424 protein-coding genes, 9 tRNA genes, 1 other RNA gene, 2 pseudogenes and 3 riboswitches (2 of these 439 running past the window's edge) are annotated in these 448,908 nt (G+C 61.7%); of the genes and pseudogenes, 242 read left to right on the top strand and 194 right to left on the bottom strand.

Translation table 11 applies throughout. The features are described 5' to 3' along the window. The 3 genes from AC1DVV_RS12095 to plsY all read left to right on the top strand — a co-directional run. Positions 1-993: the 3' portion of an aldo/keto reductase gene (locus tag AC1DVV_RS12095; RefSeq protein WP_477702688.1), read on the top strand. The gene continues 69 nt to the left of window position 1, outside the view; the window shows 993 of its 1,062 coding nt (coding positions 70-1,062); the start codon falls outside the window, past its left edge; the stop codon is at positions 991-993. Between the two features lie 103 nt (positions 994-1,096). Beyond that, on the top strand, positions 1,097-1,591 hold the full coding sequence (locus AC1DVV_RS12090; RefSeq protein ID WP_477702687.1) for an aminoacyl-tRNA deacylase: 495 nt from the start codon (positions 1,097-1,099) through the stop codon (positions 1,589-1,591). 324 nt (positions 1,592-1,915) lie between these two features. Beyond that, a complete protein-coding gene (plsY, locus tag AC1DVV_RS12085) occupies positions 1,916-2,554 on the top strand; it encodes a glycerol-3-phosphate 1-O-acyltransferase PlsY (protein ID WP_457280957.1) in 639 nt (212 codons plus the stop codon). Between the two features lie 26 nt (positions 2,555-2,580). Here plsY and AC1DVV_RS12080 read toward each other — a convergent pair whose 3' ends face one another. Together AC1DVV_RS12080 and AC1DVV_RS12075 are read right to left on the bottom strand one after the other, a co-directional pair. Further along, a complete protein-coding gene (locus AC1DVV_RS12080; RefSeq protein WP_477702686.1) occupies positions 2,581-3,258 on the bottom strand; it encodes a retropepsin-like aspartic protease family protein in 678 nt (225 codons plus the stop codon). A 7-nt stretch (positions 3,259-3,265) separates the two neighbouring features. After that, a complete protein-coding gene (locus AC1DVV_RS12075; protein WP_348050062.1) occupies positions 3,266-3,751 on the bottom strand; it encodes a YajQ family cyclic di-GMP-binding protein in 486 nt (161 codons plus the stop codon). Positions 3,752-3,796: 45 nt separating this feature from the next. Between AC1DVV_RS12075 and murB the strand changes: the two genes are divergently transcribed. From murB to AC1DVV_RS12030, 9 genes are read left to right on the top strand one after another with little or no spacing between them, the layout of a single operon-like run. Continuing rightward, complete coding sequence (gene murB / locus AC1DVV_RS12070) at positions 3,797-4,861, top strand: UDP-N-acetylmuramate dehydrogenase (protein ID WP_477702685.1); 1,065 nt, start codon at positions 3,797-3,799, stop codon at positions 4,859-4,861. Next, on the top strand, positions 4,861-5,718 hold the full coding sequence (locus AC1DVV_RS12065) for a glycine-rich domain-containing protein (RefSeq protein ID WP_477702684.1): 858 nt from the start codon (positions 4,861-4,863) through the stop codon (positions 5,716-5,718). Before murB ends, AC1DVV_RS12065 begins: the two co-directional genes overlap by 1 nt. A gap of 51 nt (positions 5,719-5,769) precedes the next feature. Next, positions 5,770-6,057 carry a hypothetical protein gene (locus AC1DVV_RS12060; protein WP_477707197.1) on the top strand — a complete coding sequence of 96 codons (288 nt, stop codon included), beginning with the start codon at positions 5,770-5,772 and terminating at the stop codon, positions 6,055-6,057. 49 nt (positions 6,058-6,106) lie between these two features. Further along, complete coding sequence (gene hsdR / locus AC1DVV_RS12055) at positions 6,107-9,511, top strand: type I restriction-modification system endonuclease (protein ID WP_477707196.1); 3,405 nt, start codon at positions 6,107-6,109, stop codon at positions 9,509-9,511. Between the two features lie 14 nt (positions 9,512-9,525). Then, on the top strand, positions 9,526-11,112 hold the full coding sequence (locus AC1DVV_RS12050; protein ID WP_477707195.1) for a class I SAM-dependent DNA methyltransferase: 1,587 nt from the start codon (positions 9,526-9,528) through the stop codon (positions 11,110-11,112). Next, positions 11,109-12,752, top strand: a complete 1,644-nt coding sequence (locus AC1DVV_RS12045; protein ID WP_477702838.1) for a restriction endonuclease subunit S — start codon at positions 11,109-11,111, stop codon at positions 12,750-12,752. The genes AC1DVV_RS12050 and AC1DVV_RS12045 overlap by 4 nt, the downstream gene beginning before the upstream one ends. After that, a complete protein-coding gene (locus AC1DVV_RS12040; protein ID WP_477707194.1) occupies positions 12,749-14,374 on the top strand; it encodes an AAA family ATPase in 1,626 nt (541 codons plus the stop codon). The genes AC1DVV_RS12045 and AC1DVV_RS12040 overlap by 4 nt, the downstream gene beginning before the upstream one ends. Next, entirely contained in the window at positions 14,371-15,207 is an 837-nt protein-coding gene (locus AC1DVV_RS12035; protein WP_477707193.1) for an HNH endonuclease family protein, read from the top strand. Before AC1DVV_RS12040 ends, AC1DVV_RS12035 begins: the two co-directional genes overlap by 4 nt. 4 nt (positions 15,208-15,211) lie before the next feature. Next, positions 15,212-16,198, top strand: coding sequence for a DUF5655 domain-containing protein (locus AC1DVV_RS12030; protein ID WP_477707192.1), 987 nt, complete (start codon positions 15,212-15,214; stop codon positions 16,196-16,198). A 66-nt stretch (positions 16,199-16,264) separates the two neighbouring features. Here the strand turns inward: AC1DVV_RS12030 and argG are convergent, their stop codons facing one another. Further along, complete coding sequence (gene argG / locus AC1DVV_RS12025; RefSeq protein ID WP_477685054.1) at positions 16,265-17,596, bottom strand: argininosuccinate synthase; 1,332 nt, start codon at positions 17,594-17,596, stop codon at positions 16,265-16,267. A 98-nt stretch (positions 17,597-17,694) separates the two neighbouring features. Then, positions 17,695-18,021: a pyrimidine/purine nucleoside phosphorylase gene (gene ppnP, locus AC1DVV_RS12020; protein ID WP_477702742.1), complete on the bottom strand. Its 327-nt coding sequence runs from the start codon at positions 18,019-18,021 to the stop codon at positions 17,695-17,697. A gap of 230 nt (positions 18,022-18,251) precedes the next feature. On the opposite strand from ppnP, the gene AC1DVV_RS12015 reads away from it, so the two are divergent. Continuing rightward, entirely contained in the window at positions 18,252-18,827 is a 576-nt protein-coding gene (locus AC1DVV_RS12015; RefSeq protein ID WP_477650164.1) for an RNA polymerase sigma factor, read from the top strand. Then, positions 18,827-19,597 (top strand): anti-sigma factor, encoded by a 771-nt coding sequence (locus AC1DVV_RS12010; RefSeq protein WP_477702741.1) that lies wholly within the window; start codon positions 18,827-18,829, stop codon positions 19,595-19,597. Before AC1DVV_RS12015 ends, AC1DVV_RS12010 begins: the two co-directional genes overlap by 1 nt. A gap of 75 nt (positions 19,598-19,672) precedes the next feature. Here the strand turns inward: AC1DVV_RS12010 and AC1DVV_RS12005 are convergent, their stop codons facing one another. Together AC1DVV_RS12005 and AC1DVV_RS12000 are read right to left on the bottom strand one after the other, a co-directional pair. Beyond that, positions 19,673-20,380: a glycine zipper 2TM domain-containing protein gene (locus tag AC1DVV_RS12005; protein WP_457279907.1), complete on the bottom strand. Its 708-nt coding sequence runs from the start codon at positions 20,378-20,380 to the stop codon at positions 19,673-19,675. Positions 20,381-20,587: 207 nt separating this feature from the next. Further along, positions 20,588-20,932, bottom strand: coding sequence for an ArsC family reductase (locus AC1DVV_RS12000; protein WP_477689205.1), 345 nt, complete (start codon positions 20,930-20,932; stop codon positions 20,588-20,590). 198 nt (positions 20,933-21,130) lie between these two features. On the opposite strand from AC1DVV_RS12000, the gene pip reads away from it, so the two are divergent. From pip to AC1DVV_RS11950, 10 genes are all read left to right on the top strand, one after another. Further along, positions 21,131-22,102: a prolyl aminopeptidase gene (gene pip / locus AC1DVV_RS11995; protein WP_477702740.1), complete on the top strand. Its 972-nt coding sequence runs from the start codon at positions 21,131-21,133 to the stop codon at positions 22,100-22,102. Between the two features lie 49 nt (positions 22,103-22,151). Next, a complete protein-coding gene (gene folC / locus AC1DVV_RS11990; RefSeq protein ID WP_477702739.1) occupies positions 22,152-23,462 on the top strand; it encodes a bifunctional tetrahydrofolate synthase/dihydrofolate synthase in 1,311 nt (436 codons plus the stop codon). Positions 23,463-23,553: 91 nt separating this feature from the next. Beyond that, positions 23,554-24,345 carry an SPOR domain-containing protein gene (locus AC1DVV_RS11985; protein ID WP_477702738.1) on the top strand — a complete coding sequence of 264 codons (792 nt, stop codon included), beginning with the start codon at positions 23,554-23,556 and terminating at the stop codon, positions 24,343-24,345. 22 nt (positions 24,346-24,367) lie between these two features. Beyond that, complete coding sequence (locus tag AC1DVV_RS11980; protein ID WP_477665548.1) at positions 24,368-24,853, top strand: CvpA family protein; 486 nt, start codon at positions 24,368-24,370, stop codon at positions 24,851-24,853. 34 nt (positions 24,854-24,887) lie between these two features. Continuing rightward, positions 24,888-26,408, top strand: a complete 1,521-nt coding sequence (gene purF / locus AC1DVV_RS11975; protein ID WP_457279913.1) for an amidophosphoribosyltransferase — start codon at positions 24,888-24,890, stop codon at positions 26,406-26,408. Between the two features lie 2 nt (positions 26,409-26,410). Continuing rightward, positions 26,411-27,625: an O-succinylhomoserine sulfhydrylase gene (locus AC1DVV_RS11970; protein ID WP_477702737.1), complete on the top strand. Its 1,215-nt coding sequence runs from the start codon at positions 26,411-26,413 to the stop codon at positions 27,623-27,625. Between the two features lie 16 nt (positions 27,626-27,641). After that, positions 27,642-29,036 (top strand): glutamate--tRNA ligase, encoded by a 1,395-nt coding sequence (gene gltX / locus AC1DVV_RS11965; protein ID WP_477702736.1) that lies wholly within the window; start codon positions 27,642-27,644, stop codon positions 29,034-29,036. Between the two features lie 74 nt (positions 29,037-29,110). Then, a tRNA-Ala gene (locus AC1DVV_RS11960) sits at positions 29,111-29,186 on the top strand. A gap of 83 nt (positions 29,187-29,269) precedes the next feature. Beyond that, positions 29,270-29,345, top strand: a tRNA-Glu gene (locus tag AC1DVV_RS11955). 104 nt (positions 29,346-29,449) lie between these two features. After that, positions 29,450-29,526, top strand: a tRNA-Asp gene (locus AC1DVV_RS11950). Between the two features lie 123 nt (positions 29,527-29,649). Here AC1DVV_RS11950 and AC1DVV_RS11945 read toward each other — a convergent pair. Together AC1DVV_RS11945 and AC1DVV_RS11940 are read right to left on the bottom strand one after the other, a co-directional pair. Further along, a complete protein-coding gene (locus AC1DVV_RS11945) occupies positions 29,650-30,780 on the bottom strand; it encodes an ABC transporter substrate-binding protein (RefSeq protein WP_477702744.1) in 1,131 nt (376 codons plus the stop codon). Positions 30,781-30,917: 137 nt separating this feature from the next. Next, entirely contained in the window at positions 30,918-31,904 is a 987-nt protein-coding gene (locus AC1DVV_RS11940) for a Bug family tripartite tricarboxylate transporter substrate binding protein (protein ID WP_457280958.1), read from the bottom strand. A gap of 270 nt (positions 31,905-32,174) precedes the next feature. On the opposite strand from AC1DVV_RS11940, the gene AC1DVV_RS11935 reads away from it, so the two are divergent. From AC1DVV_RS11935 to AC1DVV_RS11885, 11 genes are all read left to right on the top strand, one after another. Then, positions 32,175-32,669 carry an Lrp/AsnC family transcriptional regulator gene (locus AC1DVV_RS11935; protein ID WP_457279917.1) on the top strand — a complete coding sequence of 165 codons (495 nt, stop codon included), beginning with the start codon at positions 32,175-32,177 and terminating at the stop codon, positions 32,667-32,669. A gap of 295 nt (positions 32,670-32,964) precedes the next feature. Further along, the gene (locus tag AC1DVV_RS11930; protein WP_457279918.1) at positions 32,965-33,543 is read left to right on the top strand and encodes a sigma-70 family RNA polymerase sigma factor; all 579 of its coding nucleotides are present in this window, start codon (positions 32,965-32,967) and stop codon (positions 33,541-33,543) included. A gap of 99 nt (positions 33,544-33,642) precedes the next feature. Next, positions 33,643-34,710 carry a FecR family protein gene (locus AC1DVV_RS11925; RefSeq protein ID WP_477701841.1) on the top strand — a complete coding sequence of 356 codons (1,068 nt, stop codon included), beginning with the start codon at positions 33,643-33,645 and terminating at the stop codon, positions 34,708-34,710. Between the two features lie 175 nt (positions 34,711-34,885). Continuing rightward, entirely contained in the window at positions 34,886-37,279 is a 2,394-nt protein-coding gene (locus AC1DVV_RS11920) for a TonB-dependent siderophore receptor (protein WP_477701840.1), read from the top strand. Positions 37,280-37,371: 92 nt separating this feature from the next. After that, positions 37,372-38,685, top strand: coding sequence for a lysine N(6)-hydroxylase/L-ornithine N(5)-oxygenase family protein (locus AC1DVV_RS11915; RefSeq protein WP_457279921.1), 1,314 nt, complete (start codon positions 37,372-37,374; stop codon positions 38,683-38,685). A 21-nt stretch (positions 38,686-38,706) separates the two neighbouring features. After that, positions 38,707-39,945, top strand: coding sequence for an MFS transporter (locus AC1DVV_RS11910; protein WP_477665555.1), 1,239 nt, complete (start codon positions 38,707-38,709; stop codon positions 39,943-39,945). After that, positions 39,935-40,540: a GNAT family N-acetyltransferase gene (locus AC1DVV_RS11905; RefSeq protein ID WP_457279923.1), complete on the top strand. Its 606-nt coding sequence runs from the start codon at positions 39,935-39,937 to the stop codon at positions 40,538-40,540. The genes AC1DVV_RS11910 and AC1DVV_RS11905 overlap by 11 nt, the downstream gene beginning before the upstream one ends. Then, positions 40,537-42,420: an IucA/IucC family protein gene (locus AC1DVV_RS11900; protein WP_477701839.1), complete on the top strand. Its 1,884-nt coding sequence runs from the start codon at positions 40,537-40,539 to the stop codon at positions 42,418-42,420. Before AC1DVV_RS11905 ends, AC1DVV_RS11900 begins: the two co-directional genes overlap by 4 nt. After that, complete coding sequence (locus AC1DVV_RS11895) at positions 42,417-43,241, top strand: siderophore ferric iron reductase (protein WP_477707191.1); 825 nt, start codon at positions 42,417-42,419, stop codon at positions 43,239-43,241. The genes AC1DVV_RS11900 and AC1DVV_RS11895 overlap by 4 nt, the downstream gene beginning before the upstream one ends. 75 nt (positions 43,242-43,316) lie before the next feature. After that, positions 43,317-44,471, top strand: coding sequence for an aromatic ring-hydroxylating oxygenase subunit alpha (locus AC1DVV_RS11890; RefSeq protein WP_477701838.1), 1,155 nt, complete (start codon positions 43,317-43,319; stop codon positions 44,469-44,471). Between the two features lie 32 nt (positions 44,472-44,503). Further along, positions 44,504-45,163 carry a DUF1345 domain-containing protein gene (locus tag AC1DVV_RS11885; protein ID WP_457279927.1) on the top strand — a complete coding sequence of 220 codons (660 nt, stop codon included), beginning with the start codon at positions 44,504-44,506 and terminating at the stop codon, positions 45,161-45,163. 50 nt (positions 45,164-45,213) lie between these two features. Here AC1DVV_RS11885 and AC1DVV_RS11880 read toward each other — a convergent pair whose 3' ends face one another. From AC1DVV_RS11880 to AC1DVV_RS11865, 4 genes are all read right to left on the bottom strand, one after another. Further along, positions 45,214-45,384, bottom strand: a complete 171-nt coding sequence (locus AC1DVV_RS11880; protein ID WP_457279928.1) for a hypothetical protein — start codon at positions 45,382-45,384, stop codon at positions 45,214-45,216. Beyond that, positions 45,381-46,334 (bottom strand): DMT family transporter, encoded by a 954-nt coding sequence (locus AC1DVV_RS11875; protein WP_477701837.1) that lies wholly within the window; start codon positions 46,332-46,334, stop codon positions 45,381-45,383. Before AC1DVV_RS11875 ends, AC1DVV_RS11880 begins: the two co-directional genes overlap by 4 nt. Further along, positions 46,331-46,852 carry a methylated-DNA--[protein]-cysteine S-methyltransferase gene (locus tag AC1DVV_RS11870; RefSeq protein WP_457279930.1) on the bottom strand — a complete coding sequence of 174 codons (522 nt, stop codon included), beginning with the start codon at positions 46,850-46,852 and terminating at the stop codon, positions 46,331-46,333. The genes AC1DVV_RS11875 and AC1DVV_RS11870 overlap by 4 nt, the downstream gene beginning before the upstream one ends. Positions 46,853-47,067: 215 nt before the next feature. After that, entirely contained in the window at positions 47,068-48,576 is a 1,509-nt protein-coding gene (locus tag AC1DVV_RS11865; protein WP_457279931.1) for a DNA-3-methyladenine glycosylase 2 family protein, read from the bottom strand. 243 nt (positions 48,577-48,819) lie between these two features. Here AC1DVV_RS11865 and AC1DVV_RS11860 point away from each other — a divergent pair, with 243 nt between their 5' ends. From AC1DVV_RS11860 to AC1DVV_RS11850, 3 genes are all read left to right on the top strand, one after another. After that, positions 48,820-50,205: a phosphomannomutase/phosphoglucomutase gene (locus AC1DVV_RS11860; protein ID WP_457279932.1), complete on the top strand. Its 1,386-nt coding sequence runs from the start codon at positions 48,820-48,822 to the stop codon at positions 50,203-50,205. A 325-nt stretch (positions 50,206-50,530) separates the two neighbouring features. Further along, positions 50,531-51,589, top strand: a complete 1,059-nt coding sequence (gene waaC / locus AC1DVV_RS11855) for a lipopolysaccharide heptosyltransferase I (RefSeq protein WP_477701836.1) — start codon at positions 50,531-50,533, stop codon at positions 51,587-51,589. After that, complete coding sequence (locus tag AC1DVV_RS11850) at positions 51,586-52,965, top strand: 3-deoxy-D-manno-octulosonic acid transferase (RefSeq protein ID WP_477701835.1); 1,380 nt, start codon at positions 51,586-51,588, stop codon at positions 52,963-52,965. Before waaC ends, AC1DVV_RS11850 begins: the two co-directional genes overlap by 4 nt. Here the strand turns inward: AC1DVV_RS11850 and AC1DVV_RS11845 are convergent. The 10 genes from AC1DVV_RS11845 to AC1DVV_RS11800 form a co-directional block, all read right to left on the bottom strand. Next, complete coding sequence (locus AC1DVV_RS11845; protein ID WP_457279935.1) at positions 52,962-53,405, bottom strand: hypothetical protein; 444 nt, start codon at positions 53,403-53,405, stop codon at positions 52,962-52,964. The genes AC1DVV_RS11850 and AC1DVV_RS11845 overlap by 4 nt on opposite strands. 77 nt (positions 53,406-53,482) lie before the next feature. Continuing rightward, a complete protein-coding gene (locus AC1DVV_RS11840; protein ID WP_477665563.1) occupies positions 53,483-54,505 on the bottom strand; it encodes a cupin-like domain-containing protein in 1,023 nt (340 codons plus the stop codon). A 56-nt stretch (positions 54,506-54,561) separates the two neighbouring features. Further along, positions 54,562-55,923, bottom strand: coding sequence for a TolC family outer membrane protein (locus AC1DVV_RS11835; RefSeq protein WP_477665564.1), 1,362 nt, complete (start codon positions 55,921-55,923; stop codon positions 54,562-54,564). A 66-nt stretch (positions 55,924-55,989) separates the two neighbouring features. After that, positions 55,990-56,352: a rhodanese-like domain-containing protein gene (locus tag AC1DVV_RS11830; RefSeq protein WP_477665565.1), complete on the bottom strand. Its 363-nt coding sequence runs from the start codon at positions 56,350-56,352 to the stop codon at positions 55,990-55,992. A 63-nt stretch (positions 56,353-56,415) separates the two neighbouring features. Beyond that, a complete protein-coding gene (locus AC1DVV_RS11825; protein WP_457279939.1) occupies positions 56,416-57,099 on the bottom strand; it encodes a protein-L-isoaspartate O-methyltransferase family protein in 684 nt (227 codons plus the stop codon). Positions 57,100-57,161: 62 nt separating this feature from the next. Then, positions 57,162-60,392: an efflux RND transporter permease subunit gene (locus AC1DVV_RS11820; RefSeq protein ID WP_477665566.1), complete on the bottom strand. Its 3,231-nt coding sequence runs from the start codon at positions 60,390-60,392 to the stop codon at positions 57,162-57,164. A 12-nt stretch (positions 60,393-60,404) separates the two neighbouring features. Continuing rightward, complete coding sequence (locus AC1DVV_RS11815) at positions 60,405-61,598, bottom strand: efflux RND transporter periplasmic adaptor subunit (protein WP_457279941.1); 1,194 nt, start codon at positions 61,596-61,598, stop codon at positions 60,405-60,407. Next, the gene (locus tag AC1DVV_RS11810; protein ID WP_457279942.1) at positions 61,595-62,296 is read right to left on the bottom strand and encodes a TetR/AcrR family transcriptional regulator; all 702 of its coding nucleotides are present in this window, start codon (positions 62,294-62,296) and stop codon (positions 61,595-61,597) included. Before AC1DVV_RS11810 ends, AC1DVV_RS11815 begins: the two co-directional genes overlap by 4 nt. A 172-nt stretch (positions 62,297-62,468) precedes the next feature. Next, positions 62,469-63,245 (bottom strand): YdcF family protein, encoded by a 777-nt coding sequence (locus AC1DVV_RS11805; RefSeq protein ID WP_477701834.1) that lies wholly within the window; start codon positions 63,243-63,245, stop codon positions 62,469-62,471. Between the two features lie 74 nt (positions 63,246-63,319). Beyond that, positions 63,320-64,516, bottom strand: a complete 1,197-nt coding sequence (locus tag AC1DVV_RS11800; protein WP_457279944.1) for an acyl-CoA dehydrogenase — start codon at positions 64,514-64,516, stop codon at positions 63,320-63,322. 138 nt (positions 64,517-64,654) lie between these two features. On the opposite strand from AC1DVV_RS11800, the gene AC1DVV_RS11795 reads away from it, so the two are divergent. From AC1DVV_RS11795 to msrA, 3 genes are all read left to right on the top strand, one after another. After that, positions 64,655-65,548, top strand: coding sequence for a LysR family transcriptional regulator (locus AC1DVV_RS11795; protein WP_457279945.1), 894 nt, complete (start codon positions 64,655-64,657; stop codon positions 65,546-65,548). A gap of 135 nt (positions 65,549-65,683) precedes the next feature. Next, positions 65,684-65,962 (top strand): hypothetical protein, encoded by a 279-nt coding sequence (locus tag AC1DVV_RS11790; RefSeq protein WP_457279946.1) that lies wholly within the window; start codon positions 65,684-65,686, stop codon positions 65,960-65,962. A gap of 118 nt (positions 65,963-66,080) precedes the next feature. Further along, the gene (gene msrA, locus AC1DVV_RS11785) at positions 66,081-66,623 is read left to right on the top strand and encodes a peptide-methionine (S)-S-oxide reductase MsrA (RefSeq protein WP_457279947.1); all 543 of its coding nucleotides are present in this window, start codon (positions 66,081-66,083) and stop codon (positions 66,621-66,623) included. Between the two features lie 300 nt (positions 66,624-66,923). Here msrA and AC1DVV_RS11780 read toward each other — a convergent pair whose 3' ends face one another. Next, entirely contained in the window at positions 66,924-67,907 is a 984-nt protein-coding gene (locus tag AC1DVV_RS11780; protein WP_477701833.1) for a M14 family metallopeptidase, read from the bottom strand. Between the two features lie 181 nt (positions 67,908-68,088). Here AC1DVV_RS11780 and AC1DVV_RS11775 point away from each other — a divergent pair, with 181 nt between their 5' ends. After that, entirely contained in the window at positions 68,089-68,358 is a 270-nt protein-coding gene (locus AC1DVV_RS11775) for a hypothetical protein (RefSeq protein WP_477701832.1), read from the top strand. Between the two features lie 69 nt (positions 68,359-68,427). Here AC1DVV_RS11775 and AC1DVV_RS11770 read toward each other — a convergent pair whose 3' ends face one another. The 3 genes from AC1DVV_RS11770 to AC1DVV_RS11760 are packed head-to-tail and all read right to left on the bottom strand — an operon-like array spanning position 68,428 to position 71,081. Next, on the bottom strand, positions 68,428-69,333 hold the full coding sequence (locus tag AC1DVV_RS11770) for a metal ABC transporter substrate-binding protein (protein ID WP_477701842.1): 906 nt from the start codon (positions 69,331-69,333) through the stop codon (positions 68,428-68,430). A 51-nt stretch (positions 69,334-69,384) separates the two neighbouring features. Further along, the gene (locus tag AC1DVV_RS11765) at positions 69,385-70,287 is read right to left on the bottom strand and encodes a metal ABC transporter permease (protein ID WP_477701831.1); all 903 of its coding nucleotides are present in this window, start codon (positions 70,285-70,287) and stop codon (positions 69,385-69,387) included. Then, positions 70,287-71,081, bottom strand: a complete 795-nt coding sequence (locus AC1DVV_RS11760) for a metal ABC transporter ATP-binding protein (RefSeq protein ID WP_457280959.1) — start codon at positions 71,079-71,081, stop codon at positions 70,287-70,289. The genes AC1DVV_RS11765 and AC1DVV_RS11760 overlap by 1 nt, the downstream gene beginning before the upstream one ends. Positions 71,082-71,407: 326 nt before the next feature. Here AC1DVV_RS11760 and AC1DVV_RS11755 point away from each other — a divergent pair, with 326 nt between their 5' ends. From AC1DVV_RS11755 to AC1DVV_RS11705, 11 genes are all read left to right on the top strand, one after another. Beyond that, positions 71,408-71,968 (top strand): Fur family transcriptional regulator, encoded by a 561-nt coding sequence (locus tag AC1DVV_RS11755; RefSeq protein WP_457279952.1) that lies wholly within the window; start codon positions 71,408-71,410, stop codon positions 71,966-71,968. Further along, entirely contained in the window at positions 71,965-72,621 is a 657-nt protein-coding gene (locus AC1DVV_RS11750; protein ID WP_477665570.1) for an ATP-binding cassette domain-containing protein, read from the top strand. The genes AC1DVV_RS11755 and AC1DVV_RS11750 overlap by 4 nt, the downstream gene beginning before the upstream one ends. Beyond that, a complete protein-coding gene (locus AC1DVV_RS11745; RefSeq protein WP_477701830.1) occupies positions 72,618-73,835 on the top strand; it encodes an ABC transporter permease in 1,218 nt (405 codons plus the stop codon). Before AC1DVV_RS11750 ends, AC1DVV_RS11745 begins: the two co-directional genes overlap by 4 nt. A gap of 7 nt (positions 73,836-73,842) precedes the next feature. After that, on the top strand, positions 73,843-74,127 hold the full coding sequence (locus tag AC1DVV_RS11740; protein ID WP_457279955.1) for a hypothetical protein: 285 nt from the start codon (positions 73,843-73,845) through the stop codon (positions 74,125-74,127). A gap of 69 nt (positions 74,128-74,196) precedes the next feature. Continuing rightward, positions 74,197-74,778 carry a DUF3299 domain-containing protein gene (locus AC1DVV_RS11735; RefSeq protein ID WP_477701829.1) on the top strand — a complete coding sequence of 194 codons (582 nt, stop codon included), beginning with the start codon at positions 74,197-74,199 and terminating at the stop codon, positions 74,776-74,778. Continuing rightward, positions 74,759-75,202: a hypothetical protein gene (locus AC1DVV_RS11730; RefSeq protein WP_477707190.1), complete on the top strand. Its 444-nt coding sequence runs from the start codon at positions 74,759-74,761 to the stop codon at positions 75,200-75,202. Before AC1DVV_RS11735 ends, AC1DVV_RS11730 begins: the two co-directional genes overlap by 20 nt. Before the next feature lie 79 nt (positions 75,203-75,281). Further along, entirely contained in the window at positions 75,282-77,372 is a 2,091-nt protein-coding gene (locus tag AC1DVV_RS11725) for a TonB-dependent receptor (protein ID WP_477701827.1), read from the top strand. A gap of 60 nt (positions 77,373-77,432) precedes the next feature. After that, positions 77,433-78,395, top strand: a complete 963-nt coding sequence (locus AC1DVV_RS11720; protein ID WP_477701826.1) for an AEC family transporter — start codon at positions 77,433-77,435, stop codon at positions 78,393-78,395. A 21-nt stretch (positions 78,396-78,416) separates the two neighbouring features. Further along, entirely contained in the window at positions 78,417-78,779 is a 363-nt protein-coding gene (locus tag AC1DVV_RS11715; protein WP_457279960.1) for a DMT family protein, read from the top strand. A 388-nt stretch (positions 78,780-79,167) separates the two neighbouring features. Continuing rightward, entirely contained in the window at positions 79,168-79,815 is a 648-nt protein-coding gene (locus tag AC1DVV_RS11710) for a DUF47 domain-containing protein (RefSeq protein ID WP_457279961.1), read from the top strand. A gap of 127 nt (positions 79,816-79,942) precedes the next feature. Continuing rightward, entirely contained in the window at positions 79,943-80,980 is a 1,038-nt protein-coding gene (locus AC1DVV_RS11705) for an inorganic phosphate transporter (RefSeq protein ID WP_457279962.1), read from the top strand. A gap of 140 nt (positions 80,981-81,120) precedes the next feature. Here the strand turns inward: AC1DVV_RS11705 and AC1DVV_RS11700 are convergent, their stop codons facing one another. Then, complete coding sequence (locus AC1DVV_RS11700; protein WP_477689230.1) at positions 81,121-81,597, bottom strand: hypothetical protein; 477 nt, start codon at positions 81,595-81,597, stop codon at positions 81,121-81,123. 7 nt (positions 81,598-81,604) lie between these two features. Beyond that, entirely contained in the window at positions 81,605-82,141 is a 537-nt protein-coding gene (locus tag AC1DVV_RS11695; protein WP_457279964.1) for a GNAT family N-acetyltransferase, read from the bottom strand. 210 nt (positions 82,142-82,351) lie between these two features. Here AC1DVV_RS11695 and rpsP point away from each other — a divergent pair, with 210 nt between their 5' ends. The 7 genes from rpsP to hisC all read left to right on the top strand — a co-directional run bounded on the left by rpsP (position 82,352) and on the right by hisC (position 87,848). Next, on the top strand, positions 82,352-82,612 hold the full coding sequence (rpsP, locus tag AC1DVV_RS11690; RefSeq protein ID WP_477665573.1) for a 30S ribosomal protein S16: 261 nt from the start codon (positions 82,352-82,354) through the stop codon (positions 82,610-82,612). Positions 82,613-82,735: 123 nt separating this feature from the next. Beyond that, complete coding sequence (gene rimM / locus AC1DVV_RS11685) at positions 82,736-83,314, top strand: ribosome maturation factor RimM (protein ID WP_477665574.1); 579 nt, start codon at positions 82,736-82,738, stop codon at positions 83,312-83,314. A 58-nt stretch (positions 83,315-83,372) separates the two neighbouring features. Then, entirely contained in the window at positions 83,373-84,152 is a 780-nt protein-coding gene (gene trmD / locus AC1DVV_RS11680) for a tRNA (guanosine(37)-N1)-methyltransferase TrmD (protein WP_477665575.1), read from the top strand. Positions 84,153-84,294: 142 nt separating this feature from the next. Then, entirely contained in the window at positions 84,295-84,660 is a 366-nt protein-coding gene (rplS, locus tag AC1DVV_RS11675; protein WP_077595343.1) for a 50S ribosomal protein L19, read from the top strand. 66 nt (positions 84,661-84,726) lie between these two features. Continuing rightward, positions 84,727-85,434, top strand: a complete 708-nt coding sequence (locus AC1DVV_RS11670; RefSeq protein ID WP_457279968.1) for a CoA pyrophosphatase — start codon at positions 84,727-84,729, stop codon at positions 85,432-85,434. Between the two features lie 294 nt (positions 85,435-85,728). After that, positions 85,729-86,757, top strand: a complete 1,029-nt coding sequence (locus AC1DVV_RS11665) for a CobD/CbiB family protein (RefSeq protein ID WP_457279969.1) — start codon at positions 85,729-85,731, stop codon at positions 86,755-86,757. After that, positions 86,754-87,848, top strand: coding sequence for a histidinol-phosphate transaminase (gene hisC / locus AC1DVV_RS11660; protein ID WP_477701823.1), 1,095 nt, complete (start codon positions 86,754-86,756; stop codon positions 87,846-87,848). Before AC1DVV_RS11665 ends, hisC begins: the two co-directional genes overlap by 4 nt. A gap of 37 nt (positions 87,849-87,885) precedes the next feature. Here the strand turns inward: hisC and rsgA are convergent, their stop codons facing one another. From rsgA to AC1DVV_RS11645, 3 genes are read right to left on the bottom strand one after another with little or no spacing between them, the layout of a single operon-like run. Next, the gene (gene rsgA / locus AC1DVV_RS11655; protein ID WP_457279971.1) at positions 87,886-88,869 is read right to left on the bottom strand and encodes a ribosome small subunit-dependent GTPase A; all 984 of its coding nucleotides are present in this window, start codon (positions 88,867-88,869) and stop codon (positions 87,886-87,888) included. Next, positions 88,866-89,186: a 4a-hydroxytetrahydrobiopterin dehydratase gene (locus AC1DVV_RS11650; protein ID WP_477701822.1), complete on the bottom strand. Its 321-nt coding sequence runs from the start codon at positions 89,184-89,186 to the stop codon at positions 88,866-88,868. The genes rsgA and AC1DVV_RS11650 overlap by 4 nt, the downstream gene beginning before the upstream one ends. Further along, positions 89,183-90,472, bottom strand: coding sequence for a M48 family metallopeptidase (locus AC1DVV_RS11645; protein ID WP_477701821.1), 1,290 nt, complete (start codon positions 90,470-90,472; stop codon positions 89,183-89,185). The genes AC1DVV_RS11650 and AC1DVV_RS11645 overlap by 4 nt, the downstream gene beginning before the upstream one ends. 35 nt (positions 90,473-90,507) lie before the next feature. On the opposite strand from AC1DVV_RS11645, the gene orn reads away from it, so the two are divergent. Both orn and AC1DVV_RS11635 read left to right on the top strand, forming a co-directional pair. Beyond that, complete coding sequence (orn, locus tag AC1DVV_RS11640) at positions 90,508-91,071, top strand: oligoribonuclease (RefSeq protein WP_457279974.1); 564 nt, start codon at positions 90,508-90,510, stop codon at positions 91,069-91,071. A gap of 381 nt (positions 91,072-91,452) precedes the next feature. Beyond that, positions 91,453-93,396 (top strand): DEAD/DEAH box helicase, encoded by a 1,944-nt coding sequence (locus tag AC1DVV_RS11635; RefSeq protein ID WP_477701820.1) that lies wholly within the window; start codon positions 91,453-91,455, stop codon positions 93,394-93,396. A 112-nt stretch (positions 93,397-93,508) separates the two neighbouring features. Here AC1DVV_RS11635 and AC1DVV_RS11630 read toward each other — a convergent pair. Then, a pseudogene (locus tag AC1DVV_RS11630) lies at positions 93,509-93,747 on the bottom strand (oxidoreductase); the annotation flags it as partial. Positions 93,748-93,761: 14 nt separating this feature from the next. On the opposite strand from AC1DVV_RS11630, the pseudogene AC1DVV_RS11625 reads away from it, so the two are divergent. Both AC1DVV_RS11625 and AC1DVV_RS11620 read left to right on the top strand, forming a co-directional pair. Further along, positions 93,762-93,914 (top strand): annotated as a pseudogene (locus AC1DVV_RS11625) (TolC family protein); the annotation flags it as partial. Positions 93,915-94,040: 126 nt separating this feature from the next. Continuing rightward, complete coding sequence (locus tag AC1DVV_RS11620) at positions 94,041-94,472, top strand: VOC family protein (RefSeq protein WP_431095608.1); 432 nt, start codon at positions 94,041-94,043, stop codon at positions 94,470-94,472. A 133-nt stretch (positions 94,473-94,605) separates the two neighbouring features. Here the strand turns inward: AC1DVV_RS11620 and AC1DVV_RS11615 are convergent, their stop codons facing one another. The 5 genes from AC1DVV_RS11615 to AC1DVV_RS11595 all read right to left on the bottom strand — a co-directional run bounded on the left by AC1DVV_RS11615 (position 94,606) and on the right by AC1DVV_RS11595 (position 99,160). Then, a complete protein-coding gene (locus tag AC1DVV_RS11615; protein ID WP_477701819.1) occupies positions 94,606-95,502 on the bottom strand; it encodes an NAD(P)-dependent oxidoreductase in 897 nt (298 codons plus the stop codon). A 69-nt stretch (positions 95,503-95,571) separates the two neighbouring features. After that, positions 95,572-96,930, bottom strand: a complete 1,359-nt coding sequence (locus tag AC1DVV_RS11610) for an NAD(P)H-dependent oxidoreductase (RefSeq protein ID WP_477665579.1) — start codon at positions 96,928-96,930, stop codon at positions 95,572-95,574. Between the two features lie 19 nt (positions 96,931-96,949). Further along, a complete protein-coding gene (locus tag AC1DVV_RS11605; RefSeq protein WP_477707189.1) occupies positions 96,950-97,537 on the bottom strand; it encodes a hypothetical protein in 588 nt (195 codons plus the stop codon). A 3-nt stretch (positions 97,538-97,540) separates the two neighbouring features. Then, complete coding sequence (locus AC1DVV_RS11600; RefSeq protein ID WP_477665580.1) at positions 97,541-98,443, bottom strand: phytanoyl-CoA dioxygenase family protein; 903 nt, start codon at positions 98,441-98,443, stop codon at positions 97,541-97,543. 30 nt (positions 98,444-98,473) lie between these two features. After that, positions 98,474-99,160, bottom strand: coding sequence for a GntR family transcriptional regulator (locus AC1DVV_RS11595; protein WP_457279980.1), 687 nt, complete (start codon positions 99,158-99,160; stop codon positions 98,474-98,476). A 136-nt stretch (positions 99,161-99,296) separates the two neighbouring features. Here AC1DVV_RS11595 and AC1DVV_RS11590 point away from each other — a divergent pair, with 136 nt between their 5' ends. Then, on the top strand, positions 99,297-100,187 hold the full coding sequence (locus tag AC1DVV_RS11590) for an alpha/beta hydrolase (protein WP_477701817.1): 891 nt from the start codon (positions 99,297-99,299) through the stop codon (positions 100,185-100,187). Here the strand turns inward: AC1DVV_RS11590 and AC1DVV_RS11585 are convergent. From AC1DVV_RS11585 to AC1DVV_RS11570, 4 genes are all read right to left on the bottom strand, one after another. Next, complete coding sequence (locus AC1DVV_RS11585; RefSeq protein ID WP_477701816.1) at positions 100,184-100,573, bottom strand: tautomerase family protein; 390 nt, start codon at positions 100,571-100,573, stop codon at positions 100,184-100,186. The two genes, AC1DVV_RS11590 and AC1DVV_RS11585, sit on opposite strands and share 4 nt — an antisense overlap. Positions 100,574-100,646: 73 nt before the next feature. Beyond that, the gene (locus AC1DVV_RS11580) at positions 100,647-101,624 is read right to left on the bottom strand and encodes a GMP reductase (RefSeq protein ID WP_457279983.1); all 978 of its coding nucleotides are present in this window, start codon (positions 101,622-101,624) and stop codon (positions 100,647-100,649) included. A gap of 216 nt (positions 101,625-101,840) precedes the next feature. Further along, the gene (locus AC1DVV_RS11575; RefSeq protein WP_477665584.1) at positions 101,841-104,855 is read right to left on the bottom strand and encodes a VIT domain-containing protein; all 3,015 of its coding nucleotides are present in this window, start codon (positions 104,853-104,855) and stop codon (positions 101,841-101,843) included. A 78-nt stretch (positions 104,856-104,933) separates the two neighbouring features. After that, positions 104,934-105,659, bottom strand: a complete 726-nt coding sequence (locus tag AC1DVV_RS11570; protein ID WP_477701814.1) for a hypothetical protein — start codon at positions 105,657-105,659, stop codon at positions 104,934-104,936. A gap of 233 nt (positions 105,660-105,892) precedes the next feature. Here AC1DVV_RS11570 and AC1DVV_RS11565 point away from each other — a divergent pair, with 233 nt between their 5' ends. The 3 genes from AC1DVV_RS11565 (at position 105,893) to AC1DVV_RS11555 (ending at position 110,292) form a co-directional block, all read left to right on the top strand. After that, positions 105,893-107,242 (top strand): NAD(P)/FAD-dependent oxidoreductase, encoded by a 1,350-nt coding sequence (locus AC1DVV_RS11565; protein WP_457279986.1) that lies wholly within the window; start codon positions 105,893-105,895, stop codon positions 107,240-107,242. Positions 107,243-107,396: 154 nt separating this feature from the next. After that, a complete protein-coding gene (locus AC1DVV_RS11560; RefSeq protein ID WP_477701813.1) occupies positions 107,397-109,841 on the top strand; it encodes a UvrD-helicase domain-containing protein in 2,445 nt (814 codons plus the stop codon). A gap of 49 nt (positions 109,842-109,890) precedes the next feature. Further along, positions 109,891-110,292 (top strand): hypothetical protein, encoded by a 402-nt coding sequence (locus tag AC1DVV_RS11555; RefSeq protein ID WP_457279988.1) that lies wholly within the window; start codon positions 109,891-109,893, stop codon positions 110,290-110,292. Here the strand turns inward: AC1DVV_RS11555 and AC1DVV_RS11550 are convergent. Beyond that, positions 110,285-111,442 (bottom strand): ABC transporter substrate-binding protein, encoded by a 1,158-nt coding sequence (locus AC1DVV_RS11550; RefSeq protein WP_477689241.1) that lies wholly within the window; start codon positions 111,440-111,442, stop codon positions 110,285-110,287. The genes AC1DVV_RS11555 and AC1DVV_RS11550 overlap by 8 nt on opposite strands. 185 nt (positions 111,443-111,627) lie before the next feature. On the opposite strand from AC1DVV_RS11550, the gene AC1DVV_RS11545 reads away from it, so the two are divergent. Further along, entirely contained in the window at positions 111,628-112,464 is an 837-nt protein-coding gene (locus tag AC1DVV_RS11545; RefSeq protein ID WP_457279990.1) for an IclR family transcriptional regulator, read from the top strand. 21 nt (positions 112,465-112,485) lie between these two features. On the opposite strand, the gene AC1DVV_RS11540 is transcribed toward AC1DVV_RS11545, so the two are convergent. From AC1DVV_RS11540 to AC1DVV_RS11525, 4 genes are all read right to left on the bottom strand, one after another. Then, positions 112,486-113,205, bottom strand: coding sequence for a FecR family protein (locus AC1DVV_RS11540; RefSeq protein WP_457279991.1), 720 nt, complete (start codon positions 113,203-113,205; stop codon positions 112,486-112,488). Beyond that, positions 113,202-114,038, bottom strand: a complete 837-nt coding sequence (locus tag AC1DVV_RS11535) for a BPSS1780 family membrane protein (protein WP_457279992.1) — start codon at positions 114,036-114,038, stop codon at positions 113,202-113,204. The genes AC1DVV_RS11540 and AC1DVV_RS11535 overlap by 4 nt, the downstream gene beginning before the upstream one ends. Before the next feature lie 137 nt (positions 114,039-114,175). Then, a complete protein-coding gene (locus AC1DVV_RS11530; protein ID WP_457279993.1) occupies positions 114,176-115,126 on the bottom strand; it encodes a homoserine kinase in 951 nt (316 codons plus the stop codon). Between the two features lie 48 nt (positions 115,127-115,174). Then, positions 115,175-115,522 carry a hypothetical protein gene (locus AC1DVV_RS11525; protein ID WP_457279994.1) on the bottom strand — a complete coding sequence of 116 codons (348 nt, stop codon included), beginning with the start codon at positions 115,520-115,522 and terminating at the stop codon, positions 115,175-115,177. A 153-nt stretch (positions 115,523-115,675) separates the two neighbouring features. Here AC1DVV_RS11525 and polA point away from each other — a divergent pair, with 153 nt between their 5' ends. Together polA and AC1DVV_RS11515 are read left to right on the top strand one after the other, a co-directional pair. Then, positions 115,676-118,507 (top strand): DNA polymerase I, encoded by a 2,832-nt coding sequence (gene polA / locus AC1DVV_RS11520; protein WP_457279995.1) that lies wholly within the window; start codon positions 115,676-115,678, stop codon positions 118,505-118,507. A 33-nt stretch (positions 118,508-118,540) separates the two neighbouring features. Beyond that, positions 118,541-119,554, top strand: coding sequence for a M28 family peptidase (locus tag AC1DVV_RS11515; RefSeq protein WP_457279996.1), 1,014 nt, complete (start codon positions 118,541-118,543; stop codon positions 119,552-119,554). A 55-nt stretch (positions 119,555-119,609) separates the two neighbouring features. Here the strand turns inward: AC1DVV_RS11515 and AC1DVV_RS11510 are convergent, their stop codons facing one another. The 4 genes from AC1DVV_RS11510 to AC1DVV_RS11495 form a co-directional block, all read right to left on the bottom strand. Continuing rightward, positions 119,610-120,548 (bottom strand): SAM-dependent methyltransferase, encoded by a 939-nt coding sequence (locus tag AC1DVV_RS11510; RefSeq protein ID WP_457279997.1) that lies wholly within the window; start codon positions 120,546-120,548, stop codon positions 119,610-119,612. Between the two features lie 25 nt (positions 120,549-120,573). Further along, positions 120,574-120,996, bottom strand: coding sequence for a hypothetical protein (locus AC1DVV_RS11505; protein WP_457279998.1), 423 nt, complete (start codon positions 120,994-120,996; stop codon positions 120,574-120,576). 52 nt (positions 120,997-121,048) lie between these two features. Next, positions 121,049-121,570: a thiol-disulfide oxidoreductase DCC family protein gene (locus AC1DVV_RS11500; protein WP_477665591.1), complete on the bottom strand. Its 522-nt coding sequence runs from the start codon at positions 121,568-121,570 to the stop codon at positions 121,049-121,051. Positions 121,571-121,649: 79 nt separating this feature from the next. Next, positions 121,650-122,222, bottom strand: coding sequence for a GbsR/MarR family transcriptional regulator (locus tag AC1DVV_RS11495; RefSeq protein ID WP_477665592.1), 573 nt, complete (start codon positions 122,220-122,222; stop codon positions 121,650-121,652). 97 nt (positions 122,223-122,319) lie between these two features. Here AC1DVV_RS11495 and AC1DVV_RS11490 point away from each other — a divergent pair, with 97 nt between their 5' ends. The 7 genes from AC1DVV_RS11490 to AC1DVV_RS11460 all read left to right on the top strand — a co-directional run bounded on the left by AC1DVV_RS11490 (position 122,320) and on the right by AC1DVV_RS11460 (position 129,079). After that, on the top strand, positions 122,320-123,228 hold the full coding sequence (locus AC1DVV_RS11490; RefSeq protein WP_477689245.1) for a helix-turn-helix transcriptional regulator: 909 nt from the start codon (positions 122,320-122,322) through the stop codon (positions 123,226-123,228). 161 nt (positions 123,229-123,389) lie between these two features. Continuing rightward, positions 123,390-124,190 carry a fumarylacetoacetate hydrolase family protein gene (locus AC1DVV_RS11485; protein ID WP_477689246.1) on the top strand — a complete coding sequence of 267 codons (801 nt, stop codon included), beginning with the start codon at positions 123,390-123,392 and terminating at the stop codon, positions 124,188-124,190. A gap of 137 nt (positions 124,191-124,327) precedes the next feature. Next, a complete protein-coding gene (locus tag AC1DVV_RS11480; RefSeq protein WP_477689247.1) occupies positions 124,328-125,239 on the top strand; it encodes a dienelactone hydrolase family protein in 912 nt (303 codons plus the stop codon). A 378-nt stretch (positions 125,240-125,617) separates the two neighbouring features. Beyond that, a complete protein-coding gene (locus AC1DVV_RS11475) occupies positions 125,618-126,463 on the top strand; it encodes a ZIP family metal transporter (RefSeq protein WP_477665596.1) in 846 nt (281 codons plus the stop codon). Positions 126,464-126,622: 159 nt separating this feature from the next. Next, entirely contained in the window at positions 126,623-126,847 is a 225-nt protein-coding gene (locus tag AC1DVV_RS11470; protein WP_477665597.1) for a hypothetical protein, read from the top strand. 416 nt (positions 126,848-127,263) lie between these two features. Next, a complete protein-coding gene (locus AC1DVV_RS11465) occupies positions 127,264-128,526 on the top strand; it encodes an FAD-dependent oxidoreductase (RefSeq protein WP_477665598.1) in 1,263 nt (420 codons plus the stop codon). Positions 128,527-128,896: 370 nt separating this feature from the next. Further along, positions 128,897-129,079 (top strand): hypothetical protein, encoded by a 183-nt coding sequence (locus tag AC1DVV_RS11460; RefSeq protein WP_477665599.1) that lies wholly within the window; start codon positions 128,897-128,899, stop codon positions 129,077-129,079. Between the two features lie 130 nt (positions 129,080-129,209). Here the strand turns inward: AC1DVV_RS11460 and AC1DVV_RS11455 are convergent, their stop codons facing one another. From AC1DVV_RS11455 to AC1DVV_RS11440, 4 genes are all read right to left on the bottom strand, one after another. After that, a complete protein-coding gene (locus tag AC1DVV_RS11455; protein WP_477665600.1) occupies positions 129,210-129,617 on the bottom strand; it encodes a hypothetical protein in 408 nt (135 codons plus the stop codon). Between the two features lie 55 nt (positions 129,618-129,672). Next, positions 129,673-130,572: a sulfurtransferase gene (locus tag AC1DVV_RS11450; protein WP_477665601.1), complete on the bottom strand. Its 900-nt coding sequence runs from the start codon at positions 130,570-130,572 to the stop codon at positions 129,673-129,675. A gap of 10 nt (positions 130,573-130,582) precedes the next feature. Further along, positions 130,583-131,578, bottom strand: coding sequence for a DMT family transporter (locus AC1DVV_RS11445; RefSeq protein WP_477665602.1), 996 nt, complete (start codon positions 131,576-131,578; stop codon positions 130,583-130,585). A 96-nt stretch (positions 131,579-131,674) separates the two neighbouring features. Next, positions 131,675-132,793, bottom strand: a complete 1,119-nt coding sequence (locus AC1DVV_RS11440) for an aromatic ring-hydroxylating oxygenase subunit alpha (protein WP_477665603.1) — start codon at positions 132,791-132,793, stop codon at positions 131,675-131,677. Positions 132,794-133,071: 278 nt separating this feature from the next. On the opposite strand from AC1DVV_RS11440, the gene AC1DVV_RS11435 reads away from it, so the two are divergent. The 6 genes from AC1DVV_RS11435 to AC1DVV_RS11410 all read left to right on the top strand — a co-directional run bounded on the left by AC1DVV_RS11435 (position 133,072) and on the right by AC1DVV_RS11410 (position 140,274). Further along, positions 133,072-133,332, top strand: a complete 261-nt coding sequence (locus AC1DVV_RS11435; RefSeq protein ID WP_477665604.1) for an exodeoxyribonuclease VII small subunit — start codon at positions 133,072-133,074, stop codon at positions 133,330-133,332. A gap of 70 nt (positions 133,333-133,402) precedes the next feature. Beyond that, the gene (locus AC1DVV_RS11430) at positions 133,403-134,323 is read left to right on the top strand and encodes a polyprenyl synthetase family protein (RefSeq protein ID WP_477665605.1); all 921 of its coding nucleotides are present in this window, start codon (positions 133,403-133,405) and stop codon (positions 134,321-134,323) included. A gap of 65 nt (positions 134,324-134,388) precedes the next feature. Then, positions 134,389-136,290: a 1-deoxy-D-xylulose-5-phosphate synthase gene (gene dxs, locus AC1DVV_RS11425; RefSeq protein WP_477665606.1), complete on the top strand. Its 1,902-nt coding sequence runs from the start codon at positions 134,389-134,391 to the stop codon at positions 136,288-136,290. Between the two features lie 259 nt (positions 136,291-136,549). Next, positions 136,550-137,629, top strand: coding sequence for a TRAP transporter substrate-binding protein (locus AC1DVV_RS11420; protein ID WP_457280015.1), 1,080 nt, complete (start codon positions 136,550-136,552; stop codon positions 137,627-137,629). Positions 137,630-137,890: 261 nt separating this feature from the next. After that, the gene (locus AC1DVV_RS11415) at positions 137,891-138,970 is read left to right on the top strand and encodes a TRAP transporter substrate-binding protein (RefSeq protein ID WP_457280016.1); all 1,080 of its coding nucleotides are present in this window, start codon (positions 137,891-137,893) and stop codon (positions 138,968-138,970) included. 224 nt (positions 138,971-139,194) lie between these two features. After that, on the top strand, positions 139,195-140,274 hold the full coding sequence (locus AC1DVV_RS11410; RefSeq protein WP_457280017.1) for a TRAP transporter substrate-binding protein: 1,080 nt from the start codon (positions 139,195-139,197) through the stop codon (positions 140,272-140,274). Positions 140,275-140,479: 205 nt separating this feature from the next. On the opposite strand, the gene AC1DVV_RS11405 is transcribed toward AC1DVV_RS11410, so the two are convergent. The 5 genes from AC1DVV_RS11405 to AC1DVV_RS11385 form a co-directional block, all read right to left on the bottom strand. Then, complete coding sequence (locus AC1DVV_RS11405; RefSeq protein ID WP_457280018.1) at positions 140,480-140,977, bottom strand: hypothetical protein; 498 nt, start codon at positions 140,975-140,977, stop codon at positions 140,480-140,482. A 104-nt stretch (positions 140,978-141,081) separates the two neighbouring features. Beyond that, positions 141,082-142,623, bottom strand: a complete 1,542-nt coding sequence (locus AC1DVV_RS11400) for a TRAP transporter large permease (protein ID WP_457280019.1) — start codon at positions 142,621-142,623, stop codon at positions 141,082-141,084. Positions 142,624-142,670: 47 nt separating this feature from the next. Continuing rightward, positions 142,671-143,210, bottom strand: coding sequence for a TRAP transporter small permease subunit (locus AC1DVV_RS11395; RefSeq protein ID WP_457280020.1), 540 nt, complete (start codon positions 143,208-143,210; stop codon positions 142,671-142,673). Between the two features lie 165 nt (positions 143,211-143,375). Beyond that, a complete protein-coding gene (gene selD / locus AC1DVV_RS11390) occupies positions 143,376-144,437 on the bottom strand; it encodes a selenide, water dikinase SelD (protein ID WP_457280021.1) in 1,062 nt (353 codons plus the stop codon). A 126-nt stretch (positions 144,438-144,563) separates the two neighbouring features. Then, positions 144,564-146,330 carry a FimL-related protein gene (locus AC1DVV_RS11385; RefSeq protein ID WP_457280022.1) on the bottom strand — a complete coding sequence of 589 codons (1,767 nt, stop codon included), beginning with the start codon at positions 146,328-146,330 and terminating at the stop codon, positions 144,564-144,566. A 393-nt stretch (positions 146,331-146,723) separates the two neighbouring features. Here AC1DVV_RS11385 and senA point away from each other — a divergent pair, with 393 nt between their 5' ends. Continuing rightward, positions 146,724-147,980 carry a selenoneine synthase SenA gene (senA, locus tag AC1DVV_RS11380; protein ID WP_457280023.1) on the top strand — a complete coding sequence of 419 codons (1,257 nt, stop codon included), beginning with the start codon at positions 146,724-146,726 and terminating at the stop codon, positions 147,978-147,980. A gap of 35 nt (positions 147,981-148,015) precedes the next feature. On the opposite strand, the gene AC1DVV_RS11375 is transcribed toward senA, so the two are convergent. Next, complete coding sequence (locus tag AC1DVV_RS11375; protein WP_477702423.1) at positions 148,016-149,128, bottom strand: substrate-binding domain-containing protein; 1,113 nt, start codon at positions 149,126-149,128, stop codon at positions 148,016-148,018. A gap of 333 nt (positions 149,129-149,461) precedes the next feature. On the opposite strand from AC1DVV_RS11375, the gene AC1DVV_RS11370 reads away from it, so the two are divergent. The 7 genes from AC1DVV_RS11370 to AC1DVV_RS11340 all read left to right on the top strand — a co-directional run bounded on the left by AC1DVV_RS11370 (position 149,462) and on the right by AC1DVV_RS11340 (position 154,577). Next, on the top strand, positions 149,462-150,208 hold the full coding sequence (locus AC1DVV_RS11370; protein WP_457280025.1) for an ABC transporter permease: 747 nt from the start codon (positions 149,462-149,464) through the stop codon (positions 150,206-150,208). Beyond that, entirely contained in the window at positions 150,205-150,894 is a 690-nt protein-coding gene (locus AC1DVV_RS11365; protein ID WP_457306875.1) for an ABC transporter ATP-binding protein, read from the top strand. The genes AC1DVV_RS11370 and AC1DVV_RS11365 overlap by 4 nt, the downstream gene beginning before the upstream one ends. Then, the gene (locus AC1DVV_RS11360; RefSeq protein ID WP_457280027.1) at positions 150,891-151,736 is read left to right on the top strand and encodes an ABC transporter substrate-binding protein; all 846 of its coding nucleotides are present in this window, start codon (positions 150,891-150,893) and stop codon (positions 151,734-151,736) included. Before AC1DVV_RS11365 ends, AC1DVV_RS11360 begins: the two co-directional genes overlap by 4 nt. A 137-nt stretch (positions 151,737-151,873) precedes the next feature. Next, the gene (locus AC1DVV_RS11355) at positions 151,874-152,647 is read left to right on the top strand and encodes a molybdate ABC transporter substrate-binding protein (RefSeq protein WP_457280028.1); all 774 of its coding nucleotides are present in this window, start codon (positions 151,874-151,876) and stop codon (positions 152,645-152,647) included. A 224-nt stretch (positions 152,648-152,871) separates the two neighbouring features. Further along, positions 152,872-153,252 (top strand): DUF2946 family protein, encoded by a 381-nt coding sequence (locus tag AC1DVV_RS11350; RefSeq protein WP_457280029.1) that lies wholly within the window; start codon positions 152,872-152,874, stop codon positions 153,250-153,252. A 209-nt stretch (positions 153,253-153,461) separates the two neighbouring features. Next, positions 153,462-154,034, top strand: a complete 573-nt coding sequence (locus AC1DVV_RS11345; protein WP_457280030.1) for a YcnI family copper-binding membrane protein — start codon at positions 153,462-153,464, stop codon at positions 154,032-154,034. Positions 154,035-154,091: 57 nt separating this feature from the next. After that, entirely contained in the window at positions 154,092-154,577 is a 486-nt protein-coding gene (locus AC1DVV_RS11340; protein ID WP_477689254.1) for a copper chaperone PCu(A)C, read from the top strand. A gap of 17 nt (positions 154,578-154,594) precedes the next feature. Here the strand turns inward: AC1DVV_RS11340 and AC1DVV_RS11335 are convergent, their stop codons facing one another. Both AC1DVV_RS11335 and crcB read right to left on the bottom strand, forming a co-directional pair. Beyond that, complete coding sequence (locus AC1DVV_RS11335) at positions 154,595-155,758, bottom strand: helix-turn-helix domain-containing protein (protein ID WP_477702422.1); 1,164 nt, start codon at positions 155,756-155,758, stop codon at positions 154,595-154,597. Between the two features lie 127 nt (positions 155,759-155,885). Continuing rightward, positions 155,886-156,272, bottom strand: coding sequence for a fluoride efflux transporter CrcB (gene crcB, locus AC1DVV_RS11330; RefSeq protein ID WP_477689256.1), 387 nt, complete (start codon positions 156,270-156,272; stop codon positions 155,886-155,888). A 48-nt stretch (positions 156,273-156,320) separates the two neighbouring features. On the opposite strand from crcB, the gene AC1DVV_RS11325 reads away from it, so the two are divergent. Then, positions 156,321-157,037, top strand: a complete 717-nt coding sequence (locus tag AC1DVV_RS11325) for an aspartate/glutamate racemase family protein (protein ID WP_457280034.1) — start codon at positions 156,321-156,323, stop codon at positions 157,035-157,037. A 12-nt stretch (positions 157,038-157,049) separates the two neighbouring features. On the opposite strand, the gene AC1DVV_RS11320 is transcribed toward AC1DVV_RS11325, so the two are convergent. Genes AC1DVV_RS11320 through AC1DVV_RS11310 form a run of 3 tightly spaced genes read right to left on the bottom strand, consistent with a single transcriptional unit; the run spans position 157,050 to position 159,861 of the window. Then, complete coding sequence (locus AC1DVV_RS11320; protein ID WP_457280035.1) at positions 157,050-158,345, bottom strand: TRAP transporter large permease; 1,296 nt, start codon at positions 158,343-158,345, stop codon at positions 157,050-157,052. 20 nt (positions 158,346-158,365) lie between these two features. Continuing rightward, positions 158,366-158,875 (bottom strand): TRAP transporter small permease, encoded by a 510-nt coding sequence (locus AC1DVV_RS11315; protein WP_477689258.1) that lies wholly within the window; start codon positions 158,873-158,875, stop codon positions 158,366-158,368. Between the two features lie 2 nt (positions 158,876-158,877). Then, positions 158,878-159,861, bottom strand: a complete 984-nt coding sequence (locus AC1DVV_RS11310) for a TRAP transporter substrate-binding protein (RefSeq protein ID WP_457280037.1) — start codon at positions 159,859-159,861, stop codon at positions 158,878-158,880. A 121-nt stretch (positions 159,862-159,982) separates the two neighbouring features. On the opposite strand from AC1DVV_RS11310, the gene AC1DVV_RS11305 reads away from it, so the two are divergent. From AC1DVV_RS11305 to AC1DVV_RS11255, 11 genes are all read left to right on the top strand, one after another. Next, positions 159,983-160,936 carry a LysR family transcriptional regulator gene (locus AC1DVV_RS11305; RefSeq protein ID WP_457280038.1) on the top strand — a complete coding sequence of 318 codons (954 nt, stop codon included), beginning with the start codon at positions 159,983-159,985 and terminating at the stop codon, positions 160,934-160,936. Positions 160,937-161,057: 121 nt separating this feature from the next. Next, positions 161,058-162,323 (top strand): ABC transporter substrate-binding protein, encoded by a 1,266-nt coding sequence (locus AC1DVV_RS11300; RefSeq protein WP_457280039.1) that lies wholly within the window; start codon positions 161,058-161,060, stop codon positions 162,321-162,323. Positions 162,324-162,358: 35 nt separating this feature from the next. Further along, positions 162,359-163,225 carry a branched-chain amino acid ABC transporter permease gene (locus tag AC1DVV_RS11295; protein ID WP_457280040.1) on the top strand — a complete coding sequence of 289 codons (867 nt, stop codon included), beginning with the start codon at positions 162,359-162,361 and terminating at the stop codon, positions 163,223-163,225. Between the two features lie 2 nt (positions 163,226-163,227). Further along, entirely contained in the window at positions 163,228-164,244 is a 1,017-nt protein-coding gene (locus AC1DVV_RS11290) for a branched-chain amino acid ABC transporter permease (protein WP_477665613.1), read from the top strand. Beyond that, the gene (locus AC1DVV_RS11285; RefSeq protein ID WP_457280042.1) at positions 164,241-164,951 is read left to right on the top strand and encodes an ABC transporter ATP-binding protein; all 711 of its coding nucleotides are present in this window, start codon (positions 164,241-164,243) and stop codon (positions 164,949-164,951) included. Before AC1DVV_RS11290 ends, AC1DVV_RS11285 begins: the two co-directional genes overlap by 4 nt. 2 nt (positions 164,952-164,953) lie before the next feature. Further along, entirely contained in the window at positions 164,954-165,658 is a 705-nt protein-coding gene (locus AC1DVV_RS11280; RefSeq protein ID WP_477665614.1) for an ABC transporter ATP-binding protein, read from the top strand. A gap of 51 nt (positions 165,659-165,709) precedes the next feature. Next, the gene (locus tag AC1DVV_RS11275; protein ID WP_457280044.1) at positions 165,710-166,477 is read left to right on the top strand and encodes a putative hydro-lyase; all 768 of its coding nucleotides are present in this window, start codon (positions 165,710-165,712) and stop codon (positions 166,475-166,477) included. 49 nt (positions 166,478-166,526) lie between these two features. Beyond that, positions 166,527-167,489, top strand: coding sequence for a TRAP transporter substrate-binding protein (locus AC1DVV_RS11270; protein WP_457280045.1), 963 nt, complete (start codon positions 166,527-166,529; stop codon positions 167,487-167,489). Between the two features lie 18 nt (positions 167,490-167,507). Continuing rightward, complete coding sequence (locus AC1DVV_RS11265; RefSeq protein WP_457280046.1) at positions 167,508-168,110, top strand: nuclear transport factor 2 family protein; 603 nt, start codon at positions 167,508-167,510, stop codon at positions 168,108-168,110. A gap of 68 nt (positions 168,111-168,178) precedes the next feature. Continuing rightward, complete coding sequence (locus tag AC1DVV_RS11260; RefSeq protein ID WP_477702421.1) at positions 168,179-171,811, top strand: hydantoinase B/oxoprolinase family protein; 3,633 nt, start codon at positions 168,179-168,181, stop codon at positions 171,809-171,811. Positions 171,812-172,221: 410 nt separating this feature from the next. Beyond that, entirely contained in the window at positions 172,222-172,767 is a 546-nt protein-coding gene (locus AC1DVV_RS11255) for a DinB family protein (protein WP_477665616.1), read from the top strand. A gap of 117 nt (positions 172,768-172,884) precedes the next feature. Here AC1DVV_RS11255 and AC1DVV_RS11250 read toward each other — a convergent pair whose 3' ends face one another. The 13 genes from AC1DVV_RS11250 to gyrA all read right to left on the bottom strand — a co-directional run bounded on the left by AC1DVV_RS11250 (position 172,885) and on the right by gyrA (position 187,757). Further along, a complete protein-coding gene (locus AC1DVV_RS11250) occupies positions 172,885-173,445 on the bottom strand; it encodes a ComEA family DNA-binding protein (RefSeq protein ID WP_457280049.1) in 561 nt (186 codons plus the stop codon). Positions 173,446-173,574: 129 nt separating this feature from the next. Beyond that, a complete protein-coding gene (rfaD, locus tag AC1DVV_RS11245; protein ID WP_477702419.1) occupies positions 173,575-174,579 on the bottom strand; it encodes an ADP-glyceromanno-heptose 6-epimerase in 1,005 nt (334 codons plus the stop codon). Positions 174,580-174,606: 27 nt separating this feature from the next. Beyond that, positions 174,607-175,554 carry a D-glycero-beta-D-manno-heptose-7-phosphate kinase gene (gene rfaE1, locus AC1DVV_RS11240; RefSeq protein ID WP_477665618.1) on the bottom strand — a complete coding sequence of 316 codons (948 nt, stop codon included), beginning with the start codon at positions 175,552-175,554 and terminating at the stop codon, positions 174,607-174,609. 101 nt (positions 175,555-175,655) lie between these two features. Continuing rightward, the gene (gene lapB, locus AC1DVV_RS11235; protein WP_477665619.1) at positions 175,656-176,801 is read right to left on the bottom strand and encodes a lipopolysaccharide assembly protein LapB; all 1,146 of its coding nucleotides are present in this window, start codon (positions 176,799-176,801) and stop codon (positions 175,656-175,658) included. Then, positions 176,791-177,075, bottom strand: a complete 285-nt coding sequence (locus tag AC1DVV_RS11230) for a LapA family protein (RefSeq protein WP_457280053.1) — start codon at positions 177,073-177,075, stop codon at positions 176,791-176,793. Before AC1DVV_RS11230 ends, lapB begins: the two co-directional genes overlap by 11 nt. Positions 177,076-177,138: 63 nt before the next feature. Then, complete coding sequence (locus tag AC1DVV_RS11225) at positions 177,139-177,453, bottom strand: integration host factor subunit beta (protein ID WP_348043247.1); 315 nt, start codon at positions 177,451-177,453, stop codon at positions 177,139-177,141. Positions 177,454-177,516: 63 nt separating this feature from the next. Beyond that, positions 177,517-179,202, bottom strand: coding sequence for a 30S ribosomal protein S1 (gene rpsA, locus AC1DVV_RS11220; RefSeq protein ID WP_457280054.1), 1,686 nt, complete (start codon positions 179,200-179,202; stop codon positions 177,517-177,519). A gap of 150 nt (positions 179,203-179,352) precedes the next feature. After that, entirely contained in the window at positions 179,353-181,341 is a 1,989-nt protein-coding gene (locus AC1DVV_RS11215) for a bifunctional 3-phosphoshikimate 1-carboxyvinyltransferase/cytidylate kinase (protein WP_457280055.1), read from the bottom strand. A gap of 11 nt (positions 181,342-181,352) precedes the next feature. Continuing rightward, positions 181,353-182,231, bottom strand: coding sequence for a prephenate dehydrogenase (locus AC1DVV_RS11210; RefSeq protein ID WP_457280056.1), 879 nt, complete (start codon positions 182,229-182,231; stop codon positions 181,353-181,355). A 33-nt stretch (positions 182,232-182,264) separates the two neighbouring features. Next, on the bottom strand, positions 182,265-183,347 hold the full coding sequence (gene pheA / locus AC1DVV_RS11205) for a prephenate dehydratase (protein ID WP_457280057.1): 1,083 nt from the start codon (positions 183,345-183,347) through the stop codon (positions 182,265-182,267). Positions 183,348-183,430: 83 nt separating this feature from the next. Then, positions 183,431-184,537 (bottom strand): 3-phosphoserine/phosphohydroxythreonine transaminase, encoded by a 1,107-nt coding sequence (gene serC, locus AC1DVV_RS11200; RefSeq protein WP_457280058.1) that lies wholly within the window; start codon positions 184,535-184,537, stop codon positions 183,431-183,433. Beyond that, a complete protein-coding gene (locus AC1DVV_RS11195) occupies positions 184,534-185,109 on the bottom strand; it encodes a DUF2059 domain-containing protein (protein WP_457280059.1) in 576 nt (191 codons plus the stop codon). The genes serC and AC1DVV_RS11195 overlap by 4 nt, the downstream gene beginning before the upstream one ends. Beyond that, positions 185,109-187,757 (bottom strand): DNA gyrase subunit A, encoded by a 2,649-nt coding sequence (gene gyrA / locus AC1DVV_RS11190; RefSeq protein WP_477665621.1) that lies wholly within the window; start codon positions 187,755-187,757, stop codon positions 185,109-185,111. Before gyrA ends, AC1DVV_RS11195 begins: the two co-directional genes overlap by 1 nt. Positions 187,758-188,008: 251 nt before the next feature. Between gyrA and ompA the strand changes: the two genes are divergently transcribed. The 6 genes from ompA to AC1DVV_RS11160 all read left to right on the top strand — a co-directional run bounded on the left by ompA (position 188,009) and on the right by AC1DVV_RS11160 (position 192,058). Beyond that, complete coding sequence (ompA, locus tag AC1DVV_RS11185) at positions 188,009-188,647, top strand: outer membrane protein OmpA (protein WP_477665622.1); 639 nt, start codon at positions 188,009-188,011, stop codon at positions 188,645-188,647. A 66-nt stretch (positions 188,648-188,713) separates the two neighbouring features. Continuing rightward, entirely contained in the window at positions 188,714-189,421 is a 708-nt protein-coding gene (gene ubiG / locus AC1DVV_RS11180; RefSeq protein ID WP_477665623.1) for a bifunctional 2-polyprenyl-6-hydroxyphenol methylase/3-demethylubiquinol 3-O-methyltransferase UbiG, read from the top strand. 28 nt (positions 189,422-189,449) lie between these two features. Then, positions 189,450-190,115, top strand: a complete 666-nt coding sequence (locus tag AC1DVV_RS11175) for an HAD family hydrolase (RefSeq protein WP_477665624.1) — start codon at positions 189,450-189,452, stop codon at positions 190,113-190,115. 12 nt (positions 190,116-190,127) lie between these two features. Continuing rightward, positions 190,128-190,514: a transfer-messenger RNA gene (ssrA, locus tag AC1DVV_RS11170) on the top strand. Positions 190,515-190,638: 124 nt separating this feature from the next. Beyond that, on the top strand, positions 190,639-191,385 hold the full coding sequence (locus AC1DVV_RS11165; protein ID WP_477665625.1) for a pseudouridine synthase: 747 nt from the start codon (positions 190,639-190,641) through the stop codon (positions 191,383-191,385). Positions 191,386-191,464: 79 nt separating this feature from the next. After that, positions 191,465-192,058, top strand: a complete 594-nt coding sequence (locus tag AC1DVV_RS11160; RefSeq protein ID WP_477665626.1) for a putative pterin-binding protein — start codon at positions 191,465-191,467, stop codon at positions 192,056-192,058. Between the two features lie 119 nt (positions 192,059-192,177). On the opposite strand, the gene AC1DVV_RS11155 is transcribed toward AC1DVV_RS11160, so the two are convergent. Beyond that, entirely contained in the window at positions 192,178-192,984 is an 807-nt protein-coding gene (locus AC1DVV_RS11155) for an alpha/beta fold hydrolase (RefSeq protein WP_477665627.1), read from the bottom strand. Positions 192,985-193,125: 141 nt separating this feature from the next. Between AC1DVV_RS11155 and AC1DVV_RS11150 the strand changes: the two genes are divergently transcribed. The 9 genes from AC1DVV_RS11150 to ntrC all read left to right on the top strand — a co-directional run bounded on the left by AC1DVV_RS11150 (position 193,126) and on the right by ntrC (position 203,123). Next, positions 193,126-194,142: a YVTN family beta-propeller repeat protein gene (locus AC1DVV_RS11150; RefSeq protein WP_477665628.1), complete on the top strand. Its 1,017-nt coding sequence runs from the start codon at positions 193,126-193,128 to the stop codon at positions 194,140-194,142. Positions 194,143-194,293: 151 nt separating this feature from the next. Beyond that, a complete protein-coding gene (locus AC1DVV_RS11145; RefSeq protein ID WP_477702196.1) occupies positions 194,294-195,142 on the top strand; it encodes a polysaccharide deacetylase family protein in 849 nt (282 codons plus the stop codon). 5 nt (positions 195,143-195,147) lie between these two features. Further along, positions 195,148-196,104 carry a sterol desaturase family protein gene (locus AC1DVV_RS11140; protein WP_477665629.1) on the top strand — a complete coding sequence of 319 codons (957 nt, stop codon included), beginning with the start codon at positions 195,148-195,150 and terminating at the stop codon, positions 196,102-196,104. Positions 196,105-196,226: 122 nt separating this feature from the next. Then, complete coding sequence (locus AC1DVV_RS11135) at positions 196,227-197,153, top strand: EI24 domain-containing protein (RefSeq protein WP_477665630.1); 927 nt, start codon at positions 196,227-196,229, stop codon at positions 197,151-197,153. A gap of 24 nt (positions 197,154-197,177) precedes the next feature. After that, positions 197,178-198,002: a competence/damage-inducible protein A gene (locus AC1DVV_RS11130; protein WP_477665631.1), complete on the top strand. Its 825-nt coding sequence runs from the start codon at positions 197,178-197,180 to the stop codon at positions 198,000-198,002. 227 nt (positions 198,003-198,229) lie between these two features. Continuing rightward, a complete protein-coding gene (glnA, locus tag AC1DVV_RS11125) occupies positions 198,230-199,645 on the top strand; it encodes a type I glutamate--ammonia ligase (RefSeq protein WP_431097519.1) in 1,416 nt (471 codons plus the stop codon). 181 nt (positions 199,646-199,826) lie between these two features. Beyond that, positions 199,827-200,357 (top strand): hypothetical protein, encoded by a 531-nt coding sequence (locus tag AC1DVV_RS11120; RefSeq protein ID WP_477665632.1) that lies wholly within the window; start codon positions 199,827-199,829, stop codon positions 200,355-200,357. A gap of 41 nt (positions 200,358-200,398) precedes the next feature. Next, positions 200,399-201,508: a nitrogen regulation protein NR(II) gene (glnL, locus tag AC1DVV_RS11115; RefSeq protein WP_477689267.1), complete on the top strand. Its 1,110-nt coding sequence runs from the start codon at positions 200,399-200,401 to the stop codon at positions 201,506-201,508. Between the two features lie 94 nt (positions 201,509-201,602). Next, entirely contained in the window at positions 201,603-203,123 is a 1,521-nt protein-coding gene (gene ntrC / locus AC1DVV_RS11110; RefSeq protein WP_477665634.1) for a nitrogen regulation protein NR(I), read from the top strand. A gap of 229 nt (positions 203,124-203,352) precedes the next feature. Here the strand turns inward: ntrC and xth are convergent, their stop codons facing one another. From xth to AC1DVV_RS11075, 7 genes are all read right to left on the bottom strand, one after another. Then, positions 203,353-204,129 (bottom strand): exodeoxyribonuclease III, encoded by a 777-nt coding sequence (gene xth / locus AC1DVV_RS11105; protein WP_477702184.1) that lies wholly within the window; start codon positions 204,127-204,129, stop codon positions 203,353-203,355. Positions 204,130-204,171: 42 nt separating this feature from the next. Further along, positions 204,172-204,762, bottom strand: coding sequence for a DUF4337 domain-containing protein (locus AC1DVV_RS11100; RefSeq protein ID WP_477689269.1), 591 nt, complete (start codon positions 204,760-204,762; stop codon positions 204,172-204,174). 56 nt (positions 204,763-204,818) lie between these two features. Beyond that, positions 204,819-205,301: a dihydrofolate reductase gene (locus AC1DVV_RS11095; RefSeq protein WP_477702185.1), complete on the bottom strand. Its 483-nt coding sequence runs from the start codon at positions 205,299-205,301 to the stop codon at positions 204,819-204,821. 5 nt (positions 205,302-205,306) lie between these two features. After that, entirely contained in the window at positions 205,307-207,196 is a 1,890-nt protein-coding gene (locus AC1DVV_RS11090) for a M48 family metallopeptidase (protein WP_477702186.1), read from the bottom strand. After that, positions 207,193-208,023, bottom strand: coding sequence for a thymidylate synthase (locus AC1DVV_RS11085; RefSeq protein ID WP_477702187.1), 831 nt, complete (start codon positions 208,021-208,023; stop codon positions 207,193-207,195). Before AC1DVV_RS11085 ends, AC1DVV_RS11090 begins: the two co-directional genes overlap by 4 nt. 70 nt (positions 208,024-208,093) lie before the next feature. After that, a complete protein-coding gene (locus tag AC1DVV_RS11080; RefSeq protein WP_457280086.1) occupies positions 208,094-209,515 on the bottom strand; it encodes an FAD-binding oxidoreductase in 1,422 nt (473 codons plus the stop codon). 16 nt (positions 209,516-209,531) lie between these two features. Continuing rightward, positions 209,532-209,924: a DUF2069 domain-containing protein gene (locus AC1DVV_RS11075; RefSeq protein WP_457280087.1), complete on the bottom strand. Its 393-nt coding sequence runs from the start codon at positions 209,922-209,924 to the stop codon at positions 209,532-209,534. 58 nt (positions 209,925-209,982) lie between these two features. Here AC1DVV_RS11075 and AC1DVV_RS11070 point away from each other — a divergent pair, with 58 nt between their 5' ends. The 4 genes from AC1DVV_RS11070 to AC1DVV_RS11055 all read left to right on the top strand — a co-directional run bounded on the left by AC1DVV_RS11070 (position 209,983) and on the right by AC1DVV_RS11055 (position 212,333). After that, positions 209,983-211,197 carry a YihY family inner membrane protein gene (locus tag AC1DVV_RS11070; protein ID WP_457280088.1) on the top strand — a complete coding sequence of 405 codons (1,215 nt, stop codon included), beginning with the start codon at positions 209,983-209,985 and terminating at the stop codon, positions 211,195-211,197. A gap of 145 nt (positions 211,198-211,342) precedes the next feature. After that, on the top strand, positions 211,343-211,579 hold the full coding sequence (locus AC1DVV_RS11065; protein WP_457280089.1) for a hypothetical protein: 237 nt from the start codon (positions 211,343-211,345) through the stop codon (positions 211,577-211,579). A gap of 338 nt (positions 211,580-211,917) precedes the next feature. After that, positions 211,918-212,106, top strand: coding sequence for a DUF3606 domain-containing protein (locus AC1DVV_RS11060; RefSeq protein WP_457280090.1), 189 nt, complete (start codon positions 211,918-211,920; stop codon positions 212,104-212,106). Then, complete coding sequence (locus tag AC1DVV_RS11055; RefSeq protein ID WP_457280091.1) at positions 212,103-212,333, top strand: hypothetical protein; 231 nt, start codon at positions 212,103-212,105, stop codon at positions 212,331-212,333. Before AC1DVV_RS11060 ends, AC1DVV_RS11055 begins: the two co-directional genes overlap by 4 nt. Positions 212,334-212,396: 63 nt before the next feature. Here the strand turns inward: AC1DVV_RS11055 and AC1DVV_RS11050 are convergent, their stop codons facing one another. After that, positions 212,397-212,765: an Mpo1-like protein gene (locus AC1DVV_RS11050; RefSeq protein WP_457280092.1), complete on the bottom strand. Its 369-nt coding sequence runs from the start codon at positions 212,763-212,765 to the stop codon at positions 212,397-212,399. A gap of 159 nt (positions 212,766-212,924) precedes the next feature. On the opposite strand from AC1DVV_RS11050, the gene AC1DVV_RS11045 reads away from it, so the two are divergent. After that, a complete protein-coding gene (locus AC1DVV_RS11045) occupies positions 212,925-213,302 on the top strand; it encodes a thioredoxin family protein (RefSeq protein WP_457280093.1) in 378 nt (125 codons plus the stop codon). Here the strand turns inward: AC1DVV_RS11045 and AC1DVV_RS11040 are convergent. From AC1DVV_RS11040 to AC1DVV_RS11030, 3 genes are read right to left on the bottom strand one after another with little or no spacing between them, the layout of a single operon-like run. Next, positions 213,295-214,587 carry a cytochrome P450 gene (locus AC1DVV_RS11040; RefSeq protein ID WP_477665639.1) on the bottom strand — a complete coding sequence of 431 codons (1,293 nt, stop codon included), beginning with the start codon at positions 214,585-214,587 and terminating at the stop codon, positions 213,295-213,297. The genes AC1DVV_RS11045 and AC1DVV_RS11040 overlap by 8 nt on opposite strands. Next, positions 214,584-215,390: an alpha/beta fold hydrolase gene (locus AC1DVV_RS11035; RefSeq protein WP_477665640.1), complete on the bottom strand. Its 807-nt coding sequence runs from the start codon at positions 215,388-215,390 to the stop codon at positions 214,584-214,586. Before AC1DVV_RS11035 ends, AC1DVV_RS11040 begins: the two co-directional genes overlap by 4 nt. A 3-nt stretch (positions 215,391-215,393) precedes the next feature. Beyond that, the gene (locus AC1DVV_RS11030) at positions 215,394-216,707 is read right to left on the bottom strand and encodes an O-acetylhomoserine aminocarboxypropyltransferase (protein WP_477665641.1); all 1,314 of its coding nucleotides are present in this window, start codon (positions 216,705-216,707) and stop codon (positions 215,394-215,396) included. 171 nt (positions 216,708-216,878) lie between these two features. On the opposite strand from AC1DVV_RS11030, the gene AC1DVV_RS11025 reads away from it, so the two are divergent. From AC1DVV_RS11025 to AC1DVV_RS11005, 5 genes are all read left to right on the top strand, one after another. Next, a complete protein-coding gene (locus tag AC1DVV_RS11025; protein WP_457280097.1) occupies positions 216,879-217,334 on the top strand; it encodes a CBS domain-containing protein in 456 nt (151 codons plus the stop codon). A 152-nt stretch (positions 217,335-217,486) separates the two neighbouring features. Then, positions 217,487-218,677, top strand: a complete 1,191-nt coding sequence (locus AC1DVV_RS11020) for an MFS transporter (protein WP_477689272.1) — start codon at positions 217,487-217,489, stop codon at positions 218,675-218,677. A gap of 68 nt (positions 218,678-218,745) precedes the next feature. After that, positions 218,746-219,513, top strand: a complete 768-nt coding sequence (locus AC1DVV_RS11015) for a hypothetical protein (RefSeq protein ID WP_477665643.1) — start codon at positions 218,746-218,748, stop codon at positions 219,511-219,513. Positions 219,514-219,588: 75 nt separating this feature from the next. Further along, positions 219,589-219,984 (top strand): hypothetical protein, encoded by a 396-nt coding sequence (locus AC1DVV_RS11010; protein ID WP_477702189.1) that lies wholly within the window; start codon positions 219,589-219,591, stop codon positions 219,982-219,984. Further along, positions 219,981-220,400 carry a hypothetical protein gene (locus tag AC1DVV_RS11005; protein WP_457280101.1) on the top strand — a complete coding sequence of 140 codons (420 nt, stop codon included), beginning with the start codon at positions 219,981-219,983 and terminating at the stop codon, positions 220,398-220,400. The genes AC1DVV_RS11010 and AC1DVV_RS11005 overlap by 4 nt, the downstream gene beginning before the upstream one ends. A 114-nt stretch (positions 220,401-220,514) precedes the next feature. Here the strand turns inward: AC1DVV_RS11005 and AC1DVV_RS11000 are convergent, their stop codons facing one another. Then, entirely contained in the window at positions 220,515-221,735 is a 1,221-nt protein-coding gene (locus tag AC1DVV_RS11000) for a polyhydroxyalkanoate depolymerase (protein ID WP_477665644.1), read from the bottom strand. Positions 221,736-221,904: 169 nt separating this feature from the next. Between AC1DVV_RS11000 and AC1DVV_RS10995 the strand changes: the two genes are divergently transcribed. Next, positions 221,905-222,561 carry a glutathione S-transferase gene (locus AC1DVV_RS10995; RefSeq protein WP_477646252.1) on the top strand — a complete coding sequence of 219 codons (657 nt, stop codon included), beginning with the start codon at positions 221,905-221,907 and terminating at the stop codon, positions 222,559-222,561. Positions 222,562-222,787: 226 nt separating this feature from the next. On the opposite strand, the gene AC1DVV_RS10990 is transcribed toward AC1DVV_RS10995, so the two are convergent. Next, complete coding sequence (locus AC1DVV_RS10990; protein WP_092130677.1) at positions 222,788-223,210, bottom strand: cupin domain-containing protein; 423 nt, start codon at positions 223,208-223,210, stop codon at positions 222,788-222,790. Positions 223,211-223,519: 309 nt separating this feature from the next. Here AC1DVV_RS10990 and AC1DVV_RS10985 point away from each other — a divergent pair, with 309 nt between their 5' ends. The 3 genes from AC1DVV_RS10985 (at position 223,520) to aroC (ending at position 225,814) form a co-directional block, all read left to right on the top strand. Further along, positions 223,520-223,966, top strand: coding sequence for a hypothetical protein (locus AC1DVV_RS10985; RefSeq protein ID WP_477665645.1), 447 nt, complete (start codon positions 223,520-223,522; stop codon positions 223,964-223,966). A gap of 34 nt (positions 223,967-224,000) precedes the next feature. Then, positions 224,001-224,603, top strand: coding sequence for a hypothetical protein (locus tag AC1DVV_RS10980; RefSeq protein WP_477665646.1), 603 nt, complete (start codon positions 224,001-224,003; stop codon positions 224,601-224,603). A gap of 113 nt (positions 224,604-224,716) precedes the next feature. Continuing rightward, positions 224,717-225,814 (top strand): chorismate synthase, encoded by a 1,098-nt coding sequence (gene aroC, locus AC1DVV_RS10975; protein ID WP_477665647.1) that lies wholly within the window; start codon positions 224,717-224,719, stop codon positions 225,812-225,814. 130 nt (positions 225,815-225,944) lie between these two features. On the opposite strand, the gene AC1DVV_RS10970 is transcribed toward aroC, so the two are convergent. Next, positions 225,945-226,829: a DMT family transporter gene (locus AC1DVV_RS10970; RefSeq protein ID WP_457280107.1), complete on the bottom strand. Its 885-nt coding sequence runs from the start codon at positions 226,827-226,829 to the stop codon at positions 225,945-225,947. Positions 226,830-227,025: 196 nt separating this feature from the next. Between AC1DVV_RS10970 and AC1DVV_RS10965 the strand changes: the two genes are divergently transcribed. Then, complete coding sequence (locus AC1DVV_RS10965; RefSeq protein WP_477665648.1) at positions 227,026-228,060, top strand: SDR family oxidoreductase; 1,035 nt, start codon at positions 227,026-227,028, stop codon at positions 228,058-228,060. A 271-nt stretch (positions 228,061-228,331) separates the two neighbouring features. On the opposite strand, the gene AC1DVV_RS10960 is transcribed toward AC1DVV_RS10965, so the two are convergent. Beyond that, positions 228,332-229,144, bottom strand: a complete 813-nt coding sequence (locus AC1DVV_RS10960) for an IclR family transcriptional regulator domain-containing protein (RefSeq protein ID WP_457280108.1) — start codon at positions 229,142-229,144, stop codon at positions 228,332-228,334. A gap of 193 nt (positions 229,145-229,337) precedes the next feature. Here AC1DVV_RS10960 and AC1DVV_RS10955 point away from each other — a divergent pair, with 193 nt between their 5' ends. The 13 genes from AC1DVV_RS10955 (at position 229,338) to arfB (ending at position 240,635) form a co-directional block, all read left to right on the top strand. After that, a complete protein-coding gene (locus tag AC1DVV_RS10955) occupies positions 229,338-230,306 on the top strand; it encodes a shikimate dehydrogenase family protein (RefSeq protein WP_477702191.1) in 969 nt (322 codons plus the stop codon). A gap of 27 nt (positions 230,307-230,333) precedes the next feature. Further along, a complete protein-coding gene (locus AC1DVV_RS10950; RefSeq protein ID WP_457280110.1) occupies positions 230,334-231,545 on the top strand; it encodes an ABC transporter substrate-binding protein in 1,212 nt (403 codons plus the stop codon). A gap of 117 nt (positions 231,546-231,662) precedes the next feature. Further along, positions 231,663-232,538, top strand: coding sequence for a branched-chain amino acid ABC transporter permease (locus AC1DVV_RS10945; RefSeq protein WP_457280111.1), 876 nt, complete (start codon positions 231,663-231,665; stop codon positions 232,536-232,538). Further along, positions 232,535-233,542: a branched-chain amino acid ABC transporter permease gene (locus AC1DVV_RS10940; RefSeq protein ID WP_457280112.1), complete on the top strand. Its 1,008-nt coding sequence runs from the start codon at positions 232,535-232,537 to the stop codon at positions 233,540-233,542. The genes AC1DVV_RS10945 and AC1DVV_RS10940 overlap by 4 nt, the downstream gene beginning before the upstream one ends. Beyond that, positions 233,539-234,297 carry an ABC transporter ATP-binding protein gene (locus AC1DVV_RS10935; RefSeq protein ID WP_457280113.1) on the top strand — a complete coding sequence of 253 codons (759 nt, stop codon included), beginning with the start codon at positions 233,539-233,541 and terminating at the stop codon, positions 234,295-234,297. Before AC1DVV_RS10940 ends, AC1DVV_RS10935 begins: the two co-directional genes overlap by 4 nt. A 127-nt stretch (positions 234,298-234,424) precedes the next feature. Further along, positions 234,425-235,186, top strand: coding sequence for an ABC transporter ATP-binding protein (locus tag AC1DVV_RS10930; protein WP_457280114.1), 762 nt, complete (start codon positions 234,425-234,427; stop codon positions 235,184-235,186). A gap of 31 nt (positions 235,187-235,217) precedes the next feature. After that, the gene (locus AC1DVV_RS10925) at positions 235,218-236,120 is read left to right on the top strand and encodes a VOC family protein (protein ID WP_457280115.1); all 903 of its coding nucleotides are present in this window, start codon (positions 235,218-235,220) and stop codon (positions 236,118-236,120) included. Between the two features lie 13 nt (positions 236,121-236,133). Next, positions 236,134-237,027 carry a sugar phosphate isomerase/epimerase family protein gene (locus AC1DVV_RS10920; protein WP_457280960.1) on the top strand — a complete coding sequence of 298 codons (894 nt, stop codon included), beginning with the start codon at positions 236,134-236,136 and terminating at the stop codon, positions 237,025-237,027. A gap of 124 nt (positions 237,028-237,151) precedes the next feature. Further along, positions 237,152-238,390 (top strand): 3-carboxy-cis,cis-muconate cycloisomerase, encoded by a 1,239-nt coding sequence (gene pcaB / locus AC1DVV_RS10915; RefSeq protein WP_457280116.1) that lies wholly within the window; start codon positions 237,152-237,154, stop codon positions 238,388-238,390. A gap of 3 nt (positions 238,391-238,393) precedes the next feature. Then, complete coding sequence (locus tag AC1DVV_RS10910; protein ID WP_457280117.1) at positions 238,394-238,786, top strand: carboxymuconolactone decarboxylase family protein; 393 nt, start codon at positions 238,394-238,396, stop codon at positions 238,784-238,786. A 47-nt stretch (positions 238,787-238,833) separates the two neighbouring features. Next, on the top strand, positions 238,834-239,616 hold the full coding sequence (locus AC1DVV_RS10905; RefSeq protein ID WP_457280118.1) for an alpha/beta fold hydrolase: 783 nt from the start codon (positions 238,834-238,836) through the stop codon (positions 239,614-239,616). A 137-nt stretch (positions 239,617-239,753) separates the two neighbouring features. Further along, a complete protein-coding gene (gene aroQ / locus AC1DVV_RS10900; protein WP_457280119.1) occupies positions 239,754-240,203 on the top strand; it encodes a type II 3-dehydroquinate dehydratase in 450 nt (149 codons plus the stop codon). An 18-nt stretch (positions 240,204-240,221) separates the two neighbouring features. Continuing rightward, complete coding sequence (arfB, locus tag AC1DVV_RS10895) at positions 240,222-240,635, top strand: alternative ribosome rescue aminoacyl-tRNA hydrolase ArfB (protein ID WP_457280120.1); 414 nt, start codon at positions 240,222-240,224, stop codon at positions 240,633-240,635. Positions 240,636-240,663: 28 nt separating this feature from the next. On the opposite strand, the gene AC1DVV_RS10890 is transcribed toward arfB, so the two are convergent. Both AC1DVV_RS10890 and AC1DVV_RS10885 read right to left on the bottom strand, forming a co-directional pair. Continuing rightward, the gene (locus AC1DVV_RS10890) at positions 240,664-241,275 is read right to left on the bottom strand and encodes a DUF6198 family protein (RefSeq protein ID WP_457280121.1); all 612 of its coding nucleotides are present in this window, start codon (positions 241,273-241,275) and stop codon (positions 240,664-240,666) included. A gap of 204 nt (positions 241,276-241,479) precedes the next feature. Next, positions 241,480-242,493, bottom strand: coding sequence for an LLM class flavin-dependent oxidoreductase (locus tag AC1DVV_RS10885; RefSeq protein ID WP_457280122.1), 1,014 nt, complete (start codon positions 242,491-242,493; stop codon positions 241,480-241,482). Positions 242,494-242,965: 472 nt separating this feature from the next. On the opposite strand from AC1DVV_RS10885, the gene AC1DVV_RS10880 reads away from it, so the two are divergent. Then, positions 242,966-243,841: an alpha/beta fold hydrolase gene (locus AC1DVV_RS10880; protein WP_457280123.1), complete on the top strand. Its 876-nt coding sequence runs from the start codon at positions 242,966-242,968 to the stop codon at positions 243,839-243,841. 3 nt (positions 243,842-243,844) lie between these two features. On the opposite strand, the gene AC1DVV_RS10875 is transcribed toward AC1DVV_RS10880, so the two are convergent. Continuing rightward, complete coding sequence (locus AC1DVV_RS10875; RefSeq protein ID WP_457280124.1) at positions 243,845-244,255, bottom strand: FKBP-type peptidyl-prolyl cis-trans isomerase; 411 nt, start codon at positions 244,253-244,255, stop codon at positions 243,845-243,847. A gap of 283 nt (positions 244,256-244,538) precedes the next feature. Between AC1DVV_RS10875 and AC1DVV_RS10870 the strand changes: the two genes are divergently transcribed. The 9 genes from AC1DVV_RS10870 (at position 244,539) to AC1DVV_RS10830 (ending at position 253,739) form a co-directional block, all read left to right on the top strand. Continuing rightward, on the top strand, positions 244,539-245,246 hold the full coding sequence (locus AC1DVV_RS10870; protein WP_477702192.1) for a FadR/GntR family transcriptional regulator: 708 nt from the start codon (positions 244,539-244,541) through the stop codon (positions 245,244-245,246). Positions 245,247-245,481: 235 nt separating this feature from the next. After that, a complete protein-coding gene (locus AC1DVV_RS10865) occupies positions 245,482-247,056 on the top strand; it encodes a sugar ABC transporter ATP-binding protein (protein ID WP_477702198.1) in 1,575 nt (524 codons plus the stop codon). Positions 247,057-247,087: 31 nt separating this feature from the next. Then, a complete protein-coding gene (locus tag AC1DVV_RS10860; protein ID WP_457280126.1) occupies positions 247,088-248,071 on the top strand; it encodes an ABC transporter permease in 984 nt (327 codons plus the stop codon). A gap of 68 nt (positions 248,072-248,139) precedes the next feature. Next, a complete protein-coding gene (locus tag AC1DVV_RS10855) occupies positions 248,140-249,084 on the top strand; it encodes an ABC transporter substrate-binding protein (RefSeq protein WP_457280127.1) in 945 nt (314 codons plus the stop codon). A 50-nt stretch (positions 249,085-249,134) separates the two neighbouring features. Continuing rightward, positions 249,135-250,142, top strand: coding sequence for an aldo/keto reductase (locus tag AC1DVV_RS10850; RefSeq protein ID WP_457280128.1), 1,008 nt, complete (start codon positions 249,135-249,137; stop codon positions 250,140-250,142). Positions 250,143-250,274: 132 nt separating this feature from the next. Then, a complete protein-coding gene (locus tag AC1DVV_RS10845) occupies positions 250,275-250,604 on the top strand; it encodes an L-rhamnose mutarotase (RefSeq protein ID WP_457280129.1) in 330 nt (109 codons plus the stop codon). Positions 250,605-250,626: 22 nt separating this feature from the next. Continuing rightward, on the top strand, positions 250,627-251,637 hold the full coding sequence (locus tag AC1DVV_RS10840) for a zinc-binding alcohol dehydrogenase family protein (protein ID WP_457280130.1): 1,011 nt from the start codon (positions 250,627-250,629) through the stop codon (positions 251,635-251,637). Positions 251,638-251,650: 13 nt separating this feature from the next. Continuing rightward, entirely contained in the window at positions 251,651-252,799 is a 1,149-nt protein-coding gene (locus AC1DVV_RS10835; protein ID WP_457280131.1) for a mannitol dehydrogenase family protein, read from the top strand. 172 nt (positions 252,800-252,971) lie between these two features. Further along, positions 252,972-253,739, top strand: a complete 768-nt coding sequence (locus AC1DVV_RS10830) for a transglutaminase-like domain-containing protein (RefSeq protein WP_457280132.1) — start codon at positions 252,972-252,974, stop codon at positions 253,737-253,739. 11 nt (positions 253,740-253,750) lie between these two features. On the opposite strand, the gene AC1DVV_RS10825 is transcribed toward AC1DVV_RS10830, so the two are convergent. From AC1DVV_RS10825 to AC1DVV_RS10780, 10 genes are all read right to left on the bottom strand, one after another. Next, on the bottom strand, positions 253,751-254,506 hold the full coding sequence (locus tag AC1DVV_RS10825; protein WP_477702193.1) for a sulfite exporter TauE/SafE family protein: 756 nt from the start codon (positions 254,504-254,506) through the stop codon (positions 253,751-253,753). A gap of 1 nt (position 254,507) precedes the next feature. After that, on the bottom strand, positions 254,508-257,402 hold the full coding sequence (gene gcvP / locus AC1DVV_RS10820; RefSeq protein ID WP_477702194.1) for an aminomethyl-transferring glycine dehydrogenase: 2,895 nt from the start codon (positions 257,400-257,402) through the stop codon (positions 254,508-254,510). A gap of 58 nt (positions 257,403-257,460) precedes the next feature. Continuing rightward, complete coding sequence (gene gcvH / locus AC1DVV_RS10815) at positions 257,461-257,826, bottom strand: glycine cleavage system protein GcvH (RefSeq protein ID WP_457280135.1); 366 nt, start codon at positions 257,824-257,826, stop codon at positions 257,461-257,463. Between the two features lie 54 nt (positions 257,827-257,880). Further along, positions 257,881-259,041, bottom strand: coding sequence for a glycine cleavage system aminomethyltransferase GcvT (gcvT, locus tag AC1DVV_RS10810; RefSeq protein ID WP_457280136.1), 1,161 nt, complete (start codon positions 259,039-259,041; stop codon positions 257,881-257,883). A 55-nt stretch (positions 259,042-259,096) separates the two neighbouring features. Continuing rightward, positions 259,097-259,200, bottom strand: a riboswitch (glycine riboswitch). Between the two features lie 21 nt (positions 259,201-259,221). After that, positions 259,222-259,337: riboswitch (glycine riboswitch) on the bottom strand. Between the two features lie 27 nt (positions 259,338-259,364). After that, positions 259,365-259,934, bottom strand: a complete 570-nt coding sequence (locus AC1DVV_RS10805; protein ID WP_477665657.1) for a hypothetical protein — start codon at positions 259,932-259,934, stop codon at positions 259,365-259,367. 72 nt (positions 259,935-260,006) lie between these two features. Further along, on the bottom strand, positions 260,007-261,284 hold the full coding sequence (locus tag AC1DVV_RS10800; RefSeq protein ID WP_477665658.1) for a TRAP transporter large permease: 1,278 nt from the start codon (positions 261,282-261,284) through the stop codon (positions 260,007-260,009). A gap of 202 nt (positions 261,285-261,486) precedes the next feature. After that, positions 261,487-261,981 carry a TRAP transporter small permease gene (locus AC1DVV_RS10795; protein WP_477665659.1) on the bottom strand — a complete coding sequence of 165 codons (495 nt, stop codon included), beginning with the start codon at positions 261,979-261,981 and terminating at the stop codon, positions 261,487-261,489. Between the two features lie 111 nt (positions 261,982-262,092). Then, positions 262,093-263,064: a TRAP transporter substrate-binding protein gene (locus tag AC1DVV_RS10790; protein WP_457280140.1), complete on the bottom strand. Its 972-nt coding sequence runs from the start codon at positions 263,062-263,064 to the stop codon at positions 262,093-262,095. A 92-nt stretch (positions 263,065-263,156) separates the two neighbouring features. Beyond that, on the bottom strand, positions 263,157-264,182 hold the full coding sequence (gene denD / locus AC1DVV_RS10785; RefSeq protein ID WP_477665660.1) for a D-erythronate dehydrogenase: 1,026 nt from the start codon (positions 264,180-264,182) through the stop codon (positions 263,157-263,159). 311 nt (positions 264,183-264,493) lie between these two features. Next, positions 264,494-265,507 carry an acyltransferase family protein gene (locus AC1DVV_RS10780; RefSeq protein WP_457280142.1) on the bottom strand — a complete coding sequence of 338 codons (1,014 nt, stop codon included), beginning with the start codon at positions 265,505-265,507 and terminating at the stop codon, positions 264,494-264,496. Between the two features lie 375 nt (positions 265,508-265,882). Between AC1DVV_RS10780 and epsA the strand changes: the two genes are divergently transcribed. The 6 genes from epsA (at position 265,883) to epsG (ending at position 272,599) form a co-directional block, all read left to right on the top strand. After that, positions 265,883-266,671 carry an XrtB/PEP-CTERM-associated transcriptional regulator EpsA gene (gene epsA / locus AC1DVV_RS10775; RefSeq protein WP_477665661.1) on the top strand — a complete coding sequence of 263 codons (789 nt, stop codon included), beginning with the start codon at positions 265,883-265,885 and terminating at the stop codon, positions 266,669-266,671. Then, positions 266,664-268,091 carry an undecaprenyl-phosphate glucose phosphotransferase gene (locus AC1DVV_RS10770; protein WP_457280144.1) on the top strand — a complete coding sequence of 476 codons (1,428 nt, stop codon included), beginning with the start codon at positions 266,664-266,666 and terminating at the stop codon, positions 268,089-268,091. Before epsA ends, AC1DVV_RS10770 begins: the two co-directional genes overlap by 8 nt. Positions 268,092-268,111: 20 nt before the next feature. After that, positions 268,112-269,311, top strand: a complete 1,200-nt coding sequence (epsL, locus tag AC1DVV_RS10765; RefSeq protein ID WP_457280145.1) for an XrtB/PEP-CTERM-associated polysaccharide biosynthesis outer membrane protein EpsL — start codon at positions 268,112-268,114, stop codon at positions 269,309-269,311. Between the two features lie 106 nt (positions 269,312-269,417). Beyond that, positions 269,418-270,302, top strand: a complete 885-nt coding sequence (gene epsE, locus AC1DVV_RS10760) for a polysaccharide export protein EpsE (RefSeq protein ID WP_457280962.1) — start codon at positions 269,418-269,420, stop codon at positions 270,300-270,302. 3 nt (positions 270,303-270,305) lie between these two features. Then, the gene (epsF, locus tag AC1DVV_RS10755; RefSeq protein ID WP_457280146.1) at positions 270,306-271,703 is read left to right on the top strand and encodes a chain length determinant protein EpsF; all 1,398 of its coding nucleotides are present in this window, start codon (positions 270,306-270,308) and stop codon (positions 271,701-271,703) included. Further along, positions 271,700-272,599 carry a chain length determinant protein tyrosine kinase EpsG gene (gene epsG / locus AC1DVV_RS10750; RefSeq protein WP_457280147.1) on the top strand — a complete coding sequence of 300 codons (900 nt, stop codon included), beginning with the start codon at positions 271,700-271,702 and terminating at the stop codon, positions 272,597-272,599. The genes epsF and epsG overlap by 4 nt, the downstream gene beginning before the upstream one ends. Here the strand turns inward: epsG and AC1DVV_RS10745 are convergent. Beyond that, positions 272,586-272,990, bottom strand: a complete 405-nt coding sequence (locus AC1DVV_RS10745; protein WP_457280148.1) for a VanZ family protein — start codon at positions 272,988-272,990, stop codon at positions 272,586-272,588. The genes epsG and AC1DVV_RS10745 overlap by 14 nt on opposite strands. A gap of 41 nt (positions 272,991-273,031) precedes the next feature. Here AC1DVV_RS10745 and AC1DVV_RS10740 point away from each other — a divergent pair, with 41 nt between their 5' ends. Then, positions 273,032-273,799, top strand: a complete 768-nt coding sequence (locus tag AC1DVV_RS10740) for a WecB/TagA/CpsF family glycosyltransferase (RefSeq protein WP_457280149.1) — start codon at positions 273,032-273,034, stop codon at positions 273,797-273,799. On the opposite strand, the gene AC1DVV_RS10735 is transcribed toward AC1DVV_RS10740, so the two are convergent. From AC1DVV_RS10735 to AC1DVV_RS10680, 12 genes are all read right to left on the bottom strand, one after another. Continuing rightward, a complete protein-coding gene (locus AC1DVV_RS10735) occupies positions 273,758-274,438 on the bottom strand; it encodes a serine acetyltransferase (protein ID WP_457280150.1) in 681 nt (226 codons plus the stop codon). The genes AC1DVV_RS10740 and AC1DVV_RS10735 overlap by 42 nt on opposite strands. Then, on the bottom strand, positions 274,426-275,454 hold the full coding sequence (locus tag AC1DVV_RS10730) for an NAD-dependent epimerase/dehydratase family protein (RefSeq protein ID WP_457280151.1): 1,029 nt from the start codon (positions 275,452-275,454) through the stop codon (positions 274,426-274,428). Before AC1DVV_RS10730 ends, AC1DVV_RS10735 begins: the two co-directional genes overlap by 13 nt. Next, a complete protein-coding gene (locus tag AC1DVV_RS10725) occupies positions 275,451-277,142 on the bottom strand; it encodes an FAD-dependent oxidoreductase (RefSeq protein WP_457280152.1) in 1,692 nt (563 codons plus the stop codon). The genes AC1DVV_RS10730 and AC1DVV_RS10725 overlap by 4 nt, the downstream gene beginning before the upstream one ends. Next, positions 277,139-278,317, bottom strand: a complete 1,179-nt coding sequence (locus AC1DVV_RS10720; RefSeq protein ID WP_457280153.1) for a glycosyltransferase family 4 protein — start codon at positions 278,315-278,317, stop codon at positions 277,139-277,141. Before AC1DVV_RS10720 ends, AC1DVV_RS10725 begins: the two co-directional genes overlap by 4 nt. A 2-nt stretch (positions 278,318-278,319) precedes the next feature. Then, positions 278,320-279,339: an acyltransferase family protein gene (locus tag AC1DVV_RS10715; RefSeq protein ID WP_477689287.1), complete on the bottom strand. Its 1,020-nt coding sequence runs from the start codon at positions 279,337-279,339 to the stop codon at positions 278,320-278,322. An 80-nt stretch (positions 279,340-279,419) separates the two neighbouring features. Further along, positions 279,420-280,499, bottom strand: a complete 1,080-nt coding sequence (locus AC1DVV_RS10710; RefSeq protein ID WP_457280155.1) for a glycosyltransferase family 2 protein — start codon at positions 280,497-280,499, stop codon at positions 279,420-279,422. A gap of 3 nt (positions 280,500-280,502) precedes the next feature. Then, positions 280,503-281,471, bottom strand: a complete 969-nt coding sequence (locus AC1DVV_RS10705; protein WP_457280156.1) for a glycosyltransferase family 2 protein — start codon at positions 281,469-281,471, stop codon at positions 280,503-280,505. Next, entirely contained in the window at positions 281,468-282,835 is a 1,368-nt protein-coding gene (locus tag AC1DVV_RS10700; protein ID WP_457280157.1) for an O-antigen ligase family protein, read from the bottom strand. Before AC1DVV_RS10700 ends, AC1DVV_RS10705 begins: the two co-directional genes overlap by 4 nt. A gap of 126 nt (positions 282,836-282,961) precedes the next feature. Then, positions 282,962-284,485: a lipopolysaccharide biosynthesis protein gene (locus AC1DVV_RS10695; RefSeq protein ID WP_457280158.1), complete on the bottom strand. Its 1,524-nt coding sequence runs from the start codon at positions 284,483-284,485 to the stop codon at positions 282,962-282,964. Between the two features lie 2 nt (positions 284,486-284,487). After that, complete coding sequence (locus AC1DVV_RS10690; RefSeq protein WP_457280159.1) at positions 284,488-284,820, bottom strand: hypothetical protein; 333 nt, start codon at positions 284,818-284,820, stop codon at positions 284,488-284,490. Positions 284,821-284,964: 144 nt separating this feature from the next. Beyond that, positions 284,965-286,092, bottom strand: coding sequence for a UDP-glucose 4-epimerase GalE (gene galE, locus AC1DVV_RS10685; RefSeq protein WP_477707188.1), 1,128 nt, complete (start codon positions 286,090-286,092; stop codon positions 284,965-284,967). Positions 286,093-286,537: 445 nt separating this feature from the next. Beyond that, a complete protein-coding gene (locus tag AC1DVV_RS10680; protein ID WP_477701788.1) occupies positions 286,538-288,223 on the bottom strand; it encodes an electron transfer flavoprotein-ubiquinone oxidoreductase in 1,686 nt (561 codons plus the stop codon). A 125-nt stretch (positions 288,224-288,348) separates the two neighbouring features. On the opposite strand from AC1DVV_RS10680, the gene AC1DVV_RS10675 reads away from it, so the two are divergent. From AC1DVV_RS10675 to AC1DVV_RS10660, 4 genes are read left to right on the top strand one after another with little or no spacing between them, the layout of a single operon-like run. Beyond that, positions 288,349-289,131 carry an SDR family oxidoreductase gene (locus tag AC1DVV_RS10675; RefSeq protein ID WP_457280162.1) on the top strand — a complete coding sequence of 261 codons (783 nt, stop codon included), beginning with the start codon at positions 288,349-288,351 and terminating at the stop codon, positions 289,129-289,131. A 38-nt stretch (positions 289,132-289,169) separates the two neighbouring features. Further along, positions 289,170-289,820, top strand: a complete 651-nt coding sequence (locus AC1DVV_RS10670; RefSeq protein ID WP_477665665.1) for a LysE family translocator — start codon at positions 289,170-289,172, stop codon at positions 289,818-289,820. Positions 289,821-289,823: 3 nt separating this feature from the next. Further along, complete coding sequence (locus tag AC1DVV_RS10665) at positions 289,824-290,726, top strand: DMT family transporter (RefSeq protein ID WP_457280164.1); 903 nt, start codon at positions 289,824-289,826, stop codon at positions 290,724-290,726. 14 nt (positions 290,727-290,740) lie between these two features. Continuing rightward, entirely contained in the window at positions 290,741-291,163 is a 423-nt protein-coding gene (locus AC1DVV_RS10660; RefSeq protein WP_457280165.1) for an acyl-CoA thioesterase, read from the top strand. Between the two features lie 105 nt (positions 291,164-291,268). Here AC1DVV_RS10660 and AC1DVV_RS10655 read toward each other — a convergent pair whose 3' ends face one another. Continuing rightward, positions 291,269-292,171, bottom strand: a complete 903-nt coding sequence (locus AC1DVV_RS10655; protein WP_457280166.1) for a metal-dependent hydrolase — start codon at positions 292,169-292,171, stop codon at positions 291,269-291,271. 81 nt (positions 292,172-292,252) lie between these two features. Then, entirely contained in the window at positions 292,253-292,876 is a 624-nt protein-coding gene (locus tag AC1DVV_RS10650; RefSeq protein WP_477665666.1) for a peroxidase-related enzyme, read from the bottom strand. A 327-nt stretch (positions 292,877-293,203) separates the two neighbouring features. Here AC1DVV_RS10650 and katG point away from each other — a divergent pair, with 327 nt between their 5' ends. From katG to AC1DVV_RS10635, 3 genes are all read left to right on the top strand, one after another. Beyond that, a complete protein-coding gene (katG, locus tag AC1DVV_RS10645; RefSeq protein ID WP_477665667.1) occupies positions 293,204-295,414 on the top strand; it encodes a catalase/peroxidase HPI in 2,211 nt (736 codons plus the stop codon). A gap of 103 nt (positions 295,415-295,517) precedes the next feature. Continuing rightward, a complete protein-coding gene (locus AC1DVV_RS10640; protein ID WP_457280169.1) occupies positions 295,518-295,907 on the top strand; it encodes a carboxymuconolactone decarboxylase family protein in 390 nt (129 codons plus the stop codon). Between the two features lie 90 nt (positions 295,908-295,997). Beyond that, entirely contained in the window at positions 295,998-296,513 is a 516-nt protein-coding gene (locus AC1DVV_RS10635; RefSeq protein WP_477701787.1) for an N-acetyltransferase family protein, read from the top strand. 34 nt (positions 296,514-296,547) lie between these two features. Here the strand turns inward: AC1DVV_RS10635 and AC1DVV_RS10630 are convergent, their stop codons facing one another. Continuing rightward, on the bottom strand, positions 296,548-297,573 hold the full coding sequence (locus tag AC1DVV_RS10630; protein ID WP_477701786.1) for a zinc-binding alcohol dehydrogenase family protein: 1,026 nt from the start codon (positions 297,571-297,573) through the stop codon (positions 296,548-296,550). Positions 297,574-297,708: 135 nt separating this feature from the next. Between AC1DVV_RS10630 and AC1DVV_RS10625 the strand changes: the two genes are divergently transcribed. Together AC1DVV_RS10625 and AC1DVV_RS10620 are read left to right on the top strand one after the other, a co-directional pair. Beyond that, the gene (locus tag AC1DVV_RS10625) at positions 297,709-298,614 is read left to right on the top strand and encodes a LysR family transcriptional regulator (protein WP_477701785.1); all 906 of its coding nucleotides are present in this window, start codon (positions 297,709-297,711) and stop codon (positions 298,612-298,614) included. 198 nt (positions 298,615-298,812) lie between these two features. After that, entirely contained in the window at positions 298,813-299,169 is a 357-nt protein-coding gene (locus tag AC1DVV_RS10620; protein WP_457280173.1) for an HPF/RaiA family ribosome-associated protein, read from the top strand. Positions 299,170-299,177: 8 nt separating this feature from the next. Here the strand turns inward: AC1DVV_RS10620 and AC1DVV_RS10615 are convergent, their stop codons facing one another. After that, a complete protein-coding gene (locus tag AC1DVV_RS10615) occupies positions 299,178-299,663 on the bottom strand; it encodes a GNAT family N-acetyltransferase (RefSeq protein WP_477701784.1) in 486 nt (161 codons plus the stop codon). Positions 299,664-299,925: 262 nt separating this feature from the next. Here AC1DVV_RS10615 and AC1DVV_RS10610 point away from each other — a divergent pair, with 262 nt between their 5' ends. Both AC1DVV_RS10610 and AC1DVV_RS10605 read left to right on the top strand, forming a co-directional pair. Then, positions 299,926-300,678 carry a metallophosphoesterase family protein gene (locus tag AC1DVV_RS10610; protein ID WP_477689295.1) on the top strand — a complete coding sequence of 251 codons (753 nt, stop codon included), beginning with the start codon at positions 299,926-299,928 and terminating at the stop codon, positions 300,676-300,678. Further along, positions 300,675-302,147, top strand: a complete 1,473-nt coding sequence (locus tag AC1DVV_RS10605; RefSeq protein ID WP_477665668.1) for a protein kinase domain-containing protein — start codon at positions 300,675-300,677, stop codon at positions 302,145-302,147. The genes AC1DVV_RS10610 and AC1DVV_RS10605 overlap by 4 nt, the downstream gene beginning before the upstream one ends. A gap of 83 nt (positions 302,148-302,230) precedes the next feature. On the opposite strand, the gene AC1DVV_RS10600 is transcribed toward AC1DVV_RS10605, so the two are convergent. Next, entirely contained in the window at positions 302,231-302,788 is a 558-nt protein-coding gene (locus AC1DVV_RS10600; protein WP_457280177.1) for a helix-turn-helix transcriptional regulator, read from the bottom strand. A 97-nt stretch (positions 302,789-302,885) separates the two neighbouring features. Between AC1DVV_RS10600 and AC1DVV_RS10595 the strand changes: the two genes are divergently transcribed. Both AC1DVV_RS10595 and AC1DVV_RS10590 read left to right on the top strand, forming a co-directional pair. After that, positions 302,886-303,593 carry a CoA transferase subunit A gene (locus AC1DVV_RS10595; RefSeq protein ID WP_457280178.1) on the top strand — a complete coding sequence of 236 codons (708 nt, stop codon included), beginning with the start codon at positions 302,886-302,888 and terminating at the stop codon, positions 303,591-303,593. 1 nt (position 303,594) lies between these two features. Continuing rightward, the gene (locus tag AC1DVV_RS10590; protein ID WP_457280179.1) at positions 303,595-304,230 is read left to right on the top strand and encodes a 3-oxoacid CoA-transferase subunit B; all 636 of its coding nucleotides are present in this window, start codon (positions 303,595-303,597) and stop codon (positions 304,228-304,230) included. 42 nt (positions 304,231-304,272) lie between these two features. Here the strand turns inward: AC1DVV_RS10590 and AC1DVV_RS10585 are convergent, their stop codons facing one another. From AC1DVV_RS10585 to AC1DVV_RS10565, 5 genes are all read right to left on the bottom strand, one after another. Continuing rightward, positions 304,273-305,151 carry a DMT family transporter gene (locus AC1DVV_RS10585; RefSeq protein ID WP_477701783.1) on the bottom strand — a complete coding sequence of 293 codons (879 nt, stop codon included), beginning with the start codon at positions 305,149-305,151 and terminating at the stop codon, positions 304,273-304,275. Positions 305,152-305,253: 102 nt separating this feature from the next. Beyond that, positions 305,254-305,409 carry a hypothetical protein gene (locus tag AC1DVV_RS10580; RefSeq protein ID WP_477689298.1) on the bottom strand — a complete coding sequence of 52 codons (156 nt, stop codon included), beginning with the start codon at positions 305,407-305,409 and terminating at the stop codon, positions 305,254-305,256. A gap of 66 nt (positions 305,410-305,475) precedes the next feature. Further along, positions 305,476-306,057: a MarR family winged helix-turn-helix transcriptional regulator gene (locus AC1DVV_RS10575; protein ID WP_457280182.1), complete on the bottom strand. Its 582-nt coding sequence runs from the start codon at positions 306,055-306,057 to the stop codon at positions 305,476-305,478. Next, positions 306,054-307,253 (bottom strand): Gfo/Idh/MocA family protein, encoded by a 1,200-nt coding sequence (locus AC1DVV_RS10570; protein WP_477701782.1) that lies wholly within the window; start codon positions 307,251-307,253, stop codon positions 306,054-306,056. Before AC1DVV_RS10570 ends, AC1DVV_RS10575 begins: the two co-directional genes overlap by 4 nt. After that, complete coding sequence (locus AC1DVV_RS10565; RefSeq protein WP_477701781.1) at positions 307,250-308,245, bottom strand: PDR/VanB family oxidoreductase; 996 nt, start codon at positions 308,243-308,245, stop codon at positions 307,250-307,252. The genes AC1DVV_RS10570 and AC1DVV_RS10565 overlap by 4 nt, the downstream gene beginning before the upstream one ends. Before the next feature lie 145 nt (positions 308,246-308,390). On the opposite strand from AC1DVV_RS10565, the gene AC1DVV_RS10560 reads away from it, so the two are divergent. From AC1DVV_RS10560 to AC1DVV_RS10545, 4 genes are all read left to right on the top strand, one after another. After that, positions 308,391-309,698: a Rieske 2Fe-2S domain-containing protein gene (locus AC1DVV_RS10560; RefSeq protein ID WP_477701780.1), complete on the top strand. Its 1,308-nt coding sequence runs from the start codon at positions 308,391-308,393 to the stop codon at positions 309,696-309,698. Between the two features lie 79 nt (positions 309,699-309,777). Beyond that, complete coding sequence (locus AC1DVV_RS10555) at positions 309,778-310,767, top strand: Bug family tripartite tricarboxylate transporter substrate binding protein (protein WP_477665672.1); 990 nt, start codon at positions 309,778-309,780, stop codon at positions 310,765-310,767. Positions 310,768-310,922: 155 nt separating this feature from the next. Continuing rightward, positions 310,923-311,915, top strand: a complete 993-nt coding sequence (locus AC1DVV_RS10550) for a substrate-binding domain-containing protein (RefSeq protein WP_477665673.1) — start codon at positions 310,923-310,925, stop codon at positions 311,913-311,915. An 81-nt stretch (positions 311,916-311,996) separates the two neighbouring features. After that, a complete protein-coding gene (locus AC1DVV_RS10545; protein WP_477665674.1) occupies positions 311,997-312,962 on the top strand; it encodes an EamA family transporter in 966 nt (321 codons plus the stop codon). 171 nt (positions 312,963-313,133) lie between these two features. Here the strand turns inward: AC1DVV_RS10545 and AC1DVV_RS10540 are convergent, their stop codons facing one another. Continuing rightward, a complete protein-coding gene (locus AC1DVV_RS10540; protein WP_477665675.1) occupies positions 313,134-313,751 on the bottom strand; it encodes a TetR/AcrR family transcriptional regulator in 618 nt (205 codons plus the stop codon). Between the two features lie 122 nt (positions 313,752-313,873). Here AC1DVV_RS10540 and AC1DVV_RS10535 point away from each other — a divergent pair, with 122 nt between their 5' ends. The 9 genes from AC1DVV_RS10535 to AC1DVV_RS10495 all read left to right on the top strand — a co-directional run bounded on the left by AC1DVV_RS10535 (position 313,874) and on the right by AC1DVV_RS10495 (position 321,924). Beyond that, positions 313,874-315,172, top strand: a complete 1,299-nt coding sequence (locus AC1DVV_RS10535; RefSeq protein WP_477689440.1) for an NAD(P)/FAD-dependent oxidoreductase — start codon at positions 313,874-313,876, stop codon at positions 315,170-315,172. Further along, the gene (locus tag AC1DVV_RS10530) at positions 315,169-315,978 is read left to right on the top strand and encodes a DUF1365 domain-containing protein (RefSeq protein WP_477701779.1); all 810 of its coding nucleotides are present in this window, start codon (positions 315,169-315,171) and stop codon (positions 315,976-315,978) included. The genes AC1DVV_RS10535 and AC1DVV_RS10530 overlap by 4 nt, the downstream gene beginning before the upstream one ends. Before the next feature lie 42 nt (positions 315,979-316,020). Next, the gene (locus AC1DVV_RS10525; protein WP_457280191.1) at positions 316,021-317,298 is read left to right on the top strand and encodes a class I SAM-dependent methyltransferase; all 1,278 of its coding nucleotides are present in this window, start codon (positions 316,021-316,023) and stop codon (positions 317,296-317,298) included. A gap of 95 nt (positions 317,299-317,393) precedes the next feature. Continuing rightward, the gene (locus tag AC1DVV_RS10520; protein WP_477701778.1) at positions 317,394-317,876 is read left to right on the top strand and encodes a chalcone isomerase family protein; all 483 of its coding nucleotides are present in this window, start codon (positions 317,394-317,396) and stop codon (positions 317,874-317,876) included. After that, the gene (locus tag AC1DVV_RS10515) at positions 317,873-319,186 is read left to right on the top strand and encodes an MFS transporter (protein WP_477701777.1); all 1,314 of its coding nucleotides are present in this window, start codon (positions 317,873-317,875) and stop codon (positions 319,184-319,186) included. The genes AC1DVV_RS10520 and AC1DVV_RS10515 overlap by 4 nt, the downstream gene beginning before the upstream one ends. After that, positions 319,183-319,731, top strand: coding sequence for a DUF3833 domain-containing protein (locus AC1DVV_RS10510; protein ID WP_457280194.1), 549 nt, complete (start codon positions 319,183-319,185; stop codon positions 319,729-319,731). Before AC1DVV_RS10515 ends, AC1DVV_RS10510 begins: the two co-directional genes overlap by 4 nt. 6 nt (positions 319,732-319,737) lie before the next feature. Beyond that, complete coding sequence (locus AC1DVV_RS10505; RefSeq protein WP_457280195.1) at positions 319,738-320,529, top strand: SDR family NAD(P)-dependent oxidoreductase; 792 nt, start codon at positions 319,738-319,740, stop codon at positions 320,527-320,529. Between the two features lie 6 nt (positions 320,530-320,535). Continuing rightward, entirely contained in the window at positions 320,536-320,973 is a 438-nt protein-coding gene (locus AC1DVV_RS10500; RefSeq protein ID WP_457280196.1) for a nuclear transport factor 2 family protein, read from the top strand. A gap of 120 nt (positions 320,974-321,093) precedes the next feature. Beyond that, positions 321,094-321,924 carry an alpha/beta fold hydrolase gene (locus tag AC1DVV_RS10495; protein WP_477701776.1) on the top strand — a complete coding sequence of 277 codons (831 nt, stop codon included), beginning with the start codon at positions 321,094-321,096 and terminating at the stop codon, positions 321,922-321,924. Positions 321,925-322,026: 102 nt separating this feature from the next. Here the strand turns inward: AC1DVV_RS10495 and AC1DVV_RS10490 are convergent. Continuing rightward, positions 322,027-322,100 (bottom strand) — tRNA-Gly (locus AC1DVV_RS10490). Positions 322,101-322,314: 214 nt separating this feature from the next. Here AC1DVV_RS10490 and AC1DVV_RS10485 point away from each other — a divergent pair. The 3 genes from AC1DVV_RS10485 to AC1DVV_RS10475 are packed head-to-tail and all read left to right on the top strand — an operon-like array spanning position 322,315 to position 325,314. Beyond that, positions 322,315-322,995: a methyltransferase gene (locus tag AC1DVV_RS10485; RefSeq protein WP_457280198.1), complete on the top strand. Its 681-nt coding sequence runs from the start codon at positions 322,315-322,317 to the stop codon at positions 322,993-322,995. Then, positions 322,995-324,668, top strand: a complete 1,674-nt coding sequence (locus tag AC1DVV_RS10480; RefSeq protein WP_477701775.1) for a transporter substrate-binding domain-containing protein — start codon at positions 322,995-322,997, stop codon at positions 324,666-324,668. The genes AC1DVV_RS10485 and AC1DVV_RS10480 overlap by 1 nt, the downstream gene beginning before the upstream one ends. After that, entirely contained in the window at positions 324,661-325,314 is a 654-nt protein-coding gene (locus AC1DVV_RS10475; protein ID WP_457280200.1) for an ABC transporter permease subunit, read from the top strand. The genes AC1DVV_RS10480 and AC1DVV_RS10475 overlap by 8 nt, the downstream gene beginning before the upstream one ends. Before the next feature lie 18 nt (positions 325,315-325,332). Here AC1DVV_RS10475 and AC1DVV_RS10470 read toward each other — a convergent pair whose 3' ends face one another. The 12 genes from AC1DVV_RS10470 to gabT all read right to left on the bottom strand — a co-directional run bounded on the left by AC1DVV_RS10470 (position 325,333) and on the right by gabT (position 338,946). Next, entirely contained in the window at positions 325,333-325,782 is a 450-nt protein-coding gene (locus AC1DVV_RS10470) for a DsrE family protein (RefSeq protein ID WP_457280201.1), read from the bottom strand. A 138-nt stretch (positions 325,783-325,920) separates the two neighbouring features. Further along, complete coding sequence (locus tag AC1DVV_RS10465) at positions 325,921-327,468, bottom strand: tripartite tricarboxylate transporter permease (protein ID WP_457280202.1); 1,548 nt, start codon at positions 327,466-327,468, stop codon at positions 325,921-325,923. Further along, on the bottom strand, positions 327,468-327,890 hold the full coding sequence (locus AC1DVV_RS10460; RefSeq protein ID WP_457280964.1) for a tripartite tricarboxylate transporter TctB family protein: 423 nt from the start codon (positions 327,888-327,890) through the stop codon (positions 327,468-327,470). Before AC1DVV_RS10460 ends, AC1DVV_RS10465 begins: the two co-directional genes overlap by 1 nt. Positions 327,891-328,153: 263 nt before the next feature. Next, entirely contained in the window at positions 328,154-329,650 is a 1,497-nt protein-coding gene (locus AC1DVV_RS10455; RefSeq protein WP_457280203.1) for a sensor histidine kinase, read from the bottom strand. Positions 329,651-329,802: 152 nt separating this feature from the next. Further along, on the bottom strand, positions 329,803-330,474 hold the full coding sequence (locus tag AC1DVV_RS10450; RefSeq protein WP_457280204.1) for a response regulator: 672 nt from the start codon (positions 330,472-330,474) through the stop codon (positions 329,803-329,805). 37 nt (positions 330,475-330,511) lie between these two features. After that, on the bottom strand, positions 330,512-331,990 hold the full coding sequence (locus tag AC1DVV_RS10445; protein ID WP_457280205.1) for an NAD-dependent succinate-semialdehyde dehydrogenase: 1,479 nt from the start codon (positions 331,988-331,990) through the stop codon (positions 330,512-330,514). A 149-nt stretch (positions 331,991-332,139) separates the two neighbouring features. After that, entirely contained in the window at positions 332,140-333,243 is a 1,104-nt protein-coding gene (locus AC1DVV_RS10440; protein ID WP_477689312.1) for an ABC transporter substrate-binding protein, read from the bottom strand. A 62-nt stretch (positions 333,244-333,305) separates the two neighbouring features. Next, complete coding sequence (locus AC1DVV_RS10435; RefSeq protein ID WP_477701774.1) at positions 333,306-334,130, bottom strand: ABC transporter permease; 825 nt, start codon at positions 334,128-334,130, stop codon at positions 333,306-333,308. A 41-nt stretch (positions 334,131-334,171) separates the two neighbouring features. Beyond that, complete coding sequence (locus tag AC1DVV_RS10430) at positions 334,172-335,425, bottom strand: ABC transporter permease (protein WP_477701773.1); 1,254 nt, start codon at positions 335,423-335,425, stop codon at positions 334,172-334,174. 20 nt (positions 335,426-335,445) lie between these two features. Beyond that, positions 335,446-336,474, bottom strand: coding sequence for an ABC transporter substrate-binding protein (locus AC1DVV_RS10425; RefSeq protein ID WP_457280209.1), 1,029 nt, complete (start codon positions 336,472-336,474; stop codon positions 335,446-335,448). A 67-nt stretch (positions 336,475-336,541) separates the two neighbouring features. Continuing rightward, complete coding sequence (locus AC1DVV_RS10420; protein ID WP_477701772.1) at positions 336,542-337,627, bottom strand: ABC transporter ATP-binding protein; 1,086 nt, start codon at positions 337,625-337,627, stop codon at positions 336,542-336,544. 26 nt (positions 337,628-337,653) lie between these two features. Then, positions 337,654-338,946, bottom strand: coding sequence for a 4-aminobutyrate--2-oxoglutarate transaminase (gene gabT, locus AC1DVV_RS10415; RefSeq protein ID WP_477701771.1), 1,293 nt, complete (start codon positions 338,944-338,946; stop codon positions 337,654-337,656). 200 nt (positions 338,947-339,146) lie between these two features. Between gabT and AC1DVV_RS10410 the strand changes: the two genes are divergently transcribed. Both AC1DVV_RS10410 and alaS read left to right on the top strand, forming a co-directional pair. Continuing rightward, positions 339,147-340,562, top strand: coding sequence for an aminotransferase-like domain-containing protein (locus AC1DVV_RS10410; RefSeq protein WP_457280212.1), 1,416 nt, complete (start codon positions 339,147-339,149; stop codon positions 340,560-340,562). 93 nt (positions 340,563-340,655) lie between these two features. After that, complete coding sequence (gene alaS, locus AC1DVV_RS10405) at positions 340,656-343,316, top strand: alanine--tRNA ligase (protein ID WP_477701770.1); 2,661 nt, start codon at positions 340,656-340,658, stop codon at positions 343,314-343,316. Positions 343,317-343,419: 103 nt separating this feature from the next. Here alaS and egtD read toward each other — a convergent pair whose 3' ends face one another. After that, entirely contained in the window at positions 343,420-344,448 is a 1,029-nt protein-coding gene (egtD, locus tag AC1DVV_RS10400) for an L-histidine N(alpha)-methyltransferase (protein ID WP_477701769.1), read from the bottom strand. A gap of 245 nt (positions 344,449-344,693) precedes the next feature. Continuing rightward, entirely contained in the window at positions 344,694-345,200 is a 507-nt protein-coding gene (locus AC1DVV_RS10395) for an N-acetyltransferase family protein (protein WP_477701768.1), read from the bottom strand. Positions 345,201-345,364: 164 nt separating this feature from the next. Between AC1DVV_RS10395 and AC1DVV_RS10390 the strand changes: the two genes are divergently transcribed. From AC1DVV_RS10390 to AC1DVV_RS10365, 6 genes are all read left to right on the top strand, one after another. Continuing rightward, a complete protein-coding gene (locus AC1DVV_RS10390; protein WP_477701767.1) occupies positions 345,365-345,922 on the top strand; it encodes a TlpA disulfide reductase family protein in 558 nt (185 codons plus the stop codon). Positions 345,923-346,064: 142 nt separating this feature from the next. After that, positions 346,065-347,186: a transglutaminase-like domain-containing protein gene (locus AC1DVV_RS10385; RefSeq protein ID WP_477701766.1), complete on the top strand. Its 1,122-nt coding sequence runs from the start codon at positions 346,065-346,067 to the stop codon at positions 347,184-347,186. A 1,852-nt stretch (positions 347,187-349,038) separates the two neighbouring features. Beyond that, positions 349,039-349,362, top strand: a complete 324-nt coding sequence (locus AC1DVV_RS10380; protein ID WP_477701765.1) for a hypothetical protein — start codon at positions 349,039-349,041, stop codon at positions 349,360-349,362. Positions 349,363-349,783: 421 nt separating this feature from the next. Then, a complete protein-coding gene (locus AC1DVV_RS10375) occupies positions 349,784-350,497 on the top strand; it encodes a hypothetical protein (protein ID WP_477665696.1) in 714 nt (237 codons plus the stop codon). A 260-nt stretch (positions 350,498-350,757) separates the two neighbouring features. Further along, positions 350,758-351,183, top strand: coding sequence for a hypothetical protein (locus AC1DVV_RS10370; RefSeq protein ID WP_477665697.1), 426 nt, complete (start codon positions 350,758-350,760; stop codon positions 351,181-351,183). Positions 351,184-351,291: 108 nt separating this feature from the next. Next, on the top strand, positions 351,292-351,870 hold the full coding sequence (locus AC1DVV_RS10365) for a class I SAM-dependent methyltransferase (protein WP_477701763.1): 579 nt from the start codon (positions 351,292-351,294) through the stop codon (positions 351,868-351,870). Between the two features lie 61 nt (positions 351,871-351,931). On the opposite strand, the gene AC1DVV_RS10360 is transcribed toward AC1DVV_RS10365, so the two are convergent. The 5 genes from AC1DVV_RS10360 to AC1DVV_RS10340 all read right to left on the bottom strand — a co-directional run bounded on the left by AC1DVV_RS10360 (position 351,932) and on the right by AC1DVV_RS10340 (position 356,902). Next, positions 351,932-352,819, bottom strand: a complete 888-nt coding sequence (locus tag AC1DVV_RS10360) for an RluA family pseudouridine synthase (protein ID WP_477701762.1) — start codon at positions 352,817-352,819, stop codon at positions 351,932-351,934. Positions 352,820-352,870: 51 nt separating this feature from the next. Next, positions 352,871-353,611 carry a tRNA (guanosine(46)-N7)-methyltransferase TrmB gene (gene trmB / locus AC1DVV_RS10355; protein ID WP_477701761.1) on the bottom strand — a complete coding sequence of 247 codons (741 nt, stop codon included), beginning with the start codon at positions 353,609-353,611 and terminating at the stop codon, positions 352,871-352,873. Then, on the bottom strand, positions 353,608-354,588 hold the full coding sequence (gene gluQRS / locus AC1DVV_RS10350; RefSeq protein WP_457280225.1) for a tRNA glutamyl-Q(34) synthetase GluQRS: 981 nt from the start codon (positions 354,586-354,588) through the stop codon (positions 353,608-353,610). Before gluQRS ends, trmB begins: the two co-directional genes overlap by 4 nt. A 112-nt stretch (positions 354,589-354,700) precedes the next feature. After that, positions 354,701-355,774: an NAD(P)/FAD-dependent oxidoreductase gene (locus AC1DVV_RS10345; RefSeq protein ID WP_457280226.1), complete on the bottom strand. Its 1,074-nt coding sequence runs from the start codon at positions 355,772-355,774 to the stop codon at positions 354,701-354,703. A gap of 180 nt (positions 355,775-355,954) precedes the next feature. Then, the gene (locus AC1DVV_RS10340; protein WP_477665701.1) at positions 355,955-356,902 is read right to left on the bottom strand and encodes a LysR family transcriptional regulator; all 948 of its coding nucleotides are present in this window, start codon (positions 356,900-356,902) and stop codon (positions 355,955-355,957) included. Between the two features lie 124 nt (positions 356,903-357,026). On the opposite strand from AC1DVV_RS10340, the gene AC1DVV_RS10335 reads away from it, so the two are divergent. The 6 genes from AC1DVV_RS10335 (at position 357,027) to AC1DVV_RS10310 (ending at position 360,975) form a co-directional block, all read left to right on the top strand. Beyond that, on the top strand, positions 357,027-357,728 hold the full coding sequence (locus tag AC1DVV_RS10335) for a pirin family protein (RefSeq protein ID WP_477665702.1): 702 nt from the start codon (positions 357,027-357,029) through the stop codon (positions 357,726-357,728). Between the two features lie 126 nt (positions 357,729-357,854). Next, positions 357,855-358,250 (top strand): DoxX family protein, encoded by a 396-nt coding sequence (locus tag AC1DVV_RS10330; RefSeq protein ID WP_457280229.1) that lies wholly within the window; start codon positions 357,855-357,857, stop codon positions 358,248-358,250. Between the two features lie 96 nt (positions 358,251-358,346). Then, on the top strand, positions 358,347-358,901 hold the full coding sequence (locus tag AC1DVV_RS10325; protein WP_477665703.1) for a flavodoxin family protein: 555 nt from the start codon (positions 358,347-358,349) through the stop codon (positions 358,899-358,901). A gap of 40 nt (positions 358,902-358,941) precedes the next feature. Next, positions 358,942-359,349: an OsmC family protein gene (locus AC1DVV_RS10320; protein WP_477665704.1), complete on the top strand. Its 408-nt coding sequence runs from the start codon at positions 358,942-358,944 to the stop codon at positions 359,347-359,349. Next, the gene (locus AC1DVV_RS10315) at positions 359,346-360,230 is read left to right on the top strand and encodes a pirin family protein (RefSeq protein WP_457280232.1); all 885 of its coding nucleotides are present in this window, start codon (positions 359,346-359,348) and stop codon (positions 360,228-360,230) included. The genes AC1DVV_RS10320 and AC1DVV_RS10315 overlap by 4 nt, the downstream gene beginning before the upstream one ends. Before the next feature lie 49 nt (positions 360,231-360,279). Beyond that, entirely contained in the window at positions 360,280-360,975 is a 696-nt protein-coding gene (locus tag AC1DVV_RS10310; protein WP_457280233.1) for a DUF599 domain-containing protein, read from the top strand. Between the two features lie 14 nt (positions 360,976-360,989). Here AC1DVV_RS10310 and egtB read toward each other — a convergent pair whose 3' ends face one another. Together egtB and AC1DVV_RS10300 are read right to left on the bottom strand one after the other, a co-directional pair. Continuing rightward, entirely contained in the window at positions 360,990-362,333 is a 1,344-nt protein-coding gene (gene egtB / locus AC1DVV_RS10305) for an ergothioneine biosynthesis protein EgtB (protein WP_477701760.1), read from the bottom strand. Positions 362,334-362,446: 113 nt separating this feature from the next. After that, positions 362,447-363,253, bottom strand: coding sequence for a sulfurtransferase (locus AC1DVV_RS10300; protein ID WP_477701759.1), 807 nt, complete (start codon positions 363,251-363,253; stop codon positions 362,447-362,449). An 86-nt stretch (positions 363,254-363,339) separates the two neighbouring features. Between AC1DVV_RS10300 and dnaE the strand changes: the two genes are divergently transcribed. Beyond that, positions 363,340-366,822: a DNA polymerase III subunit alpha gene (gene dnaE / locus AC1DVV_RS10295; RefSeq protein ID WP_457280235.1), complete on the top strand. Its 3,483-nt coding sequence runs from the start codon at positions 363,340-363,342 to the stop codon at positions 366,820-366,822. Between the two features lie 70 nt (positions 366,823-366,892). Here dnaE and tolA read toward each other — a convergent pair whose 3' ends face one another. From tolA to AC1DVV_RS10195, 20 genes are all read right to left on the bottom strand, one after another. Next, entirely contained in the window at positions 366,893-367,771 is an 879-nt protein-coding gene (gene tolA / locus AC1DVV_RS10290) for a cell envelope integrity protein TolA (protein ID WP_477665707.1), read from the bottom strand. Positions 367,772-367,787: 16 nt separating this feature from the next. Beyond that, on the bottom strand, positions 367,788-368,228 hold the full coding sequence (locus AC1DVV_RS10285; protein WP_477701758.1) for a biopolymer transporter ExbD: 441 nt from the start codon (positions 368,226-368,228) through the stop codon (positions 367,788-367,790). Between the two features lie 17 nt (positions 368,229-368,245). Next, positions 368,246-368,938, bottom strand: a complete 693-nt coding sequence (gene tolQ, locus AC1DVV_RS10280) for a protein TolQ (RefSeq protein WP_457280238.1) — start codon at positions 368,936-368,938, stop codon at positions 368,246-368,248. Between the two features lie 13 nt (positions 368,939-368,951). Then, positions 368,952-369,401: a tol-pal system-associated acyl-CoA thioesterase gene (locus AC1DVV_RS10275; RefSeq protein ID WP_477701757.1), complete on the bottom strand. Its 450-nt coding sequence runs from the start codon at positions 369,399-369,401 to the stop codon at positions 368,952-368,954. Beyond that, positions 369,398-370,594: a pyridoxal phosphate-dependent aminotransferase gene (locus tag AC1DVV_RS10270; protein WP_477689328.1), complete on the bottom strand. Its 1,197-nt coding sequence runs from the start codon at positions 370,592-370,594 to the stop codon at positions 369,398-369,400. The genes AC1DVV_RS10275 and AC1DVV_RS10270 overlap by 4 nt, the downstream gene beginning before the upstream one ends. 25 nt (positions 370,595-370,619) lie before the next feature. Next, positions 370,620-371,135: a transcription antitermination factor NusB gene (nusB, locus tag AC1DVV_RS10265; RefSeq protein ID WP_457280241.1), complete on the bottom strand. Its 516-nt coding sequence runs from the start codon at positions 371,133-371,135 to the stop codon at positions 370,620-370,622. A gap of 38 nt (positions 371,136-371,173) precedes the next feature. Then, positions 371,174-371,638 (bottom strand): 6,7-dimethyl-8-ribityllumazine synthase, encoded by a 465-nt coding sequence (ribH, locus tag AC1DVV_RS10260; protein ID WP_457280242.1) that lies wholly within the window; start codon positions 371,636-371,638, stop codon positions 371,174-371,176. Between the two features lie 38 nt (positions 371,639-371,676). Further along, a complete protein-coding gene (ribBA, locus tag AC1DVV_RS10255) occupies positions 371,677-372,783 on the bottom strand; it encodes a bifunctional 3,4-dihydroxy-2-butanone-4-phosphate synthase/GTP cyclohydrolase II (protein WP_477665711.1) in 1,107 nt (368 codons plus the stop codon). A gap of 3 nt (positions 372,784-372,786) precedes the next feature. Then, positions 372,787-373,437 (bottom strand): riboflavin synthase, encoded by a 651-nt coding sequence (locus AC1DVV_RS10250; RefSeq protein WP_477701756.1) that lies wholly within the window; start codon positions 373,435-373,437, stop codon positions 372,787-372,789. A gap of 240 nt (positions 373,438-373,677) precedes the next feature. Beyond that, positions 373,678-374,778, bottom strand: coding sequence for a bifunctional diaminohydroxyphosphoribosylaminopyrimidine deaminase/5-amino-6-(5-phosphoribosylamino)uracil reductase RibD (gene ribD / locus AC1DVV_RS10245; protein ID WP_477665713.1), 1,101 nt, complete (start codon positions 374,776-374,778; stop codon positions 373,678-373,680). A 42-nt stretch (positions 374,779-374,820) separates the two neighbouring features. Further along, positions 374,821-375,381, bottom strand: a complete 561-nt coding sequence (locus AC1DVV_RS10240) for a hypothetical protein (RefSeq protein WP_477707187.1) — start codon at positions 375,379-375,381, stop codon at positions 374,821-374,823. 93 nt (positions 375,382-375,474) lie between these two features. After that, positions 375,475-375,981 carry a type IV pilin protein gene (locus tag AC1DVV_RS10235; RefSeq protein ID WP_457280247.1) on the bottom strand — a complete coding sequence of 169 codons (507 nt, stop codon included), beginning with the start codon at positions 375,979-375,981 and terminating at the stop codon, positions 375,475-375,477. A 5-nt stretch (positions 375,982-375,986) separates the two neighbouring features. Next, complete coding sequence (locus AC1DVV_RS10230) at positions 375,987-381,062, bottom strand: pilus assembly protein (protein WP_477665715.1); 5,076 nt, start codon at positions 381,060-381,062, stop codon at positions 375,987-375,989. Positions 381,063-381,070: 8 nt separating this feature from the next. Beyond that, on the bottom strand, positions 381,071-381,754 hold the full coding sequence (locus AC1DVV_RS10225) for a pilus assembly PilX family protein (RefSeq protein ID WP_477665716.1): 684 nt from the start codon (positions 381,752-381,754) through the stop codon (positions 381,071-381,073). Beyond that, entirely contained in the window at positions 381,754-382,755 is a 1,002-nt protein-coding gene (locus tag AC1DVV_RS10220) for a PilW family protein (protein WP_457280250.1), read from the bottom strand. The genes AC1DVV_RS10225 and AC1DVV_RS10220 overlap by 1 nt, the downstream gene beginning before the upstream one ends. After that, the gene (gene pilV, locus AC1DVV_RS10215) at positions 382,752-383,351 is read right to left on the bottom strand and encodes a type IV pilus modification protein PilV (RefSeq protein WP_457280251.1); all 600 of its coding nucleotides are present in this window, start codon (positions 383,349-383,351) and stop codon (positions 382,752-382,754) included. Before pilV ends, AC1DVV_RS10220 begins: the two co-directional genes overlap by 4 nt. Next, entirely contained in the window at positions 383,342-383,878 is a 537-nt protein-coding gene (locus AC1DVV_RS10210) for a GspH/FimT family pseudopilin (RefSeq protein ID WP_477701960.1), read from the bottom strand. The genes pilV and AC1DVV_RS10210 overlap by 10 nt, the downstream gene beginning before the upstream one ends. 197 nt (positions 383,879-384,075) lie before the next feature. Continuing rightward, positions 384,076-384,525: a transcriptional regulator NrdR gene (gene nrdR, locus AC1DVV_RS10205; RefSeq protein WP_457280253.1), complete on the bottom strand. Its 450-nt coding sequence runs from the start codon at positions 384,523-384,525 to the stop codon at positions 384,076-384,078. Positions 384,526-384,625: 100 nt separating this feature from the next. Then, a complete protein-coding gene (gene glyA, locus AC1DVV_RS10200) occupies positions 384,626-385,870 on the bottom strand; it encodes a serine hydroxymethyltransferase (RefSeq protein WP_477665717.1) in 1,245 nt (414 codons plus the stop codon). Positions 385,871-385,914: 44 nt separating this feature from the next. Next, positions 385,915-386,044: riboswitch (ZMP/ZTP riboswitch) on the bottom strand. A gap of 139 nt (positions 386,045-386,183) precedes the next feature. Further along, positions 386,184-387,068: a lytic transglycosylase domain-containing protein gene (locus AC1DVV_RS10195; protein WP_477701956.1), complete on the bottom strand. Its 885-nt coding sequence runs from the start codon at positions 387,066-387,068 to the stop codon at positions 386,184-386,186. A 786-nt stretch (positions 387,069-387,854) separates the two neighbouring features. Between AC1DVV_RS10195 and AC1DVV_RS10190 the strand changes: the two genes are divergently transcribed. From AC1DVV_RS10190 to trhA, 3 genes are all read left to right on the top strand, one after another. Further along, the gene (locus AC1DVV_RS10190; protein WP_477701955.1) at positions 387,855-392,051 is read left to right on the top strand and encodes a DUF748 domain-containing protein; all 4,197 of its coding nucleotides are present in this window, start codon (positions 387,855-387,857) and stop codon (positions 392,049-392,051) included. Between the two features lie 455 nt (positions 392,052-392,506). Next, entirely contained in the window at positions 392,507-395,353 is a 2,847-nt protein-coding gene (locus AC1DVV_RS10185) for a DUF349 domain-containing protein (protein ID WP_477701954.1), read from the top strand. Continuing rightward, on the top strand, positions 395,350-396,027 hold the full coding sequence (gene trhA, locus AC1DVV_RS10180; protein ID WP_477665720.1) for a PAQR family membrane homeostasis protein TrhA: 678 nt from the start codon (positions 395,350-395,352) through the stop codon (positions 396,025-396,027). Before AC1DVV_RS10185 ends, trhA begins: the two co-directional genes overlap by 4 nt. 107 nt (positions 396,028-396,134) lie before the next feature. On the opposite strand, the gene AC1DVV_RS10175 is transcribed toward trhA, so the two are convergent. The 9 genes from AC1DVV_RS10175 to AC1DVV_RS10135 form a co-directional block, all read right to left on the bottom strand. After that, a complete protein-coding gene (locus AC1DVV_RS10175; protein WP_477701953.1) occupies positions 396,135-397,301 on the bottom strand; it encodes an ankyrin repeat domain-containing protein in 1,167 nt (388 codons plus the stop codon). Next, a complete protein-coding gene (locus tag AC1DVV_RS10170; RefSeq protein WP_477701952.1) occupies positions 397,298-397,897 on the bottom strand; it encodes a sigma-70 family RNA polymerase sigma factor in 600 nt (199 codons plus the stop codon). The genes AC1DVV_RS10175 and AC1DVV_RS10170 overlap by 4 nt, the downstream gene beginning before the upstream one ends. Positions 397,898-398,051: 154 nt before the next feature. Continuing rightward, the gene (locus AC1DVV_RS10165) at positions 398,052-398,972 is read right to left on the bottom strand and encodes a hypothetical protein (RefSeq protein ID WP_477701951.1); all 921 of its coding nucleotides are present in this window, start codon (positions 398,970-398,972) and stop codon (positions 398,052-398,054) included. Between the two features lie 194 nt (positions 398,973-399,166). Next, positions 399,167-399,934 carry a M90 family metallopeptidase gene (locus AC1DVV_RS10160; protein ID WP_457280262.1) on the bottom strand — a complete coding sequence of 256 codons (768 nt, stop codon included), beginning with the start codon at positions 399,932-399,934 and terminating at the stop codon, positions 399,167-399,169. 37 nt (positions 399,935-399,971) lie between these two features. After that, positions 399,972-400,748, bottom strand: a complete 777-nt coding sequence (locus tag AC1DVV_RS10155; RefSeq protein ID WP_477701959.1) for a UDP-2,3-diacylglucosamine diphosphatase — start codon at positions 400,746-400,748, stop codon at positions 399,972-399,974. A gap of 63 nt (positions 400,749-400,811) precedes the next feature. After that, positions 400,812-401,321, bottom strand: coding sequence for a peptidylprolyl isomerase (locus tag AC1DVV_RS10150; protein ID WP_457280264.1), 510 nt, complete (start codon positions 401,319-401,321; stop codon positions 400,812-400,814). A gap of 26 nt (positions 401,322-401,347) precedes the next feature. Beyond that, the gene (locus AC1DVV_RS10145) at positions 401,348-402,064 is read right to left on the bottom strand and encodes a peptidylprolyl isomerase (protein WP_457280265.1); all 717 of its coding nucleotides are present in this window, start codon (positions 402,062-402,064) and stop codon (positions 401,348-401,350) included. Continuing rightward, complete coding sequence (locus AC1DVV_RS10140; RefSeq protein WP_457280266.1) at positions 402,064-403,308, bottom strand: L,D-transpeptidase family protein; 1,245 nt, start codon at positions 403,306-403,308, stop codon at positions 402,064-402,066. The genes AC1DVV_RS10145 and AC1DVV_RS10140 overlap by 1 nt, the downstream gene beginning before the upstream one ends. A gap of 86 nt (positions 403,309-403,394) precedes the next feature. After that, on the bottom strand, positions 403,395-404,438 hold the full coding sequence (locus AC1DVV_RS10135) for a L,D-transpeptidase Cds6 family protein (protein WP_457280267.1): 1,044 nt from the start codon (positions 404,436-404,438) through the stop codon (positions 403,395-403,397). A gap of 322 nt (positions 404,439-404,760) precedes the next feature. Between AC1DVV_RS10135 and cysS the strand changes: the two genes are divergently transcribed. The 7 genes from cysS to AC1DVV_RS10100 all read left to right on the top strand — a co-directional run bounded on the left by cysS (position 404,761) and on the right by AC1DVV_RS10100 (position 411,050). Next, positions 404,761-406,137, top strand: coding sequence for a cysteine--tRNA ligase (cysS, locus tag AC1DVV_RS10130; RefSeq protein WP_457280268.1), 1,377 nt, complete (start codon positions 404,761-404,763; stop codon positions 406,135-406,137). Between the two features lie 76 nt (positions 406,138-406,213). After that, entirely contained in the window at positions 406,214-406,921 is a 708-nt protein-coding gene (locus tag AC1DVV_RS10125) for a DNA-3-methyladenine glycosylase family protein (RefSeq protein WP_457280269.1), read from the top strand. Positions 406,922-406,948: 27 nt separating this feature from the next. Then, a complete protein-coding gene (locus AC1DVV_RS10120) occupies positions 406,949-407,929 on the top strand; it encodes an acetyl-CoA carboxylase carboxyltransferase subunit alpha (RefSeq protein WP_092131429.1) in 981 nt (326 codons plus the stop codon). Between the two features lie 32 nt (positions 407,930-407,961). Then, positions 407,962-408,558, top strand: coding sequence for a hypothetical protein (locus tag AC1DVV_RS10115; protein ID WP_457280270.1), 597 nt, complete (start codon positions 407,962-407,964; stop codon positions 408,556-408,558). Continuing rightward, positions 408,555-409,523 (top strand): tRNA lysidine(34) synthetase TilS, encoded by a 969-nt coding sequence (gene tilS / locus AC1DVV_RS10110; RefSeq protein ID WP_457280271.1) that lies wholly within the window; start codon positions 408,555-408,557, stop codon positions 409,521-409,523. Before AC1DVV_RS10115 ends, tilS begins: the two co-directional genes overlap by 4 nt. A gap of 130 nt (positions 409,524-409,653) precedes the next feature. Next, positions 409,654-410,922: an aspartate kinase gene (locus AC1DVV_RS10105; RefSeq protein WP_457280272.1), complete on the top strand. Its 1,269-nt coding sequence runs from the start codon at positions 409,654-409,656 to the stop codon at positions 410,920-410,922. A gap of 35 nt (positions 410,923-410,957) precedes the next feature. Beyond that, positions 410,958-411,050, top strand: a tRNA-Ser gene (locus AC1DVV_RS10100). A 216-nt stretch (positions 411,051-411,266) separates the two neighbouring features. Here the strand turns inward: AC1DVV_RS10100 and AC1DVV_RS10095 are convergent. Together AC1DVV_RS10095 and bla are read right to left on the bottom strand one after the other, a co-directional pair. Beyond that, positions 411,267-411,593, bottom strand: a complete 327-nt coding sequence (locus AC1DVV_RS10095) for a hypothetical protein (protein WP_457280273.1) — start codon at positions 411,591-411,593, stop codon at positions 411,267-411,269. Between the two features lie 295 nt (positions 411,594-411,888). After that, positions 411,889-412,797, bottom strand: a complete 909-nt coding sequence (bla, locus tag AC1DVV_RS10090) for a class A beta-lactamase (protein WP_477701950.1) — start codon at positions 412,795-412,797, stop codon at positions 411,889-411,891. Positions 412,798-412,906: 109 nt separating this feature from the next. On the opposite strand from bla, the gene AC1DVV_RS10085 reads away from it, so the two are divergent. Together AC1DVV_RS10085 and AC1DVV_RS10080 are read left to right on the top strand one after the other, a co-directional pair. Beyond that, positions 412,907-413,770 carry a LysR substrate-binding domain-containing protein gene (locus tag AC1DVV_RS10085; protein WP_457280275.1) on the top strand — a complete coding sequence of 288 codons (864 nt, stop codon included), beginning with the start codon at positions 412,907-412,909 and terminating at the stop codon, positions 413,768-413,770. Positions 413,771-413,823: 53 nt separating this feature from the next. Next, the gene (locus tag AC1DVV_RS10080; protein ID WP_457306945.1) at positions 413,824-414,747 is read left to right on the top strand and encodes a LysR family transcriptional regulator; all 924 of its coding nucleotides are present in this window, start codon (positions 413,824-413,826) and stop codon (positions 414,745-414,747) included. A 3-nt stretch (positions 414,748-414,750) separates the two neighbouring features. Here AC1DVV_RS10080 and AC1DVV_RS10075 read toward each other — a convergent pair whose 3' ends face one another. After that, complete coding sequence (locus AC1DVV_RS10075; RefSeq protein ID WP_477665726.1) at positions 414,751-415,962, bottom strand: D-amino acid dehydrogenase; 1,212 nt, start codon at positions 415,960-415,962, stop codon at positions 414,751-414,753. A 256-nt stretch (positions 415,963-416,218) separates the two neighbouring features. Here AC1DVV_RS10075 and AC1DVV_RS10070 point away from each other — a divergent pair, with 256 nt between their 5' ends. Both AC1DVV_RS10070 and AC1DVV_RS10065 read left to right on the top strand, forming a co-directional pair. Continuing rightward, positions 416,219-417,112, top strand: a complete 894-nt coding sequence (locus AC1DVV_RS10070; protein WP_457280278.1) for a transporter substrate-binding domain-containing protein — start codon at positions 416,219-416,221, stop codon at positions 417,110-417,112. Positions 417,113-417,273: 161 nt separating this feature from the next. Further along, a complete protein-coding gene (locus AC1DVV_RS10065) occupies positions 417,274-418,032 on the top strand; it encodes an aspartate/glutamate racemase family protein (RefSeq protein WP_457280279.1) in 759 nt (252 codons plus the stop codon). A 126-nt stretch (positions 418,033-418,158) separates the two neighbouring features. Here the strand turns inward: AC1DVV_RS10065 and AC1DVV_RS10060 are convergent, their stop codons facing one another. The 3 genes from AC1DVV_RS10060 to AC1DVV_RS10050 form a co-directional block, all read right to left on the bottom strand. After that, positions 418,159-418,560 (bottom strand): RNA-binding S4 domain-containing protein, encoded by a 402-nt coding sequence (locus tag AC1DVV_RS10060; RefSeq protein WP_457280280.1) that lies wholly within the window; start codon positions 418,558-418,560, stop codon positions 418,159-418,161. A gap of 71 nt (positions 418,561-418,631) precedes the next feature. Then, on the bottom strand, positions 418,632-420,095 hold the full coding sequence (locus AC1DVV_RS10055; RefSeq protein ID WP_477701949.1) for a sensor histidine kinase: 1,464 nt from the start codon (positions 420,093-420,095) through the stop codon (positions 418,632-418,634). Beyond that, positions 420,092-420,790 (bottom strand): response regulator, encoded by a 699-nt coding sequence (locus AC1DVV_RS10050; protein ID WP_477689345.1) that lies wholly within the window; start codon positions 420,788-420,790, stop codon positions 420,092-420,094. Before AC1DVV_RS10050 ends, AC1DVV_RS10055 begins: the two co-directional genes overlap by 4 nt. A gap of 408 nt (positions 420,791-421,198) precedes the next feature. Here AC1DVV_RS10050 and AC1DVV_RS10045 point away from each other — a divergent pair, with 408 nt between their 5' ends. The 5 genes from AC1DVV_RS10045 to AC1DVV_RS10025 all read left to right on the top strand — a co-directional run bounded on the left by AC1DVV_RS10045 (position 421,199) and on the right by AC1DVV_RS10025 (position 426,534). Next, on the top strand, positions 421,199-422,158 hold the full coding sequence (locus AC1DVV_RS10045; protein WP_457280283.1) for a Bug family tripartite tricarboxylate transporter substrate binding protein: 960 nt from the start codon (positions 421,199-421,201) through the stop codon (positions 422,156-422,158). Positions 422,159-422,303: 145 nt separating this feature from the next. Beyond that, complete coding sequence (locus tag AC1DVV_RS10040) at positions 422,304-422,822, top strand: tripartite tricarboxylate transporter TctB family protein (RefSeq protein WP_457280284.1); 519 nt, start codon at positions 422,304-422,306, stop codon at positions 422,820-422,822. Further along, entirely contained in the window at positions 422,822-424,327 is a 1,506-nt protein-coding gene (locus AC1DVV_RS10035; protein ID WP_457280285.1) for a tripartite tricarboxylate transporter permease, read from the top strand. Before AC1DVV_RS10040 ends, AC1DVV_RS10035 begins: the two co-directional genes overlap by 1 nt. A 24-nt stretch (positions 424,328-424,351) precedes the next feature. Next, positions 424,352-425,377, top strand: coding sequence for a Bug family tripartite tricarboxylate transporter substrate binding protein (locus AC1DVV_RS10030; protein WP_457280286.1), 1,026 nt, complete (start codon positions 424,352-424,354; stop codon positions 425,375-425,377). Positions 425,378-425,538: 161 nt separating this feature from the next. Next, positions 425,539-426,534, top strand: coding sequence for a Bug family tripartite tricarboxylate transporter substrate binding protein (locus AC1DVV_RS10025; protein WP_457280287.1), 996 nt, complete (start codon positions 425,539-425,541; stop codon positions 426,532-426,534). A 22-nt stretch (positions 426,535-426,556) separates the two neighbouring features. Here AC1DVV_RS10025 and hemH read toward each other — a convergent pair whose 3' ends face one another. Then, complete coding sequence (hemH, locus tag AC1DVV_RS10020; RefSeq protein WP_477701948.1) at positions 426,557-427,687, bottom strand: ferrochelatase; 1,131 nt, start codon at positions 427,685-427,687, stop codon at positions 426,557-426,559. Positions 427,688-427,720: 33 nt separating this feature from the next. On the opposite strand from hemH, the gene AC1DVV_RS10015 reads away from it, so the two are divergent. Together AC1DVV_RS10015 and AC1DVV_RS10010 are read left to right on the top strand one after the other, a co-directional pair. Continuing rightward, complete coding sequence (locus AC1DVV_RS10015; RefSeq protein WP_457280289.1) at positions 427,721-428,416, top strand: HAD family hydrolase; 696 nt, start codon at positions 427,721-427,723, stop codon at positions 428,414-428,416. 28 nt (positions 428,417-428,444) lie between these two features. Further along, a complete protein-coding gene (locus AC1DVV_RS10010; RefSeq protein ID WP_477701947.1) occupies positions 428,445-429,077 on the top strand; it encodes a glutathione S-transferase family protein in 633 nt (210 codons plus the stop codon). A gap of 95 nt (positions 429,078-429,172) precedes the next feature. On the opposite strand, the gene hpnE is transcribed toward AC1DVV_RS10010, so the two are convergent. The 4 genes from hpnE to hpnC all read right to left on the bottom strand — a co-directional run bounded on the left by hpnE (position 429,173) and on the right by hpnC (position 433,135). Continuing rightward, positions 429,173-430,444, bottom strand: a complete 1,272-nt coding sequence (hpnE, locus tag AC1DVV_RS10005) for a hydroxysqualene dehydroxylase HpnE (protein ID WP_477701946.1) — start codon at positions 430,442-430,444, stop codon at positions 429,173-429,175. Positions 430,445-430,595: 151 nt separating this feature from the next. After that, positions 430,596-431,438, bottom strand: coding sequence for a presqualene diphosphate synthase HpnD (hpnD, locus tag AC1DVV_RS10000; RefSeq protein ID WP_457280292.1), 843 nt, complete (start codon positions 431,436-431,438; stop codon positions 430,596-430,598). Between the two features lie 39 nt (positions 431,439-431,477). After that, entirely contained in the window at positions 431,478-432,212 is a 735-nt protein-coding gene (locus AC1DVV_RS09995) for a hypothetical protein (protein ID WP_477701945.1), read from the bottom strand. A gap of 59 nt (positions 432,213-432,271) precedes the next feature. Then, positions 432,272-433,135 (bottom strand): squalene synthase HpnC, encoded by an 864-nt coding sequence (gene hpnC, locus AC1DVV_RS09990; protein WP_477701944.1) that lies wholly within the window; start codon positions 433,133-433,135, stop codon positions 432,272-432,274. 134 nt (positions 433,136-433,269) lie between these two features. Here hpnC and AC1DVV_RS09985 point away from each other — a divergent pair, with 134 nt between their 5' ends. The 11 genes from AC1DVV_RS09985 (at position 433,270) to AC1DVV_RS09935 (ending at position 445,278) form a co-directional block, all read left to right on the top strand. Continuing rightward, positions 433,270-434,457, top strand: a complete 1,188-nt coding sequence (locus AC1DVV_RS09985) for an efflux RND transporter periplasmic adaptor subunit (RefSeq protein ID WP_477701943.1) — start codon at positions 433,270-433,272, stop codon at positions 434,455-434,457. Positions 434,458-434,464: 7 nt separating this feature from the next. Continuing rightward, positions 434,465-437,710, top strand: coding sequence for an efflux RND transporter permease subunit (locus AC1DVV_RS09980; protein ID WP_457280296.1), 3,246 nt, complete (start codon positions 434,465-434,467; stop codon positions 437,708-437,710). A 118-nt stretch (positions 437,711-437,828) separates the two neighbouring features. Beyond that, positions 437,829-437,915, top strand: a tRNA-Leu gene (locus AC1DVV_RS09975). Between the two features lie 108 nt (positions 437,916-438,023). Further along, positions 438,024-439,334: a trigger factor gene (gene tig / locus AC1DVV_RS09970; RefSeq protein WP_457280297.1), complete on the top strand. Its 1,311-nt coding sequence runs from the start codon at positions 438,024-438,026 to the stop codon at positions 439,332-439,334. Positions 439,335-439,491: 157 nt separating this feature from the next. Continuing rightward, positions 439,492-440,148: an ATP-dependent Clp endopeptidase proteolytic subunit ClpP gene (gene clpP / locus AC1DVV_RS09965; RefSeq protein ID WP_457280298.1), complete on the top strand. Its 657-nt coding sequence runs from the start codon at positions 439,492-439,494 to the stop codon at positions 440,146-440,148. 121 nt (positions 440,149-440,269) lie between these two features. After that, a complete protein-coding gene (clpX, locus tag AC1DVV_RS09960; protein ID WP_457280299.1) occupies positions 440,270-441,535 on the top strand; it encodes an ATP-dependent Clp protease ATP-binding subunit ClpX in 1,266 nt (421 codons plus the stop codon). A 116-nt stretch (positions 441,536-441,651) separates the two neighbouring features. Next, positions 441,652-444,081 (top strand): endopeptidase La, encoded by a 2,430-nt coding sequence (gene lon, locus AC1DVV_RS09955; RefSeq protein WP_457280300.1) that lies wholly within the window; start codon positions 441,652-441,654, stop codon positions 444,079-444,081. 74 nt (positions 444,082-444,155) lie between these two features. Continuing rightward, a tRNA-Gly gene (locus AC1DVV_RS09950) sits at positions 444,156-444,231 on the top strand. A gap of 99 nt (positions 444,232-444,330) precedes the next feature. Then, a tRNA-Cys gene (locus tag AC1DVV_RS09945) sits at positions 444,331-444,404 on the top strand. An 82-nt stretch (positions 444,405-444,486) separates the two neighbouring features. Further along, a tRNA-Leu gene (locus AC1DVV_RS09940) sits at positions 444,487-444,579 on the top strand. A gap of 63 nt (positions 444,580-444,642) precedes the next feature. Beyond that, the gene (locus AC1DVV_RS09935; RefSeq protein ID WP_457280301.1) at positions 444,643-445,278 is read left to right on the top strand and encodes a DUF6806 family protein; all 636 of its coding nucleotides are present in this window, start codon (positions 444,643-444,645) and stop codon (positions 445,276-445,278) included. Here the strand turns inward: AC1DVV_RS09935 and AC1DVV_RS09930 are convergent. After that, positions 445,275-445,946 (bottom strand): TetR family transcriptional regulator, encoded by a 672-nt coding sequence (locus AC1DVV_RS09930; protein ID WP_457280302.1) that lies wholly within the window; start codon positions 445,944-445,946, stop codon positions 445,275-445,277. The genes AC1DVV_RS09935 and AC1DVV_RS09930 overlap by 4 nt on opposite strands. Before the next feature lie 174 nt (positions 445,947-446,120). Here AC1DVV_RS09930 and AC1DVV_RS09925 point away from each other — a divergent pair, with 174 nt between their 5' ends. After that, on the top strand, positions 446,121-447,398 hold the full coding sequence (locus AC1DVV_RS09925) for an efflux RND transporter periplasmic adaptor subunit (protein WP_457280303.1): 1,278 nt from the start codon (positions 446,121-446,123) through the stop codon (positions 447,396-447,398). Positions 447,399-447,410: 12 nt separating this feature from the next. Further along, positions 447,411-448,908, top strand: the 5' portion of a protein-coding gene (locus tag AC1DVV_RS09920) for an efflux RND transporter permease subunit (protein ID WP_457280304.1). 1,682 nt of this gene lie beyond the right edge of the window; only the first 1,498 of its 3,180 coding nucleotides appear in the window; the start codon lies at positions 447,411-447,413; its stop codon lies off the right edge, out of view.

Raw genomic sequence — 448,908 nt, 5'->3', positions numbered from 1 at the left:
GGCGAGCAGGTGGATGAGCCCACGTCTCATGCCATCCTGGACCGCTCACTGGAGCGCGGCGTCAACTTTCTCGACACCGCCGAAATGTATTCGGTGCCGGCGCGCGCCGAGACCTGCGGTTCGACCGAAACCATCATCGGCAACTGGTTCGCCAAAAATCCTTCGGCACGCAACAAGCTGGTGCTTGCCACCAAGGTAGCCGGACCTTCGCGCGGCATGCCCTGGGTGCGTGAAGGCAGCGGCATGACGGCTCAAGACATTCTGGCTTCGTGCGATGCCAGCCTGAAGCGGCTGAAGACCGACGTCATCGACCTCTACCAGATTCACTGGCCTGAACGCCACGTGCCGGCGTTTGGCGCGCTGTATTACAACCCTGCGCAAGAGCGCTCTGCCACGTCGATCCATGAGCAGCTCGAGGCACTCGGTGCTTTGGTGAAAGCCGGGAAGGTGCGTTTTATCGGGCTTTCCAACGAAACCCCGTATGGCGTGCACGAGTTTGTGCGCCTGGCCGAGCAGCACGGTTTGCCGCGTGTGGCCACCGTGCAGAACCCATACTGCCTCGTCAACCGCACGGTGGAAAACGGCCTGGACGAAACCATGCACCGCCTGGGTGTCTCGCTGCTGGCTTATTCGCCCTTGGGCTTCGGTTTGCTCACAGGCAAATACGACCAGTCGGGCACTGAAGGCCCGGCCGCGCCCAAGGATGCGCGCATCGCCAAATTCGAGTCGGTGCGCAAACAGCGTTGGGGTCGCCCCGAGGCACTGGCCGCCGCACGGCGCTACAACACGCTGGCGCGTGACAACAAGCTGACCCCGACCCAACTGGCGCTGGCGTTCTGCTACACCAAGTGGCATGTGGCCAGTACCATCATCGGCGTGACCTCGGTCGCGCAGCTGGACGAAGACCTGGATGCCTGGGGCACCAAGCTCACGCCGGAAGTGCTGGCCGAGATCGACAAGATTCGCTGGGAGCTGCGGGACCCCGCGCTCTAGAAATGACTCTCCCCCGAAGCGCCTTCGGCGCCTCCCCCCAGGGGGCGCCACCTGCGGCCCGGCAAAGCCGGTTCCGCGATGGCACTTGAACGGAGGCACCGCAGTGAGTAAGAAAAACCACGTCAGCGAAACGCCGGCTACGCAGTTGTTGAAGGCCAACAAGGTCGACTTCACCGAGCACCCCTACGAATACCTCGAACACGGCGGCGCCCAGCACAGCGCCGAAGTACTTGGCTTCGATCCTTTTACCGTCGTCAAGACACTGGTCATGCAGGACCAGGATGCCAAACCCTTGCTGGTGCTGATGCACGGCAACCGCAAGGTTTCCACCAAAAACCTGGCGCGGCAGATCGGGGCCAAGTCGGTCGAACCGTGCAAGCCCGAAGTCGCCAACCGCCACAGCGGCTACCTGGTCGGCGGCACATCGCCTTTCGGCACGCGCAGGGCGATGCCGGTGTATATCGAGGAAAGCATCCTGGCCCTGCCCAAAATCGCCATCAACGGCGGGCGGCGGGGCTACCTGATTGGTATTGACCCGCAGGTTTGTGTCACCTTGCTGGGTGCAAAATCAGTCAACTGCGCCTTAGAACCTGTTTAATGTCTTTTTGGAGATCGCATTGGCGTGCAATCGGGATGAGTGGATGCTTCGGATGCGCCGCATGGGCTGGAGCCCATGCAAGCTGCCGGGGCGTCCAATCGCCCGATTTCACGCCAACCCTTCGGGCAAGTGCCTTTTCGGGCGATCTGCGGCGTTGCGGCGCTTGCCCATAGCTGGGCTATGGGCTGCACACCGCGCCTTGCATCCCATCCCGAAAAGGTACTTGTGCGACTCCAAAAAGACATTAAACAGGTTCTCAGTATGGACAACGCAACGGGCCACGGCTGAAATGCCGGTGGCCACCACATAACAAGGGAGATGAATTTGGACTACGTGTATTCAGCCGGCGCGACTTTGCTGGCTTACCTGATCGGCTCGCTGTCGTTTGCTGTCATCGTCAGCCGGGTGATGGGTTTGAGTGACCCCCGCAGCTACGGCAGCAAGAACCCCGGCGCCACCAACGTGCTGCGTTCCGGCAGCAAGGCCGCGGCGGCAATCACGTTACTGCTGGACGGCCTCAAGGGTTGGGTGCCGGTGGTGCTTGTCAAATGGTTTGGCGGTGACTATGGCCTCGGCGAAGGCACGATGGCCGCCGTCGGGCTGGCGGCTTTCCTGGGTCACCTCTATCCGGTGTTTTTCCAGTTCAAGGGTGGCAAGGGTGTCGCGACGGCGGCCGGGGTGTTGCTGGGCGTCAGCTGGGTGTTGGGTGTTGCCACGCTGGCAACCTGGGTGATCGTCGCCTTCTTTTCGCGCTATTCCTCACTGGCATCACTGGTGGCGGCCGTTTTTTCGCCGCTGTATTACCTGTTTGGCGACCGGGCCGCCTGGTATGTCGACAAGAACCTGCTGGCCATGATGGTCGTTGTCAGTGCGCTCCTGATCTATCGCCACCGCGAGAACATCAATAAGCTGATCAAGGGAACGGAGTCGAAGCTGGGTGGTTCAAAACAGGCCACCAAATAGCCCGGCCGGCAACGCACCGCGAAGGGCTAATAACGCTTGTCCAGCGTCATGAGGTTGTTGTCGCGTTTCATCTGAAAACGCGATAGAAAACTGTTGCCCAGCAGCAGAAAAGGCATCGGTTGCGGTATGACGACCGCATCCACGTCAAAGACCTCCACGTCACCCACACGTACCGAGTTGAGCTTGACCCGGTAGCCTTGCGTGGTGCCGTTGGCTGTGGACATGCGCACGGGCTGCCCGTCTTTGTAGTTAATGCCAGAGCGCTCCGCATCTGACGCGCTCATGGCAATGCTGGTCGCACCGGTGTCAACCATGAACTGCACGGCTTTTCCGTTGATTTGCCCGGCCGTCATGAAGTGGCCGCCACCGCTCTCGGTAATGGTGATACGGGTGCCTCGTCCTGCTGAGGCGGTGCTGCCGCCGGAGTTCACCGGCGCATCGCCCACCCGCAGCGTGTGCCGCTTGCCGGACTGCTCAATGACAGCCTGATCGCTGGTGGTGGAAATAATCTTTATGCCCTGGTGTGTTTCACCGGGCGCGACACTCTTGGGTGAACCGCCGTTGACCACCAGCAGGGCCTTGGTGCCCATCATGCCGGCCAGTGCCACCGACTGGACTTCGTTCTGCGCCTGTGCCGCGCCGTGCAGCAGCAAAGACGCGGACAGCAAAAATGCTGCTTGGGTGAGGGCGGGCAGAAGATTCATGGCAATCCTAATCGCGACGGTTGTCAAAACTCAGCGGAAAGTCCTTCATCTCCGACAGGATCAGCGCCATGGCGGCCTGCAGGTCGTCGCGCTTGGCGCCCGTGACGCGGACTTTTTCTTCCTGGATGGCGGCCTGCACCTTGAGTTTGCTGGCCTTGATGGCGGCCTGGATCTTCTTGGCGGTTTCGGTGTCGATGCCATTGCGGACCTTGTTGGTCTGCTTGACCTTGTCGCCGCCGATTTTCTCGATCTTGCCGGTGTCCAGAAAGCGCACGTCAACGCCTGCCTTGGCGAGCTTGGAGCGCAGGATGTCATTGATCTGGTCGATCTGGAAGTCGCCGTCGCCGACGAGAATGATGTCCTTGTCCTTCAGCTCGATGGAGGCCGAGGTGCCCTTGAAGTCAAAGCGATTGCCGACTTCCTTGGAGGTGTTTTCCACGGCGTTTTTGACCTTGACCAGATCGGCTTCAAGAACGGTGTCGAAAGAGGGCATGGTGCAAGTCTTTTTTACGGGGGTTGGAGTGAGACAATCACCCGGATGTTAGTCGAGAAAAACGTTCCACTCCAGCATTCCAACACCTTTGGCATCGTCGCCAAGGCGCTCAGCCTGGTGCGGGTGACAAAGGAGGCCGATATTGCCGCGGCTTTGCAAGACCCGGCCCTGAATGCTGCCCCCAAGTTTGTGCTGGGCGGCGGAAGCAACATCGTGCTGACCGGGGACGTCAAGCCGCTGGTGCTCAAGGTCGAAATCATGGGTAAACGGCTGCTCAGGGAAGACGCCAAGGCCTGGATCATTGAGGCAGGCGCCGGTGAAAACTGGCACGACCTTGTCACCTGGACGCTGCAAAACGGCTACCCGGGCCTGGAAAACCTGGCATTAATTCCCGGAACGGTCGGTGCATCACCAGTACAGAACATCGGCGCCTATGGCGTGGAACTGCAAGACCGCTTTGAGTCGCTCGACGCCATCGACTTGACGACCGGCCAGCCATTTACCCTCAATGCCGCGCAATGCGCGTTTGGCTACCGTGATTCGGTGTTCAAGCACAGCAGTTCGGCGCCGGAGTCGGCCGCCCATGGTTTTGGGCTGGAAGGCAAGGCGTTCATCACGCGGGTACGGTTTGCCCTTCCCAAGGCGTGGAAACCGGTGCTGGGCTACGCCGACATTGACAAAAAAATGGCGCAGTCCGGCATCCAGGCGCCCGACGCCCAGCAAATTTACGACTGGATCTGCGAAATCCGCAAAGCCAAGCTGCCTGATCCGCAGGTGATCGGCAACGCCGGCAGCTTTTTCAAGAACCCGACCGTCTCGCCCGAGCAGTGCGCCGACATCATCCAGCGGGAGCCCAAAATCGTTCACTACCACCTCGCCGACGGCACGGTCAAGCTGGCCGCCGGATGGCTCATTGACGCCTGCGGCTGGAAGGGCAAGACCATCGGCAATGCCGGTGTCTACGAAAAACAGGCACTGGTGCTGGTCAACCGCGGCGGCACGGCCGACCCCGTCACGGGCGGCGAGGTCATGACGCTGGCCAAGGCCATCCAGACCAGTGTGTACGAACGCTTTGGCATCCTGCTGGAGCCTGAACCGGTGGTGGTCTGATGGCGACCGCCGCAAAGGTCTACACCGGGCCCGACATCGCGCTCTGGCGCCGCCTGGTGCTGCGCCATGCGCGGCAGCTTGCGGTCGTGCTGGTCATCCTCTGGGTGGTGCTGATGATGGCCGGCGAGGCCGGCTGGCGCAAGCCGACGGGGCTGGCAACCGGAATATTCGGGCTGGTCGCCGCCATGGTGGTGTTGGCGGTGTGGGCAGGCCGCGAACGTGAACGCCTGGTGCGCGAGGCGCCGCTGCCGCAGTTCCTCAAGCGCAAGCTGCGCGACACCTATCCGCACCTGAGCGCCAAAGACACCGAACTGGTCGAGCGCGGGCTGCGGCAGTTCTTCCTGGCCTGCGTGCGCAGCAAGGGCAAGTTTGTGGCCATGCCGTCGCGCGTGGTCGACAGCATGTGGCACGAATTCATCCTGCACACGCGCGCCTACCGTGAATGGTGCGACCTCGTGCTGGGCCGTTTCATGGACCATGTACCGGCTGAAGTGCTGGGCCGCCGGGCTGCCAGCAACGACGGCCTGCGGCGCGCGTGGTACTGGGCCTGCCGCGACGAGGCCATCAAACCGCGCTCCCCCAGCCGCCTGCCGCTGCTCTTTGCCCTGGATGCGAAGCTGGCGATTCCCAACGGCTTTCATTACTTGCCCGACTGCAGCCAGCCTCAGCGCGACGACGGAACAGGCGGTTCAGCGGGCGCTTATTGCGGCGAAAGCTTTTCCGACGGCAGCTACAGCGGCGATGCGGATGGGTTCGGCGGCTCCGACAGCAGTAGCAGTAACTCCAGTGACGCAGGCAGTGATGGCGGTAGCGACGGTGGTGGATGCGGCGGAGGTTGTGGCGGGGGTGGCGATTAGCGCGTGGCGGAGGGACGAAAGAGCAACAAAAAATCCGCCTGAAGGCGGTTTTTGACGGTTGCTATGCTTTTAATAGCTGCTTGCGCCCGTCAGATGGGAGCCCCGAGCATTTTTTATACCGAAAAAAGAGGGTTCTCGCCGAAGAAATCCAGTGCCGGCTCCCGCAGAAGCACCCGCCACGCCGCAATTTCAGAACCCGACGCCTCATTGGCCAAAAAGCTGATTTGCGCCCAATGCCGTGAGAAGATCAGCTTCCCCGAAGGCAAATTCTGCTGGAATAACGCCAAGCGGTTCGGCGGGTTGCAGTATTGGCGAGAGCATCAGGGATTGCTTGCTTGATTAGCTCAGCATTCAAGGCCAATGTGGGGGGACCAGGGAGTGGGACGAAATGCAGCAGAGTATTCAATCTAACTTCGATGTGCTGCGCTCTTACGAGGAGCAGCTCTGGCGCCTGAGTGCCTTGGCCGAGCGGTACTTTGCTGAAGACCCAAACACCTGTTTGCTCAAACTGCGCCAGTTTTCGGAGTTGCTGGCTCAGTCATTGGCAGCGCGCACTGGCCTTTATACGAATCCGGAAGAGACGCAGTACGAGCTCATCCGTCGGTTGCAAGGCGAAGGAGTGTTGCCCAAGGAGGTTAAGCAGGTCTTCGATCAAATTCGCGTTACCGGCAACGCGGCAAACCACGCACTGCGGGGCGATCACGCCGCCGCGCTCTCCACTCTCAAGCTGTGCTGGCAACTCTGCCTATGGTTTCATCGCACATTCAGAGATGCGAATTTTCGCTCTGGCCCATTTGTTCCTCCCAAGCCGCCAGCAGACGAAAGTACTGAGTTGCGCGCCGAGTTAGCTCAACTGCGGCAGGCCGTCTCAACTTTTCACTCGCAGCAGGAGCAGGTAAGCAACGAGCTGCAATCAGCCAAAACGCAGTTGTCGTCAATTAGCGAAGAGCGCAGCATCTGGGAACAATTGGCTACAGAGGCCGATAGGGATAAAGCGCGGCTTGCAGAGCAATTGGCTGCACTGCAAAGTGCCGCCCAAGTCGCTCCAGCCGTTCAGTTCAAATCCTTCTTGCAGTCCGCTGCCACGGCGGCAACGTTGGTTCAGTTGGATGAGGCCGAGACCCGCCGCATCATCGACGAACAATTGCGCCAAGCAGGCTGGGAGGCAGACACTCAAGTCCTACGCTACAGCAAGGGTATCCGACCACAGCGTGGCCGCAATATGGCAATTGCCGAGTGGCCTTGCGATGGCTATTCCGCTGACTATGTGCTTTTTCAGGGCCTTACGCCTACGGCAGTGGTAGAGGCAAAACGAAAAAACGTCGATGTATCCGGCGCGTTGCAACAAGCCAAGCGCTACAGCCGTACCTTTTCTGTCAGCAAAGAAACACTGCTTCATGAACGCAATTGGGGCACGGAATCTGAATACCGCATCCCATTTGTCTTCTCCGCCAATGGCCGCCCGTATCTGCGGCAACTGGCCACCAAGAGCGGCATCTGGTTTTGTGACCTGCGCCACCCAGAGAACCGTAGCCAAGCGCTAGATGGTTGGTACAGCCCGGAAGGGCTGAAAAGCCTGCTGGGTGTTGACGAAGTGAAGGCCCATGCGCAGCTGGACAACACCGAGTTCAACTTTGGTTTCCCTTTACGTCCTTATCAACAGAAAGCTATCCGCGAGACGGAAGTCACTATCAGTAAAGGCCAGCGCGAAATTCTGTTGGCTATGGCCACCGGTACCGGAAAAACCAAAACCTGCATTGCGCTGATCTACCGTCTGCTCAAGGCTAAACGTTTTCGCCGCATTTTGTTTTTAGTAGACCGCTCAGCACTGGGTGAACAAGCCGCCAACTCTTTCAAAGACACCCGCATGGAGCGACTTCAAACCTTTGCGGACATATTCGGCATTAAAGAGCTGGAGGCGCAGTCGCCAGATGACGATACCGCCGTCCACATCGCTACGGTGCAAGGCATGATGCGCCGCGTGCTTTTCTCCGCCGACGGCGTGGCTCCGCCCACCGTTGACCAGTACGATTGCGTTGTTATCGATGAATGCCACCGCGGCTACACGTTGGACCGCGAAATGTCCGATACCGAGCTCAGCTTCCGCGGGTTTGACGACTACATCTCAAAATACCGCCGCGTGCTGGACTATTTTGACGCCGTGAAAATCGGCCTAACGGCCACACCCGCGCTGCACACTACCGAGATTTTTGGTCTACCCGTGTTTACCTATAGCTACCGTGAGGCCGTGGTCGATGGATATTTGGTGGACTACGAACCGCCTATTCAGATCTACACCGAACTTTCGAAGAACGGTATGCACTGGAAGGTAGGTGAAGAGGTGAAGGTGTACGACACGGGCCGTAACCAGGTTGACCTGTTCAAGGCGCCGGATAACATTGATCTCAACGTTGAAGACTTCAACCGAAAGGTCATAACCCGATCTTTCAATCAAGCGATTTGCCAATACCTGGCCCAAGAAATAGACCCTACCGGCAAACGCAAAACGCTCATCTTCTGCGTAAACACTGACCATGCAGATTTGGTAGTAGAAATTCTCAAGGATGCGTTTGAAGCCCAATACGGCAGCGTGGAGGACGACGCTGTCATCAAAATCACGGGCAACGCCGACAAGCCGCTGGAGCTCATCCGGCGCTTCAAAAATGAGCGCCTGCCCAACGTCGCGGTAACCGTGGACTTGCTGACCACTGGCGTGGACGTGCCAGAAATCTGCAACCTGGTATTCCTGCGCCAGGTCAATAGCCGCATATTGTTTGATCAAATGCTGGGTCGTGCCACCCGCCTATGCGACTTTGATGGCGATGCCAAAGACAGCTTCCGCGTGTTTGATGCTGTGCGTATCTTTGAGGCTATTGGCAGCATGACCGCCATGCGCCCCGTGGTAGTCAACCCCAGCATCACCTTTGCCCAGTTAGAACAAGAAATGGTAAGCGTGCAAGACGTAGCGGCGCGCGAGCTGGTACGCGAGCAATTCTTGGCCAAACTTCAAGTCAAAAAACGCCACTTGGACGACAAAGCCGCCCAAGATTTTGAAACTAAAGCGGGCATGAGCCCAGATGCTTTCATCAAGAAACTGCGCGCGCTGTCGGTGGATGAAGTCGCCAACTGGTTCATACAAAATCCCAACCTTGGTGAACTGTTGGACCGTAAGCGTCAGGGCAGCGGCCAACCCGTATTCATCTCAGACCACCCGGATGCACTTGCGGGCATAGAGCGAGGCTACGGCAACGCCAGCAAGCCTGAAGACTATTTGAAAGAATTCAAGGACTTTATTGCCAGCCATGGCAACGAGCTGCCCGCACTCATCACCGTGCTAACTCGTCCGCGCGACCTGACGCGTAAGCAACTCAAAGAACTGGTGCTAGCGCTGGATCAGGCTGGTTTTACTGAGATGCGCCTTGCAGCCGCTTGGCGCGAGCTCAGCAACCAAGACATTGCCGCTCGCATCATTGGCTACATACGCCAGGCCGCCATTGGCGACGCTTTGCTACCTTATACCGAGCGTGTAGACCACGCCTTGCAAGACCTGTTGTCCAAGCCCTTGGCTGGAAAGCCCTGGACGCAGCCGCAGCGAGACTGGCTCAAGCGCATTGCCGCGCAGACCAAAGCAAATATGTTGGTAGACCGGGACGCATTGGACGATCCAGACCTTATATTCAAGCGCGACGGTGGCGGCTTTGCCCGCCTGGACAAATTATTCAACGGCCAGCTCCAGCCGGTACTGGCGGCCTTTAACGATGCACTATGGGCAGACGATCAAAAGTTTGCCTGACGACTTAAGACAACATGACTCAAATCAACCCCGCGGCGTCAGACATTGCCGCCAAGCTCTGGAACCTGTGCAACCTGTTGCGCGACGACGGCGTGACTTACCACCAATACGTGAGCGAGCTCACCTATTTGCTGTTCTTGCGCATGATGAAAGAGACCGACCAAGAAGACAGCCTGGTCATCTTTAAAGCACCCAAGAAGGGCGAACCGGTTGAAAAGATGGACGGCACCCGCTGGGCAGATTTGATGGCTGCCTCTGCTCCTGAGCGCCTGGACCTGTACAAAGAGCTTTTATTGGACTACGGCCTACACGGCAAAGGGAGTGTGCAGCAGATATATGCCAACGCCAGCACGTTCATCACCAAACCGGCCACGCTGTCCAAGCTGGTGGTAGAGATTGATAAGCTGGATTGGTATAGCGTGCAGCGCGACGACCTGGGCGACCTGTATGAAGGTTTGCTGGAGCGTAACGCCAGTGAGAAGAAGAGCGGGGCCGGCCAATACTTCACTCCGCGCGATCTGATTGACAGCATCGTTTCCGTCATGCAGCCCACGCTGAAAGATGTGATCCAAGACCCGGCCTCTGGCACTGGTGGCTTTTTGATCGCAGCCAACAACTACCTGCGTGCCAAATACCCGCCTGACGAGCGCACCGAAGCGCAGCAGCGAAAGTACCGCACCAGCACGTTTTATGGCATGGAGCTGGTGCAAGACACCCACCGTCTGGCGCTTATGAACATGCTGCTGCACGGCATTGAGGGTGGCATTCAGTTCGGCGACACACTTGCCGAAGAAGGCGCTCACTTGCCCGCAGCTACCCTCAATCTCAGCAACCCACCCTTTGGCACCAAAAAAGGCGGGGGCCTGCCCACCCGCACAGACTTTACTTACCCCACCACCAATAAGCAGTTTTGCTTCTTGCAGCACATTTACCGCAACTTGGCGCCGGGTGGCCGCGCGGCGGTAGTGTTGCCAGACAACGTGCTGTTTGAGAGCAATATCGGCGCAGACATACGCCGTGATTTGATGGAGAAGTGCAACCTGCACACTATCCTGCGCCTGCCCACGGGTATCTTCTACGCCCAAGGGGTTAAAACAAACGTGCTGTTTTTCACGCGCGGGAAGAAAGACACTGGCAACACCAAAGAAGTATGGGTGTACGACATGCGCGCCAACATGCCTCAGTTTGGCAAACGGACGCCGTTCACCCGCGACTACTTTCGCACCGTTCCGGACGCCGCACCGGACGTGCCGCGCGACAAGTTTGAAGACGTGTTTGGCACCGACCCGTGCGGCGGTCCCGCTGCCCTGGCCCAGCGGGTGGACGCTGGCGAAGCTGGCCGCTGGCGCAAATACTCGCGCGAGCAAATCAAAGCCCGCGGCGACAACCTAGACATCAGCTGGCTCAAAGACGACAACGCGGAGACTGTCGAAGCCCAGCGGGATGAACCCGCACTGGTTGCCCGCCTGATTCTGCGCGAGTTGACTGATACCATGGCCGACCTGCGCAGCCTACTGGATGAGTTGGGTGAAGATCCTGACGCGGCGTTGGAAGACTTTTTGATTGGTGTTGAAGACAGTGACATTGGAGCAAACACGTGAGTGGGGTGTGGGAAAGCTACCCTCTGCAGTCTCTAGTCATCAAGGTGGGAAGTGGATCTACGCCCAAAGGTGGCTCTGAAGCTTATAAAAAAGCTGGCGTACCGTTAATTCGCTCGATGAACGTCGTATTTTTCGGATTCAAACGGGCGGGTCTGGCTTACATCGACGCAAATCAAGCAGCGCAGCTTGACAATGCCACTGTGAAGGCGGGGGATGTCTTGCTCAACATCACAGGTGCGTCGATAGGGCGAGTGACGTTGGCACCCGACGAGTTTGAGGGGGCAAGAGTGAATCAACACGTCTGCATCATTCGACCGAATGAAGCTCTTGATGCCCGGTTTTTGAATGCCTATTTATCCAGTCCTGCGCTGCAGCGTCAAATTTGGAATGACAACTTTGGAGTCACCAGGCAGGCACTAACAAAGCAGCAAATACTTGATTTCAAAGTGCCTGTTCCCCCCAGGTCCGAGCAAATCCGAATCGTCAACCAGCTCCACACCCTGCTTACCCGCATCCAGTGCTGCAACAACCGCTTCGACGCCATTCCCGCCTTGCTCAAGCGGTTTCGGCAAGCGGTTTTGGATGCGGCGACAAGTGGGCGATTGACAGAGGAATGGAGAGAGCTTGCTGGCTCCACTTTGGACTCTTGGAATACTGTCCCAGTTGGGGATCTGATCACCGGCATACAGGCTGGTCTAAACGTCACTTGCGAAGAGCGTCCGCCGTTAAGCACTGAAAAAGGGCTTGTGAAAATCAGTGCGGTCACGTGGGGTAGGTTTGATGAAGACGAAAGCAAAACGTTGCCCGCAGATTCTGCTGTATCTGAACGTGTACGAATACAAAGTGGTGATTTCCTAATTTCCAGAGCCAATACTTTGGAACTAGTCGGTGCTTGTGTGATCGTCGAGGAAATTAGCAGAAATCTGTATCTGTCTGACAAAGTTTTGAGGCTTTTAGTTGCCGAGGAGCTAAAGCCTTGGCTACTTTTTTGTTTGCGCTCGCGCGCTGGGCGGCAACAAATAGAGTCATTGGCGAGTGGCAATCAACTCTCTATGCGTAATCTTTCACAAGCGAATTTGAAGAGTATTTTGATTCCAGTTCCTACTGTCAAAGAACAAGCAGAAATCATCCGCCGCGTAAAAGCAATGTTTGCTCTAGCCGATCGAATTGAAGCTCGCGCTAGCGCTGCCCGCTTCCAAACTCGGCGCCTAGCCCCACTGACGCTAGCCAAAGCCTTTCGCGGGGAGCTGGTACCGCAAGACCCAGACGATGAGTCCGCAAGTGATTTACTCAATCGGATCGCAGTTGCTCAATCTCAGAAACCGAAAACGCGCATTGCAAAAAAGGGAGTGCAACAAACGCGAAAAGTGAAACTGCAAGATGTAAATCCTGTTGATACGGGTGATGAGCCCTTGGACGAACCCATGAAACTAGATTCCGTACCTTCCAAATACTTGGAAAACCTAGTCCCTGTTGTGGTAGGCGTGAATGCCAAAGAACTGTGGCGAAAATCGAAACTTAGCATTGATGATTTTTACGTTCAACTTAGCAAGGAAATTGACCGAGGTTTGTTAGAAATTGATCCGCACGACGAGTCAAGAATTCATCGAAGTTCCGCCAGCCAAAGAGGTCAGGCATGAGAATCGATTGGCTAAAAATCCCGGCGGACCGAAATTTAAAGAATCTGCATATTGACTTTGACGAGACTGTTCCGATTGCCGTTCTGTTAGGACGTAACGGCTCAGGTAAGTCGAACCTAATTGAAAACATTGTCGAGATTTTTCTTGCATTGGAAAATGCTGAACCGGCTGCGCGCTTTGCCTACGAAATGCAATATTTTTGCCACGGGCATCGAATCTTTGTTGATGCTGATCCAAATCGCCAGAGAGATCGAATCAAGTTTTCTGTGGACGATGCTTCCATCACGCAAGCGGCCTTCAAGCGTGGTATTCGGCAATACCTTCCAAAGTACGTATTTGCGTACTACTCCGGTTGGAATGACCGACTGGAAAAAAAATTCACAGCACCAACACGGAAGTACTATCAATCCAATTTGGACAGCAAAGATTCGGAGGGTGTGCGGCGGTTTTTCTTTTGTAGAAAGGACTACGCGAACTTGGCGCTTTTGGCGCTCTTCTTTGAAGAGCACCCGTTGGCAAATTACATTCGAAAAGAATTGCTTGGAATCGAATCTTTCGATTCGGCATTATTTGTTCTGAAAGCGCCCTACTGGTCAAAATCAAGTGCGCACTCTCGGCCGGAAGGGAATGATTTTTTTTGGGGAGCAAAGGGGAACTTCAGCGATTTTATGGAGAGACTGAGGGCGGCATCGCTGGCACCTATCCGAAATCTTGAACTGACAGAGCCCGATGTACGCGGCAGAAACCAAAGTAGCGAACGTTTGTATTTGTATTTGAAGGACAGAGAGAGTCTGGACAAAATTCGGCTGCCATACGAGACACCAAAGCTGCTGTTCAACCACCTGGAGAGCATGTATCTCAGCGATTTGATTGGAGAGATTAGAGTAGTTGGACGTCGCGAAGACGGCAGCCTTGTTAGGTTCGATCAACTAAGCGAGGGTGAGCAGCAACTGGTGGCTGTGTTTGGGTTGCTGCTGTTCACACAGTCTGATGAGTCGTTGTACTTGCTGGATGAGCCCGATTCCCATTTGAATCCGCGTTGGACTTATGAGTATCGCGCAATGCTAAAGAAGGCATTGTTCCCTGCGTGGGACGACGATCGCGCGGAGTCCGAACCAGATGAAAACCCTATCGACACCAGCGCCCCCCCCGCGACGGCGGGAAATAGCCAAGTATTGATCGCCACACATAACCCATTGATGATCAGTGCCCACCCTAGAACTCATGTTCGGATCCTCAATAGAACTCCTGATGGCACAACGGCACTGCCACCGGAAGATGAGCCTCCAGGGATGAGTATTGACAGGTTGCTGACCAGCGATGTCTTCGGGCTTGAGTCGGCAATGCCTGAGAGTGTGCTAAATCGTTTGTCGAGGCGCGAGGAGCTCGCTTCAAAGCCCGAACGTACACATGAAGAAGATGAAGAGTTGACAAAACTTTCCAGCCAATTGGAGGAAGTCGGATTGATGCGAACGTATCGCTTGCCTGAAGAGAAAGAATTCATCGAAGCAATGCGTCGAAGGGAGCTGCGATCAACTATTGGAATGACAGAGACCGAAATCGCAGAGCGAAACGCACGTGCAGATGCATTGCTCGAAGAGATATTTATTTCAAAACCATGAGGTACATACCACTGCTCGAAAGCAATGGGCCAATCAAAAATGGTCAGGCAGATGCCGCTTGGCTCACCGCAGCGAGCAACTTAACGAAGCTGCTCAGTGCGGCCCCGAATAAGGCGGCAAGGGATGCAATCCTTGACACGAAAGCCAACGAGATTTGGGGCGAGGTGAAAGATTGGTTGCTATCGTTATCGCACAACAAATGCTGGTTTTCTGAGGCCGAGGATCATTTTTCGAATAGAGATGTAGAGCATTTTCGGCCAAAAAAAGCCTGTAAGAGATTGATGGGCCAACGAAAGACTACCTATGAAGACGGCTATTGGTGGTTGGCATACGACTGGAAGAATTACCGTATTTGCGGAAATGTTGGCAATTCAAAGAAGGGAATCATGTTTCCCTTGCAACTCGGCAGCTTGGTTGCAACTTTTGGTGGGCACTCGTATTTGAACGAAAACCACATGCTTCTTGACCCGGCCTGTCCCGCTGACCCTCCATTGCTTGATTTCATCGAAACGGGAAAGGCTGTTCCCCACCAGGACGCGGATGCAAATGATCGCGAACGTGTGGAGAAAACTGTAGTGCACTTAAAGTTGGATTTTGAGAAACTTGAAGAGGCGAGAGCGAAAATTTGGATGAAATGTCGGCTTTTGATTCAGGAGTGTCGCGATATTGCTGCCGCAGGAAATATGGGGCCGGCGGAGAGAGTGTTAGTTGAAGGTAAAAGGAATGAATTGCGTGCGATGGTTCAGCCTGAGGCTCCGTTTTCTATGACTGCGGCGGCATGCCTTAGAAAGAGTGGCGTTAGTTGGGCTGCTGCAATTGCAACTGGAGCTTGACCATATGAGCGACATCAAAATTTTCCGGCTCTCCGGCGGCAACGCCAACGAATTGCAAGGCAGTGCATCCGATCTGGAGAAGCCTCTTCAAACGCTAATTGAAGCCAACTTACAGCCCCTACTAAATATTCGCTTCGTTGCCAGCGAGCATTCAACGGGGAAAACACATGGCGGGCGCATTGATTCGCTGGGGCTTGATGAGAACCATTGCCCGGTGATTCTGGAATACAAGCGCTCGGTGGGGGAGAACGTCATTAATCAGGGCTTGTTCTATCTGGATTGGTTGATGGACCACAAGGCCGAATTCAAGCTCCTGGTCTTGGACAAGCTGGGTACCGCGGCGGCGGACACCATCGACTGGAGCGCGCCGCGCGTGGTGTGCATCGCGGCGGACTTCACCAAATACGATAACCATGCAGTGCAGCAGATTGGGCGAAATATCGACCTGATTCGCTACCGTCGGTTTGGAGAGGATTTGCTCCTGTTGGAGTCTGTCAACGTGGGGAGCGACACCGCTAGCAAAACCGGCGCACCCAAGAGCGCCAAAGCCTCTGGCGGCAAGGCGGAGGCTCTAAGTAACGCGGTGTCTATGCCTTCTGAAGCCGTAGGCACCAAAAGTACAGGACCAGACAAGTCGTTTGCCGAGCTGCTGCCGACTCTATCCGAGCCAATGCAAGTGTTGCTAGCCTCTCTGGAGGATTACACCTTGTCGCTAGGGGACGATGTTCAGCGCAAGGAGCTACGTTTGTACGTGGCCTTCAAGCGCCTGAAGAATTTCGCCACAGTAGTGCTGCACCGTAAAAATTGCTTGTTCTTGTTCCTGCACCTAGACCCGGCAACCGCGGTGCCGGTGCTATCCAACGCACGTGACGTGACCAACATTGGCCACTGGGGCACAGGGAACTTGGAGGTGGTCTTATCTTCATTGGCGGACTTGGAGGCAGCTAAGCCTTTCATTGCTGCTGCCTACGAGGGGCGGAACCCCGGTTAACGACAACGCCCGCCAAGCTTTAACTTGGCGGGCGTTTCTTTTTATTGGTGATAAGTCAGTTCTGACTTACTTACCCAGCTTCAAAAAGTCATCCCCCTTGCCCAGCTCCAGCATCCCGGCATTGGAATAAATCCCCAACTTGGCGCGGGTGTCGGTAATGTCCAGATTCCGCATGGTCAACTGCCCAATCCGGTCCAGCGGCGAAAACGGCGCATCTTCCACCTTCTCCATACTCAGGCGCTCAGGCGCGTAGGTCAGGTTGGGTGATTCGGTGTTGAGCAGCGAGTAATCGTTGCCGCGGCGCAGTTCCAGTGTCACGGTGCCGGTGATCGCGCTGGCGATCCAGCGTTGGGCGGTTTCGCGCAGCATGATGGCCTGGCTGTCGAACCAGCGGCCCTGGTACAGCAGGCGGCCTAGCTTGCGGCCGTTGTCGCGGTATTGCTCGATGGTGTCTTCGTTGTGGATGCCGGTGACCAGGCGCTCGTAGGCGATGAACAGCAGTGCCAGGCCCGGGGCTTCGTAGATGCCGCGGCTCTTGGCTTCGATGATGCGGTTTTCGATCTGGTCGCTCATGCCCAGGCCGTGGCGGCCGCCGATTTCGTTGGCCTTGAGGATCAGGCTCACCAGGTCGGGGTATTGCACGCCGTTGAGCGCGACGGGGCGGCCTTCTTCAAAGGTCACGCTCACTTCTTCGGCCTTGACGACGCAGTCGTCTTTCCAGAACGGCACGCCCATGATGGGGTTGACGATCTTGATGCCGCTGTTGAGGTTTTCCAGGTCTTTGGCTTCGTGCGTGGCGCCCAGCATGTTGCTGTCGGTGCTGTAGGCCTTTTCGGCGCTCATCTTGTAGCCAAAGCCGTTGGCCGTCATGAAGGCGCTCATCTCGGCGCGGCCGCCCAGTTCGTCAATGAACTGCTGGTCCAGCCAGGGCTTGTAGATCTTCAGCGCGGGGTTGGTCAGCAGGCCGTAGCGGTAGAAGCGCTCGATGTCGTTGCCCTTGAACGTGGAGCCATCGCCCCAGATGTTCACGTCGTCCTGCTTCATCGCGCTTACCAGCATCGTGCCAGTCACGGCGCGGCCCAGCGGCGTGGTGTTGAAGTAGGTCACGCCGGCGGTGGTGATGTGGAAGGCGCCGGATTGCAGCGCGGCAATGCCTTCAGCGGCGAGCTGTGGGCGGCAGTCGACCAGGCGGGCCTTGATGGCGCCGTATTCCATGGCCTTGCGCGGGATCTCGTCGTAGTCCGCTTCGTCGGGCTGGCCCAGGTTGGCGGTATAGGCGTAGGGCAGGGCGCCCTTCTGTTTCATCCACAACAGCGCGGCGCTGGTGTCCAGGCCGCCAGAGAACGCGATGCCGACCTTTTGGTTGGCGGGGATGTTTTGCAGAATGGTGTTGGACATGTTTTAGGCCTGAATATCGCTGAAAGCCGCGTAGAGATTGCGCGAGCAGCTATGAAAAAAGGAGCGAAAGATCGGTTGGGGGTGGACTTGGACGCTTTTTAACCGAAGTGGCAGATGTAGTGGTAGGCGGCTTCACCGTCGGCCACGCGGATCTCGAATTTGGCATTGCCGGGCACGCTGAATTTTTCGCCGGCTGAAGACTTCACCCAGTTGTCGCTGCCGGCCAGCTTGTATTCGCAGGCGCCGGCCACGCATTCCATGATTTCGGGCGCGCCGGTGTTGAAGGTCAGGGTGGCCGGCAGGATCACGCCGACCGATTTTTTGGTGCCGTCGGCCAGCGTGATGCCGTGGCTCACACATTTGCCGTCAAAGTAGACGTTGGCCTTGGTGATCACGCTGATGTTGTCGATTTGTTCGGTAGGCATGGGAAGGTGCTGAAAAGAGACTGAAAGAGGCGGGAAGAGACAGAAAAGGACGAAAGGGGCCGTTCCGGGCTGCGGGAAAGCACCGCGTGGCGCCCAAACCGTTGATTTTAGGTCACCCGGAGCCCTTCGCCGGGCCCGCGGTGAATCCGGTTGGCCCTTTGTGGCGTATCCCCAGTACCCGCCGCCTGCCGGTGTTTCCCGATAGCCACCAATACCTGACAATGTTCTTCATGAAGCCAGAAAGCCCGGACAGACAATTGATCGCGCTGATTGACCGCGTGGCCCAGGCCGATGAGTCGGCCCTGCGGGAGCTGTATGAGCTGACTTCGTCCAAGCTCTACGGTGTCGCGATTCGTGTGGTGACCAACCGTGAATGGGCTGAGGACGTGTTGCAGGAGGCCTTCTTCAACATCTGGCGCATTGCAGGCGACTACAAGGCGACCCTGTCGCCGCCCATGGCCTGGATGGCGCTGGTGGTGCGCAGCCGCGGCCTGGATTTTTTGCGGCGCCGGGCTTCGGACCGGGCCGACCTGATGCAGGAACTCGACGATGTGATTTCCGACACCGTGGCCGGCGACTCGCCCAACCCGATGGACACGACCCAGGCCAGCGAGCAGGCCTGGGCTTTGCATCAGTGCCTGGGCCAGCTGGAGCACAAACAGCGCGAGGTGGTGAGCCTGGCGTATTTGCGGGATTTGAGCCATGGCGAGCTGGCCGAGCAGCTCAAACTGCCTTTGGGTACTGTCAAAACATGGATCCGGCGCGGGCTGGAGCAGCTTCGCGGTTGCATGGCGAGGTTTGCCTGATGAATTTACAAAGTAATCCCGCCCTGATGGAGCAACTGGCGGCCAGCTACGCGCTGGGCACCTTGCGCGGCGGCGCGCGTCGCCGGTTTGAGACGTTGGCACGCGACAACGCCACTTTGCGCGCGGCGGCGCTGGTCTGGCAAAGCCGGCTGTCGTCCGTCGCCGAATTGCAGCCGCAAGAGGCGCCCAGCCCGGTGGTTTGGAAACGCATTGAAAACCTGGTGCGGGCCGACAAGGAGGCGCGGGCCATGCAGGCGGCGCGGGCCGCTCCGAGTGCCATGGGTTGGTGGTCCAGCCTGGGCCTGTGGCGTGGCGGGGCCGTGGCGGGCGCACTCGCGACTGCGGCGGCGGTTGTCGTGGGGCTGAACGTGAACGGCCGGCTGAGCGGGCAGGTCAGCGAGCTGACCGCCAAACTGACAGCCACGCCCGAGATCGAATACGTGGCAGTACTGACCGATGACAAGGCTTCGGCGTCGCTGCTGGTGACGTTTGACCCGAAGAACAAAACACTGTCGCTCAAGCGAGTGGGCAGCTTCAGGGAGCAGCCCGACAAGTCCCTGGAACTCTGGGCTTTGCCGCCCGGCGCGGCGCCCAAATCACTGGGTGTGATGAGTGCAGACCCGGTGGTGCGCCTGACCGCCGCGGGCACCGACATGCGCCAGGTACCGACGCTGGCGATCACCCTGGAGCCCAAGGGTGGTGTGCCGCCTGGCAGCGGGCCGACCGGGCCGGTGCTGTTCAAGGGCGCGCTGATTGAAACGCCCAAATAGCAACAGTCGAATATTCGCGGACAGCAAAAAGGGGCGTTGCAAACGCCCCTTTTTTTGGTTCTGCCGGACCGCGATTTAACGCCAGTGACGGTGGCCACCGTAGCCCCGGCTGTAACCGAAGTTCAGCGACAGGCCGATAGGTGCGTAGTACGGCTGGTAATAGGGACGGGGGTAGTAAGCCGGGTAAACCACCGGCTGCTCTACATATGTCACAGCAGGCTGCACGTACACGGGCTGGGGTGCCGGTTGCACATAGGTCTGGGGCTGCTGGGGCGCAGACTGGAAGGTCTGCGGCGCGGGGGCCATGGCGCCGACCGGCGTGACCTGCAGGCGCACATACTGGCCGGGGTCGGTGGCCATCTGCGTGCTGTACTGCGTGCCCTGGTATTCGTACACCACGTTGTAGTGGCTGGGGCGGTTTTCGTAATAGGTTTGCGTTGTGCACTGCTGCACGTTTTGAACCTGGTTGTTTGAGCCTTCGATGCGGTCGCCAACGATGGCGCCGCCCACCAGCCCGATCATGGTGGCAACCGCACGGCCGCCGCCATTGCCGATGGCGTTACCGGCTGCACCGCCCGCAAGGGCGCCCATCAGCGCGCCTGCGCCCGAGTTCGGTTGCTGGACGACGACGGGTTGGTTGCTGCAGACCTGGCGCGGTACGGCCACTTGCTGCACCACCGGCGTGCTTGAAATCACCCGGGCCAGGATGTCCATGGCGGAGGCGGGTACAGCAGCCAACCCGGAGGCGGCGGCAAGAGCAGAGAGAACAAGCGCTTTTTTCATGATTCAACCCTTTTCAGCACGTGGCTGAAGTTGCGCCGCCGGAAGGGGTCACCCTGGTCGGGTGATGGCTCGGATGGCAAACGTAATTTTAGTAAGTCAGAGTCATTTTGGGGCGCGGAGTTCGGTAAATCGACGGTAAAGCTGCCCTTTTAATCCCGTTGGAGGCAAAACAGGCTGCAAAACGTAACCGGTCGGCCTGCCGTGCGTTCAAACCCTCGCAGCCCAGCCCAGGGCGTCAAAACCCACTGTGATGTCCTTGCCCCAGTCCACCACGGGCCGCTTGATGACGCTGGGGTTGGCCAGCATCAGTGTTTGCGCGCTGGCGCTGTCATGCACACCGGCCTGCAGCGCCGGGTCCAGCTTTCGCCAGGTGGTGCCCTGGCGGTTCAGCAGCTTTTCCCAGCCTGCCGCCTGGGCCCATCGCGCCAGCTGGTCGGGCGGCACGCCCTGCTTCTTGAAATCGTGGAACTGGTAGTCAACACCTTGTTCGCCGAGCCATGCGCGGGCCTTTTTGACGGTGTCGCAGTTGGGGATGCCGTAAAGAATGATCATGGCCTGATTTTCGCAGATTTAAGGGAAATAGGCCTTCCGGCCAAGCGGTACTTGCGCAAGCAGCTATCAAATTGGTAGCGTTTCTGCGAAGGCAGGCAAGGGCCTGGACGCGTGGGCGAGCCTTTGGCAAGGCTGGAATAATGAAGAACGCCGACCGGCCCAACCCTTTGTGACCTTTTTGTATGGATGCCTTGCCTCATGACCGCTGCTTCAGCCACGCGCACTGCCCCCGCCGTTCTTTACCCGCCTCTCGAACCTTTCCGCACGGGCATTCTTGAAACGGGTGACGGCCATTCGGTGTATTGGGAGTTATGCGGCAACCCCAAAGGAAAGCCGGCGGTGTTTTTGCATGGTGGTCCGGGCGCGGGCTGCTCGCCGGAGCATCGCCGCCTGTTTGATCCCGAACGCTATTGCGTGCTGCTGTTCGACCAGCGCGGCTGCGGCCGTTCCCGCCCCAGCGCCTCGCTGGACAACAACACGACCTGGCATCTGGTGGCCGATATCGAACGGTTGCGCACCCTGCTGGGTGTGGAGCGCTGGCTGGTGTTCGGCGGTTCCTGGGGCAGTGCGCTGGCATTGGCGTATGCCCAGGCCCATCCGGCCCGCGTGTCGGCGCTCGTCGTCAGGGGTATTTTTGCGCTGCGGCGTGCCGAACTGCTCTGGTACTACCAGGAAGGGGCGTCCTGGTTGTTCCCTGATTTGTGGGAAGAGTTCATCAAACCCATTCCCCAGGCAGAGCGCGGCGACCTGATTGCCGCCTACCGCAAACGCCTGGTGGGTGCTGACCGTGCTGCGCAACTGGCGGCTGCCCGCGCCTGGAGCCTGTGGGAAGGCCAGACGATTACGTTGTTGCCCGACCCGTCTTTTACCGCCCAGCATGGGGACGACGCTTTCGCCCTGGCATTCGCGCGCATCGAAAACCATTATTTTGTGCATGCTGGCTGGCTCGAGGAAGGCCAGCTGATCCGCGACGCGCACAAGCTGGCCGGGATTCCCGGTGTCATCGTGCAAGGCCGCTACGACGTCGCCACGCCAGCCAAAACCGCGTGGGACCTGCACCGCGCCTGGCCCGAGGCTGAATTCCACATGATTGACAACGCCGGCCACGCCTTTAACGAGCCCGGCATCCTGCGCCAGCTGATAGCCGCCACAGACCGCTTCGCTGGCTGAGTCTGTCTGACGCCGGGGTTTTATGCCCTGCGCGACAATGCTGGACTGTATGGACAAACCGAACACTCTCGACGACTGGCTCGCCTACTGCGAGCACCTGCACCCTGTCGGCATCGACATGGGCCTGACGCGCATCAGCGCTGTGGCCAAGCGCATGGGCCTGGCCTTTGACTGCCCCATCATCACGGTGGCGGGCACCAACGGTAAGGGCTCGACCTGCGCCATGCTCGAAGCCATCCTGCTTGAGGCCGGCTACCGCACCGGCGTCTTCACTTCGCCGCACCTGGTGCATTTTGAAGAGCGCTGCCGGGTGCGCGGCGACATCGTGAAGGCTGACGAGTTGGTTGCGCAGTTCGCGCGCGTCGAGGCGGCGCGCACGCAGGGCGGTGACGCGATTTCGCTCACCTACTTTGAGTTCACCACCCTGGCCATCCTGCAACTGCTGGCCGATGCGAAGCTTGATGTCGTCATCCTTGAAGTCGGCCTGGGTGGTCGGCTGGACGCCGTCAACATGCTGGACGCAGACTGCGCGGTGATCACCAGCATCGACCTGGACCACATGGAATACCTGGGCCCCGACCGCGAAAGCATTGGCCGCGAAAAAGCCGGCATCATGCGCGCCGGCAAACCGGTCATCGTGAGTGACCCGGTGCCGCCGCAAAGCATCATTGATTACGCCGCCGCAGTGGGTGCTGACTTGTGGCGTTTCGGCACCGACTTCAATTTCTCGGGCGACAAACAGCAATGGGGCTGGGCAGGGCGCGGGCGCAGGTATGCCGGGCTGGCGTACCCGGCGCTGCGCGGCGCCAACCAGCTGGTCAATGCCTCGGGTGTGCTGGCAGCGCTGACGGCCTTGCGTGAGCGCCTGCCGGTGACGGCCCAGGCGGTGCGCAACGGCTTGTCAATGGTCGAACTGCCGGGGCGCTTTCAGATCGTGCCCGGCCAGCCCACGCTGGTGCTGGATGTGGCGCACAACCCCCATTCGGTGGCCGCGCTGGCCGAAAACCTCGATGCCATGGGCTTTTACCCCTGCACACACGCGGTGTTCGGTGCCATGGCCGACAAGGACCTCGCGCCCATGCTGGCACGGGTGGCGCCGCTTATCGACAAGTGGTATTTCACCGATTTGCCGACGCCCCGGGCCGCTTCTGCCGAGGATTTGCAGGCCAGGTGGACGGCGGCCAATACCCGGCCTGATGCAAGCGCCGGCACTTACAAATCCCCCGAAGCGGCGCTGCAGGCGGCGGTCGGGGCCGCAACCCCCGCTGATAGAATTGTCGTGTTCGGCTCCTTCTACACGGTGGGCGGCATTTTGAAGGACGGTGTGCCGCGTCTTTCGGCCCCGCACCTGGCCGCCTGAGACCTGACAAGCGGCCCGCAACGCGTTCAAAAAAGGGCCGTCAGCCCGCGTTCACCGTTAACGTCACCCCTTATCGGATCCAAGCCACACCATGCCGTTTTTCAACTTCCGCCGGGGCGGCTCCAACGCTGCCTCCAATGCCGGGTCAGCCGCTCAAACGGAAAGCGTGGAAGTGATTCGCAAGCGCGCCAAACACCGGCTGATCGGCTCTGCCGTGCTGGTGCTGATCGGCGTGTTGGGTTTCCCGCTGCTGTTTGACACCCAGCCCAGGCCCATTCCGGTCGATATCCCGATTGAAATTCCCGGCAAAGGCACGGTCAAGCCCCTGGTGATTCCCGGGCCCGGTGCCCCGGCAGCCACTTCCGCATCTGCCCCCAAGGTGGCCGACAAGCCCGCCGAAAAAGTGACCGCTGACGCCAGCCTGGCGCCCAAGGAAGAAATTCTTTCATCAAAACCGGCCCCAGCCCTTGCTGCATCTGCGCCAGCAGCTATCAAAAATGAAGCAAAACCGGAAGCCAAACCTGAGGTGAAGCCCCCGGTCAAACCGGAACCCAAGCCGGCCAAGCCCGCTGCGAACGACGACGCCACACGTGCCGCCGCACTGCTGAACGGCACCGCCGCGCCGGCCGCCAAACCGTCTGCCAGCGAGGCGGATGGCCGTTTTGTGGTTCAGGTCGGCGCGTTTGCCGATGTGGCCAAGGCCCGCGAAGCGCGCCTGAAGGTGGAAAAGGCGGGCCTCAAAACCTATACACAAGTGGCGGAAACCAAAGACGGCAAGCGCATCCGGGTCCGCGTGGGCCCGTTTGCCACCAAGGCCGAGGCCGACAAGGCGGCGACCAAGATCAAGGGCCTTGATTTACCCGCTGCCATCCTGACCTTGTAATGGGTACTGCCCCGGTGGTGTCGTGACGGCTGTTGACTGGATTTTGCTGGGGGTGCTGGTTTTTTCCATGCTGTTGGGCGCATGGCGCGGGCTGGTGTATGAGGTGTTGTCGGTGCTGGGCTGGGTGGTGTCGTTTTTTGTGGCGCAATGGTTTGCGCCCGACCTGGCCACCCGCTTGCCGGTGCAGTCTGCTTCTGACCCGGTGCGTTATGCGGCGGCGTTTGTGCTGATCTTTATCGCCGCCGTGTTCGCGGCAGGGCTGCTGGCCTTTGTGGTGAAGAAGCTGGTAGCTGCCGTCGGCCTGGCGCCTGTGGACAGAGTATTCGGAGCCGCTTTTGGTGTGTTGCGCGGAATTGTTTTGCTGCTGGCGGCGACCGTTGTGATCGACATGACGGCGCTGAAGTCCAGCAGTTGGTGGCGGGAATCAAAGGGCGCGCCGGTGTTGACGGCCACGCTCAAGGCCCTGAAGCCGGTATTGCCCGAACAGTTTGCCAAGTATTTAATTTAACTTTGAAGAGTCAACTCATCATGATCGGAACACCATGTGCGGGATAGTCGGCGTCGTCAGCAAAGCCCCGGTCAATCAGCTGATTTATGACGGACTGCTGCTTTTGCAGCATCGCGGCCAGGATGCCGCGGGCATCGTCACGCAGCAGGGGCGCAAGTTCTACATGCACAAGGCCAAGGGCATGGTGCGCGACGTGTTCCGCACCCGCAACATGCGCGCGCTGCCGGGCACGGTGGGCCTGGGCCAGGTGCGCTACCCTACAGCAGGCAACGCCTACAGCGAAGACGAGGCCCAGCCGTTTTATGTCAACGCGCCGTTCGGCCTTGTGCTGTCGCACAACGGCAACCTGACCAATGCGGCCGAGCTCAAGGCAGAGCTCTTCAACACCGACCACCGCCACATCAACACCGACAGCGACTCTGAAGTGCTGCTCAATGTGCTGGCGCACGAACTCGAAAAAACCACACGCGGCCTGCCGCTCAAGCCGGTTGATGTGTTCGCCGCTGTGCGCGGTGTGCACAAGCGTGTGAAGGGCTCTTATGCCGTCGTCGCGCTGATCGCCGGTCACGGCTTGCTGGCTTTCCGTGATCCCTTTGGCATCCGACCGCTGTGCATCGGCCGCGGCGAGAATGAAAACGGCACGACCGTCATGGTGGCCAGCGAATCGGTGGCGCTCGAAGGCACTTCGCACCAGTTCGAGCGCGACATCGCCCCGGGCGAAGCCGTGTATGTAGACATGGAAGGCGTGGTGCACGCCGAGCAGTGCGCACCCAACGCCAAACTCAACCCCTGCATCTTCGAATTTGTGTACCTGGCGCGTCCTGACTCCGTGCTGGACGGTATTTCGGTCTATCAGGCCCGCCTGAACCTGGGCGAGACGCTGGCCAAACGCGTGGTCTCTACCGTGCCACCCAGCGAGATCGATGTGATCATCCCGATCCCCGAATCCAGCCGACCGAGTGCCACGCAGCTCGCACACTTGCTGGGCATTCCTTACCGCGAAGGTTTCGTCAAGAACCGTTACGTGGGCCGCACCTTCATCATGCCGGGGCAGGGCGTGCGCAAGAAGTCCGTGCGCCAGAAGCTCAACGTGATTGCCAGCGAGTTCAAGGGCCGTAACGTGCTGCTGGTCGACGATTCCATCGTGCGCGGCACCACCAGCCGCGAGATCGTGCAAATGGCGCGTGACGCCGGTGCGCGCAAGGTCTACCTTGCCAGCGCTGCGCCGCCGGTGCGCTTTCCCAACGTGTACGGCATTGACATGCCCACACCTGATGAGCTGGTGGCCCACGGCCGCACGATTGAAGAAATCCGCGAAGTGATCGGCTGCGACGCGCTGATTTACCAGGACGTGGAAGGCATGAAGCGCGCCATTGGCTCACTCAACGGCAAGCTCGACGGCTTTGACGCCTCGTGCTTTGACGGCGTTTACATCACGGGCGACGTGACTGCAGAGACCATCGCCGCGATGAATTCCCAGCGCGCCGACACCGCCGGCGAAGAAGGCGACGTGGACGTGTCCCGCCTGGCATTGCCCAATCCGCAAGAAGCCTGAGCATGACGAAAAGAAAACTGCCTGACAACCTGCACCGCGATACGCTGGCCGTGCGCGTGGCGTTGGAGCCCAGCCAGCACGGCGAAAACTCCGAAGCGCTGTACCTGACCAGCGGCTTTGTGCAGCCTGATGCCGAGACCTCAGCGCGGCGTTTTGCCGACCCGACAGAAGGCTACACCTACGGCCGCACGTCTAACCCGACGGTCACCAGTTTTGAACGCCGCCTGGCCGCGATGGAGGGCACCGAAGCCGCCATCGGTGCCTCGACCGGCATGGGCGCGATCCTGATGATGTGCATGGGGCTGTTGAAGTCCGGCGACCACGTCATTTGCTCGCGTTCGATGTTTGGCTCGACGATCGCCCTGATAGGCCGCGAGTTCGGGAAGTTCGGCGTTGAAACCACGTTTGTGTCGCAGACCGACGTGAGCGAGTGGAAGGCTGCATTGCGACCCGGCACCAAGCTGCTGTTTGCTGAAACCCCGACCAATCCGCTGACCGAAGTCTGCGACATCCGGGCGCTGGCTGATCTGGCGCACAGCGTGGGCGCCTTGCTCGCGGTGGACAACTGCTTTTGCTCACCGGCCCTGCAACGCCCGGTGGAATTCGGCGCTGACCTCATCATGCATTCGGGCACCAAATACCTGGACGGCCAGGGCCGTGTGATGGCGGGTGCGCTCTGCGGCTCGTCCAAACTCATCGTTGATGTGTTTGGCCCGATCGTGCGCACCGCCGGCATGACGCTCGCGCCCTTCAACGCCTGGGTCGTGCTCAAGGGCCTGGAGACATTGAACATCCGCATGCAGGCACAGAGCGCCAACGCCTTGGCCGTTGCCAGGTGGCTTGAAACGCAGCCTGCGGTTGCGCGCGTTTATTACCCTGGTCTCGAATCGCATCCCCAGCATGAGCTGGCCATGCGCCAGCAATCTGGACTGGGTGGCGCGGTGCTGTCGTTTGACGTACGCGGCGACACGCCGGAAGCGGCACGTGCCAACGCTTTCAAGGTGATCAACAGCACGCAGGTGCTGAGCATCGCGACCAACCTCGGTGACACCAAGACCATCATCAGCCATTCAGCCACCACCTCGCACGGGCGCCTCAGCGAAGAGCAGCGTCAGGCCGCCGGCATTGGTCAGAGCCTGGTCCGCCTGGCCGTCGGGCTGGACCACGTGGACGACATCAAGGCCGACCTGTCCCGCGGCCTGAGCCTTATCGTATGACTGCATGACTGAAGTAATGACCCAAAAAACCAGAACCCGTTTCGCCCCTTCACCGACTGGCTTTATCCATCTCGGCAATATCCGCTCGGCGCTTTACCCCTGGGCGTTTGCCCGCGCTACCGGCGGCGATTTCATCCTGCGCATCGAAGACACTGACGTCGAGCGCTCCAGCCAGGAAGCCGTCGATGTGATCATCGAAGGCATGCGCTGGCTGGGCCTGAACCACGATGAAGGCCCCTTCTTCCAGATGCAGCGCATGGACCGCTACAAGGCTGTGCTTGCCCAGATGCAGGTTGATGGCCTGGTCTACCCCTGCTACATGAGCGTGGCGGAGCTCGACGCCCTGCGCGAAAAGCAGATGGCCGCCAAAGAGAAACCACGCTACGACGGCACCTGGCGCCCGGCCCCCGGCAAGACCCTGCCGCCCGTGCCCGAAGGCGTGCAGCCCGTGCTGCGCTTCAAGAACCCGCAGGGCGGCAGCGTGGTCTGGGACGACAAGGTCAAGGGCCGCATCGAGATCAGCAACGACGAACTCGACGACCTGGTGATCGCCCGGCCTGACGGCACGCCGACCTACAACTTCTGCGTGGTGGTCGACGACATCGACATGGCCATGACCCACGTGATTCGCGGCGACGACCACGTGAACAACACGCCGCGGCAGATCAACATCTTCAAGGCCCTGGGTAAAGAGCCTCCGGTGTACGCCCACCTGCCGACCGTGCTCAACGAGCAGGGCGAAAAGCTCAGCAAACGCAATGGCGCCAAGCCAGTGACGCAGTACGCCGCCGAAGGCTATTTGCCGGACGCCATGGTCAATTACCTGGCGCGCCTGGGCTGGAGCCACGGCGACGACGAAATCTTCAGCCGCGAGCAGTTCATTGAATGGTTCAACCTTGATCACCTGGGCAAGAGCGCCGCGCAGTTCGACGAAACCAAGCTGCGCTGGGTCAATGCCCAGCACCTGAAGGCTACTGCAGATGACACGCTGGCAACGCTGGTGCAGCCTTTCCTGGCTGCCCAGGGCATTACCGGCGTGGACCCGGTATGGGTGGCGCGCGGCTGCGGGCTTTTTAAAGACCGCTGCAGCACACTCGTAGAGCTGGCCGGCTGGCTGCAACTGCTGGTGACCGGGGGCAAGCCCAGCGCTGAAGACATCAGCACGCACGTCACGGAGGCGGTGCGCCCGGCCATTGCAAAACTGAGCAGTTCGCTGGTGGCCTGCGAGTGGAGCAAGGCCGCGATCTCGGCCGCCATCAAACAGGTGCTGGCCGACACGGGCCTCAAGATGCCGCAGCTGGCAATGCCCGTGCGCGTGCTGGTCATGGGCACGCCGCAAACCCCGTCCCTCGATGCGATTCTGGAGCTCATGAAGCGCGAAGATGTGGTCTCCCGGTTGAAGCTTGTTTGAGGATTTGAAATAGGCCAATTTTTCGGGCTATAATTCAAGGCTCGACAATTGCAGGGAAACCTCAATAACTTGACGGGGGTATAGCTCAGCTGGGAGAGCGCTTGCATGGCATGCAAGAGGTCAGCGGTTCGATCCCGCTTACCTCCACCAAAAGTTAAAAGTTAGTCGGGAAGAATTTGAAGTTTTGTGGGTCCGTGTGAAAGCAGGGGCTCATCCGGAAGTTCCAAGGTTTTGACCCTATCGTCTAGAGGCCTAGGACACCACCCTTTCACGGTGGCTACAGGGGTTCGAATCCCCTTAGGGTCGCCAGCATTCATCGCACCTTGTGTGTGATGTCCAAGGCGCAAGTTGACAACCGCCGGCCTGCAAGGGCCAAGCGACTTGGCTCGAAAGAGCGAATGTTGTCACTACCAGGAGTGGTAGTTCAGTTGGTTAGAATACCGGCCTGTCACGCCGGGGGTCGCGGGTTCGAGTCCCGTCCACTCCGCCAATATTGATGAGGGTTAGCAGGTAAGTATCTGCTAACCCTTTTCTCTTTTCCGGCCCTTGTTTCCTGACTGCGTCCTCAAGATTGGGTGAGTGGCGCAAAGCAGCGGTATCGGCCCTGCTTTTTCTATTGCCGGATTCTTCCGTTTCCACTGACGATCGTCATCTCCACGAAGCGCGAACCATTGCGCATCCCCGGGCGAAATCCGATGACATATCCTCCCAGGTCAAAGCTGTCCAGTCCATCCAGAGCGGAAGCAAAACCTTCACGGGTCACACGCAAGCCTTGCCGCCGGGCCGCTTCAACAATCACCTTGGCCGCGATGAAGCCTTCCATCATTGCGTAGCTGATCGGAACATCCTGCGCTCCGGCTGTTGCCGCGATGTCGTTGAACTCCTTGGAAAGCCGATTTGTCAGTTTGTAGGGGCTGGGCGTAACCTGAGCGATCGCGATGCCTTGCATCTGCTCGTCAGAAAGCCGTTTCGCCATCTGCTCAATGTCCGCGCCCGAGTGTGCAAACAGCTGGGCCGTTCCTCCGGCCGAGCGGTATTTTTCAATAAAACCGGAAGCTGCACCTCCACTTGCAATCATGATGATCGCCTGCGGCGAGGCTTGCAGCATGGCGTCAGCGGCGGCAGTCACGCGGCTGGTCCCGGCGTCATAACCCGCCGTTTGCACGATCCTGGCCTTGGCATTCGCCGCTGCTTCCTGTGCGGCGGCGACGAGTGGCGCAGCACCGGGGCCGTTTTCGTAAAACAAGCCAAGCCTGGTGATTCCGACTGTCGCCAGGTGCGCCGTGATTCTCGCAAGTTCGTCTCGCAATGTGGCGCGCACGCCATAAAGTTGCGGAACGTCCAGATTCAGTTCGGTCGCGCGGAAGCCGACCAGCACGATGCGCTCGCGCTCAAATATGCCCGCGCTGACCAGCTGGGCGATGTTGCGGCTTCCAAAGTAGCCGGCAAGCACCACTGGCTTGTCCTCGGCCAGAAGCGCGCGCGTTTGGGTGAGTGTTTCATCGGGGCGTCCAGCGTCGTCGCGGCGCGCCAGGATGAAGGTGTTTCCGTTGACCCCGCCCGCCTTGTTCACGGCGTTGAAATGCAACTGCATTCCAGCCGCGTAGGCGCGGCCCTGGCTCGCGTCAATGCCGGTCAACGGCGCCACCTGACCGACTACAAGCTGAGCGGCCAGCACGGACGACGCTATACCGCTTGCGATAACCAGGCCCGCCAGGCGGGCAATCAACTGACCAGTTCTCATTTCCAGTTTCCTTAACGCGGTCCAACTCGCACGTGCAACGCTTTCACCTGTCAAGCCTGAGGCTGTAGATAGTGAGTCCAGCCCCATGGGTAACAATCAATCGGAGAAGGCCACGAGGTCCTTGCCGGCCGCCACTTTCAATCGATCCGGATGTTGGAACGCAGGGCGATCACGCGCATGCGGGGCAGCTCGTTTTCGATGCGCGCAGCAACCGTGGCAGCGGGCTCCCAGGCGTATTCGAGTCCGTTCGCGACGAGTTTTTCGCGAAGCTCGGGATCCTTCATCGTCTCGGCCAGCGCCTTCTGCAGCTTGGCTTTTACATCCGCCGGCACCCCCTTGGGCGTGGCAATGGCCAGCCAGGAATCGGCCGAGAAACCTTTGAAACCGCTCTCCGCCACAGTCGCCACCGTGGGCATTTGCGTCGCGCGGCTTTCGCCGGTGACGGCGATGGCTTTGATCCTCGGCTTCGCCGCCTTCAGTTGCGGCAGCGCCGCCGCGACGGTGTCAATCGAGAAGGGGATTTGGCCGGCCATCAGGTCGGTCATCGCTGGTGCGCTGCCTTTGTAAGCGATGTGCTGCAGCTTGATGCCAGCGGCGCTCCAGAGCATTTCACCGGCGAAGTGCCCTGTGGTGCCGTTGCCGAACGAGCCGTACACGTACTTGTCCGGTGCGCGTTGCACCGCTGCGATCAGCTGCTTCAGGTCGTTGACCGGGACATCGGAGTTGGCCAGAAGAACAAGGGGAACGCGCGCCACCATCCCGACAGGCTCGAAACTCTTGATCGGGTCGTAAGGCAGCTTGGGCATGAGTGCCGGGTTGACCGTGAAAGTGGATCCCGAGCTGATAAGCAGCGTGTAGCCGTCCGGCGCCGCCTTGGCGACGAATGCGGCACCGACGATGGTGCCGGCGCCCGGCCGGTTGTCGATGACCACAGGTTGCCCCAGGCGCTCACCCAGCTTCTTGGCGACCAGCCGTCCGGCGATGTCGGTGGCGCCGCCCGGCGGAAAAGGAATGACCAGTTGGACCGGCTTGGACGGATAGCCCTGCGCGTGAACGCTGGCCCATGGGGCCAGCAAGACCAGCGCCATGGCCAGGAAGAAGCGCTTCTCATACCTTGGGTTCATCATCGTATTGCTCCTCTTTGATACGGCATGGGCCGCGTTGATCAACCGTTGCGAAACAGGAAACTGCAGGCATTGCGTTTCGACGTATCCAGAATCCCAAGCGGCAAAGTTGGAGGGCATGTCGGAAATCCGCTTGAGGAGTCAAGGAAAGTCTATCGCCGAGGCCGCGCAACAGGGTTGCAACATAATTGACTTTTAAGATCAGTTATTCGAATAATTAGATTTGAAAACTTGGAGAAGTGTGTGATTAAAGAAAAAAGAGAAATAAAAGTGCGTTTACAGAATGAAACAACTGCCCCGCGGCCTGACCTGGACCGGGTTGATCGCGTGATCCTGCGCCTGCTCCAGCGCGATGCATCGATCTCCAATGTGGCACTGGCGGCCAAGGTGCACCTGAGCCCCGCAGCCTGCCTGCGTCGGGTGGAGCGCCTGAAATCGATGGGCCTGGTACAGCGCATCGTCGCGCTGCTCAATCCTGCTTCGCTGAACCTTGGCATGCTGGTCGTGATCGGCGTGGTGTTGGACCGGTCCACACCGCAGTCCTTCGCCGACTTCGAAAAAGCGGTGCAGAAGGTGCCGGGTTGCCTGGAATGCGTGGTGGTGACGGGCGAGTTCGACTACTTCGTCACCGTCCGCACGCAGGACAACGAATCGTTTAACCGCCTGCATGCCGCGGAGCTGCTCTACCTCCCGGGGGTGCGGCAGATCCGCACCTTCGTCGTGCTGAAGCAGGTGCTCTCAACGACGGAACTGCCAGTTATGTAGTTTTCGGGGTGTTGACAATCCCGATGAAGGTTGAAGCACACCCGACCATAGACAACGCGCATTTCCTCGCTTCCTTCTTGCGATGTCTCGGTTCCTTGAGACTCGCATGTGATTCAAGAGCTGCTGTTCAATAAGGCCGTGTGGCATCAAGGTAATGGTGCTCCACGATGAAGCCGGTAGCGCGCTTCGGTCATAATGAGAATAATTCCCATCTACGACGCGCGCCTGGTCAGCCACCGCCACATCTCGTCTGCCGCTTGAAGGGATCCGTCACCTCCATGGCAATGACCGACCTGTGCTTGAGCGCTATTACCAAGAACTGCTGAACTTCTGTTCCCGCACGGTGCGAAACCGCGATGCTGCGGCTGATGTCGTGCAGGAGAGCTATGCGCGCGTCCTGGCGGTGCAGCATTCCGGCCAGGCGGTGCCCGAGCCGCGCGCACTGCTCTACCGCACAGCACGCAACCTGCAGATCGACCAGCACCGCCGCAGTGAAGTGCGCGGCGATGCGCTGCATCCCGATGCCGAGGCCTCGGCCGCCGAGCTCGAGAATCTCGCGGCGCCGCTGGCCTGCGAGCCCGATGCTGCGGCGTCTTCCGCGCAGGGGGTGAACGCCCTGCTGGCCACGATTGATGCCCTGCCTTTGCGCTGCCGCGAGGCTTTTATCCTGCACAAGTTTGACGGCCTGCCGCATGCGGAGGTGGCCGAGCAGATGGGCATCTCGCGCAAGATGGTCGAGCAGCACATCAAGCTGGCCATGGACGCCTGCAGGCGTTGCAAAGACGCGCTCGACGGGGCACCCGCCACCGCCGGCCCAACTTCTACCCCCATCTCTACCCCGGTGCTCCGACGAAGAAAACCCGCCCGCGAATGACTTTCGGCTTTCGAATGAATTTTTATTTGTATTCTTGCTTTCCCGGCATAGGGTTTCGGCTTGTTCGTGCGTCTACATCCAAGAGCCGATAAGCACACCATGAACATCCCGCCGCCAGCCCACCCGCCAGCCGCACCGTCCACAGAGCCCGACGAAGCGGCGCTGGACTGGTTCGTGCGGCATACCGGTGGGCAGCTTGGGGCGGCGGACGAGGCTGCGTTCCTGGCCTGGCTGGCGGCGGACAGCGCCCACGGCGCGTCCTTTGCGCGCCACCAGCGTGACTGGCGTTTGCTCGACGCGCTGCCGGCAGATGGCTTGCGCACGCTGAGGCAGAACCTCGCCGACGACAAAGCCGCTGCCGCCGTCCGTACCGCGCCACGCCGGCGCGCCTGGTGGCAGGGGCTGTCTGCCTGGGTGCCGCAGGGCGCACTGGCCGCCGTGGCATTGATGGTTTCCTGCGGGGGCTATATGGCCTGGAGCCTCTGGCGGCAGCAACCGGTGTTCGAGCAGAGTTTTTCCACCACGCGAGGCCAGCAGCTGGAGGTGGTCTTGCCGGAAGGCAGCCGCCTGAGGCTGGACACCCTGACCACCGCCGACGTCACGCTTTACCGTGAGCGCCGTGAAGTGCGCCTGCCGCAGGGAGAGGCAATGTTCCAGGTCAAGGGTGACCCGGCGCGTCCTTTCGATGTGCTGGCCGGGCCTTTGCGCATCACGGTGGTCGGCACGCGGTTTTCTGTGCGCTACACGCCCGGTGTGCCGGGCCGTGCGGGTGTGCAGGTTGCGGTGGAAGAAGGGCGTGTGCGCGTGGCGCGCGTCGAACGGTCCGCTACCGATGCGGCGGTTGAGCTGGTCGCCGGCCAGCAGATCGCGAGCGACATGTCGGGATTGCTGGGCGCGGTGTCTGCCTTGCCCGCAGCCGGGATTGCGCCCTGGCGTGAAAGCCGCGTCAGTTTTGACAACACGCCTCTGAACCAGGCTCTGGCCGAGTTCGAGCGTTACGGCCCGGTGCATCTGACGGTGCGGGAGCCGGCCGTGGCCGCGCTGCGCGTGACGGGCACGTTCGACCCGCGGCGGCCGGGCAACTTCGCCCGCATCCTGCAGCAGGTCTTGCCCGTGAAGCTGCGCGAGCAGGGCGGCGAGGCCGAGATCGTCTCTGCCGGTCATTAGTCATTCGCCGTTAGCCACTAACTATTAGTTATCGGCTTGAGCTGCCTGGCCTGCTGGCCGAAGCAGGTGACATCAGGACACAAAAAAACTTTTGTGCCCGACCTAGGGTTTCCCAGAGCCCACGCGTCTACATGAGAAGGATTCTTATTTAAACCTTCTCCCGGAGATTGCACGCATGCCTCGTTCCCGCTTCCATCTACCCCCGTTGGCCCTGGCTTTGGCCCTCGGAAGTACGGTGGCTTTTTCCCAAAACACCGGCAGCACGCGTGCCGCCATACCGGTACAGGTCAGCATTGCGGTGCAGCCCCTGGCCCAGGCGCTGAACGACCTGGCGCAGCAGGCCCGGCTTGAGTTGATGGTGCAGCCCGCATTGGTGGCGGGCAAGACGGCGCCGGCTGTGTCTGGCCGTTTGACGCCGCAACAGGCGCTGGACAGGCTGTTGGCCGGCAGCGGCCTGGCGGCGACCATCGACGGCAATGTGTTTGTGGTCAAGCCTGTTTCAACGTCATCGGGCGCGGCAACCTTGCCGCTGGTGACCGTGACGGCCGGCGCGGAGCAGGAAACGGCCACCAGCGGCGGCAATGGCTACGTCGCCAAGCGCAGTGCCTCGGGTTCCAAGACCGACACGCCCATCATCGAGACGCCGCAGTCGATCTCGGTGGTGACCAAGCAGCAGCTGGAAGACCAGAAACCGCGCAGCGTTTCCGAGGCCTTGAATTACTCGCCGGGCGCCTTCACAGGGCTGGTGGGCGCGTCCAATCGCTACGACTACGTGGCGCTGCGCGGCTTCAAGGACAGCAGCGTAGACAGCACCCTGCTTGACGGGCTGCGTATGTTGAGTGACCAGGGCAGCTATACCTCGATGCAGGTGGATCCTTATTTCCTGGAGCGCATTGACGTGGTGCGGGGCCCTGCGTCTGTGCTGTACGGACGCGCGTCGCCGGGCGGCCTGGTGGCGCTGACCAGCATGACACCGCAGTACCAGCCTTACCGGGAAGTACAAGTCACCATCGGTAACCGCAACCGCCGGGAAGCGGCTGTCGATCTTTCGGGGCCCATCGACAAAGACGGTGTGATGGCCTTTCGCCTGTCGGCACTGACGCGCTCGCTCGACTCGCAGTTCAGCACAGTCAAGGAAGAGCGCCAGGCGATTGCTGCATCCCTGGCGATCAACCCGTCAAACGACACGCGCCTGTTGCTGCAGGCTTATCTCCAGGATGACCCGGAGGGCAGCTATCACAGCGGGGTTCCGGCGGACGCCAGTCTCAATGCCAATCACAACGGCCGCCTGATTTCGCGTTATTTCTTCGATGGAGATTCCAGTGTCGAGAAATACCAGCGCAAGCAACGCTTCCTCGGCTACCAGTTCGAGCATGCCTTTAACGATGCGTGGAAGTTCCGGCAGAACTTCCGCCACGTGACGGCGAATACCACGCTGCGCCAGATCTACGGTTATGGCTGGGCCAGCGCCAACGAGTTGACGCGCTACTATTCCGGCGCCACGGAGTCGACACGCGGCAACACCATCGACAACCAGCTTGAAGGCCACTTCCAGACGGGCGCGCTCAAGCACACCCTGCTGACCGGGCTGGACTACCAGAAGCGCCGCGTCAGCGGGAGCTGGGAGTCGGGCAGCGCGCTGCCGATCAACGTGTTCAATCCAGGCTACGGCGCACCGGGCCTGACCGGCGTGACCAGCGACCCTATCGATCGCCAGCTCGAGCAAACCGGCCTCTACCTGCAAAACCAGACGGAGCTGGACCGCTGGCGCTTCACGCTGGGCGGCCGCATGGACTGGGCCAAGGCCTCCAACCAGTATGGCTCGGGAAATCCGGCGCAGTGGAGCGGCTCCAAATTCACCAAGCGGGCCGGCATTGTCTATCTGTTTGACAACGGCGTTGCGCCCTACGTGGGTTATTCGGACGGCTTTAATCCCAGCCTGCGCAATGACCGGCAAGGCAACAACCTGCCGCCCGCGGAGACCAAACAGCTGGAAGTCGGCATACGCTACCAGCCCAAGGACTCCAACACCTTGCTGTCGGCGGCGGTGTACGACCTGTCGCTGAAAAATGTCGCCACACGCCCGGTAGGCGCCACCTACTTTGAACCTACCGGGAAGGTGCGCTCGCGCGGCCTGGAGCTGGAAGCCCGTTCGCAGCTGAGCCGCAAGGTCTCGGTGATGGCGAGCTACACCTATACCGACATGAAGTTCACCGAATCGTCGGATGGCTTCACCGGCAACACGCCGTACCAGGCGCCGCGCCATATGGCCTCGGTCTGGGGCGACTGGAACTTCTCGCAGGGCTACACCATGGGTGCGGGCGTGCGCCATGTGGGCTCGAGCTGGGTCGACAACGCCAACAGCATGAAGGTGCCGCCCTACACGCTGGTGGACCTGATGCTGCGCGTCGATCTGGCCCAGCTGAATCCGTCGCTCAAGGGCGCCAACCTTCGCCTGAGCGTCAATAACCTCCTCGACAAGACCTATGTGGCGTCGTGCCTGAGCCAGCAGTACTGCTACTGGGGCGACGCGCGCAGCGTCAACGCGACCGTGACGTATCAGTGGTAGGAACGCGGCCCGGTGCGGTAGTCAGCGGCGGGCATTCTTTTGATCACCATGCGCCACCGGATGGCGCACCAGAAATCAGGGAGTTCAGTGCAATGAAAAATGATGTCTATGACTTTATTGCGATCGGGCTTGGACCCTTCAATCTGAGTCTGGCCTGTCTGGCGGAGCCGATCACCGGGGTGAACGCGGTTTTTCTGGAGCGCAATGCGGAGTTCAACTGGCACCCCGGGATGCTGATTGACAACACCACACTGCAAAACCCCTTCCTGGCCGACCTGGTGAGCCTGGCGGACCCCACCAGCTGCTTCAGCTTTCTCAACTACTGCAAGGAAGAAGGGAAAATCTATTCGTACTACTTCCGCGAGAGCTTCTACCTGACGCGGGCTGAGTACAACGCCTACTGCCGCTGGGCGGCGGCGCGCCTGTCCAACGCGCGCTTCGAATATGACGTGCAGGAGATCGTCCACGACATCGAGAACGGCTGCTATGTCGTGACCGGTGTGCAAGGCCCGCAGCGCGAGCCTTTTGTCATGCGCTGCCGCAAGCTGGTGCTGGGCGTTGGCTCCAAGCCCCGTTTCCCACAATGTTGCGCGCCGGGCGGGCATCGCTACCTGCATACCGCCGACTACATCACCCGCAAGGCCGAGCTGCAGAAGAAGCGCTCCATCACCATCGTCGGCAGCGGCCAGAGCGCGGCCGAGGTCTACCACGACCTGCTCAAGGACGCCGACGGGCACGACTACAGCCTGACCTGGATCACCCGCTCTTCGCGCTTCTTCCAGATGGAGACCACCAAGCTCACGCTGGAGATGTTCTCCCCGGACTACATCGATTACTTCTACAACCTGGCCGATGGGAAGAAGGAGCGCATCGTGCGCGCGCAGGACAGCCTGTACAAGGGCGTCAATGCCAGCCTGATCAACCAGATCTATGACCTGCTGGACGACAGGCGAAAGCAGGGGCCGCTGCGCACGCACCTCATTACCAATTGCGAGTTGCAGGGGTGTCGCTACGACGCCGGAAGCGACAGCTACGAGATCGAATTCCGCCAGCTTGACTGCGACGCACGTTATGCGCATCGCAGCGAGGGGCTGGTCTTCGCCACGGGCTACCGCGAGAACATCCCGCCTTTCGTTGATGGCATCCGCCACCGCCTGCGCTGGGACGAACAAGGCCGCTATCGCCTCGCGCGCAATTACGCCGCCGATTTCAACGGCAACGAGATATTCGTGCAGAACGCCGGCCAGCACACCCACGGCATGACCAACCAGGACCTGGGCATGAGCTGCTACCGCAACTCCTACATCCTGCGCGAACTCACGGGCGTGGAGCACTACAAGATTGAGCGTCGCGTCGCGATCCAGGATTTCACTATTCCGTCCACAGCGGACTTCGTCCTGCTCTGAGGCCTGAGGCGCACAACAAACATGAACCTGAGATTTCACATCATTACGATGACGGTACTGGCCGTTATCAGCGACGCCATCCTGATTCCCTTCTACCCGCAGTTTTTCAGCGCGCGCTACGGTATCGACAGCCCTGTGCACGTGGGCGCCTACGTGGCGGCGATCTCCATCGCCGTGATGTGCACCCTGCCATTGTGGGCACGCGTGGCACGCCGCGTCGAACCGCTGCACCTGCTGGTCTACACGCAGTTTGCCGCCGGCACCTTCAGCCTGCTGAGCGACTGGGCGCCTACCGTGGAGATCTACTGGATACTGTCGATGCTGATGTTCATGTGCAAGAGCAGCTACCTGCTGATGTACCCGTACATGATGCGCCTGACCCCCAAAGAGCAGCATGCGGCCACCATTGGCATTCTGTCGGTGGTAGTCCACTTCGGCGCCATCTTCGGCGCGGTGGTGGGCGGCTTTGTGCTACAGACCTGGGGGCCGCGCGCCAGCATTTTTGCCATGGCGGCCGGCGACTATTTTCAGATGGCCGTCTGCTTCTACCTGATCCGCAGCGGAAAGATCATTCGCGTCAACACCGGGGAGCAGGCAATGGCCGAAGCCACCGAAGCGCGCCGCGTCGGGCTGCTGGCCCGCCTGCCCATCCTGAAGCTGGCGCTGGTGATGCTGATGTTCGACTTCAGCGCCTACCTGATCCGCCCCTTCTTCGCGCTGTACTGGCAGAAGATCACTGGCAACGACAGCGAACTGCTGTCCGGCATGGCCTTCGCCATCCCGGGTGTGGTGGCCATCGTCGCGCTGCGGCTGCACGCCTGGATAAGGGCGCGCGGCGGCGACCTGCCCGACCACACGGTAGGCAACCTGCTGCTGGGCGCGGCCGGTCTGTTGCTGCATGCTGCGCCCGATCCTTTTCTGGTCGTGCTGGGGCGCGTGCTGTATGGCTGGGCCTTCTTCCAGATCATCGTCAAGCTGGAGGTCAACCTGTTCCGCCTGTCCACGCCGCAGCGCTATGCGCAGGACTACAGCATCACCAATTTCTTCCAGAACATGGGCGTGTTGCTGTCCTCGTTTGCGGCGGGCGCGATCGTCAATCGCTATGGGCTGCATGTGCCCTTTCTGCTGGCGGCCGGCGGCTTTGTCCTCACCGCACTACTGGATCGCCTGATCCTCAAAGTGCCCAGCGCCGGACATCTGGATGAAACCGGAAGCGTCACAAATTCTTCATCTTTAAAGGAGCCCGCCCATGCCAACTGACACGCTGCACCGCCGCGCCGACGCCGTGCAAAGGCCGTACTGCGACGAGACGGGTTTTGTGTTCCGCCCGTTGCGGATACCGGAGGACATCCCGACTTTGCACCGCTGGTTCATCCAGGAGCGTGCCGCCTTCTGGCTGATGCAGGACAAGACCGAGGACGAAGTTCGTGAGGCCTACCAGCGCATGATGGATTCCGGCACCGCCACACCCTACATCGGCTGGCACGAAGGGCGACCGGCTTTCCTGGCTGAGTGCTACGACCCCGCGCAGGACCGCATCAAGGCCTTCTACACGGTGCGGCCCGGCGACCTGGGCATGCACATCTTTATCGGCCCGCCCCAGCAGCGCATCGCCGGGCACTCGCGCACTGTGTTTTACGCGCTGATGCGCTTCATGTTCGAGCACCTGGGTGCGCAGCGCATCGTCGTGGAGCCCGACGCCACCAATCACAAGGTCCATGCCTTGAACCGGTCGGCAGGCTTTGCCTACGACCGTGATGTGGTCTTCCCCGAGAAGATCGCCAGCCTCGCCTTTTGCACACGGCGGGATTTTGAACAGGCTACGGCCGCCACCTTAGAGGAAGTCCATTCATGAACGTCACCATCGCCCACCAGATCGCGCACGACCCGGCCCAGTTCGCCGCCCACCTGACGCCGGAGGTCTGGGCTCAGGCCAACCGCCTGCTGTTGCGCAAAGCCATTGCCGAATATGCCCATGAGATCATCATTGAACCGGAGCAACTGCGTGCAGGGAAGGGTGGCTTCGCGTTGTACCAGGTGTGCTCCGACGACGGCGCCGTGTGCTACCAGTTCGAGGCCCAGCGCCTGGCCTTGCGCCATTGGTACATCAAACCGGAATCCATCCGCAAGCTGGTGAACGGCGCAGACCAGTCGCTGGACGCGCTCCAGTTCATCATCGAATGCCGCCAACGTCTGGGCATACGTGATGAGCTGCTGCCCATCTACCTCGACGAGATCAGCAGCACGCTCTTCGGTAGTGCCTACAAGCGCATGAAGGCAGACGCACCCAGCAGCGCCCAGCTGGCCGACGCCACCGACTTCCAGACCATTGAGGTCGCCATGACCGAAGGCCATCCGGGTTTTGTCGCCAACAACGGGCGGCTGGGCTTCACCGCGGCCGACTATCAGGCCTACGCGCCTGAGGCCGGCTCGGAGATTCGAGTCATCTGGCTGGCCGTGCACAAGGACCATGCGGCTTTCTCCAGCATCTCCACGCTCAGCTACGAACAGCTGCTGGCCGAAGAGCTGGGGCAGGAGACCGTGGACGGCTTTACCCGTGAAGTGGCAGCGCTGGGCGTCGATCCAGTCGACTACAACTTTATGCCGGCCCACCCGTGGCAGTGGTTCAACAAGCTGTCGATCGCCTTCGCCGGCTATGTTGCCCAGCGCAAGATCATCTGCCTGGCTTATGGCCGCGACAACTACATCGCCCAGCAGTCGATCCGCACCTTCTTCAACACCAGCGACCGCAGCAAGCGTTATGTGAAGACTTCGCTCTCCATCCTGAACATGGGCTTTATGCGCGGCTTGTCGCCTTATTACATGTCGGGCACACCGGCTATCAATGAGTTCATCAAGGACCTGGTGTCGGGCGATGCCTTCCTGCGCGCGAACGGCTTCACCATCCTGCGAGAGGTCGCGTCAATCGGCTTTCGCAACCACTATTACGAAGCCGCGATACCGGTCGACACCCCCTACAAGAAGATGTTCTCGGCGCTGTGGCGCGAGAGCCCGCTGCCTTTGCTCAAACCGGGCGAACGCCTGATGACCATGGCCGCGCTGCTGCATGTCGACAAAGACGGCCATGCCCTGCTGCCCGAGCTGATTCGCCGTTCCGGCCTGAGCACGAAAGCCTGGCTGAAAAGCTATCTGAAGGCTTACCTGACGCCGCTGCTGCATTGTTTCTACAAGCACGACCTGACCTTCATGCCGCACGGCGAGAACCTGATCCTGGTGCTCGACAAGCATGTGCCGGTGCGCGCCATCATGAAAGACATTGCCGAGGAATGCGCCATCCTCAATATCGAAGCGAAGGCGCTGCTGCCGGAGCGCGTCAACCGACTGGCGGTCGATGTGCCCGACCACTTCAAGCTGCTGGGTATCTTTATCGACGTGTTCGACGGCGTGCTGCGCCATATCAACCAGGTGCTGGTGGAAAACGCCTGCTGCAACGAGGACGACTTCTGGCAATCGGTGGCCGACTGCGTGTCTGACTACGAAGACGCCCATCCCGGGATGGCCGAAAAGTTCGCGCACTATGACATGTTTGTGCCCGAGTTCCTGCATTCCTGCCTGAACCGCCTGCAACTCGGCAACAACGTGCAGATGGTCAACCTGGCCGATCCCGCTTCCAGCCTGAAGATGGCCGGCAATCTCGTGAACCCGATTGCCGGGCTCCGCCGCCGCGCCGCGCACCGGGCCGAGGCAGAACCGGTTGCGGAAAGCGTTGCATGAGCTTTGACATGCGGGCGGAGGACACGGTGCGCGACGGCGCGCCGCTGCAGGCGTGGGCGTCCGCGCCCAACGCTGACCTCGCCCGCGTGTTGCAACTGGCCGGGCGCATCGCACCCTCGCTGCGCGGCGAGCAGGGCGATGCACCGCTGCCCAGCGCACTGCGTCATGGCGACGACGCAGCGGCCAGGCCGGGTCCGTTGCGGGCGCTGTGCGGGCACTGGGCAGAGGCCTACCCCGAAGCCGGCGCGCACTATGTGGCGCTGCGTTGTGGGGGCCTGGCGATCTGGCAGCCGGTCTACTTGAGCGTGATCGCCGCGCATCTTGATACGCATGTCCCGCGGCTGGCTGGCCTGGCACAACCCGTGGTGGACGGGTTTCCCAGCGGCTTTCAATTGCCGGTGCACGCGCCCATGAAGGCCGCGACGCTGCCTTCACGCATCCACCTGGCATCAGGCGAGCTGCGCGAACTGTGCCAATCCACGCGCGCGGCACTGATGCCGTTGGTGACCCTGCATGCCCGCGCCGCTGACCGGTTGCAGGCCGAGTGTGTGTTGGGCGCGCTGCTGCTGGTCCATCGCAGCACCCCCGCCTTGGGGGATGCCGAAGTTGCGGCGCTCGGAGAGGAATGGCTGGTGCAGCTGGGTATTGCCGGCGGCTGCGGCTTTTTTGCCTACCGGGCGCGTGACGGGACGCCCGCGCTCGCCCTCGACCGCAAGGTGTGCTGCCACTACTTTCGCCGCCATGACGGCGAGAAATGCAGCACCTGCCCCAAGCTCCCGCTCGACAAGCGTATCGCCCGATTGCTGGCTGATCCTTCGTAGTCCGGGCCATTGATTCCGCGATGCGGCTGTGCCTTTCTCAAGGCCGGTATGCTTCGCCACGCCCTGGAGAGTTCCATGAACGATATCGCACGCCTGGTGCATGTCATGCCGGCGGACCCGCAATTGCCCGTAGGCGCGTACTTTGACGAGGCCTTGTTCGCACGTGAGCAGGCATTGATCTTCAACCAGTCCGCCCGCTACCTCGGCCATGAAAAAGCCGTGCCGCAGGTCGGCGACTGGCACCGGCTCGCGCAGGAAGGCGGAGGCCGCGTGCTGGTGCGCAACCCGCAGGGCGTGGAGCTGTTGTCCAACGTCTGCCGGCACCGGCAGGCGCTGATCCTGGGCGGTGAAACCGGCGACGTGAGCGGGCCCGCAAACCCGAAAGGAAACCTGGCGGCGGCGGGCGGGAACATCGTCTGCCCGCTGCACCGCTGGACGTATAGCAGTAGCGGCGAGTTGCTGGGCGCGCCGCAGTTCGAGCAAAAACCTTGCAAGAACTTGCAGCGGTTTTCCTTGCGCAACTGTCACGGCCAGCTGTTCGAAGGTCCGCGCGACCCGGCTCAGGATATGGCGCCGCTGTTCAAACGGCCAGAGTTCGATTTCTCGGACTTTGTGCTTGACCACGTGGAGGTTCATCAGTGCAACTACAACTGGAAGACCTTCATTGAGGTCTACCTGGAGGACTACCATGTCGCCCCGTTTCACCCGGGTTTGGGCAGCTTCGTCAGTTGTGACGACCTCAGCTGGGAGTTTGCCAACTGGTACAGCATGCAACGTGTCGGCGTGCACGAGTCGCTGAACGAACCGGGCTCGGACATTTACAGCATCTGGCATGACCGCCTGCTGAACTACCGCACCGGCACGCCGCCTGATTTCGGAGCAGTGTGGGTGACCTACTTTCCGACCCACATGATCGAGCTGTACCCGCACGTGCTGGTGCTGTCCACGCTCTACCCCAAGGGACCGCAGGACACGGTCAACGTGGTGGAGTTTTACTACCCCGAAGAGATCGCCGCCTTCGAGCGGGAGTTCATCGAAGCGCATCGCGCCGCCTACATGGAAACCGCCCGGGAAGACGACGAGATCGGCGAGCGCATGGATGCGGGCCGGCGCGCGCTGCTGGCGCGCGGCGTCTCGGACACCGGGCCCTACCAGTCGCCGCTGGAAGAGGGCATGCAGCATTTCCACGAGTGGTACCGGCGGACCATGGGTGCCTCATCTCCCCCTTGAAGCCGGGATGCCGCTAGCCTCACAATGCAGCCATGCGCAAACATTTCTCCGAAACCACGGGCCCGCAGCGGCTCACCCTGGGCCTGGTGGCCGGGCTGATTGTGGCGGCGCTGCCGCTGCCCCTGGGCTGGCAGTTTTGCGGCTTGCTGGGCTGGTGTGCCGGCGTCGGCGTTTATCTGTGGCTGGCCTGGTGGCTGTGCGTGCGCTTTGACGCCAAACGAACGCGCGAACGTGCACAGGCTCAGGACGAACCCAGCGTGGTGCTGTTTTTACTGATGCTGCTGGCCACCATGGCCTGCGTCGCCGCCATTACGTTGATGATGCAACAGGCAAAAAACCTGTCGGGTATGGAGCGCACGCTGCACATCGTGCTCTCCGTTGCGGCGCTGGCTGCCTCCTGGCTGTTCATGCAGACGATTTACGCGTTTCGCTATGCCCATCGCTATTACCACGAAGAAAAACTCGGGGAGCCCGATGGGCCCGGTCTGTGTTTTCCCGGCGGGCTGGACCCGGATTATTTCGATTTTTTGTACTACGCCCATGTGGTCGGCATGACCTCACAGGTCTCCGACGTGCAGGTCACCTCGCGCGAGATGCGCCGGCTGACGCTGGTGCACAGCGTGCTGTCGTTCGGCTTCAACATGCTGATCCTGGCGCTCAGCATCAATGTGGTGGCGGGCGCGCTGCAATAAGCGGCCGCAACGCCCATGTACTCAGGCCCGGCGCACAGGTTCCTGGCTTCCTATATTCGAAGCAACTGCTTCTTCAGCGCCATCTTTTCCTTCTTGCGAAGGCTCGCTTCAGACTTGCGGTGTGAGCCGGCCTTACGCTGCGCCGCCGGGGCAACCAGCGGGTTGCGCGGCTTGGGCGCGGTCAGCTTGATCTTCAGCTTGGTCTTGCGGGCCGACGTCATGCCTTCTGCTGTTCAGGTTTGCGGCCCAGCTTGAGCAAGCCGGTTGACAGCGCGGTGCCGATCACAATCACCACGGCGCAGATCACCATCCACGCCGTCACATGCTCACCGAGGAAGATCACGCCGTAGATCACCGCAAACACCGGCACCAGGAAGGTGACCGACAGCGCGCGCGGCGGGCCGGCGTTTTCGATCAGGCGAAAAAACAGGATGTAGGCCAGCCCGGTGCAGACCACGCCTACGGCCAGCAGCGCCAGCCAGGCATGCGCGCCCGGCATCTGCGCCGGCCACAGCCAGGCGGCGGGCAGGGCCAGGCCGAGGGTTGCGCCAATCTGGCTGCCCGCCGCGGTGACCAGCGGCGGCATGCCTGACAGATAACGCTTGGTGTAGCTGGCGGATATGCCGTAGCAAATGCAGGCAAAGAGGCAGGCCAGCACGGCCCACCCTGGCGCTACGCCTGAAGCATCGGGCTTGAAGGTGGCTTTGTCCCAGGCCAGCATGGCTACGCCGGCAAAACCCACGAAGAGGCCCAGCACGCGTGAGGCATTGGGTTTGTCTTTCAGCCAGAGCCAGGCCACCAGGGCGCCGAACATCGGCACCGTGGCATTGAGGATGGCCGACAAGCCGGTGGTGATGGACAGCAGGGCAAACGAAAAGCACGCAAACGGGATGCCCGAATTCAGTATGCCGATGAAGAAAATCCGTTTCCAGTTTTTCTTCAGGTCAGGCAACAGGCCGCGCAACCATACGATGGGCAGCAGGAACAGCGCCGCAATGCCCACGCGCACTGCGGCGGTGGGCAGGGGACCGAACTCCACCGTGCTGATGCGCATGAAGAGAAAGGAAGAGCCCCAGATGGCCGCCAGCATCACAAAATCGGCAGCCCAGTTTTTGGGCTTGGTGAGGGCCGCACCCACCGGCGCGGCGATAACGGAGGGACTGGAACTCACAGCGTGCTCTCCTGAAGTGCGCCTTCGAGTTTAAGCAAGGCGGTTTTGCGGTGCAGGCCGCCTGCGTAGCCTGTGAGTGAGCCATCGGAGCCCAGCACCCGGTGGCAGGGCACGATCACGCTGACCGGGTTGCGCCCGACTGCTGCGCCCACGGCGCGCACGGCTTCCGGCTTGCCGATACGCTGGCTCACCTGGCCGTAGCTGAGGGTGCCGCCCTGCGGGATGGCCAGCAGCGCTTGCCACACCGACTGCTGGAAGGCCGTTCCGTGCCCCAGGTCCAACGGCAGGTCAAATTCGGTGCGTGTGCCGGCATAGTATTCCGTGAGTTGCTTGATGGTCTGCTTGAGCACCGGGTGGTCCGGGTCTTCGCGCCACACATAAGGTTTCACGAGTTGCGGCGGCAGGTGACGCTGGCCGGCAAACCAGGTGCCGGCCAGGCCTTTGTCAGTCGCGGCAATGATCATTTCCCCCAAGGGGCTGTGGAAGGTCGTCTGGACGATGGAGTTGTCGAATTTCATCTTGTTCACCTTTGAATGGTTTCGAGTTTCTGCCTTATGAGGTCCTTTTTGGGCCTGAATAGGCGGCTTAAGCTGACTTGTCTCTTTTGCGGGCAAAGACTGGCTCGATCATTCACCGGCGATGTTCGCGCCAAGGCGCTGGACCGTCCAATGAAATCGAGGCGCTGCATTCATTCCCCGAACGCATGAATCGCCATGTCGTCGCTGTTGCGCCGTCAGCCGGGACGCTCCAGCGTGCCGCTCCAGGCGCGGATCACCGCGTAGCTGCGCCAGGGTTTCCATGCATCCGAGGCCAGTTCAGCCTCCCGTGCCGGGTTCTTTTTTTCCTGCACACCCAGTGCCTTGTGCAGCGCCACATCGCCTGAAGGAAACGCATCGGGCCAGCGCAATGCCCGCATGGCAATGTATTGCGCCGTCCAGTCACCGATGCCGGGCAACCCTTTCAGCGTAGTCACCGTCGTGTTGATGTCGGCGCCACTGTGCAATTGAAGGCGTTTTTCTGCCACTGCTTGCGCGATTCCCACGATGGCGGCCTGGCGCTGCCTGACGATGCCCAGTTGCCCGAGCGCGTCGCCGCTGACCGCGGCCAGCACGGCCGGTGCGGGGAAAAGGCGCGTTAGCTGCGGCCACGGTGTTTCCACCCGTTCGCCAAAACGGTCCACCATGCGCTGCGCCAGCGTGCGTGCGGCGGCCACGGTGATCTGCTGGCCCAGCACGGCGCGCACCGCCAGCTCGTAGCCATCCAGCGCGCCTGGCACTCGCAGGCCGTCGCCTTCGGGGAAACTATCGTGCAGTACGCTGTTGATGGTGGCCGGATCAGCGTCCAGGTCAAAGGTGGTGCGCACGCGGCGTATCACCAGCGGCAACACTTCGCGCAGCGAATCGCTGACGCGCAGCACCAGCTGCGAACGGCTTTCGTCAAAGCTTGCGAGCAGCCAGCCGGCATGCAGCTTGCCGCCCGACTCGATGCTGAAAGTCCGGCGCAGAGCGGGCTGCGCAGCGTCCGCGTCAATGAATTCAATGGCGCTGATGCAGCGCTTGCTGAAGAAGGCCAGCATGGCCTGCACGTCATAGGGCGGGCGGTAGCCCAGCCGCACGATGACGCCTTCACCCACCTCGCCGACCCGGGCCGGGCCCTGGCGTCGCAACTGCGTGGGGTTGAGTTTGTAGTGCTCCACAAAGGCAGCATTAAAGCGCCGCACGCTGGCAAAACCGCTGATCAGCGCAATCTGCGTGATGGGCAGATTGGTGTCGGCCAGCAATTGTTTGGCGGTGTGCAGCCGGTGCGTCTGCAGGTATTGCATGGGCGAGACCCCGAACTGTGCCTCGAAAATCCGCCGTACGTGACGGTCGCTCACGCCCAGCTTGGCAGCCAGCTTTTCTACAGAAGGTGCTTCCTCGGTCCACACCTCGGGCTCATCCAGCAGGCGCGCCGCCTGGTGCGCCAGGATGTATGACGCATCCTGTATTGACCACACCACGGAATGCGGCGCCAGCTCGGGCCGGCAGCGCAGGCAGGGACGAAAGCCCGCGCTCTCGGCCTGGGCCGCGTGGTGAAAGAAGCGGCAGTTTTCGCGTTTGGGGGTTTTCACGCTGCAGACCGGACGGCAATAGATGCCGGTGGAGGTCACACCGGTGAAAAAACTGCCGTCAAACCGGGCGTCCCGCGCCTTGAGGGCGAGGTAGCAGTCGTTGTCGGCAAGAGGGGTGGTTTCGCGGTTCATGAGGGAAATGATACGCCGCAGCAGGCTGTTGACTAGCCGTTTCCGGACATGTCTCTTTGGCCGAAAAAGCCTTCAAAATTCCTGTCCAGGCTAGCCGTTTTTCGCCTCGTTGGAGACCGGTTAGATACCACTTTGCCGAAGCTTTCCATAGTCTGAACGGGCCCCCTGGAAACGGTGGCGGCCTACAGTTCGCGAAAGGACCGCCCCCTACAATCAAACCCATCAAATTGAAGGATCTCGCCGATGCAAATCAACCCGTCCATCTTCAAGGCCTACGACATCCGCGGTGTCGTGCCCTCCACCATCCATGAGGAAATGGCCGAGGCGCTGGGCAAGGCTTTTGGCATGGCGGCGCTGGCCGAAGGTGAGAAATCCGTGGCGGTAGGCCGTGACGGGCGCCTCAGCGGGCCATCGCTCAGTGCGGCGCTGATGCGCGGCCTGGCCGCGGTGGGGCTGGAAGTGATCGACGTCGGCATGGTGACCACCCCCATGCTGTACTTTGCGGCCAGCACCCTCACGGCTTCCGGTATCCAGGTCACAGGCAGCCACAACCCCAAGGACTACAACGGCTTCAAGATGGTGCTGGCAGGCCGCGCCATTTATGGCGAAGAAATCCAGGCGCTGCGCCGCGCGATGGAAGGCGAGACATGGGTGTTGCCGTCCCAGGCCGGTGCCATTCGCCAGGTCGATGTCGAAACGGCCTACCGCGACCGCATCGTGTCCGGCATCAAGCTCGAGCGTCCGCTCAAAATCGTTATCGACTCTGGCAACGGCATAGCCGGCGCTTCGGCGCCTGCGATCTTTCGTGCGCTCGGCTGCGAGGTGACCGAACTCTTCAGCGAGGTGGACGGCAATTTCCCCAACCACCACCCCGACCCCAGCAAGCCCGAAAACCTGCAGGATTTGATCAAGGCCCTGCAAAGCGGCAAGGCCGAACTGGGCCTGGCCTTTGACGGTGACGGCGACCGCCTCGGCATCGTGACCAAAGACGGCCAGAACATTTACCCCGACCGGCAGATGATGCTGTTTGCCCGCGACGTGCTCTCGCGCGTGCCGGGCGGCACCATCTTGTTCGACGTGAAATGCTCGCAGCGCCTGGCGCCCGAGATCGAGGCAGCCGGCGGTGTGCCGCTGATGTACAAGACCGGCCATTCGCTGATCAAGGCGAAGATGAAAGAAGTCGATTCGCCGCTGGGCGGCGAAATGAGCGGCCATATCTTCTTCAAGGAACGCTGGTACGGCTTTGACGACGGCACTTACGCCGGCGCGCGCCTGCTGGAAATTTTGAGCCGCGTGCCCGACGCCGGCATTGTGCTCAATGCCCTGCCTACCAGCTTCAGCACGCCCGAACTTAACGTGGCCTGCAAGGAAGGCGAGCCGCACACGGTGGTGGAGGCCTTGATCAAATCCGCGAAATTCGCGGCGCCCGCAAAAATCTCGACCATCGATGGCGTACGCGTTGACTGGCCCGACGGCTTTGGATTGATCCGTGCGTCCAACACCACGCCGGTGCTGGTGCTGCGCTTTGAGGGCCACACCCAGCAGGCACTGGAGCGCATCGAGGCCGACATGCTGACCTTGTTACGGAGCGTGAAGCCCGGCGCCAGCTTCGCTGCCGCCGCTCACTAGGCCCACCCCCGTCCAAGCTCACTACGTGTAGCTTGTTCCCCCCTCAAGGGGGCGGCGCCTGGGGCCGGCAAAGCCGGACCCTCGGCCCCCACTGGTGAAATACCCCCCGTTAGTTACGCCCATCGGACTCTTCAAGCCAGCGGGTGCCGCGGAACCGGCTTTGCCGGGCCGCAGGCGCAGTCCCCTGCAAGGGGAAAAGGGCTACACGCAGTGAGCCCGATAGGGGTGTGCCAATTTTTCGGCTTTGCCGGGCCACAGGCGGGCGGCCCCCTCGGGGGGCAGCGACCCACACGAAGTGGGGGAGCGTGGGGGTCTAAAATGCTTCATGAAAATTTTGCTGGTCAAGCTGTCCTCCCTCGGCGATGTGGTGCACACCCTGCCGGTGGTGCGGGACATCCATGCCGCGCTCCCGGACGCGCAGATTGACTGGGTAGTGGAAAAGGCCTTTTCCCCCTTGCTGGCGCGCCACAAAGGTCTGCACCGGGTGATTCCCTGTGAGATCCGGCGCTGGCGCAAATCATTCTGGACACTGGCCACGCGAAACGAATGGCGTGCCTTCCAGCGCGACCTTCAACGTGAAGCCTATGACGCCGTCATCGACCTGCAGGGCTTGACCAAGTCGGCGCTGGTGGCGCGGCTTGCCACGGTGGCGCCCGGCGGCAAGCGCTATGCCCTGGCCAACCAGACCGAGGGCTCGGGCTATGAGGCGCCTACCCGCTGGATGGCCGACGTGGCCATCACCCTCCCACCGCATATTCACGCGGTGCAGCGCTCGCGCGAGCTGGCGGCGCGTGCGCTGGGCTACACCCTGAAAGGCGCACCGGATTTTGGATTAAAAATGCCTGCAGCCCATGAGGGACGGGCGCAAGCAGCTCCTGAAAAGATAGCACCTGCAGCGTCGAAAGGCCGGGTGGTGCTGGTCCACGGCACCTCGCGCGCCGACAAGGAGTGGCCGCTGGATCACTGGATCACTCTGGGGCGGCGCCTCCATGCGGCCGGCTACCCGGTGGCACTGGCGCACGGCAACGCACACGAGCTGGCCACCAGCCAGGCCATTGCGCAGGCGCTGGCCAAAACCGCCGCGGACATCGCCCTGGTGCTGCCGCTGCTGCCGCTTGACGCGCTCACTGAAGCGCTGGCGCAGTGCGCCGGTGTCATTGGTGTCGATAGCGGTGTCAGCCACATTGCCGTGGCACTGGATTTGCCGCATGTGCAGATCTACAACTTCGACACGGCGTGGCGCACCGGCCCCGGCACCCTCGGCCACGGGGGGCGGCAGGTCAGCGTGTTTGCGCGCCCGGTACCCACGGTGGAAACCGTCTGGCAGGCCTGGCTGGCTTGCTGGGCGGTGAGCAGCCCCGCAAGCGCCGGCGGGGCGAAATGAGCGCGCTGGCCCTGAAACTTTATTCGCTGCTGATGTGGCTGGGCCAGCCGCTGCTGCGCCGCAAGCTGGCGCGCCGCGGCAGGCAGGAGCCCGGCTACCTTCAGGCGGTGCAGGAACGGTTTGGCCACTACACCCAGCCGGTGGAAACCGCCTCTGAGCTGGTCTGGCTGCATGCCGTTTCGCTCGGCGAAACACGCACTGCGGCCATGCTGCTCAAGGCGCTGCGCGCGCAACACCCCGGCTTGCGTATTTTGCTGACGCACGGTACGGCCACGGGGCGCGCCGAGGGCGTGGCCCTGCTGCAGCCCGGCGACGTGCAGGTGTGGCAGCCCTGGGACAGCCCAGGCGCAGTGGCGCGGTTTTTTGATCACTTCAAACCACGCCTGGGCTTGCTGATGGAAACCGAGATCTGGCCCAACATGGTGGCCGCAGCCCAGACGCGTGCCATGCCGCTGGTGCTGGTCAATGGCAGGCTGTCTGAAAAGTCCCTGCAGCAGGCGTTGAAAATGTCGCCGCTGTCGTTTCCGGCTTACGCGGCGTTGTCTGCGGTGTATGCCCAGACCGATGACGACGCGCGGCGCTTTCGCCAGGCCGGCGCTGCGGTGAGTGGCGTGTTTGGCAACCTGAAGTTTGATGCCTCTCCTGACGACGCCCAGCTGGAAAAAGGCAAGGTCTGGCGCCGGGCGCTCGGGCTGCCGGTGCTCATGTTTGCCAGCTCGCGTGAAGGCGAAGAGCAGGAGTTTTTAAAGCAATTAAGTGCTACAGCCCAATCTGAACAAGCGCAGACAGCTATCAATTCTGTAGCGAATGAATCGCGGGAAGAAGCGCACAAGGAGGGGCCGGGAAGCCAGTTCAGGGTGTTGCTGGTGCCGCGCCACCCGCAACGGGTCAACGAGGTGGAGGCGCTGGTGCAGCAGCACGGCCTGCGTGTCTCGCGCCGCTCGCACTGGCCCGAGGCGGCAAGCGGCCCGGCCGTGAACGACGATGCCTTGCAGGCGGATGTATGGCTGGGCGACTCACTGGGTGAAATGGCGCTGTATTACGCGATGAGCGATGTCGCGCTGCTGGGCGGCAGCTTCGCGCCGCTGGGCGGGCAAAACCTGATCGAGGCGGCTGCCTGCGGCTGCCCGGTCGTGATGGGCCCCCATACCTTCAACTTCACCGAAGCCGCCGAGCTGGCCATCGAGGCCGGTGCAGCCCGGCGCGTGGTGGACATGGAGCAAGGCGTGCGCGCCGCGAGAAAGCTCATCGATAAACCCGAAGCACGCGCTGCCGCGGTGGCCGCCGGGCTGGCTTTCGCCGACAGCAACCGCGGTGCGACGGTGAAGACGGTGGATGCGCTCCAGACCTATTTAAGTGGCTTTAACGGCACCTAGGCCGCCTGGTCGTCAATGAGCTCCAACAGCTCAATTGCACTTTTGGCGCGCGCATCCGTGCCGTTAGCGAGTGGTGCAATGCGGTGGCGCATTGAGTGGATGAACGCATTGAGTGTTGCTTTGACCGAGGCTCCAAGATATGTGTCGTAACCTTTTTCAGGGACGAATGAGCCACCAAGATCTATTAATGACTCCATAACTGCTCGCTGCGCCCACTCTTTCCCCTTCATGAGAATCTGTTCAATCTCCGGAAGGACACCCAAGACGACCGGATAGTACGTACCCCTGTGGTTGTTTCCAGTTGCCCAGAGAAGCGCATCGTAGGCGTCATTTGCGGTCGATTCGTCGTATGCATTCCAGAGCGCGTCGAGCGCGGCTTCCACGCTACCGGCAGCGTTGGAGTCCGGCTGGGGAAAGTGATCGAGATCGAGCGGCTTCATGGCTGTTTTGGTGGTCCAGCGATTGACATCAACACGGGGGCAAGTGACGTTTTGCTGAAAGGCGTTCGTTCGATGGCCTAGCGCTTGCCCAGCACCTGATGACAAGTGCAATTTCCCCACGCATAAAGGCGCAGGTGATGCGCCCAGTCGCGCAGCGTGGCCCAGGCGCCGCCGGTCGCCACTTCATACGGCGTCAGGCCAAACATGCCCAGGCTGATGGAGGGCTCCACTGACACCACCGAGTGCCAGGTTCGCTTGGGGATGAACAGGGCATCGCCGGCTTCAACGCGGGCGTGGTAGCCATGGGCTTTTTCGAAGGAGGCGAGTTCGCGGACTTGCTCAGGCAGGCGCGAGACGTTGACGTCGCTCAGCGTGGCACCCCAGTCGTATTTGGCGGCCGGGCACATGTGCTGGCGCTGGTCGGGTGAGAAAAGGATGAACTCCTTGACGCCCTGGAGCTGCACAAACCAGTTGTGCGGGAAGTCGTTGTGCAGTCCGGTCACGGTATTGGCCGGGCCCATGAACACATATTCCCAGGTCATGCGGCCGGGCCACAGGCTCTTGATGAGCAGGTCGCGCCGCAGCTCGGGGTATTTTTCGAGAATGTCCCACTGCGCCAGGTACAAGGTCGTCGGCTTGAACGACTGCATGTGGGCCCAGTTCAGGTGAAAGCGCTCGCCGGGTTTGTAGCTGTCCCGCACCGGCTTGGGCAGCAGGCCGGCCATGGGGTCCGGCGTGCGTTGCGCCGACTTGCCGAGTTCCCGCAGGTAGGGCGCGACCGGAAGGAAGGGGCGGCCCTTGGTCACGCCCTGTTCGACCAGGCCATCGGTGAACTTGACCGGCACCTCGGCGCCCTTGCCGGCACAGACGTCGGCGAGGAATTCAAACGACCATTTTTTCCAGGCCGGCCAGTGATGGATGCCGCCCTTGACCAGCACGGGTTTGTCAAACGGTTGCTGGCGGCCCGCGCGCTTGAGTTCTTCCCAGGTGGTTTCCTCGATCAGCTCGAAGCTGGGGCCTTTGGGGATGTGTACCGGCGCATCGGTCACGCGTTCAGCCTCTATCGGCAAGGGCAGGGGATTGTGTGCGGGCATCAACATGGAAATTCTGGCCCCGGGCCGGGCCTTTGTTGGAGTGTTGTGAAGCGTACCGCGATTTACCTGGCCAGCAGTGCGTTGATTTTTTGCAGGTCTTCCGGTGTCAGCGTGCCATTGGCCTGGCGCAGTTTCAGGTCGCCCAGCAGCACGTCGTAGCGCGCTTTGGCCAGGTCGCGTTTGGTCTGGAACAGCTGGCTCTGCGAGTTGAGCACGTCGATGTTGATGCGAACGCCGACCTGGTAACCCAGCTTGTTCGCATCCAGTGCGCTCTGGCTTGACAGCTCGGCGGCTTCCAGCGCTTTCACCTGGCCCTGGCCCGACTGCACGCCGAAAAACGCGGTGCGCGTGGCCTGGGCCACGGTGCGGCGCGCACCTTCAAGGTCGCTTTGCGCCTTGTCTTTCAGCGAGAGTGTTTCGCGCACGCGGTTTTGCGTCGCAAAACCGGCGAACAGCGGCACGTTCAGCACCACACCGATGGTGGTTGTGTTGGTGCGAAAGGCAAACGGCGGGATGGTGGTGGCCGTGCCCGACGGGTTGCGCGTCACGTTATAGCTGGCCGTCGCGTCCAGCGTCGGCTTGTGGCCGGCTTCGGCTTTTTGGACTTCCAGATCGGCGATCTCCAGCCCGCTTTGGGCCAGGCGGATATTCGGGTGCACTGCTTCGGATTGCTGCACCCAGGTATTCACATCGGCGGGTTCTACGGCCGGCAAATTGACGGGCGCGAGCAAGGGTTTGGGTTGCGTTTCGGTTTTCCCGACCAGCGTGTCCAGCGCGATTTTCTTGACGCGCAAATCGTTTTCGGCGGCGATCTCCTGGGCGATGACCAGGTCGTAGCGTGCCTGCGCCTCGCGGGTGTCGGTGATGGTGGAGGTACCCACTTCAAAGTTGCGCTTGGCCGACGCCAGTTGCTCGGCCACTGCGGCTTTTTGCGCCCGGACAAACGTCAGCGTGTCCTGCGCGGCCAGCACGTCGAAGTACGCCTGACTGGTGCGCACGATCAGGTCCTGGTTGGCGGTTTCGAGTTGCGCCTGGGACTGCTCGACCTGCCGGGATGCCTGCTGGTAGGTGGCCCAGTTGGCCGGGCGGTACAGCGGCTGCGAAAGGTTGAGCGTGGCGTTTTGCGTATTGAAGCTGCGGTCTATCACCGGTGCGGTGTTTTCAAAACTGGTACGCGACGCGCCCGCCGAGATGCCGGCTGTCGGCAAGATGCCGGCCTTGGCCTGGGCGGCCCTGGCGAGGTTGGCGTCGTACTGGAGTTTGGCGGACTGGTAGGCAGCGTCGAAGGCGCGGGCCGAATCATACAGCTCCACCAGGCTCTGGGCCTGCGCGGCCGGGGCCGCCATCATCAGCGCCGCAGTGACGGCGATCGACAGGGGCAACATCGACAGGCGTAGCGCCGGCGGTTTCTTGGGCGTGGTCATAAAGGTCCTGAGGAATGAGTGAATCGGCGATGTGGAGGTGAATACGGTGTGCAGCGGCGGCAAAGGTCAGTACACAGGGACCGACGGGTCCACCTGCTGCGACCAGGCGTCAATGCCGCCCTGCAGATTGACGACCTCGGTGAAGCCGCTTTGCGTCAAAAAGTTGGCCACCTGCAGGCTGCGCATGCCGTGGTGGCAGAGGCAGGCGATCGGCTGGCCGGTGCCGGCTCCGATTTCCTGCAGCTCAGCCAGGCGCGTGGGTATTTCCCGCATCGGGATGTGCACCAGCCTGAAGCCGTCCTCCTTGACCGAGGCCGTCTGCAGTTCCCAGGGCTCGCGCACGTCCAGCACCACAGGCAGGGCGGGCGCGCCTTCCCCGGCGTTGTTGCGCCACTCGGCGAAGTTGGCGGGGCTCAGTTGGGGAATCATGGTCGGCTGTCCTGCGTTGGAATGCGTGCTTGGCGTTGGTGAAGTCGTGTACGGCGCCCAGGCTCAGAAGCTGAATTTCGAAGGTTCAGGGAAATTCAGCAGGCGTGGCGCCACGGTGTCCCAGGCCTGGGTGGTGCGCCAGGCGTCTTCGGCCACGCGTGTGACCAGGGTGGCGCGCATCATCGGCTCAAAGCCCACGATGGCGCTCAGGCGGCCGCCCACCTTGAGCAGGGACAGCAGCGAAGCCGGTACTTCGGCGACCGAGCCGCTGAGCACGATCACGTCAAACGGTCCACGAAGCGGGTCGTTGCTGGAAACGGCCTGGGCGATTTTTGCGGCGCCGTCGCCGGTGCGCACTTCGGCGTTATAAAGGCCCGCCCTTTGCAGGTTGTCGCGTGCGGTCTGCGCCAGCTTGGGGTCGATCTCCAGCGTGATCACCTGCTGCGCGCGGTGGGCCAGCAGTGCGGCCATGTAGCCGGAGCCGGCGCCGATTTCCAACACCTTTTCATGCTTTTGCACGGCCAGTTCCTGCAGGATGCGGGCTTCCACCTTGGGCGCCAGCATGCACTGGCCGAGCCCGCTGCCCAGCGGGATTTCCATGTCGACAAAGGCCAGTGCCTTTTGGGCGGCCGGCACAAAGTCTTCGCGCTTGACCACGGCCAGCAGGGAAAGGACCTGGTTGTCCAGCACTTCCCAGGGGCGGATTTGCTGCTCAATCATGTTGAATCGGGCTTGTTCGTAGTTCATGGCGGACCTGTAAGTTGGCGAAATGGGGGAGGGTGAGCTGTACACGAGATAAACCTTTGATTTTAACGGTCGCCCATGACGGCGGCCGGCGTTGCAGCAGGCATGTCCGCGGGGTCTTGCGGCGGTGTTTTGGGGCCGAATTTGCGCTTGAACCACTGGCCCAGGTCGTCCAGGTAGCAATACGTCACCGGCACCACCACCAGGGTCAGCAGCGAAGAGGTGATGACACCGCCGATCACGGCCTGGCCCATGGGCGCACGCTGCTCCGAGCCCTCGGTCAGGGCAAAAGCCAGCGGCACCATGCCGAAAATCATCGCCAGCGTGGTCATCAGGATGGGGCGCAGCCGCACCTTGGCGGCGTGCAGCAGCGCATCGCTGCGGTTCATGCCCGGAACGCGGTGGCCATCCACGTCGACCTGGTCGGCACGCATACGAATGGCAAAGTCCACCAGCAAAATGGCGTTCTTGGTCACCAGCCCCATCAGCATCACCACGCCGATGATGGAAAACATCGAGAGCGTGGAGCGGAACAGCAGCAGGGCCAGCACCACACCGATCAGGGTCAGCGGCAGCGAGGTCATCAGCGCCATCGGCTGCAAAAAACTCTTGAACTGGCTGGCCAGGATCATGTAGATGAACAAAATGGCCATCACCAGTGCCGACACCGCGTAGCCAAAGGATTCGGCCATGTTCTTGGTGGAGCCGCTGAACTGATAGCGATAGCCGGGCGGAAAGCTGAAGTTTTCCAGCGCGGCCTTGATGTCGTTCGACACCTCGCCGGCCGAGCGGTTGTAGACGTTGGCGTTGATGGCGACTTCGCGTGCCATGTCGCGCCGGTTGATCTGGTTGGGCCCGGTGGATTCCTTCACGGTGGCCACCTGGTTGAGCCGGACCATGTGCGCGGCGCCGTCGGCACTGCTGCCGGGCGTGCTCATGAAAGGCAGGCGCTCCAGGTCTTGCGGCGCGTTGCGCGCATCGGGTGCCAGGCGCACGTTCACGTCGTAGGTCTGGTCGTCGGGCGCGCGCCAGTTGCCCACCGTCTGCCCGGCCACCAGTGTGCGCAATGAGGCAGCGATCTGCGACACCGACAGGCCCAGGTCGGAGGCTGCGTCGCGCCGCACATCAATTTCAATCACCGGCTTGTCGGCCTTGACGCTGGAGTCCAGGTCCACCAGGCCGGGGATGCCGCGGATCTTGTCGTTGATGGCGCGCGTGAGGCGTTCCAGCTCTTTCAAATCCGTCCCCTGCAGCGAGAACTCCACCTGCTTGTTGCCGCCCACCGCGTCGAGCAGCCCGACGTGCGTCACGGTGATGCCTGGCACCTGCTTGAGGCGTTCGCGCAACACGCCCGACATTTCGTCGACGCTGCGGGTGCGTGCCTTGCGGTCCACCAGGCGCACGTAAATGCTGGCGTACATCTTGCCCTGGGCGTTGCCGGTGTTCAGGGTGGCCAGCGTGTACTTCACTTCGGGGAATTCGCGGATGATGGCTTCCACCTGCCGCGCCTTGGCTTCGGTGGTTTCCAGCGACGAGCCCACCGGCGTGTAGAAGTTGAGTGAGGTTTCCGAGAAGTCGGCCTTGGGCACGAACTCGGTGCCCAGCAACGGCACCATGAAAATGCTGGTGATAAAAATCACCAGTGCCAGTGCCAGGGTGGCCAGCTTGTGTCCCAGCGACCAGCGCAGGATGCCCTGGTAACTGTTGCTCAGCGAGTCGGTGGCGTGGTCGAACCAGCCGGTGACGCGGCCTATGGTCTTGTCGTAGAAAGTGACGGGCGCATGGCGTTTGCCGTGCGCTTCGATGGAAGGGTCGTGCCAGATGCTGGAGAGCATCGGGTCCAGCGTGAAACTCACGAACATCGAGATCAGCACCGCCGCCACGATGGTCACGCCGAACTCGTGGAAGAACTTGCCGATGATGCCGCCCATGAAGCCGATAGGCAGGAACACGGCGACGATGGAGAACGTGGTGGCCAGCACCGCCAGGCCGATTTCCTGTGTGCCGTCCAGCGAGGCCTGGTAGGGTGCCTTGCCCATCTGCACATGGCGCACGATGTTCTCGCGCACCACAATCGCGTCGTCGATCAGCAGGCCCACACACAGCGACAACGCCATCAGCGTGATCATGTTGATGGTGAAGCCGAACAGGTTCATGAACAAAAAGGTGCCGATGATGGAGATCGGCAGCGTGAGCCCGGTGATCACCGTGGAGCGCCACGAGTTCAGGAAGAGGAAAACAATCAGCACCGTCAGCAGCGCGCCTTCAATCAGCGTGCGGCGCACGTTTTCCACCGCCACGCGAATCGGCCGCGAGCCGTCGGTGATCAGCTCCAGCCGGGCGCCGGGCGGCAGTTGCGGCTGGATGTCCTTGATGGCCTGGTTCAGGCCATCCACCACGGCAATGGTGTTTTCGTCCTGCGCTTTTTGCACCGACAGCAGCAGCGTGCGCTGGCCGTTGTACAGCGCCAGGCTGTCGATCTCCTGCGCGCCGTCGGCAATGCGCGCCACCTGGTCCACCGTGACCGGCGCGGCGCCCTTGCGCGCCACGATGATCTTGCCGAAGTCTTCGGGGCGCTTCATGCGTGCATCGATCTTGACGACCCGCTCCTGCTGCAGCGAGCGGATGGCGCCCACCGGCAAATCCTGGTTTTCGTTGCGCACGGCATTGACCACCTGGTCGGCCGTGATGCCCAGCGACTCCATGGCCTGCGGATTCAGGTAGACGTTGATTTCGCGCTTGGTGCCGCCCACCAACGTAACGGAACCTGCACCGCGTACGTTCTCCAGGCGCTTTTTCAAGACCTGGTCGGCCCAGTTGGTCAGCTCCACGGCCGACATGGCATTGCCGCTTTGGGCATTGGGCAACACCGCAACGGACCAGATCGCCCGGCTTGCCGGGTCGAAGCGCAGCACGCGCGGCTCTTTCACTTCGTCCCGAAAGTTGGGGCGTATGGCGGCGATTTTTTCGCGCACATCTTCGGCGGCGCGGCGCCCGTCGACGTAGAGCTGGAACTCCATGATGACGACCGACTGGCCTTCGTAGCTGCGCGAGGTCAGCGCGTTGATGCCGGCGATCGAGTTGACGCCTTCTTCAATTTTTTTGGTGACTTCGCTTTCAACGATCTCGGGCGAAGCGCCCGGGTATTCGGCGGTGATGACGACCACCGGAAAGTCGATGTTGGGGAACTGGTCGACGCGCATGCGCTGGTACGAAAACAGCCCCAGCACCACGATGGCCAGCATGACCATGGTGGCGAACACCGGGTTCTTGAGGCTGACCTGCGTGAACCACATGCGCGCGAGTCCTCAGGGCGCCGGCTTGGCCGGTGCACTGGCTGCTTGCGCCGCAGCCGGAAGTTGTGTGAAGCGCACCTTGGTGCCCTCGCGCAATGCGCCGATCTCGCCGCGAATCACCACCGCGCCGTCGGCCAGGCCCTTGACGGCGACCACGCTGTCTTTGCCGGCGGTGCCGCGAGCGCCCAACTCGACGCTCTTGTGCACCACCAGGTCGTTTTCCACCGCTTGCACATAAGGCGTGGGTTTGTCGGTGCGCACGGCGCTGACCGGCACCGACAGCAGCGAAGCACTGGCCGTGCCCAGCGTGCCCTGCGCAAACAGCCCCTGGCGCAAGGGTGGCGCGCCGGCGTCGCCTGCTGCGCCCGGGTTGTCGATGCTGAGGTAAGCCATCACGCTGCGGCTGCCGGCCTGCGCCGTGGGATTGATGCGCACCACTTTGGCCGTGACGGGCTGGCGGCTGCCTTCAATCTGCAGCTGTGCGGTCTGGCCCACACGCACGTCCATGGAGTCGGTGGCGCTCAAGGTGGCTTCCAGCTCGAGCCGGCTCAGGTCCACCACCTCGACGATTTTGGTGTCGATGCCCACGCGCTCACCGGGTTGGGCAAGGCGCTGCGACACCTGGCCGGAGATGGGGGCTTTCAGGATTGTGTCGTCCACCGATTTGGCCGCGACCTCGGTGGCAGCCATCGCCGCCTTGTAGGTGGATTGCGCGGCGTTGAGGTTGGCCAGCGAGGTATCGAGCGCGGTCTTCGAGATGAAACCCTGGTCAACCAGCGCCTTGTTGTTGTCGTACTGGCGCTGCACCACATCCACCTGCGCCTTGGCCGACTCGGCCTGCTCGCGGGCCTGGCGCACGCGTGACTGGTATTCGGTGGCGTCGATGCGCGCAATCACCTGGCCGGCCTTGACCACGTCGCCTTCGCGAACCGTGAGGCCCTGCAGCTCGCCGGCCACGCGTGCCTTGATGACGGCGGAGTTGACGGCCTTGAGCGAGCCCGACACCGGCAGCCCCTGAACCACGTCGCGCGTTTGCGCCTTGACCACATCGGTGGCGGCCAGTTCGACCTGTCCCATGTCCTTGACGGCGGTGCTTGCGGCAAGCGCCTGTTGCTGGGCCTTGCGTGCGGACAATGCACGCAGCACGCCGCCCGCGATGAGCAGCACGATGAGTCCGGCGACCCCCCACTTGACCCATCGCTTCATGCTGCGGCTTTCCTGTTGGACTGTGCGGCGGCGCCGGCCGGTGCGGAGATGCCGTTCAGGATGGTTTCCACCTGGAAGGCGATGTATTTTTGCGGATCCAGGTCTGCGTCGCTGCTGATGCAGATGCCGGCGGTGTGCCTGGACAGGATCAGGAAAATCATCGGAGCGACCACCAGGTAAACCGCATAGTCCAGGTCCATGGGCCGGAACTCGCCGCGGTCCATGCCGCGTTGCAGGATGCTGCGGATCAGCCCGTGGCCCGGCATGATGACTTCTTGCTGGTAGAAGGCCGCGATGTCGGGGAAGTTCTTGGCCTCGCTCATCATCAGCTTGGTCAGGCCCGAGGCGCGCGTCAGGCCCACGCGCTCCCACCAGCTGTTCATGCAGTAAGCCAGCAATTCAGGGGTGGTGCCTTCAAAGGTGTCCAGCTCGGCGCGCCATTCCGTGAAGCGGCCCGAGATGTTTTCGCGCACCACGGCCTTGAACAGTTCTTCCTTGCTCTGGAAGTAAAGGAACAATGTGCCTTTCGATACCCCTGCGCGGGCGGCCACTTCTTCGGCGCGGGTGGCGGCAAAGCCTTTTTCCACAAACAGGTCAAGCGCGGCGTCCAGCAGTTCGCCGGGGCGTGCTTCCTTGCGGCGCTCGCGTTTGGCGGCGACCGCGGAGGTTTTGTCGCAAAATAATTTGGAAAGTGACATAGTTACTGACTGACTGGTTAGTAATATATCTGCTTACTTTCCGACCGTCAACCAAAACCGCCTAGGCTACACCGAGGCGGGGGAGCCGGTAGTGCCCTGAAAGGTAAACCCGCGGTAAAGCAGCCGGGTCTGCCGCGGGCCCAGGCGAAAGGGACCGCGAGAGGCCGGCTGTCTAAACGGGCGTGAACCGACCAACCATCAGCGCCAGCCATTCGCGCAGTACCTGCTGCGACACCATAAGGCCCGATGCGGAAGGTACCCATTCCATCAGGTCGTGCTGTGCCGGCTGTACCTGACCCATGGGGGCGGGCGTTACCGTCAGGCCGGCACGCTCAAAAGCCCGGACAGCGCGCGGCATGTGCCAGGCGTCGGTGACCAGCGCGATGCGCTGCACACCGCTTTGCTGCAGCAGTGGCGCCAGCAGGCGGGCATTGCCCGCTGTGTCGCGCGACTGGGCTTCGTTCCAGCGCAGCGTCATGCCGTAGTCCTGCTGCACCATGCGTGCGGCCACCACGGCTTCGGAATCGGTCTGTGCGCTGCTGGCCGCCCAACCCATGCCGCCGGTAAAGGCCAGCGGCAAGCCCGACTGCCGCGCCAGCCACACACCGTAGCGCAACCGCGCCGCTGTGTGCGCGCCTGGCTGGCTACTGCCGTATTCAGCTGCTTCAGGCAGCACGCCGCCGCCCAGCACCACGATGGCCTGCACCTTGTGGGCCTTGAGGCTGGCCACCGGCATGGCGGCAAACTGCGGCAGCACGGTGCGCGCCAGCCATACGGCCGTGCCGTGGCTGCTGAGCAGCGCCAGCAGCAGCACCGAAAAGGTTGCCAGCGCCAGCCCGGCTTTTTTATTACGCCAGGCCAGCACCAGGCCCAGCAAGGCCAGCAACAGCAGCAAGGCTGGCGGGAGCGCCAGGCTGGTGAGCAAAGGCTTGAGCGCGCCGAATTCCATGCGTTGTATTTATTTGCTATGAAAAATATAGCTGCTTGCGCACGTCCTGATTGGGCTGGAGCCCTGAAAGGTCATCAATAAAAGGCTTGCAGGCCGGTCTGGGCACGGCCCAGGATCAGCGCATGCACGTCGTGCGTGCCTTCGTAGGTGTTCACCGTTTCGAGGTTGATCATGTGGCGGATCACATGGTATTCGTCATGGATGCCGTTGCCGCCGTGCATGTCGCGCGCCAGGCGGGCGATGTCCAGCGCCTTGCCGCAGCTGTTGCGTTTGATCAGCGAAATCATTTCCGGCACGGACTTGTCTTCGTCCATCAGCCGGCCCACGCGCAGGCAGCCCTGCAGGCCCAGCGTGATCTCGGTCTGCATGTCGGCGAGCTTCTTTTGAATCAGCTGGTTCTGCGCCAGCGGACGGCCGAACTGCTGGCGGTCCATGGTGTACTGGCGGGCGCGGAACCAGCAGTCTTCCGCCGCGCCCAGAGCGCCCCAGGCTATGCCATAGCGCGCCTTGTTCAGGCAGCCGAAGGGGCCCTTCAGGCCGCTCACGTTGGGCAGCAGGTTGGCCTCGGGCACAAACACGTCGTCCATCACGATCTCGCCGGTGATCGAGGCGCGCAAGCTCATCTTGCCTTCGATCTTGGGGGCGCTGAGGCCCTTCATGCCCTTCTCAAGCACGAAGCCGCGGATGCTTTCCTGGCCGCCGACCTTGCCGTCGGGGTCTTCCAGCTTGGCCCAGACGATGAACACGTCGGCGATCGGGCTGTTGGTGATCCACATCTTGGCGCCCTTGACGATGAAGCCGCCGTCGACAGGCTTGGCGCGCGTCAGCATGCTGGCGGGGTCGGATCCGTGATTGGGCTCGGTCAGGCCAAAGCAGCCGACCCATTCACCGGTGGCCAGCTTGGGCAGGTATTTTTGTTTTTGCGCTTCGCTGCCATAGGCGTTGATCGGGTGCATGACGAGCGAGCTCTGCACGCTGATGGCGCTGCGGTAGCCGCTGTCGACGCGTTCCACCTCACGCGCGACCAGGCCGTAGCTCACGTAATTGAGGCCGGCGCAGCCATAGCCTTCAATGGTGGAGCCCAGGAAACCCATGGCGCCGGCTTCGTTCATGATTTCGCGGTCGAACTTCTCGTGGCGTGCGGCCATCAGCACGCGGGGCTGCAGTTTTTCCTGGCAGAAAGCGTGGGCGGCGTCGGCAATGGCGCGCTCGTCTTCGCTCAGCTGCTCCATAAAGAAAAACGGGTCTTGCCAGTTGAATTGGGTTTTCATGGGTTGTCTCCGAAAAAGGTGGCTTGGTTTGCAGTGTAGGGCGCGTGGCTGGGATGCCCGCGGGCAGCTCGATTGTTTGACAAGCATGAATAGTTGTCTAATATCAAATATCGATCCAACGATATAAAAAACATATTCATGGAATTTCGTCACCTCCGCTATTTCCTTGTCCTGGCCGAAGAGCTGCATTTCGGCCGGGCGGCCCGGCGCCTGTCGATTTCCCAGCCGCCGCTGTCGCTGAACATCCAGCAGCTTGAAGCCTCGGTCGGCGCCAAGCTGCTCACGCGCAACAGCAAATCGGTGCAACTCACCGCCGCCGGGCAGGCCTTTGTGCCGGCGGCGCGCGCCTTGCTGGATCAGGCCGCGCAGGCGGCTGGCCATGCACGCGACGTGGGGCAGGGCATGGCCGGCAGTCTGGCCATCGGCTTTTCAGGAACCATGTTGTACAGCGGCCTACCCAAGATCCTGGAGCGCTTCCAGGCCGAACACCCGCTGCTGCGCCTCACGCTGAAGGAACTCAACTCCAGCGAGCAGTTGATCGAGCTGGCGCATGACCGGCTGGACCTCGGCTTTGTGCACACCACACGCGTGCCGCCCGAGTTGTCGCAGGTGCTGGTGTCCAGCCAGGCCTTTGTCGGTTGCCTGCCCGCGGGGCACGCGCTGGCGCGAAAGCGTTCGATATCGCTGCAGCAGTTACAGGGCGAACCCTTTGCCGTGGTGTCGCGCACCGTCTCGCCCGACTACCACGAACGCATCCTGGCAATCTGTACTGAAGCCGGTTTTTACCCGGAGATCCGCTACGAACTGCGGCATTGGCTCAGTGTGGTGTCGCTGGTGTCGCAGGGTATGGGCGTGGCGCTGGTGCCGGCTGCGCTCAGGCAGTCGGCCATGGCGGGGGCGGCCTTTGTGCCGCTGGATGCCGCCACCACACCTTATGAAACGCATTGCCTCTGGAAAACCGCACGCGACCACCAGGCGCTGGCCGCGTTTGTGAAGGCGGTGCGCGCAATCGCCCCGGCGGCGAAGGCATGAAGATTCCATCCCGCCCAGGTGCCCTGGCGAATGACCTTGGTAAAAGTATGTCCACCGCTGGGGACGTAAAGCTGTCACCATGGGGCAGTTCATAGTCTTCAGGAGAACGGCATCAACCCGTATATCTGGTGTGCGGTGGGTGCCCTTCTCGGCGGAGCTGCCTGCCTGCTCGCGGGCACCCGCGAAAAAATCCTCATCCTCGAAAGTATCGGCGTCGGCATGTTCGGCGCTTTCATCGGCGGCGACTTCGTGGCTGCCCTGCTCAGCAAGGGCGCCACCAACGACAAGGTCTTCAGCATGGGTTCGCTCGGCCTGGCTGTGGCCGGCGGGCTTGTGGCGCTGGCCTTGCTGCGGCTGATGCGCCGTGCAATCGGCCCCCAGCACGTCACCAAAGGCCCGCGCCGGCGCGACTGAACCGGGCGCGTTTCCGCTTCGTTTCAGGGGGCCATGTGCAGGCCTCTGCGCAGGCCCGCGGGTCGCGGCGTAAGATTGCCGCTCCCCGTACGACCAACGGATTTCAGCGGAGATTTCCATGCCTTCTTCCCCCCAAACCATCACGCTCGGCGGCGGCTGCTTCTGGTGCACCGAGGCGGTGTACGTCAAGGTGCGCGGTGTTACCGACGTGGAGTCGGGCTACAGCAACGGCCAGGCCGCACGGCCCAGCTACGAAGAGGTCTGCACGGGCCGCACCGGCAGCAACGAGGTCGTCAAGCTCACCTACGACCCGGCCGACATCACGCTGCGCGAGATCCTCGAAATTTTCTTCGTCATCCACGACCCGACGAGCCTGAACCGCCAGGGCAACGACGCCGGCACGCAATACCGCAGCGGCATCTATTACTCAACGCCGGAGCAGAAGGCGGAGATCGACGACTTCATCCGTCAGGTCAGCCAGGACAAGACCTTCGGCAAACCCATCGTCACCGAAGTGCTGCCGCTCGAAAACTACTGGCCCGCCGAGTCCTACCACCAGGACTATTTCGAAAACAACCCCAACCAGGGTTACTGCGCGTTTGTGGTCGGCCCCAAAGTCGACAAATTCCGCAAGACCTTTGCGTCACGTGTGAAGGATTGAATGGATGGTTGCGGTCGCTATCAAATAAATAGCTGCTGGCGCAGTTCAGTATTGGGCTGCGGCCACTTTTGATACTGAGAAATCGTGTTTTTGGCGGCTTTGGCCGTCTGAAACCAACCTTTTCGGGTTTTCAAACGGGTTTTAGCCCGTTTTGACGCAAAAAAGCCCTTCGTTTAACCATCAAATTGGCCTGCAAGCCAATAGGGGTAGGCGCTAGCAGCTATTAAATAGATAGCAATGTCGGCACCTTGCGGCAAGCCGTAGCCACCCCGCAACGGCGCTGGCCCGGCCCATCCGCGCTCAAACCCGCCGCTGCGCGAAATAGAACCACTCCTGGCCCACTTCGCCTCGTGGATTCGGAAACACCACAAAGCCGTCCGCCGGTGCGGCAACAGGTGCGCCGCCATTTCGCGTGCCAATCGCCTCGCCGGCTTTCACGGCGTCGAAGCTGCGCCACTTGCGCGTGAAGGTGTCGCCCGCATGCTCGCGGTCCACCACGTCAACGAGCCGCAGGATCTCGCGCGTCATCGGCACCGGTGCGGGCTTCTGCGTAATCAGCCCCAGCAGGCCCAGCGTCTGCTGAATTGCATGCCGCGCCACCTGCACCGCCTGCGGGTCGTCATGCTGGCCGCATTCCAGCGTCACGCCGTAGCCGCCGCGTGAACGCATGTATTCGGTCGTGCCTACGCCGTAGTTCGGGTCGGTCACCAATGTCTGCGCGCGGGCGCCCCCCGCAGCGCCCGCAGCCGTTGCCGCGCGCCGCTGCACGCCCCGGGCGTACGTCTCCAGCCAGCCTTCCACGATCCGGTGCGGCCCGGTGTGCAGCGCCAGTTGCATTTCTTCCGCGGCATGGTCAAAAGGCTCCAGCGCGCCGGAGTTGTTCTGCGGGCCAATCATCACAAACGGCGCGCCGCCCGTGTGAAAAGAGTGCAGGTCCAGCAGCACGTCATGCGCATCCAGCAGCGGGCACAGCACGTTCGCGATGCGGTCCTCAAAGTCCTGGGGAATCGCACTCGGCGCCATGTTGCGGTTGAGGTTGCGCTCACCCATGCGCTGCTTGAGCCGGTAGGCCAACGGGTTGGTCACCGGCACAAAAGTCACGGTGCCGCGTTCAATGCCGAGCTGGCCGCTGTCGATTTCTTCCAGCAGCTGCGTGATGGCACGCGTGCCGCAGGTCTCATTGCCGTGCACGGCGCCGGTGACCAGAAGGCGCGGACCGGGGGCGAGGCCATGGTAGGTGTGGGCACGCAGGTGGGTGGGGTGTTGGGCAGGAATGGAAGTCATGGGTAATGCACCGCTGCAGGTGTGGCGTTCATGGCTTGGTTATACAGCGGTTTGGAAGGGAAGGTGAAGCATCCGGGGGCGTTGCTATTTGTTGCCAATGGGCATGCCGTGCGGCGAAGCTTCCTGCCTATGATGGCGGCGTTTCCAGACCTTGCTCAACCCATATCGCTACGGAGGCAACATGGACGCCGACCTTGAAGGCTTGTCGCGTGAACAACTCATTGTGGAAGTCAAAAAGCTCCGCCAGGGCATTCGCGAGCACCGCGACAGCACAGGCCATGAGCTGTGCTGGCACCACCCGGCGCTGTGGGCGCTGCTGCCGGAGAAGAGCGACCCGGTGCCCGTTGTACCCGACTGGCCGCAGTTCTTTCGCGGCTGTATCCGTTACCGCCAGTCGCTTGATGAACAGTTGCCGGATGCGCCCCGAAGCAATCAACCCTATCGCGACTGAACGCTTCACAGCTTTGCCCGGAGGCCAGCGCGGCCAACGAGCCGTTCCACGATGCCGGTTCATTCCAACTCAGTTCTGCCTGATCCCCGCCACCAGTTGTGTCACGTTGTGCCGCATCAGCGTGAGGTAGCTGTCAGCTGGGCCACCAGCTTTTGACAGGGCATCGACATACAGCGCGGGGCCGGGTGTCACACCCGCGTCCTTGCTCAGTTGGGCGAGCAGCTTGGGGTTGCTCATGTTTTCAAAAAACACGGCCTTGATTTTTTCGCGCTGGATCTGCCGGATCAGTTGGGCAACTTCCTTTGCGCTGGGTTCGGCTTCGGTGGAGATTCCTTGTGGCGCCAGGAAGCTGACCTGGTAGTGCGCGCCGAAATAACCGAAGGCGTCGTGTGAGGTGATGACCTTGCGTTTGGCGGCTGGGACGGCGCTGAGCTGTTCTTTGGCCCAGGCGTCCAGCGCCTGCAACTCCTTCACGTAGGTTTCGCTGTTGTCTTTGTAGGTGGCTGCACCTGCGGGGTCGAGCCGGGCGAGGGCTGCGGCGATGTTGCGCACGTAGATCACGACGTTGGTTGGATCCTGCCAGGCGTGCGGGTCGGTTTCTTTTCCGCCTTTTTCACCGGGCATGGTGCGGGCCTTCACGCCTTGCGAAGCCACCGCCACCGGGCCCTTGTAGCCGGCGGACTTGACGAGTTTTTGCGCCCACGGTTCAAAGCCCAGGCCGTTGCTGACCAGCAGTTTGCTTTGCAACAGGTTTTTGGCGTCAGCGGGTTTGGGTTCGAACACATGCGCGTCTTCATCGGGGCCGACCAGGGTGGTGACAGCCACGCGTTCACCGCCGACCACACGGACGAGGTCGCCGAGGATGCTGAAGCTGGCGACCACAGGGATCTTGTCGGCGGCCATGCCGGCGGTGGCGGCGGACAGCAGCGCGGCCCCGACCAGGGGTGTCAGCAGTTTGCGCGCCAGGTGTTTCATGAAAGTCATGGAAGGGCTCCGGGTTGGTAAAGAAAGGAAAGATGCGCAGCTTCAGGCGGTGCGGTGCGCGCGCGCGAACGTGCGCGGCAGCCAGCCGCCGGGCGCCAGCAGCAGCGAGGCAAAGTACAGCGCGCCGGCGCAGCCGATGATGGTCGGGCCCGAAGGTGTATCGAAGTGGTAAGACAGCAGCAGCCCGGCATAGCCTGCCGCCATGGCCTGTGCGCCGGCATTGGCGAGCTGCGCGGGCAGGGTGTCATGCCAGAGGCGCGCCGACACCGCGGGCAGCATCATCAGGCCGACAGCCATCAGCGTGCCCAGCGTCTGGAAGCCGGCCACGAGGTTGATGACGACCAGCATCAAAAAGCCCTGCTGCCACGCCCACTTGAAAGAGGCGCTGCGGCCCGTTGCGTTCAGGAATACCGGGTCAAGACTCTCCAGCACTAGGCCCCTGTAAGCCGCTGCCAGCGCGACCAGGCTGATGCTGGCCACGCCGGCCACCAGCAGCAGGCCCGGCGTGTCGACGCCCAGCGCGCTGCCGAACAGGATGTGCAGCAGGTCAAGCTGCGTGCCGTGGCCGGAAATGAGCGTCACGCCCAGCGCCAGCGCCACCAGGTAAACGGCAGCCAGGCTGGCGTCTTCTTTCAGCGTGGTGGCGCGGCTGATGAAGCCGGCCAGCGCGGCCACCAGCATGCCGGCCAGTACGCCGCCTGCTGCCATGGCCGTGAGCGACAGGCCGCACAGCATGAACCCGATGGCGACACCCGGCAATATGGCGTGGCTGAGCGCGTCACCCAGCAGGCTCATGCGCCGCAAGGTCAGGAAAACGCCCAGTGGTGCGGCGCTGAGCGATAGCGCCATCGTGGCCACCAGCGCGCGGCGCATGAACGCATATTCGGCGAACGGCGCAAACAGAATGGCCCAGGCACCGTGAAGGGCGTGCTGCGCGGCTTCCATCACGCCGCAGCCTTGTGCAGCAGGGGCTCGTGCAATGCCACTGGTGTGGCTACTGCCTTGTCGTCGATGCGGCAGGCTTCGGCGCTTTCGTCCCATGCTTCTGCCATCGCGCGGGCGCGCGCCAGGTTGCCTTCGGTCATGACCTGTGCGGTGGGCCCCCAGGCGACGGCTTCGCGCGCCAGCAGGAGTGTTTGCGGAAAATGCGCCCGCACCTGGGCATCGTCGTGCAGCACGGCAATCACGGTGCGCCCCTGGGCATGCCACTGGCGAATCAACGCCAGCAAGGCGGCGGTGGTCTTGCTGTCTATTGCGTTAAAGGGCTCGTCCAGCAGGATCAGGCGGGCGTCCTGCACCAGCAGGCGGGCAAACAGCACGCGCTGGAACTGCCCGCTGGAAAGCGTGCCAATGGGCCGCGCTTCAAAACCCTCCAGGCCAACGGTGCGCAAGGCCGCGCCGACGGCGGCCCACTGCGCCTCACTGACGCCGCCCCACGCGCCCTGCGAAGGCCAGCAGCCGAGCAGCACGGCGTCGCACACGTCCATCGGAAAGCTCCGGTCCAGCTCAGCCTGTTGCGGCAGGTAGGCAATGCGCGCGCGCGGCGTTGCCGTGGTGACCTGTCCGCCCGAACGGGGCAGCAAACCCATGATGCTTTTGCACAGCGTGCTTTTGCCGGCGCCGTTGGGGCCAACAACCGCAGTCAGCGAACCCGCCGCGAAGTGACCGCTGACGTGGTGCAGCGCCGGATGCTGCCGGTAGCTGACGGTGAGGTTGTCCAGCGCGACCATGGCGCTCACCATGGCGCTATTTCCGCCGAAGCCCAGGCGACCGCCATCCAGAGCAGCGCCACGGCTGGCAACACCGCGAGCACCCGGCGCCAGGCCGGCCAGGTGAGGATGCTGCGGCGGCGCGGAGGCTGTGGGGGGAAGGGAGGAGGTGAAGCTGGCAAGGGAGTCGTCTTTACAAACAAGCGGGCCGGGAAGTCATCAAAAGCCACTCGGTTGCGGTAATAATGCAACTGAATTGCTGTATAGTCTAATGCAACATTGTTGCGTTATGTGCGCGCATTGCGAAAATACACCGCGCGCTCTTTTGCCAAACTCTTTCCGAACGGCTTCATCCCATGGCATCCGTCCACCCTGTCAGGCGTTCCAAAACCGAGCCCGGTATCACCGCCGACGCGGACCCGATTGATGTGCTGTTGTCAGCCCACGGCCTGCGCCGCACCAGCGCTGCGCGTCTGGTGCTGGGCTGGCTGCTGGCCCACCCGGACACCAGCTACACGCACGCGCAACTACAGGCCGCGTTGGGCGGCGACGATGATGCCGGCGAAGGCGTGACACTGGATCGCGTCACGCTGTACCGGCTGATCGACCGGCTCACGCAGGTGGGTTTGCTGCTGTGCCGCGTGGACGCCAACCGCGTGCGGCGCTACCAGGCCATGCCGAGCAGCGTGCACGCCATTCCCCACTTTGAATGCCAGAGCTGCCACCGCGACAGCCCCTTGTCGGGCGCGTTGTCGGGCAAGCGTTCGGGTGCGCTCAAGGCCAGCACCAAAGACCTGGAACGCGCCGCGCAAACCGCGCTGGAAGCATTGAAGGCGCTGGGTTACCAGGGCATGAGCATGGACTTTGCCGTGCGGGGCGTGTGCGCCGACTGCGCCAACGGCACGGCTTCTTCATGATCAGCACCCGCCAGCTGGCTTACCGCTACACCAATGGTCCCGAGCTGCGCTTTGCGGACTTGGACGTCGCGCAGGGCGGCACCTTGCTGCTGCGCGGTGCGTCGGGCTCGGGCAAATCAACCTGGCTGGCGCTGGCGGCAGGTTTGCTGGCGCCCAGTGAGGGCGACATCACAGTGGCCGGCCAGTCCATCAAGGCATTGGGCGGACGTGCCGGCGACGCGTGGCGGGCAAAAACCATTGGCTTTTTGCCGCAGAAGCTTCACCTGAGCGCAGCGCTGACGGTGCAGGGCAACCTGGCCATGGCGCAGTGGGCCGCCGGCCAGCCGGATGACGAAGGCCGCATTGCCGAAGCGTTGGACGCGCTGGACGTGCGCGCGTTGGCTGGTCGCAAGCCGCCCCAACTATCTGGCGGGCAGGCGCAGCGTGTGGCGCTGGCGCGCGCGGTGTTGCTCAAGCCGTGCGTGATCCTGGCCGATGAACCCACCGCCAGCCTGGACGACGACGCGGCCGCGGCGTCGCTGGCCTTGCTGCAAAGCGCGGCGCAGCAGCAGGGCGCCACGCTGGTGATTGCCACGCACGATGCGCGTGTCCAGGCCTTTTTTAAAGACGAAAAAGGCCTGCAGTCCTTATTGGTCGAGCGCAAGCAGCTATGAAAACGATAGCATTCAAAACCGTTGTGTTTTCATGGCGCTACCTGTGGTCGCGGCCGCTGGCGGCAGCGCTCAACCTGCTGCTGCTCACCCTGGGGCTGGCTTCCATCACTTTTCTGCTGCTGGTCAGCCACCAGATCAGCCAGGCGTTTGACCGTGACGTGGCCGGCATTGATGTGGTGGTGGGCGCCAAGGGCAGCCCGATGCAGCTGATTTTGTCGGGCGTGTTTCACCTCGACGTGCCGACGGGCAATGTGCCGCTGGCGGCGGTGAAGGAGCTGGAAAAGCATCCGCAGGTGGCCAGGATCATCCCCATCAGCCTGGGCGACAGTTTTCGCGGCTTTCGCATCGTGGGCACCACGCCCGACTACATCCACCATTACGACGCGCAGCTGGCGCAGGGCGCGCTGTGGTCCAGGCCGATGCAGGCCGTCATTGGCGCGCAGGTGGCGCAGCAGACCGGCCTGAAAGTGGGCGACAGCTTTACCGGCACGCACGGCCTGGGCGGCGGCGGTGAAGAGCACAAGCTGAGCCCCTATGTGGTGTCGGGCATCCTGGCCGCCAGCCACACCGTGCTGGACCGCCTGGTGCTGACGGCCACCGAGTCCGTCTGGCAGGTGCATGAAACCGACACGGCACTGGACGACGACGACCGCAAGGTGCTGGAAGAAGAGCGCGAAATCACGCTGGCACTGATCCAGTACAAGACGCCGCTGGCGGCCGTGACCTTTCCGCGCTACATCAACAGCAGCACCGAGATGCAGGCTGCCGCGCCGGCGCTGGAAATCACGCGCCTGCTGAGCATGGTGGGTGTGGGCACCGACGTGCTGCGGGCGCTGGCCGGCGTGCTGCTGCTGACGGCGGGCCTGAGCGTCTTCATTGCGCTGTGGGGTGCCGTGCGTGAGCGCCGGGCCGACCTGGCGCTGCTGCGCATGCTGGGCGCGCCGCCGGCCCGCGTGGCCGGCCTGCTGCTGTGCGAAGCGCTGTGGCTGGCGTTGCTGGCAACCATGCTGGGGGTGCTTGCGGGGCAGGGGCTGACGGCACTGCTGGCCTGGGCGTTGCAACTTGAAAAATCTGTCCTGATCGGTGCGCTGTCATGGCCGGTCGAGCTGGTCAGTGTGCCGGTACTGGCTTTGGGGGTGGCGCTGGCGTCTGCGTTGCTGCCCGCCTGGGAAGCCTACCGGGTCAGTGTGTTTGAACTTCTCCAATCAAGGTAACCTTCTTATGACAAACCTCTCTTCCATCAAAAAATTCCTCACCCTGTCTCCTGTTGCGGCCACGTTTGCGGCGGTGGCCCTGAGCGCCACGTTTTCGCTGGCCCATGCGCAGCACAACGACAAGGAAACCAAGGAAGACATCCAGCGCCACCGCGCCATGGCCGCCGCCCACGAAAACGCCGCCAAATGCCTGGAATCGGGCAAGAAAGACGAAGTTTGTGAAAAAGAGCTGCAGGCCGCTTGCAAAGGCCTGGCTGTCGGCAAATACTGCGGGATGAAACACGTTCATTGACGTCCACTGACGTCACCGCGACGCCCCTGAAGTGGCCTCACCTTTTTTCTGGATTTTCTGGAGTACTGCATGACTGCCTCTTTTCGCCCTCGCACTCCAAGCCTTTACGGACTGAGGTGGGCATTGGCCTGCAGCACGCTGCTGGCCGCGGCGGGCCTTTCGGCGCAAACGCTGTCTTCCCCCCTGGCAAGTGGCGGCAAGCCTGCCGCTGCAGGGCCGGCGTTTGACATACCGGTCGGGCAGGGTGCGGGCGTGCATGGCGCCAACAGCCCGTTTCCACCGCTTGCGGCCCGCACGGACGTGGTGCCCTGGTCGGTGCTGACGGCGGTGAAAACCAAAAACGAGAAAAACCGCATCCTGCCGGTCTTCACCCTCGACCAGATGGCACTGAACCAGAAAACCCAGCGTATCCAGGGTTTCATGATGCCGCTGGACCCGGGTGAAAAGCAAAAGCATTTTTTGCTGTCCTCGGTGCCGCTGACCTGCGCCTTCTGCCTGCCCGGCGGGCCCGAGAGCATGGTCGAAGTCAAAACCAAAACGCCGGTGAAATACAGCATGGAGCCGGTGGTGGTGGAGGGGCGCTTCCTCGTCCTCAATGACGACTCTTACGGCCTTTACTACCGCATCACGGATGCCACCAGCGTCAAGTGAGCGTCGGGGTCTGAGTCGCGCCGGTGCCTTGATTTGGCTGCTGGCCTCCGCGCTCCTGCTTGCACAACTGCTGGGGCTGATGCACGGCGTGGTGCACAGCCCGCAGGCACACATCCATCCGCATTCACATCCGCATTCAAATTCGAATGTGCATCGTGACGGCCACCATCAGGAGCACGCCGCTCTCGCGCATGCCGAAGAAAAGGGTGAGGGCGGCTGGCTGGCCTCGCTGTTTTCCTCGCATGACGGCGATCCGGACTGCCGCCTGTTTGACCAGGCCAGCCACGGCCAGGCGGCGCCCACGCTTCCCCTGCTGAGTTTGCCGCTGGTGCTCTCCAGCGTGGCATTTGACATCTCCCGCGGCGAAGCACTCGCCCGCTGGGCGGCGCTGTTCGACGCGCGCGGCCCGCCTTCCACTCGCTGAATCTCCCCGTTTTTCTGTGCGCCGGCCACCTGGCCAGGGCGCAGCTTTGCCCTCTTGTTTTTCGATTCAGCGAGTCATCATGAACCCACCTTTTATCAGCCGCGCGCTCTGCTTCGCGGCGACGCTCTCCTGCGGCCTGGCGACTGCCCAGACCGCCTCGCCAGCATCTGCCCCCAGCCTGAAAGAAGTCACCGTCACCGGTAACCCGCTGGGCGCTACTGATTTGATAGCACCTGCCGCACAGTACTCGGGCGCCGGGCTGCTATTGCGATCCAAAACCACACTCGGCGAAACGCTGGACGGCGTGCCCGGTGTGAGCAGCACCTACTTCGGCCCGAACGCCAGCCGCCCCATCATCCGCGGCCTGGACGGCGACCGCATCCGCATCCTGGGCAACGGCGGCGCGACGCTGGACGCCTCCAGCCTGAGCTATGACCACGCGGTGACGTCCGACCCGATCAGCATCGAACGCGTGGAGGTGCTGCGCGGCCCCGGCGCATTGCTGTATGGCGGCAGTGCGGTGGGCGGCGTGGTCAACGTGATCGACAACCGCATTCCGCGCGAGCCGCTGTTTGATGAGAAGGGCGGTGTCGGCGGCAAGGTCGACCTGGGCCTGGCCACCGGCAACCGCGAGAAAAGCAGCGGCGTGTTGCTCGAAGGCGGCAACAATCGCTACGCCCTGCATGTTGACGTGTTCAGCCGCGAAACCGGCGACGTGAAGGTGCCCACCGACCTGGCTTGCAGCAAGGGCGGCGTGAACACCCTCACCCACCGCATCTGCAATTCGGACAGCAAAGTGCGCGGTGGTGCGGCGGGCGGCTCGGTGTTTTTTGACCACGGCTACCTGGGCGCGTCCGTCAGCACCTACCGCAGCAACTACGGCACGGTGGCTGAAGACGACGTGACGATTGACATGAAGTCCAACCGCGTGGCGCTGGAAGGCGAGGTGCGCAACCTGGGTGGGTTTATCCAGAGCGTAAAGGGCCAGCTGAGCCACACCGACTACGAACACACCGAATTTGAAGGGCCCAACCCCGGCACGGTGTTCAAGAACAAGGGCAGTGATTTCCGGCTGGAGGCGCGCCATGCGCGCATCGGCAACCTGGACGGCGTGATCGGCTTTCAGGCCGAGAACAACAAGTTTTCGGCCGACGGCGCCGAGGCTTTCGCGCCTTACAGCAAGACCTCGCAGAACGCCTTGTTTGCGTATGAGGAATACACCACCGGATGGGGCAAGCTCAGCTTTGGCGGGCGCCTGGAGTCGGTCAAGGTGGAGTCGCTGGGCAACCCGCTGGTGGCGCGCTTCGCACCATTGACGCGCGACTTTACGCCGCACAGCTATGCGCTGGGCGCCTTGTGGAACGCGGCGCCGGGCTGGCAGCTCACCAGCAACCTGGCCTATACCGAACGCGCACCCAAGGACTACGAACTCTTCGCCCAGGGCCCGCACGTAGCGACCAAAGCCTGGGAAAGCGGCGACGCCACCCTGGGCAAGGAAAAGTCGACCAGCCTGGATGTTGGCGCGGCCTGGAAGTCCGGCGCCAACAGCTTTGCGGCCAATGCCTATGTGCACCGTTTCAAAAACTACATCGGGTTGCTGGCCACGGGCAACAACTATGGGCAGGAAGACGGCGCGCTGAACCCGGCCGACCTGGACGGTGACGGCGTGGACGACAACGACCCGGACAACAAGCTGCTGCCGGAGTTTGCCTACACCGGCGTGCGCGCCCGTTTTGTGGGCCTGGAAGCCAGCGGCAACATCCGCCTGATCGAAGGAGCGTCCAGTCTGGACCTGGCCTTGCGCGGCGATGTGGTGCGCGCCACCAACCTCAGCAACGGCCAGCCGTTGCCGCGCATTGCGCCGGCACGCATGGGGGCAAGCCTGGTGTGGGCCCACGGGCCGTGGGGCAGCAGCATCGGCTTTGACCATTCGATGGCGCAAAACCGTGTGGCCGCCGGCCAGCGTGCCACGTCGGCCTACACGCTGTGGAACCTGGCGGCCACCTATCGCATGAAGGCAGGCGTGAGCAACATCCTCTGGTATGCGAAGGTGGACAACCTGACCAACCAGCTGGCCTACAGCGCGGCCTCGGTACTGACGACCACGGCGTTTCCCAAGGCGCCGCTGCCGGGGCGCAGCCTGAAGGTGGGCATGCAGCTCGCTTTTTAAGCGGGGCCACTACGTAAAACACGCAGACTCGCTGGCCGCCCGCGCGCTAAGATTGTGCGGATGAACCAGCTTGTCTTCGTGTCCCTGCTTCCCGTCGTGTTGTTGATTGCTACAGGTTTCATAGCTGGTCGCGCACAGTGGATAAGGCCCGAAGCGATAAAAGACCTTTCAAACCTGATCTTCCTGCTGCTTACGCCGGCTTTGTTGTTTCGCACCATGAGCCGGGTGCATGTGGAGGAACTGGACTTCAAGCCGGTGCTGGCTTACTTTCTGGCGGTCGTGGTGCTATTTGGCGGCACCTTGCTGCTGCAGGGCTTTAACCGCCGCGCAGCGGTGCTGGCGCTGGCCAATACTTTTTCGAACACCGTGATGATCGGCATTGCGCTGATCGGGCTGATGTATGGACCGCAAGGTCTGATTACGCTGTTCACGTTGGTCTCGGTGCATTCGCTGGTGCTGCTGACCAGCGCCACGGTGGTGCTGGAGCTGGCGGTGGCGCATGAACAGAAGCTGGGCACGTCTGATGAAGTCACCACTGCGCCGCGCCACCCGGTGGCCACGGTGTTGATGGCCGTGAAAAACGCGTTGCTGCACCCGGTGCCGTTGCCCATCATTGCCGGCCTGCTGTTTGCGCAAACCGGCCTTGCGATTCCCGTGGTGATCGACAAGCCGCTGGAACTGCTGGCCAATGCCTTCGGTCCGCTGGCGCTGGTGCTGGTGGGCGTGACATTGGCCAATACGCGTGTGGGTGAGCACTGGCGGCCGGCGCTGGCACTGGCCGGCGTGAAAAACCTGCTGCACCCCTTGCTGGTGTTCGGCCTGTGCCGCCTGCTGGGTGTGGGCGGCGTGCCGATGGCCGTCATGGTGGTGGCATCGGCCCTTCCGATCGGCGCCAATGTGTTTTTGTTTTCCCAGCGCTACAAGGTGGCGGAAGACCTGATTACTGCCAGTGTCGTGGTGTCTACCGCGCTGGCGCTGGTGACGCTGACCGTTGTGCTGCTGCTGGTCGGGCGGTTTGTCTAAATATCATTTACGGAGCCATTGATGCAGTTCCTCCAGTCCCTGCCGGTATCGGCGCAAACCATCGGCCTGCTCCTGCTGTCCAACGTGTTCATGACCTTTGCCTGGTACGGACACCTGAAAAACCTGGCCACCTCGCCCTGGTATATCGCAGCGCTGATCAGCTGGGGCATTGCGCTGTTCGAATACCTGCTGCAGGTGCCCGGCAACCGTATCGGCTTTACCCAGTTCAGCGTCGGGCAGCTCAAGATCATGCAGGAGGTCATCACGCTGAGCGTGTTCGTGCCTTTTGCAGTGTTCTATTTGAACGAGCCGTTGAAGCTTGACTACCTGTGGGCGGCGCTGTGCATGGTAGGCGCCGTCTACTTCATCTTCCGCAGCGCTTGAATCTTCGGTATTGGTATTCGGCTGTTTGGTATTCCTGTCCCACCCCTTCTGGATGCGCCGAGGAGCGCAGGGCCAGACGGATCAGGGATCGCGATTGTCTGAGCGAAGTGCAACGTAGCGAGTTCGAGCGAGACCCCGTCTGGACCGAGCACCGCAGGTTGCCCGTAGCGAAGCGCAGGGACGCAGACAGCAGGGTCGCCTTTTCTTTTGCTTACTTTGCTTTTGGCGAAGCAAAAGAAAAGTGAGTTGCCGCCGGGCAACCCCCGGCCAGCGGCCTAAGCAGAAAATCCAGTGCCCAAACACCCAAATCGCTCCGAAATCCGAGGCGGTTAAACTTCCGGCAGTCACAAAAACGTCATACTTTTGACATATTTCCTGAGGAACTGACATGCTGTTTGGCAAATTGCTGCCGCGCGAAGGCAATTTTTTCGAGATGTTCAACCAGCATGCCGAACGCATCGTCGAGGCCGCCCACGCGTTTTCGAACCTGGTTGCGAACTACGCGGACGTGCAAAAGCGCGAAGCTTTCAACCGCGAAGTCGACCACGCCGAGCGTGCCGCCGACCGCATCACGCATGAAGTCAACCGGGCGCTGCACAAGACTTTCATCACGCCCATCGACCGCGAGCAGATCCACAAGCTGATCAACACCATGGACGACGTGGCCGACCTGATCCAGGATTCGGCCGAAACCATGGCGCTTTACGACGTGCGCCACATGACCGACGACATCGTGCGGCTGACCGACCTGAGCGTCAAATGCTGCGAACGCCTGCAGGACGCCGTGGCGCTGATCGAAAAAGTCAGCGATGCCGCGACGGCTGAAGCCGCCCTGAAAACCTGCGAGGAAATCGACAAGCTCGAGTCCGACGCCGACCGCGTCATGCGCTCGGCCATGAGCCGGCTGTTCCGCGAAGAGCCCGATGTACGGGAAGTGATCAAGCTCAAGGCGGTGTACGAACTGCTCGAAACCATCACCGACAAGTGTGAGGATGTGGCCAACCTGATCGAGGGCATCGTCCTCGAGAACTCCTGAAGATGGCAGCCCCCACGCTCCTCGCTTCGCGTAGTTCGCTGCCCCCCGAGGGGGCTGGCCTTGCTTGGGGCGGCCCTGCGCTGCGTCCCGGCGCGTTCGTTTCCCTAGCTACCTCATTGGGATAAATATGCAAACCGTACAGGCCGCCCTGTGGGTGGTGTTCCTGCTGGTCTTCCTGGCCATTGCGTTCGACTTCATGAACGGCTTTCATGACGCGGCCAACTCGATCGCCACGGTGGTGTCGACGGGCGTGCTCAAGCCGGGGCAGGCGGTGCTGTTCGCCGCTTTCTTCAACTTCCTGGCGTATTTCATCTTCCACCTGAGCGTGGCGGCGACCATCGGCAAGGGCATCGTGATGCCGGGCGTGGTGGACACGCATGTGGTGTTTGGCGCGCTGATGGGCGCCATCACCTGGAACATCCTCACCTGGTTCTACGGCATTCCCAGCAGCTCTTCGCATGCGCTGATAGGCGGCATCGTGGGGGCCGTCATCGCCAAGGCCGGCGCCAGCGCGCTGATCGCCTCGGGCGTGTTCAAGGTGGTGGCCTTCATTTTCGTGTCGCCGTTGCTCGGCTTTTTGCTGGGCTCGCTGATGATGGTGGCGGTGGCCTGGGTGTGTCGCAGGACGACCCCGTCGAAGGCCGACCGATGGTTTCGCCGGCTTCAGCTGGTCTCCGCCGGCGCTTACAGCCTGGGGCACGGCGGCAACGACGCGCAAAAGACCGCCGGCATCATCTGGCTGCTGTTGATCGCCGCGACGACCAGCAACGTGCAGGGTTTGCCGGTCTGGATGATGGCGACCACGGAACACCTGCCGATCTGGGTGGTCATCGTCTGCTACATCGCCATCGGCTTTGGCACCATGTTCGGCGGCTGGCGTATCGTGAAAACCATGGGCCAGAAGATCACCAAGCTCAAGCCCGTGGGCGGCTTCTGCGCCGAGACTGGCGGCGCACTGACGCTGTTCCTGGCGACCGGGCTGGGTATTCCTGTTTCCACCACGCACACCATCACCGGCGCCATCGTGGGCGTAGGCTCCACGCAGCGCGCTTCAGCCGTGCGCTGGGGCGTGGCCGGCAATATCGTCTGGGCCTGGATTTTCACGATCCCGGCTTCCGCATTCGTGGCAGCAATCGCGTACTGGGTCAGTCTTCAGGTTTTCTGATCGCGCCACGCACTGAGCATGCGTCGTGGCCTCTCTTTAATCAAGCCGGGGCCGCGGAACTGGCTTTGCCAGGCCGCAGGCGCAGCGGCCCCCTAGGGGGGCAGAGAGCTACACGAAGTGAGCGACCGTGGGGGCCATATTCACTGCGATATCTTTTTGGCCTCTTCGACTTGGTATTCAAAGTAGCGCTGGAAGCTGAAGACGATGCTGGACATCAGTGAGATGGTGCCGAACAACAGGGCAAACACCACCGCGCCTATGGTCAGCCAGTTGGTGTTGCCCGCCTGGGTATCGGGCGTAGCCGTGTTGTGCAGCGCGTTCCATTTGTCGGTCGACATCAGGCCGTAGTAAATCGCGGTGAGCGCCGTACCGGCCAGCGTAAAGCCCAGCAGCGGAATCAGCACCCAGGCGAGGTGATCGTCCTGCCCATAAAGCCGCACACGTTCCACGCCCCACCAGCCCAGCGCGGCGGCGATGGGGTGCAGCCAGGCCCAGATGTCGCCCAGGCCGAACAGGTAGAGGCGGTGCACGCCGAGCTGGCCGGCTACGAAGGCGAGCCAGGCGGCGAGGGTTTTGTTTTTGGGCGCTTTAGGGGCTGTGGAGGCGGTTGCTTGCATGCGGCGATTATGCGGCGGGTGCATCCACCGGCGGCTGCGTGTCACCTGCGCCCAGGGTCTTTTCCATGATCACGATGTCGCGCCAGGCGCCGAACTTCCAGCCGCAGGAGGCAATGGTGCCGACCTCTTTGAAGCCAAGCGAGCGGTGTACGCCCACCGAGCCGGCGTTGGCCGAATCACCGATCACGGCCATGGCCTTGCGTACGCCCACCGCTTCAAGCCGTGCCAGCAACTCGGCCAGCAACGCACGGCCCAGGCCCTTGCGGTGCAGGTCAGGCGCGAGGTAGATCGAGTCTTCCACTGAAAATCGGTAGGCCGGGCGGGGCTTGAACCAGTTGCCGTAGGCAAAGCCGGCGATTTTTCCATCCTCTTCGGCGACCAGGTAAGGCAGGCCCTTGGACAGCACGTCGGCCCGGCGGGCGGTCATGTCGGCCACGCTGGGAGGCTCGGTTTCGAAGGTGCCTGTGCTGTGCAATACGTGGTGGCTGTATATGGCCGTGATGGCGGAAATGTCTTCTTCGCGGCTGGGGCGGATGAGGGGCATGTCGGTGGTGGTTTCGGAGACAGGAGAATGGGTGTGCGGGGGGCTTCAGGAGCGGGGTAGGGGTGAATTTGGGCAAAAACCGTTCGGCAGGCTATAATCTCAGGCTTTGCAGCAATTCGCTGGCCGGGTGGCCATGTCGTGTGTCTCAAGCGCTGCAGAACATTGGGGTATCTACCTTACCGGTAAGCCCCACCACCCGAAGGATAAATCATGGTCGTCATTCGACTTGCACGCGGCGGTTCCAAGCACCGTCCTTTTTTCAATATTGTTGTGGCTGACAAACGCGTTCGCCGCGACGGCCGTTTCATCGAGCGCATCGGGTTTTACAACCCGATTGCCAAAGGTGGCGAAGAAGGCCTGCGCATTGCGCAAGACCGCCTGACCCACTGGATCGGTGTGGGCGCACAGCCGTCTCCTACCGTTCTGCGCCTGGTCAAGCAAGGTGCTACGGCTGCTCCAGCCACCGCCTGATTGGAGTGAAAATTTTCCGCCGGGCCGCCCCAAGGAAAATTAGCCCCCGCGGGGGGCAGCGTATTACACGGAGTGAAGAGCGTGGGGGCTAACGCTCTTCCCGGCCTTCAGTCGTCGGCAGGCTTGACACCCTCAAGCCTTCCGCACGACGCCATCGAAGTCGGGCGCATCCTGGATGCATGGGGCGTCAAGGGCTGGGTGAAAATCCTGCCGCACAGCACCGATCCAGAAGCGCTTTTCGCGGCCAAATCCTGGTTTTTGCAGGCGCCTGACGCCAAATTCCGCCCGGGGTTTACCGTGTTCTCCGGCACAGTCACGCTCAGCGTCGACGAAGCCAAAGTCCACTCCGATTCCGTCGTCGCCAAGTTCATGGGCCTTGATGACCGCAATGCGGCCGAGGCCTTGCGTGGCGCACGCATCTTCCTGCCACGCAGCAGCTTTCCCGCCGCCTCCAAGGATGAGTACTACTGGGTCGACCTGATCGGCCTGAACGTGGTCAACCGCGAAGGCGTGCCATTGGGCCTGGTGCGTGACCTGATGGCCACCGGCCCGCACTCTGTCCTGTGTGTGGAGTACACCGTCCAGCAGGAAGACGGCACGAGCGTGACCGCCGAACGCATGATTCCGTTTGTCTCCGTGTATGTCGACACGGTGGATATCGCCGGCAAATGCATCACGGTTGACTGGCAGCCGGACTACTGATTTTTATGGCCCAAAGGGGCTGTTGCCCCGAAGCGCCGGGCTCGCACACAATAGCCCCATGCGCTTCGACATCATCACACTTTTTCCCGAGCTTTTTGCGCCCTTCCTGGTCAGCGGCGTGACCCGCCGCGCCTACGAATCTGGCCTCGTCGAGGTGAAGCTCTGGAACCTGCGGGACTTTGCCGACGGCAACTACCGCCGCGTGGACGACCGGCCTTTCGGCGGCGGCCCCGGCATGGTGATGATGGCTGAGCCGCTGGCGCTGTGCCTTGAAAAAATACAGGCTGACCGTGCTGTGAGTGGTGCGCCCAAAGTTCCCACGGTGCTTTTTTCTCCCGTGGGCAAGGCTTTGGACCATGCCGGCGTTGAAGGCTGGTCGGCCGGCGCCGGTGCGGTGTTGATCTGTGGCCGCTACGAAGGGCTGGACCAGCGCTTCATCCAGGCCCATGTTGACTTGCAGATCAGCCTGGGCGATTTTGTGCTGTCGGGTGGGGAAATTGCCGCCATGGCCTTGCTGGATGCGGTGGCCCGGCTCCAGCCCGGGGTGCTTAATGACGAGGGCAGCCATCAGCTGGACAGCTTTAATCCTGCACTCGACGGCTTGCTGGATTGCCCCCATTACACGCGGCCCGAAAGCTGGCGCGGCCAGCCTGTTCCGACCACCCTGATGTCTGGAAACCACGCCCACATTGAGCGGTGGCGGCGCGAACAGCGCCTGGCGCTGACGCAGCGCCAGCGCCCAGAATTGGTGCAAATGGCACGGCAGAGTGGGAATTTGAGCGAAAGTGACGAGGCTTTTCTGGCCGATTTGGTCGAAAACCCGGACAAAGACGCTTAAAAAAGCACTGACTTGCTATAATCAAAGGCTTTTCGATCCTCTGGCGGCCACTGCAACCATCTGAATCATCTTCGGGTGAATCCATGGATTTGCGGTCTTTAGCGTAGCGCGTGTATGAGCGAAGAAGTTAGATGGAAAAATCATGAATCTGATCCAGACCCTTGAGCAGGAAGAAATCGCCCGCTTGAACAAGACCATTCCCGTTTACGCTCCCGGCGACACCGTGATCGTCAGCGTCAATGTGGTGGAAGGTACGCGTAAACGTGTGCAGGCTTTTGAAGGTGTGGTGATTGCCAAGCGCAATCGCGGCCTCAATTCCAGCTTTATCGTTCGCAAGATCTCCAACGGCGAAGGCGTGGAACGTACGTTCCAGGTTTACAGCCCGCTGATCGCGAAGATTGAAGTCAAGCGCCGTGGTGATGTGCGCCGTGCCAAGCTGTACTACCTGCGTAGCCGCAGCGGCAAATCCGCACGTATCAAGGAAAAGCTGGGCGCCAAGGCTGCCTAAAAGCACCTCCGCCCTGAAAAGCCGCTCTGTCGAGCGGCTTTTTTTTGCCTGCTAACCTCTCACCCCATGAACAACACCCGGCCCCTGCCGAAGTTTGACCCGCGCAGCATCCCGGTGCTGGGCATTGATGACCATCTGGCGGGGGTCCCTTCGGCGCACCTTTCACCGGAGGCCCTGCGCCAGCGTTTTCGGCATCCGCCTGTGTGGACTCCCGAACACAGCGTCGAAAAGAAATTTACCGATCGCACGCCCGCACTGGCTGCGGTGCTGATTCCGCTGGTCATGCGGGACGAGCTGACGCTGCTGCTGACGGAGCGGACCACCAACCTGTCCACGCACTCGGGCCAGGTCGCCTTGCCGGGCGGCCGCACGGACGAGACCGACCGCGATGCAGTGGACACCGCGCTGCGGGAAGCGCACGAGGAGGTGGGCTTGCCGCGCGACCATGTGGAGGTGCTGGGCACCTTGCCGACCTACGTCACCGGCACCGCTTTCATCATCACGCCGGTCGTGGCGCTGGTGAGGCCCGGCTTCGTGCTGCAGCCCAACCCCGGTGAAGTCGCAGATGTCTTCGAGGTGCCGTTGGGCTACCTGATGAACCCGGCCAACCATCGCCGCCACGAGATGGAATTCGACGGCGCCCTACGCCAATGGCTTTCCATGCCGTACTCAGACCCCTCCATGGAAGGTGATGGCAACGAGGCCAGGGAGCGCTATATCTGGGGCGCGACGGCTGGCATGCTGCGTAATCTCTATCGTTTTCTAGTTGCGTAACACCCCCGTCCGGGCTCACTTCGTGTAGCCCGTTCCCCCAAAAATTGGTACACCCCTGTCCAAGCTCACTACGTGTAGCTTGTTCCCCCCTCGAGGGGGCGGCGCCTGCGGTCTGGCAAAGCCAGTCCCGCGGCCCCACTGGTGAAATACCTCCACCACTGGTCGCACCCATCGAATTCTTCAAACCAGCATGAGCCGTGGAACCGGCTTTGCCGGGCCACAGGCGGGCGGCCCCCTCGGGGGGCAGGGAGCTACACGAAGTGAGCGACCGTGGGGGCCAAGTTATGATTCCTCATGAGCTTTTTTGCCGTTTTGTTTGCACTCATCATCGAACAGGCCCGTCCGCTGGCCCGCGGCAACTGGATTCATGCGGGATTTCGGGGCTGGGCCCGCTGGACCAACCGCAGCCTGGATGCCGGCAAACCGCACCATGGCTGGATCGCATGGACGGTCGCCGTGCTGGTGCCGGCGCTGGTCACCTTCCTGATTCACTGGCTGCTGTGGACCATCAATCCCGTGCTGGCTTTTGCGTGGAACGTGGCAATCCTCTATGTCACGCTGGGCTTCCGGCAGTTCAGCCACTACTTCACGGACATACGCGATGCGCTGGATGACGGCGACGAAACGACAGCGCGCGAATTGCTGGCGCAGTGGCGCCAGGTCGATGCGAGCGAGCTTCCACGCAGCGAAATCGTCCGCCACGTGATTGAATATTCGGTGCTGGCCGCGCACCGCCATGTGTTCGGCGTGCTGGGCTGGTTTTCGGTGCTCGCTGCGCTGGGGCTGGGGCCCGCAGGCGCCGTGCTCTACCGCATGAGCGAGTTCGTTTCACGCTACTGGGCCTATAAAAGAAGGACCGCCGCCGCGGCAGGCGAGGGCGCCAGCACGGCGTTGCAGCTCGCCGCAAGCCGAGCCTGGGGCGTGATTGATTTTGTGCCCGCCCGTGTCACCTCGCTGGGCTTCGCGGTGGTCGGCAGTTTTGAAGACGCCATTGATGCCTGGCGCAACTACACGCATCGGTTTCCGGTTGGCACACCTTCGGCCTCTGAAAACCGCAACGACGGGATCATCCTGGCTGCTACGTCCGGTGCCGTGAACGTGCGCCTGGGCGGCGAAGCGCTCAAGACCACGTTTTCGGCGGACACCTCGCAAAGTTTCCAGGCGGGTGGCCTGGACGCGGAAGACGGCATCGCCACAGAAGCCACGCCTGGCCGGGAGCCCGAAGTGGCGCACCTGCGAAGCATCGTGGGGCTGGTGTGGCGTTCCGTGGTGCTGTGGATGGTCTTGCTGGCGCTGCTGACCCTGGCACGCCTGCTCGGATGAGCGGTAGCACGCCTTCCGCTTTGCCCTTCGGGCAATCCTTCTGGAGCCCTGCGGTGCGCGGTCTTGTGCCGTATGTGCCGGGAGAGCAGCCCGGCGTTGCGGACCTGGTCAAGCTCAACACCAACGAGAACCCTTACCCGCCGTCGCCCCGTGTCGTTGCCGCCATCACGGCAGCGGCTCAAAACGGCCTGCAGCTTTATCCCGACCCGCAGGCCAACGCACTCAGGCGGGCGATTGCCGGCTGCCACGGCATAGACGCGGGCCAGGTGTTTGCCGGCAATGGTTCGGATGAAGTGCTCGCGCACGCTTTCTGCGCATTTTTCCGCCACGGCCAGCCGCTGCTGATGCCGGATGTCAGCTACAGCTTTTACAAGGTGTACTGCGGGCTCTATGGCATTGAGGTTGGGCTCGTGCCGCTGGATGCGTCCCTGCGCATCAATGTGGCGGATTACACCGCGCCATGCGCAGGCGTGGTGATTGCCAACCCGAACGCACCCACCGGCACCGGCCTGCCGCTGGCGCACATCGAGCAGCTGTTGCTGCGGCACCCCGAGCGGGTGGTATTGGTGGACGAGGCCTATGTCGATTTCGGCGGTGAGACCGCCATCAGTCTGATTGCGCGCTATCCCAATTTGCTGGTGGTGCACACGCTGTCCAAGTCGCGCTCGCTGGCCGGATTGCGTGTTGGTTTTGCGGCCGGCCAGCGCCACCTGATCGAAGCCCTTGAGCGGGTGAAAGACAGCTTCAATTCCTATCCGCTGGATCGTCTGGCCATCGCCGGCGCCGTGGCCGCTTACGAGGACCGTGCTTATTTTGAAGCGACCTGCACGGCCGTGATCCAGAGCCGCGATCTGTTAAGCCGGCAGCTGCAAGGACTGGGCTTTGAGGTCCTGCCTTCGCAAGCCAACTTCGTGCTGGCTCGCCATCCTGACCACGACGCAGCGGCCCTCGCGATCGGCTTGCGCGAAAAAAACATCCTGGTGCGCCATTTCAGGCAGCCGCGCATCGACCAGCATTTGCGCATCAGCGTGGGCACGCCGGCGCAATGTGAGGCGCTGGTGCAGGCCTGCCGCGAGCTGCTCAAGGCCTGACGTTGTTGCCCGGCCGGGCGCTGCCCGTCAATTCCCGTCAATAGCGGGGTTGCGACAGCTCGGCAAAAAGTTCGCTATACAAACGATAGCGACTCGCGCTGATTCCATCTGGGCTGGGCCCCGATTTGACCACTGAAATAACGCCACAACCCGGCTCATGCAGGTGGGTGCAGTTGTAGAACTTGCAGTCCTGGGCGTGTGCCTTGAGGTCGGGCATGTAGTTGGCCAGCTGCATTGGGTCAATGTGGTGCAGCCCGAACTCCTGAAAGCCCGGCGAGTCGATCAGCGCGGTACTCCTCTGGCCGCCCGTGCCGGTATTTACCCAGTACAGGGTGGTACTGGTGGTGGTGTGTTTGCCTGAATTGAGGGCCTGCGATATTTCCGCCGTCAGCACCCGTGCATCGGGCACCAGCAGGTTGGTCAGGCTGCTTTTACCGGCGCCTGAAGGTCCCAGTACCAGCGTTTTTTTGTCCCGCAGCAAGTCTGTCAGTTCCTGCAGTTCCGGGTGCGGGGCATCGGCCGGCCCGCTTGTCGCTGTTTTGGGTTTGATGGCCAGCGAGAGCATTCTGTAGCCCATGGCCCGGTAGGGCGCCAGCTTGGCCCAGGCGCGCCCGAAAGGCTCGGTGAGGTCGCTTTTGTTCAAGGCGATGATGGGGGTGATGCCCTCGGCCTCAGCGGCAATCAACGCGCGGGTCAGCTGGCTTTCCGAAAACTCGGGCTCGGCTGCGATGAGGATCAGCACCTGGTCGAGGTTGGCGGCGAAGGATTTGGTGCGCATCTCGTCCTGCCGGTAAAACAGGTTGCGGCGCTCTTCAATTTTCTCGATGGTGCCTTCGTCTTCGGAAGGCAGCCAGCGAATGCGGTCACCCACCACGGCCTGGCTTTTCTTGCCGCGCGGGTGGCAGATCACACGCTCGCCGGTATCGGTCTCCACCAGCACGTGCCGGCCAAAACCCGCCACCACCAGCCCGGGCCGCGTGCCCGCGACGGGAGCGGCGGCTGGACGTGCCGGTTTGCTCAAGCCAGCAAGGCGTCAACCTTCGACGCGCAGAAAAAATCACTGACAGAGACACCCTCGACATCGTGCGTGTTGAAGCGCACGGTGCATTTGCCGTAGCTCACGGCCAGGTCGGGGTGATGGTCTTCGGCATTGGCAATGAAAGCCAGCGCGTTCACGAAGGCGATGGTCTCGTAGTAGTTCTTGAAGGTGTAGGTTTTTTCCAGCGACCCGTCGATCAGGCGCCAGCCCAGGGCCTGCTCGCCATTGAGCTTGCTCAGCTGGGTGACGATTTCCGTGGCGCTCAGGGCACGGCGGTTTTGGTGGATCGGGTTGCTCATGTCGCGGTGCTTTCAACAGAAGGAATCATGCGGCCCAGCCGTTCGGAGGCGGGCGGATGCGAATAGTAAAACTTCACAAATACCGGGTCGGGCGTGAGGGTGCTGGCATTGTCCTGGTAGAGCTTGAGCAAAGCGCTTTGCAAATCCTTGCCATCCGTTTGCGCCACGGCGTAGGCGTCGGCCTCGAACTCATGCTTGCGCGAGAACTGGGCGAACACCGGGGAGACAAAGAAGCTGAAGAGCGGCACTACCAGCAAAAAGAGCAGCAGTGCCAGCGCGTCGTTGGCGCCGGTGAGGTTGGGCCGCACGCCCAGGCCCGTGTAGAACCACACCTGCGACGACAACCAGCCCAGCAAGGCAAACCCGGCCAGGCTCATGGCAAACATCGAAACGATGCGTTTGATGATGTGCTTGTGCTTGAAATGGCCCAGCTCGTGCGCGAGCACGGCGTCAACTTCACCGGGGTTGAGCTGCTTGAGCAGGGTGTCGTAAAACACCACGCGCTTGGCCGCGCCGAAGCCGGTGAAATAGGCATTGGCGTGGGCCGAGCGTTTGCTGCCGTCCATCACGAAGAGGCCTTTCGCCGCAAAGCCGCAGCGCTGCATCAAGGCTGTCACGCGCGCCTTCAGCGTTTCGTCTTCGAGCGGTTTGAACTTGTTGAACATCGGCGCGACGACGGTGGGGTAGAGCACCAGCACCAGCAGGTTAAAGCCCATCCAGGCGCCCCAGGCCCACAGCCACCACAGGCTTCCCGCGCTGCCCATCAGCCACAGGATGAGCGCCACGATGGGCAGGCCGATGACGATGCCGACCAGCGTCGATTTCACCAGGTCGGCCAGCCAGAGCTCCAAGGTCATCTTGTTGAAGCCGAAACGCTCTTCAATGCGGAAGGTGCTGTAAAGGGTGAAGGGCAGGTCGAGCAAACCGCTGATGAGGCCAAAAGCGGCCAGCAGGATCAGCTGCGGCACCAGCGCGCCCCAGGCGGCCAGGCCCGAACCGGCGATCGCCTGGTTCAGCGCATCGATGCCGCCCAGCAGCGTCCAGCCCAGCAGCACGGCGGCGGCGAAGGCCATCTCCAGCATGCCGAAGCGTGCCTTGGCGATGGTGTAGTCGGCTGCCTTCTGGTGCGCCTGCAGCGAAATCGTGGCCGCAAAGGCGGTGGGCACCGTATCCCGGTTTCGTGCCACATGGCGGATCTGCCGCGAAGCCAGGTAGAACTTCGTGAGCAGCCCCAGCACCAGAAAGGCAGAAAACACCCCGGTGAAAACAAGCGAATAGTCGGTCATGGCTGGCAGTTTAGGCGATCAGCGAGAATCGCAAGATGCCTGAAACTGAACCCCTACTCAAAAAATCAGACCAGAACCTCGTCTGGCTGGACTGCGAAATGACCGGCCTCGACCCGGAAAAAGAGCGCCTGATCGAAATCGCCGTCATCGTCACGGGCCCACAACTCACGCCGCGCATCGAAGGCCCGGTTCTGGCGATCCACCAGACCGACGAGTTGCTGGACCAGATGGACAACTGGAACAAGGGCACCCACGGGCGCAGCGGCCTGATCGACAAGGTCAAGGCCAGCACCGTGGACGAGGCAGATGCCGAAGCGCAGATTCTGGCTTTTTTGGCCCGATACGTTCCCAAGGGTGTTTCGCCGCTGTGCGGCAACACCATCAGCCAGGACAGGCGCTTCCTGGTCAAGTACATGCCCAAACTCGAAGCCTTCCTGCACTACCGCAACGTTGACGTCAGCACCTTCAAGGAACTGGCCAAGCGCTGGAGTCCCGAGGTTTACAGCGCCTTCAAAAAGCGCCAGAGCCATACCGCCCTGGCCGATGTGCATGAGTCGATTGACGAGCTTGAGCACTACCGGCAACACTTTCTGAAGTGAACGTGGCTTAAGCCTTTTTTGGGATTTGGCGAGGCAGGACGGGCGCAAGAAGCTATTGAAATGATAGCAAATCAGCGTGCGTGCGGCTGCGGCAGGAAGCCGCAATGGACTCGTTTGGTCAGGGGGACTGGTAGAAACCCGCAAAGCACGCTATAATCGTGGGCTTGCAGTGCACTGGGTGCCCTGCATTTGTACATCTACCTCACACTTTTGACTCCAATAACGGAGTCACCGCTTCGGGCACATTTCTGCTGCCTGGACCGCATATTCGTTTGATGGTTGATGTTTTATTAACCATGAACGAATCCTCCGCATCGCGGGGGTGAAGTTTCCTGTTCCCTCGCCAAAAGCGTTGCGCACAGGTGATTAGTGAGAAAAAACATGACTGACTCTTTTGAGGCTCGTGGCGACGTTTTGCCCGACACAAATATTGATACCACCGCTGAAGCCGTGATCCACGTGATTCCGGATTTTTCTTCGGACGAGCCCTCGATGGCTCCCACCTCCCTGGAAGCCGTAGTAGCCGAACCCAATGGTTTCGTGAAGCTGGGCCTGGCCAAGGAACTCCTGCAAGCTGTCGCCGACATGGGTTTTACCCAGCCGACGTCCGTGCAGATGGCCACCATCCCCAAGGCCATGCAGGCCCTGGACCACGACGCCAAAAGCGACCCCAAAGCCAAATTCACCGACCTGCTGGTTTCCAGCCAGACCGGTAGCGGCAAGACCGCAGCCTTTCTGTTGCCCGTGCTGCACACCCTGCTGAAACAGCAGGAAGAAGCCGAGCGCTTTGAGCGTTCCGAATTTGAACGCCTGAGCGCAGAAGCCGTCGCCCGCGGCGAAGCACCGCTGAAAAAGCCCAAGCGCAAGGACCCGACCAGCCCGCGCAACTTCAAGGCTGCCACGCCCGGCGCGCTGATCCTGTGCCCGACGCGTGAATTGGCCCAGCAGGTTTGCGCCGACGCGATCGACCTGGTTCGCCATTGCCGCGGCCTGCGCATTGCCAACGTGGTGGGCGGCATTCCTTACCAGCTGCAAATTGCCAAGCTGCAAAATGCCGACCTCGTGGTGGCCACCCCCGGCCGCCTGCTCGACCTGCAGCGCAGCATGCAGATCAAGCTGGACCAGGTGCAGTTCCTGGTCGTCGACGAAGCCGACCGCATGCTGGACCTCGGCTTTGCCGATGACTTGACCGAAGTCAACCAGCTCACGATCGAGCGCAAGCAGACCATGATGTTCAGCGCCACGTTTGCGCCGCGCATCATGCAACTGGCCACGCGCGTCATGCGCCAGCCGCAGCGTGTTGAGATCGACTCGCCGCATGAAAAACATGCGTCGATCACCCAGTCGCTGCTGTGGGCCGACAACATGACCCACAAGCGCAAGCTGCTGGATCATTCGCTGCGCGACACCACCATGAACCAGTCGATCGTGTTTGCCTGCACCCAGGTTGAATGCGACGGCCTGGCCAACGACCTGGTACAGGAAGGTTTCAGCGCTGTGGCGCTGCACGGCGCGCTGGGCCAGGGCCTGCGCAACCGCCGCCTGATGGCTTTCCGCGATGGCCGCGTCCAGATCCTGGTCGCGACCGACGTGGCTGCCCGCGGCCTGGACGTTCCGTCGATCACCCACGTGATCAACTACGGCCTGCCGATGAAAGCCGAAGACTATGTGCACCGCATTGGCCGCACCGGCCGTGCCGGCCGCGAAGGCCAGGCGATCACGATTGCCGAATTCCGCGATCGCCGCAAGATCCAGGACATCGAGCACTACATGCAGCAGAACCTCAAGCCCAGTGTGATCGCCGGTCTGGAGCCGCAGCAGCGCTTTGCCCCGACCTCCGACCGCCCCCGCGGCAACTTCGGTGGTGATCGCGGCGACCGCGGTGGCCGCAGCTTCGGCGGCGGCGGTGGTGATCGTGGCGGCTATGCCGGCCGCAAGCCCGCAGGTGGCTTTGGTGGTGGCGCTGGCGGTGGCGGCTTCGGCGCTCCTCGCCACAACGACCGTGACGACCGCGCTCCCTTCCAGGGCCGCGCTCCTGGACCACAGGGTGGCTATGGCGACCGTTCCGGTTTCAATGACCGCGGCCCGCGCCGCCAGGATGACCGCGGCTTCGGCGGCGGCAACAACACCGGTTTCGCCCCGCGTGAAGACCGCAACTTCGCTCCGCGCAACGAAGGCTTTGCTTCCCGCAACGAAGGCTTTGCACCGCGCCCTGACTTTGCCAACCGCAAGCCCGGCGGCTTTGCCAAGCCAGCTGGCAAGGTATTTGTGCCCCGTGATGCGGCCAAGAAGTCCGGCAAGTTTTCCAAGCCAGCGCGTGACTAATCTTTAGCGCCCTCGCTGCGGCAAACAAAGGCCGCTGCAGACACTGTCTGCAGCGGCCTTTTTCATGCCCGCATGGCCCAGAACAGGCGCACCTGCTTTCGCAGCGAGGTGTTCAGGCCAGGCCGAACGTTTTCCTCAGGCCTGCTTCGACAGGGCCAGCTGGCATGAAACGGCGCAACCTGGCCAGAAGAGAGGGCCTCGCCTTTGGGCGTACGCCGCATTTTCCATGTACGCAAAGCGGCATCGACAATCGTGGTGGCCACCCCGTCGGGCTCCGGCGCTTGATGGACTTTTTCTTTGAATGGCCTGGGCAACGACGCTGCGCTCTTGGTCGTAGGCCGGGATTCTGGAAGCCGTTTGATCGAGTCTTGCAGGCCGATGAAAACCTGCTGCGTGCCTCCGATACGCGGGCACATGCGCAAACGGAATCAGCACGCGCAGCGGTGGCTGCTTTCAAGGCGCTAGGCGGCGGCTGGCAACCCGGCAAACCGGAATCTGTGGCGAGCGGCGCATTTTGAGGCAGATCCACACAGTCAACCAGTTGCGAGTATCGAACAGAGGGGCTTGGCATGTGCTTAGAACACTTATTTGAATATTCTGACATGCCCAGCTATGCTCCAACTTTCAACTGCTTTGGAACACCGATGTTCAGTCACATCACCGTCGGCTGCAGCGATCTTGACATATCCAGTCGCTTCTACGACGCGATTTTGCTGCCGTTGGGCCTCGTCAGGCGTCTGGTCCCGCCCCGTCCTGGGCGACTCTGGTCGTGCTGGATTATGCCCGGGGCGGAGCTACCGCGCTTCTATATATATCTTCCCTACGACGGTAGGCCTTGTACCTCCGGCAACGGAAGCATGGTCGCATTCGTCGCTCCGAATCCCGAATCTGTCGATGCCGCCTACGAGAACGGGATCAAGGAAGGCGGGACTGACGATGGCAAGCCAGGCCCTAGAGACAGGTACGGCGCAGGCTACTACGGTGCGTACATACGCGACCCAGACGGGAACAAGATTCATCTCGTTTATCGAGGAGACCTTCTGCCCCGCGCACCCGATGCGGTCGCCATCAAGTAAACCTCGGGCAGCCATCAGGCAGGCATCAAGGAGCCGCCGTACGTATCGATGGCGCCCAGGGAGAAACATGAAACTTCGCCAGCTCTGTTGCCGCACGTCAATCTGCTGAGCTTCCGAGCAGGCCCGGCCGCTGTCAGTTCATTCCGTTGCGGCTGGCCAGCTCGACAAACAAGCCCGAATGGTCCAGATCGCTCAGGCCATGCTCCATGCCCTCCGCGTAAAGTTGCTCGAACAGGGCGGTGACCGGCGCTTCAAAGCCGATTTCCTGTGCGGTGGCCAACACATTGCGCAGGTCTTTCAGCTGTATCGACAGCCGGGCGCGTGCCGAAAAATCCCGCTCTACCATGCGCTGGCCGTGCACCTGCAAAATGCGGCTGTCGGCAAAGCCGCCGGTAATCGCTTCCTTGACTTTCGCCATGTCGGCCCCGCCGCGCGCGGTGAACAGCAGCGCCTCGGCCACCGCGCCTATGGTGATGCCCACAATCATCTGGTTGGCCAGCTTGGTGAGCTGGCCGCTGCCGTGCGGGCCCACATGCACGGCGTGGCCGAGGTGCTTGAGTACAGGCAGGGCCCGCGCAAAATCTTCCGCCTTGCCTCCGGCCATGATGGCCAGCGTGCCGCTTTGTGCGCCGCCGGGGCCGCCCGACACCGGTGCGTCCACATGGGCAATGCCCAATGCGCCCAGGCGCGCCGCATGGTCGCGCGCTTCGCGCGGCTGGATGGACGCCATGTCTAAAAAGAGCGCGCCCGGTTTCATCGCGGCGGCCACGCCCTGCGTGAACAGCACGTCTTCCACGACCGGGCCGCTTTCGAGCATGCTGATGACGATGTCGGCTGCGGCCACCGCGGCACTGGTTTGTGTATGTGGCGTGGCGCCTAGCGCCGCCAGCGAGTCGGCCTTGCCCGGCGTGCGGTTCCATGCCTGCAGTGTGTAGCCCGCTTCGCACAGGCGCCTGGCCATGGGCAGGCCCATGATGCCCATGCCCAAAAATGCGATACGGGGCAGGGGCGTGTCACTTGTGATGGTCAATTCATGTCCTCGGAATGGCGTTGAACCATCATGAAGGAACCGGCGGGGAGAAGGCTGTCAGGCAGCTTTCTAGGCGGCTTTTTTCAGCGCCGGCGCAAACATGCTTTCCATCTCCTGGCGCACTTTCCAGGCGTGGGTCGATGTGTCCATCGCCACATCGGCCCAGCTCAGACTCTGGCCTTTCTTGACCGCACGCACGACCTTGACGTTATGCGCCAGGCCCAGCGGCAGCCCGCCCATCTTCATGGAAGTATCGGCCGGCAGCAGCTTGCCCCACACGGTGTAGCCGCCTTCGCCGTCCAGCATGTCACCGGGCTTCAGGTCGCGTTTGGCGGTGGCCACCACGTCGGCGTTCCAGCAGGTCGCCACGCCGGTGGGCTCGCCGCGCAGCGCGACGCTGGCGACCGACACGCCGACTTCCAGCCCGATCAGGTGCCAGCGTTTGTACAAGGTGAAGTAGCGCCCGCTCGGGTCGGTGTGCGCGTTGTATTCCTCAAAGCAGTTCTTGATGTAGTCCGTTTCGGCCTCTACCGTGACCCAGACGCCCATGCGGATGTCATAGGGAATTTTTCGGCCATTGGCTTCGAGTGACGAGATCACTTCGACCATACCCTTGCGCTCGAGCACGCCACCTTCGCTGATGGGGCGTGTCACGTAGGGAATGTCTTCCACGCTGGCCGGCGGGTAAAGCAGGCCATTGCTGGGCACGGTCAGGCCCGTGGCGTTGGCCACAGCAGTCGATTCGATGGAGGGCTTGGAGCCGTCGAGAAAACTGTTGAACATCTTTGGGTTGAGCCCTCCGCGCGCGGCCTGTTCGGGCGTGAGGCCGTAGTTGCCCCACACGGTTTCGGGTGTTGATTCGCAAAAATGCGGCAGCCATTTGTGGCCGCGTCCTGCCGCCACCACCGGAAAGCCGCAGGTGCGCGCCCAGTCCACCAGGTCGCAGATCAGCGCCGGCTGGTCACCGAAAGCCAGCGAATACACCACGCCGGATTCTGCGGCCTTGCGCGCCAGCAGCGGGCCGCAAAAGGCATCGGCTTCTACCGTGACGTTGACCACATGCTTGCCGTGTGCAAAGGCTTTCAGGCAATGCTCTACCGCCGCGATCGGATTGCCGGTGCATTCCACAATGATGTCGATCTGCGGATGCGTCACCACTGCCTGCCAGTCGTCGGTGATCCAGGTTGCTCCTGTTTTGATAGCTGCTTGCGCAGATTTTGCCTGGGCTAGAGCCGGATTCCAACCCACACGGGCGAGGTTGGTGCGCGCCGCGTCAGGCGACAGGTCGGCAATCGCCACCAGGTGTACGCCAGGCGTCCGTGGAACTTGCGCCAGGTACATGGAGCCGAATTTGCCGGCGCCTATAAGGCCGATGCGCACCGGTTTGCCTTCGGCCGCGCGCTGCTGGAGTTTGGAGTAAAGGTTCATGGATGAGCGGTCTTGCTGATTAATTTCGATAAATCTTGTTTGCTTTTGGACCGAAGACGACGGGGGTTGTCATCTCAGGTAATTCCAACTTGCGCAGTTCGTTAAGGTCTCTGTAATGACTCGTGCTGGATTCCGTGCATTCGATGTATATGGGTTTTTTTTCTCCCACGCGTACTACGACGCCTGCTTCTTTTTCAGGGAATCGCGCAGAGGAAAATTGGTACACGGTGTACGACGCTTGGCCGATTTTGAAATGAAGGTTATCTGCACCTGTCCAACCATTCGGGCTACGTACGGAAAACTGAAACGCTTCCCTGGCGTGCATTTGGGTCGTAGCTGGATATGTCAGCTCGGGAGTCTGACCTAGTTTGCCAAAACGGTATTGCATGTAGGCATTCGCGGATGTCTGGGCAGATGTGCGGCAGATCGACATGTGTTTATCGCTTTTCCCCGCGATTGGGCACGACAACACGACCAGTTCATGCGTTTCGCAATGAGTGCCTGGACCACCGAGTTCCTCCTCGGCAGTTGCGGGTGACGCAATAAATTGGCCAATTCCGAAAGCGATACAAGCCAAGCGATTCATATTCATCATCAGTTCTGCCAATGGTTACGCAGCCAATTTCAGTTCTTCCATCGAGGTTTGCAGCGCGCTCGCCGGCACGCCGTCCTTCCACGGCAGATCCACCGGGTAGTCTTTGAGCAGGCAGTCGTCGGGCAGGCATTCGATCGGCGTGAAGTCGCGGTGCGCGATGTATTCGGGGCGCTTGTGGCGGCGGATGTGGTTGCTGATGGCGCACAGGCTCAGGTAAACGCTTACCCGGTTGAAGGGCGAAAGGTTGCTGCCTGAGGCGTGCACCAGGCAGGAGTGAAAGAGGATCATCGAGCCGGCCGGGCCCTTGGGGCTGACGATGCCGCCCCCGACGTGGCGGCCCGCCGCGTCGTAAGTGCCTTTGCCGCCGGCGCGCTGCACCAGCTGGCGGATCAAATCGTTGTCCACCGTCCAGAGCGGGTAGCTGGTGGTGGTCAGGTCGTGTTTCGCATCGACCACGCCTTTCTTGTGGCTACCGGGGATGAACATCAGCGGGCCGTTGTGCTCGGTCACGTCGTCCATGAAGATGGCCACATTCATCGCGCGCTCGGTCGGCATCATGTCGTCGTTGAGCCAGGTGCCGTAGTCCTGGTGCCACTGCCACACGTCGCCTTCAAACGCCATCTTGCCGTTGATCTTGAACTGGTGCATGTAGAGCTTCTCGCCCAGCAGGTCTTCCACCGGCTCGATCATGCGCGGGTGCCGCGCCAGCCGCGCGAAAGGTTCGCTGTACATGTGCGCGGCGAAGTTGGTGCGCACCGCGTCCTTGCCCTTTTCGCGCACGTTGTAGTCTTCGCGCCGGCTGTAGAGCTCGGGCACGGCATCGTTGAGCGCCCGGGTTTCTTCGGGTGTGAAGAGACCGGGGAAAAACAGGTAGCCGTCGCGGTCGAATTGCGCAAGTTGCTCCGGGGTCAGTTTCATCGCATGTCTCCTGGTGTGTGTTGTCGGGTGTCAGGGCGCTGCGCGAGCGCCGGTTTGGCTGAGTGCGCTGGACAGCAGGTTTGCCAGGTTGTGGCCCGCTTCCTCGCCATGCTCGCGGATCAGCGCTTCGGCCTGGGTTTCATCACCGGCCGCGATGGCCTCGGCAATGGCTTCGTGCTCATCCCAGATCGATTCGCGCATGGTTGATACCTGCAGCACAGCACCCATGGCGCGGCGGATGTGGTGCCAGTGCAGCTGCGCGCTCTGGGCGATCAACGGGTTGCCCGAGGCGGCGTAAATGGCCGCGTGAAATTGCGCGTCGGCCGCCATCATGGCCTTGACGTCGCCGCCCCGCGCGGCCTTGCGGCCCTGGCTGATCAGTTGCGGGTCGAGCCGGCAGCGGCCTTGCGCGGCCAGCCGGGCGGCCAGCGCATCGAGTGCACTGCGCACCTGGTAGATCTGTACCAGCCAGGCCACGTCCAGTGGCGCCACCAGCACGCCGCGCCCCGGGGCGTCCAGTACAAAGCCGTCCTTCTTCAAAAGGCGCAAAGCCTGCAGTACCGGTTGTCGCGACACCGCGAGTTGCTCGGCAATGTCTTCCTGCATGATGCGCGCACCCGGTGCCAGCGAGCCTTCGCTGATGGCGTCCAGCAGGCTGCGGTAGACCTGGTCGACGAGGTCGGGCGTGGATTCGATTTTGATCAGTTGTTGCGTCATATTCGTACTCTGTATACAGAATACACTGTGATCGAAGACCTGAAATTTCGGGTTTACCCGTAAATGGCTGCGGGCGGCCGGGCTGTGCCAAGATGGCACCCATTGAAGCCGTTTTGACACTTTGAGGAGAAGAACAATGACCCAGCCCGATCCCGCCTGGCTTGACCGCATGTACAACAACCGGGCTCTCGTGTCGGACCACGGGGTGTATTTCACGCGCTGGGCTGACAGCTCGCAAGCCATTCGCAAGCGCGTGCCCTGCCAGATCGATATTCCCTATGGCAACCATGCGGGTGAAATGCTCGACGTGTTTCCGGCGGGTGATTTCGCCACCCATGGCGGCACCCAGGGCCAGGCCGGTGCGCCGGTGCTGGTGTTCATTCACGGCGGGTACTGGCGGTCTCTCGACAAGGCCGACCATTCCTTTGTGGCGCCGGCCTTTACGCAGGCCGGCACCTGCGTCGTGGTGCCGAACTATGCGCTGTGCCCCGCGGTGACCATTCCCCAGATCACGATGCAGATGGTGGCGGCGCTGGCCTGGACCTGGCGCCACATTGCCCGCTACGGCGGGGATCCGTCCCGCATCACGGTGGTAGGCCATTCAGCCGGCGGACACCTGGCTGCCATGTTGATGGCGTGCGACTGGCAGGCCTATGCCCGCGACCTGCCGGCAGACCTTTTGAAAAATGCCCTGTCGATTTCAGGCCTGTACGACCTTGAACCCATGCGCCACACGCCTTTCCTGAAGGATTCGCTGAAACTCACGCCTGAACAGGTGCTCAAGGCCAGCCCGGCCCTGCTGCCGGCGCCGGGCCGCGGTACCTTGTACAGCGTGGCGGGTGCCGACGAAAGCGCGGAGTTTCTGCGCCAGAACGTGTCGATCCAGCAAGCCTGGGGCGCCGGGGTGGTGCCGGTTTGCGAGTCCCATCTGGGGCGAAACCATTTCAGCATCCTGGAGGCGCTGACGGAGCCGTCTCACCGCCTGCACCAGCTTGCATTGCAACTGCTGGCGGGTAGCCGGTCCTAGATATCGACGTCGTACTCCAGCACCACGTCGGACGCCGGCAGGCCGCCCCGGATCGCCCAGTTTTCGCGTGACGCCTCACGCAGCAGCACTTTCACGTGGTCTGCGGGAATGCCGCACAGCCCGAGTTTTTGCACGATGGCCTGGTACAGGGCGCGTTTTGTTTCCAGGGATCGCCCGACGAAACAGTCGATCGTCACCAGCGTGTAGCGGTCGCCTTTGTCGGGCGGCGCACGAAAGCGCTGCGGCTCATGGACAACCAGCCGGATGGAGGTCGTCCAGAGCGGCACCTTCAGCGCAGAGGTCAACGCCTCCTGGACGGCGTCCATGAGGGCTGCTTCTTCTTCGCCGGAACAGGGCCGGCGTACTTCAATGGCTGCGGTGGGCAAGGGGAGTGGGTCTCTTCAGGAACAAGGCTTATTGTCGCCGGAGCCGGCCTCGCTACTATTTGTTACCGCCGGCCTACATCAGCAGGTGTTCACCCGCGTTGTCGCCGCCCAGGGTCACATAGTTGACCTTGCGGATGTCCAGCAGCTTCGTGCCGCCGGCGTAACTGATGGAGCTCTGGATGTCTTCTTCCATCTCGCGCAAGGTATCGGCCAGCGTGCCCTTGACCGGCTCCAGGATGCGCTTGCCTTCGACGTGCTTGTACTCGCCCTTGTTGAAGTCCGAGGCGCTGCCGTAGTATTCCTTGAAGAGCTTGCCGTCCACTTCGACGGTCTTGCCCGGGCTTTCTTCCAGGCCCGCCAGCATGGAGCCGATCATCACCATGGTCGCGCCAAAGCGCACCGACTTGGCGATGTCGCCGTGCTCGCGAATGCCACCGTCGGCAATGATGGGTTTGGTCGCCACGCGAGCACACCACTTGAGCGCCGACAGTTGCCAGCCGCCGGTGCCGAAACCGGTTTTCATCTTGGTGATGCAGACCTTGCCGGGGCCGATGCCGACCTTGGTCGCGTCGGCGCCCCAGTTTTCCAGATCGATCACCGCTTCGGGCGTGCCCACGTTGCCGGCGATCACGAAGGATGCCGGCAGCTTCTGCTTGAGGTAGGCGATCATCTTCTGCACCGTGTCGGCATGGCCGTGCGCGATGTCGATGGTGATGTAGTCGGGCACCAGGCCCTCGGCGGCCAGGCGGTCCACCGTGTCGTAGTCTGGTTTTTTCACGCCCAGGGATATCGAGGCGTAGGCGTCGCGGGCTTTCATGTCTTTCACGAACTGCACGTTGTCCAGGTCGAAGCGGTGCATCACGTAGAAGTAGCCATTCTTTGCCATCCAGGCGCAGATCTCCTCATTGATGACCGTCTTCATGTTGGCCGGCACCACCGGGATGCGAAAGCTGCGGCCGCCCAGCGTCGCGCTGGCGTCGCACTCAGAACGGCTTTCCACGCGGCATTTGCGCGGCAGCAGCAGAATGTTGTCGTAGTCGAAGATTTCCATGATTCCCAAGCCTTTGAAAAAACTGTTGAAGAACAGAAGGCGCTTGGACTGGACCGGCTTGCTGGCAGGCGCTTGCGTGGGCAAGGCTGAAACAAAAAACCGGGCGCAATTGCTTGGGCCCGGTGATTGATTTTATGCGCCTCTCAAGCGGGCGTTACCCTGCAAAGCGGTATAGCCTTTATATGCATAGTGGCATCTTGTGTTTGAAGCGAGGCGTCAGCGCACTTCGACCTCGGCCACGCGCACGGTTTCCTGGCCGCGCGCCAGGCGCAAGGTCGTCCACTCATCACGTGCCTGCGGCGTGCCGAACCCGGTGGTAACGCGCACCATCACCGTGGTGCCAGCCGACAGCACCTGCTGGCGGTGACCGTAGAACTGCGCCTCCACGCTGTACTTGCCGGCTTTGGCGGTCTTTAGCGAAAACTCCTCCGGCCCGTAGCCACCCCTGGCGTCGGGGCTCATCGCGCCGCCCTGATGGGTCAGCCGATTCGCATAGCTGGCCCTTTCACCGTTCGGGTCGCTCACCCACATGTCGATGTCCGTGTCGTCGGTATCCCAGGCCATGACCACACGCAAGGCCAGCGGCAGGTTGCGGCGAAGGCGCGTGTCCACAAGGCTCATGTCCAGCGCCGGCTGGCCGCTGGCGACGGGCTGGGCGGCAATCGCGTTGAGTTCAGCCAGCGCAATCATGTTGATGCCGGCGAAGCGGCCGTTCCAGGGCTGCGACACCACTTCCCACAAGGCGTTGACGGCGCGCTGCGGCTGGCCGCTCTCGGCCAGCGCCAGGCCCAGGTCGCGCCAGGACTGCGGCTCATTGGGCGCCAGTTCGCTGATGCGTTCGAACACCGGCACGGCCAGGTCGTTGCGGCGCGCCTGCACCAGGCGGTAGGCGTAAAGGCGTAGCAGCTGGCGGTTCTCCAGGTTCATCTCCGCGAGGTTGGAGAGCACGCGCAGCCCCAGCTCGGGCAGGCCGCGGTCAAAGAACACGCCCGCTGCATCCATGTAGAAAGAGCTGCTGCTGAGGTAGGCGGCGCGTTCGTCGAGATAGACGCGGTAGAGCTCGTCCTTGCCGGCATTCTGCAGGCGCTTCATGTAGGGCGCGTCGGGCACCCAGGCCTGCAGCGCGATGGTGGCTACGGGCGCGGCGGCAACCGCCTTGGCACTGCGTTTGTCCATGACGTCGGAGCGTGCTTCGGCCATTACGGCCGGTGCGGCTGCGGGGGCTGCAGCGGCAGGGGCAGCAGGGGCGAAGGAAAGTGGTGCTGCGGGTGCGCCCTGGGCTTGCTCGCGCGACCGTGCTGTGCCGGCCAGACTGCCGAGGCCGCCCTGGCTGATGTGCTTCTCGGCCTTGGGCTCCGCATGTTTGGGTGCTTCCTTGGGAAAGTCCCTGCCCCACCAGCGCTGCTTCTCGTCAAACTGCCTCACCATGGCCTCAATGTGTGACTGCCGCGTCTGCGCGGCCTGTGCGAGTTGTTGCTGGCCCAGCCGCGCCACTTCATCCGCCAGCTCGGGCGGGGCCGGGAGGTTGTAGCGTGCATAGTCGGTGGCCAGCTCCAGCACGATCAGCGAGCTGTTGGGGCCCACGACGCCGTGCGCCGCCGCGATGCGCTGAAGTTCTGCGCTGTGCAGGCCGGCATTTTCAGCCAGCTCGGCGCTGCGCCATTGGGCCCACTGCTGGCCGGGCCAGTGGCCGCTGACCGGCTTGGCGCTGACCTGCAGCGCCAGTGTGCGCTTGCGGCCGTCCGGGTGCGCCAGCGTGATGTCGATGCGGGCGGTGCTGTCCAGCAGCTCGCCTGCCACCGAGACGCGGCCCTGGCTGATCCGCGTTGTCGGCGTCACGAGTTGCCGCGCGGACAGGCTGTCCAGCTTCTCAATGCGCCAGCCGTGCATCAGCATGGCTTGCGCGCCCTCTTCGGGCGATTGCAGCGCAGCATCGACCAGCGCACCGCCGGTGCGGTCGGCCAGCCTGGCCAGGCGCGCCATGTCGGCGGAGGCTGCGCCGTTGATCACCATCACCGGTGCCGTGTGGGTGTAGCGAATGAGTTTTTTACCGTCCGTCATCAGGCCGTCGGTCACCATCAGGGTGGTGTCCACGTCGGCGGGAATGGGCAGGTCGTCAAAATTGCTGGAGCCGTCGAAGGGCTCTGCGCGCAATGCATCGGCTAGATCACCGAAGCGGCCCGGCGTAACGGTGAAGCTGCGCACAGCCTCGGCCTTGTTACGCACCACGAGCAGGCTGAGCTTGACGGGCTTGCCCAGCTTGCGGAAGTAGGCCTCCAGCACCGGCAGCACCCGGGCCTGCGCGGCGGCCGAAGCCGATGCGTCCCACACCAGTGCGATGTGTGCAGGGGCGGGCCGTCTCACCAGCTCATCGCGCACGTCGAGTTGCCCGGCAAAGAACGGCTTGCCGGCAGATTCACCGACCATGACCTGCGGCTTGCCGGTGCGGCGCAGCGCCACCTGAAGCCAGCCCGCAGGGCCCTGGGGCGCCTGCCAGTGCGTTTTTTGCAGGGCCAGTTCTGTGCCGGTGGCGCTGGCGTTCAGCTCGGTGCCGGCGGGCGCCTGCAGCAGTTCCACGTCCCGGTGGGCTGCGCCATGGGCGCGCACCTTCACCTGCAATTGGCCCACGCTTGACGCGAACACCAGCGGCACCCTCAGTACACCCGCATCGCGCTGGCGCGGCAGGGTCTCGTTGAATGTGATGAGCACGCGGCGCTCTCCCTGGGCCGGGATGGGATAAACGCGCAGCTTGTACTGGTTGCCGGCGGCGGCTTCCAGCAGGCCCGGGTCTACGCGCCGGCGGCGTATGTCTTCAAAGATCTCCTGTCCTTTGGCCTTGGGTACAGGTACTGCGTCGCGCAATTGGCCGTTGATATCCAGCGCGAAGCCGGTCACGACCTGGCCCTCCTGCAGTGGGAACTGCAGCTCGCCTTCGAGCACGCGGGGGTTGGGGTTGAAAAGGCGCAGCTCGACGCTGGTGCGGGCCTGGTCGCCGAACAGATCGACTTCGATGGAAACGGCCCGCAGCTGGATGGGCTGGCCCGCATGGTTCACAGCGATGACCGGCGGCCGCCAGTCGGGCGGCGGCGCGAACTTTCCGTTGGGGAAAGGCTGCGGCATCGGGCTGAGCGCCAGCGCCTGCAGGCTGAAGCAGGCTGCGGCGGCGGCCTGAAGGATGCGGGCGGCAGTCAGCCGGGTGAACCCGCGAAAGACGTGAAAGCCGTTTGGCATGAAAACCCCTTTTGTTGTTGGCGATGCACCGTGAAACGGCGCGCGCAACACAAAGGGGTTAAATGACGCCAAATATTTTTAAGGCACGCAGCGCGACTGCGCCGCGGCCACCACCAGGCCTTTTTCGTTTTCCACCCAGCCCACCACGCGCATACGGTCCGGGTTGGCGCCCTCTGCAATGCTCATGGAGCGTGCATCAAAGAACCGGTTTTGCTCTGTTTTTGATAGCTGCTTGCGCCCGTTCCAATTGGTCTGGAGCACGTTTCGAATCAAATTCCGCTCGACCGGGGAACCTTCGGTGCCGGCCGGCAAGGTTTCGACCAGGGCAAGCCAGGCTGTCCATTGGCGGCCCTTTGCGGCGGCCGGGATGGGCTTGAGCTCGATGGAAGCGCCCAGGTAGCCGCTGAGCGGCAGACCATGCGCGACACGCAGGGTGGCGCCCTTGATGGCTTTGATGGGCGAGGTGGTGGCCAGGCTCTGTGCGGGCACGGCCTGGCGCAGCGCCTCCAGCCGTTGCAATCCTTCGCTTGCGGCGACGGCGGACAGCGGGGCGTCGCTGCCCTTGTCGCCCGGAACTACCCAATCCAGCGCAACCTGGCCGGCCGTGGCTTGCGGAGTGGCCGGGTCGGCCCAGCAGGTGTCGCAGTTGGCATTGATAAAACGCTCAAGCAGCATCACCGGGCGGCCCTGGCCGTCGCTCGAGCAGGACGACTGCGCACGCGCCGTGCCGGCAAACCCGAGACCCGCCGCCAGAAAGCAGGCCGCCAGCCAAGCCGGCCCTGATTGGCCCAAACCTGTAGTCATGAAAACCCCAAATACGGCTATGTTCGCAGAAGCTGCGGCCGGGCGGGGATTTACGGGTTTCCCGGTCGCAGTCCGGCGTATACCCGGCGGGTGCAGAAGAAACTGAACCATACAATTTCAAAAGAGGCAAAGTTGAACGCGCGGCGCGAGCGGTGTTACCCTGCGCGCAGTCTTTCACAATTGCAGCGGCGTGCCTGACATTCCGTTGCGCGAACCCATAGCCAATGCCTGCCATGAACGAAATCCCCGCTTCTGCTTCTACTTCCACCTGTGACGTACTGATTGTGGGCGGCGGCCCGGCCGGCTCCACCATTGCAGCCTTGCTGGCCGCCCAGGGGCGCGACGTGGTGCTGCTCGAAAAAGCGCACCACCCGCGGTTCCACATCGGTGAATCGCTGCTTCCGGCCAATGTGGAGCTTTTCGAACGCCTGGGGGTGCGCGACCAGGTTGACCGCATCGGCATGCCCAAATGGGGCATCGAGTTTGTTTCACCCGAACACGCGCACTGCAGTTACATCGAATTCGCCGACGCCTGGGACAAATCGATGCCTTCGGCCTGGCAGGTGCGGCGCTCTGATCTCGACGAACTGTTGTTTCGCAACGCGGCGACGCGTGGGGCAAAAACGCTCGAAGGCTGCACCGTGCGCGATGTGGTGTTTGACGCGGAAGGCGCCACCGTTCAGGCGGAGCTGGAGGGCGGCGCGAAGCGCAGCTGGCGGGCCCGCTTCGTGGTGGACGCTTCCGGGCGTGACACGCTGCTGGCGAACAAGCTACGCTCCAAAGCCAAGAGCAAGGAACACAACAGTACGGCGCTGTTTGGCCATTTCACGAATGTCGAGCGGCTGCAGGGAAAGCGCGAAGGCAATATCAGCATCTGCTGGTTTCCGCACGGCTGGTTCTGGTTTATTCCGTTGGCCGACGGCACCACCAGTGTCGGCGCGGTGTGCTGGCCGTATTACCTGAAGTCGCGCGAAAAGCCGCTGCGCGAGTTCTTCATGGACACCATTGCCTTGGCTCCGGAGCTGAAACGGCGTCTTGCCAATGCCACGCTGGTCGATGACGCCGTGCATGCCACCGGTAATTTTTCGTACAGCAGCACCCACGCTACCGGCGACCGCTACCTGATGCTGGGCGATGCATTCACGTTCATCGACCCGATGTTCTCGTCAGGTGTTTACCTTGCGATGCACAGCGCTTTTGACGGTGCCGAGCTGGTGGCAACGGCGCTTGACCAGCCGGCCGACCTGCCCGCTGTGCGCAAAAGCTTCGAAGCCATGATGCGCAAGGGCCCGAGCGAGTATTCGTGGTTCATCTACCGCGTGACCAACCCGACCATCCGGCACATGTTCATGCACCCGGCCAACCCGCTGCGCGTCAAGGAAGCCCTGCTGTCACTTCTGGCGGGAGATATTTTCGGCAAGACGCCGTTCTGGGGACGGCTGCGCATGTTCAAGGCGATCTATTACGGTATTTCGCTGGCGAATTTCCGCCGTACCTGGGACGGCTGGAAGCGCCACCGCATGGCCATCCGCGACGTAGGAGCGCTCAAGGGCGAGACCATCCTGAAGACGGACGGGAGCTAGAGCCCCCACGGTCGCTCACAACGCGCAAGCTCCCTGCCCCCGAGGGCTGGCAAAGCCAGACCCGCGGCCCCGGCTGGTGAAGAAAAATCTGCCTCGGGCGGACGGGGAGCATCCCGGCACAGTGCCGGAGCCGGTGTTCTTTCTACAATGGGGGATGTTCCCAGAAGTCCCCACAGAAGTCTCCAGTTCCCCTCTGCTGCAAAACCTTAACCCGGAGCAACTCGCAGCGGTCACGCTGCCCAATACGCATGCGCTGATCCTGGCCGGTGCCGGGTCCGGCAAGACCCGTGTGCTGACCACACGCATCGCCTGGCTGCTGCAAACCGGCCAGGTGTCGCCCGGCGGCATTCTGGCTGTCACCTTCACCAATAAAGCTGCCAAGGAAATGATGGCGCGGCTGTCGGCCATGCTGCCGGTGAATGTGCGCGGCATGTGGATAGGCACCTTCCACGGCCTGTGCAACCGCTTTTTGCGCGCGCACTACAAGCTGGCCAACCTGCCGCAGAGTTTCCAGATCCTCGATACACAGGACCAGCTCTCAGCCATCAAGCGCCTGTGCAAGCAGTTCAATGTGGACGACGAACGTTTTCCGCCCAAGCAGCTGATGTGGTTTATTGCTGGCAACAAGGAAGACGGCCTGCGCGCCAAGGACGTGCAGGTGCGCGACGAAGAAGGCCGCAAGAAGGTCGAAATTTATGCCCTGTATGAAGAGCAGTGCCAGCGCGAAGGCGTGGTGGATTTCGGCGAACTCATGTTGCGCAGCTACGAACTGCTGCGTGACAACGCGCCGGTGCGCGAGCACTACCAGCGGCGCTTTCGCCACATCCTGATCGACGAGTTTCAGGATACCAACAAGCTGCAATACGCGTGGATCAAGATGCTGGCAGGGCAAGGGCCCGATGCGATCCAGGGCACCGGCGCGATGCCGGGCGGCTCAGTGGTGGCGGTGGGTGATGACGACCAGAGCATCTATGCCTTTCGCGGCGCGCGTGTGGGCAACATGGCTGACTTTGTGCGCGAGTTCGAGGTGACACATCAGATCAAACTCGAGCGCAACTACCGCAGCTTCGGCAATATTCTTGATTCAGCAAACGAGCTGATCAGCCACAACAGCAAACGCCTGGGCAAAAACCTGCGCACCGAAGCGGGTCCGGGTGAACCGGTGCGGGTGTACGAGTCGACCAGTGATTTTGCCGAGGCCCAGTGGTTTGTGGATGAAGTGAAGCAACTGGTACGTGACGGCACCGAGCGCAAGGAGATCGCGCTGCTTTACCGCAGCAATGCGCAAAGCCGGGTGATGGAAACCGCGCTCTTCAACGCCGGTGTGCCTTACCGCGTCTATGGCGGCCTGCGCTTTTTCGAGCGCGCTGAAATCAAGCATGCGCTGGCTTACTTGCGCCTGCTGGAGAATCCACACGACGACACCAGCTTCATGCGTATCGTCAATTTTCCGCCGCGCGGGATTGGCGCGCGCAGCATTGAGCAGTTGCAGGACATCTCGCGTGCGGCCGGCTGTTCGCTGTACGACGGCGTGAGCGCTGTGCCGGGCAAGGCGGGTGCGAACCTCGGCGCCTTTGCCGCCAAGATCCAGGTGCTGAGCGAGCAGACCACGGGGCTGACGCTGCGGGAGATCATCGAGCTGGTGCTGCAGCACAGCGGCCTCGAAGAACACTACAAAACCGAAAAGGAAGGCCAGGACCGGCTGGAGAATCTGGCCGAACTGGTCAATGCTGCCGAGTCTTTCGTCAGCCAGGAAGGTTTTGGCCGTGACGCAGTGGCGCTGCCGGTCGACGAACTGGGCGCGCGGCTCACGCAGTCACCGGCCAGCCAGGGGCTGGACCCATCCGCGCCGCTTGTCAGCGAGCCTTTGCCCGAGGCCCTGGCGCCTGACACCGAGACCGGCGAGACGTTGTCGCCCCTGGCGGCCTTTCTTACGCACGCCGCGTTGGAGTCGGGCGACAACCAGGCCCAGGCCGGGCAGGATGCGGTGCAGCTCATGACCGTGCATTCATCCAAAGGGCTGGAGTTTGACTGCGTCTTCATCACCGGCCTGGAAGACGGCATCTTTCCGCACGAGAACTCGATGAGCGACCGCGACGGTCTGGAAGAGGAACGCCGCCTGATGTATGTCGCGATCACGCGCGCGCGCAAGCGCCTGTATCTCAGTCATTCGCAAACCCGCATGCTGCACGGCCAGACGCGCTACAACCTCAAGAGCCGGTTTTTTGACGAGTTGCCCGAAGCCGCACTCAAGTGGATCACGCCGAAGAACCCCGGTTTTGCGTCGGGCATGGGCTCCGGCGGATGGGCTGGTGCTAGCAATTCAGGAGCTGGTAGCGCACGTGGAGATTGGGCTAGCGGCGTTTTTTCTTCAAAATCCGGCAGCGCAGAGCGTTTTGCCAACCCGCCGGTGCCGCCTCAGAAGAATGCGCCTTCGCATGGGCTCAAAAGCGGCATGGAAGTGTTCCATGCCAAGTTCGGCGAAGGAAAAGTGCTGATGCTGGAGGGCAGCGGCGACGATGCGCGCGCACAGATCAACTTCACGCGGCACGGTGTGAAGTGGCTGGCCCTGAGCGTGGCCAAATTGACGGTGGTGTAGTTGCCGCGCCGCGCGCGGCATTTTGTTGAATTCAAACTGACGGGAAAAAATGACAGAGACAAATTCCGAAACCGGAATCGAGACCGGAAAAAATGAAGGCACTGAAAATCCTGAAGGCTCGTCAGCGATTTACGTTCCGCACCAGGAATTCCGCACCGGCCTGCCGCACGGCCGGTTCCGCGTGATCGTGAATCCGGAGCGTGCACAAAAATACGTCAAGCACCGGCTCTTTGTGGTCGGCATTTCCTTGCCCCTCCTGGGCATCGGTGTGGTGCTTTCCATGTACGGCTACCTCTGGGTGGGCCTGCCGATGGTCGTCGTCGGCGTGTTGATGCACAGGGTTATCAAGGCCCATGCGCCCAAGATATTGCTGCACCTGGCGCTCAGTGACGCCAAGACCTACGAAGAAGCGATGGAGTACGAAATACTCGAAGTGCGCCGCGCTACTTGAGCAACCTGCCGTCGCGGCCGATCACGGTCACTTCAACAAACTTCGAGCCGACACGGTTCTCCGGCGAAAAGCTGACCTTGAAACCTCCTGCGTCGTAGCTGTTCATCTTCTCCAGCTGGGTGATGATTTTCTGGCGCGTTGGATCGGCGCCGCTGCGGCGCATGGCTTCAACAAGAATTTTGGCTGCAATGAAGGACTCCATGCTGGCATAAGAAACCACCTTGTCCGGCTGGTATTTGGCCATCAGGGTCTGGAACTCGCGGGCCACCGGCGCCAGGGTGGAATAAGGGTAGGGCATGACCTGGGAAATGCCGATACCGCGGGCGTTGTCCTCTCCGGCATTTTTCAGCAGTTCCTTGAAATTCACCACCGAGATACTGAACAGGCGAGCCTTGCTGCCTTGCGCCCGCATCTTCTTGATGAAAGCGGCGGAGGCACGGTTGACTGAAACCATGATGATGGCGTCCGGATTGGCAGGGGTGATGGCCGAGACCGCTGCATCAACTTCCTCGGGCTTGGTGCGGTCATAGTTGCCCGTGGCCACGGCCGTCATACCCAGTTTTTTCAGCGCGCTTTCCGCACCTGCCAGGCCGCTTTTACCGAAGGGGTCGTCTTGGTACATCACCGCGAAGCGGCGCAGGCCAATGGTGTGCAGGTGTTCCACCATGCGGGCAGTTTCGTCGGCGTAGCTGGCCCGGATGTGAAAAATCAGGGGGTTCACCGGGTCGCGCAACTCTTGAGCACCCGTGTAGGGCGCCAGCAGGGCAATGCCCGCTTCCTCAAGCACCTTGTTCTTGTTCAGGGCCAGCACGTTGCCGGTTCCGACAAAACCGAACAGGGCCAAAGGCTTTTCCTCTGCCAGAAGTTGACGCGTCAGGGCCAAGGTCTGGTCCGGTTTGTAGCTGTCATCCTTCAGTGCGACGCGTATCTTGCGGCCATAAATGCCGCCGTTGTCGTTGACATAGGCGAAATATGCAGCACCGCCGGCTACGTATTCGTTACCGGTTCCGGCTATGGTGCCCGTCAGCGGTGCCACCTGCCCGATCACCAGATCTTCGCGTGCCGGCGCCGCCTGCCCGGACAGGACAACCGACAGCAGGGCGGCCAAGCTCATGGCTTTGGCCATGAGATGTATTTTTTTGTTTTCCATCAGTCTTCCTGGTTAATTAAGATTACTTACTTGTTCTGCATTGCAGAACTGTTTGCTTGATCATTCATCCAAATTGTGAAACATTAAGATACATTTTTGATAGTGGATTTCCCTCGGGTGATGAGTGCAATGCTGTCTGGGTGCCACAATCCCTGGACTTTTTATTCCGCAATGCAGAACTAGCAATGTCTCAATCTCCTGTTCCCGGCAGGCCGGCTCCCGGAGCGGTCAGCCCTGTTCATGCCAAGGAAGATCGGCACTTTGTGACGGCATTGGCACGCGGCCTGGATGTGCTCAGTGCTTTTCGCTCGCGAGACCGGTCCTTGGGCAACACGGAACTGGCACGCCGTTGCGGCCTGCCCAAGTCAACGATTTCGCGTTTGACCTATACGCTGACCAAGCACGGCTACCTGGAGCATGCGCAGGACGCCAGCGGCCGCGCCGGTTATCGGCTGGGTAGTGCGGTACTGGCGCTGGGAAGCGCCATGCTGGCGCGCATGGACATGCGGCAGCTCGCCAGGCCGTTGATGCAGGATCTCGCCGACAGTTCGCAGGCCATGGTGTCGTTGGGGATACGCGATCGCCTGAGCATGATTTATGTGGAAAACTGCCGCAGCGAATCTGCGCTCACGCTCAGCCTGGACGTGGGTTCGCGCATTCCACTGGCCAGCACTGCGATGGGGCGAGCCTACCTGTGCGGCTGTTCGGATAAGGAGCGTGAGACCCTGCTTGAGCGTATTCGGGTCCAGGACGAGGAAGCGTGGCCTAAAACCCGCGAGGTGATGGCGCTGGCGCTGGCGCATTACCGCGATCACGGCTGCTGCGCCTCTTTTGGTGATTGGCAGAAGGACGTTAACGCTATTGCTGCTGCATTCCGGCCTGCGGGCAGACGCTCCGTCATGGTGGTGAGCTGCGGTGGCCCGGGGTTCAATCTTTCGCCGCATTTCCTGATGACGCAGGTGCAGCCGCAACTGGTGGCATTGGTCAGGCGGCTGCAAGACGCATCCGGCGATGCCTTGTAGGCAGCGCTGGCGCGGCCGGAATCAGTAGGTCATTTTTCCGCTACCGTCCTTGATGCCTTTCCTGCCTGCAATTTGCCAGGAGGTCCGCTGATCGATCAGGCCGGCGAGGAATTCCAGTTCCTCGTCACTGTGATTGATCGCGTTGGCGGGGGTGAGGCGGCGGCCGTTTTTGGGCTCCACTTCGCCCCAGAATGACTGGTGGTAACTTGACTGTGACACGGTCTTTTCCCCGTTCGACTCCATGTCAACCGTACCATAGCAGTTGCAGAAATAGCTGCGGTTGCCCTGGTCGGCGAAGACCTCGGCATAGACGCCCGTGCCGCGTATGCCGGCCGTCAGCGTGGGCAGGACAATGGCGCGGCTGCTGCCCTTGCCCCAGACGCTGACCACGGCGCCCGTGAGCAGGCGCAGCAGGCTCACGGTACTGAGCGAGCTGCCGCGTTCCACCTTCATCATGGAGTTCTCACGCACCTGGAATGCCGAGTTGCCGATGACAAACATCAGGTTGGAACCCGGGCCCGTCTGTATCTGGTCGCCGGTGAGGATGGTTTGGCCGGTCTGCAGCCGGTTGCCGTTGAGCAGGGCATCGCCCCGGAGCTCGACGATGTTGCTTCGCTGCTGGGCCATAGCGGCCGGCAATCCCCCCATTGCCACCCAGGCGGCTGCCGCCTTGAGCGTGTCACGCCGTTGAAACCACAAAATTTCCTGTTCGGTACGGCCTTGCAGCTGGTGCTGGGTCATGAAGAATCTCCTGGGGTAGCGGGGTCGTTGTTGGTGTTTTCCGGGTTATTGGCGCCGTCCGGCGAGTCACCGGGTAGCGTGGCCACGAAGCTATCACGAAACGTGAAGTAAATCGAGGTGGAAAACATGGCTGCAATGAGCAAGCCCAGGGGCATCATTGCCGCGGCCATGAACTCGGCGCTGCCTGTCAGGCCGGCAAGCACGCTCAGCACGATGGCCATGCCCATGGATACGCCGAGCCAGCCCAGCCCGAACATGAGGAAGGCTCCCGCGTTGCGAACGCAGGCGACAACGCTGAAAAAGAGGCTTTTGACCGGAGAAATGCCGTGCCAGTGAACCAGGGCGGGTGCGTGCCAGAACAGCAGCAGCACCGGCAGGTACAGCAGCAGGGACACCGACATGTTCTTGGCCATGGCCAGCTGGAACTGCGGCGTCATCATCGCCTCGCGGCTCGCGTCGGCGGCAACCGGGGGATCCACCAGCATCGGTACGATCCAGTTGATCAGCACGCAGAACGCCGCATAGATCGCGCCAAGGACAAGCATCGCGCCCAAGCGCTCGCGTCCCGCGCGAAAAGCGCTGAGGAGCACCGTGGGCATGGGAAATTTTCCCTTCACGGCTTCCTGTGTGGCGGCCATCAGGCCCAGCATGGCAGCGGGAACAATCATCAGCGCCAGGATCAGTCCGAAAAACGGCAGCAAGGAAAGCACCGTGACTGCGGCCAGGTACAGGAAAAACAGGCCCGACATGGCCAGCGGCTGCTGCATGAAAGTCTTGATGCCCAACCTGACCCAGGTCATGCCGGTGCTTGCGGGAACAATATTAAGTTTCATGGTCTTCAGCGGGAAAAGAGAGCCGGACGAAACCGGGCGATTGCAGAAGGGCAGTTTGCCTGAAAGCAGCGATGCTTGGCGCTGGCCCTCACACAGGCCTTGGCCGAAGGGCAATCAGGCCCGCGGGGTGGCTTGGGCTAGAGGACGTATGGGTGCGTGAGCCGCTCGCGCAGGACACGCTCGAAATGGCTGGGGTCGTGCGGCTTGAGCACTGCGGCTTCACGGGGCAAATGCCAGTCCCACAGCCGCGATAGCCAAAAGCGCAGGGCTCCGGCGCGCTGCATGGCTGGCAGGAGCCTGCGCTCCTGCGGCGTCAGGTGACGCACGCTTTCGTAAGCCTTCATGAAGGCCGCCGAACGGGTTTCGTCCTGCGCACCGGTTTCCAGGTCTATGCACCAATCGTTGAGGCATACACCAATGTCGAACAGGAAGGTGTCGCAGCCGGCGAAGTAAAAATCAAAAAAACCGGTGAGCCTGCCGTCTTCGAACATCACGTTGTCGCGAAAGAGGTCGGCGTGTATGGCGCCGCGCGGCAGGCTGCCAAAGGCGGATGAAGCCGCTACATGGTTCTGGTAGGCCAGCTCGCCCAAAATAAGGCTGCGCTGCTCGGGTGTTATGTAGGGCAGCACGACCGGAACGGTCTCGTTCCACCAGGCCAGGCCCCGCAGGTTGGGCTGGCGCCGCGGGTATTCGAGGCCTGCGAGGTGCATGCGTGCCAGTGTTTCCCCGACGCCTGCGCAGTGGCCGGCAGTAGGTGCCAGCTCACTGTGGCCGCGCAGCTTGTTGACGACGGAGGCCGGTTTGTCCTTCAGGCGGTGAAGAATGTTCCCTTTGGGGTCGGCTGCCGGATCTGGCACCGGAATACCGTGCGCCGCCAGGTGCTTCATCAAGTGCAGGTAAAACGGCAACTGCTCGAATGTCAGGCGCTCAAACAGGGTCAGTACATACTGGCCCTGGTCGGTGTCGACAAAGTAGTTGGTGTTTTCGATGCCGCCTGCGGCACCTTTGATATTTTGCAGCTGCCCCAGATTCAGGGCGTTCAAGAACGCTGCAGCCTCGTCAAACGAGACTTCGGTATATACGGCCATGCCTGAAACTGGATCCTGGAGTTCTTGGAGTACGTGGAGCTGCGAAAATCAGAACTTCAGCACGTTCCAGACGCGTGAGCCGTTGGTGTCGTTGTTGGTCGACGCGGGGGCGGTGCCCCGGGCGCCTTCTGCGGGCTTGATTTCGTAAGCCGCACCGCCGACTTTGGGCTGGACCAGGATTTGCTGCGTTTCGCCGCCCACACGGAGTTCGTCGATCCGGCTGCCCGCGTCTTCAGTGCGAATGCGCTGGATCGCCTTGTCCGGCCGGCCTGCAGGCGCCGGGGCCTCCGCGGTCACGGGCGGCACTGCGTTTTGTGCAGGCGCTTGAGCCATGGCCGCAGCCAGCGGCAGCACCGCAAACGCGGCGGCAAGAAGAGGGCGGAAAGCGTGGTTCATGCCTGCATTGTAGGCCGCAGGGCCCGGCCGACAAGCCCGGCATGTCGTAATAAGGGGGCTGCGGCTGTAGGCGGAAAGCTTCCCCACAGGCCAGCGCGGGGCGCTATCGGCGCCGCGGGCAGCGGCGGGCCGATATCCCCGACAATCGGCTTCATGAGTACCGACAAAAAAACACTGCTGCTGGTGGACGGCTCCAGCTACCTGTACCGCGCCTTTCATGCCATGCCCGACCTGCGCGCCAACCCGGGCGACCCGGCCAGCCCGGCCACGGGCGCCATACGCGGCATGGTCAACATGATGCAAAAGCTGCGCAAGGACGTGCGCGCTGACTTCGCTGCCTGCGTGTTCGATGCCAAAGGGCCGACATTTCGCGATGCGCTGTACCCTGAATACAAGGCCCAGCGCTCACCCATGCCCGACGACCTGCGTAGCCAGGTCGAACCCATCCACGAAGTAGTGCGCCTGCTGGGCTGGAAAGTGCTGGACGTGCCCGGCGTGGAGGCCGACGACGTGATCGGAACGCTCGCCTGCATGGCTTCAACTCAGGGGATCGAAGTCATCATCTCCAGCGGCGACAAGGACTTGAGCCAGCTGGTCGACGAAAACATCACCGTCATCGACACCATGAACGACCGCCGGCGCGACCTGGCCGGGGTGGAGGCTGAATTCGGCGTACCGCCGCGGCTCATGGTGGATTACCAGGCCCTGGTCGGCGACGCGGTCGACAACGTGCCCGGCGTGCCCAAGGTCGGCCCCAAGACGGCCGTGAAGTGGCTGCTCGAATACGGCTCGCTTGATGCGCTGGTGGCACGCGCCGGCGAGATCAAGGGCGTGGTGGGTGAGAACCTGCGCCAGTCACTCGATTGGCTGCCCAAAGGCCGTGAGCTGCTGACCATCAAGAAGGACTGCGAACTGGACGGCTACATCCCCGGCCTGCCCGCCCTGGATGCCATCACCATCGGCGGCCAGCAGACGGAACCCCTGAAAGCCTTTTATGAAAAGTATGGTTTCAAAGGCCTGGTCAAGCAGATCGAAATCGAAAGCACGCCGCCGGAATTGATTGGCGGACCTGAAGGCAGGCACAAGCCCGTGCCCGCCGGCGGTCCAGGCGGCCGTTCGGATTCGCCGGGCCTGTTTGACGAAGCGCCCCTGACCGATACGCCACCGGCCGAACGCGCCAGCAACCTGAACTACGACACGGTGCTGACCTGGGAAGCGTTTGATCGCTGGCTGGCAAAGATCGAAGCGGCAGAATTGGTGGCGCTGGACACCGAAACCACCTCACTCGACGAAATGCTGGCGGAAATCGTCGGCCTGAGTTTCAGTGTCACGCCCGGCGAGGCGGCCTACATCCCGCTCACACACGATTACCCTGATGCACCCGCCCAGCTGCCGCGCGACGATGTGCTGGCGCGCCTGAAACCCTGGCTGGAAAACCCGAGCAAAGCCAAGCTGGGCCAGCACGTCAAATATGACCGCCATGTGTTTGCCAACCACGGCGTGGAAGTGCAGGGCTATGCGCACGACACCATGCTGCAAAGCTATGTGCTGGAAGTGACCAAGCCGCACGGCCTGGCCAGCCTGGCCGAGCGGCATGTGGGCCGCAGCGGCATCAACTATGAAGACCTGTGCGGCAAGGGCGCGCACCAGATCAAGTTCAACCAGGTCGACATCGCCAAGGCCGCCGAATACTCCTGTGAAGACTCCGACCAGACGCTGGACGTGCACCGTGTGCTGTGGCCGCGGCTGGAGGCCGACGAGAAACTGCGTTTTATCTATGAGCTGGAGATGCAGAGCAGCGAAACGCTGTACCGCATTGAGCGCAACGGCGTGATGATCGATGCGCCCACGCTGGCCGCGCAGAGCCACGAGCTGGGCCAGCGCATCATTCAGCTGGAAGCCGAGGCCTATGAGATCGCCGGTCAGCCCTTCAACCTGGGCAGTCCCAAGCAGCTCGGCGAGATTTTTTTCGACAAGCTCGGCATGCCGGTCATCAAGAAAACCCCCAGTGGCGCACGCAGCACCGACGAGGAGGTGCTGGAAAAGCTGGCCGAAGACTACCCGCTACCTGCCAAGCTGCTGGAGCACCGCTCGCTGAGCAAACTCAAGGGTACCTACACCGACAAGCTCGCGCAGCTGGCGTTGCCCCGTACCGGCCGCGTGCACACGCATTACGCGCAGGCCGTCGCGGTCACGGGGCGGCTTTCCAGCAACGACCCCAACCTGCAGAACATTCCCATTCGCACGGCAGAAGGCCGGCGCGTACGTGAGGCCTTTATCGCGCCTGCAGGCAGCGTGATCGCCAGCGCTGACTATTCGCAGATCGAGCTGCGCATCATGGCGCATCTGAGCGGCGATGAAGCACTGCTGCGCGCCTTCACCGACGGCCTGGACGTGCACCGTGCCACGGCCGCCGAGGTGTTCGGGGTGGCGGTCGACCAGGTCAGCAGCGAGCAGCGCCGCTACGCCAAGGTCATTAACTTCGGCCTGATTTACGGCATGAGCAGTTTCGGGCTGGCGCGCAACCTTGGCATCGAAACCAAGGCCGCGGCGGCCTACATCGACAAGTATTTTCAGCGCTATCCCGGCGTCAAGAACTACATGGACCAGACCGTGGCGTTTGCCCAGGAACACCACTACGTCGAAACCGTATTTGGCCGGCAGCTGTACCTGGCGGAAATCACCGGCGGCAACGGGCCACGCAAGAAGGCCGCGGAAAGGCAGGCCATCAACGCGCCCATGCAGGGCACGGCGGCCGACCTGATCAAGCTCAGCATGAACAAGGTGCAGCAGGTGCTTGACGAAGAAAAGCGCGCCACCAAAATGATCATGCAGGTGCACGACGAACTGGTGTTTGAAGTGCCGGAGGCAGAGGTCGAGTGGCTGCGTACCGAGATCCCGCGCCTGATGGCCAGCGTCGCTGAGCTGAAAGTGCCGTTGCTGGCGGAGATTGGCGTTGGGCCCAACTGGGACAAGGCACATTAAGCCGGCTCCATTTTCCCTGCGATGGGGCTGTGTGTGAGGCGGGGCTGGAAAATCCTCGTCGCTGGTGTTGTCCTGCCCTTGCTGATGGCTGGCGCCGCGGCAGGCTATGCCTGGTACCGGTTGACCCAGCCGTTTGTGCCGGCTGGCGAGACGCCAGCACCTGCTTCGCAAACGGCATCCGCCGCGAGACTGAAGCAACTGGTCTACAAACTCTCCACCGATTTTCCGAACCGCACGTTCGATAACGGAACCCGGCTTGAAGGTGCTGCCGTCTATCTGGAGTCACAGCTTTCCGGACTGGGTCTTCAGGTGGAGAGCCAACGCTTCACGGCCAAAGGCAGGCCATACCGCAACCTGGTCGTGAAGCTGGGTCCTGATACACCTGAGGTGATGGTGGTGGGCGCGCACTATGACGTGGCTGGTGAGCAGCCCGGCGCGGACGACAATGCCAGCGGCGTGGCGGGCCTCGTTGAGCTGGCACGCTTGCTCAAGGGCCAATCTTTCCGCCAGCGGGTAGAACTGGTGATCTACACGAATGAAGAGCCTCCTTTTTTCCGCACACCTTACATGGGCAGCGCCATTCACGCCCGGTCTCTCGCAGAGTCCGGCAAGCGCGCATACCTCATGTTGTCGCTCGAGTGCATCGGCTACTTCAGTGATGAGCCGGGAAGCCAGGACCATCCCGTGCGGCTTCTCAATGCGATCTACCCCACTACCGGAAATTTCATTTCACTGGTGGGTTTCTACCAGGACGGCGACATCGCACGCCAGGTCAAGGCGGCGATGAAGTCGGCCTCCGACCTGCCGGTGTATTCCATCAACGCGCCGGGTTTCGTGGTGGGTGTCGATTTTTCAGACCACCTCAATTACTGGAACGAAGGCTATGTGGGAATGATGGTCACCGACACGGCTTTCTACCGGAACAAGGCGTATCACACGCCGCAGGACACCGCAGACAGGCTGGATTACCGGCGCATGGCGAAAGTCGTCGATGGAGTGCGCGCGGTGGTCATGCAGCACGCTGCAGTCGCGGGGTCGGCACGTTAGGTTTATTGCCCCCTGCACCTTGTTTTGTTACGCAATGATGGGTGTTGTGACAGGTTTAGTGCGATGCTTGGTCATCGGCAGTTTTGCGCGCGGTAACCATGTAGTAGCCGAACCCCGGCAACCACACGCCCAGCAGGAAGGCTGCATACGATGCGACGATGTGACCGCGGCGCAGCGGCGACAGGCGAAAGCGGGCGCGCCAGAGTTCACGCAAGGCAAAGCGCGTGGCGAACAGCGGAATCTGCAATGCACTCGGCGCCAGGCGCAGGCTGATGTCCTGAAACCGGATGTCGGTGAAACCCTGGCTTGCAAGCGCAGTGTGCAGCGCGTCTTTCTCGGCCAGCTCGTTCACAGCCCAGTGATGGCACCACAGCCTGTAGATTCGTTCCATGAATCCGGGCAGGGGTTTGTTGTTGCGCCGTAAGGCGTCGGCAATCACCAATGTGCCGCCGGGACGCAACAAGCGAGCCGCCTCACGCACCAGCGCGCGCTTGTCGGCGCCGGGCGCGTGGCAGGCGCTTTCCAGTGCGTAGACCCCGTCGTAGGCACCCGTGCGCAAGCCGGTGTCCACATAGTCGGCCAGGTGAAAGCGGACCTGGTTGGGCAAGGCCGCGGCCTGGTTGAGTTCGGCTCCCTGCACGATTTGCCGCGCCACCAGCGTGACGGCGTCTACCGTGCTGTGCTTACGGGCTTTGACGATGGACCTCGCCGTGGCACCGGCGCCGCAGCCCAGGTCGGCCAGCCGGACGGCGCCATTGGCTGGCAGGGCCAGCCGGTGCAGTACTTCCAGGTTCATGCGCTCCAGCATGGCTTCGCGGCCCAAGGGGTTGACCTTCCAGGACCAGTAGCCGAAGTGCATGTTCATGCCGGGGCTCCAGGCGCGGTAGTCGTCGGCCACGGCGTTGTAGTAAGACCTGATGTCCGCCAGCCGTGCTTCGCCTTCTTTGGCCGGCTGGGTGATGACGCGACTGGTGGCAGGCGTTGCGGTGATCATTTTGATTCTCCGTTCATGAGCCTCTTCAGGCGGGCCAGCCGGCCGTGGAGGATTCATCGGATACAGCGGATTCGGCGGGCTTGGCGATCCGGGCGCCCTGCACATGGGTGGCCAGCTCTTTCGCAGCCAGCCATTGCCGCACCTGCATCCACACATTGCGCGAAATGATCGCCACGGTGACAAACACGCCCGCCAGCACCAGCCACAGCGAACGCCGCACGGTGTCGATGACGCTGCTGCGGTCATTGAATTCGCCGAAGGTCAGCATCAGCAGCAAGGTGCCGGACACCGCCAGCAGGTAGGCGCAGCGTATCCAGAACTCGGCCCCGCCGTCGGCGTCGCACAGCATGCGCAGCACCTTGTAGAGGATGGGCTTGAGGTAAGTGATCGCAACGACCGGGCCGACCAGCGCGATCAGCAGGGAGACAAAAAACAGGTTGGCACTCATGATGATTTCCTTTCGTTTGCTCGGATGGTTGGGTGAGTGGTGATGGAACGGCTTAGCGTGAGCAGCTTCCGGCGTCGCAGCGCGCCAGGACCGAGCGCTCGGCCGCGCGCCGCACAGCGCCTTCAAACAGCAGGCGAACGAAGCCGCGCGGGATGCGGTGGCGGTTGCGTGCCAGCACCGGGTAGCCCCATTCGGCCAGCGGGCGCAGCAAGGGCATGCGCATGGCCGAGCTGACCCAGCCCAGGCCGACGGCTTCGTAAGCCAGCCGGAACACCTCGACGCCCTTGAGCACGCGGCCGTCCGCAGTGCGTGCATGGATGAGGTCCAGCAGGTCTTGCATCGTGGCGCCGGCAGGCACATCGGCGAAGTCCGGCGCCGAGACATCGGCAAAGCGCAGATGGCCTTCGGTGTCGCGCAGCATGAGGTTGCTCATTTCTGCATTGCAGAGCGGGCAGGCGGATTCGTAGAACAGGGTCAGCGGATAAATCGTGGGATCCAGCCCGGCCTTGAAGCTGTCGTAACGGGTGTTGCCCAGGTCGGGAACGCTGCGGGTGGTTATGCGGGCGCTTGTCATATTTCTCTCCTTTAGAAATTTCAGTACAAACAGAAATCAATAGTCAAAAAAAGGGCCAAAGCTGGCCAGGTCCTCTAAATCAAAAAGTGGGCGGTAAAAGTTCGGAGGGGTCCATGAGTTTCGCGTCGCTGTCGCCTCGCACGAACTTCTGCACGCTGGCGCCCATGCGCAGCACTTTCTCCAGCGTGGTGGGTGACAGCCGCAGCATCTCGTCGGCCCACGAGCCCAGGGATTCCATCAGGCGCAGCGTTTCCCGTACCCGGTCCTGGGCATCGGCGGACTCGGCCTCAAAGCCGTCTTCCTTCACCAACTCGCGCAGCATGCGCACGGTCGGGTCAAACTCGCGCTCCTTGCGTTCGCGCACCACGGTGCGAAAGAGTTCCCAGACGTCGAGCGAGGTTTCGTAATAGTCGCGCCTGTCGCCCAGCAAATGGGTCGCACGGATCAGGTTCCAGTTCAGCAGCTCCTTGAGGCTGGTGCTGACATTGGAGCGCGCCACTTCCAGCGTATCGGCGATGTCTTCGGCATGCAGCGGGCGGCCGTGGAAGAAAAGCAGGGCGTGGATTTGTGAAACGGTGCGGTTCACGCCCCAGGCGGTGCCCATTTCTCCCCAGTGGACGACGAATTTGCGGGCGACGGGGCTGAGTTCCATGGCTTTGAATATACGCCGTCTGAAATTTCTGTCAATACAGAAATAAAAGATTCTGAAAAGAAACAACAGCAAAGGCCCAAGCCCGAGAATACGGCGCATGACAGACATCAAGACCTACGGCATGTCCGAGCGGGCCGACCACCTCGACTTCGACATCCGGTCCCAGCTGGTGCGGCCGCCGCTGGTACGCCCGCACCGGCACGAGTATTTCCAGATCCAGATCAGTCTGCAGGGCGACACCGAACAGAATGTGGCCGGCACGGTGCGGCCTTTCCGGCGCGGCTATTTGAGTTTTATCCTGCCTTACCGCGTGCATGTGATCCCGCATCCCGAGGGTTCGCGCTACGTCATCATCAACATGTCGCAGCAGTTCCTGCGCCCCGGCCTCGATGTGGATCCGCTGGATCTGGAAGACGTGCCCTTGAGCCGCGCGCCCGAACTCGCGCCCTTCCTGTTCCAGGAGTACGCTGACTTCTATTTTTCCGAGGAAGAGTTTCCCGAGATCGAAGCGCTGCTGGAAAAACTCGCGTTGGAGAACGCGCATCGCCGCTTCGGCTCCATCGAGATGATTCGCGGCCTGATGCTGCAGCTGATAGGCATGGTCTGCCGCAAGTACGAAGCCGACCTGCTGCGTTTTTCGGCCAGCCAGGCGCAGCAGGGCAGCCGGCGCGCCAGCCTGCAGCGCGCGGTGCGCTACATCCGTGAGCACCTGGCCGGCGAGGTCACGCTGGCCGACGCGGCAGCGGCCGCTTTCCTCTCGCCCAACTACCTTGCGCACCTTCTGAAGAAAGAAACCGGCAAGACTTTCACCGACCTGGTGACAGAGCGGCGCCTGGAGTTTGCGCAGGAACAGCTGGCGCACAGCAGCCAGCGCATCGCCAGCATCGCCCATGCCTCGGGCTTTGCTGACGAGGCCTACTTCGCGCGGCGTTTCAGGCAGCGCTTCGGCCAGACGCCCAAGGCTTTTCGCGACTCGGTACGCGCCAAAATTTCCGGTTCAACCTGAAGCCGCTGCCGCTGCCGCTGCAGCGCAGCAGCGTTGCATTGAATCGTCCGGTTAATGCGTAATTGCGTCCGCCTGCGCGCGGCCTGCGCACCCTAAGCTCGATAGCTGGAGAAAAACACCCGACAACAAGCTCCAGCTTTCATCAATCCCAGGAGACACACATGACACACCCAGACATGAGCAAACGCGGAATTCTGCAAACAGGCGCCCTGATGGCGACAGGCGCCGTCGTCGGCTGCGCCACGCCGGGCACGGCGGCCAATGCGCCGGCCACGCCTTTCACGGTGGCTGAGACCTACATTCCCATCGCGGGTAGCGCCGAAATGTTTCCGGTGCGCCGCATTTACTGCATAGGCCGCAACTACGCAGCACATGCGATCGAGATGGGTTCGGATCCGAGCCGTGAACCGCCGTTCTTCTTTCAGAAGCCGACGGACGCCATTCAGGTGGTGCCGCCCGGCAAGATCGCAGACCACCCGTACCCCACACTGACCAAAAACTACCACTACGAAGTCGAACTCGTGGCGGCGCTGGCCAAAGGTGGGCGCAACATCCCGATGAGCGAGGCGCTGGATCGTGTCTATGGTTACGCTCTCGGCCTGGACATGACACGCCGCGACCTGCAGCGCGGTATGGGCGACCAGAAAAAGCCCTGGGAAATCGGCAAGAGCTTTGACATGTCGGCTCCCATCGGTCCCATCCACAAAGTTGCGCAGACTGGCCACTACACCAAAGGCGCGATCTGGCTCAAGGTCAACGGCCAGGTCAAGCAGCAGGCCACGCTGAACCACATGATCTGGTCGGTGGCCGAGCAGATCTCCAAACTGTCCGAAGCGTTTGAGCTCTTTCCCGGCGACATCATTTACTCGGGCACGCCTGAAAACGTCGGCCCGGTGGTCAAGGGCGATGTCATCGAATGCCATATCGACGGCCTGCCGGAGCTCAGTGTCAAGATAGTTTGAGTTTGAGTGTGGGGCAGGGCGGTGGGCAAGGGAAAACACCAGCGTCATTGCCTCGCGGTGGCAAGAACTTCCGGGGCCGCATAGACTCCGACTGTTTGCCTTTTGACAACCTCCCACAATCTACCGAGGAAACCGCCATGCTTGAACACGACCAGAAGAAAGACTTCGACGCCCTGCTGCCCGGGCGGTCCACCGAAGCCGGCGCCAGCCGCCGCACCGCGCTCAAAACGGCCCTGGGGGTCGGGTATGCCGCCACCGCCATGCCCATCATGGCGCAGACAGCCATCAAAACTTCCTCAGAAGGCCTGAAGACCGGCGAAACCACCTATGAAGTCAATGGCTTCAAGGTGCCCGCGTTTTTCGCGGCGCCGGCCGGCAAGACCAACCTGCCGGTGGTGCTGGTGATCCAGGAAATTTTTGGCGTGCACGAATACATCGCCGACACGGCCCGGCGCTTTGCCAAAGCCGGCTACCTGGCGATTGCCCCCGAGCTCTATGCGCGCCAGGGCGACCCCAGCAAGTACAACGAAATGGCCAAGCTCCTGGCCGAAGTGGTGTCCAAAGTGCCTGACGAACAGGTCATGGCCGACCTGGACGGCGCCGTGAAGTGGGCAGCCGCTAACGGCGGAAATGCCAAAAAGGTGGGCATCACCGGTTTTTGCTGGGGCGGCCGCATCACCTGGCTGTATGCCGAGCAAAGCAAGAACGTCAAGGCCGGCGTGGCCTGGTACGGCCGCCTGGTCGGCCAGCCGTCGGCGTTGACGCCCAAGCATCCGCTGGACCTGGCCGCCAACCTCAAGGCGCCGGTGCTGGGTCTGTATGGCGGGCAGGACGGCGGCATCCCGCTGACCACCGTCAACCAGATGAAGGACGCGCTGGCCGAGGCCGGCGCCAAGGGCAACAAGGCCGCAGCAGCTTCCGAGTTTGTGGTCTATCCGCAAGCTCCCCACGCCTTCCATGCTGATTACCGCCCGAGCTACCGCAAGGATGCGGCAGATGACGGATTCAAGCGCGCTGTTGAGTGGTTCAAAACCCACGGCGTGAATTAAAAAGCACCCCCGTCCAGGCTCACTTCGTGTAGCCTGTTCCCCCCTCGAGGGGGCGGCGCCAGCGGCCCGGCAAAGCCGGTTCCGCGGCCCCTGCTGGTGAAATACCCCACACTGATTGCGCCCTGAACTCTTCAAGCCAGCATGAGCCGCGGGACTGGCTTTGCCAGACCGCAGGCGGGCGGCCCCCTCGGGGGGCAGGGAGCTACACGCAGTGAGCGACCGTGGGGGCTAACCACTTGACAGGCTTGATAAGATTGAAGCAACCCCGGCCGCAGGCATTGGATGCCCGCCCGGGGTTTTGTCGTCTGTGGTGTAACCTCTGCGGATAATTTTGAGTGATTTCGGGCCTTAGCCCAATAAATACGAGCGCAAGCAGCTATGACTTTGATAGCAATCCTGGTGGGAACCCTGGCTGCAGGCATTGGCAGCGTGTGGCTGGCGGCGCTGCTCAGCTTTGGCGTACTGGCCCGGTACACCCAGCACATGCTCAGCCTGGCGGCCGGCGCGCTACTGGCCACGGCCTTCATGCATTTGCTGCCCGAGGCTTTTGAAAGCCAGGCCGGGGCCAAGGAACTGTTTGCCACCTTGCTGGTCGGGCTGGTCTTCTTTTTTCTGCTGGACAAGGCCGAGCTGTGGCATCACGGCCATGAGCACCATGGCGGCGAACACCATGGCCCCGAGGTGGCGGCGCATGCGCAGCATGACCATACAGAGCATGTCCATGCCGCGCACAGCCACCACGGCCACCACGGCCATACGCATGGCGAAGCCAAAAGCGGCAGCTGGGCTGTGCTGGCCGGCGACAGCGTGCACGCTTTCGGCGACGGCATCCTCATCGCCTCGGCCTTCATGGCCGATTTGCGGCTGGGCGTGGTCGCCGCGCTGGCGGTGCTGGTGCATGAAGTGCCTCACCACATGGGTGACCTGGTGGTGCTGCGCCAGACATCCAACAACCGCCGCGCCGCCTTCATCAAGGTGTCGCTGGCCGGTGCCGTCACCGCGCTGGGCGGCGTGGTCGGCTATGCGCTGGTCGACCAGCTGTACGACTACCTGCCGTTTTTCCTGATCATGGCGTCCAGCAGCTTTATCTATGTCGCGTTGGCCGACCTGATTCCCCAGTTGCAAAAACGCGTCACTGCCCGGGAAACCATGGCGCAAATCGCCTGGCTGGGCATCGGCATCGGCCTGGTCACGCTGATCAGCGGCCTTGCGCACCACCATTGAGCGGCAAGGCGCAACTGCGGTTGCTGTCAGACGGCGCCTGACAAGTACAAGGCCTGGCGACCTATAGGCGGGTTTCGGGCGGAGCGGGAAGATAAGGCCAAGCATCTTCCTGATGCCCCGTTGCGTTGTGCAAAACACTGTGCAAAAGGCAGGCCCGCCATGAACTTCCATTCAGACTCCACCACGGTTTCCAGCGCTTTCCGCCCCTCGGCCTACGATGTCAGCGGCGAGTTGGCTCAAGAAGCGCCACAGCGCAAGCCGCGTAGTTTTCATCGCCCGCGCGCAGCCGCGTACATCGCTTTTTTCATTACCGTTTTCGCCAGCATGGCAGCCGCTGCTGCGCTGGCAATCCATGACATGCCTTTGATGGTGGTGGGCCTGTGATGAGCGGCACGCGCAAGCGGCCGGGCAATGAAGAGCCCGAACCGACATCGGAGGCGGACCTGCCGTCCGACGGCCGGGACGAGAAAGGTGAAGCGATGATCCGCGACTTGCCCAGACGGGTGGAGCCGCCGCAGTCTCTGCAGTCGCCTGGCAAGTTGCACAACGACGCCGGAAAGGGAGGCAGGAAGTAGCCATGGCCACCAACCCGAACGTTCCGCCACCCGAGCCGCTGCCGCCCCTGGACACCCCGCCGGACCCGGGCGAAGTGCAGACCACCCCCATGCCAATGACGCTGAAATAGGCGAAAACAGCTCCGCAAGAAATGTTGACGGGTCTGGGCGGTGGCTGCCCGCCTGGAGCTTGCAAGGGCCATCAAGTCTGGATATGGTCGGGGGATTTCATTCCCGGGAGACACGATGGCCGACGTTCTGAATGTGCGCTGCTGCATCGCAGGAGGCGGCCCGGCCGGCATGATGCTAGGCCTGTTGCTGGCACGCGCCGGGGTGCAGGTGCTTGTGCTGGAAAAGCACGCCGATTTCCTGCGTGACTTTCGCGGCGACACCGTGCATCCCTCCACCCTCGAAGTGATTCACGAGCTGGGCCTGCTGGAGAAATTTCTGGCGCGCCCGCACGATGAAGTGAGCGAGTTGCGCGCCGTGGTCGGCAACACCGAACTCGTGCTGGCCAGCTTCAGGCATTTGCGCCTGCGCTGCAAATTCATCGCGATGATCCCCCAGTGGGAGTTCCTGGATTTTGTGCGCGATGAAGCGGAGCTGTATCCCGGTTTTCGCCTTATCCAGAACGCCGAAGTGACCGGCGTGATCCAGCAGGGCGGCGTGGTGACGGGCGTGGAGGTCGCCACGCCCGGGGGCGCCTTGCAGGTGATGGCGGACCTCCTGATCGGCGCCGATGGCAGGCGGTCCACGGTGCGCAGTTCGGCGGGGCTGGTCGTGCGCGATCTGGGTGCGCCTATTGATGTGCTGTGGATGCGCCTGCCCAAGATGCCGGGCGATCCTTCCACGACGGGCGGGCGCATTACCAACGGCATCTTCCTGGCCATGATTGACCGCCGTACCTACTGGCAGTGCGCCTATGTGATTCCCAAGGGCGGCATCGAGGCCGTTCGCTCGCAGGGGCTGGAGGCTTTCAGGGCTGATGTGGTGAAGGTAGCACCGCTCTTTGCCGACCGTATCGCCACCCTGGCCAGTTGGGACGACATCAAGCTGCTGAGTGTGACGGTGGACCGGCTGGAGCACTGGTACAAGCCCGGCCTGCTGTGCATCGGCGACGCTGCACATGCGATGTCGCCTGTGGGCGGCGTGGGCATCAACCTGGCGGTACAGGATGCCGTGGCGGCGGCCAATATTCTGGCTGCGCCGCTGGCGAACCCGCAGGTGGACCGGGCCGCCCTGACGCCCTTTCTGGCGCAGGTGCAAAGACGGCGGTTGTTTCCCACACGCGTCACGCAGGCGGTGCAGGTCGCCATCCAGAACCGCCTGCTCAGCCCGGTACTGGCGGCGCGGGGGCGCGACGGCCCGCCCATGGCACTGCCCTGGCCACTGAAGTTGATGCGGCGCTGGCCCCTGCTGCAGGCGCTGCCGGCCTATGCGGTCGGCGTGGGCGTGCGGCCGGAGCATGTGCGCTCACCAGCGCAGCCGGTGACTTCCGATACCGGCTGAATGGTCGTGAATGCTATTGATTTGATAGCTGATTGCGCTTTTCCCATAATGGCAAACGACCGTTTTTTGTTTCGATTTTTGAATATTTTTGGTGGCCGGTACTGACCTGCGTGGCTTTCTTTTCCAGTGGGATTTGAACGCTGGCGTCCGAAGGAAAAAGACGAAAGAAGAGGGTTTGTAGGCTTGTTCCTACGCAATCCACAGGCATTGCCTACATTCCTCGGCCGCAACGATGCCTACAGTGAATAAGGCAGGCACAGGTGCGTAGCAGGTGTGCAAGCGCCGCAACCCACCCCCCAATCCCACTCAACAGTCTGCACCTCGCTGCGGCTTTCTGCCGCAAGCAGAGGTGACCTTCAAGGAGACCGTCATGAAAACCGCCGCAGAGACAATTCACTCCCACAGGCCCGAACCCAGCCCTTCGAAAGGACGCCTGGGTGACCGGCCGGACAACGGCTCGCGGAGCAGTCGTGGTGCCGGCCCTTCGTCGGGGTCACGCCTTGACAACCCGCACAAGCGCATCCGGCTGTCCGGCCACGCACGCGCGCATTGATGCGGGTGCTTTTTCATCAAACGTTCGCGTGCGCATCAGGCGAAAAACGCTTACAGCCCTGTGGGACACCGTCTCATGGGGTAAGCCCGATGTAGCGGGCTAAATTGAATTCCGGCTGACGTTCAGCCACTCACCGTTCAGCCATTTCATCTTCAAAAAAGGAAACCGACATGCACGCATCCAAATTCAAACCTGCTGCCCTTACCGCCGTTGCCCTGGCCGCTTTGCTGGCACTGGGAGCCTGTGGCAAAAAGGTGGAAGACACCGGCGCGTCGCCTTCGACACCTGCCGCTTCACCCTCGACCACACCTTCGCCGTCGACCACGCCATCCCCAACAGGCAGCAGCTCTTCGATGGGTACGTCCACAACCGGTAGCACCCCAATGGGAACCAGCACGTCTCCGATGACAGGTGACGCAGCGACGCCTGGTACGGCAGCCAGCGCTCCGGCCAAGTAATCGGATATGAAAATCCGGCATTGACCGGTACTTTTTGAGCGGGTCCTGCGCGGCCGCTTCAACATGAAAAAAACCTGCACGCTTTCCAGCGTGCAGGTTTTTGTGTTTCTGGCGGCGCCGCGAAGCGGGGCGGCCTCAGCCCTGTGCGACCGGATGCGCCGGGTCGCTGCACCAGTCGCTCCAGCTGCCGGCGTAGAGCCCGCTTCTTCCGAGGCCGGCCAACTCCATGGCAATGATGTTGGGAACGGCGCTGACGCCGCTGCCGCAATGGTGTACCACGGTGGCCGGGTCGCGGCCGGCCAGCAGGGCTTCAAACTCGGCCTTGAGCTGGACTGCCGGCTTGAACTTTCCGTCGGGCCCCAGGTTCTGGCCGAAGGGGCGGTTCAATGCGCCGGGGATGTGGCCGGCCACCGGATCCAGCGGCTCCACCTCGCCCTTGAAGCGTGGCGTGGCGCGCGCGTCAACCAGTGTTTGTGCCGGGCGGCCCAACTGGCTCGCCACGGTCTGGGCCGATACCAATGTGGCTTTTTCCGGCGCCAGGAGGAAGCTGGCCTGGAAATGCGCAGGTTCTTCGCCGCTGTTGACGGCGCCGCCGGCGGCCTGCCATGCTTGCAGCCCACCGTCGAGCACCGCCACGTTTTCATGACCGGCCCACTTGAGCATCCACCACAGGCGCCCGCAGTAGTTGGCGCCGTTGCGGTCATACACCACCGCCTGCATGTTGTTGGCAAAACCGACGCTGGAAAGCCAGGTGGCGAACTTCTCGCGGTTTGGCAGCGGGTGGCGTCCACCTGATGCCGGTGCATCAGCGCCGCTGGCCGTGATCACGCCATGGGCGCCCGCCACGCCGTGCTTGGCGCTCAATGCGGTGTCCAGGTTGGCATACACGGCGCCGGGAATGTGCGAGGCCAGGTACTGCTCCTGGCCGGCGTGCGGCTTCATCAGGTCGAAGGTGCAGTCGAAGATACGCAGGGGCTTGGCCGATGCCATCAGGGCTTGCAGTTGTTCGGCGGAAATCAGGGTGGTGTAGCTCATGGAAAACTCCTTAATGCTCTTCAGCCGGGGCATTGGGCGCAGCGCGGGCGCGCAAAACAGTTGCGGCAATCGCGCTGACGATGATGAGGCCCATGCCGGCCCAGCCGATCAGGGGGATATTGTCGCCAAACAGGATCAGGCTGTAGATAGCCGCGAACACAATGCCCGAGTACTGCAGGTTGGCCACCATCAGCGTGCCGCCATGGTTTTCTGACATGGAATAAGCCTTGGTCATGGACAGCTGGCCCAGCGAAGCCAGGATGCCGATGGGCGGCAGCCACAGCGCGTGTTCCCAATTCCAGGGTGTGATGCCCATGACGCACATGCCGAGCGCGCCGGCAACCGCCGTGCCCACGGCAAAATAAAACACGGTGCGCGTTTCGGGCTCACCCATGCGCGAAATCGCCATCACCTGCATGTAGGCAAAGGCGGCGCCCAGGCCGGACATCAGGCCCACCAGCCCGGCGAAGGTCTGGTTCTGGTCGATGGCAGGGCGCAGCAACATGACGACGCCGGCAAAGCTGGCGAGGATGGCCATGACGAGAGGCCCCTGGCTGGAAAATAGAGCCCCCACGCTTGCCGCTTCGCGTGCTGCGCTGCCCCCCGAGGGGGCGCTCGCGCCTTGGGGCGGCCCGGCGGCGCTCAGCGTGTCATTTGCCTTCGGCGGCGCCCAGGCCATCAAAGCGCCGCCGACCAGGAAGGCCGCAATCCACACGCTGCTCATGTAGTTGAGCGTCATGGCGGTCGCCAGCGGCAGATGGGCAATGGCGTAAAACCAGGCCGACAGCGACATCACGCCAATCACGCTGCGCCAGGCATGCATGGACGGGTAGCGGGTGGCCAGGGTGATGCCGCGCGCGCGGGCGTAGGCGGCCATGAAGACGATGCCCAGGGTGCCGCGATAGAACACCAGTTCGGCGCTGTTGAAGTGTTCCGACGCGTACTTGACGCAGACCCCCATCGTGGCAAACAGGAAGGAGGAAAGAATCATCCAGACGGCTTGCATCGATTTCAGGGTAAGGAGTTATGAGTGGTAAAAGTGGCTGGGATCCGCAATGGTATTGCGCAAGCAGCTATCAAATAAATAGCAGTTCCGGTGCCGTCAGATCATCTGCGTGGTTTTGCTGGCGCCCATTTCGCGGCGGTACCACTCGTGAAAGTGCTGCATGCCGTCTTCCATGGGGCTTTGGTAAGGCCCGAACTCGTTGTCGCCGCGAACCATCAAGGCCTTGCGGCCGGCGTCCATGCGCAGGGCGATTTCGTCGTCTTCCACGCAGGTTTCCATGTAGGCGGCTTGTTGCGCTTCGATGAATTCGCGCTCGAAAGCGCAGATTTCTTCGGGGTAAAAAAACTCGACCACATTGAGCGTCTTGTCGGGGCCCTGTGGATGCAGCGTGCTGACCACCAGCACATGCGGGTACCACTCAACCATCACGTGCGGGTAGTAGGTGAGCCAGATGGCGCCGTATTTGGGCGGTACGCCCTTGCGGTACTGCAGCACCACGTCATGCCATTTCTTGTAGGTGTCGGTGCCGGGCTTGCCCAGCTTGTCTGACACGCCCACGGTCTGCACTGAATAGTTTGGTTCAAGTTGCCAGCGCAGGTCGTCGGTGGTCACAAAGCCGCCCAGCCCGGGGTGGAAGGGGCCGACGTGGTAGTCCTCCAGGTAGACCTCGATGAAGGTCTTCCAGTTGTAGTTGCACTCGTGCAGGTGCACCTTGTCGAGCTGGTAGCCGGAAAAGTCGAGGTCGGCGTAGGTGGCCAGCTGCGACATCTCGGCCGCCACGTCGCGGCCGGTGTCCTCGAACACCAGGCCATTCCAGGTCGTGGTCTTGTAGCGGTTCAGGTTCAGGCAGGGGTCGATCTCGAAGTGCGGTGCGCCTATGAGCTCACCGGAGGTGTTGTAGGTCCAGCGGTGCAGCGGGCAGACGATGTTGCTGCCGGTATTGCCGCGGCCCTGCAGCATGGTGGATTGGCGATGCCGGCAGACGTTGGAGATCAGTTCGATGCCCGAAGCGTTGCGCACCAGCGCCCGGCCTTCGCCCTCATGCGGCAGGGCGTAATAGTCGCCCAGGTGGGGCACGGCCAGTTCATGGCCCAGGTAGCGCGGCCCGCGGGCAAACAGCTTTTGCTGCTCCCGCTGGTACAGGCCCGCATCAAAATAGCTGGAAATGGGGAGCTGGCTGGTGGCCTGCAGGAGACGGAGGCTGAGATCAGACATGCAAATTTCGGTGAACATGCCTCCGCGCCAAGGCGGTGGAGGCTGTTGACAAGCGGGTAGGCAGGCTGAGCGACAGCCCACGGAGAAAACAAGGCCGGATATCCCGCAGCAGGGGTACTGCCGTTATCGAGAACTGTTATCAATTGTACCCGCGCGGGCTTTTTTGCGGGTCTTCGCGCGCCGCCACCGGATAATAGAGATGTATGGATTCGTAGCCTCGGGCGCCGGGGCCGCAACCTGCCTGCAACGGCCTAAAATCAGCCTTCATCCAAATCACCATGGCCAAAAGTCCTTCGTCCACCGCTGCTGCTTCCGCTACCGCTGTTCCGGCATTGCCCGCCAGCTATGAGGCCGCATTGCAGGAACTCGAAGGGTTGGTTGACAGCCTGGAATCCGGGCAGCTGCCGCTGGACCAGTTGCTCACCGGTTACCAGCGCGGTGCGCAGCTGCTGAAGTTCTGCAGGGACAAGCTCGAGGCCGTGGAAACCCAGATCAAGGTGCTGGAAGGCACGGAACTCAAACCGTGGGTGCAGGAATAACCGGCGCAGCCGGCGCCACGGCGCATTGCAGGCAGAACATTCCTTCACCCCCTAAAAAAGAGACCCACGATTGAACGCCCCTGAAAAACTGCCCCTGTTTACCTTGAGCGCCTGGAGTGCCGGGCAGCTTGCCAATGTCGAGAGCGCCTTGTCGCGCTGGGTTGCCTGTCCCAGCGATGCGCCTGCGCCTGCGGGCCTTGGCGACGCCATGCGTTATGCCGTGCTCGACGGTGGAAAACGCCTGCGGCCGCTGCTGGTCATGGCGGCCTGCGAGGCCGTGCAGGGCAATGCGCAAGCCGCCCTGCGGGCCGCCTGCGCGGTAGAGCTGATCCACGCCTATTCGCTGGTACACGACGACATGCCTTGCATGGACAACGATGTGCTGCGCCGTGGCAAGCCCACGGTGCATGTCAAGTTCGGCCAGGCCCAGGCACTACTGGCCGGCGACGCCCTGCAGGCGCTGGCATTTGAATTCCTCACGCCTCCCGATGACTCAGTCGATGCGGCCACACAGGCGCGCCTGTGCCGCATGCTGGCCCAGGCGGCCGGTTTTCAGGGCATGGCCGGCGGCCAGGCCATTGACCTTGCCAGCGTGGGCCTGCCGCTGACGTCCGTCCAGCTGCATGAAATGCACCGGCTGAAGACCGGTGCGCTGCTGCAGGCCAGCGTGATGATGGGCGCGGCCTGTGGTGCTGCGACACCGGCCGCTCAAGACGCCTTGCACGATTACGGCGCCGCCGTCGGCCTGGCTTTCCAGGTCGTTGACGACATCCTCGACGTCACCGCTGATTCCGCCACACTGGGCAAGACGGCCGGCAAGGACGCCGCCCAGGACAAACCCACCTTTGTATCGCTGATGGGGCTGGAAGACTCCAAAGCCTATGCGCAGCAACTGCTGGGCAAGGCACTGCGCAGCCTGGACGCCAGCGGGCTGGGTCACACCGATGCTCTGCGCGCACTGGCGGACATGCTTGTGAACCGTCATCATTGAAGCCGTCATCAGGATTGAATACCGCGGACCGGGAAACCGGCCTTGCCATAAACAGCGACACCACGATGTACCCATTGCTTGAAACCATCAACAGCCCCGCCGACCTGCGGAGCCTGCCCCGCGTTGACCTGAAACCCCTGGCCGACGAACTGCGTGCCTACGTGCTTGACAGCGTTTCAAAAACCGGCGGCCATCTGAGCTCGAACCTGGGCACCGTGGAGCTGACGGTGGCTCTGCATTACGTCTTTAACACCCCCGAAGACCGCCTGGTGTGGGACGTGGGTCACCAGACCTATCCGCACAAAATCCTCACGGGCCGGCGCGAGCGCATGGACAGCCTGCGGCAGTTTGGCGGCCTGTCGGGTTTTCCGCGCCGCGACGAAAGCCCCTACGACACCTTTGGCACGGCCCACTCATCGACCTCGATTTCCGCCGCACTGGGCATGGCGCTGGCCGCTCAGCAAAAAGGCGAAGACCGCCATGCGGTGGCCATCATTGGAGACGGTGCCATGAGCGCCGGCATGGCCTTCGAGGCCCTGAACAATGCGGGTGTGCATGACCATTGCAAGCTGCTGGTGGTGCTCAACGACAACGACATGAGCATCAGCCCGCCGGTGGGCGCGCTGAACCGTTACCTGGCCCAGCTGATGAGCGGGCGTTTTTATGCATCCGCCAGGCACATGGGCAAGCAGGTGCTGCGCGTGGCGCCGCCGCTGCTGGAACTGGCCAAACGCCTGGAGTCGCACGCCAAGGGCATGGTCGTGCCTGCCACGCTATTTGAAAACTTCGGCTTTAATTACATCGGCCCCATCGACGGTCATGACCTGGAGTCGCTGGTCCCCACGCTGGAGAACATCAAGCACCTGATGGACACCAAGGGCGGCCCGCAGTTCCTGCATGTGGTCACCAAAAAAGGCCAGGGCTACAAGCTCGCCGAAGCCGACCCCATCGCCTACCACGGCCCCGGCAAGTTCGATCCGGCCATGGGGCTGCAAAAATCCACCGCACCGGCCAAGCAGACCTTCACCCAGGTGTTCGGCCAGTGGCTGTGCGATATGGCCGAGCACGACAGCCGGCTCGTCGGCATCACGCCGGCCATGCGAGAAGGCTCGGGCATGGTTGAGTTCCACAGGCGCTTTCCTGAACGCTACCATGACGTCGGTATTGCGGAACAGCATGCGGTGACCTTTGCCGCGGGCATGGCCTGCGAAGGGCTCAAGCCCGTGGTCGCGATTTACTCCACCTTTCTGCAGCGCGGCTACGACCAGCTGATCCACGATGTGGCCCTGCAAAACCTGCCTGTCGTGTTCGCGCTGGACCGCGCCGGCCTGGTTGGCGCCGATGGCGCCACGCATGCGGGCGCCTATGACATTCCTTACCTGCGCTGCATTCCCAACATGAGTGTGGCATGCCCCGCCGATGAAAATGAATGCCGCATGCTGCTGAGCTCGGCTTTCGAGCAAAACCATCCGGTGGCTGTACGCTACCCGCGCGGCGCCGGCGCCGGCATCAAGCCGGGAACCGGCCTTGAGGCGCTGCCCTTCGGCAAAGGCGAAGTCCGCCGCGAAGGCTCGGGTGTTGCCATCCTGGCTTTCGGCACCTTGCTATACCCGGCCCTGCAAGCCGCAGAAAAACTAGGCGCCACAGTGGTCAACATGCGCTGGGCCAAACCGCTGGATGTCGAGTTGCTGCTCAAGGTCGCAGCCACCCACCAAGCCCTGGTGACAGTGGAAGAGGGTGCCATCATGGGTGGCGCCGGCAGCGCAGTCAGCGAAGCCCTGCAAGCCGCAGGTGTCAACAAACAGGTGCTGCATTTGGGCCTGAAAGACGAGTTCATCGAACACGGCGATCCCGCAAAACTGCTCGCCCTCCAAGGCCTCGATGCCGCAGGCATCGAAGCGTCCGTGAGGGCGCGGTTTTCTGCTCTGCTGGGAACCGGCAAGCCCACCCTAAAGTCGGTAGCTTAGGCAAGACTCTTAAAGCCAGCATGAGCCGTGGAACCGGCTTTGCCGGGCCACAGGCGGGCGGCCCCCTCGGGGGGCAGGGAGTTACGCGAAGCGAACGACCGTGGGGGCCACATCTGTTCAGCTTCCCGTCAGCTCTTCAAGGGTAAACCCGGCCGGGTCGAGACCCCCTCATTTTTAGAATTCCCAAAGACCTGCAAAACGGTCTGACTGGTGCCTGAGCCCAGTGGAATTTTCATTTTTACCTTTCGGAGTCAACCTGATGGATCGTCGTTCACTCATCAAACACGCCGGCGTTGCCGGTGTTTTGGCAGCAGGCGTTGCGCCGGCTGTTCACGCACAGGCCGCTGTTCGCTGGCGCCTGGCATCCAGCTTCCCCAAATCGCTGGACACGATCTATGGAGGTGCTGAAACGTTTGCCAAGCATGTCAAGGCGATTTCAGGCGGCAAGTTTGAAATCTCCGTCCATGCTGCAGGCGAACTGATGCCCGCGTTTGGTGTGGTCGACGGCGTGCAGCAAGGCTCCATCGAGGCAGCCCATACGGCGCCTTACTATTTCTTCGGCAAGGACGAAACCTTTGCCATCGGCGGCGCCATTCCTTTTGGCCTGAACAGCCGCCAGATGAGCGCCTGGACCTTTGAGGGCAACGGCTTGAAACTGATGCGCGAGTTCTACGCCAAATACAACATGATCAGCTTTCCGTGCGGCAATACCGGCGCGCAAATGGGTGGCTGGTTCCGCAAGGAAATCAAGTCCATTGCCGACATGAAGGGCCTCAAATTCCGCGTCGGCGGTTTTGCCGGCAAGGTCATCGAGCGCCTGGGCGGCGTGCCGCAGAACATTCCCGGCGGCGAGATTTACCAGGCGCTGGAAAAAGGCACCATCGACGCTGCCGAATGGATCGGTCCCTACGATGACCAGAAGCTGGGCTTCAACAAGGTGGCACCCAACTACTACTACCCCGGCTGGTGGGAAGGCGGCCTGCAGCTGGACCTGTACATCAACCAGAAAGCCTACGACGCGTTGTCGCCCGAATACAAGGCGATTGTGGAAGCGGCCAGCGCCGCCGCACACGTCGACATGCAGGCCAAATACGACACCAAGAATCCGACGGCCCTGAAGCAGCTGGTGGGTGCTGGCGCCAAGCTCCGGCCGTTCCCCGCCGATGTCATGAACGCCGCTTTCAAGGAGTCGATGAAGCTGTATGAAGAGCTGTCGGCCAAAAATGAAAACTGGCGCAAGGTCTATGCGGACTATTCGAAATTCCGCGGCGACCAGAACCTGTGGTTCCGTTTTACCGAGGCGACCTTCGACCGTTTCATGCAGAGCCAGAAGCTGTAAAGCCATCAACTTGATCAGATAGGGGGCGAGCGGCTTGCAACTGGCAAGCCGCTCGCTGAAACGTTTTCGTCAAAAAGCCGCCTGCCCAGGCGGCTTTTTTGTGCGCGATCTACGGGTAAAAACGGGGTGTTTTTATGCAAAAGAGTGACAAAGTATCCATGCTCCGCCGATTCAATCAAGGCAATGCAATTCAACAGTTGTAGCAGGCCGAACCGATCTGGCAGATCAACGCAAAATTCGATAACTTCAGGAGAGAGTTTTATGGATCGTCGCTCACTTATCAAAAACGCCGGTATTGCCGGTGTGCTGGCGGCAGGTGTAGCACCTGCTGTTCATGCGCAGGCTGCCGTTCGTTGGCGCCTGGCCTCCAGCTTCCCCAAGTCCCTTGACACCATTTTTGGTGCCGCCGAAGTATTTGCCAAAGCCGTCAAGGCCATGTCGGGCGGCAAGTTCGAAGTGTCGGTTCATGCCGCTGGGGAATTGATGCCCGCTTTTGGCGTGGTCGACGGCGTACAGCAAGGCTCTGTCGAGGCGTGCCACACGGCCCCCTACTATTTCTTCGGCAAGGATGAGACCTTTGCCCTTGGCTGTGCCATTCCCTTCGGTCTGAACAGCCGTCAGATGAGCGCATGGATGTACGAAGGCAACGGCCTGAAGCTGATGCGCGAGTTCTATGGAAAATACAACATCGTCAATTTCCCCGGCGGTAACACCGGCGCGCAGATGGGTGGCTGGTACCGCAAGGAAATCAAGTCGCTGAAAGACATCAAGGGCCTGAAAATGCGCATCGGCGGATTCGGCGGCAAGGTCCTGGAGCGCATCGGCGGTGTGCCGCAGAACATTCCCGGTGGCGAGATTTACCAGGCCCTCGAAAAAGGCACGATTGACGCCGCCGAATGGGTGGGACCTTACGACGACCTGAAACTGGGCTTCAACAAAGTCGCTCCGTTTTACTACTACCCCGGCTGGTGGGAAGGCGGCCCCGAGCTGGACTTCTTCATCAACAACAAGGCTTTTGACGCCCTCACCCCTGAGAACAAGGCCATTGTGGAAGCAGCTGCAGCCCAGGCCCATGGCGATATGCAGGCCAAATACGACGCAAAAAACCCGGGTGCGCTCAAGCAGCTCGTGGGTGCGGGTACCAAGCTCCGTCCATTCCCGACCGACGTGATGAACGCTGCTTTCAAGGAGTCCATGGCGCTTTACGAAGAGATCAGCGCGAGGAACGAAAACTGGAAGAAGATCTACGCCGACTACTCCAAGTTCCGCGCCGAGCAGAACCTGTGGTTCCGCTTCACGGAAGCCACGTTTGACCGCTTCATGCAAGCCCAGAAACTCTGAACCCGGCCCATCGGTCATCCCGAAAGCCGCCTCTTGCAGGCGGTTTTTTTACGTCTGTCCCGATACTGTAAAACCGGGTTGGGCAAGTGGTGTGAAATGCTGACAAAATAGATCTCCGCCCTCTTGCTCAAAAGCGCGGCTTGCATAGCCGTCGATTGCCAGCTGGGCGCCCCGCACGTCCATTCGGACCGCAAACCCGACCACCCTTCAGGAGATAGCATTTAATGGATCGTCGTTCACTTATCAAAAACGCCGGCATTGCCGGTGTACTGGCCGCCGGTGTGGCACCTGCTGTTCACGCGCAAGCGGCCATCCGCTGGCGCCTGGCTTCCAGTTTCCCCAAGCCGCTTGACACCATTTACGGCGGTGCCGAAGTGTTCGCCAAGAAGGTCAGCGAAATGACTGGCGGCAAATTCCAGATCAGCGTCCACGCCGCCGGCGAATTGATGCCTGCTTTTGGTGTGGTCGATGGTGTCGGCCAGGGTTCCGTGGAAATGTGCCACACCGTGCCTTACTACTACTTCGGCAAGAACGAAGCGTTTGCCATCGGCGCAGCGATTCCATTCGGCATGAACTCGCGCCAGATGTCGGCCTGGATGTACGAAGGCAATGGCCGCAAGCTCATGAATGAGTTCTACGCCAAATACAACCTGGTGAGCTTTCCTGGCGGCAACACGGGCACCCAGATGGGTGGCTGGTTCCGCAAGGAAATCAAGACCGTGGCTGACCTGAAAGGCCTGAAGTTCCGTATTGGCGGCTTTGCCGGCAAGGTGGTGGAGCGTCTCGGCGTGGTTCCGCAGAACCTGCCTGGCGGTGAAATCTACCAGGCACTCGAAAAAGGCACGCTAGATGCCGCAGAGTGGGTGGGCCCTTACGACGACCAGAAACTGGGCTTCAACAAGGTGGCTCCGTTTTACTACTACCCCGGCTGGTGGGAAGGTGGCCCTGAGATTGATTTTTTCGTCAACAACAAGGCGCTGGAAGCCCTGCCCGCAGAGTACCGCGCGATCATCGATGCCGCCGCTTCACATGCGCACATCGACATGCAGGCCAAGTACGATGCACGCAACCCGACCGCACTGAAACAGCTGGTGGGCGCCAAGACCAAGGTCTTGCCCTTTCCCAAGCCCGTGCTCGATGCCTCGTTCAAGGCGTCGATGGAGTTGTATGCCGAGCTGGCCGAGAAGAACCCTGACTGGAAAAAGATATACACCGACTACCGTGCTTTCCAGAAGGACCAGATCCTCTGGTTCCGCTTCGCCGAGTCGCGCTTCGACACGTACATGCAGGGTGTCACCTTATAAGCCCCCACGCTTTTCACTGCGTCTTCGACTTCGTGTAATGCGCTGCCCCCCGAGGGGGCCGCTGCGCCTGCGGCCCGGCGAAGCCGGTTCCGCGGCCCCTGCTTGAAAGGGAAATCAGTGGTTCCCCGTTTTCCCGGGAAATAAAAAACCGCGACATGTCGCGGTTTTTTTTCGCCTGCCTTTCCGGCGGCAGTGAGCCGTGCCCTCAGCGTTGGCTGCGAAAGGTCTTCAACTCGCTTACCAGCCGTTCAAATTCCGCGACCATCTCGGGCGATGCGGCGTAGAACACCGCGAACTTCCCCATCAAGGTACGCACATACAGACGTGGTGCGATCAGCCATTCGAGTCCGCGCACGCGGATCAGCTTGCCGTAGGCGAGTTCGCGCAGCTCCATGTGCTTGTCCCAGACCCAGCTCTGGTAGAGGCCTTGTTCGTCGAGGCGCGTGACGCTGCGCAGGATGTGCCACCACGTGTAGCCCACCATCAGCAGCCCGGCGATGAACCACCCCCCGCCGGCAGCCGCGCCTGAGGCCCTCCCAGCCAGCCAGGCCTGGACAAAAGCCGCGGCCAGGGCCAGCACGATGGCGGTGGCCAACACCTTGAAGGGCACGGAAAACGCCTGCCCCGAGATGCTCCCACCTGTCGGGGTGAACTTGAAGGGCGGTGGGCCGAAATAGGTGCTGGGGGCGGGTACGGGGTCCATGGAGTGCTCGCGGTATGGAAAGGAAAAACTGACAGTATGGGCTGCCAATAAAAACGCCCCTCGCGAAAGGGGCGTTGGACGCTGGCCTGGAAGGCTGCGATCGGTTATTTGGTCTTGAACAGTTCGTCGAGTTTTTTCTGTTCGTCATCGGCATTCGGCTCCGCCGGCGGGGCCAGCGGGTCTGTGCCTGCTGCACCGCTGGCCCCGCCCGCGGGCGGGGTCGCGCTCTCGTCGACGGGGATCTCGATCTTGACCTTGTCCAGGTCGACCACCTCGGGTTTGTCGAGGAAGATCGTCACCGTTTGCGGCACGAAGATGACGATCGCCACCAGAATCAGCTGCATCGCCACCCAGGGAATAGCGCCCAGGTAAATGTCATTGGACTTGATCGGCTTGGGAATGCGTCCTTCCTTGAACAGGGTGTCGGCGATCCCTCGCAGGTAGAACAGCGCAAAGCCGAAGGGCGGGTGCATGAAGCTGGTCTGCATGTTCACGCACAGCAGCACGCCGAACCAGATCAGGTCGATGCCCAGCTTGTCGGCGACGGGGCCCAGCATGGGCAGGATGATGAAAGCAATCTCGAAGAAGTCGAGGAAAAAAGCCAGGAAGAAGATGAACAGGTTGACGGCGATCAGGAAGCCGGTCTGGCCGCCAGGCAGGCCGCTGAGCATGTGCTCGACCCACTTGGCGCCGTCCACGCCCTGGAACACCATCGAGAAGACGCGTGCACCTATCAGGATGAAGACCACCATGGCTGTCAGGCGCATCGTGCCGCTCATGGCTTCCCAGATCAACGCCGGGGTCAGGCGTTTGTGCATGGCCGCCAGGATCAGCGCACCCACCACACCCATGGCGCCGGCTTCGGTTGGCGTGGCAATGGCGGTGTTGATGCCGGGCAGGCCACCCATGGAGCCGAGCACGGCAAAAATCAGGATGGCCGACGGGATGATGCCGCGCAGGCATTTGCCCCACAGCGCCCAGCCGTTGAGCGTGCGCGCGGTTTTCGGAACGCCGGGAACATGGTGCGGCTTGAACACGCCAAGCATGAAGGTGTAGCCCGCGAAGATCAGCACCTGCAGGATGGAGGGGCCCCAGGCGCCCTTGTACATGTCACCGACGGAGCGGCCCAGCTGGTCAGCCATGACGATCAGCACGAGTGACGGCGGCACCAGCTGGGTGATGGTGCCGGAGGCCGCCAGCACGCCGGTGGCGTAGCGCATGTTGTAGCCATAGCGGATCATCACGGGCAGCGAGATCAGCGCCATGGCGATCACCTGGCCAGCCACAGTGCCGGTGATCGCGCCCAGGATGAAGCCGACGATGATCACCGAGTAGCCGAGGCCGCCCTTGGCGGGGCCGAACAGCTGGCCCATGGAGTCCAGCATGTCTTCGGCCAGGCCGCACTTTTCAAGGATGGCGCCCATGAAGGTGAAGAAGGGAATGGCCAGCAGCAGCTCGTTCGACAAAATGCCGAACATGTTGAGCGGCAGGTTGGACATGAAGCTGGCCGGAAACCAGCCCATCTCGATAGCCAGGAAGCCCGAGGCCAGCCCGAGGGCGGCCAGCGAGAAGGCGACGGGAAAGCCGATCAGCATGATCAGCACGAGGCCCGCGAACATGATCGGGGCAAAATTTTCCATCTGCATGGGGTAGTCCTGAAAGTATTTTTATGGGAACGAGCGATGCAAACGGATCACTGAACCGGTTTTTCGTAGTGCGTATCCATCTCGAATTTGCCCTGGAGATAGCAGATGCGCTTGATGATTTCCGAGAGGCCCTGTACGAACATCAGACCGAAGCCCAGCGGCAGCAGCAGCATCGCGGGCCAGCGGATCAGGCCGCCGGCGTTGCCTGAGACTTCACCTGAGCGCAGCATGCTCACGAACAGCGGCCAGCTCAGGTAGGCCAGCAGGCCCATCACGGGAAGCAGGAAGATGGCCAGGCCGAAGATGTCTACATACACCGGCCCGTTGCCCTTGAGCTTGCCGTAAATGATGTCGACCCGCACGTGCTCGTTGAGTTTGAGGACCACAGGTGCGCCCAGCATCACGGTGGCGGCGAACAGGTACCACTGGATTTCAAGCCAGCCGTTGGAGCTGATGTCCAGGCCGTAGCGCACAAAGGCGTTGCCGGCGGAAATCATCGCGGCGAGCAATACCGTCCAGGCGGCGATCTTGCCCAGTCGCGTGGTCAGCCAGTCGTAGGCCAGTGCGAGTTTGAGGAGTGCGGACACGGGATGTCTCCGATAAGTTCTTTTGAATGAGAAAGTACCCACCCGGGTACGTCGAGGCATGAATGGTACGACGGATGCCACCCGCAGCACTGAATAAAGACTGACAAAAAATTTCCGGGTTTACCCTAGGGTTTTACGGCTTGTGCCAGACTCTCGCGCATTTTTTCAGCGTACGGCCAGCCCGTGGCCGGCGGTGACGTCCCCGATGACCGCTGCCTCGGCAAAGCCCTGGGCGTGGAAAATTGCCAGAACCTCGGCGGCGCTGTCTGCATTGCAGGACACCAGCAGGCCTCCGGAGGTTTGCGGGTCACTGAGCAGGGCTTTGTCAGCTTCGGCAAAGGTTGCGGGCAAACTCACTTCATTTCCATAACTGGCCCAGTTGCGCCCCGAGGCGCCCGTCACACAACCTTGTGCTGCGAGTTCGCGCGTGCCACTGACCAGCGGCACGCGCTGCCAGTCGATGCGCAACTGGACGCCGGCCCCGCGGGCCAGTTCCAGGCCGTGGCCTGCCAGGCCAAAGCCGGTGATGTCGGTGAGCGCATGTACGCCTTCCATGCGTGCCAGCTCGATACCCGGCTTGTTGAGCTGTGTGGTGAGCGCGATCATGCGGGCATAGCCTGCGGCGTCGAGCTGTTCCTTCTTCAGTGCCGCAGAAAGAATGCCGATGCCCAGCGGTTTTCCCAGCACCAGCACGTCCCCGGCCTTGGCACCGGAATTCTTCTTGACCCGCGAAGGGTGCACCAGGCCCAGCACCACCAGGCCATAAATCGGCTCGACCGAGTCGATGGTGTGCCCCCCCGCGATCGGGATGCCCGCATCGCGGCAGACGTCCTGCCCGCCGCGCAGGATCGCGCCTATGGTCTCCAGCGGCAGCACATTGATGGGCATGCCCACCAGCCCGAGCGCCATGATGGGCGTGCCGCCCATGGCATAGACGTCGCTGATTGCATTGGTGGCGGCGATGCGGCCGAAGTCGTAGGGATCATCGACGATGGGCATGAAGAAATCGGTCGTCGCGATCAGCGCCTGCTCGTCATTGAGCAGGTAAACAGCCGCGTCGTCGGCGGTTTCAATGCCTACCAGCAGCTGCGGCGGAATCGGGAGGTTGCTGGAGTTTTTGAGAATTTCACTCAGCACGCCAGGCGCAATCTTGCAGCCGCAACCGCCGCCATGCGACAGGCTGGTGAGCCGGGGTGGGGTGCCCGGAAGTGTTTCAGGGGCGTTCATGGCGTGCTTTCAATGGCGTTCCCGCGGTACCGGCGGTGCGCGGGGCAGCCAGTTTAAAACAAGGGGGTTTTCTCGAGCATTTCACCTGCTGCCCTCAGGCGCAACCCCGGCCGCGCTCCTGGCGCTTCAGTTGTCCTTGTCGGCCTTCAGTTCGCCTTTCACCGCGTCATACACAAACAGCTTTTTGGCCAGACCGGGCTGGTAATTGAGCATGTCAATCAGGAAGCTCAAGGCTCCGAGGTTATTGCCGAGGCGATCGACCGATCCCGCCATGTGGGCCTGCTGCTCATTGGCACCAGGTTTGAGCATCTGTTCCACGAGTTCGCGCATATGCATTACCGCCAGGGCTGCCTGGTCTACCCCCAGCATGGACAGCACGCCCTGCATCTGCGCGAGCTGCCCTGGTACCACGGCCAGGGGTTTTTTGTCCTCCGGCGTGCGGAAAAAGCTGTCGAGGGATTTTTCCAGCACACCCAGGGCCACGCGCAGTTCACCCACCACGCTTCCCATGGTCTGTTTGTCGTTGACGCGTTGGTACAGCTCCTCCATCCACGATTCCGGTGGTTGTGGCTGTCCGCCCGTCCTGGCGCTTTCAAGCCGCTCCGCAAGCCGGGCTGTCCGGGCCCACAGGCGCGGGTCGTTGGGGTCGAAATCGTCAAACACGGCTTCCAGGTACAGCACCGCGGTTGCCACCTCCAGCGCCAGTTCGGGGCTGGGGGCCTGACCCGAACTGACCGTCGAGGCGATCACGCGCGTCAGCGACCGCGCCATCGGCTCGCTCGGTGGATGCAGTTTGACCAGTGAATCCGTCACCAGGCTGAACTGGTCGTTCAAGGATTTGAACTTGCTCAGGTCTCCGGCGGTGGCTGCAGACCATGTTTCCTTTGCCGAGCTGATGCGCTTGCGGGCCTGCGCGATCAGGGCCGGGGCGAAGCGGCCGAACTGGACCGACTCATAGTCCACCGGCTTGAACCGTGTCAAGCCATAACTTGAACGAACCGCCGACAGCACCGGCGCGTCGCTGGAGCGTGGGACTTTCGCCTGGGAACACAGGAAAAGCAGATCTTCCGCAAGCCGGGCCGACGCCTCCGTACCCTTGGCCAGCCAGACATACTGCAGCAGGATGCGCAGGGTTGCACGCTTTACATAGAGATCGATCTTCAGCAGGCCTTTTGCCAGTGCTTCGAAATACGCCGCTGCAATTTTCCAGAAGGTCCTGGGCTCAATGCCGGTCTGGCCCTGGGCGAACCCCAGGCAGACATCGCTGAGGCTTTGCGCGGCTTCCGCGTCACCGGTCCGGATGAGGGTCAGCATCAACCGGTCCAGCAGCTGCCTGGATTCCCCGCCGTACGCCCTGGCATCGACAGTGATATTGAGGACCGGCTCTATCCAGCGCCACTGGAACACCCAGAGATCCGCCGGATGGACGCGGTCGGCGCCAACCAGGCCCTGGATGTCGCGGTACTGGGGGAAAAGTGACACCGCAGACACCGGTTTGCCGGCCAGCACGTCTTCGAGGTAATGCGTCAGGGAAAAACCGGCCAGTTCGATTTTGGTCGCAGCGTCCTGTGTGCATTGCCCCGGTGTCTGGATGAATTTTTGCACCGCCGTTTCCATGGCCCGCAGCACCAGCGCAGGCGCGCTCATGCCGACCATCTCCAGCGCGCCGACCGCCTGGTGCAACTGCTGGCGGGCAGTACGTAACTGACCGGCATCCAGTGCGGCGAGATCGGAGTTGCTGACGCCTTCAGCCTCCCGCAAAAAGCGTTTCAGGGCTTTGTTGGAACCTTCCAGCGACTTGCGGAGTTCTTCCAGCACCCACGCCAGGGGCCCGAGGTCCAGGAGCGTCATGTCGAGCTCGGCGGGCGATGAGTTCAGATCGTGTGGTTGCATAAGTGGCGTGCTGGTGAGTGAGTCAAGGGGCGGGGTCAAGGGGCAGTCGATGCGTCCTCCAGACACCCGCAGGCATTCTCAAGATACGGGGCGACTGGCCGGAGTCTATCCGTGTACTTGTTGTTACAAAAGGGGGTAAGTCGCCGTGGCGCGACACCTTGCCATCAATATTTCGTCGGGTTGGCAGGCCCCCTTGTTTGTCCTCGAGCCCAGTATGCAACCTAAACACTTATGCGCGCTAGCCGGTCGTCCGTCTGCTATTCTGGTCTCAATCGGCGCGCGGCTTTGATGGTGTCTTGTTTGTGTCCATTCGTGTCAGTGCTTGCCAGACTTTGTGCGGGTTCAAGACGCTACACCTTTTCATTACTCCCGCCAGCAATCATTTTTTTCGCGATGGACCGCCAGATCGATTCGCCCCTCATGCGCAGCGCCGGCCGTGACGTCCTGTCGCTGGCGCTGATGGATGCCCGCAATCACACCTTGCGGATTTTTGGCCAGTACCAGCAGGCGCTGGAATCCGTTGGTTTTGCCGTGCCGGCCTCCCCGCTGCTGAGCCCTCCGCTGTGGATGCTCGGCCACGTCGGCTGGTTCCAGGAATGGTGGATCGGCCGCAATGTGCAGCGTGCACAGGGAATACGCTGCGCACCGGGGCACACCCGCCTCGCTTCGATGGAACCCAATGCCGACCGCTGGTGGGACCCTGCGAGTGTTCCGCACAGCCAGCGCTGGTCGCTTGACCTGCCCGATGTGGAAGTTTGCCGTGCCTATCTGCTCGACACGCTGGAAAGCACGCTGGAATTACTGGGCAAAGCCGGGGAGGACGGCGACGCGCTCTACTTCTACCGCCTGTGCCTCTTTTATGAGGACATGCAGGCCGAAGCCTTGACCCACGCCGCGCAGATGCTGGGTGTGCCTATTGAGAAGGATTTGTTGCAAGCCTTCACACCCCCGCCCATGGCACTGCGGGGCGCGCTGTTGATCCCGGCTACCACCTGGAAAATGGGCTCTGCCGCACCATCGGGCACTGCAGGTTTTGTTTTTGACAACGAGCTGGCACAGCACGACATCAGCGTGCCCGAGTTCGAGATCGACGCGCAGCCGGTGAGCTGGGCGCAGTTCGTGGAGTTTGTCGATGACGGCGGCTATGACCGGCCCGAGTTCTGGCAGCCCGAGGGATGGGAGTGGTTGCAGGCCATCGTCAAAAGCGAAGGCAGGCGCGGTCCGCGTTACGTTGAACAGATTGGTGTGGCCAGCGGCGCCGTAATGCTGACCCGCTTTGGCAAGGCCATGCGCATGCTCGGCAACCAGCCGGCCATGCACATGAGCTGGTGGGAAGCTGACGCCTGGTGCCGCTGGGCCGGGCGCCGCCTGCCCGCAGAAGTGGAATGGGAAACCGCTGCGTGCACGGCCGCCCGCAGGGGCTTTCGCTGGGGCGACGTGTGGGAGTGGACGGGCACGACCTTTCGTGCTTACCCGGGTTTTGTGCCCGGTCCTTTCGCCGCCTATTCCGAACCCTGGTTCGGCAGCCACAAGGTGCTGCGCGGCGGTTCGTTCGCCACGCGTGCGCGCCTGAAGCATCCCCGCTACCGCAACTTCTGCCTGCCCGGGCGGGACGATATTTTCTGTGGATTCAGGTCCTGCGCGCTATAAAAAGAATAGCTGGTAGCGCTAGTCCTGAAAGGGTTTCAGGCACTTTTCGCCAATTTTTCCTTGCGGTATGTCCACCAGGGCAAGGTGGCGCGCAGGGACAGCACCTTGCCGCTCTGGGCCGTTTCGCCGCTGTAGCCGGGCAACTCTTCCAGCGTGGCCTGCCAGTCGCGGCTCTGGAGCTCCTTGAGCAGTGCCTGCACCTGCGGCGTGGGCAGTTCGGACTTCAGGCACACCAGGTGGTAGCACTCCTGCGCCAGCGGGATGAAGCCCAGGCCTTTCTCGCGCGCTGCCGTTTCAATGCCAAGGCCGGCATCGGCGACATTGCTGGCAATCGCCTGGGCCACGGCCGTATGGGATGGCTCCTGGCTCTGGTAGCCCTGGATATCTGAAGTCGCCACACCGGCTTTGCCCAGCAGTTCGTCCAGCAACACGCGTGTGCCGGTGCCTTCCGCCCGGTTCACGTAACGCACGCCCGGCCTTGCCAGGTCGGTGATGCCGGCAATCTGCAGCGGGTTGTTTTTGGCCACGATCAGGCCCTGCATGCGATGGGCGAAACCGATCAGCTTGTGCAGTCCGGGCTTGAGCAGGTTGCGGTAGGTCAGGGCCGTCACGGACTGACTGCCAGGCTGGTCCAGCGTGTGAAATCCGGCCATCATGCAGCGCCCCGCGTTCAGGGCGGCAATGGCGTCCACGCTGCCCATGAAGCGGATGTCCAGGTGCAGCCCGCGCGGGCTCGCCTGTTCGCGCAACGCAGAAAGCGCTGCGTCGTGGCTGGCATAGAGCGTGAGCACATGGGCGTTGTCGTCAAAGGCGGTGGAAAAAGCCCGTTCGATGTCGCCCCGCAATGCTTCGATCTGGGGCGCCAGCCGAGCCTGTGCCTGCCGCTCGGCCCAGAGCAGTTTCTCTCCGAATTCCGTGAGCCGTGCCCGCTGGCCCTTGTCCCAGACGATCAGTGTTCGTCCCAGGGTCTGCTCCCAGTCTTTGAGTGCACCCCACACGTGGCGGTACGACAGGTCGAGCGCCTTGGCGGCTTTGGAGATGGAGCCTTGTTCACGCACCGCATGGAGCATGTCCATCAGCGGATTGCGTATCAGGGCGTTTTTGCCCCGCTGTGGCGTGAGCAGGTAAGAGAGTTCGACTTTATGCATGGCGAGGCGGTAAGTGCACTGATTATGAGTGCACAGGTCAGCAGCGACGGGCGAAGGGCGGGCCGCGCTGCGAAGCGGGGATCAGCCTATGCAAATCAATTCATAGCGATGATTCCCGATATAAATCAAGGACTTGGGCGCTACGATTGGTACTGCGATCCGGAAGGATCGAAACATGAAAGCGCGTATTCGTAACCCATGGCAGCGTTGCAATCCTTGCGAAGGCGTATAGCCTTCGCTGCGGCTTGCGCCTCGCCCTGGGCACGAATCCATCACTTTCATTGTGTTTCGCTACTTCCGGATTGCAGTACCAGTGCCCCGCAGATCTCCCACATGAACACCTTCTCAGACAGCGCCGCCACGGCATTCACGCTCATCACCTCGCTCGATCCCATGCTGGCCAGCATCGTGGCCCGTTCATTGGCCGTGAGTGCCTGCGCCTGTCTCATTGCCTGCAGCGCTGGCCTGCTGCTCGGTGCGTGGCTGGGTGTGTCGCGTTTTCGCGGCCGCGGTGCGGTTCTGGCTGTGCTCAACACCGCGCTGGCCCTGCCCTCGGTGGTGGTCGGGCTGGTGGTGTACCTGTTGCTCTCCCGAACCGGCCCCCTCGGCTTCCTGGGCTGGCTGTTTTCCTTCAAGGCCATGGTGCTGGCGCAGGCTGTGCTGGTGCTGCCGGTCGTCACCGCGCTGGTTCGCCAGACGATTGAAGATGCCGACCGTTCTCATGGCGAGCAATTCCAGTCGCTGGGTGCGGGCCGCTTCGTGCGAGGCCTCATCCTTCTGTGGGACGAGCGTTATGCGTTGCTGACGGTGCTGATCGCCGCGTTCGGCCGGGCGATCTCGGAGGTCGGCGCGGTGATGGTGGTGGGCGGCAACATCGACGGCTTCACGCGCGTGATGACCACCTCGATCGCGCTGGAAACCAGCAAGGGCGATTTGCCGCTGGCGCTTGCGCTGGGCATCGTGCTGCTGGGTGTGGTGCTGCTGCTCAACATCCTGATAGCCTTGGTGCGGCGCTGGCGCGAGCAGTTCGACGACCGCCTGCCGGATGTGGCCCTGGCCACCGGGGGCGCACAGCCATGACGCAGGTTTTCAACCTGCACGCCATCGGTGTGCAGTTCGGCCAGGTCCATGCGCTCAGCGGCTGCAGCCTGCGTATCAAGGCCGGCGAAAGGCTGGCACTGGTGGGCGCCAACGGCAGCGGAAAGAGCACGCTGCTTCGGACCCTCAACGGCCTGGTACGGCCTTCTGCCGGCAGCTTTCAACACGACGTGCAATTGCGGCAGGCCATGCTGTTCCAGCGGCCTTACATGCTGCGCGCCAGCGTGCTGAACAACGTGGCACTCGGACTGTGGCTGGGTGGTGTGCGCTGGAAAGAGGCCAAAGTCCAGGCATTGGCTGCCCTGGAGCGCGTGGGGCTGGAAGACCTGGCTACACGCAATGCCAAGGCGCTGTCGGGCGGGCAGCAGCAGCGTGTGGCGCTGGCGCGTGCCTGGGCGCTCAAGCCGCAGGTCCTGTTGCTCGACGAGCCCACGGCCAGCCTGGACCCCACGGCCAAGCGCGAGGTCGAGCGCCTGATGGCGGAATTTGCCGATGCCGGCATGACACTCATTTTCAGCAGCCACAACCTGGGGCAGGTCAAGCGGCTGGCCAGCCGGGTGATTTACCTTGAGCACGGCCGGCTGGTAGCCGACTTGCCGACTGCGGCCTTTTTCACCGGTCCTGTCCCCGCAGCGGCAGAAGCATTTTTAAAAGGAGAACTTGCATGAACAGCTTGAGCATGGTGTCGGGAATTTTCGGGTCGATCAGGGCTTTGGCGCTTGTCCCGCTTGCGCTGGCAGCTACTGTTTCGATAGCACAAACCAGCACTATCGTGATGGCGTCAACCACCTCGACCGAGCAGTCAGGCCTGTTTCCCTACCTGCTGCCCGAGTTCAAAAAAGCCACGGGCATTGACGTGAAAGTAGTCGCTGTCGGCACCGGCCAGGCTATCGATATGGGCCGCCGGGGTGATGCTGACGTGCTCTTTGTGCACGACCAGGTGGCGGAAGAAAAAGTCGTGGCTGAGGGCTTTGCCATCAAGCGTTTTCCCGTGATGTACAACGACTTCGTGCTGATCGGCCCCGCAGCTGATCCAGCCAAAACCAGGGGCAGGGACATTGTCGAAGCGCTGAAAAAACTCAGCGCCGCCAATGCCGGTTTTATCTCTCGCGGTGACAAGAGCGGCACGCACGCCGCCGAACTTCGCTACTGGAAAGCCGCGGGCGTCGAGACGCCGGGCGACAAGCCTGCGTTTGCCAACTACAAGGCTTGCGGCTGCGGCATGGGCCCGGCGCTCAACATCGCGGCCAGCAGCGGCGGCTATGTGTTGGCCGACCGCGGCACCTGGCTGTCCTTCAAAAACCGCGGCGACCTGGTCGTGCTGGTCGAAGGCGATACCAAGCTGTTTAACCAGTACGGCGTGATGGTGGTGAACCCCGCCAAGCATCCGCAGACCAAAGTGGTGGAAGCGCAGAAGTTTGTGGACTGGGTGATTTCACCAGCTGGCCAGAACGTGATTGCCGGCTACAAGATCAATGGCGAGCAGCTGTTCTTTCCAAACGCAAAATGAGTTCCCCCCTGTCCAGGCTCACTGCGTGTAGCCTGTCCTCCCCTCCAGGGGGCGGCGCCTGCGGCCCGGCGAAGCCGGTTCCGCGGCGCCTGCTGGTATGGATTGCTGCTGCGGTTGTTTTTTCAGGAGGCTTGACTATGGCGCATGCCCAATCGCCCGCAGCATCTGCTGAAGGCGCCGCGCCGCTGCGCGTGTATGCGGCGGGCAGCCTGCGCGAAGCGCTCACTGAAGCCGCGCGCGCGTATGAAACCCGCACGGGCGTGAAAACCCAGCTGACCTTTGGCGCCTCTGGCCTGCTGCGCGAACGCATCGAGAAGGGTGAGCCGGCGCAGGTGTTTGCCTCGGCCGACACGCAGCATCCCCAGCGCCTGTATGCCGCAGCGGGAAGTTCATGGGCGCAACCCACGCTCTTCGTGCGCAACCAGCTGTGCGCGTTGGCCGTGCCGCAGCTCAATGCCGATTCGGGAAAGTTGCTCGACCTGATGCTGGATCCCGCCGTCAAGCTCGGCACCTCCACGCCCAGGGCGGACCCGTCGGGCGACTATGCATGGGAAGCGTTCCGCAAGGCGGAAGCACTCAAGCCCGGTGCTTACACGGCACTGGACGCCAAGGCACTCAAGCTCACCGGTTCGCCCGAAGCGCCCCAGCCTCCAGCAGGCCGGGGGGTTTATGAGTGGCTGGTTTCGGAAGGGCGTGCTGATCTGTTCCTGACTTATTGCACCAATGCTGTGGCGGTTCGCAAGGACCTGCCGCGGATGAATGTGGTGCAGATGCCGGCGGCTCTACAGGTGAGTGCGGCCTACGGTTTGACTGCGCGAAGCGGGGATGCTGCTGCTGGGCAGTTTGCTGCCTACTTGTTGACGCCGGAAGCGCAGGAGGTGTTTCGGCGGTTTGGTTTTGGGGCGCCCTAGCAAGACACCCACCCCCGTCCAGTCTCACTGCGTGTAGCCTGTTCCCTCCTCGAGGGGGCGGCGCCTGCGGTCTGGCAAAGCCAGTCCCGCGGCTGCCCGCTTGCACTCATTAATCCAGCATGAGCCGCGGAACCGGCTTTGCCGGGTCGCAGGGCGGGCGGCCCCCTCGGGGGGCAGCGACCCACACGAAGTGGGGGAGCGTGGGGGCTACATATAATCACCCCGTGCCCCACCACCCCGTATCCCGCTCGACCCTTCCCGTATGGGAACGCCTTGCCGCCTGGCTGGCTTTCCTGGCCGTGGCGGCGGCGTTGTGGGCACCGGTGTCCATGCTCGCCCAGGACGTGCGCAGCGGCAAGCTGAGCGGCATTTGCAGCGTCAACACCGCTTCGTCTGATGCCGGCATGGACTCCACCGATGGCAATGCAGCCTCCCCAGGCCAGCGCTGCGACCTGTGCGGCTCAGCAGGGCTGGTGCTGCCACCTCTACCGGTAGCAAGCGTTTCCTGTGTCACCGGTACCACGGTTGCGGTGGCGGATATTCCGGCAACCACCGGCACTGCCATCTCCGGGCTGCCTTTCAGCCGCGCACCTCCCGCACTTTGAACTGAACCGCCTCTCGCTGGAGGCCTCAGGCATCCCGCGCACGGGCCTTGCGGCCGGCGCCGTGCCATCGTTCATTTCAGCGTGCACTTTCACGAGCCATTTCTGCGCACCCGTGCGCTCCGTTCGGCATGGCGCTCGCTGCGCTGGCTGGCCCTAATTTCAGCCGCAAATCCTGCTGCCTTTAATTTTCAATCCTGTAAGAATCAATCATGAAATACCCAAATGCTATTAAAACCATAGCTGCTTGCGCTCGTCCCTATTGGGCTGGAGCTATCTTTATTGCTGTATCCCTGCCTGCCACCGCACACGTCACCCTGGAATACCAGGTCGCCAATGCAGGCAGCTACTACAAGGGCACATTCAAGGTCGGGCATGGCTGCGGGAATTCACCCGTCAAACAGATCGTGGTCACCATCCCCGCGGGTGTGCAGGGTGCCAAGCCCATGCCCAAAGCAGGCTGGACGCTGGAGGTTACACGCGAGAAGCTGGCGCAGCCGCTGCTGGACCACGGCAAAACCGTCACCGAAGACGTGTCGCGAATCAGCTGGACGGCTAAAACCCCCGCTGACTATCTGCAGAACGACTGGTACGACGAATTTGTGCTGCAGGCCAAACTGCCTGCACAAGCGGGCATGTTGTATTGGCCGGTAAGCCAGGTTTGCGAGACCGGCAAGGTTGACTGGGCCGAAGTGCCTCAACCGGGAAAAAAATTGTCCGATCTCAAAAACCCTGCTGCCGCGCTGGAGCTGATGTCGGCGGGTGGTGGTGAGCACAATCACTGAGCGAGCCCTGTAGTCTTGGTTTCAGATTCAATTCACTGCTTCAAGGAGCATTTACACATGACATCCGCAAAATTCTCAAAAGCCGTGTTGGCATTTTCGATGGCACTGGCCAGCATGCTCGCCCTGGCCCAGACGGCCGCAGTCAAGGTCGATGGGGCGTGGGCGCGCGCTACTGTGCAAGGGCAAAAAGGCACGGGGGCTTTTATGAGCCTCACCGCCAAAGATGGGGCCCAGCTGATCGGCGTGTCGTCGCCGGTGGCGGGCGTGGCTGAAGTGCATGAAATGAAAATGGACGGCGACGTCATGAAAATGCGGGCCGTGCCATCGCTTGATTTGCCTGCCGGCAAAAAGGTCGAGCTCAAGCCAGGGGGTTACCACGTCATGCTGATGGACCTCAAGGCACCGTTGGCCAAAGACAGCACAATCCCCGTGACCCTGCTGTTCAAGGACGCCAAAGGTGTGGAAAGCAAGCTCGAGCTGAAGCTGCCGGTTGCCACCGCCGCACCGGGAGCAGCCGGTGCCGCGGCTGAGCACAAGCACTGATTTGTGCGTGCCGGGTGCTAGCTGCGCTTGCCCGAGCCCAGGCGGCGGTAAACCGTGGCCCGGCTGACGCCGAGCGCTTTTGCGGCCTGCAGCACATTGCCGCGTGAATCGGTCACTGCCTTGCGGATCAAGGCGGTTTCGAGTTCCTTCAGCGTTCGCGACGCGGCGCCTGAAGGCGGCAGGCTGGTTGCAGGGGGCGGCGAGTCTCGGCCGGGCAACTGCGGCAGCGCATGCAGGCGCAGGCCCGTCCAGAGCGGCACCTCCAGGATGCCGCCATTCACTGGCGCCTGGCGCTGCGCCGCGTCAAACAGCATTTCGAAGGGCATGGCAAAGAGATCGTTGCAATGCGGCGCCATGCCTGCGGTGAAGCCCAGCTGCGAAATCATCTGCCGCGCCGCCTGGTTGGCGCCAGTGACGCAACCATCGGTATCCACGCACACCAGCCCATCGGTTTCATCTCCCAGCGTGCGGCCCGGCCAATTCAGCCGGATCAGCAATGCATGGGGCTTGCCCAAAGTGAGCGCGTTCTCTATGCTGCGCGCGGATTGTGCGACGAGGTGTTTGAGCTCGGGCCTCTCGACCACTTCGATGCCCGTCAGGTCCAGCATGCCGGCGCAGCGGCCGTCGGGGCCGAACAAGGGCGCGCCGGCACAGCTGTAGACCGAGGTGGCATCAAAAAAATGCTCACCCCGATGCAGCCACACCGGTTGCAGTTCGGTCAGCGCTGCGCCGATGGCGGTAGTGCCCACTTGTTGTTCCGAAAGGTCCGTGCCGATGCGTGTGATCATGTCGGCGCGGCGGTCGCGCCGGTCGATGGGGCCATTCACATTGATGACCACGCCGGCCTGGTTGGTCAGGATGGCGAAGTAGCGCGTGTCGGCAATGGCCTGGCCCAGCTTTTCCAGCACAGGCGCCGCAGCCTGCACCAGCCGGTGGTTGGCTTCCAGGGTGCGCCGCAGTGCGGTGGCAGAAACCATGTCGAAGGAGGGAGCCTGCTCCGGCCGATGGCCCTGGGCCAGGCAGCGCATCCAGGACCGTTCTATCCAGTTCTCAACCAGCGGCGCGGTGCCTGCTGGCAGTGGATCGCCGTGAAGAACTGCCTGGCGAGCGTGTCCGATGCGCGCCAGCCTGTCTTGCCCGCCCGTCGCCGGGGCGGAGTGAAAAGGGGTCATGGATGCCATGGTGCATTGTGGCCAATTCCTGCGGCACGTGCAGCGTGCGATGCGGATGGCCGTGCTCCTGCAATATAGGACAGGCAAACCGGAGTGATTACTTTTTTTCTGGGTGGAAAGTGGCCGGAATCGACTCTTAGCGTGCGCTAGTAGCTATAAAAAACATAGCGGTTTTGAGGCCGGCCACGGTCATCAGCAGGGATCCCAGCACGTGTACGGTGGCCGTAAGCGCGGCCAGCCCATAGCGCGCTTCCATCAGGAAGATCACCACTTCGGCCGAAAACGAGGAAAACGTGGTGAGGCCGCCCAGGAATCCGGTCACCAGCGCCAGCCGCCACACTGGGTCCAGCTGCGGCATGGACTGGAAACCGGCGATGCAGATACCAATCAGGTAGCCACCAATAAGATTGGCCGCAAGGGTGCCCCAGGGAATGAGGCCGCCCGGCGTCAGCCACAGGCCGAGGCCCCAGCGCGCCAGCGCACCGATTGAAGCTCCAATGGAAATCGCGATGACGTTCAGCATGACGGTAGTGGCGGCGGTGAGTTGGTTGTTTGGCGGGAGAATAGAGCCATGACTTTAACCTCAGCACCCGCTTTCAGCGAGCCTTCGGGCTTCCTGGGGGTGGTAATGCTCGACACGCGCTTTCCGCGGCTACCGGGTGACATCGGCCACCCCGACGCTTTTGGCGTGCCCGTTCGCCAGCGGGTGGTGCCGGGAGCCGGGCCCGGCAAGATTGTGCAGACCGCCGCCGGCCTGCGTGCTGCGGGTGTGCTGCCGGCTTTTGTGCAGGCGGTGCAGGCCCTGGCGAGCGAGGGTGCGCTGGCCATCACCACCAGCTGCGGTTTCCTCGTGCTGCTGCAGGACGAGCTGCAGGCGGCCGTGCCGGTTCCTGTTGTCACGTCCAGCCTGCTTCAATTGCCGACGCTGCTTGCACGCCACGCCAGGGTGGGCGTACTGACCATCAGTTCAGCGGCGTTGGGCGCAGAGCATTTGCGTGCAGCGGGTGTGACTCATGAACGCTTGGCGGATGTGGTGGTGCAGGGGGTCAATCCTGACGGTGAATTCGCCACCGCTATTTTGGGGAATCGCCAAATCATGGTCATGGAGAAGGCGTGCGGTGACGTGGTGGCAGCGGCAATCGCTCTCCGTCAGCGTGAGCCTACCCTCCAGGCGGTAGTGCTTGAATGCACCAACTTGCCGCCGTATCGCCAAGCGATTGAAGAGGCCACCGGCTTTAAGACCTGGGCGCTGACCGACGATGAACGGCTGCTGCGCCCGTGGAGATGAGCGCCGCTGGCCTCACATCTTGCCCGGCAGCCAGGTGGCGATCTGCGGGAAGAACCAGAGCAGCAATACCATGCCGCACATGAGGAAGAAAAACGGCAAGGTCACTCGCGCGATGTAGGTGATTTCCTTTTTGGTCATGCCCTGGAGCACAAACAGGTTGAATCCCACGGGCGGCGTGATCTGCGCCATCTCGACCACGATGACGATGAAGATACCGAACCAGATCAGATCCAGTCCGGCTGCCTGTACCGTGGGCAGGATGACGCCCATGGTCAGCACCACCATCGAAATGCCGTCCAGGAAGCAGCCCAGGACGACGTAGAAGATGCTCAGCACGATGATGAGCATGAAGGGGCTAAGACCGAGGCTGGAGACGAATTCGGCCAGGTGGCGCGGCAGCCCGATGTAACCCATGCTCAGCGTCAGGAACGCGGCGCCGGCCAGGATCAGCGCGATCATGCAGTACAACCGCGTCGCACCCAGCAAGGATTCCTTGAAGGTGTTCCAGCTCATGGATCTCTGCACGACGGCCAGCACGAGCGAGCCGACGACGCCGATGGCTGCGGCTTCGGTCGCGGTGGCCACACCGGTATAGATGGAACCCAACACGGCGCCGATCAGGAGTACGACCGGAATCAGGTGGCGTGACTCGTAGATTTTTTCGCCAAAACTCATCGCGGCATCGGGCGGCGGGATCTTGCCTTTGTTGAGCAAGGCCCAGACGACCAGGTAGCCTGAGAAAAGAGAAGCCAGCAACAGGCCGGGAAAAACACCCGCTATGAACAGGCGGGCAATCGACACGTCGGCGCTGACGCCATAGACGATCATGATGATGGATGGCGGGATCAGAAGGCCCAGCGTGCCGGCGCCCGCGAGGGAGCCTATCGTGATGTCTTCCGGGTAACCGCGTTTGGCCAGCTCCGGCAGAGTCATCTTGCCAATGGTGGCGCAGGTTGCCGCTGAGGAGCCAGAGACCGCGGCAAAAATGGTGCAGCCGATGACGTTGGTGTGCAGCAGTCCACCCGGTAGCCGGCTGACCCAGGGGGCGAGGCCCTTGAACATGCTTTCGCTGAGCTTGGTACGAAACAGGATTTCTCCCATCCATACAAAAAGGGGCAGGGCCGTCAGTGTCCAGCTTGAGGAAGACCCCCAGATGGTCACCGCCATGGCGTCGCCCGCGGCTCGCGAAGAGAAAAGCTGCATGCCTATCCAGGCCACACCCGACAGCGTGAGGCCTATCCAGACACCGGAGCCCAGAATCAGGAAAAGCGAAAGTATCAGCAGCGAGGTGATGGCGAGATCGGACATTGAAGCTCTTTTGTTCTTGCTTATTCGTGATGCAGCGCTTCGTCGCTGCTGGCCTGGGTGCGCCGGCCTCTGATTTCCAGCACCAGTTCATCGATGAATGCGATCATCAGGATGACGGCACCTACGCCCATGGTGATCTGGGGAATCCATAGCGGCGTAGCGTCATTTCCGGTGGAAATGTCGTGGTAGGCATAGGAGTTGACCGACAGCATGACGCTGTACCAAGCGAACAGCATCGAAAGGGCGCTAGCCGCGGCCAGGGCCCAGATTTCCAGCGCGCGCCGGGCGCTGCCACGAAGGCCGTTGAGGATCAGCGTGACGCGGATGTGCTCACCCTTCTTGAGGGTGTGGGCCAGCGCCAGAAAACCGCTGGCAGCCATGCAGTAACCGGCATACATGTCGGTCCCGCGCAGCGACCAGGCGAACTGGCGGTCGAGGACGCCGGCCAGTACCGACACCAGCGTACCGATCATGAACAGGGCGCCCAGCCATGCCGCACCGTCATACAGCGCATCGAGCATGCGGCGCATGGCTATTTCTTCGCTGCGTTGGATTTTTCGAATGCAGACAGCAGGGCTTCACCCTCGGGGCCGGCGCGTTTGATCCAGTCTGCCTTCATGATGCTGCCCACCTGGCGCAGGTCGGCCACCAGCTTGGGCGAGGGCGTCATGATCTTCATGCCTTTTTCGGCCAGGGCTTTTTTGTAGAAGTCGTTCTTCTCCTCGCTGACTTTCCAGCCACGGGTCTCGGCATCCGCGGCGGCCTTCAAAACGGCAGCCTGGGTAGGTGCGTCCAGCGCCTCAAAGGATTTTTTGTTCACGATGACGGCGTTCTTGGGCAGCCAGGCCTGCACGTCATACCAGTACTTGATGCTTTCGTAGGTCTTGGTGTCGTAGCCGGTGGAGCCCGAACTCATGTAGCTGTTGACGACGCCGGTTGCCATCGCCTGGCTCAGCTCCGCGGCCTGAACGGTCACGGGTTGCGCGCCGACCAGCTCGGCAATCTTGCTGGTGGCCGGGCTGTAAGCGCGCCACTTGAGGCCTTTCATGTCGGCGACGGCGGTGATTTCCTTGTTGACGTAGATGCCCTGGGGAGGCCAGGCCACGGTGTAGAGCAGCTTCATGCCTTGCGCGCCCAGCAGTTTTTCAAGCGCCGGCTTTTGCGCTTCGGCCAGCTTGTGTGCCGAGGCGTAGCTGGAGGCCACAAAGGGCAGGCCGTCTGCACCAAATATTGCGTTCTCGTTCTCGAAGTTGACTAACAGGATCTCACCGATCTGGGCCTGTCCGCCTTGCACCGCACGCTTGATTTCGTTGGCCTTGAAGAGTGAGGCGTTGGCGTGCACCGTGATCTTGAGTTTGCCGCCGCTGGCCTTGTCGACGTCTGCCGCGAACTGCGTCAGCGTTTCCGTGTGGAAGTTGCTGGCCGGGTAGGCCGCGGGCAAATCCCACTTGGTCTGGGCGAAGGCGTTGGCGCCGAAGGCGAGAGCGGCGGCCACCAGGGTGACTTTGAATTTCATGAAAAGCTCCAGGACAAGGAATTAGTAAGTAGTAATAGGATAGACGCAAATCCCGCGCCAGTTCACCGGGCATACCCCGAAAAGCCGGCGCCTACCTGTTTTGCGACCTTGAGGCCCCGCCATGAACCTGCGTTTTGTTGAAGCTTTCTATTGGGTTGCCTCGCTCAAAAGTATCTCGCGCGCCGCGGAGAAGCTCTACCTGACGCAGTCTGCCATGTCCAGCCGGATCGCCACACTGGAAGAAGAGCTGGGCATCCTGCTGCTGGACCGGCGCGACAAGCAGTTCAAGCTCACCGTCGCGGGCGCGCGTTTCCTGGTCTATGCGCAAAAGCTGCTGGAGCTGCAGCGCGAGGTCAAACACGAGATGGGTTCGGGTGCGGCCATGGCGGTATCGATGCGCATAGGCGCCATCGAATCGGTGTTGCACTCCTGGCTGATTCCCTGGCTCGAAAAGCTCCGCGTAGACCACCCCGGGCTGGAGCTGGAGCTGACGGTGGAAACCACGCCCATCCTGATGGACCAGGTGCAGCGCGGCACGCTGGACCTGGTCTTCGCCGCGTTGCCCGCTTCGGCGGACGGTGTGCGCAACCAGGCTTTGCCGCCCATGGATATGGCTTTTGTGGGAAATCCGGCGCTGCATAAAAAAAGAAATTACCGGCTGGATGAACTCGCGGAAATGGAATTGCTGACGTTCCAGAAAGGCTCGCAGCCGCACGTCACGCTGGTCGACCTGTTCAAGCAGAACCGCATGGAGCCCAAAAAGGTGCATGCCATTTCATCCATTTCCGCGATGGTCCAGCTGGTGCAGGGCGGCTTTGGCGTGGCCCTTCTGCCGCGCATCGCAGTGCAGCGCCTGACGGGGTTCGCCAGCCTGAAATTGCTCACCTGCGACACCCGTGTGAAGTCGTTGCCGATCCACGCGAGCTACCGCACCGACCCGACTTCATCGGTGGTCGAGACAGTGGTCAGGTCGGCCGTGCAGTTTGCCGCGGAGAGCACGGGAGCCGGCACCAAAACGGGTCGCAAGCCGGCGGCCAGGGTTGCAAAAACAGGCAAAAAAGGTGCGTCAGGGTAAATACCAATCATCGAAAAAATCGATGACGTAAGCAAAAAATTACTTGTTTGATTTCGTCATTTGCTAATCGCACACTTCGTCACATGTCATCCAACCGTCATGTTTTTACGAGGAGTGCGTCATGAAGAAATCTTGGTGGGCCAAAGTGGCCGCAGTGTTGTTGTCAACCGGCATGGCCTTTGGCGTGCATGCACAGCAAGAGATAAAAATCGGTGTGCTTTATCCGCTCACCGGGCCTGCCGCATCCGTGGGGGCCGAGCTGCGCAGCGCGCTGGAACTCGCCGCCGACATCATCAATAACGGTGCGCCCGGTGTTTCCGAGCTGCCGCTGTCTGCCGGCAAGGGCTTGCCCAACCTCAAGGGCGCAAAAATCAAGCTGGTATTTGCCGACCACCAGGCCAACCCGCAGACTGGCGCTACGGAAGCCGAGCGTCTGATCACGCAGGAAAAAGTCGTGGCACTCGTGGGCGCCTATAACAGCGCCGTCACCGCCACGGCCAGCCAGATCGCCGAGCGCGCCGGCATCCCTTTCCTGAACCCTGAATCGTCGTCGGCATCGCTCACGCAGCGCAACTTCAAGTGGTTCTTTCGCACCACGCCGCATGACGACCTGTTTGTGCACAACGCCTTTGATTTCCTGAAAGAACTCGAAGCCAAAAAAGGCATCAAGGCGGGCGTGGTCGCCAGCCTCAACGAAAACGGCTTGTGGGGTACGGAAACCACCAAGCTGCAGACCAAACTCGCGCCCGAGTTCAAGCAGAACCTGGTCAAGCAGGTGATGTACCCGGCCAAGACCACGCAGCTGACTTCGGAAGTGCAGACGCTCAAGGCCGCCAATCCCAACCTGGTGCTGCAGTCGTCCTACACGGCCGATGCCATCCTGTCGATCAAGACCTACAAGGAACTCGGCTTTTCGCCGGACATGATCCTGGCGAACAACGCGGGCTTCACCGATACCGATTTCATCAGGACACTCGGCAAGGACGCCGACTACATCATCACGCGTGAAGTCTGGGCGCTGGACCTGGCCAACCGCAATCCTCTGATCAAGCAGGTCAACGACCTGTTCAACAGTCGCTACAAGATCAACTTCACCGGCAATTCCTCGCGCACTTTCACCGGCCTGATGGTGATGGCGGACGCCATCAACCGCGCCGGTTCCACCGAACCCGAAGCCATCCGCAAGGCGCTGGCCGCCACCGACATGCCCGGCAGCAAGCTGATCATGCCGTGGAAGGGTGTGAAGTTCGATGCGACCGGCCAGAACACCCTGGGCCAGGGCATCCTGGTGCAGATCATCGGCGGCAAATACAACACGGTCTGGCCGTTCGACATGGCCTCGCGTGAAGTGACCTGGCCCATGCCCAAGTGGGACCAGCGCAAATAAGCCGCGAGTTTTGACCTGAAAGCCAAGAGACAACCATGACTACGGAAATATTGCTTCAGACGCTGGCCTCCGGCGTGCTGATCGGGCTGATTTACGCGCTGGTGGCTATCGGCCTGACCATGATTTTCGGCGTCATGGACATCGTGAACTTCGCGCACGGGGAATTCCTCATGCTGGGCATGTACTCGGCCTTCTGGCTGTTTTCCCTGTATGCGCTGGACCCCATGCTCACCTTGCCGCTGACAGTGATCATGCTGTTCGGCTTCGGCGTGCTGCTGTACAAACTGGTGATCGTGCGCATCATCAACGCGCCCATGCTGTCGCAGATCTTCACGACCTTCGGCATCATGATCCTGCTGCGCGGCGTGGCCCAGTTCCTCTGGAAACCGGATTTCCGCTCCATCGAGAATTCGGCGGTCAGCGGAACGGTCAAGCTGTTGGGCGTGCAACTGGGCAAGCCGCAGCTGGTCGCCGGTGTAGGGGCCGTCGTGGTCACCGGCCTGATTTACTTCTTCCTGAACAAGACCCGGCTCGGTGCGGCGCTGGAAGCCACCGCCTCTGACAAGGAAGCGGCCCGTCTCATGGGCATTGATTCGCACAAGATGTTCTCGCTAGCCTGGGGCATAGGCGCGGCCTGCGCCGGCGCAGCCGGGGTGCTGCTGTCAACCTTCTTCCCGATTTTTCCGGACGTTGGCGCTAGCTTCATCCTGCTGGCTTTTGTGGTGGTCAACCTGGGCGGCTTCGGCAGCGTCTCGGGCGCCTTCTGGGCCGGCATCCTGGTCGGCGTGATCGAGGTCATGGGCGGCCTGCTGCTCGGACCGCAGTACAAGACGGCCATCGTGCTCGTGCTGTTCCTCGGCGTGCTGATGTTCCGCCCGCAGGGTTTGATGGGCAAGGCATGATCATGAAGCAACTCTTTTTTGTTATCGCCGCTCTGGCGCTTGCCTTGGCCGTCCCCGCGGTCACGGATGCCTCGCACCTGAACATGGCGATCCTCATCCTCATGGCGGCCCAGGTGGGTGTAGCCTGGAACATCGTGGGTGGCTATGCGGGACAGGTGTCCCTCGGCCATGCGGCTTTCTACGGACTTGGCGCCTATGTCTCGACACTGCTGCTGATCAAGTTCGGCATCAATCCCTGGATAGGCGTGCTCGCCGGCGGTTTGGTGGCAGCCTTGCTCAGCCTGGGGTTTGGCTGGTCCTGCTTCCGGCTCAAGGGCCACTACTTTGCGATGGCCACCATCGCGGTGGCCGAACTGGTGCAGATTTTCTTCACTGAGTGGGATTACGGCGGTGCGGCGGTCGGGCTTTACGTGCCGATGGACAAACAAGGCTGGCTCTGGCTGAACTTCGCTACCAAATTGCCGTACTACTGGCTGGCACTGGGACTGCTGATCATCACCTTGGGCGCGAACTGGTGGATAGAGCGCAGCTACCTCGGCTACTACTTCAGGGCCATCAAGGATGAACCCGACGCGGCCCGCAGCATCGGCGTGAACATCGCCCGCTACAAGCAGGTGGCACTGTCGGTCAGTGCTTTCCTCACGGCAGTCGGCGGCAGCTTGTACGCACAGAAAGAACTTTATATCGATCCGAATTCGGTGCTCTCGACGGCGCTCTCCATCAAGATGGCGCTGGTATCCATTCTTGGAGGTGTGGGCACCTTGTTCGGTCCGGTTGTGGGTGCCGTGGTGCTGACCAGCATCGAGGAATTCACGCGCATTGCCTTCGGCGGTACGGGCCGCGGCACTGACGTCATCATTTATGCGAGCCTCATCATCGTGATCGCGGTCTTTTATCCCACGGGCCTCATTGGCTGGCTGCGCAGCTTCCGGGAGCGCCGCGAGGCACGCGCCGATGCATCGCGGCAGATGGCGGTGCCCACCGCCACCGTGCAGAACGCCGGCGAGGAGGCCGTATGAAGTTGCTGGAAGTCAAACAGGTCAGCAAGCGTTTCGGCGGGCTGGTCGCCAACCAGGATGTGTCCTTTAGCGTGGACACCGGACAGGTGGTGGGCCTGATCGGCCCCAACGGCGCCGGCAAGACCACCATGTTCAATTGCGTGGCGGGGTTTTTCGCTCCCACATCGGGCAGCATCATGCTGGGCGGCCGCGACATCGCAGGACTGCCGCCTGAAACATGCGCCCGTGCCGGTGTGGCACGGACTTTTCAGATTGCGCGCACCTTCACCAGCATGACGGCCTGCGAGAACGTGATGACCGCGGCCATGCTGCTGCAGCACAACGTTGCGAAGGCACGCCAGGCTGCCATGGACTGGCTGGCTTTTGCCGGGCTTGAACGCTTTGCCGACCGGCCTGCCGCCAGCATGACCATCAGCGAGCAGCGGCGCCTGGCCGTGGCGCGTGCGCTGGCCATACAGCCGCGCATCCTGCTGATGGATGAAGTGATGGCGGGTCTCAACCCGTCGGAAGTTCGCGAAGCGGTCGACGTCGTTCTCAAGATCCGGGACAAGGGCATTGCGTGCCTGATCGTCGAGCATGTGCTGGAAGGCATCATGCCGATCGCCGACAAGATCGTCGTGCTGGACCGCGGCGTGAAGATCGCCGAAGGCACGCCGCAGCAGGTGTCGAACGACGCTGCCGTGATTACCGCCTACCTCGGGGACTGAAGATGCTTGAAATCAAAAACCTCAAGGTCTGCTACGACGACGTGCTGGCCATCTCCGACGTCAGCCTCCAGGTCGAGCCCGGCAAGATCGTCGCGCTGGTAGGCGGCAACGGCAACGGCAAGTCCACCACCTTGCGCGCCGTGGCAGGCCTCAATGCCGCCGCAGCGGGCAGTATTACCTTCAACGGTGAGCCGGTTCACCGCATGCCGGCGCACAAACGCGTCCCGTTAGGTCTGTCGCTGGTGCCGGAAGGCCGGCGCCTGTTTCCCCGGCTGACAGTGCTTCGCAACCTGGAGCTCGGTGCCTTTACGCGCACGGACAAGCACGAGGTGGCGCGGGGCATTGAAGAGATGCTGCAGCTGTTCCCCATCCTCAAGGAGCGCGCCACACAACTGGCCGGTACCATGAGTGGGGGCGAGCAGCAAATGCTGGCCATCGCCCGCGGGCTGATGGCCCGGCCCAAGCTGCTGATGCTGGATGAGCCTTCGTGGGGCATCGCGCCCAAGTTTGTGACCAAGGTGCTGGAGGTTATCCAGCAGGTCAATGCCACAGGTGTCTCGATATTGCTGGTGGAACAGAACCTGCAAAAGGCCCTGGGCATCGCGCATTACGGCTATGTCATCCAGACTGGCCGTATCGTGATGCAGGGCAAGGGTCATGAGCTCCTCAATGATGACCGGATCAAAAAGGCCTACCTGGGCCTTTGACGGAAAAGCCGCTGTATCACCCTATTTTTTCCAATCAAGCTTTACCCTGCCATGAACAAGATTTTTGATCGTCCCGCAGACCTCCGGATGGCCAGCCGTTGCGGCGAGTTTGCCCTGCCCACCGCGGGACACGCGAACGGCCATATCCAGGCCAACCTCATGATCGTCCCCCAGGCCCAGGCCTTTGACTTCCTGTTGTTCTGCCAGCGCAATCCCAAGCCCTGCCCATTGGTGGAGGTTCTGAAGCCGGGCGCCACGGAGCCTTTGTGTGCACCGGGGGCGGACATCACGACCGACATTCCGGGCTATCGCGTTTACCGTGACGGCGAGTTTGTCGAGGAGCGGGACGAGATCCGTTCGATCTGGAAGGACGACTATGTGGCCTTCCTGATCGGCTGCAGTTTTTCTTTCGAGGCCGCGGTCACCCAGGCCGGCATTCCCCTGAGGCATGTCGAGCAGGGCCGCAATGTCTCGATGTTCCGTACCAGTCTCCAGTGCCAGCCCGCTGGTGTGTTCAGCGGTGAAATGGTCGTCACCATGCGGCCCATCAAGAGCCGCGATGTGGCAAAGGTGGTGGAGATTTCTGGCCGGTTTGACGTTGCGCATGGTGCGCCCGTTCACATCGGCAATCCGGAGGCGATCGGCATCACCGACCTGTCGCGACCGGATTACGGCGATGCAGTCGACATCAAGGATGATGAAATCCCGGTGTTTTGGGGTTGCGGCGTCACGCCGCAATGGGTTGCCCAGAAGAGCCGACTGTCGATGTGCATCACCCATGCGCCGGGCAAGATGTTTGTGACGGACCTGAAAGGGTGAGTTCCATGCACCCGCCGCCGGGCTAATTCTCAACTCCCAAGGAGTTCCCATGAAAGCAGTTTTAATAGCCGTGCTCGTCACGGCGGGGGCAGCGCACGCCCAGACAACCTGGAAGCTGGCCACGGGCTACCGGGCAGAGTCCTTCCATACGCAGAACCTCCTGCAATTTGGGCGCGATGTGGATCTGGCCACGCGCGGACAGCTGGTCATACAGGTGTACCCCAACAACACCCTGGCCAAGCTGGCGGACATCAGCGCGGCCGTGCAGCAGGGAAAGGCCGAAGCGGGCGAGACCATCCTGGCGAGCATGGTCAAGGAAATTCCGCTGGCTGGCGCGGACTCCATTCCCTTCGTCGTGGCCTCCTACAAGGACGCACAACGCCTCTGGAAACTACAGCGGCCAGGCCTTGAAAAGCATTTCACCGAGCATGGCATGAAGCTCCTGTACGCAGTGCCGTGGCCGCCGCAAGGCCTGCATTCGAACAAGCCGGTGCGGGGCCCGACGGATTTTCGGGGCACCCAGATGCGCACCTACAACCAGACCACCATGCGCATCGCCGAAATGCTGGGTGCCAAGCCGGTGGATGTGGCCATGGTCGATGTGGGCAAGGCATTGGCCGAAGGCCGGATGGACAACATGATCACGTCGGCGCTGACCGGCGTGGAGAACAAGGTTTGGGGCCCGATCAAGTATTACTACGAGATCAATGCCTGGTTCCCCAAAAACGCGGTGTTTGTGAACAGCAAGGTCTTTGATGCACTGAAGCCCGAGGCGCGCGCTGCCGTGCTCAAGGCGGCAGGCGAGGCGGAAGTCCGCGGCTGGCAGGCCAGCCAGGCGCTGGCGACCAGCGCGACCGAGGAATTGCGCGCCAACGGCGTGAAGATAGAACGCATTCCCCCCGAACTGGACACTGAGATCAAGCGCATGGGCGAGAAGTTCTCGCGCGAGTGGATACGATCGGTGGGCAATGAAGCCAATGATATTTTCGTGCCGTACTACATGCCGCAATAAGCACAGGCTTCGAATCGCATGAAAACTCCTTCTGCATCCATCGCCGCCTACCTTCATGCCAAGGATGGCAACCGGCCTCACCTGCTGGCGCAAGCCTTTACGGACGATGCCCTGCTGCAGGTCACCGTCCACACCGGTGCGATCTCGTTTCCTCCGGTGTCACGGGGAAGGGACGCCATCGGCGAGGTGCTGGTGCGCCGTTTTGGCCAGTCCTACGAGAATGTCTACACCTTCTGCCTGAGCTCGCCGCCGGAGGCCGACGCGCAGGTGTTTTGCTGTGACTGGCTGGTTGCCATGACGGAAAAGGACAGCCGCGCCGTGCGGGTCGGGTGTGGTCGCTACGATTGGTGTTTTTCGCCGCCTTCATGTCTGGCGGAAAGCCTTTCAATCACCATCGCGAGCATGCAGACCCTGCCGGCCTCGCACACTGACGAGGTCATGGATTGGGTCGCCGGTCTTCCCTATCCCTGGTGCCCGGCTTCAACGGCCCTGCGGGGCGCGCCGGACATCCAGCACCTGGCGCCGGTACTTGGGTACATTGGCAGGGCGCAGATGGCCAATTTTCCGGACAAGAGATCCCGGCCGGCAACGCCTCACAGCGTCGTGCCAAGCCAGGTCTGACAGCAGCAAGATCAATAAGATCCATAGAGATCAGCAAAGAACACGTTAACTCTGAAATCAAAAAAATTATGCAAGACACCACTTCAAAACCGGGCGGCGACCGTTGGCAATTCTGGATAGACCGCGGCGGCACCTTCACGGACATCGTGGCCAAGAAGCCCAATGGTTCGCTGGTCACGCACAAGCTGCTGTCGGAAAATCCGGAGCAGTACCGCGATGCGGCGGTCGCCGGCATCCGCCACCTGCTGGGCCTGAAAGCGGGCGAGCCGATACGCGCCGACGTGGTGGACTGCGTGAAGATGGGAACGACCGTGGCGACCAATGCGTTGCTGGAGCGCAAGGGTGAGCCGACCTTGCTGGTGACCACGCGCGGCTTTCGGGATGCCCTGCGCATTGCCTACCAGAACCGCCCCCGTCTGTTTGACCGCCACATCGTGCTGCCCGAGTTGCTTTACAGCGCGGTGGTGGAGGCCCAGGAGCGTGTGGGCGCGCAAGGCGAGGTGCTTCAGGCGCTCGACGAAGTGCTATTAAAAAAGGAGCTGCTTGCGCAGTACCAGAAAGGGCTGCGAAGCCTTGCAATTGTTTTTATGCATGGTTACCGGTTCACGGAGCATGAAAAGGCCGCCAAGCGCATCGCGACCGAGGTGGGTTTTACCCAGATCAGCACCTCGCATGAAACCAGCCCGATGATGAAGTTTGTGAGCCGCGGCGACACCACGGTGGTGGACGCCTACCTCTCCCCCATCCTGCGACGTTATGTGGAACAGGTCGCCAGTGAGATGCCGGGGGTACGGCTCTTTTTCATGCAGTCTTCCGGTGGGTTGACCGATGCGCATGTATTTCAGGGCAAGGACGCCATCCTGAGCGGCCCGGCGGGCGGCATTGTGGGCATGGCCCGCACGGCCGCAATCGCCGGCCATGCCAAGGTCATAGGCTTTGACATGGGCGGCACCTCGACGGACGTGTCGCATTACGCCGGGGAGTTCGAGCGCGAATTCGAAACCCAGGTCGCCGGTGTGCGCATGCGGGCACCCATGATGAGTATCCACACCGTGGCGGCGGGCGGCGGCTCCATCCTCAAATTTGACGGCGAGCGCTTCCGGGTTGGTCCACAGAGCGCAGGCGCCAACCCAGGCCCCGCCAGTTACCGGCGCGGTGGCCGCCTGGCGGTGACCGATGCCAACGTGATGGTCGGCAAGGTGCAGCCGCGCTACTTTCCGAAGGTATTTGGTCCCAATGCCGATGAGCCGTTGAGTTACGAGGCGGTAGAGGCCCAGTTCAACGAACTGGCCGGGCAGACCGGGCGCAGTGCCGAGGTGGTGGCTGAAGGCTTCATCAACATCGCGGTCCAGCAGATGGCCAACGCCATCAAGAAAATTTCAGTGGCACGCGGCTATGACGTGACACGCTACACGCTGCAATGCTTTGGCGGTGCGGGCGGGCAGCACGCCTGCCTGGTGGCCGATGCGCTGGGCATGACCAAGGTGTTTGTGCACCCGCTGGCGGGGGTGCTGAGCGCTTATGGCATGGGCCTGGCCGACCAGAATGTGATTCGTGAGCAGGCGGTGGAGCTCAAGCTCTCGGCCGCCGTGCTTCCGGAAATTGCCGACAAGCTCAACGCGCTCGCTGCGACGGCAGAGGCCGAGCTGCAGCGCCAGCAGGTCAGCACCGGCAGCATCACCACGCATCACCGCGTGCATGTGCGTTATGAAGGCAGTGACTCCGCGCTCATCGTGCCCTTCGGTACGCTGGACGAGATCGAGTCCGGGTTCGAAGCCGCTTACCGCCAGCGCTTTGCCTTCCTGATGCAGGGCAAGGGCCTGGTGGTTGAGGCCGTGTCGGTAGAGTCCGTGGTGGCAGGCGACGCGCCTGCCGAGCCGCGCCACACCACGCATGAGCCGCGCGAAGTACCTCGCCGCGAAACCGTGCGCATGTACTCCGGCGGCCAGTGGCATGACGCCGCGCTGGTGGTGCGTGAAGATCTGCGGCCGGGCGACATCATCTCGGGGCCGGCCATCATTGCCGAGAAGAACGCCACCACGGTCGTGGAACCGGGTTGGGAAGCCGCGCTGACGGCGCTGGACCACCTGGTGCTGGACCGCCGGGCCGAACGCGCCGTGAAGTTTGCGGCGGGCACCACGGTAGACCCTGTGCTGCTGGAGGTCTTCAACAACCTCTTCATGAACATTGCCGAGCAGATGGGCCTGCAGCTGCAGAACACCGCTTACTCCGTCAACATCAAGGAGCGCCTGGACTTCAGCTGTGCACTGTTTGACACCGAAGGCAACCTGATCGCCAATGCGCCGCATATGCCGGTGCACCTGGGTTCCATGGGCGAAAGCATCAAGACGGTGATTCGCGAGAACGCCGGAAAGATGCAGCCTGGTGATGTGTATGTGCTGAACGACCCCTACCATGGCGGCACGCATCTGCCCGACATCACCGTCATTACGCCGGTCTACCTTGGTGCGGCGACACAGCCGACGTTTTATGTCGGTTCGCGCGGACACCATGCCGACATCGGCGGCACCACGCCGGGCTCCATGCCGCCGTTCTCGACATTGATTGAAGAAGAGGGCGTGCAGATCAACAACGTCAAGCTGGTAGAGCGCGGTGTGCTGCGCGAGGCGGAAATGATTGCGCTGCTCAAAAGCGGCAAATACCCCAGCCGTAACCCGCAGCAGAACATGGCCGACCTGAAAGCGCAGATCGCCGCCAATGAAAAGGGCGTGCAGGAGCTGCGCAAGATGGTGGACACCTTCAGCCTGGAGGTGGTGCTGGCTTATATGCGCCACGTGCAGGACAACGCCGAGGAGTCGGTGCGCCGCGTGATCACGCGCCTCAAAAATGGCGAGTTCACCTTGCCGCTGGACAACGGAGCCCAAATCAAGGTGTCCATCCGTGTTGACGTCAAAGGACGCAGCGCCGAGATCGACTTCACCGGCACATCGCCGCAGCAGACCAATAACTTCAACGCGCCGACGGCGGTGTGCATGGCCGCAGTGTTGTATGTGTTCCGCACCCTGGTTGACGACGACATCCCGCTGAACGCGGGCTGCCTGAAGCCGCTCAAGGTCATCATCCCGCCGGGCTCCATGCTCAACCCGAACCCGCCGGCTTCGGTGGTGGCGGGTAATGTGGAAACCTCCACCTGCATCACCAATGCGCTTTATGGCGCGCTGGGTGTAATGGCCGCCGGCCAGTGCACGATGAACAACTTCACGTTCGGCAATGCACGCCACCAGTACTACGAAACCATTTCAGGTGGCTCCGGTGCGGGTGGCAAGCTGGATGATGCCGGCAAGCTGGTGTCGGGTTTTGACGGCACCTCTGTTGTGCAGGCGCATATGACCAATTCGCGGCTGACCGACCCGGAGGTGCTGGAATTCCGCTTCCCGGTACGGCTGGAAAGCTACGAGATTCGTCAGGGCTCCGGTGGCGCGGGCCGATGGCAGGGCGGCAACGGCGGGGTGCGCCGTGTGCGCTTCCTGGAAACCATGACGGCCAGCATCCTGTCGAACGGGCGCAAACACGGCGCCTTCGGCATGGCCGGGGGCCAGGCCGGGCAGGTCGGGCAAAACGTTGTGGTCCGGGCGCAAGGCCAGATCGAAACACTGGGCCATATCGGCCAGGCCGAGATGCAGCCCGGTGATATTTTTGAAATCCATACGCCGGGCGGCGGTGGCTTCGGGAAAGCTTGATGCCAATCACGGGCCGGTGTATGCCGGCCTGCTTCCCAAGCGGAGCGACCGCGCAGCTGTGACGGGTGGGTAAAGCGCCTGCCCGTTCACGCGTGCGCCTGATCGTCATTCGCAAAGTCATCTGCTCAGCCGCCCGTAACACTTGGGGCTGGCTTTAGTACCTGCAAACGGCTCGACGCTGTGCATCGCGGACGCGCCGTAAACCGGACCTCCCTCCCGTTTAGCACTATCTTTTTTTGCACGGCAACGATCGGCCATCGCCAGGACAGTGGAAAATCTGCAGTGGAGCCAGCGCACCTTGTGACGGGGGCAGGCAGGCTTTTAGGGGTGCGGAATGCCGTAATTTCATATGAAATCCGGCCCTGGGCCAATCAGCACGAGCGCGAGAAGCTATCAATTCAGGAGCATGTATGACCGGTGCATTTTCCGACAACTACCGACTTCTGGCCCAGTACAACCGCTGGATCAATGAACGGCTGTATGGCGCGTGTGAAACCCTGTCAGATGAGGAGCGCAAGCGTGACCGTGGTGCCTTTTTCGGCTCGATCCATCACACGCTGGGCCATCTTGTCCTGGCCGACCAGGTCTGGCTCAGGCGCTTTGCGCAGTGCGGTAATGAGAACGGAATCCATTTCACGTCGCTGGGCGCTGAAGTGCTGGACATGCCGCAGGCCTACACGCTGGACATGGTGCTCTACGAAGACTGGGCCGGACTGAAAGCCAAACGGCAGCAGCTCGATGGCGCCATCGAGCAGTGGGCTGCCGACATGCCTGAGGCTTACCCGGCCATGACCATGCGGTACGCCAACTCGAAAGGGGTGCAGCGCGAGCACGTGGTCTGGAAGGCCCTCACGCATTTTTTCAATCACCAGACACACCATAGAGGGCAAGTGACGACACTGGTCACGCAGGCTGGGGCAGCGGTGGGCGTGACGGACCTGATTGCGCTGGTGTAGAGGTCTTTAAGGTGCTATGAAATAGATAGCTGCTTGCGCTCGCCCCTAAAGGGCTGGAGGCAAAAGTTGGCAATAAAAAACCCGCTCCAGGCGGGTTTTTTTATGGATGCGGGCCAATTACTTCTTGGCAGCGCTTGCAGCAGGCTTGGCCGCTTCAACCTTGACTTCGGTTTTGGTTTCTTTTTTGGTGTCCTTCTTGGCGTCTTTTTTGGACGTTACCGCCTCTTTGGCATCTTTGGCCGATTCCACCACGGCGTCTTTGGTCGCGATAGCCGCACCCTTGACTGCATCCTTGGTGGCGATGGCTGCGTCTTTGGCCTTTTCGGTGACCGGCTTGTCGGCCTTCTTGCTGGTTTTGGCGTCCGCTTTGGCTTCGGCCTTGGTTTTTGCCTTCGCATCTGCGGCGGCCGGGCCGGTATAGGCGGCACCGCCAACGGTCAGCCCTGCGGCGGAGAACTCGGCTGCGCGTTTTTCTCCCACGCCTTTGACGCGGGTGATGAAGTCATCCCAGTTTTTGAACTCGCTTTTCTTGCGCTCGGAGATGATCAGCTTGGAGGTGACGGGGCCGATGTGTTTGATGCCGTCGAGTTCGGCCTCTGTGGCTTTGTTGACGTCGACCGCAGCAAAGGCTGCAACGAGAGACATGGCGGCGAAAAACGCCAGTACTTTCTTGAACATGGAAATCTCCTCAGTGGTGAGTGGCGAAGCGCGTTATGCATCCTGTGAATAAGAATGCTGTGTTTATAACGGCCCGGTTTCACACGGGGTTGACCTGCCTGGTGCGATTGGGTTGGGGAACCCCAAGCCTCAGCGATTCTTGCCCAGCCACTGCATGTAAGCAGTTACACCCGCTTTCACATCAGCAAACACATGGTCACACCCAGCGGCACGCAGGGCGCCGAGGTCGGCCTGCGTGTAGCTTTGATATTTACCCACCAAGGCTGGCGGGAAGGTGATGTAGTCGATGAGCCCGCCGCGCACGGCATCTTCCAGGCTCAGCGCCGCAGCATCCTGCCCTTTGCGCAAGGTGTTCACGACGGCGAGCGCGACATCGTTGAAGGGCTGGGCCTTTCCGGTGCCAAGATTGAAAATGCCGGATTGTTCTGGATGGTCAAAAAACCAGAGGTTCACGGCCACCACATCGTCGATGAAGACGAAGTCGCGCATCTGGCCGCCGGCGCCGTAGCCGCCGTATTCGCCAAACAGCTTGACCTTGCCTTCGGCCTGGAACTGGTTGAACTGGTGAAAGGCCACGCTGGCCATACGGCCCTTGTGCTGTTCGTGGGGGCCGTAGACATTGAAGTAGCGAAAGCCCGCAACCTGGGTGGCTGCGCCTTCAAACCGGTTGCCGAGTTCACGCCGCAGGCGCTGGTCAAAGAGCAGCTTGGAGTAGCCGTAGACGTTGAGTGGTCGTTCGAATTCGGGCGATTCCCTGAACGTGTCGGATCCGCCGTAGGTGGCGGCCGACGAGGCATACAGCAGGCGTGTTCCCTGGTCCTGGCAGGCATGAAACAACTCGCACGAAAGCGTGTAGTTGTTGTCCATCATGTACTTGCCATCGGGCTCCATCGTGTCGCTGCAGGCGCCTTCGTGGAACACTGCCTCGACCTGACCATAAGCGCCTTCGGCAAAGAGGTCGTAGAAGTCGTCGGCATCCACGTAGTCGGCGATCTGCAGGCCGGCCAGGTTGCGAAATTTGTCGCCTTCGGTCAGGTCGTCGACCGCGATGATGTCGTCGATGCCGCGGGCATTGAGGCCCTTGATGATATTGCTGCCGATAAAACCCGCAGCACCCGTGACTACTACTTTCATGATGATTCCTTTAACCTGAGGCGCAATTTAATGCGCGGCAAACAGTTCGTCGTAACTGACCGTTGCGGTACCGAACTTGCCGACCACAATGCCGCCGGCACGGTTGGCGATGGGCACCGCATCACGAAGGCTCATGCCCGTGGCCGCCATGGCAGCCAGTGTGGCGATCACCGTATCGCCGGCGCCGGTGACGTCGAACACCTCACGTGCCACGGCCGGTACATTCAGCTCACCCTGGGCGTCAAACAGGGTCATGCCTTCTTCGCTACGTGTCAGCAGCAGGGCATCAAGATTGAGTGCGGTGCGCAGGTTGTGGGCTTTGGTGCGCAGCTCGGCTTCGTCGCTCCAGGTGCCGATCACGTGCTCGAGCTCGGCGCGATTCGGCGTAATGATGCTGGCGTTTTTGTAGCGTGCGTAGTCCGCCCCCTTGGGGTCGACCAGCACCACCTTGCCGGCAGCGCGCGCCTGGGCGATCATCAGCACGATATGCGCGAGGCCACCCTTGCCGTAGTCGGAAAAAAGCACGGCGTCGTGCTGCGTGTGCAGTTTTTCAAAGGTGGCGGACTGGGAGGCGAGCACCTCGTTTTCCGGCGTGTTCTCGAAGTCGAGCCGGATCAGCTGCTGCTGGCGGCCAATGACGCGCAGCTTGACCGTTGTTTTGAGCCGTGCATCGCGGCCGAAGTAAGGGGCGATGCCGGTTTTTTCGACCAGCGCCTCCAATTGGTGGCTGGCCTCATCATCGCCCACCACGGTCAGCAGCGAGGCTTGCGCGCCCAGCGTGACGATGTTGTAGGCCACGTTGGCCGCGGCGCCTATGCGTTCCTCGGTGCGCGTGACACGTACCACGGGCACCGGGGCCTCAGGCGAGATGCGGTCTACCGCGCCGTACCAGTACCGGTCGAGCATGGCATCGCCCACCACAAGGACACGGGCTTTGGCGATTCGTTCAGCGGATAGTGTGAGAGTAGTGGTCATGTCTGTCTGTATTCAAACCAGAACAGCGTGGAACCGGCTTCGCCGGGCCACAGCTGTTGCCCCCTGCAAGGGGGGAGGAGGCGAAGCCTCCACGGGGGTGTTCATAATTCTTCTATTCGGCGGGTCGGGTAGCTGTCCCAGGCCTGGCAGCCAGGGCAGTGCCAGAAGTGCTGCGTGGCTTCAAAGCCGCACGCGGCACAACGATAGCGCATCAACGGCTTGGTTGCCTGACCCAGCGAGCGCTGCACCAGTGCGTGATGATGCGCATCCTGGAGTTGTTCCCCTTCTATCCACTTGCCGGCGGCCACCAGGGACGCCTGGCGTTCCATATGCCTGGCATACCACTGGCGTGCCGACGCAGGGTCTTTTTCCAGTTTGACGATGGCTTCAACCACGTCAATGGACGGCGTGTTGGCGTAACTGGTCTTCAGCAACTCCAGTGCGGCGGCTTCCTGGCCGCTTGCCTGGGCGATATTGGCAAGCAGGCCGGCGGCAAGTGGCAGGCCTTGCGGTGCCAGGTCTTCCAGCTTCTGCAATGTGCGCAAGGCATCCTGGGACTTGCCGAGCTGGTGCTGCAGTTTGGCCAGGTCAATCAGTGGGCGGGCCGACACCGGGGCCATGGCGACAGCCTGCTGCAATGTCTCCAGGGCCTGGCTTGTGTCGCCTGCCGCTGCGGACGCAATGGCCTGCTCGCAAAGGTAATGCGCCTGCCGGGCACTGAAGCTGCCATGGCTGGAGGTACCCAGCCTGGCGGCGATTTCGGTTGCGTTAGGCCAATCCCGCGAGCGTTCATAAATGGACAGCAACGCAAGCCGGGCCTCTTCCTCGAACGGCGTTCCCTCCAGTTTGCGCAGCGCGATTTCGGCACGGTCGAGCAGGCCGGCTTTGAGGAAATCCAGGGCCAGTGCATGCTGGGCGCGGTCGCGCTCCGGTTGCGTCAGGTCGCCGCGCGACATCAGGTGTTCGTGCACCCGCACGGCGCGCTCGTATTCGCCGCGGCGGCGGAACAGGTTACCCAGGGCGAAGTGAAGCTCGGACGTGTCGGGGTCGTTCTGTACGGCTTCGATAAAGGCGTCAATGGCCTGGTCCTGCTGCTCATTGAGCAGAAAATTCAGGCCTTTGAAGTAGGCTTTGGGCGCCTGGCGGTTTTCGATGCGCAGTTGCCGCAAATCCAGTCGCGAAGCCAGCCAGCCCAAGGTAAAGGCGATCGGAAACCCGAGCAGGACCCAGGTGAAATCAAATTCCATGGTGGAGGGTGGAGGGGTCTTCGGTCACGGTATGGGGGCCCATGGTGGAGGAGGCATATTTCGCCGATCTGCGCTTTTTCCACCAGCGCGGCATCATGACAAGAATACCGAGCGCCAGCCCGCAGGCGAAGACACTCAGGACAACCAGCACCAGAGGTGCTCGCCACATCGTGCCAAAGAAAAAATTCACCGAAACCGTTTGCTGGTTATTCAGTGCAAAAGCAAACAGCGTAAAAAAAATGGCTGCCTTGAGCAGCCACATGAGGTATTTCACTTGGTCGTCCCCCGTGGTGGTCTCGCGATTGTAGCCAGACCACCGGGGGAAAACAGCAAGACCTTACTTCGGATCCGTGACCGCCAGGAGCTCCTGGGTACGGGCATCCACTGCTTCCCGCAACGCCTTGCCCGGCTTGAAATGGGGCACCCGTTTTTCAGGGATGGCCACGCTTTCACCGGAACGCGGATTGCGGCCCATGCGAGGCGGGCGGCGGTTGATGGAAAAACTGCCAAATCCCCTGATTTCAATGCGGTGGCCGCGCACCAGGGCGTCGCTCATGGCATCAAGAATCGTCTTGACGGCATATTCGGCGTCGCGGTGCGTCAGCTGGCTGAATCGGGCTGCCAGTTCTTCGACAAGATCGCTTCGGGTCATGGATAAAGTAGCTGTACAGCGATGCAATCCGCCAGGGGCGCATCACACCGCTGCACGGTCGCCTTACTTTTCGTTGTTGTCCAGCTTGGCGCGCAACAGGGCGCCAAGGTTGGTCAGGCCAGCGCTTTCACGCGAAGACTGCTGGCTCAGGGTTGCCATGGCTTCCTGCTGGTCGGCGTTGTCCTTGGCTTTGACCGACAGCTGGATGTTGCGGGTCTTGCGATCCACGTTCACCACGACTGCGGACACTTCGTCGCCTTCTTTCAGCACGTTGCGCGCGTCTTCGACGCGGTCACGGCTGATTTCGCTGGCGCGCAGGTAGCCGATGATGTCTTCGCCGAGATCGATTTCAGCGCCCTTGGCATCAACAGTCTTGACCTTGCCGGTCACAATCGCGCCCTTGTCGTTGATCGACACGAACGTGGTGAACGGATCGGAATCCAGCTGCTTGATACCCAGGGAGATGCGCTCGCGGTCGACGTCGACTGCCAGAACGATCGCTTCGACTTCCTGGCCCTTTTTGTAGTTGCGAACGGCGGCTTCACCGGGTTCGTTCCACGAGAGGTCGGACAGGTGCACGAGGCCGTCGATGCCGGCAGCCAGACCCACAAAGACGCCGAAGTCGGTGATCGACTTGATCGGGCCCTTGACGCGGTCGCCGCGCTTGGTTTCCTGTGCGAATTCTTGCCATGGATTGGCCTTGCACTGCTTCATGCCCAGGCTGATACGGCGCTTGTCTTCGTCGATCTCGAGGACCATGACTTCGACTTCGTCGCCCAGTGCCACGAGCTTGCTCGGTGCCACATTCTTGTTGGTCCAGTCCATTTCGGACACGTGGACCAGGCCTTCGATACCTGGCTCGAGTTCAACAAATGCACCGTAGTCGGCGATGTTGGTGATCTTGCCGAACAGGCGCGTGCCTTGTGGATAGCGGCGGTTCACGCCCATCCATGGGTCGTCGCCCATCTGTTTCAGACCCAGCGAGACACGGTTCTTTTCGGTGTCGAACTTCAGGATCTTGGCCACGATTTCCTGGCCAGCCGTCACCACTTCGCTTGGGTGACGCACGCGGCGCCATGCCATGTCGGTGATGTGCAGCAGGCCGTCAATGCCGCCCAGGTCAACGAACGCACCGTATTCGGTGATGTTCTTGACGACGCCCTTGACGGAGGAGCCTTCCTTCAGGGTTTCCATCAGCTTGGCGCGTTCTTCGCCCATGCTGGCTTCGACCACGGCACGGCGTGACAACACGACGTTGTTGCGCTTGCGGTCCAGCTTGATGACCTTGAATTCCATGGTCTTGTTCTCGTACGGAGACAAGTCCTTGATGGGGCGGGTGTCGATGAGCGAGCCGGGCAGGAAGGCGCGGATGCCGTTGACGAGGACGGTGAGACCGCCCTTGACCTTGCCGCTGGTCTGGCCGGTGACGAATTCGCCGGACTCCAGGGCTTTTTCCAGGCTCATCCACGAGGCCAGGCGCTTGGCCTTGTCGCGGGACAGCAGGGTGTCGCCATAGCCGTTTTCGACGGAGTCGATGGCCACGGAGACAAAGTCGCCGACCTGGACTTCGAGTTCGCCCTGGTCGTTTTTGAATTCTTCGAGCGGCACATAGGCCTCGGACTTCAGTCCGGCGTTGACGACGACGTGGTTGTGGTCGATGCGAACGACTTCAGCGGTGATGACTTCACCGGTGCGCATTTCAGAGCGCTGGAGCGATTCGTTAAATAGATCGGCAAAAGATTCAGACATGATTTTCCTCATCCACACAACAGGGTTCCAATAGCGGAATTGCTATTGTTTTTATAGCTGCTTGCGGCGGTTGCTTGCGGCCAGACGTTGAATAAGGCTGCGGGTTACGTTAATGAACCTGCTGACCAAGCGCAGGGTGCGCGTCGGGGGTCAGAAGGGCCGGGTGCCTTGCCACCAGTCAATCACCTGATCAACCGATTTTTCAATCGACAGATAGGAATTGTCCAGGGGACGGGCGTCATCAGCAGGCTTCAAAGGGGCGGCTTTTCGCGATGAATCGCGGGCGTCACGTGCCTCTAAATCTTGCTGAATCTCGCTGATTATAGCTGAATTTCCCTTTGAAATCAACTGCTTATGCCGTCGTTCAGCGCGGTGCCGGGCGCTGGCCGTCAGGTAGATTTTGAGCGGTGCATCGGGAAAAATGACGGTTCCCATGTCCCGCCCGTCTGCTACCAGCCCGGGCAACTGCCGGAAACTGTGTTGCAGGGTCAGCAGCGCAGCGCGAACCTGGGGATGGGCCGAGACCCGGGAAGCGGCCATTCCGGCAGCTTCGGAGCGGATGGCTTCTGACACATCTTCCGCCCCGAGGAAAATCCGGTCGCCCTGAAAGCGAACCGGCATGGTGCGGGCGATTTGCGCAACAGCCGCCCCGTCGTCGAGCGAAACGTCGGCACGCAAGGCGGCAAATGCGCTCAAGCGATACAGGGCGCCGGAGTCAAGATAGTGGTAGCCGAGCCGTTGGGCCGTCAGAGCTGCCAGGGTACCCTTGCCCGAGGCAGTGGGGCCATCGACGCAAATCACCGGAATATGGTTGACATCTGCTCTGGCCACCGTGAACAGGGCCTCGAAGTAGTCCGGAAATGTTTTGCCGACACATTTGGGGTCAAGAATCCGGATGGGCAACCGGGCCGGATTGAAAGCGGCCAGCGAAAAACACATGGCTACGCGGTGATCGTCATAGGTGTGAATGGGCGCGGTTTTCCATTCGCCGGGCCGGGGCGGCGTAATTTTGAGATAGTCCGCCCCTTCCTCCACCGTGGCGCCGAGCTTTTGCAACTCGCAGGCCATCGCGGCGATGCGGTCGGTTTCCTTGACGCGCCAGCTGGCGATGTTGCGCAAGGTGGTGCATCCCTCGGCATACAGCGCCATCACGGCCAGCGTCATCGCGGCATCGGGAATATGGTTGCAGTCCAGATCAATCGCCTTGAGCGGCCAAGCACCGCGCGAGATGCGCAATGAATTGGGCGTGCTGTCGATTTGCGCGCCCATCATTCGTGCGGCCTCCACGAAACGAATGTCGCCCTGGATGGAGTCGGCCCCGACCCCCAAAACTTCTATGCCATTTTGGCCTGCAGAGCCCGATGCTATTGCGCCAAGCGCTATGAAATAGCTAGCAGAGGAAGCGTCGCCTTCAACATGGATTTCTCCGGGCGACTGGTAGCGGCTGCCGGCGGGGATGATGAACTGCTCCCAGCCTTTACGCTGCACGTCAATGCCGAAACGTTCGAGCAGCTTGAGCGTGATTTCAATGTAAGGCCGTGAAATCAGCTCCCCCACGACCTCAATGCAGATGTCGTCGACAGCCACAATGGGCAGAGCCATCAGCAGGGCGGTCAGGAACTGACTGGAAACATCTCCGCGCACCCGGATGGGCTCTTTCAGGTTCAATTGGCCGGAACGCAGGCGCAGGGGCGGAAAACCTTCATTTCCCAGGTAGTCGATGGAGCAGCCCAGCTGCCGGAGGGCATCAACCAGGTCGCCGATAGGCCTTTCGTGCATACGGGCCACGCCCGACAGCTCAAATTCTCCGCCCAGCAAGGCCAGAGCGGCCGTCAATGGACGCATGGCAGTACCGGCATTGCCCAGAAACAGCTTGACCGGTGTGTGAACGTTGCGGCCGCCAAGGCCGGTGATCATCGCGGTGCTGCCCTCTTGTTTTACTTCGCAGCCAAGCAGCCTGAGCGCCGTCAGCATCACGGCGGTGTCGTCAGACGCCAGGAGATCGTGAACTGTGGTTTCCCCGTGACTCAGGGCGGCCAGCAACAAGACGCGATTGGAAATGCTTTTGGATCCGGGCAGGCGGACAGTGCCTCCCGCTCCACTGAGGGGCGGAATGTCCAGGAACTCGATGTCGAACATGAATCGCAGGTTTATTTATGCGATTTTTGAGAAGAGATGCGCCAGTTGGCGCGCGTCTCGCTGGCTTGCTCAATGAGCGCTTCCAGGCCGTCGCCGTTGCTGCTCGAAATGAGTACTTCGAGGGACTGCAGGGTCTGCTGAAAGATCTTGGACTGCGCCAGCAACTCTTCGCGGTTGGCAATCAGGATGTCGCGCCACATTTTCGGATCGCTGGCAGCGATGCGTGTGAAGTCGCGAAAGCCGGGCCCGGCCAGGGACATGTAGTCCTTCCCGTGCTCCTGTCCGGTAATGCCGTTGATCAGTGCAAAGGCGATCAGGTGGGGCAGATGGCTGACTGCGGCGTACGCAGCGTCATGTGCCTGCGGCGACATCTTGAGGACATGGCAGCCCATGGCGGTCCATACGTCGGTGGCTTTTTGCAGCTGGACCGTGAAAGTCCGCTCTATGGGGGTCAGGATGACCTGCTTTCCGTTGTAGAGGTCGACATCGGCGTGTTCGACACCCGACACCTCTTTGCCGGTAATGGGATGGCAGGGAACGAAAGAGCCGACGTTACCCTGCAGGACCCGCCGTGCGGCATCGACCACGTCGCGCTTGGTGGAGCCGACATCCATGATCAGGGTGTTTGGGCCAACAAGATGCCGGATCGCCTTGAAGGTGGCTTCGGTTGCAGAAACCGGCACCGCCAGCAGGACAATGTCAGCTCCGGAGACCGCCAGCAGGGCGGAAGGTGCCTCTACGTCAATGACACCCATCTGGCGTGCGCGCTCGGTCGTCGAAGGCGACTTGCTGTAGCCCACCACGCGTTTGACCAGACCGGCGCGCTTGAGAGCCAGCGCAAAAGAACCGCCCATCAGGCCGCATCCAATGAGACCTAATTGTTCAAACATGTCGTGGTACCAGGAGTTTTGTGAGTTCGTGCATTAATCGCTGACAGGATAGGTTCCGAGAACCTTGTAAAAGGCGCACATTTGTTGCAGGTCAGCCAGTGCCGCCTTGACGTGGTCCTGCGACGGATGGCCTTGCAAATCGATATAAAAATAATATTCCCACTGGCCGGAGCGTGCCGGGCGCGATTCAAAGCGGGTCATGGAGACGCCGTGAGCTTTCAACGGCATCAGGATGTCATGGACGGCGCCGGGGCGGTTGGGTACGGAGACCACCAGGCTGACACAGTCTTTGCCGGAGAGGGGCGGGGAGGGTAGTGTTTGCGGCAGGCACACTACGGCAAAGCGCGTGCGGTTAAACGCGTCGTCCTGAATGGCGTGGGCGGCCGTATACAGGCCAAACTGGGTGGCGGCCCGATCACTGGCAATGCCGGCCCATGCAGGGTTGGTGGAGGCAAGGCGTGCACCTTCCGCATTGCTGGAGGCTGCCCGGCGCTCCACATTGGGCAGGTGCGTGGTCAACCAGCCCTGGCATTGGGCCAGGGCCTGGGGGTGTGCATACACGGCTTCGATACCTTCCAGGGACTCGGAAAGCCGCAGGAGGTTGTGGCGCACCATCAGGCTGATCTCGCCAACGATGTGCAGGGGAGAGTTCAGGAACAGGTCGAGAGATCGGGACACGACGCCCTCGGTCGAGTTTTCGACCGGCACAACCCCGTAGCTGGCGCTGCCGGCAGCCGTTGCACGAAAAACCTCGTCGATGCTGACACAGGGAACATGCTCGATGCTGGCGCCAAAAAACTGCAGCGCTGCCTGCTCGCTGAAAGTGCCGGCGGGACCGAGGTATGCCACACGCACCGGAGATTCCAGTGCCAGGCAAGCCGACATGATTTCACGCCATACGGCAGCAACATGTTCGTTTTTGAGCGGCCCTTGATTGGCTTGCTGGATCTGCTCAATAACCTGGGCGACGCGGTCCGGGCGGAAGAAGGGCGTACCCTCGCGCTTCTTGACTTCGCCGACCTGCTCCGCGACTTGGGCGCGGCGATTCAGCAGGGCGAGCAGTTCTCGGTCCAGTGCATCAATCTGTACGCGTAAATCTGCAAGATGGGTGGTCATGTCAGAGACCACCCGGCCATGCGGCGGGCGCTGCAGACCTGCCGGAAAGGCGAACCATAATGAGGGCGAAAAAACATTTCATCCTAGGCGTGTTTTTGTTCGAATTCTCGCATGTACTCCACCAGTGCCTGGACACCGGCCAGTGGCATGGCGTTGTAAATGCTGGCGCGCAGCCCTCCCACTGACTTGTGACCCTTGAGCTGAAGCAAGCCCCGTGCCTTGGCACCTGAGAGAAACGCGTCGTTCCGTGACTCGTCCCGCAAGAAAAATGGAACGTTCATCCGGGACCGGCAGTTTTTGTCGACCTTGTTGAGATAAAACTGCGAGCCGTCAATGGCGTCATACAGAAACTGCGCCTTGGTTTTGTTGCGCGCTTCCATTGCGGCAATGCCGGTAGCGCCGCCTTCTTGCTGGCGCTTGAGCCACGCGAAGGTAAGGCCTGCAATGTAGATTGCGTACGTGGGGGGCGTGTTGTACATGGACTGGTTGTCCGCTACGGTCTTGTAGTCAAAGGCGCTGGGGCAAATCGCCAGCGCACGGCCAAGCAGGTCTTCCCGGATGACCACCAGCGTGACACCTGCAGGCCCCAGGTTTTTTTGTGCACCACCAAATGCCAGGCCAACGAGAGACCAGTCAACCGGCCGCGATGCTACATGAGAGGAAAAATCGATGACCAGTGGCGCATCGCTTCCCAAGGCCTTAAGGTCTGGAAGGCTTTGAAACTCCACACCGTGGATGGTTTCATTGGTGCACAGGTGGACGTAGCTTGCGTCCGGCCGCAGCTTCCAGCCGGACGGAGGTGGTAGCAGCGTGTGCCCGTTGTCTGCATTGCTCGCAGCGACCTGGACATCGCAATACTTGCGTGCCTCTTTTTGCGATTTTTCACTCCAGCTGCCTGTTACCACGAAATCGGCCGAACGACCCTGCGAGACATTGAGGGGAACAATGGCATTTTCGGCAAGTCCGCCGCCCTGCATGAACAGGATCTTGAAGTGGGCCGGAATGGCCATCAGCTCGCGGAAATCGGCCTCCGCGTTTTCATAAATGGAAATGAACTCCTTTCCACGGTGACTCATCTCCATCACGCTCATGCCGCTGCCGTGCCAGTCCAGCATTTCGCCCGCCGCCTGCCGCAAGACCTCTTCGGGCAGGTTCGCCGGGCCAGCGGAAAAATTGAAAGGACGGGTCATTTCTTGGCGGGCGGCTTGCCTGCTCCCGGCGCGGGGCCGGTGCCAATGATCTTCAGCGCCACGTCGTCGAACTGCTTGGCACGTGCGAGGACGTCGGCACGCGAGGCTTCTACCAGCTTTTGTACAAAGACATTGCCCAGCTCGGGCGCCGTAGCCTGGTATTTCTTGACGGCAGGTGATTCAAAAAAAGCAGCAAGCTGCTGGAGTTCTTCCTGTGTGAACCGCTCTGCATACGCAGGTACCAGCGATTCGGCGCTGACTTTGCTAACCTGCTTGCTGATCAGCTGGCTCGCATCATCGGCATATTTCTTGAGTTCGGCGTTAAGTTCTTCAGACGCTTTTGGCTGCTTGGCTTTGGGAACATTTGCCTCCATTTTTGGAGCCCATTTAACAATGAGTTCCTGCGCCGTGGTGCCCGCAAGCTGGTTCACCAGCCGGTCAAGCTCCGGCCCTTGCTGCAGCGCGACCACTTTTTTGGCCAGCTCTGTTTTCGGATCTGCTGCTTGCGCGTGAACAGCCGTGGCGCCGCAGGCCATGGCAGCGATCGTGATAGCGGTAAGGAAGTTTTTCATCAGGTACTTTCGATGTTGGGGGTGTCTGTGCCGGTACCGGTTTCAGTATCGGGTTCATCCAGCGTGGCATCGTTTTCAACGATGCGCTGAAGGCCGCTTAATTGTGAACCTTCATCAAGGCCGATGAGCGTAACACCCTGTGTAGCCCTTCCCATTTCGCGGATTTCGCTGACGCGCGTGCGGACCAGCACGCCCTTGTCGGTGATCAGCATGATCTCGTCGTCCACGTGAACCAGTGTGGCCGCAACCACCTTGCCGTTGCGCTCGCTCTGCTGAATGGCGATCATGCCCTTGGTGCCGCGGCCGTGACGTGTGTATTCGGTGATGGACGTGCGTTTGCCATATCCGTTCTGGGTGGCTGTCAGCACACTTTGCTGCTCGTCTTCGGCGACCAGCATGGCGATCACGCCCTGGCCGTCTTCGAGCATCATGCCGCGCACGCCGCGTGCATTGCGGCCCATGGGGCGCACGTCGTTCTCATCGAAGCGCACGGCCTTGCCACCGTCACTGAACAGCATCACGTCGTGCTTGCCGTCGGTCAGCGACGCACCAATCAGGTAGTCGCCTGCGTCAAGATCGACCGCGATGATGCCGGCCTTACGCGGATTGTTAAATTCGTCGAGAGCGGTTTTCTTCACGGTGCCCATGGAGGTGGCCATGAAGACGTATTGATCAGCCGGGAAGCTGCGCTTTTCGCCCGTGAGAGGAAGGACGACGGTGATTTTTTCACCTTCCTGCAGGGGGAACATGTTGACGATGGGCCGACCGCGAGAACCGCGAGAACCGGCGGGTACTTCCCAGACCTTGAGCCAGTAGAGCCGGCCGCGATTGGAAAAGCACAGGATGTAATCGTGCGTGTTGGCGATGAAGAGCTGGTCGACCCAGTCGTCTTCCTTGGTGGCGGTGGCCAGCTTGCCGCGGCCACCGCGTTTTTGTGCCCGGTATTCCGACAGCGGCTGGCTCTTGATATAGCCGGTGTGTGAAAGCGTCACCACCATGTCAGTGGGGGTGATCAGGTCTTCGGTGCTGAGATCGAACGAGCTGTGCTCGATCTGGCTGCGGCGAGCGCCGAGCTTTGTCTGGCCGAATTCCAGCTTGATGGCTGTCAGTTCTTCGCCAATGATGATGGACACTCGCTCAGGCTTGGCCAGGATGTCGAGCAGGTCGTCGATCTCGGCCATGACTTCCTTGTACTCCGCCACGATCTTGTCCTGCTCCAGGCCGGTCAGGCGTTGCAGGCGCATCTGCAGGATTTCCTGTGCCTGTGTTTCCGAGAGGCGGTACAACCCGTCGTTGCCCATGCCAAACATCTTCTCGAGACCGTCGGGGCGGTAGTCATCGGCGTTCACCACGCCGCCATCGGCACGCGTGCGGGTCAGCATTTCGCGCACCAGGCTGCTGTCCCAGGGGCGCAGCATCAGCTCGGCCTTGGCGACGGGAGGCGTGGGGGCATTTCGGATGATGGCGATGAAGTCGTCAATATTGGCCAGGGCCACTGCGAGGCCTTCCAGCACGTGTCCCCGCTCCCGTGCCTTGCGCAGCGTGAACACGGTACGGCGCGTCACGACTTCACGGCGGTGCGACAGGAAGACCTGGATCAGGTCCTTCAGGTTGCAAAGCTTGGGCTGGCCATTGACCAGTGCCACCATATTGATGCCGAAGGTGTCCTGCAGCTGGGTCTGCTTGTACAGATTGTTCAGCACTACTTCGGGCACTTCGCCACGCTTGAGTTCGATCACCAAGCGCATGCCCGACTTGTCGCTCTCATCCTGAATATGGCTGATGCCTTCGATTTTCTTCTCGTGCACCAGCTCGGCCATGCGCTCCTGAAGCGTCTTTTTGTTGACCTGGTAGGGGAGCTCGTCGACGATGATGGACTGGCGCTGGCCCTTGTCGATGTCCTCGAAATGGCACTTGGCACGCATGACCACCTTGCCGCGGCCGGTGCGATAGCCGTCCTTGACGCCATTGATGCCGTAAATAATGCCGCCCGTGGGGAAGTCCGGTGCGGGCACGATCTCCATCAATTCGTCAATGGAGGCCCCCGGGTTTTTCAGCATGTGAAGGCATGCATCGACCACTTCGTTGAGGTTGTGGGGCGGAATGTTGGTCGCCATGCCCACCGCAATACCGCCCGATCCGTTGACCAGCAGGTTCGGCAAGCGGGTCGGCATGACCAGCGGCTCCTGCTCGCTGCCGTCGTAGTTGGGGCCGAAATCGACAGTTTCCTTGTCAAGGTCGGCGAGCAGCTCATGGGCAATTTTTGACAGGCGGATTTCGGTGTAGCGCATGGCCGCGGCGTTGTCGCCATCGACAGAGCCGAAATTCCCCTGACCGTCAACCAGCAGGTGGCGCAGGGAAAAATCCTGGGCCATCCGCACAATGGTGTCGTAGACTGACTGGTCGCCGTGCGGATGGTACTTGCCGATCACGTCGCCGACGATACGCGCTGACTTTTTGTAAGGACGGTTCCAGTCGTTGTTCAGTTCGTGCATGGCAAAAAGCACGCGCCGGTGTACCGGCTTGAGGCCGTCCCTTGCATCGGGCAGAGCCCGCCCCACGATCACGCTCATCGCGTAATCGAGGTAGCTTCGCCGCATTTCCTCTTCAAGACTGATGGGCAGGGTTTCTTTAGCGAACTGGGTCATGAGCGGCCTGGTTGGGATTTCGAGATCTTGAAGGAAACCGCTGATTTTAAGGCCGGAGTTTAAAGCGATGGCCTGTGGCGGGACAGCAACAAATGCTGAAGAATCTTAAGTCTGTGTCAGACGAAGCCGATAGCGTGCTTGAAGGTTCAGGCAGGTGTGGCACAATCGATGTAACGCTTTGAGTGATGGTCACTCACGGCGTGTAAATTACTAATCGCAGCCAGTCTGCGGCTTTTCTCTAGAGGAGAACCATGAAGAAACTCAACAAAGTGGCAATGTTGTTTGCTTCCGCAGCGCTTGTTACCGCCGCTGGTGCACAAACTATCGACAACTGGAAAAACGGTTCCAACGAACTGGTCTGGAAAAACGGTACCAACGAACTGTGCTGGCGTGACGCTTATTGGACGCCTGCTACTGCAGCGCCTGGTTGCGATGGCGCAATTGCCCCTGCAATGGCTCCTGTTGCTCCTCCGGTTGCTGGTCAAGCTGCGAAGCCTGCCCCTACTCCTGCCACTCCTCCTCCTCCTGCCGCAACGAAAGTTACGTACGCTGCTGACGCTTTCTTTGACTTCAACAAGTCAGTGATCAAGCCAGAAGGCAAAGCCAAGCTGGATGACCTGGTCGGCAAGATCAAGGACATCAACCTGGAAGTCATCATTGCCGTGGGTCACACTGACTCCGTGGGTAGCGATGCTTACAACCAGAAGCTGTCGGTTCGCCGTTCGGAAGCCGTCAAGGCATATCTCGTGTCCAAGGGCATCGAGAAAAACCGCGTCTACACTGAAGGCAAGGGCGAGAAACAGCCAGTTGCTGACAATAAGACCGCCGAAGGCCGCGCGAAGAATCGCCGCGTGGAAATCGAAGTGGTTGGCACCCGCGCCAACAAGTAATCCTTTCGGATCGCTTAAAAAACCGCGCTACGGCGCGGTTTTTTTATGCCTCAACGATAATGCGTCATGTCTATCAGCGATAACTTCGACCCCGCCGAACTGGCGAAATTCTCAGACCTGGCCCACCGCTGGTGGGACACCGAAAGTGAATTCCGCCCCTTGCACCAGATCAATCCGCTCCGCCTGGGCTGGATCGAGAGTTTGGTCCCACTTAAAGGGCTGCGTGTACTCGACGTCGGCTGCGGCGGCGGCATCCTGGCCGACTCGATGGCGCGCCGAGGCGCCGATGTCCTGGGCATCGATTTGGCGACCAAAGCGCTGAAAGTCGCCCAGCTTCACGCGCTGGAGGCACAGACCGAGGGTGTCCAATACCGTGAAATCAGCGCCGAAGCGCTGGCAGCCGAGCAGCCTGGCCGTTTTGACGTTGTCACCTGCATGGAAATGCTGGAGCACGTGCCCGACCCGTCTTCCATCGTCAAAGCCTGCGCCGCGCTGGTCAAGCCTGGGGGGTATGTGTTTTTTTCGACCATCAATCGCAATGCCAAGGCCTTTCTGTTTGCCATCGTTGGGGCGGAATACGTACTGAATATGTTGCCACGCGGCACCCACGAGTACGCCAAACTGATCAAACCCAGTGAACTGGCCGGATACTGCCGCGTCTCCGGTCTCTCGCTTGAGCAAACCCGGGGCATGGAATACAACCCCCTGACACGTCACTATTGGCTCAGTGCGGACACCAGCGTGAATTACCTGCTGGCCACGCAAAAGAGCTGAGTCTCGTTTTTACCCACATTCGCGCTACATGTTCAAAGACACCGATGCCGTGCTGTTCGACCTCGACGGCACCCTGATTGACAGTGCCCCTGATCTGGGCGCAGCGGCCGACAAAATGCGCACGGACCGTGGCCTGGAATCGCTGCCCCTTGCGCTTTACCGTCCCATGGCCGGCGCGGGTGCGCGCGGCATGATTGCCGTGGCTTTTGGGTTGACGCCCGAAGACACCGGCTTTGGCGTGCTCCGGGAAGAGTTTTTCAGCAATTACGAATCGCGCATGACCGAAAACACCTCAGTGTTTGAGGGGGTGGCGGATCTGATCGCGCGCATCGACCAGATGGGGCTGAAGTGGGGCGTGGTGACCAACAAGTCCGCCCGCTTCACCATTCCGCTGACCAAGGCCATGCCTTTGTTCAATACAGCGAAAACCATCATCAGTGGCGACACCACGCCGCATGCCAAACCCCATCCGGCTCCCTTGCTGGAAGCGGCACGCCAGCTCGAGCTTGCCCCCGGGCGCTGCATTTATGTCGGCGATGACGAGCGCGACATCCTCGCAGGCCGGGCCGCGGGCATGCCCACGGTGGCCGCAGCCTACGGCTACCTCGGCAAAGCCGCCGATACCGAGGGCTGGAAGGCCGATGCCACTATCGCGGCGCCCGGCGCGCTCTTGAATTTGCTGCGAATGGCGTAAACTAGGCTTCCTGGGGCTGCATTGGTTTCGACGTGGGTTCGGACGCGGTGTGGTGCATGTCGAGCTGAGTGTGCTCGTAAAACTGATTCAAACAAACTAACTGCAAACGACGAACGTTTCGCACTCGCTGCTTAATTGCCAGTGAGCTTTACAACAGCAGGCCGATGGGCTGGGCAAGGGGTGTTTAGCGCAAGTTAAATGCTCCCGGCTGTAAAGATAATTTCATCGGCTGGCTCCGGGCTGGGTACCTTAACCCGGGGCAAGATAATAGGGTGCTGGCGTCCTGTGTAGCGTGCGACTGCGCGACACAGGTGGCGAGACTCAAATCAGACCGCTAAACATGTAGATCTGCCCGAACAAGGCTTGCGGACGGGGGTTCAAATCCCCCCAGCTCCACCACTTCACGAAAGCCCAGCCTTTACCGGTTGGGCTTTTTCATTGGGCGCGTATTTTCGGGGTGCCTGTCTGCTCCCTGCTCATGCCCGCCGCCCTGGTACCGGGCGACAATAGCCCCATGGCAAGCATGCAACTTCAAGAAATTCTTTTCTCTCAGGGCTTTGGCACGCGGCGCGTGTGCGCGGGGCTTATTCAACAGGGTTTTGTGGCTGTAGCGGGCGTCCTTTGTGCGGAACCAGCTATGGAATTCATAGCAGAAGGCCTGCACTTCACGGTGCAGGGCGTGGCCTGGGAGTACCACGAGAAAGCCTACCTGATGCTGCACAAACCGGCCGGCTACGAATGCTCGCAAAAGCCCAGCACCTATCCCAGTATTTACACCCTGCTGCCGGCGCCGATTCGCCAGCGCGGCGGTGGCGCGGCTGCCGGCGTGCAGGCGGTAGGGCGGCTGGATCAGGACACGACGGGTCTTTTGCTGCTGTCGGATGACGGCAAGTTCATCCACCGCATGAGTTCGCCCAAGCACCATGTGCCCAAGGTGTACGAGGTGCGGGCCAAGCACCCGGTCGACGACAAGCAAATCCAGAAACTGCTGGCTGGCGTGGTGCTGGACGACGACCCGAAACCCGTGCGAGCCGCCGCGTGTGAAAAAACTGGTGAAAACCAGCTCAGCCTGACCCTCACCGAAGGCAAATACCACCAGGTCAAGCGCATGATTGCCGCGGTGGGCAACCGGGTCGAGGAAGTGGGCGGCTTGCACCGTTCACGCATCGGTTCGCTGGATTTGCCGCCTGACCTGAAACCCGGCGAATGGCGCTGGCTGACGCCGCAAGACATGGCGAGCATTTCAGTGCCTTCGGCCAAAACCCCCTGAAACCGGTAAAAAACCTGACCCAGACGCGGCGGCAAGCGGTTACGCTGCCAGCTTCGCAAAAAGCAAACCTGGAGGAAACATGAACCCACGCCGTCAATTCCTGAATGCCGCCGCAATCGGTGCCGTGGCCGCGCCGTCGCTGGCCCTGGCGCAGCACGCGCCAAAAGCGTCGCGAGGCCCAGTCCTGTTAACCGTCAGCGGGCGGATCGGCGCGGGCAACCGCGGCGCCTTCGATCCGGCGTTCGACCAGATGATGGGCAAGCAGAAAATCCAGTTCGACAAGGCCCATGCCTTTGACTTTGCCGCGCTCACCGCGCTGCCGGCTGTCACTATCAAGCCGACGCTGGAATACGACAGCAAGCCGCACACCCTGAAAGGCCCTTTGCTGGCCGATGTTATGAAAGCTGCCGGTGTGAAGTTGACGGACAAGACGACGCTTTTCCTGCGCGCCGTGGACGGCTATGCAGCCCAGGTCACCGCCGCCGAAGCCAGCAAATACCGCTTCATCGTTGCCACCCACCTGGACGGCCAGCCCATGACGCTGGGTGGGTTGGGTCCGCTTTGGGCGGTGTACGATGCCGACCGTTTTTCCGACATGGCTGCCAAGCCGCTGCCGGCGCGCTTTGCATCCTGCCCGTGGGCGATGTACCACATCGAAGTCAAAGAGGCTTGAGCGGCGCCTGCTCCCGTTGAAATGACGGTCCAGGCCTTCTTTTTCCAGATGAAATCGGTCTTTTAGCCAATAGGGACGGGCGCAAGAAGCTATAAAAAACGTAGCACCCGTCAAGCGGTTCAATCGATGTCTTTGAGAAAGTCAGTGATCGCTTCAACCATTTTTTCAGGCTGGTCGCGCTGGGGTGAGTGTCCGCAGGCGGCCAGCCTCAGTTGACGGGCATGGGGTACGGCCAGCGCAATCTCGTCCAGTTGCCGCATCGTGCCGTACTCGTCATCAAACCCCTGGATGAGCAGCAGCGGCGCCGCAATGCGCGTGCAGTCCGGCCGGATGTCAAAGTTGCGAAAGTCCGGCGACAGCCAGACATCGTTCCATTGCCAGAAAGCGACGTCCACATCAGCGTGGTAACGAGCCAGGCGTTCGCGCAGGCCGCCAGACTCGAATGCAGTGGTCGCCTGGGCAATTGCCTGAACTGCGATGTCTTCGACCAGCACGTGCGGTGCCATCGCGATGCAGGCCGAAACCGGGTGCCGGCTGGCGTGGAGCAGGGCGATGCTGGCGCCGTCGGAATGGCCGAGCAACACGGGGTTTTCAACCCGCAGCGTATCCAGCAGCGCGGGCAACACCTCCCAGGCCTCGCGGTGCATGTAGTCGGGTAGCAGGCGGCCGGTGCGCTGGCCGTTCTGCTTTGCCGGTTCACCGCGTACGTTTGGTACGGGCTCTGACTGCCCATAGCCGCGTCGCGAATACACCATACCCGCCCGTCCGGTTGCCGTGCATACCGCCTGGGGCCAGTCCAGGCCGCGTTGCGTCCAGAGGCTGACCGAGCCCAGGCCTTCATGCAGGAAAACCACCGGAGCGAGGTCGGCGCGCCCGGCGATGTGCCTGACCTCCAGGCGCGCGCCGTTGATCTCCATCAAATTCATCGCTGCATCGTAAAGGATGTAAACGATTGGGCGAATCTGGCGTTGGAAAAAGGGGCCGCAGAGGACTTTTGGGCACCTTCAGGCATTTGCCATGGCTGACGCCCGGTACACTAGCCGGTTGCACGTAGAAAGACCGTTTTTGTGAATGTTTTCGTCCGTTTTGCCGCCGCCTGGCTGCTTGCCCTTGCCGGTTTGGCATGCTCCACCGCCTTTGCCCAGACGGCCGCCGCTGGTGCCGCACTTTCGGGAATCACAACGCCTGTTTTTGTGCTGAACTCGCTCGAAGACAGTGTCAGCGTGATCAACCCGGCCACCTGGACGGAAACCAGACGCATTGCCACCGGCAAGCAGCCGCATCACCTGTACCTCACGCCCGATGAAAAGTCGGTGATTGTTGCCAACGCGCTGTCGGACTCGCTCACCTTCATCGACCCGAAAACCGCTGAAGTGCAGCGCACGGTGCGCGGCATCATCGACCCGTACCAGCTGCGCTTTTCTCCCGACATGAAATGGTTTGTGACGGCCGCCAACCGCCTCAACCACATCGACATCTACAAGTGGGACGGCAAGGACATCACGCTGGCCAGGCGGGTGGCCACCGGCCGGACACCGAGCCATTTGTGGATCGACACCAAAAGCACCACGATTTATTCGACCATGCAGGACAGCGACGAGCTGATCGCCATCGACCTGCCCAGCCAGTCCATCAAGTGGCGTGTCAAGACCGGTTCCATCCCGGCTGACGTGTACGGCACTGCCGACGACAAGCACCTGCTGGTGGGCCTGACCGGCGGCGACGCCGTCGAGGTGTATGACGTGAGCGGCGCGCAGCCGCAGCGCACCAAGGTCATCAAGACCGGCGCCGGCGCGCACGCGTTCCGCGCCTTCGGCGATAAACGGCATGTGCTGGTCAGCAACCGCGTGGCCAACAGCATCAGCAAGATCGACCTGCAGACCCTGGAAGTGGTGGACAACTACCCCGCGCCGGGCGGCCCTGACTGTATCGACGTGAGCCGTGACGGCAAGCAGATACTGGTCACATCGCGCTGGGCGCGCAAGCTCACGGTGATCGACGTGGCAAGCCACAAGATCGTCCGGCAGGTCAATGTTGGAAAGAGCCCCCATGGCGTCTGGACGCTTGACCACGCACCTAGATAGGCCCCCACGCTCCCCCACTTTGTGTGGGTCGCTGCCCCCCGGGGGGGCCGCTGCGCCTGCGGCCCGGCAAAGCCGGTTCCGCGGCCCCTGCTTGCTTGAAGAGTCCCAGTGGACCGCCGCTGCACCGGGTCCGCTGCGGGCGTTACTTGCTATCATTTTTGCAGCTGCTTGCGCTCATCCTGCTTGGGCTGCAGGCAAAAACAATGCACAAAAAGCCGCACAAAATGCACCGCAGCCGGCCGAAGCGGCCTGCAAACCCGTCTACCTGACGCTGGACACCGGCCACATGGCTGTTGCGCCGCTGATGGCTGAGGTGTTGAACAGACACAAGGTCAAGGTCACCTTTTTTGCCGCCAATGAGCGCACGCAAACCGGCGATGGCAGCCTGGGCACACAGTGGGCTGGCTGGTGGAAGGCGCGGGCGGGCGAAGGCCACGAATTTGCCTCGCACACCTGGGACCACGTTTATTGGCGGGGCGATGTACCCGGCGCACCCGGTGCACCGGTGCAGTTCAAGATGCGGCCTTCTGCGGGCCCGCTGGAAGGCAAGGACTTCACCTGGACGGCGAAGCAGTACTGCGAGGAAATCGGCAAGTCCAGCAAACGCCTCGAAGAAATCACCGGAAAAAAAACACTGCCGCTCTTTCGTGCGCCGGGCGGTAAAACCTCGCCCGCGTTGCTGGCGGCGGCCAAGTCCTGCGGCTTTGAGCATGTGGGCTGGTCGCCCGCTGGTTTTCTGGGCGACGAGCTGTCCAGCGAAAAATTCGGCAATGATTTGCTGCTGAAGAAGGCGCTGCGCGACATCCGCTCCGGCGACATCCTGCTGGCCCACCTGGGCATCTGGTCGCGCAAGGACCCCTGGGCGCCTGCCGTGCTGGAGCCGCTCATCACCGGCCTGCAGTCGCGGGGCTTTTGCTTCAAGACCCTGGCTGAACATCCCCAGTACAAAGACTGGATTGCGTCGCAGGCCGCCCCGGTGCCTGCCAGGCCTTCAAAATAAGCCACATGGACTGGTTCAGCGATCTCTTTTCAATGGCGCAGCAGTGGCTGTTTGAGTCGGCCGTACAGCCGGCCATGTTTGCGCTGGGCATGGGCAATCTGCTGGAAGACGGCTACGACGCCACTGCCTGGTTCATGGTGGGCGTGATCCAGGTGCTGATATTGCTGGCCATCGTCGGCCCGCTGCAGCGCTGGCGGCCGGTAGAACCCGTGCTGGACCGGGCCACCATACGCACCGATGTGCTCTACACCCTGATCCACCGGTTGGGCCTGTTTCGCATCGCGCTGTTTTTCACGCTGGACCCGTGGTTTGACGAGGCTTTTGGCGCGCTGCGCACGGCCGGCTATGGCACTTTCCACCTGGACCAGCTCTGGCCAGGTGTGACGGACAACGCCCTCGTCAGCTTCGCGATTTACCTCGTGGTGTTTGACTTTGTGGCGTACTGGACGCATCGCGGCCAGCACCAGATCGAGTGGTGGTGGCGCCTGCATTCGCTGCACCATGCGCAGCGGCAGATGACGATGTGGAGCGACAACCGCAACCACCTGCTGGACGACATCCTGGTTGATTCCATCGTCGTGCTGGTGGCCCAGCTCATCGGCGTGGCGCCGGGGCAGTTCATTGCCATCGTGGCCTTTACCCAGCTCAGCGAGAGCTTTCAGCATGCCAATGTGCGGATGTGGTTCGGGCATGTGGGCGAGCGCCTGTGGATCAGCCCGCGCTTTCACCGCTTGCACCACAGCATTGGCATTGGCCACGAAAGCCACGGACCCAAAACACTGGGGGGCCACAACTTCGGCGTGCTGCTCCCCTGGTGGGACATGCTGTTCCGCACTGTCAATTTTGAGCAGCGTTATGACCCGACGGGCATTCGCGACCAGGTCGAAGCCAACCGCGACTACGGCAAAGGTTTCTGGTCGCAGCAGTGGCTGGGCCTGAAACGCCTCGTTGGCAAAGCCTGAACTTGCTGAGTTCTTAACCCAGCATGAGCCGCGGGACTGGCTTTGCCAGACCGCAGGCGGGCGGCCCCCTCGGGGGCAAGGAGTTACACGCAGTGAACGACTGTGGGGGCTACACTTTCAGCATGAGCAAACTCCTTGACGCCTTCTGGCGCGCCGCGATGTATTGCCTGCACCCGCGGGTCATTGTGCTGTCGATCCTGCCGCTGGTGATCATGGGGGGGGTTTCGCTGACCCTGGGCTACTTCTTCTGGGACAGTGCTGCGGAAGCCATCCGCGTGCAACTTGGGAGCTTCGAGCTGGTTGATGCCATGGTTCGCTGGCTGGAGGGATTGGGCCTGGGCCAGCTGCAGTCTGTACTGCCCAAGGTGCTGCTCCTGCTTTTGATCATCCCCGTGATCATCATCGTCTCACTGCTCTTCGTGGCATTGCTCATGACGCCGGCCATGGTGGCCTTGGTGGCTGAACGGCGCTTTCCCCAGATGGAGCGCAAGCGTGGAGGCTCCCTGTTTACCAGCCTGTTCTGGTCGCTGGGCTCCACTTTGCTGGCCGTGGTGGCGCTGGTCGTTTCGATTCCGCTTTGGCTGATTCCACCGCTGATCCTGGTGCTGCCGCCGCTGATCTGGGGCTGGCTGACTTACCGTGTCATGTCTTATGACGCCATGGTGGACCACGCCAGCAGTGAAGAGCGGCGCCAGATATTCAAGGAGCATCGCCTGCCGCTGCTGGCGATCGGTGTGTTCAGCGGTTACCTGGGTGCGGCCCCCAGCCTGCTGTGGGCCTCGGGCGCGATGTTTGTGGCAATGGCGCCCATCCTGGTGCCGGTGGCCATCTGGATCTACACCCTGGTGTTTGCGTTTTCCTCGCTCTGGTTTGCGCACTATACGCTGTCGGCCCTGGAACAACTTCGCAAGAAGAATAATGCCCTGGCGCCCGACCCGCTTGCGCAAGCAGCTATTGAATCGATAGCAAATGAGCTGGCCCCCGATGCCCTCCCCGGGCCGGCGCCCAGCTTCGGCTCACTGGGCGGCAAGCCCGAATCACAACCCTGAACCCGTTACCTGACAAGCCTGAACATGACCCCACAATTCGGCCTCATCATCGTCGGCGACGAAATCCTTTCCGGCAAACGTGCCGACAAGCACCTGCCCAAAGCCATCGAACTGCTGGGCGCGCGCGGCTTGCAGCTGGCCTATGCCGACTACGTGGGCGACGACCCCGCCCGCATCACGGCCACGCTGGCGCGGGCGTTTGCCGCCGCGCGTGAACACGGCGACGTGGTCTTTTCCTGCGGCGGTATAGGGGCCACACCGGACGACCATACGCGGCAGTGCGCGGCCAAGGCGCTGGGCCTTGAGCTCGCGCTGCACCCCACGGCCAAAACCCTGATCCTTGAGCGCATGGCGGATGTGGCGAAAGAGCAGGGGACACCCTACGAGCCTGACCGCGACGACAACATCCACCGGTTGAACATGGGCGTGTTTCCGGTCGGCGCGGAGATTATTCCGAACCCCTATAACAAGATACCGGGCTTTACCTGCCGGGCGGGGCAGGGGGCGGTTCACTTCGTTCCCGGCTTCCCGGTGATGGCTTGGCCGATGATTGAATGGGTGCTCGACAACCAGTACGCCCACCTGCACCAAAAATCGCCTTACACCGAGAAGTCGGTGATCATTTTTGGGTCCATGGAGGCCATGCTCACGCCCCTGATGCTCGATATTGAAGCGGCCCATGCGGGAGTGAAAGTGTTTAGCCTGCCCAGCGTGGACCACCCGGAATATGGCCGCCATATTGAACTGGGCGTCAAAGGCGCGCCCGAGGCGGTCAATTTGGCCTATCCAGCCATGCTGGCCGGGCTGCACAAATTTGACCTGAAGTTAGGCCCCGAGTTGGTGCGTTAATTTTTTGCACCAAGCTTGTGCGTGTATGTTGATGCACGATCATGGTGCATTCGGTGCTGGCCGGTGTTTTTTGCATTTTCAGCCTGCCAAAGGCTGGAACTGAAGCCAGATCACGGCACAATCCGGGGCTTGGCGGGAAACTCAACCGCCAATGTCTGTGGCACAAAAAGTGCATTCGACAGCCCGAATAGATTTTTCAACCACCCATCCAGCAACAGGAGATTTTGATGGCAAAGACCGTCGCAGACGTCATGAAAATGGTCAAGGAAAACGAAGTCAAGTTTGTTGACTTTCGTTTTACCGATACCCGGGGCAAAGAACAGCACGTGACCGTGCCCGTGTCCCACTTTGACGAAGACAAATTCACGTCGGGCCATGCATTCGACGGCTCCTCAATTGCCGGCTGGAAGGGCATTGAAGCCTCCGACATGCAACTGATGCCTGACCCAAAGACGGCCAACATCGATCCGTTCTTTGAAGAAACCACGCTGTTCATGAGCTGCGACGTGCTTGAGCCCGCCGACGGCAAGGCCTATGACCGCGACCCGCGCTCCATCGCGCAGCGCGCAGAGGCTTACCTCAAGGCTTCCGGCCTGGGCGACACTGCTTACTTCGGCCCCGAGCCAGAATTCTTCATCTTTGACGACGTGCGCTGGAACACCGACATGTCGGGCACCTTCTTCAAGATCGAAGAATACGAAGCGCCCTGGAATTCTGGTGCCAAGCTCGAAGGCGGCAACCGCGGCCACCGTCCTACCGTCAAGGGCGGCTACTTTCCCGTGCCTCCTGTCGACAGCACGCAAGACATGCGCGCCGAAATGGCCCTGATCCTCGAGTCGCTGGGCATCCCCGTCGAAGTGTTCCACCACGAAGTGGCCGGTGCCGGCCAGAACGAAATCGGTACCCGTTTCAGCACGCTGGTTCAGCGCGCCGACTGGACCCAGGTCCTGAAATACGTCGTGCAGAACGTGGCCAACGCCTACGGCAAAACCGCCACCTTCATGCCCAAGCCTGTTGTCGGCGACAACGGCTCCGGCATGCACGTTCACCAGTCCATCTGGAAAGACGGCAAAAACCTGTTTGCCGGTGACGGCTATGCAGGCCTGTCTGATTTCGCCCTGTACTACATCGGCGGCATCATCAAGCATGCACGCGCCCTGAACGCCATCACCAACCCAGGCACCAACAGCTACAAGCGTCTGGTTCCTGGCTATGAGGCGCCGGTCAAGCTGGCTTACTCGGCCAAAAACCGTTCGGCATCGATCCGCATTCCTTACGTTGCCAATCCAAAGGGCCGCCGTATCGAAGCGCGTTTCCCCGATCCACTGATGAACCCTTACCTGGGCTTCTCGGCCCTGATGATGGCGGGTCTGGACGGCGTGGAAAACAAGATCCATCCCGGCGAAGCCGCCACCAAGGATCTGTACCATCTGCCACCCGAGGAAGATGCAAAAGTACCAACCGTGTGCCACAGCCTGGACCAGGCGCTGGACGCACTCGACGTGGGCCGCAGCTTCCTGACCAAGGGCGGTGTGTTCACCGACAGCATGATCGACGCCTACATTGAACTGAAGATGGGTGAAGTGACCCGCCTGCGCCAGGCGACCCACCCTATCGAATTCGAGATGTACTACTCCCTGTAATCAGGGGGGCGAAAGCCCAACCGCCTACTGTTTATTTACACAGTTTGTGGTCAAAAAAGGACGGCATATGCCGTCCTTTTTTATTGCCCAAGCCGGTTGTGGGTTTGCTGGCTTTGTATTTCGGCGCCTTTGCCGCATACTGATAGACCGTCCTCGCCCTTATTGGGCATCGGGAGTACCTATGAAACACACCTTATTGCTTTCTACCTTGTCGTTGCTGCTGGCTGGCGCGGGGAATGCTGCATGGGCGCAGCAGGTATACCGCTGCGCAGGAGTCGGGGGTGCGGCCCCTGAATACATCAACAACACAAAAGACGCCCAAACCCGGAGCTGCAAACTGCTGTCCGGCGGCAATGTGACGGTGATGCAGAGCACGCCGGTGCCCAAAGCCGCGGTTCGCGTGGCTGCGGCCGCAGGCTCCAGTGGCCCGCGCACCGATGGTAGCCCCGAACAGCGGACCCGCGACAACGATTCGCGCGCCATCCTTGAGGCCGAGTTGAAAAAGGCCGAAGCCAAGCTGGCCGAGCAGCAAAAAGAATTCAACAACGGTGAACCTGAAAAACAGGGCATTGAGAGCCGTAATTACCAGCGCTACCTGGACCGCGTGGCCGAGCTCAAGGACAGCATCACCCGTAACCAGAGTGACATTGCCGGCCTGAAGCGCGAAATTTCCCGCCTGCCTGCCCCGGCCTCAGCCGCCGTCGTCAATTAAACCAAGGCGATAAGCCGCGGCGAGCCGGCTTCTGGAGGAAAATGGATGGCTTGAACAAGCCCTCCATCCGTGCCGCTTTATCGTCCGTCCCGGTCACCGGACTTCCCCCCCGCTTTCAGGCGTTTGACCTGCTGGCCACGCTGGTGGCTGTGGTGCGTACCGACGGCACTGTGGTGTTTGCCAATGCCGCGCTGGAAGACGCGCTGGGCACCTCGCGGCGGACCATTGAAGGCTCGCAGCTCCCCGATTGCTTTACCGAGCCGCTCATTTTGCAAAATGCGCTGGAGGGCGCGGGCAGCAATGAATTTGCCGCCCTGCGTTACGACGCGTGGCTCAGGCGCCTGAACCACGAACCGCTGCCCGTGCATGTGGTGGTGGCGCAAACCGACACCCCGGGTGAGGCGATTGTGGAGCTGCTGCCGCTGGAGCAGCAGGCCAAGCAGGAGCGCGAAGAGCGCCTGATCGACCAGGCGCAGGCCAACAAGGAGTTGATCCGCAACCTGGCCCACGAGATCAAAAACCCCTTGGGCGGTATTCGCGGCGCGGCGCAGTTGCTGCAGATGGAAATCGGCAAGGACCTGACCGAGTACACCCAGGTCATCATCCATGAGGCAGACCGCCTGCAGACGCTGGTAGATCGCCTGCTGGCCCCGCACCGCCGCCCGCACTTGGTGGGCGATGTCAATATTCACGAAGTGTGTGAGCGCGTGCGCTCCCTGATCCTGGCGGAGTTCCCAAAAGGTTTGAGGGTTACACGCGACTACGACATCTCGATTCCTGATTTCCGCGGAGACCGCGAACAGCTCATTCAGGCGGTGTTGAACATCGCACACAACGCCGCGCAGGCTTTGGCGGAACGGGTGGCGGCAGGCAATGCGCACATCACTTTCAGGACAAGAATCGCCAGGCAGGTAACTTTTGGCAAGCAGCGCTATCGCTTGGCATTGGAATTGCATGTTATCGACAATGGACCGGGTGTGCCGGACTCCATCAAAGACCGCATCTTCTATCCGCTGGTATCCGGGCGGGAAGGTGGTTCGGGGCTGGGGCTGACATTGGCGCAAACCTTTGTCCAGCAACACCACGGTTTGATTGAGTGCGACAGTGTGCCGGGCCGTACAGATTTCAAGCTGCTTATACCGCTGCCTTGAAATGTGTTCTCAGCCATGATTGATACATAACGCGATCGTGCAGAGGGTTCCAGAAAGCCCTGCATTGAAAGCACGAAAAAAGGGACTGCACTACATGAAACCGATCTGGATCGTTGATGATGACCAGTCCATCCGGTTTGTTCTGGAAAAGGCCCTGCTCCGCGAGGACCTTCCTACGCGCAGTTTCACCAATCCCCGCGAAGTTCTTGCCGCACTGGAAAGCGCGACGGAGGATGAAGGGCCGCAAATTCTTGTGAGCGACATACGCATGCCGGGCGGCTCTGGTCTGGATCTGCTCGAAAAGGTCAAGGAAAAACTCCCCGGCCTGCCGGTCATCATCATGACCGCATTCTCCGACCTCGACAGCGCGGTGTCCGCCTTCCAGGGCGGCGCTTTCGAATACCTGCCCAAGCCGTTTGACTTGCCAAAGGCGGTAGAACTCATTCGCCGCGCAGTGGAAGAAAGCCAGCGCGAAGAGGTGGCTGAAGAGCGCATGGCCTCCGCGCCCGAAATGCTTGGCCAGGCGCCGGCCATGCAGGACGTTTTCCGCGCCATCGGACGGCTGAGCCAGAGCATGGTGACCGTGATGATCACCGGTGAGTCCGGTTCAGGCAAGGAACTGGTGGCGCGTGCGCTGCACAAGCATTCGCCGCGCGCCAACGGGCCCTTTGTGGCCATCAATACCGCGGCCATCCCCAAGGATTTGTTGGAAAGCGAACTGTTCGGTCATGAGCGCGGCGCGTTCACCGGCGCGCAGACCATGCGGCGCGGCCGCTTTGAACAAGCTGAGGGCGGTACGCTCTTTCTCGATGAAATCGGCGACATGCCGTTTGACTTGCAGACGCGCCTTTTGCGTGTGCTGAGTGACGGCCATTTCTACCGCGTCGGCGGGCACAACGCCGTCAAGGCCAATGTGCGCGTGATCGCTGCCACCCACCAGGACCTGGAGCAACGCGTCAAGGAGGGCGGCTTCCGCGAAGATCTGTTCCACCGACTCAATGTGATCCGCCTGCGCCTGCCCGCACTGCGCGAGCGGCGCGAGGATGTCTTCATGCTGACACGCCACTTCCTGCAACAAAGCGCCAAGCAGCTCGGTGTGGAGCCCAAGCGGATTTCCGATACAGCGCTGCAGCAGCTCAGCAACTTTGGTTTTCCCGGCAATGTGCGCCAGCTCGAAAACATTTGCCACTGGCTCACCGTCATGGCGCCGGCGCAGGTGATTGAGCCCAAGGATCTTCCGCCCGAAGTGCTGGGCATTGTTCCCGAATCGGGCAGAAACCCCGTTTTCGCAGAGAAGGTTGGGGCGGCCAAAGCGGAGTGGTCGGCAGGCGCCGCGGAGAAAACTCCTGCCAGCCATGGGGCTGAAGCGGCCGTACCGGTTCCGCCGGTCTCTGGCCCTGAACAAAGCTGGGAAAGTGGTCTTGAAGCAGAAGCCCTGGCGTTGCTGGCGACCGGTCGCAGCGATGTGTGGGATGTGCTGACCCGGCGTTTTGAATCCAAGCTGATTCAGACCGCACTGGTCAATACACGCGGGCGCCGCATTGAGGCCGCTCAAAAGTTAGGCATAGGCCGCAATACCATCACGCGCAAGATTCAGGAACTCAATCTGGAGTGAATGTGGCCCCCACGGTCGCTCACTTCGTGTAGCTCCCTGCCCCCCGAGGGGGCCGCCCGCCCTCCGGCCCGGCAAAGCCGGTTCCGGGGCTCATGCTGGCTTGAAGAATTCAGTGGCGTAACCAGCGGGGGTTTTCACCAGCAGAGGCCGCGGGACTGGCTTTGCCAGACCGCTGGCCTCGCCCCCTGGAAGGGGGGAACGGGCTACACGAAGTGAGCCTGGACGGGGGTCAACCAATCTCCACGGTCACCGGCGCATGGTCGCTGGGCTTTTCCCATTTGCGGGGCACGCGGTCTATGGTGCAGCCTTTGACTTGCGGCTTCAGGGCGTCGCTGACCAGGATGTGGTCGATGCGCAGGCCGCGGTTCTTCTGGTAGCCCAGCATGCGGTAGTCCCACCACGAAAAGCTTTTGGGCGGCTGCTCGAACATGCGGAAACTGTCGGTCAGGCCCAGCGCCACCAGCTGGCGGAAATGCTCACGCTCTTCCTTCGTGTGGTGAATGGTGTCGCGCAAGCCCTCCGGGTCGAACGAATCCTGATCTTCCGGTGTGATGTTGAAGTCGCCCAGCAACACCAGTTGTGGGTGGGCTGCCATCTCCGCGCGTACATAAGCCTGCAGACCTCCCAGCCAGCGCATCTTGTAGGCGAACTTTTCGCTGCCGGGCTCCTGCCCATTGACGAAATAGCCGTTCAGCACCCGGACGGGTCCCGCAGGGCCATCCACCGTGGCGGCAATGACGCGTGAATGCTCGTCTTCAAAACCGACAATGTTTTTCACGACATCACGCAGCGGCGTGCGCGACAGGATGGCCACGCCGTTGTAAGTTTTCTGGCCGAAAGCGGCGGCTTCATAGCCGGCGGCCTTGAGCGCTTCCAGCGGGAACTTGTCGTCCGTCATCTTGAGCTCTTGCAGGCACAACACATCGACCGGATTGGCCGCAAGCCAGTTCAGCACATGCGCGAGCCGCGCAGTGAGGGAGTTGACGTTCCAGGTGGAAATTTTCATGATTTAGTGCTCCGGCCCAATAAGAACATGCGCAAGCAGCTATCAAATATGTAGCAGAGCCAGTACGCCGATGACCAAACCCACCCCGGCCACGACGAACATGCCGTATTCAAGCCACTTCTTGCGGGTCAGCAGCGCAATGGCCGCAAGGGCAATGGCCACCTGCAGCACCGTGGTGGCCTGCGCCCAGCGGTGGTGCTGGTGCATCTGCTCATCGGACGACTTGTCCCAGGTGGTGGCTTCGGCTTCTAGCTTCTCGGCGCCGGCCTTGATCTCATTCTTTTCCTTTTCGTAGCGGTCTACCTTGCCCTGGTAGCCGGCTTTTTTGTCCTCAGGCGCCAGGTCGCGGGCGAGTTCGGCCAGCGACTGCTTGGTGCTTTTCGACTGAAAGTAATTCCACTGGTTGGAAGCTTCCGTCTTCTTGATGGCCGCGTTGTTTTTATACAAGCCCGCATTGGCCTGCGTGGCACCGCCCATGTAGGCAAAGATGGCGCCTATGGTGGCAATGATGGCCGTGATGACCGCGATTTGCGCGATCATGCCGCCGTTGTCGTGGCCGCCGTGGCCGCCTTGAGCCGCATGCTCGAGCTCATGGTCGTGGGGCCCGTGTACGTGAAATCCGCCTCCTGACATATCTTTTCCTTGTGTGTTGTTATGCGTTGTGGTGTGTGTTGCGATGGGAGCAGGGCCTATTTTCGGTAGGTGATGAAGCTGAACTTCATCCCGTTCGCCGACACGTGGTCTTCACGCGCGGCCTCCCGCCATTCGGGCCCCAGTGTCGGCGCATAGGCGTCGCCTTCAATCGTTTCGGCAATCTCGGTGACTTCAATGCGCTCTGCCAGCGGCATCGCCTGCGCGTAAATCTGCGCGCCGCCCAAGATCCACACCTCGGCTGAAGATGCGCACAGCGCCAGCGCGTCGGCCAGGCTCGCGGCCGTTTCGGCGCCGGTGTCTTTCCAGTCAGGCTGCCGCGTGATGACGATGTTGGTGCGGCCGGGCAGCGGGCGGAATTTCACCGGCAATGAATCCCAGGTCTTGCGGCCCATGATGACCGGCCAGCCGGTCGTCAGGCGCTTTAAGCGCGCCATGTCTTCCGGCAGGCGCCAGGGGATGGTGTTGTCGCGGCCAATCACGCCGTTGGCGGCGCGGGCGAAGATCATGTGGATTTTCATGGTGTTCAGAGGGAATCGATCCGGATGATATCCAGATTCAGGGGCCTGGCCGGCGCGATGATCGCGCTGCCGGGAACTGCTTGCAGTTGCTTGAGCAGGCGTGGATTGAGCGCCTCGGAGGTATAGACAGTGTGCACCATCGCCAGTTGGTCGGGCGGTGTGACGGCCTGAAGGTAGTCCTGGTAACGCGAGCGAAGCGCGTCTTCGCCAAGGCCGGTTGTGTGGGCTTGCTCATGGTCAATCCGCACCACGAGGATATTCACGGTATGAGACAGGCCTGCCGCGTCGGGCAGGTCCAGCTGCACGGCCCAGCAGCCGTCGGTCAGTGATTCACCCGCCAGCACCTCCGCCAGAAGCGGCGCCGCACCGGGTGCGATGGCGCGTACAGGGCGGCACAGGAGGGCCTCCCACAACTGCTCGTACAGCGGCGTCAGCCTCCTGTGCGTGTAGCGGCGGCGTATGACGGCTTCACGTGCGGCCTTCGGGTCGCCATGCGATGCGAGATAGCCGCAAATAACGTTCTGCGCCCCGAGGGCGATGCGTTTGTCCAGCCGGATCGATTGCCGCAATTCCTCGACGCCGGCGTTGTCGCCTCTTTCGAGCAACGCCAGGCCGAAGTAGAACCGGGCCATGGCCATTTCGGGATGGCGGGCGGCCGCTGCAGACAGCAGGGCCAGGCTTGAGTCGTCGCTCTGCAACTGCTCTTGCACAATCGCCGTCGCCAGTTCGGTCTGGGCGGGCGTTTGTTCGGAGAAGAGCACATGCACCCCACCGGCAACCAGCCACCGCATCCGCAGGTGGTCGAATCGCCAGTCGGCCTGCGTGTTTTTCTGCCAATCCTCATTGCAGGCCGACAAAACCCGGGCCCATTCCTTGCCGAGAAGCATGTCTCCGGCGCAGGGCGAGCTTTCAACCGGCGGCGGCTCGACCTGCAGGCCGAGCGCCGCCGCACGTTCATGCAGCGGCGGGTGGGTGTCTTGCGCACGCCGTGGGCGGCTGGCTCCCTCCGCGAGCGCCTGCGGCATGAAGCTGCCATGGGCCTCGACAAGATCGGATGTCAGCCCCCAGAAGTTGCCGGGCGCTTGCGCCGATTGCATGCGCAGGTTGCTCAATTGCGTGGGCAGTTTCCGGGCCAGAAGAAAAGAAATAAATTCCAGCCTGGCAAGAGCGTCGGTGAGGTGGCGCGCTGAGGAAGTCCGCGCTGCGACGGCGTCGGCCTCGAATTCACACTGACGGGACCAGCTGGATGATCGCGAGACAAAGTAGGGAACAAACCAGGACGCGATGGCCTTCAGCCCCCCATCCACGAAGCTGTCGTTGCCTTGCATGTGAAGGTAGTGGTCCCATTTGGCCCGCACCCTGTAGATCCAGTGACCCAGACGCCCGTGGTTGCGGGAAAAGTGCCCCAGCTCGTGCGCGATGACGGCTTTCACTTCGTCCTTGTTCAGCATCTTCAGCAAGGGGACACCCAGTATGAGAGTGCGGCGGCTGCCAAACAACGACAGGAAGCCGCCGGTTTGATAAGCCGCCGCGTTCAGTTCGTTGTCCAGCACGATGCGGTGGATGCGCGGCGCCGCGGCGCTGGTACACAAGCCGTCCACCATCTCAAAGAGCGCGGGTGCTTCTTCACGGCGAATGGTGTGCCGGCCAACCGTGCCGGGCGAGGGCTGGACCAGCCACCACAGGAAGAGAAAGGCCGCGAGGCCAAACACCGCGGCAAAACCGGGTCCCCAAATGGCGGCCTGAAGCATCACGAAGGGCGCGATCGGCAAGATGACCACCGTCACAAAGATCAGCTCCGAGGCCAGAGCCAGCAGTGTGAGTGAAAACCGTTGCCGCGAATTGAACGTGGAAGCCGGCGCTGCGGAGGGAGCGCCTGCCTGCACGGATGTCACACCGCTACCGGCGCCTTGATGGCGTCGTGATGCTGATACTCGAGAAACTCAAAATCTTCAAACTGATAGTCAAAGATCGATTCGGGTTTGCGCTTGATCTGCAGCGTGGGGTAGGCAAAAGGCTTGCGGCTCAGCTGCAAGGCCACCTGCTCATGGTGGTTGCTGTAGATGTGGCAGTCGCCACCGGTCCAGATGAAATCACCCACACCCAGGCCGCATTGCTGCGCCACCATGTGGGTGAGGAGAGCGTAGCTGGCAATGTTGAATGGCACGCCCAGGAAAATGTCAGCGCTGCGCTGGTAGAGCTGGCAACTCAGGTTGCCGGGCTGACCCTGGACTTCAGATGGCGCCACATAGAACTGGAAAAACGCGTGGCAGGGCATGAGCGCCATCTTGGAGAGGTCGGCCACGTTCCAGGCGCTCACGATGATGCGGCGCGAATCAGGGTTGGTCTTCAGCGTCTTGATGACTTCGCTGATCTGGTCGATGTGGCCGCCATCCGGCGTTGGCCAGCTGCGCCATTGCACGCCATAAACCGGGCCCAGGTCACCGTCTTCGCGCGCCCATTCGTCCCAGATCGTGACGCCGCGTTCCTTGAGCCAGTTGTTGTCGCTCGATCCCTGCAGAAACCACAGCAGCTCATGCACGATGGATTTGAGGTGAACCTTTTTGGTGGTCACCAGCGGAAAGCCCTCATTCAGGTCAAAGCGCATCTGGTAGCCGAACACGCTTTTCGTGCCGGTGCCGGTGCGGTCGGCCTTGAAGGCGCCGTGGGTGTCCACATGGCGCATGAAATCTTCATATTGAGAGCGGATGGAGCGGGTCATTTACAACCAGTCGGCTTGGGGTCAGGAGGGGGGCGGGGGCCGGCGGGGCGGCGTGCGGCCAAAGGTTTAATTATGCCTTTAGCACCCGTCCCGGGTTCATCAGGTTATGAGGGTCCAGGCCCTGTTTGATGGCGCGCATCATGTCCAGAGCCACAGGTGATTTGTGCTTGGGCAGCGTGTTGACCTTGAGGCTCCCCACACCGTGTTCGGCCGAGATCGAGCCCCGGTAGCGGTCCACCGCTTCGTAGACCAGGGCATTCATGGGCGTCTCCTGCTCGTTCAGGAAACGTGCCTGGTCTTCATTCTCCGGCGCCTGCACGTTGTAGTGCAGGTTGCCGTCGCCCAGGTGGCCGTAGACGACCATGCGCGCGCCGGGAAAACGCGCGAGCAGCAGGGCATTGGTTTCAGTCACGAATTCGGGGATGCGCGACACGTTGATCGAGATGTCGTGCTTGATGTTCAGGCCTTCTTCGGCCTGCGCCATCGGGATGCTTTCACGGATGTGCCACAGTGCGTGCGCCTGCGCCATGCTCTCGGCGACCACGGCGTCGGCAACGCAACCGGCTTCCATGGCGGCTTCCAGCAAGCGTTCGAAGCATTCACGCGCATGGGCTTCGGATTCGTTGTCCGAGTTCTCCAGAACCACGCACCAGGCGTGCTCTTGCCAGAAAGGCACGCGTTGTTGCGGGAAGTGCCTGGCCACCAGGCCCAGTGCGAACTGGCCCATGACTTCGAAACCGGTCAGGCCGGAGCCCAGGTGCTCATGCGCCAGGCCCAGCAGCTGTACGGCGGCCTCAAGCGACGGCACGGCCGCAAAGGCGGTGAGCTGGGATTTGGGCATGGGATACAGCTTCATGATGGCGCCGGTGATCACGCCCAGCGTGCCTTCGCTGCCGATGAACAGGTGGCGCAGGTCGTAGCCGGTGTTGTCTTTTCGCAGGCCAGAGAGGCCGTCCCAGATTTCGCCCTGCGCGTTGACGACTTCCAGGCCCAAGCAGAGGTCGCGCGTATTGCCGTAGCGCACGACCTGGGTGCCGCCGGCGTTGGTGCCGAGGTTGCCGCCAATGGTGCAGCTTCCTTCCGAGGCCAGACTCAGGGGAAACAGGAAACCGGCTTTTTCGCAGGCTTCCTGCAGGTTTTGCAGCACGCAGCCGGCATCGACCGTGATGGTCAGGTTGCCGGCGTCCAGCGTGCGCACCTTGTTCATGCGTGTCAGGCTGAGCACGACCTGCGTGCCGGTGTCGTCGGGTGTCGACCCTACCACCATGCCGGTATTGCCGCCTTGCGGCACGATGCTCACGCGTGCTGCGGCGCAGGCTTTCACCACGGCCGCGACTTCAGGCGTGGAGCCAGGACGCACCACGGCCAGGGCCTTGCCGGTTTCGCGCCTGCGCCAGTCCTGTACCCAGGGCGTCAGGTCGCCATCAATCAGGACATTGGGTGCGCCGACGATCTGGCGCAGGGACTCAATCAGTTGGGTGTGTGTGCTCACGATGTTCGGCTTCAGGTTAAGGGGTTGATGGATTTGAGGCGCTGGAAGCGGTGGAGGCGTTTTTCAGCCGCACCCGCACATGCATCGCGCAGGCGACAAACAGCGTGAGGCACAGCAGTACCTCGATGAAGGCCAGGTAGTTGCCGGGGGCGCGGTCGCTCCAGGCCCGCACCACGCCTTCGGTGAAATAAAGCCACACCAGCAGGCTGACCCAGCGGTAGGTGTACATGCGGTTTTTCATGATGCCGGCCAGCGGGATGCACAGCGGCAGCACTTTGAGCGCCAGTAATGAGCCGCCCGGGCGTATGGGCGCCAGCCACATTTCCCAGGCCAGGCCCAGCACGATAAGGCCCAGCAGGCTGGCCAGCGCGAGCCGGCGGGTGATGTCAATTTGCGTTGTTTTGTTCATGGTCATGGGAACCCGCTGGACCGTCAACAGGTTCAAGGTCAGTGGCATGATACCGGGGATGAAATTTCAGCAATATCTCGAGGACCTCTTGAGCGACCTGTCGCGCTTTCCATGGCGTGGCACAGCGCTCACGCTGCGTGACCGTTTCCGGGAAGACCACATGGGCCTGACCGCCAGCAGCCTGACCTTCACCACCTCGATCGCGCTGGTGCCGTTTTTTACGGTGGCGCTGGCCATCTTTACGGCCTTCCCGATGTTCTCGAAGTTGCAGGGCGCCCTGCAGGCCTGGCTGATTCAGAGCCTGATCCCCGACAACATCGCCCGCCAGGTGCTGGGTTACCTGACGCAATTCAGCCGCCAGGCCAATAAGCTGGGCATCGCGGGCCTGGCCGTGCTTCTGGTCACGGCCATCGCGCTCATCCTGACCATTGACCGAACGCTCAACGGTATCTGGCGCGTCAAAAAGGCGCGGCCACTGACGCAGCGTGTGCTCATTTATTGGGCTGCCATTACCTTGGGGCCGCTGCTGCTGGCGGCCAGCCTGGCGGTCACTTCTTATGTGCTGTCGGCCTCGGGCGGCCTGGTGGGCGCTTTGCCCGTCAGCCTGCGTTTTCTGCTCAGCGTTCTGCAGTTTTTCCTGGTGGCGGGGGGCATGGCGGCGATGTACCGCTATGTGCCCAATACCTACGTGAAGTGGTCGCATGCCTGGGTAGGGGGCCTGTTTGTGGCTGCGGGCATCGAGGTGGCCAAACGCGTGCTGAGCCTGTATCTGGGCGCCGTGCCGACCTATTCGCTGGTGTATGGCGCGTTCGCTACCTTGCCCATCCTCCTTGTATGGATTTATGTGTCCTGGGTCATCGTGCTGATGGGCGCTGTGATTGCCGCGTACCTGCCCAGTCTCCTGGCCGGAGTGGCCCGTCGCGGCAGCGCGCATGGCTGGCATTTCCAGCTGGCCATTGAAGTGCTCCAGCAGTTGCACCGGGCACTGGCTACCCCGCGCAAGGGCGTCAGCGCTTCGCAGCTGGCCGAGCTGCTTCAGGTGGACGGGCTGCAGCTGGAGCCGGTACTGGAAACACTGGTTGCCCTGGACTGGGTAGGCCAGCTCAATGAAGCCGAGGGCGAGGTAGAAGCCCGTTACCTGCTGCTGGCCGATCCCGACGCCACGCCGCTGGAGCCGCTGATACAGCAACTTCTGCTGGACAAAGCCGAAGCGGTCCAGGGCCTCTGGGAAAAGGCCCGGTGGCCGGCCATACGGCTGCGCGACGCGCTGTAAACCGCCAACTCCGACCCGCCAATCCCCGCACAGCAGGTTTCGGGGCTAGTCCATCCGGACTAAAAACCAGTCGCTGTTTGGGGATATTTGTGCCTGCCGGCGTGTTGTAACAAAATCTGATTTTTGATTTTTTCACGCACTGACAATGCCATCAAAAACACCAGCCAGGGAAAAATTGGACGGCGCCATTGCCCATGAACGGCAGGCGCACCAGGAAGCCCGACAGATCTACGAAGAGCTGACGGCGAAAATGTGGGCCTACCAGACCGGCAAGGGCCCGGCGCCCACCAATAAAGACTTCGAAATGTGGAGTCAGGCCGTGGAGCAGCGCGTCAAGGTCAAGCAGTTGGGCATCCGGGTAGACGGCGAGTCCGGCCTTTAATTTTTTTGCGTCGCGCCTTCGCGGCGGGTCAAGCGCATACCCGCGTCGTTTTGCCCTCCTGACGTGGCCTCCTTGCGATTTGGCAAGACTCCGCTTCAGCCCAAATGCGTGCCAGGAGGCAGGTTTGAGCCCGTTTTCAAGCCTGATTGCCTCATCCTGCAAAAGCCGTTCGGGGGACGTAAGCCTTGTAAGAATTTTTATGCTGCACCGCACAAATTTTCGCCCGTTAGGCCTTCAGGCGCGCGGGAGGAATTCTTACAAGACCATCTTTATGCTTACGCCACGATTCTCTCCATCTGCTGCAATCCCCTCAATTGACAACCAAGCTGGAGAGAACCGTGACATCACCATCGAACCTGATCGCCGACCCGGCCCTGACAAACGAGCCCATCAACATCAACGAGGAAGCCTCCCTGAAATACTGGGTCAGCGCACTCGATTGCAGCGAGCTTGAACTGCGTGTTGCCGTGGCGGAAGTAGGCCCTGCCGCCAAAGACGTGAGCACTGAGCTCGGGCGGTCTTTATGAGTGCCGCCATTCCCGATGCGCCCGGGCCGCTCGCGGTGCGGGTGAAGGAGCCGTCAGCAGGTCTTTTTTACTGGGTGGTCACGCAGCTGTCAGCCCAAGAGCACATGGCGGACCTGCGCATTGAAGGCTCCGACCACCCGTACCCCACGCATGAGGCGGCGTTGCAGGCAGGTGCGGCATGCCTCAAGGCGTTAAAAACCGGCCCTTTGCAGTCACTGGACTCCTGATAAAGCCCGATAAGGTCCGTTAGAGCCCGTTGTGGGAGGCTAAGGCCACGCCTGGAAACGGGCTCAGTTGCCTTTGATGCGCCGCAAGGCCTGAACCCACATGTCGCGGTACATGACCCAGTCTCCCATGAAGCTGTAGAGTGGCCGCTTGAACGAGGCGGGCCGGTTCTTTTCGAACCCAAAATGCCCGATCCAGGCGAAGCCGTAGCCGCACAGCAGGCCGGCCAGCAGCCACCACGGGTTGCGGGTCATCAGCAGCGCCGCCAGGCAGAGCAGCGTGAGGCTTGAGCCTGCAAAGTGCAGGCGGCGGCAGGTCGGGTTGCGATGCTCGCCCAGGTAGAAGGGGTAAAAATCCGCGAAAGACGCAAAGCTGCGGGGATCAACGGGTGTCGTGGCGCCGGTTTCCGCCGAATCGGGGCTGATGGCATTCATGGGTTTGTCTCCTGCGCCGGATATCCGGTGGTGCGCCTCATTTTGCGACGCTGGCCATAATAGTCAATCCATGGCCGCCAGCCCTCGTCACACCCTTTCCGCGCTCCTGCCTGCATGCCAACCGATCTGCTTCCAGAAACTCCCCATGGTGAACCGCCTGTGACGACGCCCCCCGCGCGATGGGTAATTTGCCTCTGCGCGGACTGGTGCGGCCTTTGCCGCGACTACGGTGTCGTCTTCTCGGAAATGGCCTTGCGCTATCCGGAAAGCCGGTTTGTCTGGCTGGACATTGAAGACGAAGCCGAGCTGGTCGGAGACCTGGAAGTGGAAACCTTTCCCACGCTGCTGATTGCCGATGCGGGCGGCACGCACTTTCTGGGCCCCTTGACGCCGCATGCGCAAACCCTTGCACGCCTGCTGGACTCGCTGGAGCAGACCAACATCAGGGCAGTGCCTCATTTGCCATCCACGCAGGCACTGTTGCGGGCGCTGGAAACGGCGCCGCACCGCGTGGGCACGCAACGCCAGGTCAGGTAGCCGTCGTTGAAAACGGCGCCTTCAGAAAACCCCTGAAGCGCGCACGGCCGCCGCGAGTGGGGCTGGTGGTCAGGCGGTAGTGCGGAAAGCGCTGCAGAAAGCGGCCGATGGCAACGCGGCCTTCAAGCCGGGCCAGGCTGAGTCCGGCACACTGGTGAATGCCGAAGCCGAAGGCCAGGTGGCGGTTGTCCTGGCGTGCCAGGTCCAGGTGTTCGGGCTGGGCAAACTGCGCCGGGTCGCGGTTTGCGGCTCCAATGCACAGCGTCAGCAACGCGCCTTCGGGCAAGTCCACACCGCCCACCTGGCAGGCCTTGAGCGCACGCCGATTGCCCAGCTGGTTGGATGACTCAAAACGTAGAAATTCATCGATTTCAACAGTCAAATCGGCCTGCGACCCTTTATTTACTTGCGCGAGCAGCTCTAATTTTGATAGCAACATCTGCTTCGCGTCCGGCCATTCCTGCAGTAAAACCAGTGCGTTGCCGATGAGGTTGGTCGTGGTTTCGTGGCCGGCGTTGAGGATGAACACGCAGTTTTGCAGCAGTTCGGTTTCGCTGAGTCTTTCACCCGACGCTTCTTCGCCGATCAGCCGTGTCAGCACATCGTGTTCCGGGTCGCCAGGGTGTTTGCGCCGGTCGGCCACCAGGTCCTTGAGGTAGCCGGTGAAGTCCCGCACGCTGCTATTGCCCAGGGCTTCCTGTTCGGGCGTCGGTTTGGGTTCCAGCGCGCCGAGTATGGCCAGCGACCAGCCGCGCAGCGGCGACCGGTCGGCATGCGGCACGCCCAGCAGGTTGCCGATGATCTCCACCGGGATCGCCGAAGCGAAATCCTCAATCAAATCACCGCCGCCCCGGCTTTCGATCGCATCCAACAGGCTATCGACCAGCGTGATGAGCCCGGGCTCCATATCGGCAATGGCGCGCCGCGTAAGGGCGCCCATGATCAGTTTGCGAACGCGCGTGTGAAGCGGCGGGTCGTTGAACACCAGGCTGGTGGTGTGGTGTTCAAACAGGGCCGAGCCCGCTCCGTACTTGGGCTCGAACTCCACCTTCTTGTCCGAGCTGAAGGTTTGCGCATCGCGGTACACCGCCACCAGGTCGGCGTAACGCGTGAGAAACCAGGAGCCATCCGGCATGCGCTTGACCGGCTCGGTTTCGCGCAGCAGTGCGTACACCGGATAGGGGTTGGCGTAAAAATCCGGCGGCAAGGCGCGCAGGTCGAAGCTGGCGGCGATTTCCTGCGCACGCTGCTGCGTCATCGCCGGCGTGGCCGTCAGCACGCTCATGGCTTGATGAAATCCTTCAGTGCAAACAAAACCCCTTCGGGTGCTTCGGTCATCATCTGGTGGCCGGCCTGCAGCATCAACGTCCTGGCATTTTTTGCTTTGGCCTGCAGCGGCGCCGCCATTTTGGGCAAGGTCATGGAATCGTTCTTGCCCAGGATGAACAGCACCGGGCACTGTACTTTTTCGATGGCCGCTTCACCGCCGGTGTAGTCGTCGCAGGCCTTGAAGCCGCGGTGGAACAGGTTGATTTTGGTATTGCTGGCCAGCACCCGTTTCATGAGCGCCTTCGACCCTCCGTACAGCCAGGTGCCCGGGCCCAGCGATGAGGGTGGCGGCGCCAGCATGGAGTGTGAGAAGGTGTTGACCATATCAATCGCCTTCATGGGCTGGTTCAGCGCGTTGTCCAGCAGCGCGGGGGAAACCGTCATCGGTGCGGCGGTTCCCAGTAGCGCCAGGTGCGTCACCCTTTGCGGTGCAGTGGACGCCGCATGCAGCGCCGTGAGGGAGCCGAAGCTGTGGCCCACCAGTGCGGCGGTCTTGATGCCGGCCGCATCGAGGAGCGCGATGATGAAGGCCGCCGCTTCTTCGACTGATTGCGGCGGCTCACCTTCGCTTTTGCAATGGCCGGGCAAGTCGGGTGCCAGCACGTTGAAGCCGTGGTGCGCGAAGTAGCGGGTCTGCAGTATCCAGATGCTGTGGTCGTTCAGAACGCCGTGGATAAACACAGCCGTGGGTTTGGCCGCATCAAAAGGTTTGCCGCCGGTGTAGCAATACGTTTTATGGCCGTTGACGTCGAGGTACATGCTTCAGGTCCCCGCTTTCACGGCGGCTTTTTCTGCCGCCTTGAGGGCGCGCTTGAGGTCGTCCAGCAGGTCGTCCGGGTCTTCCAGGCCAATCGACAGGCGAATCGTGCCTTGTGTGATGCCGCCGGCCGCCAGCGCTTCGTCGCTCATGCGGAAGTGCGTGGTGCTGGCAGGGTGGATCACCAGGCTGCGGCAGTCGCCTACGTTGGCCAGGTGGCTGAAGACTTTCAGCGCTTCGATGAAGGCCTTGCCCTGTTCACGGTTGCCCTTGATGTCGAAGCTGAACACCGAGCCGGCGCCGCGCGGCAGCAGTTTTTTGGCCAGTGCGTGGCTGGGGTGCGATTCGAGCATCGGATGGCCCACGCGCGAGACCAGCGGGTGGGCGGCGAGAAACTGCACCACTTTTTCGGTATTGCCCATGTGCCGCGCCATGCGAAGCGGCAGGGTTTCAATGCCTTGCAGAATCAGCCATGCCGTGTGCGGGCTCATGCAGGCGCCGAAGTCGCGCAGGCCTTCACGCCGCGCGCGAAGCAGGAAGGCGCCCACGGTGCTTTCCTCGCTGAACACCATGTTGTGAAAGCCTTCGTAGGCCTCGGTCAGCTCGGAAAATTTGCCGGACTTTTCCCAGTCGAAACTGCCGCCGTCCACCACCACGCCGCCAATGACCGTGCCATGGCCGCTCAGGAACTTGGTGGCCGAGTGGTAGACCAGGTCGGCGCCGTGGTCAAAGGGCTTGATGAGCCAGGGTGAGGTGAGGGTGGAGTCCACCAGCAGAGGCACGCCGGCTTCATGGGCAATGCTCGACACCGCTTCGATGTCCAGCACATCGAGGCCCGGGTTGCCCACGGTTTCCCCGAAGAAAAGTTTGGTGTTGGGCCGCACGGCGGCGCGCCAGCCGTCCAGGTCGCCGGGCTTGACGAAGGTGGTGGCTATGCCGAAACGGCGCAAGGTGTAGTGCAGCAGGTTCTGGCTGCCGCCGTACAACGCGGTGCTGGCGACGATGTGCGAGCCGGCGCCCATCAAGGTGGCAATTGCCAGGTGCAGCGCAGCCTGCCCGCTCGACGTAGCAATCGCGCCTATGCCGCCTTCCAGGGCCGACACGCGCTGCTCCAGCACCGCATTGGTCGGGTTGCTGATGCGTGAATAGACATGGCCCGCGCGTTCGAGGTTAAAGAGGCTGGCCGCGTGGTCGCTGGATTCGAAGACGAAAGAAGTCGTCAGGTGAATCGGCACGGCACGCGCGCCGGTGGATGGGTCGGGCGCGGCGCCGGCGTGCAACGCCAGGGTGTCGAAGCCGGGGTCTGAGTAACCGGGCATGGGTTTGTCTCCAGTCAGAAAAAAGTGGCGGTGCGCCGGGCAATCGCAGGAGCCCGAACAGATTCTTGCAACCTGCCGTTTGATTGTGGGCTATATTTAAACTGAATTCCCTGTTGCCGCGCTGTGGTGGGACAATGAGGGCCGGCAAGCAGCACAACCGAGGAGATGGCCATGAAGGTTCTAGACATACTGCGCGTGAAGGGCAACACGCTTTACACCGTCCAGCCTGACGAACCCCTTGCCAAGGCGGCCCAGATCATGGCCGAAAAAGACATCGGCTCACTGGTCGTCATGGAGCATGGTGACCTGGTCGGCATGCTGACATTTCGCGAAGTGATTGTCTGCATCGTCAAAAACGGCGGCGAGATCGGCAGCACGCTGGTGCGCACCGCCATGGACGACCACCCGCTCACCTGCACGTCGGAGACCGAACTCGACGAAGTCCGCCGCATGATGCTGGAACGCCACGCGCGCTACATGCCCGTGATGAACCAGAAAGTCATGATGGGCGTGATCAGCCTTTACGACGTGGCCAAGGCCGTGGTGGACAGCCAGAACTTCGAAAACAAGATGCTCAAGGCCTACATCCGCGACTGGCCGGAAGAAGACGGCGCCGACCGCAGCTGACACGAGTGGTACGGGCCTGATGGTGTTCTTTGCATAAAAGATGCCGCCAGCCCAATCAGCCCAATCAGGAAGAGCGCAAGGCGCTATCAAAATAATAGCCAGGTGCGCTAGGTATCTGGCCTGCTTTGCGGGGCAAGGCGATGGGAGCAGGGGTGCGCGACAACGCCAACAACGCCAACGGCCAGCTGTTTTATAGCTCCCTGTTCCTTTCCAGGCTTGCCGACCAGATACTGCTGTTCCTGGTTCCTCTGGTGGTTTTCGAAATCACGGGAAGTGTGGCCTGGTCAGGTATCGCCTTCACGGTAGAAACGCTCCCCCGCTTCCTGGCTTTTCCCGTGTGCGGCGCGCTGTGCGACCGGGTTTCGCCTCTCAAGCTTTTGCGCATCAGCCAGCTCTACCGCGCGCTCGTGTGCATCGGCGGGGCGGCCGCTTTTCAGTGGCTGGGCGGCATTGGCTGGTTGATTGCCCTGTCGGCGGTCTGCGGTGTGCTGACCACGCAGGGCCTGATGGCCCGCGAGGTCATGCTGCCGCAGATATTCAGGCAGCACCGCTTTGAAAAAGTGCTGGCCCATGCGCAGATTGCCGACCAGCTCGGCATGGTCCTGGGCCCCGTGCTGGCGTCACTGCTGCTGCGCTGGATGCCGTGGCCCGCGGTGGTGGCGGCCACCGCGGCGCTCTTTTTGCTGGCCGATGGCGCCGTGACCTTGTGGCACCGGAAGAACCCGGTTGAGCTGGCCGCGCCCGAGACCGCCCCGGACCATTGGCTGCTGCCCATCCGCACCGCGTTTTTGCAGGTGCTGCACCTGCCGGGCCTGAAAAAAGTGATTGCGCTGGCGGCCGGCATCAACCTGGTGATCGGCGTGACGCTCGCCACCTCGGCCGCGATGGTGACCGGGCTGCTGCAGCGCTCTGCGGGCGATTACGCGTTGCTGCAAACGGCCGGCGCCATTGCCACCGTCATCATCCTGCTGTTCATCGCCCGCACTGTGCTGCCCTTGCGCACCCTGGGCCTGGTGTCATACAGCGTGATGTTGGCCGGCGGTTTGCTGACGGGGCTGGCCGGCAGCTTCTGGGTGTACACCGCCGGTTTCTTGCTGGTGATCGGCTTTGACAAGATGTTCAACGTCTATATCCGCAGCCTGCGCCAGAAACTGATTCCACCGCGCGACCTGGGCAAGACTACTGGCGTGATCGTGATGCTCAACAATTTGTCGCAGCCGCTGGCGGGGATGCTGGTGGGGGTGTTTGCAGGGGTGATGGAGGGGCGTGGGGTGATTTTGGGATTGGTGGGGGTGATGGGCTTGATTGGGATTTTGGTTGCCTGGATGAGGCGAGGCGATTAGATTGCAATCCATGTGCAATTTCTGGCCCTACGCCACCGTCAAACCTTAACGACCTGAAAGTAGCGTCAATGCGTCTCTTTGTCACCATCGTCGCCTTCGCAGGGCTTGTCCTGTTTGGGGTCGCCTTTGTTGCCTCCTATGTCAATCCAGGCCTTGTCGAGACCTTGGCGCGTGATGCGATCCGAATGGAAGTGGAGCGCAGAGTGAGCGAACGAATCGAAGCACTGGACGGCGGCAAGCTCGCGGAAATGGCAAAAGGCCTTTCTGGCAGGAATTCATCGGAGATCGCCGAACTCAAACGCAAGCTGGCTGAAGGTCTTCCTCAAAAGGTTGCCGCTGTCGCTGCGCAAATGAGAAATATCGATTGCGAGTGCCGCAAGGCGATCGAAAAATCCATGACCGGGATTCTTGAGCGCAGAACCGCCGATCTGTCGCGCATCAACGAGCGGCTCGAACTTCTGATTCGCACCCAGTACATGGGTGTGGCGGAATCACTGACGCGAGAGTTCCGCATCTTTACCGGCGCAAACGCGCTCGTCTTCTCGCTGCTCGCCATTGCCGCAGCTCTTCGCAAGCGCGCCGGGCTGCAACTTGTGCTGCCGACGGTGGTGCTGCTTGGGGCCGCAGGATTGGTTGGGTATCTGTACCTCTTCCATCAGAACTGGCTGCACACTGTTCTCTTCTCGGACTATGTTGGCTTGGGGTACTTCATCTATTTGGGGCTTGCAATCGCCTTGCTCACGGACATTGTGTTCAACAGGGCGCGCCTTACGACGCGGCTAATCAACGCCATATTCAGTGCTGTTGGGTCCAGCTTGCAGGCAGTGCCATGTTGAGAAATGACCTGACTACAGTATCGAACAAACGTGTGCCGCAAAGCCGCATCTAGCATTTCACCTCAAACAGCAGTCATGGACCGTACAGAATTCTTCTTCGCGCTATCCGGCATGGTTGTCGGCGTGTTTGTGGCCGAGACGGGATGGCCGGAGACATTCGACAAGATATTCCTGGGCGGCGCTGTTGCGCTTGGGATTGCCGGTTCTGTGTCTGTCTCATTCATCCTTCATCGCCTAAGTGCCGGTCATCGCGATATCTACAACGAGATCGGCGCTAACCATGAAGACTTGTCGTGGGGCATTGGTGACGCTTTTGGCCGATTCAAAAAATTCTTGCGCAGTTCACGCCACCGGGAGCTTGATGACGGTTTTCTCAGTACCGCTGTGGTGGTGGGCCGCACGAGCTGGCGTTTAAGTTTTGTGCTGGCGGGAATTGCCTTGTTCTTTGCGCTCAGGAGCCTGGTCGGATGACTCCGACACTAGGTGTCGCCGACATGGGTGAGAAATACTATGTCTGGGAAATCATCTCGTATGCATGGACCGAGATCGGAATCGAGGACACCGAATGCCGGCAACTTGTGCTGAAAGGCAATATCTCGGCGGATGACCTCAAGCTCGTCGATCGAATCATCTTCAGGGATGTCTGCGCGTCGTTTGCCTTTGACACGTTCCTGATTTTTCCGCTCATGCTGTGGATGATCATGCCGGACTGGGGATACGAAGAGAAGTACCTCAAGAAGCGCATGGAGCGCTGGTACGCCCGGCCATATTGGATTCACTTTCTGAACCCGATGCGATGTCTGGGCTATCCGCTTGCCGTGCTCATGGCGCTCAAGTACCGATCGATGCTGCGCAGAGTTGTGTTGAATGGGCACGATGACGTCTAGGCAGGGCATCGGACTCTGCCGGCAAGCGCTCGCTCACGGTTCGACTTGGCGCTATTAATTCAGGAGCTGCTTGCGCCCGATTCCATTGGCCTGGAGGCCGATTTCGTATGAATTTCAGCCCATGCTCGAGTGAATCATCTCCCGAACCCGCGGATAAATCTGCTGGTTCCACTTGCGCCCGCTGAACACCCCATAGTGCCCCACGCCGGTCTGCACATGGTGAGTTTTCATGTAGGGTCGGATGCCGGTGCACAGATCCTGCGCCGCTACCGTTTGCCCTACGGCGCAGATGTCGTCGCGTTCCCCCTCAACCGTCATGAGCGCCGTACGGCGAATGGCGGCAGGTTTGACGAGGCGGCCGCGATAGCTGAGCTTGCCGAGCGGCAGGTCGTAGGTCTGGAAGACTTTTTCGACCGTTTCGAGATAGAACTCGGCTGGTAAATCGTTCACGGCCAGGTACTCGTCATAAAACACACGGATGATGTTGGCCTTTTCCACATCGCCGTCCACCAGGTGCTGGTACATGTCCTGGAAGGATTTTTTGTGCCGGTCCAGGTTCATGCTCAGAAAAGCGCTCAACTGCACAAAACCGGGATACACGCGGCGCATGTAGCCGGTGTGCGGAAGCGGCACATGGCTGATCAGGTTTTTCTCGAACCACTCAATCGGCTGGCTGGTAGCCAGGGTGTTGACGCCGGTGGGGTTCACGCGGCAGTCCACCGGGCCGGCCATCAGGGTCAGGCTGCGAGGCTGGGCCGGGTCGTCGTCTTCAGCCATGATGGCGGTGGCCGCCAGCGCCGCCACGCAAGGCTGGCAAACCGCCACCACATGTGTGCCCGGGCCAATGGCCTGGGTGAAGCGGATCATATGGTCGATATAGTCGTCCAGCGCAAACGGGCCGTGGCTCAGGGACACATCGCGCGCGTTGTGCCAGTCGGTGATGTACACGTCGTGGTCTTGCAGCAGGGTGCGCACGGTTTCGCGCAGCAGCGTGGCAAAGTGGCCCGACAGCGGCGCCACCAGCAGCACCGGCGGCTGGAAGGGCAGGCCCGCGGGTGTTTCCTTGCGAAAGCGCAGCAGGGTGCCAAAGGGCATGGACAGAACGGTTTCTTCCGTCACGGCAAGTTCGCGCTCGCCCACCTTCACTGAACTGATGCCGTAGGCCGGCCGTGTATGCGTCAGCCGCAGGCGTGAAAACACCTCCATCGACGCCGAAATCTTGCGGAGCAGGCTGCCTTCGGTTTTACCCAGCCAGAATGCCGCGCTACCGCTTTGGGCGAACAGGCGAAACGGCGACAGCAGGTCGGACTGGGTTTGGTAGGCCTGGTAAAGCATGGTTGTCCTGACATGAATCGGAATTCGTTGTCTCTTTGTCTCTGCCAGTCCATGCAGGCAAGTTACGGGCCAGTCGGAGCCGAAAAGCGCAGGCTGGCATAAGCCTTGCGGGAGTTCATGCATCCATCCTGCTAGCCAGCAGGGCCTTTCCGGTTCAAGGAGCATGTGTATGGCCAAAGCCATCCTGACGATCAGCAGCAAGAACTACGGAGCGTGGGCCCTGCGCGGCTGGCTGCTGGCGAAGTTCGCGGGTCTGGAATTCACCGAAAAAGTGATTTCACCGGACGACCCGGCGATGAAGGCCGAAATGCTGCTGCTCTCGTCCAGCATGCTGGTGCCTTCGCTGCAGCACGGCAACGTCAAGGTGTGGGACACCCTGGCGATTGCCGAATACCTCAATGAAATCAAGCCCAAAGCCCAGTTGCTGCCCGCGGACATCAAGGTGCGGGCGCACTGCCGGGCGGTGTGCGGCGAAATGCATTCAGGCTTTGCCTCCATGCGCGCTGCGCTGCCGATGAACATCAAGGCCCATTTCTCGAACTTCAAGGTCTGGTCCCGCGCGCAGGCCGACATTGACCGTGTCCTGGAAATCTGGAAGGAATGCCTGGCCACCTATGGCGGCCCCTACCTGTTCGGCAAGCAGCTGTCGGTGGCCGACGCCATGTATGCGCCGGTGGTGACCCGATTTCTCACTTACGACGTGCCGCTGGACAAGGCTTGTACCGCGTATTGCAAGCGCATCATGGAGTTGCCGGCGATGAAGGAGTGGGTGGCTGAGGCGAAGAAGGAGCCGGATGACATTGATGAGTTGGATGCGGAATTTTGAACACCCCCGTCCAGGCTCACTGCGTGTAGCCTGTTCCCCCCTTGCAGGGGGCGGCGCCTGGGGCCGGCGAAGCCGGACCCGCGGCCCCCACTGATGAAATACCCCCGCTATATACGCCCTGAAATCTTCAAGCCAGCATGAGCCGCGGGACTGGCTTTGCCAGACCGCAGGCGGGCGGCCCCCTCGGGGGGCAGGGAGCTACACGAAGTGAGCGACCGTGGGGGCGCTATTTCCAGGGGGTGGGTGGTGGAATTTCGCAGACCGGGTCTACGTCTATAGATTTGAAGTCCGCTGGCCCGACGATTTCCAGGTATTCCATGTCGGGGGAGTAGTCGAACAGGAAATGCTTGATGCCTGGTCGCTGGTGCACCACGTCGCCGGCCTCGACCAGGGTCTCCTTGTCTTCGTACATAAAGCGGGCCCAGCCCTTGGTCATGATGACGATCTGGAAATCTGCCTCATGACGGTGCCATCCCGTGCCTGTTTCTGGTGCCATATTCGCCTTCACAAGGTGCGCGATGACTTTGCCGTTGGTCGCGTCGGCAATGCCAAGGTCACGGTACAGGAAAAAATCGCGCAAACCACCGGAGACAAACTGCGTGTCGCCAGGCTTGACATGGGAAAACTTGGTCGCGGTGCGGTCCAGCATGGGGTGCTCCTGTTCAATCAAGACATCCAATTCAGGATTGGTGCGGTGCAGCAAGCATGAAGTGTTCCAGAGTGTGTACGGCAGGCGCTACACCGCTGGCTGCACAGCCAGGGCGACAGGGAGAGCGGCCGGTTGCAAAGCTATAGTTCAGGAGCGTCTAAATCCACCACCCATCCGACTCCAAGGCGTTTGACATGTGGCTCAAGCTCATTCGTTTCCTCAAGGGGGAGCAGAGGCCTGACCCTTTCTTCAAGCGAGGGCCGGGCTTGATCGGTTTTGTTGACACTTTCACCTTAGAAGACACTGTCCATGCGTCCATCGTTGAAGACCCGAAAGCCCATTGACCAACTCAAGCCGGAAGACCTCATCGCTTTTCCCATCTGGGAGTTCGCAAGCGACGAGGAAGGGGATGAAGAGCAGGACGAAACCTGGGTTCGTCCCCATCCGGCGAAGATGATGGGTCCAGACCTTTACGCCCTGTCCGTTGCTGCTGATTTCCTTGCTTCCTCAGGCCAGACGTTCACCGGCTTTGTTGGCTTGACCACAGCTGGCGATCTCGAGTTTGGGCATGGGGTGCTGCTGCACGAAAACGACCACATCTTCGTTCCCTCGGCCGAGTACCCGCAAGCAAAAAAAGAACGCAAGGCGGTTGCGGCCGCGCTGCGCATGAAAGAGTCTCAGGTCTTCCCGCTCAAGTTCACATTACGTGTTCTTCTGCAGGGCGAAGTTGCACCGCGCCACGGAGAGTTCGCGTAGTCGCAGTGCCGGCAAGCAACCAAACGCTCGCATCATGTCTGTTCTGGATCGACCATTCTTCAATCTGTCTGTGATCAGGGCACCGGTCGCCGAGGTTGCCCAGGCGTTTGATCGCTATCCGCCAATGCGGGTTCATAGCAGCCCAACCCCGTTTGTCTTGCCAGAACAGCCGTACACGGAAGACAAAGACGCGTCGCCGCTCATTCTGTGGTCACCGGCTAACGCCCCTGGGCTAACGGTTTTTATGCCTCACCTGTCTGCGGGAGATGGTTACGTGCCAGCCTATGCGCAGTCGACGTTTCGCTTTGATGTAATTTCCGTTCGAAGTACGGCTGATGATTGCAAGAAGGACGCGCTCAATGAGTTCTCGGCTTATTCCCAAGGCGCTTTGTTGCGCTTTGTACGCGTTATGAGTGACAACCCGGGTTGGGACTTCTATCAAAAGGGAGATCCTTTGTCCTTCGAAAACCTGGAAAAGTATCAGCAGCGATTAAAGCGGAAACGATTGCAGCGAGGCGATGTGCTTGCCTACATTGAATCCTGGGGAGCCCCAATAACATCGGCAATGTTCTGGCGCAGCGACTTTTCCGCTGTTACCTTCTTGCCGAAAGGGCCGGCCCCTTCGGCATTGCTCTGACATGACCACGAGAAACCAGCGCTACCCACACTCCGGGTTTGTCCGGGCGTGTCAACGGCGGGCCTGAATCAGGCTGTCCGCGCCCCCTCAGCCCCCTCTGGGATAATCCCCCCATGAGCGGAAATACCTTCGGAACCCTATTCGCAGTCACCAACTTCGGTGAATCCCACGGCCCGGCCATTGGCTGCGTGATTGACGGCTGCCCGCCCGGCATGGACTTGAGTGAGGCCGACATTCAGGGCGACCTGGACCGCCGCCGGCCAGGCACCAGCCGGCATGTGACCCAGCGCAATGAGCCCGATGCTGTCGAGATCCTCTCCGGCGTGTATGAGGGCAAGACCACGGGGACCCCCATCTGCCTCCTGATCAGGAACACCGACCAGCGCAGCAAGGACTACGGCAACATCCTGGAAACCTTCCGCCCAGGCCATGCCGACTACACCTATCTGCACAAATACGGCCGGCGCGACCCGCGTGGCGGCGGCCGTGCCTCCGCCCGTCTGACGGCCCCCATGGTGGCTGCCGGCGCGGTGGCCAAGAAGTGGCTGGCTGAAAAATACGGCACCACCTTTCGCGGCTGCATGACGCAGATTGGCGACATCGCGATTCCGTTTGAATCGTGGGAACACGTGCCGGGCAATCCGTTCTTCGCGCCGGTGGCTGACGTTTCGAAACTGGAAGACTACATGGACGCGCTGCGCAAGGCCGGCGACTCCTGCGGCGCGCGCATTCGTGTCACGGCGTCCAAAGTGCCGGTGGGCCTGGGTGATCCGCTCTTTGACAAGCTGGATGCCGACATTGCTTTTGCCATGATGGGCATCAACGCCGTCAAGGGCGTTGAAATCGGCGCCGGCTTTGCCAGCGTCACGCAGCGCGGCACCACGCACGGCGACGGTCTGTCGCCAGAGGGCTTTCAGTCGAACAACGCCGGCGGTGTGCTGGGTGGCATCAGCACGGGGCAAGACCTGGAGGTGTCCATCGCCATCAAGCCGACGAGCTCGATCATCACACCGCGCCAGTCGATCGACACCGCGGGCAACCCCTCCGAAGTGGTGACGAAGGGCCGGCATGACCCTTGTGTCGGCATTCGCGCCACGCCGATTGCCGAGGCCATGCTGGCCCTGGTGGTGATGGAGCATGCGCTGCGTCAGCGTGCGCAGAATGCGGATGTGGTGGTCGCCACGCCCAACATCATGCGAAGCCGCAAATAAATCTGCTGCGCGGCCCGATCTCGCATCTGCGGTCCTCACCGTACGGTGTGTACGGCCCCGGTCTTCGACGCGACTTCGGGCCGCTCGCCACGATTTCTTTACGACTTCGCGCCGGTGCGTGCCTTAAGCTTTATGGCTCAGGTGGCGCAGCCCGAAACGGGTTAAAGCCCGTGATCAGCGCGGTGGCCGACAGCACCAGCACGCAACCGGGCAACATGCTGATCGTCACCGGCTCCCCCAGAAACAGCCCGCCCCAGGTCACGCCGAACAGCGGAATCATGAAGGCCGCCGACGTGGTGGCGCTGGCCGGAATCTCGCGCATCAGCCGCATGCTGATCCAGTACATAAACCCGGAGGTAAACGTGCCCAGCACCGTAACGGCAGCCACGGCGCCCGGCGTCAGGACAGCCGAGGGTGCGGCGATCCCGCCCGGTATGAGCAGGATCAGGGCCGCGGCCACATGCACCACCGCTGACGAGGGCAGCGGCGAATAGGCCATGGTGGCGCGTTTCATGAGGATGGCACCGAAGCCGTAGCTGGCCGACGCGGCCACACAGGCCAACGCCGCCAGCACGACCCGGGGCGTGACGGCGACGGGCCCCAGTTGCACCAGCAGCGCGACGCCGGCAAAGCCGACCGCGCAGCCGAGCAGGCGGATGCGGGTGAGTTTTTCCTCACCTGCCAGCGCGGCGGCCATCACGCCGAAGAGCGGCACCGTGGCATTGAGCACCGCCGAATAGCCCGACGGGATGACCAGCGCGGCCCAGTTGTACAGCACAAAGGGAACCACCACCGACAGCATGCTCAGCAGCGCCAGCCGGGGCCACGCCTCGCGCGGCGGCCATTGGCCGCGCAGCCTGCTCATCAGCAGGCCCAGCACGATCGAGGCCAGGACGCAGCGGGTGGCCGCTACCACCCACGGCCCCAGGGCGGGGCTGGCGATACGCAGCAGGGGAAATGATGCGCCCCAGAGGGCGGACATCGCGATGAGCTGGAGGAAGTGTCGGGTTTGCATCAAACGCCGCTCGGGCGGCAACAAAAGCGGCAATGGAAAAGGTGGCTGCCTTGATTGTGCAAGATTCGGCCCGACGCTGCAGCGGCCCGCAAGGCATGGCCGGGGTGAAGGCGCGGATTTTTCCTACACCGCGCCGGGCTCGGGCCACTCTAAATGGAGGTTTTCACCCATCCACTTTCACTTTCGAGGAAGCGCCATGCCCAAAATCACTCCCTCTTCACGGACGTCCTCCACGCGCCCATCCGCACGCGCGGAGCCCGTCACCGCCAAACAGCAAAAGATCCAGCGAGAGCAGGACAGCAAGGACGAGGCCAAGCGTGCCGAGCGCGAAACCACTGCCGGCAAGCAGAAAAAAGCCGTGCAGGCCGGCCTGCAGGATTACCCGGAGCCGCCGTTGCCGAAGCAGCACCTGCGCAAGCCCGGCCTGGAAGCCGAAATGGAACTCAAACCGCAATTCATGGCGCCCAACTACAAGGGCAGCGGCAAGCTGGAAGGGCTGACGGCATTGATCACCGGTGCAGATTCCGGCATTGGCCGCGCCGTCGCGGTGCTGTTTGCGCGCGAAGGCGCCGACGTGGCCGTTGCGTATCTTGATTCCGACCAGGATGCCAAAGAAACAAAGCGCTGTGTTGAAGCGGAAGGCCGCCGTTGCGTGCTGGTTGCCGGTGACGTGAAAGATGCCGGGTTCTGCCGTGAGGCGGTGAAGAAAACCGTCAAATCGTTGGGCAAGCTCGACATCCTGGTGAACAACGCGGCCTTCCAGGAGCATGCCGATTCGCTGGAAGACCTCACGGAAGAACGCTTCGACGAAACCCTGCGCACCAATGTGTACGGCTACTTCCATATGGCCAAAGCGGCATTGCCGTACCTGAAGCAGGGCTCATGCATCATTAACACCGGCTCGGTCACAGGTCTGGAAGGCAGCGCCAGGCTGCTGGATTATTCTGCGACCAAAGGGGCCATTCACGCCTTCACCAAGGCGCTGGCCAGCAACCTCCTGGACAAAGGCATTCGCGTGAATGCCGTGGCGCCCGGCCCGGTGTGGACACCGCTCAATCCGGCGGATTCACCGCCCGATGTCATCAAGGACTTCGGCAGGAAGACCGACATGAGGCGGCCGGCGCAACCTGAGGAGTTGTCACCTGCTTATGTATTTTTGGCTTCTCCTGTTTGTTCCAGTTATGTCACGGGGATTGTTTTACCGGTGACGGGGAGTGTTGGGGCGGTTTGATTTTTTCGTAAAAAAAGGCTTTTGACTAATGGGAGTGGGCGCGAGCAGCTATTGAATTGATAGCGCCTCTTTGAGGCCGGATGTTGCTCCGGCTATGTGCCTTCTTCTGAGATCTGCTGGCCGGGGGTAGCCCGGCGGCTACTCACTTTTCTTTTGCTTCGCCAAAAGAAAAGTAAGCAAAAGAAAGTTACTTGCATGCCGGGCAACCCCCGGCCAGCCACCCTCAGCAAAGCGCGCATCGCCAGAGCAAGAACCGCCCTGGCAGATGCACTCAAATCAGGTTTCTCATCGCCTGCGCCGTCTCCCGCAACACCGATAAAACCCGTCCCCCCGCATCCTCACTCGACTCATGCCCCATGGGCATGGTCACGCTGAGCGCGCCTGCCACTTCCCCGTGCCGGTCCCGCAGCGGTACGGCAATACCGCGGTAATTGAGTTCCAGCTGCTGCTCGGAAATTGCCCATCCTTGCGCCCGCACGCGCGCCAGTTCTATCCGCAGGCGGTCCTTGCTGGCGATTGTGTACGAGGTATAGGCCTTGAGTTCGTGACTGGCCAGCCAGGTTTCCAGCCAGGCGGGGTCGCGCATCGACAGCATTAAAAGGCCTGCAGCAGTGACCTGGGCCTGCACGCGCGAGCCCAGCACGTAGCCGGTGTTCATGGCGCGGCTGGAGCCGTTGCGGGCGATGTAGACGATGTCGTCGCCGTCCATCACGCTGACGTACGCGCTCTCCTGCGTTCCGGCGGTCACGCGCTGCAAAAAGGGCTGCACGATGCGCGGCAGGCGTGCCGACTCCAGGTAGGACTGGCCCAGCCTGAGCACACGCGGTGTCAGCCAGAAGAGCTTGCCGTCGCCGGCGACATACCCCAGGTGTTCCAGCGTCAGCAAATAGCGGCGGGCGGCCGTCCGTGTCATGCCGCAGCGCGCCCCGGCCTGGCTGGCGGTCAGGCGTGGGTTGGCGTCGTCAAAACATTCGATGACGGACAGGCCTTTTTCCAGCCCGGCAATCCAGTCCCGCTTGTCCAGCGTGGAAGGGCTGGGGCCCTGCAATGTAGAGGGTGAAATGGGGAGTTTGGCCGCGGTCATTTGCTGAAGTATTCACAACACGGTGTCAACGTAGGCGTAGGTCAAACCCTTGTTTCGTTCGATCATCGATCTTAAATGAGCGATAAACGATCAATCGGGTAATAAACCTGTTGGGGTTCCTGGGGCTAGCTACTAAAGTTCACACCGAATCTGGCAATTTCAATCGATTATCGAACGTTTCAGGCAATCCAGCATGTTTTCCACCATTCAGGGCAATACCGATGTGTATCTGATCCCCGGCGATCCGGTCGGGCAGGTGCGTGCGCCGGAGGTGTTCAACCTGATCTTCAAGACGCTGGGTATTGATGCTGTCCTTGTCCCGGTGCATGTGGCTGCCGGGGACATCCAGGCTTTTGTGAAGGCCGCTTTCCTGGCCAGGAACGTCAAAGGCATGCTGCTGACCATTCCGCACAAGGCCGAAGTGATGAGCCTGCTCTCGCATTGCAATGACGCGGGCCGGGTAGCCGGCGCGGTGAATGGCATTCGCCGTAACGCAGCCGGTGAACTGGAAGGCGCCTTGTTTGACGGCAAAGGTTTTGTCCTGTCGCTGGACTATTTCGGTGTGGCCTACGCCGGCAAGCGCGTGTTGATACTGGGCGCAGGCGGCGCGGCTGCCGCGATTACCGCTTCACTCGCAATGGCGGGCAGCCAGGCGCCAGCCGCCATTTCGCTCTATGACCCGGCGCCCGGCAAGGCGCAGGTGCTGGCCGACCAGATTGCCGCCGCTATGCCGCTGTCAAACGCAAGCATCGCGGCTGTGAGCAGCGGCGACCCGTCGGGCCATGACGTGGTGGTGAATGCCTCACCGCTGGGGCTCAGGGCCGATGATCCCCTGCCGTGCGATGTGTCCCGTATGGCGCCGCACGCGGCCGTCATGGACATCCTCATGAAGAACCAGCCGACGCCGCTGGTTCGGGCTGCCCGCGAGCGCGGTCTGGCCGCGCAGCCCGGATTTGAGATGCTGATCCAGCAGGTGCCGGACTACCTGGATTTTTTTGGGCATGCCGCAGCGGCGCAGGCCGTTCGCCGCGATGCCACCTTTATCCGTGGGCATTTGTACCCCGCCACGATGGCCGGTGAAATCAGGCGCCCCTTCCAAACCACCCCATCTGACAGTGTTCCCATCCCAGGAGTCGGGGAAGCACGACTCGCATCATCTTGATTTTTTAACCCCCCAGAGGAGACAACCATGAAAAAACGATTCGCTCTCAAATTGATAGCTGCTTGCGCGCTCACAGTAAGCGCTAGCGCCGGTTTTGCGCAAGACGTCATCAAAATCGCCAACATTGTCGAGCTGTCCGGCGGCGGCGCCACGGCAGGCACCAACTTCAAGAACGGCGTTGAGCTGGCCGTCAGGGAAATCAATGCCAACGGCGGCATCCTGGGGAAGAAAATCCAGACAACCACCGCTGATACGCAAAGCAATGCGGGCGTGGCCAAGGGGCTGACGCAAAAGGCCATCGATGATGACGCGTTTGCCATCTTCGGCCCGGTGTTCTCCGGCTCCATCATGGTCAGCATGGCCGAATCACGACGCGCCGAGGTGCCCAACTTCACCGGGGGCGAGGCAGCCAGCATCACTGAGCAGGGCAACCCTTACGTGTTTCGCACCAGTTTCACGCAAGCCACTGCCATGCCCAAGGTGGCACGCTACATCAGTGACCAGGCCAAGCTCAAAAGCATTGCCGTCATTTATGTGAACAACGATTTCGGCAAGGGTGGCATGGACTCGATCAGAAAAGCCCTCGCCAATTCGCCGACCAAAATCCTGAGCGAGATCTCCACCGAACCCGGCCAGGTCGACTTCTCCGCCGCGGTGCTGCGTGCCAAGCAAAGCAATGCAGACGGCGTGTTCGCCTATTCGAACGAAGAAGAGTCGGCACGCTTGCTGCGCGAGCTGCGCAAGCAGGGCTGGAACAAACCCATCATCGGTGAAACCACCCTGACGGGCCAGAAGGTCATTGAGCTGGCCGGTGAGGCTGCCAACGGCGCGATTGCCCACGTAGGCTTGACGGTGGATGCGCCGGTGCCCGCCATCCGCGCCTTCAAGGCCAAGTTCGAAAAAGACTACAAGTACATCTCCGACCACAACGGCATGAAGGGCTACTCCGGTGTCTACGTGCTCAAGGCCGCCATCGAAAAAGCCGGCAAGCTGGATCGCAAGGCCGTGGCTGCGGCCATGAAGGGCTTGAAGGTCAACACCGACAAATACCCCGGCGCGCTGATGTACACCGAGTTCGACAACAAGGGCGACCTCGACCGCATGAGCTTCATGGTGGAAGTCAAAAACGGCAAGCAGGAAGTCATTGACATGGTTCCCCCGCTTGGCCTGGCCACCCGGGACGTGAGCAAGACCCTTCCTTTGGCACCTGCTGCGGCCAAGCCGGCCGCGAAGAAGTAACTGAGTAACTGCAACCTCGGCCGGCCATGCGGGGCCGGCCGCTCATGGGGCAGGGCGCAAGCCCTTCCCATTGAGAACTCCGCTGAATGCAACCGACTTTCTCCATCGGACCTTCCCATGACAGACTTTCTCCAACTCTTTTTCTCGGGCCTGGCCACCGGCAGCATTTATGCGCTGGCAGCCCTGGGCTTTACCTTGCTGTGGCAGGCCTCGGGAACGATCAACTTTGCGCAGGGTGAATTTGTCATGCTGCCGGCCTTCATGATGCTGGCCTTCATTTCGCTGGGCGCACCCATGCTGGTGAGCTTTGTGCTGGCGGTGCTGCTGGCCGTGCTGCTGCTGGGCTGGGTCTTCAAGCGGGGGGTGGTGGATCCGCTCTTCAAGTACGGCATGATGCCCATCGTCGTGGCGACCATCGGGCTTTCCATTGCCCTGCGCAATGGCGTGCGCGCCGGCTACAGCGCCGAAGCCCATCCTTTTCCGAGCCTGTTTGCCGACAAGTTGTTCAACATCGCCGGCGTCACGATAACGCTGCAGGACATCGGCACTTTTGCGCTGGCCCTGATCATCGTGATGGCGACACAGGCTTTCCTGGCCAAAACCGTCACGGGCCGTGCCATGCAGGCCGTGGCACAAAACACCGAAAGTGCTTCGGTACTGGGCATCAATGTGCCGCGCATGATTTTCTACACCTTCGCCATCAATGCCGTGCTGGCGGTGGCGGCGGCCCTGCTGGTCACGCCCACTTACCTTGCCAAGTTCGACATGGGCGAAGGCCTGGGTACGAAGGCTTTTTTCGCCGCCATCATCGGCGGCTTCAACAACTCGCGCGGCGCCTTGCTGGGCGGGCTGATCGTAGGGGTATGCGAGAACCTGGCTGCCGCCTATATTTCACCGGCCTACAAGGACGCCGTGGCGCTGGTTATTTTTATGGTGGTGATTCTCTTCAAGCCACAAGGCCTGCTGGGTAAAAAAGAGGAGCGCAAGGTATGAAGCTCGCCAACAACAAATTTGCCCTGGTATTGACGGTTCTGGCCGCTTTGCTGGTACTGGCAGTGCCGCAGTTCCTGAAGAGCTACGGCATCTACCTGCTGACCTACTGGCTGGTTTTTATCATTGCCACCATGGGACTGAACCTGACCATTGGCTACGCGGGCCAGAAATCGCTGGGCCACGCGGCCTTCTTCGGTATTGGCGCCTACACCGTCGCCATCCTGATGAAGGCGGGTGTCAGCTTCTGGCTTGGTTTGCCGGCTGCCGCACTGATCTGTTTTGCCGTCGGGCTGATCCTGGGCTTCCCGGCGCTGCGCGTGCAAGCCATTTACCTGGCATTCGCAACGCTGGGTTTTAACACCGCCATCTGGCTGGTCATGCGCAATGAAGAGTGGCTCACCGGAGGCACCTTCGGCATCAACAACATTGCACGGCCGTCCCTCTTCGGTTATTCGCTCGAAGGCAACCTGCCTTACTACTACTTTGTACTGGCCGTGACGGTCATCCTTTCGGGCCTGCTGTGGGGGTTGCTGCGCTCACCCTGGGGCAAAGCTTTCACGGCCTTGCGCGACAACCCGATACGGGCCGAGAGCCTGGGGGTGGATATCCGCAATTACACGCTGCTGAGTTTTGCCATTGGCGCGGCTTACGCCGGCATCGCCGGTGCGCTGTTTGCATCGCTGGTGCAGTTTATTGAGCCGGGGCCCTTCACCGTGGCCGCGTCCATCATGATGTATCTGATGGTGGTGGTCGGCGGTGCGGGCTATTTCCTGGGCCCCATCGTGGGCGCCGCGGTGGGGGTGGTGCTGCCGGAATGGCTGCGCGATGTGCCGCTGGTGTCCAACTGGTATTTGCCGATGTTCGGCGCTGCGGTGGTGCTGTTGATGGTGTGGCTGCCCGATGGGTTGCTCAGCATTCCTGACCGTATCCGTGCCAAGCGCGCAGCGCGTGAGGCGTCCCAGGCACGTGCGGCTGCAGCCAGCCGGATCGGAGCGGCATCATGACAAACGCATTGTTAAAAGTTGCCGGGCTCAAGAAGGCCTATGGCGCCATTCAGGCTGTGGGCGGGGTCTCCTTTGAAGTCATGCCGGGGGAAATCTTTGGTGTCATCGGACCCAATGGCTCGGGTAAAACCACCATGTTCAACAGCGTGTTGGGCCAGATCAGCCCCGATGCCGGCACGATCGAACTCAACGGCAAAACCATTACCGGCCTGTCACCGCTGGAGCTCAGCCGGCGCGGCGTGGGCCGCACCTTCCAGACGCTGCAGGTGTTTGGAAAGATGACGGTGCGCGACAACCTGATCGTGGCAGCCCAGGAGCACAAGGGCAGCCTGCTCGGCCGCATGTTTGCGCCCGGCGACTCGGGGCTGGGCGACAAGGCCGATGCGCTCATCGACCAGTTCCGCATCCGCCATGTGGCTGACAAGCTCGCCGGCACCTTGAGCTACGGCCAGCAAAAGCTGGTGGACATCGCCATGGCTTTCATGGCCGAACCGGATCTGGTGCTGCTTGATGAGCCGTGTGCCGGCGTCAATCCCAGCCTGGTGGGCGGCATTTCGTCGCTGCTCCGGGATCTGAACCAAAACCCCAAATTTGGCCGCAAGGCGTCGTTTGTGGTGATCGAGCACAACATGGATTTTGTGATGGGCCTGTGCCACCGCATCATGGTGATGGTCGAAGGCAAGGTGCTGGCCATTGGAACGCCGGCGGAAATTCGGGCCAATAAAGAGGTATTGGACGCATATCTTGGTAATTAGAGCCCCCTGTCTCGGCTCACTTTGTGTAGCCGGAATCCCCCTCAGGGGGACAACCGCTGCGGCCCGGCGGAGCCGGTTCCGCGCCGTTGCTTGGAAAGAGGTCAACTGAGGCTTCATGGAGATTGATATGACAAGTGACATCTGTATTGAATTTGACGATGTGGTGGCGGGTTACAAGGACTTCATGATCCTGAACAACCTGTCATTCAAGGTGCGTACGGGTTCCATCACGCTGCTGTTGGGCCCCAATGGTGCGGGCAAGTCCACGGTTTTGAAAGCGCTGTTTGGCCTGCTCAAACCGCGCCAGGGCCGCATCCTGTTGAACGGCGAGGACATTTCGGGCGTCAGCCAGAAAGAATTGCTGGCCAAAGGAATCGTGTTTGTGCCCCAGGGGCGCAACCTGTTTGGCCAGCTCACCGTGTGGCAGAACCTGGAGCTGGGCGGCATCACGTTGGGTACGAAAACCACACACGAGCGTATTCCCGAGGTGCTGGAGTTTTTCCCGCGCGTCAAGGAACGCCTGCATTCCCAGGCGTCAGCGCTTTCGGGTGGTGAACAGAAGCAACTTGAAATCGGCCGGGCTTTGCTGCTGCGCCCCAAGGTTATCCTGATTGACGAACCCTCGATCGGGCTATCACCCATGGTGGTGCAGGACGTGTTCAAGCTGTTGCAGAAGCTGGCGGCGCAGGGCACCACGGTATTGATGGTTGAGCAAAACGTCAAAAGTGCGCTGAAAATTTCCGATGACGCCATCGCGCTTGAGTCGGGGCAACTGGTGCTGCACAAGCCGGCGGCCGAGCTGCTGGCAGACCCCAACATCGAACGCCTTTTCCTCGGCGGCGGCCATGTGCCGGGCGCAACCGTGGCGCCCGCCATGGCAACTTCCTGAATCTGCTGCAACCTCTCACCGGAGACACACCATGAGCACCTTTGCACAGGCACCAACCGCAGACCGGGAAGCCATTCCCGAAGTTGCCAACCCCCTGGGGCTGGACGGCATTGAGTTCATTGAATACACCACTGCCAAGCCGCAGGCGTTGGGACAGGTGCTGGAAACGATGGGTTTCCGTCCGGTTGCCCGCCACCGCTCGCGCGAGGTATTGCTGTACCGGCAAGGCAGCATGAACGTGATTGTCAATGCCCACATTCCCGCCATGCCGGATGGCGCCGCGCCAACCGACAAGCCGGTGATTGCCGCTGTGGCCTTGCGCGTGCGGGACGCGGCAGACGCTTACCACCGTGCGCTGGAGCGGGGCGCCTGGGCCGTGCCGTCGCGCGTCGAGGTGATGGAGCTGAACATCCCGGCCATCCATGGCGTGGGAAAGAGCCGCATTTATTTTGTAGACCGTTACGACAAGTTTTCGATCTATGACGTTGACTTTGTCCCCATTCCCACGGTGGAGCAGCATCCGCCGGCGGTGGCGGGACTGCATTTCTTTGGTGTCGTGCAATACATCGGCAATGACCGTACTGAAGACTGGGCCGAGTTTTACCGCGAGCTGTTTGGCTTTACCGACCTGCCCGACGAACAGCGCTTCGGCATCCTGCCCAAGGGACGCATCCTTCGCAGCCCGTGCCCGCCTTCGTCGCGCTTTTACCTTCAGCTGATCGAACCTGAAGCCAGCGTGCTCGACGTGGAAGGGGATGAAAGCCTGCAGCGCATTGGCCTGGGCAGCGCAGACGTGCTGGTCACCGTTGCCGAGCTGCGCAAGCGCGGCGTGGAATTCCTCGAGTCACCCGGGGTCCATACCGAGGACCGCGGCGCGCTGACCAAGAGCTGGATGGGCAGCGTGAGTTTTGAGCTGGTCCATGACGTACGCTAAACAGGCGCCAGGCATGAGCCACTACAGCGGCAACATCGACGATTTCGGGATGGACACCATCTCGCTGGCAGGTCCGCTGGAAGCCAAGCTCAAAGCCGTGCGCGAGGCTGGCTTTACGCAGATCATGCTCGCGGCCAAAGACCTGGTAGGCCACCCAGACGGCATGGAAGCCGCCGTCGCTGCGGTGCGTGCAAGCGGTTTGCGCGTCACCGGGTTCCAGGTGTTGCGTGATTTTGAGGGGCTGTCCGGGCACCTGCACGACTACAAGATGGACATCGCCAAATCGATGCTGGAAATGTGCCATGCGCTGGGCTGCCGCCTGCTGCTGATCTGTTCGTCAACCTCGGTGCACGCCACGGGTGAAACCCAGGCGCTGGTCAGGGACTTGCGCAAGCTGGCCATGCTGGCGATTCCGATGAATATCAAGATCGCCTACGAAGCCTTGTCGTGGGGCCGCACCGTCAATGAGTTCCCGCAGGCCTGGGACATTATTTGTGAAGCCGACATGCCCAACCTGGGTTTGGGCTTTGACTCCTTTCATATGTTTGCGACAAAGACCTCGCTGGATGAGCTGGACATACTGGATCCGGACAAAATTTTTCTGGTGCAGCTGGCCGACTTCATGTGGACGGAAATCAAGTCGGTCGAGGAACGTATTGCCACCGCCCGGCATTTCCGCGTGTTTCCAGGTGAGGGTGTGCACAGCGAAGCGCTGGCCACACTGGTCACCAAGCTGCATGGCCTGGGCTACCGTGGCGATTACAGCTTTGAAGTGTTCAACGACGACTACCAGCAAATGCCTTTGCCCACAGTAGCCCAGCGCGCATGGCGCTCTGCACTGTGGCTGGGGGAGGATGTGCTGCGTCGTTCCGTGCCGCTGCCTAACCAGATCCGCTTGAGAAAATGAAGCTCCCACGCTCGTCACTTCGTGCCTGCGGTGCGCTGCCCCATTCTTCCGCGTATGGGGCGCATTTCCCCTTGGCGCGGCCCGGTGGAAAAACATCAGCCATTGTTTTTTGAGAGTTCACGGCATGAGCAGTATTTTTGAAGGTTTTTTGTCCACGCCGGAAATTCTGGAGGCCTTCAGCGAGCGTAACTTCCTGGATGCCATGTTGCGCTTTGAGGCTTCGCTGGCACAGGCGCAGGCCGAGGCCGGTCTGATTCCCGAGGCGGCGGCCCGTTCCATCGCCGGCACCTGCAAGGTCGAGCTGTTTGATGTGGCCAAGATCGTTCGCGAAAGCGGGCGCGCCGGCAGCATCGCCATTCCACTGGTCAAAGCCCTCAAGGAAACCGTAGGACTCTTCAACAAGGAGGCTGCCGGTTTTGTCCATTTCGGCTCGACCTCCCAGGACGTGATCGACACCGCGCTGGCGCTGGTGACCCGCAATGCGTTGGACCTGATTGAGGCCGACATCCGCAAGGCAGTGGCGGCGTTGCTGGTGCTGGCCCGCCGCCATGCCGCAGCCCCTGTGCTGGCCCGCACGCTGATGCAGCCGGCATCGGTCACCAGCTTTGGTTTCAAATGCGCGGGTTGGGCCGCGCCGCTGGCGCGCAGCCTGCAGCGCCTGCAGGTGGCCCGCCACAATGCGCTGGCCGTGCAGCTGGGCGGGGCCGTGGGAACACTGGCGCAGATGAACGGCAAGGGCCCGCAAATCATGGCGCATATGGCGGCCGACCTGAAGCTCAAGCCCGCTGCATTTGCCTGGCACACCCAGCGCGATGAGTGGGTGGCGCTGGGCTGCGAGCTGGGCCTGCTGGTAGGCAGCCTCGGGAAGATCGCCAAAGATATCTCGCTGATGGGCCAGTACGAAGTGGGCGAACTGGCGGAGCCGACCGAGCCGGGCCGCGGCGGTTCATCCGCCATGCCGCACAAGCGCAATCCGGTCGCCTGCATGGTGGGACTGGCTGCAGCGCAGCGCGCGCCGCAGCGCGTGGCCGCCCTGTTGGCGGCCATGGCGCAGGAGCATGAGCGCGCCCTGGGGAACTGGCAGGCCGAATTGGCCGAATGGCCGGGGCTTCTGATGTCGGCGCACGGATCCGTCCGCGCCATGGCCCAGGCCCTGCCGGGCCTGCAGGTGGACACCCAGCGCATGAGTGCCAACCTGGAGGCGCTGCGTTCCGTGCTGCCCGCTGATGCCGCCGACGAGTGGTTTAACCCGGCGCTGGTGCGGCATGCGTCAACACTCGCGCATGCCCAAGCCGACGCTGTTGAAGCACTGGTGGGGCAAACGCACACTGACAGCCATCGCACCAAGACCGCAAAAAGGTAAAACATGAACGACCATGACAAGGGAATGATCAACCGCAGGCGCGTGCTCGGTGATGCCTGGGTGGACCGTTCCATCGCCAAAAGCAATGCCTTCAACGGCGAGTTCCAGGACCTGATCACGCGTTATGCGTGGAATGAAGTCTGGGGCCGGCCGGCGTTCGGCGACAAGACGCGCCGCCTGATGGTCCTGTCGACCATGATTGCGCTCAAGGCGTACGAAGAATTTGCCATGCATGTACGCGCCGCACTCGACGGCCCGCCGGAGTCGCGGCTCACGCCAGACGATATCAAGGAAGTGATTCTGCAGGCCGCCATTTACTGCGGTGTTCCCGCCGCCAACCATGCGTTCTCTGTGGCGGGTGACATCCTTCGCGAAAAAGGCCTGCTCGCCGACTGACAGGGCACGCATCTGCGGCTCCCAAGCAATACATCATTGAAAGACGCATGAAAGAACCTCATCTGCACTGGATCAGTGAAGGCCAGGGGCCTGTCGTCGTGCTCAGCCATGCATTGGGCTGTGACCTCACGATGTGGGACGGCGTGACGGCCATCCTGAAGAATCGTTACACCGTGCTGCGCTATGACCACCGCGGCCACGGCCAATCGGAAGCGGTACCAGGCCCTTACACACTCGACCTGCTGGCCGATGATGTGGTGGGCCTTATTAATGGGCAGGGCGGTGGCCCGGTGCATTTTGTCGGGCTCAGCATGGGCGGCATGACGGCGCAGGCGCTGGCAGCGCGGCATCCGCAGCTGCTCAAAAGCATCGTCATTGCCAACGCCGCCATGTTTTACGACGACGCGGCGCGTGCCATGTGGCAGGCGCGCGTTCACACCGTACAGGCCCAGGGCGTGGCGGCGATATCAGACGGTGCGATGCAGCGCTGGTTTACGCCGGAATTCAGGGCGGACGAGGCGGGCGGCGGTGCGCGCAAGGTAGCCGCGCTACGCAAGGTGCTTGAAACCACCGATGCCACCGCTTATGCGGCCAGCTGCGAGGCGGTTTCCCGCATCGACTTCCGAATCAGTAACGGCGCGATCCAGTGCCCGGCCCTGGTGATTGCCGGCACGCGCGACGAGGCAACGCCCGTGGCCATGTCTGAAGCGATTTGCGCCAGCATCAAGGGCGCGCAATTGCGCACCTTGCCAGCGGCTCATTTGAGCGCGGTGGAGCAACCAGATGCATTTGCCGACTTGCTGGAACGCTTTTTCGAAAGCCTGCGCTAGGGCGCTGCCGGCGGCCTGATCGGGCAGGTGCGGGAGCGGGGGGGCAGGGTGCTTCGGTGATGGGGCGGCGGCGTCGATAATCGGCCCAGGCTAATAGCCAAGCCCCACCCACCCGAACATCCGGAAAGCCCCGCTTCATGAAAACAATCCTTGTCCTGAATGGCCCCAACCTCAACTTGCTGGGAACGCGTGAGCCGGCCGTGTACGGCTCTCAGACCCTGGCCGATGTGGAAGCGCTGTGCACCAAGGCCTGCGCAACCCACGGTTTCAGGCTCGACTTTCGCCAAAGCAACCACGAAGGCGTGATGATTGACGCCATCCATGAAGCCGGGCGCGCCCAGGCGGCTGGCACGCTGGCAGGCATCGTGCTGAATGCCGGTGCTTACACCCACACCAGCGTGGCCCTGCACGATGCCATCAAGGGCGCGGGCGTCACGGTGATCGAGCTGCACATCAGCAATGTGCATGCACGCGAGGCTTTCCGGCATCACTCTTATATTTCACCGGCTGCCAAGGCGGTGATGGCCGGCTTCGGCGTCAAGGGCTACGCCCTGGCCATCGCGGGCCTGGCCGAGCTGGCGGCCTGATCCGGTTGCGGCTGACCCATGGCTGCGCCACCGAAATTTCCCGTTGACGAACGTGAGGTGGAGTTCAGTGCCATCCGCGCTCAGGGTGCGGGCGGGCAAAACGTCAACAAGGTCTCCAGCGCGATTCACCTGCGCTTTGACATTGCGGCCTCGTCACTGCCTGATGCCGTCAAGGAGCGGCTGCTGGCAACCAGTGACAATCGCATCACGCAGGAGGGCGTGCTGGTGCTCAAGGCCCAGCAGCACCGCACCCAGGAAATGAACCGCAGCGATGCCATGGCGCGCCTGCAGGAGATTGTTGACAGCGTCTCCACACCGCCCCGGGCGCGGCGCGCGACGAAACCCACCTACGGCTCGAAGCAGCGCCGGCTGGCCGGCAAAAGCCAGCGCTCGGAAATCAAGTCGTCGCGGGGCAAGGTGGGCGGCGACTGAGTCCTGCCGGCAGTCCACCAGGTACCGTTCAGGTCACCATATAGCGCCCGGGTTTGTGGTTGACCCAGAGGAAAAGGCTCATCAGTACGGCGGCCATGACGGAATACGCCACGCGCTCAGGGGGCACGACTGCCAGCGCCATCAACACCACGGCCGAATCAATGGCCATCTGTATCTTGCCGGCGCGCCAGCCGTGCTTTTCCTGAAGATAGAGGGTCACGATGGTGGCGCCGCCCAGGCTGGCCCGGTGCCGGGCCAGGAAGAGGCAGCCGGTCCCCAGCAGCAGGCCGCCCACCAGCGCGGCGTACAGCGGGTGGATGTCTGCGATGTCGAGCACTCGGGGCGACCAGTCCGCCAGCAGCGACAGCAATGCAATGGACAGGAAGGTCTTGATGGTGAACTCGCGGCCCATGCGGCTCCAGGAGAACCAGTAAAAGGGCAGATTGACCAGAAAGAACAGCTTGCCGAAACTCATGCCCGTGGCGTAGTGCAGCACAAAGGCCACGCCGGCCGTACCGCCCGTCAACAGGCCTGCCTGGTTGAAGATCACCATCGCCAGCGACACAAACAGCGTGCCCGTGAAGATGCCTTGCGCATCGTCAAAAAGGGTGTGGCGCTCGGGGGGAGGAAATGGGGCCATGGGGACGCTGGGATATTTGGCTGCGGGCAGGTTGCAGCAGCTGTGCATGATTTGTGCCAGTGCTGGCGGCACGCTCGTCCGCGCAAAAGGCGATGCGCCCGTGTTCCCCGCAAGCCAGGATTGCGCTTTCCAGGCGCTAAATATGCATGATTTAGGGCTCCAGGCCAATAGGAGTATGCGCGAGCAGCTATCAAAACAGTAGCGCTATGCGCGGCGCTGGTTTCCTTGCTGCAGCCTGTCTCGCACCTGCGCGGTGATTTCCAGGGAGTGCCGGGCGATGGCGGGGTCGTAAATGTGAGTGGTCACCATCAGTTCATCGGCCCGGGTGTCCTCGATGAAGCGCTGAAGCTGGTTTTCAACCGTTGCCGCCGAACCTGCGACGGCATAGCGCAGCATACGCTGCGCGCCGGCTTTCTCGGCCGGTGACCAGTAGCTTTCGATGTTGTCGATAGGCGGCGGCATCGGCCCCGGCGTGCCGCGCAACAGGTTGGTCATGGCCTGCTGCACGGAGGTGAGCTGGTAGTGTGCCGCTTCGTCCGTTTCGGCCGCGACGACATTGGCCACCACCATGGCATAAGGTTTGGCGAGCTGCGCGGAAGGCCTGAAGCCGCTGCGGTACAGGTCCAGCGCCTGCATAAGCATGTCGGGTGCGAAATGCGATGCGAAGGCAAAGGGCAGACCCAGCATGGCAGCGAGCTGGGCACCGAAGAGGCTGGAGCCCAGCAGCCACAGTGGTACCTTGAGGCCCGCGCCCGGCACGGCGCGGATTTTCTGGCCGGGCTCTAGCGGTTCAAAATAGGCCTGCAGTTCCTCGACGTCCTGCGCAAAGGTGTCGGCGTTGTTCTGGTTGTCACGCCGCAGCGCGCGTGCGGTGAGCTGGTCGGTGCCCGGTGCGCGTCCCAGCCCGAGGTCGATACGGCCAGGGTACAGCGAAGCCAGCGTGCCGAACTGCTCGGCGATCACCAGCGGCGAATGGTTGGGCAGCATCACCCCGCCGGATCCCACGCGGATGGTTTGCGTGCCGCCCGCCACGTGGCCGATGACCACCGCGGTGGCGGCGCTGGCGATGCCGGGGTTGTTGTGATGCTCGGCCAGCCAGAAGCGCTTGAAACCCAGTTGTTCGGCATGCCGGGCCAGGGCCAGGGTGTTGCGAAAGGCATCGGCGGCAGTGGCGCCCGTGACGATGGGGGATAGATCGAGGACTGAAAAGGGGATCATGTTTTTGCGCCCTCTCCCCGAAGGAGTGGGAGTGAAGAGGAAGCGAGCCAGCCTGAATTCATGGATGTTGTTGTAAGGGTGCCGGGCCAGTTTAGGAGCTTGGCGATGGCCGCATGAGGGGCAGGGTATAAGAACCTGTTTACGGTCTAAACGAGGCCGCGCAAGCCCCTTCTCGGGATGGGATGCAAGGCGCGGTGCGACACCCATAGCACAGCTATGGGTTAGCATCGCAACGCCGCAGACTGCCCGAGAAGGGGCTTGCCCTTCGGGTTGGGGTGACGCAAACGCGGTCGCGTTTGCATCCCCATTGGGGCAGCTGCACGACGCCCAGCCGGCCGGCTGGGCGGTCGGGCGATTGAGCCACCCAGGCCCTTGCATGGGCATTAGCCCATGCGGCGGTCCCGGTCGGCCCACTCATCCCGATTGCACCCCAACGCGGCTCCGTTTAGACCGTAAATAGGTTCTATCTCCCATGACAGATTCGGCAAACATTGAGCTGCCCTCCGAAGCGCTTGCGATGCTGCGCACGGCCAGCCGTTTTGAAACCCCTTGCGGCGACGGCACCATGGTCTGGCACACGTGGGGCCAGGCCACGCGCCGGCCCGGGCTCGCGCCCCTGGTGCTGCTGCACGGCGGCAGCGGCAGCTGGATGCACTGGCTGCGCAACATCCCCGCGCTGGCCGCGTCGGGCCGCTGGGTGCTGGTGCCCGACCTTCCCGGTTTTGGCGATTCGGCCGCGCCTTTACGGGGCACCGATGCCGACGTGCTGCCCGAACCGGTCGAGCAAGGGCTGGCCCTGCTGGCGGGCGAGGCGGCCTGCGACCTCGTGGGATTTTCCTTTGGCGGCATGGTGGCCGGCTTTGTGGCGGAGCGCTTCCCCGCCCGGGCGGCGCGTGTGGTGCTGGTGGGTGCGCCCGGCCTGGGTGTCGCGCCCGAAAAAGCCATACGCCTGCGCGCATGGCGGCATATCACCGATGCGGGCCAGCGCGACGAGATCCATCGCCACAACCTCGCGGCGCTGATGCTGTACCGCGCGGACGCGATCAACGAACTGGCCTTGCGCCTGCACATCGCCAACGTGCTGCGCGACCGCATGAAGGGCCGCAGCCTGGCGCGCACCGGCGCGCTGGCTCAGTCACTGGCGCGGCTGCGCTGCCCGGTGTGGGCGATTTACGGGGAAGAGGATGCGCTGTACCGCGGCAAGCTTGATGGGCTGCGGGCAGCCCTGGAGCGAGCTGCGGACTTCAGGGGCCTGGCCCTGGTCGAAGGCGCCGGCCACTGGCTGCAGTTCGAGCGCGCGGAGGCCTTCGACAAAGCCCTCCTCACGACGCTCGAAGCGCCTCTTTAGCTTTTACTTTTCAATCGCGAGCAGTTCGATGTCGAAGGTCAGCGTGGCATTGGGTGGCACCACGCCGCCGGCGCCGCGGTCGCCATAGGCCGTGGCGGGTGGACAGGTCAGTGTGGCCTTGCCGCCGACCTTGATCTTCTGCACGCCTTCGGTCCAGCATGGCACCACGCGGTTCAGCGGGAAGGTGGCGGGCGCGCCGCGCTTGTAAGAGCTGTCAAATTCCTTGCCGTCGGCCAGCGTGCCGCGGTAGTGCACCTTGACGGTGTCCGTCGCTTTGGGCTGCGCGCCGGTGCCGTCGGTGCTGTGCACGATCTTCACGCCGCTGGGCAGGGTCTCGGCCGGGGCGGCGGCAAGGGCGGTGCTGGACAGGGCAATGGAGGCCAGGGCGATGAGCGCGGCGGTCAATGTCTTCATGGAGGTCATGCTTTCGTGGCTATGGGGTAATCGGAGAGGGTGACCTGGATTATCGTCCTGGCTCTCGCCTTGCCTCAGTGGTGCCGGCTCGCCTATCTCAGGTTGTCAGGTCGCTGAGCTGGATCCTGAGGGGGCGGAAGGTATGAGTGGTACTCCAGCCAATCAAAATTGGCTCAAATTGGTAACGTCAGCGTGAAAAATTTTGCATTGGCCTTACCAGTTCGAACCATAACCCCATAGCAAAAACCGCCGTCGCATAAACTGCACTTCACGCGGAGGATTCATGCTGGACCAACTCAAACAGGTCGACAACCGTCGGCTCTACCAACAAATTGCCGAGCAGATTCGCGCCTTCATTGACAAGGGCAACTACACCGCGGGTGCGCGGTTGCCGCCGGAGCGCGATCTGGCCCTGCAGCTGGGCGTCTCACGCCCCTCGGTGCGCGAGGCACTGATTGCACTGGAAATTGAGGGCAGCGTGGAAGTGCGCATGGGCGCTGGCGTGTACGTCTGCAGCGCGGCCCAGCGCAAGCCGCAGTCCCTGGCCACCATGGGCGAAAGCCCGATCGAACTGATGCAGGCACGCGCCGCCCTTGAGGGCACCATCGTGCTGCAGGCCTGCGCCAGGGCCACGCCCGAAGCACTGTTGGCACTGCGCCAGATTCTGGACAACATGCTGTCCGCCATGGCGCAAAACCGCTCGCCCCTGGCCTTTGACCGGCAGTTTCACCAAACGATTGCAGCCATGACAGGCAACTCCGTGCTGGAGCGGCTGGTGGGCGAGCTGTTTGACGAGCGCCACAGCCCGATTGCCGCGCGCCTGAGCGCGCATTCCGAATCGGGCCAAAGCTGGGCGATTGCGCTGCAGGAGCATGAAGCCATCTTGCGCGCCCTGGAGAACCGGGACGTACTGGCCGCACAGAACGCCATGCGCATGCATCTGCAAGCCTCCGAACAGCGCTGGGTCGAGAACCGCCGTGAATGGTCATGAGCTAGGGCCTGTTAACCTTTACCCCCTGTATCCGTGGTCAGGCCTGTGCAATTGCGCAGGCTTTTTCCCGTTTTTTTCACCCCGATTTTGATCCCGGATCACGGGTAAGCACCAATACACACGCACTTCCCGGTAAGGCCAAATACGCCACATCGTGTCAGGTGGCCTTACCAATTTGCAGGACGGCAGATTCATCCCTCCCGGTCCCCTGACCTACCAAGAGGAGTTCGCATTGCTGTCTTCCGTGTCCGATCCGGTTCGTCCCGACGCGCCCAGCCCCGCCGAGGCCGGCGTACTGTTGCGCCTGGAAGGGATTACCAAACGCTTCCCGGGGGTGCTGGCGCTGGATGGTGTGAGCTTTGAGGTGCGAAGCGGCGAGGTACACGCGGTGTGCGGCGAAAACGGCGCAGGCAAATCGACGCTGATGAAGGTGATCAGCGGCCAGTACCAGCCCGATGCGGGGGCCCTGTACTACCGCGGCGAGGTCTGTCAGTTCCAATCCACCGCCGAATCCCAGGCTGTCGGCATTGCCATCATTCACCAGGAGCTGAACCTGGCTCCGCACCTCACGGTGGCCGAAAACATTTACCTGGCCCGCGAGCCACGCAAAGGCTGGCTGATCGACCGGGCGGCACTGCGCCGCCAGGCAAAGCAATGCCTGGACCGCTTGGGGCAGGACATCTCACCGGACGCCCTGGTCAAAACCCTCTCGGTCGCCCAACAGCAGATGGTGGAAATTGCCAAGGCGCTGTCGCTCAACGCCCAGGTGCTCATCATGGACGAGCCCACCTCGTCCCTCACGGAGTCGGAGACCGAGAAGCTGTTTGCCATCATCCACGAGCTCAAGCGTACGGGGGTGGGCATTGTCTACATCTCCCACCGCCTCGACGAACTGGCGCTCATCGTGGACCGGGTCACCGTCTTGCGCGACGGACGCTACGTGTCAACCGAACGCCTGGCCGACACCAGCGTGGAAGAGATCGTGGCAAGGATGGTGGGGCGCTCGCTGGATGATGTATTCCCCAAGAGAACCTCCGTGCCCACTGCCGACGTGTTGTTGCGCGTACAGGGCCTGACACGCCAGGGTGTGTTTCACGACGTGAACTTTGAGCTGCGCCGCGGCGAAATTCTGGGCTTTGCAGGGCTCATGGGGGCCGGCCGCACTGAAGTGGCCCGCGCCATTTTTGGTGCCGACTCTATCGACGCCGGCGAGGTGTTCCTGGCCGGGGAGCGACTCACCATTCACTCGCCACGGGATGCCGTACGCCAGGGGCTGGCCTACCTGTCAGAGGACCGCAAGCACGACGGACTGGCATTGAAGATGAATGTGGCACAGAACATCACGCTGGCCAACATGGAAGCCGTGTCCAACCGTGCGGGCATGATCCAGTTTGCGAAGGAGCAGGATGCCGCACGCCATTACATCGGCGCTCTCGACATTCGCACGCCCAGCAGCAGCCAGATCGTGCGCCTGCTCTCGGGGGGCAACCAGCAGAAGCTCGTGATCAGCAAATGGCTGTTCCGTCAATCACGCGTGCTGTTCTTTGACGAGCCCACACGCGGCATTGATGTGGGCGCCAAGTACGCGATCTACCAGTTGCTGGACCAGCTCGCAGGCCAGGGTATTGGCGTCGTGATGATCAGCTCCGAGCTGCCCGAAATCATGGGGATGACCGACCGTGTCGCGATCTTCCATGAAGGCCGCCTGGTCACCATCCTCCCCACCCGCGAGACCCACCAGGAGGAGGTCATGCACTACGCCTCCGGCCGCAGCGTGCCGCCCCTGCAAGCCGACCAGCTGACCCACTGAACCCTCCAGGACTTCTTTCCCGAACCACACCATGACCGAACAACAACAAGACCTGTTTCAGAAATTTGCCGCGCTGGCCAGCCTGCTGGGACTCATCGCCATCTTCTCGTTCACCAGCAACGCCTTCTTCAGCGTGGGCAATGGCATGACCGTGGCGCTGCAGGTGACATCCATTGCCTACCTCGGCATCGCAGCAACCTGCGTGATCATCACGGGGGGTATTGATCTCTCGGTAGGTGCCATCCTGGCACTGTCCGGCGTCGTGGCCGCCATGCTGGTCAAGGCGGGCGCGCCCGTGCCGCTGGGCATGTTTGCCGGCCTGCTGGTCGGTGCCCTGTGCGGGCTGATCAACGGCCTGTGTGTGACGGTGCTCAAACTGCCGCCCTTTATTGCCACCCTGGGAATGATGCTGGTGGCACGCGGCGTGGCCTTGCAGCTGACCGATGCCCGCGCCATCAGCGGCCTGGGCGACAGCTTCGCAGAACTGGGCAACGGAGCCTTGTTCCGCATCGTCAATATCGGTGCGGACGGCTTCCCCGATGTGGTGTTCGTCGGCATTCCCTATCCCGTGGTGCTCATGATCGTGCTGGCGCTGGCCGTCTCCGTCCTGCTTAACCGTGCCACGCTGGGCCGCCATCTGTACGCCATCGGCTCCAACCTGGAAGCCGCCCGGCTCTCGGGCGTGAACGTCAACGGCGTGACGCTGTTTGCCTATGTGCTTTCCGGTTTGCTGGCCGGGCTGACCGGTTGCGTGCTGATGTCACGCCTGGTCACGGCCCAGCCCAGCGAGGGCCTGATGTACGAACTTGATGCCATTGCCGCCGCGGTGATAGGCGGGACCTCGCTCACGGGTGGTGTGGGCACGGTGTCGGGCACCGTCATTGGCGCGTTCGTGATTGGCATCCTGCGCAACGGTTTGAACATGAGCGGCGTGTCCGCTTTCACTCAACAAATTCTGATTGGCGTCGTCATCCTGCTGGCCGTATGGATCGACCAGATGCGCCATCGCAAGTGATCCCTACCGGCAGGGCTTACCGGGACTTCGAGAGACAACCTCCACAACCACTACCCATGAGGAAAGAAATGAAAAAATTTGTCCACACACTGATCGCAGCCGCCCTGGTGGCTGCGTCGTCGATGGCTATGGCCGCCGACAAGGAAATTGCCGTCATCGTGAAGACCGCCAACTCGGACTTCTGGCAAAACGTGAAGAAGGGTGCCAACGCTGCCGTGGGAAATCTCAAGGGCTACACCGCCACCTTCCAGGGCGCAGCATCCGACACCGACCTGGCCGGGCAGGTGGCCCTGGTGGAAAACGCCGTGAACCGCAAGGTCGCCGGCATCGTGCTGGCCCCGTCGGATCCGGATGCCTTGATCCCCGCCATGAAAAAAGCCTGGGAAGCCAAGATTCCTGTGGTGTTGATTGACTCCGCCGCATCGGATTCCGGCAAGGCTTACTACCAGTCCTTCCTGGCCACCGACAACAAGACTGCCGGAGAAATGTCCGCCAAGACGCTGATCGAGAAAGTCGGTACCACCGGCAAAATTGCCGTCATGTCCTACACCGCGGGCTCGGGCTCCGAAATCGGCCGCGTGGGAGGTTTCACCGACTACATCAAGAAGCATTCCAAGCTGCAGATCGTGGGCCCCTTCTACTCCAACTCGCAGATGGGTACCGCACTGAACCAGACCACCGACGTGCTGGCCGCCAACCCCGACCTCAAGGGCATCTTCGGCGCTAACGAACCCACCGCTATCGGCATGGGCCGCGCACTGGTTCAGTCGGGCAAAGCCGGCAAGGTGGTCGCCATTGGCTTTGACGGAAACTCCGACCTGCAAGGCTTTGTGAAAGACGGCACCATCGAGGCGATTGCCGTGCAAAGCGCCTTTGAGATGGGCAACCTCGGCGTAAAGACGGTGGCGGAAATCGTGGCAGGCAAGAAAGTGCCCGCCTTCCGCGATACCGGTGTGTTGATGGTGACCAAGAAAAACATCGACACGCCCGCAGCCAAGAACGTTCTCTACTAAACCGTTCCAACCCAAGGACCCTCCGGCACCGGCTGCCGGAGGATGGGCATATGCACACCACGGATCTGAAACTCCTTCCCCGCGTGGACCTGCGGCTGACAGCCCTGGGCCTCGGCTGTTCGCAAATGGGGGGCCTGTACCGTGCCACCAGCGCCCGCGAGGTAGAGGAGGTCTTTGCGAACGCCTGGGCGGCCGGCGTGCGCTATTTCGACACGGCACCCTACTACGGCTACACCCGCTCCGAGCACCGCCTGGGCGCCCAGCTGGCCGACTGCCCCCGGCACGAATATGTAGTCAGCACCAAAGTGGGCCGCCTGCTGCGTCCTGATGCCAGTGTGACTGCTGGCGATGGCGGATGGGCCAACCCCTACCCGTTTCGCCCGCAGTATGACTACAGCTACAGCGGCGTGATGCGCTCATTCGAGGACAGCCAGCAACGGTTGGGTCTGGCCCACATCGACATCCTGTACGTACACGACATCGGCCGCGACACCCACGGCGAACAGCATGCGCATTACTGGCAACAATTGACCACGGGGGGCGGCTTCCGCGCGCTGGACGAATTGCGCGCAAGCGGTGCCACCAAGGCAGTGGGCCTGGGCGTGAACGAATGGCAGGTGGTGATGGACAGCATGCAGGAGTTCGACCTGGACTGCACCATGCTGGCCGGGCGCTACACCCTGCTGGAGCAGGACTGCATCACCCCCTTTCTGGGCGACTGCATGCGCCGCGGCAACGCCATCGTGGTGGCCGCGCCGTTCAACTCCGGCGTCCTGGCGGGCAACACCAAATTCAATTATGCGGAAGCCCCGCCCGCCGTGGTGGCGCGCGTGCAAGCCTTGGCGCTGGCTTGCGAGGAATTCGGCGTGCCCCTGCAGGCCGCCGCACTGCAGTTTCCACTGGCGCACCCTGCGGTGGTGAGCTGCGTCACCGGCACCCGCACCGCAACCCAGCTGCAACAGAACGTCGCCTGGCTGGAGACGCCCATTCCCGCCACGCTGTGGCAGGCCCTGCGCAGCCGCGGCCTGCTGCATCCCGATGCGCCGGTACCAGTCTGAGGAAGCCCCATGCTGATCGACGCTCACCCGCATTTCTGGAATCTGGCAAACCGCACTGGCCACTGGCCGTCATCTTTGGCGGCAATGCGCGCCGCCTTTACCACCTTGGCCAACATATAGACGGAAATTGACATGCAACGAATGGGATGGGTCATTGGTATCGACCCCCGGCACATCGCCGAGTACAAGCGGCTGCACGCGGCCGTCTGGCCCGCTGTGCTGCAGCGCATTCACCAATCGCAGGTGCGCAACTACAGCATTTTTCTGCGAGAGCCGGAAAACCTGCTGTTCGGCTACTGGGAATACCACGGCCGGGACTTTGACGCGGACATGGCCGCTATCGCCGCTGATGCTGAGACGCAGCGTTGGTGGACCCTCTGCGGCCCCTGCCAACGCCCCCTTCAAACCCGCGGCCCAGGCGAGCACTGGGCCGCCATGGAATCCGTATTCCACATTGACTAACCACTTCCACCCAAGGACATCTATGCTGACAGTCATTTGCGAAACTCCCGGCGTGCTGCGCACGGTCGAAGGGGCCATGCCCATCCGCAATGAAGGCGATGTGCTGCTGCGCATCCGCCGCGTGGGGGTGTGCGGCACAGATCTGCACATCTTCACCGGCAAGCAACCCTTCCTGGCCTATCCACGCGTCATGGGCCACGAGATCGCGGGTACCGTAGAGGAAGCTCCAGCGGACGGCCCCCTTCAGGCCGGCGACAGCGTCTTCGTCATGCCTTACCTGTCGTGCGGCCGGTGTGTAGCCTGCCGCCAGGGCAAGACCAACTGCTGCGTCCACATCCAGGTGCTGGGCGTGCACCGCGACGGCGCCTTCACAGAGTATCTCAACGTACCCGCGCAGTTTGTGCGCAAGGCAGAGGGTGTCTCACTGGACCAGGCCGCCATGCTGGAATTTCTGGCTATTGGTGCCCACGCTGTACGTCGCGCCGACGTGCAGCCCGGCCAGCGTGTACTGGTGGTAGGGACGGGCCCCATCGGCATGGCTGCCTTGCTATTCGCCGGCCTGCGTGGTGGTCAGGTCACAGCGCTGGACACGCGAAAGGAGCGGGTGGAATTCTGCAAACAACACCTGGGGGCGCATGCGGGTGTTGTGATAGGTGACAACGACCTGGACGAGCTGCGCGCACTGACCGATGGAGATTTTTACGATGTCGTTTTTGACGCCACGGGCAACGCAAGGGCCATGGAGCGCGGCTTCCAGTTCATTGCCCATGGCGGCAAGTATGTGTTGGTGTCGATAGTGCTGGACAATATTACGTTCGCCGATCCGGAGTTTCATAAACGCGAAGCGACGCTGCTGGGCAGCCGCAATGCCACCATGGAAGACTTCGAAACGGTGCTTGAGGCGATGCGGGGCGGCAAAATCCCCACCGCAGCACTCAACACTCATCGCATGGCCCTGGCCGATGTACCCGCCCAGTTCGCCACCCTGCTGGACCCCACGCAGGGCGTCGTCAAGGCGCTGATCGAATGCTGACCGGAGTCTCCACGTGAGCACGCCCATCCTCCAGTTTGGCACCGGGCGCTTTCTGCAGGCGCATGCGGACCTGTTTGTGTCCGAGGCCCTGGCCCAGGGCCAGGCGCTGGGCGGCATAACCGTGGTGCAGAGCACAGACAGCCCGCAGAGCAGCGCGCGCGCCGCGGCACTGGCACATGGCTACCGCGTCGAATTGCGCGGCATGCAACATGGCCGGCGTATCGAGGAAACCGTGCAAGTGAACGCAGTACAGGCCGTCTGGCATGCCCGCCGCGACTGGACACTGTTGCGCGATGCCATGGCTACCACCGTGCAGGTCATCATCTCCAACACCGCGGACATGGGCTATGCACTGGACGACTCCGACACCGCGGCGCTGCTGCGTAGCCCGACGACGACGCCGCCGCCGCGCAGCTACCCGGCCAAGCTGGTGGCGCTTCTGCACCACCGCTGGCAGCAGCAGCCGGAGGCTCCCCTGACGCTGTACCCCTGCGAACTGGTCAACCGCAACGGGGACACGCTGCGCAACCTGGTATCCACGCTGGCACAGAGCTGGGGCGTTACGCCCGCCTTCCTTCGCTATGTGCGGGAGCACTGCGTGTGGGTCAATTCACTGGTGGACCGCATCGTGTCGTCTCCGCTGGAACCCGCCGGTGCAGTGGCCGAGCCCTATGCGCTGTGGGCCATCGAACGCCAGCCGCGCATGGTGCTTCCTTGCAGCCACCCGGCCATGGTGGTGACGGATGCACTGGCCCCCTTCGAGCAACGCAAGCTCTGGCTGCTGAACCTGGGCCACACGATATTGGCCGAACGCTGGCAGCTGCTGGGCGGTGCTGCTGACATGACCGTGATGCAGGCCATGCACACCCCGGCGCTGCGCACCCCGCTGGAGGCCGTGTGGGCCGACGAGGTGCTGCCGGTATTTGACGCCGAGGGCACAGGCCCCGAGGCCCACGCCTACCTGGTGGAATTGCGCGACCGCCTGCTCAACCCGTTTCTGGAACACCGTCTGGCCGACATTGCCAAGGACCACGCGCAGAAGAAGCTGCGCCGCCTGGCACCCGTGCTAGAGCGCGCCGTGGCGCTGCAACTGCCCATCGCACAGACCCAGCTGCGCAATGCGTTAGCTGAAACCGGAAGCACCCTGGGCACTGGTGCCTGAACCACCGGCTGGTCACCTGCGTTTGATGACATGCTGCGGCGCAACATCCGACGCCGCGAGCCCTCATGCCAGGGGCCAGTCCCTCAGCGCCCGGGCGTGGAACGGAAATTCGCCGCAATTGCGCCTCCGGGGTTACGATGCGTAAACCATTCACTCCGTCGGTGGTTCCATGGTGGCACTTGCCGCACAATTCGATTCGCCCCGCCGGCTGCATCAAAGAGCCAGCGACCGGCCGCAGGACTGGCTTGGCACAACGCCCCTGCTGGACCTGGACGACACCAAGCTGCGCCTGAAGGCTCGCTCGATTGTCCAGCTGTGCCGCACCGACCGGGACAAGGCACTGGCTATCTATCGCTTCGTCAAGCGCCTGCCTTATACCAAGCGGATCAAGCTGCAGTACCCGACCGCCCGCGACGTACTTGAGGCGCGCGGAGGCGACGGTGACGACAAGGTGACGCTGCTGATCGCGCTGATGCGCTCCGCCGGCATCCCGGCCCGTGTGCGCTACATGGAGATGCGCGGCGAGATGCTTCGCGGCCTGATCCCGCGGGCCACGCCGGCGGCGCGGCCGCTGGCGGAGTTCTGGCTGGGCCGTTGGGTGCGCACCGACACCTACATCTTCGATGCCGAATACGTGGCTGCGGCGCTCGAACGCCTGAAAGCGAACGGCTGGGAGTGCGGCTGGGGTATCCACATCAATGCCCAGCTTCTGTGGGACGGAAAGAACGACGCCTTCCTCGGCGGTGTGCCTACCGAGCAGGACCCCATGCTCACGCGGCTTCTGTGCGTGGTGAGCGATCCTCTGGAACTGGTGTCGGCATCCCTCGGGGGCAGCGGGCTGCGTTACCGTCGATCACTGCGGGCCTTGCAATGGAATGCGCTGGCTCCGACCATGATTCGGGCCATTCGTGAGCTGCGGGCCGGCTCGCGTTTTTATTGAAATGACAGGCCCTAGCCCATCCGCCGCAGCAACTCCGGCACGGATGACACCAGCATCGCCACGCCGGAGCAGGTCAGCAGGCTCAGCACCAGTCTGCGAAAGGCCAGGTCGCTGATGCCCGTGTAAACACGCCCGCCCAGCCAGGCGCAAATGAGCGCAGCAGGCGCCACGATGGCCAGCATGGGCAGCGTTTCGCGCGTGACCAGGCCGGCGGCAACATAGCTGGCCATGGTGACGGTCAGCACGGCCAGATTGAAGTTCTGGATGACGGCGCGCTGGGCACTCTTTTCGTAGCCGCGCAGGGTGCACCACAGTGTCGGAATCACACCGCTGAAACCACCCAAGGCCCCCATGAAACCACCGGCAACGCCAATCGTGCCGTCGGCGACGCGGCCCCCATGGTGAATGCGCGGGAGCTTGCCCGAAAAAAGCATGGCCGGGCACCATAGCGCCAGCAGCATGCCGAGAAACAGCTTGAAGAGCTGGACGTCAAGTTGCGGCAACAACAGCAAACCCAGCGGGAGCCCCAGCAGGCCGCCGGCCAGAAACGGCAGCAGGCGCTTCCAGTCAGTTGTGCGGCTGACCGTAAAGGCCGCCATGACCTGGCCCGTCAGGCCGCCGAACACCGCCATGACAGCCGCCAGCGTCGGGTCTATAGCCCAGGCCCAGAAAGACATGGCGACAAGGCTGAAGCCAAAACCCGACAGGCCCTGGACAAACCCCGCTGCCGCCGCCCCCGCGACGATCAGGATGATGTGAGCGTCCAACTCAGGCGTAATCACTCACGGGCACGCAGCTGCAAAAAAGGTTGCGGTCGCCGTAAACGTTGTCGACGCGGCCCACCGGCGGCCAGTATTTGACCTGCTTGAGCGAGGCCAATGGGAAGGCGCCGGTTTCGCGGGAGTAAGGGCGGTCCCAGTCAGCGCCCATCAGGCTGGCCGCGGTGTGCGGCGCATGCTTGAGCGGGTTGTTGTCTTGCGGCCATTGGCCAGCTTCGATTTTTCGGATCTCTTCGCGGATGGCGATCATCGCGTCGATGAAGCGGTCCAGCTCGGCCAGGGTTTCGCTTTCTGTCGGCTCGACCATCAAGGTGCCGGGCACGGGGAAGCTCAGCGTGGGCGCGTGAAAACCGTAGTCCATCAGGCGCTTGGCCACGTCTTCGGCGGTGACGCCGCTGGTTTCTTTCAGCGGGCGCAAGTCGAGAATGCATTCATGCGCGACATGGCCGTTCTCGCTGGCGTAGAGCGTGGGGAAGTGGTCTTTCAGGCGCGAGCTGATGTAGTTGGCGCTGAGGATGGCGACTTCGGTTGCTTGTGTGAGCCCTTCAGGGCCCATCATGCGGCAGTACATCCAGCTGATAGGCAGTACGGCTGCATTGCCCAGCGGCGCAGCCGAGACGGCGCCCACGCCGTTGACGGGAATGCCCGCCGTCGCATGGCCGGGCAGGTAAGGCACCAGGTCGGCCACGACGCAGACCGGGCCAACACCCGGGCCACCGCCGCCGTGCGGGATGCAGAAGGTCTTGTGCAGATTCAGGTGGCTCACGTCGCCGCCGAATTCGCCCGGTGCGGCCACGCCCACCAGTGCGTTCATGTTGGCGCCGTCCACGTAAACACGGCCGCCGTGGCTGTGCACCATCGCGCAGAGTTCTTTCACCTGCGTTTCAAACACGCCGTGTGTGCTGGGGTAGGTGATCATCACGCAGGCCAGGTTGGCGCTGTGCTGCTCGCACTTGGCCTTGAGATCGGCCATATCGACATTGCCCTGCGCATCACAGGCGGTGACCACGACGGTCATGCCGACCATCTGGGCGCTGGCGGGGTTGGTGCCGTGGGCCGACGAAGGAATCAGGCAGATGTTGCGGTGGCCCTGGCCTTTGGCCTCATGAAAGGCCTTGATGACCAGCAGGCCGGCATATTCGCCTTGCGAGCCGGCATTGGGCTGCAGGCTGATGCCGGCGTAGCCCGTGGCCTGGCACAGCCAGTCGCGCAGCTGCTTGTCGAGTTCGGCATAGCCCAGCAGTTGCTCGGCAGGCGCAAACGGGTGGATGTTGGCGAACTCCGGCCAGGTGATGGGGATCATCTCGCTGGTCGCGTTGAGCTTCATGGTGCAGCTGCCCAGCGGAATCATGCTGCGATCCAGTGCGAGATCTTTGTCGCTCAGCATGCGGATGTAGCGCAGCATGCCGGTTTCGGAGTGGTGGGTGTTGAACACCGGGTGCGACAGGAAGGCGCTGGTGCGGCGCAGGCCGGCGGGGATCAGCGACTCGATGCCCTTTTCGAAAGCGCTGACCACGGGTACGGTCTGGCCGGGCCTGGCGAAGAAGGACCAGAGCAGTTCGATGTCCTTGCGGCTGGTGGTCTCGTCCAGCGACACGCCCAGGTGATTATTCAAGCGAAAACGCAGGTTGGCGCCCGCCGAACGTGCGCGGTCAGCTATCAAATTGGTAGCGTCACCCGTCTTCACCGTGACGGAATCGAAGGCGCCTGTGTTGGTGATTTCATAGCCCAGCTCTTTGAGACCCTGCACGAAGATGGCCGTATAGGCCGCCACACGCTCGGCGATGCGCTTGAGGCCTTGCGGGCCGTGGTAGACCGCGTACATGCTGGCGATGACGGCTGGCAGCACCTGCGCGGTGCAGATGTTGGAGGTGGCTTTCTCGCGGCGGATGTGTTGCTCACGGGTTTGCAGCGCCAGGCGGTAGGTCGGGTTGCCGTGGCTGTCGATGGTCACGCCGACCAGGCGGCCGGGCAGCGAGCGCTTGAATTCGTCGCGGCAGGCAAGGTAAGCCGCGTGCGGCCCCCCGTTGCCCATGGGCATGCCGAAGCGCTGGGTGTTGCCGAGCACGATGTCGGCATCCCATTCACCGGGCGGGGCCAGCAGCGTGAGCGCCAGCAGGTCGGCCGCAACGCAGAGGGCTGCGCCATCGACATGCGCCTGGCCGGCCAGCGGGCGCAGGTCATGGATGCTACCTGTGGTGGCGGGGTATTGCGCCAGCACGCCGAAGTAATTGCCTTCGGCCATCAGTTGCGGCACCGTGACGGCTGCCGTGCTGACCTTCACCTCGATGCCCAAGGGCTTTGCGCGGGTCTGGATCACCTCAATTGTTTGCGGGTGGCAGTCGCCTGCGACGATGAAGACATTGCTTTTGCTTTTCACGCTGCGCTTGGCCAGGGTCATGGCTTCGGCGGCGGCGGTGGCTTCGTCGAGCATGGAGGCGTTGGCGATCGGCATGCCGGTCAGGTCGCAGACCATGGTCTGGAAGTTGATCAGCGCTTCCATGCGGCCCTGCGAAATCTCAGCCTGGTAGGGCGTGTAGGCCGTGTACCAGGCGGGGTTCTCGAGGATGTTGCGCAGGATCACGCCCGGCGTGTAGGTGCCGTAGTAGCCTTGGCCAATGAAGTTCTTGAACACCTGGTTCTTGGCCGCGATGGCTTTGAGCTGCTTGAGCGCGGCCGCCTCCGTGACGGGGGCCGGGATGGCCATGGCGGTGCTGCGTGCAATCGAGCGTGGAACAATGCCTTCCACCAGCGCGCGGCGCGAGGCTGAGCCCACGATGCTGAGCATGTGGACTTCGTCGGCGTCATCGATGCCGATGTGGCGGGCGATGAATTCGGCAGGGTTTTCAAGATCGCCCAAGGGCTTGGCGGATTGCATCAACATGTCGGGTCCCGTGTCAGGCTTGGCAGCCAGGAGTCAGAAAAAAGAATCGGTCAGAAAATCAGGCAGCGAAGGCGGTGTAGCGGGTTTCGTCCATCAGCGCGTCAAGCTGCGTTGGGTCGGACAGCTTGACTTTGAAAAACCAGCCGGCGCCCATCGGGTCGCTGTTAGCGAGAGATGGGTCGTCTCTTAGGGCTTCGTTGATTTCGGTGACTTCGCCACTCAAGGGCATATACACGTCGGCCGCGGCCTTGACGGATTCGACAACACCGGCGGTTTCTTTCTGGGCGAAGGTGGTGCCGACAGCCGGCAGGTCCACAAACACCACATCGCCCAGCGCATCCTGCGCATGCACGGTGATGCCGACGGTGGCGACGTTGCCTTCAATCTTGACCCATTCGTGGTCTTCGGTGTATTTGACGGTCATGAGGTTCTCCAGGGGTTGAGTGGGGTGAATAAAACGGGGAGCTTGATCTGGTGCTTAACCGCGGTAGTAGCGGGCGGGAACGAAAGGCATGGCGGCCACTTCCATGGGCACCGGCTTGCCGCGCACGATGGCGTTCACGCGTGTGCCCAGCGCAGCGAACTCAGGTTTGATGTAACCCATGGCGACGGGCTGGTTGATGGTGGGGCCCAACAAACCGCTGGTGACTTCGCCGATAGCCATGCCGTCGGTGCTTTGCAGTTCGGTGTGGTCGCGTACAGGGACGCGCTCCAGCGCCACCAGGCCGATACGCTTGCGGGTGAGTAGGGCGGGGTCTGCCAGTTGGGCCAGGATTTTGTCCGCACCCGGAAAGCCGCCGGCACGTGCGCCGCCGGTGCGGCGGATCTTTTGCATGGCCCAGTTGAGGTTGGCCTCCACCGGCGTGGTGGTGGTGTCAATGTCGTTGCCATAGAGGCACAGGCCCGCTTCCAGCCGCAGCGAATTGCGCGCGCCCAGGCCGATGGGTTTGACTTCAGGTTGCGCGAGCAGCGCGCGTGCGAGTGCGTCAGCTTGCGAAGCAGGCACCGAGACTTCAAAGCCATCTTCACCGGTGTAGCCGCTGCGGGTGATGAAGCAGTCGCAGCCGGCCACGCTGAAGCGGCCGCCGGTCATGAATACGAGTTTTTCGACACCGGGCGCCAGGCGCTGCAAGGCAGTGACGGCCTGTGGGCCCTGCAGCGCCATCAGCGCCATTTCCGGCATGGGGATGACTTCGCAGCGCGAGCCGATCTTTGCCTGGATGTGTGCAATGTCGCCGACCTTGCAGGCGCCGTTGACGATGACAAAGAGGTCGCCGCCGTTGGCGTAGTCGCGGTTGAAGAACATCAGGTCGTCGATGATGCCGCCGTCGTCGTTCAACAGCAGGCCGTAGCGCTGCTTGCCGGCGGGCAGGTCGATCACATCAACGGGTATCAGGGATTCCAGCGCGACTGCGGCATCAGCACCCACCAGGCGTAGCTGGCCCATGTGGGACACGTCAAAAAGGCCGGCAGCCTGGCGTGTGTGGTGGTGTTCCGCCATCAGGCCCGCGGGGTACTGCACCGGCATCGAATAGCCCGCAAAAGGCACCATGCGCGCGCCAAGCTCCACATGCAGGTCATGCAGGGGCGTTTTCAACAAGGTTTCGGGGGCGGCGGAAGAGGTGGACGAATCGGACAAGGCATTCTCCAGGGGGCAAACACGGTCATGGCAAGAACTTGTTCTCAATCCATGGGCTGCCCCTGCTGTCCACTTTACCTGAGAGATTCACCCGGCGATGCAGGCTTGCTCCTTCGGTGGGCTGCCCGTGAAAGGCGGCCTCTCTCCAGTAGGGAACGCCTTGCCGCGTGGTGCGCCGCAGGGCGGTTGCCAGTCCTTTTGCCTGAGCGTTCAGTGCTACTCAAGGGGGGTGCCCCCAGGGTGCTCGTGCGCCTTCGGCGGTTTTCGCGAGGAAAACTCTCTCCTGACACCGCTGAGTGTAACGGAAGCCGCTGTCGGCTCGATCAGGCGGCCTGGTGCTGCGGCAGCAGCATGGCGATGCGCTCGCTGATGGAGTCGGCGCGCTCGTGGCCCGCGATTTTTTCGATTTCCTCGATCATTTCGCGCGAGGCGCTGAGCATGGTCTCGCGGTCTTTGGCATTGCGCAGCGCTTCGCGAAAGCGCTCGGCCATCTCCGGGTTGCGCCGGGCGAACATGCGTTCGCAGATGTCGAACAGGAACATCCGGGTTGTGGCAAGCGAGCGCTTGCCTTCAAATTGATCGGCAGAGACCTGAATGGCCTGGGTGGTTTCGGGGCTGGGAAAGTTCTGTAACTGCGCCGGCGTGAGTGTTTGGGCGGGTGCAGGCGCAGGGTTTTTTGCCGGCGCGGACGTCTTGCCGGGATGGGCTTCCAGAAAGCCGTCGCGCAAAAGGCGCAGGGCAATGGCTTCGCCGTCGCCCTCAAACAGCGGGCGGAAGTCCTGGGCCGACTTGCTGCCGTCGGCCATCAGCAGCAGGGTGCGCTCGCGCTGGCCTAGCGTTCTCACGCCGGGCTTGAGCTCGGCACGGGCGCGGTCGGTTTTGTGGAGCTGCATGGATTTCATCCTGAAATGAAACCCCGAGCATGGCTGCTGAAAATGACAGCCTCGTGAATCCCGTCCGAAAAGCTATTTTGCGTAGACGAGATCCCGCAGAGCCAGCGACAGCTGCGGGACGTAAGTGACCACCATCAGGCAAGCCAGGATGACGAGCACAAAGGGGATCAGGTGGGTCACGATGCGGTCCAGCGATATCCTGGCGACGGTGCAGGCCGCGAACAGGTTCACGCCGAAAGGCGGTGTGATCATGCCCAGGGCAAGATTGACCACCATCACCAGCCCGAAGTGCACCGGATCGATGCCGAAATGCACAGCCACTGGCGCCAGGATGGGTGCCAGAACAATGATGGCGGCGCTGGTTTCAATGAACATGCCGATGATGAACAGCGCCGCGTTAACGCCGAGCAGGAAGAGGGCGGGCGATTGCAGCACTGCTTCCAGCCAATGGCCTATGGCGTCCGGCACGCCGGCCCGGGTGATCAGAAAGGCGAACAACCCGGCATTGGCGATGATGAACATGATCACGGCGCTGGAGAGCACCGATTTGCGCAGGATGACGTACAGGTCGGCCGGCTTGATTTCGCGGTAGATCACGGTGCCGACGACCAGCGCATAAAACACCGCCACCGCCGACGCCTCGGTCGGCGTGAAAATCCCGCCGTAAATGCCGCCCAGAATAATCACCGGCATCAGCAGCGCCCAGCTGGCCTGCCAGGTCGCCTTGCCAAAGCTCAGGCGGCCGTCGCCGTCGTGCTTGCCCCAGCCCTTCCAGCGGCAGTACAGGTGCACGAACAGCATCAGCGCGCAGCCGATCAAAAGCCCCGGGCCGAAGCCGGCGATGAAGAGTTCTCCGATCGAGACCTCGGCGCTCACGCCGTAAAGAATCATGGGGATGGATGGCGGAATGATCACGCCCAGTTCTGCGCTGGTGGCCTGCAGGGCTGCGGCGTAGGCGGTGGGGTAGCCGTGCTTGATGAGCGCCGGGATCAGGATGGCGCCTATGGCGAAAGTAGTGGCCACAGAAGAGCCCGACACGGCCGCAAAAATCATGCAGGTCAGCACGCAGGTCATGGGCAGGCCGCCCTGGACGCCGCCCACAATGCTTTTGGCGAACTCGACCAGGCGGCGCGAGATGCCGCCGGTTTCCATCAGGTTGCCGGCCAGGATGAAGAAGGGGATCGCGGCCAGCGGAAACTTGTTGATCGAGGAGAACATCTCCTTGACTGAAATCAGCATGTTGGCGTTGGACGCCTGGATACCGAAGATGGACGCCAGGCCGATGGAAACGGCCACGGAAACGGTGAGTGCAAAGCACAGCACCATGGTGGAAATCATTACCGCGGTCATACTTGGCCCCCACGCTTTTCACTTCGTGTAATGCGCGAGGCCTTGCAGGCCGCGGCTCGCGAGACGCTTCGCCTCTGTCGCCCGTCCAAGCCTGCGCAGGCAGGCTTGGAGCCGCGGGCTCCAGCCCCTCTGGGGCCGCGCCTGCGGCCCGGCAAAGCCGGTTCCGCGGCCCCTGCTTGAAGGTGAAATCCAGTTTTTGTTCTCATTGTGCGGTTTCCAATTCATTCCGCTGTGGGTCGATCAGGTTGCCGATGATGCCGATCACGCAGAACATGCCGCCGACAGGCATGGCCACATAGCCCCAAAACATGGAAATGGATTCAAGGCCGGCCATGGACTGCACACGCCCGCGAAGGGAATAGTCCCAGCCCCACCAGACGATGACTGCGACGAGGAACAGGGCGGCGAGGCAGACCAGCCAGTCCAGCACCCGCCGGATGCGAGGTGGGCTCCAGCGATAGAGCACATCCACGCTGACCATGGCGCCCTGGCGGAAAGCCGTGGGAATTCCCATAAAGACCATCCAGATCAGGCTGAGGCGGATCAGAATTTCACTCCACTCTGCAGGCTGCTCGAAGACAAAACGCGTCAGGATCTGGAACACGCCGAGCCCCGATGCGATGACCAGCATCACGCAGGCCACCAGCATGGAGAAGCCGGTGGTCCACCGTTCAAGTTGGAGAAATACTTGTTTCATGGATGCGCCGATACATGAGGAGAATTGAAAATTTCAATGAAAACGCCCGCAGACCAATGGTGGCGGGCGCAAGTAGCTACAAAAAAAGTAGCAAAATAGCTGCGGTACGGTTTACTTGTAGTTCCTGATCGCGTCGATGTTGGCTTTGCCGAACTGCTTTTCAAATTCGGCGTTGACTGGCGCCAGCGTTGCCACGAACTTCGCCTTGTCGACGTTTTCGATCACGGTCATGCCTTTGCTGCGCAGCTCGGCTACACCGTTGGCATCGTCCTGGTCCACGCGGGCCCGGTTCGCCTTGGTCGCTTCCTTGGCAGCGTCAATGAATGCCGTCTTGTCGCCAGCACTGAGCTTGTCGAAAGCTGCCTTGTTCATGACAAAAATACAGGGTGAATAAACGTGACCGGTCAGTGAAAGGTGCTTTTGCACCTGGTCGAACTTGGCGGACATGATCACAGACAGGGGATTTTCCTGGCCGTCGACCGTGCCTTGCTGCAGCGCCGTGAACACTTCGGGAAAGGCCATGGGCGTGGTGATGATGCCAAGGCCTTTGTAGGCGGCGATGTGCACCGGATTTTCCATGGTGCGCATCTTCAGTCCCTTCAGGTCCTCCGGAACTTTCACATCCCGCTTGCTGTTGGTCATGTGGCGAAAGCCGTTCTCGGCCCAGGCCAGCGCCTTAAAGCCCTTGGCATCGAATTTGGTCAGGAGATTCTGGCCGATGGGGCCGTCCAGCACGGCGCGTGCGTGCGCCTTGTCCCGGAACAGGAAGGGAACGTCGAGGATCTTGGTCTCGGGGACAAAGTTGGGTACGGGGCCGGTGGAGGAGAGGGCCAGCTCCTGGGTGCCCAGCTGCACGGCCTCGATGGATTCGCGTTCGCCGCCCAGGGCTCCGTTGTAGAAGGTCTGGACTCTGTAGCGGCCTGCTGTGCGTTTCTCGACTTCTTTGGCAAAGGTGTCGATGGCAATGCCCTGATGCGAATTCTGGGCCGTGGAAATGCTGATCTTCATGGTGGTCTGTGCATTTGCAGACGCCATGAATCCCGCTGCGAGCGTCATACCGATAATCAGTTTTGAAAGCTTCATGTTGTTTGTCTCCGTTGGGTGATCGGGCCGGGAATCCTGTGGACGACTGGGGCCGGTCCCGCATCAGGATTTTCCGACCATAAGCACACGCATTATTGCCGCGATGCACCAGCGGTTGTGCGCGGGTTTTCGCTTAAGTACGCCGCGATGATGCTTTCAAAATCACTGTCAGGCAGCAGGCCCAGCGACCGCGCGCGTGCTGCGTCGATATTGGCCGGCCAGTTGCCCACGATTCCTGCGATGACGGGGTCGTACACCCAGTCGATCAAATCCGCCACGTTCTTTCCTGCCACCCGTGCCAGGGCTTGCGCCATTTCGCCGACCGTGGTCTTGAGGGCCGGCAGATTGACGGCTGTGCGGGCACCCCATTCGGTGTCGCTGGCTTGCGCAGCGCGAATCAATCCCTCAACCGTACGGCCGGGCGACGCAAGAGCCACCGCCGTTTCGGGCGGCACAGGACACTGCGCCCTGATCCCCGCCAGGGGTTCCCGGATCATGCCGCTGAGAAAGCTCGATGCCGCACCGTTGGGTTTTCCGGGCCGTACGCTCACGGTCATCAGGCGTACGTTGCGCCCGCGTATGAAACCCTTGCGCGCGTAATCAGCCACCAGTTGCTCGCCGATAAATTTCTGGATGCCGTAGCTGTTCTGTGGTGTGGGCAGCGTTCTGTCATCGATGACCGCCGGGAGTGGTTGCTCGGGTGAATTGCCAAACACTGCAAGCGAACTGGCGAATACGACGGTGGGCGATGTATTCAGGGCACGGCACGCCTGCAGCAGCGCACGCGTGGCGTCGACATTGCTGCGCATCCCAAGGTCGAAATCCGCTTCGCATTCACCGCTGACCGCCGCCGCCAGATGGAATATCAGCGTGTCTTTTTCTGTCACCACGAGTGCTTGCGGATGACCGTCTTCCAGCAGCCGGTTCAGATCGCCGGTGATGGTTCGAATGCGGTTGTCCGCGGCCAGCGCGGCCGGGGGCGCCACCCTGTCAACCAGTGTCACTGTCCGGATGGTTTGCGGTGCGCTGCCCGCAAGAGCCAATTGCCCCGCGTCCAGAAGTTGCCGGGCCAGCCTGGCCCCGAGAAATCCGGCGCCACCGGTGATGACGATATTCATGGGTATGTTGTCTCCATTTTTTGTAGGTTACTCGCCTGCATGCCCGCACCGATCCGGTTGCCTGCGGTATGTCAGGCAGTTTAGTTCGAAGGAGGAGTCGTTCCATGCAGCCGACAGATGGTGCCGGTTTGGATGGTGCTTGGAGAAAAAGACATCGTGCAACTCCCGGGGGGCACGGCTCCTGCTCCGACATTCGAGCCGTTCAGGATTCGCCGCGGCGGCACAGTCACTGATTGGGGCGCCAGGACGCCGCCAGTGATGAGCGGCTTGGCGCCAGAATGAAATGGGCCGCTGGCTCGAGCCCCGATCCTTCAGGCTGCTACCACGGGCTTCGGATTGGTTTTCGGCTTGCCCGGCACAGTTCCCAGCAGCCACAGATTCAGGCCTGCGTGCCGGCTGATGAGCAGCGCGGATACGACAGGACCAGCAATCCCGGCGACGAGTCCCAGCGTCATCAGGACATAGGTGTCCGTGATACCCAGTTTCCTGAAGGCGATACGGCTCGCAGCCGTAAAAAAAACATGCAGCAGGTAAATCGCAAATGAGAAGGATCCAATGTAGGCCAGGGGCGCGAAACTCCAGCCACTCCGCAAAAGAAGAAAGGCACTTGAGACACCGAGCGCCAGTGCGGCGACAGAACTTCCCTGCTCGGAAAATTGCGGAAAAAGCATGGCCCCGGTAGCGGCGCAAATAAATACGGCCGCTGCTACAAGCCGGGCCTTTGGCGTTCCGATGTCAAATCGTTTGCAGGCAAGTCCGGCCAGGAAAAAAGGCAGAAGGTAAACAGCGCCGCGGGCGGCGAAATAGTTGGGAGGACTGAAGTAGTCAAACAGTACCGCGCTGAGCGCCCAGGCGACCGCAAATCCGGCCGCAGTAGAAAGTGCGTTGAGGTGTTCCAGCAGCAGAACGACCAGGAAGACAATAAAAAGCGCTTCAAGAAACCAGAAGTGCCCCACGGGCTCAATGTGCAACAGCCACCACTGGTTGACCGATGAGTTGGCGCCTGGCGTGAAGGCCTGCACGACGGCAAAAATAGTTCCCACCGTAATCAGGGGGAGCAGCAGCCGCCGGACCTTGCCTTTAATGAATTCAGCAGCATTGCCTTCATAGGGGCGAAATGCATACACATAGCCTGAGATGAAAGAGAAGAGCGGCATGCGGATATAGGCCAGCCCTTCATTGAACATCTGCAACCAGTGCCCCTCCGGAACCTTCAGGCCCACTGAGGGCGTATCCCCTACTACATGAAACAGAACCAGCAAGATGCAGGCGATGCCTCTTACCGTATCCACTTCCATGCTGCGCTTCATTTTCTTACCGGTCATCAGCCTTGCGTTCCTCTTCTTGTTTCTTTGCTGTCTTGCTCACTGCAACTGCGTGCACAAATTATGTGCGCAGCGTAGCCAATAGCTGCCACGGCTGTGCGCCAAAAGAAAGCAAACTGTTGCAAGCCGTATCGTTTTGCGAAGCAACTGCCATCAAGCGCACAGCTGTTACGTAGTTGCAACCAATACGCGCGGGGTCTGACACCTCAATTGCATGCCTGCCACCCTACACTGAGTCGTCTTGTTCCTACATCAACTGTGCCGTCTTTGGTATTGCGACTTATACCAAGCTAGACGATTCTCAGTGGGCCCCTTCTGCCACGCCTGCACACGCAGGCAGGGGGCAGAACAAAACACAGGAAGTGATATCAAGGCATGAAATCTCACGCTCCGCTTTTTAGCGAAGATCCTGCGCACTATACGGCGCTGATAACGCAGGCTACGGCCATCACCCGGCACGCCGACCTGCTCGAATGGTTGCGCGGTGACGTCCAGTATTCCCTTCCACATGACATCCTGATGGTGGGCTGGGGCGACTTTCAGGAAGGTGCTATCCAGCACGACATTCTTTCTGAATTGCCTGGCGTACGTTCTTATGCAGACGGTACAGACGGCGTGCCCTTTTTGCTTGGCCGGCTTCATGACCACTGGGTGGCGGCCGGTGGGCAGCCCTGCCTCCTCAATTTCAGCCAGTTCGAATATTTGCTCGGCAATGCGAGCTTGCCGGGCTCCTTCACCCGTACCCTGGCGGGGATGCGCTCGGTGCTCGTTCACGCGATGCATGACGAAAGGGCGCACCAGGACTGTCTGTATGCGTTTTTCCGTGCAGATGAGATTCCCAGGGAGTCTGGGCTGAAGGCCATGAGGATGCTGATGCCTGCCATTGATAACGCGCTGCGGCAGATGGCGCTGTTGCCACAGCAGCACCCGCAAGCTGTCGTTACGGTGCGCAACGGAGCCGACGACGCGTCCGGCCTGAGCGAACGTGAAACGCAAATCATGGCCTGGGTCGCCATGGGAAAAACCAATGCCGAGATTGGAACCATCCTCAACATCAGTGGCTATACGGTGAAGAATCACATGCAGCGCATATTCCAGAAGCTCAACGTATTTAACCGGGCCCAGGCTGTCTCCAGGATTACGCGGGTGAGCTTGCATGGATGATGTCAACCCGCTCAATTCAGCCTCGGCATGGCTTAACCGGCGCGAACCCCGCTCCATGGGGTTGGGTCGAAGTCATCTTTTCACCGCAGTGGAGGCCGCGCTGGACCCTCTGGTTCTGGTGTTCTCGCTCTGGGGACTGGCTTTGTTCTTTGAAGGGTCGGTGCGTCCTGCCTATCTAATTTTGTCGGTCATCGTGTTTTCGCTGACGTTTCCCGGTACCTCCCAATTGCGTTTGCCCGTGTGGAAGGTGTTCTCGAAGATTGCATTTCACTGGATATGGATTGCCGGCTTGTTGTTGCTGACGGGTTTTGCCACCGAATATTTCTATAAATTTTCCATGACGGTATTGGTTAACTGGCTATGGGTCGCGCCGGTTGCCCAGGCGGGTGCGCATGTGGCTCTGCGTGCTGCCGCTCCGCAGTTGCTGAAATTGCAGGGGGCGGTTCGGGGTGCTGTCATCGTCGGTATGAACGAGCAAGGCGTTTCTCTGGCCCGGCACATCACAGGCTCGGCGTATTCGGGCATTGATTTGAAGGGTTTTTTCGACGACCGCGGGGAGGACCGCAGGGAGTCACAGGATGACTACCAACTGGTGGGAAAAATTGACGACCTTCCGGCTTACGTCAAGCAGCACCGTATCCAGTTTATTTATCTGTCCTTGCCCATGGCATCGCGGCCGCGCATCCTGCAGGTGCTTGATGGCCTGAAGGACACCACAGCGTCGATTTATTTTGTCCCCGACATGTTCATTACCGACCTGATACAGGGCCGCAGCGATTCGGTCTGCGGGGTCACGGTGATATCTGTCTGTGATACGCCGTTCCGGGGTGTCAGCGGCGTACTGAAGCGGGCCAGCGACGTCGCGCTGTCACTGCTGATCCTGTTCCTGATTTTTCCGGTCATGCTGGTGATCGGGATCATGGTCAAGCTTGACTCTCCCGGGCCGGTTATTTTCAAGCAGCGGCGCTATGGCCTGGACGGTGAGCAGATTCTGGTCTACAAGTTCCGGTCCATGGCTGTTACCGAAGACGGTGGCACGATTCAACAGGCTCGCAAGAATGACATGCGGATCACCCGCCTGGGCGCTTTCCTGCGCAAAACCTCACTCGACGAATTACCGCAATTCATCAACGTATTGCAAGGGCGCATGAGCATCGTCGGGCCGCGCCCGCACGCCGTGGCACACAACGAAATGTATCGCTCTCTCATCAAGGGCTACATGGTTCGCCACAAGGTCAGGCCCGGCATTACCGGCTGGGCTCAGGTGAATGGGCAGCGCGGCGAAACCGACACGCTCGACAAGATGCAGTCGCGTATCGATTGCGACCTGGATTACCTGCGCAACTGGTCGCTGCAGCTCGATTTTTTCATCATTCTGAAAACGATCCGCCTGGTCTTCAAGGACAGTGCGGCTTACTAAAAGCAAAAAAAGGACAGCTGATGCCTCACCGCGACCTCCTTCCCATTCCGCTCTTGTTGCTGAGCCTGATTCCCCTGGCGGTGCGTGCCGATGAGCTTGACACCCTTCAGTTCAAGGCTGGGCAGTCCGTCACGCACGACAGCAATGTCTTCCGGTTGTCCGATACAGCGAATGCCCAGGCATTGATAGGAACCACGGACCGCGCGGACACAGTTTCGGTGACGACAGCAGGTTTTAAGATAAACAAGCCTTTCGGGCTTCAGAGATTTGAGCTCGACGCTGGGGTCGAAGACCATCATTACAGCCGCTTTTCCAATCTTGATTTCACCGCGGTGAACTATGCGGCCGCCTGGCGCTGGAGTTTTACGCCGGCCTTGCATGGCAACCTGACCTCCGATCGGCGGGAATTTGTCGACAACACGGCCGACGTCCAGAATTCAGGTCAACTCAATCGCCGGACCAACCGCTCGACCGTGTTTGATGCGGAATACGAGCTCGATGGTGCGTGGCGGCTGGTTGGCGGACTTTTCGAACGCACCAGCACCAGCAGCCAGCCCTTCACCTTTGAAGGCGACTCACGAATTCGGGGAGCCGAGGGCGGCGTACGCTATGTCTTCCCCTCGAACACTTCCATGGCTTATCGCTATAAGCGGGGCAACGGCGACTATCCGGGCCGGGTGCCGTCGCCAACGTTTGCGGGGAGCTTTACGGATACTGAGCACGAGGTTCGGCTGGACTGGGCGCCGACCGGAAAAACCACCCTGCGGGCACGCTTGTCCCACCTCGACCGCGAGCACGACGGATTGGCTGCGCGGGATTTTTCGGGTTTTACCGGCCAGCTTGATGCGACCTGGAACATCACGGCAAAGACAAGTCTTGCCGGAGGCCTGGTGCGGGAACTGGGCAGCTATCAGACTTCTACAGCCAGCTATTACGAAGGCTATCGCTTCTTTATCGCGCCGACCTGGAAGCCCAGCGAGAAGACGGCAGTTCGCCTGCGCTACGACCACGGCGCACGCGACTTCCGGGGGCCTTTGCCGGGCTTTGCCGCAACGGATCGCCACGACACCAGCAATCTGGTTTCCCTGGCACTTGAGTGGCAGGCGCTGCGTGCCCTCAAGTTGATAGCTTCAGTGCAGCGCGACAGGCGCAAATCCACTGAGCCGGGTTTTGACTACACCAGCAATGCCTTTGGTCTTTCAGCACAAGCGAGCTTTTGATGGAATCCTTCAACCAACCCCGCTTTCAGGCGCCGGCGTGGCCCCAGCCTGCGGCGTCCTTTACAGACATTTTGCTTTCCGAAAAGGCGACAACAAGATGAAATTCATGATTCGTAACTTTCCTCCGGTCTTATTGGCCTTGCTTCTGGCGATGACGGTTCCCGCGTTCGCCCAGCCGGCCGCACCAAGTCAGTCTGCTGCAGTGACGGCTCCGGTTGCGCCTGTTGCACCGGCTGCTGCCGGTGCTGCGGCTGTGCCGACCAACCAGGACTATCGCCTGGGCGCCGGCGATTCCATTGGCGTGCAGGTGTACCAGAGTCCGGATCTCTCGGTCGACGCACGGGTATCTGAAAGCGGCGTGATCAGCTATCCCCTGATTGGCAGCGTTCAGCTGGGTGGCCTGACGATTGGAGAGGCCGAGAAGAAAATTGCAGATGCCTTGCGCACCGGCGGTTTCGTCAAGGTACCGCAGGTCAACATCGTCCTGCGGCAGGTACGGGGCAATCAGGTCGCCGTGCTGGGGCAGGTAAGCCGCCCAGGCCGTTTCCCCCTGGAAACATTCAACACCCGTGTCAGCGACATGCTGGCTGCTGCCGGCGGTGTGACCCCTACGGGTGACGATGTACTGATCCTGACCGGCCAGCGTGAAGGCAAGCCGTTTCGGAAAGTGATTGATATCCCGGCACTCTTTCTGAACGAGAAATCAGATGAAGATATTGTGCTGGCGGGCGGAGACACGCTGTATGTCAACAAGGCGCCGATGTTTTATATCTACGGCGAGGCACAGCGCCCCGGACCGTATCGCATTGAGCGGGGCATGACCGTGATGCAAGCGCTTGCCCAGGGCGGCGGACCCACGGTGCGCGGCAGCGAAAACCGGCTGCGCCTGCATCGCCGCGACGCGGCGGGGAAGGTCGTGGAAACAACCCCCCGGCTCACCGACCCCGTTCGCGCCGAGGATGTGATCTATGTTCGTGAAAGCCTCTTTTAAATCATGACACTCCATCAATTCCTGCTGATCCTGCGGGCCCGTTATCGGGTTGTTGTGCTCGTCATGCTGGTGGCCATATTGGCCGCGCTGGCCGTCAGCCTCGCGCTTCCCCGCAAGTACACCGCCCAGGCCGCCGTACTGGTTGACGTGCGCTCACCTGATCCGGTTGCCGGCGGCGCGGCCTTGCCCGGCCTGGTCGCACCCAGCTATATGGCGACCCAGGTGGACATCATCGGTGGTGACCGTGTGGCCCAGCGCGTGGTGAAAATGCTCAAGCTGGATGAAGACCCACGCACCAAAGCCCGTTGGCTTGAGGCCACCGACGGACGCGGGTCGCTTGAGAGCTGGCTGGCCGAGTCCCTGCAGAAGGGCCTGGATGTGCGGCCCGCGCGCGAAAGCAACGTGATCAACATCACCTACAAGGGCAGCGATCCGGATGTCGCCGCCACTACGGCCAATACTTTTGCCCAGGCCTATCTCGATACCAACCTGTCGCTAAAGACGGAACCTGCCAAGATCTACGCCGAATGGTTTGATGACCAGACCAAGGCATCTCGCGCGAAGCTCGAAGAGGCCCAGGCGCGCCTGTCGGAGTACCAGCAGAAGGCCGGTATTGTCAGCAGCGACGAGCGTGTGGACTACGAGACCGCGAAGCTTGGGGAAATTTCCTCCCAGCTGACGACTGTGCAGGGCGAGACTACCGACAGCCAGAGCAAACGCAGCTCCCGTGGAGATACCGTCGCTGAAGTCATGCAGAGTCCGCTGATCAATGGCCTGAAGGCCGATCTTTCGCGGCTGGAGGCCAAGGTACAGGAAATCAGCGTGCGCCTCGGGGCTAACCACCCTGAGCGGCAACGCGCTGAATCCGAACTGGCCGCCGTGAAAAGCCGGCTGGCAACCGAGACAGCGCGCATCACGGCGTCTATCGAAACAACCTACCGTGTGGGCAAAGACCGGGAGCGTGAACTGCAGGCCGCGGTGGGCGCACAGAAAGCGCGTGTCCTCGAACTGAACAAGCAGCGGGATGAGCTTAATGTGTATCGCCGTGATGTGGAGTCAGCGCAACGTGCTTTTGAGGCCGTCAGCCAAAGTGCATCGCAGACACGCCTCCAGAGCCTGAGCAATCAGACCAATGTTGTGCGGCTGAACATGGCAACGCCTCCCGTCAATCCTTCGAGCCCGAAACTGTTGGTGAATCTGCTGGTCGCTGCTTTTGGCGGGACTTTGTTCGGCATTGCATGCGGATTGCTGCTGGAACTGGCCAACCGCCGGGTACGCTCTGCCGAAGACCTGGTGCAGATATTGGGCCTGCCTGTGCTGGCAAGCATTTCTTCGGATGGAGGAAGCGGCAGGCTTCCCGGTTCGCGTCGCCTGATGCTAGGCAATGGAGGGACAGCATGAATAGAAACAACGCTCCGACGATACGATCGGTTCCCCTGACAGTTCCCAGCAAACCGGCCACGGGTGCCGGCCGCTCCATGGGGACAATCCTGGTGGACGCAGGTCGGCTGTCGCCGCCGGATGCCGAACGTATTCTCCATTTTCAGCGGGACCGTGGCTTGCGCTTTGGCGATTCCGGCAAAGCCTTGGGCCTGTTGAATGACGACGATGTGCGTTTTGCCCTCTCGGTCCAGTTTGATTACCCCTACCTTGCCAATGAAACCAAGCTCAGCCGGGAGCTTGTGGCGGCTTACCAGCCGGGTAGCCAGCCGGTTGAACAGTTGCGTGCGCTGCGCAGCCAGTTGATGCTGCGCTGGTTTGACACCGGGGCCGAGCGCCGGGGATTGGCGATTGTCAGCGCCGGAGCGAAAGAAGGACGCAGCTATATCGCGGCTAACCTGGCTATCGTGTTTTCACAGCTGGGGGAACGTACTTTGCTGGTCGACGCGGACATGCGGACGCCACGGCAGCACCAGCTTTTTAACCTTGGGGCGACTGCGGGCCTGTCTGACATGCTCGCTGGCCGCGCCGGGCCGGAAGCGGTCATCAGCATACCGGCCCTGCAGGATCTGTCGGTGCTGCCTGCGGGGGTCATTCCGCCTAATCCACAGGAGCTGCTCGGGCGGCAGGAGTTTTCCAAACTGTTGCAATCATTGGGCGAAGACTTTGACGTCATCATCATCGATACACCGCCGGCCAGCGAATGCGCCGATGCGCATACGGTGGCCGTACGCGCAGGAGCTGCTCTGGTTGTGGCGAGGCAGAACATGAGTTCCATGCCGCAAATGACCCGCTTCACCCACAGCCTGCGGGAGTTCGGGGTGGCTTTGGTAGGCTCCGTGCTTAACGATGCTTGAAGAATCGGCCAGCCCCCAGCCTGTAGGCGGCCTCATGTGCGGCGGCTCCCAGAAGCCCGCCTGCGGCGTCTGCTGCCAGGTCAGACCAGCTGGCTGTCCGGCCCGGCAGGAAAGCCTGATGCAACTCATCCATGGCACCTACCATGATGGCGCTGGCTACGCAGCAAAGCGCCATGCGCCAGCCGCGCGTGCCGCTTGCAATACCGGCAGCCACGCCCACCATGCCAAAGACAAGCAGATGCGCCAGTTTGTCCCAAGGCGAAGGGAACAGCCCAACGGCAACGGGCTGTGCGCCAAGAATGTAAAGCGCTGTGGCCGTCAGGACGACGGTAATGCCCGCCAGGATGCGAAGGGTACGCAGGGGACTGCCGGTGGTTACGGTGTTCAACATGACCACGATTTTGTCATGCCGCAGGCTGAATGGGTGAGGCCGTGCTGAGTTCTTCCTTTGACGGCCCCGCTGACTGGCGCCAGCGCTGGTCGCTGCTGGTGGAAAAGATTGAGCGGGTGCAAAGCCCTGTCGACAGCCAGGTGCTGCTGGCATCCCTTAGCCATCCTGCCAGGCCGCTGGTACTGGCTTTTGCCAATGCTCATGCGATGAATTCCATGGTGGCATCGGTTCCTTTTTTTGAGGCAATGCGGTCGGCCGACCTGGTGCTCAGGGACGGCTCCGGCATGGCAACGCTGTTTAAATTGCTACGGATGCAGCCCGGTCTCAATCTCAATGGGACGGACTTCATTCCGCAATTGATCCGGGCGTTTGACGGCCGCCGCATTGCGTTGTTCGGGACACGTGATCCCTATCTGGCCAAGGGCCGGCTGCGTGTGCAGCAAGAACTGGCTCCCCACAGCCAGCTCATTGCCGCCGATGGTTTCCTGGATGTAGAGGCATACGCGCTGCTGGCAGTTCAGCATCAACCGGCGCTGATCGTGCTCGGCATGGGTATGCCCCGGCAGGAGGAAGTGGCGGCCAGGCTGCGCGCTTTGCTGGATTTCCCCTGCCTTATCGTTTGCGGCGGAGCCATCATTGACTTTCTGGGTGGAAAAACACCGCGCGCACCGATGTGGATGCAAAGGGCCGGTCTGGAGTGGTTGTTTCGCCTGGCGCTGGAGCCGCGCCGGTTGTTTCAGCGCTACGTGATAGGCAATCCGCTATTCTTAACGCGGGCCTTGCGCCTGGCCTCGCTGAACCGACGCTGATGCGGCATTCACTGCGAGCGATTGACGTTGCGGCCGCAAGTGCTGGCTTTCTTCGTCTACGGCTACCGGTGCGTAACGGTTGTCTACATCCGGTGTGCAGTTGGCTTTAACAATCTGACCGGGGTTGCCCATCACTACGCTGTAGGGGGGAACGTTCTCAAAGACATACGCTCCGCCGGCAATCCTGCTGCCTTTCCCCACGGTCACACCGCCCACCACAATCGCGTGCGGACCGATCCACACATCGTCTTCAATGACCGGGTAAACGGTGTTCCGCCGGCCCTCACTGTCAATGTAATCCCGCTGCCCGATCGTTACGCCATGAAACAGCGTGACGTTGCTGCCGATACGTGCGTTCGCATTGACGACGATGCCGCGGCCATGGGTGAGTGCAAGCCCGGGCGCAATGGCGGTTCGCCAGGGTATTTCGATTCCTGCCAGCTGGCTCGTCAGGCGGTACAGCAGTTTTGCGGGAATCATCGCGAGCCAGCGCCATGCAGGCGGAAGTTGCTGGGCTGTCTGGCAAAGACGCAAGGTGACCACCACACGAAATGCCGGATCCAGAAGGGCGCCTTTCAATGCCAGATGCCTGTCGGATCGTCCAAATTTCCGGTGAATATCGGCTTTCAGGGAAGGCATGCTATTTTTTCCATGGTTTGGCTGCTGGTTGATGCCCCGGTACAGAACCACCGGGCCGAGTCATGCACGCCGGTGCGATAAGGTGTCCACGCCAATCCCAATTGTTCCGTTGCTGCCTGCGAGTCGAGTTGAATGTGCTGTGACCACAGACGGAGTAATCCCGGTGGCAACGCATCGGGTAGCCGCCAGCCGGTGATGCCAAGCAATTTCAAAGCCCGCTCAGCTGCCTTGAGTGGCGGGCCACCTACCCAGGAGTCCACGCTCAGCTGGCGCCCGCCGATGCGTTTCACCGGCGTTGCCCTGATTTCGATAGCCAGGTCGACAAAGTAGTCGTTCCAGCGAGGACTGTCCGGCGCAGCCAGATTGAAAGCCGGCAACTCGCCTGGAGCCACCGGCAGCTGCAGTGCAACCAGCAGAGCCTGGCAAACGTCGTCCACGTGGACAAGATTGGACCAACCATCGCCTGCGATGCCAAGGTCGCCAAGACGCCCGGACTGAAGCCATCGGCCGATGCGTCCGACCCAGAGTTCACTGCCAGGACCAAAAACACAGCCTGGCCGCAGCATCACGGCTGTACCGCCGCGACGAGCAAATTCCTCCAGACTGGTTTCCGCTTCGCACTTGGCACGGCCGTACCAACCCAGGCTGGGATCACGTGGCGCACCCTCACGGATAAGGCCTTCTGCAGGGCCATAAATCGACATGGTGCTCAAATGAACAATGCGCGGACAGTTTGCCTTGAGCGCGGCGTCGACCAGGACGTGCATGCCTTCAGAAATCGACGCTGCATCGCCCGCCACGCAGTTAACAACCGCATCGAAGTTTTTTAGTGCCACCGCAAGTTGCCCGGCGTCTCGGGTATCTAGTTCCAGCCATTCGGCCCGCAACTTTTCCGTGCCGTTCGAAAGATTCTTCTGTCTGGACGCGCCCGTGGGGATCGCCCACGAAGTGCTGTGCAGCATTTCCAGCAGGCGCCTGCCGATGTGGCCTGACCCTCCCAATACCAGTACCTTCATGCGGCCTCCTTCAACTGGATCGGTGCCCGCTCTGCACGCAAGCGATGCGACAGCGTGTCGCCCAGCCGGAGCGACATGGCAATCAGGGTCAAAGTCGGATTGGCCTGGCTTGACGTAGGGAAAACGGCGCTTCCGGCTACAAACAGGTTGTGCACCGAGTGAACCTGGCAGTCGGCATTGACCACGCTGGTGCGCACGTCATTGCCCATTCGTGCGGTGCCGATGTGGTGTCCCCCGTAGGCACCGAAGCGCACGAGGTCGTCCTCAAGGGTCTGGCGGTTGTAGTCGAAGTGGGCCTTTCCGCTGCGCGCGAATTCTTCAGCCATCACGTCCAGGGTTTTGCGGACGGAGTCGATATCAGCCTGGCTGTAGCGCCAATCCACCTTCAGGCGAGGCATGCCCAGCGCATCGACAGCGCCGGCAAGTGTGACGCGGCTGTGGGCCTGGGGTATTTGCTCACCATGAACTTCAAGGCTGAAGCGGTTGGTGCGGTTGCGCAGAATCACTGACGGGAATTTGCGTTCAGCGAAGGAGCGCCTGGCCAACCAATGGGCCAGGAAAGCCGTGGTGTCCAGAGGGTCGGCCACCACATTGAGGAGATGGCGGGCGTAAGTCCCTGCCGTGGGGGCATGGCCATCGTTGAGCCGCTTTCCGTATTCGTAGCTGATCAGCTTGCGGGCCAGGAACAGCCCCGACAACACCCCGTTGCGATGCACCGGATCGGTGATGCGCGGGAAATGCAGGCGGGCGACTGCGTTGGCAAGGCCCAGGCGCCTTTGCTCGTGGGCGGCCACAGACAGCCTGCGCCTGCAATAGATGCCTTCCGGGGAAATTTCATAGCCGTGCCGCACATTGCTGACGGGCCCATGAACGGTCAGGGTGCCGACATTCCCGGCGATGTGGCACATGTAGTAGCGTCCCACCACATCATGCTGGTTGCCGACGCCTTGCGGAACGACATCCCGCGACGCCAGTAACAAACGCGCCGTTTCGAGCCCGCCCATGGCCAGTACCGTGGTATTCGGAGTCACCCAAAAGTGTGTTCCTGCCAGGGTGCGTACCTCGAGTTCCCGGATGGCCCTTCCGTCGGCGTGCAGCCGCACTGCGGTGCAGTTGGCTCCCAGCAGCACCTGGATATTGGGCGCCAGCTCAAGCCGCCGTGCATAGCGATTGCCGAAATGCGTGGGACAGGAAAACCGCTCCAGCCCATTGGTCAGCACGCGCGAACTGTCGAACCCTGCAATCATCGGACCGATTTCCGGCTCCAGGGCTTCACCCGCGTCATAAATGAACCGCCCGGCTTCCGCGAGGGCATTGGCACGCGGGTAGTAGGGCAGCAGGTCTTCGTAAGACAGTGGCCAACCGCTGTGCGGAATGTAGCTGCGGGTCTCGAAGTCAATGGGATCGAAGGGCATGCAGCGTCCGCCCCAGATCGCGGTGGATCCCCCCAGGCGCCGCTGGCGATATTTGCCGGGTGGGCTGTGCAGCCGCTCATCCGCGACTTCTCCCTCGCAGAGCGACTGGGTGGGAGCGTGCGCCTGCAGCTGCCCCGACTCCAGCAGAAGCACGGAATGCCCTTGCTCCGACAAGGTGAGCGCCAATGCAATGCCCGCAGGGCCGCCACCCACTACGCAGACGTCCGCCTGAAGGCGGCTGCCGGCCTGAATGTCATTGGCCTGCGTGATCATAGGTGGGTGTCCGGGACAGATTTGGCGGTGGTGCGCAGCGGTTGGGCTGCTACGCCGAAATTGCGCTGGTGGATGCGCGCAACGCTGGCAAAGAAACGGGCAAGGGAAAAGTTCTGTTCGTAAAGTGCCCGGCCGTTGCGCTCCAGTGAAGTCCTCAGCGCAGGCTCGTTCAGCACCCGCTGCAGGCCCCTGGCAATACCGGCTGCGTCGCCAGCCTGCACAAAGCACGCATTGACCCCATCGGTCAACACGGAAGGTATTTCGCCTACCGGGCTGCAGACCACCGCAACGCCGTTGGCCATGGCCTCCAGGATGACCAGTGGCAGGCCCTCGTCGTAAGAAGGCAATACCAGGACATCGGCGCGAGCCATCAGGCGTGCGACCTGCTGCTGGTCGGACCAGCCGGCAAAATCAAGCAGTGCTTCGATGCCCAGTTGCTTTGCCTTTATCCGGTAGGCTTCGATATCGCCGCCGCCGGCCAGAATCACTTCGGTTCGTGAGGCATCAAATCCCGGGAGCGCCAGCGCCTGCAAAAGATCCGATACCCCCTTGCGCTCCGACAGGTTTCCCAAAAAGAGCACGCGCTGCACGATTTGTTCCGAGGCTATGCGCCGTGCATGGGTAGGTTCGGGAACACCGTTGATAACGATCTCCACGCGATTGGCCGGCACGCCGAGTTCTTCGACCACAAAACGCCGTGCGGATGATCCCAGCACCACACAACTGGCCGGCAGCGAAAATACCCAGCGCGTCAGCATCTGCAGCGGACGGGGCAACGACCGGTAGAAATGATGCAGCTGCGCAGCGTGCAAATGAAGCACCACCGGAATACCGAGGGCGCGGCAGACAATGATGATCACGCTCTTGCGAAAGAGGCTCAACCGCTCGGCCATGTTCACATGGACACCCGCCAGCCGGCCGTTGAGTTTTCCGCGCACTATTCTGGCCATGGCAGTTGCCAGCACCCAAAGTGAATACAGCGCGTTGGCGCCGCCGCGGGTGTCAAGCGGACGGAGTTCCGCCGCATCGGCAGGGGCGGAAAACGCCTGGGCCTGAATCAGGTAGTCCGCGACCTTGAACATGCCGCCGCCTTTGGGCGTCCAGGGACACGCAAGGTAGATATAGCGCCCTTCGCGTTCTCGTGCGGCCGAATGCGGCAGCGATTCACTTCTCATAATTACTTTCCTGTACCTTGATAAGAAAGACCGGGCTTTCTAAAGAGTGCGCGCTTGAAGAAGGTGGTCATGGGACGCTCCAGCCACACGTACGAGATGCAGCCTGCAACCACCACGGCCGTGCCCACAGCAAGCACGATGGCCAAGCTGTCCTGCACGCCCAGTTTTTTCAGCGCCAGCACACCGGCCGGTACCACGAAGGTGTGCGAGAGATAGATGGAATAGGAAGCGTCACCCAGGAAAGACAGGCGGGAAGCCAGTGGCGCACGCAAGGTCCATGGCTCGAGCCAGATTGACCCGAGGACGACCAGCGCAGCACCGCAGCCCCATGTGGCGAAACGGTCGGCCGAGTGCCCCCAGTCAGGGATAAACATGAACATCACGCCAGCGGCGATGACGATCAGGCCGACTCCTGGCGATGCATGCCGGAAATGCAAAAAGGCATAGGCAATGCAGACCCCAAGAATGAACTCAAAAACAATGCTCTGGGCGTAGAAACCCAGCACCACCGAGTCCGGTACATACCGCCCAGCCGTGAAAATCAGCAGAAAAACCAGCAAACAAAACCGGATGCGTGGTGCGCCCAGCGCAATGGCTGCCGCAAAAACCGCATAAAAAAGCATTTCAAAATTCAATGTCCAGCCGACGGGCAGCGCGGGCAATACGAGGCCCCACGGGCTCACGGCAGGGATGAACAAAAGGGAGGCGGCCAGATGCCCGGGCTCGACGGACGCGCGGGACGCGAGGGTCGGCAAAGCCAGCAAGAGGACGACCTTCAACAAGGTATAGAACCAGTAGAGCGGCGCGATCCTCAGCAAGCGCCTTCGCATGAACACCCAGGCGGCATTGACCCGGGACGCAGCGTCGGAAGGCAATGCCGACGTTGACATGGCCATGACAAAACCGCTGATGACGAAGAAGATGTCCACTCCTGCGGAGCCGTCTGCCCAATAGTGGGTTGGCCCGGTTCCGCCGATGTGGATGGAGATCGCCTGGGTAATGTGCATGACCACGACAAGCATGGCCGCGGCAAATCTCAGAATCTGTATGCCCGTGAATTGCTGCGTCGCCCGTTGCTTCTGCAGGCTTCCATCTGGGCCGCTCAATGCGCGCTCCCCTGAATTACCTGGCGAGGCGCCATTGAGAAGTCCTTGAGTACCCGGCTCGCGATGGCCTCGCCAGCCGGGCGTTGCCGGCGAAGCAGGCCGCGTATGAGGCCTGCGGCATTGAAGCACCATGAGATCACCGAATACAGCGCCTTGGTGACAGACCGTTTTCGCCAGGTCATCAGCAACACCGGCGCCGTGACGATGATGCAAAAGAATGCCATGCGCAGGGGAGCCGACACCGGCCAGAATACCAGGCTGGCCATGACCGCCCACCAGCCCAGGACGGCCAGGTACAGGCGCAGTTCCCGCAGGCCCTGCAGCGCCAGATGCAGTCGGGGCTGGCCGGCGGCAGCGCGGACCAGTTCGCCCAGCCCGCAGATATAGCGGGTGCTCCAGCGCCGCATCAACAAGCGATAGGGTGGTGCATCGTGGCCAAAGTGATTGGCGGCATCCACCGGCAGGCGCCACAGGTGCCAGCCGAGAGCGCGCAGCCTGATGGCCAGGTCAAACTCTTCATAGCTGTGCAGGTTACGGTCGGAAAGATAGCCCGCGGCCTCAATGGCTGTGCGACGGTAAAGGCCTCCGCCGTCGAGCCGGTCGACCTTGCCAGGCAGCAGGTGCGGCGAGGCGCGTTCTCCACGCGACAGGTATTCCAGGCTCTCGGTGTTTTGCTCCACCACGCGTCCGCCGACGCCTGCGACGTCCTCATGGGCATCCAGAAAATCGAGTGCTTTCTCAAGAAAGCCTTCCTGCATCTGCATGTCGCCATCGAGGATATAAATAAAGTCGCCATGCGAATGCTGGTAGCCCAGTTGCGGGCCCACGCCGCAGCAGCGCTCGTTGGGATTGGCCAGCTGGACGATACGGATGGGGTAAGTACATGCCAGTTCCACTGTGCTGTCGGTCGAGCAGGAGTCCGCAAGAATGACCTCTCCGCCCACGGCGGAAACAGCGCGCAGCGCACTCTCGATGGTCGCCCGGATGCGTTTTTCCTCATTCAGTGCCTTGATGACCACGGAGACCCGGCAGGAATGCCAGAGAGGGATGATTTTGCGGGGTGATTTGGGGTTCATTTTTTATCCTGCTTCGGCCGGACTGCCGGTGTGAACCGTCCGGCGCGTGCGCCAAAGCTGCCAGTTTTTTACCACCTGGCCCGGCATGAAAAGCATGGCCGCCGTCAGCCACCACCGTCTTCCGGTAGCCGCGCGGTGGGCGCGCACCAGCCAGTCGAAGCCCTCACGGCGGCTTCCGGATGCCAGTGCCTGCCGTGCCAGCGTCAACTCGTGTTGCGCCACAAGCCACAGTGCAGACCGGCGTTGCATGATGGTCATGGTCCCTGAAAGTGCACGTTCCCGCATGCGTTCCAGAAACGGTGGCATGGCCAGGTCGGGGTGATATGTTGTCAGGCCGCCTTCCACCGCCAGCCGATACGCCATCAAGGGCGACCGGACTAGCGCAACGGGGGTCTTCTCAGCCAGACGGAACCATAGATCCAGGTCTTCGCCGTGCGACTCTCCCGAAGGAAAGCATGGCTGCATTTGCCGCAAGCGCGTGCTTCGCACGGACACCGCGCTGGTGCACAGCGACGGCGCGCTCATCCAGCGCCGCGGCAGATCGGTGATGAGTTCCACTTCCGGTTGATCTGCCAGCACTGGCCAGTTCGGCGGCCACATGGTGTGGGTATCGGGAACCGGCAGGAAGTCGGTGGCCACCGTGTCGACCTGCGGGTAACGCGCCTGCGTCCACAGAAGGGTTTCCAGGTACTGGGGATGGTGCCAGTCATCGGCGTCGAGAAAGGAAACCCATTCGCCTTTTGCCAGCGAAATTCCCAGGTTCCGGGCGGCGGAAACACCGGCATTGGCCTGGCGCACCAGGCGCAACCGCGGGTCAGGTATGAACGTTACCAGTTCCGCACCGCCGTCGGTGGAACCGTCGTCCACCACAATGACCTCAAAATCCGAGAAGGTTTGTGCCAGCACCGACGCGATGGTGTCGTTGATGTACGGTGCCTTGTTGTAAAGCGGAATGACAATCGAAAATTTCATGGTCGGGCTCGAGAGGTAGCCGGGGACGGATGGAAGTTCCCGGCGAAGCGGGGCATGGCGCCTTCCGGCAAGCTTGCCGGCTGCGCTCTGCGGGCATGGGCTTCGCGCGCTGCAGCGGCCAGTGTCATCAGCAAAAGCACGTGGGTAGTGAGCTCGGGGCCGTAACCGAAGAGCAGCAGCGGCACTTCACTGATGGCGCGCAGTGCCAGCGCCACGAACAACGCCAGTGAAAGGCCGCCGCTGGCACGTGCATAGCGGATGGACAGGACCAGCAGCACCAGTGCGTACAACACCAATGCAGCGGCACCCACCGTGCCGGAGCGCGATAACGTGTCCATAAACTGGTTGTGCGCGTGGGTCGCATTGGGCATACCGATGCTTTCACGGAAACTGACATCCCACAGGGTGGGTCCGTAGCCGAACGCAGGGTTGCGCTGCCATTCGTCGTAGGCAATTGCCCAGATCTGATCACGGCCGGTCATGGACGCGAGTTGCGCGCCCTGGGCGCTGTCAAAGAAGCTGGACAGACGCGCATCGATATCGCCAAACATCAGCACCAACGTGACGCCGGCCACCGCAACCATGAACCCCACCAACGAGACGATGCCGAATTCCGGCCGCACCGGGTCAGTGGCGCGGCGCAGAAACGCGGGCCCCTGGCGTACAGCAAGAATGCAGGCGGAGCACAGGGTAAAAGAAATCCAGGCTGTTTTGGATTGAGCGAGAAAAAGGACAAGGAGCCCCATTCCCCACGCCAGGCGATTCAGCCAGACGCTCTGCAGAGGACGCGCGAGAAGACACAGCAAGCCCAGCTGAGCCAGCATGCCGAGTGACACGGCATGTGCAGCCAGCCCTGCCAGCCGCGGTACACCAGGCAGCAAGCCCTGTGTATAGGAGAGGTCCAGCACCAGCGTTGGCTTGAAAGGGATCAGCAGCAAGCCCGCTGCCATAAAGAGCAGCAGGGCGTTGCGAGCCGCCTTGAATGCGAGGTCTCTTTCCATGCTGGTGGCAAGCACTGCCGCGATGCCGATGAGCAGCGGGTACACGTAATCGTGTGACACATGCGGATGCAGGCCCAGAAGAGCCGGTGAGGCCACCGTGCCTGCCCAGAAAAGAACAAAGGTGATCAACATCACCGGGGGGGCCTGCACCGTCTTGTCGCGTTGAAGCCAGTGCGTGATGATGCGTTCCCCCGCCAGCGTGAGCAGCAAGAGGGAAACCAGCGGCTGCGCCAAAGCCACCAGCGGGTGGCGCACCACCACCGCAACTTCGTCCAATTTAAACGCACTGCTGGAGAGGTCGCGCCCCGAGAGGAAATTGTTCAGGGCCACCATTGCCAGGATGGCGTAGAAAATGACATGCATGTACCCGTGCGCACGGCGTGACGTGACATGAACTGCACCCGCCATGCCCAGCGTCGCCAAAAGCGCCGCCAAAATGGCACCGGCAACCAGAACCGAAATAACGATGGGTTGATCCAGGATAGCTCCTTAGAGTGGCTGCTCAAGGGAATTGGAAAGATCGGTACGTGGTGCCGAAACACCGCGGCGCAAAAACTTCGCCAGTCCGGGGACAAACCGGATGACCATTTCGGATGTTTCCCGCCCCAGCATTTGCGGCCTCAGGGCAAGCAGCAATGCCGGCAGGACTACTGCGGACAGGCTTCCGGCAAGCAGCGAGAGCAGGGGAATATCAAACCGTGCCACCGCGTGCTGACCTGCCATCACACCTAAAACGCAAGCGGCACAAAGAAGAAACCCGCGCAGGGCATCCGGTAGCAGGGACATCCAGCCAAGCTCCAGTGCACGGAATGCAGCCGTAGCCGTAACGGCTGCGCGCAGTACCAGCAACAGACCCGCCACGACTGCAGCCATGTGGATTCCCTGGCCTGCAAACAGGTAAAAACCGAGGATGCCCAAAACGATCAGCGGGAGCTGCAGCGCAAATTCGTAGTACTTGCGTCCGGTGTTCCACAGCACGGGTGTCGACAGTCCCCAGATGACGTACGCCGGCATGCAGAGGAACAAAATTCCCAGCACCCAGGCTGCCCCACTCCATGCGGGCCCATAAAGCACACGCACGATGTCGGGCGACAGAAAGGCAAGCGTCGCAAAGGCGGGGAGTCCCAACACCACAATGGTGGCCAGCATCTGCAGATAAGCGCGGCCCAGTCGTGGCCGGTCGTTTTGCAGGCGTGCGCCCGCCGCCAGGAACGCGGGCTGAAGTGCGCCCAGCAGCAAGGTGTTGGGCATCGTGGCCAGGTTGTAAGCCACGTTATAGAGACCCAGCGATTGCGCGTTGAGCAACCGGCCTATCAACACCCGATCAAGGTTGTTGAGCACCCAGTTGACGATATTGGTCAAAAAGACCGTGTGCCCCGTGCCGACAGCGGACTTTGCATCGGCATACCAGAACAGCGGGCGAAGCGCATGCGGCTTGAGGGCATAACTTGCAACAAACACGACAGCCGCCTGAACCAGCCAGGCCGCTACCAGCGAAGCCTCACCCTGGCCAAGCAGTGCCATCGGCACCCCAACAGCCACATACCCAGCGGCATAGCTGCCGACCTGAATCAGTCCCACTGCTCGGAAATTCAAGTCACGCTGCAGCAGGTAGGTAGCCGGTGCTGCCGCAGCACCCAGCAGGCACGCCACCGATAACCATTCAATGACGAATTGCGAGCGCGGCTCCCGAAAATAAGCCGACAGCAGCGGCGCCAGAAAATACAGGGCAAGCATGGTGGCAATACCCACGATCAGTTGCCATGTCCAGGCAAACCGGACATCTTCGTCACTCAGTGTGGTGCGTTGCAACAGGCTCCAGCTGAAGCCAAAACCGGAGACAAATGTGGCGAATGTCAGTACCACCATGCCGATGGCAAAAACGCCAAAAATCTCCGGCCCCAGGGTGCGGGCCAGAATCACCTGGGCCACCAGCTGCAGCCCAAAGCGTGCCGCTGTGGAAACGGCGCTCCATTTGACCGCTGCAACACCCGGACGGCCGAGGCCACTCATCCTCAAGACCTCTCTGCTTTATGGCGGCGAACGGCAATCACGCCCATCAACGCCAATGTGGCCAGCAGCGTGCCGTAAGGGTGCCATCCGGATTCGTCCGTATCTGCCTCGCCCGCCGCCGTGACACCCAGGCCGGATTGGCCACTGCGCACCGCGTCCACACTGTGGACTGTGTTGACCTTGACGGGCTCAGTGCCGGGCTGCAGTTTCATACGTGTCGCTTTGGCGGTAGCTCCCGTTGGCGTCACCGCTGCGGGCGCTGCAGGCGGGTTGGTAGACGCCGTTGCTGAAGCAATCCAGGTGGCCAAAATGGCGGTAAACAGGGTTCGAAACATAGGGTTTTCCTTCTGTCAAAGCAGGAAAAGAGTTTGTTGTGCAGTGCAGCAATTGACAATAGTCCGAATGGCTCATGGCGCGCTTTATGCTATTTATTGAGTTCAAAAAAGCGTGGCGCATTCTTGGGGCAAGACTTGAATTGCTCACATGCTGACTGCCGGCTGGATGAGTCCGTTCGGGCTATTGCGCATGGGCTCAGATGCAGATATGTCCATATCGGTTTCAGAGGTGTTCCTGTAGCCTTCGGGATTGCGCTGCTGCCAGTGCCAGGAGTCGCGGCACATGTCATTGATCGTGCATGTGGCACGCCAGCCCAGCAGGCTGCCGGCCAGGGAAACATCTGCAAAGTACTGTGCGACATCCCCGGCTCGTCGAGGTGCAAATTCATAAGGAATCGGCCGTCCGCTTGCCCGCTCAAACGCCTGGACCACACCGAGAACACTGGTGCCCTCGCCGGTGCCCAGATTGACCGTAAAGCTCTTGCCGCTTGCCAGCAAAGCATCGACTGCGGCGACATGGCCTGCTGCAAGGTCGGTGACGTGCAGGTAGTCGCGCACCCCGGTGCCGTCGGGTGTGGGGTAGTCATTGCCGAACACATTGAGCGTGGCCCGTTTGCCCACGGCCACCTGGGTGACGTAGGGCATCAGGTTGTTGGGGATTCCGTTGGGGTCTTCGCCGATCAGTCCACTGGGGTGCGCGCCCACCGGGTTGAAGTAGCGCAGCACCCCGACCCGCCACGCCGCATCTGAAATACGCAGCGATGCCAGGATGTTTTCACACATCAGTTTGGTGTGGGCATACGGGCTCTCCGGCATGCATGGAAACTGCTCGTTGATGGGCACGGTGGCGGGGTCCCCATAGACCGTGGCGCTTGAAGAGAAGACTACGGCCCGGCAGTCCGTCGTTTCCATCGCCCGCAACAAACTCAGGAGGCCGCCAACATTGTTCTGGTAGTACATGAGAGGGCGTTGCACGCTTTCCCCTACGGCCTTGAACCCGGCAAAGTGGACGGCCGCAACGCAGTGGTAGCGTTGCAGGACTCCGGCCACAAAATCGGTGTCCAGTACGTTGCCGCGTTCGCAGGGTACGGGCTGACCCGTCAGCTGCTGCAGCCGGTGCAGCACGGCAGGATGGCTGTTGGAAAAGTCGTCGAGGATGACAGGCTGGTAGCCGGCATTCACCAGCGCCACAAAAGTATGGCTTCCGATGTATCCGGCCCCACCGGTTAATAGCACACTGGGTTTGTTCAGGGTCATTGCAAAAGGCTGCATGGCAGCGGGTTGATTTGATACGGGTCACGGCGCCGGCGTAACACTGCTGAAACATGTTCGCGTGAGGGATTGCATGGACAGGCAGCATCCAGACATCACCAGACCATTCCCTTTCAGGGGCTAGGTACGAGTGTCTTTGACGCGTGGAGAAAGGATGTCAGCGTAAGCCGCATATGTGCGTGGGAAGCTGTCACGCTGGCCTCAAAGCGTTTCGAATCGTTCGGTAAGCACTTGTGAATGACGGTTGCAAATCGCCAGCTGGCGGGCAGCTGAACTGTTCGTGAGCAGTTGGCATCCCAACGGCAAACGACAAAAAGTCACAAAGATCAGGGGCTGCTGCGACTGCTCGCACAGTGCGCTGAATTCCCGGGAATTAACCCGGCGTAGCAAATCGCATGAAAAAAGCCCGGGGGAGGCCGGGCTTTTGTTGATGGAGATGCTTTGCTTACATGCCGCTGTAGTTGGGTCCGCCACCGCCTTCGGGCGTGACCCACACGATGTTTTGTGTTGGGTCTTTGATGTCACAGGTTTTGCAGTGCACGCAGTTCTGCGCGTTGATCTGCAGGCGGTCGGTATTGTCGGGGTTCTTTACGAACTCGTAGACACCGGCCGGGCAGTAGCGGCTTTCGGGGCCGGCGTACTTGGCCAGGTTGATGCTCACCGGCACGCTCGCGTCCTTGAGCGTCAGGTGCGCGGGCTGGTGCTCTTCGTGGTTGGTGTTGGAGACGAAAACCGAACTAAGGCGGTCGAAGGTGATCTTGTTGTCGGGCTTGGGATACACGATGGGCGTGCACTCGGCCGCCGGCTTGAGCTTGGCGTAGTCCGGAATGCTGTTGTGGATGGTCCAGGGCGGCGACTTGAAGCCCAGCTTGGGCAGCAGCCAGTGCTCGATGCCGGTCATGAAGGCGCCGACGTAGAGGCCCTTCTTGAACCAGGACTTGAAATTGCGCGACTGGTTGAGCTCCTGCGCGAGCCAGCTCTTGGCATAGGCTTCAGGGTAAGCGGCCAGTTCATCGTGCTGGCGGCCGGCGGTGACCGCTCCATAGGCGGCCTCAGCGGCCAGCATACCGCTCTTGATGGCCGCGTGGCTGCCCTTGATGCGGGCGGCATTGAGGTAGCCGGCTTCGCAGCCGATCAGCGCGCCACCGGGGAACACGGTTTTGGGCAGGCTTAATGCGCCGCCTGCGGTGATGGCACGCGCGCCGTAGCTGATGCGCTTAGCGTCTTCGAGATACTGCTTGATGCTGGGATGGGTCTTCCAGCGCTGCATCTCTTCAAACGGGCTGAGGTAAGGGTTGGTGTAGTCCAGGCCGGTGACCATGCCCAGCGTGACCTTGTTGTCTTCCAGGTGGTACATGAAGCCGCCGCCGTAGGTCTGGCTGTCCATGGGCCAGCCGGCGGTGTGAATCACGAGGCCCGGCTTGTGTTTGGCCGGGTCGATTTCCCAGAGCTCTTTCACACCCAGTGCGTAGCCTTGCGGGTCGCGGCCTTCGTCGAGTTTGAAGCGGTTGATCAGCTGGCGGCCCAGGTGGCCGCGCGCGCCTTCGGCAAATACGGTGTACTTGCCGTGCAGTTCCATGCCGAGCTGGAAGTTGTCGGTCGGCTGGCCATCCTTGCCGATTCCGAGGTTGCCGGTGGCCACGCCCTTGACGGAGCCGTCGTCGTTGTAGAGCACTTCGGCCGCCGCGAAGCCCGGGAAGATTTCAACGCCCAGGCCTTCGGCCTGCTGCGCCAGCCAGCGCACCACATTGCCCAGGCTGATGACGTAGTTGCCTTCGTTGTGAAAGCAGTCGGGCACAAAAAAGGCGGGCGTCCTGATCGCGCTTTTCTCGCTGAGAAAAAGAACCTCGTCGGCGGTGACAGGCTGGTTCAATGGCGCGCCTTGCGCTTTCCAGTCCGGAATCAGTTCGGTCAATGCCTTGGGGTCCATCACCGCGCCCGAAAGAATGTGGGCACCGGGTTCGGAACCCTTTTCGAGAACCACCACGGAGATGTCCGTGCCTTTTTCTGCGGCCAGTTGTTTCAGGCGAATGGCGGTAGCAAGCCCGCCGGGTCCGCCGCCCACCACGACCACGTCATATTCCATTGCTTCGCGCGGGCCGAACTGGGCCAGAATTTCTTGGGTATTCATCGGGGACTCGCTGATAATGATTTTCAGGAAGGATTGTCGGTCTCGCGTTGGATTTTATGCCGCGAATGCGGCGATGCGAACGGTCGTTCTCTTTTGTACGGTTTAAATTGAGAGAGGAGCCTCTAATGGCTTACAGCATTGATCTGTCGGGGCGTGTCGCTCTCGTGACCGGTGCATCCGGCGGGCTGGGTGCGCAGTTCGCCAAAACACTGAGCCGTGCCGGCGCGGCCGTGGTGCTGGCCAGCCGCAGGCTCGACAAGCTCAAGGACCTGCGCGCGCAGATTGAGGCTGCGGGTGGCGATGCGCATGTGGTTGAGCTCGACGTGACCGACCACGCCAGCATCAAGGCCGGTGTGGCCCATGCTGAAACGGAAGTCGGGCCCATCGACATTCTGGTCAACAACTCCGGCGTGAGCACCACACAGCGCATCCAGGACGTCGGCGAGGAAGACTACGACTTCATCTTCAACACCAATGTGAAGGGCGCCTTCTTCGTGGCGCAGGAAGTCGGCAAGCGCATGCTGGCCCGTTCGCGCGGTGCCGGGCCCGGCAACTATGCCGGCGGCCGCATCATCAACATCGCCTCCATGGCCGGCTTGCGCGTACTGCCGCAGATCGGCGTGTACTGCATGAGCAAGGCCGCCGTGGTGCAGATGACCAAAGCCATGGCGCTGGAGTGGGGCAAGTTCGGCATCAACGTCAACGCCATCTGCCCCGGCTATATTGACACCGAGATCAACCACCACCATTGGGAAACCGAGCAGGGCAAGAGGCTGGTGCAGATGTTGCCGCGCAAGCGCATCGGCAAACCGCAAGACCTGGATGCACTGCTGGTGATGCTGGCCAGTGGCGAGAGCCATTTCGTCAATGGTGCAGTGATTGCAGCCGACGACGGGTTTGGCGTTTGATCGATCGGCATAACAAAGATTAATTTTCGGAGAAGAACATGATGGATTCCGTAGTGCCCTACCTCGGCCCGATAGGCCTGATCTTCCTGGCCTTGCTGGCGGGCGTGGTCAGCCCGGGCCCCAGTTTTGTGCAGGTTGCGCGCATCGCGGTTTCGCGTTCACGCGCTGACGGCCTGGCTGCCGCGGTGGGTATGGGCCTGGGGGCGCTGGTGTTTGCCGCGTTGGCGCTGGCCGGGCTGCAGGCCCTGCTGGCCGCCTTGCCTGGTGTCTACATGGCGCTCAAGGTCGTGGGCGGCCTGTACCTGATGTGGATCGCCTTTAATATCTGGCGCGGCGCGCGCCAGCCGCTGGAAATGGGCGGCGGTGACACGGGCGCTTCGCGCCGCACGGTGCTGCAATCGTTTCGCCAGGGGCTGGTGACGCAGCTGAGCAACCCGAAGATCGTGGTGGTTTACAGCAGCGTGTTCGCGGCACTGTTGCCCGCACAGTTTCCCTTGCCCGCAGCCCTGCTGGTGCTTGTGGGCGTGCTCGTGATGGAAACCGGCTGGTATGCCGTGGTGGCGGTGGTTTTGTCTTCCGCTGTACCGCGCGCAGCCTACCTGCGCAGCAAGGCTGCGGTAGACCGCACCGCCGCCGGTGCGATGGGGCTGCTAGGTTTGCGCCTGGTAGCCACTGCGCACACTGTCTGACGGATGCTGACGGGCATTCTGGCCGGGCTCGCGGCGGGCGCGCTGTGGGGCCTGGTGTTTGTGGCGCCGCGCATGCTCGACATGGGTGCGGGTGGCTATTCGTCCATTGACCTGACGGCCGGGCGCTTTGCGGTATACGGCGTGGTGGCTGTGCTGGTGATGCTGGCGGGATGGCGCACTCGCCGCCTGCCCACGGTGCGGCAGGCGTGGGCCGCTCTGGTCATGAGCATTCTCGGGTTCAGCGGCTACTACCTGCTGTTGGTGCTGGCCATACGCGACGCCGGCACCGAAGTGCCTTCGCTGGTAATCGGCACCATTCCCATTTGGGTCATGTTGCTGGGCAAGCCGCAAGGCCTGCGTTGGGCTTCCCTGCTGCCCGGCCTGGCGCTCACCCTGGCGGGGCTGGCGCTCATGATGGGTTCCACCCACGAGGCCGGTCAGGGAACCGCCACGAATTTCTGGCGTGGCATGCTGTTTGTGTCGGCCTCACTGGTGTGCTGGACGGCGTTTGCGATCCTGAATTCTGCCTGGCTCAAGCGGCATCCTGAAGTCAATGCCACCGACTGGGCCAACTGGCTGGGTGTGGCGACTGGCCTCGGGGCATTGCTGATGTGGCTGCTTGCGGGTTCGGACGCAAGCGTGCTGGCCGGCCGCGAAGACCGCGGTGTGTTCGTGTTGCTCTGCGTGCTGGCCGGTCTGGGCTCCACCTGGCTGGCGACGATTTTGTGGAACATGGCCAGCCAGCGGCTCAGTGCCAGCCTGTGCGGGCAGCTCATCGTGAGCGAAACCATTTTTGCGCTGCTGTATTCGTTTGCCTGGGATGGCCACTGGCCCACACTGGTACAACTGTCTGCGTGCGTGTTGTTCACGCTGGGAATTCTGGCCTCCATCAGGGCCCATCGATAGAGGCAATTGGCATCATGAAAATTGAAATTCCCGAAAAGAAAAAGCTGGTCCACGAGATGCATATCCCCATCCGCTGGGGTGACATGGACGCGATGGGCCACCTCAACAACGGCACTTACTTCCGTTATCTCGAAACTATCCGCATTGACTGGATGTATGGCATTGGCTGCAAGCCCGATCCGTCGGGCGAAGGCCCGGTCATCGTCAACGCTTTTTGCAATTTCTACAAGCAGCTGGAATACCCGGGCGACGTGCTGATGAAGATGTACGTGAGCGACCCGGGGCGCACCACGTTTGAAAGCTGGGCCACGATGGAGCGCGCGGATACGCCGGGCGTGATCTGCGCCGCGGGCGGCGCCACCACCATCTGGGTGGACTTCCCGGCGCAAAAGGCCAAAGCCCTGCCCGAGTGGATGCGCAAGCTGGTTGAAGCGTAATCCTGAAAGAAAAAGCCCGCAGGCCTAATCAGGCCGTGCGCAAGCAGCTATCAATAAAGTAGCAATACTGGTGGCGTATGGGTGCTGCGGTATCGCAGAAAAGCTTCAGCGAACTGTGCGAAAGCTGTCCGCGTGTTCTTTCAACCAGCGCTGGGCAATGGCGCGGGTTTGCTGGCCGGGTTCGGCAACAGTTTCCTGGTCGGGGTGGAAGTCCCGCCTGAAGTAGGCCAGCAACGGGGCCGTGCAGCGCCACACAACGCCATTTTTTCCCCAGAAAAATTTCATCGCACTCCACCATGTGCCTGGTTTGAACAGCGTGCCGTCATGCCAGAGGTTCAGCACCGTTTGACGGCCCGAGTCCCACGAAAACAGCAGCAGCGCGTAGACATACCAGCGCACGCGCCATGCGTGGTTTCCGCCAAGCGCTTGGTACAGGTCATAGGCTACCGCGCGATGCTCGGTCTCTTCGGCTGCATGCCAGCGCCAGAGGGTCTGCATCTTCGGGTCTGCCTGATCCAGCGCGTCGCCGTGGCGAAGCATGTAGTCGGCCAGCACGGCCGTGAGGTGTTCGTAGGCTGCCGTGACCGCAAGGAAGTGGTGGGGCGCCACACCGCGTTTTTTGGCAAAATCAATGCGGGCCGTGGCCCAGTGTTGCCAGCGGTTAACCAGGCCCTGCCTCTCCAACTGTGCGTTGTACAGACCATGGATGTGGCGGTGGGTAGCCTCCTGGCCGATGAACTGCGCAGTGGCTTCATGCAGCAGCGCGTGCTCTGGCGTGCGAGGCAGCAATTTGGCGCAGTCGCGCACGGCCTCGATGAACGACTGCTCTCCGACCGGAAAACTCATCGACAAGGCGTTGTGGTACTGGCTCAGGAAGGCATCGCCGCCAAACCAGTGGCGGTCAAAGCCATCGCTCAGGTCGATCTCCAGCTTGCGCACGGTCAGGCCGTAAGCGCCGGCTGATGGGGTAGAAGATGTCGAGGCGGTGGATGTGGCGTCTGGTGCCATGGTTTTAAGTCTTGTGAGAAGGCTGATTCATGAGCATAGCGGGTGCGCAGGGTTCTGGGCGTGATTCGCGCCTGAGCGGTTTCAGGCGGCCTTGGACGGCTTGGGCACACGGCCCATCAGGTAAAACTCGGGGTTGGGCTGCATGTTGCTGAAGCTCGCCATGCGGTTGGAGAGGCCAAAAAAAGCCGTGATGGCCGCGATATCCCAGGCGTCTTCATCGTCAAAGCCGTGGCCGTACAGCGCTTCAAAGTCGCTGTCTTCAATCTGGTCCGCCTGCAGGCATACCTTCATCGCGAAGTCGAGCATGGCGCGCTGGCGTGGTGTGATGTCAGCCTTGCGGTGGTTCACCGCCACCTGGTCGGCCACCAGGGGTTTCTTTTCATAAATGCGCAGGATGGCGCCGTGCGCCACCACGCAATACAGGCATTTGTTGGCGGCGCTCGTCGTGGTGACGATCATCTCGCGCTCGCCCTTGGTCAGGCTGCCGTTGGGGTTAGAGCCCTCTTCCTTGAGCATCAGCGCATCGTGATAAGCGAAGAAGGCACGCCATTCGGCAGGGCGGCGCGCGAGGGCCAGGAATACGTTGGGCACGAAGCCGGCTTTTTCCTGCACCTCCAGGACTTTGGCTTTGATGTCTTCCGGCAGGTCCTTCAGTTCGGGAGCAGGGTACCGGGGTGCTGTGCCGGCGGTTTTGGGGCTGGTCATGAGGGTTCCTTCAAAGGCTTTATAAGTGACTCGATAAGTGACTCGGACCCAAGCGTAACTGCAAGATTACCCGTCAGGTCGCGCTGGGGAATTGAAGCCAAAACAGATGCAATTGATAAAAACTATTAGGTAAATATCTTTAATTGCCTTTGATTATTTTGCAGGGAAACCTAGACTGTGCTTCACAGGCCATCACCTGGCAAGCCCGTCAAAGGAGACCCCATTAGCAGCCCCACCCACACGGCCTTGGCCAAAGCGTCCCGGCTGTCCCGCAGTGCAATTCCATGCCGTCATTCGGCACCACTTAATCATCAAAGGTAACTCATCATGGCTGATCACAACACGCAAAGCGAAGGCGGCTGCCCATTCTCGGGTGGCGCCCGCAAACATGCTCTGGCTGGTGCCGCAACGAACGCCGATTGGTGGCCCAACCAGCTGAACCTCAAGATCCTTCACCAGAACTCGTCGCTGTCCGATCCCATGGGCGAGGCGTTCAACTATGCCGAGGAATTCAAGACCCTGGACCTGCATGCCGTGGTGAAAGACCTCCATGAGCTCATGACGGATTCGCAGGAGTGGTGGCCTGCGGACTACGGCCACTATGGCCCATTCTTCGTTCGCATGGCGTGGCACAGCGCAGGCACCTACCGGATCGCCGACGGGCGCGGCGGCGCCGGCTCCGGCACACAGCGATTCGCACCGCTCAACAGCTGGCCGGACAACGGAAACCTCGACAAGGCACGCCGCCTGTTGTGGCCGATCAAGCAGAAATACGGCCGAAAAATCTCCTGGGCCGACCTGATGGTTCTGGCCGGCACCGTGGCCATGGACTCCATGGGATTCAAGACCTTCGGCTTTGCCGGCGGGCGCCCGGACGTCTGGGAGCCGGAAGAGATTTACTGGGGCCCTGAAGCCGAGTGGATGGGCGACAAGCGCTACACCGGCGACCGCGAACTCGAAAACCCGCTCGGTGCTGTGCAGATGGGGCTGATCTATGTGAACCCCGAGGGCCCGAACGGCAGACCGGACCCGCTGGGTTCGGCGCGGGACATCCGCGAGACCTTCGCCCGCATGGCGATGAACGACGAAGAAACTGTTGCGCTCACCGCCGGCGGGCACACCTTCGGCAAGGCCCACGGCGCAGCCGATCCGGGCCAGTACGTGGGTCCCGAGCCTGAGGGCGCCACCATTGAAGACCAGGGGTTTGGCTGGATCAACAAGTTCGGCGGCGGCCACGGCGTGCACACCGTCACCAGCGGTATCGAAGGTGCCTGGACCAAGAACCCCACCAAGTGGGACAACGGCTACTTCGAAAACCTGTTCGGCTACGAGTGGGAATTGACCAAGAGCCCCGCCGGTGCCCACCAGTGGAAGCCCAAAGACCCTGCCGCGTCGACCACCGTGCCGGATGCCCATGACTCCGCGCTGCGCCATGCCCCGATGATGACGACCGCCGACATGGCTATGCGCATGGATCCGGCTTACGAAAAAATCTCGCGGCGCTTCATGGCGAACCCGCAGGAGTTTGCCGACGCCTTCGCCCGGGCCTGGTACAAGCTGACGCACCGTGACATGGGCCCGGCTGCGCGCTACCTCGGCCCGCTGGTGCCGAAGGAGGCACTGATCTGGCAGGACCCGGTTCCCGCCGTCGATCATCCGCTGGTCAATGAGCAGGATACTGAGGGCCTCAAGGCCAAGGTCCTCGCGTCCGGGCTCTCCATCTCCCAGCTCGTCACAACGGCCTGGGCGTCTGCTTCCACCTTCCGTGGTAGCGACAAGCGCGGCGGCGCAAACGGTGCGCGCATACGCCTGGCACCGCAAAAGGATTGGGAAGTCAATCAACCGGCCGAGCTGGCGAAAGTCCTGAAAGTGCTGGAGGCCATCCAGGGCGAGTTCAATGGCGCGCAGTCTGGCCGCAAGAAGATTTCGCTGGCTGACCTGATCGTTCTCGGTGGCTGCGCGGCCGTCGAGGCAGCTGCCAGGAAGGCTGGCCACGACGTGAAGGTGCCTTTTTCACCGGGCCGTACGGACGCTTCGCAAGCGCAAACCGATGTGGCGTCGTTTGCCGTGCTGGAACCGGCCGCAGACGGTTTCCGAAACTACACCCGCAAGGGGCAGGCGCAGCGGGCAGCCGAGCAGCTGGTGGATCGCGCGAACCTGATGACGCTGAGCGCTCCCGAGATGACGGTTCTGGTCGGCGGCATGCGCGCCCTGAATGCCAATGTCGGGCAGGCACAGCATGGCGTTTTCACCAAGCGGCCCGGAACCTTGAGCAACGACTTCTTTGTGAACCTGCTCGAGATGCGCACGAAGTGGCAGAAATCTGCCGACGCTGAAGGTGTGCTGGAGGGCCGCGACCGCACGACGGGCGAACTCAAATGGACGGGTACGGTGATAGACCTCGTCTTCGGTTCGAACTCGCAGCTGCGGGCCATTGCGGAGGTCTATGCGTGCAGCGATTCGCAGCAGGTCTTCGTGCGTGACTTTGTGGCGGCCTGGAACAAGGTGATGAACCTGGACCGCTACGACCTTGCCTGATTGAGCAGACCCTCATAGGCGCTGATTGAGGCCAAGCCCGCCCCGGTGAAGACCGGAGCGGGCTTTTTTGCTTTCCATTACGCTTCGTCTTTTAGGAGCCTTCATGACGCAGCCCGCAGACAAGGATTTCGACAAAGGCCTCGCCACCCGCAAGCAGGTGATGGGCGAGGATTTTGTGGCCAATGCTTTCGACAAGGCCACCGATTTTTCCCTGCCGATCCAGCATTTCATTACCCGCAACGCCTGGGGCGATGTATGGCAGCGGCCGGGGCTGGATCTCAAGACGCGTAGCCTGATCACGGTGGCCATGCTGACGGCCCTCGGCAAACAGCATGAACTCAAGGGTCATGTGCGTGCCGCACTCAACAACGGCGTGACGCCGGAGCAGCTTCAGGAAGTGCTGCTGCACGCGAGCATTTATTGCGGCCTGCCCGCCGCGGTCGAGGCATTTCGCACGGCGGCCGAGGTTGTTGATGCGCCTCCAAAGGCTTGAGGTCTGTAAGCGATTTGAGGTTGTAGCCCTTCCAATACATGGATGTGTGGCTACTAAAAAGATAGCAAATAACTTTTATCCTTATCCGCCATGAATGAACCCAAGCCCTTGATCCGCCGCTGCACCGAGGCCGACTGGCCCGCCGTTTGGCCGCTGCTGCGCGCCACCTTTGAAGCAGGCGACACCTATGCCTTTTCGCCCCACAGCACAGAAGCTGAAATACACGCGGTGTGGATGGACGCGCCCCGGGCGACGTATGTAGTGCGTGAGGGGAACAGCGACGACGGCCGAGTGCTAGGCACCTACTTCATCAAACTCAACCAGCCGGGGCTGGGTGCGCATGTCTGCAACTGCGGCTATGTGGTCGCGCCCGAAGCGCAGGGCAAAGGCCTGGCGTCGGCGATGTGCGAGCACTCCCAGCAGGAAGCGCTGGCCATGGGTTTTCTGGCGATGCAGTTCAACCTGGTGGTGTCGACGAATGAGCGTGCTGTTCGGTTATGGCAAAGATTGGGGTTTGAGATTGTGGGGACCTTGCCGGGGGCTTTTCGGCATGTGAGGTTGGGGTTGGTGGATGCGTTTGTGATGTTCAAGACTTTGCGGCGTTGAGGCCGGGACAAGCCCCGGCCTCAACAAGAAAAACTCAAACCCATCCTTCAAGCACAACCTTCCCCCGCGCCTTCCCAGACTCCACCAACTCATGCGCCCGCCGCAAATTGGCGGCATTGATCGAACCAAACGTTTCCGTCAGCGTCGTGCGGATCAAGCCGGAATCGACAAGTTGGGCGACCTCATTGAGCAGGCGGTGCTGCGCCACCATGTCGGGTGTGCCGAAGAGGGGGCGTGTGAACATCAGTTCCCAGTGGATGGATGCGCTCTTGCGTTTGAACAGCGTGATGTCGAACTTCACCGGGTCGTCAATCAGGCCGAACTTGCCTTGTGGTGCGATGGCTTCGGCGATTTGTGCCAGGTGGCTGTCGGTTTGCGTGAGGCCCACGATGTAGTCCACCGCGGGGATGCCGATACGCTTGAGCTCTTCGGCAATCGGCCGGCTGTGGTCGATGACATGATGGGCGCCGAGTTCCTTCACCCAGGCTTGGGTTTCGGGCCGTGACGCGGTGCCTATCACGGTGAGCGAGGTCAGGCGCGTGGCCAGCTGCGTCATGATCGAGCCCACGCCGCCCGAGGCGCCGATGATGAGCAGTGTTTTGTTGTTGGGTGTTTTGCCCGGCACGATGCCGAGACGGTCGAACAGCATTTCCCAGGCGGTGATGCTGGTCAGCGGCAGGGCGGCCGCTTCGGCAAACCCCAGCGTTTGCGGCATGCGGCCGACGATGCGTTCATCGACCAGGTGGAGTTCGCTGTTGGTCCCGGGCCGGGCGATGGACCCCGCATACCAGACCTTGTCACCGGCCTTGAACAGTGTGACCTCGGGGCCGACGGCGCGCACGATGCCGCTGGCGTCATAGCCCAACACCTTGTAATCCGAGCCAGCGCTGCGCGCCGCGCTGGCGCGTACTTTGGTGTCCACCGGGTTCACTGACACGGCTTTCACCTCGACCAGCAGGTCGTGGCCGGTGGGCGTTGGGTCGGGCAGGGTGATGTCGGTCAAACCGGTTTGACCGGTCTGGTTGAGTGCATGGGCGTGTGTGTAGCCGATAGCTTTCATGGTGATTTCCTTTGCGTGTGATGTTGGGTGGTGTTGTGTTCAGCAGTGCTCAAAACTGATTCTTGGACTGTATTGGATTTGAAAATGAAGATAAACAAGCTTTCAATTGAAGCTATTTACAAATAAAATTTGTAAATGAAAGCCCTGCAAGACCTGGAAATCTTTGTTCGCACAGTCGAAACCGGCAGCCTGTCTGCCACCGCCCGCGGCTTGGACCTGACACCCGCCGCGGCCAGCGCCGCGCTCAAGCGGCTGGAGGAGGAACTGCAAGCGCAGCTCTTTGTGCGCTCGACCCGCAGCCTGCGCCTCACGCGCGAGGGCGAGGTGTTTCTGGCGCATTGCCGACCCGCGCTGGCGGCATTGCGCGATGCCCAGCTGGAGCTCGCCAGTGGCCTGCAGCAGGTGCGCGGTGTGCTGCAGCTGGCCGCGCCATCAGATTTTGGCCGCAATGTGCTGCTGCCCTGGCTGGAAGCGTTTCAGCTGTTGCATCCCGGCATTCAATACCGGCTGCACCTGTCGGATCGCGTGACCAATGTCTACAGCGACCTGGTGGATGCGGCTTTTCGGCAAGGCGAGCCGCCCGATTCCAGCATGCTGGCGTTGCCGGTGGATTTGACGAATCGGCGCGTGCTGTGTGCGTCACCTGCCTACCTCGCGTCGCACGGCACGCCTGACACGCCGCAGGCACTGACAAAGCATATTTGCCTGTGCTTCATGCTGGGTGAAGACGTGTATGACCGTTGGAAGTTCTGGAGAAATGGCGAAGAGCTCACGGTGCGTGCCACTGGCGGCAATGTTGCCAACGATGGCGACGCGGTTCGCCGATGGGCCCTGGCCGGCCGCGGCATCACTTACAAGTCGCGGCTGGATGTGGCGGGCGACCTGGCTGCGGGGCGGCTGGTCGCTCTGTGCACAGAATGGCAAACCGAGGCTGTGCCGCTGTACATGGTGTTACCGGGGCGGCGGCAACTGACGCCCGGCCTGCGCCTGCTCAGGGAATTTATCGGCGCACGCTGCCTGGCGCTTTCCGAAGCCCGGTGAAGCACTCGCCACATGAGGAAACCGTAGGTCCGTGTGCGGTGTGGAAAACCACCCTTACTTCAGGGTGGGGATCAGGACTACACGCTCGCGGTCGTGCGGGGCGCACAATGAATTTTCCAGTTGCCTCCCTGGTAGCTGCGAGACAGCCCGGCCGGCAGGCCTCTTCGCTGCAACCGTCCTGAAAGGAAAACAATACCCATGCAAGTCCAAGTCAATTCCAATCACACCATGCACACCGGCGAATCGTTCGAGCGCTGGGCCAGCACCGAACTCAACACCTCACTGAGCCGCTTCAAGGGTGACATCACGCGCATTGAGGTTCATATGAGCGATGAAAACAGCGACAAGATCAGCCCCGACCAGAAACGCTGCGTGATGGAGGCGCGGCTGGCGCATCATGAGCCACTGGCCGTCAACCACCACGCGCCCAGCCAGGACGAAGCCTTTCGCGGCGCAAGCGACAAGCTCAAACGGGTGCTTGACCACACGCTGGGAAAATTGCGCGACCACCACCGCACGCGTGAGACCATCCGGCACGAGCCGGACGCCATCTGAACCGTTGACTAACCCTGGTCGCCCAGGGGGACGGTCTTGGCCATCGCAAAGGGGCGGAGCATGGCCCCGCGCCGTTCAACGCATTGCTCTTCCCTCACCGCGAATCCCTGGCGCTCGAAAAATGGCCGGCTCACCAGGCTGGCCTCGGTAAAAAGCTCCACGATGCCGAGACCGCGCAGCGCAGTTTCGGCATGGCCATAAAGCTTCGAAGCCACACCGCGGCGCGCGGCAGCGGGCGACGTAAACAGGAGGTCAATATGGCCATTTTTTTCGTAGGCAATAAAGCCCAGCAGACCGCCGCCTTCCGCGTCTTGCGCCAGCAAAATTTGTAATGGCCTGAGCCGTGCTTTCCATGGGCCCAGATCGGGTGGGCGGGGCGCCCAGGCCTCGCGCTGCGCGGCGTTGTAGTGGCTTCCCGCCAGGCCATGAACCGCATCGGTGAACAGCTGGGCGACTGCGGCGAGGTCTGAATCCTGGTAAGGGCGGATATGCATGATGGGATCAACAGCGATAAAGCAGGCGATGATAAAGGTGATTTTGGCCTGCAGCCCATTCAGGGCGGGCGCAAGCAGCTATTAATTCAGTAGCATGCCAATGGCCGCCATCTTGGTCATTGGCGCATGGCAGTTGCGCTGACGCGGATAAAAACAGCCACGGCCTCTTCCTTTTACGGCAAACTGTAATGTCCTGCTCCCGAATGACAGGACATCAGCTGCCTGGGATTGGCTGCTGTGAAATAAAACTGCGCCTCACCTTATGAAAATAGCCCTGCTGTCCGATGTGCATGCCAACCTGCGTGCGCTGGAGGCCTGCCTTGCCCACGCTGCAGAGCAGGGCGCCGGCCGACTGGCCATACTGGGAGACCTGGTGGGCTATGGCGCGCAGCCGGCCGAGGTGGTGCAACGGATTCGCGACCTGGCTGAGGAGGGCGCCGTCGTGCTCAGGGGCAACCATGACCAGCACACGGTGACGCCGCCCGTACAGGCCCGTTCGGTCGACCAGAGCGGCGCAGCCTGGACGCACGAACGGCTGGACAAGGAGGCGCTGGATTTCCTGGAGAGACTGCCACTGACGGCCACCATTGGCACCGCGCTGCTGGTACACGCCAGTGCCGATTCGCCGGGGCGCTGGCACTATGTGGACAATGAACGCCGCGCCGAAGCCAGCCTTGACGCTGCGTCGCTCGATCCGGACGTGCGCTATGTGTTTTGCGGCCACGTACACCAGCAGACGCTGTATTTCCACGGTGCGGGGCAGGGGCTGATGCGCTTTCAGCCTACCCCGGGCGTGCTCATTCCGGTGCCGGCGCACCGTTACTGGCTCGCCACCGTGGGTTCGGTGGGCCAGCCGCGCGACGGCAATACCAAAGCCATGTATGCACTGTTTGACCCGGAGCTGGCCGAGCTGACTTTCCACCGCGTGGCTTATGACCACCTGGCTGCCGCAGCCGATGTGCGCGCTGCCGGCCTGCCCGCATACTTTGCGCAGCGGCTGGAGGCGGGCCTGTGAGGTTGATGGCACCCGGCACCGTGGTAGATGGATTTGTGGTTGGCGAATGCCTGCATGCCGGCGGCATGGCGCACATCTACCAGGTGGGGTATGCCGACGCAACGCACGCCGTACCTTTTCCGTTGGTGATGAAGGTGCCGCGCATGACGCCCGGCGACGGCGCGGAAAACATTGTGGGTTTTGAGGTCGAGCTGCAGCTGCTTTCCGTGCTGACCGGGCCGCATGTGCCGCGGCTGGTGGCTGCGGGAGACCTCGAAAAACTGCCCTACCTGGTGATGGAATACATCCCCGGCCGCACCCTGCAACAACTGCTGGACGAGGCCGCAGCGCCGCTGCCCGCGGAAGAAATTGCCCGGCTGGGTGTGGCAGTGGCCCAGGCGGTGCACAGCCTGCATCTGCAGGATGCCTGCCACCTGGACCTGAAACCGGCGAACGTGCTGATACGCCCCGGTGGCAATGCCGTGCTGCTCGACTTCGGTTTATCCTGCCATGCGCATTACCCGGACCTGCTGGCCGAAGAGCTGCGCCCCGCCGTTGGTTCCCCCACCTGGATGGCGCCCGAACAGGTGGTGGGCGTGCGTGGCGATCCGCGCAGCGACATCTTTGCCATCGGCGTGATGTTGTACGAACTGGCCACACGGGCGCTGCCTTTTGGCAGCCCGCAGACCCGCGGCGGCCTGCGGCAGCGCCTGTGGATGGACCCGGTGCCGCCGCGCACGCTGCGGCCCGACCTGCCCGAATGGCTGCAGGAAGTGATCCTGCACTGCCTGCAGAACGAAGCTGACCGGCGTTATGCGTCGGCTGCACACCTGGCGCTGGATCTCTCTGACCCAGCGCAGATCGCCGTGACGAGGCTGGGCCAGCGCCTGCAACCCACGGGCTTCTGGATGCATTTCAAGCGGTGGTTGCGCGCAGCGGGCAAAGATTACCAACCCAGCCCGCTGCCTTCCCGGCAAATTGATGCGGCGCCCATCATCCTGGTGGCCGTGCCTTGCCTGGACGTGAGCGACGCCACGCTGTATTCATTGCGGCGCGCCGTGATGCGGGTGCTGGGCACGACACCACGCGCACGGCTGGCCTGCGTGACGGTGATTGATCCTGCGGCAACCCCGGGCCACGACACTCAGACGAGTGAAACCACCGTGCACCGGCGCTACCTGGGCATGCTTCGCCAGTGGGCTCAGCCTTTGCACCTGAGCAGCCAGACGGTGTCTTTCCACGTCATCGAATCGGGCGATGTTGCGCAGGCACTGCTGCACTATGCCCAGGGCAATCATGTCAGCATGATCGTGATGGGCGCTGCGACGCATGGCCTGCAGATGCAGCGCCTGCTGGCGACGGTGCCGATCAAGGTCGCCATGGCGGCGCCCTGTACGGTGATTCTGGTGAAGCAGGAATTGCCGTTTGACCAGCTGGGGAATGAGGCGGATCCACCGACGCTCGCCGGCATCAACACGCCAATGGTTTAAGCGGAAAGCGCCCCCATCCCTTTGTGGACGAGCGCAAGGCGCTATATAAAACGTAGCAAATTAAAAAATTGAAAATGGCCCGTTCACGAGCCGGCCATGAGCCGGTGTACCAGGTCGGCCGTGGTGGACGCCTTGTACTTTCGCATCAGGCGGGCGCGGTAAATTTCGACGGTGCGGTGGCTGATCACCAGCGCGCGGCCGATTTCCTTGGAGGTCATGCCGTCCATCAGGTGCGCGGCCACTTCACGTTCACGCGCGGTGAGCTCGGCCGTGACGGGGCGGCGCGAACTCAGGTCCTCGAAAGTCCAGATGCCGGCTTCGTGCGGTGCGCTGCGGTTGAGTGCCCGCCCCGTGACGTGGCACCAGAAGGTTTCACCTTTGTTGCGGCCGTCCACGCGCTTCATGATGCGGTCGTCGGAATACAGGCCCTTGGCGTTCAGGATGGGAATCATGCGTGCGCCTATGCGCTCGTACTCGTCCGCACTGGGATAAAGAATCATGAATGACTGGCCGGCGAGCTGTTCGCGCGTGGCGCCAAACATCTCGCACAAATGCTGGTTGCAGTCCACAATGGAGCGGTTGCGGGACAGCACCAGTCCCACCGGTGCCAGATCGAATGCGAGTTGGTAATCGACTTCCACAGTACTTACCTTTACGGAAAACTACCTAACTTGATAAGTAGTATCGTAATGGATTGCTGATGGCACCTGCCAGCGTCACGACACAAGGAGATTATTTGTGAAAAAACTTTTCCCTTCCGCCGCAGAAGCCCTCAAGGGCGTCGTCAAGGACGGCCAGCTGATGGCCGTTGGCGGTTTCGGCCTGTGCGGTATCCCCGAGGCGCTGATCGAAGCCCTGCGCGACAGCCAGGTGAAGAACCTCACCGTGATTTCCAACAACGCCGGTGTTGACGGCTTCGGCCTGGGCAAGCTGCTGGAAACGCGGCAGATCAAAAAAATGATTTCGAGCTACGTCGGCGAGAACAAGGAGTTTGAGCGCCAGTACCTGGCGGGCGAGCTGGAGCTGGACTTCACGCCGCAAGGCACGCTGGCAGAAAAGCTGCGCGCAGGCGGTGCCGGCATTCCGGCCTTCTTCACCAAGACCGGCGTGGGCACGCAAGTGGCAGACGGCAAGGAGCTGCGCGAGTTTGACGGCGAGACCTATGTGATGGAACGTTCACTGGTGCCTGATGTGTCGCTGGTCAAGGCGCACACGGCCGACAAGTCCGGCAACCTGCGCTTTAACCTCACGGCCCGCAATTTCAACCCGGCCGCCGCAATGGCCGGCAAGATTTGCATTGTCGAGGTGGAGAAGATCGTTGAGGTCGGCGAGCTGGCGCCGGACGACATCCATCTGCCCGGTATTTATGTGCATCGCATTGTGCTCAATGCGAACCCCGAAAAGCGCATCGAAAAGCGAACCATCACCGAGAAAGCGGGAGTTTGATATGCCCTGGACCCAAGACCAAATGGCGGCACGCGCCGCCCAGGAACTCGAAGACGGTTTCTATGTGAACCTCGGCATCGGCATCCCGACGCTGGTGGCCAACTTCACGGGTGACAAGGAAGTGTGGCTGCAGTCGGAAAACGGCATGCTGGGCATTGGCCCGTTTCCGACCGAAGACCAGGTGGACGCCGACCTGATCAACGCCGGCAAACAGACCGTGACGACGATCAAGGGCTCATCCATCTTTGGCAGCCATGAAAGCTTCGCGATGATTCGCGGCGGCAAGATCAATTTGTCGATTCTGGGCGCCATGCAGGTCAGCGAAAAAGGCGACCTTGCCAACTGGATGATCCCGGGCAAGATGGTCAAAGGCATGGGCGGCGCGATGGACCTTGTTGCCGGCGTCAAGCGCGTGATCGTCCTGATGGAGCACGTTGCCAAAAAGAAAGACGGCACCGAAGACATGAAGATACTGCCGAAATGCACGCTGCCGTTGACGGGCGTGGGCGTGGTGGACCGCATCATCACAGACCTCGCCGTGATGGACGTGGTGCCCGAAGGCCTCAAGCTGGTGGAGCTTGCACCCGGCGTCACCCGCGAGGTCTTGCAGGCCAAGACGGGTGTCCAGCTGATTTGATCTGCAGCCGGGCGGTGGTTTTGCACTGCCGCCCGGCAACTTTCAGCGTGCGGCTAACGGCTGCACAGGGTTGCGGAAGACCTGCACCAGGCCCAGCAGGATCGCCAGCATGCCCGCCAGGCTCCAGGGCGCCAGGCGGTTGCCCAGCACCAGGTAGTCGAGGGCAGCCGTGCCTGCAGGCACCAGGTAGAACAAGCTGGTGACGTTGACCAGATTGCCCGCGTGAATCAGGCGGTACAGCAGCAGTGTGGCTACCACCGACATGACAACCCCCATCCACACCAGTGCCACCCAGAAGCCGGTGCCCAGATCAACAGACATCGGCTGAAACGGCGCAAAGAGCAGGCACAGCAACAGGCTGCAGGCCAGCTGCAGCGGCAGCACTTCGCGCGGCGCTTGCCTGACTGACTTTTGCAGGATGGCGCCCACTGTCATGCAAGCCAAAGCGCCAAAAGCAAACAGCATCCCGGTGGTGGTGAAGTGCGCACGCGCAATGCTTTCATACACCACCAGCACCAGTCCGCCCAGGGCCAGGCCAAGGCCTGCCAGCCGCCGCCGCGAAAAGGCCTGGCGCTCTGTCAATGCCAGCGTCAGGATGGGCTGCACGCCCAGCACGGTGGCCAGCACGCCGGGCGTGAGGCCGTGGTCCAGCGCCAGCAAATGGCAGATGGAATAGCTGCCGATCATCAAAAGCCCCGTCAGCGCGACGCGCAGGCGCGTGCCGGGCGCCGGCAGCCAACGCCGTCTGGCCAACCCGAGTGCCAGCAGAATGCTGAGCGCAAGGGCAAACCGTAAACCCAGAAAGGCGAAAGGGCTGGCGTGCTGCAGCCCGAGTTTGGAGAAAAGCGCGCCGCTGCTCCAGATCAGGACGAAAAGGGAAGTCGGGCCGAAGGTGGCCCAGGCCGTGTTTTTTGAAATCATGAAATTACCTGCCGAAAGAAGGACAAGCTCCAGCGAGCGCACGTGGCGCGGCTGCGCCAGTGGCTGAATCAAACGAGGCTGGAGAGCTGGACCGGCTGGGACTCAGCCGGGAGCGCGCGCGGCCGGCGGGTAAGCGCCGGAAGCGACCACGTTGCGCGGAGGTGCGGCAGGTGGGGGAGCGGTAAAGCCGCCTGTCAGGCGCATGTCATCGGCCAGCAGGGCTGGCGCAGTGGCATGGCTTGAAAAAGGCGTGTACATGGGCAGACTATACCCGGTGAAACGGCGGCGGGAGCGATGGGCTCATGAAGAGACGCTGCGCGGGGTTCAGGACGCGGCTTTTTTGCCACGCTTGCTGCGCGTGGCCGAGGGTGACTGGGTGGCCTGGGCGGCCGGTTTTGCGGCAGCCTTGCGCTTCGTTGCGGGTGGTGTTTGCAGCAGCTCGTCTTTTGCGAGGTTTTCAATCATCGCCAGCAGCACCGCGCGCGTGGTTTTGATGTCTTCGGGTGCAATGCCTTCGATGCTGACGTTGTTGGTTTCTTCGGCCAAAGGCACCAGCAGCTTCTTGAGCGCCCGGCCTTTGTCGCTCAGGTGCACGTACATATTTTTCTTGTTGGTGGGCAGCTGCTTGCGCACGATGTAGCCCAGCGACTCCATGGCCTTCATCGCAATGAACGTGGTGGGTTCCATCACGCCTGCGCGCGCGCTGAGCTCCTTTTGCGTCAGCCCGTCCGACTCCCAGAGAATGCGCAGGAAGGTCCAGTGACCAAAGGGAACACCATGCTCTGCCAGCCGCACCTGCAGCGCGCGGTGAAAGGCCCGTGAGGCATCACGGATCAGGTGCGCGAGGCGGTCATTGGGAACGGCTTCACGCCAGTGCCGGATGATGTTTTGGGTGTCGTTGGTCATGAACCGGCATTGTGACGCACTTGATACCCCGGCCGGCAATCCCGCCCGGTGCGGGCAGACTCCAGCAGCGCCAGGCACACCGCCGTGGTGGCCCGGGCCCATTCACCGCTGTGAACCGGTGAGTCGCCGTTCACCACTGCGGCAAAGAGCTCATCGATCACTTCCTGGCGCGGAACCGGCGGGGCTGGAAGGGGGTCGAAGGTTTTTTCGCCGTCAGCGTAGATGGCGATGCCTGCCGGACCGGGGCGAAGATCCGCTTTTTCGCAGCTGACGATGAACTGGCCGAAGTGCTGGTGCTGCAGGCCTTGCGGCAGGGCGGTGCCGGCCATGTACAGGCTACCGCCGTAGTTGCGCGCCGCTTTCAGCGCGGCTTCTTCAGCCGGGGTGGACGCAACCTGCAGCCGTTTGCGGGCGGCGCCATAGTCATTCGGGTTTTTGGCCTGGCCCATTTCGCCGATGTTGCCCAGCAGCTCATCCGAGTCATAGTGACCATAGCCGCTGTAGGTGGCAGAGGCGAACGCACCGCCTTCAAATTCGATCAATGCGCTGTAGGCACCTTCAGTGGGGCGAGCGGTATCCCAGGCGCCGCTGTGGGCCCGCACGCTGCGTACCAGGCCTCCGCCCAGCAGCCGCACGATGTCCATCTGGTGTGTAGCCTGGCTATGGATCACGCCGCCACCGGCCGCAGTGTCGAGTTCTTCCGGCCTGCGCGGGCGATAGAGAAAGTCGGTGTAGTTCATGGCGTGGATCATCTTCACCGAACCATACCGGCCGCTGTCGATGAGTTCGCGCGTGCGCCGTATCGGCATGTTGAAGCTGTGGCTGTGGCCCACGATCAGGTGAACGCCTGCGCTGCGGGCCGCTTCAATCATGCTGGTGCATTCGTCCACCGTCAGGGCCATCGGTTTTTCCACCAGCACATGTTTGCCGAAAGAGGCGGCCAGGCGGACGTGCTCCGCATGGAACTGGTGGGGCGATGCGATGTAAAGCACTTCCACAGCCGGGTTGGCGCACAGCGCTTCAATGGATTCGTAGCTGGGTGCGGCAAAGTCTCTTTCAAACTGCGCGCGGGCCTGGGCAATCGGGTCGGTCGCGCCCACCAGCGTGACGCGGCTGTCATGCACAAAGGTGGGCAGCATGAGCGTGAACGCCCGTCCCAGGCCCACCACGCCCATCTTCAGTGTGCGGTTTGTCATAAGTCCAGTACCAGTTCAGGCGATTTTGCCCGCGAGACGCACACCATGATGTGGTCGGCCTTTTCCTCGTCGGTCAGCACCATGTCGCGGTGCTCGGCCTCGCCTGCCAGCAGGCGTGTCTTGCAGGTTCCGCAGGTGCCGCTTTCGCAAGAGCTGGCCACGCGCAGGCCTGTGCCGCGCAAGGCCTCCAGAATGGTTTGTTCTGCACTAACCTCGACGGTCCTCCCGCTCTTTTGAAGCCGCACGGTAAAGGGCGTGTTTTCGGCGTACACCTTGGCGTCGACGCCGAAGCTTTCAAAATGCACCGAACCCGAAGGCCAGTGGCCCGACATGTCGGCCACGCTGTCCATCAGGCCTTTGGGGCCGCAGCAGTAAATGTGCGCGGCGGTGGGGTTTTCAAACACCGGCCACAGGTCCAGCGCCTGGTCGATGTCGCCGTTGTCGTGGTGAATCTGCACCTGGCCCGCAAACTCCGATTGCAGCTCGTGGATGAACGCTGTACTGCCCGCGTCGCGCGTGCAGTAGTAGAGCTTGAAGCCGGCGTTCGTGCGCTTGAGGTGGCGCATCATCGATAGCACCGGCGTGATGCCGATACCGCCCGCCACGAAGATCGACTCCGCGGCGTGGCTTGCCAGTTCGAAGTTGTTGCGCGGCGCGCTGACCGACAGCAACTGCCCCGCATGCACGTCATCCGCCATGCTGATGGATCCGCCACGGCCGCGCTCATCACGCTTGACGGCGATCTGCCAGGCGCCGTTGTCGGCCGGGTCGCTGCACAGGGAATAGTTGCGCCGCACGCCGCTCGGCACTTCAACCGTCAGGTGCGAACCGGGCGTGAAGGCGGGCAGGGGATCGCCGTCCGGATGACGCAACTCGAACAGGTAAATGCCTTGTGCAACCGCTTCCTTCCTGACCACCCGCAGTTTAAAAAAATCCGGCTCAATGGCGGCCGCGGTGGGGCTGCCTGCCGCGACGCTAGGGTTAACGCTCATCGTTGTCTCCGTATGGTGATTGACAAATGTCAAAAGCCCGATATTCTTAGTGTGCTAAGAATAATCTGCTTGCCCCGGATTTGCAAGCTGCTTTTGATTTCATGCCGAGCCCATGAATTTGCAACCGATGTGAAGGATATTTGCGATGTTGACCGCTGAAGAAAATGACCTGTTGTGCCGCGTGGAGGGTCAGGCTCCCATGGGCCAGTTGATGCGCCGTCACTGGACACCGGTCTGCCTGATCGAAGAAGTCAGTGAGCCTGACGGCACGCCGGTCAAGGCACGGGTGTTTGGGGAAGACCTGGTGGTGTTTCGCGACACCAAAGGCCGGGTCGGCGTGATGGACGAATATTGCCCGCACCGGCGCGTGTCGCTGGTGTTTGGCCGGAATGAAGACTGCGGCCTGCGTTGCCTCTATCACGGCTGGAAGATGGACGTGGAGGGTAATGTGCTGGAGATGGTTTCAGAACCCGCCGCCAGCGGCATGGCGCAAAAGGTCAAGCACCTGGCTTATCCGGTGAAGGAGTGGGGCGGTTTTGTCTGGGCTTACATGGGGCCGAAAGAAACGCAGCCCGAGTTCGTGCCACCGGCCTGGGCGCCCACTGCCGACACGAAGGTGACGATTGCCAAGGCCCTGATTCCCTGCAACTGGGCGCAAATCCTGGAAGGCGCGATCGACTCGGCCCACAGCTCCAGCCTGCATTCCTCCGACATGGTGCCGGCGCGCGTGGAAGGTGCCGAGGCCACGGATACCAACTGGCTGCGGCCCTCAACCGACAAGGCGCCGCGCATGCAGGTGGAGCGCGGCTCCTACGGTTTCCGTTACGCGGCCATACGCCGTCCCATCAAGAATGCGGCGGCCAATGACTACATCCGTTCGACCGTATTTGTGGCGCCTGCCACCGCGTTGATCCCGCCCAACAACCTGTACAACGTCGCCAATATCAACGTGCCGATGGACGATACCAACACCGCGTTCTATTTCATTGCGTGGGGCCATCCGTCGCAGACGCCCGACACCGGCACCTGGCGAAAGTTTCTTGGCCAGCAGCTGGGCGCCGACCTGGACGAAAAATACCAGCCACTGCGCAACCGTGCCAACCACTTCTGGCAGGACCGCGAAGCCATGAAAGCCGGTAACTTCACCGGTATCACCGGTTTCCCCAATCAGGACATCGCCATGTGGGTGACCATGGGCCCGATTGCCGACAGAACGCATGAACGTCTGGGCGCCAGCGACATGGCGGTGGTGGAGTTTCGCAGGCAGATGCTGGAGGCGGTGAGCGCGTTCCAGGCGGGGGAAGCCGCCATCGGCACAGGCGAGCTCCGTATTCCGCCCAGTGTGGTCGCTTTTCAGGCTATTGTTCCGAAAACGACGGACTGGCGTGCCTACCAGGCGTCCTATGTGTGGGATTCCCGCGAGCCAGCGCTGGAACCGTCCTATTCCACCTAGGGCGCCACATAGGGCATTTTTTCTGCCTCTGTGCTTCTTTTCCGCCATGACACTTTAAAAAATCATCAGGAGACATTTCATGAAACAGCGCCGTCATCTTCTTCATCTTCTAGGGGCCAGCGCCATCCTGGCAGCCGGCACTCTGCTGCCGATGTTTGCCGCCGCCCAGGGTGCCTACCCCAATCGCCCCATCAAGTTCGTGGTGCCCTACGCGGCCGGCGGCCTGCCCGACACCGTGGCCCGCATTTTTGCGCAGCGGCTGGGCGACAAGCTCGGCCAGTCAGTGGTGGTTGACAACCGTCCGGGTGCCAATGGCGTCGTGGCCGCGCAGGCGCTGGCCACCGCCCCGAAAGACGGCTACACCTTCCTGGTAACGGACGGCTCGATGTTCTCCATCAATCCCGCCATCTACAAAAGCCTGGGTTACGACTTCAAACGCGATTTCATGCCCGTGTCGCTCGCGGCTCGCGCGCCGCTGTACCTGGCGGTTCATCCCAAAGTACAGGTCAATACATTTCAGGAGTTCATCGCGCTCGCCAAGGCCAAACCGGGAACCTTGAACTACGGCTCTTCGGGCATTGGCAGCACGCACCACCTGACCATGGAGGCGCTGAAGGCATCGCTCGGCCTGCAAATCACGCATGTGCCGTTCAAGGGCACGGGCCAGTCGGTTCCGGCGCTGATCGGCGGACAGGTCGACGTGTTGTTCTCGGCGCTGCCGTCCCTGGCCGGTTTTGTGAAAGGCGGGCAGGTCAAGCTGCTGGCCAACAATGCGGCCCAGCGCTCCAGCCAGGAGCCCAATGTGCCGGCGATTGCGGAAACCATTCCTGGGTTTGACTTCGCGCCCATCGTGGGCGTGCTGGCCGCTACGGGCACGCCGGCGAGTGCGATAGAGCGCATCAGCGCCGAGATGGCCCAGATCGCCAGGATGCCGGAAGTCATCACCACGCTGAACAACGCCGGCATCGAGCCCATCGGTAGCAGCCCTGCCGACTACAACAAGGCCATCCTCGGTGAAAACGAACGCCTGGCCAAGGCCATCGTGGCCTCCGGCATCAAGCCGGAATAAGGAGCCGCCCACAAAACCCTCCTGGCGTTGTTGCGCCGCCTTGCCGTGCTGTAGCACTGTCTGCGGCGACGCGCCTAGCCAGGACCGCTCCGCTGGGTTTTGTGAACGTCTCTAAACCTTCAATCCATCAAATCTCTCAAGGAACACACTGCGACATGTCAAAACTGAAACTGACTTTCGGCTGCTGGAACTATGACCGCACCCGCGCCTTGATGGACGGGAGCGTGCAGCCCGATGGCATCGACCTGAACTACCTCAACATGCCGGTGGAGGAAACCTTCTTTCGCATGCTCAGGCACAAGGAATTTGATGCGGCTGAAATGTCGCTCTCGTCGTACACCGTGTCCCTGTTCAACGAGTCGCGGCCGTTTGTGGCGATTCCGGTGTTTCCCTCGCGATTTTTCCGCCATTCCTGCATCTACGTGAATGCCAGGTCCGGCATTCGCGAGGCGAAGGACTTGATAGGCAAGCGCGTCGGCAACCCCGAGTACCAGATGACGGCGCCGGTGTGGATACGCGGTATCCTGTCCGACCACTACGGCGTGCCTGTTGACAGCGTGACCTACTTCACCGGCGGCGAAGAAGAACCCGGCCGATCCGAAAAGATCAAGCTGGATTTGCCGCCCAACATCAAGGTCGAGCGCATTGGGCCCGGGCAGACATTGGCGCAGATGCTGCTCGACGGCGAGATCGACGCGCTTTACACCGCGCGCATGCCTTCGAGCTTTTTGAAGGGGGGCGGCAAGGTCAAGCGCCTTTTTGAAGACTACGAACAGGTCGAACGCAATTACTTCAAGGAAACGAAAATATTCCCCATCATGCATACGGTGGCGATTCGCCGCGACGTGTATGAAGCCAACCGCTGGGTGGCACGCTCGCTGATGAAAGCGCTGGAGGAGTCCCAGCGGCGCACTTACGAAGACCTGTACGAAACAGCGGCGCTTAAGGTCATGCTGCCCTGGCTGACTTCGCACGTCGAGCAGGTCAAGCGTGAGATGGGCGAAGACTTCTGGCCTTACGGGTTTGAGAAGAATGAAGCCACGCTGCAGACCTTTTTACGGTACTCGTTTGAGCAGGGCCTTTCAAAGCGGTTGCTCACGCCGCAGGAGCTCTTTGCCCCCGAGTCACTGGAAGCTTTCAAGATCTGACATGGTGATGAATGCTCCTGTTTTGATAGCTGCTTGCGCCCGTCTTATAAGGGCTGAATGCCGATTTGATGCTTGATCTGGATGTCTGATACCTTTTTCGGTTACCTGCTGGCCAGCGCTGCGCTGTTGCTTTTCACGGTCTCCATCCTCGTTACCAAGGTGGCGTCCAGCCGCCTGGAGCTTGGCCTGGGCTTCCTCATCGCGGCTTCCTCCAACGTGGTGTTTTCCGCATTGGCCACGCTGGTGCAGATGGGCCTGCGCACGGATGGCTTGCGGTGGAACGCGCAGGCGTTCTGGCTTTTTGCCGCTGCTGGCGCGTTTGCCACTTACCTGGGGCGCTGGTTTTTTTACGAATCCGTGGTGCGTTTTGGACCGGCCAAGGCCAGTGTTTTCCAGATCAGCAGCCCGCTGTTCACCGCACTGATGGCCTGGCTGCTGCTGGGTGAGCGCCTGAGCTTGCTGGTGGCGCTGGGCATGGTCATGACGATTGGCGGCCTGATGCTGGTCAGCTACAAGCCCGGATTTTTTTCACGCCGCGGTTCCACGCCAGCGCTGGCGCCCGACGGAGGCCCCGCACCCGCAGCCACGCGGCCCACGGCGCTTCAGCGGGCGTTGCAGTCCGCCTTTTTGTTGGGCATGGGTAGCTCGCTGGCGTATGCGATCGGCAATGTGCTCAGGGGGTCAGCTGTGCGCAGCTGGAATGAACCCGTCGTGGGCGCGCTGATAGGCGCCGCCAGCGGCCTGGCGCTGCTCCTGGTTTTCAGCGCCGACAAGGGTGCGATGGCGGCCCGCCTGCGCTCAGCCAGCCGCAGTGGCATGGCGCTCTACGCCCTGATCGGCGTGACCACCATTTCAGCGCAGATGTGCGTGATCGGCGCCATGCGCTACATCCCGCTGTCCGTTGCCACGCTGGTGACGTTGTGCACGCCGGTCCTGGTGTTTCCGCTCAGCCATCTGCTGTTCAAGGACCAGGACGCCATCAAGGCCACCACGCTGGCGGGCAGTGGCTTGACTTTGCTCGGTATCGTGATCATCGTGATGCGTTAACGCACCGACCCTGACCCGGAAACTCAATACCGCAGTGCCAAAAAGGCACCCAGCCGGCACAGCCCCGATGATTGGGGTACGCGGTTACGAAGGAACTCAAGGCACAGATATCCTGGAAGGCTCCGAAGCAGTTATGCCGGTCCCTAAGGTCGGCCCCCTGTGCGCCGGCAATCAGCGGGCTTCAAGGCCTTCAAAGCACGTGCTCAGCACCAGGGCGACAATTTCATCGTCGGTGTACAGCTCTCCCATTTTCAAAAATTCCAGCACGGGATCGCAGGCGCGGGCATACAGGGTATACAGCACCGCAATGGGCGGGAGCTTGGGGTTGAGGGCGCCTTTTGCCTGCGCCGCCTCAATCCAGGCTCCCAGCCGGTCACTCACGTCCATGAGCCCGTCCATGTAGTCCTTGTTGGCGATCAGCGCGGTGCGCAGGCTGGAGTTCTGGCTGGGTAGCGAGGGCATTTCACCCGCCAGCTTCAGGCCCATGGTCCAAGCCACCACTTTGCGCAGCTTGTCCACGGCGGACAACTCGGGCTGCAAGTCGTCCAGAAAGGCCTGCGCCCGGCGCATGACGGACACCATGGCCGCCGCGGCGAGGTCTTCCTTGCTGGGGAAGTGCTTGTAAAGGCTGGCTTTGGCAATGCCCACGTCGGCCGCCACTTCGTCCACCGTCATGGCTTCAAACCCTTTTTCAGCCAGCAAACGGTTCACCGACTGGATGATGGCGTCTTCACGCGCCAGCAGCATTTGTGCCTTGAAGGAGGCCTTGGGGGGGAGGGGGCTCGTCATGCTGTGATTTTAGCCAGTTTAGTTTGAAAAAAGAATTATGAGGAAATATTAATACTGAATAGTTTTAATAAATACTGAGTAGTATAGAATTGACCTGAGCAATTCAAGGAGTGCGGGTGTCAATCAAAGTAGCCATCGTCGGTTCGGGTATTTCAGGCTTGGCGGCCGCCCACGCCCTCAGGGGCAAGGCAGACATCACGCTGCTGGAGGCGGGCGCCTGGTTTGGCGGGCATACCCACACCGTCGACGTGACGCTTCCCACACCGCGCGGTGAGGTCACCCATGGGGTGGATACAGGATTTCTGGTCCTTAACGAGCGCACTTACCCGCAACTGATCAAGCTCCTGGCGGAGCTGGACGTGGCAAGCGTCAAGTCAGAGATGTCGTTTTCGGTGCAGACCGACGATTTTGCCAACGGCCGCGCCATGGAATGGAGCGGCTCCAGCCTGAACACCGTGTTTGCGCAACGCGGCAATCTGGCCAACCCGCGCTTTTGGGGCATGCTACGCGACCTGCTGCGCTTTAACGCCCTGACCAGTCGCATGGCCCAAAGCGGAACCGATGCGCAACTGGGCCAACCCCTCGGAAAGTTCCTGGACGAGCACGGCTTCGGTGCCGCGTTTTGCGACTGGTACTTCCTGCCCATGATGGCCTGCATCTGGAGCTGCCCCACCGCGCAGATGCTGCAGTTCCCGGTGTCGACCATGGTGCGCTTTTGCCACAACCACGGCTTGCTGCAAATCACCAACCGCCCCCAGTGGTGGACCGTGCAGGGCGGTGCCAGGCGCTATGTCGAAAAAATCATCGAGGGCATTGCGGACAAGCGGCTGAACACCCCGGTGCGCCGTATCGAACACGTTGGCAACACGCCGGACGGCAAAGCCAGCATGCGCATTCACACCGACGCGGGCGCCGAGCTGTTTGACAAGGTCATCATCGCCACCCACTCCGACCAGGCCCTGCGCATGCTGACCGCGCCGACGGCGCAGGAGCGTGAAACCCTGGGAGCCATTCACTACCAGTCCAACAAGGCCGTGTTGCACACGGATGCCTCCGCCCTGCCGACGCGCAGGGCCGCATGGGCGGCCTGGAACTACGAGCGTGCAGGCGGAGCCGAACAGGAGGGCGCGCGGGTGTGCCTGCACTACCTGATCAACCGCCTGCAGCCTCTGCCCTGGGAGCAGCCGGTGGTCGTATCCCTGAACCCGGTACGCCCCATCGCACAGGAAAAAATCATCGGCGAGTACGACTACACCCACCCGGTTTTCGATCTGGCCGCCGTGGCGGCGCAAACCCGCATGCCGGCGCTGCAGGGCAAAAACCATCGCTACTTTGCGGGCGCGTGGATGGGCTACGGCTTTCATGAAGACGGCCTCAAGGCCGGGCTGGCTGCCGCCGCGCAGCTGTTGGCGGACGCATGAGCCAGCCCGTGCCGCTCATCGGTTTCGGCCAGGTGCGCCACACCCGCCTGCGCCCGCGGCGCCACGCGTTTGTTTACCCCACGTACTTCCTGATGCTGCCGCTGCGCAGCCTGCAAAAGCAGGCGCCGCAACCGGGCCAGTGGCGCATCAATCGCGGGGGCGCGCTGAGCTTTTTCGAGGCCGACCACGGCGACGGGCGCGCGCCGGAGCAGGGCGGCGCCATCGCCTGGCTGGACGAAGTGTTGCGGCGCGAGGGCATCCATGACGCGACCGGCGAGGCCTGGCTGCACACCTATCCGCGCGTGCTGGGCTACACCTTCAAGCCGGTGAGCTTCTGGTATTGCCACCGCGCGGCGGGCGACCACGAGGGCGGTCTGCGCGCCATCGTGGTGGAAGTCAACAACACCTTCGGCGAGCGTCACTGCTATGTGCTGGACGCCCCGCGCTATGGCGTGGAGCAGCGCGCGGACAAGGTGTTTCACGTCTCCCCCTTCAACCCGGTGCAGGGCCACTACCGCTTTCGCTTCATGCGCAGCGAACACGGCGAACAGGACGGACAGGCGCGTACGGTGGCCCGCGTGGATTTCTACGACGAAGTCGTTGCAGACGACGCCGTGCTGCAGACCAGCGTGAGCGGCACGCTGCAGGCCATCACGCCCGCCGTCCTGCGCGGCGCCTTGTGGCGCTATCCCGCGATGACGCTGGGCGTGGTGCTGCACATCCACGTCCAGGCGTTGCGCCTGTGGCTGAAAAAAGTGCCTTTCTTTCGCAAACCCTCGCCGCCGCAAAGCCTTGTCTCGCGCTAGAGGCGCACGCGCAATGCATAAGCCCCATTCCAGGAGTCCGACATGAACGCCGTTACCCGCACCGTCCAAGGCCTTGCGTTTCCAAATGATGCGCCGGCCGCCGCCCGAAGCGCGCTGCGCCTGCTGCAAAACCTGCGCCACGGCGCGCTGACCCTGCACCTGCCCGACGGCTCGCAGCGCCGCTTTGGCGAGCACCCGCAGCAGCACGACATGCATATGCCCGGACACCCCAGCGCCAGCATCACCTTGCACAACTGGAAGGTGTTCGGCGCCGCGCTCAAGTCCGGCGACATTGGCTTTGCCGAGAGCTACATCGCCGGGGACTGGAGTACGCCCGACCTGACCCAACTGCTCAAGCTGTTCTCCGCCAACCGCCGGGAGGTCGACGCCATGATCTTCGGCACATGGTTCGGGCTGCTGCTGTACCGCGTCAAGCACCTGCTGCACCACAACAGCCGCGCCAACAGCCGCAAGAACATCCATGCCCACTACGATCTGGGCAACCCGTTTTACCGCCTGTGGCTGGACGAGACCATGAACTACTCCGGCGCCTGGTTTGACGGCGACCTGTCCCGCTCCTTGCCCGAGGCGCAGAACGCCAAGGTGCGCCGCGCGCTGGAAATGGCCAATGTGAAGTCCGGCGACCGCGTGCTGGAAATCGGCTGCGGCTGGGGCGCGCTTGCCGAGCAGGCCGCCGTCGAACGCGGCGCGGCCGTGGTGGGCGTGACGCTGAGCACCGAGCAACTGGCCTATGCCAATGCCCGCATGCAGCGCCTGGACGTCGGCACCGGCGCGGGCGGGCGGGCCGACCTGCGCCTGCAGGACTACCGCGACATCCAGGATGCGCCGTTCGACGCGATCTGCTCCATCGAGATGGTGGAAGCCGTGGGCCAGGCCTATTGGCCCACCTACTTCGCCACCGTGAGCCGCCTGCTCAAACCCGGCGGGCGGGCCTGCGTGCAAAGCATCGTCATCAACGACGCACTGTTCGACCGCTATGTCGGGTCGACCGACTTCATCCAGCAGTACATCTTTCCCGGCGGCTGCCTGCCTTGCCCGCGGGAGTTCCGCTGCCAGGCTCAGGCCGCGGGGCTGGAGGTGGTGGACGAATTCGCCTTCGGCGCGGACTACGCCGAGACGCTGCGCCGCTGGCGCGACGCCTTCATCGCCCGCAAGGCCGAGGTGGCGGCGCTCGGCTTTGACGAACGGTTTATGCGCATCTGGGAGTTTTACCTGGGCTACTGCGAGGCTGCCTTTGACACGGGTGATATCAACCTGATGCAGTACACCTTGCGCAAACCTGAAGCGCTTTCGATATGAAAAACGCATCTGCTTGCGCGATATTGGCGGTCATTGGGTGCTTGTCTTGCTTGCAAGTTCAGGCTCAGCCCCTTCCGCAAGAGCTACGCTCCGCCTTGCCTGCGGCCAGCCTGTCGGGTCAGGCTGGTTTGAAATTCTGGGGCCTTGAAGTTTACCGGGCGACCCTCTGGGTCGCACCAGGATTCGACGGGCCAGCCTATGAAAAAAGCCCGTTTGCGCTGGAGCTGGCTTACCTGCGTGACTTCAAAGGGGCCGACATTGCCCGGCGATCCATTGCGGAGATGCGCCGCCAGGCGCCCGTCACCCCCATGACCCCGGCGCAGGAAGCCGCCTGGGAAAACCAGATGCGTGCGCTGTTCCCGGATGTCGGCGCCGGCGATCGCATCACCGGGGTGCACCAGCCCGCCACGGGCGCGGTGTTCTGGAGCAACGGCCGCATGCTCGGTGAAGTGCGCGACCCGCTGTTTGCCAAACTCTTCTTCGGCATCTGGCTGTCACCGCAAACCTCCGAGCCGAAAATGCGCCGCGCGCTGCTGGCGCAGGAGAAATCCCCGGCCCCGGTGGGTGCCGCACCATGAATCCCTCTATGGCTGCGCGCATCGAAGCGGAGCCCCGGGTTCTGGGTCTGAGCGGCGGGGCGCGCTACGGCCTGCTGGGGTTGCCCCTGGCGTTTTGCGCCCTGCCGCTTTATGTCTTGATGCCCAATCTGTACACGCGCCATTGGAGTGTTTCGCTCGCGGCTTTGGGCGGCGTGCTCCTGGGCGCACGTCTGCTCGATGCGGTCATCGATCCGTTGTTGGGCCGCTTGTGCGATCGACTCTATGTCGTATCGCTTCGCGCCGTGCTGGTGATGGGCGCATTGGCGGGAGCCGTTCTCGCCGTGGGATTTTCTTTTTTGTTTGTGCCGTTGGTAAGTGATCCCACCGCACTGCTCTGGTGGGCGGGGTTCTGGCTGGTCGTGACCTACGCGGCCTACAGCGCTTTGTCTATTGCGCACCAGTCCTGGGGCGCCATGCTGGGCGGCGACGCGCTGTATCGCAGCCGCGTCGTGGCCTGGCGCGAAGGGCTGGGCCTGGTGGGCGTGCTGCTCGCGTCGGTCACGCCCGCGCTGCTGGGCGTGCCCGTCATGCTGGCCCTGCTGGTCGCCGGCCTTGCAGGCGGCTGGTGGGCCTGGCGCGCGGCGCCCCGGCCTGGGCGCCGCCATGCGGCGACAACCGCTGCAGACACAACGGCCGGCGCGCTCCGGCACCCGTGGCGCAATCCCGACTTTCGCCGCCTCCTGGGCGTCTACCTGCTCAACGGCATCGCCAGCGCCATCCCTGCCACGCTCGTGCTGTTTTTCCTGCAAGACCGTTTGTTGGCCAGCGAGGCCATGCAGTCCGCCGCGCTGGCCGTGTACTTTGTGTGCGGCGCGCTGTCCATGCCGCTGTGGCTGCGCGGGGTCAAGCGCTGGGGGCTGGCGCACAGCTGGCGCTTTGGCATGCTGCTGTCCATTGCCGTTTTTCTGGGCGCGAGCCGGCTGGGCGCGGGCGACGCGCCCTGGTTTTTGCTGGTGTGCGCCTTGTCCGGCGCGGCCCTGGGCAGCGACCTGGTCCTGCCCGGCGCGCTGCTGGCCGGCGTCATTGCCAGGGCCGGTGACCGCGGTCGCGCCGAAGGGGCTTACTTCGGCTGGTGGAACTTCGCCACCAAGCTCAACCTCGCGCTGGCCGCCGGTCTGGCCCTGCCTTTGCTCGGCTGGCTCGGTTATGTGCCCGGCGTGCGGGACGCCAACGCCTCCGCCCTGCTCACCGCCGCTTACTGCCTCCTGCCCTGCGCGCTCAAAGCCCTGGCGGCCGGCGCGCTCCATTTTTTCATCCTCCCAACCACGGCCCAGCCGCACACCCCATGACACAACGCACTTTTTTCCACCGCTCACGCCTTCTCGCCGTCGTCGTGTGCGCTGCCTTGCTGGGCGCATGCAGCACGCCGCAAGTGCAGGACTACGCCAGGGAAACCCCGGTGCTGGAACTGCGCGACTACTTCAACGGCACGCTCGACGCCTACGGCATCTTCACCGACCGCTCCGGCAAGGTCGTCAAGCGCTTTAGCGTGGTGATGACCTGCACCTGGAAGGGAGACGCCGGCGTGCTCGACGAAGCCTTCAGCTATTCCGACGGCACGACCCAGCGGCGCATCTGGCGCCTGACGCGCCATGCCGACGGCCACTACACCGGCCAGGCCGACGACGTGGTGGGCACCGCCGAGGGCCGGCAAAGCGGCAACGCCTTCAACTGGGCCTACACCCTGGCCTTGCCGGTGGACGGCCGGGTCATCAACGTGCAGTTTGACGACTGGATGTACCTCATGAACGACAAAGTCATGCTCAACAAGGCCGCCATGCGCAAGTGGGGTGTGGGCCTGGGCGAAGTGACGCTGTCCTTCACCAAGCGATAGACAGCCATGGCACTGAACTCTCGCATCGCGGACTGGCGCGGCCGCACGGTCTGGCTGGTGGGCTCCTCCACCGGCATAGGCCGAGCCACCGCATCAGCGCTGCACGCCCGGGGCGCGAAGGTGGTGGTGTCGGCCCGCGGCGCGGATGCGCTCAACGCCTTCGTCGACGCACACCCCGGCGCCCTGGCCCTGCCGCTGGACGTGACCGACGCGTGCGCGGTCAAGGCCGCGGCATCGGCCCTGGCCGCCCAGGATGCGTTGGACTGCGTCGTGTACTGCGCGGGCCACTATCACGCCATGGACGCCGCCCACATGGACCTGGCCGACCTGCTGCGCCACAACGAAGTCAATTACCTCGGCGCGCTCTACATGCTGGACGCCGTGGTGCCGCAGCTGCTGGCGCGACAGCCGGATACGCGCACCGGCCAGCGCGGCCACATCAGCCTCATGGGCAGCGTGGCCGGCTACCGGGGCCTGCCCAACAGCCTGGCCTACGGCCCCACCAAGGCCGCGCTCATCAACCTCGCCGAGACCCTGTACCTGGACCTGCACGCCCAGGGTGTCGGTGTCTCGCTGATCAACCCCGGCTTTGTCAACACACCGCTGACGCAACAGAACCAGTTCAAAATGCCCGCCTTGATCAGCCCCGAACAGGCGGCGAGCGAAATACTGCGGGGCTGGGCACGCGGAGAATTTGAAATCCACTTCCCCAAACGCTTTACCCTCTGGATGAAAGCCTTGCGGCTTTTGCCTTACCCCTTGTTTTTCGCGGCGACCCGCCGCCTCAGGCAGGCCTAGAAATTCATGAACTTCGCCAACTACGCTGTCGACCGCATTGCAGACACCTTCCAGACCCTCACCCCCGCGGGCGTGGAAACGCTGGGCGCCATCTACGCTCCCGATGCACGTTTTAAAGATCCGTTCAACGATGTGCATGGCTTGCCCGCGATCCAGCAGATCTACAGCCACATGTATGAGACCCTGGAGAACCCGCGCTTCGTCATCACCGGGCGCATCGTGCAAGGCACGCAATGCTTTCTGACCTGGGAGTTCCACTTTGCCTTCAAACGTTTTCAGCGGGGAAGGGCGCAGTGCATCCTGGGCGGCTCGCACCTGGTGCTGGACGGCGAAGGCCGCATCACGCTGCACCGCGACTACTGGGACGCGGCTGAAGAACTCTATGAAAAGCTGCCCGTGGTCGGCAGCCTGATGAGGTGGTTGAAGCGGCGCGGGAATCCGTAAGACGGGCTGGCCCGCAGCGGCCTGACCTTGCCGGGCATATTCATCATCGTGATGCGCTGGCCGCTGCCAACGGCAATCACGGCTTGACATCCAAGGTCTGCGATCAGTATCGTCATAGCCATGAAAACAATGAAGCTGGTTGAAGTTCCTGGCGCTTTGCTGGCTGTGGAATACGAGGCAAACCACGGCGCAACTGGCACGCCGGTTGTCTTGCTGCACGCCAACGTCGCAGACCGGCGAATGTGGCAAGGCCAATGGGACTGGCTGGCAACAGCTCACCCTGTAATCAGCTACGACCGCCGCGGCTTTGGAGCGTCGCGCACAGTGAGGCCAACGCCGTATTCAAATGTGGCCGACCTTTGGGATGTGATGGATTCTTTGGGATATGACCGTGCGGTGTTGGTAGGCTGTTCCATGGGAGGCCGCGTCGCCATCGACGCCGCATTGGCGCGGCCAGACCGGGTGAGCGGTTTGGTGGTTGTTGCGCCCGGGGTGAGCGGTGCACCGGCGCCGCAATACGGGGATCCGGTCAAAGCACTGATGGATGCGATCAGCGCCGCTGCGGCGCAGGGCGACCTGGATGCAAAGAATGAGCTTCAGGCTCGTCTCTGGCTGGACGGCCCCTTGAGTCCGCCGGAGCGAGTAGGAGGTGAGATTCGCCAGCTCTTCCTCTCGATGAACGGTAGCGCTTTACGGGCCGCCAACCCTGGCCCGGCATCCGAAGAACCTTCAGCATGGGAACAGCTGGAAGCGATCAAAGCGCCTACGCTCGTGATGTGGGGCGATCTTGACCTCCCGCACTTGCAGGAAAGATGCGCGCTTGTTGCGCGGCGCATACCCGGGGCCCAAAGCTTGGTACTTCAGGGCGCGGCGCATCTGCCGGCACTGGAAGCCCCCCAGGAATTCAACCTGGCTCTCGGGCGATATTTTGAAAGTTTGCTGCGGCGATAGAGATAGCCAGCCTTTGCCATGAACATCCTTTGCAGGACCTTGGCGCAACAGTTGAGGTCGGATGCTAAATCTTCAAAGAACTTAAAGACCTTGTTCGAAATCTGGAGCGGGTGAAGGGAATCGAACCCTCGTATGAAGCTTGGGAAGCTGCCGTTCTGCCATTGAACTACACCCGCGTTTGGGTGGCTGCTGATGAACCACTTGGCGCTGAGCCGCGCCGGTAGCGGGCTTGCGGCGAATTTTACACTGCGGTGCCAGCTTCAAAGGCATGGGCAAGCGGCGCCTGCCTGTAATCACAAAGGTGTATCCATAGGTTACTATCGCTCGACCGTGCTTCAAGCCGGCCGCCCCAGTGTCAAAGCCGCCTTTCGGGATGCAAGAAGAATTGTTTTGAACGAAACCAATTTATTCAGTCCGAGCGAATACACCGCCGCTTTGCTGCTTTACCTGCGCAAGCACCCGGGGCGTGTGCATGCGGCCCGGGCGCTGGAGATGGGGCCGGGCAGCGGCGTGATCATGGCGATGCTGCTGGCACTGGGCGCGCAAAGCGCGCTGGGCGTCGAGCTCGAGGCGCTGGCCGTGCAGGCCACGCAAAAACTGCTGGATCAGGAAGGGCTGCAGGCCAATGCCAGCCTGCTGCAGGGCGACATGTGGAGCGTGTGCGGCGACGCGCGCTTTGACCTGGTGGTGACCAACCTGCCGCAGTTCGCGGCCGAGCACATCGAGGGCGATGGACGGCTGCCGAGTTGGAGCGCCGGCGGTATCGACGGCCGCCGCAGTGTCGACCCCTTCCTGCAGGGCCTGGCCCGCCACCTGGCGCCCGGCGGCCTGGCCGTCATGACCCACAACGTGTTCCTCGATTTCAGCAAGACACAGGCGATGGTCGAGGCCCTGGGCCTGCAGGCGCGCATCGCCTACTGTGCTTCGGTGCCTTTGCCCGCGCACAAGCAGGTCAGCCTGAGCCCGCAGGTGCTGTCGCGTTTCTTGGGGGAGGGCATCCACAGGATGGGCTCCTACTGGTTTGTCGACTTCGACCTGGTTGAAATCAGCTGGAAGCACGAGGAAGCTTGATGCGAATCCGCGGCGTGGTTGAAAGCCGCTTTGCCATGCGCCGCGTGCTGGCCCTCAGCCTGGCACTGCTGTGTTTCACCGCGGCCGCCCAGGACGGCCGGCCGCCGCAACAGCCGCCGCCCGCGGCCCAGGCCGGCGCGCCGCAAGGCCGGAATTGCGACCAGGCGGTGGATGTGTTGTCGCGCGTGCTGTGCACCAAGACCCTGAGGGTGGGCGTGCGCACCGGCTATCCGCCGTTTGCCTTCGAGGACGCGGCGGGCGCGCTGCAGGGCTTTGAAATCGACCTGGCGCACCAGCTGGCGGGCTCGCTCGGCGTTGAGCCGGCGTTTGTGGTGGTCACGCCCGCCAACCGCCTGGCGCTGCTCGGCGAAGGGCGGGTCGACATGGTCATCGCCACCATGGGCCACACCTTGCAGCGGGACCGTGAAGCCCTGTTCGTGAGGCCGCACTACTACCAGTCGCAGACCATTGTGCTGGGGCGCAAAGAGCTGGAGATCGGGGGGCTGGTCAAGTTGCGCGGCAACACGGTCTGCGTGACGGTGGGCAACAGTACCAATGCCGAGCTGTCGGTCAATGGCGCGCGCCTGAAGTTGTTTGACAAGGCCTCCAGCCTGGTCGATGAGCTTCGCCTGGGCGGTTGCTCGCTGGTCGCGCAGGACGACAGCTTTTTTGCGTCTTACCTGCAGCAGCCCGCGTTTGCCGCGGCCTACGACACCAAGTTCGGCTTCGCCCCGCTGCCCTGGGGCGCGGCCGTGTCACGCAACGGCGGCGCGCGCCTGGCGGACGTGCTGGCGCTGTCGATGCAGCAGCTGCACATCTCGGGCGCCCTGCAGGCGCTGGCCAAAAAGCACGGGGCGGACTCGCCCTTCCTGGCGCAGCAGCGCCGGCTCTGGTCCGGCAGCAACTGCGCGCAGATCAGCGCCCTGAACGATCCGGCCTGCGTGATGGCGCCGCTGGACAACCAGCTGCAGCCCACCTCCTTCGCGCCCCTGGTCGACCGGCTTGAGAACTTCATCTACCACACCACCGGCACGCGGGTCACGCTGGCCATGTTCAAGATCTGGGTGGCGCTGGACCTTCTGCTGGAAGGGGTCTGGTTCTCCGTGCTGCTGGTGGTGGGCGCCGTGCTGGCGACCTGGGCTTTCGCGCTGGCCTTTGGCGCGGGCCTCACGTCCCGCATGCGCTGGCTGCGCTGGTCCATGCGCTGCGTGCTGTGGCCCATGCAATCGACGCCGCTGATTTTGCTGATGATCCTGGCCGGCGTGGTGGTCGGTGCCATGGGCGCCACCTCGCCGCTGGTCGCGCTGGCCGCTGCGGTTCTGGTGCTGGGCCTGTTCAACGGCAGCAACGCCGGGCAGGCCGTCGCGGAGGCCATGCTCACGCTGCGCGAGGAGCGCGCACAGGCCCGGCCCGCCCTGAGCGCGGCGGTCTACCGGGCCCGCGCGCAAATGGTGGCTTTCATGGTGAACGCCACCCGGGGCAGCCCGGCCGCGTCGGTGATGGGCGTGCCCGAGCTGCTGGCCGCGCTGACCGACGTGGCGTCGTTTTCCAGCGAACGCATCACCACCTACACTTTCCTGCTGATCTTCTACATGCTGCTGGTCGCGGTGGTGCACAAGCTGGCCGACGTTTGGCAGTCGCGGCTGGCCTTGAGCAGGGCTTCCTATGCTTGAGCTGCTGCCGCGCTTTATCCCGGAATTCCTGGCCGCCCTGGTCGTCAATTTCCAGATCGCCATTTGCGCGCTGCTGGGCGGCATGCTGCTGGGCGCGCCGCTGGCTTTTGCGCGCTTTCGCAACGGCCTGGCTGCCACGCCGGCTGCCTGGCTGGTCGCGCTGATGCGCACCGTGCCCACCTTTGTGGTGATGTTTTTCCTGGTCAACGTCGTGCCGGCCATAGGTTCCCCGCACCGGCAGTTCACCATGACGCCGTGGCTGGCCGTGGTGCTGTCGCTCACGCTGTATGCGGCGGCCTATGTGTCGGATCACGCGGTCGAGGCCATGCGGCAGTTGAGAAGCGGCTCGCCCGTGGCCGCCATGCTGTTTGTGATGGGCCTGGTGCGCGCGTTTTTTGTGATGGTGCTGTCTTCGGGTTTCGGCGCGGCGGTCGGCGTGGTCGAGGCCACAACGATCACGCTGCGCGCCATCGAAACCCTGCCCAAGGCCGGCGACCGGGTGCTGCTGATAGGCCTGGTGATTGTGATCTTTACCGTCTGCTTCCAGCTGATTTACCACCTCATCAACCATTGGCGCGGCAAGCTCAACCAGCGTTTTCACCGGCCTGTGCAGGCGGCGCGGCTGGAAGGGGCGGAACAGCCTTGAGGGTTCGTCCCCCCCGGCTCACGGCCGCAGGTACGCCCAGCCTTCGTGCTGCTTCTTCATGATTTCCGTGACGCCGGCGGGCACATAGCTGATGCCGGCCAGCATGTCGTCCTTGGTCAGCTTCTGGCCGCGCATGGTGTTTTCGCAGGCGGTGACTTTGATGCCGGCCTTGGCGGCGTCGGCGATGCGGAAGCCGGTGGGGGATTCAAGCTTGAGCATGCCGATGCCCGGGCCGTAGGCGACGATTTCAATGTCGACGTTGGCGGCGCCCACGTCGTCCTGCAGGTTTTTGGCGTTGTTCAGCGCCAGGTTCCATTTGGCGGGGTCGTTGTCGCTGACCTGGATCACGATTCCATGACGTTTTGTGCCTGCAGCCCCCGCTGGTTGTGCGCGAGCAGCTATCAAAAAAGGAGCAAAAAGGGCCAGCGAGCCGACGGCCCCGGCCTGGATGAAGAGTCTGCGGTTCATGTTGGCGTGTCTCCTGAAGGGGAAGCTCATTTCAACACAACGGCCGCATGAAACAAGCCCCCAAGCTCGTGAGAGGCTTGGGGGCTTTCAGGGGCGGGGAGAATCGGCGGGCTCTACTGCTTTTGCCTCACGTTGACCTCATTTACCACCGGTTGCGGGTAGCGGCACGGCGGGCGCATTGCCGTCCGAGTGGATGTGATGGTCGGGCGCCTTGATCAGCTTCCGGACAAACACCACGACCTGCCACACGACCAGAGTTCCGATCATGGCCAGCAAGGTCCCGCTGATGGGTCGGTTGACGAACACGCTGAAGCTGCCCCGGCTGAGAAGCATGGCGCGGCGGAAATTTTCCTCCAGCATGGGGCCCAGAATAAAACCCAGCAGGAGTGGCGCGGCCTCCATCTCCAGGCGCAAAAACAAATAGCCCACCAGGCCGAACACGGCTGTGATGTAGATGTCGTCCAGGCTGTTGTTGATGCTGAAGGTGCCGATGCAGCAGAAAAAGAGAATCGCCGGAAACAGCACCGTGTAGGGAATCTTGAAGACCGACAGCCAGTAGCGCACCAGGGGCACGTTGAGGATGACCAGAAAGCAATTGCCCACCCACATACTGGCTACCAGACCCCAGAATAAATCGGGGTGGCTGGCGATCATGTTGGGGCCGGGCTGGATCCCCTTGATGACGAAGGCGGCCATCATCAGGGCCATGACGGCATTTTCGGGAATGCCGATGGCCATCAGCGGGATAAAGCTGGTGCGTGCGGCGGCCTCGTCGGCGGCGGCCTGCCCGGCCACGCCTTCGATGCATCCGGTGCCGATCTCGTGCTTGTATTTGCTGAACTTCTTGTCGGCGGCGTAGGCGGCGAACTGGGCAATCGTGGGGCCGCCGCCGGGCAGTATGCCCAGGACCGAGCCGATGATGCTGCCGCGCAGGGCGCTGGGGATGATGCGCTTGAACTCGGGCCAGGTCGGCATGAGCTTGATTTCGCCGTTGAACGGCGTGAGAACATTTTTGTTGTCGAGATTTTTCACCACCTCGGCAATGCCGAAGCAGCCCAGGGCGATGCTGATCAGGCCAATCCCGTCCATCAGGAACGGCAGGTCCATGGTGTAGCGCGCAGTGCCGCTGTTCACATCGGTACCGACCATCCCGAGCAGGACGCCGACCATGGCCATGGCCAGGCCGTTGAGCAGGCTGCCGCTGCTGACAAAGCTCACGCAGAAAAAACCCAGCAGCATGAGGGCGCAGTAGTCAGCCGGCCCAAACAGGAAGCCCACTTCACCCAATGGTTGAGCCAGGGTCGAAAGCACCACAATGGCCACGGTGCCGCCAATGAAGCTGGAAATGCCCGCGGTGAACAGGGCCAGGCCGGTCTTTCCCTTGAGCGTCATCTGGTAGCCGTCTATACAGGCGACGATGCTGCTGGCATGCGGGATCTTCATCGTGATGGCGCTCACGCTGTCGCCATATTGGGCCCCGTAGTAAATGCCAGCCAGCATGATGAGTGCGCCGCCGGTGGGAATGGAATAAGTCAGGGGCAGCAGCAGGCTGATGGTCGACAAAGGGCCCAGTCCCGGCAGCAGCCCGATGAGTGTGCCCACCGTGCAGCCAAGAGCGCAATAAAGAAGGTTTTGCCAGGTCAGCGCGTGCTCGAAACCCAGCGAGAGGTTATGCAGGATGTCCATCAGTAGAGGGGCAGGCTAAGGCCGAGAAAGTTTTTGAAGGCAAAGGCAACCAGGATCAGGCCTACCGAGATCTTGATGTTGCGCACCACGGAATACGACGTACCTGCAAGCGTGGAACAAAACACCAGAAATATGATGGCAAGGATCATGTTGATGTAGTGGGAGATCACTGCAAACCCGACGAGGCTCAGCAGAATGAGGGCGATATTTTTGACGCCGTAGTCCAGGGGGACGGGGTCATAGAAGTGCGAGCGCACCACTGTGAGCACGCCAATCACAAACAGCAGGGAGCTCACGATCAGGGGAAACATGCCGGGTCCGGAGCGGCTTAATTCGCCTACTGTGTAATTCAGCGACACCCCGCCAAAGAGCAGGGCGATCGCCATGAGGCAGAGGCCCCGCACGAAGTTACGGTTCTTCATGTTCATAGCGGTTTTCTCCATGGCTGCGCCGCTGCGGGCGTTATCACAAACGGGGGGTGATTCATCCGTGTCTCCTTGATGGTGGCCCTGCCTTTGGCTGGTGCACAAGTTGCAACCGGCTGGGGCGTTTGGGATGGAGCGGATGTTAGGAAGCGAGGCTTCCAATCGGCTTTCGTTTTACGCAGCCGAACTCAAAATACGTGTTATCACTAACAGGGCCGGTGGCGCCTGCGGCACCGCCGGCCACGGCTCAACCGTGTGCGTCAGCCCTGGGGGTCGGACGCCAGCGGCAGCCGCAGGATGGCGCGCAAGCCGGAGCCGAAGCCAGCATCGGCCAACTCAATGTCACCACCGTTGCGTCTGGCATAGGCGCGTGCGATGGCCATACCGAGCCCGGCGCCGCGCGCGCCTTTTTCCGTCGGGCCGGCCGAATGAAAGCGTTCAAACACTTCCGCGTGCCGCGCTTTGGCTATGCCCGGGCCGTCGTCGCGCACCTCGGCGAGCGCCGCGCCATCGCCGGCGCTCACCTTCACGGTGATGTGCCCACCCGGCGGGGTGTAGACAATGGCGTTGTGCACCAGGTTGGACAGCGCCTCGTGCAGTTCGGCGCCGCGAGCCAGTACCGGGACTGCAGGGTTTTTTTGCAGTGGGTCGGGCACCGGTGCATCTTCAGCCGCGTCCAGGCCCAGGTCCTGATTTTTCTCATGGGCCAGCGCCAGGTGCTGCAGCACCACGTCCCGCGCGATGCTGTTGAGGTCCACGACGGCAGGCGCGTCTTCGGATGGCGCACCGTCGCTCGCATGGGCCAGCGACAGCAGTTGCTCGCACAGACGCCGGCTGCGCGAGATCTGCACGACCATGGCGCGCAAGGTCGTGTGAAGCTGCTCAGGGTCTTTTTCGCGCAGCGCGACGCCGGCCTGCGTCAGCATGATGGCCAGCGGTGTGCGCAGCTGGTGCGATGCGTCGGCCAGGAACTGCGATTGTTGCTCAAGCAAATCGCGGTAGCTGGCCAGGTGCTGGTTGACGGCGTCGACCAGCGGTGCCACTTCATGCGGCACGTTGGTGGTGTCCAGCGGCTTGAGGTCGCGGCCTTTGTTTTCCAACACGGTTTTGCGCAGGCGCTCCAGCGGCCGCAGGGACCAGGTCACACCCAGCCAGACCAGCAGGATCATCACCAGCACCATGCGGGTGTCGCGTATCAACTCCTGCCGCAGCGTGGCCGCCTGCGCCCGGTCGCGTGGTTCGGTGCTTTCGGCCACCTGGATCAGCAGGTCAAAGGCCTGGCCACGCTCGTCAAGCACTTTGCTTTGAAGCGCCACCACACGCACTGGATGGTCCCGGTAGTCGCTGTCGTACCAGACCACGGGGGAGGCGATGGAAGAGGGCGAGGGGGCCTGCTGCGGCGGTGCAGGCAGGTCGGTTGCGCCTAGCAAGGTCACCTCACTTGCTGAGCCCACCCCTTGCGGCGTCAATCCGATATGCAGGTACTTTTGCAGCGGGCCGGCGGCATCAACCACCGCCTGTACCGCAAGTGGCGCGTTCAGGTGCAGCAAACCGTCCGGACCCATCGACAGACTGCCGCGCAGCACATGGACGGATTCGAGCATGGCCTGGTCGTAGGCGTCCTGCACCTGGCCGCGTAGTGCGCGGTAGTCGTTCCAGCTGTCCAGGGCCAGCAAGCCCAGGATGGCCGGGAGCAGCAGCGTCAGCAGTCGCGCGCGTATGCCGAAGCGGTCGGGGTCAGTCCGCAGTATCTGCATGTGTGAGGCTTAGAGTCGCGTCAAGTATGAGCTGTCGGATTTGCGCAAAGTCATCGGTGCGCAGCGCAAGGCGCAGGCCGCCGCCCATGCTGAAGCATGGGTAAGGACTGCAACGCGGCGATGTGCGGCGAGGACGAGTGCAAAACGACAGATCATGCTTGATGCGACTCCAGCATGTAGCCCAGGCCGCGCACGGTGACGATGCGCACGTCGCCGCCGTCGAGCTTGCGGCGCAGCCGGTGGAGCACCAGTTCGATGGCGTCAGGGCCGGCATTGCTGTCGGCCGGAAAGACTTTGGCCGAGAGCTGCGACTTTTCTACCGGCGAGCCGCTGCGCGCCAGCAGCACCGACAACGCGGCGCTTTCGCGCGGCGTGAGTTGCAGCAGCGTGCCGGCCAATGTGAAGGCGCGGCTGTCGTGGGCGCATGAGAGCGAACCGCACTGCAGCGGCGCGTGTGAGCGCCCCCGGCTACGTCGAACCAGCGCGGCGATGCGGGCCTCGAGTTCTTCAATCGCAAAGGGTTTGGTCAGGAAGTCGTCGGCTCCGACGTTCAGGCCTTTTACCCGGTCTTGAAGCGAGCCCTGTGCGGTCAGCACCAGCACGGGCGTGCGGTTGCCGGCCTTGCGAATATCGGCCAGCAGGTTCAGCCCGTGTTTGTCGGGCAGCCGCAGGTCGAGCACGATCGCGTCGTAGTCATTGCCGGCCAGCAGTGACTCGGCGGTGCCGGCGTCCTGCGCATGGTCGGGCACAAAGCCACTTTGCTTGAATGCGCGCACCAGCCACGAGGCCATCTCGGCTTCGTCTTCCACAAGCAGCAGGCGCATGTTGGTTCGATTCGCTGTTTGCTGTGAGTGAATCGATTCAGCGCTGGATGTCCCCAAGGCACAGGTACTTCATCTCCAGGTATTCCTCCATGCCATGGCGGGAACCCTCGCGGCCCAGGCCGGACTGCTTGACGCCGCCAAAAGGCACATGTTCAGTGGCGATCACGCCGGCATTGATGCCGACCATGCCGTATTCCAGCGCCTCGGCCACGCGGTAAATGCGGCCGATGTCGCGGCTGTAAAAATAGCTGGCCAGGCCGAACTCGGTGTTGTTGGCGGCGTCAATTGCCTCCTGCTCTTTCTGGAAGCGGAACACCGGTGCGAAGGGGCCAAAGGTTTCTTCGCGGGCGCAGAGCATGTCGGCGGTGGCTTCGGAGATCACGGTCGGCTCAAAAAACTGGCCCTTGATCTTGTGGCCGCCCGCGAGCAGCTTGCCGCCCTTGGCCATCGCGTCATCCACATGGCGCTGCACCTTGTCGACAGCGGCGTCCTCAATCAGCGGGCCCTGCACCACGCCGTCCTCAAAGCCGTTGCCGACTTTCAGCAGCTTGACCTTGGCGGCGAATTTCTCGACAAACTGGTCGTACACGCCGTCCTGCACATAAATGCGGTTGGCGCAGACGCAGGTCTGTCCCGCATTGCGGTATTTGCTGGCCATGGCCCCATCAACGGCCGAGTCCACATCGGCGTCGTCGAACACGATGAAGGGGGCATTGCCGCCCAGTTCCAGCGCCAGTTTCTTGATGGAGGGCGCGCTTTGCGCCATCAGGATGCGGCCAACTTCGGTGGAGCCGGTGAAGCTGATGTGGCGCACCACGTCGCTGGCGCAGAACACCTTGCCCACGGCAATGCTATTGGCGCTGTCGGCTGTCAGCACGTTGAGCACGCCGGCCGGGATGCCGGCGCGGATGGCCAGCTCGGCGGCGGCCAGGGCCGTCAGCGGTGTGAGCTCGGCCGGTTTGATGACCACCGGGCAGCCGGCTGCCAGGGCAGGGGCGACCTTGCGCGTGATCATGGCCAGCGGGAAGTTCCAGGGCGTGATGGCCGCGCACACGCCGATCGGCTGCTTGATGACCATCAGGCGGCGGTTGTTGTCGAACTGGGGCAGGGTCTCGCCGTTGACGCGCTTGGCTTCTTCGGCAAACCACTCGACAAAACTCGCGCCGTAGGCGATTTCGCCCTTGGCCTCGGCAAAGGGTTTGCCCTGCTCGGCCGTCATGATGCGGCCCAGGTCTTCCTGGTTGGCCATCAGCAGCTGGTACCACTTGAGCAGGATGGCGTGGCGCTCCTTGCCGGTCTTGCTGCGCCATGCGGGCCAGGCCGCGTTGGCCGCGGCAATGGCGGCTTCGGCATCCTGGGCGCCCAGGTTGGCCACATCGGCCAGCTTCAGGCCGGTGGCCGGGTCATTGACATCAAAGCGGGATGGACCGGCTACCCACTGGCCATTGATCAGGGCGTCGGTCTTGAAAATGCTGGGGTCTTTGAGAAGGGAGATGGGGGAGGTTTTCATGTCCATGTGCTGGTGTCCTAAAAACGGGGGGCGTGATGGAAAGCCCGGAACTGCTTTTATTCTGACAGTTTTCGGGTTTCCGGATGAAAGGAGGGAAATGCAGGTGTGGGGACCGGTCAGCCAGTGTGGCTCGGCGGCTCTTGCCGGCCGGCAGGCTATTTCATGCGTTGGGCGAACTGCTTTTCCAGCTCGGCCCCGCTACCGCGTGTCCAGAAAGCGGGGTCAAAGGCGAGCGACCGGCGCATGTTGCCGGGCGCCGACGGCAAGTCGCTATTCGCCATGGACAGGTCCGTGACCGGTGCGCTGGCGGCAGTGCGGCTGCGGCCGGTGTCGTAGCGCAGGATGGCGTTGAAGTGGGTGGGGCCGTAGGGTATTTCACGCGAAAAGGCCAGCTGCGCTTCTTCCGAAGTGGCGAAACTGACGAAGGCGCGTGCCAGCTCGCGCCTCGGCGAGCCCTTGATGATGACCCAATAGTCCAGTTCATACACGGCGTCCTGCCATGAGATGGCCAGCGGGGTGAGCCGCTCGCGGTTGGCCGCGGCGATGCGGCCGTTGAAGGCGGTTGAGAGTGTGGTTTCGCCGGAGGCCAGGCGCTGGGGTGGCTGGGAGCCCGATTCCCACCAGACGATATGGGGCTTGAGCTGCTCAAGCTTGGTGAGAGCGCGCTTGACGCCCGCCTCGGTAGCCAGTGTGGTGTACACGTCGCGGCGATGCACCCCGTCGGCCATCAGTGCGATTTCCATGTTGTAGCGCGCACCCTTGCGCAGGCCCCGCTTGCCGGGAAAGCGCTGCACATTCCAGAAATCCTGCCAGCTGCGCGGGGTCTCCTTGAACCGGCCTGGGTCGTAGGCCATCACGGTGGACCAGACAAAAGCGCCGACGCCACAATCCTGCACGGTACCCGGCAGCAGCATGCCGGCATGGGGAATGCTGGCGCGGTCGATGCGCTCGAACAGGCCGGCATCACATCCCGCCTTCAGGTCCGCGGACTCCACTTCAACCACGTCCCATTCACTCTTGCGTTCGGTCACCATGGTCCGGACGGCCGAGAGCTCTCCTGAGTACTCGACCCCTCGTGCCTCGGTTTTGTAGGCTGCCTTGAAAGGCTGGATGAAAGCCACATCCTGGGCTTTGCCGTTGGCTCCGCCGAAGTTGGCGACGGTCAATCCCTGCATCGGCGCTTGAACAGGCGTCTGGGCTTGTGCGGAGAGCGCCAGGCCGAGTGTCATCACGAGTGTCAGTGTGTGGGGTGTTTTCATTGAGGCAGCGCTCCGGGTGCTTGAGGGCAAGGGTGTAAGTTTGTAGAGCCCGCCTGGGCTTGTCAGGCCCTGCGTCCGCGCAACCATTCAAGCAGCAGGAGCAACGTTGTGGTGAACAGAATGAGCAATGTAGCCACAGCTGCGATCGTGGGTGAAATGTTCTCCCGGATGCCGGTGAACATCTGTCTCGGCAGGGTGGCTTGCTCCGCGCCGGCCAGGAACAGCGTGACCACCACTTCATCAAATGACGTGGCAAACGCAAACAGCGCGCCGGAGATCACGCCCGGTGCGATGACCGGCAGGGTGATCCTGAAAAACGTCCGGAGGGGTGTTTCGCCAAGGCTGAGGGAAGCCCGGACCAGGTTGTGGTTGAAGCCCGCGAGCGTTGCGAGCACGGTGGTCAGCACAAAGGGCGCGCCCAAGGCAGCGTGCACCACAATCAGCCCGAAGTAGCTGTCGGCAAGACCCAGCGGGGCGAAGTACAGGTAAGTAGCCACACCGACTACCACGATGGGGACCACCATGGGCGCGATGAGGATGCCCATGAGAAGGCTCTTGAACCGGAAGTTGGTTCTGGACAGTCCGACGGCCGCCAAGGTACCAAGCGCAGTGGCAATCACGGTTGCAGCGGGGGCGACGATGAAGCTGTTTTTCGCAGCCCTCGCCCATTCCGGCGAATCCAGCAGGTTCTGGTACCACTTCAGCGACCAGCCTGGAATGGGGTAGGTCAGGAACGAGCTTTCTGAAAAAGACAGCGGCACCATGACCAGGATGGGGGCCAGCAAAAAAACCAGAATGGCGACGCACGCGGCGCGCACCAGCCACCAGCCGGCTTTGTCCGCCAGGGTGGCGTAGCGGGGGAAGGCGGGCCCTTTGATTTTGAACATGGTGAATTGGCGTCTGCGTCTGTAAAAGAAAAAAGGGGATGTCAGCCGATGCTAAGTTCGGCCTTGCCGATGCGCCGGTAAACGCTGTAAAGAACCATGGTGGCCGTCAGCAAAACTGCACCCAGCGCACAGGCCATGCCCCAATTGACTTCGACGTTGGTATAGCGGGCGATGTAATAGCTCAGCATCTGGTCATCCGCACCACCAAGCAGGGCGGGGGTGACGTAATAACCTATCGAGAGGATGAAGACGAGCAGCGCGCCGGCGCTGATACCGGGATAGGTCTGCGGCACGTACACCCGGAAGAAGGCAGAAAGAGGTGCGCTGCCCAATGAAACGGCTGCCCGCACGTAAGTCGCCGGCACATTTTTCATCACGCTGTAAAGCGGCAGGATCATGAAAGGCAGCAGGATGTGCACCATGGCAATCACCACGCCTGCGCGGTTGAACAGCAGCGCCAGGGGGCTGTCGATGAGGCCGATGCCCATCAGCCCCCGGTTGACCAGGCCTTCTGATTGCAGCAGGACGATCCAGGCCGCCACGCGCACCAGAATCGATGTCCAGAAGGGCACCAGAACCAGGATCATCAGCAGGTTCGCCTTGCGCGCCGGTAATGAGGCCAGCCACCAGGCCAGCGGGTAACCCAACGCCAGGCAAAAAACGGTGACCAGAAAACTGATCTGGAAAGTGCGCAGCAAAATGGCACCAAACGCGCGATGGTCTGGCGGCATGCGCTCTACATTGCCTTGGCTGTCGCGTTGCAGGTCGACCGACGCCAGCAGATAGTCGGGCGTCCAGCGGGAACTGTTTTTGGCTATCGCCTGCCAAAAGAGCGGCTCCGCCCAGCGCGGATCGAGCTGGAGCAGCCTGGCCTGTATTTCTTCAGGAGTGCCCGCGATGGGCAGTGCGCGGTACGTGCCCATCACGAGGGAGCGCGCACCGGGCACTTCAGAGTTGAGGCGCCGTGCCAGCGCGCCGGCATCCGAGCTGTCGGAAAGATGCCCCAGGTCTTCCACCATTGCCGCGTAACTCGCGGGTTTCGGTGGAGCCTCGGGGTTCCAGTCTTTCAGGCTTTGCACCGTCCGCGGCAGCGCCGCCACCACTTCCGGATTTTCAACCGCGCGCTGCAGCAGGGCTGCGATCGGCACCAGCAGGGTCAGCAGTAAAAACACCAGCAAGGGCAGGGTGAGCGCAAAGGCGCGCCATTTTCGCCGTGCATCTGCGCGCGACAGCGCGATGCGCAACGCGGCAGCGTCATTGCCCTGATGGACGCCCTGACTGGTGATACTGCTCATGAAGTGCTTGCTCCGCCAGCTTATTGCGTGGCCCAGGCAGCAAAGCGTTTTTCAAGCGCCTCGCCCTGGTCGGCCCAGAAGCCAACATTCATCTGGATGGCCTCTTTTGCGTTGGCTGGCGACGTTGGCAAGTCGTCCAGCACTTTTTTGTCGAGCTTGGCCAAAGCCTGGTTGTTGACGGGGCCGTAGGCAATGTTCTGCGCATAGACGGCCTGGGTGGCGGGCTGGCTGGCAAAGGCGATGAATTTCATCGACGCATCCTTGTTGGGCGCGCCTTTGGGAATGACCCAGTAGTCCAGGTCGTAGATGCCGCCGGGCCAGTAGATCTTCAGATTGCGGCCTTCACGGTTGGCGGCGTCAATGCGGCCGTTGTAGACGGTGCTGAGGGCAACGTCGCCTGCCACGAGGAACTGGGCAGGCTGGGCTCCGGCTTCCCACCACTGGATGCTGGGCTTGAGTTCTGTCAGCTTGCGAAATGCGCGGTCGGCTCCGTCCTTGGTGGCCAGGACCTTGTAGACGTCGGCGGGTTTGACGCCGTCAGCCATCAGTGCGAACTCGAGGTTGTAGCGGGCGCCCTTGCGCATGCCGCGCTTGCCCGGGATCTTCTTGACATCCCAGAAGTCGGCCCAGCTGGTGGGCGCAGTCTTGACTTTGTCGGCATTCCAGGCCATCACGGTGGACCACACAAAAACGCCTACACCGCATTCCTTGACCGCTGCGGGCAAGAAGTCTGCCTTGGGGCCGATTTTGCTGAAGTCGATTTTCTCGAACAAACCTTCATCGCAACCGCGCTGCACATCAGGTGCTTCGACTTCCACCACATCCCAGGTGACTTTTTTCGTCTCGACCATGGCTTTGATCTTGGCTTGCTCGCCGTTGTATTCCACGGCAACGACTTTGGTGCCTGCTTTCTCGAAGGGCTCGTAGTAGGCCTTTTTCTGCGCATTGGCATTGGCGCCGCCGAAGTTCACGACAGTGATCTGCTGCTGCGCGAACGCGGGTACGGCCAGGCACGAAGCCATGGCAAGGGCGATGATGTTTTTCTTCATGGTGCTATTTCCTCGGTGGTTGATAAAGGCAGAAGGGAACGTTGAAAATGGTGGAAGGAGAGAGCGGTTACACCGCATAAATCCGCGTAAATGCGGGCGGAAATTCGAGGTGCACCGCTTCGCCCGGTTGCGGCGGCGGCTGGCCGTTCAACAGGGTGAGCGGCAGCTTGACTGTCGCTTCCGCCTGGCCGGCACCGACCTCACACAGCAGCCGCAGGTGGTCGCCGAAATAGATGATGCGGGCCACGTGTGCGGGCAGCGCATTGGCAGGCGATGCAGGCACCTGGCGATGCAACACAATGCGCTCCGGCCGGATGTAGGCTTCGACCTGCGCGTCAGCAACTGCCTGATTCACGTTGGTGCCGCCCAGAACGCGGCCATCCGGCAATTCGATGCCTGTGGCATTTCCCTTGCCTTTGAGTACCGTGCTGTCTCCGACGAAACCGGCAACAAAGCGGTTGGAGGGCGTCTCATACAGTGCCTCTACCGGCGCCAGCTGCTGGATCGCGCCGTCGTTGAAAACCGCCACCCGGTCGCTCATCGTCAAGGCTTCCCCCTGGTCATGCGTGACATAGACAAACGTGACGCCCAGCTGCTTGTGCAGTTCCTTCAATTCGATCTGCATGTGCTCGCGCAGCTGCTTGTCGAGTGCGCCCAGCGGCTCGTCCATCAACACCAGCTGGGGTTCGAACACCAGTGCCCGGGCCAGCGCAACGCGCTGCTGCTGCCCGCCCGAGAGTTGTCCCGGCAGGCGGTCCGACATGCCTGTCAGTCGGACCATGTCGAGCGCACGCTTGACGCGGCTGGCCTGGTCGGCCTTTGAAACCTTGCGTACGGTGAGTGGATAGGCCACGTTCTGGCCCACCGTGAGATGCGGAAACAGCGCATAGTTCTGGAACACCATGCCGAAGTTGCGTTTGTGCGGCGGTGTGCCCGTGATTTGCGCGCCATTGAGAAAAATCTCTCCCGCTGTGGGGGATTCGAACCCCGCCAGCATCATCAGCGTGGTGGTTTTCCCCGAGCCGGAGGGGCCGAGCAGGCTCAGGAATTCCCCGCGATGAATGTCGAGGTCGAGCTGCTGCACGACCAGCTGCTCGCCGTCATAGGTTTTCTGCACGCCAGAAAAGCGCACAAGGACATCGTTATCGGTCATCGTTTTTCCTGAGCTGTCCACGGAGATCAGCGCGATGCGGCGAGACTGTCGGCCAGGATTTGCAGGCCTTCGTCCAGCAGGGCGTCTGCGGCCGTGAGGGGAACCAGAATCCTGATCACATTACCGTAGGTGCCGCATGAGAGCAATATCAATCCACGCCGGGCGGCTTCGGTCACCACGCGTTTGGTCAGCGCCGCATCGGGACGGGCTGGGTCCCCGTTTTCAAAAAGCTCTATGGCCACCATGGCACCCAGGCCTCGCACGTCGCCGATAGAGGTTTCTTTTTTTGCAATGGCGTGCAGGCCTTTGACCAGATGGGCGCCCAGCGTTTTGCTGCGCGCCAGGAGTTTTTCTTTCTCAAAGGCCTTGAGGACGGCCAGTGCTGCCGCGCAACCGATGGGGCTGCCTGCGTAGGTGCCGCCCAGGCCCCCGGGGCCGGGTGCATCCATGACCTCGGCGCGGCCAACCAGGCCGGAGATCGGGAAGCCACCCGCCATGGATTTGGCAATGGCGATCAGGTCGGGCGCCACCGGCCACTGTTCGCTGGCATACCAGGTGCCTGTGCGTCCGGCACCGGTCTGGACTTCGTCGGCGATGAGCAGGATGCCGTGCCGGTCGGCCAGCGCCTTCAGGCGGCTGATGAACTCCGGCGGAGCAATGTAGAAGCCTCCTTCACCTTGCACCGGTTCAATGATGAACGCCGCCACGCGCTCGGGTTCCACATCGTTTTTGAGAATCTGTTCAACCGAGTGCAACGCCTGGTCGATGCTCACGCCGTGCAGCGCGTTGGGGTATTCGGCATGGAACACTTCGCCGGGAAAGGGGCCGAACCCCAGCTTGTAGGGTGCCACCTTGCCAGTCATGCCCAGTGTCATGTTGGTCCGGCCGTGGTAGCCGCCGGTAAAGGCGATGATGCCGGGGCGCTTGGTGTAAGACCGGGCCACCTTGACCGCGTTCTCGACCGCTTCGGCGCCGGTGGTCAGCAGCAGGGTCTTTTTGGCGAAGTTGCCGGGCGCCAGGGCATTGAGCTTTTCTGCCAGTTCAACGTAGGGCTCATAGGCGACCACCTGGAAGCAGGTATGCGTGTAGAGGTCGAGCTGGGCTTTGACTGCGGCAATGACTTCGGTATGCAGGTGGCCGGTGTTGAGTACGGCGATGCCGCCGGCGAAGTCGATATAGCGGCGGCCTTCCACATCCCACAGCTCGGCGTTTTTGGCCCGGCTGACAAAAATCTCGTGGGCCTGGCCTACGCCGCGTGTCACGGCGGCTTGGCGGCGCGCCATCAGGGCGGCGTTGCTGGAAGTCTGGTTTGGCTGCATGGTGAAGGTGATTTCCGGAAGTTCTGGGTTGACTGGGTGGAGGAAGGAGATGAGCGGACTTTAGAAGCCGGCGCCAGCCCCGTCCATGTACACCGCCGCGCTGTTTTCGACATACTGTGCGGGTCTAGAATCCTGTACATGGATTCCCCAACCCGGTGCATGGGCATTGCGATGCACAATCTGCCCTTTTTGGTTTTTTGATGCTCACACTTCGCCCGGAACTGCAGACCCCCCTTGTGAGCCAGATCGTCGACGGCCTGCGGGGCATGATTGCCGGGCAGGCGCTGAAACCGGGCGTCAAGCTGCCGTCCATCCGCGGTTTTGCCGCCATGCACGGCGTCAGCGTCTTTACGGTGGTGGAGGCGTACGACCGCCTTGTGGCCCAAGGATGGCTTGTTTCCCGGGCCAATGCCGGGTTTTTCGTCAAGCGCAGGGGCGATGATGGTGCATCGGGTGTGCCGTACGCGCAGCCCCCGCAACCTAAATTTGACGCCCGCTGGTACCTCAAGCAGATTTTTGAAAACCGCAACCTGCCGATGAAGCCCGGTTGTGGCTGGTTGCCGCACGATTTCCTGTTCGGGGACGCGCTCCGCCGCAGCATGCGGCACCTGTCGGTGGACGGTTCCTCTCTTGAGGGTTACGGCCTGCCTTATGGGCATATGGCCCTGCGTATGGTCATTGCGGAGGCGCTGGCTGAAAACCAGATATCGGTCGAGGTGGACCAGGTGCTGCTGACGCAAGGCTCCAGCCAGGCGCTGGACCTGGTGGCCCGGCAACTGGTCAAACCGGGAGACACCGTGCTGGTCGATAGCCCCGGTTATCCCAACCTGATGTTCATGCTGCGTTTTCTGGGCGCCAACCTTGTGGGGGTGCCGCGCACCCCTACCGGGTACGACCTGGCCGCGCTGGAGGCGCTGCTGGCCGAGCACAAGCCCAAGGCCTTCTTCACCCAACCCCGTTTGCAAAGCCCGACGTGTTCGATTGCGTCCGCGGCCCATCTGCACCGCTTGCTGCAACTGGCCGAGGCGCACGGCTTCACGCTGGTGGAAAACGATATTTACGCCGACATGGACCCGGTCTCGCGGTCCACGCTGGCAAGCCTGGACCAGCTGCAGCGCGTGGTCTATATCGGCAGCTATTCCAAAACAATTTCTCCCAATCTGCGCGTGGGCTACCTGCTGGCGCGAGGCGAGCTGATCGAGGACCTGGCCCAGCTCAAGATGATTTCGGGCCTTACCTCGTCCGATATCGCCGAACGGCTGACTTTCGGGGTGGTCACAGACGGCCGCTGGCGCAAGCACCTCAAGTCGCTTCGCGAGAAGCTGGCTGCAGCGCATCGCAAGACCGAAAAGAACCTGACCAGCCTGGGTTTTGAGCTTTTCCATGAGCCAGGGGCCGGCATGTACCTGTGGGCCCGGCACCCGGACCTTCCCGATGGCGCCGTCCTGTCCAAAGAGGCTACGCCCGAGGGCATCATGCTCGGCCCGGGACAATTGTTTCTGCTGGAGCCCCATCCGACGGGTTGGCTCCGCTTTAACGTGGCTTTCAGCGACGATGAGCGCATATGGCGCTTTTTGTCCCACCGCATTGATCTGGGCCGGCAAGCTGCCCAATAAGCGGGGGCATCCCCCTCAAACCTATAATCAAAGGCTTAGCCCAAGCGGGTGAGCCCGAGGGGCGCCGCCTTGCCAAAACCACTATTGCAGACCATGAGCCACCCCACCTCCACGACAGCCTCCACGTCAGCTTCAACGCCCGTATTCACCGTCTCGGACATTCGCAAGACATTTCTCGATTTCTTTGCGTCCAAGGGCCACACCGTGGTGCCGTCCAGCTCGTTGGTGCCGGGCAACGACCCGACGCTGATGTTTACCAACTCCGGCATGGTGCAGTTCAAGGACGTTTTTCTCGGCACCGACAAGCGCCCCTACGTGCGCGCGGCCTCGGTACAGGCCTGCCTGCGAGCCGGCGGCAAACACAACGACCTGGAGAACGTGGGCTACACCGCGCGCCACCACACATTCTTTGAAATGCTGGGTAACTGGAGCTTCGGCGACTACTTCAAGCGCGAATCGCTCAAGTGGGCCTGGGAATTGTTGACCGAGGTCTACAAGCTGCCACCCGAGCGCCTGCTGGCCACGGTGTACGAAGAGGACGACGAGGCCTACGACATCTGGACCAAGGAAATCGGCCTGCCGCCCGAGCGCGTGATCCGCATCGGCGACAACAAGGGCGGCCGCTACAAGTCCGACAACTTCTGGATGATGGCCGACACCGGCCCCTGCGGCCCGTGCAGCGAAATCTTTTACGACCACGGCGACCACATCCCCGGCGGCCCACCCGGCAGCCCCGATGAAGACGGCGACCGCTTCATCGAAATCTGGAACAACGTGTTCATGCAGTTCGACATGGCCGCCGACGGCAGCGTCACCAAATTGCCAGCGCCTTGCGTCGACACCGGCATGGGCCTGGAGCGCCTGGCCGCCATCTTGCAGCACGTGCACAGCAATTATGAAATCGACATCTTTGCCGAGCTGATCAAGGCGGCGTCGCGCGAGACTGGCGAAAAAGACCTGGGCAACAAGAGCCTGTTTGTCATTGCCGACCACATCCGTGCCACCGCTTTTTTGGTGAGCGACGGCGTCAATCCGTCCAACGAAGGCCGGGGTTATGTGCAGCGCCGCATCATCCGCCGCGCGATCCGCCACGGCTACAAACTGGGCAAGAAGACACCGTTCTTCCACAAGCTGGTGGCTGACCTGGCCCGCCTGATGGGTGATGCCTATCCCAAGCTCAAGGCCGACGAAGCCCGCATCACGTCCGTGCTGAAAGCCGAAGAAGAGCGCTTCTTCGAAACGCTGGAAATCGGCATGACCATCCTGGACACCGCCCTGGCGGGTGGCGCCAAGGTGCTGCCGGGCGACGTGGCCTTCAAGCTGCATGACACCTACGGCTTCCCGCTGGACTTGTCGGCCGACGTGTGCCGTGAGCGCGGTGTGGAAGTGGATGAAGCCGGCTTCAAGGCCGCGATGGACAAGCAGAAGAACCAGGCGCGCGCCGCCGGCAAATTCAAGATGGATCGTGCGCTGGAGTACAGCGGCGAAGGCCATGCGTTCACCGGCTACGAATTGCTGGAAGAGCCCGCCAAAGTCGTCGCGCTGTATGCCGACGGTGTGGCCGTGCAGGCACTCAATGCAGGCCAAAGCGGCGTGGTGGTGCTGAGCACGACACCGTTCTACGCCGAAAGCGGCGGCCAGGTTGGTGACCAGGGCCGGCTCACGGCCGCCGGCTCCACCTTCACGGTGGACGATACGCTCAAGATCAAGGCTGATGTGTTCGGCCACCACGGCACTCAGGAAGAGGGCACGCTGAAAGTCGGCGACACCGTGACCGCGCAGGTCAACACCGCGCTGCGCGCCGCCACCGTGCGCAACCACAGCGCCACCCACCTGATGCACAAGGCCTTGCGTGAAGTGCTGGGCGACCACGTGCAGCAAAAGGGTTCACTCGTGAACGCTGAACGCACACGCTTTGACTTTGCGCACAACGCGCCCGTCACTGACGCGCAGATCCGCGAGATTGAAGCGCGCGTCAATGCCGAAATTTTGTCCAATGTGGCCACCGATGCCAGCGTGATGGCCATGGAAGATGCGCAGAAGTCCGGCGCGATGATGCTCTTCGGCGAAAAGTACGGTGAGACCGTGCGCGTGCTGACGATCGGCTCCAGCAAGGAGCTCTGCGGTGGCGTTCACGTCAAACGTACCGGTGATATTGGCCTGTTCAAGATCGTGGCTGAAAGCGGTGTGGCCGCAGGTGTGCGGCGCGTGGAAGCCGTCACTGGCGAAAACGCGCTGGCCTATCTGCAGTCGCTTGAATCCACGGTGGAAGCCGCGGCAGGTTCGCTCAAGGCCAGCCCATCCGAGCTGCAGGGCCGCATCAGCCAGGTGCTGGACCAGGTCAAATCGCTGGAGAAAGAAATCGCTGCGCTCAAGGGCAAGCTGGCTTCTTCACAAGGCGACGAACTGGTCACGCAGGCTGTTGACGTCAAGGGCCTCAAGGTGCTGGCCGCGAAGCTGGAAGGCGCCGATGCCAAGACGTTGCGTGACACCATGGACAAGCTGAAAGACAAACTCAAAACCGCTGTTATCGTGCTGGCGGCGGTCGATGGCGACAAGGTGCAGATCGCCGCGGGCGTGACTGCCGACAGCGTGGGCAAGGTCAAGGCCGGTGAACTGGTGAACTTTGTGGCCCAGCAGGTGGGCGGCAAGGGCGGCGGCAAGGCCGACATGGCCATGGCCGGCGGCACCGATGCGTCCAAGCTCGGTGATGCACTGAAGTCTGTGCAGGCCTGGGTGACCGAGCGCGCCTGAGGCGGTCCGTTAAATCGCTATTAATTTGATAGCTGCTCGCGCAAGCTAGTAAAGGGCTGGAGGCCAATTTCGTTCAAGAAATTGGCCTTTTTCCATTGTTTTTTCACTCAACGGCGGCCCAGAACACCGCAAACCAGCTTTGTGGGTCGGTCCAGTAGCGAACCTGCCCGAATCCGGCCTGCCGCAACAGCGCCGTCATGCTTTCCACGGTGTACTTGTAAGAGCACTCGGTGTGGATGCGTTCGCCGGCGCCAAAGCGCCGCGCATGCCCAGGCCAGCGCACCGTAAGGTCCGACAAGGCTTCCAGGTGCATTTCGATGCGCGACTCCGCGGTATTGAAGAGCGCCACGTGGCGCCACTGGCGAACATCAAAATCCGCCTGCAGGAGCTCGTTGACGTTGAGCAGCACGTTTTTGTTGAAAGCAGCCGTCACGCCCAGCGCATCGTCGTAAGCTGCCTCCAGCCGTGCGGTGTCCTTAACCAGGTCAATGCCCAGCAGCAGGCCGCGCGCCTTGCCTTGTGCCGGGTCGGCGATGTGCTGCAAGAACCGCAGGGCCTCTGCCGGATGAAAGTTGCCCAGGCTGGAGCCGGGGTAGAAAAACACCCGCTCCTGGCTTTGCACTTCGCGTGGCAACACCAGGCCGGACGAAAAATCCATGCCCAGGCCGACGATGTCGAGCGCGGGGAAGCTGTTTTGCACCTGCGCGGCGGCATCGCGCAAAAATTCCACCGAGATGTCGACCGGTACATATTGCCGCGGCTGAAGATGCGGAATGAGCGCTGCAGCCTTGGCGCAGTTGCCGGCACCCAGGTCGATCAGGCAGGCGTTGTGAACGCCACTCGCGCTCAGCGTGGCGGCGATCTGCGGGTAGGACGCCGCAAAAATGGCGGCCTCGGTGCGGGTTGGGTAGTACTCCTCAAGGCCTGTAATGGCCTCGAAAAGTTTCGAGCCCAGCTCGTTGTAAAAGAATTTGGGGCTGATGGTGGCCGTGGGCTCAAGCAAACCCTCTTCCAGCTCCTGCGCCACATTCTGGGTCTGGCCCGATTGCGACTCGTTGTAGAGGTTGATGAACTGCGGCGATGCCGTTGGCAGAGCCTCAGCGAGGCCGGGAAATTTGAGGGGCAGGTTCACGTTGGATCAGCCAGTTAAGTGATATCGACAGATTTAAAAGCAGATAGCGAAACGCCTTTGTAGGACTGAACCGCTTTGGGCGCAAGCGGTGCCGGCCAAATGCTGTCCTATATAGGGTTCTTTTGGACCGCCTGCTGGGCTGAGCGCGGTCAATCACCGCCATCCGTACTTCCTGTGTCACTTGGTCGCTGAATGCTGCCATTTCTTACAAAAAGCCGGGTCCGCCCCGGTATTGCGCGAGCGGCTCAGGGCGTTGGCCGAATCTGGCTTGTGTCCCCCTGCGCGAAGTGCTGCAGGGTTTCGCCGGCCATGCGGTACCGCACCCATTCAGCTTGCGGCTTGGCGCCCAGCGACTGGTAAAACTGGATGGCCGGCTCGTTCCAGTCCAGCACGCTCCATTCGAACCGCCCGCAGCCGCTGTCAAAAGCCAGCCGGGCCAGGTGACGCAACAGCCCCTTGCCGGCGCCGCTACCCCGGTGCTGGGGCGATACGTACAAATCCTCCAGGTACATGCCCTTGCGACCTAGCCAGGTGGAGTAGCTGAGGAAGTACACCGCAAAGCCCACTGGCTGGCCGTCTATCTCGCAGATGAGGGCCCGGGCAGGCGTCTCTACCTCAAACAGGCTGTGCTCAATGTCGGCGACGCTCGCAATGACCTCGTGCTCTGCTTTTTCATAGATGGCCAGTTCAACGATAAAGGCGTGAATCGCTGCGGCGTCGCCGGCTTGCGCATTCCGGATATGGATGTTCATGAAGTTCCTGTGATTTGTGTGAAGGCGCCGGCTGGCGCATGCAGCGGATGCTATACGGTCCCTAAAATGCAGGCAGTGCATGTTCTTGCGTCATCTTGCTGTCTTGCGAGAGAGAAGTCATCCACCCCATTTTTACCCCTCAACCTGCGTATCACGCCAGGCCCATGCCGACCCCGTTTCCGATCCCGTTTATTTCCCGCCGCCATTTCCTGCAGCAGACAATCGCCGCCGGCTCAGGGGCGGCCGTGCTTCCCGCAATGTCGCAGGGGCTGACCGGCCCGGCCTACGAGGTGGCTCCCTGGGCGGGCCCGTTGGCAGCGTTCTCGCTGGTGGACACAACCGGCAAGACCTGGCGCCCGTCTGATTTGCGCGGCCGTGCCGTGCTGTTGAATTTCTGGGCCAGTTGGTGCGAGCCCTGCCGCGCTGAAATGCCGACGCTGCAGCAGATTGCCGACCTCTACGGCGACGACAAACTGCTGGTGCTGGCCATCAACTTCAAGGAGCCGGCGGCACGTGCGCTGCAGTTCGCCAAAACCACCGGCGTGACGCTGCCGGTGCTGCTGGATCTTGATGGCAAAGTCGCCCGGGGCTGGGGCGTGAAGGTTTTTCCGACAACCTTGATGATTGACCGCAGCGGCCGGCCGCGCCAGCGCGTGACAGGTGAGGTCGACTGGACCAGCCCGGCTGCGGAAAAGCTGATCGCCGGCTTGCTCAAGCCCTGAATCTGCCTCGGCACGGCTCCAGCGATAATCGAAGGCCAGCCCTCGCGCTGCCTTTGCGGGCCGTGTGGGCTGCCAGACATCCCGGAGCATCTTTACCTGCCCCGGTGCACGTCGCACTCACACCCACCCGGAGATACCTTTCATGTCGACCGTACGCCGCACTTTCCTGAAGAACACCGCAGCAGCCGCCGTGGCCGCTGCATTGCCCACCATCAACTTTGCCCAGACGCCCGCTGCCGCGCCCAGCCGCAGCAATTTCGCGCCCCAAAGCGGCGCCTGGCGCACCTTTGATGTGACCACGCGCGTTGACATCCTCAAACCGCAAGGCGTGACCAAGGTGTGGCTGCCGATTCCCTCGGTCAACAGCGACTACCAGCACTCGCTGGAAAATGGTTTCTCCAGCAACGGCACCGCCAAGCTCATGCAAGACGGTCAGGACGGCGCGAAGATGCTGTATGTGGAGTTTGCGGCCACTGAAACAATGCCCTATGTGGAGCTGACCAGCCGCGTGCAGACGCAAGGCCGTGCGATGGACTGGTCGCAGAAGACCGCTCCTGCGGAAAGCGCCGACACGCTGCGTTACTTCACGCGTCCCACGGTACTCATTCCGACCGACGGCATTGTGCGCAAGACCGCGCTGGCCGCCACCCAGGGTGCAAAAACCGATGTCGAAAAAGCGCAAAAACTCTATGACTGGATTGTGGCCAACACCTACCGCGAACCCAAGGTGCGCGGCTGCGGCGAAGGCGACATCAAGACCATGCTGGAAACCGGCAACCTGGGCGGCAAGTGCGCCGACCTGAATGCGCTGTTCGTGGGCCTGTGCCGTTCGGTGGGCCTGCCTGCGCGCGACGTGTACGGCATTCGCCTGGTGCCTTCAGCCTTTGGCTACAAAGAGCTCTCGGGCAACCCCGCCAGCCTCAAGGGCGCGCAGCATTGCCGCTCGGAGGTCTACCTCAAGGGCTACGGCTGGGTGGCGATGGATCCGGCCGATGTGGCCAAGGTCATGCGCCTGGAAACGGCCGAATGGATCAAGACCACCGCCAACCCGGTGGTGGCGCCTGTCAACAAGGCGTTGTTTGGCGGCTGGGAAGGCAACTGGATGGCCTACAACACCGCGCATGATGTCGCGCTGCCCAAAGCCAGCGGCGAGAAGCTCGGCTTCTTCATGTACCCCGTGGCTGAAAACGCAGCCGGCCGTTTTGATTCTTACGCACCGGATGATTTCAAGTACCAAATCACGGCAAAAGAGGTCAAGGCTTAAAGCGTCCCTGCGGCGTGCGGCCTAAAAAAGGCTGATGATGCAGAAAAATAGCGGGACAGCGATTGGAACCGGAATTTTTAAAGACGGCTTGCTGCGGGGCGCTTCATCGTTTTGGCTTGCGTCATCAACCTGCTCAATGCAAAAAGCTGTGTGAAACTGGGCTGAAAGTTTTCGGGGTTTCACGGAATTTATAACTGTATAAATTTACCGTGTATGGGCTTGAAGCCCAGCATGCAAGCGGCTTACAGGGGTTTTAGATGTCCAGATTAGATTGCAAGCGCCAGGTTATACCGCAGGTTTTGCGGCATACATTACGTTAGAACGCACATGCGAGCAATCTACTCTGTGCTGGCTCTCTGCCTCTTTATGGCTAGCATGGTGCTTGGACTGTTCTCTTTGAGCAGTGCCGGACTTGCCATAGCCGGTGCAGCCATGTCGGTCGCATCGGCGGCTTGGGCTATCGGCTGCATGGCTTGCGCGGTCGGCGCATTCATTGCAGTGCGGCGCTTCTCACTTCCCGGCATACTGGCCGCATGTGCAATTCCCTTTGGGCTCGCGTTGATAGCGGCGAATCTAGCGCTACGCTTTGGTCGCTGACGGTGCGTTCTAACAAGTCAATCGACACGGACGTCCTATCGGCCGGCTTCGCCAGCCTACTGGCCGCCGGTCATTTCCGACGTTGGGCGCCCTCATGCTTGAAGTCGCGTTTACCTTGCTCTCTCTACTAGTGGCGATCATGATCGCGCTATACGGAACCTGGTTGTACCGTCATCGCCTCTGCACCGGTGCCCCGCGAGGGCCTGCGTTTCGGGAATGGCTCAAGAACGTCAGCGATGCAATCTTCGGTCTGTAGCAATTTCAAGTTGAGCGTCTACATATGTCCAAGGAACGAACACCACCCGAAGCTGCGGCGGGCAAGCTCATATCTGCCATCCAGAAGGAATGGCTAGAACACTCGGGTGAGCCGGGGTCCGAGATCAGTGAAGAGGTTATGCACGCATCTCACGAGCTACTGTCTGCCGCGAAGGCAGGCTCTTTTGAGGGCTTGTCGGCGAGTGCAATCACCGAGTTTCTCGGCTCAGCTTGGGTCCAGGCTCACCCGCGGGTGCTGCCGTTCATAGAGGCGCTTGCCTCTTCCGCGCGCCAGGCGCCTAACCCTTCCTTCAAACGGACTGGCCTACGGCCAGCCGCTTAAGTCAAACGCTAACCAGCTATGAGCGAACGCGCCGAGGTACGAGCATTCCCGTCAGCACTCGCGGACGAGGTTCGAGCCGTGCTACCGCAGCTTTCCGATTGCCAGTGGCATCCACCAGCAGCCGGGTTCCAGGTTTGGGTGCGAGGGGAGAAAATCGACATACCCTACCGTGTCTACTACAGGGAAAGTCAAGTGCTGAACTGCGCAAATCGACCTGGGATTCAGGGGCTCATCGCGCTCTGCTTGGGCACACGCCATCACGACGGGTACTTGCGGGAGAAGTGCGTACAGCGACTGATTGAAATCCAAGAGCCCTGGGCAATCCCATTCATCATTCAACTCGTCGGCGAATACGTTGTCACAATCGTGAAATTGATAGAGCAGGCGCTTCCAAGCTTGAATATGACTCTATACACAGAATTCATCGCCGCCAATCGCGCGTACTTCGAAACCATCGGGAGGCGAACCATAAGCTACTGGGCCGTTTACTATCGCAATGAATACTCCAACTGCAAAGATTACCCCGGCCGCCGAATCCATGCCACGCTTCACCGTACTTGCTGCGCAAGTTAACAGGTTGCTTGGCGCGGACACGCAGCAGCAGGTTGCCGCTTCGCGGCGCATGCTGCACACCGGGCAGCGCCAACGTTAGACCTCATGGACTCCATCGCACATCAACTCACGAAGCTATCGCTCTGGGGCTTGCCGCTTTTATGGCTTGCTCTAGCCGTGTATGTATGGCTTCGTCACTCATGGCTTGCTGGTGCTTGCTTCGCCATAGCTGGCCTCAGCGGTTTGCTCTGGAACTTATTCTTTTTGCCGGTCGGCGTTGGCCGTCCCGCTGAAATCTGGCGCGCAATGGTCTTCGTCGAATATGACGAAGCTCCTTTGGGTCACGTTCTTTCGGTATACCTCCCGCTGCTTTCAAAGCTGTCTCTTGTGGCAGCAGTTTCTATGCTTGCTTTCAAGCGTGCGGTTTAACCCATCATTCCAGCGGACCGCCTTTGGCGGCCGCTGAATTCAAACGTCAGGTCGCATAAGAACAGCCGCCCATGTCCAAAGCCATTCATTTCATTGGCGCACTCTTCGCGATGGGGCTCGTCTGGTTTTTTACCCTCGTGGGCTTGGTCGAGTGGCTAGCGCCGGGCATCGTGTCGGGTTATGGCTTTGTCGCAATACTCGCCACTTGCCTGCTACTTGCCGGATACCCCGCATGGAGGCTCTTTGTCCAGCGACGTCCTTAGCAGGGTTACGCGGTCTAGCGGGTCGCTCGATACGGACACGCCGCGACAATGCGTAGCGAGCCGTGTGCAGGAGCATACGTCTGGCGGCGCATTGCCACTGCGTGCCGGCCAACTCCAATGTCAGGTTTCATTAAATTTTTAAACGCTATGCCCACGACATGATTCACTTGACTCGAACAACCATCGCACTATTCTTTATCTCGATTCTTCCATTGCAATTATCTGCAGCAGAGGCGAGTTTGACTCCCGGTGAAAGAGTTATCGCCGTAGCCTCCGTTCAGCCGGTAGAAAAGTTTTCAATTGAAAATGCGCCAAACGGCCTGGATATTATCTTTCCCGGCCCGGCCTTCTTCGTGAAGAAGGGGGTTGAAAAGAATCGAATCAACGAACTTAAGGCGGCGCTGGAAAAGCAGGCCTTCAACGTACAAGAGGAACTTGCATCTGCCACCTTGAGTGCTTTGAAGGAGGCCAACCAAAGTGCCATACCGGGAGATGGGATCAAATATGAAAAGGACGACCCGACGTCGATTGACTACAAAAATAGCGTAATCGCCGCGGACAGCATACTGACGGTGACCATATCGAATATGGGACTTTATTCCAGTCGGCTAAAGACGACGTTCGCGCCCAGGTTGAATGTCTCGTTTGAACTCGTAGACATAAAGACAGAGAATTCGATCTATTCGCAGTCCATCAGTTATGGCGCAGACGCCAACAAAAATTCGGATGACGAGATCACCGCCAACGCGAATTACACCTTCGCATCGTTCGAGGATGCCCTCAGTAGAGCGGCGGAGCTGGTTGAGGCGTATCGAGATGGAATCAAGAGGACGGCGCAACTCGCTGCTCAACAAATAAAAAAGGCACATTAGGTGGCACGACCGGTGGGATGTAAGTCACTTACGCTTTTCGCAGTCCATGAAACCTAACCTATCGTTCCCGCGGCTGCCTGCGTCATGTGCCTGGGCCTTCTCGCAACGTCGTTGCCTACCTATGTATCAGTCTTCACATGCCTGCCCACATGACAAGGGCCAGTCTACTGGCGAGGTTCCCGTGAAGTTGACGGCTAACCCTTCCTTCGAATGGTCCCGCCTTCGGCGGTCCGCTTGAGTCAAACGTTAGGTGCACATACATGTCGGAAGTCTCACTTATCCGCAAGAGAACGATTGTTCGCCTCGCTCTTGCCTTTGCTGCGATATTGGCAGTCGGCATTTTTCTTTCCCGGAGCGGCTGGCACGGCTGGGCGTCTGGGCAAATCACGGTCTACCGCAAACTGGGCCCGTCCTTTATTGCGTATGCCGTCGGCCCTCATGCCGTAACATTCCAGTTCGAGGTGTGGTTGCGCATCATTTGCGGCGCATTGTTTGTACTCGTCGGTGCAGGTGGTCCTCTCGGGGTCGTGCTCGCTTCACCTTCACGTCGAGAGAAGGTATTCCTTGCGGCCACTGAGGCTGGCCTGCTCAAGCCGCAGGGCGTGAAAGTTCCAATGTGGCTTGTCGTCAGTATTCTGGCTGCACTCTTCGCGGTGTTCATTCATGCTGCCACCAAAGTCATCTAACCCTTCAGCCAAACGGACACACAACGGCGGGGCAGGCTTGCCCGCTTCGTCCGTATCGGTGGCGCCGTCACGTGCTGCTTACTTCAAACGTTAGGAGCCGAGAAACACATGCTCCACGACCCGTGGCTTAGCCGATGGCTTCCGATGCTCCAGGAGTCCGCTGGCTCACTGCCGGTGCTTGAGATCGGTTGTGGAACAGGCGCAGACACATCCACCCTGGTCGGTGCCGGCCTTTCCGTTCTCGCCTTCGATCTTTCCGCCACTTCTGTCGCCGCTGCGAGGCTCCGGGCACCTCAGGCACGCATCTCATGCCAGGACATCAGAGATCCGTTTCCCCTCCGCCCTGGCGAAGCTGGTGCCGTTGTGGCAAGCCTCACCCTGCACTACTTTCCATGGCATGAAACCCTGGAACTTGTGAGCCGGATCAGGCAGACGCTCAAGCCGGGTGGGCTGCTCTTGTGCCGGCTGAACTCGGTTGAGGACAAGAACTTTGGAGCCACTGGGCATCCTGCCATCGAGCCAAACTACTACCTTGTTGACGGCCAGGCCAAGAGGTTCTTCGATGAGCAGGGCGTCGACGAACTGTTCGCAATCGGGTGGAAGGTCTTGTCCAGGGAACACCAGACGACCAACAAGTACGTTCGCAAGAAAGCGTTGTGGGAGGTCGTGGTCCAACGCGGCGCCTGACCCATCGTTCCAGCGGACCGCCTTCGGCTTGGCGCCAGGGGCGACATATAACAAGGCCTCATCAAGGCCGCAGGTCCAGCAGTGCCAGCCGGCTTTCAAAGCGTCGTTGCTCGCCCGTTACCGGGTCCATGAACGCAATGGACTTGGCCAGCAGCTGCAGCGGGTAACGGTAATCGTCGTCGGGTGTTACTTCCACCGGCGGGTACATGCGGTCATTCAGCAGCGGCAGGCCAAGCGCATTCATGTGCACGCGCAGCTGGTGCTTCTTGCCCGTTACGGGGCTGAGGGCATACAGCGCTTTGTCGTCCTTCACGTCGAGCACATCGATCAGCGTTTCGCTGTTGGGCTGGCCCTCTATTTCACGCTGCCGGAAAAAAGGCTCGTCTTCGACGATGCGGCTTTTGCGCGTGAGAGGAAAGCCGATGTCGGCGCGCCATGGCGCCACGGCTTCGTAGTGCTTGGTGACCTCATGCCGGCGAAACAATGACTGGTAGGCATCGCGCTCGGCCGGGTTGACCGAGAACAGCACCAGGCCCGCGGTTTCGCGGTCAATGCGGTGGATGGGCACCAGGCCGTCGATGCCGAGCCGGTTCTTCAGGCGCACCAGCAGCGTCTCCTGCAGGTAGTGGCCCGAGGGCGTGACGGGCAAAAAATGCGGCTTGTCGGCCACCACCAGGTGTTCATCCTGGAACAGCACGGTTTCTTCGAAGGGGATGCGAGGCTCTTCGTCCAGTGCGCGGTAGTAGTACACGCGAATGTGGCCGCGGTAGGGACGTTCGGCGGTGACGGCTTCGCCGAATTCATCGACCACCAGGCCGTCGTGCATGCGTTGCAGCCATACATCGCGTGAGATGGCCGGGAAGCGTTCCACCAGGAACTCGGTGATGCTGGGCCAGCTGCCGGGCGGCAGGCCGACGCAGCTGGGGCTGATGCCGTCCCGCGTGGGCATGCCGTGCAGTCCTAGTTTGGGTGTTTTGCTCACACCTGCGCAACCGCAAAATCAGGCACGGACAAACACGACGTCCCAGACGCCGTGCCCGAGCTTGATGCCGCGGTTTTCAAATTTGGTCAGTGGGCGGTAGGCTGGCTTGGGCGCATAGCCGCCGGCGCTGCTGTCCGCGGTGTTTTTCAGCAGCGGTTCAGCGCTCAGTACTTCCAGGATTTGCTCGGCATAAGGCTGCCAGTCGGTGGCGCAATGCAGGTAACCACCGGGTTTGAGGCGGGCCGCCAGTTTGGTGATCAGCGGTGGCTGGATCAGCCGGCGCTTGTTGTGTTTTTTCTTGTGCCAGGGGTCCGGGAAAAAGATGTGCGCGCCGTCGAGGCTGGCGCGGGGGAGCATGTCGTCAATCACTTCGACCGCGTCATGCTGCAGGATGCGGATGTTGGACAGCTTCTGTTCGTCGATACGCTTGAGCAGGGCGCCCACGCCGGGCGTGTGCACTTCGCAGCAAATGAAGTTCTTCTCGGGCATCAGCGCGGCAATGTGCGCCGTGGCCTCGCCCATGCCAAACCCTATTTCGAGGATGGTGGGGGCGCTACGCCCAAAGGCTTTTTCAAAATCCAGCGCTGCATCGGCATATGGCAGCAAAAACTTCGGGCCCACATCGGCAAAGGCCTTGGCCTGGCCTGCCGTGGTGCGGCCGGTGCGGCGCACAAAGCTGCGGATGTTGTGGGGCGGGTGGGTGTCGGCGGGCGCGCCTTCGGGCGAGGCAGGCGGCACGGGGGGAAGGGTTTCAATCACTTGCCGATTTTAGTCGCCCAGAGTGGCGCGGCCAGTTGCAGCCAGGCGGCGGGTGTCGCGGCGTTGGCTATTCGCTCGACTTCCAGCCCCAGCGTTTGGCCCGCCTGGGCCAGCAGCGTCAGCGGTTGGGAGGTGTCCAGCGGCTGGGCACCGTTCTGCTTGGACAGCTTTTCGCCATTGGCGCCCAGCACCAGCGGCGTGTGCAGGTAGCGCGGCAGCGGCAAGCCGAGTGCGCGCTGCAGCAGGATTTGCCGCGCGGTATTGTCGGCAAGGTCTTCACCGCGGACGATGTCGGTGATGCCCTGGGCTGCATCGTCCACCACCACGGCCAGCTGGTAGGCCCAGAGGCCGTCCGCCCGTTTCAGGACAAAGTCGCCGACATCGCGGCCGACGTCTTGCATCTGTGTGCCCAGGCGGCGGTCGTCCCAGCGGACTTCGGCTTGTGCGGTAGCCAGCGGCGTGGCATCAGTTGCTATTAAATTAATAGCTGCTCGCGCAATACCTGATTGGGCCAGGGCGCTATTTGGCACATAATTTGGCGTCAAAAACCGCCATGCACGTGCAGCACGGCCATGCAGCCCGTTGCGGCAGGTGCCGGGGTACACCAGTTCGCCATGGCGTTCGCGTGGCTGCCCGGACGCGGCCAGCGCCCGCGCAATGTCCTGCCGTGTGCAGGCACAGGGGTAGGCCAGGCCGCGGGTGACCAGTGAATCCAGGGCGTTCTGGTACAGGGCGCCGCGTTGTGACTGGTAAACCGGTGCTTCATCGGGTACCAGGGCACAACAGGCGAGCTGTTCAAGAATGACGCGGTCTGCGCCCGGCACACAGCGCGGGGTATCGACATCTTCGATGCGTACCAGCCAGCGGCCGTGGTGCGCCCGGGCATCCAGCCAGCTGGCCAGGGCCGCCACCAGCGAGCCCGCGTGGAGCGGGCCTGTGGGAGAAGGCGCAAACCTACCTTTGTAGCCCGAGGCCATAAGCAGAAGAAACTATGAGAAAGCTAACCTGGCGGCCGCCGCGCCGGGCCGCCCCAAGCAAGGCCAGCCCCCTCGGGGGGCAGCGCAGTACGCGAAGCGACAAGCGTGGGGGCTAACAAACTTCGAGGGCCATCTCAAGGCCCGAGACAAAGCCATCTTCGACGCGGTGGCCGAGGCACCAGTCGCCGCACGCGCCAATGCGCGATTTGGCGTCCCAGGCGTGGGTTTTGCCCAGGGGTTGTTGCGTCTGGGCGTGGCGCCAGCGGTGCACCGCCGCATGCGGCGGCTGGGCGCGGATGCCGGTCACTTCTGTGAAGGCCTTCAGCAGCTTGGCCTTGACACGCTCGGCATCGTCTTCCAGGTGGCGTTCCGACCATTCCGGGCTGGCCTGCACGGTCCAGCGTTCGATCGGGCTGCGCCCAGGCTTGGACGATTCCCGCGCCAGCCAGGCAATGCGGTGGTGCGTGCTGCGCGCTGCATTCCAATGGGGCCCCAGGTGCGCCATGGTGGGCTGCATCGCTTGCGGAAAAGCCAGCATCAGTGTCCAGCAGGGCGCAACGCTGACCTCTGACAACTCGGCCACCAGGGGCTTGGCCTGTTGCGAGCTGAGCAACAGGGCCTGCGCCTGCGAAGACGGCACCGCCAGAATGACGGTGTCAAAGCCCGAATGCACGCGGCTGTCTGCGCCGGGCCCTTCGGTTTGCAATTGCCACTGGCTGGCGTGCAGCTTGTCGGGTTCGATCCGCATGACTTCGGTTTCCAGCGCGAGCTGGCCGGCGGCATCGAGGGGCTGGGCCCACAGCCGCACCAGTGCGTTCATGCCGGGTGAGGCGACCCAGTGGGCTTCCTTGGGCGGCAGCGCCGAGGCCACGACACGGCCCAGTTCATCGAGGATGCGCACGGTGTTGGCGCTCCAGGGCCGGACCAGCCCGGTAGCGGTGGCCAGGGCCTTTTCAAAGCGCGCGTCCCGCACGGTGAAATATTGCGTGCCGTGGTCAAAACCGCCGAATTCGCTTTCGCGTGTGGCCATCCGGCCGCCGGCGCCCCGGCTTTTTTCAAACACGGTGACGCGGTGCCCGGCCTGCACCAGGGTACGGGCGCAGGCAATGCCCGCAATGCCTGCGCCTATGACGGCAATGCGGCGCGGAGCCGCGGATTCAGGGGAGCGGATGGATTTTTTTGTCATGTCTTTGTACTTTGTGCGGTTTGACGAATGGGGTGCTGCGGATCGTTCAAGTGATTTGCGGCGTCCCGGCGTATGTCATCACATCTCAACCATAAACGAAAACTTCAGGAAGCTGTTCTACGCACACACTCTACACGCAGCCGCAGCGCATGCGCAGTTATTGCGTGCCACTACGGGTTTTCATGCAGACTGGTCGCGCTCCAGCAGGGCTTTTCGTGTGGCGGAATTTTCCAGTTGCTTCAGCCACCACTGCAGTGCCCGCCCGCCATGGCCGTCCACGGCGCGCAACCACGCATAACTCATGGGCACGAGGCGCGGGGCTCGCTGCATTTTTTTCTCGACCAGCCTGCCGGTGGCGACATGCGGACGCGCAAGGTATTCAGGCAGGAAGCCGCCGCCCAGGCCGCGCAGCTGGGCTTGCAGTTTTTCCTGCATGCCGGGCACCGTAAAAATGTCCTGGCCGCCGAGCAGGCCCACAGTGATGCCGCTGCCACGCTGCACGGAATCTGCCACGGCCACGGCCCGGTGGGGCATCAGCATCGCATCCGTTATCGGTTCAGCAGCTTTTGCCAGTGGGTGATGGGGCGCCACTGCGTAGATGAAATGAATGCTGCCCAGCGTCTTGTGCTGCACCGATGTATTGACGGACGGTTCCATGGCCACCCCGATGGCCAGGTCTGCCTGGCCTGAGGTAAGCGCTTCCAGCGTGCCTGAGAGCGCTTCTTCGCGGATCCGCAGGCGTGTGGGTGGGTTCAGGGCAAAAAAAGCCTCGCACAGCTCCATCACGGTGGTGCGCGAGATCACGCTGTCCACGGCCAGCGTAAGCTGCGGCTCCCAGCCGGTGGCGACGCGTTTGACGCGATTGGCCACGGCGTCGAGTTCGGCCAGCAATCGGTTGCCTTCACGCAGCAGTTCCTTGCCGGCCTCGGTCAGCTTGGCCTGGCGCGAAGAGCGGTCAAACAGCAGCACGTCCAGGGCGTCTTCCACCTGGCGGATGCGGTAGGTGAGGGCACTGGGAACGAGGCCCAGCTCGCGTGCCGCAGCTGCCATGCTGCCGGCCCGGTGCACGGCGCCAATCAGGCTGATGCTCTCGGGGGTCAGGGCATCGCGAATCCGGTTATTGCTCATTGGGAGAAATATCATTCAAATAATTTGAATGATGCCATCAAAACGCAGCAATGAAAAGCGGGCTGCCGGCGCCTACATTGGAGTCATTGCAACGCAGTTCAACGCACCTTGAAAGGAGCACCTCATGATGGCTTTAAGAACCTCCGGCGAACGCGGTTATGCCGACCACGGCTGGCTCAAATCTTTTCATTCCTTTTCGTTCGCCGGCTATTACGACCCGGCCCACATGGGTTTTGGCAACCTGCGCGTCATCAACGAAGACCGCATTGCCGCCGGCCGCGGCTTCGGCACCCATGGCCACAAGGACATGGAAATCATCAGCTATGTGCTGAGCGGTGAGCTGGCGCACAAAGACAGCATCGGCAACATCAAGGGCATCCCGCCCGGTGATGTGCAGCGCATGAGCGCGGGCACCGGCGTGCAGCACAGCGAGTTCAACCACGCAGACGGCCAGACCACGCATTTCCTGCAAATCTGGATTGAACCCAACGTGACCGGCATTCCCCCCAGCTACGAACAAAAAACGTTTGCCGATGCCGAAAAGCGCGGCACGTTGCGGCTGGTGGCTTCGCCCGACGGCAGCCAGGGCTCGGTGCTGATCCATGCCGATGCCAGGCTCTATGCAGGCCTCTTCAACGGCGCGGAAACCGCCACGCTGTCGCTCGACGCGAAACGCAAGACCTATGTGTTCCTGGTTCGCGGACAGCTTGAAGTCAACGGCCAGGTGCTGAAGGCCGGCGATGCCGCTGCGCTGCAGGCAGAAGGCACACTGCAACTGGGCCACGGCCAGGACGCCGAGGTGCTGGTGTTTGACCTGACGCCGTAACGCCCGGTCACATGCTGTAACCCATCACCCAGGTCAAGCGCCGAATGCTGGCAGCAGTATGGCGCTTGCCCAGAGTGTTTTTTTCCTCCATCATTTCCCCGTTTACTTTATTTATAAGGACTCGTCATGCTCAATTCCCTGCAAAACCCTCTCTCCCTGATCGGCCGCTTGCTGCTGGCCCTGCTGTTTGTGCCTGCCGGCTTCAGCAAGATCGCCGGCTTTGCCGGAACGGTTGGCTACATCGCCTCCAAAGGCGTGCCGCTGCCTGAAGTCGCTGCCGCCATTGCCATCGTGGTAGAGCTCGGCCTGGGCATCCTTTTGGCCGTGGGCTTCCAGACGCGCTGGGCCGCGCTGGCCATTGGCGTCTTCACCGTCGTCATCACCTGCGTCTTTCACGCGTTCTGGGTTGATCCTGCGCAACAGATGGCGTTCTTCAAGAACATGGCCATCGTCGGCGGCCTGTTCACCGTCGCAGCTTTTGGCGGCGGCGCCTGGAGCGTAGACGGCAAGACCAAAGGCTGATCCATCAACGGGGCTGCAGCTTTGGGCATGAAGCCCTGCTGCAGCCTTTTTGTTTGCCTGCTTTAGATTTCAACTCTCTGCCGCGAAAGACACCGAATGTCCAAAGTTGTCGTGATTTACCACTCCGGCTATGGCCACACCCAACGCATGGCGCAGTCAATCGCCGAAGGCGCAGGCGCTGAACTGGTGGCCATCAATGCCGACGGCGACCTGCCCGAAGGCGGCTGGGAAACCCTCGATGCCGCCACGGCCATCATCATGGGGTCACCCACCTACATGGGCAGTGTCAGCTGGCAGTTCAAGAAATTTGCCGATGCTTCGTCCAAACCCTGGTACACCCAGGCCTGGAAGGACAAGCTGTTTGCCGGTTTCACCAACAGCGCAGCCATGGGCGGTGACAAGATGTCGACGCTGAATTACCTCTTTACTTTGGCCATGCAGCATGGCGGCATCTGGGTCAGCCAGGGCGTACTGCCCAGCAACAGCAAGGCGGCGGTGCGCAGCGACACCAACTACCTTGGCTCTTACAGTGGCGCTGTCGCACAATCGCCATCGGATGCAGGTGCCGGCGAAATGAATGCAGGCGACCTGGAAAACGCCCGCAACTTCGGGCAGCGCGTGGCCGGTATCGCCGCGAGATTCGCTCCCTGAATCAGCTTTCTAAACCAGCTTTCTTTTTACAGGAATTGTCATGACCGTTGAACTCAGGCGCAACCCTCCGGCGGAGCTGGCCCAGCATCTGCAAATCCGCAGCCACGAGCTGATTACCGACGCTACGCTGGCAGAAGGCGGTGACGATGCCGGCCCCTCACCCCACGACCTGTATGACGCGGCGCTCGGCGCCTGCAAGGCCGTGACGGTGATGTGGTACGCCCGCAAGAAGGGGATTCCTGTCGATGAGATAAAAACGCGGGTTGAGCGGGACGACTCTCAGGAGCGCGCCGGTGTCTACAGGCTTGCCACCAAACTCCAGATCAAGGGCGCCCTGACGGATGCCCAGTTGCAGGAATTGCACACCGTGGCCCAGAAATGCCCGGTGCACAAGCTCATGAGCACGGTCACGACGGAAATCACGACGGATGTGGAGCGGCTGGCATGAGCGTTGCGCTGAAACTGACAGGACATCACAAAGACCTGGGCGGCGGCTTCATGGTGCGCCGCCTGCTGCCTTCCGCGCAGCAGCAGTCGGTTGGTCCTTTCATTTTCTTTGACCACTTTGGCCCGGTGACCGAACAACCCGGTACCAACCATGACGTACGGCCGCATCCGCACATCGGCCTGGCCACTGTGACCTATCTGTTCGAAGGCGCCATGATGCACCGCGACAGCATCGGCTCTGCCCAGCGCATAGAACCCGGTGCCATCAACTGGATGACGGCAGGGCGGGGCATTGTGCATTCAGAGCGCGCGCCCGACGACCTGCGTGACATCCCATATGTGAACCATGGCTTGCAGCTATGGGCTGCCTTGCCCGCAGAGTTTGAAGAAACAGCGCCGGGTTTTTCACACACGCCGGCGGACAGCATCCCAGAGGTATCCGTGGACGGTGCGGTGGTGCGTGTGCTGGTCGGTGAGGCATTCGGAAAAGTCTCGCCCGTCAAGACCTTCTCCAAAACTCTTTACCTGGATGTGGCGCTGGCGGCGGGCACGCCTTTCACGTTGCCGCCGCTGGCAGCGCAGATGGCTCTGTATGCGGTGGACGCCGACCTGCTGCTGGACGGCGAGCCGCTGGCAATGCACACGCTGGCGACCCTCTCGCCCGGCACAGCAGTACAGCTCAGCGCAAACACCCCGACGCGGCTGGTGGTGATTGGCGGCGACGCACTGGATGCACATCGCTTCATGTGGTGGAACTTTGTTTCCAGCCGCAAGGAACGTATCGTGCAGGCCGGCGAGGACTGGGCCGCCCAGGCCATGGGGCAGGTGCCCGGGGAGACTGAATTCATCCCGTTGCCTGAACGGAAATTCACTGCGGGCTGAGGCGCGATCAAAGCCTTTTCAGGGAAAGCGCAGCGTTTAAGATCACGCGATGCAAATTTTCAGCCTGCTTCCCTGGTCCGACTGGATGGCCATTGTCTGGTTCTTTGGCGGCTGGATGGGCTATGCATGGTTCGCCCGGCACTATGGGGTCAAACGGCCTTCGCTGCTGCGTACCACCAACCGTTACCGGCACCATTGGCTGATACAGGCCACGTCGCGCGACCCGCGCGTGATCGACGGCATCATCACGCAGAATCTTTCCAGCACACCGGCATTTTTCTCTTCAACCACGATCATCATCATCGGTGGGCTGTTCGCGCTGCTGGGCACCACCGACAAGGCGGCCGAGCTGGTGCGCGAAATCCCGTTTGCCGTGCGCACCTCGGTACTGATTTTCGACCTCAAGGTGCTGCTGATGGTGGCCGTGTTTGTTTATGCGTTTTTCCGCTTCAGCTGGTCCATGCGCCAATACACCTTTGTCGCTCTGCTGATTGGCTCCATGCCGTCGCCGCAGGAGTTTGAGGTGGGGAAGTTCGACCGTGAAGCGTTTGCCACGCGCGCCAGCCGCATGGTGAGCCTGGCGGCCGAAACCTTTAACGACGGGCTCCGGGCCTACTACTTCAGCTTCGGCATCATGGCCTGGTTTTTTTCCACCTTTGCGTTTGCGCTGGCCACCGCCGTGGTGGTGCTGATTTTGTACAACCGCGAATTCAACTCGGATGTGCTGGACGTGTTGCGCGAATAGCCTGACAGTGCTTCTCAGGGCCGGCCGTCGGGCAGGTCACGCGCCAGGCGCAGGCCGCTGAATTGCCAGCGGGCATCGGGCGGAAAAAAGTTGCGGTAGCTGGCACGTATGTGGCTTTGCGGCGTGGCGCAGGAGCCTCCGCGCAGCACAAACTGGTTGCACATGAACTTTCCGTTGTACTCACCCACCAGGCCTTCCCAGGGCTTGTAGCCGGGGTAGGGGTTGTAGTTGGACTGTGTCCATTCCCAGACGTCGCCATACATCTGCGCCGGCACACCCTGGCTTTCCTCCTGCTGTGGCAGGGGGTGGTATGCCGATTTTTCTACAAAATTGCCTTGCGGCACAGGGCTGGCCGCCACACTGCGTGCTGCCAGTTCCCACTCAAACTCTGTCGGCAGGCGTGCACCGGACCAGCGCGCAAAGGCATCGGCTTCGAAGTAGCTGAGATGGCAGGCCGGCGTGTTCGGGTCTACATCAATCAGCCCTTGCAGCGTGAAGTGCTGGTAGCGCCCACTGGAGCCCTGCCAGTAGAAGGGCAGGCTAACGCCGTTCTCAGTGACCCAGTCCCAGCCCATGGAAAGCCATAGCTCCGGGCGCTGATAGCCCCTGTCGGCGATGAAGGCCATGAACTCGCCGTTGGTGGCGGGCCGGCTGGCCAGCTCGAAGGCCGCCACATACACCTTGTGGCGCGGCGTTTCGTTGTCGAAGGCAAACCCACCGTCGCGTCCCGCGTCAAAGCCGTGTTCCACCAGACCCGCGTCGTGGCGCAGCCAGTCCACCGGTTGCGGATGTATGCCGGCAAGCGGCCAGCGGCTGGCATAGGCGGGACGTGCCGGATTGAAAGACAGCGCGTGTTTGATGTCTGTCAGCAGCAGTTCCTGGTGCTGTTGCTCGTGGTGCAGACCGAGGGTGACCAGTTCCGCTAATTCTCTGCGCTGCGCGGTGTCGGTGCCGGCCTCCACCTGTGCGATCACGGCCAACATGCGCTGGTCGATCTGTGCGCGATAGGCCAGCACCTCATCGAGGGAGGGGCGGCTGATCAGTCCGCGTTTGGGCCGCGGGTACTTGTCGCCTACGCCGTTGTAGTAGCTGTTGAACAGCACCCTGAAGCCGGGATCAAACGGCTTGAAGTCCGGTTCAAACCGCTCGAGGATGAAAGTCTCGAAGAACCAGGTCAGGTGAGCCAGGTGCCATTTGGCAGGGCTGGCGTCCGGCATGGATTGGAGCTGGCAGTCTTCGGGGCTCAGGGGTTTGATCAGGGCTTCGGTTTGCTGGCGTACCGCGCTGAACCGAGTGGCCAATGCGGACGACCGGGCCTTGGCGCCGGGGATGCGTGAATGGGATGACTCGAGGGGCATGATGGCTACCGTGTATTTGGGGGCGGGCTCCGCCTCATTGGCATGCACAAAATAAAGCAGGGTGTGGATGTGACGGTGGTGAGCAACTAAAAGCTTCGCACGGCACTCATTCCTCAGCTGTCAGACAAGACCCCGAATGCTGGAGGTACAGCCAGGGGAACAGGCCTTGACAGTGGTTTGGCCACGGGATTGACCTGGGGTTTCAGTTCAGGGTCCAGGGCGCGTCGCTCGTCAAACACAAAACATTCGCCGTCAAAATGCGCGCGCCCGCTTTCCTCAAAATACTTGAGGATGCCGCCATCGAGCTGCCAGACGTTTTCGATACCGGCTTCGCGCATGAGGATGGCTGCCTTTTCGCAGCGAATGCCGCCGGTGCAAAAACTCACGACAGTTTTGCCCGCAAGCTCTTGCCGGTGTGCCAGCAGGGCCTGGGGAAAATCGGTGAACTTGCTGATGCGCCAGTCGATGGCGTTTTTGAAAGTGCCGACATCGGCCTCAAAGTCATTGCGGGTGTCCAGCGTCACCACCGGGCGGCCGGTATCATCGCAGCCCGCGTCAAGCCATCGCTTGAGCGTGGCGGCGTCCACCGCCGGAGCGCGCCCAGCGGCCGGCTGGATAGCGGGGTGGTTCATGCGGATGATTTCCGGCTTGACTTTGACCAGCAGCTTGCGAAACGGCTGGGCAGCTGACCAGCTTTCCTTGGCTTGCAGGTCGCTGAAGCGGGCATCCTGTTTCAGCCATGCCAAAAAATCATGAATATCTGCCGCCGGGCCCGCCAGGAAGAGGTTGATTCCTTCTTCTGCCAGCAGTACCGTGCCTTTGATCGCGCGTTGTTGGAGCGCCTGTTCGATGCTGCCCTGCAGCATCGCAGGGTGCGCCAGCGTGACGAATTTATAGGCCGCAATGTTCAGGATTTGCATGATCCGGTCGATTGTAGGCAGGCATGCGGGGCCTTGCACTGCGTCACGGCGCCTCAGCGGACAGCCTCGGCCCTAAAATGACCTTTATGTTTGTTCATTTGCGCCTTCACACCGAGTTTTCAGTCGTCGACGGCACCAACCGCATCGATGAAGTTGTGGCCGCTGCGGCTGCCGACCACCAGCCGGCCCTGGCCATCACCGACCTCAGCAATCTGTTCGGGACGGTCAAGTTTTACAAGGAAACCCGGGGTGCTGGTGTCAAACCCCTGATTGGGGCCGATGTGTGGGTGCAGGTGCCGGGCAAGGACGCCGGGGCGCCCGCCGCGCGCCTGCTGCTGCTGGTGCAAAACCGTCAGGGCTACCTGAATCTGTCCGAGATCCTGACGCGGGCCTGGACAAAAAACGTGGTGCGCGACCAGGCGGTGGTCAAGCTCGAATGGCTGCAGGAACTCAATGAAGGCCTGATTGCGCTGTCGGGGGCGCAGGGCGGGGCTGTGGGCCAGGCGCTGCTGCAGGGCGACAGCGCACGCGCCGTCGAATGTGCGCTGTACTTTGCGGGCCTCTTCCCGCACCGTTTTTACCTCGAACTGCAACGCGCCCAGCGTCCCGATGACGAACGTCATGTGGCGGCCGCCGTTCAGCTGGCCGCGCGGCTCAAGCTGCCGGTGGTGGCGACCCACCCAGTGCAGTTCCTGACTTACGACGATTACGAGGCACATGAGGCCCGGGTGTGTATTTCGGAAGGCGAAATCCTGGGCAACACGCGCCGCGTGCGCAAGTTCACGCGGGAGCAGTACTTCAAGTCGGCCGCGCAGATGGCGGCGCTTTTTGCCGATGTGCCCACCGCGCTGGCCAACACCGTGGAAATTGCCCGGCGCTGCAACCTCACGCTGGAGCTGGGAAAACCCATGCTGCCCGACTATCCCACGCCGGAAGTCAATGGCGTGCGCATGCCGATCAACGAATACTTCCGCCACGCGTCGTTTGAAGGGCTGGAAGAGCGCCTGACTCACCTGTACCGCGACGTGGCCGTGCGCGACCAGAAGCGGCCCGAGTATGTGAAGCGCCTGGAGTTCGAGATCAACACCATCCTCAAGATGGGTTTCCCGGGCTACTTCCTGATCGTGGGTGACTTCATCAACTGGGCCAAGAACAACGGCTGCCCGGTGGGGCCGGGCCGGGGCTCGGGCGCGGGCTCGCTGGTGGCGTATTCACTCAAGATCACCGACCTGGACCCGCTGCAGTACAACCTGCTGTTCGAGCGCTTCCTGAATCCGGAACGGGTATCCATGCCCGACTTCGACATCGACTTTTGCCAGAGCAACCGCGACCGCGTGATCGATTACGTGAAAGACAAATACGGCAAGGAAGCCGTGAGCCAGATCGTGACCTTCGGCACCATGGCCGCGCGCGCCGCCATCCGCGACGTGGGCCGCGTGCTCGACTTTCCGTATGGCTTTTGCGACGGCATTTCCAAGCTGATTCCGAACAAACCGGGCCAGCACATCACGATTGAACAAGCCAAGGAGCAGGAGCCCATCCTGGCCGAGCGCGAGCGCAAGGAAGAGGACGTACAAACCCTGCTGGCGCTCGCGCAAAAGCTCGAGGGCCTGACCCGCAACGTCGGCATGCATGCCGGGGGCGTGCTGATCGCCCCCAGCAAGCTGACCGATTTTTGCCCGCTCTATGCCCAGCCTGGCAGCGATTCCGCCGTGAGCCAGTTCGACAAGGACGACGTGGAAGCGATCGGCCTGGTCAAGTTCGACTTTTTGGGCCTGGCCACGCTGACCATCCTGGAAATCGCCCGGGAGTTCATCATCGCGCGCCATCCGGCGCAAAAAGACTTCAAGTTTGAAGACCTGCCGCTCAACGACCGAAAGGTTTACGAGTTGTTCGGCAGGGGACAGACCGAAGCCGTGTTCCAGTTTGAAAGTATCGGCATGCAGCGCATGCTGAAAGATGCCAAGCCGGACCGCCTGGAAGACCTGATCGCCATGAATGCGCTCTACCGGCCAGGGCCGATGGAGCTGATCCCGACCTACATCGCGCGCAAGCAGGGCAAGGAAGTGCCCGAATACCCGGACCCACGCGTCAAGGCCATTCTCGAAGAGACCTACGGCATCATGGTCTACCAGGAGCAGGTGATGCAGACCGCGCAGATCCTGGGCGGCTATTCGCTGGGCGGCGCCGACTTGCTGCGCCGCGCCATGGGCAAGAAGAAAAAAGAAGAGATGGACGCCCAGCGCGAGATCTTCCGCAAGGGTGCGGGCGAGGGCGGCCTGAGCGAGGAGAAAGCCGACGAGGTTTTCGACCTGATGGAAAAATTCGCGGGCTACGGCTTCAACAAGTCGCATTCCGCCGCCTATGCGCTGCTGGCCTACCACACAGCCTGGCTGAAGGTGCACTACACCGCTGAATTCTTCGCCGCCAACATGACGGTGGAAATGGACGACACCGACAAGCTCAAGATCCTGTTCGGTGACGCGCAGAAGATGGGCATCCAGTTCGAGTCGCCCGACATCAACCGCGGCGACTACCGCTTCGAGCCGATCAGTGCCACATCGGTGCGTTACGGCCTGGGCGCCGTCAAGGGCACGGGCCAGCAGGCGATTGCCGCCATCGTGGCGGCGCGCAAGGAAGGCGGCCCGTTCACCTCGCTCTACGATTTTTGCGTACGTGTGGACCGCAGCCGGCTCAACAAGCGCACGGTCGAGGCCCTCATCAAGGGCGGAGCTTTTGACAACCTGCAGCTCAACCGTGCGTCGCTGCTGGCGTCGGTGGACCGCGCCTTTGAGTTTGCCGCTGCGACCGAAGCCAATGCCAACCAGGGCGGGCTGTTCGACATGTCCGACTCGCACGCGGCCAGCACCCAGGAGCCGGCGCTGGTCGAGGCTATGCCTTTCGGTGTGAAGGCGCGGCTGGTACTGGAAAAAACGGCGATCGGGTTTTACCTCTCGGGCCACCTCTTTGACGAGGTGGAGACCGAAGTGCGCCAGTTTGCCAAGCGCAAGATTGAGGACCTGATCGATTCGCGCGAACCTCAGCTTCTGGCTGCCATTCTGAGCGACCTGCGCGTCATCAACGGCAACCGCGGCAAGCTGATCATTTTCAAGCTCGACGACAAGACCGACGTGCTTGAAGCCTCGGTGGACGAAACGACCTTCAACGCCAACCGCAACCTGCTCAAGGACGACGAACTGGTGATCGTGCAAGGTACGCTGCAGGGTGCGTCGGAGCGCTTCGGCCGCCGCTTCAAGGTCACGCAGGTCTGGGACCTGGAAACTGCCCGCTGCAAATTCGGCAAGTACCTGCGGGTGGCGGTCAACGGTACCGCACCGGATATCTCCCGGCTGGTCAGGGACTTCCCGCCACGCCGCGAGATGTCAGACCAGGGAGAGTTGAGCCGCGGTTTGCCGGTACGGTTGAGCCTCAGGCGCCAAGGCGAGGCCGGCGGCGTGACAGCGGAGCTTCATCTGGGGGAAGCGGCCAAATTCTTCCCCACCGATGCCGCGCTGGCCAGCTGGATGGCGCAGGCCGACAAAGGGCTGGTGCAGATTGTTTATGAATGAAATTGGCCTCTGGGCCAATAAGGATGTGCGCGAGCAGCTATTGAATTGATAGCGGACTGTTGCGCGGGGCCTAGTCCTTGGGCCTGAATTCCAGAATCATGGGCGTTGGAACCCGCCCATCCACGTCGCGCGGCATGGTGCCAGTGCGGATGATGGCCTTGATCACCGCATCGTCCCAGGCTTTGTTACCGCTGGATTTGACCAGGCGCTGGCTGATGACGGTGCCGTCCAGTGTGGTGCGCACTTCCACCTCGGCGGTCGGGTTGCCCGCAATGTCTTCGGTGAACACGATATTGGGCACGACCTTGGCCCTGACCTTGCCGCCATAACTCGCTGAGGGCCCACCGGCTTTTTGCGCTGTGCCTTTGGCCTCGGCGCCGCCGGTGGCACCGGCCTGGCCCATCATTCGCTTGAGGTTTTCGTCGCGCAGCTTCTTCGCAGCAGCATCGGCCAGTTTTTGCTTCTCGTCGTCTTTCGCGTCCTGCTTCTTCGCTTCGGCCTTTTTGGCGTCTTCGGCAGCCTTGCGTTTGGCCTGCTCTTCTTTGGCCTTCAGTTCTTTTTCTTTTTTCGCGAGCTGTTCGGCCTTGAGCTTTTCCTGCTTCTGGTTCTCGGCCTCTTTCTGCTGCTGCAACAGCTTGCGCTTTTTCTCCTGCTCCAGGGCGATATCGACATTGGATGCCGGCGGCGGCGTCTTCACTTCCGGCGTGGGGCGCGCGGGTGGGGGCGGCGGTGGGGTAGGGGCTTCCACCAGTTTGGGCGCTGCCGCCTGCGGCACACTGGACCAGATTTCTGCATCAAACGACACGGCCTTGTCGCTGTGTTTCCAGTTGATGCCCCAGGTCAGCGCGGCCATCAGCAGGATGTGGGCGAACAAGGCCAGCCCGAACGCGCGCAACGACCCGCTGTCGCGGGGCGGTCCGAATTCGAGGCGATCTGCGGCGCTGGGCATGGCGGGTTACGGGCGGCTACTTGTTGCCGGTTTGTACCGAAAGGCCCACGCGTGACACCCCGGCTTTTTGCAGGTTGTCCATGACCTGGACCACGGTTTCGTACTTGATCGATTTGTCGGCGCTGATGACCACGGGCACAGCTTCGGCGCCGGCGGCCTTCACCGCCGGTTCCAGCCGGGCGATGTCGCCTGCGACGTTGCGCACGTTGCTGGGCACGCTGTCGGTCTTGATTTTGATCTGCACGGTTTCATCCTTTCTGATCAGGATCTGCACCGGGTTCTGCGGCTGGCTGGGCGCCTTGCCGACCTTGGGTAGCGCGATCATGCTGGGCGTGATCAGCGGCGCCGTCACCATGAAGATGATGAGCAGCACCAGCATGACGTCGATGAACGGCACCATGTTGATCTCGCTGATGGTGCGCCGGTTGCGGCCGCGGCGGGAATTGACTGCTGGCATGGCGGTCTCCTTCTGGCTTAGTGGCCGGAGGGTGATTGGGCGCCCAGGTTGCGCTGCAGGATGTTGGAAAACTCTTCGATGAAGGTTTCGAGCCGGTTGGCAACGCGGTCGATGTCATGCGAGAAGCGGTTGTAGGCCACCACGGCCGGAATGGCGGCGAACAGGCCGATGGCGGTGGCTACCAGCGCCTCGGCAATGCCCGGTGCTACTGTGGCCAGCGTGACCTGTTCCAGGGCGGCCAGGCCGGTGAAGGCGTGCATGATGCCCCAGACCGTGCCGAAGAGGCCGACGTAAGGCGAGACGGAGCCAACGGTGGCAAGGAAGGAGAGATTGGCTTCGATCGCGTCCACCTCACGCTGGTAGCTTGCGCGCATGGCGCGGCGCGCGCCGTCCAGCAGGGTACCGGCGTCGGTAATGCGGCGCTCGCGCAGCTTCTGGTATTCACGCATGCCGCTGGCAAAAATGCGTTCCATGGGGCCGGAGTGCTTGGCGTTTTGCGCAGCACCGGCGAAAAGGTCGTTGAGGCTCGTACCCGACCAGAACTCGCGGTCGAATTCGTCATTGAGCTTCTGCACTTTTTTCAGGGCAATGATTTTCCTGAAGATGGCGGCCCAGCTGGCGATGGACACGCCGACCAGCAACGCCACCACGGCCTGAACGACCCAGCTGGCATTGAGGATGAGGCTGACGATGGAGAGGTCTTGATTCATGTTGAAGCTTTGCTCAAGTTTTTAGGCTGTCAAGAATGGCAGCAGGAATCCGCCGCCTGGGCTGCAGGCTGGCGGCGTCGACCCAGCCGATCCTGATACTTCCTTCACAGAGCAAGATGGGTGGTTGTCCCTCTTCCTGCTCTGTTTTTTGCTCTGTTTTTAATAGCACCTGCTGCCCGATTATCATGGACGCGCGGCCTGCTTCTACCAGGCTTGCCGTAACAATGAGTTCATCGTCCAGGCGGGCAGGGCGATGGTAGCGGATGCTGGTTTCTGCCACCACAAATATGCCACCGGTACTTTCCCTCAGGCGCTGTTGTTCAACACCGAGTGATCTGAGCCATTCGGTGCGTGAACGTTCAAAAAATTTCAGGTAGTTCGCGTAAAAAACAATGCCGCCAGCGTCGGTGTCTTCCCAATACACCCTTACCGGCCAACTAAAAACGCGCGCAGCCGGCTTCATGCCAGCACCGCCTTGAGCCGGGCCACAGCTTCCTTCAATTGATCCATGGAGTTGGCCGTGGAAAACCGTACGAATTGTTCAGGTGCCGCATGTCCGAAGTCACGGCCCGGCGTGACGGCCAGATGGGCACGCTTCATGAGCTCGAAGGCGAAGTCCCAGCTGCCGCTGACACCCAGGCGGGCGGCCGCGGCAGTGCAATCGGCGTAGGCATAAAACGCGCCGTCCGGCATCACCGGAACCGTGAGCCCCAGGCGGTTGAGCTCGGGGATGAAGTAGTCGCGGCGCGCCTTGAATTCGGCGCGGCGGCGTTCGTACTCTTGCAGGCTCTCCGGCTCGAAGCAGGCCAGGGCGGCATGCTGGGCCACGGTGCTGGCGCAGATAAAGAGGTTTTGTGCGATGCGCTCGATCACCGGCGCCAGCGCTTCGGGCACCACCAGCCAGCCCAGGCGCCAGCCGGTCATGTTGAAGTATTTGCTGAAGCTGTTGATGCTGATCACGCTGTGGCCCAGCTCGCCGGGCATGGCCAGCGCCGAATGGCCGAAGTGCTCTTCGTAGCTCAGGCCCAGGTAGATTTCATCGATCAGCGTGATGCCGCCGCGGCTGTGCACAAATTCGTGGATGCGCTGCAGCTCTTCCGGTGCAATCGAGGTGCCCGTGGGATTGGACGGGGAAGCCAGCAGCACGCCGCGTGTTTTGGAGTTCCATGCCGCTTCCACCTTTTCGCGGGTCAGCTGAAAGCGTTCTTCGGCGGTGGTGGGGACCAGCACCGCATTGCCTTCTGCCGCACTGACGAAATGCCGGTTGCAGGGGTAGCTCGGGTCGGGCATCAGGATTTCGTCCCCCGCCTCAATCAGGGCCAGGCAGGCCAGTTGCAAGGCAGCGGAGGCGCCCGCGGTGATGATGATGCGGTTGGGCGCCACCTGCGCCCCGAAGCGGGAGGCATACCAGCCGCTGATGCGTTCTCGCAGGGCCGGCAAGCCGGTGGCCTGGGTGTATTGCGTGGTGCCGCGCTCGATGGCGCGGGCTGCGGCCTGTTGCACCAAAGGCGGCGCCGTGAAGTCGGGCTCGCCGATGTTCAGGAAGATCATGGGCGATGCGCTGTGCGCAAATTCCTGCGCCAGCGCAGAGGCCGCTTTGGCAACCTCCATGACATAGAAGGGCTCAATCCGCTGAGCCCGCTGGGCGATTTTCAAGGCTGGCCTTTCACGGGGCGAGCCCCTATCGGGATTTGTCGGCAGCGACTTCAGCGGCGCGCAGCGAGGGCGCCATTTTGTTCAGGACCCCGTTGACGTACTTGTGGCCGTCGGTGCCGCCAAAGGCTTTGGCAAGCTCGATGCACTCGTTGATCACGACACGCCAGGGTACATCGAGGCAGTGGGTGAACTCATAGGCGCCTATCCACAGCACAGCATGCTCCACCGGCGATATTTCGGCCATGGGCCGGTCCAGCAGGGGCGTGATGTTTGCATCGAGCGTTGCCGCGCCTTCGATGCAGCCATGCAAAAGCGCATCGTAGTGGGCGGAGTCGGCTTTGTGAAAACCCACGAGGTCTCGGGTAAACGCGTCAATCGAATCCGCTTCGTTTCGGCCTACCAGGTGCTGGTAGAGCGCCTGCAGTGCGAACTCGCGTGCGCGCGTGCGGGCGGATTTGTCCGCCGCCTTTTTGACGCCGGTGTCGGTCAGGCCGGTGCGGGTTTGGGGCGGGCGTTTGGGTTTGGTGATGGGGTCTGCCATGAAGTGCCAGTCAGGTTAAGGGATGCAGGAGCAGGCGCTCAGGCAATTTCATTGATCAGGTTGGCCATTTCGACGGCAACGCGGGCGGCGTCGCGCCCTTTGTCGACCTGCCGGGCTTCAGCCTGTGCGACGTTTTCCGTCGTGAGTATGGCATTGGCAATAGGCAACTGGTAGTCAAGCGCCAGGCGCGTGACGGCGGCGCCGCTCTCATTGGCCACCAGTTCGAAATGGTAGGTCTCACCGCGAATGATGCAACCGAGGGCGATCAACGCGTCGTATTTGTTGCTTTCGGCCAAGGCCTGCAATGCAACAGGGACTTCCAGTGCGCCGGGCACCTTGACGTGTTTGATGTTGTCCTCTTGCACACCCAGCGCGGACAGCTCGTGTTTGCAGGCTTCTGCGAGCGCATTGGTAATGCTTTCATTGAAGCGCGCCTGCACGATGCCAATGGAAAGTTTTTTGCCGTCAAGCTTGTCGCCTGAACCTTTTTCTGCTCCAAACACGGTGTATCCCTTTGATTGATTTTTGTTGAACGAAGTGACTAGTCTTTGGTGGTGTAGCCCACGATCTCAAGGCCGTAACCCGTCATGCTCGGCATGCGGCGCGGGTTACCCATGAGGTTCATCCGGTGCACGCCGCATTCACGCAAAATCTGTGCGCCCACACCGTAGGTTCGCAAGTCCATGCGGCCGCGTTCGGGTGCCTGGCTGGCGCGCGCGGTGCCTTCAAACTGGGCGAGCAATTGCGCCGCGCTTTCACCGCAATTGAGCAGCACGGCAACGCCCCTGCCTTGTTCTGCGATGTGTTTGAGACTCTGGTCGAGACTCCACGAATGCATGGAGCGGCCTGTTTCAAGAACGTCCAGCACCGACAGAGGCTCATGCACCCGCGCGGACACGACATCGTCGGCAGACCACGCACCCTTGACCAGGGCCAGGTGCAGGCTTTGGCTGGGTTTGTCCCGGAAGGCATGGGCGGTGAATTCGCCAAAGGCGGTCTGCAGTGTGCGGCTGCCGATTTTTTCCACCAGCGAATCGTTACGGCTGCGGTGTTCGATCAGGTCGGCGATGGTGCCGATTTTCAGGCCATGCTGCGCCGCAAACAGCAACAGATCCGGCAGCCGGGCCATGGTGCCGTCGTCTTTCATGATTTCGCAAATGACGGCGGCCGGTGAGCAGCCGGCCATGCCGGCCAGATCGCAACCGGCTTCGGTGTGGCCGGCGCGCATCAGCACACCGCCGTCGACAGCCTGCAACGGAAAGATGTGGCCGGGCTGCACCAGGTCGCTGACCCTGGCGTCTTTGGCCACCGCGGCCTGCACGGTGCGGGCGCGGTCGGCGGCTGAAATGCCGGTGGTCACGCCTTCGGCGGCCTCAATGGACACGGTGAAGGCGGTGGAATGCTTGGTGCCGTTGCGTGTGGCCATGGGCGGCAGCTGCAGCAGCTCGCAGCGCTCGCGGGTCAGGGTCAGGCAGATCAGACCGCGGCCGAAGCGCGCCATGAAGTTGATGGCTTCAGCAGTGACGTGGTCCGCCGCCAGCACCAGGTCACCTTCGTTTTCACGGTCTTCCTCGTCGATCAGGATGACCATGCGGCCGGCACGCATGTCGGCAACGATGTCTTCAACAGGGGAAATGGCAGTGGTCATGGTTCAGGGCTTTTTGGGGATGTTGTTATGGGTGTCGCCCAGCATGCGCTCGACGTAGCGTGCGATCAGGTCGATCTCGAGGTTGACGTCGGAGCCTGCAGCCAACCGGCCCAGCGCGGTGTTCTGCACGGTGTGGGGAATGAGGTTGATGCTGATTTCCGTGCCGCCCGCATCGTCGGCCAGGTCGGTGACGCGGTTGACGGTCAGGCTCACGCCGTTGACGGTGATGGAGCCCTTGTAGGCCAGGTACTTGCCCAGCTCGCGCGGGGTGCGAATGCGCAGCTCCCAGCTTTCGCCCACCTGGGCGAAATGCGTCACGCTGCCGATGCCGTCTACATGGCCGGAAACGATGTGGCCGCCGAGGCGGTCATGCGCACGGAGGGCTTTTTCGAGGTTGATGGGGCCGGTTTCCGCCAGCCCGGTGGTTTTGGCCAGGGATTCGGCGGAAATGTCGATGGTGAAGCGGTTGAGGGGAAGGTCCAGCGTTGTGGCCGTCATGCAGGCGCCGTTGAGGGCGATGCTGTCGCCCAGGCCCACGTCATCAAGGTAACCCGCAGGCGTCTCGATGGTGAGGCGCTTGCCGTGGTCTGAAGAGCTGCCCAGGCTTTGGATGGCGACGATGCGCCCCAAGCCGGTAATGATTCCGGTAAACATGGTGCCATTTTCGCAGGGATTCCGGGTGCGGCGGCGCGGACGGCGCCAAAGGCCCGGAAAAGAGGGCGTTCAGCCGTGATTCACAGGGCTTGCGCGGGATTCGCGGGCCGGTTTAGCCGTCTTTATTCAAAGGAAAATGGCTGTAGCCCAATATTGACGAGCGCAAGCAGCTATTATTTTTATAGCGACCGGGCGATGTTTCGTCTGCGTTCACCGGGCAGGCCGGTGCCCACCATCGCGCTAAAAAGCGTCCCGACCCGCCACACGGGCGACGATACGCAGGTCGGGCCCAATCCTTTCGGCAGACACAAACTGCAGTTCGAGCCCGTTGGCGAGTGTTTGCAAGGGTTCCAGGGCAGCCATGCCCTGGCCCGGCCCCAGCAGCCTGGGCGCCAGGTAAACCAGAAATTCATCCACCAGCCCGCTGCGGATCAGGGATGCATTGAGCTTGCTGCCGGCTTCGACGTGCAGTTCGTTGATTTCGCGCTGCGCCAGGTCTTTCATCATGGCCGCCAGGTCCACTTTTCCCCGGGCGTCGGGCAGGCAGGTGACCGTCGCGCCCTTGGCGACCAGCGCGGCTTCCTGGGGTGAGCTCCGGGTGGCGGTATAAATCCACACCGGGCCGCCCGACCGGAATATTTTGGCGCCAGGCGGTGTTTGCAGCAGGCTGTCGACAATCACGCGGCAGGGTTGCACCGGCGTTTCCACCAGCCGGACGTCCAGCTGCGGGTCGTCTTCAAGCAGGGTCCCGATGCCCGTCAGCACTGCGGAGGCCCGGGCCCGCCACGCATGGCCATCGGTCCGCGCCTCAGGCGAGGTGATCCACTGGCTCTGGCCGTTGGCCAGCGCTGTGGTGCCGTCCAGTGAGGCGGCAACTTTCAGGCGGACCCAGGGGGTTTTGCGGACCATCCGGCTAAAAAAGCCGATATTCAGTTCCCTGGACTCCCCGGCGCCCGGCCCGACCTCCACTTCGACGCCAGCGGCCCGCAGGCGCTCAAATCCCTGGCCGGCCACCAGAGGATTGGGGTCCGCTATCGATGCAACCACCTTTTTGATGCCGGCAGCAACCAGCGCATCGCAGCAGGGGCCTGTTCGCCCGTGGTGAGAGCAGGGCTCGAGGGTGACATAGGCGGTGGCGCCTTTGACCGAGTGGCCTTTATTCGCTGCATCGCGCAGGGCCATGATTTCGGCGTGGGGGCCGCCTGCCTGCTGGGTATGTCCCGTTCCCAGAATATTGTTCCCACTTGAATCTGCCAAGATGCAACCAACGCGAGGGTTTGGAGCGCTGAGGTACAGGGCTTCTTTGGACACCCGCAAGGTCTGCAGCATCAAAAGGTTCATGGATTTTCTAACGGCTCAGATTTTGGGAGGGGAACTGGAGGATCAGGGGTTTGACTCGGAGGCAAAGCCCATCTCGAGAACCCTTCGACTGGCGACTATATTCCCTTGTCTTGTCGCGGGGTTCATTTTCGTTTGCATAAGGGACTCTATGATCTGGGCCTGCTGGCTCCGGCTGATTTCCGGTCTCGAAGAAATGATGTTCATATCCAGCAAACGGCCATCTTCTGCAATCCATATTTCTATGACCAGACGACGCAGTTTCAGGCTTGCTGCAATTTTCTCAGGGAAATTCCAGTCGAGCATCGGAAGGGCAGGTTGATCTACCTCTTCAATGTCAAAAAAGCGAAGGTCAGACATACCCGGTTTTCTCGGGCTCGTGGAGGAAAGCACCTGGCTGGGCGTGACCACACCTTCAACAGGCGATGGTTTGCTTGTTGCGGCGGAGTTCTCGGGTGTGGGTTCGGTCGGCTCCGCCTGAACAGCGTTGCCGGGCCCGGATATCACCCGGGCGACCATGTTTCGCTTAACCGGGCTTATCGCTGCCGAGGTTTTTCTGGGCTTTTCGATAGATTGCGATACCAATAACAGCAAGCCACCGTGCATGAGCAGTGAAACGATGGCCGCAAGAACCCAGCACGTCCGTTGAGATAGGCCTCTTCCCGTCTTATGTTTCACCGGTTGGCATGGCTGGGCGCATCATTTCCAGCAAGAAGTGGCGGCATCCAGAGCAGATGAATACCCTGAATAATTAACGTTGCTTTTCACCCCCGTATTCGTAATCTGGAAGTCGCCGCATTTATCGGCAGACATCGGACCGGGTGAGCTGCGTGTCGCGGTGACGGTATAAGTTCTTGCCGCCGCGGCAGATACAGCGATGGTGTAGGCACCGCCGCCATCACGAGGTGATTGCTTCAAATTTCCCGGAAACAAATCGGCCACGAGGGTACCTGCGGTATTGCTGTCGTATTTCATGTTTTCCGTGTAGTGGCGCTCCATCCATTGCGATGCTTCAAGGAGCACAGTCCGGACTTCAGCCCTGCGTCCTCTTGCCACGTATTCCTTGTAGCTCGGAAGTGCGACAGCGCTCAAGAGGCCAATGATGGCGACCACGATCATCAGCTCAATCAGCGTGAAGCCTCTGCTTCGATGGGCAATGCCGAACAATCGATTTTCCCTTGTAGTTTCGTGAGAAAGAATTTTCATAGGATTTACCTGGTCTTGAAGGAGGGGATCTCGCGCCAGTAAATTCGCGCATTTGTATTGTTTGAGCTACCGCCTTCATCGGTGGTGTCACCAATAATACGTGTGCAATTGAGCTGGCCCGACGCGCACTGGGAAGTGGTTGCATCCCCGGATACAGTGACTCGCTGATCGGTGATTTTGATGGATGCGGTGTTATAGGTGACTCCACCAATCGTGATGGTGCCAAAGAGTCCCGTGTTCAACAGGCCGGTGATGGGGTCTACAAAGGTAATGTAGGCAGCCGGTCCACTAAAGCAGATGTTGCTGCTCGTGGCCGCCGGTGCGATAGACACAGTAGCCAGCAGGCCCTGGCTCATGGTCGGGTTACTCACCACCATTTCCGAGGTGTCCGGCAAATTGATGTACCAGCCCTTGTTGTTTGTCCAGTCCATGGCTGCGCCAGTCACATAACCTTGGCCCAGAATGCCATTGGTGGGGTCCGCGTCATCCACAGTAATGCGTACGAATGTGCGGGCTGCCAGCTGCGTCCGCAGGCGGGGAAGGCCGGTCGTCGTGTTGTCGAGCAATGTAGGGTCGGCAATGTAGGCAGCGCTGGAATAGAGGGGTTTGTCCCAGATGCCAAAAATCCCGTGAACGCGGCCGCTACCGTCGGGGAAGTCGGAGCTGACGACGGATTTGCCGGTGGCGAAGTTCACCACCACACCACCCAATGGATGGAACCGATACTCTGGGGCAGACGTGATGGGCAGGCGGTCAACCGATGCGTCCGTGGGCTTGGCGATGAACAGCGGCCGTTTGTTGGTGCCATCCGTATTGGCATAAGCAACCTTCCAGAGCGCTGGATTAGGGCTCGAAACGTCGAACTTCCACAGGTTGCCCTTGAGGTCGCCCGCATAGATGACGTCCGCGACTCCGTCATTGTTCGTGTCCACCCAGGTGGCTTGCGACAATCCATTGCTGGGCCCCGCGGCAGCCACCAGCTTGACGTAATTCACGCCGGGCGTCCAGACACCGCTATACGGGCCATTTGCAAACAGGATATAGAGCGCCGCCGATCCGTTGGTGCTGTTGATGCCGTTCGGAACAATCGTGGCAAATTTGCCATTGTTCATTTTGGCAACAGCGCCGGCTTGTTCACTTGAACGATTCGTGGTGCCCATTTGCGCCAGGTTGTACCCGAGGTCGCCGCTGCTGTCGTCTGCCTCGGAGAACTGCCATTTGAAGACGTTCGCTGCATTCGTTTCCGTCAATGTAGTGGGATCCGTGACATCAAGAGCAAACACGCCTTTGGCGCCGCGTCCCAAAGACGCAAACAGATAGGTTTTCCACGCAGCCGCAGGGGCCAGTGCGTCATAGCCCGGCGCTGTCGCATTGGTGATCGTGGATCCCAGCAATACATCTGCGGAGTAGGGCGTTCCATCCATAAATGACTGAACTTTTTCGCCGGCAGGGTCCACCCAATCTTGCAGGCGGGAATGAATAAGTTGTGGCACGTACGAAATGATGGGTGTACCGCCTACTGATGCAACAGTGGAAGCGTCGAAACCGTGCAACATGCCGTCACCTGCGCCAAGCCAGACAATGTTTTTGCGGTCTTTTTGCGCCGTGACAAACGTACCGTAGCCCGGAAAGACAGTGCCGAAGTAGTCTGCATTGGGCTTGGACGTCACCACGGGGTTGGAGTTGACGACGGGGCCCATGATGGAATTGGCGTTGCGTTTGCGGAACCTGAGGCCTGTCGGGGCTTCGTCAACCCGGCTGCCCCGCAGCCAGTTGAGCTTGGCTTGGGCCGTTGCATCGGTACCGCCCACTGCGGTGGTTTTGACGGCATTCGACAGTGCAGCCCAGGTAAACGGCGTGCCGGTTGAGTTCCCGACATTGGTAATGACCTGGCGAGTGGTGGATGCCGTCAATTTGGTATGGCCGTCCCAGTAATAGTACGTCCGGTCCAGTGTGCCGTCACTCTTGAGGCGAATATCAAAGTCACCGTCCGGCTTGACGATGAATGTCAGCAATTCTCCATGACCATCATCGCCGTCAAAGCTGGCCAGGTATTTCAGGCTGCCGGTCTGGATCTGGGCAGAAGCGACAGCAGGGGCGGTGTTGGAGGCTCCCACGATGGCACTGAAGGCGGCGCGCAAGGCTTTTTCCAGCTCGCTTGGGCGAATCGCCAGGAAATAGTTGTCGGGGAAGCCATCTGCGCCAGACGTGCCATCCAGCTTCTTCACATCCCAGTTGGCCTTGTCGGTGGTGGGTTTTTCGAAGTAAATTTTCGGGACTGATGGCGGTACGGTAACGTTTTCATTTTTACTGAATCCGCCCCATTTCGCGGCAAGCCAGAGCGGATCTTGCAACTGTGCTGCCGTCGCTGTTCCAAAATCGTATTCAGCCCGGCTTTCTTCCTGGTTCACTTCGCAGTTGTTGCAGCCGCCCGATGTATTGATGTTGGGGTGCACGGTACCATCCGCCTTCTTCACTGTCAGCGTGGTGCTGTCTGTGAAGTTGTAGGTATAGATGCCGGAATGGAAGTGCGCGCCGTCTTTGGTGCTGCCCGATATGGTGTATCCAAAACCCTGGGGGTTCAGTGACGCAGCATTAAAAACCCGGGTGTAGACGTAGACCTTGTTGCCCACGACTTCGTAGCGCAGGATGCCGGACGCATCGCTGTCGTAGTCACCACCCTGCTCGGAGTCTTCCCAGATGATCAGGAACTTTCCGGATGTAGCTGTGGGGGTACCGACCACCCGGAAGTCCACCAGGGTGCCACCGCCAACAGCGCCACCCACAAGCAATTGATAGGACGGTTGGATGATGATTTTGCGACCCGCAATGGTGGGGTGCGGAATTTCAATGCGGGGTTTTCCGGGCGACAGCGCGACCGAGAAGCTTTTGACCTTGAATGCATCCGGATTGGCAACCAGCTGCGCGGCAGTCGGTGTTCGCACGGCGTTGGTTCTGGCCCAATAGGCCGCACCAGACAGCGCATACGAGCCGGCATACGTTGGGGCGTCAGGACACAGACCGTCTACTGCTGCCAGCGTGGAAATTGTCTTGCCGGTACAGGTTCCATCGTTTGTGGTGCCATTGTTCCCGATGAAAAACTTGTTGCCATGAATCCCTTCATCCGTACCAATCACATTGATCATGTTGACCAGGCTTGGGCTGCCCGGCAATGTGGCGAAAGGACTCCACTGGGTGCTCGTGTTGTTGTCATAAGACGTCACGCTGGCATTGAAGTTGATGGCATTGATGGCGCGGCACTGGCCCTGGCCGAAAATGGCATCGGCAGCTGTCTTGGCGGCGGCGTTGGCCCGGTTCACCGGGTCAATCCAGGCAGGCTTTGGCAGCCCCATGGCGGCATCTTTTGAGCCTGTTTGTGTGTAGTCATAAGTACCGCTTGCCGACAATCCACCAAGATAGCGAAGCGCTTCGGTGAACATCTCACCCATGGGATTGCCCCAGCTGGTGCACTGGTTGTCCGTCAGTGATGTCAGCTGGAAAGTACAGTTGCCGTCCCCGATATAGGTACCGTCGCTATAGCGATACCCATAAACGCGCAACTTGTTGATGGTGTAAACAATGCCCTGCGTGGCGGTGTACGTGCCATCGGTGGTGTAGTTCACTTCATTGCGAAATGTCTGCAAATTACTTCGAAGGACACCGCCGCTGATATTTTTGGCAAAGGAGCCGGTCATCAGTCCGAATTCGGCAAGGTTGCCTTCACCGTACTCATGCAGCAAGCCGATTGGCTTGAAATTGGCGGACGGATATTGCCTGCAATTTTCGGTACCCAGCAGCGCCGATGCGCAAACCTCGACCCGCACGATAAAGTCAGGGCCAGTGGTGCCAATGATGACTCCCGCCGTGCTCTTTGTGGGATTGCTGGAGCCGGATCCCAATCCGGTGACGCCTACGTTGTTACCGTTGGAGGCACTTTTTTCTCCACTCCAATGGCACTGCCACCGCTCATTGGCATTCCAGAGCTGGTAGTCGCCCTTGGCGATCCGCATCAAGGGCGGGTTGGCATTGGTGTGGGAATCGCCGTTGCCTGCCGTGTTGGTATTGAACGGCGAGTTGGCGGTCAGGTTGTCACCCAGCGTGGTATTGCAGATGGTGGCAGAAGTCTGGGTCAGGTTCTGGATGGTCCATTGCTTGATGGTCAGCGTAGGTGTTCCAGCGGTCGCACCGACATAACCCGTTGGCGTGATCACCATGGTGATCCAGGCAGGGTCTACGGCCACCGCGACACCTTCCATGTATTGGGCTGGCGTGGTCGTGTACACCGCCCTGATCTGGTCGCCGACCTCGACATTGAATGTGGTGGCCTGGGCGACGGAATGCGTCACACAGTTGTACTGAGGGGGGGCATTGGTTGCACCGCCATAGTAAGTTTCAACAAGAGTTTGGCAAGTGGTGGCAATGGCTGCCGCTGGCGCGGTGCCGGGACCGTTCTTGTGAGCCTTATTGGAATTGAACGCAAACTCGATAAGGCGCCGCGCGTTATTGGTGTTGTCGTTGCTGATGACGCTCGAAGCCGCAAGCTGGCTGGCCGTAAAAGGCGTAAGCTGATCCAGGTCGTCGCCCTTGTAATACTTGGCGAATGAATGGGCATCTGTCGGCAGGCTGGTACGCTCCAGAATGGTCAGTGCATTGGTGTCGGTGGAACGCAAGCCGCCGTACAGCACCTTGCGCACCACGTCCATGCGGGTCATGGTGGCCCAGTTCAGGAAGTTGCCGCTCCAGTTGCCCGTGCAATATTTGTCCGTGTTGGTGCTGACGGGCGCAAAGCGGTTTGTCGTGCCGCTGTAGCTATAGCATTTATAGGAGTCGAAATACCCGTAGTAATTGAAGCTGTGCTTGTAGGTGGTTTCGGGGATTCCGTCGCCGTCAAGATCCGAGAACTCGTCATACGCCCGGTAAAAAAGCTGATGGTCTTTCGACATGTTCAGCATGATCATGGGCCTCGGGGTCGAGGTCACGATGTTTGGCGGGATGGCCGGAGTCAGTGCCTGCGCGAATGCCACGCCTTGCGAAGTGAGCGCTGCAAGTAAAAATCCGGCAATAGTAATGATTTTTTTCATGGATTTTCTCACTTCATGTAGGGGCGAAAATAAGTCTGCATCACAACTTCAGTATTGAGATCTGCACCGAAACCACGGGCCGTAATGCGCATGACTTTGTCGTTGCCTGCGGCGAGGTACTCAATCAGGTATTCAGGCTGCCGTGCGACGCCGGCGAATCTCGGGACCCCGGTAAAGGTGCCCAGAGGTACTGCGCCGGTAAAGGTGCAATTGGTGCCGACACCTAACGCATCGCTCGGTTTGGCACTGGGCGAAGCAGGTGGCCCCTCCCAGAGTCCTTTTTTCCCGTTGATGGTCGGCCACCAGGGTTCAGGGTTGGTGACGGTGGTGTAGTTGCTCGTGTCGTAATACGTCCGTTCGAACCGGCATTGCCCTCTGGGGCAGGTATTGTCGAAGTTCGGCGCCCTGGTTGCTCCTCCTACGGGCCTGTCGTCGTTGCGCGCGCACAGGGCATTGGGGAGTACCGTGGGTACAAGCGAACGCAAGTCCCGTTCTGCGTCGCGCAGTGCGGCTTCTGTTGCCTGGCGGGCGACTTCATAGTCGAGTTGATTTCTCGAGAGCGTTTCACCGGTGGTTGCGCGCCGCATGCCGATGGTGCTGAGAATCGTGATGACCAGCAGGAACATCAAGACCACAGGCAGGGACACTCCTCTTTCGAGGCGTGGGGCGGTGATTGGTATGCCGGCTCGCATTAGTAGATACCTGTCAAGTTGTTGCGAATGGCAAACACGCGCTCGTACTTTTTGTAGATAGTGCGGTCCGAGGCCGTATAGGTGACGTTGGCACCCCGGCAATTGGCATAGCTGCGCAAGGAGCCGGCCTTGTCCTGGGTGCGTGAATTTTCCTGCGTGCGGGTCAGCAAACACACCCTGACCGCAGTGACGCGTTGCCACGAGGTCAAATCTCCGACCTTGGGCAATGCGGTCACTTCGGCAGCGGTATGGTAGGTCTCAGGAGACAGGCTGGTTACCCCGGCAGCCACGCCATACCGGATCACCATGTCTTCAATGCCTTCAAAAATCGGTTGATAAACAGTGTCTTCCGGGTTTTTCCCATTGCCGTTGCATCCCAGGCTTTTGGTGTTCACTGTTCGGGTGGTACTGCCGACCCCTTGGGCCGTATAGCTGGTGGCGACCAGGCCAAAGCGGTTGGACACGTAGCGCGGCAGTCCTGCGGTGATCTGGCCTGCATTGTTCGGGTCAAGTGAAACTGCTTGCCTGAGGCAGTCAAACCCATTTCCAAAAGTGCTCGCGTCCAGCTCGGGCATGGCGAAATAGTTGATAACGACCGAGTCTGGTGCGTTGGCTACAGTGGTACCGCAAGTCCTGGTGGTCGGGTTGAATACCGCGCCATCACATCCAAACAACCCTTGCTCGTAGGCTGGAGCCGTTGAGTTTTTGGTGTTGCTGAACTTGCCCAACAAGTTGGGCGCCGCGGAGGTGGTGGCCATGATCGCGGGATAGAAGCCCGCCATCTGAAGGTCCCGGCCAACCATGTCCAGCGCAAGCTTGCCGGTCTCGTTCAGCATCGCCATATTGGCGGAAGCAGTGGCGGTTGCGCGAGTCCCCAGGTAGGCCGCCGCTGCCGCGAGGGCGAGCACCAGGCTGATGACCAGACTGACCAGCAGTTCGATCAGTGTCAAACCGCGCTGGCGGTAGCGCGCTTGCGCCCTTCCGGTGTGAAGTGTTTTCATGGAATCATCTCTAGATTGGCGCATTGCACGCCGGCCAGGGCGGTAGAGGTGCCCAGCGCTGCGGGGCAGCAGTTTCGCGACGCGATGCCTGTTGTAGTGGCTGTGCACGAATCGGGGGAACGCAGAGTCGTGCCATCCAGGTTGTCCTTGCTATACCAGGCCACTGTCACCAGAAAGCGCAGGTTGGTGCCCTTGGTTCCGGTCGACGTCACGATGCCCACCGCGCCCGGCAGCTGGCTGTTCAGGTCAAGACGCCAGACAGCGAGGTCATAGGCCGCCAGCTCGGTCGGGGTACAGGTTGCAGTGTTGCAATCTTTGGCCGGGTTCAGGTAGGTTGGGGTTCCATCAATGGATGCACGTTCGGCGGCATAGGTCCGGGAGAAGCTGTAATCAGTCTCGACCGCACTGGCATTTGCCCTGATGCGGTCCGCAAAGCCGCTGATGCTGGACGACAGTGCTGACCGCACCCATCCGGTTTGTTCAAATTTGAGAGAGGCTGTCTGCATGCCAACCATGCCCAGCACACCGATGGAAAGGATAAGCATGGCGATCAAGGCCTCGATCAGGCCTGCACCTCGCTGGCGACTTATGGACATGCACTGACTCCCGCATATTGTTTAACGCTCACTCGACCTGCAGAACTGATACAAATAGACCGGTAGTGCGGACTGCTGGTGTTTTCCAGGATATAGGCAAGCGTGAAGTTGGATTGAATACCCGCAGCGAGCCCTCGCGAGTCAAAGGTCATGCGCCGATCCGATCCGCTAGAGGCCAGCTCAAAGCTTTCGTTGCCGGTCTGGCGCACGGAAATCAGGCTTGAACCGACTGTTGTCGGGTTGTTTTGGGTAGCACTACAGCTGGGGTTGGAAAAAACTATCCAGCCAGTCTGCCAGTTGCTCCCTGCGGTTGCACACGTGGGGGTACCGCCGGTCAATGCGTTTGACGTATTGGTTGACATGCAGATGGTGACGCAGTTATTTCTGCTGATCGCCTCAACCCGCGCACGCGATATGTCATTGGTAAATTCGGCTGCGATGGCGCCAGCCTGGTTTCGCACCACAAACTGCCTCAAATTAGGCAGCCCTATGGCCAAAATCATGGCTAAAACAGCAACTGTCACCATGATTTCGATGATGGTGAAGCCTGCGTTGCAAGCGCGCGGGGCCGCTTTGGCTGGGCGGCGTAAGGATGTTGAGCACACGGTCATTCGCATGTCGTGAGTATAGGAACCGGGTTTGTCGCGCGAGGCTCCGGCTGTCGGACTCTGGCTACCACTAATCTGGTAGCGGACAGGACGCTTTTCTGCGCCGCGAGCGATTTCTACCGCCGGACCTCGTCCACCAGCGTCTTGAACTCGTCAATATCCTCAAAGCTGCGGTAGACGCTCGCAAAGCGGACATAGGCGACCTTGTCGAGCTTGCGGAGTTCACGCATGACGAGCTCGCCGATACGGTTGGACGGCACTTCCCGCAGCCCCAGGCTCAGGAGCTTTTCCTCGATACGTTCAACCGCCGAGTCGACCTGCTCGGTGCTGACGGGCCGCTTGCGCAGCGCCAGGTTCAGGGACGCCAGGACTTTGCTGCGCTTGTACTCGATGCGCCTGCCGTCCTTCTTGACGATGGACGGGAAGGTGACATCGGGCCGCTCATAGGTTGTGAAGCGCTTTTCACACGCGCCGCACTGGCGGCGGCGGCGTATGAACTCGGCGTCTTCACCCACCCGCGTCTCTACGACCTGGGTTTCAAGGTGGCCGCAAAAAGGGCATTTCATCAGGGTTGGTCCGGGTTTGAAGGCATAAATCGGCCTCCAGCCCAATCAGGACATGCGCGGGTAGCTATCAAAATCATAGTGTCCGCGCTGCCCGTCATGATTAGCGGTAGACCGGGAAACGGCTGGTCAGGGCGTGGACCTTGGCACGGACCGCTTCAATGTTGGCCGCGTCGCGCGGGTTGTCCAGCACGTCGGCGATCAGGTTGGCCGTGATGCGGGCTTCTTCGTCCTTGAAGCCGCGGGTCGTCATGGCCGGGGTGCCGATGCGCACGCCGCTGGTGACCATCGGCTTTTCCGGGTCGTTCGGGATGGCGTTCTTGTTGATCGTCATGTGGGCGCTGCCCAGCACGGCTTCGGCTTCCTTGCCGGTGATGCCCTTGGCGCGCAGGTCGACCAGCATGACGTGGCTTTCAGTACGGCCGCTGACGATACGCAGGCCGCGCTGCGTCAGGGTGTCGGCCACGATCTGCGCGTTTTTCACGACCTGCTGCTGGTAAGCCTTGAACTCGGGCGCCATGGCTTCCTTGAAGGCCACGGCCTTGGCTGCGATCACGTGCATCAGCGGGCCGCCCTGCAGGCCTGGGAAGATGGCGCTGTTGATGGCTTTTTCGTGCTCGGCCTTCATCAGGATGATGCCGCCGCGCGGGCCGCGCAGGCTCTTGTGTGTGGTCGACGTCACGATGTCGGCATGCGGCACCGGGTTGGGGTACACGCCTGCGGCCACCAGGCCGGCGTAGTGGGCGATGTCGACCATGAAGATCGCGCCGACGGCCTTGGCCACCTTGGCGAAGCGCTCGAAGTCGATGCGCAGGCTGTAAGCCGACGCGCCCGCGATGATCAGCTTGGGCTTGGTCTCGTGAGCCTTGCGCTCCATTGCGTCGTAGTCGATCTCTTCCTTGTCGTTGAGGCCGTAAGAGACGACGTTGAACCACTTGCCGCTCATATTCAGGGCCATGCCGTGCGTCAGATGGCCGCCTTCGGCCAGGCTCATGCCCATGATGGTGTCGCCGGGCTTGAGGAAAGCCAGAAACACGGCCTCATTGGCTGAAGCACCGCAATGCGGCTGCACGTTGGCGGCCTCGGCGCCGAAGATGGTTTTGATGCGGTCGATGGCCAGCTGCTCGGCCACGTCCACGTGCTCGCAGCCACCGTAGTAGCGGCGGCCGGGGTAGCCTTCGGCGTATTTGTTGGTGAGCTGCGAGCCCTGCGCGGCCATGACGGCGGGCGAGGCGTAGTTTTCGCTGGCGATCAGCTCGATGTGGTGTTCTTGCCGGGCGTTTTCAGCCTGGATGGCGGCGAAGATTTCGGGATCGGTTTGTTCGACCAGGATGTTGCGGTGGTACATGGCAGTCCTTAAAGACGTGGTCCCTGCTATTCAATGAATGAAACAAGGGCTGCCCAGGCGAACGGCTGAACGCTTCGGCCCAACGGCTTTCAGCGGTGCGCTTCCCAGTGGTGTCCCACGTCAGCTCCAATGGTTGCGAAAACCTTGAGCCTATCGCCAGTCGCGCACCTCGCTAGTGTAACTGAGCGCGCCTAAAACCTGCCGCCTCCGGGGTTCTTCACCTGCAGCCCGAAAAGCAAAAAGCCGGGGCGCTGGCAGCGGCCCGGCTTTTTGGCAGTGCATGGGGTGAAAAGGCCCCCACAATGCGGCCGAATCAGGACTGGTTCAGCAGCGCCACCTTGTCAGGCGTCTTGCCATCAGCTTCGGGTGTGGCCGGCAGGGAGGCCGGTACCGGGCGCGACGTGCCACCGGGTGTGGTGAAGAAAGGCGAGGGCGCACCGCGCTTGGAGGCAGACGCCACCACGGCCAGCAGGCGGGCATGTTCGCCCATCACCTTGCCGGCGTACCCGCCGTCGTCGTCCATGTTGGCTGCGCCCACATAGTATTTGAGGCCGCCCTCGACAGAGCCGGCGCGGGCGATGCATTCCTGCAGCACCTTGACGCCTACGCGCAGGTTGGTCACCGGGTCAAACGCCGCCAGCTTGCCGCCGAAGTTGTCGTACTTGTCGTGGTGCACCTTGGTCATGACCTGCATCAGGCCCTGGGCGCCGACCGGGCTTTGCGCAAACGGGTTGAAACCGGACTCGATCGCCATGATGGCCAGGATCAGGGTGGGGTCGAGCTTGGCTTTCTGGCCGATCTCGAAGGCCTCGGCCACCAGCACACTCAGCGGCTCGGGCGCGACGCCGTACTTCTTGCTCAGCCAATAGGCCACTGCCGCCTGTTGGGCGGGCAGGTCTTTCGGGTTGGACGCCGTGGCGCGCTCAATGGCGGCCGGCTCGGTAAAACCGATGGCAGCCTCCTGGCGCTGCTGCAGCCAGGTCATGAGCTTGAATTCACCGGCCTGACGCAAGTCGGGCCGGGCTGTCAGGGTGATCACCGCAAACACGACCGCCAGGCCCAGAAGGGCGAAGCTGTTGTGGGTAATCTCGAAAAAGCCTTGGGAGATGTCATCAACAATGTTTGAAACACTGCTTCGCACATTCTTGATGTGTGCGTTGACATTCAGGTTAAGGCCGAATTGTCCTAGCGCTGTCATAGCACTCCTTTCTACGCTTGCAGGCCCTTTGGGGGCCAGGCAGGCTTTGATTGGGTCGCCATCAAACCAAGGCAAGCCTTGTGGGTGTTGACCCTTGTTTGACGTTGCCGGCTTCTTTGAGGAATAGGGCAGCGGGTTCGGGTTGTCCCTAGGATTCGTGGGACTGGCGGGATTCTATGGGGTTGGTTAATAACCTGTCAATAATAACAAATCAATTCTTTATATCAAAAAGTCAAATAAAAACCTTGATTTCCGGCAAAACCGGCCTGAATCAAGGTGTTTACGGGCTTTATTTGAGATGGAGCTCTAAGTTAAGTTTTGCCTCTAAAAAGCGCGATCAGCCTTTCGCGGCTGCGGTTGTAGGCCGTTTTCCATGTTGCATGTAGTCGCCGGATCGGCGCCTGCGGCCGGCCTGGGTTGCCTGGGAGCACACAAAAAGGCAGCGGCAATCACATCCTGCGCTGTGATTGAAAAGATGGTCTTGCTTGCGGGACGGCAGGGGTTTAACCTGCAATTGCGTGTTCACTCACGCATCAACCGGGTAACCAACCCCGGAAAATCTGGAAGCAATCACTTGCTTTCATCGCACTGGAGACGATAACTCTCTTCTTTGCGGAAACCCGACGGCATGAGCATAAACGCCCGCCGTCAACCCCGGTCGGTCTAACTGCCCGGGGTTTTTTCTTTGGAGGCGCCGCTTTTCACAGGCTTCAATGCCCTTCGGTTGACCGTCTTTTTCAAATAAATCATTGACCTGGCGGCCCCGGCGCTAAAAACTCGACGGCTATGGCAATCAAAGATTTGAAGAAAAAATGGCAGGAATTCAACTGGCGCGAGACCAATTGGCGGGAAATCGGCAAAACCCTGCCGGCACGGGCGGCCGCTGTGGGCCGGTCGCCGCTCTGGCAGCGTCGCGCGGCCTGGGCGGTGGGCAGCTTGGTGGTGTTGTGGGTGGTGGCCTATGCGGCCGTGCCGCCCATCCTCAAATCGCAACTGGAGAAGATCGCCTCTGAAAAGCTGGGCCGGCAGGTCACTGTGGGCGAGGTCGACTTCAAGCCCTGGTCGCTCGAACTGACTCTTCGCGACCTGGCCATCGCCCGTGCCGGCCCTGTGGGTGGCGCTTCGGCAGCTTCTCCCCAGGCAACGCCCCAGTTTTCCGTCAAGCGCCTATATATAGATGCAGAGCTGGAGTCCCTGCTTCGCCTCGCCCCAGTGGCCGACGCTGTTCAGGTGGACGAACCCATCGCGTTTCTTACCCATCAAGGTGAGGGCCGTTACGACATCGACGACATCCTGGAGCGCTTCAAAACACCCGCAGATGCCCCTGCCGGCGACCCGCCGAAGTTCGCGGTCTACAACATCGTCGTCAGCGGCGGGCGCATGGACTTCACCGACCAGTCCGTCGGCAAGACCCATGAACTGCGGGAGCTGGGCCTGTCGGTGCCTTTCCTGAGCAACCTCAAATCCCAGCGAGAGGTCAAAACCTCGCCGCACCTGGCCTTCAAGCTCAATGGCAGCAGCTTTGACACCGCTGCCGAAGGCACGCCCTTTGCCCAGACCCACAAAACCGACGCCACCTTCACGCTGCGCGGTTTTGACCTGAACCCTTACCTGGCCTACTGGCCGGCGAGCCTGCCCTTCAGGCTGCAAAGCGCGGTGCTGCATGCCAACGCCAAAGTCGCGTTTGAGCAGACACCCGCCACGGTGGTGCGAATTTCCGGAACCGTGACGGCGGAAAAGATTCGTGTGCTGGCTGCGCAAACGGTCGGGCAGTCGCCGGCTGTGGCGCCGGCGCGGGCTGCAAAACCCGGTGCATCCGGCAAGCGCGCTGCAGACGGCGAAGCCCAGCCACCGGCCCGCGCCGACTTGCTGGCCTTTGAGCGCCTGCAGATCACGATGGACGACGTGCGCCCGCTGGAGCAGTTCGTCAAACTGTCTGCGGTGGAGCTCACGGCCCCCACGTTGTCCCTCGCCCGGGACCGGGCAGGGCGGCTGAATCTGCTGTCGCCTGCGCCGGATGCTATTAAAAAAGGAGCTGGTGGCGCACAGCCAGAAAGGGCTACAGGCCAAAACTCTTCCGATATTCAAGCCCAGGCACCTGCCGGTGCGGCTTCGGCTGGCGCCCCGGCGTCTGCACCTTCAACTAAAACCACGCCTTCGTCCGCCCCCTGGAAAGTGCAGATCGCCCGCGTGGCGGTGCGTGCCGGCCGTATGAACTGGCTGGACGAATCACTGGCCTCACCCGCTGACATCCGCCTGGCTGGGCTGACGCTCGATGCCTCCGGCATCGCCATGCCTTTTGCGGCTAACGCGCCCCTGCGGTTCAATGGTTCGCTGGGACTGGAGCCAGCAGCCATAGCGCCGGCACCCGCGCCGGCAAAAACCGGCGCCAAACAACCGGCCAAAACATCGGCCTCATCTGCGGCATCCACTGCGCAAGCGATTGCAACACCGGCGCTGCTCACCTTTAGCGGCACAGCCACCGACCAGGCCGCCCAGGCTACGGCCACCGTGGCCGCCTGGCCCTTGGGCATGGCCGCCAAATACGTCGGCCAGTTCCTGCTGCCGGCGCTGAACGGGCAACTGGACGCCCAGCTCGGCGTGAACTGGCAGGCGCCCAGCGGTGACAAGCCGCAGCAGTTGCAGGTCACCGCCCCGCAACTGGCTGTCAGCGACATCCTGCTGGCGCAGGGCAAGGTGTCGCTGGTGTCCGTCAAGCGTGTCGAACTCGCGCAGGTTGACATCGACGTGACAGGCCAGTCCTTCAAGGCCGCCAAAATGCAGCTGGACCAGCCCAAAGCCAAAGTCGACCGCGACACCGACAAGCGCTGGATGTACCAGCGCTGGATGGCGAGCCCGGGCACCGCAACGCCGGCGCCGCCCCCTACCGACGCGGCAACACGCGCGGCGGCGCCTTCATGGGCCGTGGCCATTGCCGATGTGCAGCTGGACGGCGGCGCCATGTCGTTTTCCGACCAGTCGGGTAGCAAGCCGGTGGCGTTTGAAGTGACCGCCGCCAAAGCCCAGCTGGGCGGACTGGTGCTGGACGACAGGCCGGACGCCAAGGCGCAAGCTGCCAAACCCATGCCGCTGACTGCCTCGCTGCGGCTGGCCACCGGCCGGTTTGAACCCGGCAAGGTCGACTTCAACGGCAATCTCGGCTTGAGTCCGGTGCAGGCGCAGGGCCGGCTGGTGGTCGACAGGCTGCCGGTGCAGGCCTTCGAGCCCTACCTTGCCGATGTACTCAACATCGAACTGCTGCGCGCAGATGCCAGCTTCAAGGGGCGTGTGTCTTACCGGCAGACACCGGCCGGCCCGCAGGCGCAGGTGGCCGGTGATGTGTCGCTGGAGGAATTCAGGGCCAACACGCTGGCGCCCAGCGAAGACCTGCTCGCCTGGAAGGCCCTGAACCTGCGCGGCCTGAATGTGGCGCTGGACCCGGCCAAAGCCACCCGGGTGGACGTGCGGGAAACCGTGCTCACCGACTTCTTTGCACGCGTGATCATCCTGCCCGATGGCCGCATCAATTTGCAGAACCTGGTGAAGCCCGGCAAAGACGCCGTGGCCGCCAGTGCGGAAGGCGGAACGGCCACCCTGGCCCTTTCGCCATCATCGGCGTCATCTTCACCGCAAGCTTCATCTGCTACTGAAACGATAGCTTCCGGCGCACAACCATTGCGGTCCAGTGGCCCAAAAGGCTCAAAATTCGTGTCCGCGGCACCGGTCAGCCCGACGGCCCCCGCCGCGGCGGCTGGCGGCTCCCCGCCGCCCATCGTCAACTTCGGCCCGATCAGCCTGATCAACGGCAAGGTGTTGTTCTCCGACCGTTTCGTCAAGCCCAACTACTCGGCCGACCTGAGCGACCTGACCGGCAAGCTCAGTGCTTTTTCATCGGTGGCGCCCACCGTGCCGGGTACCACGGCCACCGTGCCCAACATGGCCGACCTCGAGCTGCGCGGGCGCGCCGAAGGCACGGCTTCGCTGGAAATCCTCGGCAAGCTCAACCCGCTGGCCAAGCCGCTGGCGCTCGACATCAAGGGCAAGGTGCGCGACCTTGAGCTGCCGCCGCTGTCGCCGTACTCGGTCAAGTACTCGGGTTACGGCATCAACCGCGGCAAGCTCAGCGTGGACGTGGGCTATGTGGTGCAACCCGACGGGCGGCTTACCGCTACCAACAAGGTCATCCTGAACCAGCTCAGCTTTGGCGACAAGGTGGAGGGCTCCACGGCCAGCCTGCCGGTCAAGCTGGCGGTGGCGCTGCTGGCCGACCGCAACGGCGTGATCGACATCGACCTGCCCATCAGCGGTTCGCTCAATGACCCGCAGTTCAGCCTCGGGCCCATCATCGTCAAGGTCATCCTCAACGTGATCGTGAAAGCCATCACCGCGCCTTTCAGCCTGCTGGCGAATGCGCTGGGCGGCGGCGGGGAAGAACTCAGCACCGTGGGCTTTGCCGCCGGCAGCGCCGAGCTGGGCCCGGAGGCTAAAGCCGGCCTCGACAAGGTGGCCAAGGCGCTGGTTGACCGGCCATCGCTGCGGCTCACCGTGGTGGGCACCAGCAGTGTCGACGCCGAGCGCGACGGTTTCAAACGCGAGCGGCTCGACGCCCTGGTGCGCGCTGAAAAGCGCCGCGCCACGGCCAAAGAGGGCGGCACCGCGACGGCGGCAGTCAGCATCAGCCCGGCCGAATATCCGGCCTTGCTCAAGGAAGTCTATAAACGCGCCGACATGCCCAAGCCGCGCAACCTGGTCGGCCTGGCCAAAGACCTGCCCGTGCCCGAGATGGAAAAGCTGCTGCTGGCCGACATTAAAGTGAATGACGACGCCATGCGCGAGCTCGCCGTGCAGCGCGGCGTGGCGGTGAAAGACTACCTGGCTTCGCGCGATTTACCGCCTGAAAGGCTCTTTCTGGGGGCCGCCAAAGCCGTGCCGCCGGAGGCCAAATGGACACCGCGCGCGGAGCTGAATTTGGCGATGCCTTAGAGCCTGTTCATGATCTATTTGAGGCCACGTTGGGGTGCAATCGGGATGAGTTGGTGGCCCGGATCCCGCCGCATGGGCTACTGCCCATGCAAGGGAACGGGGCGCCAAATCGCCCGATTTCACCCCAACCCGAAGGGCAGGCATTTTTTCGGGCGGTCTGCGGCGTTGCGCTGCTCGCCAATAGCGGGGCTATTGGCAGCGCACCGCGCCTTGCATCCCATCCCGAAAAAATGCCTGCGTGGCCCCAAATAGATCATGAACAGGCTCTTAAAACAGCGAAAATAGCGTCAGTGCTTTATTGATAAAGCTTTTATGGGGCCTTTGGGCCTGGGCGCGCAACACGGGTTGCGGCGCCGGCCCCCCATCCAATCCAACACCCGCTGCCGCCCGCAAAGTCCTCCATTCCCCGGGGAGCCTTGCGGCTGGTGGCACTTATTTTTTGACCTTGCGTTCCCATGTTTAAATCTTCCAAACCTGAAACCCCCGCCGTGAAAACGCCCACCACCAAGCAGGCTGAAGCCCATCCGCTGGACGGCCTGACCGGCGGCGCTTTCTCTGCGCCCACATCCGGTGAACGCACGGCGCGCATCCGCACCTGGCTGGCGACTGAGCCGTCGGCAGAGCAGATGGCCGAGGTCTACAAGGACCTGGCCAACCGCGACAAGGGCGCAGCCAAGCCGCTGAAAGAAAAGCTCGACGAGCTCAAGCGCAGCAAGGGCCAGGAGGCCGTGGCCGCCGAGTGGGCCGAAAAAGCCCAGGCGCTGCTGGCCGTGCCCAAGCTCAACCTGGCCGACGCCCTGGCCTGGCAGCGCGACGCCGCCAAGGCCGGCGCGCCGCTGTCCAAAGAGCCGCTGGCCGGTTTGAAAGTGCAGCTGGCCGACCGTGTCAAGACCATTGAAGACCTGCAGCACCGCACCCAGGTGCAGCGCGAAGCCGCCGTGCTGCTGGCCCAGCGCACCGAAGTGCTGTCGCTCAAGCCCTGGCGTGATGCCGAAGCGGCTCTCGAATCCCTGCGCGGTGACGTCACGCACTGGCAGTCGCAGGCCGATGACATCACGCACGACGCCAACTGGGCCAGTGTGGACGCCAAGTTCCCGCCGCTGCTCGACGCATCGCGCGCGCAGCTGCTCGCCGTGTGGGAAGCCTTTCAAGGCGCGCTCGCGCAGGCCCAGAAGGCTGCTGAAGATACGGCAGCGCCGCTGCCCGCAGTGCCGGTGTGGGCCGACGAGCTGCGCGCCGCGCGTGGCCTGCCCCCTGCAGCGGGTGAGCAGCCTGCACGTGCGCCCAAGGCCAAGATCGACCCGGCCGTGCTCAAAGACATGCGCGAAAAATCGTCGGCCATCGTGCAGGAAGCGCTGGCACGGCTTGAGCACGAAGTCACCGAAGGCCATGGCAAGTCCACCCCCAAGGTAGCGGCCGACCTGCGCCATGCGCTCAAGGAACATATCCGCAACATCGACAGCAAGCTCGAAGCCGCCGCGCACGCCGCATTGACGGCTGCCGGCGAACTCGAAGGCTGGCAGCGCTGGCGCGCCGACCAGATCCGCGAAGAGTTGGTCGTGAAAGCCGAGGCCCTGGTGGCCAAGCCGCTGGGCGGACGCAAGCAACAGGAAGCCCTGCGCGCCATGCGCGAGCAGTGGAAGACCAGCGACCAGGGCGGCACGCCCAACCACGCGCTGTGGAAGCGTTTTGACGATGCCTGCAACGAAGCGCACAAGGTTGTTGAGGCCTGGCTGGAGAAGGTCAAAGAACAAAGCGAAACCGTCAAGGCCGAGCGCAAGCTGCTGATCGACGAAGTGCTGGCTTGGGCCGAAGCCAACAAGGGCAACACCGACTGGAAGCACCACATCCGCAGCCTCAATGGCTTTGTCGAAAAATGGCGTGAAGCCGGTCATCTGGGTGAAAAGGCGTTTGCCGAAATCCAGCCGCAATGGAAAGCCGCGATGGACGCCGCAGACGCTCCGCTGACCGCTGCGCGCCACGACAGCATTGCACGCCGCAAGGCCATGATTGAAGAAGCCAATGTGCTGGGCGCCGAGCCGATGTTGCGCATCGACGCCGTCAAGTCGCTGCAACAGCGTTGGCAGCATGAAGCGCAGGCCGTGCCGGTCGAGCGCAAACAAGAGCAAAAGATGTGGGACGCCTTCCGCAAACCCATCGACGATGCCTTCCAGCGCAAGACTGCCGAACGCGAAAAAGCCGCTGCGGCGCTGGGCGAATACGACCGCATGGTGCTGGACGCATCCAAGGCCGTTGAAGCCGCCACCGCCAGCGGTGATGTGCAGAAGATCCACGCGGCTGCCAAGGCACTGGAAGCGATTGTGCGCGGGCAAGTGCCTGTGCCTGCACCTGTTGCTGCCCCGGCAGCGCCATCGGTTGAAGCTGCACTGGCTGACACCAATGCCACCCCGGTTTCCAAGGAAAACGAGGCTGCAGCCCAAGTGGAGCCTGCGCAAGCAGCTACAGAAAACGTAGCAGATGCGCCCGCTGCCACGGAAGCTGCCGCCGAAGCAGCGGCCACTGAATTTGCCGAAGCCAGCGAGCCGGCCAGCCCGCCCGCTGAGCCGCCACCCGCACCCAAGCCCGCCCCCAAACCGGTGGTGGCACGGCGCGGCGACGACCGCCCGGGCATGAAGAAACCTGAGCCCGCAGCGGCCGGACGCGGCGGCAAGTTTGGCGACCGCAAGGATTCGCGCCCGGGCAGCAAGCCCGGCGGCCCGCGCCAAAGCACCGACAACAAGTTTGAGCCTTACCGGGAAGGCCGCGATGACCGCGGCCCGCGCGGTCATGATCGGGGAGACCGTGGCGACCGCAATGCACGCCCTGCATTCGAAGAGCGCGGCCCACGCCTGGGCGATGCGGCCTTCCGCGCCCAGCGCGAAGCCTTTGAAGCCGCCAACCAGGCGCTCAAGAAACTCGCGATGCAGGCGCATGGCGAAGTGCTGACGCACTTGCTCACCGCCTGGGAAAAGCGCGACCCCACGCAACTGCCGAGCGCGCAGGACCTGGGCAAAGCCGTGGCACCGGCCGTGCGCAACCGCTGGGTGCAGGCTGTCAGCACGCCTTCCGGCAAGGACGCTTCCGAAGCGCTGCTGCGCCTTGAAATTGCCGCCGAACTGCCCACACCGGCCGAGCACATCAGTGCGCGCCGTATGCTGCAGCTGCAACTGTTGACCAAGCGCAATGCCCCCGCGCCGGCTGAAACCTGGGGTGAAGACACCGCCCAGGTGCTGGCTGCTGACTTTGACGCCGGCAACGCCAGGCGTGTGCAGAACGTGCTGAAGGCATTGCTCAAGCGATGAGCGAGGTTGGCGCTGCTGTGGCCTTGCCCCAGGAGCGGCAACAGACGCTGGGTGAGGAAATCGCCAACAGCGTGAGCCACGGTCTCGCGCTGCTCGCTGCGCTGGTGTCGGCGCCTTTCCTGGTCATCGCCAGCGCGCGCGACGGTGACGCGCTTGATGTGGCGGCAGTCTGCGTTTTTGCCGCCACCATGGTGGTGCTGTATTTCACCTCGATGCTGTACCACGCCTTGCCGGCTATCCGGGCGATGCGTGCCAAGCGGGTGTTCCAGGTCCTGGACCATGGCGCCATCTACCTGCTGATTGCCGGCACCTACACGCCATTCACGCTGGGCGTGTTGCGCGGGCCCTGGGGCTGGACGCTGTTCGGCCTGGTCTGGGCCATGGCGCTGGCCGGTGTGGCCGTCAAAGCCTTCGCGGGCGTGCGCTGGCCACGGCTGTCCACCATCCTCTATCTCGCCATGGGATGGATCGCCGTGATCGCCATCAAGCCGATGCTGGAGCTGATTCCAGGCTGGGGGCTTTTCTGGCTGGTGGCCGGCGGGCTTTTTTACACGCTCGGTGTCGGCTTCTTTGCCACCGATTCACGGTTGCGCTACGGCCACTTTGTGTGGCACCTGTTTGTCGCGGCCGGTACGGTGTGCCATTTTGTGGCGGTGCTGTATTACGCCGGTTGAAATTCCCGGCCTGCAGCTGCTATTAAAAATATAGCTGCTTGCGCTTACCTCTATTGGTTTAGAGGCCGATTTTCATATAAACCGCGAGCGCAATGCGGCTCTTGCGCTCAGGAAGCCGCTTCAATCAGGTGGGCAATCCCGTCAAAGCCAAGCCGCCGTGCGTGCTGCAGGGCGTTGAGTCCTTCCTGATCCACCAGCGCCGGGTTGGCCCCGGCTGCCAGGAGGCGTTGAACCACGGCGGTATGGCCCTGCATGACGGCCAGGATCAGCGGTGTGCGGCCTGCCGTATCGGCTGCATTGACGGGTGCGCCTTGCTGGAGCAGGCGTTCCAGCAGCGCCAGGCGTCCTGCGCGTGCTGCCTCCTGCAAGGCACCTGCCAGGCGGTTGGGCCCGGCACCTGCTTCTGCACGCGGCGCGCGGTATTGCAGGGTGCTTTCCTGCTTTTGTAGAGGCGCTACGGCGCGTGCTGCAGGCGCGGCGGGCGCTGCTGCGGCAGGTGCCGCAGGTGCGGGGCGTACAGCCGGCGCTGCTGCGGCCATATCAGCCTGCGCTGGTGGCGCCGACAGCGATCCGGCTGCGGCGCCGGCCATGCGTGGCACGATCGAGGGCTGCGTGTTTTCCTGGACGGCGGCGGCAGGCGCGGGCGCGGCAATGGGCGCTGGTGCGGGAGGCGGCGCGGCTGGCGGGGCTGCGGCAGCCAGTGCTGGCGCGGCTTCAGCTTCTCTTTGCCGGACAACAGGTTCAGTCACCGGGGGCGAGGCCACTGCTTTGTCCTGCGCCGCAGGAGCCGGTGATTTCGAAACCGGCTTCGCAATGTCGGCAGATCGCTTTTTGGCGTCGGCCTCGGTGGCGGGTGGTTGCGGTGCCACCGGAGCGGGAACGGGAGCCATCGATGGCGAAGCTGCCGGCGGTGAAGCTGGCGACGATGACGATGAAGGTGTTGTGGCGCTGGGCTGGCCAAACGCCAGTTCTTTTTCCTCGTCGGTGCCGCGGTCAAATTGCAGCACCAGCAACCCGGTCAGGCCAGCCAGCGCAAAGCCCGCCAGCGCGGAGATTTTCCAGCGCGACTGGTTGGCTGCCGGGCGTTGCGCTGCATCGATGGTGGCCCCGGCTTGTGGTGCGCCTGCCTGCTTGCCGGCTTCGATCACCATCTGCGCGTGGGCGCGCACGGCGTCGCGCACATGCGCGCCGGGGCGGCGTGTGTCGTCTGCGCTGGCCTCACGGTAGCGCTGCAACAGCTCGTCGCTGTGCGGGCTGTGATCAGGCTCTGTCATGCAAACTCCTGTAGCTGCTGGCGCAGGCTGTTCCGGGCATAGCGCAGGCGGCTCTTGGCGGTTTCAAAGCTGACGCCGGTCGCGGTGGCGATGTCTTCTACGCTCATGCCGGCTTCGGCTTGCAGCAGGAAGGCTTCGCGCTGTTCCCGGGGCAAGCGTTCGACCGCGGCAATCAGCGCGGCCGCCTGTTCGCTGGACTCCAAACGGCGCACCGGGCCGAAGCCCGAGTCGGCTGCCAGCGTATCGCCAAGGCCCAGGCCTTCTTCATCGTCGCCGCGTCCATCGATGCTGACGTGCTGCTTTGCCGTGCGGAAGTAATCAACCATCCGGTTGTGTGCCATGGTGAACAGCCACGTTTTGAACTTCGCTGTCACCGTATAGGTGGCGGCACTGCGGGCCACGGCAAACCAGACATCCTGCAGCAGGTCGTCGGCCACCGCCTGCACCCGCACACTGCGAAACACATAGCGCCACACCCCCAGTTCATGCCGCGCATACAGCACGTCAAAAGCCGCCATGTCCCCGGCCGCATAACGCAGCATCAGCGATTCGTCGCTGTCTTCGGCTGCATCGTTGGTCGGCGTGGCGCTGGGCATGTACCAGATTATCACGGCGCAGAACATGACAGGCAGTGAGCAACCGCGGAGACTCTTCAACCAAGCATGAGCCGTGGAACCGGCTTTGCCGGGCCACAGGCGGGCGGCCCCCCGGGGGGGCAGGAAGCTACACGAAGTGAGCGACCGTGGGGGCTCAATACCGTGGAGGGTCAGGCACATAAGACGAGTTTCCTGACTGCGGGAACGGATCAGGGATGGGGTTGCGCGCGACGGGTTCGCGGATCACACCGCTGGCGATGAGGTTCTCGCGGCTGTCGTAGCGGATGCGGATGACCTCGTTGGGCTGTGTTTGCAGGCGCGCGAAGGTGGTGTGCGATACCAGTGAGTTTTCCCGTGCGCCGTGGCCCGTGCCCAGTTTGGGGGCTGGCAGGGGGGCGGAAGGCAGCCTTCTGACCCGGCCTTCGGACAGGGCAGAAGCTTCCGCGCTGCCGCTGGCGCGGTCGGCCAGCGCGGATTTTCCGGCGGTGGATGATTCCGCCAAAGGTGCCGGTGGAGCTGATGAAGGCGAGGGGGCGTTTCGCAGGCCCAGTGATGCGTCGGCCTCGCGCTCGTTGCGGCCGGAATAGGCGGGCGCCTGGGCGACCGGCTCGGGAGCTTGCTCCCTGAAGAGCGCCACACCGATCACGCCGACGTTGCCGGGCCTGCCGGTGCGGCCGGCGTAAGAATCCCCAAGCGCAGAAAATTCAAATGCCGCGACCTCGCTGCTGCTTTTGCGCCAGCCGGTGACCTGGTACTGCTGCCAGGGTGAAAACACATAACCGGTCTGGTCCCAGGCTGCGGTTTCGCCGCTCAGCACGTTCACGCCGTCGACGGCGGTCACGGCCAGTACCCGTTCACCGAGCTTGTTGCGCACGGCGATGGCGTATTTGGCGCCGTACTGGCCGGCCACCCAGTATTCGCCGCGGTGGTGGTACAGCGGCAGTGTGGCGCCGGTGTTGCGGTCAATCACGGTCACATCGGCCAGCCGGCCGACGGCCTGCGCGGGTAGGGCGGGTAGGGCGGCCATGGTGAGGATGGCCAGCAGGATCGAAGAGGCAAGAAGGGGGGTTTTCACGTGAGCTCCAGAAAGTGGTGGAGCCCATTGAAACGAAGGGGCGAGGGAAATGGGGTTAAGCCGGCCTGAAAAGGGCCAGACCGGGTCGGCCGGTTGCTATGTATTTGATAGCTGCTTGCGCCCGTTCAGATTGGGTTAAGGGGCGATTTGTCTCTCCGAAATTGTCAGCGTGGCGCCGGAAAGCCGCCGGGCGCTTATTTCGGCATAAAAAACTTGTCGAACAGCACGGTCAGGGGCGCGAAGTCCTGCGTGAAGCGTGTGCGGTTCACGAAATAGGCTTCGCAGGCCACGGCAAAAAATTCGGCCGGTGACCTGGCGCCATAGCTGTCCAGCCATGGCGGCTCGGCGCCGAAACGTGTGGCCATGGCGACTTTTTCGCAGAACCCGTCGTAAGCCGGCTGCATGACCGCATGCCACGAGGTGAGGGCACTGCGCGTGGGCAAGGGCGGGCAGCCGTCGGCGGCGCCATCGCGCATGTCGATCTTGTGGATGAATTCGTGAATTACCACGTTGTGGCCGTGCTCGGCCGAGTCGCCCGCGCCCGCCACGTCCTGCCAGCTCAGTGTGACGGGGCCGCCCTGCATGGCTTCGCCCAGCAGCTCTTCGCTGTAGTGGTGCACCACGCCGGCCTGGTCGGTGACCTGGCGGCGCGCCAGCATGGCGCCGGGGTGAACCACGATGCCCTTGAAGTCGTCGTACCAGCGCAGGCCCAGGTGCAACACCGGCAGGCAGGCTTGTGCGGCAATCGCGACCGCCATTTCATCGGTGACCTTCAGGCCGTGTGCGCCGGTGAATTCCTTTTGCTTCAGGAATTTGTCGGTCAGTGCGTTCAGCTCTTGCAGCTCGGTGACCGGCCGCCGGGCCAGAAAAGGGAACTGCAGCAGGGTGTCCATCCACAGGGTTTCCGGGATGGTTTTGGCAGGGGCTTTGGAGCCGCCAAGTGTTCGTAACCAGTTCAGCATGGGATGAAGGTTGTGGTTAAGCGAAATGAAACAAGGGTCAGCACAGCGCAATCCTTTGCAGCCCGCCTGCGGACAGGCGCAGCACTTCCGCGCGCGGCGCCGGGGCGCCCAGGTCCCAGTCGCTGAGCACCACGCGCGACAGGCCGCCACCCAGGTCATGCACGGCAGGCTTGTGCGTGTGGCCGTGAATCAGCGTGCGGGAATTGGCCGCCTGCAGCCACTGGCGCGCAGCCCGGGTGTCGACGTCGGCATATTGTGCGCCGGACTTCTTGCGCGCTTCGCTTTGCTCGCGCAGCCCGCGCGCAATCGCCTGGCGTTCGGCCAGCGGCCTGGCCAGGAAGGTGCGTTGCCATTCGGGGCTGCGGACCTGGCTGCGAAAGTTCATGTAGTCGACATCGTCCAGGCACAAGGCGTCACCATGCGACAGCAGCCAGCGCCGCCCGGTGCCGGCGGGAAAAACCAGCACGGTCGGGTCTGCCAGCAGAGTGGCGTTGCACAGGTCCATCAGGGCCTGGCCCACCAGGAAGTCACGGTTGCCGTGCATGAAAAACAGGGCCAGCCGGCCTGCAGCATTGCCCATGGCCTGCACGCAGCGCGCGTCAAAGCCGGCGGCAGGGTCCAGCAGGTCGCCTTCCACGGCGTCATCGCCGACCCAGACTTCAAAGAGGTCGCCCAGGATGAAGACCGCATCGGCCGGCGTGGTTTCAAGATAGTGCTGCCAGGCCGCAAAAGTAGCCGGCTCCGAGGCTTGCAAATGCAGGTCGGAAATGAAATCGACCGTGCGCCACACGGGCGGAGCCGGCAGCTCCGCCATGGGGGGCACGGCCTGGGGGGTGTTCACCGGCTGGATTTCGGCAAGCGCGGCCCGAAAGGGCACTCAGGCCACTGCAACGGCTTTTTGGATGATCACGTCTTCCATCGGAACGTCGTCGTGGAAGCCCTTGCGGCCGGTCTTGACGGCCTTGATCTTGTCGACGACGTCGGTGCCGGCCACTACCTTGCCGAACACGGCATAACCCCAGCCCGATGCGTTCGGTGCGGTGTGGTTCAGGAAGCCGTTGTCGGCCACGTTGATGAAGAATTGCGAGCTGGCCGAGTGCGGTGCGTTGGTACGCGCCATGGCTACGGTGTAGTTGTTGTTCTTCAGGCCGTTGTTGGCTTCGTTCTCGATTTCGCCGTCGGTAGGCTTTTGTTTCATGCCCGGCTCAAAGCCGCCGCCCTGCACCATGAAGCCCGGGATGACGCGGTGAAACACCGTGTTGGCGTAATGGCCCTTGTTGACGTAGTTCAGGAAGTTGGCAACGGTCTTGGGTGCCTTGGCGGCGTCGAGCTCCAGCGTGATGACGCCGTATTCGGCGATGTGTAGGTCTACTTTGGGATTGCTCATGATGGTGTCCTGTAGGGCTGTGTCAATTAATTGACGAGGGTTGCTGATTTGATGAGAACGGGCGTCTTGGGAACGTCCGTCGGGAAGGGGCCGCCGGCGCCGGTGGGCACGGCCTTGATCCTGTTCACGACGTCCATGCCGCTGACGACCTTGCCGAAAACGGTGTAGCCAAAGAGCTGGGGTGCGTTGACGAGCTGGGCGCGCGGGGTGTTTTCATAGACGCGGCCCTGGTATTCAAACTTCGGAACCGGGTCTCCGGGGGGAATCACCGTGGGGTTCAGGAAATCGTTGTCCTTCACGTTGATGAAGAACTGCGACGAGGCGGAGTTGGGGTCGTTGGTGCGCGCCATGGCCAGGGTGCCGACCACGTTTTTGGGGCCGCCCTTGGCGAGCGCCTCACGGCCTTCATGCGGCACCGGCGGGCGGGTTTTCTTCTCGGCGTAGGTGGCGTCGTAGCCGCCGCCCTGCACCATGAAGTTGCTGATCACGCGGTGGAAAATCGTGCCGTCGTAGTGTTTGTCCTTGACGTACTGCAGGAAATTTTCAACGGTCTTGGGCGCCTTGTCGGGATAGACCTCGACCACGAAGTCGCCTTCGCTGGTGACGAACTTGACCTTGGGTGCGCTTTGCGCGAGCGCCGGACCGGCCAGGAGGGCCACGCCCGCCGCCGCTACTGCTGCGAGTGTGGCGCGGCGCAAGGGAGAAAACACCGCGAGCGCGGCAAACGTCCTGTGAACTGCCATCAAATGGTTCCTTCGAAAAAAATCTTCCACTGGTTTCCCTGGCGGATCCAGTACTGGCGTTTGGTGCGGCCGGTTTTGGCGCCCTTGATCAGTTCGCCAAAGGTTACCACCATCGTATCGGTGCTGTCGGTCCAGCGCAGGTAAGAAACGTCCTTGAGCAGGATGTCGCGCCCACCGAGTTGCTTGAGCTCGCTTTGCAGCAGCGGCGTCCATTCGGCCAGCGTCTTGCCGTAGCTTGTGAAGTCGGGTGTGTACCAGGTTGTAAGTTTGGCCATGTCGCCGCTGGACTTGGCATGGTGCCAGCTTTGCAGCGCGGTTTCGAACGACCGGGTGTCGGCCGCCAGTGATTGCGGCGCCACCCATTTGAGGCTGTGGGCAATCACGACGGGCGTGCTGCGCACCTCGACGGTGCGGATGATGCGCTCCAGGTCGGGGTTGGCCAGCACGACGCATCCGTCGGTGGACAGCGGTGCCCGGGAAAACTGCGCCGGTGGTGTCCCGTGCAGCCAGATGCCGCCGCCGGTCTTGCCGCGCTTGACATCGAGCTGGTTGGGGTAGTTGATGGGCAGCGCGCCCGAGCCGTAAAAGTCGCGCAGCGATTTGGGGTTCAGGTTGCTGGTGATGTAGTAGACGCCGACCGGCGTGCGCAGGTCGCCTTCGACGGATTTTTCAATACCGGATTTTCCAACCGAGATGTAATAGTCCGCCACGAGTTTGAGGCCCGCGCTGGTGTTTTCAAACAGGTAAAGGCGTGACCTGGACGCATCGACGGCAATGGCGTGTTTGTTACGCGATGAAAGCACCAGGAATTGCGACGGCACCAGGCCGGGGGCGGGCCTCTCGCGCAGCGCGCGCAGGCGCAGCAGCGACTCCTGCCGCAACTCGGCCAGCAGGGCTGCCGCGGCCTTGGCAGCAGCGTCTGGAACATCGCCGGGCGTGCGCACAGGGCGTGTAAAGCCGGCCAGCAAGTCGCCGTAAACCAGTTGGGCCAGCTGGAAGTTGGGGTGGTCCTTCACGAGGCCTTCGGCCTTGCGCAGGGCTTCGCGTGAATTTGCCTGGCCGATCAGTTTGTAGATTTCAATCAACCGGGCTTCCGCTTCGCCGCCGCGCGCCTCATGCGGGGCGGAGGCTTTTGCCGGGGCGGGCCGCTTGGTTGTGTGCGCGCGGGTTTCGGCCCGCGCAGGCGAAAAGGCCAGCACCAGGGACGGTGCGATGAAGAGAAGCATTGCGGCCGCTTTTTTCATGCGGGCTTCCACGAAAGTTTGCCGGCCAACACAGACGGACAGGAACAGGCTGAACAATGCACTTGGGTCAGGCCGGCCGCCAGCGATCAGCCGCCTGTGGATTCCTTGACGATGACCCAGCGATCACCGGCCTTGGCCATCTCCAGCGTCTTGCGGCTGGAAATATTGATGGAGTCGGCGCTGTAGTCCTGCTTGAACCTGGCCGTGGCCTTGGCGCCCTGTACGGCGATGGCCAGGTCGGAGAGCTTCACGCTGATGCGTGACTTGCCGACGATGCGCGCGCGGCGGTCTTCTTCCCAGGCCTTGCGTGCCTGCTTGCCGGGAGGTGCAAAGTTCTGGCCGTAGCTGCTGAGGTAGCCGTTCATGTCCTTGTCGGACCAGGCCTGAGCCCAGCTGCGCACGGCTGCTTCGACTTCTTTTTCGGTGCCTGCGGCGGCAGCCGGTGCTACGGGTGTTGCCGGTGGCGCGGCAGGAGCAGGCGCTGCGGCCACCGGGGCTGCCGGCGCTGGCTTGGCAGCCGCTGCGGGAGCCGCAGGGGCCGTTGTGGCCGGGCCAGACGTCGGTGCGCCGGCAGCCGGCTTGGTCGGGCTTTTTGATTCGGCGGAGAACAGGGTGCGGATCAGTGCCAGCTTGGGCGGAACGGCAGCGTTGCCGCCGTCGAGTTGCAGGGCCTTGCTGTAGGCCTGGCTGGCGAGCCTGGCGTAGACGTCGCCCAGGTTTTCATGTGCGGTGGCGTAGCTGGGGTTGGTCCGGATCGCCATTTCAAGCGCCGCCCGGGCCTTGTCGAACTGGCTCTGGCCGGCATACAGCACGGCCATGTTGTTGTAGGGCTCAGGCAGCTCGGGGTAGTCTTCGGTGATTTTGGTGAAGGTCGCGATCGCGTCGCTGGTCTTGCCGGTTTCGGTCTGGATCACGCCCTTGAAGAAACGCATTTGCGGGTCGCGCGGCTTGCTGGCGAGGTACTGGTCAACCTTGGCCTGCGCCTCGGCATACTGGCCGGCACGCATCAGGCGGCTGACGTCGGCGTAGTCGTCGGCATGGGCAACGGACACCGACAGGGTGACCGCCACGGCCAGCATGCGCAGGGCGGCGGACAGCGGATTGCGTGTAAGGAAGTTTGGCGTGGGCATGGCACTCTCGCGATTTGTTTTAAAGCCCCCGGTGCTGTTTTGGCAGCCGTTGGGCGGAAAGTCAACATAAACAGCCAGGCTTTTCAGGGCGCTCCGGGAGCCGCTGAACGTTGTCCGACGGGCTGGATATACTGGGCGATTGTAACTGAGGGGGGTATAGTTCATGGCCCCCAGAATCCCGTACTTTCCGTTTTTATCGCACGTTTTCGCGTGTACGCCGAATGGCCCTTGCCCGCCCGCGGCGTCCGTGAGATAAAGCTTCTTTCCTTTGCCTGACCACCGGCTGCTTCCGGCCGATGCCAGGCTTCGCAGCATAATTTTCATGAGCCTTCGCATTTACAACACGCTGTCGCGTGCCGTGGAAGAATTTTCCCCGCTTGATCCCGGCCATGTGCGCATGTATGTGTGCGGAATGACGATTTACGATCTCTGTCACATCGGCCATGCGCGCATGATGATGGCGTTCGACGTGGTGCAACGCTGGCTCAAGGCAAGCGGCCTGAAGGTTACGTATGTGCGCAACATCACCGACATCGACGACAAGATCATCAAGCGGGCGGTTGAGCGCGGCATCACCATCCGCCAGCTGACCGACGAGATGATCGCGGCCATGCACCAGGACATCGGCGCGCTGGGCATAGAGCCTCCATCGCTGGAACCCCGTGCGACTGAGTACGTGCCGCAGATGCTGGGCATGATCGCCACGCTGGAGGAAAAAGGCCTGGCCTACAAGGGCTCCACCGGTGACATGAATTACGCGGTGCGCAAGTTTCCCGGCTACGGCAAGCTCTCGGGCAAGTCACTCGACGAGCTGCGCGCCGGCGAGCGCGTCGCTGTGCTCGACGGCAAGGAAGACCCGCTGGACTTTGTGCTCTGGAAAAGCGCCAAACCCACCGAGCCCGACGACGCCAGGTGGGACAGCGCCTATGGCCCCGGCCGTCCAGGCTGGCACATCGAGTGCTCGGCCATGTGCCGCGGCACGCTGGGCGAGACCTTCGACATTCACGGCGGCGGCGCGGACCTGCAGTTTCCGCACCACGAAAACGAGATCGCCCAGAGCGAGGCGGCCAACGGTAAGCCGCTGGCCCGCTTCTGGGTGCACAACGGTTTTGTGCGCGTCGACAACGAAAAAATGTCCAAGTCGCTGGGCAACTTCTTCACCATCCGCGAAGTACTGGCCAAATACGATGCCGAAACCGTGCGGTTCTTCATCGTTCGCGCCCACTATCGCAGCGCCCTGAATTACAGCGACGCCCACCTGGACGATGCGCGCAACTCGCTCAAGCGGCTTTATACGTCGCTGGATCTCGTCAAGCCGGCAGCGCTGCCGACCGACTGGGCGCACCCGTTTGCGCAGCGCTTTAAGGCGGCCATGGACGAAGACTTCGGAACGCCGGAGGCCGTGGCAGTGTTGTTTGAGCTGGCGGGTGAAGTCAACCGGACGGGCTCTGCCGAACTCGCAGGGCTGTTGAAAAACCTGGGCGGCTGCCTGGGCCTGCTGCAGGGCGCGCCTGGGGCCTACCTTCAGGCAGGCGCCGGCCTTGACGACGCCAGCGTCCAGCAGCTGATCGCGCAGCGGGCAGCTGCGAAGCTGGCAAAAGATTTCGCCGAAGCCGACCGTATCCGCAAGGACCTGCTGGCCAAAGGCATTGTGTTGAAGGATTCGCCCGCCGGCACCACCTGGGAGGTGCAATCGTGAGGTTCCGGGTTGTTTTTTCACCCTGTTTTTCAAGCCATTTCGGCCTCCAGACCAATAAGGACCGGCGCAAGCAGCTATGAAAAAGATAGTGAAAAGCGGCCCGGGCAGCGCCGAGCTGGCCGACGTTCCCGAGCCGGCCACCACGGTGCCCGAGTATTGGGCCGATGCCTGCAAACACCTGGTGAAAAAAGACCGCGTGATGAAGCGGCTGATTCCCTTGTTCGGCGACGCCTGCCTGCAAACCCGCGGCGATGCCTTTGGCACCCTGGCGCGCAGCATCGTGGGCCAGCAAATTTCGGTCAAGGCGGCGCAAAGTGTCTGGGCCAAATTTTCGGCGTTGCCGAAAAAAGTGACGCCTGCCAATGTGCTGCGCCTTAAAGTTGACGACATGCGCGCGGCCGGGCTGAGCGCCCGCAAGGTCGAATACCTGGTGGACCTGGCGATCCACTTTGACGCCGGCACCGTCCACGTCAAGGACTGGGCGGCGATGGACGATGAGGCCATCATCGAAGAATTGGTGGCCATTCGCGGCATCGGCCGCTGGACGGCCGAGATGTTTTTGATTTTTTACCTGATGCGACCGAATGTCCTGCCGCTGGACGATGTGGGGCTGATCACCGGCATCAGCCAGAATTACTTTTCGGGTGAATCCGTCAGCCGAAGCGACGCGCGAGAGGTGGCCGCCGCCTGGTCGCCTTACTGCAGCGTGGCAACTTGGTATATTTGGCGCTCTCTGGACCCATTACCGGTTCTGGGTACCCCCACGGGTACCGAGCAAATTTAAGTTTCATGAAGCCCTGAGGAGCAGCACATGGCGAAGAAGACCTTCCTCGATTTCGAGCAACCGATTGCGGAGCTTGAAGGAAAAATTGAAGAACTGCGCTACGTACAGACCGAGTCGGCTGTCGATATCTCTGAAGAAATCGACCAGCTGGCCAAAAAGAGCCAACAGCTCACCAAAGACATCTACAGCGACCTCACGCCCTGGCAGATCACCAAGATCGCCCGCCACGCGGAACGTCCCTACACCCTGGATTACGTCAACGAAATCTTCACGGATTTTGTTGAGTTGCACGGCGACCGGCATTTTGCCGACGACCTGTCCATCGTGGGCGGCCTGGCGCGCTTCAACGGCACCGCCTGCATGGTGCTGGGCCACCAGAAGGGCCGCGACACCAAGGAACGCGGCCTGCGCAACTTCGGCATGAGCAAGCCCGAGGGCTACCGCAAGGCCCTGCGCCTGATGAAAACTGCCGAGAAGTTCAAGCTGCCGGTGTTCACCTTTGTCGACACGCCCGGCGCTTACCCCGGCATTGACGCCGAAGAGCGCGGCCAGTCCGAGGCCATCGGCCGCAACATCTTTGAGATGGCGCAGCTCGAAGTGCCCATCATCACCACCATCATCGGCGAAGGCGGCTCCGGCGGCGCGCTGGCCATCTCGGTGGCCGACCAGGTGGTCATGCTGCAGTATTCAATCTACTCTGTCATCAGCCCTGAAGGCTGCGCGTCCATCCTCTGGAAAACCTCCGACAAGGCGCAGGAAGCCGCCGAGGCGCTGGGCATCACGGCGCACCGGCTCAAGGCCCTGGGCGTGATCGACAAGATCGTGAACGAACCCGTGGGCGGCGCCCACCGCGACCACAAGCAAATGGCCGCTTTCCTGAAACGTGCGCTCAACGACGCCTTCCGCCAGGTCAGTGACCTGAAGGTCAAGGAGCTGCTCGACCGCCGCTACGAGCGCCTGCAAAGCTACGGCCGCTTCACCGACACCAAGGCCGACGCCGGCAAGTAAGGCGCCCCGGCACAAGCTGGAGCGACAAGACCATGGTGCGCCCCCGTATCGGTCCTTACAGTGCCGAGGAAGAGCAAGCCCTGGCGAAGTTGCGCCGGCGATTTTGGTTGACCTCTGCCGCGCTCTATGCGATTTTTCTGTCGGTCATGTTCGGTTTCGTTCCACGCGAGCTTGCCGCCGAGCCGCTGGCGGTTTCCTTTATGGACTCGATGGCCCATGTCGTGCCCATGCTGGACCAGTTGCCTAAGACTCCTGGTTATGACCCTTTTCTGCGCTTTTACTACGCGGTGCTCTGGCTGATTTCGCCTGTTGCCGGCCTTGTGGGCTTGTGGGCTGGGCTGGACTATCTAGTCAAGCATGACCGCTACGCGCGAATCAAGAGCCCGAACCGTATGTTGGTCTGGAGCCTGCTGTTCTGGTGTTTCCTGCTGGTTTTTGCTGCCATCTGGCCTGTTGCGGACGGTGGGGTGCCCTCCTGGCGGGACCATGGTTTGGTCTCGAGTATTTTTGGCATAGCGCTACGCGGCGTCTACCTCCTGTGGTGCTGGTTCGCCATCGGTGGCACGCTCGGGGTGCTATGGGTGCGTGCCAGGATTGACCGGGAAAGATTCGCCGAAGCCAAGCCATGAATGACAGCGCCGTGATCGCCGCTGCGATTTCCCAATTTCAACCTGCTTTGCCGCTGGCCGTTGCGCTCAGCGGCGGCGCCGATTCTGTCGCCTTGCTGGTAGCCTGCGCCGAGAAATGGCCGGGGCAGGTTCACGCCATTCATATTCATCACGGCTTGCAGGCGGCGGCCGACGACTTTGAGCAGCACTGCGTTGCCCTCTGCGCGCAGCTCAATGTGCCGCTAATCGTCCAGCGTGTGGACGCCCGTCATGCTTCTGGCGAGAGTCCGGAAGACGCGGCGCGCAAGGCACGTTATGCGGCGTTTAAGGCTGCAGCCCAGGAAGGATATGCGCAAGCAGCTATTAAAAACATAGCAATTGCCCAGCACGCCGATGACCAGGTGGAAACCATGCTGTTGGCGTTATCACGCGGCGCGGGGCTGCCCGGGCTGGCCGCCATGCCGGCGAGATGGGAGCGTGACGGCATGACCTATTACCGTCCGCTGCTGACGGTGCCCGGGGCATTGCTGCGCGATTGGCTGGTGACGCGCGGCATCACCTGGGTGGAAGACCCGACCAACACCGACGAGCAGTTCACACGCAACCGCATCCGGGCCCGCCTGCTGCCCGCGTTGGCGCAAACCTTTCCGCAGTTTCGCGAAACCTTTGCACGCAGCGCGCGTCACGCGGCCCAGGCGCACGGGTTATTGGTCGAGGTGGCACAGCAAGACCTGGTTGTCGTGGGAACCCCCCCGGTGATCAAATCCCTGCAATCCCTGTCACAGCCGCGGCAGGCCAATGTGCTGCGTTATTGGCTGACGCTGCAACAAGCCACTCCCAGCGCAGCACAGCTCGACCAACTGCTCCTGCAAATCGCCGCCTGCACCACGCGCGGGCACCAGATCCACCTCAAGGTGGCGACCGGGCATGTCACGCGCACTGGCCAGGTGCTGAACTATGCGGCTGCAGGGGATAAGGCGAGCTAACCAGGTAGTAGTCCCTAGGTATAATTGAAGGCTTTGCTGGCGCGAAATCGCCGTTAAAAGCCCTCAAACGGGCGCTTTTACACAGGTTCCCGGCAAAAAATCCGCAACAACTCCTGATTGACATCCTGCAATGGCATTGATCGTTCATAAATACGGCGGCACGTCGATGGGCTCCACCGAGCGCATCCGCAATGTCGCCAAACGCGTGGCCAAATGGGCGCGGGCCGGCCACCAGATGGTGGTCGTTCCCAGTGCCATGAGCGGCGAAACCAACCGTTTGCTCGGCCTGGCCAAAGAGCTGGCGCCCGCCAGGACAAGCGATGCTTATGGCCGCGAGCTTGATGCGCTGGCTGCTACCGGCGAGCAGGCTTCCAGCGCATTGCTGGCCATTGCGCTGCAGGCCGAAGGCATGCAGGCCGTGAGCTACGCTGGCTGGCAGGTCACCATCAAGACCAACAATGCCTACACCAAGGCCCGCATCGAGTCCATCGACGGTGAGCGCGTACGCGCCGACCTGGACGCCGGCAAGGTCGTCATCATCACCGGCTTCCAGGGCGTGGACGAGGCCGGCAACGTCACCACACTCGGCCGCGGCGGCTCCGACACTTCGGCCGTGGCCATTGCCGCGGCGCTCAAGGCGCACGAATGCCTGATTTACACCGACGTCGACGGCGTTTACACCACCGACCCGCGCGTGGTGCCTGAGGCGCGCCGCCTGCACACCGTGAGCTTTGAAGAGATGCTGGAGATGGCCTCCATGGGCTCCAAGGTGCTGCAGATCCGCTCGGTGGAATTTGCCGGCAAATACAAGGTGCCGCTGCGTGTGCTGTCCAGCTTCACCGAATGGGACATCGACATCAACGAAGAAGCCAAGTCAGGCACTTTGATCAGCTTTGAGGAAGACGAAAACATGGAACAAGCCATCGTATCGGGCATCGCTTTCAACCGCGATGAAGCCAAAATTTCCGTGCTCGGCGTACCCGACACCCCTGGTATCGCGTACCAGATCCTGGGCGCCGTGGCCGATGCCAACATCGAAGTCGACGTGATCATCCAGAACGTCAGCAAGGACGGCAAGACCGACTTCAGCTTTACGGTTCACCGCAACGATTACTCCAAAGCCATCGACCTGCTGAAAACCCAGGTGGTGCCCAAGCTGGGCGCGCAGGAAGTCACCGGCGACGCCAAGATCTGCAAGGTCAGCATCGTCGGTATCGGCATGCGCAGTCACGTGGGCATCGCCAGCAAGATGTTCCGCGTGCTGAGCGAAGAGGGCATCAACATCCAGATGATTTCCACCAGCGAAATCAAGACCTCGGTCGTCATCGACGAGAAATACATGGAGCTCGCCGTGCGGGCCCTGCACAAGGCTTTTGACCTGGACCAGCCCGCCACCTGAAAATGGCTGAGAAGTCGTGAGATAATCGATTTATTGGAAACGTGACCGAGTGGCCGAAGGTGCTCCCCTGCTAAGGGAGTATGGGGTGTAGAGCCTCATCGAGGGTTCGAATCCCTCCGTTTCCGCCAAGACTACCGACTCTCTCCCGCATGGGGCAGAGTCGGTTTTTTTKCGCCGGATTTCTGCGATTGTTTCAAGAATGGGTAACCTTGCTTTCAACGCGAAGCGTCCGTCGCGCTGTTACCTTGCCACGCTCTTGGACTCAAGCTTTTCCAGGTCAGATACCGGCACGGGCATGAAAATCAATCAACGACCACGCAAATATGGCCGTCCATTTTTCTTTGCTACGGCACGGGAGGACTGCTGTCCGCCAGCTCGACTTCCACGTCATAGATTTCAGTGATTTTCCAGTGCGAACCGTCATGGCTTGCCTGGCCGAGTACTTTTACAAGGAATGAACTGCGCTGCTTCTCCGTCTGCAGTGTGATTTCGCAGATGAAGTCGAGCTTTTCGGGACCGTCGGGAAGCGCCCCAAGGAGTTGATAACCAGCCCGGCTGAACCTGCCCTCTTTTCTTCGCTGCCGTAATTTTTCAATCTCAGGCGTGTGAAGAACGAGGGCAGTGAGGTGGTCGATAAGTTCATCGATCACTACCTGCGGGTTTATTTTCATGTTGTATGTGAGCTCTTCTAGGAATCTCCTGATTATCGATCTTTAGTATTACATTTTTCTATCTCTGTTGTAACCAATCTCTAGTTAATACGGCATTTCGTTTTCAATAATTTCATCAATTGCAATAGAAAATTCGTCGGAACCAACGTTTTTGTTAAGCGCCAAACCCCGGCAATAGGCTGCAGGCTCTCACGCCCGACCTCTTTACCTTGGTGACAGCTTTGCCGTTTGAGAATGTGTTTCCCCGCAACGCAAAAAGCCGCCCGGAGGCGGCCAACTTTGTTGTCTCGTGTTCTCAAGCTGGCGTGGCCAAAGAAGCCGCCAATTGACCGGCCTTTGCCACGATGGCTTCGCGTTCCTCCAGGGGCTTTGGGCTCCCGGTCAAATACACCGTGATCACCACAGGCGCGCATCCCGCAGGCCACAAAACGCCGATGTCGTTGGTGGTGCCATGGGCGCCTGTACCCGTCTTGTCGCCAACCAGGCAGTCACGCGGCAGCAGGGCGCGCAATCGCCGGTCGGATGTCTTGCTGGCGATCAGCCACTGGCGCATCTGCTGGCGCGAGGTGTCTGACAGCGAATTGCCCAGCACGATTTTTTGCACGGTGCCCAGCATGGCGGCAGGCGTAGTGGTGTCGCGTGGATCGCCGGGCGTGGCTTCATTCAGCGCGGTTTCAATGCGATCCAGTCGTGTCATGCGGTCACCGAGCGAGCGCGCGTAGTCGGTCAGGCCCTTGGGCCCGCCGAAGCTGGCCAGCATCAGGTTGGCGGCCGTGTTGTCGCTGACGGTGATAGTGGCTTCGCACAACTCCGCGAGCGACATGCTGCCACCGGCTCTTGGCCCGGTGACCGGTGAATGGGAAACCAGTGCCGCGCCGTCAACAGGCAGCAGGCGGTCCAGCCGTTCCTTTCCGGTGTCTACCCGGTGCAGCACCAGCGCAGCGGCCAGCAGCTTGAAGGTGCTGCACAGGGGGAAGCGTTCCGCCGCGCGGTGTCCATGCTGCACGCCGGTACCGGTGTTGAGGATGGCAACACCGAGCCTGCCGCCGCTTTCCCGTTCAAGGGCTTTGAGCCGCCCGATGACCGAACTTGAATCAGCGGCTTGCGGTGCGCCGCTCATACCCCATAAATTCTGGGCATGAGCTGAAACCATGCCCGCCGCCATGAAGCTTCCCAGTGCGCCGGTAAATTGTCGTCTCTGCATCATTTTTACTCTCGGGTTGGTATGAAAACGGTAACGATATTGAAGGGCTGCAATTCCGGCAAACGGGAATAATCGAGGCAACTCATAAGTAAATCTTGGGCTTGAACAGATGCACCTTCCTTTGAATGCCTTGCGCGCCTTTGAGGTGTCCGCGCGCCACCTGAGCTTTACACGGGCCGCAGACGAGCTGAACGTCACGCAAACCGCGATCAGCCAGCACGTTAAAAACCTGGAGGAACGCATGGGCGTTCCCCTGTTTCGGCGGCTTCCGCGCGGCCTTGCCCTGACCGACGAGGGCCAGGCACTGTTGCCCGCGCTGTCGGAGTCGTTCGGCCGCATCGGCGCGTTGCTGGAGCAATTCCGCGATGGCCGCTTCAGGGAGGTACTGAGCGTCGGGGCTGTCGGTACTTTTGCCGTGGGCTGGCTGATCCCCCGTCTGGCGGCGTTCCAGCAGGTCCACCCTTTTGTTGATTTCAGGTTGTTCACCAACAACAACCGCGTGGACCTGGCCGGCGAGGGCCTGGACTACGCCATACGCTTTGGCGACGGCGCATGGCACGGCACCGAAGCCGACCTGCTTTTTCCCTCGCCGCTGTCACCCGTTTGCTCTCCTGTAACGGCTTCCCGTCTGCGAGAACCTGCTGATCTGGCCGGTGAGGTGCTGTTGCGCTCTTACCGGTCCGATGAATGGGTGAGCTGGTTTGCCCTGGCCGGTGTGGACTGCCCGGTGGTCAGGGGGGCGGTGTTTGATTCGTCCCTGACCATGGCGGAAGCTGCCGCGCAGGGCGCCGGCGTTGCCTTGCTCCCGGTGAATCTGTTTACGCGAGAGCTGCACGAAGGGCGCCTGGCAAGGCCGTTTCCACTGGAAATTGAAAACGGCAGTTACTGGCTGACCCGGCTCAAATCCCGGCGCGTGACGGGGGCCATGGGCGTTTTTCGTGACTGGATCACCCGCACATGCTGCGCACGATAATTGCTGTGCCGAGCCTGCACCATCCCGCCTGAACACGCACCACGGAATCACCCATGCGCCTGCGCCACATCGAAGTCTTCAACGCGGTCATGCTCACCGGCAGCGTCAGCGGGGCGGCCCGCCTGATCAATGTCACCCAGCCCGCCGTCAGCCGCATCCTGCAGCATGCCGAGCTGCAGCTGGGTTTTGCCCTCTTCCAGCGCAGCAAGGGCCGGCTGACGCCGACCTCCGAAGCGTTGACGCTGTACCCGCACATCGAGCGGCTGTTTGCCCAGCTCGATGAAGTGCAGCGCCTGGCGGCCAACTTGAAAACCGGCGAAAGCGCCAGGGAACTCCGCATCCTGACGGTGCTGGCGCTCAGCTACGAAATCCTGCCCCACGCGATCAAGCTCTTTCGGGTCAAGCATGCTGACGTGGCGATTACCGTGCGGGCGTTGCATTCGCCGCAAATTATCTCGGCGCTGGCGCTACAGGAGGGGGATGTCGGTTTCCTTTTCAGCCCGGCAGCGCATTCGGCGCTGGCACAGGAACACCTGGCCGACGGCCGCATGGTGTGCGTGGCGCCCAAGGGCATGCTGCCTGCGCGCCTGGTCAAGCGTGGCAGTGTCACGCTTGAGGACCTCACCAAGGTACCGGTCGTCGGGCTTGATGTGATGGACCCGGTGGGCCGCAGCCTCAACCAGGCCTGCCGCGAGGCAGGGGTGGGCCTCGAATTCCATATCACCGTGCAGACCTACCACTCGGCGCTGGCGCTGGCCCACCACGGGCTGGGCATTGCGGTGATTGACACGTGCACAGCGGCGTCCGCCGATCTGACGCGTGTGGACCTGCTGGAACTGGAACCCTTGATCCCGGTGCCGATCAATGCGCTGTTGCCCGCAGGCAAACCCGGCTCGGTCATCGTGCGGTCATTTGTGAAGTGTTTTCAGCAAGCCCTGACGCAGCGCGCTTCAACTCCCGCGTTGCGCAAAGCCTGAAGGTCAGCGCTCCAGCATGCGGCTGATGCGCTGCGCAGAGCCGAACGCCAGGGTGAAACCCAGGGCGCCATGCCCGGTGTTGAACAACAGGTTGGCCGGGCCTTTGGCATGCGTGCCAATGACCGGCAGCCCGGTGGGAGTAGCAGGGCGCATGCCGGCCCAGGGGTTCAGGGTTTCAAAGTGGCTGCAATCCGGAAACACTGTCTGCGTCGACGCTTTCAGCGAAGCAATCTGTGCCGGGTCGACGGCGGTGTCGTAGCCCGAAAGCTCGGCCATGCCTGCCACGCGCAGGCGCGAACCGATGCGGGCAAATACCACCTTGCGGGCGCTGTCGGTCACGCTCACCTGCGGTGCTGCGCCATCGCCAGGTGCGACGTCCACCGTGATGCTGTAACCCTTCAGCGGGTAGACCGGAAGGTGCACACCTAGCGTGCGTGCCATGCGCGCAGACCCGGCGCCCATCGCCATCACATAGCGGTCGGCTTCGAGATGGCCTTGCGGCGTCGCGACAGCTGCAACCAGGTTGCCGCGCACAACCAGTTGCTCGACGGGTGTGTCCAGCAGGAAGCGCACGCCTTCCCGGCGCAGCACCGCGAACAAGCCATCGCAGGTCTTCTGGCAGTCGGCCGCACACTCGCCTGGTGTGTAGATGGCGCCGGCGATTTGTCCGTGGCGGTTTTTGAGCGCGGGCTCGATCTCCACGCAGCGGTCGGCGCTGACCGCCTCCTGGGTACTGCCCAGTTCACGTTGCAGCAACATCTGCCGGCGCGCTGCAGCGAACGCGGCATCGCTGGCGTACAGCACCAGCTTGCCCGTGGCCGAGAAATCGCAATCCAGTTTTTCTTCGGCCATCATCGCGTCAAAAGACTGGCGGCTGAGCGCCGCCAGCGACAGCAAATGGCTGGTGGTGTTGCGTGAGGTCTTGCTGTTGCAGGCCGCCAGAAACTGCGCGCCCCACAACCACTGGCGCACATCCAGGCGAGGCCGCAGCTTCAACGGGGAAGAGGGCGACAGCAGCAGCTTGGGAAGCTGCCGCCAGATGGCGGGATCTGCCAGCGGCTGCACGTAGGAGTAGCTCAGTTGTGCGCCGTTGCCGCCGCTGGCGCCGCTGCCGGGGCTGGCGCGGTCCACCACTGTCACCTCGTGGCCGGCCCGCCGCAAGCTGTAGGCGGTTGCCAGTCCCACGATTCCTGCACCGAGCACACACACATGCATAGAAGCCTCTTTGTTCCCTGAAAGAGCGCCACTTTACGCAGTGGGTACAGGTTTGAACAATGCTGAATGCGCGAGGGTCATGACGTGTGGTTATGCCCTCCTGCGAAGGGTGGCCGAAGGGATTCTGGGTAAACCATGAGTTTTGGTCATGGGTTTGCCGCGAAAATGAATGACACGCCAGACGCTGCTGTTCCTACACTAGCGATGCCAGCTTCCCGAAACTACCAACCCACCGCCCCCCCCCGAAAGGACAAGCATGAAATTCACTATCCTCATGACCGCCGTGCTGCTGACAGCCGGCCTGGCCACCACTGCCGGCGCGCAAACGGTGCCGACCCTGAAAAAGATCGCCGACAGCAACAAGATCACCGTGTCCTATCGCGAAGCTTCGGTGCCTTTCAGCTACCTGATCGGGTCCAAAACCTCGGTGGGTTTTTCGGCAGAACTGACAGAAGCCATCATTGACGACATTCGCAAGAAGGTGAAAAAACCCAATCTCGAAGTCGCCTACATGCCCGTGACCTCGCAAAACCGCATCCCCTTGCTGGTCAACGGCACCTACGACCTCGAGTGCGGCTCGACCACCAACAACAGCGCGCGTGGCAAGGACGTGGCATTTGCCATCAACCACTTCTATACCGGCACCCGCCTGCTGGTCAAAAAATCATCCGGCATCAAGAACTACGCCGACCTGGCCAAAAAGACGGTGGCCAGCACGACCGGCACCACCAACGCGCAAGTGATCCGCAAGTACAGCGCCGACAAAAAGCTCGACATGCAGCTCATCTTGGGCAAGGACCACGACGATTCGCTGCTGCTGGTCGAGAGCGATCGCGCCCTGGCTTTTGCCATGGACGACATCCTGTTGTTCGGCCTGATGGCCAACTCCAAGAATCCGGCGTCGCTGGAAGTGGTGGGTGATTCGCTGCAGGTGGAGCCCTATGCCTGCATGCTGCGCAAGGACGACCCTGAGTTCAAGAAGCTGGTGGACGGCACGATCATCCGCCTGATCAAGTCCGGCGACTTTGCCAAGATGTACGCCAAGTGGTTCACCTCACCCATCCCGCCAAAGGGCGTGAACCTGAACCTGCCGATGAGCGAAGAGCTGAAGGCCAACCTCAAGGCGCTGAGCGACAAGCCGGCCATGTAAGCACCAGACGGGGAGCGCCTGCGCGCCGCTCCCCGTCCTGCTTTCACAGCTGCCGCGCCCGATCGGGTCCGCAGCTTCTCCTCCCCCAGAAATCCCCAACCCGGAGCCTTTGGCGCCAGTGGGTGGGTGCGCGCCTTGAATTTTGTTTTGGAGTTTGAGCCATGAGCAGCACTGAAAGACAGGCCCTGCACAGAGCCCATGTGGTCGGCATCCTGGGCGGCATGGGCCCGGCGGCCGGCGCGGACTTTGCGCGGCTGTTTGTCCAGGCGTGCGCGGATCACATGCGGTCGCTGCAGATTCCCGTGTCTGACCAGGCATTCCCCGAGCACTGGCTGGCCCAGGTGCCGGTGCCGGACCGCAGCAACGCGCTGGGTTCACCGGGGCCGGGCGGCCATCAGCCCCTGGATCCCATGTTGCAAGCAATGGGGAAACTCGCCGCGTTAGGTGCCACCACTGTCGCGGTGGCGTGCAACACGGCCCATGCGTGGCACGCCGAATTGCAGGAGCGCTTTCCCCAGCTTGAAGTGCTGCACGTGGCGCGTGAGGTCGCGCAAAACCTGGCCGGCCGCGGGGTAGGGCAAGTAGGTTTGCTGGCGACCGAGGGTACGTACCGGGCGGGCCTCTACGACCAGGCCTTGCGCCAGGCGGGGCTGCAATGCCACATTCCTTCCGTTGAAGAGCGTGAACGCCTGATGCGCGGCATCTATGAGGGCGTGAAAGCCGGCAACATGGCTTTGGCGCGTGAATGTTTTGCAGGCGTGGCCAGCGCGCTTGCAGGGCGGCACGGTCTTTCAGTGCTGGTTCTGGGCTGCACCGAGATTCCGCTGGCACTCAGCGCGGTGCCTGGCATGGATTCACTTGAACTGGTGGACCCGGCGGCCCTGCTGGCGCGGGCGCTGGCGCAGCGAGCGTATGCCTGAGCGTTCATCACCATCCTGCATGGCTCAGAACAGCCAATTTTTGAATCAAATAGGCCTCTAGTCCAATGGGAATGTGCGCGAGTAGCTATAAAAATGATAGCGAAAACGGGGCAGTTTCCCAGTCTCTCAATCGGCTGATGCGCTCCAGCGGTTGTCCCAGGCCTTGTCGAGCGTGCGCCGGTCGCGTTTGGTGGGGCGTCCATGTTCCTGGCTGCCGGCCGGATCGGCTGCCACCCGGCGCTGCTCGGCGGCCTCGGCTTTGAGGCGCAGGCTTTCTTCGGTTTCTTCGTAGAGCTGCTGGGCCACCGGCGCTGCGCCTCGCAGCTTGCTGATGCCGCGCACCATCAGGGTACGGGTGTAGGGGCCCTGCCGCAGTGTCACGGTGTCGCCGGATTTGACTTCACGCGCGGGCTTGGCTTCGATGCCGTTGATGCGTACGCGGCCCTTGTCAATTTCTTCCACTGCCAGGGCGCGGGTCTTGTAGAAGCGGGCGGCCCACAGCCACTTGTCGATTCGCAATTTGTCCATTGGGGCCTATTCTGTACCAAGGCATGGGGCGCTGTGTAGGATCGCGCCGCGTTTAGATCGTGAACAGGTTCTCACGTCGTGGGCAGGCGTACCGTGGCGTCCAGGCCCGTCACACGGCCGTGCACGACGCGGTTTTCCAGCGTAATGCTGCCATGCATGGTTTCGGTGATCTCGCGGCAAATGGCCAGGCCCAGCCCGGAGCCGTGGCGCACGTTGCCTGCGGAAAAAGGCTGGTAGAGCCGCGCCGACAACTCTGCCGACACCCCCGGCCCGCTGTCGCTGATGGTCATGGCGACAACGCTTGCATCGCGCACAATGCGCACCGTCAGCGTGCCGCCGGCCGGCGTATGCTTGATGGCGTTGTGCAGCAGGTTGCGCGTGAGTTCGCCCAGCATCCATTCATGCGATGTGACGCGCGCCGGCACGGTTTCTATCTCGAAATCGATGTCCTTCTCGGCAATCAGGGGCGAGAGGTCCAGCGCCACAGAGCGCACCACCTGCGCCAGGTCGATGGCCTGCAGGTCAGCCTGCTGGCGCAATTGCTCCACCTTGGCCAGCGCCAGCATCTGGTTGGCCAGGACGGTGGCGCGGTCCACCGTCTGGTTGATTTCCGCCAGCGCGTCACGGGCATCCATGTCGCCGCGCAGTGCGGATTGCACCTGTACCTTGAGCACCGCCAGCGGTGTGCGCAGCTGGTGGGCCGCATCCCGGACAAAGCGCTTCTGGTTGTCCAGCAGGTGCTGCAGCCGGCCCATGACCTCGTTGGTGGCATCCACCAGCGGCAGAAGTTCGCGGGGCGCATCGGGCGCGGTAATTGCCGTCAGGTCGCCTTCGGGACGGGCCTGCAGCTCGGCGCTGAGGCGCCGTACGGGCCGGGTGGCGCGCTGCACCACGACGATCGCCACCAGGGCGATCACCGCCAGCAGCAGGGCCTGGCGCCACAACGTGTCGAACAGGATTTTGCGGGCCAGTGTTTTGCGCAGTTCCAGGGTTTCGGCCACCTGGATTACCGCCATGGCGCGGCCTTTTGCACTGGACACGGGCTGGAGCAGAACCGCGACCCGCACATCGTCGCCCATGAAGACGTCGTCATAAAAATCCACCAGCGCCGAATAGGGGGGCCGTGCCGGGATGCGCCCGTGCCAGAACGGCAACTCCGAAAAACCGGACACCATGCTGCCGCCGAGGCTGGAGACCCGGTAAAAAAGCCGGCTCTGGTTGTCAGCTTCAAAAGCTTCCAGCGCCGCGTAGGGCACTGTGACGCGCAGCTCGGACTGCTCGTCGTAGCCCGTAACATCGAGCTGCTCGCCGATGGATTTGGCAGAAGCCAGCAGCGTACGGTCATAAGCCGTGTTCACCGCGCCCAATGCCTGCCGGTACAGGCTGAAGGTGTTGGCCACTACCAGCAGGCCCACCGGCAAAAGAATGCCGATGAGCAGGTATCTGCGCAGGGAGATGGCGCTTGCGCCGGGTTTTGTTTCGGGTGCTGCGGGGGGAACTGCCTGAACGTCCTGTCGCGGCTGCGGGGAGCTCATGCATCCACTTTCAACAAATAGCCCAGGCCGCGCAGCGTGACCAGCGTGACGCCGGTTTGCGCCAGTTTCTTGCGCAGGCGGTACACCACCACTTCCACCGCCTCGTATTGCACGTCCGCCTCGCCGGGAAACACCAGCTCGAACAAGCGCTCTTTTGACACTGCATGGCCGGGTTTGGCGATCAGTGCCTGCAACAGCGCCAGTTCACGGGGCGTCAGCTCCAGCACCTGGTCGCGGTGGTAGATGGCCCCGCTGTCTTTTTCATAGCGCAACTCGCCCACGATCTGTGCGCCGGCGTCGTTTTCCATGGGAAGGGCGGTTGCCGCACGCCGGCGGCTCAGGGCACGCAGGCGTGCTTCCAGCTCATCGAGGTCGAAGGGTTTGGGCAGGTAGTCGTCGGCCCCGGTGTTCAGGCCCATGATGCGGTCACCTACCGTGCCGCGTGCGGTCAAAATCAGCACCGGTGTGGCCAGCCCCTTGAGGCGCGCCTGTTCCAGCACCTGCAAGCCGTCCATGCCGGGAAGGCTGAGGTCCAGCACCACCACATCGGGCTGGGTGTCCGTCCATTGCGCCAGCGCCTGGCGGCCGTCGGTGCAGCTGAAAACCTCCATGCCGCGGCGGCCCAGTGCTCGCTGCAGCGCGGCCTGCATCGAGGCATCGTCTTCGATCAGTAACAATTTCATGGGGGGCAACATGTTAGGGCCTGTTAACACTATGTTTGCAAGATGCGTTGCGAGTCAAAAAGGCCTTGAGCAAGGCGCAAAACGCAGGCGGGGTGGACCCCGTCAAGGCTTTGCAACGCCGCGCAAGGCTTTTTTGATCGCAACCCGGAGGGAATGGGGTGAGAAAGCCGCCACTCGGCGTTGCGCTCCTAGCCCAGACGAAGGTCTGGGCGTCGTCACGCGCCTTGATTGGCGGCTTTCTCACCCCATTCGCATTTGCAAACATAGTGTTAACAGGCCCTAGACATTAGCACTTTCCCCAATGCTTCCGGACAGCCGTTTGACAGAAACGAAGCGCATGATAAGCCCGTGATCGGCTGGATGCCTTCGCCAGCCCGGCAAGCTCAACAATTTCACAATCCTATTTTCAAGGAGACATTCATGCGTCGCGATACCTTTCTCAAATCCCTGGCAGCCATGGCGGCTGCGGGCGCCTTGCCCCTGCCGGCTTTTGCCGCGGCCAACGTCAAGATGATGATTCCCGCCAATCCCGGCGGCGGATGGGACACCACGGGCCGTGCCCTGGGCAAGGCCCTGACGGACTCCAAGGCCGCCGATACCGTGACCTATGACAACAAGGGCGGCGCCGCCGGCGCACTGGGCCTGGCCCAGTTCGTCAACGGCTCCAAGGGCGACCCCAACGCACTGATGGTGATGGGCGCCGTCATGCTGGGTGGCCTGATCACCGGCAAACCGCCGGTCAGCCTGTCGCAAGCCACCCCGATTGCACGCCTGTCCAGCGAATACAACGTGTTTGTGCTGCCTGCCAACTCGCCATTCAAGTCCATGAAGGACGTGGTCGAGCAGCTCAAGAAAGACCCCGGCAGTGTGAAGTGGGGCGGCGGTTCGCGCGGCTCCACCGAGCACATCGCAGCGGCCATGATCGCGCAGAAGGTCGGTGCCGATCCCTCGAAGATCAACTATGTGGCTTTCCGCGGCGGCGGCGAAGCCACGGCTGCCATCCTGGGCGGCAACGTCACAGTGGGCGGCAGCGGCTACAGCGAATTTGCCGAGTACATCAAGGCCGGCAAGATGAAGGCCATTGCCGTGACCTCGGGCAAGCGCCTGCCCGGTGTGGATGTGCCGACGCTCAAGGAGCAGGGCATTGACGTCGAAATCGGCAACTGGCGCGGGGTCTACGGTGCGCCTGGCATCACGGACGCACAGCGCAAGGCCCTGACCGACATGGTGCTGGCCGCGCTCAAGTCGCCGGCCTGGGCCGAAGCCGTCAAGAAGAACGACTGGACTCCCGCAGTCCTGACGGGCGAGGCATTTGCCAAGTTCGTGGATGACGACTTTGCGGCGCTGCGCGCCACGATGGTCAAGTCCGGCATGGTCTGATCTTCGGCGTTTTTACGCCCCCCACGCTTTCGCGTATCAGCGGCACGCGGCGCCGTCAAATTTGATGAAAATTTGACGAAAGGCCCGCGTGCCCCCAGACTGCTCATGTCTGGCCAACCTTCCCCGCCTTTCGGGAACTATAACGATGACAACTTCAGATCCCTCGGCCGTCTGGCCGCAAACTCTGGTCGGTGCCGGTGTGCTGCTGACCGGCCTGGCGCTGGCCTTTGGTGCGATCAGCATTTCTTCCGAGGCAGGTTATGGCGGTGTAGGCCCCAATTTCCTGCCCTGGGTGGTGTCGGTGGGCCTCGCCATTTGTGGCGCCTTCATCATCTGGGAGGCGCGCAGTGGCGGCTTTCGGGACCTGGACCTGCCTTCGGGTGCGGCGCAGGCCTACTGGCCGGGTTTTGTATGGGTCTCGGCGGGCTTGTTGCTTAATGCCGCCCTCATCACCACCATCGGTTTTATTCTGAGCTGCACGCTGTGTTATTTGCTGGCTGTGCAAGGCCTGCGCCGTGCGGGTGGCCAGGCAAGCGTCAATGCGCCGCTTACCTGGGTCACCGATTTTGGGGTGGGTTTCGCGATTTCTGCGCCGGTGTTCTGGATGTTCACGAAATTCCTGGCGATTAATCTGCCGGGCCTGACCAGCACGGGGTGGATCTGATGGATATTTTCAATGCCCTGATGGCGGGTTTCGCGACAGCGATCACGCCGGTTAATTTGCTCTGGTGTCTGGTGGGTTGTGCTCTCGGCACGGCGGTGGGTGTGCTGCCCGGCATCGGCCCGGCGGTGGCGGTGGCGATGCTGCTGCCCATTACCGGCAAGGTCGATATCACGGCCTCGATGATCTTCTTCTCAGGCATTTACTACGGCGCGATGTATGGCGGATCGACCACGTCCATCCTGCTGAACACGCCTGGCGAAACCGCCAGCATGGTGACGGCCATGGAGGGTAACAAGATGGCCAAGAGCGGGCGCGCGGGCGCGGCACTGGCCACGGCTGCTATCGGCTCGTTTGTGGCAGGCACCATTGCCACCGTCATCGTCACGCTGTTTGCGCCTTTTGTGGCCGAGTTCGCAGTCAAGCTGGGTCCACCGGAATACTTCCTCTTGATGCTGCTGGCCTTCACCACGGTGAGTGCGGTGTTGGGCAAAAGCACCTTGCGCGGAATGACGGCGCTGCTGGTCGGCCTGGCCGCAGGCTGCGTGGGACTCGACCAGATCTCCGGCCAGGGGCGCTATACCGGCGGCATCCCGGAACTGCTGGACGGCATTGAAATCGTGTTGGTGGCGGTGGGCCTCTTTGCGGTTGCCGAAGTGCTCTATGGGGTGCTGTATGAAGGCCGCATGGTGGAAGAGCAGAACAAGCTCAGCCGCGTGCACATGACCAAGGCGGACTGGAAGCGGTCGATCCCCGCCTGGTTGCGTGGCACGGCCATCGGCACGCCCTTCGGGTGCATCCCGGCGGGCGGCACCGAGATCCCGACCTTCCTGAGCTATGCAACGGAAAAGAAGCTGGCCCAAAACCAGCCGCACAGTGCGGAGTTCGGCACCAAAGGCGCCATCGAAGGCGTGGCCGGCCCCGAGGCTGCCAACAATGCGACCGTGACGGCTGCGCTGATCCCGCTGCTCACATTGGGCATACCGACCTCCAACACCACGGCGATCTTGCTGGGCGCGTTCCAGAACTACGGCATCCAGCCCGGTCCGCAACTGTTCACCACGTCAGCCGCCCTGGTGTGGGCGCTGATTGCTTCGCTTTACATCGGCAACGTGATGCTGCTGGTGCTGAACCTGCCCATGGTGGGCCTGTGGGTCAAACTGCTGAAAATTCCCAAACCGCAGCTGTACGCGGGTATCCTGATTTTTGCGACGGTGGGCGCATACGGCATGCGGCAAAGTGCATTCGACCTCTTTTTGCTGTACGCCATCGGCCTGCTCGGTGTGCTGATGCGACGCTTTGACTTTCCGACCGCCCCTGTGGTGGTGGGCATGATCCTTGGCCCGCTGGCTGAGGCTCAATTGCGCAATGCCATGTCGATTGGCGAAGGCAGCCCCGCCGTGTTTTTCCAGCGCCCCATGTCGATCACGCTGGTCGTGATTGTGGTTGCGGTGCTGGTGCTTCCGCGTATGGCTAAATACTGGAAGGCGAAAAAACCTGCAAGTTGAGTTTTATTACTAAAAGGAGATGACATGCTGAACATCAAACGACGCACCGCATTGGGTGGGCTCGCCGGGTTGGGCCTGACCACATTGGGCAGTACATTCCCTGCATTGGCGCAATCCGCCAAGGCAGCGGCAGCTGTCGCTTCTCCAAAAGGTAAGGCCGCCAAACTAACTTCGAAACTGCGCATTGTGATACCGGCCAACGCCGGCGGGGGCTGGGACCAGACCGGCCGTGCGCTGGGTACGGCCTTGCTGGGTGTCGGCGCCGCTGACGAGATTGAATACGAAAACAAGGGCGGCAAGGGCGGCACCATCGGCCTAGCTTATTACGCCGAAAAATACGGCAACGATCCCAACACCCTGTTGATGGGCGGTATGGTCATGGTGGGCGCGGTTGCCTTGCAAAAACCCGCGGTCGACATGACTCGCATCCAGCCGATAGCCCGCCTGACCAGTGACTACCTCGTGGTGGTGGTGGCTGCCAGCTCGCCGATCCGTACCGTTGCCGATCTTGCCAGCCGGCTGCGCACCAACCCCAAAGACGTGCCGATCGCCGGCGGGTCGGCCGGTGGTGTGGACCACGTGTTTGCAGGGGTGTTGACCCGAGCCTCCCAAAGCAAACCGGAAGAACTGGTGTATTTGCCTTTCGCCGGCGGTGCCGAGGTGGTGCAGGCTGTGCTGGGTGGCAAGGCAGTGGCCGGCATATCGGGCTACAGCGAGTTCAGCGATGAACTCGCCAGCGGAAAATTGCGTGCCATTGGCGTGTCGTCCAAGCGCACGGTTTTTGGCATTCCCTCGATTCGCGAGCAGGGGCTCGATGTGGACATGGCCAACTGGCGTGGCGTGTTTACCGGCCAAAACGTGCCACCCGCCCGCCAGGCCGAAATGGTCGAAGCGGTGAAAGCCGCCGCAGGGTATGAGTCCTGGCAAAAAACACTGAAGCAGAACCACTGGGACTCTTCGCTGCTCTCGGGGCCCGGTTTTGCCAGCTTCATTGACTTTGACCTGACGACCTCGCGAGTCATGGTGCACCTGCTCAAGCTCAAAGCCTGACACTCTGCGGCAGGGTTTTCGGAAGGGGCGACCGCGTGGGTCACCCCTTTTCTTTCTCCGGCATCCATCTGATGGATGGCATGGAAAGTGCTGTACCTGCTGGGGAAGCCGGCAAATGCCGGCCTGTTGCCTGATACATGCCACCACCGCTGGAGAATCTCATGCCGACTGTTCGACGACGTATTTTTCTCGGTGGGCTCTCTTGCCTGGGCGCAGCTGCCGCCGGCGTTGTCCCTGCACCCTTGTGGGCACAGGCTGCCGTGAAGGGCAAGCTTGCGCCCAGGTTGCGCATCGTCATACCAGCCGCCTCGCGCAGCACGCTGGACGAAGCGGGCCGTGCCCTCGGCGATGCCTTGGTCGGTCTGGGCCTGAGCGACGAGATTGAATACGAAAACAAGGAGGGCAACGGCGGCACCACGGGGCTGGCCTGGTATGCCGGCAAGTACGGCTCCGATCCCAATGCGCTTTTCATGGGCGACAGCAACCTGGTCGGCGCAGTGGCTTTGCAAAAACCAGCCGTGGACCTGACCCGGCTCCGCCCGGTGGCCCGCCTGACCAGTGACTACCTGGTGGTGGTGGTCGCCGGCAACTCGCCCATCAAGACCGTCAACGAACTGGCTGAGCGCCTGCGCACCAGCCCCAGGCTGACGCCCATGGCGATTGGTTCTGTTGGGGGTGTGGACCACGTGTTCGCCGGCCTGCTGGCCAAGTCGGCCGGTAGCCGCCCTGAAGACCCGGTGTACCTGCCCTTTGCCCGCAATTTTGAGCTGGTGGATGCGGTATTGACCGGCAAGGCGATGGCCGGCGTTTCCGGATACGGAACTTTCAGCGCAGAACTGGCCAGCGGCAAGCTGCGCGCGGTGGGTGTGTCATCCAAGAAGACAAGCTACGGCGTGCGGTCCGTGCGGGAGCAGGGGCTGGATCTGGATATGGCGAACTGGCGGGCCGTCTTCACCGGCCAGGGCGTCACGCCCGCGCGCCAGTCGGAGATGGTTGAAGGCGTCAAGGCGTCGCTGGCCTATGAGCTCTGGAAAAAAACGCTCAAGGAAAGTTATTGGGAGCAGTCCTGGCTGTCCGGGGCTGACCTCACCAACTTTATCGACTTTGATACCAAGACCACACAGCTGATGATGCAACTGCTCAAGCTCAAGGCTTGATAGCCACCGCAAGGAATATGGCTTATTGGGTGGCGCCCAGGGCCCGCGCGCGCTGGCGTGTGCTGGCCAATTCCGCGGTGTCTGCACCGGCTGCCGGCCAGCCTGAAAGATGCTGCTGCGCCAGCTCGGCAAGCCCCGCAATCCATTCATGGCTGTCGTTCAGGCAGGGGATGTAGCAGAACTCCTTGCCGCCCGCGTGCAGGAAAGCCTCGCGGGCTTCCATGTTGATTTCCTCCAGCGTTTCGAGGCAGTCGCCGGTAAAGCCGGGACAGATTACATCGACGCGCCCGACACCTGCCTTTGCCAGGGCCACCAGTGTGGGCTCGGTGTACGGCTCAAGCCATTTGGCCTTGCCAAAGCGCGACTGGAAGGTCACCTTGTACTGCGCAGGCTGCAGGTTCAGTTGGGTGGCCAGCAGCCGGGCGGTTTTATGGCATTCGCAGTGATACGGGTCGCCCAGCTTCAGGGTGCGTTCGGGTACGCCGTGAAAACTCATCACCAGTTGTTCGCCGCGGCCGGCGGTGCGCCAGTGTTCGCGCACGCGTGCCGCCAGCGCGCTGATATAGCCGGGATGATCGTGGTAGTGGTTGACAAAGCGGAACTCGGGGATGCGGCGTATGCGCGCCGCCCAGGTGTAGACCGCATCAAAGACGCTGGCGGTGGTGGTGCCGCTGTATTGCGGATAGGCCGGCAGGATGAGGATGCGCATGACGCCGTCGGCCTTGAGCTGGTCAAGCTGCGAGGCGATGGATGGATGGCCGTAACGCATGGCGTAACGCACCTCGACGGGCAGTCCGCGCACTGCCAGGTAACCGCGCAGCATGACAGCCTGCTTTTGCGTCCACACCCGCAGCGGCGAGCCTTCCTTCATCCAGATGCTGGCGTACTTGGCCGCGGACTTTTTGGGCCGCACGCGCAGGATGATTCCGTGCAGGATCAGCCACCAGAGCGCTCTGGGGATCTCCACCACGCGCGGGTCGCTTAAAAACTCCGCGAGGTAGCGGCGCAATGCCGGTGCCGTCGCCTCATCGGGCGTACCCAGGTTGCAGAGCAGGACGGCCGTGCCGCAGGCCGTGGGCGTGGCTGGCGCTGCACCGTGCGTGAAGGGGGGCTCGGGGTTGAAAGGTGTGAGGATGCGCGAGCGAAAAGACATGGGTTATTCTCGCCTATCCCATTGACGCTGCCTATGCTTGACCTGTCCACCATAAAAGCCATCACACTTGACCTCGATGACACCCTGTGGCCCATCTGGCCTGCCATTGAAAGGGCCGAGAAAGCACTGGACGACTGGCTCAGCCAGCATGCACCGATGACCGCGGCGCTGTTCTCCAATCCGGCGGCGCGCCATGAGATCCGGGAGCACGTCACACGCTCGCGCCCGGAGCTCAAATACAACCTGAGCGCGATACGCCGGGAGGCGATACGGGTGGCGCTGTACCGCTCCGGCGAAGACCCGTTGCTGGCGGAAGCCGCGTTCAACGTCTTCTTTGAAGAGCGCAACCGGGTCACCTTGTTTGAAGACGCGGTGCTGGCGCTGGAATTCCTGTCCGGGCGTTACCCGCTGGTGGCGGTTTCCAACGGCAACGCGGACGTCGAACGAATCGGCATCGGCCGGTATTTCAGGGCGGCCATCAGCGCCCAGCAGTTCGGTGTGGGCAAGCCCGACCCGCGCATTTTTCATGCGGCAGCTGGGGCCGTGGAGGTGCAGCCCCAGGAAGTATTGCATGTGGGTGACGACGCCACGCTGGACGTGCTGGGCGCGCTTAATTGCGGCATGCAGACGGTGTGGGTGAATCGCTCCGACCAGATGTGGGCACACCCCGCGGTGCCGCACGAAACAGTGACCACGCTGACCGAGCTGTGCGATTTGTTCCCGCGCTGAACGGGTTGACTTTCAGGAGGCGCTTTCCATGACACTCAAAATCTACGGCACAGCTGCCTCACGCGCAGCGCGCCCCCTGTGGGCGGCGCAGGAAATGGGCCTGGCCTATGAGCACGTTGCGTTGCCGTATGTGGGTGGCGCCACGCGCACGCCGGAATTTCTCGCCATCAACCCGAACGGCCGCATCCCGGTAGTGGACGACGATGGGGTTCTGGTCTGGGAGTCCATGGCCTGCGTGCTTTACCTGGCCGAGCGATTCAAAAAAAACGATGCGCCAGGCCTTGCCGCACAGAACCCTGCGGAGCAGGCAGACATCCTGCGCTGGAGCTTCTGGGTGGTGACCGAGTGCGAAAAAGACGCCCTGGCGTTCCTGATGCATCGCATCATGATGCCGGCAGAGCGCCGCAAGCCCCAGTTGGCCGAGGACGCCGAGCGGCATCTGCTGGGCCCACTGCGGGTGCTTGAGCAGCATTTGCAGTCGCGCAGCTACCTGGCGGGTGAACGCTTTACGGCGGCCGATATCTGCGTGGCTTCCGTGCTGGCGTGGATTCAGGGTGCTGCCGGTCTGATGGCGCAATGCCCGGCAGTGGACGAGTGGCTCAAGCGCTGTCTTGCGCGTCCGGCGTACCGTGCAGTGAGATTGATGGCGAAAAGTGCCTGAAACCCTTTGTGGCTTTGCGCAAACAGCTATTTAATTAATAGCAATACGGGTGACGTGGCCGCAATGACCGCGGAGCGCGGATGTGCCGGGGCAGATCAATGCAGGCGCTGCGCCGCTTCCAGCCCCGAGCGCACGGCGCCTTCCAGCGTGGCCGGATAAGGCCCGGCGATGTAGTCGCCACAGGCATAAAGACCTGGTGCTACGTCGATTGCCGGGCGCAGCAGGCCCGGCGTGCAGGCAAAAGTCGCGCGCTTTTCCACGATGGTTTGCACCTCCTGCAAGGTGCCCAGGCCCAGCTGCTGTGCCGCCTGCGCCAGTACCTGTGCCGCCAGCGTCGCGCCGTCGCCGGTGCTGGCGCTGATCACAAAAGCCAGCAGACCGGTGGGACCGCCGAGTTGCCCGCGGTCGAACACAAATTGCGCGGGTGCGGTCGCATCGGCGCGTAAGGACAGCATGGGCTGCTCAAGGCGCACGCCTGCCGCCCAGGCGTAGACCGTGGTCAGCGCTTCGTGTTGAAGGCCTTTCACTTGTGCCAGCCAGTCGCCTGGTTGCAGGCCGCTGCTTTCCACAAGCCGCGCCGCTTCATGGGGCGGGCAGGCCAGCACCACGCAGTCGAATGCCGCGCCGATGTCCGTACTGACCACCCAGCTCGAACCAAGAGGCGCAATGGATTGCACGCGGGCGCCCAGCCGCACGGTGCTGCCCTGGGCCGCCAGCCAGCGCAGGGCGGCGTCGGGCAGCAGCGCGCTGAGGTCGGCGCGCGGCAGCAAGAGGTTGGAGCCGCCGCTTTCCGAGAATAGCGAGTCGTGCATTACGCGCAGGAAAACCTGGCCGCTGGCGCGCTCAGCGGGCGTGTTCAGCGCCGAGACGCAGAGGGGCTCGATCAATGAGGCCATGGCACCGGGTGACAGGCCGCGGCACAGGTCGGCCACCGACACGCCGGGATCGCACTTGAATTTCGCGAGCTGCCAGCCGACGGCGACCTTGAGCATCGAGAGTTTGTCGGCCCAGGACCAGCCGCGCGCCAGGACGATGCCGGCCAGCGCATCGAGGGGGGCCGGCAGCTGCGGAAGCCTCAGGCCGCTGCCGTCCGGAAACCGCAATGTCAGCGGCAGCCGCAGCAAGGAAGTTTCTGCGTCGACACCCAGGTCCTTCATCAGGCGCAGCGTTTCGGCATAAGCGCCAATCAGGATGTGCTGGCCGTTGTCGAGCACGACCGGCTTGCCTGCCACAGTGCCGCCAACGCGGCGCGCCCGCCCGCCGGCGATGCGGGTGGCCTCAAACAACGTGACCTGATAACCCAGGCGCGTGGCCTCGACAGCCGCAGTGCAGCCGGCCCAGCCGGCGCCGATCACGGCGACTCTCATGACGGGCACGCTGGCAGCAACGGAGAACAGGCGCGGTGAGCGAGCACAGGAGCTATGTGCAAGCCGGGGCCGCGGAACTGGCTTTGCCAGGCCGCAGGCGCAGCGCCCCCGCGGGGGGCAGCGAACCACACGAAGTGGGGAGCGTGGGGGCTCATTGGATCTTGCCGAAGGCCTGGGTCTTCCACGCTAACCAGAATTTGCGCAGCGGTGTGAGGCTGACGCGCTGGTGCAGCACCTGGTAGCCGTCGGCGGCGATTTCGCGCAGCAGGGTGCGGTAGATGCTGGCCATCATGAGGCCGGGTTTCTGGGCGCGGCGGTCGGCTTCGGGCAGCATGGCCAGCGCTTCGTCGTAAAGTGCCAGCGCGCGGTCGGTCTGGAATTTCATCAGCGCGCTGAAGCGGTCGGAGTACTGGCGCTTGAGGACCTCATGCGCCTTCACGTCAAATTGCTGCAGCTCGTTGACGGGCAGGTAGATGCGGCCGCGCATCGCGTCTTCGCCGACGTCCCGGATGATATTGGTGAGCTGGAACGCCAGGCCGAGTTTGTGCGCGTAGGCGGTGGTGGCTTCGTCGGTCTGGCCGAAGATGCGCGCCGCCACTTCGCCCACGATGCCGGCCACCAGGTGGCAATACTGCCGCAGGCCGGGAAAATCCAGGTAGCGGTTCTGCTCCAGGTCCATCTGGCAGCCGTCGATGACAGCCTGCAGGTGGCGCGCTTCGATGCGGTAAGTTGGGGCGTGCGGCATCAGCGCTTTCATCACCGGATGCGTCGGGTTGCCGGCATAGGCGTTTAGCACCTCGCCTTGCCACCAGGCGAGCTTGGTGCGCGCTACACCGGGGTCGGTGATTTCGTCGACGACGTCGTCGATTTCGCGGCAAAAGGCGTAGAACGCGGTGATGGCGGCGCGCCGTTCCTTGGGTAAAAACAGGAAGGCGTAATAGAAACTGCTGCCGGATGCGGCGGCTTTTTGCTGGACATATTGCTCAGGCGTCATACGGTAATTGTCACATGGGACTTGTTGGCCGGATGGGTATCAGGATGCTTTGGGGGCAGTGCGTTCGGCGACGTAAAGCTTCAGCGCAAGCACCAAGGCAATCAGGACGACCCAGACGATCAATACATCGCCGAATTGCCAGAAGAGCCAGAGCGGAGAGCCTAATTGACCCAGCAAGGGCAGCAGGAACGGCTGCAGCCGCGGTGTCCAGAAACCAGGCCTGGACATGCAGGCCGATACCAGGGGATCGAAGCTGCCCGGATTGCATCCGAGGGCCTGCAGTATTTCGCGCGATACATACGTGCTCAGGAAGGGCGTGCCGAAGGCGATGCAAAACGCAATCAACCCCAGCAGCAGAATCCAGAAGCTGGATTGCAGAAAACGGTGCAAGGCCCGCCGGAAGGAAATTGCTGCCGGGACAGGCGCACGCGAAGTGGTCACGGGCTTGCGGGGGTTCTGGGCGGCATGGCGGCTCCAGCCGATGGCAACCAGCCAGGCCAGGATGAGCCCCCAGAAACTGCGCAGCAGCATGAAGGGGTAGTCCAGCGGCGTCTCTGCAGACAAAAAGGGTGTGAGCCTTGAGGCCAACGCGTTCTGGAGGAAGGAACACGTTCCGGCTCGCGGGTCTGCATGGAATTGGCAATTGAGGGCGGCCAGGGCCTGCTCTGCAATGACGCCGCCGATCAGCGCGAAGCTGGTGCAAAAGAGAAAGAGGCCCCACACCAGCGCGCGATGGAGTCCCGAAGGAGGCAGTTTTGCCGGTGGCGTTGCCATGTGGCTTCCTGTGGGTTTGTTGATGGATCTGTCCGTCCTGGTGAGATCCGGTTGTTTGCCTACATGAACAGCGCACGCCAGCCCATCACCAGCACATCCCGGGGGCCGAGCTTGGGGCGCCGCTGCAGGGTATTGAATCCCTGGGACTCGATCTTCTCAAGGATGCGCAAGCCGCCTTGCACCACCAGGCGCAACTCCCAGCCGCCGCGGCCCGGTATTCTTTTCGTGAGTGGCAAGCCTTTTAGCATCGTGGCCCTTGCAGAGCGTGCGCAAGCAGCTATCAAATTGATAGTAGAGGGGTTGGCATCCAGCGCCAGCAGCTGCGCTTCGTCAACGCCGTGGCGGGCCCAGGCATCGGCCGGCAGGTAAATACGGCCGCGCGGAATGTCCACGCTGAGGTCTTGCCAGAAGTTGATGAGCTGCAGGGCGGTGCAAATGCAGTCGCTCATGTGCAGCGAGGCGGCGTCATGGATGCCGTACAGGTGCAGCAGCAGCCGGCCCACGGGATTGGCCGAGCGGTTGCAGTAATGGGCCAGTTCGGCCTCATCGGCATAACGCTGCTTGACGACGTCCTGCTCAAAAGCGCTGAGTAAGTCAGCCAGCAGGTTTACCGGCAGCTGGAATTCCGCCATCATGGGCGCCAGCTGTGCAAACACCGGCGCCCAGCGAGACGAGGGCGCCAGGCCTGTGGAGGCGGCCACCAGGTCGGCGCGGTAGGCCGCCAGGTCATCCAGGCGTGCTTGCGGCGGGGCATCGCCTTCATCGGCGATGTCATCCGCCGTGCGGGCAAACCAGTAAATCGCCGCGATGGGCGGGCGCAGGCGCGGTGGGCACAGCAGCGAAGCCACCGGGAAGTTTTCATAGTGCGCCACACCCTGCAGAGACGGCGTCAGGGTGGCTGGCGATTGGGAGCCTTGGGTCATGCGGGCGATTGTCGCTTGACAAGCTCTGGCAATTACCCTAGATTACTAACCGGTCAGTCAGTAGCAGCTTCCTGACTCTTTTCCAGGCTCATTTTTTACCCTGCCATCCAAGCGGGTTTCATCCCGATCAGATCATGAACAAAACCGTTTTCTCCCTGGTGGGCGCCGCCGTCCTGCTGGCAGCCTGTTCCAAACCCGCCCCGCCAGAAGAGCCGGTTCGGGCCGTCAAGGTGATCACTGTCGGGACCAACGCCTTTTCATCGAGCCACGAATATGCCGGCGAGGTCCGCGCCCAGGTGGAATCGAGGCTCGGCTTTCGGGTTGCGGGGAAGATCATCAAGCGGCAGGCTGAACTGGGCCAGCGCGTCAAGGCCGGGCAAGTGCTTGCCAACCTCGATCCCCAGGATTACAAGCTCGCGGCCGATGCAGCCCGTGCGCAGGTGGCAGCTGCGGCCACCAACCGCGACCTCGCTGCTGCCGATTTCAAGCGCTACAGGGAGCTGAAAGAGCAGAACTTCATCAGCGGTGCCGAGCTTGAGCGCCGTGAAACCACGCTGAAGGCGGCCCAGGCGCAACTGGAGCAAGCCCAGTCCCAGCTGGCAGTGCAGGGCAACCAGGCAAACTACGCGGCGCTGGTCGCCGACGTGTCAGGTGTCGTCACCGCCATCGAGGCCGAGCCGGGCCAGGTCGTGACGGCCGGCGCGCCGGTGGTGCGGATTGCAGCGGATGGTGTGCGTGACGTGGTGTTCTCTGTGCCCGAAGACAAGGTGGCGGCGATCAAGGTCGGCTCGCCGGTCAGTATCCGCGTGTGGTCCCAGACCGCCGAATTGACCGGAAAAGTGCGCGAAGTGGCGGCCAGCAACGACCCCGTCACGCGGACCTACACCGTCAAGGTTTCTGTTGACGCGAAAGAACCGCCGCCGCTGGGCGCCACGGTGTATGTGGTGCCGCAGGCCGGCAGCGTGGTCGGCGCGCCGGTCATCAAGCTGCCGACAACGGCGCTGCGCCAGGAAGGCAAGGCCACGGCGGTATGGGTGGTTGACAAGGCCACCATGACCGTCAAGCCGCAACTCATTCAGGTTGCCACGGCAGACGGCAACGACGTGGTGGTGGCTTCCGGGCTGCAGCCCGGGATGATGGTGGTCAGCGCCGGCGTGCATGTGCTCTCACCGGGCCAGAAAGTCAGTATTTACCAGCCGAGTGTGGCTGTAGCCGGTGCCAGTCCTGCGCAAACAGCTATTAATTCCGTAGCAACACCTGTGGTGCCCGCGGCCCCTGTCACGGTGCCGGCTGCCGTTTCCGCAGCTTCTGCTGCGAAGTGAGGGCGGCATGACGCAACCCCACCCAGACAGCAGCAGCGCTGCCGGCGAACTGGCTTCGCCCTCGACCCGGTTCAACCTTTCCAAATGGGCGCTGGACCATCCGGCGCTCACCCGTTACCTCCTGCTGGTGCTGATGATTCTGGGCTTTGCCGCCTACTTTCAGCTCGGACAGGACGAAGACCCACCGTTTACCTTTCGCGCCATGGTGGTGCGCACCTACTGGCCGGGGGCCACGGCGCAGCAGGTGGCCGAGCAGGTGACCGACAAGCTGGAGCGCACGCTGCAGGAAGCGCCCTTCGCCGACAAGATACGCAGCTACTCCAAGCCGGGCGAGTCGCAGATCATTTTCCAGATCAAGGATTCGTCCAAGCCCGCGGACGTGCCCAACGTCTGGTATTCGGTACGCAAGAAGGTCGCAGACATGCGCGGCACCCTGCCCGGCGGTATCCAGGGGCCGTTCTTCAACGACGATTTCGGCGACGTTTATGGCGTGATCTACGCGCTGGAGGCCGACGGTTTTAATTACGCCGAACTCAAGACCTTTGCCGACGATGTGCGCCAGCAACTGCTGCGCGTACCCGACGTGAGCAAGGTTGAACTTTTCGGCGTGCAAGATGAAAAAGTTTTCATCGAAATCTCGCAAAAGCGCCTGGCGCAACTGGGGCTGGACCTGAACCAAGTGCTGGCGCAGCTGGGCCAGCAAAACGCGATTGAGTCGGCCGGGGCGGTTCAGACGCCGCTGGATGTCGTGCAGGTGCGCGTGGCGGGCCAGTTCGAAGTGATTGAGCAGCTGCGGGTGATGCCGATCCGGGGCAGTTCGGGCAACCAGCTACAACTGGGTGACATTGCCGAGATCAAGCGCGGCTATGTGGATCCGCCTTCCGTGAAGGTGCACCACCAGGGCAAGGAAGTGATTGCATTGGGCGTGTCCATGGGTAAGGGCGGGGACATCATCGCTTTGGGCAAGTCGCTCACCGCGCTCTCAGCCCGCATCGAGAAAACCCTGCCCGCCGGTATCAAACTGGTGAACGTGCAGAACCAGCCCAAGGCGGTGGCGACCTCGGTGAATGAATTTGTGCGCGTGCTGATCGAGGCCGTGGTGATCGTGCTGGCGGTCAGTTTCATCGCCCTGGGCTTTCACAAGCGGCCACACAACGGCCCCGGCCAGTTGCCGTTGTGGAAGCGCTATTACATCGACATGCGGCCCGGCCTGGTGGTGGGCATCACCATTCCCCTGGTGCTGAGCCTGACCTTTCTGGCCATGTGGTACTACGGTATCGGGCTGCACAAGATTTCGCTGGGCTCGCTGATCATCGCGCTGGGCCTGCTGGTGGACGATGCCATCATCGCTGTCGAAATGATGGTGCGCAAGATGGAGGAGGGCTACGACAAGGTGCGCGCCGCCACCTTCGCCTATGAGATCACCGCCATGCCCATGCTGACGGGTACCTTGATTACCGCCGCGGGCTTTTTGCCTATCGGCCTGGCCAAGTCCACCACCGGTGAATACACCTTCGCGATTTTTGCGGTGACCGTGATCGCGCTGGTGCTCAGCTGGATCGTTTCCGTGTATTTCGTGCCTTACCTGGGCACGCTGCTGCTCAAGGTGCCGCCGCATGTGCAGGAAGTGGCCGCGGGCCAGGACAGCCCGCACGAAATGTTCGACAGCCCGTTCTACAGCAATTTCCGCAAAACGGTGAACTGGTGCGTGCAGCACCGCTGGATCACGATCGGATCCACCGTGCTGATCTTCGCGTTGGGCATCGTGGGGATGGGCAAGGTGCAGCAGCAGTTCTTCCCCGACTCCAGCCGCCCTGAAATCATGGTCGACATCTGGTTCCCGGAAGGGACTTCCTTCGCCGCCAACGAGGCTACGGCCAAACGGGTTGAGGCGCGCCTGATGAAGGAAGAGGGCGTGAGCACGGTGAGCACCTGGATAGGCTCGGGCGTGCCGCGCTTTTATTTGCCGCTGGACCAGGTCTTTCCGCAGACCAACGTGTCGCAGATGATTGTGGTGCCTCAGGATTTGAAGGTGCGCGAATCATTGCGCATCAAGCTGCCGGCGCTGCTGGCCACCGAATTTCCCGAGGTGCGGGGCCGCGTCAAGCTGCTGCCCAACGGCCCGCCGGTGCCTTACCCGGTTCAGTTCCGTGTCGTGGGCATTGACCCGCTGGTGCTGCGCGAGCGCGCCGATGAAGTCAAGGCGGTGATGCGCGAAAGCGGCAACACGCGCGGCGTCAACGACAACTGGAATGAATCGGTGAAAGTGCTGCGGCTGGAAGTGGATCAGGCCAAGGCGCGCACGCTGGGCGTGACCAGCCAGTCGATTGCACAGGCTTCGCGCACCATCCTGGCAGGCACGCAGGTGGGCCAATTCCGTGAGGGCGACAAGCTGATTGACATCGTGCTGCGCCAGCCGCTGGACGAGCGCAACGCCATCACCGACATCGGCAACGCCTATCTGCCCACGGCGTCGGGCAAAGCGATTCCGCTGACGCAGATTGCCAAGCCGGTATTTACCTGGGAGCCGGGTGTGATGTGGCGCGAGAACCGCGACTACGCCATCACGGTGCAGAGCGACATCGTTGAAGGTCTGCAAGGCGCCACGGTGACGCAGGAGTTGATGCCCAAGCTCAAGGCGCTGGAAGCCAAATGGCAGGGCAATGGCATGACGGGCTACCGCATCCAGGTGGCTGGCGCGGTGGAAGAAAGCAGCAAGGGTTCGGTTTCCATTGTTGCTGGATTGCCGGTGGCGCTGTTTATCATCCTCACGCTGTTGATGCTGCAACTGCACAGTTTCAGCCGTTCGATCCTCGCCTTTCTGACGGGCTTCATGGGCATCGCAGGCGTGGCCGGAGCACTGCTACTGCTGAACCGGCCGTTTGGTTTCGTCGCGCTGCTGGGCGTGATTGCACTGTTCGGCATGATCATCCGCAACTCCGTCATCCTGATCGACCAGATCGAGCAGGACCGTGCCCGAGGCGTGCCCACCTGGGACGCCATCGTCGAATCCGCCGTGCGCCGGTTGAGGCCTATCGTGCTGACGGCTGCCGCCGCGGTGCTGGCGATGATCCCGCTGTCGCGCAGCGTGTTCTGGGGGCCTATGGCGGTCGCCATTATGGGCGGCCTGGTGGTGGCGACGGTGCTGACCTTGCTGGCTCTGCCTGCCATGTATGCAGCGTGGTTCCGTGTCAAACGGGAAGACGGGCAGGACATCAAGCCACAAGACAGCGCCAAGCCACTGCCGGCGTGATTCTCTCTGGCCGCCGGTTGCGGACGGAAAACCGGGCCCGATAACGGCTAAAATAGAGAGTTGACCGATTTCAAGCGGGGATTCGGAGGTTTTTCGGATTCCCGTTTTTGTTTCCGGCGCGCGGGTGGCGAAATTGGTAGACGCACCAGGTTTAGGTCCTGACGCCAGCAATGGTGTGGGGGTTCGAGTCCCCCCCCGCGCACCACCCTGAGACCTGTGGGCACCTGTTGCCCCGTGCGCTCAGCCGTTGCGGAAATCCCGCAACATGCCAGGTGAAAACCTGTTTTGACTATTTTTGATCTTAGGAACCATCATGGCCGTGACTGTTGAAACCCTTGAAAAGCTCGAGCGCAAAATGACGCTCACGCTGCCCGTCAACACCATCCAGTCGGAAGTTGACACCCGTCTGAAGAAGCTGGCCCGCACGGTCAAGATGGACGGTTTCCGTCCGGGCAAAGTCCCCATGAACGTGGTGGCCCAGCGTTATGGCTATTCGGTGCATTACGAAGTCATGAACGACAAGGTCGGCGAGGCTTTTGCCGTGGCCGCCAACGAAGCCAAGCTGCGCGTTGCCGGCCAGCCGCGCATCAGCGAAAAAGAAGGTGCGCCTGAGGGCGAACTGGTGTTTGACGCGGTGTTTGAGGTTTACCCTGAAGTCAAGATCGCCGACCTGTCGGGCGCCGAAGTCGAAAAGGTCAGCGCTGAAGTCAGCGACGCCGCCATCGACAAGACGCTGGATATCCTGCGCAAGCAGCGCCGTACCTTTGCCCAGCGCGCAGCCGATGCGCCGGCGCAAGACGGTGACCGCGCCACCATCGACTTCGAAGGCAAGATCGACGGCGAGCCTTTCGCAGGCGGCAAGGCCGAGGACTACCAGTTCCTGATCGGCGACGGGCAGATGCTCAAGGAATTCGAAGACGCCGTGCGCGGCATGAAAAGCGGCGAAAGCAAGACTTTCCCCCTGAACTTCCCCGCCGACTACCACGGTAAAGATGTGGCCGGAAAACAGGCCGATTTCCTCGTGACGGTCAAAAAGATCGAAGCAGCTCACCTGCCCGAAGTCAATGAAGCACTGGCCAAGTCCCTGGGCATCGCTGACTCCACGGTCGAAGGCTTGCGCGCCGACATCAAGAAAAACCTCGAGCGCGAAGTCAAGTTCCGCCTGTTGGCCCGTAACAAGAACGCAGTGATGGACGCGCTGGTGGCCAACGCCGAACTCGACCTGCCCAAGTCCAGCGTCCAGGCCGAACTGGACCGCATGATCGAAGGCGCCCGCGCCGACTTGAAGCAGCGCGGCATCAAGGACGCCGACAAGGCGCCGATTCCCGAAGAAATCTTCCGTCCCCAAGCCGAAAAGCGCGTGCGCCTGGGCCTGGTGGTTGCCGAGTTGGTGCGCAGCAATGACCTGCAGGCCAAGCCTGAGCAGCTCAAGGCGCACATCGAAGAGCTGGCCGCCAGCTACGAGAAGCCGCAAGACGTGGTGCGCTGGTACCTGAGCGACAACCGCCGCATGGCCGAAGTCGAGGCTGTTGTGATTGAAAACAACGTGACCGACTTCGTGCTGGGCAAGGCCAAAGTCAGCGAAAAAACCATCTCCTTCGACGAGCTGATGGGCCAGAACTGATTCTTCAGCGCTATTGCTGACATTGGGGCTTGTGCTTTGCGGCACAGGCCCCAATTTCTTTGAGCTACGGCACAACGGCTCGCGAGTCTGTTGTCAGCCATCGCCGAAACTCCCTGGGGGAGTTTTTGGGTACAGTACAAACATCTCTGGAGAAAACATGATGGTCCGAAACAGTATTTACGGCGGCAGCTATACCGGCCCGCAAGCAGGCGCTCAGGATGCGCAAGGCCTGGGCATGGTGCCCATGGTCATCGAGCAGTCCGGCCGCGGCGAGCGCTCTTACGACATTTACTCGCGCCTGCTCAAGGAGCGCGTGATTTTCCTGGTGGGTCCGGTGAATGACCAGACGGCCAACCTGGTGGTGGCCCAGCTCCTCTTCCTGGAAAGCGAAAACCCGGACAAGGACATTTCCTTCTACATCAACTCCCCCGGCGGTTCCGTGACGGCCGGCATGGCGATTTACGACACCATGCAATTCATCAAGCCCGACGTTTCCACCCTGTGCGTGGGCATGGCGGCCAGCATGGGTGCTTTCCTGCTGTCGGCCGGCACCAAAGGCAAGCGCTTTTCGCTGCCCAACTCGCGCGTCATGATTCACCAACCATCCGGTGGTGCGCAAGGCCAGGCGTCGGACATTGAAATCCATGCCCGAGACATTCTCAAGACGCGGGATCAGCTCAATCGCATCCTGGCGGCCAATACCGGCCAGCCTATCGAAAAGATCGAGCGCGACACCGAACGTGACTATTTCATGTTTGCGGAAGACGCCAAAGAGTACGGGCTGGTCGACCAGGTCATTTCCAAGCGGCCCTGAGCGTCGAAAGTTCTTCAGTTGCACTGCAACAACGGCGTTTTCTGTAACAGAAACGCCGTTTTTTTATTGGTTATCATTAGGTAACAGTTCCCCCTTCAGGCTCCTTAAAGGCATCCCCCCAATGGCCGAGAAAAAAGGCTCCTCCAGCGAAAAGACTTTGCACTGCTCCTTCTGCGGTAAAAGTCAGCACGAAGTCAAAAAACTGATCGCTGGCCCTTCGGTTTTTATCTGTGACGAGTGCATCGATCTTTGCAACGAGATCATTCGCGACGAACTTCCCGCTGGTGACGACGTTCGTGAGACGCGCACCGACCTGCCCACGCCCTCAGAGATCAAGGGAACACTGGACGGCTATGTTATTGGCCAGGAACCGGCCAAGCGCACCCTTGCAGTGGCGGTGTACAACCATTACAAACGCCTGCGCCATAAGGAAAAAGCCAAAAAAGACGATGTGGAGCTGACCAAAAGCAATATTTTGCTGATCGGCCCCACCGGTTCCGGCAAGACCCTGCTGGCCCAAACGCTCGCGCGTACGCTCAACGTTCCCTTTGTGATGGCCGACGCTACTACGCTGACCGAAGCCGGTTATGTCGGTGAGGACGTCGAAAACATCATCCAAAAGCTGCTGCAGAGCTGCAATTACGAAGTTGAACGTGCCCAGCAGGGAATCGTCTACATTGACGAAATTGACAAGATTTCGCGCAAGTCCGATAACCCGTCCATCACGCGTGACGTGTCAGGCGAGGGTGTGCAGCAGGCGCTGCTCAAGCTGATTGAAGGAACGATGGCGTCGGTGCCGCCACAGGGCGGCCGCAAGCACCCCAACCAGGACTTCTTGCAGGTGGACACCACGAATATCCTGTTTATCTGCGGCGGTGCATTCTCAGGTCTGGAAAAGGTCATCGAGAACCGGACCGAAGCTTCCGGGATCGGTTTTGGCGCCGCCGTCAAGAGCAAGAAGGCCCGCAGCCTGACCGAAGCCTTCAAGGATGTCGAGCCTGAAGACCTGATCAAGTTCGGGCTGATTCCTGAGCTGGTCGGCCGGATGCCGGTCGTGGCGACGCTGGCCGAGCTCACAGAAGACGCACTCGTGCAAATCCTGACAGAACCCAAAAATGCCGTGGTCAAACAATTCAGCAAGTTGCTGGCCATGGAAGGGGTTGATCTGGAAATCCGGCCCTCCGCACTCAAAGCCATTGCCCGCAGGGCGCTGGCCCGTAAAACCGGTGCGCGCGGCTTGCGTTCCATCCTGGAGCAGTCGCTGATCGACACCATGTTCGACCTGCCGAATGCCAGCAATGTGGATAAAGTGGTGGTGGACGAGTCCACAATCGAAGAAAACAAAGCTCCCTTGCTTGTGTACCGTGAAGCGGCCAAGAAAGCCTGAACACCCCAAAAGGCTGGCCGGAATGCTTGAAAAGCGCCTCCTGCGCCCCATGTCTGGGTTGATTGTGTTTCGCCGGGCCATGCAACTGGCTGCCACGGCCAACGTTTAAGGTTTATATGTCCGGACAAACTTCATTGCCTTCCACCCCCATTGACCTTCCTCTCCTGCCTCTGCGGGATGTGGTGGTCTTTCCGCACATGGTGATCCCGCTGTTCGTGGGTCGCCCCAAGAGCATCAAGGCGCTGGAGTCGGCCATGGAAGCCGAGCGCCGCATCATGCTGGTGGCACAAAAAGCCGCTGCCAAGGATGAGCCTTCGGTGGAAGATATGTTCCAGGTGGGCTGTGTTGCCACGATCCTGCAACTGCTCAAATTGCCTGACGGTACCGTCAAGGTTTTGGTGGAAGGACAGCAGCGCGCCAGTGTTAACAAGATCGAAGAGGGCGAGCAGCATTTCACGGCCAATGTCACACCTGTTGAGCCGGTGGTGGTGATCGCCGGTGACAAGACCAGTGAGATTGAAGCTCTGCGCCGTGCCGTGATGCAGCAGTTTGACCACTACGTCAAACTGAACAAGAAAATTCCGCCCGAGATACTGACCTCGATTTCCAGCATCGACGATGCGGGACGCCTGGCCGACACGATCGCCGCGCACCTTCCCCTCAAGCTGGATGCGAAGCAGGTGATCCTGGATCTTGACAATGTCAAGGCCCGGCTAGAGAACCTGTACGAACAGCTTGAGCGTGAGGTCGACATCCTCAACGTCGACAAAAAAATCCGTGGGCGTGTGAAGCGTCAGATGGAAAAGAACCAGCGCGATTTCTACCTCAACGAGCAGGTCAAGGCCATCCAGAAGGAACTAGGCGAAGGCGAAGAGGGGGCGGACATCGAAGAGATCGAGAAAAAGATCAAGACCGCCAAGATGCCGCAGGAAGCCCGTAAAAAGGCCGAGAGCGAGCTCAAAAAACTCAAGCTCATGTCGCCCATGTCCGCCGAGGCGACCGTGGTGCGCACCTATATCGATGTGTTGACCGGCCTGCCGTGGAGCAAAAAGACCAAGATCAAGCACGACCTGGGCAACGCCGAGAACGTTCTTAACGAAGACCACTACGGTCTTGAAAAAGTCAAAGACCGTATTGTTGAGTATCTTGCGGTGCAGCAGCGCGTGGACAAGCTCAAGGCTCCGATCCTGTGTCTGGTTGGGCCTCCGGGGGTTGGTAAAACCTCCCTGGGCCAGTCGATCGCCAAAGCTACGGGCCGCAAGTACGTGCGTATGGCTTTGGGCGGCATGCGCGATGAGGCTGAAATTCGCGGCCATCGCCGCACCTATATCGGCGCCTTGCCGGGCAAGGTTCTGCAGAGCCTGACCAAGGCCGGCACGCGCAATCCGCTGTTCCTGCTGGATGAGATTGACAAGCTGGGCACCGACTTCCGTGGTGACCCCTCCAGCGCGCTGCTGGAGGTGCTCGACCCTGAGCAGAATCACACCTTCGGTGACCACTATGTCGAGGTGGACTTCGACCTGAGCGATGTGATGTTCGTGGCAACCTCGAACTCGATGAATATTCCGCCGGCCTTGCTGGACCGCATGGAGGTTATTCGCCTGTCCGGTTACACCGAAGACGAAAAGACCAGCATCGCGATGCGCTATCTGTTGCCCAAGCAGGTCAAGAACAACGGCGTGAAGGAAGAAGAGCTTGAAGTGCAGGAGCAGGCCGTGCGCGACATCGTGCGTTACTACACACGTGAAGCCGGCGTGCGCTCGCTTGAACGCGAACTCTCCAAGATCTGCCGCAAGGTGGTCAAGGGAATCCAGCTCAAAAAGATGGCACCCAAGGTCGTCGTGACACCCGATAACCTCAACGATTTTCTGGGGGTGCGCAAGTTCAACTATGGCCGTGCCGAACAACAAAACCAGGTCGGCCAGGTGGTGGGGCTGGCCTGGACGGAAGTCGGCGGCGACTTGCTGACGATTGAGGCTGCCATGATGCCCGGCAAGGGCGTGATCACACGTACGGGATCGCTGGGCGATGTCATGAAGGAATCCGTCGAAGCCGCACGCACGGTGGTGCGCAGCCGCTCCAAGGTTCTCGGCATCAAGGACGAGATGTTCGAAAAGCGCGATATCCATATCCACGTACCGGACGGTGCGACGCCCAAGGACGGTCCAAGCGCGGGCGCCGCGATGACCACTGCTTTTGTTTCCGCGATGACGGGTATCCCTGTGCGTGGTGATGTGGCCATGACGGGTGAGATCACCCTGCGCGGCGAGGTCACGGCCATCGGCGGGCTCAAGGAAAAGCTGCTCGCCGCCTTGAGGGGTGGCATCAAGACCGTGCTGATCCCCGAGGAAAATGCCAAGGACCTGCAGGAGATTCCAGACAACGTCAAGAGCGGCCTGGAGATCGTGCCGGTGAAATGGATCGACCAGGTGTTGCAGGTTGCACTCGAGCGCCAGCCTGTTCCGCTGACCGACGAAGAAGCCGCTGTTGTTGCGCCGGCTGCTGTGGTTCCGCCTGCGGAAGCAGCCGGTACGGTGAAGCATTAATGAGGCCTTTCGCAAAGTTTTTTGCGGCTTTTGGAAAAGCTCAAAAAACTACGCTATAATTTGAGGCTGTAATCGCGGGAGTAGCTCAGTTGGTAGAGCGCAACCTTGCCAAGGTTGAGGTCGAGAGTTCGAGACTCTTCTCCCGCTCCAATTCAAAGGGCAGCACTTTAAAAATGCTGTCCTTTTTCATTGGGGGTTTCGTTGGATTATTGGGTAAAGCCGTCGGGCTTTATCAAGCAGACAGAATACGGCGCGGTAACAAAGCGGTTATGTACCGGATTGCAAATCCGAGTAGGTCGGTTCGACTCCGGCCCGCGCCTCCATCACAGCTTCCTGCAACCAGCCCCAGTTATGGGGCTTTTTTGTTTGACAATACGCTGCCGGCCGTTTGAAAACGGCGTTTGAGCCTGAGTGGTGAAATAGGTAGACACAGCGGACTTAAAATCCGCCGCTTCGTGAATAACGGGCGTACCGGTTCGATTCCGGTCTCAGGCACCACGATTGGGCGGCTCACCCACGCGCCGGGCGCGCTTTCGAAAACTGGGTAAGATAAATTCCATCATGTCCCGCTACAACACACCTTTTGAGATCCACGTCCACGGCGAAGTGCCATTGCGCGCGGACGTTAATTTTGAACAGCTGCAGGAGGCTCTCAAGCCACTGTGGAAATACACCGGCTCCAAGTCCCTGGCGGCCGGTGCTGCCAGCGCTTATGAGGAAGAGCCGGGCATCCGGTTCGACGCGCAAAAACATTTGCTTCAAATGTGCTGGACAGTCCCTGGCGACGAAGACTTTCGCCAGGCGCTCGACGAAATGTGCATGGGCCTGAACGACCTCGCTGAAGCGGGCGCTCCCATCGAAGTGACCTTCTACGACTCCGACTTTGACGAAGATGAAGGCGCAGACGAAGAGGAAGCCCGTGATGATTTCGCGATGTATTTTGTAGGTCCCACGCCGGCAGCGATCATGCAGGTGCAGCGCGATCTCCTGGTCCAGGACATGATCGGCCTGATGGAGCGCCACTTTGACGGATCAGAGCTCGGTGAGGTCGTTGCGGCCGTCGACAAGCTGTTCGAGCAGCGCTTTGATGCACTGGTGAACTCCATGCAACTCGGTAAACCGCCGCGCGGCCTGGGCGGACCCCAAGGTGGCTCCGGCCATGGCGGCGGTGGCCGCAAGCCCCGGCATTTGCACTAAGCCGGCTTGGGTGAGTCTGAGGCTGCGGGCGAGCCAGGAAAGCCGAGTCCCCGCAGGTAAACGTCTATCGCATGCTGGCCGACTTCCAGCAGGTCAAAAGCCCCCGGATCCAGCAGCCAGTTCTGTATCAGGCCATCGATCAGCGCATGCAGCCCCTGCGCCGCCGCTGAAGCCGGTGCAGGCAACTGGAGGCGCATTTGTGCAGCTGCCGCCTCTATGCTTTGCTGGATGCCGGATAAAAAACCACCGCGCACTGCCAGGTGACGCAGGCGAACCGCCTGGAGTTCTTCCACATATTCGACCTTCTGGGTCGCGACTTCAAAGACGCGCCGCGTTTGCGCGTCGGTCACAATTTGTCGCAGCGCGTTGGCAGTGGAGCGTCGTATCCTGTCCATCGGATTGAGGAAGTCCTCGCCCGGATGTTGCTGCGGGTCTATTTCCTGGTTGAACGAGTTCTCCATGGGCAGGGTAACCCGCTCCATCATGGCGTTGAACAGGTCTGCCTTGTCCTTGAAATGCCAGTAGACCGCACCGCGTGTGGCGCCTGCGCGGCGTGCAATGTCCTGCAAGCTCGTGCGTGAGACACCTTGAGCCTGAAATAGATGTTCAGCCGCATCCAGCAGCTTGTGCCGGGTCGCCATGGCTTCTTCTTTTGTCCGACGGGCCAATCCATGTCTCCTGCAAGTCAATTTAGCGGGTTGTCGTATACATTCACAAATGTATGTAAACTATATCACTCGTAAAAACCCTTATTCTTTTTGTTTTCGGCAAAACGATGACTTGCATCAAACGCCGCTCACATATTCCGCTTTCCGCTTTTTTCCCAAATTTTGAGGATCAGCATGCCCAAGTCTCGCATTGTCCATTCGCCTTTATTCTCCTCTTTTGCGCCATACCAGCCTCTCGTCCTGGTTGCTGCACTCACATTGTTCCTGGCCGGATGCGGCAAGGGTGCCGGTGCTCCCGGCGGGGCACCGCCTCCTGCGGAAGTGGGTGTGGTGACAGTTACCCAGGGTGACGTCGGTCTGGTGACCGAGTTGCCGGGCCGCCTGGAGGCTTCACGCGTGGCACAGGTCAGGGCCCGCGCGGCCGGTATCCTGCAAAAACGGCTGTTCCGTGAAGGCAGCGACGTAAAAGAAGGGCAGGCGCTGTTCACGATTGATCCCGCACCATATGCCGCCGCCGCCGCCAGCGCGAAAGCGGGCCAGGCGCGCGCTGAGGCCAACCTGGCGCAGGCCGCCGCATTGGCCGAGCGTTACAAGCCGCTGGTAGAGGCCAACGCCATCAGCAAGCAGGAATATGCCAACGCCGTTGCAGCGCAAAAGCAGGCGGAGGCCGACGTTGCTGTGGGCAAGGCGAATGTGCAGACAGCCAGCATCAACCTGAGCTACGCCGCAGTGACAGCCCCAATCTCGGGCCGCATTGGCCGTGCGCTGGTCACCGAAGGCGCTTTGGTCGGCCAAGGCGAGGCCACCCAGCTGGCTGTCGTCCAGCAGATCAACCCGATGTATGTGAACTTCACGCAATCCGCCCCTGAAATCATGAAGCTGCGTGCTGCCATGGAAAGTGGTCAGTTCAAACGTGCCACGGGCGCCGAAGCGGCTAGCGTGCGCATCGTGCTCGAAGATGGCACCGAATACGCCCGTCCCGGCCGCCTGCTGTTTTCCGACCTGACGGTCGACTCCACGACGGGGCAGGTGACCCTGAGGGCTGAAGTGCCCAATCCCGGGGGCCAGCTGCTTCCCGGCCTTTATGTGCGCGTACGCCTGGAGCAGGCGCAGGCCAGCAACGCCATCACCTTGCCCCAGCAAGCTGTCACGCGCACCGCGCAGGGCGACACTGTCATGGTGGTGGGCGACGATGGAAAAGTCAGCCCGCGTCCCATCAAGATCGGCTCCGCCAAGGGCAACCAGTGGGTGGTGCTCGACGGCTTAAAGACCGGCGAAAAAGTCATGGTGGACGGGTTCCAGAAACTGCAGCCGGGCGCACCGGTGAAGCCCGTGCCGTGGCAACCGGCCGGTGCGAAGCCGGCCGATGCGGCTTCCGCCCCCGCATCCGCCGCCTCCGGTGCGCAAGCTGCTGCGCCTGCTGCCTCCGCTGCTTCTGCAGCAGCGAAGTAAGGAGCCAACTACATGGCCAAGTTTTTTATTGATCGGCCGATCTTTGCCTGGGTGATCGCACTGTTCATCCTGGTGGTTGGCGGCGTGGCGATCACGCAGCTGCCGATAGCCCAGTACCCGCCGGTCGCGCCGCCTTCGATTGTCGTCAACACCGCCTATCCCGGCGCTTCTGCCCAGACGCTCGAAGACAGCGTGCTGTCGGTGATCGAGCGAGAGATGAACGGTTCACCCGGCCTGATCTACATGGAGTCGGTGGCGCAGGCCGACGGCTCCGGCAGCATCACGCTGAGCTTCGAGCCCGGCACCAATCCCGATCTCGCGCAGGTGGATGTGCAGAACCGCCTGTCGCGCGCCTCACCGCGGCTGCCCGCCGCGGTCACGCAGCAAGGCGTTCGCGTCGACAAATCACGCTCCAACTTCCTGCTGTTCATCATGCTGTCGTCCGACAATCCCGCGCACGACCCCGTCGCGCTCGGTGATTACGCTTCGCGCAACATCGTGCCCGAGATCCAGCGTGTCAAAGGAATCGGCCAGGCCCAGCTCTTCGGCAGTGAGCGCGCCATGCGCATCTGGCTGGATCCGGCCAAGCTCACGGGCTTCAGCCTGTCGGCAAATGACGTTAACAACGCCATCCGCGCGCAAAACGCCCAGGTGTCGGCCGGCAGTATCGGCGACCGCCCCAATGTGGCGGGACAAGGCATTGCTGCCACCGTGGTAGTCACCGGCCAGCTTGCCAATGTCGAGCAGTTCGGCAACATTGTCCTTCGCGCCAATACCGACGGGTCGTCGGTGCGCCTTAAAGACGTGGCCCGCATCGAACTGGGTGGCCAGACGTATGCCACGTCGGCTCGCCTGAACGGCAAGACGGCGATCGGTATCGGTGTTCAGCTGGCACCCAGCGGCAACGCGCTTGCCGCTGCCAAGGCCGTTCGAACCAAGATGACCGAGCTCGAGCGCTATTTTCCGCAAGGCATGAAGTGGAGCATCCCCTACGACAGCTCGCGCTTCGTCAAGATTTCGATCTCCCAGGTTGCTGAAACATTGTTCGAGGCCGTAGCCCTGGTGTTCCTGGTCATGTTCCTGTTCCTGCAGAACTGGCGCTACACCATCATCCCGACCATCGTGGTGCCGATTGCACTGCTGGGTACTTTTGCCACCTTGCTGGCGCTCGGTTTCTCCATCAACGTGCTGACCATGTTCGGCATGGTGCTGGTGATCGGTATCGTCGTTGACGATGCGATCGTGGTCGTCGAAAACGTCGAACGCATCATGACCGAAGAGGGCTTGCCGCCGCTGGAGGCCACCCGCAAGGCGATGGGCCAGATTTCGGGCGCCATCATTGGCGTCACCGTGGTGCTGATTTCCGTGTTTGTGCCTTTGGCATTTTTCGCGGGCTCGACCGGCAACATCTACCGCCAGTTCTCCGCCGTGATGGTTTCGTCCATCGGCTTTTCCGCCTTCCTGGCCCTGTCCCTCACGCCGGCACTTTGCGCCACGCTGCTCAAGCCGG

The sequence above is a fragment of the Polaromonas sp. P3_B4 genome (genome assembly GCF_056402835.1).
This window is presented reverse-complemented; position numbering and strand designations above follow the sequence as displayed.

What these genes read in the sequence shown, in the direction of transcription:
- AC1DVV_RS12080 (WP_477702686.1), bottom strand. Translation starts at nt 3,258, where the DNA reads ATGAATCTTCTGCCCGCCCTCACCCAAGCAGCATTTTTGCTGTCCGCG.
- AC1DVV_RS12075 (WP_348050062.1), bottom strand. Translation starts at nt 3,751, where the DNA reads ATGCCCTCTTTCGACACCGTTCTTGAAGCCGATCTGGTCAAGGTCAAA.
- murB (WP_477702685.1), top strand. Translation starts at nt 3,797, where the DNA reads ATGTTAGTCGAGAAAAACGTTCCACTCCAGCATTCCAACACCTTTGGC.
- AC1DVV_RS12065 (WP_477702684.1), top strand. Translation starts at nt 4,861, where the DNA reads ATGGCGACCGCCGCAAAGGTCTACACCGGGCCCGACATCGCGCTCTGG.
- hsdR (WP_477707196.1), top strand. Translation starts at nt 6,107, where the DNA reads ATGCAGCAGAGTATTCAATCTAACTTCGATGTGCTGCGCTCTTACGAG.
- AC1DVV_RS12050 (WP_477707195.1), top strand. Translation starts at nt 9,526, where the DNA reads ATGACTCAAATCAACCCCGCGGCGTCAGACATTGCCGCCAAGCTCTGG.
- AC1DVV_RS12040 (WP_477707194.1), top strand. Translation starts at nt 12,749, where the DNA reads ATGAGAATCGATTGGCTAAAAATCCCGGCGGACCGAAATTTAAAGAAT.
- AC1DVV_RS12035 (WP_477707193.1), top strand. Translation starts at nt 14,371, where the DNA reads ATGAGGTACATACCACTGCTCGAAAGCAATGGGCCAATCAAAAATGGT.
- AC1DVV_RS12030 (WP_477707192.1), top strand. Translation starts at nt 15,212, where the DNA reads ATGAGCGACATCAAAATTTTCCGGCTCTCCGGCGGCAACGCCAACGAA.
- argG (WP_477685054.1), bottom strand. Translation starts at nt 17,596, where the DNA reads ATGTCCAACACCATTCTGCAAAACATCCCCGCCAACCAAAAGGTCGGC.
- ppnP (WP_477702742.1), bottom strand. Translation starts at nt 18,021, where the DNA reads ATGCCTACCGAACAAATCGACAACATCAGCGTGATCACCAAGGCCAAC.
- AC1DVV_RS12015 (WP_477650164.1), top strand. Translation starts at nt 18,252, where the DNA reads ATGAAGCCAGAAAGCCCGGACAGACAATTGATCGCGCTGATTGACCGC.
- AC1DVV_RS12010 (WP_477702741.1), top strand. Translation starts at nt 18,827, where the DNA reads ATGAATTTACAAAGTAATCCCGCCCTGATGGAGCAACTGGCGGCCAGC.
- AC1DVV_RS12005 (WP_457279907.1), bottom strand. Translation starts at nt 20,380, where the DNA reads ATGAAAAAAGCGCTTGTTCTCTCTGCTCTTGCCGCCGCCTCCGGGTTG.
- AC1DVV_RS12000 (WP_477689205.1), bottom strand. Translation starts at nt 20,932, where the DNA reads ATGATCATTCTTTACGGCATCCCCAACTGCGACACCGTCAAAAAGGCC.
- pip (WP_477702740.1), top strand. Translation starts at nt 21,131, where the DNA reads ATGACCGCTGCTTCAGCCACGCGCACTGCCCCCGCCGTTCTTTACCCG.
- folC (WP_477702739.1), top strand. Translation starts at nt 22,152, where the DNA reads ATGGACAAACCGAACACTCTCGACGACTGGCTCGCCTACTGCGAGCAC.
- AC1DVV_RS11985 (WP_477702738.1), top strand. Translation starts at nt 23,554, where the DNA reads ATGCCGTTTTTCAACTTCCGCCGGGGCGGCTCCAACGCTGCCTCCAAT.
- purF (WP_457279913.1), top strand. Translation starts at nt 24,888, where the DNA reads ATGTGCGGGATAGTCGGCGTCGTCAGCAAAGCCCCGGTCAATCAGCTG.
- AC1DVV_RS11970 (WP_477702737.1), top strand. Translation starts at nt 26,411, where the DNA reads ATGACGAAAAGAAAACTGCCTGACAACCTGCACCGCGATACGCTGGCC.
- gltX (WP_477702736.1), top strand. Translation starts at nt 27,642, where the DNA reads ATGACCCAAAAAACCAGAACCCGTTTCGCCCCTTCACCGACTGGCTTT.
- AC1DVV_RS11945 (WP_477702744.1), bottom strand. Translation starts at nt 30,780, where the DNA reads ATGAGAACTGGTCAGTTGATTGCCCGCCTGGCGGGCCTGGTTATCGCA.
- AC1DVV_RS11940 (WP_457280958.1), bottom strand. Translation starts at nt 31,904, where the DNA reads ATGAACCCAAGGTATGAGAAGCGCTTCTTCCTGGCCATGGCGCTGGTC.
- AC1DVV_RS11925 (WP_477701841.1), top strand. Translation starts at nt 33,643, where the DNA reads ATGAACATCCCGCCGCCAGCCCACCCGCCAGCCGCACCGTCCACAGAG.
- AC1DVV_RS11920 (WP_477701840.1), top strand. Translation starts at nt 34,886, where the DNA reads ATGCCTCGTTCCCGCTTCCATCTACCCCCGTTGGCCCTGGCTTTGGCC.
- AC1DVV_RS11915 (WP_457279921.1), top strand. Translation starts at nt 37,372, where the DNA reads ATGAAAAATGATGTCTATGACTTTATTGCGATCGGGCTTGGACCCTTC.
- AC1DVV_RS11910 (WP_477665555.1), top strand. Translation starts at nt 38,707, where the DNA reads ATGAACCTGAGATTTCACATCATTACGATGACGGTACTGGCCGTTATC.
- AC1DVV_RS11905 (WP_457279923.1), top strand. Translation starts at nt 39,935, where the DNA reads ATGCCAACTGACACGCTGCACCGCCGCGCCGACGCCGTGCAAAGGCCG.
- AC1DVV_RS11900 (WP_477701839.1), top strand. Translation starts at nt 40,537, where the DNA reads ATGAACGTCACCATCGCCCACCAGATCGCGCACGACCCGGCCCAGTTC.
- AC1DVV_RS11895 (WP_477707191.1), top strand. Translation starts at nt 42,417, where the DNA reads ATGAGCTTTGACATGCGGGCGGAGGACACGGTGCGCGACGGCGCGCCG.
- AC1DVV_RS11890 (WP_477701838.1), top strand. Translation starts at nt 43,317, where the DNA reads ATGAACGATATCGCACGCCTGGTGCATGTCATGCCGGCGGACCCGCAA.
- AC1DVV_RS11885 (WP_457279927.1), top strand. Translation starts at nt 44,504, where the DNA reads ATGCGCAAACATTTCTCCGAAACCACGGGCCCGCAGCGGCTCACCCTG.
- AC1DVV_RS11880 (WP_457279928.1), bottom strand. Translation starts at nt 45,384, where the DNA reads ATGACGTCGGCCCGCAAGACCAAGCTGAAGATCAAGCTGACCGCGCCC.
- AC1DVV_RS11870 (WP_457279930.1), bottom strand. Translation starts at nt 46,852, where the DNA reads ATGAAATTCGACAACTCCATCGTCCAGACGACCTTCCACAGCCCCTTG.
- AC1DVV_RS11865 (WP_457279931.1), bottom strand. Translation starts at nt 48,576, where the DNA reads ATGAACCGCGAAACCACCCCTCTTGCCGACAACGACTGCTACCTCGCC.
- AC1DVV_RS11860 (WP_457279932.1), top strand. Translation starts at nt 48,820, where the DNA reads ATGCAAATCAACCCGTCCATCTTCAAGGCCTACGACATCCGCGGTGTC.
- waaC (WP_477701836.1), top strand. Translation starts at nt 50,531, where the DNA reads ATGAAAATTTTGCTGGTCAAGCTGTCCTCCCTCGGCGATGTGGTGCAC.
- AC1DVV_RS11850 (WP_477701835.1), top strand. Translation starts at nt 51,586, where the DNA reads ATGAGCGCGCTGGCCCTGAAACTTTATTCGCTGCTGATGTGGCTGGGC.
- AC1DVV_RS11845 (WP_457279935.1), bottom strand. Translation starts at nt 53,405, where the DNA reads ATGAAGCCGCTCGATCTCGATCACTTTCCCCAGCCGGACTCCAACGCT.
- AC1DVV_RS11840 (WP_477665563.1), bottom strand. Translation starts at nt 54,505, where the DNA reads ATGTTGATGCCCGCACACAATCCCCTGCCCTTGCCGATAGAGGCTGAA.
- AC1DVV_RS11835 (WP_477665564.1), bottom strand. Translation starts at nt 55,923, where the DNA reads ATGACCACGCCCAAGAAACCGCCGGCGCTACGCCTGTCGATGTTGCCC.
- AC1DVV_RS11830 (WP_477665565.1), bottom strand. Translation starts at nt 56,352, where the DNA reads ATGATTCCCCAACTGAGCCCCGCCAACTTCGCCGAGTGGCGCAACAAC.
- AC1DVV_RS11825 (WP_457279939.1), bottom strand. Translation starts at nt 57,099, where the DNA reads ATGAACTACGAACAAGCCCGATTCAACATGATTGAGCAGCAAATCCGC.
- AC1DVV_RS11820 (WP_477665566.1), bottom strand. Translation starts at nt 60,392, where the DNA reads ATGTGGTTCACGCAGGTCAGCCTCAAGAACCCGGTGTTCGCCACCATG.
- AC1DVV_RS11815 (WP_457279941.1), bottom strand. Translation starts at nt 61,598, where the DNA reads ATGAAGCGATGGGTCAAGTGGGGGGTCGCCGGACTCATCGTGCTGCTC.
- AC1DVV_RS11810 (WP_457279942.1), bottom strand. Translation starts at nt 62,296, where the DNA reads ATGTCACTTTCCAAATTATTTTGCGACAAAACCTCCGCGGTCGCCGCC.
- AC1DVV_RS11805 (WP_477701834.1), bottom strand. Translation starts at nt 63,245, where the DNA reads ATGGAATTCGGCGCGCTCAAGCCTTTGCTCACCAGCCTGGCGCTCCCG.
- AC1DVV_RS11800 (WP_457279944.1), bottom strand. Translation starts at nt 64,516, where the DNA reads ATGAAAACCCAATTCAACTGGCAAGACCCGTTTTTCTTTATGGAGCAG.
- AC1DVV_RS11795 (WP_457279945.1), top strand. Translation starts at nt 64,655, where the DNA reads ATGGAATTTCGTCACCTCCGCTATTTCCTTGTCCTGGCCGAAGAGCTG.
- msrA (WP_457279947.1), top strand. Translation starts at nt 66,081, where the DNA reads ATGCCTTCTTCCCCCCAAACCATCACGCTCGGCGGCGGCTGCTTCTGG.
- AC1DVV_RS11780 (WP_477701833.1), bottom strand. Translation starts at nt 67,907, where the DNA reads ATGACTTCCATTCCTGCCCAACACCCCACCCACCTGCGTGCCCACACC.
- AC1DVV_RS11775 (WP_477701832.1), top strand. Translation starts at nt 68,089, where the DNA reads ATGGACGCCGACCTTGAAGGCTTGTCGCGTGAACAACTCATTGTGGAA.
- AC1DVV_RS11770 (WP_477701842.1), bottom strand. Translation starts at nt 69,333, where the DNA reads ATGAAACACCTGGCGCGCAAACTGCTGACACCCCTGGTCGGGGCCGCG.
- AC1DVV_RS11765 (WP_477701831.1), bottom strand. Translation starts at nt 70,287, where the DNA reads ATGGAAGCCGCGCAGCACGCCCTTCACGGTGCCTGGGCCATTCTGTTT.
- AC1DVV_RS11755 (WP_457279952.1), top strand. Translation starts at nt 71,408, where the DNA reads ATGGCATCCGTCCACCCTGTCAGGCGTTCCAAAACCGAGCCCGGTATC.
- AC1DVV_RS11750 (WP_477665570.1), top strand. Translation starts at nt 71,965, where the DNA reads ATGATCAGCACCCGCCAGCTGGCTTACCGCTACACCAATGGTCCCGAG.
- AC1DVV_RS11745 (WP_477701830.1), top strand. Translation starts at nt 72,618, where the DNA reads ATGAAAACGATAGCATTCAAAACCGTTGTGTTTTCATGGCGCTACCTG.
- AC1DVV_RS11740 (WP_457279955.1), top strand. Translation starts at nt 73,843, where the DNA reads ATGACAAACCTCTCTTCCATCAAAAAATTCCTCACCCTGTCTCCTGTT.
- AC1DVV_RS11735 (WP_477701829.1), top strand. Translation starts at nt 74,197, where the DNA reads ATGACTGCCTCTTTTCGCCCTCGCACTCCAAGCCTTTACGGACTGAGG.
- AC1DVV_RS11730 (WP_477707190.1), top strand. Translation starts at nt 74,759, where the DNA reads ATGCCACCAGCGTCAAGTGAGCGTCGGGGTCTGAGTCGCGCCGGTGCC.
- AC1DVV_RS11725 (WP_477701827.1), top strand. Translation starts at nt 75,282, where the DNA reads ATGAACCCACCTTTTATCAGCCGCGCGCTCTGCTTCGCGGCGACGCTC.
- AC1DVV_RS11720 (WP_477701826.1), top strand. Translation starts at nt 77,433, where the DNA reads ATGAACCAGCTTGTCTTCGTGTCCCTGCTTCCCGTCGTGTTGTTGATT.
- AC1DVV_RS11715 (WP_457279960.1), top strand. Translation starts at nt 78,417, where the DNA reads ATGCAGTTCCTCCAGTCCCTGCCGGTATCGGCGCAAACCATCGGCCTG.
- AC1DVV_RS11710 (WP_457279961.1), top strand. Translation starts at nt 79,168, where the DNA reads ATGCTGTTTGGCAAATTGCTGCCGCGCGAAGGCAATTTTTTCGAGATG.
- AC1DVV_RS11705 (WP_457279962.1), top strand. Translation starts at nt 79,943, where the DNA reads ATGCAAACCGTACAGGCCGCCCTGTGGGTGGTGTTCCTGCTGGTCTTC.
- AC1DVV_RS11700 (WP_477689230.1), bottom strand. Translation starts at nt 81,597, where the DNA reads ATGCAAGCAACCGCCTCCACAGCCCCTAAAGCGCCCAAAAACAAAACC.
- AC1DVV_RS11695 (WP_457279964.1), bottom strand. Translation starts at nt 82,141, where the DNA reads ATGCCCCTCATCCGCCCCAGCCGCGAAGAAGACATTTCCGCCATCACG.
- rpsP (WP_477665573.1), top strand. Translation starts at nt 82,352, where the DNA reads ATGGTCGTCATTCGACTTGCACGCGGCGGTTCCAAGCACCGTCCTTTT.
- trmD (WP_477665575.1), top strand. Translation starts at nt 83,373, where the DNA reads ATGCGCTTCGACATCATCACACTTTTTCCCGAGCTTTTTGCGCCCTTC.
- rplS (WP_077595343.1), top strand. Translation starts at nt 84,295, where the DNA reads ATGAATCTGATCCAGACCCTTGAGCAGGAAGAAATCGCCCGCTTGAAC.
- AC1DVV_RS11670 (WP_457279968.1), top strand. Translation starts at nt 84,727, where the DNA reads ATGAACAACACCCGGCCCCTGCCGAAGTTTGACCCGCGCAGCATCCCG.
- AC1DVV_RS11665 (WP_457279969.1), top strand. Translation starts at nt 85,729, where the DNA reads ATGAGCTTTTTTGCCGTTTTGTTTGCACTCATCATCGAACAGGCCCGT.
- hisC (WP_477701823.1), top strand. Translation starts at nt 86,754, where the DNA reads ATGAGCGGTAGCACGCCTTCCGCTTTGCCCTTCGGGCAATCCTTCTGG.
- AC1DVV_RS11650 (WP_477701822.1), bottom strand. Translation starts at nt 89,186, where the DNA reads ATGAGCAACCCGATCCACCAAAACCGCCGTGCCCTGAGCGCCACGGAA.
- AC1DVV_RS11645 (WP_477701821.1), bottom strand. Translation starts at nt 90,472, where the DNA reads ATGACCGACTATTCGCTTGTTTTCACCGGGGTGTTTTCTGCCTTTCTG.
- orn (WP_457279974.1), top strand. Translation starts at nt 90,508, where the DNA reads ATGCCTGAAACTGAACCCCTACTCAAAAAATCAGACCAGAACCTCGTC.
- AC1DVV_RS11635 (WP_477701820.1), top strand. Translation starts at nt 91,453, where the DNA reads ATGACTGACTCTTTTGAGGCTCGTGGCGACGTTTTGCCCGACACAAAT.
- AC1DVV_RS11620 (WP_431095608.1), top strand. Translation starts at nt 94,041, where the DNA reads ATGTTCAGTCACATCACCGTCGGCTGCAGCGATCTTGACATATCCAGT.
- AC1DVV_RS11610 (WP_477665579.1), bottom strand. Translation starts at nt 96,930, where the DNA reads ATGAACCTTTACTCCAAACTCCAGCAGCGCGCGGCCGAAGGCAAACCG.
- AC1DVV_RS11600 (WP_477665580.1), bottom strand. Translation starts at nt 98,443, where the DNA reads ATGAAACTGACCCCGGAGCAACTTGCGCAATTCGACCGCGACGGCTAC.
- AC1DVV_RS11595 (WP_457279980.1), bottom strand. Translation starts at nt 99,160, where the DNA reads ATGACGCAACAACTGATCAAAATCGAATCCACGCCCGACCTCGTCGAC.
- AC1DVV_RS11590 (WP_477701817.1), top strand. Translation starts at nt 99,297, where the DNA reads ATGACCCAGCCCGATCCCGCCTGGCTTGACCGCATGTACAACAACCGG.
- AC1DVV_RS11580 (WP_457279983.1), bottom strand. Translation starts at nt 101,624, where the DNA reads ATGGAAATCTTCGACTACGACAACATTCTGCTGCTGCCGCGCAAATGC.
- AC1DVV_RS11575 (WP_477665584.1), bottom strand. Translation starts at nt 104,855, where the DNA reads ATGCCAAACGGCTTTCACGTCTTTCGCGGGTTCACCCGGCTGACTGCC.
- AC1DVV_RS11570 (WP_477701814.1), bottom strand. Translation starts at nt 105,659, where the DNA reads ATGACTACAGGTTTGGGCCAATCAGGGCCGGCTTGGCTGGCGGCCTGC.
- AC1DVV_RS11565 (WP_457279986.1), top strand. Translation starts at nt 105,893, where the DNA reads ATGAACGAAATCCCCGCTTCTGCTTCTACTTCCACCTGTGACGTACTG.
- AC1DVV_RS11560 (WP_477701813.1), top strand. Translation starts at nt 107,397, where the DNA reads ATGTTCCCAGAAGTCCCCACAGAAGTCTCCAGTTCCCCTCTGCTGCAA.
- AC1DVV_RS11555 (WP_457279988.1), top strand. Translation starts at nt 109,891, where the DNA reads ATGACAGAGACAAATTCCGAAACCGGAATCGAGACCGGAAAAAATGAA.
- AC1DVV_RS11550 (WP_477689241.1), bottom strand. Translation starts at nt 111,442, where the DNA reads ATGGAAAACAAAAAAATACATCTCATGGCCAAAGCCATGAGCTTGGCC.
- AC1DVV_RS11545 (WP_457279990.1), top strand. Translation starts at nt 111,628, where the DNA reads ATGTCTCAATCTCCTGTTCCCGGCAGGCCGGCTCCCGGAGCGGTCAGC.
- AC1DVV_RS11540 (WP_457279991.1), bottom strand. Translation starts at nt 113,205, where the DNA reads ATGACCCAGCACCAGCTGCAAGGCCGTACCGAACAGGAAATTTTGTGG.
- AC1DVV_RS11535 (WP_457279992.1), bottom strand. Translation starts at nt 114,038, where the DNA reads ATGAAACTTAATATTGTTCCCGCAAGCACCGGCATGACCTGGGTCAGG.
- AC1DVV_RS11530 (WP_457279993.1), bottom strand. Translation starts at nt 115,126, where the DNA reads ATGGCCGTATATACCGAAGTCTCGTTTGACGAGGCTGCAGCGTTCTTG.
- AC1DVV_RS11525 (WP_457279994.1), bottom strand. Translation starts at nt 115,522, where the DNA reads ATGAACCACGCTTTCCGCCCTCTTCTTGCCGCCGCGTTTGCGGTGCTG.
- polA (WP_457279995.1), top strand. Translation starts at nt 115,676, where the DNA reads ATGAGTACCGACAAAAAAACACTGCTGCTGGTGGACGGCTCCAGCTAC.
- AC1DVV_RS11510 (WP_457279997.1), bottom strand. Translation starts at nt 120,548, where the DNA reads ATGATCACCGCAACGCCTGCCACCAGTCGCGTCATCACCCAGCCGGCC.
- AC1DVV_RS11505 (WP_457279998.1), bottom strand. Translation starts at nt 120,996, where the DNA reads ATGAGTGCCAACCTGTTTTTTGTCTCCCTGCTGATCGCGCTGGTCGGC.
- AC1DVV_RS11500 (WP_477665591.1), bottom strand. Translation starts at nt 121,570, where the DNA reads ATGACAAGCGCCCGCATAACCACCCGCAGCGTTCCCGACCTGGGCAAC.
- AC1DVV_RS11495 (WP_477665592.1), bottom strand. Translation starts at nt 122,222, where the DNA reads ATGGAACTCAGCCCCGTCGCCCGCAAATTCGTCGTCCACTGGGGAGAA.
- AC1DVV_RS11490 (WP_477689245.1), top strand. Translation starts at nt 122,320, where the DNA reads ATGACAGACATCAAGACCTACGGCATGTCCGAGCGGGCCGACCACCTC.
- AC1DVV_RS11485 (WP_477689246.1), top strand. Translation starts at nt 123,390, where the DNA reads ATGACACACCCAGACATGAGCAAACGCGGAATTCTGCAAACAGGCGCC.
- AC1DVV_RS11480 (WP_477689247.1), top strand. Translation starts at nt 124,328, where the DNA reads ATGCTTGAACACGACCAGAAGAAAGACTTCGACGCCCTGCTGCCCGGG.
- AC1DVV_RS11475 (WP_477665596.1), top strand. Translation starts at nt 125,618, where the DNA reads ATGACTTTGATAGCAATCCTGGTGGGAACCCTGGCTGCAGGCATTGGC.
- AC1DVV_RS11470 (WP_477665597.1), top strand. Translation starts at nt 126,623, where the DNA reads ATGAACTTCCATTCAGACTCCACCACGGTTTCCAGCGCTTTCCGCCCC.
- AC1DVV_RS11465 (WP_477665598.1), top strand. Translation starts at nt 127,264, where the DNA reads ATGGCCGACGTTCTGAATGTGCGCTGCTGCATCGCAGGAGGCGGCCCG.
- AC1DVV_RS11460 (WP_477665599.1), top strand. Translation starts at nt 128,897, where the DNA reads ATGAAAACCGCCGCAGAGACAATTCACTCCCACAGGCCCGAACCCAGC.
- AC1DVV_RS11450 (WP_477665601.1), bottom strand. Translation starts at nt 130,572, where the DNA reads ATGAGCTACACCACCCTGATTTCCGCCGAACAACTGCAAGCCCTGATG.
- AC1DVV_RS11445 (WP_477665602.1), bottom strand. Translation starts at nt 131,578, where the DNA reads ATGCAAGCCGTCTGGATGATTCTTTCCTCCTTCCTGTTTGCCACGATG.
- AC1DVV_RS11440 (WP_477665603.1), bottom strand. Translation starts at nt 132,793, where the DNA reads ATGTCTGATCTCAGCCTCCGTCTCCTGCAGGCCACCAGCCAGCTCCCC.
- AC1DVV_RS11435 (WP_477665604.1), top strand. Translation starts at nt 133,072, where the DNA reads ATGGCCAAAAGTCCTTCGTCCACCGCTGCTGCTTCCGCTACCGCTGTT.
- dxs (WP_477665606.1), top strand. Translation starts at nt 134,389, where the DNA reads ATGTACCCATTGCTTGAAACCATCAACAGCCCCGCCGACCTGCGGAGC.
- AC1DVV_RS11420 (WP_457280015.1), top strand. Translation starts at nt 136,550, where the DNA reads ATGGATCGTCGTTCACTCATCAAACACGCCGGCGTTGCCGGTGTTTTG.
- AC1DVV_RS11415 (WP_457280016.1), top strand. Translation starts at nt 137,891, where the DNA reads ATGGATCGTCGCTCACTTATCAAAAACGCCGGTATTGCCGGTGTGCTG.
- AC1DVV_RS11410 (WP_457280017.1), top strand. Translation starts at nt 139,195, where the DNA reads ATGGATCGTCGTTCACTTATCAAAAACGCCGGCATTGCCGGTGTACTG.
- AC1DVV_RS11405 (WP_457280018.1), bottom strand. Translation starts at nt 140,977, where the DNA reads ATGGACCCCGTACCCGCCCCCAGCACCTATTTCGGCCCACCGCCCTTC.
- AC1DVV_RS11400 (WP_457280019.1), bottom strand. Translation starts at nt 142,623, where the DNA reads ATGCAGATGGAAAATTTTGCCCCGATCATGTTCGCGGGCCTCGTGCTG.
- selD (WP_457280021.1), bottom strand. Translation starts at nt 144,437, where the DNA reads ATGAACGCCCCTGAAACACTTCCGGGCACCCCACCCCGGCTCACCAGC.
- AC1DVV_RS11385 (WP_457280022.1), bottom strand. Translation starts at nt 146,330, where the DNA reads ATGCAACCACACGATCTGAACTCATCGCCCGCCGAGCTCGACATGACG.
- senA (WP_457280023.1), top strand. Translation starts at nt 146,724, where the DNA reads ATGGACCGCCAGATCGATTCGCCCCTCATGCGCAGCGCCGGCCGTGAC.
- AC1DVV_RS11375 (WP_477702423.1), bottom strand. Translation starts at nt 149,128, where the DNA reads ATGCATAAAGTCGAACTCTCTTACCTGCTCACGCCACAGCGGGGCAAA.
- AC1DVV_RS11370 (WP_457280025.1), top strand. Translation starts at nt 149,462, where the DNA reads ATGAACACCTTCTCAGACAGCGCCGCCACGGCATTCACGCTCATCACC.
- AC1DVV_RS11365 (WP_457306875.1), top strand. Translation starts at nt 150,205, where the DNA reads ATGACGCAGGTTTTCAACCTGCACGCCATCGGTGTGCAGTTCGGCCAG.
- AC1DVV_RS11360 (WP_457280027.1), top strand. Translation starts at nt 150,891, where the DNA reads ATGAACAGCTTGAGCATGGTGTCGGGAATTTTCGGGTCGATCAGGGCT.
- AC1DVV_RS11355 (WP_457280028.1), top strand. Translation starts at nt 151,874, where the DNA reads ATGGCGCATGCCCAATCGCCCGCAGCATCTGCTGAAGGCGCCGCGCCG.
- AC1DVV_RS11345 (WP_457280030.1), top strand. Translation starts at nt 153,462, where the DNA reads ATGAAATACCCAAATGCTATTAAAACCATAGCTGCTTGCGCTCGTCCC.
- AC1DVV_RS11340 (WP_477689254.1), top strand. Translation starts at nt 154,092, where the DNA reads ATGACATCCGCAAAATTCTCAAAAGCCGTGTTGGCATTTTCGATGGCA.
- AC1DVV_RS11335 (WP_477702422.1), bottom strand. Translation starts at nt 155,758, where the DNA reads ATGGCATCCATGACCCCTTTTCACTCCGCCCCGGCGACGGGCGGGCAA.
- crcB (WP_477689256.1), bottom strand. Translation starts at nt 156,272, where the DNA reads ATGCTGAACGTCATCGCGATTTCCATTGGAGCTTCAATCGGTGCGCTG.
- AC1DVV_RS11325 (WP_457280034.1), top strand. Translation starts at nt 156,321, where the DNA reads ATGACTTTAACCTCAGCACCCGCTTTCAGCGAGCCTTCGGGCTTCCTG.
- AC1DVV_RS11320 (WP_457280035.1), bottom strand. Translation starts at nt 158,345, where the DNA reads ATGTCCGATCTCGCCATCACCTCGCTGCTGATACTTTCGCTTTTCCTG.
- AC1DVV_RS11315 (WP_477689258.1), bottom strand. Translation starts at nt 158,875, where the DNA reads ATGCGCCGCATGCTCGATGCGCTGTATGACGGTGCGGCATGGCTGGGC.
- AC1DVV_RS11310 (WP_457280037.1), bottom strand. Translation starts at nt 159,861, where the DNA reads ATGAAATTCAAAGTCACCCTGGTGGCCGCCGCTCTCGCCTTCGGCGCC.
- AC1DVV_RS11305 (WP_457280038.1), top strand. Translation starts at nt 159,983, where the DNA reads ATGAACCTGCGTTTTGTTGAAGCTTTCTATTGGGTTGCCTCGCTCAAA.
- AC1DVV_RS11300 (WP_457280039.1), top strand. Translation starts at nt 161,058, where the DNA reads ATGAAGAAATCTTGGTGGGCCAAAGTGGCCGCAGTGTTGTTGTCAACC.
- AC1DVV_RS11295 (WP_457280040.1), top strand. Translation starts at nt 162,359, where the DNA reads ATGACTACGGAAATATTGCTTCAGACGCTGGCCTCCGGCGTGCTGATC.
- AC1DVV_RS11290 (WP_477665613.1), top strand. Translation starts at nt 163,228, where the DNA reads ATGAAGCAACTCTTTTTTGTTATCGCCGCTCTGGCGCTTGCCTTGGCC.
- AC1DVV_RS11285 (WP_457280042.1), top strand. Translation starts at nt 164,241, where the DNA reads ATGAAGTTGCTGGAAGTCAAACAGGTCAGCAAGCGTTTCGGCGGGCTG.
- AC1DVV_RS11280 (WP_477665614.1), top strand. Translation starts at nt 164,954, where the DNA reads ATGCTTGAAATCAAAAACCTCAAGGTCTGCTACGACGACGTGCTGGCC.
- AC1DVV_RS11275 (WP_457280044.1), top strand. Translation starts at nt 165,710, where the DNA reads ATGAACAAGATTTTTGATCGTCCCGCAGACCTCCGGATGGCCAGCCGT.
- AC1DVV_RS11270 (WP_457280045.1), top strand. Translation starts at nt 166,527, where the DNA reads ATGAAAGCAGTTTTAATAGCCGTGCTCGTCACGGCGGGGGCAGCGCAC.
- AC1DVV_RS11265 (WP_457280046.1), top strand. Translation starts at nt 167,508, where the DNA reads ATGAAAACTCCTTCTGCATCCATCGCCGCCTACCTTCATGCCAAGGAT.
- AC1DVV_RS11260 (WP_477702421.1), top strand. Translation starts at nt 168,179, where the DNA reads ATGCAAGACACCACTTCAAAACCGGGCGGCGACCGTTGGCAATTCTGG.
- AC1DVV_RS11255 (WP_477665616.1), top strand. Translation starts at nt 172,222, where the DNA reads ATGACCGGTGCATTTTCCGACAACTACCGACTTCTGGCCCAGTACAAC.
- AC1DVV_RS11250 (WP_457280049.1), bottom strand. Translation starts at nt 173,445, where the DNA reads ATGTTCAAGAAAGTACTGGCGTTTTTCGCCGCCATGTCTCTCGTTGCA.
- rfaD (WP_477702419.1), bottom strand. Translation starts at nt 174,579, where the DNA reads ATGAAAGTAGTAGTCACGGGTGCTGCGGGTTTTATCGGCAGCAATATC.
- rfaE1 (WP_477665618.1), bottom strand. Translation starts at nt 175,554, where the DNA reads ATGACCACTACTCTCACACTATCCGCTGAACGAATCGCCAAAGCCCGT.
- lapB (WP_477665619.1), bottom strand. Translation starts at nt 176,801, where the DNA reads ATGGAATTTGATTTCACCTGGGTCCTGCTCGGGTTTCCGATCGCCTTT.
- AC1DVV_RS11225 (WP_348043247.1), bottom strand. Translation starts at nt 177,453, where the DNA reads ATGACCCGAAGCGATCTTGTCGAAGAACTGGCAGCCCGATTCAGCCAG.
- rpsA (WP_457280054.1), bottom strand. Translation starts at nt 179,202, where the DNA reads ATGTCTGAATCTTTTGCCGATCTATTTAACGAATCGCTCCAGCGCTCT.
- AC1DVV_RS11215 (WP_457280055.1), bottom strand. Translation starts at nt 181,341, where the DNA reads ATGTTCGACATCGAGTTCCTGGACATTCCGCCCCTCAGTGGAGCGGGA.
- AC1DVV_RS11210 (WP_457280056.1), bottom strand. Translation starts at nt 182,231, where the DNA reads ATGTTTGAACAATTAGGTCTCATTGGATGCGGCCTGATGGGCGGTTCT.
- pheA (WP_457280057.1), bottom strand. Translation starts at nt 183,347, where the DNA reads ATGACCACCCATCTTGCAGATTTACGCGTACAGATTGATGCACTGGAC.
- serC (WP_457280058.1), bottom strand. Translation starts at nt 184,537, where the DNA reads ATGACCCGTCCTTTCAATTTTTCCGCTGGCCCGGCGAACCTGCCCGAA.
- AC1DVV_RS11195 (WP_457280059.1), bottom strand. Translation starts at nt 185,109, where the DNA reads ATGAAAAACTTCCTTACCGCTATCACGATCGCTGCCATGGCCTGCGGC.
- gyrA (WP_477665621.1), bottom strand. Translation starts at nt 187,757, where the DNA reads ATGACCCAGTTCGCTAAAGAAACCCTGCCCATCAGTCTTGAAGAGGAA.
- ompA (WP_477665622.1), top strand. Translation starts at nt 188,009, where the DNA reads ATGAAGAAACTCAACAAAGTGGCAATGTTGTTTGCTTCCGCAGCGCTT.
- ubiG (WP_477665623.1), top strand. Translation starts at nt 188,714, where the DNA reads ATGTCTATCAGCGATAACTTCGACCCCGCCGAACTGGCGAAATTCTCA.
- AC1DVV_RS11175 (WP_477665624.1), top strand. Translation starts at nt 189,450, where the DNA reads ATGTTCAAAGACACCGATGCCGTGCTGTTCGACCTCGACGGCACCCTG.
- AC1DVV_RS11165 (WP_477665625.1), top strand. Translation starts at nt 190,639, where the DNA reads ATGCAACTTCAAGAAATTCTTTTCTCTCAGGGCTTTGGCACGCGGCGC.
- AC1DVV_RS11160 (WP_477665626.1), top strand. Translation starts at nt 191,465, where the DNA reads ATGAACCCACGCCGTCAATTCCTGAATGCCGCCGCAATCGGTGCCGTG.
- AC1DVV_RS11155 (WP_477665627.1), bottom strand. Translation starts at nt 192,984, where the DNA reads ATGAATTTGATGGAGATCAACGGCGCGCGCCTGGAGGTCAGGCACATC.
- AC1DVV_RS11140 (WP_477665629.1), top strand. Translation starts at nt 195,148, where the DNA reads ATGGACTGGTTCAGCGATCTCTTTTCAATGGCGCAGCAGTGGCTGTTT.
- AC1DVV_RS11135 (WP_477665630.1), top strand. Translation starts at nt 196,227, where the DNA reads ATGAGCAAACTCCTTGACGCCTTCTGGCGCGCCGCGATGTATTGCCTG.
- AC1DVV_RS11130 (WP_477665631.1), top strand. Translation starts at nt 197,178, where the DNA reads ATGACCCCACAATTCGGCCTCATCATCGTCGGCGACGAAATCCTTTCC.
- glnA (WP_431097519.1), top strand. Translation starts at nt 198,230, where the DNA reads ATGGCAAAGACCGTCGCAGACGTCATGAAAATGGTCAAGGAAAACGAA.
- AC1DVV_RS11120 (WP_477665632.1), top strand. Translation starts at nt 199,827, where the DNA reads ATGAAACACACCTTATTGCTTTCTACCTTGTCGTTGCTGCTGGCTGGC.
- glnL (WP_477689267.1), top strand. Translation starts at nt 200,399, where the DNA reads ATGGATGGCTTGAACAAGCCCTCCATCCGTGCCGCTTTATCGTCCGTC.
- ntrC (WP_477665634.1), top strand. Translation starts at nt 201,603, where the DNA reads ATGAAACCGATCTGGATCGTTGATGATGACCAGTCCATCCGGTTTGTT.
- xth (WP_477702184.1), bottom strand. Translation starts at nt 204,129, where the DNA reads ATGAAAATTTCCACCTGGAACGTCAACTCCCTCACTGCGCGGCTCGCG.
- AC1DVV_RS11100 (WP_477689269.1), bottom strand. Translation starts at nt 204,762, where the DNA reads ATGTCAGGAGGCGGATTTCACGTACACGGGCCCCACGACCATGAGCTC.
- AC1DVV_RS11095 (WP_477702185.1), bottom strand. Translation starts at nt 205,301, where the DNA reads ATGAAAATCCACATGATCTTCGCCCGCGCCGCCAACGGCGTGATTGGC.
- AC1DVV_RS11085 (WP_477702187.1), bottom strand. Translation starts at nt 208,023, where the DNA reads ATGACCCGCTCCATCCGCTCTCAATATGAAGATTTCATGCGCCATGTG.
- AC1DVV_RS11075 (WP_457280087.1), bottom strand. Translation starts at nt 209,924, where the DNA reads ATGAACAAAACAACGCAAATTGACATCACCCGCCGGCTCGCGCTGGCC.
- AC1DVV_RS11070 (WP_457280088.1), top strand. Translation starts at nt 209,983, where the DNA reads ATGAAATTTCAGCAATATCTCGAGGACCTCTTGAGCGACCTGTCGCGC.
- AC1DVV_RS11065 (WP_457280089.1), top strand. Translation starts at nt 211,343, where the DNA reads ATGCCATCAAAAACACCAGCCAGGGAAAAATTGGACGGCGCCATTGCC.
- AC1DVV_RS11055 (WP_457280091.1), top strand. Translation starts at nt 212,103, where the DNA reads ATGAGTGCCGCCATTCCCGATGCGCCCGGGCCGCTCGCGGTGCGGGTG.
- AC1DVV_RS11050 (WP_457280092.1), bottom strand. Translation starts at nt 212,765, where the DNA reads ATGAATGCCATCAGCCCCGATTCGGCGGAAACCGGCGCCACGACACCC.
- AC1DVV_RS11040 (WP_477665639.1), bottom strand. Translation starts at nt 214,587, where the DNA reads ATGAGCGTGCTGACGGCCACGCCGGCGATGACGCAGCAGCGTGCGCAG.
- AC1DVV_RS11035 (WP_477665640.1), bottom strand. Translation starts at nt 215,390, where the DNA reads ATGTACCTCGACGTCAACGGCCATAAAACGTATTGCTACACCGGCGGC.
- AC1DVV_RS11030 (WP_477665641.1), bottom strand. Translation starts at nt 216,707, where the DNA reads ATGCCCGGTTACTCAGACCCCGGCTTCGACACCCTGGCGTTGCACGCC.
- AC1DVV_RS11025 (WP_457280097.1), top strand. Translation starts at nt 216,879, where the DNA reads ATGAAGGTTCTAGACATACTGCGCGTGAAGGGCAACACGCTTTACACC.
- AC1DVV_RS11015 (WP_477665643.1), top strand. Translation starts at nt 218,746, where the DNA reads ATGCGTCTCTTTGTCACCATCGTCGCCTTCGCAGGGCTTGTCCTGTTT.
- AC1DVV_RS11010 (WP_477702189.1), top strand. Translation starts at nt 219,589, where the DNA reads ATGGACCGTACAGAATTCTTCTTCGCGCTATCCGGCATGGTTGTCGGC.
- AC1DVV_RS11005 (WP_457280101.1), top strand. Translation starts at nt 219,981, where the DNA reads ATGACTCCGACACTAGGTGTCGCCGACATGGGTGAGAAATACTATGTC.
- AC1DVV_RS11000 (WP_477665644.1), bottom strand. Translation starts at nt 221,735, where the DNA reads ATGCTTTACCAGGCCTACCAAACCCAGTCCGACCTGCTGTCGCCGTTT.
- AC1DVV_RS10995 (WP_477646252.1), top strand. Translation starts at nt 221,905, where the DNA reads ATGGCCAAAGCCATCCTGACGATCAGCAGCAAGAACTACGGAGCGTGG.
- AC1DVV_RS10990 (WP_092130677.1), bottom strand. Translation starts at nt 223,210, where the DNA reads ATGCTGGACCGCACCGCGACCAAGTTTTCCCATGTCAAGCCTGGCGAC.
- AC1DVV_RS10985 (WP_477665645.1), top strand. Translation starts at nt 223,520, where the DNA reads ATGCGTCCATCGTTGAAGACCCGAAAGCCCATTGACCAACTCAAGCCG.
- AC1DVV_RS10980 (WP_477665646.1), top strand. Translation starts at nt 224,001, where the DNA reads ATGTCTGTTCTGGATCGACCATTCTTCAATCTGTCTGTGATCAGGGCA.
- aroC (WP_477665647.1), top strand. Translation starts at nt 224,717, where the DNA reads ATGAGCGGAAATACCTTCGGAACCCTATTCGCAGTCACCAACTTCGGT.
- AC1DVV_RS10970 (WP_457280107.1), bottom strand. Translation starts at nt 226,829, where the DNA reads ATGCAAACCCGACACTTCCTCCAGCTCATCGCGATGTCCGCCCTCTGG.
- AC1DVV_RS10965 (WP_477665648.1), top strand. Translation starts at nt 227,026, where the DNA reads ATGCCCAAAATCACTCCCTCTTCACGGACGTCCTCCACGCGCCCATCC.
- AC1DVV_RS10960 (WP_457280108.1), bottom strand. Translation starts at nt 229,144, where the DNA reads ATGACCGCGGCCAAACTCCCCATTTCACCCTCTACATTGCAGGGCCCC.
- AC1DVV_RS10955 (WP_477702191.1), top strand. Translation starts at nt 229,338, where the DNA reads ATGTTTTCCACCATTCAGGGCAATACCGATGTGTATCTGATCCCCGGC.
- AC1DVV_RS10950 (WP_457280110.1), top strand. Translation starts at nt 230,334, where the DNA reads ATGAAAAAACGATTCGCTCTCAAATTGATAGCTGCTTGCGCGCTCACA.
- AC1DVV_RS10945 (WP_457280111.1), top strand. Translation starts at nt 231,663, where the DNA reads ATGACAGACTTTCTCCAACTCTTTTTCTCGGGCCTGGCCACCGGCAGC.
- AC1DVV_RS10940 (WP_457280112.1), top strand. Translation starts at nt 232,535, where the DNA reads ATGAAGCTCGCCAACAACAAATTTGCCCTGGTATTGACGGTTCTGGCC.
- AC1DVV_RS10935 (WP_457280113.1), top strand. Translation starts at nt 233,539, where the DNA reads ATGACAAACGCATTGTTAAAAGTTGCCGGGCTCAAGAAGGCCTATGGC.
- AC1DVV_RS10930 (WP_457280114.1), top strand. Translation starts at nt 234,425, where the DNA reads ATGACAAGTGACATCTGTATTGAATTTGACGATGTGGTGGCGGGTTAC.
- AC1DVV_RS10925 (WP_457280115.1), top strand. Translation starts at nt 235,218, where the DNA reads ATGAGCACCTTTGCACAGGCACCAACCGCAGACCGGGAAGCCATTCCC.
- AC1DVV_RS10920 (WP_457280960.1), top strand. Translation starts at nt 236,134, where the DNA reads ATGAGCCACTACAGCGGCAACATCGACGATTTCGGGATGGACACCATC.
- pcaB (WP_457280116.1), top strand. Translation starts at nt 237,152, where the DNA reads ATGAGCAGTATTTTTGAAGGTTTTTTGTCCACGCCGGAAATTCTGGAG.
- AC1DVV_RS10910 (WP_457280117.1), top strand. Translation starts at nt 238,394, where the DNA reads ATGAACGACCATGACAAGGGAATGATCAACCGCAGGCGCGTGCTCGGT.
- AC1DVV_RS10905 (WP_457280118.1), top strand. Translation starts at nt 238,834, where the DNA reads ATGAAAGAACCTCATCTGCACTGGATCAGTGAAGGCCAGGGGCCTGTC.
- aroQ (WP_457280119.1), top strand. Translation starts at nt 239,754, where the DNA reads ATGAAAACAATCCTTGTCCTGAATGGCCCCAACCTCAACTTGCTGGGA.
- arfB (WP_457280120.1), top strand. Translation starts at nt 240,222, where the DNA reads ATGGCTGCGCCACCGAAATTTCCCGTTGACGAACGTGAGGTGGAGTTC.
- AC1DVV_RS10890 (WP_457280121.1), bottom strand. Translation starts at nt 241,275, where the DNA reads ATGGCCCCATTTCCTCCCCCCGAGCGCCACACCCTTTTTGACGATGCG.
- AC1DVV_RS10885 (WP_457280122.1), bottom strand. Translation starts at nt 242,493, where the DNA reads ATGATCCCCTTTTCAGTCCTCGATCTATCCCCCATCGTCACGGGCGCC.
- AC1DVV_RS10880 (WP_457280123.1), top strand. Translation starts at nt 242,966, where the DNA reads ATGACAGATTCGGCAAACATTGAGCTGCCCTCCGAAGCGCTTGCGATG.
- AC1DVV_RS10875 (WP_457280124.1), bottom strand. Translation starts at nt 244,255, where the DNA reads ATGAAGACATTGACCGCCGCGCTCATCGCCCTGGCCTCCATTGCCCTG.
- AC1DVV_RS10870 (WP_477702192.1), top strand. Translation starts at nt 244,539, where the DNA reads ATGCTGGACCAACTCAAACAGGTCGACAACCGTCGGCTCTACCAACAA.
- AC1DVV_RS10860 (WP_457280126.1), top strand. Translation starts at nt 247,088, where the DNA reads ATGACCGAACAACAACAAGACCTGTTTCAGAAATTTGCCGCGCTGGCC.
- AC1DVV_RS10855 (WP_457280127.1), top strand. Translation starts at nt 248,140, where the DNA reads ATGAAAAAATTTGTCCACACACTGATCGCAGCCGCCCTGGTGGCTGCG.
- AC1DVV_RS10850 (WP_457280128.1), top strand. Translation starts at nt 249,135, where the DNA reads ATGCACACCACGGATCTGAAACTCCTTCCCCGCGTGGACCTGCGGCTG.
- AC1DVV_RS10845 (WP_457280129.1), top strand. Translation starts at nt 250,275, where the DNA reads ATGCAACGAATGGGATGGGTCATTGGTATCGACCCCCGGCACATCGCC.
- AC1DVV_RS10840 (WP_457280130.1), top strand. Translation starts at nt 250,627, where the DNA reads ATGCTGACAGTCATTTGCGAAACTCCCGGCGTGCTGCGCACGGTCGAA.
- gcvP (WP_477702194.1), bottom strand. Translation starts at nt 257,402, where the DNA reads ATGTTGATGCAATCCGCCAAGCCCTTGGGCGATCTTGAAAACCCTGCC.
- gcvH (WP_457280135.1), bottom strand. Translation starts at nt 257,826, where the DNA reads ATGACCGTCAAATACACCGAAGACCACGAATGGGTCAAGATTGAAGGC.
- AC1DVV_RS10805 (WP_477665657.1), bottom strand. Translation starts at nt 259,934, where the DNA reads ATGCAGCTCCACAAAACCGACCGCGCCCGTGCCGAGCTCAAGCCCGGC.
- AC1DVV_RS10800 (WP_477665658.1), bottom strand. Translation starts at nt 261,284, where the DNA reads ATGACCGCGGTAATGATTTCCACCATGGTGCTGTGCTTTGCACTCACC.
- AC1DVV_RS10795 (WP_477665659.1), bottom strand. Translation starts at nt 261,981, where the DNA reads ATGAAACAAGTATTTCTCCAACTTGAACGGTGGACCACCGGCTTCTCC.
- AC1DVV_RS10790 (WP_457280140.1), bottom strand. Translation starts at nt 263,064, where the DNA reads ATGAAGCTTTCAAAACTGATTATCGGTATGACGCTCGCAGCGGGATTC.
- denD (WP_477665660.1), bottom strand. Translation starts at nt 264,182, where the DNA reads ATGAATATCGTCATCACCGGTGGCGCCGGATTTCTCGGGGCCAGGCTG.
- AC1DVV_RS10780 (WP_457280142.1), bottom strand. Translation starts at nt 265,507, where the DNA reads ATGACCGGTAAGAAAATGAAGCGCAGCATGGAAGTGGATACGGTAAGA.
- epsA (WP_477665661.1), top strand. Translation starts at nt 265,883, where the DNA reads ATGAAATCTCACGCTCCGCTTTTTAGCGAAGATCCTGCGCACTATACG.
- AC1DVV_RS10770 (WP_457280144.1), top strand. Translation starts at nt 266,664, where the DNA reads ATGGATGATGTCAACCCGCTCAATTCAGCCTCGGCATGGCTTAACCGG.
- epsL (WP_457280145.1), top strand. Translation starts at nt 268,112, where the DNA reads ATGCCTCACCGCGACCTCCTTCCCATTCCGCTCTTGTTGCTGAGCCTG.
- epsE (WP_457280962.1), top strand. Translation starts at nt 269,418, where the DNA reads ATGATTCGTAACTTTCCTCCGGTCTTATTGGCCTTGCTTCTGGCGATG.
- epsF (WP_457280146.1), top strand. Translation starts at nt 270,306, where the DNA reads ATGACACTCCATCAATTCCTGCTGATCCTGCGGGCCCGTTATCGGGTT.
- epsG (WP_457280147.1), top strand. Translation starts at nt 271,700, where the DNA reads ATGAATAGAAACAACGCTCCGACGATACGATCGGTTCCCCTGACAGTT.
- AC1DVV_RS10745 (WP_457280148.1), bottom strand. Translation starts at nt 272,990, where the DNA reads ATGTTGAACACCGTAACCACCGGCAGTCCCCTGCGTACCCTTCGCATC.
- AC1DVV_RS10735 (WP_457280150.1), bottom strand. Translation starts at nt 274,438, where the DNA reads ATGCCTTCCCTGAAAGCCGATATTCACCGGAAATTTGGACGATCCGAC.
- AC1DVV_RS10730 (WP_457280151.1), bottom strand. Translation starts at nt 275,454, where the DNA reads ATGAAGGTACTGGTATTGGGAGGGTCAGGCCACATCGGCAGGCGCCTG.
- AC1DVV_RS10725 (WP_457280152.1), bottom strand. Translation starts at nt 277,142, where the DNA reads ATGATCACGCAGGCCAATGACATTCAGGCCGGCAGCCGCCTTCAGGCG.
- AC1DVV_RS10720 (WP_457280153.1), bottom strand. Translation starts at nt 278,317, where the DNA reads ATGAGAAGTGAATCGCTGCCGCATTCGGCCGCACGAGAACGCGAAGGG.
- AC1DVV_RS10715 (WP_477689287.1), bottom strand. Translation starts at nt 279,339, where the DNA reads ATGCTTGTCGTGGTCATGCACATTACCCAGGCGATCTCCATCCACATC.
- AC1DVV_RS10710 (WP_457280155.1), bottom strand. Translation starts at nt 280,499, where the DNA reads ATGAACCCCAAATCACCCCGCAAAATCATCCCTCTCTGGCATTCCTGC.
- AC1DVV_RS10705 (WP_457280156.1), bottom strand. Translation starts at nt 281,471, where the DNA reads ATGAAATTTTCGATTGTCATTCCGCTTTACAACAAGGCACCGTACATC.
- AC1DVV_RS10700 (WP_457280157.1), bottom strand. Translation starts at nt 282,835, where the DNA reads ATGCATGTCATTTTCTACGCCATCCTGGCAATGGTGGCCCTGAACAAT.
- AC1DVV_RS10695 (WP_457280158.1), bottom strand. Translation starts at nt 284,485, where the DNA reads ATGAGTGGCCTCGGCCGTCCGGGTGTTGCAGCGGTCAAATGGAGCGCC.
- AC1DVV_RS10690 (WP_457280159.1), bottom strand. Translation starts at nt 284,820, where the DNA reads ATGTTTCGAACCCTGTTTACCGCCATTTTGGCCACCTGGATTGCTTCA.
- galE (WP_477707188.1), bottom strand. Translation starts at nt 286,092, where the DNA reads ATGCAGCCTTTTGCAATGACCCTGAACAAACCCAGTGTGCTATTAACC.
- AC1DVV_RS10680 (WP_477701788.1), bottom strand. Translation starts at nt 288,223, where the DNA reads ATGAATACCCAAGAAATTCTGGCCCAGTTCGGCCCGCGCGAAGCAATG.
- AC1DVV_RS10675 (WP_457280162.1), top strand. Translation starts at nt 288,349, where the DNA reads ATGGCTTACAGCATTGATCTGTCGGGGCGTGTCGCTCTCGTGACCGGT.
- AC1DVV_RS10670 (WP_477665665.1), top strand. Translation starts at nt 289,170, where the DNA reads ATGATGGATTCCGTAGTGCCCTACCTCGGCCCGATAGGCCTGATCTTC.
- AC1DVV_RS10665 (WP_457280164.1), top strand. Translation starts at nt 289,824, where the DNA reads ATGCTGACGGGCATTCTGGCCGGGCTCGCGGCGGGCGCGCTGTGGGGC.
- AC1DVV_RS10660 (WP_457280165.1), top strand. Translation starts at nt 290,741, where the DNA reads ATGAAAATTGAAATTCCCGAAAAGAAAAAGCTGGTCCACGAGATGCAT.
- AC1DVV_RS10655 (WP_457280166.1), bottom strand. Translation starts at nt 292,171, where the DNA reads ATGGCACCAGACGCCACATCCACCGCCTCGACATCTTCTACCCCATCA.
- AC1DVV_RS10650 (WP_477665666.1), bottom strand. Translation starts at nt 292,876, where the DNA reads ATGACCAGCCCCAAAACCGCCGGCACAGCACCCCGGTACCCTGCTCCC.
- katG (WP_477665667.1), top strand. Translation starts at nt 293,204, where the DNA reads ATGGCTGATCACAACACGCAAAGCGAAGGCGGCTGCCCATTCTCGGGT.
- AC1DVV_RS10640 (WP_457280169.1), top strand. Translation starts at nt 295,518, where the DNA reads ATGACGCAGCCCGCAGACAAGGATTTCGACAAAGGCCTCGCCACCCGC.
- AC1DVV_RS10635 (WP_477701787.1), top strand. Translation starts at nt 295,998, where the DNA reads ATGAATGAACCCAAGCCCTTGATCCGCCGCTGCACCGAGGCCGACTGG.
- AC1DVV_RS10630 (WP_477701786.1), bottom strand. Translation starts at nt 297,573, where the DNA reads ATGAAAGCTATCGGCTACACACACGCCCATGCACTCAACCAGACCGGT.
- AC1DVV_RS10625 (WP_477701785.1), top strand. Translation starts at nt 297,709, where the DNA reads ATGAAAGCCCTGCAAGACCTGGAAATCTTTGTTCGCACAGTCGAAACC.
- AC1DVV_RS10620 (WP_457280173.1), top strand. Translation starts at nt 298,813, where the DNA reads ATGCAAGTCCAAGTCAATTCCAATCACACCATGCACACCGGCGAATCG.
- AC1DVV_RS10615 (WP_477701784.1), bottom strand. Translation starts at nt 299,663, where the DNA reads ATGCATATCCGCCCTTACCAGGATTCAGACCTCGCCGCAGTCGCCCAG.
- AC1DVV_RS10610 (WP_477689295.1), top strand. Translation starts at nt 299,926, where the DNA reads ATGAAAATAGCCCTGCTGTCCGATGTGCATGCCAACCTGCGTGCGCTG.
- AC1DVV_RS10590 (WP_457280179.1), top strand. Translation starts at nt 303,595, where the DNA reads ATGCCCTGGACCCAAGACCAAATGGCGGCACGCGCCGCCCAGGAACTC.
- AC1DVV_RS10585 (WP_477701783.1), bottom strand. Translation starts at nt 305,151, where the DNA reads ATGATTTCAAAAAACACGGCCTGGGCCACCTTCGGCCCGACTTCCCTT.
- AC1DVV_RS10580 (WP_477689298.1), bottom strand. Translation starts at nt 305,409, where the DNA reads ATGTACACGCCTTTTTCAAGCCATGCCACTGCGCCAGCCCTGCTGGCC.
- AC1DVV_RS10575 (WP_457280182.1), bottom strand. Translation starts at nt 306,057, where the DNA reads ATGACCAACGACACCCAAAACATCATCCGGCACTGGCGTGAAGCCGTT.
- AC1DVV_RS10570 (WP_477701782.1), bottom strand. Translation starts at nt 307,253, where the DNA reads ATGACAAACCGCACACTGAAGATGGGCGTGGTGGGCCTGGGACGGGCG.
- AC1DVV_RS10565 (WP_477701781.1), bottom strand. Translation starts at nt 308,245, where the DNA reads ATGAGCGTTAACCCTAGCGTCGCGGCAGGCAGCCCCACCGCGGCCGCC.
- AC1DVV_RS10560 (WP_477701780.1), top strand. Translation starts at nt 308,391, where the DNA reads ATGTTGACCGCTGAAGAAAATGACCTGTTGTGCCGCGTGGAGGGTCAG.
- AC1DVV_RS10555 (WP_477665672.1), top strand. Translation starts at nt 309,778, where the DNA reads ATGAAACAGCGCCGTCATCTTCTTCATCTTCTAGGGGCCAGCGCCATC.
- AC1DVV_RS10550 (WP_477665673.1), top strand. Translation starts at nt 310,923, where the DNA reads ATGTCAAAACTGAAACTGACTTTCGGCTGCTGGAACTATGACCGCACC.
- AC1DVV_RS10545 (WP_477665674.1), top strand. Translation starts at nt 311,997, where the DNA reads ATGTCTGATACCTTTTTCGGTTACCTGCTGGCCAGCGCTGCGCTGTTG.
- AC1DVV_RS10540 (WP_477665675.1), bottom strand. Translation starts at nt 313,751, where the DNA reads ATGACGAGCCCCCTCCCCCCCAAGGCCTCCTTCAAGGCACAAATGCTG.
- AC1DVV_RS10530 (WP_477701779.1), top strand. Translation starts at nt 315,169, where the DNA reads ATGAGCCAGCCCGTGCCGCTCATCGGTTTCGGCCAGGTGCGCCACACC.
- AC1DVV_RS10525 (WP_457280191.1), top strand. Translation starts at nt 316,021, where the DNA reads ATGAACGCCGTTACCCGCACCGTCCAAGGCCTTGCGTTTCCAAATGAT.
- AC1DVV_RS10515 (WP_477701777.1), top strand. Translation starts at nt 317,873, where the DNA reads ATGAATCCCTCTATGGCTGCGCGCATCGAAGCGGAGCCCCGGGTTCTG.
- AC1DVV_RS10510 (WP_457280194.1), top strand. Translation starts at nt 319,183, where the DNA reads ATGACACAACGCACTTTTTTCCACCGCTCACGCCTTCTCGCCGTCGTC.
- AC1DVV_RS10505 (WP_457280195.1), top strand. Translation starts at nt 319,738, where the DNA reads ATGGCACTGAACTCTCGCATCGCGGACTGGCGCGGCCGCACGGTCTGG.
- AC1DVV_RS10500 (WP_457280196.1), top strand. Translation starts at nt 320,536, where the DNA reads ATGAACTTCGCCAACTACGCTGTCGACCGCATTGCAGACACCTTCCAG.
- AC1DVV_RS10495 (WP_477701776.1), top strand. Translation starts at nt 321,094, where the DNA reads ATGAAAACAATGAAGCTGGTTGAAGTTCCTGGCGCTTTGCTGGCTGTG.
- AC1DVV_RS10480 (WP_477701775.1), top strand. Translation starts at nt 322,995, where the DNA reads ATGCGAATCCGCGGCGTGGTTGAAAGCCGCTTTGCCATGCGCCGCGTG.
- AC1DVV_RS10475 (WP_457280200.1), top strand. Translation starts at nt 324,661, where the DNA reads ATGCTTGAGCTGCTGCCGCGCTTTATCCCGGAATTCCTGGCCGCCCTG.
- AC1DVV_RS10470 (WP_457280201.1), bottom strand. Translation starts at nt 325,782, where the DNA reads ATGAACCGCAGACTCTTCATCCAGGCCGGGGCCGTCGGCTCGCTGGCC.
- AC1DVV_RS10465 (WP_457280202.1), bottom strand. Translation starts at nt 327,468, where the DNA reads ATGGACATCCTGCATAACCTCTCGCTGGGTTTCGAGCACGCGCTGACC.
- AC1DVV_RS10460 (WP_457280964.1), bottom strand. Translation starts at nt 327,890, where the DNA reads ATGAAGAACCGTAACTTCGTGCGGGGCCTCTGCCTCATGGCGATCGCC.
- AC1DVV_RS10455 (WP_457280203.1), bottom strand. Translation starts at nt 329,650, where the DNA reads ATGCAGATACTGCGGACTGACCCCGACCGCTTCGGCATACGCGCGCGA.
- AC1DVV_RS10450 (WP_457280204.1), bottom strand. Translation starts at nt 330,474, where the DNA reads ATGCGCCTGCTGCTTGTGGAAGACGAAGCCGAGATGGCCTCGTGGCTG.
- AC1DVV_RS10445 (WP_457280205.1), bottom strand. Translation starts at nt 331,990, where the DNA reads ATGGACATGAAAACCTCCCCCATCTCCCTTCTCAAAGACCCCAGCATT.
- AC1DVV_RS10440 (WP_477689312.1), bottom strand. Translation starts at nt 333,243, where the DNA reads ATGAAAACACCCCACACACTGACACTCGTGATGACACTCGGCCTGGCG.
- AC1DVV_RS10435 (WP_477701774.1), bottom strand. Translation starts at nt 334,130, where the DNA reads ATGTTCAAAATCAAAGGGCCCGCCTTCCCCCGCTACGCCACCCTGGCG.
- AC1DVV_RS10430 (WP_477701773.1), bottom strand. Translation starts at nt 335,425, where the DNA reads ATGAGCAGTATCACCAGTCAGGGCGTCCATCAGGGCAATGACGCTGCC.
- AC1DVV_RS10425 (WP_457280209.1), bottom strand. Translation starts at nt 336,474, where the DNA reads ATGAAGAAAAACATCATCGCCCTTGCCATGGCTTCGTGCCTGGCCGTA.
- AC1DVV_RS10420 (WP_477701772.1), bottom strand. Translation starts at nt 337,627, where the DNA reads ATGACCGATAACGATGTCCTTGTGCGCTTTTCTGGCGTGCAGAAAACC.
- gabT (WP_477701771.1), bottom strand. Translation starts at nt 338,946, where the DNA reads ATGCAGCCAAACCAGACTTCCAGCAACGCCGCCCTGATGGCGCGCCGC.
- AC1DVV_RS10410 (WP_457280212.1), top strand. Translation starts at nt 339,147, where the DNA reads ATGCTCACACTTCGCCCGGAACTGCAGACCCCCCTTGTGAGCCAGATC.
- alaS (WP_477701770.1), top strand. Translation starts at nt 340,656, where the DNA reads ATGAGCCACCCCACCTCCACGACAGCCTCCACGTCAGCTTCAACGCCC.
- AC1DVV_RS10395 (WP_477701768.1), bottom strand. Translation starts at nt 345,200, where the DNA reads ATGAACATCCATATCCGGAATGCGCAAGCCGGCGACGCCGCAGCGATT.
- AC1DVV_RS10390 (WP_477701767.1), top strand. Translation starts at nt 345,365, where the DNA reads ATGCCGACCCCGTTTCCGATCCCGTTTATTTCCCGCCGCCATTTCCTG.
- AC1DVV_RS10385 (WP_477701766.1), top strand. Translation starts at nt 346,065, where the DNA reads ATGTCGACCGTACGCCGCACTTTCCTGAAGAACACCGCAGCAGCCGCC.
- AC1DVV_RS10380 (WP_477701765.1), top strand. Translation starts at nt 349,039, where the DNA reads ATGGACTCCATCGCACATCAACTCACGAAGCTATCGCTCTGGGGCTTG.
- AC1DVV_RS10375 (WP_477665696.1), top strand. Translation starts at nt 349,784, where the DNA reads ATGATTCACTTGACTCGAACAACCATCGCACTATTCTTTATCTCGATT.
- AC1DVV_RS10370 (WP_477665697.1), top strand. Translation starts at nt 350,758, where the DNA reads ATGTCGGAAGTCTCACTTATCCGCAAGAGAACGATTGTTCGCCTCGCT.
- AC1DVV_RS10365 (WP_477701763.1), top strand. Translation starts at nt 351,292, where the DNA reads ATGCTCCACGACCCGTGGCTTAGCCGATGGCTTCCGATGCTCCAGGAG.
- AC1DVV_RS10360 (WP_477701762.1), bottom strand. Translation starts at nt 352,819, where the DNA reads ATGCCCACGCGGGACGGCATCAGCCCCAGCTGCGTCGGCCTGCCGCCC.
- gluQRS (WP_457280225.1), bottom strand. Translation starts at nt 354,588, where the DNA reads ATGGCCTCGGGCTACAAAGGTAGGTTTGCGCCTTCTCCCACAGGCCCG.
- AC1DVV_RS10345 (WP_457280226.1), bottom strand. Translation starts at nt 355,774, where the DNA reads ATGACAAAAAAATCCATCCGCTCCCCTGAATCCGCGGCTCCGCGCCGC.
- AC1DVV_RS10340 (WP_477665701.1), bottom strand. Translation starts at nt 356,902, where the DNA reads ATGAGCAATAACCGGATTCGCGATGCCCTGACCCCCGAGAGCATCAGC.
- AC1DVV_RS10335 (WP_477665702.1), top strand. Translation starts at nt 357,027, where the DNA reads ATGATGGCTTTAAGAACCTCCGGCGAACGCGGTTATGCCGACCACGGC.
- AC1DVV_RS10330 (WP_457280229.1), top strand. Translation starts at nt 357,855, where the DNA reads ATGCTCAATTCCCTGCAAAACCCTCTCTCCCTGATCGGCCGCTTGCTG.
- AC1DVV_RS10325 (WP_477665703.1), top strand. Translation starts at nt 358,347, where the DNA reads ATGTCCAAAGTTGTCGTGATTTACCACTCCGGCTATGGCCACACCCAA.
- AC1DVV_RS10320 (WP_477665704.1), top strand. Translation starts at nt 358,942, where the DNA reads ATGACCGTTGAACTCAGGCGCAACCCTCCGGCGGAGCTGGCCCAGCAT.
- AC1DVV_RS10315 (WP_457280232.1), top strand. Translation starts at nt 359,346, where the DNA reads ATGAGCGTTGCGCTGAAACTGACAGGACATCACAAAGACCTGGGCGGC.
- AC1DVV_RS10310 (WP_457280233.1), top strand. Translation starts at nt 360,280, where the DNA reads ATGCAAATTTTCAGCCTGCTTCCCTGGTCCGACTGGATGGCCATTGTC.
- egtB (WP_477701760.1), bottom strand. Translation starts at nt 362,333, where the DNA reads ATGCCCCTCGAGTCATCCCATTCACGCATCCCCGGCGCCAAGGCCCGG.
- AC1DVV_RS10300 (WP_477701759.1), bottom strand. Translation starts at nt 363,253, where the DNA reads ATGCAAATCCTGAACATTGCGGCCTATAAATTCGTCACGCTGGCGCAC.
- dnaE (WP_457280235.1), top strand. Translation starts at nt 363,340, where the DNA reads ATGTTTGTTCATTTGCGCCTTCACACCGAGTTTTCAGTCGTCGACGGC.
- tolA (WP_477665707.1), bottom strand. Translation starts at nt 367,771, where the DNA reads ATGCCCAGCGCCGCAGATCGCCTCGAATTCGGACCGCCCCGCGACAGC.
- AC1DVV_RS10285 (WP_477701758.1), bottom strand. Translation starts at nt 368,228, where the DNA reads ATGCCAGCAGTCAATTCCCGCCGCGGCCGCAACCGGCGCACCATCAGC.
- tolQ (WP_457280238.1), bottom strand. Translation starts at nt 368,938, where the DNA reads ATGAATCAAGACCTCTCCATCGTCAGCCTCATCCTCAATGCCAGCTGG.
- AC1DVV_RS10275 (WP_477701757.1), bottom strand. Translation starts at nt 369,401, where the DNA reads ATGAAGCCGGCTGCGCGCGTTTTTAGTTGGCCGGTAAGGGTGTATTGG.
- nusB (WP_457280241.1), bottom strand. Translation starts at nt 371,135, where the DNA reads ATGGCAGACCCCATCACCAAACCCAAACGCCCGCCCCAAACCCGCACC.
- ribBA (WP_477665711.1), bottom strand. Translation starts at nt 372,783, where the DNA reads ATGACCACTGCCATTTCCCCTGTTGAAGACATCGTTGCCGACATGCGT.
- AC1DVV_RS10250 (WP_477701756.1), bottom strand. Translation starts at nt 373,437, where the DNA reads ATGTTTACCGGAATCATTACCGGCTTGGGGCGCATCGTCGCCATCCAA.
- ribD (WP_477665713.1), bottom strand. Translation starts at nt 374,778, where the DNA reads ATGAACCTTTTGATGCTGCAGACCTTGCGGGTGTCCAAAGAAGCCCTG.
- AC1DVV_RS10240 (WP_477707187.1), bottom strand. Translation starts at nt 375,381, where the DNA reads ATGCACGGTGGCTTGCTGTTATTGGTATCGCAATCTATCGAAAAGCCC.
- AC1DVV_RS10235 (WP_457280247.1), bottom strand. Translation starts at nt 375,981, where the DNA reads ATGAAAATTCTTTCTCACGAAACTACAAGGGAAAATCGATTGTTCGGC.
- AC1DVV_RS10230 (WP_477665715.1), bottom strand. Translation starts at nt 381,062, where the DNA reads ATGAAAAAAATCATTACTATTGCCGGATTTTTACTTGCAGCGCTCACT.
- AC1DVV_RS10225 (WP_477665716.1), bottom strand. Translation starts at nt 381,754, where the DNA reads ATGCGAGCCGGCATACCAATCACCGCCCCACGCCTCGAAAGAGGAGTG.
- AC1DVV_RS10220 (WP_457280250.1), bottom strand. Translation starts at nt 382,755, where the DNA reads ATGAAAACACTTCACACCGGAAGGGCGCAAGCGCGCTACCGCCAGCGC.
- pilV (WP_457280251.1), bottom strand. Translation starts at nt 383,351, where the DNA reads ATGTCCATAAGTCGCCAGCGAGGTGCAGGCCTGATCGAGGCCTTGATC.
- AC1DVV_RS10210 (WP_477701960.1), bottom strand. Translation starts at nt 383,878, where the DNA reads ATGGTGACAGTTGCTGTTTTAGCCATGATTTTGGCCATAGGGCTGCCT.
- nrdR (WP_457280253.1), bottom strand. Translation starts at nt 384,525, where the DNA reads ATGAAATGCCCTTTTTGCGGCCACCTTGAAACCCAGGTCGTAGAGACG.
- glyA (WP_477665717.1), bottom strand. Translation starts at nt 385,870, where the DNA reads ATGTACCACCGCAACATCCTGGTCGAACAAACCGATCCCGAAATCTTC.
- AC1DVV_RS10195 (WP_477701956.1), bottom strand. Translation starts at nt 387,068, where the DNA reads ATGACAGCGCTAGGACAATTCGGCCTTAACCTGAATGTCAACGCACAC.
- AC1DVV_RS10190 (WP_477701955.1), top strand. Translation starts at nt 387,855, where the DNA reads ATGGCAATCAAAGATTTGAAGAAAAAATGGCAGGAATTCAACTGGCGC.
- AC1DVV_RS10185 (WP_477701954.1), top strand. Translation starts at nt 392,507, where the DNA reads ATGTTTAAATCTTCCAAACCTGAAACCCCCGCCGTGAAAACGCCCACC.
- trhA (WP_477665720.1), top strand. Translation starts at nt 395,350, where the DNA reads ATGAGCGAGGTTGGCGCTGCTGTGGCCTTGCCCCAGGAGCGGCAACAG.
- AC1DVV_RS10175 (WP_477701953.1), bottom strand. Translation starts at nt 397,301, where the DNA reads ATGACAGAGCCTGATCACAGCCCGCACAGCGACGAGCTGTTGCAGCGC.
- AC1DVV_RS10170 (WP_477701952.1), bottom strand. Translation starts at nt 397,897, where the DNA reads ATGCCCAGCGCCACGCCGACCAACGATGCAGCCGAAGACAGCGACGAA.
- AC1DVV_RS10160 (WP_457280262.1), bottom strand. Translation starts at nt 399,934, where the DNA reads ATGCTGAACTGGTTACGAACACTTGGCGGCTCCAAAGCCCCTGCCAAA.
- AC1DVV_RS10155 (WP_477701959.1), bottom strand. Translation starts at nt 400,748, where the DNA reads ATGGCGGAGCTGCCGGCTCCGCCCGTGTGGCGCACGGTCGATTTCATT.
- AC1DVV_RS10150 (WP_457280264.1), bottom strand. Translation starts at nt 401,321, where the DNA reads ATGAGCAATCCCAAAGTAGACCTACACATCGCCGAATACGGCGTCATC.
- AC1DVV_RS10145 (WP_457280265.1), bottom strand. Translation starts at nt 402,064, where the DNA reads ATGGCAGTTCACAGGACGTTTGCCGCGCTCGCGGTGTTTTCTCCCTTG.
- AC1DVV_RS10140 (WP_457280266.1), bottom strand. Translation starts at nt 403,308, where the DNA reads ATGAAAAAAGCGGCCGCAATGCTTCTCTTCATCGCACCGTCCCTGGTG.
- AC1DVV_RS10135 (WP_457280267.1), bottom strand. Translation starts at nt 404,438, where the DNA reads ATGCCCACGCCAAACTTCCTTACACGCAATCCGCTGTCCGCCGCCCTG.
- cysS (WP_457280268.1), top strand. Translation starts at nt 404,761, where the DNA reads ATGAGCCTTCGCATTTACAACACGCTGTCGCGTGCCGTGGAAGAATTT.
- AC1DVV_RS10125 (WP_457280269.1), top strand. Translation starts at nt 406,214, where the DNA reads ATGAAAAAGATAGTGAAAAGCGGCCCGGGCAGCGCCGAGCTGGCCGAC.
- AC1DVV_RS10120 (WP_092131429.1), top strand. Translation starts at nt 406,949, where the DNA reads ATGGCGAAGAAGACCTTCCTCGATTTCGAGCAACCGATTGCGGAGCTT.
- AC1DVV_RS10115 (WP_457280270.1), top strand. Translation starts at nt 407,962, where the DNA reads ATGGTGCGCCCCCGTATCGGTCCTTACAGTGCCGAGGAAGAGCAAGCC.
- tilS (WP_457280271.1), top strand. Translation starts at nt 408,555, where the DNA reads ATGAATGACAGCGCCGTGATCGCCGCTGCGATTTCCCAATTTCAACCT.
- AC1DVV_RS10105 (WP_457280272.1), top strand. Translation starts at nt 409,654, where the DNA reads ATGGCATTGATCGTTCATAAATACGGCGGCACGTCGATGGGCTCCACC.
- AC1DVV_RS10095 (WP_457280273.1), bottom strand. Translation starts at nt 411,593, where the DNA reads ATGAAAATAAACCCGCAGGTAGTGATCGATGAACTTATCGACCACCTC.
- bla (WP_477701950.1), bottom strand. Translation starts at nt 412,797, where the DNA reads ATGCAGAGACGACAATTTACCGGCGCACTGGGAAGCTTCATGGCGGCG.
- AC1DVV_RS10085 (WP_457280275.1), top strand. Translation starts at nt 412,907, where the DNA reads ATGCACCTTCCTTTGAATGCCTTGCGCGCCTTTGAGGTGTCCGCGCGC.
- AC1DVV_RS10080 (WP_457306945.1), top strand. Translation starts at nt 413,824, where the DNA reads ATGCGCCTGCGCCACATCGAAGTCTTCAACGCGGTCATGCTCACCGGC.
- AC1DVV_RS10075 (WP_477665726.1), bottom strand. Translation starts at nt 415,962, where the DNA reads ATGCATGTGTGTGTGCTCGGTGCAGGAATCGTGGGACTGGCAACCGCC.
- AC1DVV_RS10070 (WP_457280278.1), top strand. Translation starts at nt 416,219, where the DNA reads ATGAAATTCACTATCCTCATGACCGCCGTGCTGCTGACAGCCGGCCTG.
- AC1DVV_RS10065 (WP_457280279.1), top strand. Translation starts at nt 417,274, where the DNA reads ATGAGCAGCACTGAAAGACAGGCCCTGCACAGAGCCCATGTGGTCGGC.
- AC1DVV_RS10060 (WP_457280280.1), bottom strand. Translation starts at nt 418,560, where the DNA reads ATGGACAAATTGCGAATCGACAAGTGGCTGTGGGCCGCCCGCTTCTAC.
- AC1DVV_RS10055 (WP_477701949.1), bottom strand. Translation starts at nt 420,095, where the DNA reads ATGAGCTCCCCGCAGCCGCGACAGGACGTTCAGGCAGTTCCCCCCGCA.
- AC1DVV_RS10050 (WP_477689345.1), bottom strand. Translation starts at nt 420,790, where the DNA reads ATGTTGCCCCCCATGAAATTGTTACTGATCGAAGACGATGCCTCGATG.
- AC1DVV_RS10045 (WP_457280283.1), top strand. Translation starts at nt 421,199, where the DNA reads ATGCGTCGCGATACCTTTCTCAAATCCCTGGCAGCCATGGCGGCTGCG.
- AC1DVV_RS10040 (WP_457280284.1), top strand. Translation starts at nt 422,304, where the DNA reads ATGACAACTTCAGATCCCTCGGCCGTCTGGCCGCAAACTCTGGTCGGT.
- AC1DVV_RS10035 (WP_457280285.1), top strand. Translation starts at nt 422,822, where the DNA reads ATGGATATTTTCAATGCCCTGATGGCGGGTTTCGCGACAGCGATCACG.
- AC1DVV_RS10030 (WP_457280286.1), top strand. Translation starts at nt 424,352, where the DNA reads ATGCTGAACATCAAACGACGCACCGCATTGGGTGGGCTCGCCGGGTTG.
- AC1DVV_RS10025 (WP_457280287.1), top strand. Translation starts at nt 425,539, where the DNA reads ATGCCGACTGTTCGACGACGTATTTTTCTCGGTGGGCTCTCTTGCCTG.
- hemH (WP_477701948.1), bottom strand. Translation starts at nt 427,687, where the DNA reads ATGTCTTTTCGCTCGCGCATCCTCACACCTTTCAACCCCGAGCCCCCC.
- AC1DVV_RS10015 (WP_457280289.1), top strand. Translation starts at nt 427,721, where the DNA reads ATGCTTGACCTGTCCACCATAAAAGCCATCACACTTGACCTCGATGAC.
- AC1DVV_RS10010 (WP_477701947.1), top strand. Translation starts at nt 428,445, where the DNA reads ATGACACTCAAAATCTACGGCACAGCTGCCTCACGCGCAGCGCGCCCC.
- hpnE (WP_477701946.1), bottom strand. Translation starts at nt 430,444, where the DNA reads ATGAGAGTCGCCGTGATCGGCGCCGGCTGGGCCGGCTGCACTGCGGCT.
- hpnD (WP_457280292.1), bottom strand. Translation starts at nt 431,438, where the DNA reads ATGACGCCTGAGCAATATGTCCAGCAAAAAGCCGCCGCATCCGGCAGC.
- AC1DVV_RS09995 (WP_477701945.1), bottom strand. Translation starts at nt 432,212, where the DNA reads ATGGCAACGCCACCGGCAAAACTGCCTCCTTCGGGACTCCATCGCGCG.
- hpnC (WP_477701944.1), bottom strand. Translation starts at nt 433,135, where the DNA reads ATGACCCAAGGCTCCCAATCGCCAGCCACCCTGACGCCGTCTCTGCAG.
- AC1DVV_RS09985 (WP_477701943.1), top strand. Translation starts at nt 433,270, where the DNA reads ATGAACAAAACCGTTTTCTCCCTGGTGGGCGCCGCCGTCCTGCTGGCA.
- AC1DVV_RS09980 (WP_457280296.1), top strand. Translation starts at nt 434,465, where the DNA reads ATGACGCAACCCCACCCAGACAGCAGCAGCGCTGCCGGCGAACTGGCT.
- tig (WP_457280297.1), top strand. Translation starts at nt 438,024, where the DNA reads ATGGCCGTGACTGTTGAAACCCTTGAAAAGCTCGAGCGCAAAATGACG.
- clpP (WP_457280298.1), top strand. Translation starts at nt 439,492, where the DNA reads ATGATGGTCCGAAACAGTATTTACGGCGGCAGCTATACCGGCCCGCAA.
- clpX (WP_457280299.1), top strand. Translation starts at nt 440,270, where the DNA reads ATGGCCGAGAAAAAAGGCTCCTCCAGCGAAAAGACTTTGCACTGCTCC.
- lon (WP_457280300.1), top strand. Translation starts at nt 441,652, where the DNA reads ATGTCCGGACAAACTTCATTGCCTTCCACCCCCATTGACCTTCCTCTC.
- AC1DVV_RS09935 (WP_457280301.1), top strand. Translation starts at nt 444,643, where the DNA reads ATGTCCCGCTACAACACACCTTTTGAGATCCACGTCCACGGCGAAGTG.
- AC1DVV_RS09925 (WP_457280303.1), top strand. Translation starts at nt 446,121, where the DNA reads ATGCCCAAGTCTCGCATTGTCCATTCGCCTTTATTCTCCTCTTTTGCG.